Source organism: Micromonospora peucetia (assembly GCF_900091625.1).
Classification (GTDB): Bacteria; Actinomycetota; Actinomycetes; order Mycobacteriales; family Micromonosporaceae; genus Micromonospora; species Micromonospora peucetia.
Window position 1 is genome coordinate 571,345 of the sequence record NZ_FMIC01000002.1, and the last position, 461,373, is coordinate 1,032,717.

366 protein-coding genes, 4 tRNA genes, 1 other RNA gene and 5 pseudogenes (2 of these 376 cut by a window edge) are annotated in these 461,373 nt (G+C 72.7%); 135 read left to right on the forward strand and 241 right to left on the reverse strand.

From position 1 onward, the window contains the following. On the forward strand, positions 1–391 hold the 3' end of the coding sequence (locus GA0070608_RS03060) for a carbohydrate binding domain-containing protein (protein ID WP_091621254.1). Its footprint begins 2,621 nt before the window's first position; 391 of the gene's 3,012 nt are visible here — the last part of the coding sequence; its start codon lies beyond the left edge, outside the window; it ends in the stop codon at positions 389–391. A 34-nt stretch (positions 392–425) separates the two neighbouring features. Here the strand turns inward: GA0070608_RS03060 and GA0070608_RS03065 are convergent, their stop codons facing one another. Continuing rightward, positions 426–2,750: a bifunctional diguanylate cyclase/phosphodiesterase gene (locus GA0070608_RS03065; RefSeq protein ID WP_245715673.1), complete on the reverse strand. Its 2,325-nt coding sequence runs from the start codon at positions 2,748–2,750 to the stop codon at positions 426–428. A 206-nt stretch (positions 2,751–2,956) separates the two neighbouring features. Between GA0070608_RS03065 and GA0070608_RS03070 the strand changes: the two genes are divergently transcribed. After that, positions 2,957–3,334, forward strand: a complete 378-nt coding sequence (locus GA0070608_RS03070) for a PH domain-containing protein (RefSeq protein WP_091621259.1) — start codon at positions 2,957–2,959, stop codon at positions 3,332–3,334. Between the two features lie 21 nt (positions 3,335–3,355). Here GA0070608_RS03070 and GA0070608_RS03075 read toward each other — a convergent pair whose 3' ends face one another. Beyond that, positions 3,356–4,282: a 2-hydroxyacid dehydrogenase gene (locus GA0070608_RS03075; protein WP_091621261.1), complete on the reverse strand. Its 927-nt coding sequence runs from the start codon at positions 4,280–4,282 to the stop codon at positions 3,356–3,358. Positions 4,283–4,486: 204 nt separating this feature from the next. Here GA0070608_RS03075 and GA0070608_RS03080 point away from each other — a divergent pair, with 204 nt between their 5' ends. From GA0070608_RS03080 to GA0070608_RS03090, 3 genes are all read left to right on the forward strand, one after another. Then, positions 4,487–6,301 carry a SpoIIE family protein phosphatase gene (locus tag GA0070608_RS03080; RefSeq protein ID WP_091621263.1) on the forward strand — a complete coding sequence of 605 codons (1,815 nt, stop codon included), beginning with the start codon at positions 4,487–4,489 and terminating at the stop codon, positions 6,299–6,301. Positions 6,302–6,369: 68 nt separating this feature from the next. Beyond that, entirely contained in the window at positions 6,370–7,545 is a 1,176-nt protein-coding gene (locus tag GA0070608_RS03085; RefSeq protein WP_091621265.1) for a PQQ-dependent sugar dehydrogenase, read from the forward strand. A 57-nt stretch (positions 7,546–7,602) separates the two neighbouring features. Next, complete coding sequence (locus GA0070608_RS03090) at positions 7,603–9,177, forward strand: metallophosphoesterase (protein WP_091621267.1); 1,575 nt, start codon at positions 7,603–7,605, stop codon at positions 9,175–9,177. A 36-nt stretch (positions 9,178–9,213) separates the two neighbouring features. Here the strand turns inward: GA0070608_RS03090 and GA0070608_RS03095 are convergent, their stop codons facing one another. The 6 genes from GA0070608_RS03095 to ligA form a co-directional block, all read right to left on the reverse strand. Next, positions 9,214–11,583, reverse strand: coding sequence for a transketolase-like TK C-terminal-containing protein (locus GA0070608_RS03095; protein ID WP_091621269.1), 2,370 nt, complete (start codon positions 11,581–11,583; stop codon positions 9,214–9,216). A gap of 154 nt (positions 11,584–11,737) precedes the next feature. Next, positions 11,738–13,237, reverse strand: a complete 1,500-nt coding sequence (gatB, locus tag GA0070608_RS03100) for an Asp-tRNA(Asn)/Glu-tRNA(Gln) amidotransferase subunit GatB (RefSeq protein WP_091621271.1) — start codon at positions 13,235–13,237, stop codon at positions 11,738–11,740. A 13-nt stretch (positions 13,238–13,250) separates the two neighbouring features. Then, on the reverse strand, positions 13,251–14,735 hold the full coding sequence (gene gatA / locus GA0070608_RS03105) for an Asp-tRNA(Asn)/Glu-tRNA(Gln) amidotransferase subunit GatA (protein ID WP_091621273.1): 1,485 nt from the start codon (positions 14,733–14,735) through the stop codon (positions 13,251–13,253). Then, positions 14,732–15,037 (reverse strand): Asp-tRNA(Asn)/Glu-tRNA(Gln) amidotransferase subunit GatC, encoded by a 306-nt coding sequence (gene gatC, locus GA0070608_RS03110; RefSeq protein ID WP_091621275.1) that lies wholly within the window; start codon positions 15,035–15,037, stop codon positions 14,732–14,734. Before gatC ends, gatA begins: the two co-directional genes overlap by 4 nt. A 178-nt stretch (positions 15,038–15,215) precedes the next feature. Next, positions 15,216–17,903, reverse strand: a complete 2,688-nt coding sequence (locus GA0070608_RS03115) for a GGDEF domain-containing phosphodiesterase (protein ID WP_091621276.1) — start codon at positions 17,901–17,903, stop codon at positions 15,216–15,218. 156 nt (positions 17,904–18,059) lie between these two features. Beyond that, the gene (gene ligA, locus GA0070608_RS03120) at positions 18,060–20,195 is read right to left on the reverse strand and encodes an NAD-dependent DNA ligase LigA (protein ID WP_091621279.1); all 2,136 of its coding nucleotides are present in this window, start codon (positions 20,193–20,195) and stop codon (positions 18,060–18,062) included. Positions 20,196–20,393: 198 nt separating this feature from the next. Here ligA and GA0070608_RS03125 point away from each other — a divergent pair, with 198 nt between their 5' ends. Further along, complete coding sequence (locus GA0070608_RS03125; protein ID WP_091621281.1) at positions 20,394–20,924, forward strand: type II toxin-antitoxin system PemK/MazF family toxin; 531 nt, start codon at positions 20,394–20,396, stop codon at positions 20,922–20,924. 135 nt (positions 20,925–21,059) lie between these two features. Here GA0070608_RS03125 and GA0070608_RS03130 read toward each other — a convergent pair whose 3' ends face one another. The 9 genes from GA0070608_RS03130 to GA0070608_RS03170 all read right to left on the reverse strand — a co-directional run bounded on the left by GA0070608_RS03130 (position 21,060) and on the right by GA0070608_RS03170 (position 32,363). Next, entirely contained in the window at positions 21,060–22,070 is a 1,011-nt protein-coding gene (locus GA0070608_RS03130) for an ADP-ribosylglycohydrolase family protein (RefSeq protein WP_176733621.1), read from the reverse strand. Positions 22,071–22,189: 119 nt separating this feature from the next. Continuing rightward, complete coding sequence (locus tag GA0070608_RS03135; protein ID WP_091621286.1) at positions 22,190–23,194, reverse strand: methionine synthase; 1,005 nt, start codon at positions 23,192–23,194, stop codon at positions 22,190–22,192. A gap of 45 nt (positions 23,195–23,239) precedes the next feature. After that, positions 23,240–24,313, reverse strand: coding sequence for a tRNA 2-thiouridine(34) synthase MnmA (gene mnmA / locus GA0070608_RS03140; protein ID WP_091621289.1), 1,074 nt, complete (start codon positions 24,311–24,313; stop codon positions 23,240–23,242). A gap of 312 nt (positions 24,314–24,625) precedes the next feature. Continuing rightward, positions 24,626–25,801 carry a cysteine desulfurase family protein gene (locus GA0070608_RS03145; protein ID WP_091621292.1) on the reverse strand — a complete coding sequence of 392 codons (1,176 nt, stop codon included), beginning with the start codon at positions 25,799–25,801 and terminating at the stop codon, positions 24,626–24,628. A 363-nt stretch (positions 25,802–26,164) separates the two neighbouring features. Further along, on the reverse strand, positions 26,165–28,870 hold the full coding sequence (locus GA0070608_RS03150) for an HAD-IC family P-type ATPase (protein ID WP_091634175.1): 2,706 nt from the start codon (positions 28,868–28,870) through the stop codon (positions 26,165–26,167). A 169-nt stretch (positions 28,871–29,039) separates the two neighbouring features. Further along, positions 29,040–29,999: an electron transfer flavoprotein subunit alpha/FixB family protein gene (locus GA0070608_RS03155; protein WP_091621297.1), complete on the reverse strand. Its 960-nt coding sequence runs from the start codon at positions 29,997–29,999 to the stop codon at positions 29,040–29,042. 11 nt (positions 30,000–30,010) lie between these two features. Continuing rightward, on the reverse strand, positions 30,011–30,790 hold the full coding sequence (locus GA0070608_RS03160; protein ID WP_091621302.1) for an electron transfer flavoprotein subunit beta/FixA family protein: 780 nt from the start codon (positions 30,788–30,790) through the stop codon (positions 30,011–30,013). A 365-nt stretch (positions 30,791–31,155) separates the two neighbouring features. Then, complete coding sequence (locus GA0070608_RS03165) at positions 31,156–31,563, reverse strand: hypothetical protein (protein ID WP_411970768.1); 408 nt, start codon at positions 31,561–31,563, stop codon at positions 31,156–31,158. A 2-nt stretch (positions 31,564–31,565) separates the two neighbouring features. Then, positions 31,566–32,363: a GNAT family N-acetyltransferase gene (locus GA0070608_RS03170; RefSeq protein ID WP_091621310.1), complete on the reverse strand. Its 798-nt coding sequence runs from the start codon at positions 32,361–32,363 to the stop codon at positions 31,566–31,568. Positions 32,364–32,442: 79 nt separating this feature from the next. Between GA0070608_RS03170 and GA0070608_RS03175 the strand changes: the two genes are divergently transcribed. Genes GA0070608_RS03175 through GA0070608_RS03185 form a run of 3 tightly spaced genes read left to right on the forward strand, consistent with a single transcriptional unit; the run spans position 32,443 to position 33,615 of the window. Continuing rightward, entirely contained in the window at positions 32,443–32,799 is a 357-nt protein-coding gene (locus GA0070608_RS03175; RefSeq protein WP_411970808.1) for a YidH family protein, read from the forward strand. Continuing rightward, positions 32,796–33,155, forward strand: a complete 360-nt coding sequence (locus GA0070608_RS03180; RefSeq protein ID WP_091621318.1) for a DUF202 domain-containing protein — start codon at positions 32,796–32,798, stop codon at positions 33,153–33,155. Before GA0070608_RS03175 ends, GA0070608_RS03180 begins: the two co-directional genes overlap by 4 nt. Before the next feature lie 25 nt (positions 33,156–33,180). Next, complete coding sequence (locus GA0070608_RS03185) at positions 33,181–33,615, forward strand: PLD nuclease N-terminal domain-containing protein (RefSeq protein ID WP_091621321.1); 435 nt, start codon at positions 33,181–33,183, stop codon at positions 33,613–33,615. A 45-nt stretch (positions 33,616–33,660) separates the two neighbouring features. On the opposite strand, the gene GA0070608_RS03190 is transcribed toward GA0070608_RS03185, so the two are convergent. Together GA0070608_RS03190 and GA0070608_RS03195 are read right to left on the reverse strand one after the other, a co-directional pair. After that, complete coding sequence (locus GA0070608_RS03190; protein ID WP_091621324.1) at positions 33,661–35,283, reverse strand: acetolactate synthase; 1,623 nt, start codon at positions 35,281–35,283, stop codon at positions 33,661–33,663. Positions 35,284–35,401: 118 nt separating this feature from the next. Further along, a complete protein-coding gene (locus GA0070608_RS03195; protein WP_091621328.1) occupies positions 35,402–36,175 on the reverse strand; it encodes an enoyl-CoA hydratase-related protein in 774 nt (257 codons plus the stop codon). 99 nt (positions 36,176–36,274) lie between these two features. Between GA0070608_RS03195 and GA0070608_RS03200 the strand changes: the two genes are divergently transcribed. The 3 genes from GA0070608_RS03200 to GA0070608_RS03210 all read left to right on the forward strand — a co-directional run bounded on the left by GA0070608_RS03200 (position 36,275) and on the right by GA0070608_RS03210 (position 38,501). Next, positions 36,275–36,751: a DUF6232 family protein gene (locus tag GA0070608_RS03200; RefSeq protein WP_091621332.1), complete on the forward strand. Its 477-nt coding sequence runs from the start codon at positions 36,275–36,277 to the stop codon at positions 36,749–36,751. Between the two features lie 463 nt (positions 36,752–37,214). After that, a complete protein-coding gene (locus GA0070608_RS03205; RefSeq protein WP_091621337.1) occupies positions 37,215–37,694 on the forward strand; it encodes a DUF6232 family protein in 480 nt (159 codons plus the stop codon). 57 nt (positions 37,695–37,751) lie between these two features. After that, positions 37,752–38,501, forward strand: coding sequence for a hypothetical protein (locus GA0070608_RS03210; RefSeq protein ID WP_091621343.1), 750 nt, complete (start codon positions 37,752–37,754; stop codon positions 38,499–38,501). A gap of 13 nt (positions 38,502–38,514) precedes the next feature. Here GA0070608_RS03210 and GA0070608_RS03215 read toward each other — a convergent pair whose 3' ends face one another. Together GA0070608_RS03215 and GA0070608_RS03220 are read right to left on the reverse strand one after the other, a co-directional pair. Continuing rightward, the gene (locus GA0070608_RS03215) at positions 38,515–39,411 is read right to left on the reverse strand and encodes a ribokinase (protein ID WP_091621346.1); all 897 of its coding nucleotides are present in this window, start codon (positions 39,409–39,411) and stop codon (positions 38,515–38,517) included. Positions 39,412–39,424: 13 nt separating this feature from the next. Continuing rightward, positions 39,425–40,219 carry an ABC transporter ATP-binding protein gene (locus GA0070608_RS03220; RefSeq protein WP_245715674.1) on the reverse strand — a complete coding sequence of 265 codons (795 nt, stop codon included), beginning with the start codon at positions 40,217–40,219 and terminating at the stop codon, positions 39,425–39,427. Positions 40,220–40,350: 131 nt separating this feature from the next. On the opposite strand from GA0070608_RS03220, the gene GA0070608_RS03225 reads away from it, so the two are divergent. Beyond that, entirely contained in the window at positions 40,351–41,361 is a 1,011-nt protein-coding gene (locus GA0070608_RS03225) for an ABC transporter ATP-binding protein (protein WP_091621357.1), read from the forward strand. Further along, positions 41,358–42,362 carry an ABC transporter permease subunit gene (locus tag GA0070608_RS03230; RefSeq protein ID WP_091621361.1) on the forward strand — a complete coding sequence of 335 codons (1,005 nt, stop codon included), beginning with the start codon at positions 41,358–41,360 and terminating at the stop codon, positions 42,360–42,362. The genes GA0070608_RS03225 and GA0070608_RS03230 overlap by 4 nt, the downstream gene beginning before the upstream one ends. A 132-nt stretch (positions 42,363–42,494) precedes the next feature. Here the strand turns inward: GA0070608_RS03230 and GA0070608_RS03235 are convergent, their stop codons facing one another. Beyond that, positions 42,495–43,670, reverse strand: a complete 1,176-nt coding sequence (locus GA0070608_RS03235) for an ROK family transcriptional regulator (RefSeq protein ID WP_091621364.1) — start codon at positions 43,668–43,670, stop codon at positions 42,495–42,497. Positions 43,671–43,837: 167 nt separating this feature from the next. Here GA0070608_RS03235 and GA0070608_RS03240 point away from each other — a divergent pair, with 167 nt between their 5' ends. Beyond that, positions 43,838–45,289, forward strand: a complete 1,452-nt coding sequence (locus tag GA0070608_RS03240) for a glycoside hydrolase family 3 protein (protein ID WP_091621368.1) — start codon at positions 43,838–43,840, stop codon at positions 45,287–45,289. Between the two features lie 218 nt (positions 45,290–45,507). Then, on the forward strand, positions 45,508–45,636 hold the full coding sequence (locus tag GA0070608_RS33905; protein WP_266316518.1) for a hypothetical protein: 129 nt from the start codon (positions 45,508–45,510) through the stop codon (positions 45,634–45,636). A 432-nt stretch (positions 45,637–46,068) separates the two neighbouring features. On the opposite strand, the gene GA0070608_RS03245 is transcribed toward GA0070608_RS33905, so the two are convergent. Next, positions 46,069–46,731 carry a GNAT family N-acetyltransferase gene (locus GA0070608_RS03245; protein ID WP_091621371.1) on the reverse strand — a complete coding sequence of 221 codons (663 nt, stop codon included), beginning with the start codon at positions 46,729–46,731 and terminating at the stop codon, positions 46,069–46,071. Between the two features lie 419 nt (positions 46,732–47,150). Here GA0070608_RS03245 and GA0070608_RS03250 point away from each other — a divergent pair, with 419 nt between their 5' ends. Both GA0070608_RS03250 and GA0070608_RS03255 read left to right on the forward strand, forming a co-directional pair. After that, positions 47,151–47,342 carry a hypothetical protein gene (locus GA0070608_RS03250; protein ID WP_091634178.1) on the forward strand — a complete coding sequence of 64 codons (192 nt, stop codon included), beginning with the start codon at positions 47,151–47,153 and terminating at the stop codon, positions 47,340–47,342. Positions 47,343–47,466: 124 nt separating this feature from the next. Continuing rightward, positions 47,467–47,985: a hypothetical protein gene (locus GA0070608_RS03255; protein ID WP_091621376.1), complete on the forward strand. Its 519-nt coding sequence runs from the start codon at positions 47,467–47,469 to the stop codon at positions 47,983–47,985. 6 nt (positions 47,986–47,991) lie between these two features. On the opposite strand, the gene GA0070608_RS03260 is transcribed toward GA0070608_RS03255, so the two are convergent. After that, entirely contained in the window at positions 47,992–48,717 is a 726-nt protein-coding gene (locus GA0070608_RS03260; RefSeq protein WP_091621380.1) for a Clp protease N-terminal domain-containing protein, read from the reverse strand. A gap of 206 nt (positions 48,718–48,923) precedes the next feature. On the opposite strand from GA0070608_RS03260, the gene GA0070608_RS03265 reads away from it, so the two are divergent. Beyond that, positions 48,924–49,892 (forward strand): peptidoglycan DD-metalloendopeptidase family protein, encoded by a 969-nt coding sequence (locus GA0070608_RS03265; RefSeq protein ID WP_091621383.1) that lies wholly within the window; start codon positions 48,924–48,926, stop codon positions 49,890–49,892. 9 nt (positions 49,893–49,901) lie between these two features. Here the strand turns inward: GA0070608_RS03265 and GA0070608_RS03270 are convergent, their stop codons facing one another. The 6 genes from GA0070608_RS03270 to GA0070608_RS31835 all read right to left on the reverse strand — a co-directional run bounded on the left by GA0070608_RS03270 (position 49,902) and on the right by GA0070608_RS31835 (position 55,306). Further along, complete coding sequence (locus GA0070608_RS03270; protein ID WP_091621387.1) at positions 49,902–50,507, reverse strand: response regulator transcription factor; 606 nt, start codon at positions 50,505–50,507, stop codon at positions 49,902–49,904. Beyond that, positions 50,504–51,694, reverse strand: a complete 1,191-nt coding sequence (locus GA0070608_RS03275) for a sensor histidine kinase (protein WP_245715675.1) — start codon at positions 51,692–51,694, stop codon at positions 50,504–50,506. Before GA0070608_RS03275 ends, GA0070608_RS03270 begins: the two co-directional genes overlap by 4 nt. After that, the gene (locus tag GA0070608_RS03280; RefSeq protein ID WP_091621390.1) at positions 51,691–52,515 is read right to left on the reverse strand and encodes an ABC transporter permease; all 825 of its coding nucleotides are present in this window, start codon (positions 52,513–52,515) and stop codon (positions 51,691–51,693) included. The genes GA0070608_RS03275 and GA0070608_RS03280 overlap by 4 nt, the downstream gene beginning before the upstream one ends. Positions 52,516–52,523: 8 nt before the next feature. Beyond that, complete coding sequence (locus GA0070608_RS03285; protein WP_176733622.1) at positions 52,524–53,456, reverse strand: ABC transporter ATP-binding protein; 933 nt, start codon at positions 53,454–53,456, stop codon at positions 52,524–52,526. A gap of 157 nt (positions 53,457–53,613) precedes the next feature. Beyond that, the gene (locus tag GA0070608_RS03290) at positions 53,614–55,095 is read right to left on the reverse strand and encodes an amidase (protein ID WP_091621393.1); all 1,482 of its coding nucleotides are present in this window, start codon (positions 55,093–55,095) and stop codon (positions 53,614–53,616) included. Position 55,096: 1 nt separating this feature from the next. Then, positions 55,097–55,306, reverse strand: a complete 210-nt coding sequence (locus GA0070608_RS31835) for a hypothetical protein (RefSeq protein ID WP_141719395.1) — start codon at positions 55,304–55,306, stop codon at positions 55,097–55,099. A gap of 230 nt (positions 55,307–55,536) precedes the next feature. Between GA0070608_RS31835 and GA0070608_RS03295 the strand changes: the two genes are divergently transcribed. The 8 genes from GA0070608_RS03295 (at position 55,537) to GA0070608_RS03330 (ending at position 66,558) form a co-directional block, all read left to right on the forward strand. After that, the gene (locus tag GA0070608_RS03295) at positions 55,537–56,484 is read left to right on the forward strand and encodes an ABC transporter ATP-binding protein (RefSeq protein WP_091621396.1); all 948 of its coding nucleotides are present in this window, start codon (positions 55,537–55,539) and stop codon (positions 56,482–56,484) included. Next, positions 56,481–57,218 carry an ABC transporter permease gene (locus GA0070608_RS03300; protein ID WP_091621400.1) on the forward strand — a complete coding sequence of 246 codons (738 nt, stop codon included), beginning with the start codon at positions 56,481–56,483 and terminating at the stop codon, positions 57,216–57,218. Before GA0070608_RS03295 ends, GA0070608_RS03300 begins: the two co-directional genes overlap by 4 nt. 79 nt (positions 57,219–57,297) lie before the next feature. Further along, positions 57,298–58,119, forward strand: a complete 822-nt coding sequence (locus tag GA0070608_RS03305; protein ID WP_091621404.1) for a hypothetical protein — start codon at positions 57,298–57,300, stop codon at positions 58,117–58,119. Positions 58,120–58,123: 4 nt separating this feature from the next. Further along, entirely contained in the window at positions 58,124–59,914 is a 1,791-nt protein-coding gene (locus tag GA0070608_RS03310) for a non-ribosomal peptide synthetase (protein WP_176733623.1), read from the forward strand. Between the two features lie 2 nt (positions 59,915–59,916). Next, positions 59,917–62,910, forward strand: coding sequence for a condensation domain-containing protein (locus GA0070608_RS03315; RefSeq protein ID WP_091621412.1), 2,994 nt, complete (start codon positions 59,917–59,919; stop codon positions 62,908–62,910). A 51-nt stretch (positions 62,911–62,961) separates the two neighbouring features. Beyond that, entirely contained in the window at positions 62,962–63,957 is a 996-nt protein-coding gene (locus GA0070608_RS03320; RefSeq protein WP_091621417.1) for a TauD/TfdA family dioxygenase, read from the forward strand. A 462-nt stretch (positions 63,958–64,419) separates the two neighbouring features. Continuing rightward, a complete protein-coding gene (locus tag GA0070608_RS03325) occupies positions 64,420–65,199 on the forward strand; it encodes an AfsR/SARP family transcriptional regulator (protein ID WP_176733624.1) in 780 nt (259 codons plus the stop codon). Positions 65,200–65,346: 147 nt separating this feature from the next. Beyond that, positions 65,347–66,558: a cytochrome P450 gene (locus GA0070608_RS03330; protein WP_091621424.1), complete on the forward strand. Its 1,212-nt coding sequence runs from the start codon at positions 65,347–65,349 to the stop codon at positions 66,556–66,558. Positions 66,559–67,443: 885 nt separating this feature from the next. Here the strand turns inward: GA0070608_RS03330 and GA0070608_RS03335 are convergent. From GA0070608_RS03335 to GA0070608_RS03380, 10 genes and pseudogenes are all read right to left on the reverse strand, one after another. Continuing rightward, positions 67,444–67,689 carry a ferredoxin gene (locus GA0070608_RS03335; protein ID WP_176733625.1) on the reverse strand — a complete coding sequence of 82 codons (246 nt, stop codon included), beginning with the start codon at positions 67,687–67,689 and terminating at the stop codon, positions 67,444–67,446. A gap of 87 nt (positions 67,690–67,776) precedes the next feature. Then, the gene (locus GA0070608_RS03340) at positions 67,777–68,607 is read right to left on the reverse strand and encodes an FG-GAP-like repeat-containing protein (protein ID WP_091621427.1); all 831 of its coding nucleotides are present in this window, start codon (positions 68,605–68,607) and stop codon (positions 67,777–67,779) included. Between the two features lie 180 nt (positions 68,608–68,787). Next, positions 68,788–69,984, reverse strand: a complete 1,197-nt coding sequence (locus tag GA0070608_RS03345) for an alpha-hydroxy acid oxidase (protein WP_091621431.1) — start codon at positions 69,982–69,984, stop codon at positions 68,788–68,790. 53 nt (positions 69,985–70,037) lie between these two features. Continuing rightward, the gene (locus GA0070608_RS33910) at positions 70,038–79,283 is read right to left on the reverse strand and encodes a type I polyketide synthase (RefSeq protein ID WP_091621439.1); all 9,246 of its coding nucleotides are present in this window, start codon (positions 79,281–79,283) and stop codon (positions 70,038–70,040) included. A 296-nt stretch (positions 79,284–79,579) separates the two neighbouring features. Then, a pseudogene (locus GA0070608_RS03355) lies at positions 79,580–90,118 on the reverse strand (type I polyketide synthase); the annotation flags it as partial. 61 nt (positions 90,119–90,179) lie between these two features. Continuing rightward, positions 90,180–100,583 (reverse strand): SDR family NAD(P)-dependent oxidoreductase, encoded by a 10,404-nt coding sequence (locus GA0070608_RS03360; RefSeq protein ID WP_425413222.1) that lies wholly within the window; start codon positions 100,581–100,583, stop codon positions 90,180–90,182. Then, positions 100,555–105,750, reverse strand: coding sequence for a type I polyketide synthase (locus tag GA0070608_RS03365; RefSeq protein WP_176733626.1), 5,196 nt, complete (start codon positions 105,748–105,750; stop codon positions 100,555–100,557). Before GA0070608_RS03365 ends, GA0070608_RS03360 begins: the two co-directional genes overlap by 29 nt. A 167-nt stretch (positions 105,751–105,917) precedes the next feature. Further along, positions 105,918–107,486: a fatty acid--CoA ligase gene (locus tag GA0070608_RS03370; RefSeq protein WP_091621452.1), complete on the reverse strand. Its 1,569-nt coding sequence runs from the start codon at positions 107,484–107,486 to the stop codon at positions 105,918–105,920. 36 nt (positions 107,487–107,522) lie between these two features. After that, entirely contained in the window at positions 107,523–108,095 is a 573-nt protein-coding gene (locus GA0070608_RS03375) for an FcoT family thioesterase (protein WP_091621455.1), read from the reverse strand. A gap of 55 nt (positions 108,096–108,150) precedes the next feature. Then, entirely contained in the window at positions 108,151–109,179 is a 1,029-nt protein-coding gene (locus GA0070608_RS03380) for an AfsR/SARP family transcriptional regulator (protein WP_091621458.1), read from the reverse strand. A 292-nt stretch (positions 109,180–109,471) separates the two neighbouring features. Between GA0070608_RS03380 and GA0070608_RS03385 the strand changes: the two genes are divergently transcribed. The 3 genes from GA0070608_RS03385 (at position 109,472) to GA0070608_RS03395 (ending at position 114,026) form a co-directional block, all read left to right on the forward strand. Then, on the forward strand, positions 109,472–111,778 hold the full coding sequence (locus GA0070608_RS03385) for a TOMM precursor leader peptide-binding protein (protein WP_091621462.1): 2,307 nt from the start codon (positions 109,472–109,474) through the stop codon (positions 111,776–111,778). Between the two features lie 42 nt (positions 111,779–111,820). Then, complete coding sequence (locus tag GA0070608_RS03390; RefSeq protein ID WP_091621468.1) at positions 111,821–113,290, forward strand: SagB family peptide dehydrogenase; 1,470 nt, start codon at positions 111,821–111,823, stop codon at positions 113,288–113,290. A 139-nt stretch (positions 113,291–113,429) separates the two neighbouring features. Continuing rightward, positions 113,430–114,026 (forward strand): response regulator transcription factor, encoded by a 597-nt coding sequence (locus GA0070608_RS03395; RefSeq protein ID WP_425413249.1) that lies wholly within the window; start codon positions 113,430–113,432, stop codon positions 114,024–114,026. Here the strand turns inward: GA0070608_RS03395 and GA0070608_RS03400 are convergent. The 12 genes from GA0070608_RS03400 to GA0070608_RS03455 form a co-directional block, all read right to left on the reverse strand. Next, positions 113,922–115,121, reverse strand: coding sequence for a histidine kinase (locus tag GA0070608_RS03400; protein WP_091621476.1), 1,200 nt, complete (start codon positions 115,119–115,121; stop codon positions 113,922–113,924). The two genes, GA0070608_RS03395 and GA0070608_RS03400, sit on opposite strands and share 105 nt — an antisense overlap. Before the next feature lie 1,071 nt (positions 115,122–116,192). Beyond that, positions 116,193–116,972 carry an ABC transporter ATP-binding protein gene (locus GA0070608_RS03405; RefSeq protein ID WP_091621479.1) on the reverse strand — a complete coding sequence of 260 codons (780 nt, stop codon included), beginning with the start codon at positions 116,970–116,972 and terminating at the stop codon, positions 116,193–116,195. Continuing rightward, positions 116,969–118,027: a FecCD family ABC transporter permease gene (locus tag GA0070608_RS03410; RefSeq protein ID WP_218107482.1), complete on the reverse strand. Its 1,059-nt coding sequence runs from the start codon at positions 118,025–118,027 to the stop codon at positions 116,969–116,971. Before GA0070608_RS03410 ends, GA0070608_RS03405 begins: the two co-directional genes overlap by 4 nt. Positions 118,028–118,074: 47 nt before the next feature. Further along, positions 118,075–119,103 (reverse strand): ABC transporter substrate-binding protein, encoded by a 1,029-nt coding sequence (locus GA0070608_RS03415; RefSeq protein WP_091621482.1) that lies wholly within the window; start codon positions 119,101–119,103, stop codon positions 118,075–118,077. Further along, entirely contained in the window at positions 119,100–120,599 is a 1,500-nt protein-coding gene (locus tag GA0070608_RS03420) for an MFS transporter (protein WP_091621485.1), read from the reverse strand. The genes GA0070608_RS03415 and GA0070608_RS03420 overlap by 4 nt, the downstream gene beginning before the upstream one ends. Beyond that, positions 120,596–124,426, reverse strand: coding sequence for a non-ribosomal peptide synthetase (locus GA0070608_RS03425; protein ID WP_091621489.1), 3,831 nt, complete (start codon positions 124,424–124,426; stop codon positions 120,596–120,598). The genes GA0070608_RS03420 and GA0070608_RS03425 overlap by 4 nt, the downstream gene beginning before the upstream one ends. Then, entirely contained in the window at positions 124,419–124,688 is a 270-nt protein-coding gene (locus tag GA0070608_RS03430; protein WP_245715676.1) for a phosphopantetheine-binding protein, read from the reverse strand. Before GA0070608_RS03430 ends, GA0070608_RS03425 begins: the two co-directional genes overlap by 8 nt. Before the next feature lie 60 nt (positions 124,689–124,748). Further along, positions 124,749–125,624 (reverse strand): (3R)-3-[(carboxymethyl)amino]fatty acid oxygenase/decarboxylase, encoded by an 876-nt coding sequence (gene scoE / locus GA0070608_RS03435; RefSeq protein ID WP_091621492.1) that lies wholly within the window; start codon positions 125,622–125,624, stop codon positions 124,749–124,751. A 105-nt stretch (positions 125,625–125,729) separates the two neighbouring features. Continuing rightward, positions 125,730–126,575 carry an alpha/beta fold hydrolase gene (locus GA0070608_RS03440; RefSeq protein ID WP_091621495.1) on the reverse strand — a complete coding sequence of 282 codons (846 nt, stop codon included), beginning with the start codon at positions 126,573–126,575 and terminating at the stop codon, positions 125,730–125,732. Positions 126,576–126,626: 51 nt separating this feature from the next. Then, positions 126,627–128,951 (reverse strand): heavy metal translocating P-type ATPase, encoded by a 2,325-nt coding sequence (locus GA0070608_RS03445; protein ID WP_091621498.1) that lies wholly within the window; start codon positions 128,949–128,951, stop codon positions 126,627–126,629. Next, positions 128,938–129,960 (reverse strand): hypothetical protein, encoded by a 1,023-nt coding sequence (locus GA0070608_RS03450; RefSeq protein ID WP_176733627.1) that lies wholly within the window; start codon positions 129,958–129,960, stop codon positions 128,938–128,940. The genes GA0070608_RS03445 and GA0070608_RS03450 overlap by 14 nt, the downstream gene beginning before the upstream one ends. Positions 129,961–130,030: 70 nt before the next feature. Beyond that, positions 130,031–131,053, reverse strand: a complete 1,023-nt coding sequence (locus tag GA0070608_RS03455) for a 3-oxoacyl-ACP synthase III family protein (RefSeq protein WP_091621503.1) — start codon at positions 131,051–131,053, stop codon at positions 130,031–130,033. A 514-nt stretch (positions 131,054–131,567) separates the two neighbouring features. On the opposite strand from GA0070608_RS03455, the gene GA0070608_RS32480 reads away from it, so the two are divergent. Both GA0070608_RS32480 and GA0070608_RS03465 read left to right on the forward strand, forming a co-directional pair. After that, positions 131,568–131,741: a hypothetical protein gene (locus GA0070608_RS32480; protein ID WP_176733628.1), complete on the forward strand. Its 174-nt coding sequence runs from the start codon at positions 131,568–131,570 to the stop codon at positions 131,739–131,741. Beyond that, positions 131,738–132,931, forward strand: coding sequence for a sensor histidine kinase (locus GA0070608_RS03465; RefSeq protein ID WP_091621510.1), 1,194 nt, complete (start codon positions 131,738–131,740; stop codon positions 132,929–132,931). Before GA0070608_RS32480 ends, GA0070608_RS03465 begins: the two co-directional genes overlap by 4 nt. Positions 132,932–133,007: 76 nt before the next feature. On the opposite strand, the gene idi is transcribed toward GA0070608_RS03465, so the two are convergent. Genes idi through GA0070608_RS32485 form a run of 7 tightly spaced genes read right to left on the reverse strand, consistent with a single transcriptional unit; the run spans position 133,008 to position 140,229 of the window. Next, positions 133,008–133,592, reverse strand: a complete 585-nt coding sequence (idi, locus tag GA0070608_RS03470; protein WP_091621513.1) for an isopentenyl-diphosphate Delta-isomerase — start codon at positions 133,590–133,592, stop codon at positions 133,008–133,010. A 21-nt stretch (positions 133,593–133,613) separates the two neighbouring features. Continuing rightward, the gene (locus GA0070608_RS03475) at positions 133,614–134,579 is read right to left on the reverse strand and encodes a UbiA family prenyltransferase (RefSeq protein ID WP_091621516.1); all 966 of its coding nucleotides are present in this window, start codon (positions 134,577–134,579) and stop codon (positions 133,614–133,616) included. Between the two features lie 46 nt (positions 134,580–134,625). After that, the gene (locus GA0070608_RS03480; RefSeq protein WP_091621519.1) at positions 134,626–135,432 is read right to left on the reverse strand and encodes a TauD/TfdA dioxygenase family protein; all 807 of its coding nucleotides are present in this window, start codon (positions 135,430–135,432) and stop codon (positions 134,626–134,628) included. Beyond that, positions 135,429–136,415: an L-tyrosine/L-tryptophan isonitrile synthase family protein gene (locus GA0070608_RS03485; RefSeq protein WP_091621524.1), complete on the reverse strand. Its 987-nt coding sequence runs from the start codon at positions 136,413–136,415 to the stop codon at positions 135,429–135,431. Before GA0070608_RS03485 ends, GA0070608_RS03480 begins: the two co-directional genes overlap by 4 nt. After that, complete coding sequence (locus GA0070608_RS03490) at positions 136,412–139,159, reverse strand: AAA family ATPase (protein ID WP_091621528.1); 2,748 nt, start codon at positions 139,157–139,159, stop codon at positions 136,412–136,414. The genes GA0070608_RS03485 and GA0070608_RS03490 overlap by 4 nt, the downstream gene beginning before the upstream one ends. A 45-nt stretch (positions 139,160–139,204) precedes the next feature. Then, a complete protein-coding gene (locus tag GA0070608_RS03495) occupies positions 139,205–139,996 on the reverse strand; it encodes a thioesterase II family protein (protein ID WP_091621531.1) in 792 nt (263 codons plus the stop codon). Positions 139,997–140,055: 59 nt separating this feature from the next. After that, entirely contained in the window at positions 140,056–140,229 is a 174-nt protein-coding gene (locus GA0070608_RS32485; protein ID WP_176733629.1) for a hypothetical protein, read from the reverse strand. A gap of 570 nt (positions 140,230–140,799) precedes the next feature. Between GA0070608_RS32485 and GA0070608_RS03500 the strand changes: the two genes are divergently transcribed. Then, a complete protein-coding gene (locus GA0070608_RS03500) occupies positions 140,800–141,579 on the forward strand; it encodes an AfsR/SARP family transcriptional regulator (RefSeq protein WP_176733624.1) in 780 nt (259 codons plus the stop codon). Between the two features lie 239 nt (positions 141,580–141,818). Here GA0070608_RS03500 and GA0070608_RS03505 read toward each other — a convergent pair whose 3' ends face one another. Beyond that, the gene (locus tag GA0070608_RS03505; protein ID WP_091621535.1) at positions 141,819–143,051 is read right to left on the reverse strand and encodes a cytochrome P450 family protein; all 1,233 of its coding nucleotides are present in this window, start codon (positions 143,049–143,051) and stop codon (positions 141,819–141,821) included. Between the two features lie 239 nt (positions 143,052–143,290). Between GA0070608_RS03505 and GA0070608_RS03510 the strand changes: the two genes are divergently transcribed. Next, complete coding sequence (locus GA0070608_RS03510; RefSeq protein ID WP_091621538.1) at positions 143,291–144,154, forward strand: 3-hydroxybutyryl-CoA dehydrogenase; 864 nt, start codon at positions 143,291–143,293, stop codon at positions 144,152–144,154. A 1-nt stretch (position 144,155) separates the two neighbouring features. Next, positions 144,156–144,644 carry a pyridoxamine 5'-phosphate oxidase family protein gene (locus GA0070608_RS03515; protein ID WP_091621541.1) on the forward strand — a complete coding sequence of 163 codons (489 nt, stop codon included), beginning with the start codon at positions 144,156–144,158 and terminating at the stop codon, positions 144,642–144,644. 28 nt (positions 144,645–144,672) lie between these two features. Here the strand turns inward: GA0070608_RS03515 and GA0070608_RS03520 are convergent, their stop codons facing one another. The 9 genes from GA0070608_RS03520 to GA0070608_RS03560 all read right to left on the reverse strand — a co-directional run bounded on the left by GA0070608_RS03520 (position 144,673) and on the right by GA0070608_RS03560 (position 155,720). After that, positions 144,673–145,305, reverse strand: a complete 633-nt coding sequence (locus GA0070608_RS03520) for a hypothetical protein (RefSeq protein WP_091621544.1) — start codon at positions 145,303–145,305, stop codon at positions 144,673–144,675. A gap of 3 nt (positions 145,306–145,308) precedes the next feature. Next, positions 145,309–147,033: an acyl-CoA dehydrogenase family protein gene (locus GA0070608_RS03525; protein WP_091621548.1), complete on the reverse strand. Its 1,725-nt coding sequence runs from the start codon at positions 147,031–147,033 to the stop codon at positions 145,309–145,311. 147 nt (positions 147,034–147,180) lie between these two features. Next, positions 147,181–148,230 carry a methyltransferase gene (locus GA0070608_RS03530; protein ID WP_091621554.1) on the reverse strand — a complete coding sequence of 350 codons (1,050 nt, stop codon included), beginning with the start codon at positions 148,228–148,230 and terminating at the stop codon, positions 147,181–147,183. Beyond that, positions 148,227–148,970, reverse strand: a complete 744-nt coding sequence (locus tag GA0070608_RS03535) for a hypothetical protein (RefSeq protein WP_091621558.1) — start codon at positions 148,968–148,970, stop codon at positions 148,227–148,229. The genes GA0070608_RS03530 and GA0070608_RS03535 overlap by 4 nt, the downstream gene beginning before the upstream one ends. Positions 148,971–148,988: 18 nt before the next feature. After that, positions 148,989–149,747, reverse strand: coding sequence for a leucyl/phenylalanyl-tRNA--protein transferase (locus GA0070608_RS03540; RefSeq protein ID WP_218107483.1), 759 nt, complete (start codon positions 149,745–149,747; stop codon positions 148,989–148,991). Beyond that, a complete protein-coding gene (locus GA0070608_RS03545; RefSeq protein ID WP_091621566.1) occupies positions 149,747–152,761 on the reverse strand; it encodes a non-ribosomal peptide synthetase in 3,015 nt (1,004 codons plus the stop codon). The genes GA0070608_RS03540 and GA0070608_RS03545 overlap by 1 nt, the downstream gene beginning before the upstream one ends. A gap of 239 nt (positions 152,762–153,000) precedes the next feature. Then, positions 153,001–153,864: a helix-turn-helix transcriptional regulator gene (locus tag GA0070608_RS32490; RefSeq protein WP_245715678.1), complete on the reverse strand. Its 864-nt coding sequence runs from the start codon at positions 153,862–153,864 to the stop codon at positions 153,001–153,003. A 216-nt stretch (positions 153,865–154,080) separates the two neighbouring features. Next, complete coding sequence (gene ispH, locus GA0070608_RS03555) at positions 154,081–155,025, reverse strand: 4-hydroxy-3-methylbut-2-enyl diphosphate reductase (protein ID WP_091621569.1); 945 nt, start codon at positions 155,023–155,025, stop codon at positions 154,081–154,083. Between the two features lie 110 nt (positions 155,026–155,135). Beyond that, positions 155,136–155,720, reverse strand: a complete 585-nt coding sequence (locus GA0070608_RS03560) for a TetR/AcrR family transcriptional regulator (RefSeq protein WP_091621573.1) — start codon at positions 155,718–155,720, stop codon at positions 155,136–155,138. A 93-nt stretch (positions 155,721–155,813) separates the two neighbouring features. Between GA0070608_RS03560 and GA0070608_RS03565 the strand changes: the two genes are divergently transcribed. Continuing rightward, positions 155,814–157,205, forward strand: a complete 1,392-nt coding sequence (locus tag GA0070608_RS03565) for an MFS transporter (protein WP_091621577.1) — start codon at positions 155,814–155,816, stop codon at positions 157,203–157,205. 139 nt (positions 157,206–157,344) lie between these two features. Here GA0070608_RS03565 and GA0070608_RS03570 read toward each other — a convergent pair whose 3' ends face one another. Genes GA0070608_RS03570 through GA0070608_RS03595 form a run of 6 tightly spaced genes read right to left on the reverse strand, consistent with a single transcriptional unit; the run spans position 157,345 to position 165,407 of the window. Then, complete coding sequence (locus GA0070608_RS03570) at positions 157,345–159,492, reverse strand: alpha-N-acetylglucosaminidase (RefSeq protein WP_091621581.1); 2,148 nt, start codon at positions 159,490–159,492, stop codon at positions 157,345–157,347. A 3-nt stretch (positions 159,493–159,495) separates the two neighbouring features. Next, complete coding sequence (locus GA0070608_RS03575; protein WP_218107484.1) at positions 159,496–160,797, reverse strand: Gfo/Idh/MocA family protein; 1,302 nt, start codon at positions 160,795–160,797, stop codon at positions 159,496–159,498. Between the two features lie 53 nt (positions 160,798–160,850). Further along, positions 160,851–161,711 carry a carbohydrate ABC transporter permease gene (locus GA0070608_RS03580; RefSeq protein ID WP_218107485.1) on the reverse strand — a complete coding sequence of 287 codons (861 nt, stop codon included), beginning with the start codon at positions 161,709–161,711 and terminating at the stop codon, positions 160,851–160,853. Continuing rightward, positions 161,708–162,649: a carbohydrate ABC transporter permease gene (locus tag GA0070608_RS03585; protein WP_218107486.1), complete on the reverse strand. Its 942-nt coding sequence runs from the start codon at positions 162,647–162,649 to the stop codon at positions 161,708–161,710. The genes GA0070608_RS03580 and GA0070608_RS03585 overlap by 4 nt, the downstream gene beginning before the upstream one ends. Before the next feature lie 11 nt (positions 162,650–162,660). Next, positions 162,661–164,034, reverse strand: coding sequence for an ABC transporter substrate-binding protein (locus GA0070608_RS03590; RefSeq protein ID WP_091621592.1), 1,374 nt, complete (start codon positions 164,032–164,034; stop codon positions 162,661–162,663). Positions 164,035–164,069: 35 nt separating this feature from the next. Next, entirely contained in the window at positions 164,070–165,407 is a 1,338-nt protein-coding gene (locus tag GA0070608_RS03595; protein ID WP_141719397.1) for an alkaline phosphatase family protein, read from the reverse strand. 132 nt (positions 165,408–165,539) lie between these two features. Between GA0070608_RS03595 and GA0070608_RS03600 the strand changes: the two genes are divergently transcribed. Further along, positions 165,540–166,586: an Lrp/AsnC family transcriptional regulator gene (locus GA0070608_RS03600; protein ID WP_176733630.1), complete on the forward strand. Its 1,047-nt coding sequence runs from the start codon at positions 165,540–165,542 to the stop codon at positions 166,584–166,586. A 68-nt stretch (positions 166,587–166,654) separates the two neighbouring features. Here the strand turns inward: GA0070608_RS03600 and GA0070608_RS03605 are convergent, their stop codons facing one another. Genes GA0070608_RS03605 through GA0070608_RS03660 form a run of 12 tightly spaced genes read right to left on the reverse strand, consistent with a single transcriptional unit; the run spans position 166,655 to position 201,976 of the window. After that, complete coding sequence (locus GA0070608_RS03605; RefSeq protein WP_091621604.1) at positions 166,655–167,950, reverse strand: ATP-grasp domain-containing protein; 1,296 nt, start codon at positions 167,948–167,950, stop codon at positions 166,655–166,657. Next, on the reverse strand, positions 167,947–172,821 hold the full coding sequence (locus tag GA0070608_RS03610; protein ID WP_091621608.1) for a non-ribosomal peptide synthetase: 4,875 nt from the start codon (positions 172,819–172,821) through the stop codon (positions 167,947–167,949). Before GA0070608_RS03610 ends, GA0070608_RS03605 begins: the two co-directional genes overlap by 4 nt. A gap of 5 nt (positions 172,822–172,826) precedes the next feature. Continuing rightward, positions 172,827–173,774, reverse strand: a complete 948-nt coding sequence (locus tag GA0070608_RS03615) for a quinone oxidoreductase family protein (protein ID WP_091621611.1) — start codon at positions 173,772–173,774, stop codon at positions 172,827–172,829. Continuing rightward, complete coding sequence (locus tag GA0070608_RS03620) at positions 173,756–174,508, reverse strand: thioesterase II family protein (protein WP_176733631.1); 753 nt, start codon at positions 174,506–174,508, stop codon at positions 173,756–173,758. The genes GA0070608_RS03615 and GA0070608_RS03620 overlap by 19 nt, the downstream gene beginning before the upstream one ends. Positions 174,509–174,554: 46 nt before the next feature. After that, positions 174,555–176,840, reverse strand: coding sequence for a lantibiotic dehydratase (locus GA0070608_RS03625; protein ID WP_091621620.1), 2,286 nt, complete (start codon positions 176,838–176,840; stop codon positions 174,555–174,557). Next, a complete protein-coding gene (locus tag GA0070608_RS03630) occupies positions 176,837–177,052 on the reverse strand; it encodes an MbtH family protein (RefSeq protein WP_091621624.1) in 216 nt (71 codons plus the stop codon). Before GA0070608_RS03630 ends, GA0070608_RS03625 begins: the two co-directional genes overlap by 4 nt. Next, a complete protein-coding gene (locus tag GA0070608_RS03635) occupies positions 177,039–181,574 on the reverse strand; it encodes a condensation domain-containing protein (protein WP_091621627.1) in 4,536 nt (1,511 codons plus the stop codon). The genes GA0070608_RS03630 and GA0070608_RS03635 overlap by 14 nt, the downstream gene beginning before the upstream one ends. Next, positions 181,571–188,263, reverse strand: coding sequence for a non-ribosomal peptide synthetase (locus GA0070608_RS03640; protein ID WP_091621631.1), 6,693 nt, complete (start codon positions 188,261–188,263; stop codon positions 181,571–181,573). Before GA0070608_RS03640 ends, GA0070608_RS03635 begins: the two co-directional genes overlap by 4 nt. Continuing rightward, entirely contained in the window at positions 188,260–194,637 is a 6,378-nt protein-coding gene (locus tag GA0070608_RS03645; protein WP_091621635.1) for an AMP-binding protein, read from the reverse strand. Before GA0070608_RS03645 ends, GA0070608_RS03640 begins: the two co-directional genes overlap by 4 nt. Continuing rightward, positions 194,634–198,953 (reverse strand): type I polyketide synthase, encoded by a 4,320-nt coding sequence (locus GA0070608_RS03650; protein ID WP_091621640.1) that lies wholly within the window; start codon positions 198,951–198,953, stop codon positions 194,634–194,636. The genes GA0070608_RS03645 and GA0070608_RS03650 overlap by 4 nt, the downstream gene beginning before the upstream one ends. Next, on the reverse strand, positions 198,950–200,101 hold the full coding sequence (locus tag GA0070608_RS03655) for a beta-ketoacyl [acyl carrier protein] synthase domain-containing protein (protein WP_091621644.1): 1,152 nt from the start codon (positions 200,099–200,101) through the stop codon (positions 198,950–198,952). Before GA0070608_RS03655 ends, GA0070608_RS03650 begins: the two co-directional genes overlap by 4 nt. Positions 200,102–200,134: 33 nt before the next feature. Further along, positions 200,135–201,976 (reverse strand): ABC transporter ATP-binding protein, encoded by a 1,842-nt coding sequence (locus GA0070608_RS03660; RefSeq protein WP_091621647.1) that lies wholly within the window; start codon positions 201,974–201,976, stop codon positions 200,135–200,137. A 176-nt stretch (positions 201,977–202,152) separates the two neighbouring features. Between GA0070608_RS03660 and GA0070608_RS34250 the strand changes: the two are divergent. Beyond that, a pseudogene (locus tag GA0070608_RS34250) lies at positions 202,153–202,317 on the forward strand (helix-turn-helix domain-containing protein); the annotation flags it as partial. Positions 202,318–202,365: 48 nt separating this feature from the next. Next, positions 202,366–203,403, forward strand: coding sequence for an NB-ARC domain-containing protein (locus GA0070608_RS03665; RefSeq protein ID WP_141719398.1), 1,038 nt, complete (start codon positions 202,366–202,368; stop codon positions 203,401–203,403). 235 nt (positions 203,404–203,638) lie between these two features. Here the strand turns inward: GA0070608_RS03665 and GA0070608_RS03670 are convergent, their stop codons facing one another. Next, a complete protein-coding gene (locus GA0070608_RS03670) occupies positions 203,639–204,622 on the reverse strand; it encodes an NAD(P)-dependent alcohol dehydrogenase (RefSeq protein ID WP_091621653.1) in 984 nt (327 codons plus the stop codon). Between the two features lie 114 nt (positions 204,623–204,736). Here GA0070608_RS03670 and GA0070608_RS03675 point away from each other — a divergent pair, with 114 nt between their 5' ends. After that, positions 204,737–205,453 (forward strand): TetR/AcrR family transcriptional regulator, encoded by a 717-nt coding sequence (locus tag GA0070608_RS03675; RefSeq protein ID WP_091621658.1) that lies wholly within the window; start codon positions 204,737–204,739, stop codon positions 205,451–205,453. A 160-nt stretch (positions 205,454–205,613) separates the two neighbouring features. On the opposite strand, the gene GA0070608_RS03680 is transcribed toward GA0070608_RS03675, so the two are convergent. Continuing rightward, complete coding sequence (locus GA0070608_RS03680; protein ID WP_091621661.1) at positions 205,614–206,513, reverse strand: LysR family transcriptional regulator; 900 nt, start codon at positions 206,511–206,513, stop codon at positions 205,614–205,616. A gap of 185 nt (positions 206,514–206,698) precedes the next feature. Here GA0070608_RS03680 and GA0070608_RS03685 point away from each other — a divergent pair, with 185 nt between their 5' ends. The 4 genes from GA0070608_RS03685 to GA0070608_RS03700 all read left to right on the forward strand — a co-directional run bounded on the left by GA0070608_RS03685 (position 206,699) and on the right by GA0070608_RS03700 (position 209,985). Then, on the forward strand, positions 206,699–207,343 hold the full coding sequence (locus GA0070608_RS03685; protein ID WP_091621664.1) for a mycothiol-dependent nitroreductase Rv2466c family protein: 645 nt from the start codon (positions 206,699–206,701) through the stop codon (positions 207,341–207,343). Positions 207,344–207,379: 36 nt separating this feature from the next. Continuing rightward, positions 207,380–208,363, forward strand: a complete 984-nt coding sequence (locus tag GA0070608_RS03690; RefSeq protein ID WP_245715679.1) for an EamA family transporter — start codon at positions 207,380–207,382, stop codon at positions 208,361–208,363. Continuing rightward, positions 208,347–209,561: an MFS transporter gene (locus tag GA0070608_RS03695; RefSeq protein ID WP_091621672.1), complete on the forward strand. Its 1,215-nt coding sequence runs from the start codon at positions 208,347–208,349 to the stop codon at positions 209,559–209,561. The genes GA0070608_RS03690 and GA0070608_RS03695 overlap by 17 nt, the downstream gene beginning before the upstream one ends. Before the next feature lie 238 nt (positions 209,562–209,799). Further along, positions 209,800–209,985 carry a hypothetical protein gene (locus GA0070608_RS03700; protein WP_091621675.1) on the forward strand — a complete coding sequence of 62 codons (186 nt, stop codon included), beginning with the start codon at positions 209,800–209,802 and terminating at the stop codon, positions 209,983–209,985. Between the two features lie 51 nt (positions 209,986–210,036). On the opposite strand, the gene GA0070608_RS03705 is transcribed toward GA0070608_RS03700, so the two are convergent. Next, on the reverse strand, positions 210,037–212,178 hold the full coding sequence (locus GA0070608_RS03705) for a cupin-like domain-containing protein (protein WP_091621678.1): 2,142 nt from the start codon (positions 212,176–212,178) through the stop codon (positions 210,037–210,039). A gap of 32 nt (positions 212,179–212,210) precedes the next feature. After that, on the reverse strand, positions 212,211–212,804 hold the full coding sequence (locus GA0070608_RS03710) for a hypothetical protein (RefSeq protein ID WP_141719399.1): 594 nt from the start codon (positions 212,802–212,804) through the stop codon (positions 212,211–212,213). Positions 212,805–212,888: 84 nt separating this feature from the next. Here GA0070608_RS03710 and GA0070608_RS33250 point away from each other — a divergent pair, with 84 nt between their 5' ends. Further along, positions 212,889–213,500: a CGNR zinc finger domain-containing protein gene (locus GA0070608_RS33250; protein WP_091621687.1), complete on the forward strand. Its 612-nt coding sequence runs from the start codon at positions 212,889–212,891 to the stop codon at positions 213,498–213,500. A 508-nt stretch (positions 213,501–214,008) separates the two neighbouring features. Here GA0070608_RS33250 and GA0070608_RS03720 read toward each other — a convergent pair. Beyond that, positions 214,009–214,524 carry a pentapeptide repeat-containing protein gene (locus GA0070608_RS03720; protein ID WP_091621690.1) on the reverse strand — a complete coding sequence of 172 codons (516 nt, stop codon included), beginning with the start codon at positions 214,522–214,524 and terminating at the stop codon, positions 214,009–214,011. Positions 214,525–214,700: 176 nt separating this feature from the next. Here GA0070608_RS03720 and GA0070608_RS03725 point away from each other — a divergent pair, with 176 nt between their 5' ends. Continuing rightward, positions 214,701–216,002 carry a peptidoglycan DD-metalloendopeptidase family protein gene (locus GA0070608_RS03725; protein ID WP_091621694.1) on the forward strand — a complete coding sequence of 434 codons (1,302 nt, stop codon included), beginning with the start codon at positions 214,701–214,703 and terminating at the stop codon, positions 216,000–216,002. A 283-nt stretch (positions 216,003–216,285) separates the two neighbouring features. Here the strand turns inward: GA0070608_RS03725 and GA0070608_RS03730 are convergent. The 7 genes and pseudogenes from GA0070608_RS03730 to amcA (GA0070608_RS32495) form a co-directional block, all read right to left on the reverse strand. After that, positions 216,286–216,480 (reverse strand): annotated as a pseudogene (locus GA0070608_RS03730) (NIPSNAP family protein); the annotation flags it as partial. 20 nt (positions 216,481–216,500) lie between these two features. Continuing rightward, on the reverse strand, positions 216,501–217,070 hold the full coding sequence (locus GA0070608_RS03735) for a kinase (protein WP_091621698.1): 570 nt from the start codon (positions 217,068–217,070) through the stop codon (positions 216,501–216,503). Between the two features lie 15 nt (positions 217,071–217,085). Further along, positions 217,086–217,748, reverse strand: coding sequence for a pentapeptide repeat-containing protein (locus tag GA0070608_RS03740; protein ID WP_091621703.1), 663 nt, complete (start codon positions 217,746–217,748; stop codon positions 217,086–217,088). Between the two features lie 60 nt (positions 217,749–217,808). After that, a complete protein-coding gene (amcA, locus tag GA0070608_RS03745) occupies positions 217,809–217,991 on the reverse strand; it encodes a multiple cyclophane-containing RiPP AmcA (RefSeq protein ID WP_091621710.1) in 183 nt (60 codons plus the stop codon). Continuing rightward, positions 217,988–219,124, reverse strand: a complete 1,137-nt coding sequence (gene amcB / locus GA0070608_RS03750; protein ID WP_091621714.1) for a cyclophane-forming radical SAM peptide maturase AmcB — start codon at positions 219,122–219,124, stop codon at positions 217,988–217,990. The genes amcA (GA0070608_RS03745) and amcB overlap by 4 nt, the downstream gene beginning before the upstream one ends. Continuing rightward, entirely contained in the window at positions 219,121–219,468 is a 348-nt protein-coding gene (locus GA0070608_RS03755) for a hypothetical protein (protein WP_091621717.1), read from the reverse strand. The genes amcB and GA0070608_RS03755 overlap by 4 nt, the downstream gene beginning before the upstream one ends. Then, a complete protein-coding gene (gene amcA, locus GA0070608_RS32495; protein WP_176733633.1) occupies positions 219,465–219,629 on the reverse strand; it encodes a multiple cyclophane-containing RiPP AmcA in 165 nt (54 codons plus the stop codon). The genes GA0070608_RS03755 and amcA (GA0070608_RS32495) overlap by 4 nt, the downstream gene beginning before the upstream one ends. A gap of 365 nt (positions 219,630–219,994) precedes the next feature. On the opposite strand from amcA (GA0070608_RS32495), the gene GA0070608_RS03760 reads away from it, so the two are divergent. Beyond that, a complete protein-coding gene (locus GA0070608_RS03760; protein WP_176733634.1) occupies positions 219,995–221,221 on the forward strand; it encodes a helix-turn-helix domain-containing protein in 1,227 nt (408 codons plus the stop codon). Positions 221,222–221,227: 6 nt separating this feature from the next. On the opposite strand, the gene GA0070608_RS03765 is transcribed toward GA0070608_RS03760, so the two are convergent. From GA0070608_RS03765 to GA0070608_RS34255, 3 genes and pseudogenes are all read right to left on the reverse strand, one after another. Next, a complete protein-coding gene (locus tag GA0070608_RS03765; RefSeq protein WP_176733635.1) occupies positions 221,228–221,908 on the reverse strand; it encodes a YdcF family protein in 681 nt (226 codons plus the stop codon). 388 nt (positions 221,909–222,296) lie between these two features. Further along, complete coding sequence (locus GA0070608_RS33255) at positions 222,297–222,722, reverse strand: hypothetical protein (protein WP_245715681.1); 426 nt, start codon at positions 222,720–222,722, stop codon at positions 222,297–222,299. Positions 222,723–222,926: 204 nt separating this feature from the next. Next, positions 222,927–223,055, reverse strand: a pseudogene (locus tag GA0070608_RS34255) (hypothetical protein); the annotation flags it as partial. Between GA0070608_RS34255 and GA0070608_RS34125 the strand changes: the two are divergent. Continuing rightward, positions 223,023–223,304, forward strand: a pseudogene (locus GA0070608_RS34125) (hypothetical protein); the annotation flags it as partial. The pseudogenes GA0070608_RS34255 and GA0070608_RS34125 overlap by 33 nt on opposite strands. Here the strand turns inward: GA0070608_RS34125 and GA0070608_RS03785 are convergent. Together GA0070608_RS03785 and GA0070608_RS03790 are read right to left on the reverse strand one after the other, a co-directional pair. Further along, complete coding sequence (locus tag GA0070608_RS03785) at positions 223,294–223,590, reverse strand: DUF4326 domain-containing protein (RefSeq protein WP_245715682.1); 297 nt, start codon at positions 223,588–223,590, stop codon at positions 223,294–223,296. The pseudogene GA0070608_RS34125 and the gene GA0070608_RS03785 overlap by 11 nt on opposite strands. 278 nt (positions 223,591–223,868) lie before the next feature. Next, positions 223,869–223,944 (reverse strand) — tRNA-Lys (locus tag GA0070608_RS03790). A gap of 185 nt (positions 223,945–224,129) precedes the next feature. Here GA0070608_RS03790 and GA0070608_RS03795 point away from each other — a divergent pair. Continuing rightward, on the forward strand, positions 224,130–225,395 hold the full coding sequence (locus tag GA0070608_RS03795; protein WP_091621728.1) for a L,D-transpeptidase: 1,266 nt from the start codon (positions 224,130–224,132) through the stop codon (positions 225,393–225,395). 208 nt (positions 225,396–225,603) lie between these two features. Continuing rightward, positions 225,604–226,899 (forward strand): L,D-transpeptidase, encoded by a 1,296-nt coding sequence (locus GA0070608_RS03800; RefSeq protein ID WP_091621731.1) that lies wholly within the window; start codon positions 225,604–225,606, stop codon positions 226,897–226,899. A 50-nt stretch (positions 226,900–226,949) separates the two neighbouring features. On the opposite strand, the gene GA0070608_RS03805 is transcribed toward GA0070608_RS03800, so the two are convergent. Continuing rightward, positions 226,950–227,022: transfer RNA gene (locus GA0070608_RS03805), tRNA-His, on the reverse strand. A 96-nt stretch (positions 227,023–227,118) separates the two neighbouring features. Then, on the reverse strand, positions 227,119–227,709 hold the full coding sequence (gene orn / locus GA0070608_RS03810) for an oligoribonuclease (protein ID WP_091621734.1): 591 nt from the start codon (positions 227,707–227,709) through the stop codon (positions 227,119–227,121). A 76-nt stretch (positions 227,710–227,785) separates the two neighbouring features. On the opposite strand from orn, the gene GA0070608_RS03815 reads away from it, so the two are divergent. Continuing rightward, on the forward strand, positions 227,786–229,069 hold the full coding sequence (locus tag GA0070608_RS03815) for a glycosyltransferase family 87 protein (protein WP_091621737.1): 1,284 nt from the start codon (positions 227,786–227,788) through the stop codon (positions 229,067–229,069). A 212-nt stretch (positions 229,070–229,281) separates the two neighbouring features. On the opposite strand, the gene GA0070608_RS34260 is transcribed toward GA0070608_RS03815, so the two are convergent. The 4 genes from GA0070608_RS34260 to GA0070608_RS03835 form a co-directional block, all read right to left on the reverse strand. Continuing rightward, entirely contained in the window at positions 229,282–230,334 is a 1,053-nt protein-coding gene (locus GA0070608_RS34260; protein ID WP_411970771.1) for a hypothetical protein, read from the reverse strand. A gap of 137 nt (positions 230,335–230,471) precedes the next feature. Further along, a complete protein-coding gene (locus tag GA0070608_RS03825; protein WP_091621740.1) occupies positions 230,472–231,203 on the reverse strand; it encodes a YcnI family copper-binding membrane protein in 732 nt (243 codons plus the stop codon). 16 nt (positions 231,204–231,219) lie between these two features. Next, complete coding sequence (locus GA0070608_RS03830) at positions 231,220–232,884, reverse strand: copper resistance CopC/CopD family protein (protein ID WP_176733931.1); 1,665 nt, start codon at positions 232,882–232,884, stop codon at positions 231,220–231,222. A 129-nt stretch (positions 232,885–233,013) separates the two neighbouring features. Then, on the reverse strand, positions 233,014–233,658 hold the full coding sequence (locus GA0070608_RS03835) for a zf-HC2 domain-containing protein (protein ID WP_091621746.1): 645 nt from the start codon (positions 233,656–233,658) through the stop codon (positions 233,014–233,016). 107 nt (positions 233,659–233,765) lie between these two features. Between GA0070608_RS03835 and GA0070608_RS03840 the strand changes: the two genes are divergently transcribed. Genes GA0070608_RS03840 through GA0070608_RS03855 form a run of 4 tightly spaced genes read left to right on the forward strand, consistent with a single transcriptional unit; the run spans position 233,766 to position 236,682 of the window. Then, on the forward strand, positions 233,766–234,344 hold the full coding sequence (locus GA0070608_RS03840; protein ID WP_091621749.1) for a sigma-70 family RNA polymerase sigma factor: 579 nt from the start codon (positions 233,766–233,768) through the stop codon (positions 234,342–234,344). 31 nt (positions 234,345–234,375) lie between these two features. After that, positions 234,376–234,900, forward strand: a complete 525-nt coding sequence (locus GA0070608_RS03845) for a MauE/DoxX family redox-associated membrane protein (protein ID WP_091621753.1) — start codon at positions 234,376–234,378, stop codon at positions 234,898–234,900. After that, positions 234,893–235,609 carry a DsbA family protein gene (locus tag GA0070608_RS03850; protein ID WP_091621755.1) on the forward strand — a complete coding sequence of 239 codons (717 nt, stop codon included), beginning with the start codon at positions 234,893–234,895 and terminating at the stop codon, positions 235,607–235,609. Before GA0070608_RS03845 ends, GA0070608_RS03850 begins: the two co-directional genes overlap by 8 nt. Then, the gene (locus tag GA0070608_RS03855) at positions 235,606–236,682 is read left to right on the forward strand and encodes a hypothetical protein (protein WP_176733636.1); all 1,077 of its coding nucleotides are present in this window, start codon (positions 235,606–235,608) and stop codon (positions 236,680–236,682) included. The genes GA0070608_RS03850 and GA0070608_RS03855 overlap by 4 nt, the downstream gene beginning before the upstream one ends. Positions 236,683–236,982: 300 nt before the next feature. On the opposite strand, the gene GA0070608_RS03860 is transcribed toward GA0070608_RS03855, so the two are convergent. From GA0070608_RS03860 to GA0070608_RS03875, 4 genes are read right to left on the reverse strand one after another with little or no spacing between them, the layout of a single operon-like run. Then, the gene (locus GA0070608_RS03860; protein WP_091621757.1) at positions 236,983–237,744 is read right to left on the reverse strand and encodes an energy-coupling factor ABC transporter ATP-binding protein; all 762 of its coding nucleotides are present in this window, start codon (positions 237,742–237,744) and stop codon (positions 236,983–236,985) included. Then, complete coding sequence (gene cbiQ, locus GA0070608_RS03865) at positions 237,741–238,511, reverse strand: cobalt ECF transporter T component CbiQ (RefSeq protein ID WP_091621759.1); 771 nt, start codon at positions 238,509–238,511, stop codon at positions 237,741–237,743. Before cbiQ ends, GA0070608_RS03860 begins: the two co-directional genes overlap by 4 nt. 6 nt (positions 238,512–238,517) lie before the next feature. Then, complete coding sequence (locus tag GA0070608_RS03870) at positions 238,518–238,910, reverse strand: PDGLE domain-containing protein (RefSeq protein ID WP_091621762.1); 393 nt, start codon at positions 238,908–238,910, stop codon at positions 238,518–238,520. Continuing rightward, positions 238,907–239,623 (reverse strand): energy-coupling factor ABC transporter permease, encoded by a 717-nt coding sequence (locus tag GA0070608_RS03875; protein WP_091621764.1) that lies wholly within the window; start codon positions 239,621–239,623, stop codon positions 238,907–238,909. Before GA0070608_RS03875 ends, GA0070608_RS03870 begins: the two co-directional genes overlap by 4 nt. Positions 239,624–240,214: 591 nt before the next feature. Between GA0070608_RS03875 and bcp the strand changes: the two genes are divergently transcribed. The 3 genes from bcp to GA0070608_RS03890 all read left to right on the forward strand — a co-directional run bounded on the left by bcp (position 240,215) and on the right by GA0070608_RS03890 (position 241,458). After that, the gene (gene bcp / locus GA0070608_RS03880) at positions 240,215–240,691 is read left to right on the forward strand and encodes a thioredoxin-dependent thiol peroxidase (RefSeq protein ID WP_091621768.1); all 477 of its coding nucleotides are present in this window, start codon (positions 240,215–240,217) and stop codon (positions 240,689–240,691) included. Between the two features lie 78 nt (positions 240,692–240,769). Further along, positions 240,770–240,852, forward strand: a tRNA-Leu gene (locus tag GA0070608_RS03885). Between the two features lie 66 nt (positions 240,853–240,918). Then, the gene (locus GA0070608_RS03890; RefSeq protein WP_091621769.1) at positions 240,919–241,458 is read left to right on the forward strand and encodes a GNAT family N-acetyltransferase; all 540 of its coding nucleotides are present in this window, start codon (positions 240,919–240,921) and stop codon (positions 241,456–241,458) included. 24 nt (positions 241,459–241,482) lie between these two features. Here GA0070608_RS03890 and GA0070608_RS03895 read toward each other — a convergent pair whose 3' ends face one another. Next, positions 241,483–242,301 (reverse strand): MOSC domain-containing protein, encoded by an 819-nt coding sequence (locus tag GA0070608_RS03895; protein ID WP_091634219.1) that lies wholly within the window; start codon positions 242,299–242,301, stop codon positions 241,483–241,485. A gap of 72 nt (positions 242,302–242,373) precedes the next feature. Then, complete coding sequence (locus GA0070608_RS03900; protein WP_091621772.1) at positions 242,374–243,207, reverse strand: class I SAM-dependent methyltransferase; 834 nt, start codon at positions 243,205–243,207, stop codon at positions 242,374–242,376. Positions 243,208–243,365: 158 nt separating this feature from the next. Between GA0070608_RS03900 and GA0070608_RS03905 the strand changes: the two genes are divergently transcribed. Next, positions 243,366–244,418, forward strand: coding sequence for an LCP family protein (locus GA0070608_RS03905; protein ID WP_091621774.1), 1,053 nt, complete (start codon positions 243,366–243,368; stop codon positions 244,416–244,418). Between the two features lie 45 nt (positions 244,419–244,463). Here GA0070608_RS03905 and GA0070608_RS03910 read toward each other — a convergent pair whose 3' ends face one another. Both GA0070608_RS03910 and GA0070608_RS03915 read right to left on the reverse strand, forming a co-directional pair. Beyond that, entirely contained in the window at positions 244,464–245,927 is a 1,464-nt protein-coding gene (locus tag GA0070608_RS03910) for a sugar transferase (RefSeq protein ID WP_091621777.1), read from the reverse strand. Positions 245,928–246,124: 197 nt separating this feature from the next. Further along, positions 246,125–247,324: an endo-1,4-beta-xylanase gene (locus tag GA0070608_RS03915; protein ID WP_091621781.1), complete on the reverse strand. Its 1,200-nt coding sequence runs from the start codon at positions 247,322–247,324 to the stop codon at positions 246,125–246,127. A 48-nt stretch (positions 247,325–247,372) separates the two neighbouring features. Here GA0070608_RS03915 and GA0070608_RS03920 point away from each other — a divergent pair, with 48 nt between their 5' ends. The 5 genes from GA0070608_RS03920 to GA0070608_RS03940 are packed head-to-tail and all read left to right on the forward strand — an operon-like array spanning position 247,373 to position 252,635. Next, the gene (locus GA0070608_RS03920; RefSeq protein ID WP_141719400.1) at positions 247,373–248,905 is read left to right on the forward strand and encodes a lipopolysaccharide biosynthesis protein; all 1,533 of its coding nucleotides are present in this window, start codon (positions 247,373–247,375) and stop codon (positions 248,903–248,905) included. Between the two features lie 37 nt (positions 248,906–248,942). Continuing rightward, positions 248,943–249,962, forward strand: a complete 1,020-nt coding sequence (locus tag GA0070608_RS03925) for a glycosyltransferase (protein ID WP_091621789.1) — start codon at positions 248,943–248,945, stop codon at positions 249,960–249,962. Beyond that, positions 249,959–250,915 carry an NAD-dependent epimerase/dehydratase family protein gene (locus tag GA0070608_RS03930; protein WP_176733637.1) on the forward strand — a complete coding sequence of 319 codons (957 nt, stop codon included), beginning with the start codon at positions 249,959–249,961 and terminating at the stop codon, positions 250,913–250,915. The genes GA0070608_RS03925 and GA0070608_RS03930 overlap by 4 nt, the downstream gene beginning before the upstream one ends. Beyond that, positions 250,912–251,928, forward strand: a complete 1,017-nt coding sequence (locus GA0070608_RS03935; RefSeq protein WP_091621798.1) for a GDP-mannose 4,6-dehydratase — start codon at positions 250,912–250,914, stop codon at positions 251,926–251,928. The genes GA0070608_RS03930 and GA0070608_RS03935 overlap by 4 nt, the downstream gene beginning before the upstream one ends. Further along, positions 251,925–252,635, forward strand: coding sequence for a nucleotidyltransferase family protein (locus GA0070608_RS03940; RefSeq protein WP_091621801.1), 711 nt, complete (start codon positions 251,925–251,927; stop codon positions 252,633–252,635). Before GA0070608_RS03935 ends, GA0070608_RS03940 begins: the two co-directional genes overlap by 4 nt. A 37-nt stretch (positions 252,636–252,672) precedes the next feature. Here the strand turns inward: GA0070608_RS03940 and GA0070608_RS03945 are convergent, their stop codons facing one another. The 3 genes from GA0070608_RS03945 to GA0070608_RS03955 all read right to left on the reverse strand — a co-directional run bounded on the left by GA0070608_RS03945 (position 252,673) and on the right by GA0070608_RS03955 (position 257,529). Then, entirely contained in the window at positions 252,673–253,533 is an 861-nt protein-coding gene (locus GA0070608_RS03945) for a glycosyltransferase (protein WP_176733638.1), read from the reverse strand. 325 nt (positions 253,534–253,858) lie between these two features. After that, a complete protein-coding gene (locus GA0070608_RS32975) occupies positions 253,859–255,646 on the reverse strand; it encodes an O-antigen ligase family protein (RefSeq protein ID WP_218107488.1) in 1,788 nt (595 codons plus the stop codon). Then, positions 255,646–257,529 (reverse strand): trypsin-like peptidase domain-containing protein, encoded by a 1,884-nt coding sequence (locus GA0070608_RS03955; RefSeq protein WP_141719401.1) that lies wholly within the window; start codon positions 257,527–257,529, stop codon positions 255,646–255,648. The genes GA0070608_RS32975 and GA0070608_RS03955 overlap by 1 nt, the downstream gene beginning before the upstream one ends. Before the next feature lie 178 nt (positions 257,530–257,707). Here GA0070608_RS03955 and GA0070608_RS03960 point away from each other — a divergent pair, with 178 nt between their 5' ends. From GA0070608_RS03960 to hutH, 6 genes are read left to right on the forward strand one after another with little or no spacing between them, the layout of a single operon-like run. Beyond that, a complete protein-coding gene (locus GA0070608_RS03960) occupies positions 257,708–258,559 on the forward strand; it encodes a MurR/RpiR family transcriptional regulator (RefSeq protein WP_091621812.1) in 852 nt (283 codons plus the stop codon). Between the two features lie 17 nt (positions 258,560–258,576). Beyond that, positions 258,577–260,226, forward strand: coding sequence for a urocanate hydratase (hutU, locus tag GA0070608_RS03965; RefSeq protein ID WP_245715683.1), 1,650 nt, complete (start codon positions 258,577–258,579; stop codon positions 260,224–260,226). Positions 260,227–260,237: 11 nt separating this feature from the next. Next, entirely contained in the window at positions 260,238–261,458 is a 1,221-nt protein-coding gene (locus tag GA0070608_RS03970; RefSeq protein WP_091621821.1) for an allantoate amidohydrolase, read from the forward strand. Positions 261,459–261,489: 31 nt separating this feature from the next. After that, positions 261,490–262,881, forward strand: coding sequence for a formimidoylglutamate deiminase (locus GA0070608_RS03975; RefSeq protein ID WP_091621825.1), 1,392 nt, complete (start codon positions 261,490–261,492; stop codon positions 262,879–262,881). A 56-nt stretch (positions 262,882–262,937) separates the two neighbouring features. After that, positions 262,938–264,149: an imidazolonepropionase gene (hutI, locus tag GA0070608_RS03980; protein WP_091621828.1), complete on the forward strand. Its 1,212-nt coding sequence runs from the start codon at positions 262,938–262,940 to the stop codon at positions 264,147–264,149. Continuing rightward, positions 264,137–265,675, forward strand: coding sequence for a histidine ammonia-lyase (gene hutH / locus GA0070608_RS03985; protein ID WP_091621832.1), 1,539 nt, complete (start codon positions 264,137–264,139; stop codon positions 265,673–265,675). The genes hutI and hutH overlap by 13 nt, the downstream gene beginning before the upstream one ends. Before the next feature lie 25 nt (positions 265,676–265,700). Here the strand turns inward: hutH and rdgB are convergent, their stop codons facing one another. The 9 genes from rdgB to GA0070608_RS04030 form a co-directional block, all read right to left on the reverse strand. Then, positions 265,701–266,318, reverse strand: coding sequence for an RdgB/HAM1 family non-canonical purine NTP pyrophosphatase (gene rdgB / locus GA0070608_RS03990; protein ID WP_091621836.1), 618 nt, complete (start codon positions 266,316–266,318; stop codon positions 265,701–265,703). Beyond that, a complete protein-coding gene (gene rph / locus GA0070608_RS03995; RefSeq protein ID WP_091621840.1) occupies positions 266,315–267,043 on the reverse strand; it encodes a ribonuclease PH in 729 nt (242 codons plus the stop codon). Before rph ends, rdgB begins: the two co-directional genes overlap by 4 nt. Before the next feature lie 64 nt (positions 267,044–267,107). Beyond that, a complete protein-coding gene (locus GA0070608_RS04000) occupies positions 267,108–267,854 on the reverse strand; it encodes an MBL fold metallo-hydrolase (RefSeq protein WP_091621843.1) in 747 nt (248 codons plus the stop codon). A 283-nt stretch (positions 267,855–268,137) separates the two neighbouring features. Beyond that, on the reverse strand, positions 268,138–269,103 hold the full coding sequence (locus GA0070608_RS04005; RefSeq protein WP_091621846.1) for a PLP-dependent cysteine synthase family protein: 966 nt from the start codon (positions 269,101–269,103) through the stop codon (positions 268,138–268,140). A gap of 14 nt (positions 269,104–269,117) precedes the next feature. Next, positions 269,118–269,501: a MoaD family protein gene (locus GA0070608_RS04010; RefSeq protein ID WP_091621851.1), complete on the reverse strand. Its 384-nt coding sequence runs from the start codon at positions 269,499–269,501 to the stop codon at positions 269,118–269,120. Positions 269,502–269,574: 73 nt separating this feature from the next. Then, positions 269,575–270,063, reverse strand: a complete 489-nt coding sequence (locus GA0070608_RS04015; protein ID WP_091621856.1) for a M67 family metallopeptidase — start codon at positions 270,061–270,063, stop codon at positions 269,575–269,577. Between the two features lie 53 nt (positions 270,064–270,116). Further along, the gene (locus tag GA0070608_RS04020) at positions 270,117–270,611 is read right to left on the reverse strand and encodes a DUF2017 domain-containing protein (RefSeq protein WP_176733932.1); all 495 of its coding nucleotides are present in this window, start codon (positions 270,609–270,611) and stop codon (positions 270,117–270,119) included. Positions 270,612–270,613: 2 nt separating this feature from the next. Next, complete coding sequence (clpS, locus tag GA0070608_RS04025) at positions 270,614–270,904, reverse strand: ATP-dependent Clp protease adapter ClpS (protein ID WP_091621860.1); 291 nt, start codon at positions 270,902–270,904, stop codon at positions 270,614–270,616. Positions 270,905–271,052: 148 nt separating this feature from the next. After that, positions 271,053–272,597, reverse strand: coding sequence for a hypothetical protein (locus GA0070608_RS04030; RefSeq protein ID WP_091621863.1), 1,545 nt, complete (start codon positions 272,595–272,597; stop codon positions 271,053–271,055). 202 nt (positions 272,598–272,799) lie between these two features. Between GA0070608_RS04030 and GA0070608_RS04035 the strand changes: the two genes are divergently transcribed. The 4 genes from GA0070608_RS04035 (at position 272,800) to GA0070608_RS04050 (ending at position 278,676) form a co-directional block, all read left to right on the forward strand. After that, complete coding sequence (locus GA0070608_RS04035; RefSeq protein ID WP_091621868.1) at positions 272,800–275,475, forward strand: LuxR C-terminal-related transcriptional regulator; 2,676 nt, start codon at positions 272,800–272,802, stop codon at positions 275,473–275,475. Between the two features lie 16 nt (positions 275,476–275,491). Next, on the forward strand, positions 275,492–276,778 hold the full coding sequence (locus GA0070608_RS04040) for a nicotinate phosphoribosyltransferase (protein ID WP_091621871.1): 1,287 nt from the start codon (positions 275,492–275,494) through the stop codon (positions 276,776–276,778). A 12-nt stretch (positions 276,779–276,790) separates the two neighbouring features. Further along, a complete protein-coding gene (locus GA0070608_RS04045; RefSeq protein WP_091621874.1) occupies positions 276,791–277,372 on the forward strand; it encodes a nicotinamidase in 582 nt (193 codons plus the stop codon). 65 nt (positions 277,373–277,437) lie between these two features. Then, the gene (locus GA0070608_RS04050) at positions 277,438–278,676 is read left to right on the forward strand and encodes an MFS transporter (protein WP_091621877.1); all 1,239 of its coding nucleotides are present in this window, start codon (positions 277,438–277,440) and stop codon (positions 278,674–278,676) included. Between the two features lie 508 nt (positions 278,677–279,184). Here the strand turns inward: GA0070608_RS04050 and ctaD are convergent. Both ctaD and GA0070608_RS04060 read right to left on the reverse strand, forming a co-directional pair. Beyond that, complete coding sequence (gene ctaD / locus GA0070608_RS04055) at positions 279,185–280,945, reverse strand: aa3-type cytochrome oxidase subunit I (protein ID WP_091621882.1); 1,761 nt, start codon at positions 280,943–280,945, stop codon at positions 279,185–279,187. Positions 280,946–281,100: 155 nt separating this feature from the next. After that, a complete protein-coding gene (locus GA0070608_RS04060) occupies positions 281,101–282,210 on the reverse strand; it encodes an FAD-dependent monooxygenase (RefSeq protein ID WP_091621886.1) in 1,110 nt (369 codons plus the stop codon). 305 nt (positions 282,211–282,515) lie between these two features. Between GA0070608_RS04060 and GA0070608_RS04065 the strand changes: the two genes are divergently transcribed. Together GA0070608_RS04065 and GA0070608_RS04070 are read left to right on the forward strand one after the other, a co-directional pair. Then, entirely contained in the window at positions 282,516–283,667 is a 1,152-nt protein-coding gene (locus GA0070608_RS04065) for a glycoside hydrolase family 12 protein (protein ID WP_091621890.1), read from the forward strand. 229 nt (positions 283,668–283,896) lie between these two features. Next, a complete protein-coding gene (locus tag GA0070608_RS04070; RefSeq protein ID WP_323135696.1) occupies positions 283,897–284,538 on the forward strand; it encodes an alpha/beta fold hydrolase in 642 nt (213 codons plus the stop codon). A 149-nt stretch (positions 284,539–284,687) separates the two neighbouring features. Here the strand turns inward: GA0070608_RS04070 and GA0070608_RS04075 are convergent, their stop codons facing one another. The 3 genes from GA0070608_RS04075 to GA0070608_RS04080 form a co-directional block, all read right to left on the reverse strand. After that, positions 284,688–285,653, reverse strand: a complete 966-nt coding sequence (locus GA0070608_RS04075; RefSeq protein WP_091621893.1) for a golvesin C-terminal-like domain-containing protein — start codon at positions 285,651–285,653, stop codon at positions 284,688–284,690. Continuing rightward, a complete protein-coding gene (locus tag GA0070608_RS32500; protein WP_176733639.1) occupies positions 285,653–285,817 on the reverse strand; it encodes a hypothetical protein in 165 nt (54 codons plus the stop codon). Before GA0070608_RS32500 ends, GA0070608_RS04075 begins: the two co-directional genes overlap by 1 nt. A gap of 176 nt (positions 285,818–285,993) precedes the next feature. After that, a complete protein-coding gene (locus GA0070608_RS04080) occupies positions 285,994–286,782 on the reverse strand; it encodes an aldo/keto reductase (RefSeq protein ID WP_091621897.1) in 789 nt (262 codons plus the stop codon). A 105-nt stretch (positions 286,783–286,887) separates the two neighbouring features. Between GA0070608_RS04080 and GA0070608_RS04085 the strand changes: the two genes are divergently transcribed. Together GA0070608_RS04085 and GA0070608_RS04090 are read left to right on the forward strand one after the other, a co-directional pair. After that, on the forward strand, positions 286,888–287,949 hold the full coding sequence (locus tag GA0070608_RS04085; protein WP_091621901.1) for a DNA polymerase ligase N-terminal domain-containing protein: 1,062 nt from the start codon (positions 286,888–286,890) through the stop codon (positions 287,947–287,949). A 16-nt stretch (positions 287,950–287,965) separates the two neighbouring features. After that, positions 287,966–289,159 carry a threonine synthase gene (locus GA0070608_RS04090; protein WP_091621903.1) on the forward strand — a complete coding sequence of 398 codons (1,194 nt, stop codon included), beginning with the start codon at positions 287,966–287,968 and terminating at the stop codon, positions 289,157–289,159. Positions 289,160–289,192: 33 nt separating this feature from the next. Here GA0070608_RS04090 and GA0070608_RS04095 read toward each other — a convergent pair whose 3' ends face one another. The 3 genes from GA0070608_RS04095 to GA0070608_RS04105 form a co-directional block, all read right to left on the reverse strand. After that, positions 289,193–290,989, reverse strand: coding sequence for a glycoside hydrolase family 15 protein (locus tag GA0070608_RS04095; RefSeq protein ID WP_091621906.1), 1,797 nt, complete (start codon positions 290,987–290,989; stop codon positions 289,193–289,195). A 54-nt stretch (positions 290,990–291,043) separates the two neighbouring features. After that, a complete protein-coding gene (locus GA0070608_RS04100; RefSeq protein WP_089001794.1) occupies positions 291,044–291,436 on the reverse strand; it encodes a cupin domain-containing protein in 393 nt (130 codons plus the stop codon). Between the two features lie 265 nt (positions 291,437–291,701). Next, positions 291,702–292,184, reverse strand: a complete 483-nt coding sequence (locus GA0070608_RS04105) for a septum formation initiator (RefSeq protein ID WP_091621907.1) — start codon at positions 292,182–292,184, stop codon at positions 291,702–291,704. Between the two features lie 103 nt (positions 292,185–292,287). On the opposite strand from GA0070608_RS04105, the gene GA0070608_RS04110 reads away from it, so the two are divergent. From GA0070608_RS04110 to GA0070608_RS04125, 4 genes are all read left to right on the forward strand, one after another. Continuing rightward, positions 292,288–292,980, forward strand: a complete 693-nt coding sequence (locus tag GA0070608_RS04110) for a response regulator transcription factor (protein ID WP_091621910.1) — start codon at positions 292,288–292,290, stop codon at positions 292,978–292,980. After that, positions 292,977–294,251, forward strand: a complete 1,275-nt coding sequence (locus tag GA0070608_RS04115; RefSeq protein WP_091621914.1) for a sensor histidine kinase — start codon at positions 292,977–292,979, stop codon at positions 294,249–294,251. Before GA0070608_RS04110 ends, GA0070608_RS04115 begins: the two co-directional genes overlap by 4 nt. 136 nt (positions 294,252–294,387) lie before the next feature. Continuing rightward, positions 294,388–294,921, forward strand: coding sequence for a PepSY domain-containing protein (locus tag GA0070608_RS04120; RefSeq protein ID WP_091634236.1), 534 nt, complete (start codon positions 294,388–294,390; stop codon positions 294,919–294,921). A gap of 90 nt (positions 294,922–295,011) precedes the next feature. Further along, on the forward strand, positions 295,012–296,154 hold the full coding sequence (locus GA0070608_RS04125) for a beta family protein (protein ID WP_411970772.1): 1,143 nt from the start codon (positions 295,012–295,014) through the stop codon (positions 296,152–296,154). A 43-nt stretch (positions 296,155–296,197) separates the two neighbouring features. On the opposite strand, the gene GA0070608_RS04130 is transcribed toward GA0070608_RS04125, so the two are convergent. Both GA0070608_RS04130 and GA0070608_RS04135 read right to left on the reverse strand, forming a co-directional pair. Beyond that, complete coding sequence (locus GA0070608_RS04130) at positions 296,198–296,479, reverse strand: HesB/IscA family protein (RefSeq protein ID WP_091621917.1); 282 nt, start codon at positions 296,477–296,479, stop codon at positions 296,198–296,200. Between the two features lie 181 nt (positions 296,480–296,660). Next, positions 296,661–297,794: an NAD(P)-binding domain-containing protein gene (locus GA0070608_RS04135; protein WP_245715684.1), complete on the reverse strand. Its 1,134-nt coding sequence runs from the start codon at positions 297,792–297,794 to the stop codon at positions 296,661–296,663. Between the two features lie 95 nt (positions 297,795–297,889). Here GA0070608_RS04135 and dacB point away from each other — a divergent pair, with 95 nt between their 5' ends. Further along, a complete protein-coding gene (dacB, locus tag GA0070608_RS04140) occupies positions 297,890–299,473 on the forward strand; it encodes a D-alanyl-D-alanine carboxypeptidase/D-alanyl-D-alanine endopeptidase (protein WP_091621926.1) in 1,584 nt (527 codons plus the stop codon). Positions 299,474–299,511: 38 nt separating this feature from the next. On the opposite strand, the gene GA0070608_RS04145 is transcribed toward dacB, so the two are convergent. From GA0070608_RS04145 to GA0070608_RS04160, 4 genes are all read right to left on the reverse strand, one after another. Beyond that, entirely contained in the window at positions 299,512–299,838 is a 327-nt protein-coding gene (locus tag GA0070608_RS04145) for a hypothetical protein (RefSeq protein WP_176733640.1), read from the reverse strand. 141 nt (positions 299,839–299,979) lie between these two features. Then, the gene (locus GA0070608_RS04150; RefSeq protein ID WP_091621931.1) at positions 299,980–300,324 is read right to left on the reverse strand and encodes a DUF1330 domain-containing protein; all 345 of its coding nucleotides are present in this window, start codon (positions 300,322–300,324) and stop codon (positions 299,980–299,982) included. A 116-nt stretch (positions 300,325–300,440) separates the two neighbouring features. Next, the gene (locus GA0070608_RS04155) at positions 300,441–300,878 is read right to left on the reverse strand and encodes a nitroreductase family deazaflavin-dependent oxidoreductase (RefSeq protein ID WP_091621934.1); all 438 of its coding nucleotides are present in this window, start codon (positions 300,876–300,878) and stop codon (positions 300,441–300,443) included. Between the two features lie 113 nt (positions 300,879–300,991). Then, positions 300,992–301,585: a pentapeptide repeat-containing protein gene (locus tag GA0070608_RS04160; protein ID WP_091621938.1), complete on the reverse strand. Its 594-nt coding sequence runs from the start codon at positions 301,583–301,585 to the stop codon at positions 300,992–300,994. Between the two features lie 78 nt (positions 301,586–301,663). Between GA0070608_RS04160 and GA0070608_RS04165 the strand changes: the two genes are divergently transcribed. Both GA0070608_RS04165 and GA0070608_RS04170 read left to right on the forward strand, forming a co-directional pair. Next, entirely contained in the window at positions 301,664–302,896 is a 1,233-nt protein-coding gene (locus GA0070608_RS04165) for a serine hydrolase domain-containing protein (protein ID WP_091621942.1), read from the forward strand. A gap of 88 nt (positions 302,897–302,984) precedes the next feature. Beyond that, positions 302,985–303,626, forward strand: coding sequence for an NAD(P)-dependent oxidoreductase (locus tag GA0070608_RS04170; RefSeq protein ID WP_091621945.1), 642 nt, complete (start codon positions 302,985–302,987; stop codon positions 303,624–303,626). Positions 303,627–303,980: 354 nt separating this feature from the next. On the opposite strand, the gene GA0070608_RS04175 is transcribed toward GA0070608_RS04170, so the two are convergent. Further along, a complete protein-coding gene (locus tag GA0070608_RS04175) occupies positions 303,981–304,622 on the reverse strand; it encodes a DUF6642 family protein (protein WP_091621948.1) in 642 nt (213 codons plus the stop codon). A 304-nt stretch (positions 304,623–304,926) separates the two neighbouring features. Here GA0070608_RS04175 and GA0070608_RS04180 point away from each other — a divergent pair, with 304 nt between their 5' ends. Beyond that, a complete protein-coding gene (locus tag GA0070608_RS04180) occupies positions 304,927–305,739 on the forward strand; it encodes a D-Ala-D-Ala carboxypeptidase family metallohydrolase (RefSeq protein ID WP_091621953.1) in 813 nt (270 codons plus the stop codon). A 117-nt stretch (positions 305,740–305,856) separates the two neighbouring features. Here the strand turns inward: GA0070608_RS04180 and GA0070608_RS04185 are convergent, their stop codons facing one another. After that, entirely contained in the window at positions 305,857–306,576 is a 720-nt protein-coding gene (locus GA0070608_RS04185) for a response regulator (protein ID WP_091634245.1), read from the reverse strand. Continuing rightward, a complete protein-coding gene (locus GA0070608_RS04190; RefSeq protein WP_091621957.1) occupies positions 306,555–307,793 on the reverse strand; it encodes a sensor histidine kinase in 1,239 nt (412 codons plus the stop codon). Before GA0070608_RS04190 ends, GA0070608_RS04185 begins: the two co-directional genes overlap by 22 nt. Positions 307,794–307,925: 132 nt before the next feature. On the opposite strand from GA0070608_RS04190, the gene GA0070608_RS04195 reads away from it, so the two are divergent. The 5 genes from GA0070608_RS04195 (at position 307,926) to GA0070608_RS04210 (ending at position 311,254) form a co-directional block, all read left to right on the forward strand. Beyond that, the gene (locus GA0070608_RS04195) at positions 307,926–308,822 is read left to right on the forward strand and encodes an ABC transporter ATP-binding protein (RefSeq protein ID WP_091634248.1); all 897 of its coding nucleotides are present in this window, start codon (positions 307,926–307,928) and stop codon (positions 308,820–308,822) included. Next, positions 308,819–309,610, forward strand: a complete 792-nt coding sequence (locus tag GA0070608_RS04200) for an ABC transporter permease (protein ID WP_091621961.1) — start codon at positions 308,819–308,821, stop codon at positions 309,608–309,610. The genes GA0070608_RS04195 and GA0070608_RS04200 overlap by 4 nt, the downstream gene beginning before the upstream one ends. Before the next feature lie 2 nt (positions 309,611–309,612). Next, positions 309,613–310,347, forward strand: a complete 735-nt coding sequence (locus tag GA0070608_RS04205) for a YqeB family protein (RefSeq protein ID WP_091621964.1) — start codon at positions 309,613–309,615, stop codon at positions 310,345–310,347. A 180-nt stretch (positions 310,348–310,527) separates the two neighbouring features. After that, positions 310,528–310,650 (forward strand): hypothetical protein, encoded by a 123-nt coding sequence (locus tag GA0070608_RS33915; protein WP_281185813.1) that lies wholly within the window; start codon positions 310,528–310,530, stop codon positions 310,648–310,650. A 61-nt stretch (positions 310,651–310,711) separates the two neighbouring features. Beyond that, complete coding sequence (locus GA0070608_RS04210; RefSeq protein ID WP_091621969.1) at positions 310,712–311,254, forward strand: SOUL family heme-binding protein; 543 nt, start codon at positions 310,712–310,714, stop codon at positions 311,252–311,254. A gap of 28 nt (positions 311,255–311,282) precedes the next feature. Here GA0070608_RS04210 and GA0070608_RS04215 read toward each other — a convergent pair whose 3' ends face one another. Both GA0070608_RS04215 and GA0070608_RS04220 read right to left on the reverse strand, forming a co-directional pair. After that, a complete protein-coding gene (locus GA0070608_RS04215; protein WP_091621972.1) occupies positions 311,283–312,749 on the reverse strand; it encodes a serine hydrolase domain-containing protein in 1,467 nt (488 codons plus the stop codon). Positions 312,750–312,805: 56 nt separating this feature from the next. Next, a complete protein-coding gene (locus GA0070608_RS04220; protein WP_091621975.1) occupies positions 312,806–313,318 on the reverse strand; it encodes an ArsR/SmtB family transcription factor in 513 nt (170 codons plus the stop codon). Between the two features lie 108 nt (positions 313,319–313,426). On the opposite strand from GA0070608_RS04220, the gene GA0070608_RS04225 reads away from it, so the two are divergent. The 3 genes from GA0070608_RS04225 (at position 313,427) to GA0070608_RS04235 (ending at position 315,552) form a co-directional block, all read left to right on the forward strand. Next, entirely contained in the window at positions 313,427–314,359 is a 933-nt protein-coding gene (locus GA0070608_RS04225) for a ParA family protein (protein ID WP_091621978.1), read from the forward strand. Beyond that, complete coding sequence (locus GA0070608_RS04230) at positions 314,356–314,862, forward strand: Rho termination factor N-terminal domain-containing protein (RefSeq protein ID WP_091621982.1); 507 nt, start codon at positions 314,356–314,358, stop codon at positions 314,860–314,862. Before GA0070608_RS04225 ends, GA0070608_RS04230 begins: the two co-directional genes overlap by 4 nt. A gap of 141 nt (positions 314,863–315,003) precedes the next feature. Continuing rightward, positions 315,004–315,552 (forward strand): DUF1697 domain-containing protein, encoded by a 549-nt coding sequence (locus GA0070608_RS04235; RefSeq protein ID WP_091621986.1) that lies wholly within the window; start codon positions 315,004–315,006, stop codon positions 315,550–315,552. Positions 315,553–315,622: 70 nt separating this feature from the next. Here the strand turns inward: GA0070608_RS04235 and GA0070608_RS04240 are convergent, their stop codons facing one another. From GA0070608_RS04240 to GA0070608_RS04250, 3 genes are all read right to left on the reverse strand, one after another. Next, complete coding sequence (locus GA0070608_RS04240) at positions 315,623–316,330, reverse strand: hypothetical protein (RefSeq protein ID WP_091621989.1); 708 nt, start codon at positions 316,328–316,330, stop codon at positions 315,623–315,625. A 564-nt stretch (positions 316,331–316,894) separates the two neighbouring features. After that, the gene (locus GA0070608_RS04245; RefSeq protein ID WP_091621992.1) at positions 316,895–317,884 is read right to left on the reverse strand and encodes an MBL fold metallo-hydrolase; all 990 of its coding nucleotides are present in this window, start codon (positions 317,882–317,884) and stop codon (positions 316,895–316,897) included. 177 nt (positions 317,885–318,061) lie between these two features. Further along, positions 318,062–318,967: a serine hydrolase gene (locus GA0070608_RS04250; protein ID WP_091634251.1), complete on the reverse strand. Its 906-nt coding sequence runs from the start codon at positions 318,965–318,967 to the stop codon at positions 318,062–318,064. A gap of 57 nt (positions 318,968–319,024) precedes the next feature. Between GA0070608_RS04250 and GA0070608_RS04255 the strand changes: the two genes are divergently transcribed. From GA0070608_RS04255 to GA0070608_RS04270, 4 genes are all read left to right on the forward strand, one after another. Further along, entirely contained in the window at positions 319,025–319,981 is a 957-nt protein-coding gene (locus tag GA0070608_RS04255) for a LysR family transcriptional regulator (protein ID WP_091621995.1), read from the forward strand. A 100-nt stretch (positions 319,982–320,081) separates the two neighbouring features. Next, a complete protein-coding gene (locus tag GA0070608_RS04260; protein WP_091621998.1) occupies positions 320,082–320,636 on the forward strand; it encodes an NADPH-dependent FMN reductase in 555 nt (184 codons plus the stop codon). Between the two features lie 23 nt (positions 320,637–320,659). Beyond that, positions 320,660–321,670: an ATP-binding cassette domain-containing protein gene (locus GA0070608_RS04265; protein ID WP_091622001.1), complete on the forward strand. Its 1,011-nt coding sequence runs from the start codon at positions 320,660–320,662 to the stop codon at positions 321,668–321,670. Next, a complete protein-coding gene (locus GA0070608_RS04270; protein ID WP_091622004.1) occupies positions 321,667–322,518 on the forward strand; it encodes an ABC transporter permease in 852 nt (283 codons plus the stop codon). Before GA0070608_RS04265 ends, GA0070608_RS04270 begins: the two co-directional genes overlap by 4 nt. Positions 322,519–322,586: 68 nt before the next feature. Here the strand turns inward: GA0070608_RS04270 and GA0070608_RS04275 are convergent, their stop codons facing one another. The 7 genes from GA0070608_RS04275 to GA0070608_RS04305 form a co-directional block, all read right to left on the reverse strand. Then, positions 322,587–325,880 carry an AAA family ATPase gene (locus GA0070608_RS04275; protein WP_091622007.1) on the reverse strand — a complete coding sequence of 1,098 codons (3,294 nt, stop codon included), beginning with the start codon at positions 325,878–325,880 and terminating at the stop codon, positions 322,587–322,589. A 120-nt stretch (positions 325,881–326,000) separates the two neighbouring features. Beyond that, complete coding sequence (locus GA0070608_RS04280) at positions 326,001–326,402, reverse strand: hypothetical protein (RefSeq protein ID WP_091622010.1); 402 nt, start codon at positions 326,400–326,402, stop codon at positions 326,001–326,003. After that, the gene (locus GA0070608_RS04285; protein ID WP_091622015.1) at positions 326,399–326,659 is read right to left on the reverse strand and encodes a hypothetical protein; all 261 of its coding nucleotides are present in this window, start codon (positions 326,657–326,659) and stop codon (positions 326,399–326,401) included. Before GA0070608_RS04285 ends, GA0070608_RS04280 begins: the two co-directional genes overlap by 4 nt. A 16-nt stretch (positions 326,660–326,675) precedes the next feature. After that, entirely contained in the window at positions 326,676–327,377 is a 702-nt protein-coding gene (locus GA0070608_RS04290; RefSeq protein WP_091622018.1) for a hypothetical protein, read from the reverse strand. A 354-nt stretch (positions 327,378–327,731) separates the two neighbouring features. Next, positions 327,732–328,637 (reverse strand): hypothetical protein, encoded by a 906-nt coding sequence (locus tag GA0070608_RS04295; RefSeq protein ID WP_091622021.1) that lies wholly within the window; start codon positions 328,635–328,637, stop codon positions 327,732–327,734. A gap of 371 nt (positions 328,638–329,008) precedes the next feature. Continuing rightward, a complete protein-coding gene (locus GA0070608_RS32980; RefSeq protein WP_091622024.1) occupies positions 329,009–330,382 on the reverse strand; it encodes a M23 family metallopeptidase in 1,374 nt (457 codons plus the stop codon). A gap of 170 nt (positions 330,383–330,552) precedes the next feature. Continuing rightward, complete coding sequence (locus GA0070608_RS04305; protein WP_091622027.1) at positions 330,553–331,878, reverse strand: AAA family ATPase; 1,326 nt, start codon at positions 331,876–331,878, stop codon at positions 330,553–330,555. Between the two features lie 313 nt (positions 331,879–332,191). Here GA0070608_RS04305 and GA0070608_RS04310 point away from each other — a divergent pair, with 313 nt between their 5' ends. Next, the gene (locus GA0070608_RS04310; RefSeq protein ID WP_141719403.1) at positions 332,192–335,473 is read left to right on the forward strand and encodes an NACHT domain-containing protein; all 3,282 of its coding nucleotides are present in this window, start codon (positions 332,192–332,194) and stop codon (positions 335,471–335,473) included. A 121-nt stretch (positions 335,474–335,594) separates the two neighbouring features. Here GA0070608_RS04310 and GA0070608_RS04315 read toward each other — a convergent pair whose 3' ends face one another. The 10 genes from GA0070608_RS04315 to GA0070608_RS04365 form a co-directional block, all read right to left on the reverse strand. Continuing rightward, entirely contained in the window at positions 335,595–336,356 is a 762-nt protein-coding gene (locus tag GA0070608_RS04315) for an AAC(3) family N-acetyltransferase (RefSeq protein WP_245715685.1), read from the reverse strand. Positions 336,357–336,435: 79 nt separating this feature from the next. Beyond that, on the reverse strand, positions 336,436–338,562 hold the full coding sequence (locus GA0070608_RS04320; protein ID WP_091622036.1) for a tetratricopeptide repeat protein: 2,127 nt from the start codon (positions 338,560–338,562) through the stop codon (positions 336,436–336,438). After that, the gene (locus GA0070608_RS04325; protein ID WP_091622039.1) at positions 338,559–339,215 is read right to left on the reverse strand and encodes an RNA polymerase sigma factor; all 657 of its coding nucleotides are present in this window, start codon (positions 339,213–339,215) and stop codon (positions 338,559–338,561) included. Before GA0070608_RS04325 ends, GA0070608_RS04320 begins: the two co-directional genes overlap by 4 nt. Positions 339,216–339,628: 413 nt before the next feature. Further along, a complete protein-coding gene (locus GA0070608_RS04335; protein WP_091622048.1) occupies positions 339,629–341,359 on the reverse strand; it encodes an HNH endonuclease in 1,731 nt (576 codons plus the stop codon). Positions 341,360–341,550: 191 nt separating this feature from the next. Continuing rightward, the gene (locus GA0070608_RS04340) at positions 341,551–342,384 is read right to left on the reverse strand and encodes a peptidase (RefSeq protein ID WP_245715686.1); all 834 of its coding nucleotides are present in this window, start codon (positions 342,382–342,384) and stop codon (positions 341,551–341,553) included. Beyond that, the gene (locus GA0070608_RS04345; protein ID WP_091622054.1) at positions 342,381–343,691 is read right to left on the reverse strand and encodes a VWA domain-containing protein; all 1,311 of its coding nucleotides are present in this window, start codon (positions 343,689–343,691) and stop codon (positions 342,381–342,383) included. The genes GA0070608_RS04340 and GA0070608_RS04345 overlap by 4 nt, the downstream gene beginning before the upstream one ends. Before the next feature lie 60 nt (positions 343,692–343,751). Further along, entirely contained in the window at positions 343,752–344,027 is a 276-nt protein-coding gene (locus tag GA0070608_RS04350; RefSeq protein WP_091622057.1) for a DivIVA domain-containing protein, read from the reverse strand. Beyond that, the gene (locus GA0070608_RS04355) at positions 344,027–345,109 is read right to left on the reverse strand and encodes an oxidoreductase (RefSeq protein ID WP_091622060.1); all 1,083 of its coding nucleotides are present in this window, start codon (positions 345,107–345,109) and stop codon (positions 344,027–344,029) included. The genes GA0070608_RS04350 and GA0070608_RS04355 overlap by 1 nt, the downstream gene beginning before the upstream one ends. Continuing rightward, positions 345,106–345,399, reverse strand: a complete 294-nt coding sequence (locus GA0070608_RS04360; RefSeq protein WP_091622063.1) for a cell division protein SepF — start codon at positions 345,397–345,399, stop codon at positions 345,106–345,108. Before GA0070608_RS04360 ends, GA0070608_RS04355 begins: the two co-directional genes overlap by 4 nt. Beyond that, the gene (locus GA0070608_RS04365; RefSeq protein WP_091622066.1) at positions 345,396–345,623 is read right to left on the reverse strand and encodes a hypothetical protein; all 228 of its coding nucleotides are present in this window, start codon (positions 345,621–345,623) and stop codon (positions 345,396–345,398) included. The genes GA0070608_RS04360 and GA0070608_RS04365 overlap by 4 nt, the downstream gene beginning before the upstream one ends. A 256-nt stretch (positions 345,624–345,879) precedes the next feature. Here GA0070608_RS04365 and GA0070608_RS04370 point away from each other — a divergent pair, with 256 nt between their 5' ends. The 7 genes from GA0070608_RS04370 (at position 345,880) to GA0070608_RS04390 (ending at position 355,909) form a co-directional block, all read left to right on the forward strand. Further along, complete coding sequence (locus tag GA0070608_RS04370; RefSeq protein ID WP_141719404.1) at positions 345,880–346,938, forward strand: DUF5919 domain-containing protein; 1,059 nt, start codon at positions 345,880–345,882, stop codon at positions 346,936–346,938. After that, complete coding sequence (locus GA0070608_RS04375) at positions 346,935–347,768, forward strand: inositol monophosphatase family protein (protein ID WP_091622074.1); 834 nt, start codon at positions 346,935–346,937, stop codon at positions 347,766–347,768. Before GA0070608_RS04370 ends, GA0070608_RS04375 begins: the two co-directional genes overlap by 4 nt. Before the next feature lie 376 nt (positions 347,769–348,144). After that, entirely contained in the window at positions 348,145–348,678 is a 534-nt protein-coding gene (locus tag GA0070608_RS31865; RefSeq protein WP_141719405.1) for a hypothetical protein, read from the forward strand. Positions 348,679–348,926: 248 nt separating this feature from the next. Next, positions 348,927–351,119 carry a hypothetical protein gene (locus GA0070608_RS31870; protein WP_141719406.1) on the forward strand — a complete coding sequence of 731 codons (2,193 nt, stop codon included), beginning with the start codon at positions 348,927–348,929 and terminating at the stop codon, positions 351,117–351,119. Continuing rightward, a complete protein-coding gene (locus GA0070608_RS31875) occupies positions 351,120–351,893 on the forward strand; it encodes a hypothetical protein (RefSeq protein WP_141719407.1) in 774 nt (257 codons plus the stop codon). Between the two features lie 48 nt (positions 351,894–351,941). After that, positions 351,942–355,016, forward strand: a complete 3,075-nt coding sequence (locus GA0070608_RS04385) for a DEAD/DEAH box helicase (protein ID WP_091622083.1) — start codon at positions 351,942–351,944, stop codon at positions 355,014–355,016. Beyond that, positions 355,013–355,909, forward strand: a complete 897-nt coding sequence (locus GA0070608_RS04390; RefSeq protein ID WP_091622087.1) for a phosphorothioated DNA-binding restriction endonuclease — start codon at positions 355,013–355,015, stop codon at positions 355,907–355,909. The genes GA0070608_RS04385 and GA0070608_RS04390 overlap by 4 nt, the downstream gene beginning before the upstream one ends. 38 nt (positions 355,910–355,947) lie before the next feature. Here GA0070608_RS04390 and GA0070608_RS04395 read toward each other — a convergent pair whose 3' ends face one another. Continuing rightward, positions 355,948–356,247 (reverse strand): helix-turn-helix domain-containing protein, encoded by a 300-nt coding sequence (locus GA0070608_RS04395; protein WP_091622091.1) that lies wholly within the window; start codon positions 356,245–356,247, stop codon positions 355,948–355,950. Then, on the reverse strand, positions 356,244–356,597 hold the full coding sequence (locus GA0070608_RS04400; protein ID WP_091622094.1) for a type II toxin-antitoxin system RelE/ParE family toxin: 354 nt from the start codon (positions 356,595–356,597) through the stop codon (positions 356,244–356,246). Before GA0070608_RS04400 ends, GA0070608_RS04395 begins: the two co-directional genes overlap by 4 nt. Positions 356,598–356,717: 120 nt before the next feature. On the opposite strand from GA0070608_RS04400, the gene GA0070608_RS04405 reads away from it, so the two are divergent. Next, positions 356,718–357,113, forward strand: a complete 396-nt coding sequence (locus tag GA0070608_RS04405; protein ID WP_091622097.1) for a hypothetical protein — start codon at positions 356,718–356,720, stop codon at positions 357,111–357,113. A gap of 13 nt (positions 357,114–357,126) precedes the next feature. Here the strand turns inward: GA0070608_RS04405 and GA0070608_RS04410 are convergent, their stop codons facing one another. Together GA0070608_RS04410 and GA0070608_RS04415 are read right to left on the reverse strand one after the other, a co-directional pair. Next, positions 357,127–358,329 (reverse strand): aminoglycoside phosphotransferase family protein, encoded by a 1,203-nt coding sequence (locus GA0070608_RS04410; RefSeq protein ID WP_091622101.1) that lies wholly within the window; start codon positions 358,327–358,329, stop codon positions 357,127–357,129. A 132-nt stretch (positions 358,330–358,461) separates the two neighbouring features. After that, positions 358,462–359,142: an ankyrin repeat domain-containing protein gene (locus tag GA0070608_RS04415; protein WP_245715687.1), complete on the reverse strand. Its 681-nt coding sequence runs from the start codon at positions 359,140–359,142 to the stop codon at positions 358,462–358,464. A 192-nt stretch (positions 359,143–359,334) separates the two neighbouring features. On the opposite strand from GA0070608_RS04415, the gene GA0070608_RS04420 reads away from it, so the two are divergent. Continuing rightward, positions 359,335–362,118, forward strand: coding sequence for an AfsR/SARP family transcriptional regulator (locus GA0070608_RS04420; protein ID WP_091622110.1), 2,784 nt, complete (start codon positions 359,335–359,337; stop codon positions 362,116–362,118). 47 nt (positions 362,119–362,165) lie between these two features. Here the strand turns inward: GA0070608_RS04420 and GA0070608_RS04425 are convergent, their stop codons facing one another. After that, entirely contained in the window at positions 362,166–363,461 is a 1,296-nt protein-coding gene (locus tag GA0070608_RS04425) for a phospholipase D-like domain-containing protein (RefSeq protein WP_176733641.1), read from the reverse strand. A gap of 372 nt (positions 363,462–363,833) precedes the next feature. Next, entirely contained in the window at positions 363,834–363,980 is a 147-nt protein-coding gene (locus tag GA0070608_RS32985) for a hypothetical protein (protein WP_218107702.1), read from the reverse strand. 57 nt (positions 363,981–364,037) lie between these two features. Here GA0070608_RS32985 and GA0070608_RS04430 point away from each other — a divergent pair, with 57 nt between their 5' ends. Continuing rightward, positions 364,038–365,876, forward strand: a complete 1,839-nt coding sequence (locus GA0070608_RS04430; RefSeq protein WP_091622118.1) for a hypothetical protein — start codon at positions 364,038–364,040, stop codon at positions 365,874–365,876. Between the two features lie 3 nt (positions 365,877–365,879). Further along, positions 365,880–366,560 (forward strand): hypothetical protein, encoded by a 681-nt coding sequence (locus GA0070608_RS04435; RefSeq protein WP_091622122.1) that lies wholly within the window; start codon positions 365,880–365,882, stop codon positions 366,558–366,560. A 53-nt stretch (positions 366,561–366,613) separates the two neighbouring features. Here GA0070608_RS04435 and GA0070608_RS04440 read toward each other — a convergent pair whose 3' ends face one another. Further along, positions 366,614–367,846: a multidrug effflux MFS transporter gene (locus GA0070608_RS04440; RefSeq protein ID WP_091622126.1), complete on the reverse strand. Its 1,233-nt coding sequence runs from the start codon at positions 367,844–367,846 to the stop codon at positions 366,614–366,616. A gap of 79 nt (positions 367,847–367,925) precedes the next feature. On the opposite strand from GA0070608_RS04440, the gene GA0070608_RS04445 reads away from it, so the two are divergent. Further along, on the forward strand, positions 367,926–368,369 hold the full coding sequence (locus tag GA0070608_RS04445) for a MarR family winged helix-turn-helix transcriptional regulator (protein WP_245715688.1): 444 nt from the start codon (positions 367,926–367,928) through the stop codon (positions 368,367–368,369). A 156-nt stretch (positions 368,370–368,525) separates the two neighbouring features. On the opposite strand, the gene GA0070608_RS04450 is transcribed toward GA0070608_RS04445, so the two are convergent. From GA0070608_RS04450 to GA0070608_RS04465, 4 genes are all read right to left on the reverse strand, one after another. Beyond that, entirely contained in the window at positions 368,526–369,014 is a 489-nt protein-coding gene (locus GA0070608_RS04450) for a WapI family immunity protein (RefSeq protein WP_091622131.1), read from the reverse strand. 70 nt (positions 369,015–369,084) lie between these two features. Further along, positions 369,085–369,504, reverse strand: coding sequence for a membrane protein insertion efficiency factor YidD (yidD, locus tag GA0070608_RS04455; RefSeq protein ID WP_245716070.1), 420 nt, complete (start codon positions 369,502–369,504; stop codon positions 369,085–369,087). A 78-nt stretch (positions 369,505–369,582) separates the two neighbouring features. Then, on the reverse strand, positions 369,583–370,755 hold the full coding sequence (locus GA0070608_RS04460; RefSeq protein ID WP_091622137.1) for a hypothetical protein: 1,173 nt from the start codon (positions 370,753–370,755) through the stop codon (positions 369,583–369,585). 445 nt (positions 370,756–371,200) lie between these two features. After that, positions 371,201–373,579, reverse strand: a complete 2,379-nt coding sequence (locus GA0070608_RS04465) for an acylase (RefSeq protein WP_091622141.1) — start codon at positions 373,577–373,579, stop codon at positions 371,201–371,203. A gap of 172 nt (positions 373,580–373,751) precedes the next feature. On the opposite strand from GA0070608_RS04465, the gene GA0070608_RS04470 reads away from it, so the two are divergent. After that, on the forward strand, positions 373,752–375,275 hold the full coding sequence (locus tag GA0070608_RS04470; protein ID WP_245715689.1) for a gluconokinase: 1,524 nt from the start codon (positions 373,752–373,754) through the stop codon (positions 375,273–375,275). Between the two features lie 13 nt (positions 375,276–375,288). Here GA0070608_RS04470 and GA0070608_RS04475 read toward each other — a convergent pair whose 3' ends face one another. Next, a complete protein-coding gene (locus GA0070608_RS04475; protein ID WP_091622144.1) occupies positions 375,289–375,849 on the reverse strand; it encodes a TetR/AcrR family transcriptional regulator in 561 nt (186 codons plus the stop codon). Here GA0070608_RS04475 and GA0070608_RS04480 point away from each other — a divergent pair. Next, positions 375,841–376,497 (forward strand): alpha/beta fold hydrolase, encoded by a 657-nt coding sequence (locus tag GA0070608_RS04480; protein ID WP_245715690.1) that lies wholly within the window; start codon positions 375,841–375,843, stop codon positions 376,495–376,497. The two genes, GA0070608_RS04475 and GA0070608_RS04480, sit on opposite strands and share 9 nt — an antisense overlap. Before the next feature lie 365 nt (positions 376,498–376,862). On the opposite strand, the gene GA0070608_RS04485 is transcribed toward GA0070608_RS04480, so the two are convergent. The 10 genes from GA0070608_RS04485 to GA0070608_RS04530 form a co-directional block, all read right to left on the reverse strand. After that, positions 376,863–377,147 (reverse strand): putative quinol monooxygenase, encoded by a 285-nt coding sequence (locus tag GA0070608_RS04485; RefSeq protein WP_091622147.1) that lies wholly within the window; start codon positions 377,145–377,147, stop codon positions 376,863–376,865. A 25-nt stretch (positions 377,148–377,172) separates the two neighbouring features. Next, a complete protein-coding gene (locus GA0070608_RS04490) occupies positions 377,173–377,931 on the reverse strand; it encodes a MerR family transcriptional regulator (RefSeq protein ID WP_091622150.1) in 759 nt (252 codons plus the stop codon). 39 nt (positions 377,932–377,970) lie between these two features. Next, positions 377,971–379,491 carry a hypothetical protein gene (locus GA0070608_RS04495; RefSeq protein WP_091622153.1) on the reverse strand — a complete coding sequence of 507 codons (1,521 nt, stop codon included), beginning with the start codon at positions 379,489–379,491 and terminating at the stop codon, positions 377,971–377,973. Beyond that, a complete protein-coding gene (locus tag GA0070608_RS04500) occupies positions 379,488–380,597 on the reverse strand; it encodes a hypothetical protein (RefSeq protein ID WP_091622156.1) in 1,110 nt (369 codons plus the stop codon). The genes GA0070608_RS04495 and GA0070608_RS04500 overlap by 4 nt, the downstream gene beginning before the upstream one ends. 85 nt (positions 380,598–380,682) lie before the next feature. Next, positions 380,683–381,168: a hypothetical protein gene (locus GA0070608_RS04505; RefSeq protein ID WP_091622159.1), complete on the reverse strand. Its 486-nt coding sequence runs from the start codon at positions 381,166–381,168 to the stop codon at positions 380,683–380,685. 251 nt (positions 381,169–381,419) lie between these two features. Then, complete coding sequence (locus GA0070608_RS04510) at positions 381,420–381,653, reverse strand: zinc-ribbon domain-containing protein (protein WP_091622162.1); 234 nt, start codon at positions 381,651–381,653, stop codon at positions 381,420–381,422. A 109-nt stretch (positions 381,654–381,762) separates the two neighbouring features. Further along, complete coding sequence (locus GA0070608_RS04515) at positions 381,763–382,641, reverse strand: SRPBCC family protein (protein WP_091622166.1); 879 nt, start codon at positions 382,639–382,641, stop codon at positions 381,763–381,765. Then, a complete protein-coding gene (locus GA0070608_RS04520) occupies positions 382,634–383,191 on the reverse strand; it encodes a winged helix-turn-helix domain-containing protein (RefSeq protein WP_091622170.1) in 558 nt (185 codons plus the stop codon). Before GA0070608_RS04520 ends, GA0070608_RS04515 begins: the two co-directional genes overlap by 8 nt. 88 nt (positions 383,192–383,279) lie before the next feature. Further along, a complete protein-coding gene (locus GA0070608_RS04525) occupies positions 383,280–384,623 on the reverse strand; it encodes a class I SAM-dependent methyltransferase (protein ID WP_091622173.1) in 1,344 nt (447 codons plus the stop codon). After that, complete coding sequence (locus GA0070608_RS04530; RefSeq protein WP_091622176.1) at positions 384,620–386,020, reverse strand: FAD-binding oxidoreductase; 1,401 nt, start codon at positions 386,018–386,020, stop codon at positions 384,620–384,622. The genes GA0070608_RS04525 and GA0070608_RS04530 overlap by 4 nt, the downstream gene beginning before the upstream one ends. 109 nt (positions 386,021–386,129) lie before the next feature. Between GA0070608_RS04530 and GA0070608_RS04535 the strand changes: the two genes are divergently transcribed. Beyond that, positions 386,130–386,414, forward strand: a complete 285-nt coding sequence (locus GA0070608_RS04535; protein WP_091622179.1) for a DUF427 domain-containing protein — start codon at positions 386,130–386,132, stop codon at positions 386,412–386,414. Between the two features lie 16 nt (positions 386,415–386,430). On the opposite strand, the gene GA0070608_RS04540 is transcribed toward GA0070608_RS04535, so the two are convergent. The 3 genes from GA0070608_RS04540 to GA0070608_RS04550 form a co-directional block, all read right to left on the reverse strand. Then, positions 386,431–386,895, reverse strand: coding sequence for a hypothetical protein (locus GA0070608_RS04540; protein ID WP_091622184.1), 465 nt, complete (start codon positions 386,893–386,895; stop codon positions 386,431–386,433). A gap of 57 nt (positions 386,896–386,952) precedes the next feature. Continuing rightward, positions 386,953–388,107 (reverse strand): MFS transporter, encoded by a 1,155-nt coding sequence (locus tag GA0070608_RS04545; protein ID WP_218107490.1) that lies wholly within the window; start codon positions 388,105–388,107, stop codon positions 386,953–386,955. A gap of 70 nt (positions 388,108–388,177) precedes the next feature. Then, positions 388,178–388,813, reverse strand: coding sequence for a mycothiol-dependent nitroreductase Rv2466c family protein (locus GA0070608_RS04550; RefSeq protein ID WP_091622192.1), 636 nt, complete (start codon positions 388,811–388,813; stop codon positions 388,178–388,180). Between GA0070608_RS04550 and GA0070608_RS04555 the strand changes: the two genes are divergently transcribed. Further along, positions 388,757–389,338 (forward strand): MarR family winged helix-turn-helix transcriptional regulator, encoded by a 582-nt coding sequence (locus GA0070608_RS04555; protein ID WP_245715692.1) that lies wholly within the window; start codon positions 388,757–388,759, stop codon positions 389,336–389,338. The two genes, GA0070608_RS04550 and GA0070608_RS04555, sit on opposite strands and share 57 nt — an antisense overlap. A gap of 32 nt (positions 389,339–389,370) precedes the next feature. On the opposite strand, the gene GA0070608_RS04560 is transcribed toward GA0070608_RS04555, so the two are convergent. From GA0070608_RS04560 to GA0070608_RS04585, 6 genes are all read right to left on the reverse strand, one after another. Beyond that, on the reverse strand, positions 389,371–391,323 hold the full coding sequence (locus tag GA0070608_RS04560; protein ID WP_091622196.1) for a VWA domain-containing protein: 1,953 nt from the start codon (positions 391,321–391,323) through the stop codon (positions 389,371–389,373). A gap of 2 nt (positions 391,324–391,325) precedes the next feature. Beyond that, complete coding sequence (locus tag GA0070608_RS04565) at positions 391,326–392,855, reverse strand: magnesium chelatase ATPase subunit I (protein ID WP_091622201.1); 1,530 nt, start codon at positions 392,853–392,855, stop codon at positions 391,326–391,328. 62 nt (positions 392,856–392,917) lie between these two features. Further along, positions 392,918–393,994: a hypothetical protein gene (locus GA0070608_RS04570; RefSeq protein WP_091622205.1), complete on the reverse strand. Its 1,077-nt coding sequence runs from the start codon at positions 393,992–393,994 to the stop codon at positions 392,918–392,920. Between the two features lie 78 nt (positions 393,995–394,072). After that, positions 394,073–394,741, reverse strand: a complete 669-nt coding sequence (locus GA0070608_RS04575; protein ID WP_091622208.1) for a response regulator transcription factor — start codon at positions 394,739–394,741, stop codon at positions 394,073–394,075. Beyond that, complete coding sequence (locus tag GA0070608_RS04580; RefSeq protein ID WP_091622212.1) at positions 394,738–396,012, reverse strand: sensor histidine kinase; 1,275 nt, start codon at positions 396,010–396,012, stop codon at positions 394,738–394,740. Before GA0070608_RS04580 ends, GA0070608_RS04575 begins: the two co-directional genes overlap by 4 nt. A 206-nt stretch (positions 396,013–396,218) precedes the next feature. Next, entirely contained in the window at positions 396,219–397,187 is a 969-nt protein-coding gene (locus GA0070608_RS04585) for an aldo/keto reductase (RefSeq protein WP_091622216.1), read from the reverse strand. Positions 397,188–397,266: 79 nt separating this feature from the next. On the opposite strand from GA0070608_RS04585, the gene mgrA reads away from it, so the two are divergent. After that, positions 397,267–398,274, forward strand: coding sequence for an L-glyceraldehyde 3-phosphate reductase (gene mgrA / locus GA0070608_RS04590; RefSeq protein ID WP_281185815.1), 1,008 nt, complete (start codon positions 397,267–397,269; stop codon positions 398,272–398,274). 201 nt (positions 398,275–398,475) lie between these two features. On the opposite strand, the gene GA0070608_RS04595 is transcribed toward mgrA, so the two are convergent. Both GA0070608_RS04595 and GA0070608_RS04600 read right to left on the reverse strand, forming a co-directional pair. Further along, a tRNA-Ala gene (locus GA0070608_RS04595) sits at positions 398,476–398,548 on the reverse strand. Between the two features lie 87 nt (positions 398,549–398,635). After that, positions 398,636–399,226, reverse strand: a complete 591-nt coding sequence (locus GA0070608_RS04600) for a YqgE/AlgH family protein (protein WP_091634271.1) — start codon at positions 399,224–399,226, stop codon at positions 398,636–398,638. Between the two features lie 152 nt (positions 399,227–399,378). Here GA0070608_RS04600 and GA0070608_RS04605 point away from each other — a divergent pair, with 152 nt between their 5' ends. Both GA0070608_RS04605 and mdlC read left to right on the forward strand, forming a co-directional pair. Then, complete coding sequence (locus tag GA0070608_RS04605; protein WP_091622219.1) at positions 399,379–400,182, forward strand: S-methyl-5'-thioadenosine phosphorylase; 804 nt, start codon at positions 399,379–399,381, stop codon at positions 400,180–400,182. Between the two features lie 125 nt (positions 400,183–400,307). Beyond that, complete coding sequence (gene mdlC, locus GA0070608_RS04610; protein ID WP_091622223.1) at positions 400,308–401,903, forward strand: benzoylformate decarboxylase; 1,596 nt, start codon at positions 400,308–400,310, stop codon at positions 401,901–401,903. Positions 401,904–401,956: 53 nt separating this feature from the next. On the opposite strand, the gene GA0070608_RS04615 is transcribed toward mdlC, so the two are convergent. From GA0070608_RS04615 to GA0070608_RS04660, 10 genes are all read right to left on the reverse strand, one after another. After that, positions 401,957–402,937 carry a hypothetical protein gene (locus tag GA0070608_RS04615; protein ID WP_091622227.1) on the reverse strand — a complete coding sequence of 327 codons (981 nt, stop codon included), beginning with the start codon at positions 402,935–402,937 and terminating at the stop codon, positions 401,957–401,959. 39 nt (positions 402,938–402,976) lie between these two features. Then, entirely contained in the window at positions 402,977–403,465 is a 489-nt protein-coding gene (locus GA0070608_RS04620) for a hypothetical protein (RefSeq protein ID WP_245715693.1), read from the reverse strand. Positions 403,466–403,720: 255 nt separating this feature from the next. Then, positions 403,721–404,096: a transfer-messenger RNA gene (gene ssrA, locus GA0070608_RS04625) on the reverse strand. Between the two features lie 105 nt (positions 404,097–404,201). Continuing rightward, positions 404,202–404,681 carry an SsrA-binding protein SmpB gene (smpB, locus tag GA0070608_RS04630; protein ID WP_091634277.1) on the reverse strand — a complete coding sequence of 160 codons (480 nt, stop codon included), beginning with the start codon at positions 404,679–404,681 and terminating at the stop codon, positions 404,202–404,204. A gap of 136 nt (positions 404,682–404,817) precedes the next feature. Beyond that, complete coding sequence (gene ftsX, locus GA0070608_RS04635; protein ID WP_091622231.1) at positions 404,818–405,693, reverse strand: permease-like cell division protein FtsX; 876 nt, start codon at positions 405,691–405,693, stop codon at positions 404,818–404,820. A 65-nt stretch (positions 405,694–405,758) separates the two neighbouring features. After that, the gene (ftsE, locus tag GA0070608_RS04640) at positions 405,759–406,439 is read right to left on the reverse strand and encodes a cell division ATP-binding protein FtsE (protein WP_091622236.1); all 681 of its coding nucleotides are present in this window, start codon (positions 406,437–406,439) and stop codon (positions 405,759–405,761) included. 118 nt (positions 406,440–406,557) lie between these two features. Then, positions 406,558–407,679, reverse strand: a complete 1,122-nt coding sequence (gene prfB, locus GA0070608_RS04645; protein WP_091622241.1) for a peptide chain release factor 2 — start codon at positions 407,677–407,679, stop codon at positions 406,558–406,560. A gap of 202 nt (positions 407,680–407,881) precedes the next feature. Then, positions 407,882–408,397 (reverse strand): PadR family transcriptional regulator, encoded by a 516-nt coding sequence (locus tag GA0070608_RS04650; RefSeq protein WP_091622246.1) that lies wholly within the window; start codon positions 408,395–408,397, stop codon positions 407,882–407,884. Between the two features lie 211 nt (positions 408,398–408,608). Then, positions 408,609–410,237, reverse strand: a complete 1,629-nt coding sequence (pruA, locus tag GA0070608_RS04655) for an L-glutamate gamma-semialdehyde dehydrogenase (protein ID WP_091622249.1) — start codon at positions 410,235–410,237, stop codon at positions 408,609–408,611. A gap of 369 nt (positions 410,238–410,606) precedes the next feature. Then, complete coding sequence (locus tag GA0070608_RS04660; protein WP_091622252.1) at positions 410,607–411,815, reverse strand: RNA-guided endonuclease InsQ/TnpB family protein; 1,209 nt, start codon at positions 411,813–411,815, stop codon at positions 410,607–410,609. Positions 411,816–411,970: 155 nt separating this feature from the next. On the opposite strand from GA0070608_RS04660, the gene GA0070608_RS04665 reads away from it, so the two are divergent. After that, complete coding sequence (locus tag GA0070608_RS04665; RefSeq protein WP_091622256.1) at positions 411,971–413,065, forward strand: hypothetical protein; 1,095 nt, start codon at positions 411,971–411,973, stop codon at positions 413,063–413,065. A 102-nt stretch (positions 413,066–413,167) separates the two neighbouring features. Here the strand turns inward: GA0070608_RS04665 and GA0070608_RS04670 are convergent, their stop codons facing one another. Further along, entirely contained in the window at positions 413,168–413,677 is a 510-nt protein-coding gene (locus tag GA0070608_RS04670) for a DUF6912 family protein (RefSeq protein ID WP_091622259.1), read from the reverse strand. Positions 413,678–413,882: 205 nt separating this feature from the next. Between GA0070608_RS04670 and GA0070608_RS04675 the strand changes: the two genes are divergently transcribed. Next, positions 413,883–414,110, forward strand: coding sequence for a helix-turn-helix transcriptional regulator (locus GA0070608_RS04675; RefSeq protein WP_091622263.1), 228 nt, complete (start codon positions 413,883–413,885; stop codon positions 414,108–414,110). A 104-nt stretch (positions 414,111–414,214) separates the two neighbouring features. Next, a complete protein-coding gene (locus tag GA0070608_RS04680; protein ID WP_091622266.1) occupies positions 414,215–414,811 on the forward strand; it encodes an Rv3235 family protein in 597 nt (198 codons plus the stop codon). A gap of 71 nt (positions 414,812–414,882) precedes the next feature. On the opposite strand, the gene secA is transcribed toward GA0070608_RS04680, so the two are convergent. After that, entirely contained in the window at positions 414,883–417,804 is a 2,922-nt protein-coding gene (gene secA, locus GA0070608_RS04685) for a preprotein translocase subunit SecA (protein ID WP_091622270.1), read from the reverse strand. A 160-nt stretch (positions 417,805–417,964) separates the two neighbouring features. On the opposite strand from secA, the gene GA0070608_RS04690 reads away from it, so the two are divergent. Beyond that, positions 417,965–419,128 (forward strand): GNAT family N-acetyltransferase, encoded by a 1,164-nt coding sequence (locus GA0070608_RS04690; protein ID WP_245715694.1) that lies wholly within the window; start codon positions 417,965–417,967, stop codon positions 419,126–419,128. Then, entirely contained in the window at positions 419,125–420,234 is a 1,110-nt protein-coding gene (locus GA0070608_RS04695) for a GNAT family N-acetyltransferase (protein ID WP_091622276.1), read from the forward strand. The genes GA0070608_RS04690 and GA0070608_RS04695 overlap by 4 nt, the downstream gene beginning before the upstream one ends. A 157-nt stretch (positions 420,235–420,391) precedes the next feature. Here GA0070608_RS04695 and hpf read toward each other — a convergent pair whose 3' ends face one another. The 5 genes from hpf to mtrA all read right to left on the reverse strand — a co-directional run bounded on the left by hpf (position 420,392) and on the right by mtrA (position 426,265). Next, positions 420,392–421,030: a ribosome hibernation-promoting factor, HPF/YfiA family gene (gene hpf / locus GA0070608_RS04700; RefSeq protein ID WP_091622279.1), complete on the reverse strand. Its 639-nt coding sequence runs from the start codon at positions 421,028–421,030 to the stop codon at positions 420,392–420,394. A gap of 248 nt (positions 421,031–421,278) precedes the next feature. Further along, a complete protein-coding gene (locus GA0070608_RS04705) occupies positions 421,279–421,938 on the reverse strand; it encodes a ComF family protein (protein WP_091634280.1) in 660 nt (219 codons plus the stop codon). A 47-nt stretch (positions 421,939–421,985) separates the two neighbouring features. Then, positions 421,986–423,779, reverse strand: coding sequence for an LpqB family beta-propeller domain-containing protein (locus tag GA0070608_RS04710; RefSeq protein WP_091622283.1), 1,794 nt, complete (start codon positions 423,777–423,779; stop codon positions 421,986–421,988). Continuing rightward, positions 423,776–425,563: an MtrAB system histidine kinase MtrB gene (gene mtrB, locus GA0070608_RS04715; RefSeq protein WP_176733642.1), complete on the reverse strand. Its 1,788-nt coding sequence runs from the start codon at positions 425,561–425,563 to the stop codon at positions 423,776–423,778. The genes GA0070608_RS04710 and mtrB overlap by 4 nt, the downstream gene beginning before the upstream one ends. Before the next feature lie 12 nt (positions 425,564–425,575). Further along, positions 425,576–426,265 carry an MtrAB system response regulator MtrA gene (gene mtrA / locus GA0070608_RS04720; protein ID WP_089001893.1) on the reverse strand — a complete coding sequence of 230 codons (690 nt, stop codon included), beginning with the start codon at positions 426,263–426,265 and terminating at the stop codon, positions 425,576–425,578. A gap of 200 nt (positions 426,266–426,465) precedes the next feature. Here mtrA and GA0070608_RS04725 point away from each other — a divergent pair, with 200 nt between their 5' ends. The 5 genes from GA0070608_RS04725 to GA0070608_RS04745 are packed head-to-tail and all read left to right on the forward strand — an operon-like array spanning position 426,466 to position 431,627. After that, the gene (locus tag GA0070608_RS04725; protein ID WP_091622286.1) at positions 426,466–427,308 is read left to right on the forward strand and encodes a hypothetical protein; all 843 of its coding nucleotides are present in this window, start codon (positions 426,466–426,468) and stop codon (positions 427,306–427,308) included. Beyond that, positions 427,305–427,883, forward strand: a complete 579-nt coding sequence (locus GA0070608_RS04730) for a DUF4129 domain-containing protein (protein WP_091622289.1) — start codon at positions 427,305–427,307, stop codon at positions 427,881–427,883. Before GA0070608_RS04725 ends, GA0070608_RS04730 begins: the two co-directional genes overlap by 4 nt. Next, entirely contained in the window at positions 427,880–429,331 is a 1,452-nt protein-coding gene (locus GA0070608_RS04735; RefSeq protein ID WP_245715695.1) for a DUF4350 domain-containing protein, read from the forward strand. The genes GA0070608_RS04730 and GA0070608_RS04735 overlap by 4 nt, the downstream gene beginning before the upstream one ends. A 32-nt stretch (positions 429,332–429,363) precedes the next feature. Continuing rightward, a complete protein-coding gene (locus GA0070608_RS04740) occupies positions 429,364–430,320 on the forward strand; it encodes an AAA family ATPase (RefSeq protein ID WP_091634289.1) in 957 nt (318 codons plus the stop codon). Next, positions 430,317–431,627 (forward strand): DUF58 domain-containing protein, encoded by a 1,311-nt coding sequence (locus tag GA0070608_RS04745; protein WP_091622293.1) that lies wholly within the window; start codon positions 430,317–430,319, stop codon positions 431,625–431,627. Before GA0070608_RS04740 ends, GA0070608_RS04745 begins: the two co-directional genes overlap by 4 nt. On the opposite strand, the gene GA0070608_RS04750 is transcribed toward GA0070608_RS04745, so the two are convergent. Further along, positions 431,618–432,574, reverse strand: coding sequence for a stage II sporulation protein M (locus GA0070608_RS04750; RefSeq protein WP_091634292.1), 957 nt, complete (start codon positions 432,572–432,574; stop codon positions 431,618–431,620). The genes GA0070608_RS04745 and GA0070608_RS04750 overlap by 10 nt on opposite strands. A gap of 39 nt (positions 432,575–432,613) precedes the next feature. Here GA0070608_RS04750 and GA0070608_RS04755 point away from each other — a divergent pair, with 39 nt between their 5' ends. The 4 genes from GA0070608_RS04755 (at position 432,614) to GA0070608_RS32510 (ending at position 435,200) form a co-directional block, all read left to right on the forward strand. Continuing rightward, positions 432,614–433,645: an RDD family protein gene (locus GA0070608_RS04755; protein WP_245715696.1), complete on the forward strand. Its 1,032-nt coding sequence runs from the start codon at positions 432,614–432,616 to the stop codon at positions 433,643–433,645. Between the two features lie 78 nt (positions 433,646–433,723). Beyond that, positions 433,724–434,176, forward strand: coding sequence for a hypothetical protein (locus GA0070608_RS04760; protein WP_091622297.1), 453 nt, complete (start codon positions 433,724–433,726; stop codon positions 434,174–434,176). Further along, positions 434,173–435,045: a tetratricopeptide repeat protein gene (locus GA0070608_RS04765; protein WP_091622300.1), complete on the forward strand. Its 873-nt coding sequence runs from the start codon at positions 434,173–434,175 to the stop codon at positions 435,043–435,045. Before GA0070608_RS04760 ends, GA0070608_RS04765 begins: the two co-directional genes overlap by 4 nt. Continuing rightward, positions 435,033–435,200: a hypothetical protein gene (locus GA0070608_RS32510; RefSeq protein WP_176733592.1), complete on the forward strand. Its 168-nt coding sequence runs from the start codon at positions 435,033–435,035 to the stop codon at positions 435,198–435,200. Before GA0070608_RS04765 ends, GA0070608_RS32510 begins: the two co-directional genes overlap by 13 nt. Positions 435,201–435,330: 130 nt before the next feature. Here the strand turns inward: GA0070608_RS32510 and ahcY are convergent, their stop codons facing one another. From ahcY to GA0070608_RS04840, 16 genes are all read right to left on the reverse strand, one after another. Next, positions 435,331–436,830 (reverse strand): adenosylhomocysteinase, encoded by a 1,500-nt coding sequence (gene ahcY / locus GA0070608_RS04770; RefSeq protein ID WP_091622305.1) that lies wholly within the window; start codon positions 436,828–436,830, stop codon positions 435,331–435,333. 288 nt (positions 436,831–437,118) lie between these two features. After that, on the reverse strand, positions 437,119–438,282 hold the full coding sequence (gene manA, locus GA0070608_RS04775) for a mannose-6-phosphate isomerase, class I (protein WP_091622310.1): 1,164 nt from the start codon (positions 438,280–438,282) through the stop codon (positions 437,119–437,121). 3 nt (positions 438,283–438,285) lie between these two features. Continuing rightward, positions 438,286–439,287, reverse strand: coding sequence for a cation diffusion facilitator family transporter (locus tag GA0070608_RS04780; protein ID WP_091622315.1), 1,002 nt, complete (start codon positions 439,285–439,287; stop codon positions 438,286–438,288). A gap of 76 nt (positions 439,288–439,363) precedes the next feature. Beyond that, positions 439,364–440,560, reverse strand: coding sequence for an SIS domain-containing protein (locus GA0070608_RS04785; protein WP_091622319.1), 1,197 nt, complete (start codon positions 440,558–440,560; stop codon positions 439,364–439,366). Further along, positions 440,557–440,742 (reverse strand): Trm112 family protein, encoded by a 186-nt coding sequence (locus tag GA0070608_RS04790; protein ID WP_091622324.1) that lies wholly within the window; start codon positions 440,740–440,742, stop codon positions 440,557–440,559. The genes GA0070608_RS04785 and GA0070608_RS04790 overlap by 4 nt, the downstream gene beginning before the upstream one ends. 62 nt (positions 440,743–440,804) lie before the next feature. Beyond that, entirely contained in the window at positions 440,805–442,190 is a 1,386-nt protein-coding gene (locus GA0070608_RS04795; protein ID WP_091622327.1) for a phosphomannomutase/phosphoglucomutase, read from the reverse strand. A gap of 69 nt (positions 442,191–442,259) precedes the next feature. After that, entirely contained in the window at positions 442,260–443,414 is a 1,155-nt protein-coding gene (locus GA0070608_RS04800; protein WP_245715697.1) for a hypothetical protein, read from the reverse strand. A gap of 184 nt (positions 443,415–443,598) precedes the next feature. Beyond that, positions 443,599–444,294 carry an endonuclease V gene (locus GA0070608_RS04805; protein WP_091634298.1) on the reverse strand — a complete coding sequence of 232 codons (696 nt, stop codon included), beginning with the start codon at positions 444,292–444,294 and terminating at the stop codon, positions 443,599–443,601. Between the two features lie 23 nt (positions 444,295–444,317). Next, entirely contained in the window at positions 444,318–444,911 is a 594-nt protein-coding gene (locus GA0070608_RS04810; RefSeq protein ID WP_218107492.1) for a DinB family protein, read from the reverse strand. A gap of 63 nt (positions 444,912–444,974) precedes the next feature. Further along, positions 444,975–445,424 carry a hypothetical protein gene (locus GA0070608_RS04815; protein WP_245715698.1) on the reverse strand — a complete coding sequence of 150 codons (450 nt, stop codon included), beginning with the start codon at positions 445,422–445,424 and terminating at the stop codon, positions 444,975–444,977. Positions 445,425–445,830: 406 nt separating this feature from the next. Beyond that, complete coding sequence (locus GA0070608_RS04820; RefSeq protein ID WP_091622334.1) at positions 445,831–446,280, reverse strand: hypothetical protein; 450 nt, start codon at positions 446,278–446,280, stop codon at positions 445,831–445,833. Continuing rightward, entirely contained in the window at positions 446,277–446,510 is a 234-nt protein-coding gene (locus GA0070608_RS04825; RefSeq protein ID WP_091622338.1) for a hypothetical protein, read from the reverse strand. The genes GA0070608_RS04820 and GA0070608_RS04825 overlap by 4 nt, the downstream gene beginning before the upstream one ends. 224 nt (positions 446,511–446,734) lie before the next feature. Continuing rightward, positions 446,735–447,031, reverse strand: a complete 297-nt coding sequence (locus GA0070608_RS31880) for a hypothetical protein (RefSeq protein ID WP_141719408.1) — start codon at positions 447,029–447,031, stop codon at positions 446,735–446,737. Then, complete coding sequence (locus GA0070608_RS04830) at positions 446,988–450,965, reverse strand: toxin glutamine deamidase domain-containing protein (RefSeq protein ID WP_091622341.1); 3,978 nt, start codon at positions 450,963–450,965, stop codon at positions 446,988–446,990. The genes GA0070608_RS31880 and GA0070608_RS04830 overlap by 44 nt, the downstream gene beginning before the upstream one ends. A gap of 18 nt (positions 450,966–450,983) precedes the next feature. Next, positions 450,984–451,322 (reverse strand): hypothetical protein, encoded by a 339-nt coding sequence (locus GA0070608_RS04835; RefSeq protein ID WP_245715699.1) that lies wholly within the window; start codon positions 451,320–451,322, stop codon positions 450,984–450,986. Further along, positions 451,322–451,741: a YbaB/EbfC family nucleoid-associated protein gene (locus GA0070608_RS04840; RefSeq protein ID WP_326564377.1), complete on the reverse strand. Its 420-nt coding sequence runs from the start codon at positions 451,739–451,741 to the stop codon at positions 451,322–451,324. Before GA0070608_RS04840 ends, GA0070608_RS04835 begins: the two co-directional genes overlap by 1 nt. Positions 451,742–451,815: 74 nt before the next feature. On the opposite strand from GA0070608_RS04840, the gene GA0070608_RS04845 reads away from it, so the two are divergent. After that, positions 451,816–453,048 (forward strand): SUKH-3 domain-containing protein, encoded by a 1,233-nt coding sequence (locus GA0070608_RS04845; protein WP_091622349.1) that lies wholly within the window; start codon positions 451,816–451,818, stop codon positions 453,046–453,048. A gap of 2 nt (positions 453,049–453,050) precedes the next feature. Here the strand turns inward: GA0070608_RS04845 and GA0070608_RS04850 are convergent, their stop codons facing one another. Further along, the gene (locus GA0070608_RS04850) at positions 453,051–454,490 is read right to left on the reverse strand and encodes an aldehyde dehydrogenase family protein (RefSeq protein WP_091622353.1); all 1,440 of its coding nucleotides are present in this window, start codon (positions 454,488–454,490) and stop codon (positions 453,051–453,053) included. Positions 454,491–454,626: 136 nt separating this feature from the next. Here GA0070608_RS04850 and GA0070608_RS04855 point away from each other — a divergent pair, with 136 nt between their 5' ends. Then, positions 454,627–456,063, forward strand: a complete 1,437-nt coding sequence (locus GA0070608_RS04855; RefSeq protein ID WP_091622357.1) for a gamma-aminobutyraldehyde dehydrogenase — start codon at positions 454,627–454,629, stop codon at positions 456,061–456,063. Between the two features lie 32 nt (positions 456,064–456,095). Beyond that, entirely contained in the window at positions 456,096–457,370 is a 1,275-nt protein-coding gene (gene gabT / locus GA0070608_RS04860; protein ID WP_091622361.1) for a 4-aminobutyrate--2-oxoglutarate transaminase, read from the forward strand. A 32-nt stretch (positions 457,371–457,402) separates the two neighbouring features. Here the strand turns inward: gabT and GA0070608_RS04865 are convergent, their stop codons facing one another. The 4 genes from GA0070608_RS04865 to GA0070608_RS04880 all read right to left on the reverse strand — a co-directional run. Continuing rightward, positions 457,403–458,050: a M15 family metallopeptidase gene (locus GA0070608_RS04865; protein WP_091622366.1), complete on the reverse strand. Its 648-nt coding sequence runs from the start codon at positions 458,048–458,050 to the stop codon at positions 457,403–457,405. Continuing rightward, on the reverse strand, positions 458,047–459,186 hold the full coding sequence (locus GA0070608_RS04870; RefSeq protein WP_091622371.1) for a D-alanine--D-alanine ligase family protein: 1,140 nt from the start codon (positions 459,184–459,186) through the stop codon (positions 458,047–458,049). The genes GA0070608_RS04865 and GA0070608_RS04870 overlap by 4 nt, the downstream gene beginning before the upstream one ends. Then, positions 459,183–460,208 (reverse strand): threonine ammonia-lyase, encoded by a 1,026-nt coding sequence (locus GA0070608_RS04875; RefSeq protein WP_245715700.1) that lies wholly within the window; start codon positions 460,206–460,208, stop codon positions 459,183–459,185. The genes GA0070608_RS04870 and GA0070608_RS04875 overlap by 4 nt, the downstream gene beginning before the upstream one ends. Positions 460,209–460,374: 166 nt before the next feature. Then, positions 460,375–461,373 carry the 3' portion of a sensor histidine kinase gene (locus GA0070608_RS04880; RefSeq protein WP_091622374.1) on the reverse strand. Its footprint extends 54 nt past the window's final position, so 999 of the gene's 1,053 nt are visible here — the last part of the coding sequence; its start codon lies off the right edge, out of view; its stop codon occupies positions 460,375–460,377.

A 461,373-nucleotide genomic window follows, 5' to 3' on the forward strand; every position in this document is an offset into this window, starting at 1 on the left:
CTCCGCCACCGGGCCGGTGGCCGCCACGCTGGACAAACCGCTGGTCAAACACGTGCAGCGGCTCAACCAGATCCGCCGGGCGGTGCCGGCCCTGCAGAAGGGGCAGTACTCGACCGAGGGGATCAGCGGCAACTCGATGGCGTACAAGCGCCGCTTCACCGCAGGCGCGGTGGACAGCTTCGCGCTGGTGACGGTCTCCGGGAGCGCGACGTTCACCGGGGTGCCCAACGGCCGGTACACCGACGCGGTCACCGGCGACGTCCGGACGGTCACCAACGGGACGCTGACGGCGAGCGTCAGCGGACAGGGCAACCTGCGGGCGTACGTGCTGGACCTGCCGGGTAACCCGGCGCCGGGCAAGGTCGGCGAGACCGGCCCCTACCTGCGGTGACTGCGGTGGCGGGGCGGCCGTGCCGGCCGCCCCGTCAGCGCGAGGCCGACGGGAACTCCTCGAAGTACGCCTCGACCCGCTCCGCCGTGGCCGGGCGGGCCAGCGCGAAGCCCTGCCCGTACCGGCAGCCGGCCCGCCGCGCACCGTCGACGAGGCTGACCGACTCCAGTTCCTCGGCCACGATGTCCAGCCCCAGCCGGTCACCCACGGTCACCACCACGTCGATCAGCGGACGCTGCGGGTCCGCCGGGTCCACCAGCTGCGGGCCGACCTTTAGCAGGTCGATCGGCAGCCGGCGGAGCTGCGCCAGCGAGGCGTGCTCGGCCCGGAAGTCGTCCAGCGCGGTGTGCACCCCCAGCGACCGCAGCCCGGCCAGCCGGGCCACCACGGTCGGCAGCTCGGCGCCCACCCGGGGCTCCGCCACCTCGACCACCAGCCGGTCCGGCGACACCCCGTACGCGTCCAGCACGGCCGCCGTCCTGGGCACGAAGTCCGGCGCGGCCAGCTCCCGCACTGTCACGTTCACCGCCATCCAGAGCTGCCGGCTACCCGCCGACCAGGCGGCGAGCTGCCGGCAGGCCCGGTCCAGCATCCAGCATCCCAGCTCACCCACGATGTCGAGGTCCTCGGCCACCGGCAGGAACTCGCCGGGCAGCACCGTGCCGAGCACCGGGCTACGCCAGCGCAGCAGCGCCTCCGTGCCGACCGGCTGCCGGTCGGTCAGGTCGAGTATCGGCTGGTAGACGAGGTCCAGCTCGCCCCGGGCGACCGCCCCGGGCAGCTCCCGTTCCAGGTCGAGCCGGCGGACGAGCTGCTCCTCCAGGTAGGCGTCGTACCACTCGACCCGGTCCCGGCCGAGCTGCACGGACCGGCGCCGGGCCAGGTCCGCCTGGCGCAGCACGTCCTCCGGGGTGCCGCCGCCGACCTCGGCCAGCCCGACACCCACCCGCAGCCGCAGCACCCCGCCCGCCACCTGGTAGGGCTGGGTGAGCGCGGCCAGCAGCCGGGTGCCCAGCGCGTACGCCAGCACCGGGCCGACCTCGGTGACCACGGCGAAGCCGGTGGCGGTGACGTCCGCGAGCAGGTCCCGGGGGCCGACGACGGCGCGGGCGCGGCGGACCACCTCGGCCAGCACGTCCTCGCGGACCTGGCGCCCGTCGGAGGCGGCGCCGGGGCCGTGCAGGTCCACGACGAGCAGGGCACCGGTGGGGGCCGGCGCGTCCCGGAGAGCGGCGAGGGCCCGCAGCAACGCCGGCCGGTCCACCGGCGTGCCGGAGGGGTCCGGGTCCGCCGACCGGTGCCGGGCCGGCGGGCCGTCAGGGCGGGCCGGCGGGCCGTCAGGGCGGGCCGGCGGGCCGTCAGGGCGGATCGGCTGTACCGGGGAATCCGGCCGGAGCAGGTCGCGGAGCACCAGCGCCGGGGCCAGCGCCAACGCGAGCAGGACCGCGGTGAGATCCGGCGACTCGCCGTCGCGGAGCTGCCAGCCGGTGGCCGCCACGGCGGTGGCAGCCGGGACGACGACACGGGGCCACCTCCTGGCCGACACGGCCGGTGGGTCCGGTTCCGACCGGGTCACCCGCCGCGCTCCCGCCGCCGTCAGCAGCACCCCGCCCACCAGCGGCGGTACGGCCAGCAGCACCGCCGGATCCGGCGCCGCGCCCACCGCGAGCGCGGCCAGCAACACCAGCCCGGTCAGGGTGAGCGCCGCACCGACCTGGCAACGGGCGACGCCGGTCCGCCGGTGCGGCCCCGTCAGCACGGTCAGCACGGTCAGCCCGAGCCCGCCCAGGGCCACTGCCACGGCGAGCCGGACCGGCGTGTCGAGACGGTCGCGGGGCAGCAGCAGCCAGCCGGCGAGGACCAGCCCCAGGCCGGCGGCGGTCGCGTCGACGGCCCCGCGCAGCCGGACCCGGGCGGACGGGCCAGGCCCCCGCCCCCGCGCAGCCGGCGGCAGACCCGCGGCGAACAGGCCGGCGGCGGCAGCCAGCCCCGACCCGACGACGGCGGACCGGTGGCCCGGATCGGCGAGCGGGAGCACAGCGGCGGTGAGCCCTGCCGTCACCACCGCGGCGTCGAGCAGCACGGCGACGCGGCGGGGTGGCGCCGTACGCCGGCGGGCTGCCCGGGACCTGGCGGAGACCTGCTCGGGGATGAAAGCCGGCGGCGGGGCGGCGGCGAGCCGGGAGAGCCGCGTGCCGGCCAGGGCGGAGCCGGCGGCGCCGCCCAGCGCCACCACGGCCAGGGCGGGCAGCCGGCCGGCCACACCGGCGAGCAGGAGCAGGGCGACGGCGGCGAGGACGACGGTGTCCGGCACGGCGGGACGGGTGATGGACGCGCGTTGCGGATAGGCGAGGGGCACGGCGGTCGCCTTCGTGAGGGGGCACGGGCGGTGCGACGGTGCGGGGCGCCGGACACGGGGTGAGTCCACTGCCCACCACTCGGAAACGAACAGACACGAGGGCGGTGACGCCGAGTCGAGAGTGATCCTTGTCACTGCCGGTTCGCGGCGGGCACCCGGCGACGCCCGGCGCATACCGGTACCGGCGGGGGTGGGATCATCGGGAGGTGAGCAGCTCCGGCACCATCCAGTTCCGGCACCACCAGGCGATCCTGGCCGCCGCGATCGTCGCCTTCTTCGGCGCCCTGCCGTTGGCCGGCGCGCGGTGGTACCTGCTGCCGGTGCTGCTCGTCCCGCTCGCCGTCGCGGTCTGGGCGTGGCGGTCCGGCACCGACGCGGACGCCCGCGAGCTGCGCGTGCGGGCGCTGCTCGGGCAGCGCCGGATCAGTTGGGACCGGGTCGTCGCGCTGGCCGCCGACCCGCGCGGCCGGGCGGTCGCCCGGCTCGACGACGGCCAGCGGGTGCCGCTGCCGGCCGTACGCGGCACCGACCTGCCCCGGCTGGTCTCGGCCACCGGCCAGACCCTGCCCGAGACGGCCGACTGAACACCGCCGGGCCGGCGCCGCTCAGTAGCCGTCCACCACCGTGTTGATCAGTGGCTCGCCGGCCGCGAACCGGCGGACCTGGTCGCCCACCAGCCGGTACGCGCGCGGCAGCAGGCCGCGTACCGATCCGGCGACGTGTGGCGTGAGCAGCACGTTCGGCATCGTCCACAGCTCGTGGTCGGCGGGCAACGGCTCCGGATCGGTGACGTCCAGCGCGGCCGAGATGCGGCCGGTACGCAGCTCGGCGACCAGCGCCCCGGTCCGGGCCACCGGCCCACGGGAGGCGTTGACCAGCAGCGCCCCGTCGCGCATCGCGGCGAGGAACCTCTCGTCGACCAGCCCCCGGGTGCGCTCGGTCAGCGGCACCAGCAGCACCACCACGTCGGCCTCGGGCAGCAGCGCCGGCAGTTCCTCGACGCCGTGCACGCCCTGCTCCGGGCGAGCGGTCCGGGCCACCAGGGTGAAGCTCACCTCGAACGGCGCGAGCCGGTCCCGTACCGCCGTGCCGATGGAGCCCGCCCCGACGATCAGCACCCGCTTGCCGGCCAGCTCGTCGGTGGGCGCCACCTCGTCGTACGCCCAGTCGCGCCGGGCCTGCGCGCGGGCGAGGGCGGGGAAGGCACGCAGCTGGGACAGGATCGCCGCGACCACCCACTCGGCGGTGGACGGGTCGTGCACGCCCCTGGCGTCGCAGAGTGTCACCCCCTGCGGGACCCGGCCGGCCCACGCGTCCGCCCCGGCGGAGAGGAGTTGCACCACCGCCAGGTCGGGCAGCTCGCGCAGCAGCGCGGTGGCGTCCCCGCCGGCCAGGAAGGGCGGCACCCAGAACCGGACGCCGGCCGCCGGTCCGGGAAGCCGGGACACGTCCTCGACCACCTCGACGGTGACCTCCGGCGGCAGCTCGCCGAGCAGCGTACGGCCGGCCGGGTGCGGGATCCATACCTTCACGCCCGCCGACGATAGGCCCCCGGCGGGTCCGCCGGCCTGGCGGGGCGGCTTCCGCCACCCGGACGCACTACCCACCGACGCCGCCGTGATCAGGTTGACTGCCCGCCGGCCGGGGCGATCCGGCGCCGGACGGGGTATAACCGGACGGGGTACGAGAGGGACCGGAGCGCCGGTCGGCCTCCATCCGGCACAGACAGGTGGTCAATGATCGACGGCTCCCGCGACGACGCCCCGGAGCGGGCGGACCGGATCCCGGCGCTCCGCGACCCCGATCGGCTGCGTTCCCTCGCCGAGACCCGGCTGACGGCCGCCCCCGACGAGGCGTTCGACCGGTTCGCCCGGCTGGTCGGGGATTTGCTCGACGTGCCGGTCGCCCTGGTCTCCCTGGTCGACACCGAACGCCAGTTCTTCCCCGGCGAGGTGGGGCTGTCCCGGCTGTGGGCCGCCCGGCGGCAGACCCCGCTGAGCCACTCGTTCTGCCAGCACGTCGTCGACCTCGGCACCCCGATGGTGCTGCCGGACGCCCGGCTGCACCCCGCCCTCCGGGACAACCTCGCCGTGCCCGAACTGGGCGTGGTGGCGTACGCCGGGATGCCGCTGACCGACCTGGAGGGCCGTGTCCTCGGCTCGCTCTGCGCGATCGACGACAAGCCACGCGACTGGACCGCCGAGCAGTTGCGGACGCTCGCCGACCTGGCCGCCGCCTGCTCCTCGGAGCTGCGGCTGCGGATCGCCCTGGAGGGCGCCGAGCAGGCACGGCGACGCGTCGAGGAGGCCAACGGCCGGCTTGAGCTGCTGGCCGGGCTGGCCGGGACGCTGGCCGGGACGCTCGACGTGACGACCGTGCTGCGCCGCCTGCGCCACACGATGGTTCCGCTGCTGGCCGACTGGTCCCTGGTGACCCTGGTCGGGCCCGACGGGGCGCCCCGCGACGTGACCGCCTCCCACCGCGACCCGGCCCTGGCAGCGGACGTCGCCCGCTTCGCCGAGCTGATGCGGACGGGGCTGAGCCCCGACTCGATCACCCGGGCGGTGCTGCGGACCGGGCGGCCCGTGCTGGGCGCCGCCGGCAGTCTCGACGACGTGCGGCGGGGCGCCATCGGGCCGGAGATGCCGGAGCTCGCCGCGCGCCTGGGCTTCGCCTCGCACCTCAGCGTGCCGATCACCGACGCCGGGCGGGTACTCGGCTGCATCACCCTGGTCAACGGCCCGCAGCGGCGGCACTTCGACGACAGCGACCTGCTCGTCGCCCAGGACGTCGGCCGCCGGGCCGGACAGGCGATCGGCAACAGCCGCAGGTACGGCGAACAGCGGCACGTCGCGCACGTGCTGCAGGACAGCATGCTGCCGCAACTGCCGGTCACCGAGGACCTGGAGCTGGCGGCCCGCTACCAGCCGGCGGCCGACCGGGTGGAGGTCGGCGGCGACTGGTACGACGCCTTCCGCCAGCCCGGCGGGGAGCTGATCGCGGCGATCGGCGACGTGGCCGGGCACGACATCGAGGCCGCGGCGACCATGGGACAGCTGCGCAACCTCGTCCGGGGCAACGCGTACGGCCGGTCCGACGCGGTCGACGAGCTGATGAGCCGCCTGGACGAGACGATGCGCGGGCTGCGCATCCCGGCCGCGGCCACCGCGACGCTGGTGCGGCTGCGCGCCGACGAGGCTGGTGGCCAGCGGGTCACCTGGTGCAATGCCGGCCACCCCGCGCCGCTCGTGGTCCGGGTCGGGGGCGCGGTGGAGCTGCTCGCCGGAACACCGGAGCCGCTGCTCGGGCTGAACCGGCCGGTGCCCCGCACCAGCCGGCACACCCACCTGGCCGCCGGTGACACCCTGCTGCTCTACACCGACGGCCTCATCGAGCGGCGGGACCGGTCCATCGACGAGGGGATCGCGGAGCTGACCGCCCGGCTGGTCGGCACGGACGGGCTGCCGTTGGACGCGCTGTGCGACCTGCTGCTGACCACCGCGGACCACCGGGAGGACGACGTCGCGCTGCTCGCCGTCCGGGTGACCTGACCACGCCACCCGGCCGGTCCGATCCCGTCGGCCCCGCCGGGGCGCCTCGGCGGGCTACCCTGGGCCGGGTGAGCGCCCGTCCCCCGTACCCTCGCACCCGTCGTCTGCGCACGGCCCTGGCGGCCTCGTGCGCGGCACTTCTGTTGACGGCCGCCGGTTGCAGCCTCGGCGAGCCGGAGCCCGACCCGGCCGGTGAGCCACCCACCTTCCCCACCCCGTCGGCGACGGCGAGCCCCGGCGACGGCGGCCAGGAGGTGGTGACCACCGTGCTGGCGAAGGGCCTGCGGGTGCCGTGGGCGATCGCCTTCCTGCCCGACGGCGCGGCGCTGGTCACCGAGCGGGACAGCGGCCGGATCCTGCGGGTCGGCCCCGAGTCGGGGCCCGACGGGCTGAAGGTCACCCCGGTGCAGACCATCGCAGACGTGGCGGCCTCCGGTGAGGGCGGGCTGATGGGCATCGCCGTCTCGCCCGACTACCAACGGGACAAGTCGGTCTTCGTCTACTACACCACCGAGCGGGACAACCGGATCGCCCGGCTGGAGCTGGGCGGCACGCCCACCCCGATCCTGACCGGCATCCCCAAGGCCGGCATCCACAACGGCGGCGGCCTCGCCTTCGGCCCGGACGGCCTGCTCTACGCGAGCACCGGCGACGCCGGCGACCAGCCGCAGGCGCAGGACGCCAAACGGCTCGGCGGCAAGATCCTGCGAATCACCAGGGACGGCAAGCCCGCGCCCGGCAACCCGTTCCCGAACTCCCCGGTGTGGTCCCTGGGCCACCGCAACGTCCAGGGCATCGCCTGGGACCCCGGCAAGCGGATGTACGCCGTGGAGTTCGGCCAGAACACCTGGGACGAGATCAACCAGATCACCAAGGGCCGCAACTACGGGTGGCCGACGGTCGAGGGGCGCGACGACGACAAGCGTTTCGTCAACCCGGTCACCCAGTGGCCGACGTCGGACGCCTCCTGTTCCGGGCTGACGGCCACGGACCGGCTGCTCGTCACCGCCTGCCTGCGCGGCAAGCGACTCTGGCTGGTCGAGCTGACCGACACCGGCACCGTCCTCGGCCAGCCGCGCGAGCTGCTGACCGAACGGTTCGGGCGGTTGCGGGCGGTGGCCGCCGCTCCCGACGGCTCGATCTGGGTGAGCACCTCCAACCACGACGGGCGGGGCAACCCGGTGCCCGAGGATGATCGGCTGCTGCGGCTGGTCTTCGCCGGCGGCGGGGCCGGCCGGAGCTGACGCACCGGCGTACCCGGGTTTCCCAAGATCCCTCAGTGGGCAGGTCAGAATCTCACCATGGACGGCCAGGAGAACGAGCAGCACGCGAACCGGGACGAGGACGCCCCGGCGACGGGTCACGCCCCGCGCCGGGCGCCCTGGCGGAGGGCCGGCGACCGGACCGGCCGGCGGGCCCTGCGCGTGAGCGGGGTGGCCCTGGCGGTCCTCGTCGTCGCCCTGATCGGCGTGGTGATCGGCGTACTCGCCGGCGGCCGGGTGAGCACCGACATCGGCCCGTTCCAGGCCGACCTCACGGTCGCGCCGGCGCTGGGCGGCGGCACCACGGTCGACATCCCGCCACTGGGAGCGCTGTTGCTCGACAGCCACGACGGTCCGACCCACCTGACGGTGGAGCTGGGCGCGCTGGACCAGAGCCGCACCGAGGCGCTGCTCGACGACCCGGCGAGCATCAACCGGGCGAGCCAGTCGGCCGTCGACGACGTCCGTAAGGGCGTGCTGCGGCTCGGCCTGCGGACGCTCGCCTCGGCGGTGCTGGTCACCCTGCTGCTGGCCCTGCTGGTCTTCCGCGACACCCGCCGGGCGGCCTGGGCCGGCGGGCTGGCGCTGGTGATCACCGCCGGCAGCCTCGGCGCCGCCGCGGCGACCATCCGGCCGGAGTCGATCGAGGAGCCACGCTACGAGGGGCTGCTGGTCAACGCGCCCGCGATTGTCGGTGACGCCCGACGGATCGCGAACGACTACACCCGGTACGCCGAGCAGCTCCAGCGCATCGTCGGCAACGTCAGCCAGCTCTACACCACCGTGTCGGCGCTGCCGGTCTACGAACCCGCCCCCGGCACCACCCGGGTGCTGCACGTCTCCGACATGCATCTCAACCCGACCGGCTGGCAGCTCATCCGCACCGTCGTCGAGCAGTTCGGCATCGACGTGGTGATCGACACCGGGGACATCACCGACTGGGGATCTGAGCCGGAAGCCTCCTACGTCGGCTCGATCGGCCTGCTGAAGAAGCCGTACGTCTACATCCGGGGCAACCACGACTCGGGGCGGACCGCGGCGGCCGTGGCCCGCCAGCCCAACGCGATCGTGCTGAACAACACGACCACCACGGTCGCGGGGCTGACCATCGCCGGCATCGGTGACCCGCGCTTCACACCCGACAAGAACACCTCACCGGCGGGCAGCGGCCTCACCCAGCAGACCGCGGACCAGCTCATCGGCGTCGGCGACCAGCTCGCGGCCACGGTACGCAGTTCGCCACGACCGGTGGACATCGCGCTGGTGCACGACCCGGCCTCGGCCGGCCCGCTGTCGGGCACCTGCCCGCTGGTGCTCGCCGGGCACACCCACGCCCGGCAGGTGTCGAAGCTCCCGGAGCTGCCCGGGCAGCAGCCCACCCAGCTGATGGTGCAGGGCTCCACGGGCGGCGCCGGCCTGCGCGGCCTGGAGGGCGAGAAGCCCACCCCGCTGTCGATGAGCGTGCTCTACTTCGACCAGGACAAGCTGCTCCAGGCGTACGACGACATCACCGTCGGCGGCACCGGGCAGGCGCAGGTGAACCTGGAGCGGCACGTCGTGGAGGTCCCGAAGGCCGGTGCGCCCGTCCCGGTCACCCCCACCCCGACCCGCTGACCCGTCGCGCCGCCCGCTCCCGGAAGCTCCTGCGGATCAGCGCAGGGACAGGGCCGCGAGGGCCGCGTTCACGATGCTGCCGGGCAGCAGGTCATGCAGGTCGTAGAGGTCGTGGACGCTGCCGGACTGGCCGAACTCGTCCACGCCCAGTGGCACCGCCGGGGCAGCGAGTGCCGAACCGAGCCACGCCATGGCGTGCGAGGCGGCGTCGTGCACGGTGACCACCGGCACCCGGTCGGCGAACGCCGAACGCAGCGCGCCCGGCACACTCGGCACGGTGGCGGTGCGTATGCCTTGGCGCAGGGTGCGCTGCCAGGCCCGGTAGAGCCGGTCCAGCGAGGTGACGTCGACGACGTGCGCGGCGATGCCCTCCTCGGCCAGCTCCGCCGCCGCCGCGAGCACCTCGGGCAGCACCGCGCCGGAGGCGGCGAGCTGCACCACCGGGGCGTCGGCCAGGTGCGGGTACGCCTTGTGGGCGTCGACCAGCCGGTACGCCCCGGCGACCGCCTGCCGGCGCAGCACCGCGTCGCCGAGCCGGGCCCGGGCCGCCTCGAAGGGCGCCTGGTCGATGGGGCGGGTGCTGAGCCGGAAGTAGTACGCCCCGTCCTCGGCGGGAGCGGCCGTCGCCGACGGGGTCGCCCCGCCGGCCATCTGGCCCAGCGCGTCGCAGAGCAGCCAGTCCAGGGTGGTCGCGTACGCGGGTTCGAGGAACGTCACCCCCGGCAGCTCCAGACCCACCGAGGCGGTGATGGTCGACTGGTGGGCACCGCCCTCCGGGGCGAGCGTGATGCCCGACGGGGTGCCGGCGACCACGAACCGGGAGCCGGAGTAGGTGCCGTACAGGAACGCGTCCAGGCCACGCAGCACGAACGGGTCGTAGACCGTGCCGACCGGCAGCAGCGGCTGCGCCGACAGGTCCCACGACAGGCCGAGCTGGCCGAGCAGCAGGAACAGGTTCATCTCCGAGATGCCCAGCTCGATGTGCTGGCCGGCGGGGCTCTCCGTCCAGCGCAGCATCCGGTCCTCGGTCCAGGCACGCTGCTCGGTCGGCGCGAAGACGCCGGTCTTGTTGAGGAAACCGGCCAGGTTGGTGGAGGTCGCCACGTCCGGCGCGGTGGTCACCAGGTAACGGCCCACCTCGGGATTGCGGGCCAGCTCGACCAACACCCGGCCGAAGACCTCCTGCGTCGAGATCGGCTTGTTGGCCCGTACCCGCGTGCTCTCCGGAACGGTGACGCCCAGCGCCCGCTCTCGGGGCGCGCGGGACAGCGCCTCCCGGCGCTCGCCGGCCCGGATGCCGGCCGGGGACGCCGGGTCGAGGCGGTCCCACTCGGTCTCCCGCGTCAGGCCACGCGCGGCACGCAGCGCGTCGACCTGCTCGGTGGTGAGCAGCGCCGAGTGGTTGCGCGGGTTGCCGGCGATCGGCAACCCCCACCCTTTCACGGTGTACGCGAAGATCACGCTGGGCCGGTCGGTGACGGCGTCACACTGGGCGTACGCGTCGAGCATCGCCGCCATGTCGTGCCCGCCCAGGTCGGTGACGAGCGGCCCCAGCTCGTCGTCGCCGATGCCCGCGATGAACGCCTCGATGCCCTCGGGCGCGCCGTCGAGGAACTGCTTGCGCAGCGCCGCGCCGGTGAGCCCGAACAGCGACTGGTACTGCTCGTTGGGCATCGCGTCGATCCAGTCGCGCAGCGCCTCGCCGCCCGGCCGGGCGTACGCCTCGGCGAGCTTGCGGCCGTACTTGACCTCGACCACGTGCCAGCCGGCGGCCTCGAACTGGCCCCGCCACTGGTTGATCCGCACCCCGGGCACCACCCGGTCCAGCGACTGCCGGTTGAAGTCGACCAGCCACGTCACGTTGCCCAGGCCCGTGGTGGCCGGGTCGGCGACGGCCTCCCAGATGTTCCCCTCGTCCAGCTCGGCGTCGCCGATCAGCGCGACGAACCGGGAGTGCGGGCGGGCGCCGAAGTGCGCGTCGACGTAGCGGCGGGTCGCGGCGGCGAACAGTGGCGCCGCCGCGCCGAGCCCGACCGAACCGGTGGAGAAGTCCACCTCGTCCGGGTCCTTGGTCCGCGACGGGTACGACTGGAGCCCGCCCCGGGCGCGCAGCCGCGTCAGGTAGGAGCGGTCGAGATTGCCCAGCAGGTACTGGATGGCGTGGAAGACCGGCGAGGCGTGCGGCTTCACGGCCACCCGGTCCTCGGCGTCGAGGTGCGCGAACCACAGCGCCGTCATCGCGGTGACCAGCGAGGCGCTGGACGCCTGGTGCCCGCCCACCTTCACCCCGTCGCCGGTGTCCCGGTCGTGGTTGGCCGCGTCCACGATCCGGGTCGCGAGCCAGAGCACCCGCTGCTGGATCTCGTCGAGGATGTCGAGGTCGGTACGGGACGCCTGCTCGTTCACGGTGGCTCCATCCAGGCGTCGCCGTTGACGCCTCGCGAGGGGTGGGGTGCGCTACACCGACCCACGCCGATCGATCATGAGGTGGACGGCAGTCTGGAGATCGACGACTGCCGTCAACCTCATGATCGACGCGGGTCGGACGGGGTGGGGCAGGTCAGGACTGGGCGGTGAGGCGCTCCAGGATCAGGTCGCGGACGGTCTTGGCGTCGGCCTGGCCGCGGGTGGTCTTCATGACCGCGCCGACCAGCGCGCCGGCCGCGGCGACCTTGCCACTGCGGATCTTGTCGGCGATGTCCGGGTTGGCGGCGATCGCCTCGTCCACGGCTGCGGTGAGCGCGCCCGTGTCGGAGACGACCTCCAGGCCCCGGTTGCTCATGATCTCGGTCGGCGAGCCCTCGCCAGCCACCACGCCCTCCAGGACGGTGCGGGCCAGCTTGTCGTTGAGCTTGCCGGCGTCAACCAGGCCCTGGAGCTCGGCGACCTGCCCCGGGGTGGCCCCGATGTCGGCCAGTTCCACGCCGGTCTCGTTGGCCCGCCGGGACAGCTCGCCCAGCCACCACTTGCGGGCGGCGGCCGGGGTGGCGCCGGCGGCGACCGTGGCCTCGATCAGCTCGACCGCGCCGGCGTTGAGCACGGACTGCATGTCCCCGTCGGAGAGACCCCACTGCTCCTGGAGCCGGCGCCGGTGCAGCCGGGGCAGCTCGGGCAGGGCGGCCTTCAGCTCGGCGACCCAGGCGGTGTCCGGTGCCAACGGCACCAGGTCGGGCTCCGGGAAGTACCGGTAGTCGGTCGCCGTCTCCTTGGACCGGCCCGGCGTGGTGTCACCGGTGTCCTCGTGGAAGTGCCGGGTCTCCTGGATGATCCGGCCGCCCGCGTCGAGCACGGACGCCTGCCGGATGATCTCGGACCGGACGGCCCGCTCGACCGACCGCAGCGAGTTGACGTTCTTGGTCTCCGTGCGGGTGCCCCACTCCTCGCCGGGCAGGTTGAGGGAGGTGTTCACGTCGCAGCGCAGCGAGCCCTCCTCCATCCGCACGTCGGATACGCCCAGTGAGCGGAGCACGTCGCGCAACTCGGTGACGTACGCGCGGGCCACCTCGGGGGCCAGCGCGCCGATGCCGGGAACCGGCCTGGTGACGATCTCCACCAGCGGGATGCCGGCCCGGTTGTAGTCGACCAGCGACTCGGTGGCGCCCTGGATGCGCCCGGTGGCGCCACCGACGTGCAGCGTCTTGCCGGTGTCCTCCTCCAGGTGCACCCGCTCGATGCCGATCCGCACCAGTTCGCCGTTCACCTCGACGTCCAGGTAGCCGTCGAAGCACAGCGGCTCGTCGTACTGGCTGATCTGGAAGTCCTTCGGCATGTCCGGGTAGAAGTAGTTCTTCCGCGCGAACCGGCACCACTCGGCGATCGAGCAGTTCAGCGCCAGGCCGATCCGGATGGTCGCCTCGATGGCGGCCCGGTTGGCGACCGGCAGCGAGCCCGGCAGACCCAGGCAGACCGGGCAGACCCGGGTGTTCGGCTCGCCACCGAAGTCGGTCGGGCAGCCGCAGAACATCTTGGTGTTCGTGCCCAGCTCGACGTGGGTCTCCAGGCCGATCACCGGTTCGTAGCGCGCGACGACCTCGTCGTACGCGGGCAGTGTCGTCGTCATCTGAGCTCCTGCCTCACAGTGCCGGTGGGGTGAAGGTGCCGACGACGCTTTCCAGCGCGGCGGCGACCCGGTACATCCGGTCGTCGGCCATCGTCGGGGCCATGATCTGGAAGCCGACCGGCAGCCCCTCGGAGAGCCCGCACGGCACCGAGATGCCCGGCCCGCCGTACAGGTTCGTCGGGATGGTGAACAGGTCGGCCAGGTACATCTGGTACGGGTCGGCGGTGCGCGCGCCGATCGGGAACGCCACGAACGGGGTGGTCGGCGAGATCAGCGCGTCGACCCGCTCGAAGGCGGCGGTGAAGTCCCGGGTGATCAGCGTCCGGACCTTCTGCGCCTGACCGTAGTAGGCGTCGTAGTAGCCCGACGAGAGCGCGTACGTGCCGAGCATGATCCGGCGCTTGACCTCGGCGCCGAAGCCGGCCTCCCGGGTCAGCGACATGACCTCCTCCAGCGACCGGTTGCCGTCGTCGCCGACCCGCAGGCCGAACCGGACGCCGTCGAACCGGGCCAGGTTGGAGGAGGCCTCGCTCGGGGCGATCAGGTAGTACGCCGGCAGCGCGTACCTGAAGTGGGGGCAGGACACCTCGACGATCTCGGCGCCCAGCTTGGCCAGCGCGTCGACCGACTCGTGGAACGCCGCCATCACGCCCGGCTCGGCGCCCTCGCCGACGAACTCGCTGACGATGCCGAGCTTCACGCCGGTCAGGTCGCCGGTCGCGCCGAGCCTGGCGGCGGCCACCACGTCCGGTACGGGCTGTGGGATCGAGGTGGAGTCGCGCGGGTCGTGCCCACCGATCACCTCGTGCAGCAGCGCCGCGTCCAGCACGTTCCGGGCGCAGGGGCCGGGCGTGTCGAGGGAGGAGGAGAACGCCACCAGACCGTATCGGGAGGTGCCGCCGTAGGTGGGCTTGGCGCCGACGGTGCCGGTGACCGCGCCGGGCTGGCGGATCGAGCCGCCGGTGTCGGAGCCGATCGCCAGCGGCGCCTCGTACGCGGCCAGCGCCGCGGAGCTGCCACCGCCCGAACCACCGGGAATGCGGCTCAGGTCCCACGGGTTGTGGGTCGGCCCGTACGCCGAGTATTCCGTGGAGGAGCCCATCGCGAACTCGTCCATGTTGGTCTTGCCGAGCATCACCGTGCCGGCGGCGCGCAGCCGCTGCACGATCGTCGAGTCGTACGGCGGACGCCAGCCCTCCAGGATCTTCGACCCGACGGTGGTCGGCACGCCCTTGGTGGTCAGCACGTCCTTCACGGCGACCGGCACACCGGCCAGCGGGCCCAGTTCCTCACCGGCGGCGCGGCGGGCGTCGACCTCGGCGGCAGCGGCGAGCGCGCCCTCGGAGTCGACGTGCAGGAACGCGTGCACCCGGTCGTCGACGGCGGCGATCCGGTCCAGGTGTGCGCGGGTGACCTCGACGGCGGAGGCCTCACCGGCGGCGACGAGCCCCGCGATCTCCGTCGCGGTCAGTCTGGTCAGGTCACTGCGCTCGCTCATGACGCCACATCCTCATCCAGGATCCGCGGTACGCGGAACCGCTGTGCCTCGGCGTCGGGCGCACCCGACAGCGCCTCCTGCGGGGTCAGCCCGGGCACCACGACGTCGTCCCGCAGGACGTTGGTCAGCGGCACCGAGTGCGACGTCGGCGGGATGTCCGCCGCGGCGACCTCGCCGACCTGCGCGACCGCCTGGAGGATCACGTCGAGCTGGCCGGCGAAGGTGTCCAGCTCCTCCTCCGTGACGGCGAGCCGCGACAGTCGCGCCAGGTGCGCGACCTCCTCGCGGGAGATGGCGGCCATCGGTGCCCCCTTCGTGACGGTGCTGTGGGTCGGACCGGTGTCGGCCGCGCGGCCGAGGTGCGTGACGCGCGGTGACCGGAGCGAGTCTATTGTTCCGCCCCGGCGGCGCGTCCCCGACTCCCCCTTTGGCGGGGCGGGGCGTCGTCCGCCGACCCGCCGCGCCTGCGGGACGGGTGATTCAGCGGGCGTGCCGGCGGGGAATCTCCGCGTCGGGGCTGGGCGTCGGGCGGACCGGCCGGTAGCGGGCGAGCCAGCCGGCCAGTTCCTCGGCCGGCATCGGCCGGGCGTAGAACCAGCCCTGCGCCGCGTCGCAGCCCGCCGCGTACAGCATGCGCCAGGTGCGCTCGTCCTCGACGCCCTCGGCGACCACCCGTAGCCCGAGCGCCTTCGCCAGCTCGATCGTCGACTTGACGATGGCCGCGTCGTCGGCGTCCTCGGCCATCCCCAGCACGAAGGAGCGGTCCACCTTCACCTCGGACAGCGGCAGCCGCCGCAGGTGCTGGAGGGAGGAGTAGCCGGTGCCGAAGTCGTCCAGCGCGATGCCCACGCCGATCCGGTGCAGTCGGGTGATGGTGGCCAGCACCCGACGCGGGTCGGCCATCAGGGCGCCCTCCGTGATCTCCAGTTGCAGCCGCTGCGGCGACACGCCGTACCGGGCGAGCCGGTCGGCGATCTGGTCGGCGATCTCGCCGGTGTGCAGGTCCCGCACGCTGACGTTGAGCGCCGCCGGCAGATCCATTCCGGCGGCCGACCACTTGGCTAGCTGTTCCACCACGTCGTCCACCACCCGACGGGTGAGCAGCCGCATCACCGCGCTCTGCTCGGCGACCCGGATCAGCTCCTCCGGGTCCACCATCCCCCGGCGGGGGTGCCGCCAGCGCAGCAGCGCCTCCACGCCGACCACCTCGCCGGTCGCGATGGCGACCTGCGGCTGGTAGTACATGGTGATCTCGCCCGCGTCGACGGCCGGGTCGGGGTCCGCGACGCGCCGGCCGGCCGCGTCGAGCCGGGCACCCCGCCGGCCCGCCGGGACGCGGTCGCCGCCGCGATCCGCCGCGCCGTCGTCGGCGGGCGGACCCTGCCCGCGTACGACCGTGGCACCCGGCCTGCCGGGGCGCCCGACGCCGTCGCGGCGGCCGGGGCCGTCGCCGTGGTGGGGACCGGCGCCGCGGTCGGGGTCGGGTTCCGGAGCGGCCACGGCCCGGCGGCGGATCGGGTCGGCGGCGGTGACGATCCGGTTGATCAGCTCGTCGGTGTGCGGCGGCTCCGGCCGCTGCCTGCGACGGCGCAGCCGCCAGCGGCCGGCCCCGGGGGCGAGGCCCACACCCTCGGCCGGGAGTTCGGCCCCGTCCCCGCCCCGCGCGCTGACGGCCCGCCCGTCACCCCGCGCGCCGCCGGCCCGCCCGTCACCCGGCGGGCGGCTGCCCGACGTCGGCCCCGCCCCGACGGCCACCGCCCCGTCACCCGCGACGGCCACCGCCGCGTCGCCCCGAACGGCCACCACCCCGTCGCGCGGGGCACCGTCACCGCCCACGCCCGCCACGGGCGGGTCGCCGGCCGGGCGGCCCGCCTCCAGCACCCGGCGCAGGTCCGCGAGCAGGGCGAGCCGCTCGGCGGAGTTGTGGTCGGACTCGGCCGCGTAGACCGCCACGGTGTCGTTGCGGTGCTTGGCGTCGTACATCGCCACGTCGGCGTGGCGCATCAGGGTCGCGAAGTCCTCGCCGTGCTCGGGGAAGAGCGCGACGCCGATCGAGCCGCCCACGTCGAGCGGCAGCCCGTCCAGCGACACCGGTTCGGCCAACGCGCGGACCACCCGGCCGGCGAGCTCGCGGGCTTCGTCGACGTCGGCCAGGCCGGTCATCACGATGGCGAACTCGTCCCCGCCCAGCCGGGCGACCATGCCCTCACCGACCACGTCGGTCAGCCGGGCGCTCACCTCGACCAGCAGCCGGTCCCCCACCGCGTGCCCGAGCGCGTCGTTGACGTTCTTGAACCGGTCGAGGTCGATCAGGAGCAGCGCCAGCCGGGCACCGGGCTCGCCGCGGGCCGCCCGTTCGGCGTGCAGGTGCACCTGCTCGCCGACCTCGGCCAGCAGCGCCTTGCGATTGGGCAGGCCGGTGAGCGGGTCCAGGGAGGCGAGCTGCTGCTGCTCGACGCTGAGCCGGGCCATCCGGTAGACGGCGAACAGCGGCACCAGCACCAGCGGGATCAACGCCGCGCTGGCCCGCGCCGCCGTGACCAGCACCGGGGCGAGCAGCAGCAACGAGCCGGTGGAGAGCAGCTCGAAGCCCAGCCCCTGCCGCAGGCTGGGCCACCACCGGTCGCCGAAGCGCAACCGGACGGCCACGCTGACCAGCGCGTAGTTGACGGCGAACCAGGCCACCGTCGCGCCGCCCACCGCCAGCACATCCGTCCCACGCAGCCGCCCGCCGTCGAAGATGCTCCCGGGCCCCAGCCAGGTGACCGCGTACGCGGCGCCCAGGGCCCCGGCGTACTGGGCGGCGTTGAAGGCGGTCCGCCACGGCGCATGGCCCATCCGCCAGCCGGAGACGACCACGGCCACCGCCTGCACCAGGATCGCCGGGCCGAACCCCCAACCGAGCAGGATGGCGAAGGTGAAGCAGGTGGACGGGAAGACGGCGGAGGTCTGCCGGCGGCCGGGCGGGACGAACGGGCGCGCGTCACAGCCGACGGCCAGGGCCGCCATCACCCAGAACGCCACCGGCAGTCGCGGCAGCTCCGCCGGGAGGTCGAGCAGCGGCCGTACGCAGAGCACCGCGGCCAGCGCGACCACCGACCAGACGAAGACGAAGAACGGGCGGGTCCGGCCAGGCGGAACGGAGTTGCGCGAGTCTGCGGCCTCCATCACACCTCCCGAGGGCTCGTTCCACGGGGCGTGACCCGGTCGCACGCCGTGCCACCAATGAAACGCCCTCCGTGTCGCAATGCCCGACACGACAGTCGCGAATCGGTCGTAGTCGTAATTAAGTTGGTATCTCGACCTACCCTGCCGGGCCGGCGGTCACTCCTCGGTGCGGGCGACCTCCCGGGCGGCGTCCGGGCCCGCGTCGAGCAGCACCCGGAAACCGTCCTCGTCCAGGATCGGCAGCTTCAGGCCCGCCGCCTTGTCGGCCTTCGAGCCGGGATTCTCACCCACCACGACGAAGGACGTCTTCTTGGAGACCGACCCGCTCACCTTGCCGCCCCGGCTCTGGATCGCCTCGGACGCCTGGTCGCGGCTGAACCCGGCCAGCGTGCCGGTGACCACGACGGTGAGCCCCTCCAGCGGGCGTGGCCCCTCGTCGACCGCCTCCTCGGCCATCCGTACGCCGGCCTCGCGCCACTTGCGGACCACCTCGCGGTGCCAGTCGACGGCGAACCACTCGCGGATGCTCGCCGCGATCGTCGGCCCGACGCCGTCGACGGAGGAGAGCTCCTCCTCGCTGGCCTGGTCGATCGCCTCGATGGAGCGGAAGTGCCGGGCGAGCGCCTGCGCGGCGGTGGGGCCGACGTGCCGGATGGAGAGGCCCACCAGCACCCGCCACAGGTCGCGCTCCCTGGCCACGGCCAGGTTGTCCAGCAGCTTGACGGCGTTGCTGCCGAGCGTGCCGTCCTTGTTGACGAAGAAGGGCGACCGGGCGAGCTGCTTCTCGTCCAACGAGAACAGGTCACCCTCGTCGGTGATGACCTCAGCGTCGAGCAGCGCCGCCGCACCCTTGTAGCCGAGCGCCTCGATGTCGAACACCTTGCGGCCGGCGAGGTGGAAGACCCGTTCCCGCAGTTGGCCGGGGCAGGTGCGCGAGTTGGGGCAGCGGATGTCGACGTCGCCCTCCTTCGCGGGTGCGAGCGGCGTGCCGCAGGCCGGGCAGGTGGTGGGCATGACGAACGGCCGGGCGTCGGCGGGGCGCAGGTCGACCACCGGGCCGAGCACCTCGGGGATCACGTCGCCGGCCTTGCGCAGCACCACGGTGTCACCGATCAGGACGCCCTTGCGCTCGACCTCCCGGGCGTTGTGCAGGGTGGCGTACGCGACGGTGGAGCCGGCCACCTTGATCGGCTGGAGCACGGCCCGGGGCGTGACCCGGCCGGTGCGCCCGACCTCGACGTCGATGTCGAGCAGCTTCGTGTTCACCTCCTCCGGTGGGTATTTGAAGGCGATCGCCCAGCGCGGCGCCCGGCTGGTCGAGCCGAGCCGGCCCTGGATGGGGACCGGGTCGACCTTGACCACCACGCCGTCGATCTCGTGCTCGACGTCGTGCCGGTGCGCGGCGTAGTGGGCGATGTATTCCGCGACACCGGCCAGGTCGGGCACCACCCGCCAGCGGTCGCTGGTCGGCAGCCCCCACGCCTTCAGGGCCGTGTAGGACTCGGACTGCGTCACCGGCCGGAAACCACGGCGGGCGCCGATGCCGTGCACCACCAGCCGCAGCGGCCGGGACGCGGTGATCCGCGGGTCTTTCTGGCGCAGGCTGCCGGCAGCGGCGTTACGCGGGTTGGCGAACGGTGGCCTGCCCTGCTCGACCAGCCCGGCGTTGAGGTCGGCGAAGGCGGCCACCGGGAAGTAGATCTCGCCTCGCACCTCGACGAACTCCGGCACGTCGGGGAACTCGGCCGACGTGGCGAGCTGGCCCGGCACGTCGCGGATGCTGCGCACGTTGGCGGTGACGTCCTCGCCGGTGCGGCCGTCGCCGCGGGTCGCCGCCCGGACCAGCCGCCCACGCTCGTAGGTGAGGTTGATGGCGAGCCCGTCGACCTTCAGCTCGCAGAGGTAGGGCACCGGCCCGCCCGCGTCCCGCTCGACCCGCTCGACCCAGGCCGCCAACTCCTCGTCGGCGAAGGCGTTGTCCAGGGAGAACATCCGCTCGGCGTGGGCGACCGGGGTGAAGTCGGTGGAGAAGGTGCCGCCGACCCGCTGGGTCGGCGACTCCGGGGTGCGTAGCGCCGGGAACCGCTCCTCCAGCGCCTCCAGCTCCCGCAACTGCCGGTCGAACTCGGCGTCGGCGATGGTCGGCGCGTCCAGCACGTAGTAGCGGTACTGGTGTTCCGTCAACTCCTGGCTGAGCGTGGCGTGCCGTTCCCGGGCATCGGGGGTCGGCTCGGCGCCGGCCGCCGCCTCCTGTGCCGGAGTGACCTGCTGGGGAATGGCTTCCTCGGACACCGTGCGCCTCCCGTGATTCCGCTGTCCCGGAACCGTATCGGGCCGGTGGGACAATCCGCCGGCCACCCGCCGCGCCCGAGCGGCGACGGGGCCGCCGGCGTGCGAGGATCGCCGGACGGCGGGGCCGCGCGGGCAGGTCCGCCGCACCGTCGAACCCGCGGCGTCCGCGCCGCGCCCACTGACGAGGCGGAGGTACGGATGCCGGACTGGCTGCTCTGGGCGGCGGCGATCGTGCTGGCCGTGGCCGCCGGCTGGGCGTGGAACGAACGGCGGCGGGGCGACCGTGACGTCGGAGCGCGCCCGCCCCGGCGTCCGGGTACCCGGCCCGGCCGCAGGACGCCGCCGGGCGGCCCCGGCCGGTCCACCGCGCCACCCCGACCGCGCACCGCAGAGCGGTCCCCCACCGGGGCGCCGCGTCCCGGCGAGATCTGGTGGGCCGAGGTCCCGTACGCCGACGGCACCGGCTCGAAGGTGCGGCCCTGCCTGGTGCTGCGCGCCGACAGCGTGGGCGCCGACGTCCTGAAGATCACCAGTCAGGACAAGAGCACCCGGGACGACCACGTGCGCATCCCGACCCGGGAGTGGGACACCGACGCCGACCACGACAGCTTCGTGGACCTGGCCGAGCCGGCGCACGTCCCGCTGGCCGACTTCTCCCGCCACGCCGGCGCCTGCGACCCCGCCCTGTGGCGCCGCATCCGCCGCCTCCCGCACCTCCCCGGCGCCTGACCGCTGTCCCTGCCGGCCCTCCTGAGGACGCCCGTCCCGGAGACCCGGCCCGTCCCGGAGGCCCGGCCCGTCCCGGAGACCGCCGTCCTGGAGGCCCGGCCCGGCTCGCCGCCAGGCCCGGCCGGGCCGCCAGGCTCAGGCGGGGTGGTCCCAGGCGCGGGCAAGGGTGTCGAGCTGGTCGGCGTACTCGATGCGGGTGGCCCATCCGGCGGGCCAGGCCGCCATGCCCCGCGCGGTGCCGACGAAGGCGCCGGCCAGGGCGGCGATCGAGTCTGAGTCGCCGGCGGTGGTGGCACCCCGGGCCAGCGCGGCCACCGGGTCGTCGGCGTGCCGGATCGCGCAGAACAGGGCGGTGGCCAGCGCCTCCTCGGCGATCCACCCCTCGCCGGTGTGCCGGCACGGGTCGCCGCCGTCGTCCGGGCCGGCGAGAGCGGCGTCGAGGCGGCCGAGGACCGCGAGGCACTCGTCCCAGCCCCGGGCGATGAAGTCCTCCGGCGCGTCCACGCCGGGGCGCTGCCAGAGGTCGCCGAGCCAGTCGGCGCGGTAGACCCGCCGCTGGTCGCGGGCCCGGTCGACGAGCAGCCGGGGCAGCTGCGCCAGCGCCGTTCCGTCGCGCAGCAGCCGCACCGCGTACGCGGTCAGCTCGCTGGCCGCGAGGCCCGTCGGGTGCCCGTGGGTCAGCCCCGCCTGGAGCTGGGCCAGCCCGGCGAGGGTGTCCAGGTCGACGTCGACCAGGCCGATCGGGGTGACCCGCATGTTGGCCCCGCAGCCCTTCGAGCCGGCGACCGTCGCCTCCTGCCAGCGCATCCCGCGCCCGAGTTCCGCGCAGGCGCGCAGACAGGTCATGCCCGGCGCCCGGTTGTTCTCCGGGCTGGCCGCCCAGGCGAGGAAGCGCCCCCGCAGCAGCGGCTCGACCGCCTCCGGGGTCAGCGCCGGGGCGTCGTGCAGCGCCCAGCCGACGGCCAACGCCATCTGCGTGTCGTCGGTCACCAGCGCCGGGTCGCCAGCGAGGTCACGCGGGCCGGCCGGCCCGTAGCGGCGAACGATCTCGGCGACGGTCAGGAACTCGGTCGGCTTGCCCAGCGCGTCACCGTAGGCGAGGCCGAAGAGGGAGCCGGCGGCCCGCCGGAGCGAGGTGTCGATCATTCCCGCGATCATGCCGCCCGCACGCAACCCGCACCACCCGACAGCCGCCATCAACGTCGTCGAGCCCGTTCGCGACCGCGACCCGCGCCCATCCTGCCCAGCCCGCGCGCCGGGAAGCCTCAGTCCTCGGCTAGCCGCCGACCCGCGTCCCGGCACGCGGCGAGCACCGCGCGCGCGTACTGCCCGGTGGTGTTGGCGAGGCCGCAGGCCGGGGTCACCACGACCTGCTCGGCGAGCTGCCGGCGGGGGAACCCGAGGCGGTCCCAGAGCTGTCGTACCCGGTCGGCGACCTGCGCCGAGGTCGGCGCGCGACCGGCGGTCGACGGCCCGGTGGGCACGGCGCCGGCCAGCAGCCCGAGCCCGGCGTCGATCACCTCGCCCAGCGGGTCCAGGTCGGTGACGAAGCCGAGGTCGAGGGCCACGCCGACGGCACCGGTCGAGTGGATCAGCTCCAGCGGCACGTCCGGGGCGCAGCAGTGCACCACGGTCGGCACGCCGGCCGCCTCGACGACCGTGCGCAGCAGCGACGCGGCGTCGCCCGGCTCCACGGCCCGGTACGCGCCGAGCCCGCTCTCGGTGGGCACCCGCCCGGCGAGGACCGTCGGCAGCGACGGCTCGTCGAGCTGGAGCAGCACGGTGGCGTGCGGCAGCCGACGGGCGACCGCCGCGACGTGCCCGCGCAAACCTTCGGCGAGCGAGCCGGTGAGGTCCCGGACCGCGCCGGGATCGCGCAGCATCCGGCCGCCGATCGGCAGCTCCAGGGAGGCGGCCAGGGTCAACGGGCCACCGGCCTGGATCTTGACCGGCCCCGCATACTCCTCGGCCTGCTCGGCGAGCTGGTCGAGGTCGCGTTCCATCAGGTCGCGGGCGCGGCGCAGGTCCCGTCCGGGGCGTGGAGCGACCCGCCAACGGGCGGCGTACAACTCGACCGGCAGCTCGACCAGCAGACCGGCGGTCCGGCCGATCAGGTCGGCGCCGGGGCCCCGGGCCGGCAGCTCCGGCAGGTGGGGCAGCGCGGGAAGCTCACCGAGGACGATCCGCTGCGCCTCGGCGATGTCGGTGCCGGGAAGCGAACCGATGCCGGTCGCCGCGCCGGCCGGCCACGGCCACACCTGATCTGTCACGGCCGAAGACTATCCGGTACGCGGAGGCCCGACGCCCGACGGCAGTCAGCCGGTGATGGTGGCGGAGCCGAGCACGACGTCGCCGGCCGGATCCGGCCGGTACGCGACGATCGCCTGGCCGGCGGCGACCCCCCGGACCGGGCGGCGCAGCTCGGCGCGCAGACCCTCGGCGGTCAGCTCGACCGCCGCCGGCACCACGTCCCCGTGCGCCCGCAGCTGCACCTCGCACTCCAGCGGCACGTCGGGGCGCGGGCCGCCCGTCCACACCGGCCGCTCGGCGCGCACCCGGGAAACCTCCAGCGCCTCGGCCGGACCCACCGTCACGGTGTTGGTCTTCGGCGTGATGGAGAGCACGTAGCGCGGCCGGCCGTCCGGCGCCGGACGGTCCAGGTGCAGGCCGCGCCGCTGCCCGACCGTGTACGCGTACGCGCCGCCGTGGCTGCCCACGACGGCGCCGGTGGCGGCGTCCACCACGTCGCCGGGAGCCTCGCCCAGTTGCCGGGCGAGGAAGCCGCGGGTGTCCCCGTCGGCGATGAAGCAGATGTCGTGCGAGTCCGGCTTGTCGGCCACCGCCAGCCCACGCCGGGCTGCCTCCTCGCGGACCTGCGCCTTCGTCGAGTCGCCGAGCGGGAAGACCGACCGGTCCAACTGCTCGCGGGTGAGCACCGCCAGCACGTACGACTGGTCCTTGGGCAGGTCGACGCTGCGACGCAGCAGGCCGTCCGCGCCGAGCCGGGCGTGATGGCCGGTGACCACGGCGTCGAAGCCCAGGGCCACGGCCCGGTCCAGCACCGCGGCGAACTTGATCTTCTCGTTGCAGCGCAGGCAGGGATTGGGCGTACGACCGGCCGCGTACTCCGCGACGAAGTCGTCCACCACGTCGGAGTGGAAGCGGTCGGCCATGTCCCACACGTAGAACGGGATGCCGATGACGTCGGCGGCCCGCCGGGCGTCCCGGGAGTCCTCCAGCGTGCAGCACCCACGCGCGCCGGTGCGGTACGTCTGCGGGTTGCGGGCCAGCGCCAGGTGCACGCCGGTCACGTCGTGTCCCGCCTCCACGGCTCGCGCCGCCGCGACCGCCGAGTCGACCCCACCCGACATCGCCGCCAACACCCTCACCGGCCCACCCCCTTCACCCACCGACCCTATCCCCGCCTCCACCCACCCGCCCCACCCCACTCCACCCCCACGCTCCCGCCCTCCCCTACCCCCGCCCGCCCCCACGCCCCGCCGCGCCGCCGCGCCGCCACGCCGTCACGCCGTCACGCCGTCACGCCCCCCGCCGCGCGATCTTGCACTTACGGCCCCGGCAAAAGGTGCAAAATACACAAACGAGGGGCAGGAAGTGCAAGATCGCGAGGCAGCACGCGCAGGGCAGCACGCGCAGGGCGGGACGCGCGACGGGAGGCGCGCGGGGGGCGGGGCGGGGGGTCAGCGGGGGGTGCGGAGGGCGGCGGCGCGGCGGGCGCGTTCGACGGCGGTCGGGAGGGCGGCGATGAGGGCGTCGACGTCGGCGGGGGTGCTGGTGTGGCCGAGGGTGAAGCGCAGTGAGGAGCGGGCGCGGTCGTCGTCGGCACCCATGGCGATAAGTACGTGTGAGGGCTGGGCCACGCCGGCGGAACAGGCCGAGCCGGTCGAGCAGGCGATCCCCTGGGCGTCCAGCAGGAGCAGCAGGGCGTCGCCCTCGCAGCCGGGGAAGGAGAAGTGTGCGTTGCCCGGCAGCCGGTCGGTCGGGTCGCCGTTGAAGACGACCTCGGGCACCGCGCACCGTACCCGCTCGACCAGGTCGTCGCGGAGCGCGGCGATCCTGGCCGCGTACTCCTGCTGGCCCTTGACCGCCGCCTCGACGGCGACCGCGAAGGCCACGATGCCGGCGGTGTCGAGGGTGCCGGAACGCACGTCGCGCTCCTGGCCGCCGCCGTGCAGCAGCGGGGTGGCCGACACGTCGCGGGCGAGCAGCAGGGCGCCCACCCCGGCGGGCCCGCCGAGCTTGTGCCCGGTGACGGTCAGCGCGGCGACCCCGCTGGCGGAGAAGTCGACCGGGACCTGCCCGACGGCCTGGATCGCGTCGGTGTGGAACAGCACCCCGTACTCGGCGGCGACCGCGGCCAGGGCGGCGACCGGCTGCACGGTGCCGACCTCGTTGTTGGCCCACATCGCGGTCACCACCGCGACCTGGCCCTCGTGTGCGGCCAGCTCGGCGCGCAGCTCGTCCGGACTGAGGCGACCGGTGGCGTCGACGGAGAGCCAGCCCACCCCGGCCCCCTCGTGGTCGGCCAGCCAGTCCACCGCGTCGAGCACCGCGTGGTGCTCGACGGCGCTGGAGACGACCCGGTCCCGCCGGGGGTCGGCGGAGCGGCGGGCCCAGAAGATGCCCTTCACCGCGAGGTTGTCGCTCTCGGTCCCCCCGCCGGTGAAGACGACCTCGGAGGGCCGGGCGCCCAGCGCGGCGGCCACCCGTTCCCGCGACTCCTCCACCCACCGCCGGGCACGGCGGCCCGCCGCGTGCAGTGAGGACGCGTTGCCGACCTCACGGGCGGTGGCGACGTACGCCTCCAGTGCCGCGTCGAGCATCGGAGTGGTCGCCGCGTGATCCAGGTATGCCATCACGGTTCAGCCTACGACCGCCGCCAGACCCGTCGGCGGTCGGAGTCGGCCCGTCCGGAGCGGGACGGGAGGCGGTCCGCTCCCGCCCCGGCCGCGCGCCCGCGCCGAACCGGGAATCCGGTCACGCCGGCACATGGCGATTCTCCCCGCCGTCCCGGGGTACTACGAGGTCTGGCTCATCAACTGTCGACGTTTCCACCGCGTCGTACGGCAACAACACCGCCCACTCCGGCGAGAGCCTGCTGGGGGCACCCTGACGGGCTGATCGGCGGGCCGGCTCAGCTCCCCGGCCCGCCGATCAGCTCCCATCGCCGGCCCGGCCGCCGGCCCGCCGAGCCTCGCCTGCCTGCCCGGCCGAACGGCTCAGCCCAGCCTGCGGCCGAACCTGCCGAACCGCTTGTCGAGCGCGACGATGGCGGAGACCACGACGGCGATGCCCAGGATCCGCAGCCAGGTCTGCCCGCCGATGGGTGCCGTACGGAACAGGTCGTTCATCACCGGCAGGTAGGTCAGGGCGAGCTGGCTGAGGGCCTGCACCAGCACCCCGACGATCAGCCAGCGGTTGCTGAACAGGCCCAGGCGCCACGGCGAGCGGGTCAGCGAGCGGCAGCTGAACAGGTAGAACGCCATCACGGTGACGAAGAGGTTCACCGCGGCGGTCCGCGCCTGTGCCAGGTCGGCCCCGCCGGAGAGCTCCCACTCGAACAGCCACCAGGCGCCCACCACCAGCAGCGCCGAGACGAGCAGGACCCGGACCACCAGCGCGACGGTAAGCAGGGACTGACCGGGGTCGCGGGGCGGCCGGTCCATGATCCCGGGCTCCTTCGGCTCGAAGGCGAGGGTCAGGCCGAGGAACACCGCCGTGGTCATGTTGATCCAGAGGATCTGGCTCGGCAGGATCGGCAGCGCCGAGCCGAGCACGATCGCGACGAGGATGACCAGTCCCTCCGCCGCGTTGGTGGGCAGCGTCCAGGTGATGAACTTGGTCAGGTTGGCGAAGACGCCACGCCCCTCCGCGACGGCCGACTCGATGGTGGCGAAGTCGTCGTCGGTGAGCACGACGTCGGCGGCCTCCTTGGCCACCTCGGTGCCGCTGCGCCCCATGGCCACCCCGATGTTGGCCTGGCGCAACGCGGGGGCGTCGTTGACCCCGTCGCCGGTCATCGCGACCACCTGGCCGTCGGCCTGCAACGCCTCCACCAGCCGCAGCTTCTGCTCGGGTGAGACCCGGGCGAACACCGACGCCTGCCGTACCACCGCGGGCAGTTCCTCGGCGGGCAACGCCATCAGGTCGGCGCCGGTCAGCACGTCGCCCGGGCCGGGTGCGGCACGCAGCAGCCCGAGGCGACGCGCGATGGAACTGGCGGTCGCCAGGTGGTCCCCGGTGATCATCTTCACCTCGATCCCCGCGCGGTGGCAGGACTCGACGGCCGCCGCGGCGGCGGCCCGGGGCGGGTCGAGCATCGCGTGCAGCCCGGTGAAGACCAGGTTGCCGGCCAGTTCCTCCTCCACGAGCGCGTCCGTCGGGCCGACTGGCCGCATCGCCGTGGCGAGCACCCGCAGCCCCTCGGCGGCCAGCTCGTGGGCGGCGGCCAGCACAGCCGGGGCGTCGAGCGGCCCCGTCGAGCCGTCCGAACGCAACGTCGACGAGGACCACTCGACCAGCCGCTCCACCGCCCCCTTGACGAGCACCACCCGCCCGCCGTCGGGCCGGTCGTGCAGGGTCGCCATGAACTGCCGCTCCGAGGTGAACGGGACGGCGGCCACCCGAGGCAGCTCCGCGGCGACCTCGTACGCGTGCAGCCCCACCTTGGCGCCGGCCACCAGCATCGCCCCCTCGGTGGGGTCCCCCAGCACCGCCCAGCGGCCGTCCTGCTCGTCCAGCCGGGCGTCGTTGCACGCCACACCGGCCAGTAGCGACCAGCGCAGCGCGCCCTCCCCGGTCGGGGCCGGGCCGCCCGCGCAGTCCCGGATCTCGCCGGTCGGGGCGTAACCGGCCCCGCTGACCTCGTAGCGGCCCTGCGGCGTCCAGAGCACCTGCACCGTCATCTGGTTCTCGGTGAGGGTGCCGGTCTTGTCGGTGCAGATCACCGTGGTGCTGCCCAGGGTCTCCACCGCCGGCAGCCGCCGGATCACCGCCCGGCGGCGGGCCATCCGGGACACGCCGATCGCCAGGGTGATCGTCACGGCGGCGGGCAGCCCCTCGGGGATCGCGCCCACTGCCAGCGCCACGGCGGCGGTGAACGTCTCCCCGGCGTCCTGCCCCCGCACCACGCCGATGGCGAAGGTCACCGCGGCGAGGAACAGGATCGCCACGGTGAGCAGCCGGCTGAACTTGGCGAGCTTCACCGTCAGCGGCGTGTCCAGCACCTGCGCGCCGCCGACCAGGCGGTGGATCCGGCCCAGTTCCGTCTCCGCCCCGGTGGCCACCGCGACGCCGACCGCCGTGCCGCCGGTGAGCAGGGTGCCGGAGTAGAGCAGGTTGCGGCGGTCGGCCACCGGCGTCTCGACCGGCACGACCAGCTCGTCCTTGCGTACGGGCAGCGACTCGCCGGTCAGCGCCGACTCGTCGGCGCGCAGCTCGGCGGCACGGACCAGCCGCAGGTCGGCGGGCACCTTCTCGCCCGCCTCCATGAGCACCAGGTCCCCGGGGACCACGACGTCCGACGGCACCTGACGCTGCCGGCCGGCGCGCACCACCCGAGCCTGCGTACGCACCATCGCCCGCAGCGCGTCGAGGGCCGCCTCGGCCCTGGACTCCTGGAGGAAGCCGACGACGGCGTTGACGAGCACCACCCCGAAGATCACTGCCGAGTCGACGTACTCGGCGAGCAGCAGGGTGACCACGCCGGCGGCGACCAGCACGTAGATCAGCGGGTTGTGGAACTGCCGCAGCAGGCGGCGCAGGGCCCCGCCCCCGGCAGCGGTGGGCAGCACGTTGGGCCCGTACCGCGTCAGCCGGGCCGCTGCCTCCTCGTCGGTCAGCCCGTGCTCGGTGTCGGCCCCGAGCAACAGCACGACCTCGTGTACGGCGAGCGCGTGGTGATCGCCCTCGGGGTTCTCCGGCATCGGCACACTCCTGTTCCGCACGGGACGACCGCGCTCGGATGCCCCGGGAGAGCGCCTTCATCGTCGCAGGTAGACGCGGGTCCCCGGGCCGTTCCGGGCGGCGCCCCGGAGACGGCGGGGGCCGGGAACCGTGTCGCGGTTCCCGGCCCCCGATCGGACGAAGGTCAGCTCACTTGCGCTTGCGGATCTCGTCTGCGGCCTGCGGGACGATCTTGAACAGGTCGCCCACCACACCGAAGTCGGCCAACTCGAAGATCGGCGCCTCACCGTCCTTGTTGACCGCCACGATGGTCTTCGAGGTCTGCATACCGGCCCGGTGCTGAATCGCACCCGAAATACCCAGCGCCACATAGAGCTGCGGAGACACCGTCTTACCGGTCTGACCCACCTGGAACTGGTGCGGGTAGTAACCCGAGTCCACCGCAGCACGCGACGCGCCGACCGCACCGCCCAGCAGGTCCGCCAACTCCTCGACCAGCTTGAAGTTGTCGGCGTTACCCACACCCCGACCACCCGAGACGACCACACCCGCCTCGGTCAACTCCGGACGGGAACCCTTCTGCTCCGCAACCCGCTCGACGACCCTGGCCAACTTGTCGGAGTCCGTGACCGCGACGGTCAACTGCTCAACAACCGGGCTGGCCGCCACCGGGATCGGGTTGACCGAGTTCGGCCGGACAGTCACCAACGGCAGACCACGGCTGACCTTGGACTTGACGATCGCAGAACCGGCAAACGCCACCTGGGTGGCGATGCCATCGGCACCCAGACCGACCACGTCAGTCAGGATGCCGTTGTCCAACTTGACGGCCAGCCGGGCGGCGATCTCCTTGCCCTCCTGCGACGACGCCAACAACACGGCAGCCGGCTGCACCCGCGAGACCAACCCGGCCAGCACAGTCGCCTTCGGGGCCACCAGATAGCCGTCAATCTCCTCACTCTCGGCCGCGTAGATCTTCTCCGCACCGTACTCACCCAGCCTGGCGCTCAACGCCTCGGCGGCGCCGGGACCACCGAGCACAACCGCACTCGGGGCGCCCAACTCACGGGCGAGAGTGAGCATCTCCAGGGTGACCTTCTTGACGCCGAACTCACGAGTGGCTTCGACAACGACGAGAACCTCAGACATGTCCAGACCCCTCACACAAACTTCTCGGTAGCGAGGAACTCGACCAGCTTCACGCCGCCATCGCCCTCATCGGTGACCTTCGCCCCACCGGAACGCGGCGGACGCCTGGTGTGCTCCAACACCGCACTCGTCGCACCCTCGAAACCCACCTCGGCCGCAGCCACACCCAGGTCAGCCAGGGACAACGTCTGCACCGGCTTCTTCTTCGCCGCCATGATGCCCTTGAACGACGGGTAACGCGGCTCGTTGATGGTGTCCCACACGGAGACCACAGCAGGGGCGGTAGCGGTGACCACCTCGTAGCCCTCCTCCGTCTGCCGCTCCACCGTCAACGTCGAACCATCGACCGTCAGCTTGCGGGCACCGGTCAACGCCGCAACACCCAACCGCTCGGCGACCATGTGCGGAATGACCTGCACCCGACCGTCGGTCGACTCCGTGCCACACAACACCAGATCGGCGTTGAGCTGACCGAGCGCAGCAGCCAGCACCTTCGACGTCGCCACCGCACACGACCCGTGCAGGGCATCGTCCAACACGTGCACGGCCTTGTCCGGACCCATCGAGAGCGCCTTACGGATCGACTCGGTCGCCCGCTCCGGACCCATCGTCAGAACGGTCACCTCACCCCCGTGCGCCTCCTTGATCTTCAACGCCTCCTCGATGGCGTACTCATCCATCTCGTTGATGACGTTGCTCGCCGAACCGCGGTCGACAGTGTTGTCGTCACTACGCAGGCTGCGGTCCGCGCCCGAATCAGGCACCTGCTTGACGAGTACGACGATGTTCATCGCGCTTCGACGACCCTCCTGTTGGTGTTGCGATCGCTCGCCCGGTCTGGGGCGCAGCCTCGCGCGTCCGTTGACGCCGGTCAACCGCGCGGTGCTGTGCAGTTGCCCACGACGCAATGTTACCTGCCAGTAGCATCCGACTCCGGCGACCTCAGGGTGACACAGGTCACCGAGGCCCCCATGGGCGGGTAATCTGACGAATCAGGAGGTGTACGAAATGCCAGAAAACGCCACCATCGGCGGTCACGACGTCCCGCTGCACCTCTGCCGCCGGACGCGACCCGAGGCGTACCGGTGCGCCTGCGGCCGGGTCCGCGACCGGTGCGTCCGGGCCACCGTCCGGGCGCTCTGGGCGCCGTCACGGTTCACGCCGGCTGATCCAACGCACCCCTGATCCGCTCGATGGCCGCCGCCTCGGCCGGGGTCACGCCCCGGTGCGCGCCGGCCACCCGCTCGGCCGCGGACAGCACCACCTCGCGGTAGCCCGCCACGTCCCCCGGCGACTTCTCGCGCAGGATCTCCACGGCCCGGCCCAGCGCCGGCAGCACCACCGACTCGATCTCCAGCGCCGAGTCCCGGGGCAGCTTCGGCAGCGGACCGCTGGTCAGCGCCTCCTTCACCACCCCGCTGCTGTCGGCCATCGCACCGGAGGCGGCGAAGCTCTCCCGGAACAGGGCGAGCATCCCCGGGTCCGCGTTGGCCACCAGGAAGACCGCCCCGAACGCGCCCGTCTTGAGGGTCAGCCGCTCCTCGGCCGTCAACCGCTGTTCCATGATCACGGAGTGTAGACGTACGGGGTGGTGGTCGTGACCGGGACGAGACCGAGCCGCTCCAGGATCGGCCGGCTGTCGTCGGACGCGTCGACCTGGAGCAGCGCCAGGCCGCGCTGGGCCGCCAGCCGGGCCCGATGGGTCACCAGCGCCCGGTAGATCCCCCGGCGACGCCAGGGCTCGAGCGTCGAACCGCCCCACAGCGTGGCGAACCCAGTCCCCGGCACGTAGCGCACCCAACCCGCGCTCACCACCTCGTCGCCCGCCTCGGCCACCACCACCGTGATCGACTGCGGGTCGGCCGCGATCTCCTTCTCCAGACCGGGAGCCAGGTGGCTGCGGTCGGCGTTCCAGACCGCCTCCTCCATCGCCACGATCCGGTCCAGGTCCGCGCGGGCGGTCACCTCACGCAGGCGTACGCCCTCGGGGACGACCGGGAGCGCGGCGGCGAGCGGCGCGACCGGCCCGATCACCACGGTCTCCCGCTCCTCCGGCACGAATCCCGCCACGCGCAGCCGGTCCGGCAGGTCCGCCGGCTCGTCGTGGCCGTGCAGCTTCCACTCCACCGGCTCGCCACGCCCCCGGAACAACTCCACCTGCCGGGAGATCAACTCGTCCAGCGCCGCGCCGGTCAACCCGTCGAGGTCGCGGTAGGTGAGGAAGCCGCCGCGGTCGAGGCCGAGAACGCGGATCAGCGGGCCGTCCCGTTCCACCGTCACCCCGTCCGGCAACGGGTCGGGCGCCAGCGCCCGCAACTGGTTGTCGTACGTGTTTCGCAGCGTCGTCACGTCAAGATCCGTCACCGCTCCAGGCTACGGCCGGACGGAAACGGATAATAGCCACGTGTGGCAGGCGATCAGGCGATGGTTCGACCCGCGCGAAATGCGCTCGGTCGGCAGCACTCCCGACTACCGATTCTCGCTGGCCAACGAGCGGACCTTCCTGGCCTGGCTGCGCACCGGACTGGCGCTGGTCGCCGGCGGACTGGCCGCCGCGCAGTTCCTGCCGCCGCTGCCGCTGGCACACCTGCGCGAGGTGATCGCCATCGCACTGCTGCTGCTCGGCGGCACGGTCGCCGTCCGGGCAGTCGACCACTGGGCGCGTACGGAACGGGCCATCCGGCTCGGCGAGGAGCTGCCCGCCTCCCGCTTCCCGGCGGTGCTCGCCCTCGTCGTCGGCCTCGGCGCGCTGCTGCTGGTGGCGGCCGTGCTGGCCCGGGCGGTCGGCGGCGGCCCGTGAGCCGCGCAGCGGAGCCGCCGGCACCGGACCGTCCGACGCGCGACCCCGGGCTGCAACCCGAGCGGACCCGGCTGGCCTGGCGGCGTACGGCGCTCGCGCTCACCGTGATCATGGTGCTGACCGTGCGGCTCGCGCTCACCGGCCCACCCGTTGGCGGGGCGGCCGGCGAGGCGTTCGGCTCGCTGGTCGCCGGGGTCGCCGTGCTGGGCTGGGGCGCGGCGCTGACGGTCTGCTGGCGGCGGGCCACCGGCACCGGACCGGCCCCCGGCTACGGGCGGTCGCTGCCCCTGGTCGCCCTCGCCACCGCCGGTCTCGCGCTGCTCGGCACCCTTCTGGCGGCGCGCGGGCTGGGTTGACGGGAGCCGGTGCCATGATTGACGCATGGCCCGGCTCTATGTCCTCCTCTTCGTCGTGCAGATCGTCCTCGCCGTCTGCGCGCTGATCAGCTGCCTCTCCGCCGAGGAGGGCGAGATCAAAGCCCTGCCCCGGATCGCCTGGGTGCTGATCATCCTGTTCTTCCCGCTGCTCGGCTCCCTCGCCTGGTTCGCCGCGGGGCGTGAGCGCACCCCTGCCGGGCCTGCCGGCGGGGCGCCGAAGGGCCGGATCCTGCCGGCCCGGGAGCGGCCCCGCCCGGTCGCCCCCGACGACGATCCCGAGTTTCTCCGCTCGCTCGGCGAACGCTCCCGGCAGGACGACCAGGAGCTGTTCAGCCGCTGGGAGGAGGACCTGCGCCGCCGCGAGGACGAGATGCGCCGGCGCGACGGCGAGCCGCCGCGCGAGGAGGACCGCCCCGAGGGGTCCACCCCGGGCACCTGAGCCCGCCGCCGTCGCCGGACTCCCGGCGACGGCGGTCGGACCGAATCAGGCCAGGTTCGACGAGCGGGGGTACGCGTCGGCCGGGTCGGTGAGCACGTTGACCAGGTACGGCACGCCGGCGTCGAACGCCCGCCCCAGGGCCGGCCCGAGGTCGGCGGCCTTCGCCACCGTCTCGCCGGCCCCGCCCAGGGCGCCGACCACCTGGTCGTAGCGCAGCTCCGGCTGGAGGTCGGCGGCGACGTCGTAGCCGTACATGGCCCGCATCGGGTGCTTCTCCAGGCCCCAGATGCCGTTGTTGCCGACCACGATCACCACCGGCAGCTTCTGCCGGGCGAGGGACTCCACGTCCATCAGCGAGAAGCCGGCCGCGCCGTCGCCCATCAGGACGCAGATCTGCCGGTCGGGGTGGCTGACCCTGGCCCCCATCGCGTAGCCCATGCCGGTGCCCAGGCAGCCGTACGGGCCGGGGTCGAGCCAGGTGCCGGGCTGCGCGGGCTCCAGGTAGCGGCCGGCGTACGAGACGAAGTCGCCGCCGTCGCCGATGGTGATGGCGTCCGGGGCCAGCACCCTGCGCAGCTCGCCGTAGACCCGGGCGGGCCGGATCGGGTCCGTCTCGGCGGACATCTCCTCGGCGTCGCGGGCCTTCGCGGCATCCTCGGCGGTACGCAGGTCGGCGATCCAGTCGCCGTGGTCGGCCCGGTCGCCGGGGTGGTCGGCCAGCGCGGTGAGAATCAGCCGGAGGTCACCGGCGGGGGCGGCGGCCGGCTGGACGTGCCCGGCCCGCTGGCTGGGCGCGTCGACGATGTGCACCACCTGGGCGTCGCCGAAGTCACCGAAGCTGAGCCGGAAATCCAGCGGAGTGCCGATCACCACGACCACGTCGGCGCCCCTCAGCGCCGCCCGGCGGGCCTTGGCGAAGGCGAGCGGGTGCTCCGGCGGCAACGCGCCCCGGCCCATGCCGTTGGTGAAGACCGGCACCTGGAGCGACTCGGCGGCAGCCCGCAGGGCGGCGACCGCGTCCCCGGCGTACACGTCGGAGCCGGCGATGATCACCGGGCGGCGGGCGGCGGCGATCAGGCCGGCCGCCTTCGTCACCTCGTCGGGGTCGGGCTCGACCGGCGCGATTCCCGGCAGCGCGGGCAGCTCGGCGTCGGAGACCGAGAAGACCGCCTCCAGGGGGAAGTCGAGGAAGACCGGGCCCCGGTGCGGGGTGAGCGCGGCGGTCAGCGCCGCGGTCACCGCGCGCGGAATGTCGTCGGGGCTGAACACCGTCTCGGCGTGCTTGGTGACCGGGGCGACCAGCGGCAGGTGGTCCATCTCCTGGAGGCTGCCCGAGCCCCAGCGGAACTGCGGTGCCCGGCCGCCCAGCACCAACACCGGCGAGGCGTTGAAGTATGCGCTGGTCAGCCCCGAGATGCCGTTGGTGACGCCGGGGCCGGCGGTGAGCACGGCGAGGCCGGGACGACGTTGGAGCTTCGCCACCGCCTCGGCGGCGAAGACCGCCGACTGCTCGTGCCGCACGTCGTAGATCGGGAAGTCGGTCTTGTGCGCGGCGTCGTAGAGCGGGAAGACGTGCCCGCCGGAGAGGGTGAACATCTCCCGCACCCCGAACGCGCGCAACGCCGCGAGCGCGAGCTCCCCGCCGTGACCTTCGATCCGCTCCGTCATCGCCGCTTTCCCTTCGTCCGCATGACCGGAGTCACACGCTACTCACCGGTATTCGGAATGTGAACAGCTCTCGGCTCGACGCCTGGGCCGGCGGGTCGCCCCGCCGGCCCGGGCCGGATCAGCGGCCGGTGAAGTCCGGCTTGCGCTTCGCCACGAACGCCGCCATGCCCTCGCGCCGGTCGTCGGTGGCGAACAGCGCCGCGAAGAGCTGGCTCTCCCAGGCCAGGCCGGAGTTCAGGTCCATGTCCAGGCCGCCGTCGACCGCGAGCTTCGCGGCACGCAGGGCCTGCACCGGGCCGTTGAGGTACGGGCGGACCAGTTCGACCGCGGTGTCGTAGACCTCGGCCGCCGGGGCGATCCGGTCGGCCAGGCCGATCCGCAGAGCCTCCTGGGCGTCGACCATCCGGCCGGACATGATCAGGTCCTTGGCGCGGGCCGGGCCCACCAGTCGGGCCAGCCGCTGGGTGCCGCCCGCGCCGGGGATGATGCCGAGCTTGATCTCCGGCTGGCCGAGCTTGGCGTCCTCGGCCACCACCCGCCAGTCGCACGCCAGCGCCAGCTCGCAGCCGCCGCCGAGGGCGTAGCCGGTGATCGCGGCGACGACCGGCTTGGGGATCCGGGCGATCGCGCCGAGCGCGCTGGACAGGTCGGCCGCCCGGTCCGCCATGTCCACGTAGGACATGTCGGCCATCTCCTTGATGTCCGCGCCGGCCGCGAAGACCCTCTCCCCGCCGTACACGATGACGGCGCGGACGCCCGGGTCGGCGGTGGCCGTCGCGGCGGCGGCGCGCAACTCCTCCTGCACCTGGGTGTTCAGGGCGTTCATCGGCGGCCGTTCCAACCGGATGGTGCCGATGCCGTCCTTGGTCTCCAACCGCACGAACTCGCCCACGCTGGCCCTCACTTCCTCGTCGAAGTCGCGTGCCAACCTTACGACCCGGATCGTTGGGGTAAGTACTGTGGTCTCAGGCCCGCCACCGGGAGCATCGCCATGATCACGTATTACGACGACAGGTCCGTGCAGGTCACCTCGACAGCCGTCCGGGTGGACGGCCGGACCTTCCGGCTGGCCGAGATCAGCATGGTCTGGCACCAACGCGGCAGCCGGTCCTGGCGGGTGCTCGCCGGGCGCGGCGCGATCGGCGCGGCGCTCGCCGGCCCCCTGGTGACCGCCACCCTCGGCGTCGCGCTCGCGCTCTGGCTGGACCGCTCCCTCACCGTCACCATCGCCATCGTCGGCGCCTCGGTGCTGATCGGGCTCGCGGTCGGACCGGTCGCCGACTTCCTCTTCGAGCACCTCGACCGCTCGTACACCCGAGGCAGCCGGCAGTTGGAGATCTGGGCCCGCTGGCGGGGCCAGCCGGTGCTGTTGCTGTGCACCCGCGACGCGCTGCGCTTCGGCCAGATCTACCGGGCGGTGCAGCGGGCCGTCGAGGCCAGCCAGCCGGCGTCGCCCCGCCGCCGCTGACGGTCGGCCTCGACGAGGCGACCCGCACCGCCCCACGCCGTTCCTGGCCACCACCCACGTCGTTGTTGGACACCGCGTTGGCGGACGAGGCAGCCGTGGTCGGCGCTGACCACCCCGGCCGTCGTCGGGGGCCTGGGCGACGCGGGCCTGATGGGGGCGCGCCGGGCAAGGCGACCTGCCGCCCACGCTGTCGAGCTGCCCCGTTGATGGGGCAGGCCCGCCGGTTCGCACGCCCCGAAGCGGTCCCATGAACGGGGCAGCTCGACAGCGCGGCAGCAGCAACACCCCACCTCGCGCCCTATCGAGCTGATGTCGTGAACGACTCACCCGGCGCAAGCGGGCCCGGGGACGCCAGCGATGTCGTAAACGATTCAGCTCGACAGCGGGCCACCGGTCATCCCCTCGCCAGCGGACGAGGCGCGGTCACCGGCGGGCAACTGCCCACGAATGGCTAGGCTTAGTGATGACCATCTATTACCGGGACGACGCGGTGCAGGTGACCTCGGAGTCGATCCGGGTGGGCGGCCACGCCGTGGCGATCACCGACGTGACGTACGTCTGGCACGCGCAGGGGCCGAAGACACTGGCGGTACGGGGGCGGGTGCTGGGCCGCGGCCTCCTGGTCCTGCTCCTCTCACTGCCGCCGCTGGTCGCGGTGGTCTGCGTGCTCTCGCTGGCCTGGTCCGCGCAGGACCGGGGCGAGTGGCAGCTGGCGCTGATCATCGTCGCCGCGTGCGTGGTCGGCGCGCTGGCCCTGACCCCCTTCCTGGAGATCCCGCTCGGCTGGCTCGACCGCTCCTACGAACGGGGCAGCAAGGTGCACGAGCTCTGGGTCCAGCACCACGGCCGCGAGGTGCTGCTGCTGCGTACGCCGGACGCGCTGCGGTTCGGCCAGATCTACCGGGCGGTGCAGCGCGCGGTCGAGCAGCACACGGACTCCTGACCTCGGGGCCCGCCGCTCTGTCCGGCGGTCCGTGCGCGGGCGACGCACACTGGTGCCATGGTGATTCCCCTCCCCCGGCCCGCCGCGGTCGTCGGTCTGACCCGCGCCGCCCTCGACCAGGCTCTCGGCTCGGCGGCGACGCTCACCGCCGTGCCGGCCCGCGCATTCGCCGTGCTGGACTCGGTGGAGGCGTTGCTGAACCGGGTCAACGGCGTGGTGGACCGGATCGACGGCGTGGTGGACCGGATCGAGCAGACCCTCGACCGCACCGACCGGGTGCTCACCGACGCCGAAGGCGCGGTCCGGGAGGTCGCCGTCATCAGCGCCGCCGCGACCACCGCGATCGGGACAGCCACCGAGGTGGCCGCGACCGCGGCCGTCGTGGTCGGCGAAGCGGAGAAGGTGTCCCGCGCGGCCGGTGCGGTGGTCGCCGAGGCCGACGCGGTGGCCGGCCGGGCCGCCGGCACGGTGGGCACCGCGGCGGAGGCCGCGGCCACCGCCGCCGAGCTGCTGACGGCGTACGAGCCGGCGCTGCGCCGGGCCGCTCCGATGGCGAACCACTTCGTCGAGCAGCTCAGCCACGAGGAGGTGACGGCCGCGATCCGGCTCGTCGACGAGTTGCCCAAGCTCAAGCAGCACCTGTCGGCGGACATCCTGCCGATTCTGGCCACTCTGGACCGGGTCGGCCCGGACCTGCACGACCTGCTCGACGTCACCCGCGACCTGAAGCTCGCCGTCGCCGGCATCCCCGGGCTGGGCATGCTTCGCCGTCGCGGCGAGAAACTCACCGACGACTCGGAGGCGTGAGGCGCGGCGTCGCTCAGGCAGGTACGTAGAGTTCGTCGATCTCGGCCCGGCTGGGCAGCGCCACCGAGGCGCCGAGCCGACGGGCGCAGGCCGCCCCCGCCGCCACCGCCCAGCGCACCGCGTCGACCACGTCCCGGCCCTCGCCCCAGGCGACCGCGAGCGCGGCGGTGAAGGCGTCCCCGGCGGCCGTGGAGTCCACCGTGTCGACCTTTACCGCCGGCACGTGCAGGGCGATGCCGTCCCGGTCGCCGTACCAGGCGCCTTCAGCGCCGAGGGTGAGCACCGCCCGGGGCGCCAGGTCGAGCAGGGCCGACGGCTCGTCCCGGCCGCGCCCGGTGAGCGCCTGCGCCTCTGTCTCGTTGACCACCAGCAGATCCGTCGCCGCCAGCAGCTCCGGCGGAACCGGCACGGCCGGGGCGGCGTTGAGCACCACCCGGGTGCCGGCCGCCCGGGCGACGAGGGCCGCCTCGGTCACCGTGCCGACCGGGATCTCCAACTGAGCGAGCAGCACGTCCGCACCGCGTACGGCGGTCAGCTCGGGCTCTGTCAGGCCGGTCATCGAGGCGTTGGCGCCCGGGCTGACCAGGATCGCGTTCTCGCCCTCGGCGTTGACCATCACCAGCGCCACCCCCGACATGCCGTACGTCGTGCGGAGCTGGCCGGTGTCGACCCCGGCAGCGGTGATCCGCGCCCGCAGGGTGACGCCGAACGAGTCGGAACCGGTCGCCCCGAGGAAGGCGCAGGAGGCACCGGCCCTGGCCGCGGCGACGGCCTGGTTGGCGCCCTTGCCGCCGGGCACCATGACGAAGTCGGTGCCGAGCAGCGTCTCCCCCGGCCGGGGCAGGGCGGTGGCGGTGCCCACCAGATCCATGTTGGCACTGCCCACCACGACGACCCGGGTCTGCCGCATCGCTGACCTCCCGTCAGGCGGCGCGGGCGGTGAACCGGTCACCGGAGCGCTGGACCACCAGCGGCAGCCCGAAGGCCTTGGAGAGGTTGTCCCCGGTCAGCGTGTCGTCGAGAAGCCCCTGCGCCACCACCGCGCCCTCACGCAGCAACAGCGCGTGGGTGAAGCCGGGCGGGATCTCCTCCACGTGGTGGGTCACCAGCACCAGCGCCGGGGCGTCCGGGTCGTACGCCAGCTCGGCCAGCCGGGCGACCAGGTCCTCCCGCCCGCCCAGGTCGAGCCCGGCGGCAGGCTCGTCCAGCAGCAGCAGCTCCGGGTCCGTCATCAGCGCGCGGGCGATCTGCACCCGCTTGCGCTCCCCCTCGGAGAGGGTGCCGTAGGTGCGCTCGGCGAGGCCGCCGATGCCGAGCTGGCCCAGCAGGGCGCGAGCGCGGGCCTCGTCGCTGCGGTCGTAGCTCTCCCGCCAGCGCCCGAGCACCGACCAGGCGGCCGTGACAACGACGTCGCTGACCCGCTCGTCGGCGGGCACCCGCTCGGCGAGCGCGGCGGTGGAGAGCCCGATGCGGGTCCGCAGCTCGTTGACGTCGGTGCGGCCGATCCGCTCGCCGAGCACGTGGGCCGTGCCGGTGGTCGGGTGCAGCCGCCCGGCGGCGAGGTTGAGCAGGGTCGTCTTTCCGGCGCCGTTCGGCCCGAGCACCACCCAACGCTCGTCCAGCTCGACCCGCCAGTCCACGTCGTGCAGCAGTGCCGTGCCCGCCCGGCGTACGCCGACGCCGTCGAGGCTGACCACCAGATCCTCGTCCCCAGTCACCCGACCATCCAACCACGCAGCGCCGGGGCTCCCCCCACGGGCGGCACCCCGGCCATAGGGTGGGGCGCCGTGTCGTTGGTCACCACAACCTGAGGACGGTCCATGCCCGGTCGGAGCACGGAGCCGCGCGGATGAGCGCGGTCATCGAGATCGAGGGTCTGCGCAAGACCTTCCACAGTGTGCGGCAGGGCCGCCGGGTGGCGGTCGACGGTTTCGACCTGCTGGTGGAGGCCGGCCAGATCCACGGCTTCCTCGGCCCCAACGGGTCGGGCAAGACCACCACGCTGCGCGCCCTGCTCGGGCTGGTTCGGGCCGACGCGGGCCGGATGGCGGTGCTCGGCCACCCCTCGCCGGACGGGCTGCCCCTGGTGGCCGGGCGGGTCGGGGCGATCGTGGAGAGCCCGCAGTTCTTCGGCAACTTCACCGGCGAGCGCACCCTGCGCCTGCTCGCCCGGGCCGGCGGCGTGCCGACCGCCCGGGTCGACGAGGTGCTGGAGCAGGTTGGCCTGCGGGACCGGGGCGACGAGCGGGTCAAGGGCTACTCGCTGGGCATGAAGCAGCGGCTGGCGGTGGCCTCCGCCCTGCTCAAGGACCCGGAGCTGCTGATCCTGGACGAGCCGGCGAACGGGCTGGACCCGGCCGGCATCCGGGAGATGCGGGACCTGATGCGCTCGCTGGCGGAGGCCGGCGTGACCGTGCTGGTCTCCAGCCACATCCTCGCCGAGATCCAACTGATCTGCGACCACGTGACGATCATCTCGCGGGGCCGGCGGGTGGCCGCCGGGCGTGTCGACGACGTGCTGGCCGGCTTCGACCGGCACGAGCTGCTGGTGCGGGTGGACGAGCCGGATCGGGCGGTGGAGCTGCTGACGGCGGCCGGGCTGGCGGTTACCGGCCACGACGACCACCTGGTGGTGGGCGACGTGGACGACGCCACCGAGGTCAGCCGCACGCTGGGCGAGGCGGGCCTCTGGGTACGCGAGCTGACCCCGCTGCGGCCCGACCTGGAGAGCGTCTTCCTCGAACTGACCGGCACGGCGGCGCACCCGACGGTGCCCCGGCAGGTGGACGACTCGGTGCTGCCTGACGGCGGGCCCCGGGAACCGGTGATCGACCTCGACGTGCGGGGAGTGGACGCGTGAACCTGGTCCGTGCCGAGCTGGAGCGTCTCGGCGCCCGGCGCTTCGTGCAGCTGATGCTCGTCCTGCTGGTGCTCGCGTTCGGCGTCACCGCGGCGACCACCCTGGCGGGTTCCCATCGGCCCACCGCCCAGGAGCTCTTCGACGCCCAACGGCAGGCCGCCGCGGCGCGGCTCGACCTGGAGCGCACCCACCAGCTCTGCCTCGACCGGCAGCGCGGCGTCGTGCAGGCGGACTACGTGCCCGACGACTGCAGCGAGGTCGACCCGGCCCTGATGGAGCGGGCCCCCGTGACGTCCGACTTCCTCAGCGGGGTGTTCGTCTTCGCCGAGGAGGCGGAGTCGCTGCTCTACTTCCTCATCGCCTTCCTGGCGCTCTTCGGGTTCCTGGTCGGCGCCTCGTACATCGGCGCCGACCTGAACTCCGGCGGCGTGGTCAACCTGCTGCTCTGGCGCCCCAGGCGGATGACGGTGCTCGGCACCAAGCTGGGCACGCTGCTCGGTGGGACGGCGCTGGTGTCGGTGCTCGCCTCGGCGGCGTACCTCGGGACGTTCTGGCTGATCGCTCAGGTCGCCGGGCGGCCGGGAGGGCTCGACGGGGAGTTCTGGGGTTCGCTGGGCGCGATCTGGGGCCGCGGCCTGCTGCTGGTGCTGCTGCTCACCACGGTCGGGTTCGCCGTCGCCACGCTGGGTCGGCACACCTCGGCGGCCCTGGGCGCGCTCGCCGGGTACCTGGTGGTGTGGGAGTTGGGCGCCCGGCTGGTGATGGAGATCCTGGACGTCGTGAAGCCGGAGCGGCTGGTGCTCTCCAGCTACGCGGCGGCCTTGTTGAACGGCCGGGCCGGGTTCTGGGACTACCGGTCGTGCACCTTCTCGGGCGGCGATTCGTGTGGCGGCGAGGTCTGGGCCCTGACCTGGCAACCGTCGCTGCTCCTGCTGCTCGGGCTGACCGGCGCGTTGACCGCCGCCGCCTTCGTGGCGTTCCGCCGCCGCGACCTGATGTGACCCGCTCCGACGCCCGGCCCGGATGCGGCAAGACCTTGCAGCATCCGGGCCGGCGATGAAATATTCCTTCACATGTTGCCCGTCCGCCGCCGACCCCGCAAGGCCGGGGCGGCGGCGGACGGCCCACCCCGGTCAGCCCACGGTCGAGCCGAAGACCTCGTCGCGGACGGCGTCCAGCGCGGTACGCAGCGCACCCCGCAGGATCGGCTCCTCGGTCAGCCCCGTCGGCACCACCCGGGGACGGACCAGGGTGATCGCCGCGACCTCGTGCTGTACGCGCTCGGCCAACGCCGCCCCGCCGGCCTGGCCGACCTCGCCGGCGAGCACCACCAGCGGCGGGTCCAGCACCACGCAGGTGCTCGCCACGCCCAGCGCCAGCCGGCGGGCCACCTCGTCGAGCATCGGGCCGCCGGCCGTGCCGTCGGCCACCGCCGCCCGCACCGCGCCGGCGCCACTGTCGTCCGGGTAGCCGTGGGCGCGGGCCAGCTCACGGACCGCGTCCGCGCCGATCAGCTGCTGGAACGCCGGCTTCGCCCGGCGGGACACGTCCCGTGGGATGGGCGCGCCGGGCACCGGCAGGTAGCCGATCTCGCCGGCGGCGCCGCTGCTGCCGTGGTGCAGCCGGCCGCCCAGCACGATCGCCAGACCGACGCCGGCACCGACCCAGACCAGCACGAAGTCCGTCAGCCCCTGCGCCGCGCCCGACTGCGCCTCGGCGACGGCGGCCAGGTTGACGTCGTTCTCGAAGACCACCGGGGTGTGCAGGTCGTCCCGGAGCGCGGCGAGCAGACCGCTGTGCCAGCGGGGCAGGTTGAAGGCGAACGTCATGTCGCCCGTGCCCGGGTCGACCAGGCCGGGGGTGCCCAGCACGATCCGCCGTACGCTCGACAGCTGCGCTCCGGCGCTGCTCGCGGCCTGGACCACCGCGTTGTGCACCACCCCGACGGGGTCGTCGGTGTCGTGGGTCGACTGCTCGACCCGGCCGATCACCGCCCCGGTGATGTCCGCGCACGCGGCGACGACCCGGTCGGCGCCCACGTCCACCCCGACCACGTGCGCGCTGCCCGGCCGTACGGCGTAGAGCTGGGCGTTCGGGCCACGCCCGCCGGCCTGCTCGCCGACCCTGGTGACCAGGCCCCGCTCCTCCAACCGCTCGACGAGCTGGGAGGCGGTCACCTTGGACAGCCCGGTCAGCTCGCCGAGCCGGGCCCGGGTCAGCGGCCCCCGCTCCAGCAGCAGCTCCAACGCCGCGCGGTCGTTGAGCGCCCGCAACAGGCGGGGGGTGCCGGGCAGTCGGGTCGCACTCATGCCACGTCCTCTAGTTTTGATAAACCTTGCTTACTGTAAACCGACCTGCGAGCGGGTAGCCGATAGCGTATCGGCCACCCGGGAGCGGGTTGCTCGGCCGACCCGGTACGTCACCGACCCCTGCCGGTACGAATTCCGCACCGACGGGGACGAAAGGGGAAGATCACGTGGGGCTGGATCCAGGACTGCGCCGGCTCGCGCTCGGCACGCTGCTCGCCGCCTACCCGGGGCCGGTGCCGCCGGGCTGGGCGGTCGACCTGGTGGCCGAGGGGCTCGCGGGACACACCCTGTTCGGCACCAACGTCCACGATCCGGGACAGGTGGCGGCGAGCACCGCCGCCCTGCGAGCCGGCCGCCCGGACGTGCTGATCGCGATCGACGAGGAGGGCGGTGACGTCACCCGGCTGGCGCACGCCACCGGCAGCCCGTACCCGGGCAACGCGGCGCTCGGCGCGATCGACGACGTGGCGCTGACCCGCCGGGTCTACGAGGCCATCGGCGCGGAGCTGGCCGGCCTCGGCGTCACCGTCAACCTCGCGCCGACCGTGGACGTGAACACCGCCGACGAGAACCCGGTGATCGGCACCCGCTCGTTCGGCGCCGACCCGGTCCGGGTCGCCGCGCACTCCGCCGCAGCCGTGACCGGGCTCCAGGCCGCCGGGGTCGCCGCCTGCGCCAAGCACTTCCCGGGGCACGGCGCGACGGTCGCCGACTCCCACTACGAGCTGCCCACCGTGGACGTGCCGCTCGACGTGCTGCGCCGGCGCGACCTGCCGCCGTTCGCCGCGGTCGTCGCGGCCGGCGCGCGGGCCGTGATGACCGCGCACATCCGGGTTCCGGCGCTTACCGGCGACGGCCCCGCCACGTTCAGCCGGGCGGTCCTGGTCGACCTGCTGCGCGGCGAGTACGGCTTCACCGGCACGGTCATCACCGACGCGCTGGAAATGAAGGGCGCCGCCGTGGCGGCCGGCGGGATCGGCCCGGCCGCCGTCCGAGCCCTCGCCGCCGGCGCCGACCTGCTCTGCATCGGCGCCGAGGTCGACGCCGAACTGGTCGAGCGGGTGGTCGCTGAGATCGTCGGGGCGCTCGCCGACGGCAGCCTGGACCGGGCGCGGGTGGAGGAGGCGGCCGGCCGCACCGCCGCGCTCGCCGTCTGGACCCGGGCCGGCGGCGTGGAGTCGGCCACCCAGTCCGACCTCGGGTACGCCGCGGCGCGGCGCGCCGTACGGGTGGAGGGAGTGCTGGCCGGGCTGGACCGCCCGCTGGTCGTCCAACTGCACGCCGCGTCGACCATCGCCGAGGGGCGAGTGCCGTGGGGCCTCGGCCCACACCTGGACGGCGCGGAGGAACTGCGGGTGGTCGCCACCGAGACCGGGCCGGCGGCCCTGCGCCAGCTCGCCGGGGACCGGCCGATCGTGCTCGTCGGCCGCCATCTGCACCGGTTGCCGGGCGGCGCCGACCTGGTGACCGCGCTGGCCGCCGAGCACCCGGTGACCGTGGTCGAGATGGGCTGGCCCTCCCGGTGGCGTCCGGCTGGCGTACGGGCGTTCGTCACCACGTACGGCGCGAGCCACGCCTGCGGCCGGGCGGCTGCCGAGGTGCTCGGCCTGGCCGGCTGACGCCGGCAGCACCGGGCACTCAGCGTCACGTCGCGGTTCGCCACCGCATACCCCGGCCGGCGTCGACCGGGCCCGGCCGGGGTATGCGACAGCATGACCGCCACCGACCCCTGGCACCGGTCCCTGGCCGATCTCGCGTCCCGGTCCCACCGGCTGCCGCCGGACGAGCTGGCGGACCCGGTCGACGCCCAGCGGCAGGACGCCCGTTCGTCACCGCGGTGCTCGCCGAATTCGACACCGGCACCGGGCTGCTGCGCTACGTCAACGCGGTGAGGAAGCACGAGGACGACACGACCCTGGTGCTCGTCGAGTGGTCCGCCGCGACGTCGGCGAACTCGGAGCCCTGAGCCGGACGTCCAGCCCACGCCGCCCCCGTGCCACGGGCCGGCCGGTCTTCTCGTCGGCGAGGTCGAAAACGCGCCGGCACCGGCGCGACTCAGCCGTACCGATCCCCGCCCGGCCGGGCCACGCGGACGGACACAAGGGCGACCGGCTGGTGGGGCTGTCCCGGTTGCGCGTGCTGCGCCCGGTGACCCGGCAGGTGCTCGACCTTATTCGTACGCTGCGTCACTGACCCTAGACGACGCCACCTCCGAATAGCCGCAGGTCAGAGTCCACTTATGGACACCTGAACCACACCCGTTACACCTTGCCGCCACCCCTGCGGATACGTAGCGTGATGGGTGCGCACACCACCCGCGGGGCCTGGGGGAGAGAGACTGCGGACCGTGGATCCGGCCCGGGAACCACGGTCCGCGCCCCACCGCCCAGGGGCGCGGTCAGGGCGGGTAGACCCCGTACGACCGCCAGCCCCGGTCGGCGAAGCCCGCAGCGGCGGCCACCCGGGCGGAGGCGGTGTTGGCGGCGGCGTGCAGGTAGGTCGGAACGGCCCCCTCGTCGAGCACCCGACGCGCCGCCTGGGCGACCAGCCGGCGGGCCAGCCCCCGCCCGCGGGCCGCCGGCACCGTGCCGACCGCCAACTCGTGGCCGTACGCGTCGTGCCGCTTGATCCCGACGCCGGACAGGTAGCGCCCCCGGTCGTCGCGTACCACCAGCACCGGGCGGTCGAACAGGCGCAGCCAGGGCGGCAGCCCGACGGCGGTCGGCGGCGTCCACTCCCCCACGTCCGGCAGCGGGGCCGGTGCGGCGCTCCACCGGAACACGTCGTCGTGCGTCGCCCAGCCGGGCCGTCCGACCGTGGCGGGCAACGCCGCAAGCAGGGGTCCGCCCGGCCGCCGGGCCAACTCGCGAACCGCCTCGACCCGGTCGGGGGCCACCGAGAGCACGGTGCTGGTGCCGGCGGTCACCGCGACGGCTGGCCGGAGCCGGCCGTCCCAGGCCGGTCGGGCCCGCCGGTGCGAGCCGACCACGTGCAACCCGGGCCCGGCCGGCCACTGGCCGAGCCAGCTCGCCAGGTGCAGGTGCAGCCGCCGGTCGAGCATCGCCGCTCACCTCCCCCGGCCGTCGGTGGTCACCCGCGGGCCGGGCCCACCGACGCCCCGGCCCGCCTCGCCGACGATCACCGTACGCGGGTGCGGCGCCGCCGCGCGACGGAACCTGTCGACGGTGGACCGCCCGGCGGCCGGCTCCCCCCGACGACCGGCTGCCCCGACGACCCGTTGCTCCGACGACCCGCTGCCCCGACGGTTCGTTGCCCCGGTGGGCGCGCTCCGGTGGGCGTCGCCGTCGGGCGCGGGTCGGCGTGGGGGTTGAGCGGCGCGGCGGGCGGGTAGACATACCAAGCACATCGATGTCGCCGCCGGATTCGTGGGGCGAAGGGCAGATCACGGGAACCAGAAGCATCGAGCGGTCGTCATATTCATTTTCATACATGTACAACTTTGTTTGGGACGGTATGGTCATGCCGAATCTGCCGAACGACCGGTACCACCAGGACCCCACGCGGCTCTGGCGGGCCACCGAGCCCGCCGGGCGGTTCCCGGCGCAGGCGGCGTACCGGGGTCACCGCACCGGCACCGGGGCGCGGTCGTGGAGCGAGGTGAACAAGCAGCCCGCCGGCGCCTCCTCGCGCGGCGGCCTGAACACCCGCTGACCACCCCGCGCACGGTCGGGCGGATCCGCGACACACCCGGACGGTCCACCGGCGGCTTTCGCACACCTGTCGGGTAATTTCTTCTGGTCCGGCATCCCGGCCTACGACAGGAGAAGCTCCGCGCATGGGCAAGAAGACGATCCACGTCTCCGACTTCAGCGGCACGGCCATCCAGCTCGACGACGAGGTGGTCCGCGTCGTCGTCCTGGAGCACCCTGACCTGGTCGCGGGTCCCGTGCGGTTGGACGCCACCCCGGTCGAGGTGGAGGGCATCGACGACGCCGCGCTGGACGTCGCGGTGGTCGAGATCCACGACCGGCACGGCGACGGTGAGCCGCGCCGGGTGGTGCTCACCGCGAGCGAGTTCGACGCGATGGCGACCGACGTGCCGATGACGCAACTGCTGAAGACGGCCGAGCGGGTCCGCCCGCCCAAGGCCCGCAAGGGCGCGGAGCGGGTCGACTACGGCACGATCGAGCACGCCGGTCGACCGCACCGGGGCCGGGTCACCGAGGAGGAGGCCCGGCTGGTGCGCGAGCGGCTCGACGAGGTCAACAAGCGACTCGCCGACGCCGGGATCCGCCAGATCGACCTGGCGGATCCCGAGCACGCCGCCCGCTACGGCTTCCCCACCGCTCTCTGAGCCGGGTCAGCTCCGCAACTGGACGGCCCGCAGGGCTGCCGCCACCCACTCCTCGACCGCGGCCTTGGTGACGCCGAGCCCGCTGAGGACCCCGGTGCCGTTCTCCTGCTCCAGGAGCGCGAGCAGGATGTGCTCGGTGCCGATGTAGTTGTGCCCCAGCCGCAGGGCCTCGCGGAAGGTCAGCTCCAGCGCCTTCTTGCCCTGGGCGTCGTACGGGATCAGGTCGGGCACCTCGGCGGCCGAGGGCGGCAGCGCGGCCGTCGCGGCCTCCCGGACCCGCTCCAGCGGCACCGCCTGGGCGACGATCGCCTTCGCGGCCAGCGCCTCCGGCTCGCTGAGCAGCCCCAGCACCAGGTGCTCGGGGCGGATCTCGGCGTGCCCGGTGGCCCGGGCCTCGTTCTGCGACGCCATCACCACGTTGCGGGCGCGGGGGGTGAACCGGGTGAAGCCCTGCTGCGGGTCCATCGGCGTCTCGTCGGCCTTCGGCACGAAGCGCTTCTGTGCCGCCTGCTTGCTGACGCCCATGCTGCGGCCGATCTCGGTCCAGGACGCGCCGGAGCGGCGGGCCTGGTCGACGAAATGACCGATCAGGTGGTCGGCGATGTCGCCGAGGTGGTCGGCCGCGATGACCGCGTCGGTGAGCTGGTCGAGCGCATCCGGGTGCGCCTTCTTGATCGCCCCGATCAGGTCGTCGAGGCGTACCGGGTTGTTCATCTGCACTGGCTCCGTCATGCGTCAACCATAGGTTGACGGCAGGCCATCGTCAACCCGGAGTTGACGATGGGCTGCCGCCGATCGGCGACCGGGGCGCCCGCACCCGCGACCCCGGCGGGCGGCGCGTAGAAAAGTTTCACCATTGCCCCGGCTCGTATAGAAGATTTACGATCCGGTCTTCATCGTCAACCGCCCCTCGCGGAGACGGAGCATCGGAGGCAACCATGAGTGACACCCCGGAAACAGCGAGCCTGACCGACGTGCCGGCCCGGCGCCGCACCCTCCTCGCGGCACTGGGCCTCGGCGTGGGCGTCGGGGTAGTCGGCCTGCCCAGCCCCGCGATGGCCGCCGCCGCCGGCTGGAGCAACCCGACGCGTGGCACGCTGACCTCCGGCTACAAGACCCCCAGCCGCCCCACCCACACGGGCTGGGACGTGGCCGCCAGCCAGGGCACCCCGGTCTATGCCACGGCCGCCGGAACGGTCCGGGACATCAAGACCAACTCGTACCCGGGCGACACGTCGAGCGGGCCCCTGCCCGGTCGCAGCGGCAACAGCGTCCACCTCAACCACGCCGACAGCTACTTCTCGTACTACGGCCACCTCCACCGGGTGCTGGTCAGCGCCGGCCAGCAGATCAGCTGCGGACAGTTGATCGGGCTGATGGGCAACACCGGCAACTCGACCGGCCCGCACCTGCACTTCGAGATCCACCGGCCCCGGCTGACCTCGGTCGACCCCCGGGTCTTCCTTGCCAACCGGGGCATCACCCTCGGCTCGACCGCCCCCGTCGGCAGCACCGGCTACCCCAGCGTCAGTCAGGGCGCCTCGGGGTGGGTGCCCCGGGTGATCCAGTACCTGGTGCGGGCACGCGGCATCTCCGTCGTCGTGGACGGCGGCTACGGAGCCGGCACCGTCAGCGCGGTACGCAGCTTCCAGAGCGGCCGGGGCCTCTACGCCGACGGCCTGGTCGGCCCGATCACCTGGACCGCACTCGTCCTGCCCCTGCGGGAGGGCAACTCCGGCGACCTGGTGCGCGGCCTGCAGACCGCACTCAACGCCCGGGGGGCGAGCCTCCTCGTGGACGGCGGGTTCGGATCGGTCACCACCAACGCGGTGCGCAGCTTCCAGAGCCGCAACAGCCTCGTCGCCGACGGCCTCGTCGGCCCGGTGACCTGGAGCGTGCTCATCTGAGCGGCGCCGTCAGAGCCAGCCGTTGTCCCGGGCGGTGCGGAACGCCTCCGCCCGGTTGGCCACCCCGATCTTGCTGACCGCCGCCGAGAGGTGGTTGCGGACCGTGCCGGCGGAGAGGTGGGTACGCCGGGCCACCTCCGCCACCGGGGTGTCGTACTCGGCCAGCCGGAGCACGTCCAACTCGCGGGGCGTGAGCGGGCACTCCGGGGCGGTGAGCGCATCCGCGGCCAGCGCCGGGTCGACGTACCGGCCGCCGGCGTGCACCCGGCGGATGACGTCGGCGAGCGTGCCACCCGGCGCGCCCTTGGGCAGGAACCCCTTGGCGCCGGCGGCCAGCGCGCGTTGCAGGTGTGGCGGCCGGCCGTGCCCGGTCAGGATCACCACCTTGCAGGCGGGCAGGACGCGAGCCAGTTCCGCGGTCACCTCCAGCCCGTCCAGAGCCGGCATCTGGAGGTCCACCACGGCGACGTCCGGCCGGTGGGCGAGCGCGGCGGTCACGGCCGCCCGCCCGTCCGGCGCCTCGGTCACCACCTCCAGGTCGGACTCCAGACCGAGCAGCGCGGCCAGCGCCGCCCGGATCAGGTCCTCGTCGTCGGCGAGCAGCACCCTGATCACGGGCGGGTCCGAACCGTCACGTCGAGGCGGAACACCCCGTCGTCGATCCGGTGGCGCAGCGTCCCGGCGGCCTCGGCCAGCCGCTCGGCCAGCCCGCGCAGCCCGAAGCTGTGCCGGTCCGGCGACGCCCCCTCGGCCCCGTCATTCGTCATGGTCATCCGTACCTCGTCCTCGTCCTGGCTGATCTCGATGGTGCACCAGGTGGCCCGGCTGTGCCGCAGCACGTTGGTGCTGGCCTCACGCAACACCGCGACCAACTGCCGGGCGATCTCCGACGGTACGTCGTCCGGGGGCAGCGCCACCGCGCAGCGGATGCCGGAGGAACGCAGCACCTGCTCCACCGCGGCGATCTGGTCCCCGAGGTCCACGGCACGGTAGCCGTGCACCACCTCGCGCAGTTCGACCAGCGCCGACGCGGCCAGCCGCCGCACCTCCGCCGCCTCCCGGCTGGCCCGCCCGGCATCCGTGGCCGCCAGCCGGGACGCCAACTCGGCCTTGAGCGCGATCACCGAGAGGCTGTGCCCGAGCAGGTCGTGCACGTCGCGGGCGAAGCGTAGCCGCTCCTCGGTGGCGGCGAGGCGCCCCTGGGCGGCCCGCCCCCGCTGCGCCTCGACTAGCAGCCCCCACAGCCAGAGCTGGAGGGCGTTCCACGCGGCCATGGAAAGGCCGGCGACCACCACGATCGTGACCTGACCGCGGACCGGCGCCCCGTTCCAGGCCGCCACCCCGGCGGCCGTCGCCACGGAGAGCAGCACCGCCGGGCCGGCGATCCACCACTGCCGCAGCAGGGACACCGAGCCGATCACCGACGCCCCCAGGAACCCCCAGGTCGCCCACTCCGGCCCGCCCACGGGCCCGACCAGGGGTACGGAGAGCACGGCGGCCCAGACGAACGCGGTGAGCAGACGGCGCCGCGTCGACTCGGCCAGCCACGGGGTGATCGCTCCGTACAGCACTCCGCTCTGCGCCGCGACGAAGAGGACAACCCCCACCGCGCCGGCCGCCGCCCAGCGCGGGTCGTCCTCCCGGGACAGCCCGACGGCGGCCAGCAGCAACGTCCCCAGGACCCCGCTGCCGACGGTGCTCAGCGTGACGGCACGGGCGCGGCGCAGGCCGACATCCCGCTCGACCTGCGCCCGTTCCATGCTCCCGCTTCCGATGCTCGGTGGCGTGATGACCTCGATCATCCGTGCCGGGGCTCCCACCGGAAGTACCGGCCGGCCAGGAACAGCGACACCGCCAGCCAGAGCAGCAGCACACCGAAGGAGGGCAGCGTCTCGACGAGGGTCCCGGCGAAACTCAGTGCCTCGCCCTCGTCGGTGCGGGCGAGCCAGCCGACGCGCATGACCTCGGTGAACGGCCCGTTCGGCAGGAACCAGAGCACCCGTTCGATCGACTCCGGCAAGGCGCCGAGCGGCAGCAGCGCACCCGGCGTGGCCAGGAAGATCACCACGGTCGGCAGGGTGGTCAGCATGGCCGCCTCGGAGCTGCGGGTGATCGCGGAGAGCGCCGCCGAGAACGCCGCCATGATCGCGGAACCGAACAGCAGCGCCACCGCCATGACCAGCGGGTTCTTCGGCAGCGGCAGACCGAGCACCAGGATGGCGTAGCCGGCCAGCACGACGAACTGGGCGAGGAAGATCGCCACGGTGCTGCTGGCCGTGCCGAGCAGGATGGTGCGGTCCGAGGCGAGCCCCGCGCGCAGCCGCTTGAGCACCAACTCCTGGCGGCGCGACGCGTAGACGGTCGTCAGGTGGTGGTGTACCAGGAAGACCATGATCAGGGTGGTGATGCTGACGACCCGGCGGACGCCGGCCACCGGCTCACCCCCGTACTCGCTGACGAGCAGGATGGCGATCATCAGTGGGGTCACCACGGACATCGCGGTGGCCGTCCAGTTGCGGCGCAGCGCCAGCAGCTCCATCTTCAGCATCGCGGCCATCTGCCAGAACGGCTTGGTCGCCCGGTCGCCCGAGGTGGCGGTGCTGGTGGGGCTCTGCGTCGTCATCGTCCCGCTCATCGGGCAGCCTCCGGTTCCGCGTGCTGGTCGGTCAGGTCGTGGTCGGCGGCGATGTCCAGGAAGACATCCTCCAGGGTGGCCGGTCGGGCCGACAGGGCCGCCAGCCGGATGTCGGCCGCGTTGGCCCACTCGAGCAGCCGGGTGAGGTCGGTCTGGAGCTGGCGGGACTCGTAGGTGACCCGGTCGCCCTCGACCAGCCGGGCGGCGTGCGGCAGGTCGGGCAGCGCGTCCGTCGCCGGCAACCGGAAGCTGATCCGGGCGGGCAGGGTGCGCACCACGTCCTCCGGGGCCCCCGTGGCGACGATGCTCCCACCCCGCATGATCGCCACCCGGTCGGCGAGGACCTCCGCCTCCTCCAGGTAGTGCGTGGTGAGCAGGACGGTGGTCCCACCCTTCTGGAGCTCACGGACGACGTCCCAGGTGCGACGCCGGGAGGCCGGGTCCATGCCGGTGGTCGGCTCGTCGAGGAAGAGCACCTCCGGCCGGCCGAGCACCGCCAGCGCCAGCTCCAGTCGCCGGCCCTCACCGCCGGAGAGCTGCTCGACCGCCACGTTCATCCGGTCGGCGAGGTCGACCAGTTCCAGCACCTCCCCGACGGTCTGCGGCCGGACGGTCAGCGACCGCCAGATCTCCACCGTCTCCCGGACCGTCAGCGCACCGGTGAACCCGCCGTGCTGGAGCATCACCCCCGTCCGGGGGCGCACCACGGCCCGGTCCCGCACCGGATCCAGCCCGAGCACCCGGACCCGGCCGGAGGTGGCCGGCTGCAGCCCCTCCAGCACCTCGATGGTGGTGGTCTTACCGGCACCGTTGGTGCCCAGCAGGGCGAACAGCTCGCCCCGGCGGATCCTCAGCGAGATCCCCCGCACCGCCTCAAACTCCCCGTAGCTGCGGCGCAGCCCGTCCACTTCGATCACGACGTCATCCATGGCTATCAGGCTGCCGGCGACCGGCCACAGATCCAACCCCCGACGCGTCATGTTCCGACCGTGTCGTACTCATGCCTCACCCGTGCATCCCCCACGTGTGGAACGCGCGCGGCACGACGCCGAGCAGCCGGTGGGCCCGGCGGCCCCGCAATGGCGCTCACCGGTCGACGAGAGAGCCCACGCCGATGGGCTCCACGTCCACCGGGAGATCCGGCAGCACCCCGGCGAGAGCCTCGACCTTCGACCACGTCATGGTCACCTGGTCGAGGTCGTTGTCCCCCAGTGGGACGCCCAGTTCGCCGAACGCCCGGGCCAGCCGCTCCCGCCGGACGGGGTCGACGCTGTCGGCGGGCGCCTCGGGGGCGCAGACGGGCGCCAGGTCCGGGACGACGTCCAGTTTCGGCTCGCGCTCGTGCCAGCCCGTGCGCCGCTGGTAGACGTCGGCGACGGCGGCCAGCTCGAAGTCGCGGCCGGGGGCGGCGGCCAGTTGCAGCGACAGCGGCAACCCGTCGCCGTCGGCGCCCATCGGCAGCGCCAGCGCGGGGAAGCCGACCGCGCTCCAGATGCTGGGCAGGAAGGAGATCGTCTGGAGGCTGGCCTGGTCGTCGTAGCGTGGGGCGGCGGACGGCCAGGCGGGCGTGGCGATGACGTCGACGTCCCGCAACCGGGCCCGCAGGGCGTCGGCGCCCCACCCGCGCACCCGCTGGGCCCGCAGGTAGGTCTCCGCCGGGAGCACGCCACCGAGCGCGACGTTCCACCGGAACGGTCGTCCGTAGTCGGCCCAGCGTGCCCGCAACTGCGCCCCGTGCACCTCGAACGCCTCGACCAGCATCGTCACGAGCTGCGCGGCGAAGAGCGGGAACGCCTCGTCGAACGGCACGTCGACGACCTCGGCTCCGGCGGCCCGCAGCTCGTCGAGCGCGGCCTCGAAGGCGGCGGCGGTCTCGTCGGTCAGCGCGGCGGCATACCGCACGAGGTCTCCCGGGACGCCGACGCGTACGCCCGTGAGGTCGGCGAGCGGCGGCCGGGACAGCTCGGCGGGCCGGTCCGCCATGACGGCGAGCAGCCGCGCACACTCCCTGGCCGTACGCGCCAGCGGACCCGCCGTCTCCACCGACCGCGCCAGCGGGCGGACGCCGGCCGCCGGCAGGAGACCCTGCGTCGGCTTCAGCCCGGTCACGCCGCACAGCGCGGCCGGGATCCGGATGCTGCCGTTGCTGTCGGTGCCGACACCCGCGTCGAAGAACCCGGCGGGGATGCCGTTGGCGCTGCCGCAGCTCGACCCGCCGGTCCACCGGTGGGGGTCCCACGGGTTGCGGGGCACCGGGAAGGTCGCGTCCGGGTCCGGCCGGGACAGCGCGTGCTCGGCCATCGTGGTCTTGCCCACGATCGTCGCGCCCGCGGCGCGCAGCCGCGCCACCACCGTCGCGTCACGGTCGGCCCACCAGCTCGCGTCGTGCACGACGCTCTGGCAGGTGCTCGGCGCTCCGGCGACGGCGACGGCGTCCTTGACGCCGATCAGCGTGCCGCGCAGCGGCCCGTCCGGGCCTGGGTCGTCGATCGGGAAGCGGTGCAGGAAGGTGCCGAGCATCGGCGCGAGCCGGTCGGCCCGCTCGGCTGCGGCGGCGAGGCGGTCCATGTCAGCTCACCGCCGGCTGGTCGGCCGCGACGGTCTTTGGCGCGGACCGGTCACCAGCCGGTTTCGGTTGCCCGTACGTTCCGGTGCCACAGAAGAAGTCACGGTGCGGAAAGGCGAACAACTCGGCCGCGCTGTCGTCCCGGACCACGACTTCCGTCTTGCCGTCACCGTTCGACGAATGGCGCTGATCTTTCCCCTTCAGGCGTGCCACGAACACCTCCCCGCACGGGCCGCGGAATGCGCAGCCGAGGACCACGACAGGTCCGACGATGACGGGTACGGACTTCGCGGGGTAACCCCTACGGTCACCCCTCACCACCCCGGAATAAAGCACTGCGGACGCCAATTCTCGCGGCTGCGGCCCCGGAATTCCTGGCTCACCGATCCACGGCGCTGCTAAATACTATTCGCATACCCGCACCGATCTAAATGGGGAAATCAATGAGCAACGCAATCGGGAACCTCGTGGCCACACCCACGCTCGGTGCGGTGGACCCACAGGCGATCGACGTGTCGGATGTGCACAAGAGATACGGTGACGTGCGCGCCGTCAACGGCGTCGACCTGCGGATCGCCCCCGGCGAGGTGGTCGCGCTGCTCGGGCCCAACGGCGCGGGCAAGTCCACGCTCGTCGACCTGATCCTCGGGCTCGCCCGACCCGACCGGGGCGAGATCCGCATCTTCGGGCACACCCCGCGGGAGGCCGTCACCCGGGGCGTCATCGGGGCGATGCTCCAGGACGGTGCGCTGCTCGACGACGTGTCGATCCGCGAGCTGCTCACGATGGCGGCGTCGCTGCACGCCGCCCCGCTCCCGGTCGACGAGGTGCTGCGCCGCGCCGGTCTCACCGACATCGCCGACCGTCGGGGCCGGCTCTCCGGCGGTCAGCGCCAGCGGCTGCGCCTGGCGATGACCCTCGTCTCCGACCCCAGGCTGCTGGTGCTGGACGAGCCGACGGTGGCGATGGACGTCGAGTCCCGCCACATCTTCTGGGCCTCCATGCGGGAGTTCACCGCCACCGGACGCACCGTGGTGTTCGCCTCCCACTACCTGGAGGAGGCCGAGGAGTTCGCCGACCGGGTGGTGCTCGTCCGCGCCGGGGTGGTCATCGCCGACGGCACGGTCGCCGAGATCCGCTCCGTGGTGGCCGGCCGGTCGTTGTCCGCCACCGTCCCGGGCGCGACGGTCGACCAGCTGCGCCTGCTGCCCGGCGTGAAGACCGCCGAGTCCCGCGGCAACCGCGTCGAACTCGTCTGCTCCGACTCCGACGTCGCCGCCCGGGAGCTGTTCGCCCGCTACCCGGGGGCGTACGACGTCGAGATCGGCGCCCTCGGCCTGGAACAGGCGTTCCTGGCCCTCACCTCCACGGAAAACGAGGCCGCCCGATGAGCACCGGTTTCCTCACGCTCGAAGTGAAGCGGGTGATCCGGGCCCGCAAGTTCTGGATCGTCGCGTTCCTGTTCCCGACGCTGCTCTACCTCATGCAGGCCAACCTGTTCCAGGGCGAGATCGTCGAGGGCACCGGCATCAACTTCAGCGAGCACCTGCTGGGCGGTCTCGCCGCCTTCGGGGCGCTCTTCGTCGCGCTGAACGTCGGCACCAGGGTGGCGATCGAGCGGTCGACCGGGTGGCAGCGCCAACTGCGCATCACCCCGTTGTCGCCGACCTCCTACCTGGCCGCGAAGCTGGCCGCGGCGATGGTCGTGGCCCTGCCGGCGATCACGGCGGTCGCGCTCACCGGCGCGCTGCTGGAGGGCGTCCGGCTGCCGCTGGGCGGCTGGCTCCAGCTGGTGCTCGGAATCTGGCTCGGCACGCTGCCGTTCGCGCTGCTGGGCGTCTTCATCGGCCAGGTCGCCACGGCCGAGAGCGTGCAGGTCCTCACGTCCGTCTCGCACATGCTGCTCGGGGTGCTCGGCGGCGCGCTGTTCCCGTCGGTCGCGTTCCCCGAGTGGCTCCAGGCGGTGTCCGCGGTCATGCCGAGCCACTGGTTGGCCGAGATCGGCCACAGCCCGTTCGAGGACAACTCCCGGCTCGCGCTCGCGGCACTGGTGCTCGCCGGGTGGACCGTCGTGCTCGGCGCCGCCGTGACCCTGCGCTACCTACGGGACAGCGCCCGCGTCTGAGCGCCCGCGACCGGGCGGACGGCACCCCGCACTTTCCTGCACGACGAACGTACGCATCGCTACGACGAGGGATCCCATCGTGAAGAAGAACTCCTGGCAGATACTGCGCAAGGGCGGGCCGGGCGGCCTCACGCTCACCGTCGACTTCACCAGCACCGGCCGTACCCAGGCGTGCTTCCGGGACCTGGTTCCCCTGTTGAGCGCGCCCGGCGAGATCTGGGAGACCGTGGCACCCGCCGCCGGCGCCGAGGACACCATGTCCGGCGCCGACTACGTCGAGCGGTGGGCGAAGGGCGTCCGTCGGCGTGAGCGCACCGTCGACACCGTGATCGGCTACTGCGTGGGCGCGGTGTTCGCCGCCCCCCTCGCGTCCCGGCTGGCCGAGGCGCAGGACGAGGCGCCCAGGCTGGTCCTGCTGGATCCGGAGCTGCCGAACATCGTCGGGCTGTACCGCGACTTCCACGCCGCCGCGGACGCGCTGCGCAGCATCCTCTCCCCGGAGGAGATCGCCGCGTTCCACGCGGACGGCCAGGCGGTCCAGGAGAGGTACGGGCTCGACGACCTCGCCCTCATCGGTCCCGCGCTCGCCGGGATCTTCCGCGACGCGATCGACGTCGCGGGCCGTCGGCTCGGGCTGGACGACGACGTCCGGGGCGAACTGGGCGGCAGCTTCGCGTCGTTCGTCGGCTACCTGCGGGCGGCGGCGGAGATCGACCCGACCCCGCGGTGGGAGACGGCGACGGCCATCACCTCCGCGCACTCGACCCAGCGGGACCAGGTCTTCGGGCGCAACATCCGGCTCGACGTCGACCATGACCAGATGCTGCGCCACCCCGACGTCGCGGCGGCGGTCTCCGGCCTGATGACCGGTGCGGACGCCGGCCTGCGGATCGCGGGGTAGCGCGGTGGCACCGAGCCGGGCGGGCCACGAGCCCGCGCTCTTCACCGACCTGTTCGCGGAGCAGGTACGGCGCACCCCGGACGCCACCGCCGTCGTGTGGGGCGAGCACCGCAGGACGTACGCCGAGCTGGACGCCGAGGCGAACCGGCTCGCACACCGGCTGGTGTCGCTCGGCGCGGGCCCGGAGCGGCTCGTCGCGATCGGGACCCGGTCCGCGCACCTGGTGGTGGCCGCGCTCGCCACCCTCAAGGCCGGGGCGGCCTACCTGCCGCTGGACCTGAGCCACCCGCCGCAGCGGCTGGAGCACATGCTCACCGACGCGCGGCCCATGTTGCTGCTGACCACCGCCGACGACCAGCACTCGGTGCCGGCGTCCGGCCCGCCACGGGTCCTGCTCGACCGGCCGGACGCGTACGCCGGCCAGCCGGCCACCGACGTCACCGACGCCGACCGGCTCGCCCCGCTGCGACCCGCCAACACCGCGTACGTCATCTACACCTCCGGCTCCACCGGCAACCCGAAGGGCGTGGTGATCGAGCACCGCCAGCTCGGCACGTACCTGCGCCACGTCGTGCGGGCCTACCCGGGCGTACGCGGGCGGGCGCTGCTGCACTCCTCGTTCGCGTTCGACCTGACGGTCACCGCGTTCTACGCGCCACTGATGACGGGCGGCTGCGTGCACGTCGGCGCCCTGGAGGAGATGGGCACGCCCGCCGCGGGGCCGGCCGGGCAGCAGCGGCCCACGTTCGTCAAGGTGACGCCGTCGCACATCCCGCTGCTCACCGCGCTGCCCGCCGAGGCGTCCCCGACCGGGGAGCTGATGGCCGGCGGCGAACTGCTGCTCGGCGAGACCGTCGACGCCTGGCGACGCCGGCACCCCGGGGCGCGGGTGATCAACGAGTACGGTCCGACGGAGACGACCGTCGGGTGCAGCACGGTGGTCATCGAGCCCGACCAGCCGGTGCCGCCGGGGCCGCTGCCCATCGGCCAGCCCATGCCCGACGTGCGCTTCCACGTGCTGGACGGGGACCTGCGCCCGGTCGCACCCGGCGAGATCGGCGAACTGCACATCGCCGGGGCCCAGCTGGCCCGGGGCTACCTGGGCAGGCCGGGGCTGACCGCCGAGCGTTTCCTGCCCGACCCGTACGGGCCGCCCGGCTCGCGCATGTACCGCTCCGGCGACCGGGTCCGGCCCACCGAGGACGGCGAGTACGAGTTCTGCGGGCGGGTCGACAACCAGGCCAAGATCCGCGGCTACCGCATCGAGCTCGGGGAGATCGAGGCGGCGCTGCTGCGCCGCCCGGAGGTGCGGCACGCGGCGGCGGTGATCCGCACGGACGCCCCGGAGGTCAAACAGCTCGTCGCGTACGTCGTGCCCGCGGCTGACACGAGGGTCGATCCGCAGCAGCTGCGCAAGGACCTCGCGGAGACCCTGCCCGACTACATGGTGCCGAGCGCCGTGGTCAGCCTCGCGGCGCTGCCGCTGACCGTCAACGGCAAGCTCGACCCGGCGGCCCTGCCGGCGCCGGAGGCCGCGGCGACCCCGGGCGGACGGGCCCCGGCCGACGAGTTGCAGGCCCTGCTGTGCGAACTCTTCGCCACCTACACGGCGGTCTCCTCGATGGGCGTCGACGACGACTTCTTCGTCCGGGGCGGCACCAGCCTCGGCGCCGCCCAACTGGTCAACGAGGCACGCCGGCGCGGGCTCACGCTGTCGCTGCGCGACGTGCTGGAAAACCGGACCGTGGCGCGACTCGCCGAGGTGTGCGCCGACACCGACCGAGAGGACGAGTGAGCATGACCATCGCAGCCAGCAGGAAGGAAGCAGCCATGTGGCTGCTCGAGCGGCTGGTGCCGGACACCGGGGTCAACAACGTCGCGGTCGCCTTCGAGGTGGCCGGCAGGATCGACCGTGAGCTGTTCCCGGCGGCGCTGCGAGCGGTGCTGGCCCGTCACGAGGTGCTGCGCACCGTGTTCCGCTCCGACGACGCGACGCTGACCCGGGAGGTGCTCGCTCCCGACCGGGTCGACGTGCCCGTGCTGGAAATTCCGGCGGGCGACGACGGGCGGGACGCCGACCTGACCGCGTTCGCCGCCGAGCCGTTCGTGATCGACGGCCGCCCCCTGGTGCGGGCGGGCGTGCACGCGGGAGCGGACCGCGACGTGTGCTGCGTCGTCGTGCACCACCTGAACTTCGACGCCATGTCGACCACGATCCTGCTCCGCGAGCTGCTCGTCGCGTACGAGACGGTCGCGGCGGGACGCCGGCCGGACGACGCCCCGGTGGCCGCCCTCGCCGAGCGCACGCCGGACGAGCGCAGCGTCGCGTACTGGCGGAAGAACCTCGACGGGCTGCGGCCCGCCGAGTCGGGCCTGTGGTGCGCCCGGCCGCCCGTCGGGGCACCGTCCCTGCGCGCCCGGACCGTCCACCACGAACTCTCCGCGCCGGCCCGCGCCGTGGTGCGCCGCTTCCAGCGCGAACTGCGCGCCTCCGAGGCGGTCGTGCTGCTCGCGGCGTACTCCCTGCTGCTCGCCCAGCACGGCGCGGGTTCCGACGTGGTCATCGGCACCCCGGTGAACGTCCGGGACCAGCGCGGCATGAACGCCATCGGCTACCACGCGAACCTGGTGCCGCTGCGGGTACGGCTCGACCCGGAAGCCGACTTCCGCGCCGTCGTCAAGCAGACCCGCAGCACCTTCCTGGAGGCGATCAGCCACGCCGACGTACCGCTGGAGCAGGTGTCTCCCGCCGTGCTCGGCGACGCACCGTCGTCGTGGCGCAGCTCGTTCTTCCGGCACCTGTTCAACTATGTGCCCGGCACCGTCGACGCCTCGCGGACGCTGACCGGGATGCCGGTGCGGCACGTCATGGTGGAGAACGGCTACAGCCGCTTCGACCTGGAGTTCTTCATCATGCCGGGTGAGGACGGGACCACCGTCCGCGCGGCGTTCTGTGTCGACGCCTTCGACGCGGCCGACGTCGGGCTGCTGCTGCAACGGTACGACGCGCTGCTCGTGCGGCTGGGCGACGAGCTGGACCGGCCGGTGGCACAGCTGTCCCGCCGGGGCCCGAGCGACCTCGCCCTGCCGGCGTCGCCGCCGCGGACGGCCGCCACGACGTCCGTGCTCGACGCGGTGCACGCGACGGTCGCCGCGAACCCGGATCTCGTCGCGGTGCGGGACGACACGGATGCCGTCACGTACGGCCAGTTGTGGTCGGCGGCGGTCGCCACCCGGGACCTGGTCGCGGCCTCGGGTGGGAGCACGGTCGCCGTGCTGGCGCCGCGCGGCGCGCAACTGGCCGCCGCGTGGCTCGGTGTGTGGCTGGCGGGCGCGCGTTGCGTCCTGCTCGACCCGACCCAGCCGATTCCGGACCTCGCCGCGCGGCTGGCCGACTCGGGCGCCGCGCCGGTGCTGGCCGCCGAGGGCCTCCCCGTGCCCGGCGCGGCACGTATCCCCGCCATCACCGACGAGATCCGCGCCGACGCGCCGGCCGGTCCCGACCTCGACGCGGTGGCCTACCTGGCGTACCAGCCTGACGCGCCCGCGCCGCTCGCGGTGACGGTCACCCACCGGGCCCTGGCCGACGCCGTCGCGCGGCTCGCCGAGCGGGTCACCACCGGACCGGCCGTCACCTCGTGGCTGAGCAGCTCCGCCACCGACGCGGCGCTGACGGAACTGCTGGTCGCGCTGACCACCGGCGGCCGGGTCGTCGTCGCGCCCGAGGAGGCCCGCACCGACGGCCACGCCCTCGGCGAGCTGGTGCGGCGGCACGGCGTGCAGGTGGTGCAGGCACCGCCGGCGGTGTGGCGCGAGGTGGTCGAGCAGGCGGGTGCCCGGCTCGCGGGCCGCGCCGTCCTGGTCGGTCACGAACCGCTCCCCCGCCCGCTGGCGGCGCAGTTGCACGCCACCGGCTGCACCCTGCACCACGGCTACACCACACCCGGCGTCGCCGGGTACGCCGCGCTCGGCGGCGGATGGGACGGGGCGGGTGTCCTCCCGGCAGCCCGCGTGTTCGTCACCGAGCCCGGCACCGGGCACGAGCTGGGCATCGGCGTACGCGGCGAGCTGTGTGTCGCGGGCGACGCCCTGGCCGCCGGCTACCACGGCCGGCCGGAGCTGACCGCCGCCCGGTTCGGCGAGCACCCCACGCACGGGCGGTTCCACCGCACCGGAGACCTCGCGCGGCTGCTGCCGGACGGGCAGGTCGACGTCGTCGGCCCGCTGTCGGCCCAGGTACGGGTCGCCGGCCAGCGGATCCACCTCCGCGACATCGAGTCCGTGTTCGCCGCCCACCCGGACGTGGAGGCGGTCGCCGCCGTCGGGTCCGCCGTCGACGGGCCGGACGTCACGGTCGTCGTGTTCGTCGAGTCCCGCAAGCCCGACGTGGCGGATCGGCTGCGCGAGCACGCCCGCGCCGCCCTGCCACTCACGCCCGAACTGGTCGTGCTGGACCAGTTGCCGGTCACCGTGGCGGGCACCGTGGACCGCGCGGCCCTCGTCGCGCGCGCCGCGACGAGGGCGCTGGCCGACGTCGACCCGCCGGACGAGACGACCGTCGCCCTCGTCGGGATCTGGACCGAGATGCTCGACCGGCCGGGCCTGCACGCGGACTCGAACTTCTTCGCCAGCGGTGGCCACTCGCTGTTGGGCGCCCAGCTCGTGCAGCGGGTGCGGACCGATCTGGAGATGCCGGTCCAGCTCGCCGACCTGTTCGCCAACCCGACGCCACGGCAGCTCGCAGAGCACCTGCAGAACGCGTTCTGGGACGACGACGAGGACGACGACTGACCGTTCGCTCAACCCCCACACCGTTTCGAACGTCAGCAGAGGAGGCTCGGCGTGACCGTCGACGTCCAGCCCACACGCAGTACCGACCGTTCGATCGTCCTGACCCGCGAGGAGAGCATCGAGGTCGACACGATCGCCCGCTACCTGGCGGGCCGACCGCCGCGCCTGGTGGACTCGGCCGCCTGGCTCGAGTCGGCCCGCGAGCTGTCCAGCAATCTGCCCGTACGGCTGCGCCAGATGGTGCGCCGCTTCGCCTGGGATCCCGGGCTCGACGCCGTGCTGCTGGTGCGGAACCTGCCCGTGGACGCCGACGAACTGCCCAGCACGCCCACCGTGGCCGGATCGGCGCAACGGGAGTCCACCGGGCCCGCCGCCGCGCAGGTGCTGCTCGGGCTGCAACTCGGGGAGCTCATCGCGTTCAGGGAGGAGAAGCGCGGCGCGCTGGTGCAGGACGTCGTGCCCGTGCCAGGCATGGAGAAGTTCCAGGGCAACGCGGGCTCGGTCAAGCTGTCCATGCACGTGGAGAACGCCTTCCACGTCTACCGCCCGGACTACGTGGGCCTGCACTGTCTGCGCAACGACCACGACAACGTGGCCGGCTTGCAGGTGACGTCGATCCGCAACGCGCTGCCCCTGCTGTCCGAGCAGGCCCGCAGGGTGCTGCACGAGCCACGGTTCTTCACCGAACCCCCGGCGTCGTTCGGCGACCTGCGCAGCGCGCCGGAGCCGCACGGCATCCTCAGCGGCAGCTTCGAGGACCCGGACGTACGGGTCGACTTCGAGAGCTCGTTCCCCCTCGACCCCGAGGCCGGGCAGGCGCTGTCGATGCTCGGCGACGCGCTGCGCACCGTCCGCCGGACGTTCATCCTGAAACCCGGTGACCTCGCGTTCGTCGACAACCGACTGGCCCTGCACGGCCGGACCGAGTTCACGCCCCGCTACGACGGCCGCGACCGGTGGCTCCAGCGGATCTTCGTGCACCGTGACTTCCGGCGCTCCCGGGCCCTGCGCCCGGACGACGGGAACGTGCTCACCAGCGGGAGCTGACAGCCCGGCCCGGGCCGGAAGGTCGACGCCGAGTCCGTACGTGACGGACCGCCTCGTCGACGGCAGAGCAGTAAGACGCGGTGGTGGGGCCCCTGGATCCGGGGGCCCCACCACCGCGTTTCGCCATGTCCGGGAAATGTGCCACCGGCCACGACGAATGGCACGCGCCGCGGGCGAAACGCGACGGGAAGAGAAATCGTCCCGGGCCACGCCGTTAGCGATCCGCACGGGGTACGGGCACCGTTCCCGTCTCGCCCCGTGCGCGATTCACCCGGCTCGGATGACGCCCTCACGCCCCACCACCCACCCACAATGCCTGACCAGCAACTCCACAACCACCACCCAATAACCCACACCATGCACCCCACACCTCCTACGGGGTGCCCTAGGGGTGCCCACCCAATGACCACCAATGGGAACCTCAAACCCCACCAACAACACACCACACCCGGAGCACACCCCATGAAATTCTCAGTCCTCGGCACCACCGAAGTCACCCACCACAACCACCACCTCGAACTCGGCGGAATCAGACAACGCGCAATCCTCGGCTACCTCATCCTCAACGCCAACAAAGTCGTCGCCACCAGCCAAATCCTCAACGCCATGTGGAACGGCAACCCACCCCCCACCGCCCGCAAAATGGTCCAGAACGCCGTCTCCGGCATCCGCCGCATCCTCACCACCAACACCGACCCCACCACCACCCCCCACCTCCGCACCCACCCACCCGGCTACCAACTCCGCATCGACACCGAAACCATCGACCTCTACCAATTCCGCCGACTCGTCCGCGAAGGACGCCACGCCACCACCAACAACAACCACACCCACGCCGCCCACACCCTCCACCAAGCACTCAACCTCTGGCGCGGACGAGCCCTCGCCGACCTCGTCGAAACCGGCACCAACTGGTCAGAACTCGCCGCCATCGAAGACGAACGACTCTCCGCACTCGAAGACCGCCTCGACGCCGAACTCCACTGCGGCAAACACCGCGAAATCACCCCCGAACTCGAAATACTCACCACCACCGAACCCCTACGCGAACGCCTCTGCCACCAATTCATGCTCGCCCTCTACCGCAGCGGACGCCAAGTCGACGCCCTCCGCGTCTACCGACGCACCCGCGAAGCCCTCATCGACAACCTCGGCCTCGAACCCGGCCGCCACCTCCAAGAACTCCAACAACGCATCCTCGAACACGACGCAAAAATCCAAACCCCCGTACTCATCGGCTGACCCGACCCACACACCAGACACGATCGCCTCCGCGATTACCCGAGCGTGGACCGTCTGCGGGCAACATCATGAGCGCGCGGCGGTCCGTGACGTCTGGCGCACCGGAGGCTGACGGCGAGCCCGCCCAGCGATCACAGCGAGGACGACATGGCGAACAAGTGCCCGGTGCACGGGCATCAGCAATTGATGGACGACGACTACTTCGCGAGCCCGTACGCGGCGTACGAACTCTATGCCTCTCTGCACGAGAAGGGTGCGGTCCACCGGACCTGCCTCGACGACCACGGTCCGGTGTGGCTGGTCACCGGCCACGCCGAGGTCTACTCCGCACTGCGCGACCGGCGCCTCGCGCGTCCCCGCGAGTACAGCAACGGCGACTTCACCAGCCAGCGCTTCCCGGAGGGTTCGGCGACCGGCACCATCGTCACCCTCGACCCGCCGGAGCACACGCGACTCAAGAAAATGATCAACTTTACCTTCCTGCCCCGCAACCTGGAGACCTTCCGCCCCCGGGTGCACCAGCTGGTCGAGGCCCGGCTGGACGCCATCGAGGCGGCGGGCGGGGGCGACCTGGTCGAGGACTACGCGGCCATCCTGCCGATCACGATCGTCTGCGACGTGCTCGGCATCCGCGAGGAGTACCGCAAGGACCTGAAGCACTGGGCGGACCTGGTCTTCAGCGGCGACAACGAGACCAACGCGATGGTCCGCACGAAGATGTCGCAGTTCATGAACATGGTCCGGGAGGAGAAGACGAAGGATCCCGGCGACGACCTCTTCTCGTACTGGATCCACGCCAAGAACGCCGACGGGGAGCCCGAACTCAACGTCTACCAGGTGATGGCTCTGGCCCTGCTGACGATGCTGGGCGGCTACGACACCACCGCCGGCATGATCGGCCGGGGTGCGCTGGCGCTGCTCGACAGCCCCGAGACGCTGGACCGGCTCCGCCGGGACCCGGACCTGTTCGACGTGGCCGTCGAGGAGTTGCTACGCAAGCACGGCTCCGTGCACCACGGCTTCCGGCGCTTCGCCACCGAGGACCTGGAGATCGACGGTACGAAGATCGCCAAGGGTGACACGGTGCTGCTGCACCTGACCGCCGCCGGCAACGACCCGAAGCGGTTCCCCGATCCGCAGGTGCTCGACATCGACCGCGCCGACAAGGCGCACGTGGCGTTCGGCGGCGGCCCGCACTTCTGCTCCGGCTCCGAGCTGGCCCGGATGGAGACGACCATCGCGCTACGCCAACTGTTCACCCGCTTCCCCAACATCAAGCTGGCCGCACCTCGGGAGTCGCTGAGGGTGCGGCGTACCCCGCTGGTGCCCGCACTGGTGTCCCTCCCGGTCACGGTCTGAGCCCTTTCCCCACCCCGCCCGCCCCGCATCGCGTACGCCGATTCGCGGCGGAGCGTGACCCGCGCGGAGTTGGCGGCCCGGACGGCGCGGCTCGCCGGCCACCTCGCCGATCTCGGCGTGTGGTTGGCGGACCGCGTCGTCGTCCTGCTGGACGGCGTCACGGCGGTGCAGGGCGTCCTCGCCGTCGTCCGGGCTGCTGATCCGGGCGCTCGACGAGGACCGGCCGGCGGGCTCCCGCCTGGTCGTGCTGACCCGCGGCGCCGTCCACGCCGACGTTCGCCCGCCACCTGGGGGCGCCCACGACGTACGCGAACTGGTCCTGGTGGGGCCGGACGACGTTCCCGCCGACACGCCGGCCGAGCTGGCGACGTTCGGCTGGAGGCGACGCTGGACGAGGTGGGGACGGCGGACGCGGCCGAGACGGACATCGCCGCGGCCCTGCAACGACTGCTGACGAAGTGGCGCGACAAGTCCGACCCGGCTCCAGCCGAGCGGGCGGGGCGGGGCGGTCGATCGGCTCGTCGTCGGGAGGCCAACGGCCTCACCGCGGACGCTGTCGAGCTGCCCCGTCCATGCGACCAACGTCCCCCAGGTGGCCTGCTCGGCCCTGCCCCATCTGTGCGGCCCGGCGTCCTGGGTGGCCGAGGCCGGCCCTGCCCCATCTGTGCGTGCCCGGCGTCCCCGGGTGGCGTGCTCGGCCCCGCCCCATCTGTGCGTGCAGCTCGACAGGTCGCTTCGAGTTGACCGGAGCTGTCCCGGTGACCGACCCGGCCCCCGCCGCGGCACGCCGCGCCCGACCAAATCCCGATTCGACGCCGAACTCGACTTCTCACCCGCCTCGAACCGGGCCCGCCGGGCGGGGAATCCACCCGGCGGGCCCCGCCGTCACCGCTTCGGGGCGAGCTGCGTCCCGGTCTGCACGTCGAACACCGAGATGGCCTCCACCGGGCAGAACTCGGCGGCCTCGATCACCTTGTCGGACGGCGCGACCACGTCGGCCAGCGGCGCGGAGACGACGTCCATCGCGAAGTGGTCCGGCGCGGTGCCGACGCAGAAGCCCGAACTGATGCACCGGACCTGGTCCACTGCCAACCGCCAGCCGGCCTGGTCGCCGGATCCGTTCGGGCTCACCGCTGCCCCTCTCGTCGAACGTGCACTGTGCCGGGTCGGCGTGCCGCGGGCGGCGGTCCGCCCGGATGCGGCGCGCGGCGGCCCACCTCAGGTCACCACCGAGTACTTCTGCCAGCCGGTCGCGACGACCTCCGGTGCGGACAGCGTCGCGGCCGGCCGGGCCGGGTCGAACGTGCCGTTGTGCAGGTGGACGACGAGCGTGCCGTCGGCGCGCAGGCCCAACAGGTCCGGCCGGCCGTCGAGGTCGATGTCGGTCACCGTGATGATTTCGAACTCCTGCCAGCCCCGGCCGAGCGTGAACCACCGGCCCTCTCCGCGCCACCACGGGCCCTCACCGGTGGTGTCGTGCGCGAACTCGTACAGGTCGAGGTCACCGTTGGCGCGGCGCACCAGCAGATCAGGCCGGCCGGTGCCGGTGACGTCGGCCATCGCCAGCGGGAAATCCTCGACGTCGACCGTCACCAGGCGGTGCGCGGTGCGGTCGTACGTCTCGTTCTGCCGCACCTCCCGCTGGTTGAAGAACGCGTCCACGTGGCCCGCGTCCCGCTCGCGGCCGAACATGTCGTCACAGCCGTCCAGGTCCACGTCGGCGATGCCGAGGGTCTCCCACTTCTTGTCGTCCCGCGCGCCGGAGATGCGGATCGGCTCGCCGAGGGTGTCGAGACCGTTCAGCCCACCCCTGTTCGGGTAGAGAAAGATCCCGTGCGTTTCGTTCATATGGCTCATGCTCACGCCGATGACGTCGGCGTAGCCGTTGCCGTTGACGTCGATGGTGCGGACAAGCCCGTGGTCCCGTTCCGGATGGAAGCGGGTGCTGATCAGCTCCGGCTCGCCGAAGGTATCGCTACCCCGGTAACTGCCACTGTGCGGAAAGACCAACAGCTCGCCCGTGAATTCGTCGCGAACCAGGATGTCCATCCTCCCGTCCCCGTTGAACGAACGGCAGTGACCATTTCCCTTCATGCGTGCCACAAATTACCTCCACGTACGCCCCGAAATACGACAGTCCGATCATTGTGAGAGGCCCGGAGGGAGTAATCCCCACCTGCACCCCTCACCCCCCGCGAAGACGGCACCACAGCCGGACACTGTGCGGAGTCAGCGAAACCTGACGTGTGAACGGTTCAGCTCGCCCACCGAGGACACCCCGAGCAGCTTCATGGTGACCTCGATCTCCCGGCTCAGGATCTCCATTGCCCGTACGACGCCACGACGGCCGCCGGCCATCAGCCCGTACTGGTAGGCGCGTCCGACCACGGCGGCGGTGGCGCCCAACGCGATCGCGGCGACGATGTCCGCGCCCGAGGTGATGCCGGTGTCCACGAGCACCTCGACCCGGTCGCCGACCTCGTCGACCACGTGCGGCAGCAGCTCGACGGGCACCGGGGCCCGGTCGAGCTTGCGGCCGCCGTGCGTGGACAACCACACCCCGTCGACCCCGACGGCCGCGACCCGCCTGGCGTCGGCGACGCTCTGCACGCCCTTGGCGACGAGCTTGCCCGACCAGGCGCCGCGCAGCCACTCGACGTCCTCGATGGACAGCCGGGGATTGAACACCCGTTTGATCATGTCGGACGCGGAACCGCCGGTTGCCTTGAGCACCTGCGGCGACGGGGTGCCGGCCCGCCACTGCCGCAACCACCAGCCTGGGTGCAGGAACGCCTCGGCGATGGTGCCGACGCTCATCGACGGCGGGATGGTGAGCCCGTTACGGATGTCGCGACGACGCGGCACGGAGATCGGCGTGTCCAGCGTCAGCAGGATGGTGTCGAACCTCGCCTCCTCGGCGAGCGCGAGCAGTTCCTTGACCATCGCCCGGTCCTCGGCGAAGTACAGCTGGAACCAGTGCCGGCCCTGCGGCGCGGCGGCCGCGACGTCCGCCAGCGACGTGGTCGCGAGGGTGGAGACCGAGTACGGGATGCCGAACTGCTGCGCGACCGAGGCCACCGCGGGCTCGCCCTCGGCGTGCATCACCCGGTTGAACCCGACGGGCGCCAGGGCGAACGGCAGCTTCTGCCGCTTGCCGAGCACCGTCCGGCTGGTGTCGAGGGCGGACACGTCGCGCAGCACCGACGGCTGGAACTCGATGTTGGCGAACGTCTCCCGCGCGCGGCTGAGACTGCGCTCGCTGTCCGCCGCCCCGTCGCAGTAGTCGAACACCATCCGGGGCACCGCCCTGCGGGCGACAGCGCGCAGGTCGGCGATGCCCGCCGCACGCAGCAGCCGACGTTCCGTCGGGTTCCACGCCATCTTTGGCGGCTTGATCAGCGTGCTCATCCGGGCGGACTTGCTCATGGGGCTTCCTTCCGAAGGGGGGTGACGAAGGGCCGCTCCTCGTCATGGGGTTGCTACGAAACGAGGGCCCGCTGGGCGAGCAGTTCCTCGACCACCTCGGCAGGCGTCGGGTGGTCGTAGACGAGCGCGGCGGTCAGCTCCAGCCCGGTGAGGGCCTCGAGCCGACGTCGCAGCTCCACGGCGGTGAGCGAGGAGAAACCGATGTCGAGGAACTCCTGGTTCTCGTCGATCGTGGCGGCCGACGGCAGGCCGAGCGTGTACGCGGTCTGGGCCCGTACCACCCGGGACAGCACGGTGCGGCTCTCAACCTCGTCGGCGCCGTCGAGCAGCCTGCGCAACGCGTCGGGGTTGTCGACGTCCAGCGGGTCGTCGGCGGTCTCGGTGAGGTGGCGCATCGCGTCCGGCAGGTCCCGCAGCAGCGGGCTCGGCCGGTACCGGGTGTAGTCGGGCACGAACGCCGCCCAGTCCACGGCGGCGGCGACCCGGCCGACCGTGCCCGCGCCCACCGCCGCGCCGAACTGCTCGACGGTGAGTTCGGGGCCGACCGCGATCGACACCGCCCCGTCGCGCTGCTGGGCGATGGCGTCGAACACGGCAGCCGTCTCGGCGGCGCCGGCGACCCCGAACATCTCGTCGACCGTGTGCACGAGCACGAGCCGCTGCGCCCCGGCGGCGAGGGCGGTGGTGACCGGGTCGTCGGCGTCGCTGGTGACGACCACCGTCTCGGCGGTTCCCGTGGTGAGCGTCGCGCCCGCCGCCTCCAGCAGGGCGGCGATCCGGTCCGCCAGTGGCCCGCCGTGCAGCGCCACCGTGCCGGTCGGCCGCCACGGCTCGCCGGTCGGCGCGGGGGCCGCGACGAGCCGGCGGGCGAAGACGCCCGCCGAGCGCAGCGCCACCTGGTCCTCGCCCGCGCCCCGGGTGAGTACCCGGCACAGGGCGGTCAGCGTCCGGTCGTCGAGCGCCTCCGGCAGGTCGACGACTCCGCCCCAGGCTCGGGGCGTGGCGAGGCCGGCGGCCCGACCGAAACCGTACGCCGCGGACCCGTCCAGGTCGGTGATCCGCTCCGCGGGGGTGACCGCGACCGCGCCCCGGGTCAGGCACCACACCGGGGTGTCGATGCGGGCCTCGTCGAGCGCCCGGACCAGCCCGGCCGGGGTGGGGCCGGCGGGCGTCGTCAGCACCCCCGCGGCGAGGTGGTCCGGCGCCAGGTCGAGCAGTTCGGCCGTGGTGCCGTCGCGGTACCCGCGCACCTCGGCGCCGTGCCGGGTCATCGCCTCGGCGATCCGCTCGGCGCCCGCCGGCACCAGCCAGACACCCTGGAGCGCGGCCACCGGCAGCTCCGTGACCGGGGACCACCGCAGCTGGTAGCCCGGTGCGGGCCCACGCCGCCAGGCCGACAACGCCACCATGACGTCCTTCAGGGACGCGGTGTCGTCCAGGCCCAGCAGGGTGCCCAGGTCGTCGCGCTCGACCGCGGTCCAGAAGTCGTCGCCCGGCGCGGTCGCGGCGGGCGCGTCCGGCCACAGACGGGTGCGCTGGAAGGCGTACGTGGGCAGGTCGACGGGGCACGCGCCGGCGAAGAACGCCGTCCAGTCGACGGGGACGCCGCGACTGTGCAGGCGGGCGAGCGCCTCGGTCACCACCAGCGGTCCGTCCCGGTCGGCGCGCTGTGAGGGAACGAACTCGGCCTCCGCCACACACTCGCGGCCGAGCGCGGTGAGCACCGCGTCCGGGCCCAGTTCGAGGAAGGTGCGTACGCCGCGTGAGGCCAGCGCGTCGACTGCCGCGGCGAACCGCACCGTGGCCCGTACCTGACGCACCCAGTACTCCGGTGTCAGCTCGGCGACCTCGCCGGTGACCGTGGACAGCACGGGGATCGTCGGCGGCCGGTGCTCGACGGACTCGGCGACCGCGCGGAACTCGGCCAGCATCGGGTCCATCAGCGGCGAGTGGAACGCGTGCGACACGGTTAGCCGCTTCGTCTTACGGCCACTGCGGGCCAGTTCCTCGGCGACGGCGAGGGTGGCGGTCTCCTCGCCGGAGAGCACCACCGAGGTGGGGCCGTTGACGGCGGCGACGGCCACGTCTCCGGAGAGCAGCGGCGCGACCTCGTCCTCGGTGGCGCGTACGGCCACCATCGCGCCGCCGGTCGGCAGCGCCTGCATCAGCCGGCCCCGGGCAACCACCAGCCGGGCGGCGTCGGCCAGCGGGAAGACCCCCGCCACGTACGCCGCCGCCAACTCACCTATCGAGTGCCCCGCCACGAAATCGGGCCGCACCCCCCACGACTCGAACAACCGGAACAGCGCCACCTCCACCGCGAACAACGCCGGCTGCGCCCGCCCCGTCTGATGCACCTCCTCGGTGCCCAACACCTCCCGCAACGGCCGTTCCAGGTGCCGGTCCAACTCACCGCACACCTCGTCGAACGCCCGCGCGAACACCGGGAACACCAACAGCCCCTCGGCCATCCCGACCCGCTGCGCCCCCTGCCCGGTGAAGAGCACGGCGGTCGCTCCGGCGGTGTCGGCGACCCCGCCGAGCGCCCCGGCGGCGTTCTCGCCACGGGCCAGCGCCGACAGTCCGGCGCGCAGCTCGTCCAGGTTCCGGCCGAGCACGGCCCCCCGATGCCGCAGGGCCGTCCGGGTGGTGGCGAGCGAGAAGCCCACGTCGACGGCGGACGTGTCGTCGGTGAGGTGCGCGGCGAGTCGGGCCGCCTGGTCGCGCAGCGCGGCCTGGTCCCGGCCGGACACCACCAGGGGCACCACCGGCACCTCGGCGGTCGAGTCCACCAGCACCGGCTCGGGCGCCTGCTCGATGATCGCGTGCGCGTTGGTGCCGGAGATGCCGAACGAGGAGACGCCGGCGCGGCGCGGGCGGCCCGTCTCCGGCCAGGGAACCGACCCGGTGAGCAGCCGGACGGCCCCGTCCGCCCAGTCCACGTGCGGCGACGGCGCGTCGACGTGCAGCGTCTGCGGCAGTACGCCGTGCCGGATCGCCTCCACCATCTTGATCACCCCGGCGACCCCGGCGGCGGCCTGGGTGTGCCCGATGTTCGACTTGATCGAGCCGACCCAGAGCGGGTGTTCGCCCCGGTCACGGCCGTACGTCGCGATGAGCGACCGGGCCTCGATCGGATCGCCCAGGGTGGTGCCGGTGCCGTGCGCCTCGACCGCGTCCACGTCGGACGGGCGCAGCCCCGCGTCGGCGAGCGCCTGGTTGACCAGGCGCTGCTGGGAGGGGCCGTTCGGCGCGGTCATGCCGTTGCTCGCGCCGTCCTGGTTGACCGCGGTGCTGCGGACGACGGCGAGCACCGGGTGGCCGTTGCGGCGCGCGTCGGAGAGCCGTTCGAGCACCAGCACGCCGACGCCCTCCCCCCAGCCGGTGCCGTCGGCGCCAGCGGCGAAGGACTTGCACCGGCCGTCCGGGGCGAGGGCCCGCTGGCGGCTGAAGTCGATGAACGCGTTGGGCGTCGCGAGCACGGTCACGCCGCCGGCCAGGGCCAGCCCGCACTCGCCCCGCCGCAGCGACTGGGCGGCCAGGTGCAGGGTGACCAGCGACGACGAGCAGGCCGTGTCGACGGTGACCGCCGGCCCTTCCAGCCCCAGCGCGTACGACACCCGACCGGACACCACGCCGCCGGCGATGCCGGTGCCGATGAAGCCGTCGAGCTCGGCGGGCAGGTGCTGGAGGTGGGCGGTGTAGTCGTGGTACATGAGGCCGGCGAACACCCCGGTACGGCTGCCGCGCAGGGTGGTGGGATCGATGCCGGCGCGCTCGACGGCCTCCCACGAGGTCTCCAGGAACAGCCGTTGCTGCGGGTCCATCGCCAGGGCCTCGCGGCGGGAGATGCCGAAGAACTCGGCGTCGAACCGGGCCGCGTCGTACAGGAACGCGCCCTGCCCGCAGTAGGTGCGACCGGGCTTGTCCGGATCCGGGTCCACGAGGTTGTCGATGTCCCAGCCACGGTCGGTCGGGAAGCCGGCCACCGCGTCGACGCCCGCCGCGACCAGGTCCCACAGCTTCTCGGGCGAGCTGGCGCCACCGGGGAAGCGGCAGCCCATGCCGACGATCGCGATCGGGTCGTCGGTGCCGTCGGAGGAGGCCACCACCACGGTGGCGGCCGACCCACCGGCAAACAGTTCCGCGTCCAGGTGCTCGGCCAGCGCCGCCGGGTTCGGGTAGTCGAAGACCAGCGTGACGGGCAGCCGCAGGCCGACCACCGCGTTGAGGCGGTTGCGGAACTCGACGGCGGTGAGCGAGTCGAAGCCCAGTTCCTTGAACGCCGTCGTCGCGCCGACCGCGTCGGCGCCGCCGTGCCCGAGCACGACCGCGACCTGCGTACGGACGACGTCCACGAGTTCCTTGCGGCGTTCGGCCGGGCCACGGCCGGCGAGGGCCGCGACCAGGTCGGAGGCCGCCGCGGCGTCGGCGGAGACCTGCCGTCGCGCCGGGGTGCGGACCAGGCCGCGCAGCACCGGGGGCAGCACGCCGCCGGTCGCCTGCTCGCGCAGCGCGGCGAGGTCCAGGTGGATCGGAACGAGCGCGGCCTCCGGCGCGGAGAGCGCCTCGTCGAACAGCGCGAGACCATCCTCGGTGGAGATCGGGCGCACGCCGGAGCGCCGCATCCGGGCGAGGTCAGCGTCGTCGAGCGCGCCGGTGAGGCCGGTGCGCTGTGCCCACATGCCCCACGCCAACGACACGGCGGGCAGGCCACGTGCCCGCCGGTGGGCGGCGAACGCGTCGACGAACGCGTTGGCCGCCGCGTAGTTGCCCTGCCCGGGGCCGCCGAGGACGCCCGCGGCCGAGGAGAACATGACGAAGGCGCTCACCTCGCCGGCCAGCTCGTGCAGGTTCACCAGCGCGTTGACCTTGGGGCGCAGCGCGGTGGCGACCCGCTCCGGCGTGAGCGACGAGATCATCCCGTCGTCCAGGACGCCGGCCGTGTGCACGACCGCCGTGGGCGGATGCTCCGCGACGAGCGCGGCCAGCGCCTCGCGGTCGGCGGCGTCGCAGGCGGCGACCGTCACGTGGACGCCCTGGGCGGTCAGCTCGTCGTGCAGCGTCGCCAGGTCCTCGGTCATGCCACGGCGACCGGCGAGCACCAGCCGACGGACGCCGTGCCGCGCGACGAGGTGCCGGGCGACGAGGCGGCCGAGCGTGCCGGACGCCCCCGTGACCAGGACCGTGCCGGTGATCTCCGGGGTCGGGCCGGGCTGCCCGGTCACCTTGCTGAGGCGGGGTGCGAGGACCTCGCTGCCGCGCAGGGCGAGCTGCGGCTCGCCCGAGCGCAGCGCGGGCACCAGGTTCGGCGTCCACTGCCCGCCCGCGACGTCGACGAGGACGAATCGGCCGGGGTTCTCGGACTGGGCCGAGCGCAGCAGGCCCCACACGGCGGCGAGCGCCGGCTCGGTCGAGTCCGTCGCCCCTTCGGTCAGGACGACCAGGCGGGCGGCGGCGAACCTGTCGTCGGCGAGCCACTCCTGGACGGCGGCGAGGGTGCGCTGCACCGCCCGGTACGTGGCTCCGACCAGGTCGTCGTCGTCCCGGGTGACCGGCAGGACCACGTAGTCGGGAACCTCGGCGAGCGCGTCGAGGCTGTCGTACGCGGTGGCGCCGGGCAGTTCGCCGCCGACGACCGCGACCGTGGCGGCGCCGTCGCCCACCGGGACCGGCACCCAGTCGAGCAGGTGCATCGCCTCATGCCGCGGGTTGGTCAATTCGGCGAGCGCGCCCGCGGGCAGCCGGCGGACGGTCAGCGCGTCGATCGTGGCGACCGGCGCGCCGGCGTGGTCGGCGATCGTCACGGCGACGGCGTTCGGGCCCGCCGGTCGGATGGTGACCCGCAGCCGGGCGGCACCGGTGGCGTGCAGGGTCACCCCGTGCCAGGCGAACGGCAGCCAGGGGCCGCCCTCGCCGTCGTCCTCGGTGAACACGCCCAGGCCGAGCGGGTGCAGCGCCGCGTCGAGCACCGCGGGGTGCAGGCCGAAGCCCGCGACCTTCGCCGCCTCGGGCGCGGTCACCTCGGCGAACACCTCGTCACCCCGACGCCACACCGACCCCAGTCCGCCGAAGGCGGGACCGTACGTCACGTCGAGCGAGGCGAACCGGTCGTACAGCTCGCCGGTTTCCAGGGCTTCGGCGCCCTCGGGCGGCCAGACACCGACCGGGGCATGGTCGTCGGCGCGGGGCGTGCCGGCGCCCAGGGTGCCGGTGGCGTGCCGGGTCCACGGGCCGTCGCCGTCGGGCCGCGAGTGGACGGTCAGCCGCCGGGCGCCGTCCGGGCCGGGCTCGCCGACCCGGAGCTGGACCTGCATCGCGCCCCGCTCCGGCACCACCAGGGGCGCCTCGAGCGTCAGCTCCTCGATCTCGGTGGCGCCCACCTCGTCGCCCGCCCGGACCGCGAGTTCGACGAAGGCCGTGCCGGGGAGGAAGATCCGGCCCGCCACCCGGTGGTCGGCGAGCCACGGGTGCGCCGAGGTCGACAGCCGGCCGGTGAGCAGCACCCCGTCCGCGCCGGCCAGCGACACGGTGGCGCCGAGCAGCGGATGCCCGGTGGAGCCCAGGCCGAGGCCGGTGGCGTCGACCGGCCCGCCCGCGCCGGTGGGCCAGAAGGTACGGCTCTGGAAGGCGTACGTCGGCAGGGCGACCGGTCGGGTGGGGGCGCTGACCAGGGTGGCCCAGTCGGGCCGCAGACCGCGGGTGTGCGCCTGCCCCAGCGACAGCAGGAACCGGCGCAGGCTGCCCTCGTCGCGGCGCAGCGTGCCGACGACCGAGCCGCCCTCCGCCTCGTCGAGCAGGTCCTGCACGGCGGGTACGAGCACCGGGTGCGAGCTGACCTCGACGAAGGAGTCGATCCCGTCGGCGATCAGGCCGCGTACGGTCTGCTCGAACTCGACGGTCTGCCGCAGGTTGCGGTACCAGTACTCGGCGACCAGCTCGGCGGGGTCGAGCAGCTCACCGGTGACCGTCGAGTAGATCGGTACGTCGCCGGTGCGGGGCCGTACGGGGGCGAGGACCCGGAGCAGCTCGTCGCGCATCGACTCCACGTGCGCGGAGTGCGAGGCGTAGTCGACGTCGATCCGCCGGGCACGGACCTCGTCGCGCTCGCACCCGGCCAGCAGTTCGTCGAGCGCCTCGGGCGCACCGGAGACGACCACCGTGGACGGTCCGTTCACGGCGGCGACGGACAGCCCGGGACGCAGCCGCCGGGCGACCTTCGCCACCGGCTCCGCCACGGACACCATGCCGCCCCGCCCGGCGAGGTCCACGGCGATCAGCTGGCTGCGCCGGGTCACCACCAGGGCGGCATCGTCAAGGGAGAGCGCCCCGGCCACGCAGGCGGCGGCGATCTCGCCCTGGGAGTGCCCCACCACGGCGGCGGGCTCGACCCCGTGCGACCGCCACAGCGCCGCCAGCGAGACCATCATGGCGAACAGTGCGGGCTGGACGACGTCGACCCGGTCGAGGGAGGCGGCGCCCGGTACGCCGCGCAGCACGTCGAGCAGCTTCCAGTCGGTGTGCCGGTCCACGGCGACGGCGCACTGCGCCATCCGGGCGGCGAAGACGGGTGAGGTGTCGAGCAGTTCGGCGGCCATGCCCAGCCACTGCGAGCCCTGGCCGGGGAAGAGGAACGCGGTGCGCTCGCCGACCTCGGCGAGGCCGGTGACGAGGTTGGGGGCGGCGCCGCCGTCCGCGAGCGCGTCGAGCGCGGTGCACAGCTCCGCCCGGTCCCCGACGAGGACGGCGCGGTGCGGGAGGCGGGCGCGGGTGGTGGCGAGGGCGTACGCGACGTCGTGCTCGGCGACCTCGTCGGCCAGGCGTTCGCGCAGCCGGGCCGCCTGGTCGCGCAGCGCCGTCCCGGTCCGCGCCGACAGCACCCAGGTGGTGGGGCCCTCGGCCGGCTCGGCGCTGGGCGGGGCCTCGGCGGCCGGCGGCTCCTCGATCAGCACGTGGGCGTTGGTGCCCGAGATGCCGAACGACGAGACGCCCGCCCGCCGCGGGGTCTCGCCCCGCGGCCACCGCACCGGCTCATCCAGCAGTTGGACCGCGCCGTCGGCCCAGTCCACGTGGTGCGACGGCTGGTCCACGTGCAGCGTGCGGGGCAGCTCCTCGTGCCGCATCGCCATCACCATCTTGATCACGCCCGCGACACCGGCGGCGGCCTGGGTGTGCCCGAAGTTCGACTTCACCGAGCCGAGCCAGAGCGGCCGGTCACGTTCCTGGCCGTACGTGGCGATGAGCGACTGGGCCTCGATCGGGTCGCCCAGCGTGGTGCCGGTGCCGTGCGCCTCCACCACGTCCACGTCGGCCGTGGTGAGCCCGGCGTTGGCCAGCGCGGCGCGGATGACCCGCTGCTGCGACGGCCCGTTCGGCGCGGTGAGGCCGTTCGACGCGCCGTCCTGGTTCACCGCCGAGCCCCGCAGCACGGCCAGGACCTGGTGCCCGTTGCGGCGCGCGTCCGACAGCTTCTCCAGCACGAGTACGCCGACACCCTCGCCGAACGCCGTGCCGTCCGCCGCCGAGGCGAACGCCTTCACCCGCCCGTCCGGGGCGAGCCCCTTCTGGCTGGAGAACTCCACGAACGTGCCGGGTGTGGCGATGACGCAGCTGCCGCCGGCCAGCGCCAGGTCGCAGTCGCCGCTGCGCAGCGCGTGCGCGGCCACGTGCATCGCCACCAGTGACGACGAGCACGCCGTGTCCACGGTGACGGCCGGTCCCTCCAGCCCCAGCACGTACGACACCCGGCCGGACACGACGCTGCCCGCGACCCCGGTCATCGTGTAGCCGACCAGCGCCTCCGTGTCGCGCTGCATGGCCGTCAGGTACTCGACGCTGTTCGCGCCGACGAACACGCCGGTCCGGCTGCCCCGCAGTGAGTGCGGGTCGATCCCGGCGTGCTCGAACGCCTCCCACGACGTCTCCAGCATCAGCCGCTGCTGCGGGTCCATCGCGAGCGCCTCGCGCGGGCTGATGCCGAAGAAGCCAGCGTCGAAGTCGGTGGCGTCCGGGATGAAACCGCCGCGGCGCACGTAGCTGGTGCCGGTGCCGCTGTCCGGGTCGAACAGGTCGTCCAGGTCCCAGCCCCGGTTGGTGGGGAAGTCGGTGATGCCGTCCCCGCCGGACGACACCAGCTCCCACAACTCGTCGGCGGATCGTACGCCCCCGGGGAAGCGGCAGCCGATGCCTACGATGGCGATCGGCTCCCGCTCCGTCGCGGTCCGCAGCTTGCGCCGCGTCTCGTGCAGGTCGGCCGTGACGCGCCGGAGGTACTCGACAAGCTGCTCTTCGTTCGCCATCAGTAGCCCTCCTCAGCGCGTCCGGCTCAACCGGTGCCGAGTTCGTCGTCGATGAACCGCAACAGGTCGTCGGCCGAGGCGGTCTTCAGCACCAGGCCCACGTCCAGGCCGTCGGGTTCGGTGTCCACGTCGGACCTGCCACGCCAATTCGACATCACCGCGTGCAACCGCTCGGTAATCCGTGCCTTGACCGGGTCCGCCAGACCCGCCGCGCCGGCCTGGGCGAAGGAGCGTTCCAGCCGGTCCAGCTCGGCCAGCAGCCCCGCCGCCGGGTCCACCTCGGCCGGGGTCAGCCCGGCCAGCAGGTGGTCGGTGAGCGCCGCGGCGGTCGGGTGGTCGAAGACCATGGTGGCGGAGAGCTTCAGGCCGGTGGCGGCCTTCAGCCGGTTGCGGAACTCGACCGCCGTCAGCGAGTCGAAGCCGAGCTCGGTGAACGGCCGGTCGGGGTCCACCGCGCCGGCGCCAGCGTGCCCGAGCACGGCCGCGGCCTGTGCCTTGACGAACTCCAGCGCGGTGTGCCGCCGCTGTGGGCCGCTCTGGCTCGCCAGGTGATCCCGCAGCGCGCCGGGCGACTGCGCCGCCTGTTCCACCGCCCGTCGGGACGGGCCCCGCACCAGGCCCCGCAGCAGCGTGGGCAGCATGCCCACCCGGCCCAGCTCGCGCAGGGCCGCCGGGTCCACCGGCATCGGCACCAGCAACGGCTCGTCGACCAGCTCCGCCGCGTCGTAGAGCGCCATGCCCTGCCGCACCGACAGTTCCAACAGCCCGACGCGGGCCATCCGGGCCCGGTCGTTGGCGTCCAGGTGCGCGGTCATCCCGCTCGCCTCGCCCCACAGGCCCCAGGCGAGCGAACGGGCGGGCAGCCCGGCCGCGCGGCGCCGCGCCACGAGCGCGTCCAGGAAGGTGTTCGCCGCCGCGTAGTTGCCCTGCCCGGGGCCGCCCATCGTGCCGGCCGCCGCGGAGAACACCACGAACTCGGCCAACTCGGCGTCCAGGGTCAGCTCGTGCAGGTTGACCGCGGCGTCGACCTTGGGCCGCAGCACCGCCTCGACCTGCTCCGGGGTCAGCGCGGACACCAGGCCGTCGGCGAGGACGCCCGCCGTGTGCACCACGGCGGTCAGTGGGTGCGCGGCGGGCACCCGGGCCAGGGTCGCGGCCAGCGCCGCGCGGTCCGCCGCGTCGCACGCCACGACGGTGACCTGCGCGCCGTACGAGGTCAGCTCGGCCACCAGCTCGGCGGCCCCGGGGGCGTCCGGGCCACGGCGGCTGGTCAGCAGGAGGTGTCGTACCCCGCGTCGGGTCACCAGGTGACGCGCCAGCAGCCCGCCGAGCGTGCCGGTGCCACCCGTGACGAGCACCGTGCCGTCGGGGTTCCGCCGGGGCGGCGCGGTGAGCACGAGCTTGCCGACGTGCTTCGCCTTGGACATGAACCGGAACGCCTCCGGGGCACGGCGCAGGTCGTACGGCCGCACCGGCAGTGGCGTGAGGTGGCCCGCCGCGAACAGGGCGACCACCTCGCGCAGGATCGCGCCGACCCGGTCCGGGTCGATGGCGAGCAGGTCGAACGCCTGGTAGGAGACGCCGGGATGGTCGGTGGCGACCTGCTGCGGGTCGCGTACGTCGGTCTTGCCCATCTCGACGAACCGGCCGCCGGAGCCCAGCAGGCGCAGCGAGGCGTCGACGAACTCCTTGGCCAGCGAGTCGATCACCACGTCGATACCGGCCGCGCCGAACCGCTGCTCGAACTCCAGCGTGCGCGAGTTGCCGAGGTGCGTCTCCGGCAGCCCCATCCCGCGCAGCGCGTCCCACTTGCCGGGGCTGGCGGTGCCGTACACCTCGGCGCCGAAGTGCCGGGCGAGCCGGACCGCCGCCATGCCGACACCGCCGGCGGCGGCGTGCACCAGCACCCGCTCCCCCGGCTTCACCTGAGCCAGGTCGACCAGCGCGTGGTAGGCGGTGCAGAACGCGATCGGTGTCGACGCCGCGGTCGCGAACGACCAGCCCGACGGCACCGGCACGACCATCCGCGCGTCGGCGACCACCTCGGTGCCGAAGGCGGCGTGGAACAGGCCCATGACCCGGTCGCCGACCGCGACGCCGGTCACGTCCGGCGCGGTCTCGACGACGACGCCCGCGCCCTCGCCGCCCATCACCCCACCGCCGGGGTACATGTCGAGGGCGATCAGCACGTCCCGGAAGTTCAGGCCGGCGGCCCGCATCGCGATGCGCACCTGGCCCGGATCCAACGGGCGGGGCTCCTCCGCCTCGGGCAGCAGCGCGAGGTTGTCCAGCGTGCCGCGCTCGGTGACGTCCAGCCGCCAGCGGTCGACCGGCGGCGCCGCCAGCGCGGGGCTGCTGGCCGCGCGGGCGAGCCGCGGCGCCAGCAGGACACCGTCGCGGACGGCGAGCTGCGGCTCGCCGTCCGCGACCGCCGCCGCGAGCATCCGGTGCGGTTCGCGGTCGTCGACGTCGAGCAGGACGAAACGGTCCGGGTTCTCGCTCTGCGCCGACCGGAGCAGGCCCCACACCGGCGAGCTGGCCAGGTCGCCGGCCGCCTCGTGCACGCTCACCGCGCCCCGGGTGACGACGACCAGCCGGGCGTCGGCGAACCGCTCCTCCGCGAGCCATCCGCGCAGCACCGCGAGCGTGTCGTGGACGACCCGGTGGGCCGCCCCGGCGGGGTCGTCGGCCGAGTCGGCCACGCAGGGCAGGACGACCAGGGCGGGCGGCTGCGCGCCGTCGGCGACGCGGGCCCGCAGCGTCGCCAGGTCCGGGTAGGTGTCGGTGACGAGACCCGCGTCCTGCGGCAGGGTGCACCCGCCGAGGGCCGCCCAACGGACGTCCGGCGGGGCCGCCGGCGGGGCGACCGGAATCCACTCCAGGCGGAACAGGGCGTCGTGGTGCGTGTTCGGCTGCGCGGGGGCGGTGGCCTCCCGCAGCACCAGCGACTCGACCTCGGCGACCACCGTGTTGGTCTGGTCGGCGACGGTCACCGCGACCGTGTTCCGGCCGCGCGGTCGCAGCCGGACGCGCAGTTCCGTCGCGCCGACGGCGTGCACGGACACCCCGCTCCACTCGAACGGCAGCAGCGCCCCGGTGCCGCTGGTGACGAGCGCGAGCGGGTGCAGCGCGGCGTCGAGCAGCGCCGGGTGCAGGCCGTATCCGGCCGCCGTCCGGGCGGCGGCCGCCGGCAGGGCCACCTCGGCGAAGATATCCTCGCCCTGCCGCCACACCCGGCGTACGCCCTGGAACGTCGGGCCGTACGTGAGACCGGCCGAGGCCAGGGTGGCGTACAGCTCGTCGGACCCGACCGGCTCGGCCGTCGGTGGCCAGGCGGTGTCGAAGCTACCTGCCGGCTCCCCGGGGGCGAGCAGACCGACGCCGTGCCGCACCCACGGCGCCGCGTCGGTGGCGACCCCGTCCGGTCGGGAGTGGATGGTCAGCTGCCGCTGCCCGTTCCCGTCCGGCGCGCCGACCCGCATCTGCACCTGGACCCCACCCTTCTCGGGCAGCACCAGGGGCGCGGTCAGGGTCAGCTCCTCGACCCGGCCGCAGTCGACCTCGTCGCCCGCGCGGACCGCGAGATCCACCAGCGCGGTCCCGGGCACGAACACCTGCCCGCCGACCCGGTGGTCGGCCAGCCACGGGTGCGCGGCCACCGAGATACGGCCGGTGAACAGCAGGCCGTCGGTGTCGGCCAGCGCGACCGCCGCGCCGAGCAGCGGGTGCTCGGTGGCGCCGAGGCCCAGCCCGGCCGCGTCGGCGGTGGCCGCCCCGACGGCCGGCCAGTACCGCTCGTGCTGGAACGGGTAGCCGGGCAGCCGGACCCGGCGCGCGCCCTCGAACCCCCACGTCGGCTGGACGCCGTGGACGTGCGCCTCGCCGAGGGAGAGCAGGAAGCGCGTAAGGCCCCCCTCGTCCCGGCGCAGCGAGCCGACCACGGTGGCGGTGGCCTCCGCGTCGTCGATGACGTCCTGCACCCCGATGGTCAGCACCGGGTGCGGGCTGACCTCCACGATCGTGGTTACGCCCGCGTCGAGCAGGGCGCGGATGGCCGGCTCGTACCACACGGTCTGGCGCAGGTTGCGGTACCAGTACTCGGCGTCCAGCGCGACGTCGTCCAGCCAGCGGTCGTCCACCGTCGAGTAGAGCGGCACCTCGGGCCGGCGGGGCTCCAGCCCGGCCAGGACCTCGCGCAGCTCCTCGTGCAGCTCCTCCACGTACGCCGAGTGTGACGCGTAGTCCACGTCGATGCGCTTGGCGCGCACGCCGTCGCGCTCGCACTCGGCCAGCAGCTCGTCGAGGGCGTCCAGCTCGCCGGCCGCCACCGTCGAGCGCGGCCCGTTGACGGTCGCGACGGTCACCCGGCCGTCGAAGCGCTCCAACCGGTCCCGCACCTGTGCCACCGGCAGCGGCACGGACACCATGCCGCCCTTGCCGGACAGCCGCAGCAACGCCCGGCTGCGCAGGGCGACGACCCTGGCCGCGTCCGCCACGGAGAGCGCGCCCGCCACGCAGGCGGCGGCGATCTCACCCTGGGAGTGCCCCACCACGGCGGCGGGCTCGACCCCGTGGGAGCGCCACAGCGCCGCGAGCGACACCATGACGGCGAACAGGACGGGCTGGACGACGTCCACCCGGTCCAGCTCCTCCCCCCGCCGCAGCACGGCCTCCAGGGACCAGTCGACGTGCGGCGCCAGCGCGGCCTCGCACTCGGCCATCCGCGCGGCGAACACCGGGGAGGCGTCGAGCAGCTCCACGGCCATGCCGATCCACTGCGAGCCCTGCCCGGGGAAGGAGAAGGCCACCTTCCCGGGCGTGCCGGCGGCGACCCCGGTGGCCAGGTTCGGCGCGGGCTCCCCCGCCGCGAGCGCGGCCAGGCCGGCGCGCAGCTCGTCGGCCCCGCCCACCACGACCGCGCGGCGCGAGTGGGTGGTCCGCAGCGACAGCGAGTACGCCAGGTCGCGGGGCGGCACGTCGGCCAGCAGCGGCTCGATCTCGGCGGCCTGCTGGCGCAGCGCGCCGTCCGACCGGGCGGAGAGCACCAGCGCGACCGGCCCGTCGTCGTACGGCCGGTCGGCCTCGGGCGGCTCCGGGGCCTCCTCGATGACGAGGTGGGCGTTGGTGCCGCTGAACCCGAACGACGAGACACCGCCCCGGCGCGGGTGTCCGTCGCGCCGCCACGGCTGCGGTTCGGCCAGCAGCCGCACCCCGCCCGACCAGTCGACGTGCGCCGTCGGCTCGGCCACGTGCAGGGTCCGGGGCAGTTCACCGTGCCGCAGCGCGAGCACCATCTTGATCACCCCGGCGACGCCGGCGGCGGCCTGGGTGTGCCCGATGTTCGACTTCACCGAGCCGAGCCAGAGCGGCCGGTCCGCGGCCCGGTCCCGGCCGTACGTGGCGAACAGCGCGTCGACCTCGATGGGATCGCCGAGCGTCGTGCCGGTGCCGTGCGCCTCGACCACGTCCACGTCGGAGGTGGACAGTCCGGCGTCGGCCAGCGCCTGCCGGATGACCCGCTGCTGCGACGGGCCGTTGGGGGCGGTCAGCCCGTTCGACGCGCCGTCGGAGTTGACCGCGCTGCCGCGTACCACGGCGAGGACCTGGTGGCCGGCGGCGAGCGCGTCGGAGAGCCGCTCCAACACGACCACGCCGATCCCCTCGCCCCAGTTGGTGCCGTCCGCGCCGGCCGCGAACGCCTTGCAGCGCCCGTCCGGGGCGAGCCCGCGCATCCGGCTGAACTCCAGGAACGCGCCCGGCGTCGACATGGCGGTCACGCCGCCCGCGACCGCCATCGCGCACTCGCCCGAGCGCAGCGCCCGCACCGCCAGGTGCATCGCCACCAGCGACGACGAGCAGGCGGTGTCCACCGTCACGGCCGGGCCCTCCAGCCCCAGCACGTACGAGAGGCGACCGGACATGATGCTCGCGGCGTTGCCGGTGGCCATGAAGCCCTCCGCGCTCGCCCCGGCCGCGCCGGTGATCCGGGCGTAGTCGATGTTGTTGGCGCCCACGTACACGCCGGTCGCGCTGCCGCGCAGCGTGGTCGGGTCGATGCCGGCGTCCTCGAAGGCCGTCCAGGACGCCTCCAGCACCATCCGTTGCTGCGGGTCCATGGCCTCCGCCTCGCGGGGGCTGATGCCGAAGAAGGCCGCGTCGAAGCCCGGCAGGTCGGCGAGGAAGCCGCCCTCGCGGACGTAGCTGGTGCCGGAGTGCTCCGGGTCGGGGTGGAACAGGCCGTCGAGGTCCCAGCCGCGGTCGGTGGGGAACGCGCCGATGCCGTCGCGTCCCTCGCGCAGCATCGTCCACAGTTGCTCGGGCGAGCTGACGCCACCGGGGAACCGGCAGCTCATGCCGACGATGGCGATCGGCTCGTCGGCGGCGACGGTGCCGACGACCACCTCCGTGCGGCCGGTCGCCAGCAGGTGCTCGGCCAGCGCGACAGGGGTCGGGTAGTCGAAGGCGACGGCCGCGGAGAGCCGTACGCCGGTGGCCTCGACCATCCGGTTGCGGAACTCCACGGCGGTGACCGAGTCGAAGCCGAGTTCCTTGAACGCCGAGGTCGACTCGACCGCCTCCGGGCCCGGATAGCCGAGCGTGAGCGCGACCTGCGTGCGGACCAGTCCGACGACGTGGTCGAGGCGGTCCGCCTCGGGCAGGTCGGCGAGCCGGCGGGCGAGGTCCGACGACGAGGACGTCCCGGTGGGCTCCTCGTCGGCGACCGCCTCGGGGATCGTGTCGAACAGCCGGCTGGGCCGCAGTGCGGTGAACGACGGCACGAAGGTGGCCCAGTCCACGTCCGCCAGCACGACGGCCGGGTCACCGGCCGCCAGGGCGGTACGCATGGCCGCGACGGCGCGCTCCGGAGCCATCGGCGTCAGGCCCCGCCTGCGCAGGTTGGCCGACATCTCGTCGTCGACCAACGCGCTCTCGGCCCACGGTCCCCAGGCGAGGGCGGTGGCGACCTGCCCCCGGCCGCGCCGGGCCTCGGCGAGGGCGCACAGGTGGGCGTTGGCCGCGGCGTAGGCGGCCTGGCCGCCGCTGCCCCAGACACCGGCCACGGAGGAGAAGAGCACGAACTCGTCGAGGTCACGCTCCGCGAAGATCGCATCGAGGTTGGCGGCGCCGGCGACCTTCGCGGAGACCACCTCGGTGAACTCGGCGAGGTCCATGTCCACGATGCCGGTCAGCTGGGCCAGCCCCGCCACGTGCACCACGGCGCGCACGTCGGGATAGCGGTCGACCACCACGGCCAGGGCCGCGCGGTCGGCCACGTCGCAGGCGACGACGTCGATCTCCGCACCCAGCCCACGCAGTTCGTCGAGGATCTCGGCGGGGGCGGTGCCGCGCCGGCTCAGCAGGACGACCCGCTCGGCGCCGTGCCCCGCGTACAGCCTGGCGACCTCGATGCCGAGGGTGCCGGTGCCGCCGGTGACCAGCACGGTGCCGGACGCGCCGGGCCAGCGTGGGGTGCCGGTCACCGGCGCGCGGTGCAGCCGGCGGACGAACACCCCGTCGGGGCGTACCGCGACCTGGTCCTCCCCGATGCCGGCGAGCACGCCGGCCAGCGCGGCGGCGCAGCGCCCGTCCAACTCGGCGGGCAGGTCGACCAGGCCGCCCCAGGTGTCGGGCAGCTCCAGCGCGGCGACCCGGCCGAGGCCCCACACCTGCGACTGCGCCACCTGAGTCACCGGGTCGGCCGGGGAGGTGGTGACGGCGCCCCGGGTGAGACACCACAGCGGGACGTCCCGCCCGGCGAGGGTACGGATCAGGTCGAGGGTGGCGGCGGCGCCCGCCGGGACGCCGGGGCGGCCGGGCAGGAACGCCTCGTCGAGGGCGAGCAGGGACACCACGCCGGACAACTCCCCGTCCAGGTGTTCCGCCAGGCCGGCCGGGTCGGTGGTGACGACGGTGGCGCCGTGCGCGGCGAGCGCGTCGGCGACAGCGGCACCGGTTTCACCCGTCACCGGCGGCTCGCCGACCACCAGCAGCCAGGTGCCGGTCAGCGCCCCCGGGGTGCCGCCGGGGCGGCGCTCCCAACGGGCCTGGTAGCGCCAGCCGTCCAGCACGGACCGCTCCTGCCGCCCCCTGCGCCACGCGGACAGCGCGGGCAGCACCGACGCCAGGGGCGCCTGCGGGTCCACGTCGAGGGTGGTGACCACCGTGTCGAGGTCACCACTGTCCACCGCCGCCCAGAGGCCGTCGTCGTCGCCGGCCGTACCGGCAACGGCCGGCTCGACGCTGTCGCGCCAGAACCGCTCATGCTGGAAGGCGTACGTCGGCAGGTCGACCCGGGAGGGTCCGGACCGGTGGTAGAACGCCTCCGGGTCCACCGTGACGCCCCGGGTCTCCAGCCGGGCCAGCGCCTGCACCAGGGCACGCGGCTCGTCGGAGTCGCGGCGCAGCACCGGCGTGGCCAGCGTGTCGCCGTCCAGACAGTCCGCCGCCATGGTGGCGAGCACCGAGTCCGGGCCCAGTTCGAGGAACGTCGTGGCGCCGGTGGCGGCGGCGGCGCGTACCGCGTCCGCGAAGCGCACGGTCGCGCGTACCTGCCCCACCCAGTACTCCGGCGTCGCCAGTTCGTCGCCCGCCAGCACGCCGGTGACCGTCGAGACCAGCGGGATGGCCGGCGGCGCGTAGGACACCGTCTCGGCCACCGCCCGGAACTCGGCGAGCATCGGGTCCATCAACGGCGAGTGGAAGGCGTGCGACACGGTCAGCCGCCGGGTCCGGCGGTCGGCGAACCGCGCGGCCAGCGCCGCCACCGCCGCCTCGGTGCCGGAGACGACCACCGAGTCCGGGCCGTTGACGGCGGCGAGGTCGACGTCCGCGCCGAGCAGCGGCGCGACCTCGTCCTCGGTGGCCTGGACGGCGAGCATCGCCCCGCCGGCCGGCAACGCCTGCATCAGCCGGCCCCGGGCCGCGACCAGGCGGGCCGCGTCGGCGAGCGGGAACACCCCCGCGACGTACGCGGCGGCCAGCTCGCCGATCGAGTGCCCGGCCAGCACCGACGGAGTGACGCCCCAGGACCGGACGAGCCGGTACAGGGCCACCTCGACGGCGAACAGGGCGGGCTGGGTCCAGCCGGTGCGGTGCAGGTCCTCGGTGTCGAGGACGTCGCGCAGCGGCCGGTCCAGGTGCGGGTCCAGGGCGGCACACACCTCGTCGAACGCCGCCGCGAACTCGGGGTACGCCGCGTACAGCCCGCGGCCCATGCCGAGCCGCTGCGCGCCCTGCCCGGAGAAGAGCATCGCGACCCGGCCGTCCGTTGCCCGGCCCCGGACCAGGTTGGCGGCCGGCTCGTCGGACGCCAGGGCGGCCAGGCCGGCGCCCAGTTCCGCGGCGGAGCCGCCGACCACGGCGGCCCGGTGCGCGAAGCGGGACCGGGTGGTGGCCAGGGCGTAGCCCAGCTCCGCCGGCTCGACCTGCGACACCACGGCGGAGAGCCGGCGCGCCTGGTCCCGCAGCCCGTCGGCGTCGCGGGCGGTGACCAGCAACGACGTCACCGGCGCCGAGGCCGGCTCGGGCACTTCGGCCGCCGGCGCCTGCTCCACGATCACGTGGGCGTTCGTGCCGCTGAACCCGAACGACGAGACCGCCGCCCGGCGTGGCTGCCCGGTCAGGGGCCACGGTGTGGCCCCGGTCAGCAGCCGCACGTTCCCGGCCGTCCAGTCCACCTGGTCCGACGGCTGCTCGGCGTGCAGCGTCGCGGGCAGCACGCCGCGCCGGATCGCCTCCACCATCTTGATGATCCCGGCGACCCCGGCCGCCGCCTGGGTGTGGCCGATGTTCGACTTCACCGAGCCGAGCCAGAGCGGGTCCTGGCGGTCCTGGCCGTACGTCGCGAGCAGCGCCTGCGCCTCGATCGGGTCGCCCAGCGTCGTGCCGGTGCCGTGCCCCTCGACCACGTCGACCTGGCGCGTCGACAGCCCCGCATCGACCAGTGCGGCCTCGATGACCCGCTGCTGCGACGGGCCGTTCGGCGCGGTCAGCCCGTTCGACGCGCCGTCCTGGTTGACCGCGGAGCCCCGGACGACCGCCAGGACGCGGTGGCCGTGCTGGAGTGCGTCCGACAGCCGCTCCACCAGCAGCACGCCGGCCCCTTCGGCGAACCCGGTGCCGTCGGCGTCCGCCGAGTACGAGCGGCAGCGGCCGTCGGGTGACAGGCCACGCTGGCGGGAGAACTCGACGAACGTCAGTGGCGTCGCCATCACCGAGACGCCGCCGACGAGCGCGAGCGTGCAGTCGCCCCGGCGCAGGGCCTGGATCGCCAGGTGCAACGCCACGAGTGACGACGAGCAGGCGGTGTCGACGGTGACCGCCGGCCCCTCCAGTCCCAGCGTGTAGGCGACCCGGCCGGAGACCACGCTGCCGGAGCTGTTGCTGCCCGCGTAGTCGTGGTACATCAGGCCGGTGAAGACGCCGGTCGGGCTGCCGGCGAGCGAGGCGGGATCGATGCCGGCCCGCTCCAGGGTCTCCCACGCGACCTCCAGCAGCAGCCGCTGCTGCGGGTCCAGCCCGACCGCCTCGCGGGGGCTGATGCCGAAGAACGCCGGGTCGAAGTCCGCCGCGTCGTACAGGAAACCGCCGCGCGAGGTGTAGGAGGTGCCCTCCCGGCGCGACTCCGGGTCGTACAGCGACTCAAGGTCCCAGCCGCGGTCGGTCGGGAACGCGCCGGTGGCGTCGGTCCCGGACTCCACCAGCCGCCACAGGTCCTCGGGGCTTGCCACGCCTCCCGGGTAGCGGCAGGCCATGCCTACGATCGCGACCGGCTCGTGCGCGGACGCCTCCACCTCGTGCAGGCGCTGCCGGGTCTTCTGCAGGTCGACCGTGACCCGCTTCAGGTAGTCCCGGAGCTTGTCCTCGTTGGCCACTAGGGTCGCCCTCCTCGCACTGTCATGAGATCCCAAGTTCGCTGTCGATGAGAGCGAAGACCTCGTCGTCGGTCGCGGATTCGATGTCGTTGCCGTTGGTCGCCGGCTCGCCGCCCAGCTTCGCCAGCACGTCGCGCAGCCGCAGCGAGAGCCGGGTGCGGGACTGCTCGTCGACGGCGGGCAGGGCCGCCTCGAGGCGGTCGAGTTCGGCGAACGCGGCCAGCACCGTGTTGGCCTCGTCCGACTCGCCGGCGAGCTCGGCCCGCAGGTATGCGGCGAGGGCCTTCGACGTCGGGTGGTCGAACACCAGCGTCGCGGGCAGCCGCAGCCCGGTCGCCGCGCTCACCCGGTTGCGTAGCTCGACCGCCGTGAGCGAGTCGAAGCCGAGTTCGGAGAACGGCCGGTCGGCGGCGACGGCGCCCGGGTCCGGGTAGGCCAGCACCCCCGCCACCTGGGTACGCACCAGGTCGAGCAGGATGACCTCGGCCTCCTCGGCGTCCCGGCCCGCGAGCCGCTGCCGCAGCGCGTCGACCGCTCCCGCCTCGGCGTCGGCCGCCCGTCTGGCGGGCACCCGGACCAGGCCGCGCAGCACCGGCGGCACCAGGCCCGCGACGGCGCGTTCCCGCAGGGCCCGGTGGTCGAGCCTGATGGGCGCCACCAGGCCCCGGGTGTGCAGCGCCGCGTCGAACAGGGCCAGCGCCTCGTCGACGGAGAGCGCGCCGATGCCGGAGCGCGACATGCGCCGCAGGTCGGCCTCGGTGAGCTGCTCCGCCATGCCCGCCTGCTCCCAGCGGCCCCAGGCCAGCGACACGGCCGGCTGGCCGTTCGCCCGCCGGTGCTGGGCGAGCGCGTCCAGGTAGGCGTTGCCGGCGGCGTAGTTGCCCTGGCCGGGTCCGCCGAGCACGCCGGAGGCCGACGAGAACAGGACGAACGCGGTCAGGTCCCGGGTCAGCTCGTGCAGGTTCGTCGCGGCGTCGACCTTGGGCCGCAGCACCCGGTCGACCTGCTGGGGGGTGAGCGAGGAGATGACGGCGTCGTCGACGACGCCCGCCGCGTGCACCACCGCGCGCACCGGGTGCGCCGCGAGCAGCGCGGCGAGCGCGTCGGAGTCGGCGACGTCGCAGGCGGCGACGGTGACCTCGGCCCCCAGGGCGACGAGTTCGTCGCGCAGGTCGGCCGCACCCTCGGCGGCGGGGCCACTGCGGCTGACCAGCAGCAACTCGCGGACCCCGTGCCGGCGGACCAGGTGCCGGGCGACGAGCCGGCCGAGCGCGCCGGTGGCCCCGGTGACCAGGACGGTCCCCTCGAACCCGGTCGCGGCGGGGTCGTCGGTGACGCCGGCCCGCGCCAGGCGGGGCACCAGGACGTCGGTCCCGCGTACGGCGAGCTGCGGCTCGTCGGAGCCGAGCGCGGCGGCCAGCCCGGTGCCGGCGTCTGCGTCTGCGTCTGGGTCTGCGTCGACCAGGACGAACCGGTCGCCGTGCTCGGACTGCGCGGAGCGGATCAGGCCCCAGGCCGCGGCCCCGGGCAGGTCGGTGACGTCGGCGTCGGGACGGGTGGCCACCGCGCCGCTGGTCAGGACGGCGAGGCGGGAGGCGGCGAACCGTTCGTCGGCGAGCCACTGTTGCGCCAGGGCGAGGACCTGGTGGGTGGCCGCCCGGGCCCGCGCGGCCACCGCCGGCCCCCGGTCCGGGGCGCACCGCGCCACCACCACCTCGGGCACCGTGGCGCCGGCGTCGACGGCGGCGGCGAGGGCCGCCAGGGCCGGGTAGGCGGTTGCGTCGAGGCCGTCGATCCGGTCCCCGAGCACCGCGACGGTACGCGGCCGGGGCGACCCGGCCAGCGGCGTCCAGTCCAGGCGCAGCAACGACTCGTGCCGGTCGCGGCGGAGGGCGGCCAGTTGCTCCGGCGACACCGGGCGCACCGCCAACGCCTCGACCGAGGCCACCGGGGCGCCGGCCGCGTCGGCCAGGGTGATCGACACCGTGCCGTCGCCGGGCACGATCCGGGCCCGCAGCCGGTTGGCGCCCGCCGCGTGCACGGTGAACCCGCGCCACGAGAACGGCAGCGCCGGGTCGCCGTCGCCGGTCGACGCGACCGCGTGCAGGACGGCGTCCAGCAGCGCCGGGTGCAGGCCGAAACGGCCGGCGTCGTCGTGCGCCTGCTCGGGCAGGGTGATCTCCGCGAACACCTCGTCCCCGCGTCGCCACGCCGCGGTCAGGCCCTGGAAGACCGGGCCGTACCGCAGGCCGCGGGCGAACAGGTCGTCGTACGTCGCGGAAACGTTGACGGGGTCCGCGGCCGGCGGCCAGGCCCGCAGGTCGGCGCCGGTGGCCCCGGCCGGGGTCAGCCGGCCCACCGCGTGGGTGGTCCACCCGTCCTCGTCCTCGACCCGCGAGTGGACTCCCACGTCCCGGCCACCGTCCGGCGCCGGTTCGCCCACCGTCACACGCACCTGGACGCCGCCGGTGTCCGGCAGCACCAGCGGAGCTTCCAACGTCAGTTCCTCGACCCGCGGGCAGCCGACCTCGCGTCCGGTGTGCGCCGCCAGCTCGACCAGCGCCGCGCCGGGCAGCAGCACCAGGTCCGCGACCGCGTGGTCGGCCAGCCACGGGTGGGTGGTCAGCGCGAGCCGGCCGGTGAACACCGCGCCGCCGTCCGGCAGTTCGACCGCCGCGCCCAGCAGCGGGTGGTTCGTACGCGCCTGGCCCAGTCCGCTCGCGTCGCCGGTGCCGGCGCCCGTTCGGGGCCAGTACGGCTGGTGCTGGAACGCGGACGTGGGCAGTTCCACCGTCCGGCCCGGCGCCACCGCCGACCAGTCGATGGTCGTGCCGTGCACCGCGAGCCGGGCGAACGCGGTGGCCACGGTCTCCGGCTCGGCGCGGCCCTTGCGGCACACCGGGATCCAGGCGCCGTCGGCCACCTGCCGGCCGAGCGCGGTCAACACCGCGTCGGGGCCGATCTCCAGGAACGTGGTGGCGCCAGACGCGGCCAGTGTGGCGACCGCGTCGGCGAACCGGACGGGTTCGCGGACCTGCCGCACCCAGTGGTCGGCGTCGAGGGTGGTGGCCTCGCCGGTCACCGTCGAGACCAGCTCGACGACCGGTTCCCGGCAGTCCACCTGGGCCACGACCGCGCGGTACCCGTCGAGCATCGGGTCCATCAGCGGCGAGTGGAACGCGTGCGACACGGTCAGCCGCCGCACCTTGCGGCCCCGCCGGGTCAGCTCGTCGGCCACGGCGAGGGTGGCGGCCTCCTCGCCGGAGAGCACCACCGACTCAGGCCCGTTCACGGCGGCGACGGCCACGTCTCCGGAGAGCAGCGGTGCCACCTCGTCCTCGGTGGCGCGTACGGCCACCATCGCGCCACCGGTCGGCAGCGCCTGCATCAGCCGACCCCGCGCCGCGACCACCCTCGCGGCGTCGGCCAGCGACCAGACCCCCGCCACGTACGCCGCCGTCAACTCACCGATCGAGTGCCCCGCCACGAAATCGGGCCGCACCCCCCACGACTCGAACAACCGGAACAGCGCCACCTCCACCGCGAACAACGCCGGCTGCGCCCACCCCGTCTGATGCACCTCGTCGGTGCCCAACACCTCCCGCAACGGCCGTTCCAGATGCCGGTCCAACTCACCGCACACCTCGTCGAACGCCCGCGCGAACACCGGGAACACCAACAGCCCCTCGGCCATCCCGACCCGCTGCGCCCCCTGCCCGGTGAAGAGCACCGCGAGCTTCCCGCCGTCGGCCGTACCGGTCACCACCTCGTCGCCGAGCAGCACCGCACGGTGTGGGAACCCGGCCCGCCCGGTGGCGAGCGTGTACGCGACGTCGACCGGGCGCAGCGTCGGGTCGGCGGCGACGTGGGTACGCAGCAGGCCGATCTGCTCCCGCAGTCCCTCCTCGGTCCGCGCGGAGAGCAGCCACGGCGTGAACGGGATGTCCGGCTCGTCGGCCGGCGGCGCCGGGTCGGCCTGCTCCAGCACGACGTGGGCGTTGGTGCCGCTGATGCCGAAGGACGACACGGCGGCCCGCACCGGGCGGTCGGCGGCGGTGAGCGGCACCGGGGTCGAGGCGACGCGTACCGCGCCGGAGGTCCAGTCGACGTGTGGCGAGGGCTCGTCCACGTGCAGGGTCTGCGGGAGCACGCCGTGCCGCAGCGCCAGCACCACCTTCATGATGCCGGCCACCCCGGCGGCGGCCTGGGTGTGCCCGAGGTTCGACTTGACCGACCCCAGCAGCAGCGGCGCCGCACGCTCCTGCCCGTAGGTGGCGAGGACGGCCTGCGCCTCGATCGGGTCGCCCAGGGTGGTGCCCGTGCCGTGCGCCTCGACCACGTCGACGTCGGCCGGGGACAGCCGGGCGTCCGCCAGCGCGGCCCGGATCACCCGCTGCTGCGACGGCCCGTTGGGCGCGGTGAGCCCGTTGGAGGCGCCGTCGGAGTTGACGGCCGAGCCGCGGACCACCGCCAGCACGGGGTGCCCGTGGCGTCGCGCGTCGGACAGCCGCTCGACCACCAGCACGCCGACGCCCTCGGCGAGCGACGTGCCGTCGGCCGCGCCCGCGAACGACTTGCACCGCCCGTCGGGGGCGAGGTTGCGCTGCCGGGAGAACTCCAGGAACGTGCTCGGCGTCGACATCACCGACACGCCACCGGCGAGCGCGAGGGAGCACTCCCCGTTGCGCAGCGCGGAGACGGCCAGGTGCAGGGCGACCAGGGACGACGAGCAGGCGGTGTCGATGGTCATCGCCGGGCCCTCCAGCCCGAGCGTGTACGAGATCCGGCCGGAGATGACGCCACCGGAGTTGCCGGTGGAGAGGAACCCGTCGACCGACTCGGCGGAGCCGTTCAGCACGGTGCCGTAGTCGTTGTACATGACGCCCGCGTACACGCCGGTCTGGCTGCCGCGCAGCGCGGTCGGGTCGATGCCGGCCCGCTCCAGCGCCTCCCACGACGTCTCCAGCAGCACCCGCTGCTGCGGGTCCATCGCCAGCGCCTCGCGCGGGGAGATGCCGAAGAAACCGGGGTCGAAGTGGGCGGCGTCGTAGAGGAAGCCGCCCTGGTCGACGTAGCTGGTGCCCGGGTTGTCCGGGTCGGGGTCGAACAGCGCGTCGAGGTTCCACCCCCGGTCGGCGGGGAACGGCCCGATCGCGTCGCCGCCGCCCACCAGCAGCCGCCACAGCTCCTCGGGCGTGCGTACGTCGCCGGGGAACCGGCAGGCCATGCCGACGATCGCGACCGGCTCGTGGTCGTGCCGGGCCACGGCGACGTCCGTCGTCGCGGTCCGCCCGCCGGCCAACTGCTCCACCAGGTGCCCGGCCAGCGCTTCCGGCGTCGGGTAGTCGAACACCAGCGTCGCGGGCAGCCGCAGCCCGGTCGCCACGCCGAGCTGGTTGCGCAGGTCGAGCGCGGTGAGCGAGTCGAAGCCCAGTTCCTTGAACGGCCGGCCGGCCGGCAGCCGGTCCGCCCGGGCGTAGCCGAGGACGGACGCGACCCGGGTGAGCACCGCCTCCAGCACGACCTCGGCACGACGCTCGGTGGGCACCTCGGCCAGCCGCTGGGCCAGGGAGGAGCCGCCCACCGCCCGGCGGGCCGGGGCACGGACCAGGCCACGCAGCAGTGCCGGCGGCTCCCGGTCGTCCCGGCCGAACGCGGCGAGGTCCACCGGCACCGGCGCCAGCAGGGCGTCGGTCGACCGGATCGCGGCGTCGAACAGCGCCAGACCATCCTTGTTGGACAGCTCGCTCATGCCGCTGCGCGCCATCCGGCTCAGCTGCGCGCCACCCACCTCGGCGGTCATCTCGCTGCGCTCGGCCCACAGGCCCCAGGCGAGCGAGTGGGCGGGCAGGCCCGCGGCCCGGCGCCGCGCCGCGAGCGCGTCGAGCAGCGCGTTCGCCGCCGCGTACGCGCCCTGGCCGGGGCTGCCGAAGATGCCGGCGGCCGAGGAGAACAGCACGAAGGCGGTGACGTCACCGGCCAGTTCGTGCAGGTGCCAGGCCGCGTCCACCTTGGGGCGCAGCACCTCGGCGAGCCGGTCGGGGGTGAGCGTGGCGATGGTGGCGTCGGCCATCACACCCGCGGTGTGCACGACGCCGGTGACCGGGTGCGCCGCGAGCAGCGCGGCGACCTGGTCGCGGTCCGCCACGTCGCACGGCAGCACCGTCACGGTCGCGCCCAGCTCGGCGAGTTCGTCGCGCAGCTCGACCGCGCCGGCGGCGGCGAGGCCACGGCGGCTGGTCAGCACGAGATCGCGTACGCCGTGCCCGGTGACCAGGTGGCGGGCGACCAGCCCGCCCAGGGTGCCGGTGCCACCGGTGACGAGCACCCGGCTGTCCGGACCGAACACCGCCGGCCCGTCGACGTCCGGCTCGGGGACCCGGGCCAGGCGGGGGGCGCTCACCACGCCGTCGCGGACGGTGAGCACCGGCTCGCCGGTCGCCAGCGCCCCGGCCACCAGGTCGTCGGCGGTGTGGTCGGCTTCCAGCAGGACGATCCGGTCCGGGTTCTCCGCCTGCGCGGAGCGGACCAGGCCGTGCACCGCCGCGCCGGCGAGGTCGTCCGGGCGGGTCACCACGACGAGCCTGGTCTCGGTCTGACCCGGGTCGGCGAGCCACTGCTGGATCGTGGTCAGCGCGTACGCCGTGACGTCGGGCACCGCGGCGATGCCGGGCGCGTCGGAGAAGCACGGCAGGAACAGCGTGTCGGCGGCCACCTCGGCCAGTGGCACCGGCGGGGCGTCGAAGACCGGCGTGCCGCCCAGCGTCTGCCAGCTGCCGCGCTCGCCCCGGCCGACGGCCAGCGGCGCCTGCTCCAGCCGGAACAGCGACTCGACGAGTCCGCTGCGTCCCTTCAGCGCCTGTGGGGCCACCGGTCGTACGGTGAGCGCCGCCACGGTGGCGACCGGGGCGCCCGTGTGGTCCGCGAGGAGCAGGGCGGCGCTGTCCGCCCCCGTCCTGGTGAGCCGGACGCGCAGGCTCGTCGCGCCCGTCCCGTGCAGCGTCACGCCGCCCCACGAGAACGGCAGCCGTGCCACGCCGTCCCCGGCCTCGGCGGCGAGGGCGTGCAGGGCGACGTCGAACAGCGCCGGGTGCAGGCCGAACCCGTCGACGTCGACGCCCTGGGGCAGGGCCACCTCGGCGAACGTCTCGTCGCCGCGCCGCCACGCCGCGGTAAGGCCCTGGAAGACCGGACCGTACCGGAGGCCGAGGCCGGCGAGCCGGTCGTACAGGTCACCGAGGTCGACCGGCAGCGCGTCGGCGGGTGGCCACTCGGTGAGGCGCTCCCCGGCCGCCGTGGCGGGGGCGAGGACACCGGTGGCGTGCCGGGTCCACATGCCGATCCTCGCCTCGGTGTCCGTCTGCCCGTAGACGCCGAGCGCGCGGCGGCCGTGCTCGTCCGACGCCTCCACGGTGAGTCGCAGGGCCACCCCGCCGTGTGCCGGGACGACGAGCGGGGTGGTGATGACGAGTTCATCGACGGCCGGGCAGCCCACCTCGTCACCGGCGCGCACGGCGAGTTCGACCAGTGCCGTGCCGGGCAGCAGGACGGTGTCCAGGACGGCGTGGTCGGCCAGCCAGGGGTGCGTCTCCAGGCTGATCCGGCCGGCGAGCACGACCAGGTCCCGCTCCGGGACGGTGAGCGCGGCCCCGAGCAGCGGGTGGCCGACGACGTCGATGCCGAGGCCACGCGCGTCCACGGCGGACGCCGCCGCGAGCTGCCAGTACCGCTGGTGCTGGAACGCGTACGTCGGCAGCGGGGCCGGTACGCCACGGGTGTGCCGGGACCAGTCGACGGCGACCCCACGGACGTGCGCCTCGGCCAGGGAGAGCAGGAAGCGCGGCAGGCCGCCCTCGTCGCGCCGCAGCGACCCGACGAGCGCGGCCGGGGCGTCGGCCCGGTCCAGGATCTCGCGTACCCCCATGCCCAGCACGGGGTGGGGGCTGATCTCCACGAGGACGTCGTGCCCGTCGGCGAGCAGGCGGTCGACCGCCTCCTCGAACCGGACCGTGCCGCGCAGGTTCGCGTACCAGTACCCGGCGTCGAGGCCGGCGGTGTCGACGACCTCGCCGGTGAGCGTGGAGTACAGCGGCACGTCGGCGCTTCGCGGCCGAACGTCGGCGAGGACGCGCAGCAGTTCGTCCCGGATGGTCTCGACCTGCGCGGAGTGCGAGGCGTAGTCCACCGGGATCATCCGCATCCGGACGCCGTCGGCCTCGCACCCTGCCAGCAGTTCCTTGAGTGCGTCGGGCTCGCCGGACACGACGGTGGCGGCGGGCCCGTTGACCGCGGCGACCGAGATCCGCTCACCCCACCGGGCGAGGCGCGCCTGCACGTCCGCCCGGGGCGCCGCCACCGATGCCATGCCGCCCCGTCCGGCCAGTCCGGCGCCGATCGCCCGGCTGCGCAACGCGACCACCCGGGCGCCGTCGTCGAGGGTGAGCGCGCCGGCCACGACGGCAGCGGCGATCTCGCCCTGCGAGTGCCCCACCACGGCGGCGGGCTCGACACCGTACGACCGCCACAGCGCCGCCAGCGACACCATCACGGCGAACAGCACGGGTTGCACCACGTCCACCCGGTCGAGCGACGGCGCGCCGGGCACGCCCCGGACGACATCGAGCAGCGACCAGTCGGTGAACGCGTCGACGGCCTTCGCGCACTCGTCCATGCGGTCCGCGAACACCTCGGCGGTGTCCATCAGCTCGACGGCCATGCCCGCCCACTGCGAGCCCTGGCCGGGGAACATGAAGACGACCCGGGGCGCGTCGCCCGGCGCGGCGCCGGTGGCGACGGTCGGCGCGGGTTCGGCCGCCGCGACGGCGGCCAGGCCGGCCCGCAGCTCGGCGGGGTCCGCGCCGACCACGACCGCCCGGTGCTCGAACCGGGCCCGCGCCGCCAGGGCGGCGGCGACGGCGGCCGGGGCAGCGGGGTGCAGGTCGAGGTGGGCCGCCGTCCGGGCCGCCTGGTCGCGCAGGGCGTCCGCCGTACGGCCGGACAGCACCCAGGGCACCGGTCCGGTCGACGCGACGCCGGGCTGCGCGGTCTCCCGCTCGGGCGGCTCCTCCAGGATCACGTGGGCGTTGGTGCCGCTCACGCCGAACGACGAGACACCGGCGCGGTACGGCTCGGCGCCCCTGGGCCAGGCGACCGCCTCGGTCAGCAGGTCGACCGAGCCCTCGGTCCAGTCGACCTGGTCGCTCGGGGCGTCCACGTGCAGCGTCTTCGGCAGCAGCCGGTGCCGCATGGCGAGCACCATCTTGATGATGCCGCCGACGCCGGCGGCGGCCTGGGTGTGGCCGATGTTCGACTTGATCGAGCCGAGCCGGAGCGGCCGTTCCCGGTCCTGGCCGTAGGTGGCGAGGAGGGCCTGCGCCTCGATCGGGTCGCCCAGGGTGGTGCCGGTGCCGTGCGCCTCGACCACGTCGATCTGGTTGGCCGACAGCCGCGCGTTGGCCAGCGCCGCCTGGATCACCCGCTGTTGCGCCGGCCCGTTCGGCGCGGTCAGCCCGTTGGACGCGCCGTCCTGGTTGACCGCCGACCCTCGGACGACGGCGAGCACCGGGTGTCCGTTGCGGCGGGCGTCGGCGAGCCGCTCCACGATCAGCATGCCGACGCCCTCGGCGAAGCCGGTGCCGTCGGCGGCGGCGGCGAAGGACTTGCAGCGGCCGTCCGGCGACAGCCCGCGCTGCTTGGAGAACGCGACGTAGGTCTCCGGGGTCGCCATCACGGTGACGCCGCCGGCCAGCGCGAGCGAGCACTCGCCGTTGCGCAGGGCCTGCACGGCCAGGTGCAGGGCGACCAGCGACGACGAGCACGCGGTGTCGACGGTGACGGCCGGCCCTTCCAGGCCGAGGGTGTACGCCACCCGGCCGGACGCGATCGCGCCGGTGGCGTTGTTCTCCGGGTAGTCGTGGTACATGACGCCGGCGAAGACGCCCGTGTCGCTGCCGCGCAGCCCGGTCGGGTCGATGCCCGCGTTCTCGAAGGCCTCCCACGAGATCTCCAGCAGCAGCCGCTGCTGCGGGTCCATGGTCAACGCCTCGCGTGGGCTGATCCCGAAGAACTCCGGGTCGAACTGGGCCGCGTCGTGCAGGAAGCCACCCTCCCGGGTGTACGACCGGCCCGGCGTACCGGGCGTGGGGTCGTAGAGCTCGGCGACGTTCCAGCCACGGTCGGTGGGGAAGGCGGTGATCCCGTCCCCGCCGGCGGCGACCAGGTCCCACAGGTCGTCCGGGGTCCGCACCCCGCCCGGGTAGCGGCAGGCCATGCCCACGATGGCGATCGGCTCGCGCAGCGTCGAGTTCAGCTTGCGGTTCTGCTCCCGCAGCCACTCGTTCTCCTTGAGCGAGGCCCGCAGCGCGGTGACGAGCTTCTCCTCCGAGTTGGCCATGTGGTCAGCTCCCCGCTTCCGTCGTCGCTTCACCGAGGTCGGCGAGCGCCATGCTGATCAGTGCGTCGGCGTCCATGTCGTCGATGGATCCGGCCGGTGCGTCGACCGGTGCGTCGGCGGCGACCCGGACGCCGCCCAGTTCGAGCAGGCTGTCCATCAGGCCGGCGTCCCGGAGCCGGCCGAGGGGGATGGCGAGCAGGATGCGGCGGACCTCCTCCTCGGGCAGCCCGGCGTCGGTGCCGGTGTCCGGTACGAGCCGCTCGTACAGCAGCTCGGCGACCGCGCGGGTGTTCGGCCGGTCGAAGGTCAGGGTCGCGGGCAGCCGCAGGCCGGTCACGGCGTTGAGCTGGTTGCGCAGTTCCAGCGCGGCGAGCGAGTCGAAACCCAGCTCGGTGAAGGCGCGGCCGGGGTCGACGGCGTCGGGGTCGCGGTGCCCGAGCACCGCCGCGACGTTCGTGCGGACCAGGTCCAGCAGCAGGTCCGTGCGCTCCGGCCCGGAGAGGCCGGCCAGGCGTGCGGCGAGGTCGTTGCCGGTGGACGCCGCCCGCCGGGTCCGGGCGCGGACCAGGCCGCGGTAGATCGGGCCGTCGACCACGCCGAGGTCGAGCCCGACGGGCACCAGGACCGGCGCGGCGCAGCTGATCGCGGCGTCGAAAAGGCGCAGGCCCTCGTCGACCGGCAGGGCACGCACGCCCGACCGGGCCAGCCGCTGCCGCTCCGCACCGGTCAGCTCGCCCGCCATCCCGCCGTCCCACATGCCCCACGCCAGGGACTGCCCGGCCAGGCCGGCAGCGCGACGGCGCACCACCAGGGCGTCCAGGAACGCGTTGGCCGCGGAGTACGCCGCCTGACCCACGTTGCCGAACACGCCCGCAGCCGACGAGAACACCACGAACGCCGACAGCCCCATCCCGGCCGTCAACTCGTGCAGGTGCCACGCCGCGTCCACCTTCGGCGCCAGCACCCGGTCCAGCCGCTGTGCCGACAACGACGCCAGCAGGCCGTCGTCCACCACACCGGCGACGTGTACCACCGCCGACAGGTCACGGCCGGCGACCAGTGCCGCCACGGCGTCCCGGTCGGCCACGTCGCAGGCCGCCCAGCGCGCCGACGCGCCCGACGACGCCAGCTCCGCCGCCAGTTCGACGGCACCCGGCGCGGCCTCCCCACGGCGGGACACCAGCAGCAGGTCGCGGACCCCGTACGCCGCCACCAGGTGCCGGGCCACCACCGCGCCCAACGCGCCGGACGCACCGGACACCAGCACCGTCCCGGCGCCGAAGTCCGCGGGTACCGGGTCGTCGGCGCGTACCCGGGCCAGCCGGGCGGCGTGCGGGACGCCGTCGCGGACCACGAGCTGGGGTTCGTCGTCGGCCAGCACGACGTCGCCGTCGACCAGCACGACGCGGTCGGGGTGCTCGGCCTGGACCGAGCGGACGAACCCCCACACGGCGGCGCCCGCGAGGTCGGTGACGTCCTCGCCGGGCAGGGCCACCGCGCCCCGGGTACGCACGACGATCCGGGCGCCGGTGGGTTCGGCCAGCCACGAGGTGAGTTCGTCGAGTACGCGGTGCAGGGCGGCGCGGACACCGGCGGGGGTGTCCGCCGAGGCGGGGTCGATCGGGAACGTGGTCGTGTCGAGCACCGGCACGTCCCCCGCCGGCTCGCCGGCGGCCGGCACGGGGGTCCAGGTCAGCTCGTACAGCGAGTCGTGGTGGGTCGGCCGGGCGTCGAGCGCGCCGACGGGTCGGGTCTCCAGCCTGCCCACCGACACCACGGGGGCGCCCGTGCCGTCGGTCGCGGTGATCGTCCAGCCGGAGACGACGGGCACGATCCGGACCCGCAGGGCGGTGGCGTGGGTGGCGTGCAGCACCACCTGCTGCCACGAGAACGGGAGCACGGTGCTCCCCGTACCGGCCTGGTCGGCCAGCAGCGGGGCGTGCAGCGCCGCATCCAGCAGGGCGGGGTGCAGCGCGAACCGCTCATCCACCTCGGGAAGGGTGACCTCGGCGAAGAACTCGTCGCCGCGTTCCCACACCGCCGTGACGCCCCGGAACGCCCGCCCGTACTCGTAGCCCCGGTCCGAGAGCCGGTCGTAGGCGTCGGTCAGGTCGACCGGCCGGGCGCCCGCGGGGGGCCACTCCAGCACGGTGTCCGGCGCGGTGACCGGGTCCGCGGTGACCAGCCCGGTGGCGTGCGCCGTCCAGGCCTCGGTGTACTCGCCGCGCGAGTGGATCTCGACCGTGCGGCGGCCCGCCTCGTCCGGCTCGCCGACCCGCAGCCGCAGTTGCACCGCGCCGTCCTCGGGCAGCACCACCGGGGCCAGGGTGGTCAGTTCCTCCAGCACCGGGCAGCCGACCGCGTCCGCGGCGTGGACCGCGAGTTCGACGAGCGCCGCGCCGGGAACGAGCACGGCGCCCGCGACGACGTGGTCCGCGAGCCACGGGTGGGTGCCGGTCGACAACCGTCCGGTGTAGACGACGCCGTCGAAGTCGGGCAGTGCGACGGCCGCGCCGAGCAGGGGGTGCTCGGTGTCGGCGAGCCCGAGTCGGCCGGCCGCTCCCGTCGCGGTCGCGTTCTCCGCCCAGTACCGCTGGTGTTCGAAGGGGTAGGTGGGCAGGTCGGTGCTCCGGGCGCCGGCGAACCAGGTGGGCCAGTCGACCGGGATCCCGATGGTGTGCAGTGCGGCGACGGCTTTGGTGAGGGTGTGGGTTTCGGGTTGTCCTCGGCGGGTGGTGGCGATGGCGGTGGTGGTGTCGCCGGTGGTGGTGGCCAGGACGGTGTCGGGGCCGATTTCGAGGTAGGTGGTGATGTGGTGGTCGGTGCTGAGCTTCTGGACGGCGTCGTGGAAGCGGACGGTGTGGCGGACCTGGGTTACCCAGTAGTCGGGGGTGGGGTCGAGGGGTTGGCCGGTGACGGTGGAGGTGACGGGGATGGTGGGTTTGTGGTGGGTGATGGAGGCGGCGACGGCGCGGTAGTCGTCGAGCATCGGGTCCATCAGGTGGGAGTGGAAGGCGTGGGAGACGGTGAGGCGTCTGGTGCGGTGCCCGGCGTCGGCGAGTCTTTGGGCGGCGGTCAGGGTGGCGGCTTCGTCGCCGGAGATGACGAGGTTGGTGGGGGTGTTGATGGCGGCGAGGCCGACGCGGTCGCTGAGGTGGGGGGTGACTTGTTCTTCGGTGGCTTCGATGGCGACCATGGCGCCGCCGGTGGGTAGGGCTTGCATGAGTCGGGCGCGGGCGGCGACGAGGGTGGCGGCGTCGGTGAGGTCCCAGACGCCGGCGATGTGGGCGGCGGTGAGTTCGCCGATGGAGTGGCCGGCGACGGCGTGCGGGTGGATGCCCCAGGATTCGAGGAGTCGGTAGAGGGCGACTTCGAAGGCGAACAGGGCGGGTTGGGTGTAGCCGGTCTGGTGCAGTCCGTCGGTGTCGATGACTTCCCGCAGTGGCCGGTCCAGATGCTTGTCCAACGCGGTGCACACTTCGTCGAAGGTGGTGGCGAAGACGGGGTACGCGGCGGCGAGTTCGGTGCCCATACCCAGGCGCTGCGCACCCTGACCCGTGAACAGGAAGGCGAGCCGGCCGCCGGGAGCCGCCGCGGTCGGCTGCACTCCGGCCTCCAGCGCGCGTACCAGCTCCTCGGTGTCGCGGCCCACCACGGCGGCGCGATGCTCGAACGCGGTACGCCCGACGGCCAGCGTGAAGCCGACGGCCAGGGTGAACCCGAAGTCCTCGGGGTCACGGCCCGCCACCGCGCCGGCCAGCCGCGCGGCCTGTGCCCGCACCGCCTCCGGCGTCCGCCCGGAGAGGATCCACGGGATCACCGGCGGTGCGACCACGGGCACCGGCTCGGGGGACTCCGCCGGCTCGGGCTCCTCCAGCACCACGTGTGCGTTGGTGCCGCTGATCCCGAACGACGACACGGCGGCCCGGCGCGGACGGTCGCCGGCGGGCCACGCCACCGGCTCGGTCAGCAGCGACACCGCCCCCGCCGACCAGTCCACCTTCGAAGACGGCTCGTCGACGTGCAGGGTGCGCGGCAGCAGCCCGTGCCGCAGCGCGCCCACCATCTTGATCAGGCCGGCGACGCCGGCCGCGGCCTGGGTGTGGCCGATGTTCGACTTGATCGAGCCCAGCCAGAGCGGGCGGTCCCGGTCCTGGCCGTAGGTGGCGAGGATGGCCTGGGCCTCGATCGGGTCACCCAGGGTGGTGCCGGTGCCGTGCGCCTCGACCACGTCGACCTGGCTCGCCGACAGCCGCGCGTTGGCCAGCGCGGCCCGGATCACCCGCTGCTGCGCCGGCCCGTTCGGGGCGGTCAGCCCGTTGGAGGCGCCGTCGGAGTTCACCGCCGTGCCCCGGACCACCGCCAGCACCCGGTGACCGTTGCGCCGCGCGTCCGACAGCCGCTCCACCACGAGTACGCCGACGCCCTCGGACCAGCCGGTGCCGTCGGCGGCGGAGGCGAAGGACTTGCAGCGGCCGTCCGGCGACAGCCCGCGCTGCCGGGAGAACTCGACGAACGTCTCCGGGGTCGCCATCACGGTCACGCCACCGGCCAGCGCCAGCGTGCACTCGCCGTTGCGCAGCGCCTGCCCGGCGAGGTGCAGGGCGACCAGCGACGACGAGCACGCCGTGTCGACGGTGACCGCCGGCCCCTCCAGGCCGAACGTGTACGCCACCCGGCCCGAGGCGATCGAGCCCGTGGCGCTGTTGCCCGCGTAGTCGTGGTACATCATCCCGGCGAACACACCGGTGGCACTGCCCCGCAGTCCGGCCGGGTCGATGGCCGCGTTCTCCAGCGCCTCCCACGAGGTCTCCAGCAGCAGCCGCTGCTGCGGATCCGTCGTCAACGCCTCGCGCGGGCTGATCCCGAAGAACTCGGCGTCGAAGTCCGCGGCGCCGGGCAGGAAGCCGCCCTCCCGGGTGTACGACCGGCCGGGGGTGCCGGGGGTCGGGTCGTACAGCTCCCCCACGTTCCAGCCCCGGTCGGTGGGGAAGCCACCGATCCCGTCGCGTCCGGTGGCGACCAGGTCCCACAGGTCCTCCGGCGTACGCACGCCGCCCGGATACCGGCATGCCATGCCGACGATCGCGAGTGGCTCATGGGCGGCCTCCTCCGCGTCACGCAGCTTCCGCCGCGTCTCGCGCAGCTCCGCTGTCGTCCGCCTGAGGTAGTCGAGCAGCTTTTCCTCGTTGTCGGGCATCGACGTCACTCCAAGAGCGGACCGGTGGGGGATCGGGTGACAGAGCGGGGATGCTCCGGTGCGTGCCACGCCGCCGGACGGGTCCGGCGGCGGGCACGGAGACGAGACGGGTGCGGGTGTTCCCCGGCGGACGACCTTCGTGCCGGGGGCCCGCGGGTTCATCGCGGTCAGCTCACCCTGCGCTCGTGGCCCTGCCAGAACCGCTCACGCAGCTCGCGGCGCAGGATCTTGCCGCTGGGGTTGCGGGGCACCCGGTCGATGAACTCGTAGTGCAGCGGCTGCTTGAAGGCGGCGAGCCTGCCGCGCAGGTGCAGGGCCAGGTCGCGTTCGGTGAGCTGCTGGCCCTCCACCGGCACCACGAACGCGTGCACGGCCTCGCCCCAGCGCTCGTCCGGCACACCCACGACCGCCGACTCGGCGACCAACGGGTGGCGGCCGATGACGTGCTCGACCTCCGCCGGGTAGACGTTCTCCCCCGCCACGATGATCATGTCCTTGATCCGGTCGCGGATGAACAGGTAGCCGTCCTCGTCCAGCACTCCGGCGTCCCCGGTCACGACCCAGCCGTCGACCAGCGTCCTCGCCGTGGCCTCCGGCAGGTTCCAGTACTCCACCATCGCCGCCGGCGTACGCAGCCAGACCTCGCCGACCTCGCCGGGTGGCAGCGGCTCGCCCTGGCCGTCGGCGACCTTGACCTCGAAGCCCGGGTAGGGGCGTCCCGCCGCCTGCATCCTGCCGCTGTCCGGCCGGTGGTCGGCCGGGGGCAGGCAGATGGCCGTGTTGCCGGTCTCGGTCAGGCCGTAGATCTGGGCGAACTCGCAGCCGAAGCCCTCGACGCAGCGGGCGAGCAGCCCGGCCGAGATGGGCGCGCCGCCGTAGACCACCTTGCGCAGCGAGGTGAAGTCGTCGCTGGAGACGCCGGGTTCGGCCAGCAGCAGCCGCAGCATCGCGGGCACCAGGCAGGCGGTGGTGACCCGCAGCGTCCTGATCAGCTCGACCGCGCCCGCCGTGGTGAACTCGCGCATCACCACGTTCGTGACGCCCGACACGAAGCCCTGCGTCGCCCACCAGAGGCCGCCGATGTGGAATCCGGCCATCCCGACGAGGCTGACGTCGCCCTCGCGCCAGTCGATCCAGTCCAGTTCCGCCGAGGCGAGCGCCGCGCGTACCGCGAAGAAGCTGCGGTGGGCGAGGACGACGCCCTTGGGCAGCCCCGTCGTGCCGCTGGTGTACATCTGCACCAGCGGCGTGTCGGGGGTGATCCTGGCCAGCACGTTGGCGTCCGGCTGCGCCGCCACCCAGGCCGCGAAGCCGGCACCGGCGGTGCCCGGCTCGTCGAGCCCGACCACCCGCTTCAGGGTCGGCAGTTCCGGCGCCAGCTTCTCGGCGGTGGCGGCCGAGTCGGAGTCGACGAACAGCAGGGCGGCGCCGGAGTCGCGCAGGATGTGTTCGACCTCGCCGGCAGCCAGCCGCCAGTTGATCGGCACCAGCACCACACCGGTCTTGGCGGCGCCGAAGAGCAGCTCGTAGTAGTGCTCGGACTCCTTGCCCAGGTAGGCGATGCGGTCGCCGGGGCGCAGGCCTGCCGCCTGAAGGCCACGCGCGACCTGGTTGCTGACGCGGTGCAGGGTGGCGTAGTCGACGCGCCGGCCCTCGCAGACCACGGCGACGACGTCCGGCTGCTGGACGGCGTGCCTGCGCACCACGTCGACGAGGGTGCGCAACTGAACAGTCACCGGGTCCTCCTCAGGGGACGTACGGGTGGGGGCGGCTCACGCCGCGTCGGCCTGGAAACGCATGCCGGGCGGGTTGACCAGCGCCATCCGCACCTCGCCCTCGGCGACGCCGCCCTGGGTGTCCCAGAAGCGCCACGGCATGTCGATGATCTGGACCGGCCGGCTGCGGTTGCGCTCGCTGAACTCGGCGAAGGACACCTCGCCGTGGAACGACGACGAGTCGATCGGCCGCCGGAACTTGCTGGTGAAGTTCGCGATGAGCATGTCCGGAAGCTGCTTGGCCCAGTAGTCGTCCATGGTCCACGCGGCCAGCGCGGGAACGGCCCGGTCCTGGACGCACTTGGCGATCAGGTAGTACATGAGCTGGTTGAAACAGATGTTCACCTCGACCGAGTTGAGGTGCCCTGTGTCGTCGATGTAGCACGGGTACGGAATGGCGAACTCACCCTCGGCGCTCGCCAGCCCGTTGGCGACGGTGACCGTCGCGGACTTCAGGTACTGGGTCCTCGGCCTCGCGTACGGGCGCAGCACGTCCGAAAGCAGTCCCGGGTCGTTGGCGAAAGTCGCACGCCCGATCGACACGCTGTTCTTCACCGGCGATGTGGTCATTGCTATTCCTCCTATGCGCACGAGTGCGAAATTGAAGGTAATCGCGGCCGGTCCATCACCCGGTAACAGCGGAAGAACTCAGCCGACGCCCATGACGGACCCGACCGACGAGCCGGTCCAGCAGCATGTCGGAGGTGAGCGACAGATCGGCGAGAAGCGGGTCGGGCGACAACAGCGCCAGGTGCAGTGCCTGGATCCGCTCCGAGGGCTCGATGCCGAGCTCGCCCATCATCCGCCGCCGGAACCGCAGATAGACCTCCAGCGCGGCCGGCGTGCGACCGGACCGGTGCAGCGCGAGCATCAGCATCGTGTGCGCCGACTCGTGCAGCGGGTGCTCCACGACCAGCGACGCGAGCTCGGAGGTCGCCTCCCGGTGCCGGCCCAGGCACAGGTCGGCGTCGATCCTGGTGGTGTACGCGTAGAACCGCCGCTCCTCCAGCCGCGCCGCCTGGGCGCGCAGCTGCGGGCCCCACTGGCCCTGGTGCACGACGTTGCCGCGCCACAGCGCCAGCGACCGGCGCAGGTGCGCGCCGGCCTGCTCGTAGTCGCCCGCGTGCATCGCCGCGGTGCCCGCCGTGACCAGCTCGTCGAACTCGACGATGTCGAGCTGCTTCGGGTCCACCCGCAGCGTGTAGCCCCCGGAGCAGGTCAGCAGGACGTCCCGCGCGATGTCCTCGACGGACCCGCCGAGCACACCGCGGAACAGCTTGCGCACCTTGAACATGTACGTCTGAAGGGTGGCGTGGGCGGTGCGTGGTGCCCCCGAGCTCCACAGCTCCCGCACCAGCACCGACGCGCCGACCGGCTGGTTCGCGTTGAACAGCAACGCGGACAGGACCAGTCGCAGCTTCGGTGCGCTCGGGGCGATGTCGACCCCGCCGTGCCGGATGACCAGGGGGCCGAGCAGCTCGAAGCGCAGCCCGGCGAGCGGGTTTCCCGCCGGGTGCCGGGGCGGCACGGCAGGTGGCGGCTCGGTACGCCGGACCTCCGTCGCGGGGTCGGCCGCCGACTCCAGCAACGCGGCGAGGAGCGTCAGTTTCTCCTCGTTCGACATCGATCCCAGTTCCGCAAACTTGGTAACCATTTCGCCGACCTCGCTATCAGTCGGAACGACCGCACTTCCCGCCGCCGACTAGTGGTGTCGGCGTACTGGTTCCGCGACGGGAGCGACGATTCCGACCAGGGGGAGTCAGGACAGGGTTCCACGCTATTCCAAGCGAAGGTCGAGCCGATAGTGACCGCGTCATGCACCGGAGTGACCAAACGAGGGACAGCACGTGACGGCGGCACTTGCCCGCACCGTGCGCTGCCGGAAGGCTGGGCTGGAGGCACGCTGGAGTGTCGCTGGAGCGGCACTGGTCGAGCAGGGAGCAGCCATGTCGGGTGGGGATGCACAGCTGCGCGTCGGGTTCAAGCGGCACCTTCGGGCCCACGTGGTGCGCGGTGACGCCGTCTACCTGCTGTCCGAGCGCGGGGCGACCTCGGTCAGCGGGGCACACGTCGAGGCCCTGGCCCCGTTGCTGGACGGCACCCGTGACCTCGCGGCACTCGTGCGGGACAGTCCTGCCGGGATCTCGCCCGCCGAGATCGGCGCGGTCGTCCGGCGGCTCGTCGACGCCGGCCTGGTGACGCTGCGGCCCGCGCAGGAAACGGGATCCGACGAGTCCGCGCTCGCGTACTGGGAGTCGGCGGGCCTGGACCCGGCCGCCGCCGTACGGGCCACCACCGCCGCCCGGGTCGACCTGGTCCGCGTCGGCGGCCGTTCGGAGGATGCCGCGGCGGCTGGTGACGCGCTGCGCGCGGCCGGCCTGACCGTCACGCGGGTCTCCGGGAACTTTTCCGCCCCGCCCTCCGACTTATCGGTTGTGCTCTGTGACGACTACCTCGACGAGGAGTTGACTGCCGTCGACGCCGCACATCGCGCCGCAGGCCGGCCCTGGCTCCTCGCGAAGCCCGGTGGCGCACAGGTGTGGGTGGGGCCGGTGTTCGACCCGGCCGCCGGGACGGGATGCTGGCACTGCCTGGCGCACCGGTTGCGCGGTCACCGCCAGGCCGAGACGCGCCTGCGCGCCGTCGTCGGCTCCGGCACCCAGATCACCGCTCCCCCGGTGTCGCTGCCGCCGCTCGGCGCCGCCGCCCTGCATCTGGTGGCCCTGGAGGCCGCCAAGTGGACGGCCGGGCTCCGGCACGACGGGCAGCGGGCGGTGTGGACGATGGACAGCGTCACCCTGCACGGCACCCACCACGAGGTACGCGCCCGGCCGCAGTGCCCGGGGTGCGGCGATCCCGGCGTCGAGCGTGAACGGGCGTTCCGCCCGGTGCCGCTGCGCAGCCGGCCGAAGGCGTCCCGCTCCGGCGGCAGCCACCGCGCTCTGCCGCCGGAGCGGGTGCTGCACGACTACGGGCACCTGGTGAGCCCGGTCAGCGGCGTGGTCAAGGAGATCACCCGCGACGGGCGGGGCCCGGCCTTCCTCAACTCGTTCCGTTCCGGCCCCAACCTGGCGATGACCACCCGCAGGAACGCCGAGCAGATGCGTTTCGCGCTGCGGGCCGAGAACGGCGGCAAGGGCATCACCCCCGTGCACGCCGAGGTGAGCGCGCTGTGCGAGGCCATCGAGCGGCACAGCGCCTACTTCCACGGCGACGAGGCCTACGTCACCGGCAGCTACACCGAGCTGGCCGACACCGCCGTGCACCCCGACCGCTGCCTGCTGTTCGACGAGCGGCAGTACGCCGACCGGGCACGCTGGAACGCCACCTGCTCGCCGTTCCAGTATGTGTGCGCGCCGTTCGACGACGCGGCCGTGACGAGCTGGACCCCGGTGTGGTCGCTCACCGAGCAGCGGCACCGCCTGCTGCCCACCCCGATGCTCTACTTCAACGTGCCGGAGCAGCACGGCGGCATGTCGCTGTGCGCGGACTCCAACGGCAACGCGGCGGGCAGCAGTCTGGAGGACGCGCTGCTCCAGGGCCTGCTGGAGCTGGTGGAACGCGACGCGGTGGCCCTCTGGTGGTACAACCGCACCCGGGCCCCCGCGGTCGACCTGGACAGCTTCGGCGACCGCTGGATCGACGAGCTGCGGGAGGTCTACGCGGGCCTGCACCGCGAGGTCTGGGTCCTGGACGTGTCGTCGGATGTCGGGATCCCCACCATGGCCGCGCTGTCCCGGCGCACCGACAAGCGGTGCGAGGACATCATGTTCGGCTTCGGCGCACACCCGGATCCGCGGGCGGCGCTGGTCCGGGCCCTCACCGAGATGAACCAGTTGATGCCGACCGTCGCTGAGGTCGGTGGCGACGACGACGACCGGTACGGCTGGTCCGATCCCGACGCCGTGCGGTGGTGGCGCACCGCCACCTGGGCCGGGGACGCCTACCTGCGGCCCGATCCCGCGGTGCCGGCCCGCCGGCTCGCCGACTACCGCCACACCCCGACGGACGACCTGCTCCAGGACGTCCGCTCGGTACAGCATCGGCTGGAGGCACTGGGGCTCGACGTGCTCGTGCTCGACCAGACCCGTCCGGACGTCGGGCTTCCCGTGGTGAAGGCCATCGTGCCGGGGATGCGCGGCTTCTGGGCGAGGTTCGCGCCGGGCCGGCTGTTCGACGTCCCGGTGCGGCTCGGCCGGCTCGACCGCCCCACGAAGTACGAGAACCTCAACCCGATACCACTTTTCGTGTAGAGCGGGCGTACGTGGCACCGCCACGCCCGTCAAGGAGCCAGGTTGCCATCCGACGCCGACACGTCCCACCCCGGACCGAGCCTGTCGCTGTGGTCCTTCCGGGACGACGTGACCATCGAGACGGCTGAGGACGGCAGTCTGACCGTCCTCAGCCGCTGGGGTGACGTCCCGGTGGGCCGGCCCGCGCCCTCGGTCGAGGAGGTCCTGCACCGCATGACCTACGGGCCGGTCGCGCTCGGCAACGTCGCCGGACTGGACCGGGACGTTCTCCGGTCGGTATTCGACCGGCTGCCCGGCCGGATAGTCCGATCGCTCGGCTCGCGGGACTCGCCGGTTCCGCTGCTCTCCGTCCAGCCGGTGTCCCCGCTGGGGGTGTTCGAGCTGCCGGAGGTGGCCGGGGACCAACCGATCAGGCTGTCCCGGTTCGCGTTCGCCCACCAGCGGGAGGGCGAACTGGTGCTCGAGTCTCCGCTGTCGCACCACCGGGTGGTGCTGCACCGGCCGCAGGCGTCGCTGGTGCTCGGCGCGCTCCCCCGCGCGACCACCAGCGTCGAGGTCGGGCGGAAGGTCGGCCTGGCGCTCCCGGTGGTGGCCGATGTCGTCGCCTACCTGGTCGGCGCGGGCATGGTCGCCGCCGGTGAGGCCGGCACGTCGCGGTTCCACGAGGACTCCGACCCCACACTGCTGGTGTGGTCGCCGTACGACCTGCTGTTCCACTCGCGCAGCAGGCTCGGCACGCACGACGATCCCGCCGGTGCGACGTTCCGCCACGTCGCGACCCTGCCGCCGCCGGCGGCGGCCAAGCCGGCGCCGGCGGGGCCACGGATCCCGATGTACCGGCCGCCCGTCCCGGTTCCGCACGGGATGCCCCTCACCGAGGCGGTCGACCGGCGCCGGTCGACCCGCGCGTTCGCCGACGCGGCGCCGTCGACCAGGGATCTCGGGGAGCTGCTGTTCCACGCGGCGCGGGTCCGGATGCAGACGGTGGCCACGGCTCCCGACAACGTGCGGTACACGGTGACGCGGCGTCCGTATCCCAGCGCGGGTTCGCTGTACGAACTGGAGCTGTACCTGACGGTGGACCGCTGCCCGGACCTGCGGCGCGGGATCTACCACTACAGCCCGATCGAACACGCGCTGACCCTCGTCAACGCCAACCCGGCCGACGTCGACGAGTTGCTCGACAACGCCCGGGTGTCCGTCGGCGGCCGGCGGCCCCCACCGGTGCTGATCACCATGACCGCGCGGGCGGACCGGCTGTCCTGGGTGTACGACAGCATCTCCTACGCCACCACCCTGAAGCACGTCGGCATGCTCCAGCAGACGCTCTGCCTCGTCGCCACGATGCTCGGGCTCGCCACCTGCGCCCTCACCATGGGCGACGCCAGGCTTTCCGCATCGGCGTTCGGACTTGACTGGCCGGCGGAGGTCGGTGTCGGCGAATTCGCCATCGGACTACCCGAAAACGACATTTCCAGTAACGAGGAGCACCTGGGCGTACACGGAATGTGAATGGGTCGGTCGGCCGCCCGCAAAAGGCTTTACGCTCCCTTGCGCGTGGCCCGCAGAATGAGCATTCATGATGCGTGCGGGCGCGTGATAGAACGGGGTTAATCGCGCCGGCCCAACGGGGGATGCCAAGTTGATCAAGGTGTTGTTGGCCGAGGACATGCACATGGTCCGTGATGCGCTGGTCGCGTTGCTCAACCTGGAGCCGGACATCGAGGTCGTCGCCGCGGTCGCCTCGGGCACGGAGATCCTGCCCATGGCGCAGCGGCTCCGACCCGACGTCGCCGTGATCGACATCGACCTGCCGGGCAAGGACGGGCTCTCCGCGATCGCCGACCTCCAGGCCCATCTGCCGGAGATCCGCACTCTGGTCCTGACCGCGCTCGGCCGGCCGGGCACCCTGCGCCGGGCGCTGTCCGCGAAGGCGACCGGCTTCCTGCTGAAGGACGCCCCGACCGAGCAGCTGGTCGAGGCCATCCGCAGCGTCGCCGCCGGCCGCCGGGTCGTCGACAGCCAGCTCGCGATGTCCGCCTGGGACAGCGCCGAGTGCCCGCTCACGGCGCGCGAGACCGAGGTCCTCCGCCTCACGGCGGACGGGCTCCAGGCCGTCGACATCGCGGCGCAGATGTTCCTGTCAGTCGGTACCGTCCGCAACTATCTGACCACCATCGTCAACAAGCTTGCCGCGCGGAACCGCGTCGACGCCATCCGGGTCGCCCGGGAGGCCGGCTGGCTGTGACCGGGACGCCTGGTGGCGCTCCAGCCGCAGCGGCACCTTGGCCCGCAGCCGGAACAGGTCAGGCTGGTGGTCGACCGTCAACGAGCCGCCGATCTCCTGGGCGCGTACGGAAAGGTTGCGCAACCCGTTCCGACCGCTGCCGGGATCCCGGGGCGGCCCGACGGCCAGGTCGTCGTTCACGATCTCGATCCAGGCGTCGTCGTGCGTCTGCCGGATGGTGATGTCGCAGTGCTTGGCCTTGCTGTGCCGCAGGATGTTCGTCACCCCCTCCCGCAGCACCGTGGCGAGCACCGTGCTGACCTGGACCGGCAGGTCCAGGTGGTCGCTGTCCAGTCGCACCTGGATGTCGGCGGCGGACAGCACGGACACGGCGGACCGGCACTCCTCCTCCAGCGACAGCTCCCGGTAACCACTGGCGACGGTCCGCGCGTCGGAGAGGGCGACCCGCGAGATCTCCAGGATCTCCAGCAACTGGTCGCTCGCCTCCTGCGGCGACTTCTCCATCAGCCGGTGCACGAGCTCGATCTTGAGCGAGATCGCGGACAGGCTGTAGCCGAGCAGGTCGTGCAGGTCGCGGGCGAACCGCAGCCGCTCCCGCAGCACCGCCATCCGGGCGATCTCCGCGCGGCTCTCCTGCACCTCGACGACGAGCGCGGTCAGCCGGGACAGCCCGTACACCACGAGCCCCGTCGTGACGGTGGAGATCGAGGTGTAGAGCATGTCGATCGGCGCGCGGGTGAAGATCCACTGGGCGACAGCCATCGAGGCGACGATGAGGGAGAAGGTCACCCACGCCGTGACCGCCCGCAGCACGAGCAGCACGCTGCCGGCCAGGAAGCCCGGCATGCCGACCCACGCCTGACCGAAGGCCAGGATCGGCAGGTACACCAGCGCCACCTGGGTGGCCAGGACGCCGTAGCCCAGCGGCGTGCGCAGTCGCCCGTTGTCCCGGCCGTACCACAGCAGCTGCATCGCCATCAGGGCGGCGATGCACGCGAACGACAGCGCGATGGCGACCGGGTTGACCGGCAGCAACATGACGTGGAGAAAGCCGATGAGGCTGATGCTTGCGAAGACGGCGGTGACGACGCCCATCGCGAGACGGGGCGCCGGCAGCGGCGCCGTCTCCCGCGAGGATGAGCGCCCTGGTGTGAGGGAGAGGTTCACGGCAGCAGCGCTCCCGGTTCCTCTAGCCCAACCGGCGTACGCCCAGAGGCCGGCTCGCCCCGCACCCGGTCCGGCCGATCCCCCGTCGGCCGCGATGCCCGGTCCCGGGCGTCGATCCAACAACCACGACACACTCCCCAGTGATCGACCCGACGGCGGGAATGGTCCTCGTCAGCTCGCAGAACCCGTGCCGTCGACGGACGCCGGCAGGGCGCCGAAGCTCACAGAGTCGTTACGCGAAGTAAACGTTTTTGAACAGACTCCCGGCCACGAATTGCGATGTGTCCTACGGACACCCTCCCCCTTGTGTGTCGACCTTTCCATATAAAAATGACGGTCGTCAAGCCGCTTTGCCTGGCTACCGCAGCACGAAAGGGTCCTAATCGATGCTAGGGAACATTTGCCGCCGTCACGTCATATCCTCTAGTAGGGACATTTGACGCGGGGGCCGCCGCTCGGCGTCGGGGCCTACCGGGGGACGGCCGGACGCCGTGGCGGGGCCTGCGCCAGCACCGATACGAGGTCGCGCCGAGCTCGCGCGACGCGGGCGCGGATCGTGCCGATCGGGCAGCCCGCAGAGTTCGGCCGCCTCCGGTCGCCCCGCCCGACGGCCGGGGCCAGATCCGTGACCGCGCTTCGCCCAGTGACTCTGAGCTTTCTCCCGGTGACTCCGACATGAATTCCCGGCAACCGGACCGATTATGGGAAAGAACGCATTCCAGCGGCGGTCCAGCCGGCCTCCTCATGGGAAACCAGAATTCGTTGGAACCGTTTGACCAGCGGGTCTCGCGTCCCCAGCCCTCGTCCGGCCGCTGCCCACCGTCCGTCGCAGGGGGCAGGCGCGGCGGCGGCCGGGTGATCCTCCCGGGCCGGCGGACGCGCTGGCGCCGGTGGCCGGGGAAGACCCGTCGGCGGTACTGCCGACGCCCGCCCGGCCAGGGACGACCGCCGCCCGCCGCCCGGGTGCCGGGCGGCGGGCGCGTCCGGTTCGCCCCGGGGTCAGCCCGCCCTGGCCAGCGGCCGGGCGCCGTACGTGACGCGGACGACCCCGTCGTCGTGACGCTCCGTCTCGGCGGTGACGCCGAAGACCCCGGACAGCACCTGGGGCGTGAGCGCGTCCAGCACCGGCCCCACCGCGACGACCTTCCCGCGGTCCAGCACGACGAGGCGGTCGCAGCTGCGCACCGCGAGATCCAGGTCGTGCAGCACCGCCAGCGTGGTGACCCCCAGCGTGTGCACCAGTTCCAACAGCTCGAACCGGGCCCGGATGTCCAGGTGGTTGGTCGGCTCGTCGAGCACCAGGAGCTGCGGCTGCTGGGCGAGCGCCCTGGCGAGCAGCACCCGCTGCTTCTCGCCGCCGGACAGCGAACCGTAGATCCGGTCCGCGTGCCCCAACATCCCGGTACGCTCCAACGCGTCGACGACGATGTCGTGGTCCTCGGCGGTCTCCCGGGCGAACACCCCCTTGTGTGGCGTCCGCCCCAGCGCGGCGACCTCCTGCACGGTCAGCCCCGGCGGCGTGGGGCTGTTCTGCAACACGGCTGCCGTCCGCCGCGCGGCGGCCCGCGCCGACAGCGACCAGACGTCCTCGTCGCCGAGCAGCACCTGGCCGTCAGTCGGGCGGACCGACCGGTAGATCGTCCGTAGGAGCGTGGACTTGCCGCTGCCGTTGGGCCCGATCAGGCCGACGACCTCGCCGGACGCGATGTCCAGGTTGACGTCGCGGAGGATCGGCGTACTGCCGATGGAGACGCAGACCCGCTGCACCTGAAGCTTCATGAGTGGGACAGGCTCCTATCCCGGCGCATCAGCCAGATGAAGAACGGTGCGCCGAAGAGGGCGGTCAGGATGTTGAGGGGCAGTTCGTTCGGCGGGTCGACGGTCCGGCACAGCAGGTCGACGACCACGAGATAGAGCGCGCCGACGAGTGCCGCGAGGGGCAGGACCCGTCGGTGGTCCACGCCGAACGCGAGCCGTACCAGGTGCGGCACCATCAACCCGACGAAACCGATGCCGCCGGCCACGGCGATGAGCACGCCCGCGAGCAGCGCCGTCAGGACGATCGACACGATCCGCAGCCGCTTGACGTCGATCCCGAGGGCGGTCGCCGACTCGTCGCCGGTGACGAGCGCGTTGAACTGTCGGGCGTACAGGGTCAGCAGCACGGTCACCGCGAGGACGACCACGCCCGCGACCTGGAGTTGCTCCCAGCGGGCGCCCGCGACGCTACCGAGCAGCCAGAACATGATCTGGCGCATGTTGTTGGGCGTCGTCTGCAACTGGAGCAGGCTCGTGATCGACGTGAACACGTAGCTGATCGCGACCCCCGCGAGCACGAGCCGGACCGGGTTGAGCCGGCCGCGCTGCTGGCCCAGGCTGAACACCAGCGCCACCGCCAGCATCGCGCCGAGGAACGCCGCGCCCGACACCCCGAGTCCGCCGGCCGCGCCCGCGCCCAGCGCCATCACGGTGACGGCGCCGACCGAGCCACCCGCCGACACCCCGAGGATGAAGGGATCGGCGAGCGGGTTGGCCACGAGGGCCTGCAACACGACGCCCGCGACCGCGAGCCCGGCGCCGCACAGCGCCGCCAGCAGCACCCGTGGGATCCGGAAGGTCCAGACGATCTGGTCGTGCGCCGGGTCCACCGCCGGGGTCGACCCGGTCAGGTGTGCCCAGACGATCCGGCCGGTGTCGCCGACGGATACCTGAACCGACCCGACGGCCGCCGCGACGAGGATCATGATGACCAGCAGCAGGCCGAGCACGAGCAGGCACAGCGGGAGCGGTGCGCCGTGCAGCGGCGCCGGGCGGGCGGTCGTGCGCTTCGCCACGGCCTGCACCCGGCCGTTCGTGGAACGTGACAAGGTGGCCATGGCGGTCAGAACGCCTCGGGGTGCACGGCCCGCGCGATCTTCTCGACCGCCAGGTGGTTGCTGGGGCCGAGATAGATCGAGTCGGACAACACCACGTAGCGGTTGTTCTTGGCCGCGTCCCACTGCGGGAACTGGGCGAGCAGCTTCCGCGCGTCCGCGTCCGGATCCTTCGACATGTAGTTCACGACGAGCACGGCGTCCACGTCGGCCTTGGCGACCTGCTCGCGGGAGAGGTTGGCGAACATCTGGTCGGTCGCGCCCGCGAAGGCGTTCACCGCACCCGACCTGGCCATGATGTCGTTCCAGATCCCGTTGCCACCGACCGAGCTGAACTCCCCGCCCATCGCCATGCCGGGGACGATCAGCATGACCTTCTGCTTCGGCAGGTTCGCGGTCTTCGCCCCGACGCCGGCGATGTGCGCCCGGGAGTCGGCGATGATCTTCTCGGCGCGCTCGGACACCCCGAAGATGGTGCCGAGGTCGCGCAGCAGCCCGTAGCTGTCCTCGATGGTCGGCGTGCCGGTCACCGTGCCGACCTCGCCGCACGAGCTCTTCGGCGCGTACGTGTTGGCCCCGACAGCCGCGAGGTCGTCGCGGGTGGCGAAGCCGGCCTCGGCGCGGAAACCCCCGTCGTACGTGGAGATCACCAGATCCGGCGTCAGCCCGATCATGGCCTCGCGCGGGATGTCCGCCATGTCGTTGAGTTTGATGTTCCCCGTCGGCAGCTTCCTGAGCGCGTCGACCCGGCCGTCGATCTCCGAGGCGCCGTACGACTGCGCGTTGGCCACGACGCGGTCGGCGACACCCAGCTCCAGCAGCGCGGAGGCCTCCGCGACCGAACCGCCGTTCATCACGACCACCCGGCTCGGCGGCCGGTCGTAGGTGTACTTCTTGCCGCAGTTGGTGATCGTCACCGGGTAGCCGGCCGTCACCGGCTCGTTCGACAGCTCGGCCTCGCTCCTGACCGTCGTGCAGGCCGTCGAGAGAAGCAGGGCGGCGACCGCCGCCGCGAGGGGAAAACGCTTGAGTTTCATCCGGTCCTCCGACTGGTTGACATGGCGACGGGCGTCGGCGCCGCCGCCCCTTCCGGTTCCGCTGGCGCGGGCACGGTCGCTGCCACGGCCGTTGGCCCGGGCAGGTGGTGCAGACGGACACTGACCAGGCCGGCGCAGGTCGCGGAAGCCGCGAGCAGGAGCGCGGTGGCCGCGAAGGCCGTCGCGTGGTCGGCGAAGGGCACGCCGGGGTCACCGGGCGTCGCGCCGAGCACGGTGCGGTACCAGACCCCCGCGACCGCGACCCCGAGCGCGAGGCCGAACTGGGTCACCGTGGTCGCCATGCCGGACGCGGCGCCCGCCTCGGCGGGCCTGACCCGGCCGAGGATCCCGGCCACCAGGGGCGAGACGACCAGGCCCTGCCCGAAGCCGGCCAGCGTGACCACCGCGACGAGCATGGGTGCCTGGGTGGACTCCGGTGCCTGGACGACCGCCGCGCTCGCCACCAGAACGGCGGCGAGCAGGCCGCAGCCCCAGACCGGGGTCGGCGACGAGACGAGGCGTCCCACCCGCCGGTTCGCCGCCGAGCCCAGCGAGAAGCCGATCCCGAGCGGCACGAACATCAGCGCCGCGGTGAGCGGCGTGAACCGCAGCCCGGTCTGTAGGTAGTAGGTGAACACGAGGAAGAGCCCCGAGTTCGTGGCGAACAGGGCCAGCACGGTCAGCAGGGACAGCCGCATCCCGGGGGCGGTGACGACCCGCGGCGGGAACAACGGATCGCCGCCGTCGCGGTACAGGCGCCGCTGCTGGTTCACGAGCACCACGGACACGACGAGCGCGACCGGTACGCCGAGCCACAGCCACGCCGGGCCGCCCGGCCCGAAGACCAGCGGCACGAGCAGGGCAGGTGCCGCCACGATGGTGAGCGCCGCGCCCGCGAGGTCGAGCCGGTGCGGCGCCTTCGGCACGGTACGCGGCAGGAGCCCGCCCAACGCCAGGATCGCGATCCCGACGGGCACGTTGACGAGCAGCGCCGGCCGCCAGCCGAGGCCGGCGATGTCCGCCTCGACGATGAGACCGCCGCCCGCGATGCCGCTGATCACGCCGAGGCCGATCACGACGCCGTAGACGCTGATGGCTTTCGCCAGCCGGTCCGGGTCCGGCACGGTGGCCCGGATGATCGCGAGCACCTGGGGGGCCATGAACGCCGCCGTGGCGCCCTGCAGGAACCGGGCCACGATGAGCAGGTCTGCGTCCGCTGCGATGCCGCACAGCAGCGAGGTGAGCGTGAAGCCCGCAACGCCCCAGAGGAACACCGTGCGGTGCCCGACGCGGTCGCCGAGCCGCGCGCCGGTGACCATCAGGGCCCCGAACGCGATCACGTACGCCGCGCCGACGAACTGGATCTGGTCGAAGCCCGCGTCGAGGTCGCGCTGGATGGACGGGCTGGCCACGTTGACGACGAACCCGTCCACCTGGGTCATGAACGTCGCGGCGAGGAGCGCGCCGAGTCCGAGCCGTTCACGCCGTTTGCTCATACTGCCCTCCGAAGGTCGCCGACAGGTGGGATCACGGCGCCGACCCGCGCCAGGGGACCGGCGGCGAGCATGCCGTCGTGGGTGCAGTCCAGCCGGTGCACGTCGATCCGCCCGTCGACGTGGGACTGCCAGCTCTCCGGCCCGGGCCAGTCCGGTGTCCTGCCTTCGGTCGCCTCGACGACCAGCACGTCGCCGGTGAGGCGCCGGGGCGTCCAGCCGGCGGCGAGCCGCGAGTTGCGCGCGAAGGCGTCGTACGCGAGGCGACGCTGTGCCTCGTCGAGGCCGCCCAGCACGGCCTGGCCGAGTACGGCGGCGGCCGCGTCGTGCTCACCGGGCGGTGGCAGGTCCCGCCAGGCGGCCGGGACCGGGAACGAGTCGAGCAGCACGAGCGGTGCCACCGACTCGCCGGACTCCGCGAGTTGGATGGCCGTCTCGTGGGCCACCAGGCCACCGAAGGAGGCGCCGAGCAGGTGGTAGGGCCCGACGGGTTGGATCTCGCGGATGCGGCGCACGTGGTCTGCGGCCAGGTCGGCGATGCTCGCGCACTCCCCGGCGGCGACCGACTGGAGCCCGTACACCGGGCGGTCGGGAAGGGTCGCCAGCAGCGCGGCGAACGACCACGCCAGCCCGGTGGCCGGCGCGACGCAGAACAGCGGCGGCCCACTCCCCCGCGTACGCAACGGGAGCAGCACCTCCGTCGAGCCACCGCTGGTGTCCGTGGCGAGCGCCGGCGCGAGCTTCGCGACGGTCGGTGCCTCGAACACCGTCCGGATGCTGATCTCCACGCCGAACTCCGCGCGTACCCGGCCCATCAGCCGGGCGACGAGCAGGGAGTGCCCGCCGAGCGAGAAGAAGTCGTCGTCGATGCCGACCTCGGGCAGGCCGAGCAGGTCGGCGAAGAGTCCGCACAGGACCGCCTCGCGGTGGTCGCGGGGCGCGCGGCCGTCGACCGTGGCGGTCAGCTCCGGCGCGGGCAGCGCCGCACGGTCGAGCTTGCCGTTCGTGGTACGCGGGATCGCCTCCAGCGCGACGAACGCGGGCGGCACCATGTAGTCGGGCAGCCGCTCCGCCACGAACTGCCGCAGCGCGGCGGGTTCCGGCGCGGCGTCGCCGACGGGCACGACGTAGCCGACGAGTCGCACCTGACCCGGCGTGTCCTCGCGCGGCACCACCGCCGCCTGGGCGACGCCGGGGTGCGCGAGCAGGACCGCCTCGATCTCCCCCGGCTCGATGCGGAAGCCCCGGATCTTGACCTGGTCGTCCGCGCGGCCGAGGAACTCCAGCGTGCCGTCGCGCCGCCAGCGGGCGAGGTCGCCGGTGCGGTACATCCGGCTGCCCGGGGACCCGAACGGGTCCTCGACGAACCGCTGCGCGGTCTGCTCCGGCCGGTCGTGGTAGCCACGGGCGACCGGTGCCCCGGCGAAGTACAGCTCGCCCACCGTGCCGGGCGGCACGAGCCGGCGTGCCGGGTCCAGCACGTACGCCCTGGTGTTGGTGAGCGGCCTGCCCACGATCGGCTCGGCGCTCTCCGCGAGCCGGCACCAGAGGGTGTCGACCGTGCACTCGGTGGGGCCGTACAGGTTGTAGACGGTCATGCCGGCGTCGCGCAGCGCCGCCCAGAGCGCGGGACCGGTGGCCTCGCCGCCGAGCGCGAGCACGGCGGGCCGGCGCCGGTCGTCGTCGAGGAACCCGTTCGCCACCAGTTCCTCGGCGTACGTGGGGGTGATGTCCATGAAGTCGATCTCGTTGCGGGCGACGTAGTCGAGCATCGAGGCGGGGTCGCGGCGCCGGTCGTCGTCGACGAAGTGCAGCTCGTGGCCGTCGAGCAGCCACAGCAGGCCCTCCCACGACGTGTCGAACGACAGCGACGCGGACAGCGCGGCCCGGCACACCCGGCCGCCGGCCGCCGGCCGGATCATCGTGTCGCGGTGGTGGTGGAAGAGGTTGACCAGGCCGCGGTGCTCGATCACGACGCCCTTCGGCACGCCGGTGGAGCCGGACGTGTAGATGAGGCAGGCCGCGTGCTCCGGCCCGAGGCCGGTGTCCGGCACGGGCGGGTCGGCCACCGCGGCCAGCTCGGCGGCGGTCGCGGCGGTGTCCACGAGCAGGACCGGGACCTCCACCTGCCGGTGGCCGGCCCAGAGCGCCTCGGTGGTGAGCACCACGACGGGTGCGCTGTCGGCGAGCATCGCCGCCACCCGCCGGACGGGCAGGTCCGGGTCGACTGGCACGTACGCGGCGCCGGCCCTGAGCACGGCGAGCAGCGCCACGATCGCCTCCGAGGTGCGGGGCAGCAGGAGCCCCACGTGCCGGTCGGGGCCCGCCCCCCGGGCGACGAGCAGGCTGGCCAGGCGGTCGACGCGGCGGTCGAGTTCGGCGAAGGTCAGCGTGGCGTCGCCGGCCACCAGCGCCGTACGGTCCGGTGTCGCGGCGGCCTGTGCCGCGAACAGCGCGGGTACGGTCACCGCCGGCAGGGGTTTCGCCGTGTCGTTCCACTCCTCCAGCAGCAGCCGGCGCTCGCCGTCCAGGAGCAGGTCGACGTCGGCGACCGGCGTGTCGGCGGCGCCCGTCGCACGGCTCAGGAAGGCCAGGAACCGGGTCAGGTGACCGGCGAGTTCCTCTTCGTCGTAGCAGTTCGGGTTGGCGTCGAGGACGACCCGCAGGCCGCTGCCGTCCGCCCGGTCGTACACGTGCACGACCAGGTCCTCGACGAGCCCGGCGCTGACGTTGTGCACGACGCCGCGAAGCCCGGCGAAGCGCAGGCCGTAGTCGAACGGCATGATGTTGACCGACGGCCCGAACAGCTTGCGCTCGCTGGCGACCATCCTGAGGTCGCGGCGCAGCTGCTCGTAGCGGTAGCGCAGGTGTGGACGCGCGGCCCGCAGCTCGGCCGCGACCTGCGCCGCGAGCCCCGCCAGCGTGGCGGTGGGCTCGACGCGGACCCACAGCGGCACGACGTTGGTCACCATGCACGGCACCCGCAGCGACACCGAGCCGAGCCGGGACATGACGGGCAGCGCGAGGGTGAGCTCGTCCGCGCCGGTCATCCGGTGCAGGTAGGCCGCGAAGGCCGCGATGACGGTCTCGCTCCAGGTGGTTCCGGTGGCCCTGGCGACCGTCTTCAGCGCGTCGATGCCGGCGGCGTCGAGGTCCGCGCTGGCGCGCAGCACCGTCCGCGCCAGCTTCCCGCTGCGGCGGGCGAGCACCACCGGCGCCGGCCGGCCCTCCGCCCGCGACGTCCAGTGCTCGCGCGCGGCGGCGTACCTGTCCGAGTCGGCGTAGGCGCGATCCTCGTCGACGACGGCGGAGAGCGATCCGAACGTGCTGGTCGGGGGTTCACGCCCCTCGACGAGCGCGGTGTACAGCTCGGCCACCCGGCGGGCGACGAGGGACAGCCCGTACCCGTCCAGGGCGATGTGGTGCACGCGCTGGTACCACAGGAGATGGTCCGGGCCGAGGCGGAGGAACGCCTGCCGGAACAGCAGGTCCTTGCGCAGGTCGACGGGGGTGTCGAGGTCCGCGCGCATCCAGGCCGTCGCGGCGGCGGGCGGATCCGCCTCGGCGCTGGTGTCGACCAGGTGCAGCGGCCACGACCCGTCGTCGCGGGGGCGCTGCCACGGGCGCCCGTCGGCGTCCTCCTCGAACACGACGTTCAGCGCCTCGGCCTCGCCGACCGCCCCGCGCACCGCCGCCTCCAGCAGCCGCACGTCGACCGGGCCGCGGATCTCCACGTACTCGGCCGTGTTGAAGGCGGGGCTGTCCGGGTCGAACTGCTGGCCGGTCCAGATCCCCTCCTGCGCGGCGCCCAACGGCAACGGCTCAGCCATCACTGCCCACCAGCAGCTTCACCCAGTGCTCGACCGTCGGCCGCTCGGCCAGGTCGACGAAGCTGACCTTGGCGCCGGCGTCGCGCCACCGCTCCATGAGCGTCATCAGCCGCACCGAGTCCAGGCCGCAGTCGAACAGGTCCTCCGTGTCGAAATTCTCGTCCGGGCGACGGTGGAGCAACTCGGCGACGTCCGCCCTGATCGTCGCCGCCGTCAACTGGTCTGCCACGTCATGCCTCTCGATCTCGTGCGAGGTGGACACCGGTGGGATCCGACGGTCGGCGCCGCCGGACCCCACCGCAGATCGAACGTCCGCGCGGGACTAGGCCGCCGTGTCGACGTCGTCGTAGACGGTGACGCGGTAGGACACGGCCGGCTCCGGCGTCGCGGTGTGCAGCGCCCGGTGGATCAGGCTGCGGTTGTCCCAGAGGAGCATGTCGCCCTTCTCGAACGTCTGGAGGTGGATGTTCTCGTGCTCGTAGGTGCGGTCGAGCTGGCCGGTGGCCGTGAGCAGTTCCGTCAGCAGCTCCGACCGGTCGTTGCCGTCCGCGTCCTGTAGCGACAGGGTGAAGCCCTCGCTGACGTACAGCACGGTCTCGTCGGTGTGCGGGTGCGCGAACGCGAGCGGGCTCGTCACCGGCGGGGTCTTCGCGTTGACCTCGTCGATGATTTCCGAGATCGGCCGGTAGACGTCGGTCGGCCGGATCTTGAAGTACCGCAGCACGCTGTGCGTCGCCGTGGTGTCCTTGGCGGCCAGCTTCAGCTCCTCGGAGAGCTTCTCGTAGGCCGTCGCCATGTTGATGAAGTACGTGCCACGGTTCTTCGACGGCACGACCTGTGGGTAGATCATGGTGATGTCGAACGGACGCGGCATGAACTGGTAGTCCGAGTGCCAGAACTTGCCGGTCTTCGGCACCCCGATCTGGCGGCCGTCCTCCTCCTTGACGTTGGAGGAGACGAACACCTCCTTCACCTCGGGGTGGTGGTAGACCGGCTCGTAGTACTCCGAGACCCGGCCCAGCCGCTCGCCGAGCGCCAGGAACTGCCGCGGCGACAGGTCCTGGTTCTTCAAAACGGCGATCTTGTTCGTGTAGATGGCCTTCTTCAGCTCGACGATCTCCTGTGGCGAAGCGGTTTCGGCGTCGAAACCCTCCACGATCACGCCGAACTTCCGGCCAGCCTGCGGGCTGATTTTCATTCGCACTCCTCTGAGCGGTGGTCCCGGAATCCGGGTACCTCAGTAGTCGCGTCCGGTCGGTCAACAGTTCCCGCCCCGACAGGTGTGCGGGGCCAGATTGCCAGCTCAATTACCATGCTGTGGGTTCACATTTCCGCGGGCTCCTCTGCGATTCTCGGCCTGCCTTTCCCGCAGCACCTGGGTGTGACAGGCGTGGATGACGGCAGCGGCACCGTGCGGGTCGTCGCGCACGACGAAATGACCGCTGCCGGGAATGACGAAGTGCTGCGCCCTCGGGAGCACCTGCCGGGCCCGCAACGCGTCGCGCAGCGGGACCACGCGGTCCTGGTCGGCCCACACGAGGTTCACCGGCGTCGCGTCGTCGACGTTCGCGCGGAACGAGTAGAGCCCCGCGTACCGGCTCAGGGCGGACAGGTCACTGGTGATCATCGACGTCACGTCGGCGGCGGCGACCTCCGCCCGGAGGGCGACGGGCCGCGCCGACACGCTGCCCATGACGAACCTGCGGACGATCCCCCTGCCGAGCAGCCGCCCGCGCGTCTTCGGCCCCACCGCGGCGGTCGCCCGCAGGATCGCGTGGGTCCGCACCACGCAGATCGAGGCGTGGCAGACCGCCCGGAACCCGATGCTGCACAGGGCGGTCACCGCCGCGACGGGCACCCGGCGGGCCAGTTCGAGCGCGATCACCCCGCCGAGCGAGTGCCCGACCACGTGCGGCCTGCGCAGTCCCAGCGCGGCGATCCGCTCCGCCACGTACTCGGCGAGCCTCGGCACGACGTCACGGTCGTACGCGAGCCCCGGCACGCTCCCGTGGCCGGGCAGGTCGATCGCGATGGTCCGGGCGAACCCCGGGATGCGTTCGACGACGGCATCCCAGCTCGCCCGGCCGAGACCGGCCGCGTGCAGCAGCAGCAGCTGAGGATCCTCCGCGAGCCGGCTCGGCTCGGCCATGGTGCGGCTCCGTTCTTTCGGTACGGAAGTGCGGCTCGGCACGTGGACGCGTCAGGAGGCGGTGACCATCGCCTTGCGCGACGCCTCGGCCGGCTCCGCCCGGTCCGGGAGTTCGTTGCCCGCGAGCGCCTTGAACCGCCGCAGCCGCAGGCTGTTCGACACCACGAACACCGAACTGCCGGCCATGATCAGACCCGCCAGCATCGGATTGAGCAGCCCGCTCGCCGCGAGCGGGATGGCCGCGACGTTGTACGCGAAGGCCCAGAACAGGTTGCCCTTGATCGTGCCGAGGGTGCGGCGCGACAGCCGGATGGCGTCCGCGACCACCCGCAGGTCGCCGCGTACCACCGTCAGGTCGCCCGACTCGATCGCCACGTCGCTGCCGGTGCCCATCGCGATGCCCAGGTCGGCCTGCGCGAGCGCGGCGGCGTCGTTGACACCGTCGCCGACCATCGCGACGACCTTGCCGTCGGCCTGGAGCCGCTTGACCAGATCGACCTTCCCGGCGGGGAGCACGTCGGCGACCACGTCGTCGATCCCCACCTCCGCCGCGATCGCCGCCGCCACCGCGGCGTTGTCGCCGGTCAGCAGGATCGGGTGCAGCCCCAGCCGGGTGAACTGCGCGACCGCCGCCCGGCTGGTGGGCTTCACCCGGTCGGCCACGACGAGCATCCCCCGCAGGGCGCCGTCCCACCCGACCATCACCGACGTACGGCCCGCCGCGTCGGCCGTGGCCCTGGCGGCGGTCAACTCCGGGGGCAGTTCGGCCGCCCACGAGCCGAGCAGCGACGCCCGGCCGACGATGACCTCGTGCCCGTCGACCGTGCCACGCACGCCGACCCCCGTCTCGCTGGCGAAGTCGGCGACCGCGGGCAGTTCGCCGCACCGCTCCCGTGCGCCGGTGACGACGGCCCGGGCGATGGGGTGCTCCGACGCGCTCTCCAGTGCCCCCGCGAGCCGCAGCAGCTTCTCGTCGCTCTCCCCGTCGACGGGCACGACCGCCACGACGGACATCTCGCCGGTGGTCACCGTGCCGGTCTTGTCGAGCACGACGGTGTCGACGGACCGGGTGGACTCCAGCACCTGCGGGCCCTTGATCAGGATGCCGAGCTGCGCGCCCCGCCCGGTGCCGACCAGCAGTGCGGTCGGCGTCGCCAGTCCCAACGCGCACGGGCAGGCGATGATCAGGACGGCCACCGCCGCGGTGAACGCGGCTGCCGCCGGCTGGCCGGAGCCGAGCCAGTAGCCCAGGGTGGCGAGCGACAACGCGATCACCCCCGGCACGAACACCGCCGACACCTGGTCCGCGAGCCGCTGGACGGCGGCCTTGCCGGTCTGCGCCTCCTCGACCAGCTTGGCCATCTGCGCGAGCTGCGTCTCGCCGCCCACCCGTGTGGCGCGTACGACGAGCCGCCCGCCGGCGTTCACCGTGGCGCCGACGACCTCGTCCCCAGGCCCCACCTCGACGGGCACGGACTCGCCGGTCAGCATGCTCGCGTCGACCGCGGAGGAGCCCTCCTCCACGACGCCGTCGGTCGCCAGCTTCTCGCCCGGCCGCACGAGGAACCGGTCGCCGACCGCGAGCGCCGAGATCGGCACGATCACCTCGGCGCCGTCGCGCAGCACCGTGACGTCCTTGGCGCCCAGCGACAGCAGCGCGCGCAGCGCGGCGCCGGAGCGACGCTTCGCCCGTGCCTCGAAGTACCGCCCGCAGAGGATGAAGAGGGTCACGCCGGCGGCGACCTCCAGGTACATGTTGCCCTCGCCGGGCGTGCGCTCCAGGGTGATCCGGAACGGGTGCCGCATGCCGGGCACCCCGGCGGTGCCGAGGAACAGCGTGTACAGCGACCACGCGAGCGCGGCGAGCGTGCCCACCGAGACCAGCGTGTCCATCGAGGCGGCGGCGTGTCGGAGGTTGGCGAAGGCGGCCCGGTGGAACGGCCACGCCCCCCACACCACGACCGGCGCGGTCAGCGTCAGGCAGGCCCACTGCCAGTACTCGAACTGGAGCTGGGAGAACATCGACATCGCGATGACCGGCACCGCCAACACGGCGACGACCCAGAGGCGGTGCCGGGCCGCCCGCAGCTCACGGTCGTGCTCGGCCTCCTCCACGGCCGCCGGGTCCGGAGTGCCCGCCGTCGGCGCCGCGGGCGGCAGCACCGGCCGGGCAGTGAAGCCGATCTCCTCGACGGCGGCGATCACGTCCGCCTGCGAGATCTGGGCGGTGACCAGCACCTTCGCCTTCTCGGTGGCGTAGTTGACGGTCGCCTCCACCCCGTCGATCCCGTTGAGGCGCTTCTCGATGCGCGCCGCGCAGGCCGCGCACGTCATGCCGCCGATCAGCAGCTCCAGTTGGTTCTCAGCCGTGGCCATGGGTGCCCTCCTCCGTACCGGCGCCGGTGGTGCCGCCGGGGGTGGTGCCGCCCGGGGCGACGCCACCGTTCCTCGCGGCCTCCTCGTTGCGGGCCTTGGCCGCCGCGAAGGCCTCCTCGGTCAGGCCGTGCGGCGGCGGGTTCGGACCGTTCACGCGCAGGGTGAACGCCGCCGTGCGCACCGTGCCCTGGTGCTGGAAGTCCAGGAACAGCCGGTAGTCGCCGAAGGTGGGCGCGGTGGCGTGGAAGACGATGTCCGGGCCGGGGGCGGTCTGCCCGTCACCCGGCGTGCCGTCGGGGTGGACGTGCAGGTACGCCATGTCGCCGTCGCGGAGCGCGACCAGGTGGCCGAAGGCACCCAGGTACGGCTCCAGGTCGGTGACCGGCTTGCCGTCCCTGGCGACGCTGAGCGTCAGCTTGCCGTCCCTGCCGGGGGTGAGCTCGCCACCGAGGGTCACCGTGTAGCCGTCCACCGACGTGGTGGTCGAGGGCGCGGGCAGCGCCTCCGGCCGGTAGTCACCCGAGACCGACACGTCCGCCCCGAGCGTCTCGCCGTGGATGCCCCACAGCGGCATGTAGTCGGCGAAGACCCGGTACTCGCCGGCCGCCGCGAAGGTCAGCGGCACCCGCCACACGCCGTCCGAGCCGAGGTTCGGGTGGACGTGCCGGAAGTTCGTCAGGTCCCGCCGCGCCACGATGAGGTGCATCAGCTTCTCGTGCTGCGGCTTGTACTTCACCAGGGGCGTGCCGTCGTGTTGCAGGATCTGGAAGGCGAAGGTCTGTTTCGTCCCGGCCGGGACGTTGTCCGTGATCACCTTCAGGGTCATGCTCTCGTGGGAGACGGCCAGGCCACCCGGGCCTTCCTCCTCCTCGGCTGCGGCCGGCTTCGCCGCGGGTGCCGCGGGTGCCGCCGTTGGTGGGGGCCCGACCACGCGGCCTGCGGCGTAGGCGCTCCCGAGCACCAGCACCAGGGCGAGCGCGAACGCGCCGAGTTTCGTCAAGGTCTTCATGAGTAACCGTCCTGTGTCGACACGGTTGGCGTGGAAGCGGACAGGGATCGGGGGGTCGCACCGGGCGGGCTCACCGCTCACTCCCGGGCTCCGGGCCGGGCGCCCGGCCCCACCGCAGCAGGCATCCTCCGAACGACATCCCCCCGCCGAACGCCAGCAGGAGGACGAGATCGCCGTCACGGAGCAGTCCGGCCCGGTTGGCGTGGTCGAGGGTGAGTGGCACGGAGGCGCTGCCGACGTTCGCGTACTCCTCCACCGTGCGGTGCGTGTGCGCGGCGGTCAGCCCGCACGCGCGCACCAGCTCGTCGAGGAGCAGACCGTTGGGCTGGTGCGGCACGACGTGCGCGACGTCTGCCGCACCGACGCCCGCCCTGGCCAGCAGCTTGTCCACGAACGGCGGGACCTCCTGCAGGACGATCCCGGTGACGCCCCGGCCGTGCATCCGGAAGAAGTGGCCGCCCTCCGCCACGGTCGTCGCCGACGCCGGCAGCCTGCTGCCGCCCGCCACCACCCGAATCAGGTCGCTGGCGTCTCCCCTGCTGGCCAGCTCGTACCCGACGACACCGCGCCCCGGTGGCACCGCCCCCACGACGGCCGCTCCCGCGCCGTCGCCGAACAGCACGGCGGTACGCCGGTCGTCGAAGTCCAGGATCCGCGAGTACACGTCGGCGCCGACCACCAGCGCGTGTGCGCCCGGCCGGTCCGCCACCAGCGCCTGTGCCAGCACCAGGGCGTGCACGAATCCGGCGCACACCGCGTTGACGTCGAAGCACGCGGCCCCGTACGCGCCGAGACGTTCCTGCACCAGGCAGGCCGTCGGCGGCTGCGGGTGATCCGGGGTCGACGTCGACACGACGAGGTAGTCGACGCGGTCGACGCCGAGGCCGGCGTCCCGCAGCGCACGGGCCGCGGCCCGTGCCGCGAGGTCGGAGGTGGCGTCCTCCGCCGCCGCGAAACGGCGCGAACGAATGGCGGTCTTGCGCACGATCCATTCCGGGCTCGCACCCGGTACCCGACGCGCGATTTCCTCGTTCGGCAATGCTCGCGCGGGCACCCAGGATCCGGTACCCAGAATTCCAACGGATGAGGACACAGCAGCCTCCAAAGAGGAGAGGCATTTCGTGCCTGCAAATTAGCCCAGCCGAACCATCGACCGCAATCACATGAGCCACTCGCCGACGCGACCCGCCGCACAAATTACCAAGCGATGGTGGAAACAATTTCGAGGCGATGGAACGCGCAATTTCCGGACCACCGAGGACTCTCCGCCGGCACCTCGGCGCACGGTTCACCCGTGCAGTTCCTCCCGGCCCGGACATGACAGGCGGGGATGGGATCCGGCGCGTCTCCGCCGCCATGCTGACGGCACGACCGACCGCGCGGCTCGGGCTGCGGTACGGCCGGCGACCGCTGGGGCGGGCCGGTGGAAGCCGACGCCGGCGCCTCGTCGGGAACGACCAGGACCGGACGGAGGCCACCTGATGAAAGCGCAGCCCGTCGGGACGACCCACCCCGCGGCCGAGCCCGGCGGGTGGCAGCCGCCCGACGCGACGGTGCGGACGGATCCAGATCGGCGCAAGCGCACCGTGACGGATACCATGCAGTACGTGGCGATCGGAGTCCCGGAGGCGACCATGCCGACCGCGCCGCCGTCCGCGCCGGCACGTCCGGCCACGCCGATCGTGCCGCTGCCGACCGGCACGTACCGCGTCCGTCGACAGCCGGGGCGTGGGCCGGTGCCGACCGGCACGCACCGCGTCCGTCGGGAGCCGGGGCGATGACGGTCACCGGGACCAGGCCCGCCGGCCTGACGCGGGACCCCGCCACGCCGGCGCACGCCCTGTCGACCCCGGGCATGCGTCGGGCGAGGTGGTGCGTCCTGGCGGGCGCCGCGAGCGGAATCGCGACGTGCGTGCTGCTCGCGGCGCTGGAGATGCGCCGCGAACCCGATCCGCGGTGGACCGTGTCCGGCGCGGTCGGGTCACTGGTGCTGGTCGTGGCGCTGGCCGGGGCCCTGTACCGGTCGGTCATGCCGCGGCTGGCCGCGACGACCGGCCGGTGGCTGCTCGCCGGCTGTGCCGCCGCCGCCGGGCTGTCCGTGCCGCTGGTCGGGCCGGTCGGCGGCACCCCGGGGCGGAGCTGGGCGTTCCTGGGCGCGGCACTGGTCGGGGCCGCGCCACTGCTGCTGCCGGTCCGCTACGCGGCGACCCTCATGGCCGCGACGGCCCTGGTGTCCGCGGCGACGGCCTGGTGGTTCGGCGGGCCGGTGGGCGACGCGGTGACCGTCACGGTGGTGCTCGGGCTGTCGGTGGCGGTGTGGAACGTGCTGCACCTGTGGTTCTGGACGTTCCGCGCACAGGCCGGCGAGGGGCGTGCCGCGCTGGCCCGCCTGGCGGCGACCGAGGAACGGCTGCGGTGTGCCGGGGACGTGTACGCCCTGCTCGCGAACGAACTGTCGGCGATCGTCCTCAAGGCCGAGCTGGCGTCACGGCTGGCGCTGGTCGACGGGGAGCGGACCAGGAAGGAGGCCACCGAGATGCGGGTGCTCGCGGCGGCCGCGCTGGCCCGGATGCGCGAGGCCGTGCACGGCTACCGCAGCGTCGGCCTGCGTGAGCAGACGGACACGGTGGTACGGGTACTGGGGAACTCCGGCGTGCGGTGCACCGTGACGCTGCCGGAGCAGGACCTGCCGCCCGCGCTCGCCGAGCCACTGGTGTCCGTGCTGCGGGAGGCCGGCACCCACGTGCTGCGGCACGGCGGGGCACGGTGGTGCACCGTCGAGATCGTCCGCGCGGCGTCCACGGCACGGCTGACGGTGGTCAACGACGGCGCCGGCGACGAAGTTCCGGGCATCGACGGCAGCGGGCTGCCGGGACTCGCCGACCGCCTTCGGGACGCGGGCGGCACGCTGCGCACCTGGCGGGAGGGCGACACGTTCACCGTGGAGGCCACCGTCCGCGCGGAGTCGTGACCAACGGCCGGCGGTCCCGCACCCGGGCGGCGTTTCGTGCCCACCTCGGAGGTGGGCACGAAACGCCGCCCGAAGCTCAGCCGATGGCCGTGAGCGCCCCGCCGGGCAGGAGGCACTCGTCGGCCGTGGGCCAACGCGTCGGATCGTCGCCCAGGGTGATGAGCTCGGCGACCTGGAGTCGGCACCACGGCGACACGGAGATGTCGCCCGTGCCCACCGCGTACACGAAGTCCGCCCAGTCGACCCATTCGAAGTCGCCGATCGCGGCCGGGTCCGGGGTCGGACGTTCGTCGGTCACCACCCGGAACACCGGGGACACGGCGTTCTCCGCCACGCCGTTGTCCATCACCGCGCGGTACCGGAACGCGGGCAGGACCAGCTCCGGCGCGGGCGCCGCCAGGCCGAGCTCGGCACGCACCGTACGGGTCACCGCCGCGGGAACCGGCTCACCGGGCGCGGGGTGCCCGTAGCACGAATTCGTCCAGATCCCCGGCCAGGTGCGTGTCCGGTCACTGCGCATGGTGAGCAGCAGCTTCGCGTCGGTGGTGAAGACGTAACAGGAGAACGCCAGGTGCAACGGCGTACGCAGGTGGTGCACCGTCGCGCCCTCGGTGACGCCCACCGGCCGTCCCTCTTCGTCGAGCAGCACGACCTGCGCCATGGTGTCCCTCCCCAACGGGATTCAGCTTGCCTGGGCGAAGGCGGCGGCGATCACGGTTCCCCATCCGGTGCTCGCCACCTGCAACGGCACCAGTTTCGCCCGGGGCCGCAGGAACGCCAGCGCGTCGGCGAGGGGCTTGCCGCGCACGCCACGCCAGGTTCCCGACACGTGCACCAGCGCGAACGCGATGGCCGCGATCATCGGGACGGCGCCCCAGGTGAACCCGCCGATGGCGAGCACCGAAACGCACACCGTGGAGCCACCGACCGCGATCAGGCCGCTCGCGACCGCCATCGCGCGGGTCAGGCCCAGTGCGCGTACGCACGTGCGGATGTTGAAGGCGGCGTCCTCCGGCCAGTCCTCGGCGGTGTTGACCATGACGATGCCGACCTGGTTCAGGCCGAACCCAATGATCACGGCCAGCAGTGGCCACGACAGCTCACCGGGCACGGACCGTACGACGACGAGCATCGGCAGCCAGATCAGCACCGCGGCGAGGCCGGGGATCTGCCCCACGCCGGAACTCTTCAGGTACACCGGTGGAATGGAGTACTGGGCGCCGATCCAGAGGGTGAACGCGACCAGGGGCAGGATGTCCCAGTGCCCGGTGCGGAAGGTGAAGTAGGTCGCGAGGGCGAGCACGCCCGCGCCGGTGGCGGCGATCTGCCACCGCACGTTACGCAGCCCCAGCCCGTACACCGCCTGGGACAGCCAGGTCTTGTAGACGGCGTCGACGTCGCGGTCGGCGTACGCGTTGGTCATGTCGATGAAGTGCATGATGGACAGCGCCATCACGATCACCAGTGCGAAGTGGACCGACGCCAGGGTGCCCACGTCGTCGACCGACAGCAGCGACGGGATCGCGTAGATGGCCAGCATGACGGGCAGGAACTCGACCCGGCGGATGCGGATGGAATGGTAGATCGGGCGCCGCGCGATGGTCGCGGCCGGTGTGGGCGCGCCCGCGCGCGCCTCGTCGACGGTCATGGTGTCTTCCTTCGGAGTTGAGGGCCGTGAGCGCCCCCGACCGTGGTCAGAGGATCTGGATCCGCTGAAGGTGCCGGGAGGAGTTGCCGCGGAAGGCGTTGCGGCCGTGCAGCAGCGCCTGGTTGTCGACGGCGACGATGTCGCCGTCGGCCCACTCGTGGTGGTAGCAGACGTCCGGGTGGTGCAGCCGGTCGCGCAGGTCGACCATGAACGGCTCGGCCTCCTCCGCCGACCTGCCGCCGACGGAGACCCACACCGGGTTGCGGTAGCGCTCCGGATCGAGCGGCTCGCCGTACCGCATGATCGTCTCGCCGGTTTCCGAGTGCGTGGTGAGCAGGGGCGACACCGTCTCGCCGCCGTAGTAGCCGAGCTTCTCCGTGCGGTAGCTGACCTCCGTCGCCGCCCACTCGCGCACCAGCTCCGGCGAGGCGCGCCGAATCACGTCGGTGCTGTCGGAGAACACCGTCTCGCCGCCGCCCCCGGGCACCGGCGCCTCGACGCACTGGAAGAGGAAGTACCGCGGCGCGGCCCGCGCGAACGCGCCGTCCCAGTGGAACGGCACGTCCGTGCGGCTGAACAGGTAGTTCTTCGGTTCCTCCTGCACCACCAGGTCCAGGACGGCGCCGAAGTCCCAGGTCAGCACCTCGCCCCAGGTCTCGCAGTAGGTGAGCAGGTCCTCCCTGCTCAGCAGCGGGAAGCCGCGTAGCACGACCACCTTGGACTCGATGGTCCAGCGCTCCAGCGTCGCGGGCGCGATGTCCCGCAGGTCTGCGCCGTCGTGCTGCGCCGTCACCAGCGTGCCGAACGGTGCCAGCGGCGTCCGGTCGACGCGCAACTCGCCTGCCGTGGTCATGACGCGATCTCCTCCTGCCGGAAGTGGGGGTTGACGTAGTGGCTCGGCCGGCCGTTGCGCCAGACGAGCGAGGCCCGGTCGCTCTCGGCCTGGCTGCGCTTGACCAGCGTCAGGGTGAGGCCGTCGTCGAGGACGACGCCGTGCCACGGCGTCAGCCAGCTGTCCCTGGTACGGATGAGGTGTAGGCCGATCTTCTCGGCGTGCCGGGGCTGCGGGTGGATGGACAGCCGCAGCGAGTCGGGGAACATGGTGCCGACCAGGTCTCCCCAGGCCCTGCTGCGCTGGATCATCTGGTAGGCGAACTCCTTGCAGTGCTCGCGCAGCTTGGTCCGGCTCAGGCCGGGGTGCAGCGGGGCCTGGTCCTCGAGCATGAAACGGTGCATGCCGTTGAACAGCGACCGGGCGCCCAGGTCGGTCAGCACCTCGGCCCGGATGTCCGCCAGGGGCGTGGCGTACCCGTCGAGGAGCAGCCGGCGCATCTCGTCGTAGGACATCGCCCCGAACGCGTCGTCGAGGGAGTACATCGACACCGAGGACGCGCCGGTCTGGTCGATGATGCGTTGCAGCTCCGTGCGGTACGCGGTCACGTCCTCGTCGGGGATGCCGAGCAGGTCGGAGAAGACGTGGCCGTCGGAGCAGATGAGGATGCGCGCGCCCGTCGGGTGGTAGTGGCTGACCTGCTCGCAGAAGGACTGGAGGAACTCGACGGAGATCCGCTCACCGAGGTCGGGCAGCGAACCGACCACCTTCTCCGGGTTGCGCGACTTCGCGGGGAACGCCGGCAGCACGAAGTGCAGCGGTTCGCCGCTGCGTACGTAGTGGCCCACCCGCTCCTCGTGCGTCGCGAAGCAGTCGTCGCACGGCTGCCCTCCGCACGGGTCGTCGGCGTGCTCGAGACGGCGGAAGCGGAAGACCAGTTCGAGTATCTGCCGGGCGAGCGTACGCTCGCGGCCATCGACCTGTTCGTCCTCGGCAACGGTCATGTCGTGTCCGATCGCATCGTGGTTTCCTTGTCGCCGGAGGGCGGGCCGACCGGGGCGACGCGCCGGCGCCTCGCGCCTCGCGCGCCCCTCGGCGGGTCGATGTTCACCAGCTCCGTACGCGTGCTGATCTTCAATTTCCGGTAGGCCCGCGTCAGGTGCTGCTCGACCGTGCTGACGGTGATGAACAACCTGTCGCCGATCTCCCGGTTGGTGTGCCCGCGGGCGGCCAGGTTCACGACCCTGCGCTCGGCGTCGGTGAGGGTGGCGAGCCCGTCCCTCGCGCCGGCCACCCCGGAGTCGAGGTTGTCGTCGGAGGGCTTGAGCTTGCGCCGCAGCAGCTCGGCGTGGCAGCCCTCGGCGAGCTGGAGGGCGTGGGCGCCCATCATCTTTGCGCGTCCGAACTCGCCGAGCGCGTGCCCGGTCTGGCTCAGGTCGGCGAAGACGTGCGCGAGTTCGTGCCGGTCCCCGCTGGCGTGCAGCAGGTCCATCGCCTCGCGCAGCATCACCTGGCGTTGCTTGGGCGCGTACGCCGCCGCCAGCGCGCGCAGCCCCATGCCCTTGGCGCGCGGGGCGTCGCCACCCGGCAGCGCCAGGTGTTCGGTGACCAGTTTCCGGGCCCGTTCGGGCCGGCCCATCCGCACGTAGAGCCGGGCGAGGTCGACCCGCCACGGCAGCGCGGAAGGATGGTCGGCGCCCCAGTCCACGGCGAGCTGGCCGGTGGTCTGGAAGTCGGCGAGCGCGGCGTGCCGCCGGTCCACGGCGTCGTAGTAGACGCCCCGGGCCCGCAGGTACTGCGGCCAGAACAGGCTCTGGCGCATCGCGGCCGGCGTCGACTCCCGCAGGACCGCCTCGGCCCGGGCGAGCTGCCCGGTCATCGTGCAGGCGAGGACCAGGTGCGCGAACGGCGAGCCGACGGCGACGCCCCAGGCGGCGGGCGGCATCGTGGCCAGTGCGTCGCGCGCGTGCCGCTCGGCGGCGGCGAGGTCGCCGCGACACAGGGCGACGGCGGCCCGCACGTCGGCCAGGACGGCCCGCCAGCTCGTGATCTCGTGCGCCTCGGCCTCCTCGGCCAGCTTCTCGCACCAGTCGCCGGCCCGGTCGAGGTGGTCGGCGTGGATCAGCACCCGCAGCGCGTGCCATACCGACACCAGAAGGGAGTCACCGGGGCGGGCGCGTTGCAGCACCTCCTCGGCGCGATCGACCGCCGCGTCCGGCCCGCGGTCACCGGGCTCGTCGCCGCCGTGCGGGTGGCAGTGGCGCAGCCACTCACGGGTGGCGAGGTGGTCGGCGCCGAGGTCCGGATCCGGGTGCGTGCTGAGGTCACCCACCCCGCTGAGCACCTCCGCCGCCTCGTCGTACCTGCCCTGCCAGGCGAGCGACCGGGCAAGCAGGAGCGTGTCGGCCTCGTCGAGGAGTCCGGCGCGACCGGCCCGCGCCAGCGACGACAGGTGACGCGGAACCGCCTCGGGGTCACCGCGCCAGTGCACCCGGACGAGGGCCGCCTCCACGGCGGCCCGCTCGCGACCGTCCTCGGTGGATCTCAGCGCCAGTTCCAGGCAGTCGACCGCGTGTCGGGCGGCGCCGCCCGCGACGGCCTCCCCGGCCGCCGCGACCAGCACGGGCGTGGCCCAGGACTCGGCCGGCTCACCGACGCCCACCAGGTGTACGGCCACCTCGGCGGCGGACGCGCCCTCCTCGTGGAGCAGGCGCGCGGCCCGCGACCGCAGTCCCGACTGCGTCGGCGGCGGGCAGTCGTCGAGCACCGCGGCGCGCACCGCCGGATGGTGGTATGAGTGCCCCTCGGTGAGGCCCGCCTCGGCGAGCGCGCCGAGCGCCTGCCGGGTGGTCGCCGCGCACAGGCCCACCAGCCCGGTGACGAGCCCGGCGGACGTGGACGGGCCGACGATCGCGAGAGCGCGGGCGACGTCGAGCAACCGGGGGTCGCTGCGGTGCAGGCAGGCGAGCGCCGCCTGGACGAACGACTCACCCACCGTCGGCGCCAGCTCCCCGTCGGCGCCGGTGAGGGCGTCGTCGAGCAGCGCGTGTACGAGCATCGGGTTGCCGCCGCTGACGGCGTGCGCCGACGCGGCGAACCGCCGGGCGTCCTCCGGCCGGATCCGCTCGGCGAGCAGTCGCCCGACGCCGTCGGGCGACAGCGGGAGCAGCCGGAGGTGACGGCAGTGCGGTTGCCGCGTGAGTTCCGCACGGAAGGCCGCCGCCTCGGGCCGCGCGCCGACGCATCCGCTCAGCACGAGCAGCACCCGCGCGAAGCGGATGCGCCGTTGCAGGTACAGCAGCGCCTGCAACGACAGGGAGTCCGCGAACTGGACGTCGTCGACGAGCACCACCAGGGGCCGGTCGGCGGCGACGTCGAGGAGGACCTGGCAGACGTCCTCCAGCAGTTGCGCGTCGGCGTGCCGCAGGGCGGGGGTGTCCGGGTCACCCGCCGGCCCGGTGTCGCGCCGCAGCAGCGGCAGGTGGCCGGTCGAGGTGGTCTGGGCCCGGAGGCTGTGGAACAGCTGCCCCACCACCCCCAGGGCGATCATGCTCTCCGCGACCGAACAGGCCGCGGTCAGCACGAGCGCGCCGTCGCCGGCGGCCACCTCGGCGACGGCGTTCACCAGGCGGGTCTTCCCGCTGGCGACGCCGCCGTCGACCAGCGCGACCCGCCCCTGGCCCGCGGCGGCCGTCGCGTACGTCCCGGCCAGGTCGGTCAGCAGGTGTTCTCTCTCGATCAGTGCCATGTGGGTCACCTCTGGACACTCCTGAGGCTCGGGTCGACCGGCGACTCACCCCGGTTGTTCGGCGTGGGCGAACGTGCCGCCGCCGCGCGAAGCCGGGTTGAGTGACCTGGTGTGCGCCCTGATGCTGCGCAGCACCGCGGACATGTTGTCGTTGAGATAGAAGTGACCGCCCGGGTGGACGACGAACTCGAATCCCGCATCGGTGTGTTCCTGCCACGCCCGCGCCTCGTCGACCGTCACCCGCGGGTCGCTGTCGCCGACGTGGGCGACGATCGGGCAGTCCAGTCGTGGCCCGGGCCGGTACTCGTAGGTCTCGGCTGCGGTGTAGTCGGAGCGGATGGCCGGAAGCACCATCTGCAGCACGTCCTCGTCCTCGAGCAACGCGTTGTCGGTGCCCGCCAGGGCGCGTACTTCGGCGATCAGGCCGGCGTCGTCCCGTAGGTGGGTCCGCTCCACCTTGCGCAGGTGCGGCGCCCGCCTGCCGGAGACGAACAGCGCGGTCGGGCTGACACCGGCCCGCCGCAGCCGCAGCGCGACCTCGAACCCGAGGGTCGCGCCGAGGCTGTGGCCGAACACGGTGACCGGCCGGTCGACCAGTGGTAGCAGCGCCGCCACCAGTCGGTCCGCGATCTCGTGGGCCGAGGTGAGGCCCGGCTCCCGCAACCGGTCCTGGCGACCGGGGTACTGGACGGCGAGCACGTCGACCTCGGGTGCGAGCGCCCTGGCCACCCGGACGAACCAACTCGCCGAGCCGCCCGCGTGCGGCAGGCACAGCAGCCTGGTCGCCGCCGCGTCCGCCGGGTGGAACCGGCGCACCCACAGGTCGGTGTCTGTCATCTCGTTCCCCCGCGAATCAGCTCGTGGTCGCCGGTGCCGGTGCCGGTTGGCCGGCTCCGTCAGCGGCCCGCGTCCGCCCGGGCCTCGCTCCAGCTGATGGTGGTGGGCCGGACCGCGGCCAGGTCGCTGGTGGTCCAGCTGTCCAGGACGTCGATTCGGACGTCGCCGTCCGTCGGAGCGTCGGCGCCGTCGAAGAAGAAGGCATTGAGAATCTCGGTCGCGTTGACAGACATGGGAGTCCCCTCTCGCACAGCTTGGCCGGTGGTGCGGAACGCCACTTAAACCTCCTGTACGGGGGCCTGTTCCAACAAGGTCTCCGCTCATCGTCTGCGCGAAGGTTCATCACAGCGCAATCGTGAATCGCTCATACCCGTCACCCACGGCAGGCTCGATGACGCTTGTCAATACCCGATCCGGTCCACCCCGTGTCGGATGCGTTTCGGCAGGGCGTTTCTGCCGCCGCTCCCTGCCACGGGAAGCCCTGCACGGCAGGGGGCAACCACGCTCGGCCGGCTGGCGGAACGGGCCGACGGAATTGCTCCCCACGGATCGCGGTAACGATCTTCCCCGAGCTCACGGGCACTGTTCCCCGTCCGGCCCTGCGCGATTCACCCGGCTCGGATGACGCCCTCACGCCCCACCACCCACCCACAATGCCTGACCAGCAACTCCACAACCACCACCCAATAACCCACACCATGCACCCCACACCTCCTACGGGGTGCCCTAGGGGTGCCCACCCAATGACCACCAATGGGAACCTCAAACCCCACCAACAACACACCACACCCGGAGCACACCCCATGAAATTCTCAGTCCTCGGCACCACCGAAGTCACCCACCACAACCACCACCTCGAACTCGGCGGAATCAGACAACGCGCAATCCTCGGCTACCTCATCCTCAACGCCAACAAAGTCGTCGCCACCAGCCAAATCCTCAACGCCATGTGGAACGGCAACCCACCCCCCACCGCCCGCAAAATGGTCCAGAACGCCGTCTCCGGCATCCGCCGCATCCTCACCACCAACACCGACCCCACCACCACCCCCCACCTCCGCACCCACCCACCCGGCTACCAACTCCGCATCGACACCGAAACCATCGACCTCTACCAATTCCGCCGACTCGTCCGCGAAGGACGCCACGCCACCACCAACAACAACCACACCCACGCCGCCCACACCCTCCACCAAGCACTCAACCTCTGGCGCGGACGAGCCCTCGCCGACCTCGTCGAAACCGGCACCAACTGGTCAGAACTCGCCGCCATCGAAGACGAACGACTCTCCGCACTCGAAGACCGCCTCGACGCCGAACTCCACTGCGGCAAACACCGCGAAATCACCCCCGAACTCGAAATACTCACCACCACCGAACCCCTACGCGAACGCCTCTGCCACCAATTCATGCTCGCCCTCTACCGCAGCGGACGCCAAGTCGACGCCCTCCGCGTCTACCGACGCACCCGCGAAGCCCTCATCGACAACCTCGGCCTCGAACCCGGCCGCCACCTCCAAGAACTCCAACAACGCATCCTCGAACACGACGCAAAAATCCAAACCCCCGTACTCATCGGCTGACCCGACCCGCCGGCTCCGCTGCCGACCCCGCGTCTCCCGTGCCAGCCACGGCTGCGAACCCCTGCGCCGCCCTACGTGACGCGGACACGCCGACCGACGACCGCAGTAGCGGCGACAGTCCCCGGACGCGACCAGGCGCAGTGGCTCCCGACGGTTCGCCGACCGTCGGGAGCCACTGCGCCTGGTCCAGTCCCCACCGCTGCCCGGCCCACGTCCGGACCGGGTGACCCGGTCGCCGCCTACCGGTGGTTCAGCAGCACCGGCAGCGACGCCACGTCGTTCGCCATGAACGAGCGCAGCGGCTGGATCTCCTCCGGCGGCACGGCCAGCGCGAGGCGCGGGAAGCGTGCGAACAGCGCTGGCACCGCCACGGCCGCCTCCAGTCGCGCCAGCCGGGCGCCGGGGCAGAAGTGCGGGCCCGCCCCGAACGCGAGGTGCTCCTTGTCCTCCCGGTCGATGTCGAACACCCCCGGATTGTCATGAACGGCCGGGTCGCGCCCGTGCGCCAGGTAGCTGATGAGGATGGCGTCGCCCGCCCGGATGACGGTCCCCTCGCCGAGGTCGATGTCCTCCTTCGCCCAACGCATCGGCAGCGCTGCCACCGGGCAGTGCGCCCGCAGCGCCTCCTCGATCGCGTCCGGCCAGCGGGCCGGGTCGGCCGTCAGGGTCGCCAGTTGGTCCGGGTTGGCGAGCAGCTCGCGGACCGTGTGGTCGATCAGCGTCACGGTCGTCTGGCTGCCACCACCGATGAGCAGCAGCAGCATGTCGACCAGCTCCTGCTCGCTGAGCGGCTCCTCACCCTCCACCCGGGCCGCCATCAGGAAGCTCGTGAGGTCGTCCGACGGTTCGCGGCGCTTGAGATCGATCAGCGTACGCATGGCGACGTTCATGTCGACGTAGACCGCGGCCGACTCCTCCTCCGGCACGTTGTCGGTGTTGAGCACCACCCGCAGGATGCGCAGCACCTCGGGCCGCAGGTCGTCCGGCACGCCGAAGAGGTCGCAGATCACCCTGGTGGGCAACTGTTGGGAGTAGATCGTGTGCAGGTCGACCGGCTCGTCCGGCGGGCGCGTCGCCAGGTCGTCGAGCAGCCGCCGGGCGACGAGTTCCACGTGCGGGCGCATCGCGTCGATCCGCTTCGGCGTCAGCGCCGGCGCCACGAGCTGCCGCAGGCGCTGGTGCTCGCGGCCCTCCGCCGTGGACATGGACTCGACGTCCACCCACGGCGACAGCCACTTGATCTCACCGGGGGTGTAGCTGGGCACGTTCTTCGTGACGTTGCGGGAAACCCCGGGATGGGTCAGCAGGCGCCGGACCACGTCGCCGCGGGTGATCGACCAGGCCAACATGCCTTCCGGCAGCTCGACGGCCACCGCGGGACCGGCCGCGCGAAGCTCGTCGATCTGCGCGTACAGGCACTTGCCGCCGCGACTGTCGATCTGGGTGGTGGGGGCAGCGCTGAAGTCGACCATAGTGCGCCTCCTACGATGATGAGGGAACGCAAAAAAAGGTAACTGTCGATCGGGAACTGTCGGGTAACAGCCTTCTCGCACCCGCCACGAATTCGACTGGACAAAGGCGCAGGTCATTGCGTCGGGCCGGCGGACCACCCTATCGTTCTTCCATCACACTTGTCATGGAGCGGCGATCCCGCCCTACTCACCGAATTCCGCAGAAACCCAATTGTTCACGCGTGTGCGGAGGCAGAAACATGGACAGGATTCGCCGGGTCGGCGTCGTCGGGTGCGGGGTCATGGGCGCCGGGGTCGCCGAGACGTGCGCGAGAGCCGGGTTGGACGTGCTCGTCGCGGTGTCGCGACCGGCCTCCGTCGCACCGGGCCGGGCGCGGCTGACCGCGTCGCTGGACCGCGCGGTGGGCCGGGGCAAGCTGAGCGAGGCGGACCGGGACGCGGAACTGGCCCGCGTGTCCTTCACCGCCGACCTGACCGACTTCGCCGACCGCCAGTTGGTGATCGAGGCCGCGTCGGAACAGGAGTCGATCAAGCTCGACGTGTTCGCCACGCTCGACAAGGTCGTCGAGGACGAGGACGCGATCCTCGGCTCGAACACGTCCTCCCTGCCGATCGTGAAGCTCGGTGGCGTCACCGCCAGGCCCGAGCAGGTGGTCGGCATCCACTTCTTCAACCCCGCGCCGGTGCTCCCACTCGTGGAGGTCGTCGGCTCGGTGCGCACCGACGCCCGGACCATCGACACCGTCGACGCGTTCGTCACCGACGTGCTCGGCAAGCAGGTGGTCCGCGCCAAGGACCGCGCGGGCTTCGTGGTGAACGCGCTGCTGATCCCCTACCTGCTCTCCGCCGTCCGGATGCTGGAGTCCGGAATGGCGACGGTGACCGACATCGACAAGGCGATGACGCTCGGCTGCGCGCACCCGATGGGCCCGCTGCGTCTCGTCGACCTGATCGGGCTCGACATCGTGGCCGCGATCAGTGAGTCGCTGTACCGGGAGTTCCGGGAGCCGCACTACTCGCCGCCGCCGCTGCTCGCCCGGATGGTGGCCGGCGGCATGATCGGCAAGAAGTGCGGCCGGGGCTTCTACGAGTACGGGCGATGAGATGGACCCCGTCGACCGTCTGCACCGCGTCCTCGCCGACGCGAAGTACCTGTCCCTGTCCACCGTGACCCCCGACCGGCGGCCGTGGACGGCGGTGCTCCAGTACGCGTGGCTGCCCGACCCGCTCCGCTTCCTGTTCGGCTCCGCGACGCAGTCCCGGCACAGCAGGCACGTGGCGGCCCGCCCGACGGTGAGCGGAGCCCTCTTCGTCACCGGCGACGGCGGGCTCACCGAGGTCGACGGCGCCCAGTTCACCGGCACCTGCCGGGAGCTGACCCCCGACGAGGTGCACGCACACCACGCGACGTTCTACGACGCCCTGCTGCCGGACGACACCAGCAGGGCGGAGTACACGTTGCCGGTGTCGGCCCTGCTGCCGCCGGCGGAGCACCGCATCTACCAGGTCTCGGTGGACCGCGTGTGGCTCGTCGACACCAGCACCTGGCTGGAGGACCGGATCGACCGCCGGATCGAGGTGGACCTGCCGTGACCGGGCGGGTCCACCCCGACCTCGGGGGTCACTCGGCCATCGTCGCCCAGAACATCGCCTCGTAGGCGTGCACCATTCGCGCCGCGCGCAGGGCCTCCACCGGGTCGTCGCCCGTGGCCAGGCCGGTCGACACCACCTCGGCCGCCTGCTCCAGCACCTCGTCCGGCGTCTCGGCGAAGTAGCGGAAGTGGGCGACCGCCTCGTCGGAGAACCCGTACCGCGCCTGGAGGGCGTCGGCCACCCGGGCGTAGAACCCGCCGGACTCCTCGACGTTGACCAGCAGGGCCAGCGGGATCGCCGACCGCGGCCCGAACACGGCGGTCCGGACGACGAATGAGGGGTACGCCTGGGCCAGCGGTCGCGGCTCGTGCGCCCGCAGTTCCTTCTCCCCCAGGCCCACCACGGCCGCGAAGTCCGGCAGCAGGCGCAGCGCCTCCTCCTCGGCGCCCGCCATCGCCAGGAACAGCGGCTCGGGGAAGCGGGCCGCCAGGAACGCGAAGCTGCTCCGGTCGCTGGACACCAGGTGGAACAGCTCGCCGGCCAGGGCGCGCAGCCGGCCGGCCGACACCTCACCCCGCTCCAACTGCTCCAGGAACCGGTTGGGCGCCAGCTCCAGCGACCGCCGCCCCTGTGCCACCAGCTCTGCCACATGCTCGTCCACTAGTCACCTCCGAATCGTGCGGTGCAGGTTCGGGCGGGTCGCCGGCCCCGGTGCGGGCTCGGCGATCCACGGCCCCTCGATGGACGCGTCGAGCACGCCCTCCTCCAACCAGGTGAAGCTGCCGCCCAGCACCCGCCGGGCGATCACGACGTCATCCGAGTCGGTGTTGGTCCACAGCCGCCGGCACAGTTCGGCCACCCGCTGGCGGGACTGGCGGCAGAACGCGTCGGCCAGCTCGCCCGCCGTACCGCCGAGCGCCCTGGCGTACACGCAGGCGGCGGTCATCGCGTACAGCTCGGCGGCGACGTCCACGACGCGGCCGAGGAACAGCTGCCGCTCGGCCACCGCCTCGCCCCACCGCTCCCGGCCGTCGGCGAGGTGCCGGGCCAGCTCGGCACCTGTCGCGTCGACGAACGACAGGTGCCCGGCCAGGTCACCGAAGCCGGCCGGCGGCGCGAACGGCGTGGACCGGTCGGCCGGACCCTCCTCGTCGGCCAGCGCGTCGGTCCCGACGAACACCCGCAGCGCCTCGCTGGAGCCGTCGAAGATCCGGCCGATGCGCAGGTCCCGGAACAGCTGCTCGACGGGGACGCCACGCTCACCGCGCGCGGCGGCCGACTCCGCGGTCTCGTACCCGCGACCGCCCCGGATCTGCATGAGCTCGTCGGCGATCCGCCACGCCTGCTCCGACGCGAACAGCTTCGCGAGCTCGGCCTCCGTGTGCGTGTCCAGCAGGCCGGCGTCGGCGTGCCGGCCGGACACCTCGACCATGGCCTCCAGGGCGAAGGCGGTCGCCGCGATGTAGGCGATCTTGCCCGCCACCGCCTCGTGCTCCCCGATCGGCCGGTTCCACTGCACGCGGACGCCCGACCACTCGCGGGCGATCTTCAGGCTCCACTTGGCCGCGGCGGCGCAGACGGCGGGCATCGACAGCCGGCCGGTGTCCTGCGCGGCGAGCGCCACCTGGAGCCCCTGTCCTTCCGGCCCGATCCGGCGGCTCGCGGGCACCACGACCCGGTGCAGCCGGACGACCCCGTTCTCCAGGCCGCGCAGGCCCAGGAAGGAGCTGCGATGCTCCACCGTCACCCCCGGCGCGGCGGCCTCCACCACGAACGCGGACATGCCTCCCGGGCCGCTCTCCGACGGCGGGACCAGGGCCATCACCACGATCAGGTCGGCGATGGTGCCGTTGGTCGTCCACAGCTTCACCCCGTCGAGCAGGTAGCCGCCGTCGTCGGTGGGGGTGGCGGTGGTCCGCATCCGGAAGGGGTCGTTGCCGATGTCCGGCTCGGTGAGGGCGAAGGCGGAGATCTCGCGTACGCACCTCGGCAGCAGCTCCCGCTTCTGCGCGTCGGTGCCGAACAGCCGCAGCGGCTGGATGAGGCCGATCGCCTGGTGCGCGGCGAGCAGTTCGCCGAGCGAGGAGTGTGCGCTACTGACGATCATCAGCGCCCGGTGGTAGCAGACCCCCGGCAGGCCGAGCCCGCCGTACTCCCGGGGAAGCTTGATGGCGAACGCGCCGAGGTCGCGCAGGCCGTCGACCACCTCGTCGGGGATCCGGTCCTCGCGCTCGATCAGCCGGCCGTCCACCTTGTCCACGCAGAACGCGCGCAGTCGCCCGAGGAACGCCTCGGCGTCGGCGTCGAGCCCGGCGTCGGGCAGCGGGTCGAGCAGGTCGACGCGCAGCCTGCCGCGCAGGAGTTCGGTGCCGAAACTCGGCCTGGACATCGTTGCCCTCCCTGGACGACGGGTGCTTCGGATCGGAACCGGACGCCGGCCACGTCCGCCGCGCCCGGAGGCGGGCGGACGTGGTCCGTCCTCGACGTGGGGCCGGGGCGCGTCCGTCGACGGGCCCGGACACCCGGCCTGCCCGGGTCAGCTCGCCGGCACGGCCTTGATCAGGGAGAGTGGGCCGGCGGCGCCGTGTCCGCACCACTCGACGGTGAAGCCGGTGTCGGCCAGCAGGGCCCGGAACTCGCTCTCGGTCCGTTCCCGGCCGCCCGCGGTCACCAACATGTTGATGTCCGTGTAGAACATCACCGGGTTGTCGGTGTTCGCGGTGTCCGGCAGCACCGACCCGACGATCAGCAGGGTCGCGTCGGCGGGCATCTGCGCGCGCACCGTGCTCAGCAGCTTCCGGGCGTTCTCGTCGTCCCAGTCCTGGAAGACGCTCTTGATGACGTACAGCTCGCCGTCGCCCGGGACCGACGAGAAGAAGTCACCCGCCACGATCTCGCAGCGGTCTGACACGCCGGCTGCGGCGAGTACGCCGGCGGCCTCGGCCACGCCCGCGGCGCTGTCGAAGCACACCCCGCTCAGGTGCTGGTGGGTGCCGAGGATCGCGGCGAGCAACGTCCCGTCGCCGCCGCCGACGTCCACGACGGTACGGATGCCGGAGTAGTCGTACCCGTCGGCGACGAGTTGGGCGGATGCCCTCGACTCCTGCCCCATCGCCACGTTGAACAGCGCGGACAGCTCGGGCTGCTCGGCGAGGTGCTCGTAGGCGTTCTTGCCGTACACGTGGTCGAAGGCGCACTCGCCGGTCAGCACGGTGTGCTTCACCTGCTGCCAGGACGCGAACAGCGTGGGGTTGGTGAAGAACCGGGTGAACGCCCACAGCGAGTTCGGCGAGTCGGTGCGCAGCTGCTCGCCCACCTCGGTGAGGCGGAACTCGCCCGGCGACGGCTCGGCCAGCAGGCCGACGGCCACGAGGGTCCGCAGCAACCGGTGCAGCGACGGCGCGTGGGTGCCCGTCGCCTCGGCGAGCTGCGCGCTCGTGACGCGGCCGTCGTGGATGTGGTCGGCGAGCTTCAGCTCGGCGGCGAGCGCGAGCGACTGCGAGGCCATGTACCCGCCGATGATCTCGATCAGCGCGGCACGGTTGCGGATCTTGGAGTCCTGGGTGGCCGGAACGGTGCTGGTCATGAGGCATGCCTTTCCGCGAGGGGGTGTCGGACCCAGACGTTGGGTTCGACGTAGACGGCGTGGTCGTGGTCGACGTTCACCTCGACCGGAGTCAGGGCACTCGGCACGACGACCGGTCCGCTGGTGTCGAAGGGCAGCCCGGTCCAGGCGCGCCACTGCGCGAGGCTGCCGGAGATCGTCATGGAGGCCGGGCAGACCTTGAGGATCTGCCCGCCCGCCCGGACGTGGACGCGCAGCCACGGGTCGGCCGGCAGCCCGTCGTCGCGGGTCCGGGCGACGTACCCGGTCATCGGCTCGTGGGGCTCGGCGTGCTTGCCGCTGGGCCGGACCGGACCGACGACGTCGCGGTACCCGTGCCGGCGGGCGTTGTCCGCGACCGCCGCCAGGATGCGCCCTGACATGTTCCGGGCCTGCATGCCCGGCACCACGGCTATCTCCAGTGCGCACAGCGCGGTGAGATCACGGCCGGCGGAGGTGTCGAGCATGCTCATCCCCAGCACCGCGTCCCAGCCGGTGTCGGGCAGGCTCGCCGGGTCGCCGTCCCACCCGAACGGCACGCTGGCCGCCCGGGCCACCACCGTGTCGTCGGAGTCGACGACGACGAGCTGGTGCTCCGGGTACCGGTCGAAGGCCCAGCCGATCACCATCGGCTCGGGCGGGATGTACTCGGGCCACGAGGCCTCCATGTCCAGCATCCCGTCCCGCAGGTCCGGTCGCTCCGCGAGTGTCAGCACGCGCATGTGGGTCACCTCCGTCGGTCAGGCGGCCAGGCTGCGCGCGGGCAGCGGGTCCGCGGGCATGGCGCAGTTGTCGTCGGCGTGCTTACGCAGCAGCGCCAGGTATTCGACACGGGGCACCGCGACCGCGCCGATGAGCTTCGCGTGGTCGCCGTCGTGCTGGACGTCGACCGCCACGCCGCCGCTGTCCGCGACGCGCCGCACCAGGCATGCGACCGCGACCTTCGCCGCGCCGCTGCGCAGGGCGAACTGGGAGTCGGCGCTGAACACGCCGCCGATCCGTACGCCGAAGGTGCCGCCGACCAGCTCGTCGCCCTCCCACACCTCGACGCTGTGCGCGTGCCCCGCCGCGTGCAGCTCGTGCAGGGTCGACACGAGCCGGTCGGTTAGCCACCGGGGCTCGCGGTCCACGCGGCAGTGCTGGACCACCCGTTCGAAGCAGGCGTCGAGCGTCGTCGTCCACTCGACCTTGTTGCGCAACTGCCGGCGCAGGCTGCGCTGGATGCGCGCCCGGTCGACGGGGATCACCGGACGCGGGTCGGGTGAGCACCAGGCCACGGCGTACGGATCGACGCTCCCGGCGAGCACCGCGATCCGTCCGGCGGCGACGTCCGACTCGTAGGCGAACTCGCTGACGATCTTCCGCTCCTCGGTGTCGGCCGGGAACGGGAACAGCCCGTGCCGGTACGCGTCGAGCAGCGCCGTCGCGGACAGGTCGTCGCCGAACGCGACCGGGCCCTCGGCGGGGGCGTCGATGAGGTCGAGCGTCTCCCAGCCCATCACGCGGCCCGCAGGAACTCGGTGCGGGTCAGGTAGCCGATGTAGCGGTCGAGCATCTGCGCGTCCACCGTCGGGATCTCGATGCCGCTGCCGCGCAGCGCGTGCTCCACGTTGGTGCGGGAGAACGCGGGGAACGTCGTCTCCAGGTACATCTCCGCCACGCTCATCCGGCCCGTCGCGCAGCGGTCGATGAACAGCGGCGCGAAGGGCGTCATCGGGTGGTCGGGCTGTTCGACCGCGACCCGCACCATCTCGTCGAGCCATTCGGCCCACGGCACCTCGCGGATGTCGTGCCCGTGCGCCCGCAGGCGCTGCACGAGGACGGAGATGTTGACCTTTCCGGGATTGGTGAGGTGGTACACCTCGCCGGTGGGCCGGGACATCCTCGCGATGTGCGCGACGGCGGCGGCGAACACGTCGACCGGTGTGTAGTCCAGCGGCAGTTCGGCGACCGGGGCCGTGCCGGTGTCCACCACGAACTTCTTCATGGCGCACATCTCGGTGGCGATGTTCCACGCGCCGTTGACCCGGTCGCCGGAGATGTCGGCGGCCCGGTAGATCGCCACCGGCAGCCCCCGCTCCGCCGCCCGGTGCAGCAGCGCCTCCGCGACCCACTTGCTCTCCACGTACCCGACGGAGAGGTGGTCGGCGTACGCCAGCGGGGTGTCCTCGCCGACGTGCCGGACGCCGGCGGTGCCGAAGCCCGCGACGACCGCCATGGTCGACGTGTAGTGGACCGGGACGTTGCGGTGCCGCGCGGCCATCCGGATGATCTCGCGGGTGCCGTCGACGTTCGCCGGCCGCATGTGCGAGTACGGGTAGATGAAGTTGACGGTCCCGCCTGGGTGGTGGATGACGTCGACCGTGCGCGCCAGCTCGTCGAAGGTCGCCTCGGACAGGCCGAGCCCGGGTTTCGCGAGGTCGCCGGGGACGGCGACGATCCGGCCCGTCGCCCGGTGACCGGCGAGGTCCTCGCCGAAGTAGTGCCGCGCGTTGGCCTGGATGCGGGCCAACGCCTGCTCCGGCCCGTCGGCGCGGACGAGGCAGTGCACCACGGCGTCCGTGCTGGTCAGCAGCTCCCGCAGCAGGTAGATGCCCAGGAAGCCGGTGGCGCCGGTGAGGAAGACGTGGCGGGGGTCCTGCCAGTGCGGCTCGTCGGGCAGGTCCCGCCGGATCGGGACGTCCAGCTCCGTCTCGGCGGCGAAGTCCACCCGCTTGCGGGTGTCGTCGCCGGCGAGCGTGCCTTCCCGGGCCTCGCGCACCGCCCGCGCCAGGCCGCGCGGTGTCGCGTCCTCCAGCAGCAGCCGGATCAGCGGACGCACCTGGGTGATGAGCACACCGAAGGAGCCCCGGATCTTCGCGAGCAGTTCGGCGGCGAGGATGGAGTTGCCGCCCTGCGCGAAGAAGTTGTCGTCGGGGAGCACCCGGGGCACGCCGAGCACCTGCCCCCAGAGCCGGGCGACGCCGCGCTCGACCAGGTCGACGGATGCGTCGTCCGTGACGTCCGACGCGACCGCCGCGGCCCGTGGCACGGGCAGCGCGGCGAGGTCGACCTTGCCGTTGGACTTCAGCGGCAGCTCGTCGAGGGCGACGAATGCCGTCGGCACCATGTAGTCGGGCAGGTGGCGGCCGGTGAACTCGCGCAGCTGCGCGACGTCCAGGGGCTGTGGGCCGGTGTGGTACGCGACCAGCCGCCGCTGGCCGTTGTGTTCGTACGTGGTGACGGCGACGGTGTCGACACCGTCGTGCGCGGCCAGCGTCGCCTCGATCTCGCCGGGCTCCACCCGGAACCCGCGGATCTTGACCTGCCGGTCGATGCGCCCGATTACTTCGAGGTTGCCCTCGGCGGTCCAGGCACCCAGGTCGCCGGTCCGGTACATCCGCGCACCGGGATCGGCGGCGAACGGGTCAGCCCGGAAGCGTCCGGCGTCGTCCTCGGTCAGGTAGCCGCGTGCCACGCCGCGACCGCCGATGTGGATCTCACCGCGCTCGCCGGTGGCGACCGGCCGGCCCCGCTCGTCCAGGACGTACACGGCGGTGCCGGGCAGCGGCCGGCCGACCGGGGCCGCGCCGCGGGCAGGCAGCACGTCGGCGGTCAGCTCCATCAGGCAGGAGGTGATCGTGGTCTCCGTGAGCCCGTAGGCGTTGACCAGCCGTACCCCGGGCATCAGCTCCAGCGCCGTGCGACAGTCCTCCGCGTTGACCGCCTCGCCACCCACGATCGCCAGCCGTACCGGCAGGTCAGCGGTCCCCGGGGCGACCTCGGCGAGGAATCGGCGCCAGTACGCGGGGGTCAGGTCCATCACGGTGACCCCGTAGTGCCGCAGCCGCTCCGGCAGTTCGCTGGGCGCCCAGGCCAGGTCGGGCAGCACGAGCGTCGCGCCGCCGAGCAGTGCGACCGTGATCTGCTCGATGGAGGTGTCGAAGGAGAGCGCGCCGAACTGCAGCACCCGGTCGTCGGGGGTGACGCCGTAGCGGCCGGCCAACTCCCCGCACAGGTGGCTCAGCGAGTCGTGGTTCACCACGACGCCCTTCGGCGCGCCCGTGGAACCCGACGTGTAGATGATGTAGGCGGCGTCCCCGCCGCCCACCGCCACGTCGGGGGCGGTCGCGACGCCGTCCGCTCCGGTCACGGTGAGTGCCGTGACGGGCAGGTCGGCGAACCGCGCCACGTCCCGCTGGTGGGTGATGACGGTCGCGCAGTCGGTCTCCTTCACGAACGCCTCGACCCGGCTGTCCGGCAGCGTCGGCTCCACGGGCAGGTAGGCCGCGCCCGCCTTCCAGATGGCGAGCAGGCCGACGATGGCGTCGACCGAGCGCTCCAGGTGGACCATGACCACACGGTCGGCGCCGACACCCTCGTCGACGAGGCGGCGGGCCAGGCCGTTGGCCCGGCGTTCCAGGTCCGCATAGCTGATGCGCACGTCGCCCTGCACGACCGCGGTCCGGTCGGGCTGCGACGCCGCGCGGACGGCGATCAGTTCGTGAACATGCGGTTGCGTACGGATGTTCATGTTTTCCCTCGGGTGTGAGCACGGTCGTACCCGTGGATTACCTGCCACTGACCCATCGAATTCGTAAGGGGGACACTACTGCCCGAAGGCGGTTCCCCCGACTACCAGAATGAGCACGGGCCGAATTGGAACTACTCATCAGAGTAGTCATTCAGGTGTGGTCGAATCCTCGTCGAATTCAGCTTGGACGGCACCGGGAAACGCGATGCCACGGCGATGCCGCAACAGCCGGACCGCCCCTACGCCGCGGAGGAGACCGGCACGTGACGGACGAGTTCCGCCCGCGAGGAGATGCCCAGCCGGCGGAACATGCCACGCAGGTGGTAGTTGACGGTGTGCGGCGACAGCCGTACCCGGGTCGCGATCTGCCGGTTGGTCATGCCCTCGGCTACGAGTCGCGCGATGGCCCGCTCGACGCCGCTGAACGACTCCCACGCGCCGCTGCCGTCGGGACGGCGCTCCCTGGCGACAGACGTCGAGCGCAGCCCGATCCTGCGCCGCAGGTCGGCGGGCACCACGGGCTCCGCCGCCGGGTCGGCCGCCCGGGGCGCGCCGGTCACGGCCCGCCGTCGGCGGAGCCGGTCGCGGTCGGTGTGCAGTGCCTGCCGCACGGCGGGCGGCAGGGCGTCGAGCACCGCCCACCACACCAGTTCGTGCCGGAATGCGAGGTCGTCGCCCGCCCAGTCGAGCAGGCCGGCGTCGAGCAGCGCGTCCAGGTCCGGCAGCATCTGGGCGGTGTTCCGCCCGGTCATCGCCGCCAGTTCCGCCAGCTGACAGGACCGGCCGAGCACGGCGGCCACCCGCAGCAGCTGCCAGGATCCGGTCGGCGTGCCGCGCAGCGTGGCCCGGACCAGGCCCTGGACCCGCTCCGGCGTCCGCGCCCGCCCCGGCCCGTCGGTGACACCCTCGGCGCGGACCCCGTCGAGCAGCTCGGCCAGCAGCAGCGGGTTCCCCTCCGCGGCGGCGACGAGCACGCGCACGGCCGGTTCCACCACGACTCCCAGCGTGTCGGCGACGAGCCGACCCACGGCTTTCCCGGACAGCGCTCCCACCCCGGCGAGCGTCCCGACCATCTGCGACAACTGCTCGTCCTCGTACAGCACGACATAATCGTGCACATGAATGTCTGCCGGCCTCAACGTCGCCTTACCGCCAGGTATGGCGAGCAATTACCCGCACGTGGGGGAAGCGTTACCACGACGGCTTGGCGGCCGGCACCCCGGGATTGTTTCGGTCAATGTGACGACATAACGAGAGAGGCGACAGTTGTGTAACCCGTGGTGATCCAGGATTTCGTACCCGCTCCCACATCAGCACCGTCAGAGGGAGCGTACGGCGCCCGGCATGGTGAACTCGATGGTCTCGCGGGCGACCTCACGCTCCACGACGGTCACCGGCCCGCGCGCCCGCAGCGCCTCGACCACCCCCGAGACCAGATGCGGTGGGGCGGACGCGCCTGCGGTGACGCCGACCGTGGCGACGCCCGTCAGCCACTCCGGCCGGATTCCCGTTGCGTCCTCGATGAGGTGGGCCGGCCGGCCCGCGCGGCGGGCCAGCTCGACGAGCCGCTGCGTGTTCGCCGAATTCGTCGAGCCGACCACGAGCACGAGGTCGGACTCCTCGGCGACGGCCCGCAACGCCGCCTGCCGGTTCGTCGAGGCGTAGCAGATGTCGGCCGAGGACGGCCCGCGCAACGCGGGGAACCGCTCACGCAGCACGTCGAGCACCTCGGTGGTCTCGTCCACGGCGAGCGTGGTCTGGGTCAGGTACGACACGCGCCGCGGGTCGGCGACCTCGACCGTGCGCGCGTCCTCCAGCGACTGCACGAGCAACATCCGGTCCGGCGCCTCGCCCAGGGTGCCCTCGGTCTCCTCGTGCCCCGCGTGCCCCACGAGGAGCACGGTGTCCCCACGGTCGGCGTACCGGCGCGCCTCCGTGTGCACCTTCGCCACCAGCGGGCACGTCGCGTCGAACACCTCCAGGCCGAGCCGGGCGGCCTCGGCGCGCACCACGGGCGACACCCCGTGCGCCGAGAACACCACCGTCGCGCCGGCCGGCACCTCGTCGAGTTCCTCGACGAACACGGCGCCACGCGACTCCAGGTCGGCGACGACGTGCGCGTTGTGGACGATCTGTTTCCGGACGTACACCGGGCTGCCCCGGCTGGTGATCGCACGCTCGACGATCTCGATGGCACGTTCGACACCGGCGCAGAACGCACGCGGTGCCGCGAGCAGTACCGTTACAGACTCGGCTACGGACATCGCGCACTCCTTCCCACGTATCTCCGCAGTATCGAGCCGCGTCCTCGCAATCCGGTGGCGTCCGGGTGGAGCCCCGGCGACGCCGCCCGCCGGAGCCGGGCCCTACCCCGCTATCCGTCGACGCGGTAGGCGGCGAGGACCGTCTCGGAAATGAGGCGCGGGGCGTCCGTCCGGTCCACCTGCCCGTTGGCCACGTCGACGGCGGCGCCCTTCATGATGTGGTGCAGGACACTGGTCAGCCAGCTCGCCGGAAGGTCGGCCCGGAACACTCCCTCATCCTGACCGCGGCGAATCAGCTGGTCGACGCGCCGCGCCGGCTCGGCGTGCAGCTCGTGCACGCGCCCGGGCGGCAACGACGCCTGCGCCGCCTCCAGGACGGCGCTCGACTGGGCGATCAGCAGCCAGGTCGACCGGATCAGGACACGCAGCGCGTCGCGCGGGTCACCGGTCAGGTCGAGGCCCGCCAGGAGTTCCTCCCCCTCGACCAGCACCCGGGTCAGCGCGGCCTCGACCAGGACGTCCCGGGACGGGAAGTGACCGTAGAGGGTCACCCGACCCACCCCCGCCGTCTGCGCGATCGCGCTCACGCTCGCGTGGGGGTCGCGGCTCAGGCAGCTCACCGCCGCCTCCAGGATCCTCTCCACGTTGTGCTGGGCGTCGGCCCGGCGGGTCGGCTTGGCCAGTGGGCGAGTCATGGAAATTCTCCTAAGTCGAACACGCGTGCATGAGTTAGTGTGTCTCCGTAACTCGAACACTACCGTTCAACTTGACGGAGGAGCCTGGCAGCCATGGCAGAACCTGTGACCGCAACCGAGACCCCCACGCCCGAGAGTCCGCACCCGCAGCGCTGGCGGATCCTGGGCCTCGTCGGCATCGCCCAGCTGATGCTGATCCTGGACGTCACCGTCGTCGCGGTCGCCCTGCCGCACATGGGGTCGGATCTGGGGTTGGGGCGGGAAGCCCTCACCTGGGTGGTGAGTGGATACACCCTCGCCTTCGGCGGCCTGCTGCTGCTCGGTGGCCGCGCCGCAGACCTGTTCGGCGCCCGACGCCTCGTCCTCGCGGGGCTCCTGCTGTTCAGCGTCGCGTCCCTGGTCGCGGGTCTGGCGACCAGCGGCTCCATGCTCCTGGGCGGTCGCGTCGGGCAGGGTGTCGCCGCGGCGATCCTCTCCCCCGCCGCCCTGTCCCTCGTCGTCACCATCTTCGACGGCGACGAGCGCAACAAGGCGCTCGGCATCTGGTCGGCGCTCGGCGGCGGCGGCGCCGCCCTCGGCGTCCTCCTCGGCGGCCTGCTCACCGCCGGGCCGGGCTGGCCCTGGGTGTTCTTCATCAACGTGCCGGTCGGGATCATCCTGCTGCTGGCCCTCCGGATGCAGCTTCCGCCCCAGGCACCCACCGGTGCGACGGCCCGACTCGACGTGCCCGGCGCGGTGCTGGTGACGGCGGCCACCGGATCGCTGATCTACGCGTTGATCCGGGCCGGCGACATCGGCTGGGGCAGCCCCACGATCCTGCTGCTGCTGGCGGCCTCCGTGCTGCTCTACGCCGCGTTCGTCGTCCGCCAGCGCCTCGCCGCGAGCCCGCTGATGGACCTACGGCTCCTGCTCCGCCGGCCGGTGGCGGTCGGTGCGCTGCTGATCCTCGTCGCGACCGCGCTGATGATCACCGTCTTCTTCCTGGGCACGTTCTACCTCCAGGGCTACCAGGGCTACGGCGCCCTGCGCACCGGGCTGCTCTTCCTGCCCGTGGCGGTCGCGACCATGCTCGGCGCGAACGCCGCCGGCCGCATCATCGGTCGCATCGGGGCGCGCACCCTCGGCGTCCTGGGACTGCTCGTCGCGGCGGCGGGCATGGCGGTCCCCGCCGTCGTCGACGGGACGGTGGCCCTGGTGATCGGCGTGAGCGTCGCCGCCTCCGGCACCGGCGTCATCTTCGTCGTGGCCTCCGCCACCGCCCTCGGCCAGGTCGCGCCGCACGAAGCCGGCCTCGCGTCCGGCATCGTCAGCACCTTCCACGAGTTCGGCGCCTCGCTCGGTGCCGCCGTCGTGTCGAGCATGGCCGCGGTGAGCATCGCGGGCACCAGCACCATCGGCTTCTCCCGCGGCTTCACCACCGGCGCCGTCATCGCCGTCGCCGCCGCGGTACTGGCCTTCGTCCTCACCCCCCGGCCGGCCCACTGACCCCGGCCCGGTGGCCGGCGGGGGCCCGCCCACCGGCCACCGGGTCGGACACCATCACGGCCCGGGGACCAACCGGCCGTACGCCTCGACAGCGGCGGGCCCGGTCACCGGTACGGCCGACAGCCGTACCGGTGACCGGTCAGTGTCCGAGCCGGTCGAGGATCCGGGCCGCCACGTCGAGGGTGTTCCCCTCGGGTGCGGCGGGACAGCCCCCGATCGCCCCCCGCCAGGACTCCTCGTGCGCGACGACGCGGGCGCGCAGGACCTCGACGTCCGGCTCCCCCGCCGTCGCCGCCGACTGGGCCAGCCAGGTCGCCCACAGCTCCCACCGGGGCAGGTAGTAGTCCCGGACGAGGCCGGCCCAGTGGCGGCCGGAGTAGTCGTGCAGCCCGCTCGTCTGGTGTCCCCAGACGGAGACGAGACTGCGGGCGTCGCGCTCCATGACGTCGGCCTCGGCCGGCGACCCGCCCCACGCGCGGGCATCGTCGATCCACCGGCCGACGCGCGACTCGGCGCGGGTGCCGGCGAGTTCGTCGAGGTCGAGCAGATCCGTCCGGAACCGGGCGAAGTGGTCCAGGACCCCGGCTGCGTCCCGCTCGGCGAAGGCCGCCAGCATGCCACGGATGTGGATCCGGGATCCCTGTGCCAGCACGTGGCCGACCAGGTCGACGACGTCCCGCCCGACCTGGTCCGGGACGCCCGCCTCCGGCGCGCGGCCGAGAAGCAGCCGCGCGGCGGTGGCGATCCCCGGCAGGGCGCCGAGCACCGTCGGGTCGTTCTCGGCGTCGATGTTCGCCGACTGCCGTTGTGGCTCCGCGTCCTGCGCGACGAACTCGCCGGCCAGCCGCTGGGCCGCGAACGGCGCCTCGGCCGACCACGGCCGGGCGATGACTGGAGACGGGATGGACCGGGTGCGCCCCGGTCCGTAGAGCGTGTCGGCCAGGATCCGCCAGGCCCGGGCGAAGTCGTCGTGCCCGCACGCGTAGCGCTGCCGGGCGAACGAGCGCAGCCAGTCGGCCAGCTGCGGAACGTCCCAGGCCAGGTCGGTGGCCAGCTCGTAGAAGACGGTGTTGTTCTCGATCGCCTCCGGCGCGAGCCCGATGCCCACGAGCTGGGCCGGCTGCGTACGCCGCAGCTCGTCGACGTCGCGGCGCAGCCCGCTCAGGTCGCCGAAGAGCGCGAACCGACCGCCGAAGTTGTGGATGGCGCACCAGACCCAGCGCCGTCCGAACATGCCGTCGCGGCGCCACATGGGTGCGTGCTCGCCCCACAGGTCCAGCAGGAGGAGCCGCTCGTCGGGGACGTCGGAGAGGAACGCGCGCACCCGTTCCGGCCGCCAGAACTCGCGCTGGTAGTGGAACGGCCAGCCCTGGAGCACCCAGGTCGCCTCCGGGTCGCTGTCCGCCATCGCCCGGTAGACGGCCCGGCCGACCGACGCCAGGTAGTCGGGCTCGCCGGACGGCGGCACCGACTCGATGAACGGGTCGACGGCATAGTGGTGGTCGGTGCCGAACAGCTCCCGCTGGATGCTCAGGAACTCGGCGGTCAACGACGCGAACCGCTCGCTGTCGGGACTGAGGATCGGGGTGAGCCAGCCCTGCCACTCGATCTCACCGGCCGACGGGTCGGCCAGCTCCGGAGGTACGTGCCCGGCGAACATCGGCAGGACCGGTGTCATGCCCAGCGCGCGTTGCCGCTCGAGGATCCGCCGCGCCAGCTCGACGTGGCGGTCGATCCAGCTCGACGGCAGCGGTCCGCCGAACGAGTTGGTGTTGCCCATCCACGTCCACGGGAAGTGCGCCGCGCTGCCGATCCACGCGTCGATCCGGGCCGCGTCGAGCCCGGCCCGCCGGAACATCTCCGCCAGCACCGCCTCGTGGCCGACCTGCATGAGCGGGTGGGTGACGCCGTGCAGCGCCATCCAGTCGATCTCCTGCTGCCAACGGTCCCAGTCCCAGAACGCCGTCGAGTAGCCGGAGGTCACGGCGTTGAGGTAGTAGCGGACCGGGAACGGGCTGGTCAGCCGGGTCGGGGGCGCGTCCGGCCAGCGCTCCGGCCGGGGCTCCAGCCGGGGCTGTTCCCAGGTCACCTGCCGGCCGACGTACGCCTTCAGGTACTGCCCGAACGCGGACGCCGCGGCGACGGGGTCCGACCCGCGCAGCGTCAGGATGCCGTCGCGGCACTCGTATCCGGCGACGGCGGCGTCATCGCCGGCGGGAACCCGCTCCACCCGTACGTCGTCGGCCGTCCCGGCGACGCGAGCCACGAGGTAACGAACCTCGTCCATCTGTCACAGCTCCTCGACGGTGTGGTTCAGCCGCGACCGCTCGGCGGCGAAGGCGACGAAGTGGCTCTCCACGCTCTCCTCCAACGAGCTCGGCGCCGCGTCGACGTCGTCGCCGGACAGCCAGCTCCGGACCCGCCCGGTGAAGTCGAGCATCAGTCCGGCGTCGCCGCCGCCGTGCCCGGAGAAGGCCTCGATGACCTCGTCGACCACGCCCTGGCTGCCGCTGCCGACCTGGAACGTCTCGTCGGCCTGCCGCCCCTCCACGTTGGGCGGGGTGTCGGCGAAGGTCGCCAGGCTGATCCGTCCGGAACGCATGTCCGCGGTGATCTGCCCGTGGCTGCCCATCAGCGTGAGCGTCCGGGTGTTCCACGCGGTGAACGCCGAGACCACCAGTGAGGCCGTGACGCCGTTGCCGAACCGCAGCGCAGCCGTCTGGTGGTCGACGACGTCGTTGTCCATCCGGTAGACGCACCGGCCGTAGTCGGTCAGCCGCAGGGCACGCCGGCGGCCGGCCACGCTCGTGTCGTTGGTGACGACCGTGACGGGCGGCCCGTCGACGTCGGCGAGCTGGTCGACGTAGAGGCGTTCGGCGTTGTACGGGCAGGTGTCGGCGACAGCACAGCCGTCGACGCAGCGCTCGGTCGAGCCCTTCGGCGCGTTTTCGACCCGGAAGTGGCGGCGTTCGCCGAACGAGGCGACCGTGGTGCACGGCGCCCCGACCAGCCACCGGAGGATGTCGATGTCGTGGCACGCCTTCGCCAGCAGCATCGGGCTCGACTGGTCGGCGCGGTGCCAGTTGCCGCGTACGTAGCTGTGCGCGAAGTGCCAGTACGCGATGTTCTCGATGTGCGAGATGCCCTGCAGATCGCCGATCCTGCCCTCGTCGAGCAGGCGGCGCAGGGTCTGGAAGAACGGGGTGTAGCGCAGCACGTGGGCGACGGTGACCGTGCCGGCGCTGTCGCGGGCGGCGGCGGTCAGCCGGTCCAGGTCCTCGGCGGTCGGCGCGATGGGCTTCTCGAGCAGGACGTGGTGCCCCAGTTCGAGGGCGCGGAGGGTGGGATCGACGTGGTCGCGGTCCGGCGTCGCGACGATGACCGCGTCCCACGGCCCCCGGGTCGAGAGCGCCTGCTGCCAGCCCGTGAACCGTCGGGCCGCCGGGATGGCGTGGGCGTCACCCAGGCCGTCGCGGCGCTCCGCGTCGGGCTCGGCGACCGCGACGACCCGGGCCGCCTCGGGGTGCTCCAGGCACCACTGGGCGTACGCGTGCGCGCCGCGCCCTCCCGCGCCGAGCACGAGCAGTCGCACTGGACCCGATCCCGGTGACACAGGGTCTGTCACGTCGATCATCCTTTCGATGTTCACTTGTCCGCCCCGGAGGTGAGGCCGGAGACGATGTAGCGCTGGGCGAGGAAGAAGATGACGATGACCGGCACGGTCACCGCGATGGATCCGGCCAGCAGCACGGTCACCGGCACCTGGAAGTCGGTGAGCTGGGCGAGACCGAGCGGAGCCGTCCACCGGGAACGGTCCTGGACGAGGAACAGCAACGCGTAGAAGTACTCGTTCCAGGCGATCATGAACACGTAGATGGCGGTCGCTATGACACCGGGCAGCGCGATCGGCAGCACCACCTTGCGCAGCATCGTCGGCAGCGAGCATCCGTCGAGCAGCGCAGCCTCCTCGACGCTCTCCGGCAGGGCGAGGAAGTAGTTGCGCATCATGTACAGCGCGACGGGGACGGTGGCGGCGACATAGATGACGAGCAGCCCGACGAGCGACCTGGAGAGTCCCAACCGGCTCAGGATGACGAACTTCGGCACCGCGAGCACGATGCCCGGGAACAGGTAGACGGCGAGGATGATCCCGCTCGTGAAGCGGCGGCCCCGGTACCGCAGGCGCGCGACGGCGTACGCCCCGAAGATGCACGCCACGATCGACACCGCGACGGTGGCGAGGGCGACCACGAGGGAGTTGAGCACGAACCGGCCGAGCCCGAAGCCACCCGCCGACTCGTCCTTCATCGCCGTGACGTAGCTGGACAGGTCGATCTCGCCGAACCCGGGGACGATGTCGAGGGGTTCCAGCAGCACCGCCGAGTACGGCCGCACCGAGAGCAGCGCCCCGTAGAGCACCGGACCCACGGCGCAGACGAGCGCGACGGTGATGAGCGTCCACCGCAGGACGTTGACCGGGCGCGAGGACCGCATCGCCGAACTCACAACGACTCCTTCCGCCGGGAAATCAGGACGTAGCCGGCCAGCAGCACGCAGAGGATCAGCGACATGAGCAGTCCGTAGGCTGCGGCGCTGCCGATGTCGGAGCGGGTGACCAGTTCGGTGTAGACCTTGATCGCCATGACCTGGGTGCCGCCGGCGCCCTCGGTCAGCAGGTAGACGTCGTTGAAGTTCTGGAACGACCAGATGAACCGGATGAGCAGCAACAGCAGGATCACCCCCCGCAGTTGGGGGAGGATGACGTGGCGCAGGTTCTGCCACCTGGAGGCCCCGTCCAGTGCCGCGGCCTCCTCGATCCCGCCCGGCACGCTCTGCAGCCGCGCGGTGACGAAGAGGAAGGCGAGCGGGAACGACTTCCAGATCTCGAAGGCGACCACGACCAGCAGCGACACCGGTACGGACAGGCCCGCCACGTCGGTCGAGGTGGTGCTGAGGAAGCCGATGGGGCTCTGCCAGCCGAGGTACTCCTGGCCGAACGCGTTGACGATGCCGTACTGCGGGTTGAGCATCGTGCGCCAGATCATCGCCGCCGCGATGACCGGCAGCACGTACGGGATCAGCAGCAGCGCGCGGACCAGCCCCCGGCCGCGGAAGGGGCGGCGCATTGCGAGAGCGAGGGCCATTCCGACGAGGATGGACCCGATCGTGGTCAACGTCGCGTAGGCGACGGTGGTCCAGAGCGCACCCCAGAACGCGTCCGACTGCCAGGCGTCGACGATGTTGTCGAAGGTCCACTCGATGGTGGACGGTGACAACCGGGGAATGTCGATCAGTCTCGTGTCGGAGAACCCGAAGATGACGACCAGGACGAACGGGAGCAGGACGACCAGGGCGAGCAGCAGCAGCGTCGGGCCGGTGAGGAGCTGACCGTTGAGGTTCTCCCGCTGGGAGCGGCTGAGCCGCTCCCAGCGGGAAGACCGCACTGTCGGCCTGCTCACAGTTCGGCCTGGACCTTCTTGACCTGCTCCGCCATCCCCTTCGTCACCTGAGCGGGCGACTCCCCGGCGTAGAGACGCTCAAGGAACTGCGCGAGCACGCCCTGCGCGGTGACCGCCCCCGCCAGCGGCGAGTCCTTCGTACCCATGCCCCACAGGCCCACGGCGTTCATGCCGTCACGGATCTGGGTGACCATCTCCGGGCCGTACAGCTCGGCGACGGAGCTCTTGGCCTCCGGCCCGATGCCGAGCTTGCCCCAGGCGTCGAGGTAGGCGTTCGGGTCGGCCTTGGTCCCGTTGCGCAGCGGAATCCGGCCCTCGGTCGCCGAGGCGACCGTGTCCGAGTAGCCGTCCTCCAGCATGAACTTGATGAACTCCTTCGCACCGGCCGTGTTGGCGCCCTCGGGGATGCCGTAGCCGAGCGTCGCGCCGTACTGCGCCGGGTGGTTCCGGTCGAGCACCGTGATGAACCCCGAGTTCTTGGAGAGGAACGTCGGGTCGGCCTTGCACTGCGTGCAGGTCGGCGGGTTCGCCTTGTCCAGGCCGGCCAGCTCGTCGAGGATGTGGGTCGAGAAGAGCAGCATCGAGGACTTGCCGGCGAGGTACGCCGCCCGGGCGCTGGTCACGTCGAAGTCGCCCTGCCTGCTGGAGTCGCGCAGGACCTTGAACAGCTCGGCGGCCCGGGTGCACTCGGGCGAGTCGATGGTGACCGCGCCCTCCCGTACGAGCTGGCAGCCCGCGCTCTGGAACATCGAGTAGATGCCCTCGGTGCCCGACGCGGTGCCGGACTGGGTGCCCAGGGCGATACCGGTCACGCCGGTCGCCTTCATCGTGGTGGCGGCCGTCGCCACCTCTTCGAGGTTGGTGGGCACCTTGACGTTGGCCGCCTGGAGGAGGTCCTTGCGGTAGACCAGGAGGTGCACCCAGCCGTCACTCGGCACGGCGCCGGCCTTGCCGTCCAGGCTGAACGCCTTCAGGGCGTTCGCGTTGAACGTCTCGGCGCCGAGGTCGCTGACGACCTCCTCGGCGGCCTTCGTGTTCAGCAGCCCCTGGGATCGCCAGGCGGCCGTGGAGTTGGAACTGTGCAGCATCACGTCGGGCACGTCCCCGGAGGCGGCACCGGTCGCCAGCGACTGCTGCTGGTCGGTCTCGCTGAGCGGCACGACCTTGACCTTGATGCCGGTCTTCTCGGTGAACCGGGCCGCGACCTTCTCCTGCGCCGCGACCCGCTGCGGGGTCGTCTGCGGCGTCCAGAAGGTGATCTCCTTGGCCTTCTCGGCCTCGGACTCGGACCCGCCGCACGCGACGAGTGTGCTGAGCGCGGTCGCGGCGGCGATCGCCACCGCCAACCGGCGCTTTGTCAGGTGGCCCATTTTCTGTCTCTCCTCGATCTGCGTTGTGACGGCGGTCAGGACCGCTTGATTGCCCCGCGCATGACGCGCCCCTGCGAGTTCGCCGGCGGCTGCACGCCGAGCAGGGCGCTGATGGTGGCGGCCACGTCGACCAGGCCGACGTTGCGCAGCGGGACGCCGCGGCGGACCCCGGCGCCGGAGAGCACCATCGGGACCTGCGCCTCCGGCAGCGCGCCGTGCGAGGCGCGCGGGGCGCCGTCGACGAGCGTGGACAGGTGGTACGGCTCGACCGGCTCGACGACGAGGTCACCGAGCTTGTCGCTGGCGTTCAGCCGGCGCAGGTCCTGCTGGTCGCGGACGGCGGCGATCCCCGGGATGTCCCTGATGAGCTTGGCGATGCGGCGCGCGTTCTTCGCCGTGTCCGCCCCGCCGCGCAGGGTGATGTCGGCGGTACGCGGCGACGCGACGATGACGATCTCGCTCGTCGGGTCCGGCACGCCGCCCGAGGAGGAGATCACCTGGACCTTGAAGCCCGTCCCGGACAGCCGGTCGAGCACCTCGGGCAGCAGCGGAATGGTCCACTCCCGGGCGCCGTGGTCGGCGGTGACGAGGAAGGCCGTCCGGTCCAGGATGCCGGCCTCGCGGGCGGCGTCGCGGACCCGCCCGATCTGGGCGTCCACCCGGGCCAGGGCGGCCGGCAGGTCGGGGTCGGAGAAGCCGTCGTCGTGCAGCGCGCCGTCGACGTCGTCGCAGTAGACGGTGATCAGGTCCGGGATCGCGGCCGGGTCGACCATCGTGCCGCCGGAGTTGACCGGCTCGCCACGCAGCAGCGCGATCGCCTGGTCGGCGCGGGCCTCGCAGTTTCCGCCCGGCTGGGTGTACAGCGCGGCGGGGTCACCGTACGTGGCGCCGTAGTTCTGCACCGCGTACCACTGGAGGTAGGCGGAGGTGCGGTCCTGCCGCTTCAGCGAGTGGGCGATCGTCTCGACGCCGGGCTCGATGTACCGCTCCTGGGAGACGCCACGATCGGACTCGTGGTTGTAGTAGTAGCCGGTGTTGCGGTGCACGGCCGGGTACGCCCCGGTCGCGGTCGTCGTCCGCGACGAGTTGGAGTACGACGAGTAGGACCCGTCGGCCACGCCGTACGTGCCGGCCTCGATCAGCGCCCGGAGGTTCGGCAGCTCCGCCAGGTCGGCGTAGCGACCGTTGAGGAAGCGCGGGTCGAACCCGTCGAAGTCGAACATGATCACGTGCTGTGCGGGTCGCGTCCCGCTCGCCGTCGCGGCCGGCGAGGACACTGCCGGAGTCGCCGGTAGTGCCGTCGCCGCGAGCACTACGACCGCGCCCGCCGCGACGGCCTTGACCGCGCTCGAACGCCTGATCGGATGCGTCACCTTCTGCCTCCTCGAACCCTAGGACCCGTGGGCGAGAGTCTGCCGGAGACACGAGGGAGATTGTCAAGATCTCAGTGTGAGATGCAAGATACCCGCATGGCAAACCTCTCTGGTGACGGGAACGGTCGATCCTTGGACGAACTCGACCGGCAGATCGTCGGCGCCCTGCTCGCTCATCCGCGGGCCACCCACGCACAGATCGGCGAGGCGGTGTTCACCTCGGAGGCGACCGTCTCCCGGCGGGTCCCGCGGCTGCTCCGCAGCGGCGCGGTACGGATCATCGGGGTCATGGACGGCGAGGCGACCCGCCGGGCGCGATCGTTGTTCGTCCGACTGCGCTGCCGCCCGGACGCCGCCGGCCGCTCCGCCGAGCACCTGGCCCGCTGGCAGGAGTGCGGGTCGGTCAAGCTGCTCACGGGCACCGTCGACTGCCTGGCCGAGGTCTCCTACACCTCCAACGAGCACCTGCTCCAGCTCATGTTCGAGCAACTGCCCGGCCTGGACGGCGTTCTCGCCATCTGGAGCAACCAGGTGATCCGCAGGTTCTCCACGCCGCACAACTGGAGCCCGCAACTGCTGCCGGCGGAGGTCGTCGACGAACTGCGGTCGCAGCGGACGGATCAGTGGAACGAACACACACCCGTCGAAACGCCGTCGCGGCTCAGCCGGCTCGACGAGCTGATCATCGCCGGCCTCGCCACGGAAGGCCGGCAGGGCTGGCAGCAGCTCGCCGAGCGGTGCGGCGCGAGCCCCGCCACCGTCCGGCGGCGGGCCGAGGCGATGATGGCGGCGGGCTTCCTGCGCATGCGAACGGTCGTCGAACCCAACGTCGTCGGGCTCGCGGTGAACGCGTTCATCACCCTCAGCGTCAACCCCGCGCAGCTCGGGCAGGCCGGCGAACTGCTCGCCGCGCACCCCGCCGTACTCATGATCGCCGCGACGACCGGAGACCGGAACCTGTGCGGCGAGATCGCGCTGGAGAGCGACGCCGCGCTGTACGAGTTCCTGTCCCGCACGATCGGCCAGTTGCCCGGCCTGCAACACGCGGACGTGGCCGTCGCCCTGCGTTCCGTCAAGCGGGCCGGAATGGTCCTGCCGGCCACGCCCCGGCCCCGAGGTGATCCGTCCGGGGATGCGGGCGCCACCCGGTCGGCGCGCATCCGCGTGGACCAGGCGTAGGCGGTGCCCGAATCCGGTGGTGAAGCCCGAGCATGGCCCGGGCGTGGGATCACCCCGGCCTCCGGCGCTCATGCCGCACTCCCTCCCCGGCCCTCCTCGACCTGGACGGGAACGGTGCTGACCTCGAGGACGGCGAGGGCATCCGCACCGGCCCGTCGGGCCTCGGCGACGGTCCGGCCGATCGTGGCCACCCTGGCGGCCGCGTCCGGCAGGGAAACCAGTTCCCCCACCTGGTCTCCCTCGGCGACGGAGACCTCCAGGGCCAGGACACCGGCCCGGGCCCGTGCGGCCTCGGCGCCGGTGACCGCCGTCACCCGCCCTGGCCGGACCCGCTTGGTCAGCATCATCGCGGCCGATTGCGGCCGGGCCGGCGGTGCCACGTCCAGCGGCTCGCCGGACATCACGGCCAGGTACGCCGCGACGATGTCGTAGGAGTAGGCGTACCCGATCATCACCATGATCTGGTTGCCGGCGAGGCGACCCGCGCACTCCACCAGCCGGGCTACGCCGTCCTCCAGGATCCACTCGCTGTGGATGAAACCCGTGTCGAAGTCGACGGCGGCGACCAGCCGCTCCGCTGCCGCGACCAGGGTGGCGTACCGCGCCGGCGGCAGGTCCGGATCGATGGTCTCGGTCATCGGCACCGGATGCGAGCCCGAGGCGACGTCGGTGGCGACGACGGTACGGAAGAGCACCTCTCCCCGGCGGACCAGCAGGTTCACGTTGAACTGCCGCCCGGCCATGCGCCGTTCGACCAGGTAGGACTCGGCCGTCGGCGCACGCGTGCTGCTGTGCGCCGGTCGGGCGACCATCCGCTCCCAGCCCGCCGCGACCTCGGCGGCGCCCGCGACGACCTGCACCCCGGAGGATCCCGCCCGCGCGGTCGGCTTGAGCACCAGTCCGCCGGGGACCCGCTCGGCGAAGGCCACCGCGTCGGCGGCCGAGCGGACACGCCGCCATTGCGGGCCGGCGACGCCACCGGCCTCCGCCACCTGGCGGAGCAGGAACTTGTCGTAGAGGATCTCCGCCGCGGCCGGTCCGGCGCCGGGCAGGCCGAGGCGCTGGGCCAGCCGTGCCGCGAACGCCATCCCCGCGTCGTCGACCGGGACGACCGCCCGGATCGGCAGGTCCGGATGCCAGACGTGGAACAGGTCGGCCGCCAGCGGGCGGCGGAAGTCCAGTTCGTACAGGTCGTACTCGGGGCAGTGGGCGGCGAGATGCTCGCGGGCGCCCCGGGCGTACGCCACGGCCGGCTCCTCGACGATGATCACCCGCAGGTCGCCGAGGGTACGGCGCAGCAACGGCAGCCAACCCGGCAGGTACCCGACGAGGATCAGGGCCGGCCGATCGTCCGGACTGGTCACCGGGGATTCTCCTCTCTCGATGGCTTGGTTCCGACCCGGTCGATGGCCGCCGCCAGCGATCGGACGGTCGGATTCTGGAACAGGGTGGCCAGCCCGACCGGAGCACCCAGGGCACGGCTGAGCCGGGCCTCCACCTCGATCAGCCTGAGCGACGAACCACCGGCATCGAAGAAGTTGACATCCGGTCCGAGGGTGTCGCGGTCCAGGGCGGCGGCGCAGACCCGCTCGACCAGCGACACCATGGGCCCGTCGGCCCGTACGGTGGCCTTGGCAGCGATCGCGCGCAGCGCGGCGACGTCCGGCTTGCCGTTCGGGGTGAGCGGCATGGCCGCCAGGATCCGCAGGTCGGCGGGGTGCATGGTGGCCGGCAGCAGGTCGGCGAGGTGCCCGCGCAGCCCGTCCCCGGTCAGCTCCGGTGACCCGGCGACGTACGCGGTGACCCCGTCGGGCTCGTCGGCGAGCACAAGGCAGTCGGTCACGTCGGGGTGCTCCCGCAGCACCGCCTCGATCTCGTCCAGCTCGACCCGGGTGCCGTTGAGGCTGACCTGCCGGTCGGCCCGGCCCCGGAACTCGATGGTGCCGTCCGGCCGGGCCAGCCCGAGGTCCCCGGTCCGGTAGACCCGCACCCCGTCCTCGCCGTGCGGGTCCGGCCCGAACCGGTGGGCCGTGCCGGTCGGGTCCCCCGGATACCCGAGGGCCAGGTACGGGCTGCGGACCCGGATCTCACCCACCGCGTTGACCGGCACCGGACGCCCGTCGTCGTCGGTGAGCAGGATCTCGGCGGTGGGCGAGGTCGGACCGACCAGCGCCCGACTGTCGGTGGTCTCCCGGGACCGGGGGTGGCCGTGGTCGATGGTGGCGGCCACCTGGGGCGTCTCGGTGGCACCGTAGTGCGACACCACCCGCGCCCCGGGACAGAGCTGGGCGACACCGGCGACGTCCCGAGCGTCCACCGCGCCGCCGCCGAAGGCGACCAGCCGGACGTCGACGAGCCGGAGGCCAGCCGCCTGACCCGCCGCGACGAGCAGCCGCCCCAGGGCGGGACTCAGGTGCAGAACGGTGATCCGCCGGTCGGCGAGCCAGCGGACCAGCGCGGTCGGCGACGCCGCCTCCGAGGCTGCCGGCAGGTGCACCGGCGCACCCACCGCCACCGCTACCAGCACCTCACGGAGCAGGGGGTCATGGCCGACCCCGGCGAGCGCGGAGAACCGGTCCTCCCCGGTCAGCCGGTACGCGGCCGGGTACCACTGGAGCAGGGCCGCCAGCGGGGCCGCCGAGGCGGCCACCGCCCGGGGACGACCGGTGCTGCCGGAGGTGAACGCGAGGTAGGCCGTCCCGGCCGGCAGCGATCCCGTACCGGACACCGGTGCCGCCGCGGCCGGAGCCGCCGGGGTGCCGGTGGCCTGGTCGAGGCGCACGACCGGGCGGTCGCCGGTGGCATCGACCACGATCGGATCGCCGGCGGCGGCCAGCATCCGCTCTCGGCGGACCGCCGGCAGGTCAGCGTCGACCAGCAGGAACGTCCTGGCTCCGGCCAGCACGGCCACCAGGGCAGCGACCAGCGCCGGACTCCGGCCACCCAGCACCGCCACCGCACGCCGCCGCCCAGGGTCGACGCGGTCCAGCGCCGTTGCGAAGTCGACGACGGCCGCGGCGAGCCCGTCGCCTGTCACCGTCCCGTCGCCGGCCAGGACCGCGGGGCGGTTCCCGGTGCGGCGCAGCGCGGCCAGCAGGGTCCGCCCCAGTTCCGCCGCGGACGAGGTGACCGGCGGGTACGCCCCCCAGGGGGACCGTACCGTGCTCGCGCCGGCCCGTCCGACATCGCCGAGCAGCCGGCCGGCGTCGCGAGGAAGGTCAGCGAGCACCCGGACGCAGTCGACGGCCAGTGCCTCGATCTGGTCGTGCTCGAACAGGTCCAGGTCGTAGACCAGCTCCAGCCCCACGCCGTCGCGGTCGTCGGTGAAGTACGCCGAGATGTCGAACAACGCCCCCGGCATCGGCGGGGTGAGCACCTCGACGGCGGTCCCGGGGCCGAGGTCCAGCGGCGTCGCCGGATACGACAGCAGGTTGCACCAGATCTGGAAGATCGGGTTGGCCGAGGCGACCCGGGGCGGGGCGAGTTCCCGCACCAGCTCGTCGAAGGGCACGTGCCGGTGGGCCAGGGCCGAGGCGACCTCGGCGGCCACCATGCGCAGGTTGTCCCGCACCGACCGGTTGCGGTCCACGGCCAGGCGAAGGACCAGCGAGTTGTTGTAGAAGCCCACCGAGTCGGCCAGGTCGGCGTCGTCCCGGTCCGCGACCGGGGTGCCGATGACCAGGTCGTCCTGCCCGGTGTACCGGTTGAGCACCGTCGCCAGGCCCAGGGCGAGCAGGGGGAACAGCGGCACCCGGCTACGTACCGCGAGGTCGCGCAGCTCGCCGGCCACCTGTTCGGGGAGCCGGTGGGCCACCCGACCGGCCCGGAACCGGGGGGTGACCGGGCGGCGGCGGACGAACGGCAGCCGGACCGGCTCGGGCAGGTCGGCCAGCCGCTTGCGCCACCAGGCGAGTTCCGACTCGACCACGGCCCGGTGCTCCGGGGACCGGGCGGCGGCGGCGACCGCGGGGAACTGCACCGGCTCGCGGAGACTCTCGCCCCGGTACGCCCGACCGATGTCGCGCTGCACCACCTCGATGGACCAGCCGTCGACCACGATGTGGTGCCCGACCAGGGCGAGCAGGCAGGTGTCCGCTCCGGTGACCAGCACCTCCGCCCGGAACAGGGGGCCGGTGTCCAGCCGGAACGGGCGGCGCACCACCTCATCCGCCCAGTTCTCGACGGTGCTGGTGGGGTCGGCCACCACCAGGCCGCCGGCCTCCGGCGGGTCCGCCACCAGTTGGACCGGCCGGGCGGCGACCATTCCGACCCGGGTACGCAGGGCGGCGTGTCTGCCCAGCACGGTGGCGACCGCGCGGTCGAGCCGATCGAGGTCGACCGGACCGTGCAGGCGCAGCAGTGCCGGGACGTGGTAGGCGGCGCAGTGCGGGTACATCTGGTGAAGCAGGAACAGCCCCTCCTGCTGGGGAGCCAGCGGGGCGCTGCGACGGGCACCGGTGACCGGGTGGGCGGGGCGGGGCGGCGCGGGAGCGGCGGGCCGCACGTCCAGGAGGGCGGCGAACCCGCCGACGGTGGGTTCGGCGAGCACGTCGGCGACGGTGACGGCCAGCCCGGTCTCCCGGGCCACCCGCCCGGCGACGACCATCGCGGACAGGGAGTGCCCGCCGTGCGCGGCGAACTCGCTGTCCACGCTGAGGTCACGAGCCCCGAAGACCTCCGTCCAGAGCCGGGCGACGTAGCGTTCCCGGTCGGTCATCGGCGGCGCGGCAGAGCCGGCGGGGGCGGGGTCGACCGGGACCGTACGGCCGGTGCGGAGCAGGGCGGAAACAGCTGCCCGGTCGACCTTGCCGCCGGCGTTGCGAGGCAGCGTCGCCAGGACCACCAGGTCGGTGGGTACGGCCACGGCCGGCAGGACGTCGGCCAGGGCGGCGCGCCAGGCACCGGGGTCGGGTTGCCCGGTGACCCCCGCCACGACCGTGTCGTCGCGGATCAGCGCCACCGCGTCGGTCACCCCGGGCAGCCGGCGCAACGCGTGCTCGATCTCGCCCAGCTCGATCCGTACTCCCCGGATCTTCACCTGCTGGTCCCGGCGGCCGTGGTACGCCAGGACCCCGTCGGGCAGCCACCGCACCAGGTCACCGGTGCGGTACGCCCGCCCGCCCGGCCCGGCGCCGGCATCCGGCACGAACGCCAGGGCGGTCGCCGCCGGCCGTCCCAGGTATCCCCAGGCGACCTGGGGCCCGCAGAGGAGCAGCTCACCCAGTTCCTGCGGCCCCGCCTCGCGCAGCAACGGGTCGACCACCCGGACGCGGACGCCGGACAGGGGCCGGCCGATCACCGGTTGGTCCGCCGCACCGACCCGGGCCACCACCGCGTTCACGGTGCACTCGGTCGGCCCGTAGACGTTGTACGCCCTCGTCCCGGCCCGGGCGGCCAACTCCGCCCACAGTCCGTCCCCGATGGCCTCGCCGCCGACCAGGATGCGCAGGTCCCCGCACTGGTCCAGGTATGGCAGCAGGGCCCGCAGGTGGGTGGGGGTGATGTCGAAATCGGTGACCTCGCGGGTGCGTAGCACCTCGGCGAACGCGGCCGGGTCGAGCCGCTCGGCCTCGCGGAGCAGCACCACGGTGTCCCCGCGCAGCAGCCGCGACCACTGCTGGACCGAGGCGTCGAAGGAGAGGCTGGCGTTCCACGCCACCACGTCGTGCCCCGGCCCGAAGGCCCCGCACGCGAGGAGTCCACCCGCCAGCGCCAAGACCGCCCCGTGCGGCACCATCGCCCCCTTCGGACGACCGGTGGTTCCGGAGGTGAACACCACGTACGCCAGGTCGGCGGCGGTGATCTCGGGCAGCCGGGCGAGCGCGTCGGCGTCGGCGGTGACTTCCCCGCGCAACGCAGCGGCCAGGTCCGGCACCACGACGTCCGGGCCGGTCGGGGTGCCCGGTTCGGTGATCAGAAGGGTGACCCCCGCCTCCGCCAGGACCGCTGCCTGGCGCCGGGCCGGATGCGCCGGGTCCACCGGCACGTACGCCGCCCCCGCCCGCAGCACCCCGAACAGGGCCACCACCATGTCGACGGACCGGTCGAGGCGGATGCCCACCACGTCGCCCCGGCCCACCTCGTAGCCGGCCAGGGCGACGGCCACCGCGTCGACCCGCCGGCCGAGTTCGGCGTACGTGACAGCGTCGTCGGCGACGACCAGCGCCGTGCGGTCGGGGTGGGCGGCCACGGCGCGGCACAGGGCGGCGGGGATCCCGGCGGGGACGGCTTCCATCCGGCTCAGCCCGCGAAGTCCAGGCTGACCTTGCCGGTCGTGACCCGCCCCCGCATGTCGGCCACGGCCCGCGCGACCTCGGTGTACGGGTACGACTGGCCCGTCTCCAGGTCGAGCTGCCCCTTCTTGATCATTCCGAACAGTCCCACGATGGTCTCCGGGAACACCTCGTTGCGCTCCGTTACCAGGTTGTACGCGGAGAAGCCCGCGACACTACGGGTGCCGGCCATCAGCGACTCGGGCCGGATCGGGGTGCTCGCCTCCCCCGAGGTCGAGCCGTAGACCACCATCCGCCCGCAGGACGCCAGCGCGGCGAGGGCCGAGTCGAGCTGCGGGCCGCCGTGCATCTCCAGGATCACGTCGACCAGGCGACCTCCGTTCGCCTCGATCAGGGCCGCGCCGAGGTCGGTGCTGGTGGAGTCCACCGTCACGTCGGCGCCCAGGGCGGCGGCCTGCGCACGCTTCTCCGGAGTGGACGCCGCGCCGATCACCCGGCGTGCCCCCCACGCCTTGGCCAGTTGCACGGCGATCGACCCGACGCCACCGGCGGCGGCCATCACCGCGACGGTGTCCCGGCGGGTGATCCGGGCCATGGTCCGCAGCAGGTGCCAGGCGGTGAACCCCTGGGTGGCCACCGCGAGTGCGGCCCGGTCGGAGACGAAGTCGGGCACCTCCATGACCTGTTCGGCGACGAACAGCTCCGCCCAGGCCCCGAACCTGGCCCGGCCCAGCATCCGGCGGCCGTCGGCGGTGGTCCCGACCGCCTCGATCCCGGGGTGGTACGGCAGCGGCGGGTTGAACGAGTAGCTGCCCTCGACGATGTGGACGTCGGAGAAGTTGATGCCCGCGCTACGAACGCGGAGCAGGGTGTGATGGCCGGCGGCGACCGGATCCGGAACGTCGCGGATTTCCAGGCCGCCGGGACCGTGACTGGTCAGCGAGATGGCGTGCACGAAACTTCTCCTTGTCGTGGTGTCGCGGGTGGGGCATCGGCGCGGCGGGGCACGGCGGCCAGCACGTCACGGACGATGCGCAGCACTTCCGCGCGGGCGGTGTGGACGAAGAAGTGCCCGCCGGGGAGGAACCGTTCGGCGGGTGGCGCGACGGTGTGGGTACGCCACCCGTCGGCCTGGTAGTCGGTGACCGAGGTGTCGCTGACCCCGCGCAGCACCGTCACCGGAAGGTCCAGCGGCGGCAGCGGGTCCACGGTCCAGGTCTCCAGGACCTGGAAGTCGGCGCGCAGGATCGGGGTGAACACGGCCAACAGCTCGGGGCTGGCCAGCAGTTCCGGAGGCATTCCGTCGTAGTCGGCGGTACGTTGCAGCAGGGCGTCGTCGCTGAGCAGGTGCACCAGGTCGGTGAGGTCCCGGCGGCAGGGGCTGCCGGCTCCGGAGACGATCAGAGCGGCTGGCGGCACGCCCTCCCGACGCAGCTCACGGGCCAGTCCGAAGGCGACCAGCGCGCCCAGGCTGTGCCCGAACAGCACCACCGGCCGGGGTCGCAACGCGGCGACCTGCGGGGTCAGCCCACGCAGGATCTCGGTCATCGAGGTCAGCGCCGGTTTGCCGAACAACTGCTCCCGGCCCGGGAGCAGGACGGTGGTGACCGCGGCCAGGTCCGCCAGCTCGGGGCCCCAGTTCCGGAACGGCGCGACGCCACTGCCGGCGTACGGGGCGACGACCAGCACCGGGCGGTCGTCGGCGGCGCCTGGCGGGGGACGAGACGGGCGGCAGTCACGGTTGCGCTCCAGGGGACGAGGAGTGTCCGTTGCCGGCGGTTCGCTGGTCGACGCAGGTGATCCGGAACTCGGCGGTGTACCGGCGACCCGCGGCGTCGGTCAGCCAGAGCTGATCGGGGTCGGGCAGCATCTCCACGAAGGTGACCCGGCCGGTCGGCTCGGCGCGCTGCTGTCGCCGGAGGTGGGAGAGCAGCACCTCCACCGACAGCGGATTGCCGAAGTCCAGGTGGAACGGCTTGCGCTCGCCGCCGACGGTCACGAACACGTGCCGGGGCATGTCCCGGGCCGCGCCGATGGCCCGCAGCACGTCGCACGCCCGGTCGGGGCCCTGGTTCGGGGAGGGCAACTCGGGGTAGGGCAACGTCCAACTCTCCCGTTGCACCACCAGATCGCCGATGCACAGCCGGGGGCGGTGATCGGCGGCCGGCAGGATCCCGAACCGGGTGGCTGCCGCGTTGGCCAGCAGTTCACCGAAGACGGTGGGCACGTCAGCGGCGTACTCCGGGTCGACAGCCGAGGTGATGACGACCCGGTCGCCGACCCGGGTCGCGCGCAGCGCCGACACCGGCAGCATCCGCGCGCCCCGGGGGTGGTACGGCACGCCGGAGCCCAGCCCCAGGTAGGTGGCGGACGGCGACAGGTAGGCCGACGGCGGGACGGTCCGAGAGTTGATCTGATCGTGGTCCAGCGGGTACAGCGGCGTCACCCGGTCGGTGGGGGCACTGCTGTCCAGCCATCCGTGCCACCGGTCGCGGTCCGGGTGCCAGGCGTCGGCGGCCAGCACGTCCATGGTGTTGTGGGCCGGGTGCAGTTCGCCGAGGACCGCCAGGAACCGCCCGTCGCGCAGGTCCGCCGCCGACCGGGCGGCGATCATCAGGTCCGGGCTGTACAGCCGGGTGCCGCGCCACCCCACCACATCGTGGGCGAAGGCGGACTCGACCCCGGAACGCAGGGCGGTCGCGTCGTGCCCGATCCGCCGCCGGCCCGGGTCCGCGTCGCCGACCAGGAGGGCGTGCCAGGTCCGGCGCAGCCGCTCGGCGACGGCGTCGGCCGGGGAGCGGGCGCCCCACGCGGTCGTGCCGGCCACCGCCGTAAGGATCTCCGACAGCGGCACCCCGGCGCCGGGAGCCGGCTCCTGCGCGGTGATCAGGTCCGCGATGAACCGCTCGTACGCCTGGGCCACCGCCCGGGTGAACCAGGCCGCGCTGAACAGCAACAGTTCCAGGGCGGGCCGGATCGGGTCCAGCACGTCCGCGCCGAGACGCACCGGAAGGTCACCGAGGCAGTCCTCGTAGACCACTCCCCGCCCGGCGTAGAACTGGCCGGTACCGCGTCGGGCCTCCCGCCCGGTGATCGCGACGAACGTGTCGTCGAGGCCTTCGAGGGCCTCGGTGAGACGGTCGGCGTCACCGGCGGCGTCGGCGACCCGGTCGCGGGCCGCCACCAACTCGGCCAGGTCCGCCTGCGCCGCCACCCGACGTCGCGAGTCGGCGACCCGGGCGAGTTGGCCGCGCAGGTGCGCCTCCGGGTCGACCCGCCGGGGCACCACCAGCCCGGCGGTGAGGACTCCCATCGCCCGCAGCCGGGTCAGGACGGCGCCGACCTCCGGCGCGGGGTGGTCGGCGAGCTCGTCCACCACGTCGACGACGGTCCGGGTGCCGTCGCACACCTCGACGACCCGGCGCGGCAACGCGTCCAGCCGCAACGGGGCGTTGTCGGCCAGCAGCACCCCGTCGGCGACGACGGCCACCCCGGCGGCCAGCCGCGGGATGGTCCACGGGTCGAGGCCGTGCCGGGTCTCGATCGCGGTGGCCACCGCCCGCAGCGCCCAGTGCTCGAAGAACACTCCACGTCTCAGCAGCCGGTCGGTCACCGGACCGATGTCGGTGGCGCCGGTGGTGACCGATCCCCAGACGATCGGCCCGAAGAACCCGATGGTGTCGTTCTTCGCGCAGTACCGGGCCGCGTACGCCCAGAGCCGTCGCTGTGCCTCGCGGCGTCGCTGCGGCCGGGCGGAGTCGAGGTTGCGCCGCGCCTGCCGGAACATGTCCCGGTTCTGCCAGGTCAACGCCTCGGCGAACAGCGGCTGCCGGACGATCTCGGCCAGGGCCTGTTCCCCGGCGGCCCGCGCGCCGGCGTGGTCGGCCCCCGGCTCGGCGAGGATCCAGTCCATCGGCATGCCGGCCACCCGGGCGAAGACCGACGGCAGGATCGTCCAGTCCGGCCCGTAGGGCAGCGGACCGGCCGGTTCGTGCGGGGCATCGCCGACGGTGACCGTCACTGTGGTTCCAGTGCTCGGCGGAGGCTGAGCGGACGCATGTCCACCCACACCTTCTCGATGTGGTCGAGGCACTCCCGGACGCGTCCGGTCACCCCGACCTCGCGCCAGCCGTCCGGTACCTCCCGGTCGACCGGCCAGACCGAGTACTGCTCCTCGTGGTTGACCACGACGGCGTAGATGATGGTGTCGTCGTCCTCGTCAAACAGCGCCATGAGTCTTCTCCTCCTCGATGTGGTCAGGCAGGTTCTCCAGCTCCTCGCTGAACAGGGCGGCGAACTTCTCGATGCCGGCCTGGTCGAAGTGCGCGGAGCTGTAGTTGACGGCGAACTGGAACCGTCCGTCCGCCACGCCGGTCTCCACGTCGATCAGCTGGTCGCGGCGGGTGGTCGGGTCGGCGGTCAGCGACGGCACCGGCACCACGCTCAAGCCATGCTGGTGGGAGCCGTCGACGTCGGCCGACATGGTCCCGGTGTGGTTCAGCGCGATCTGTGGCAGCGGGACATCAGCCAGCGCCGACCGCGGCTCGGCGTCACGGAGCAGCCCGAACGACGACACCGGGCGGGGCACGGACTCCACCAGCCGGCGCACCCGCCACCAGGTGTCGGAGAAGGACTCGGTGGGCCGGTACGGCACGGTCGCCGGGTACAGCGCGGTGAACCACCCGACGGCGGCGCTGGTGTCCACCCCGCCCAGGGTGGTGTCCCGGCCGTGGGTCTCCACGAACAGGTACAGATCCTCCCCGGACCACCGACTGTAGGCACGGGAGAACCCGGCCAGGAGGGTGACCAGGACCGGGCTGGCGGTGCCGCCGCCGGCACGCAGCCGGTGCAGCGTGTCGGTGGCCGTCGGGGACACCGCTCCCTCGACGCTCCGGACCCCGGCCAGGGTGTTCTCCCCGCCCGACAGGGTGGTGGGGACCGGCCGGGGAGTGCCGACCGTCGACAGCCAGGCCGACTCCGACTCCCGCAGGGAGTCGATCTGCGCGGCTGCCGCGAGGGCGTACTCGGGGTAGCCGGCCATCGGCGCGTCCCGGGGCGGTTCACCGGCGGTCAGGGCGGCGTAGTTGCCGAGGAAGTCCTGGATCACCAACCGCCACGAGTAGATGTCCATGACCAGGTGGTGCACGGCGAAGTAGAGCGTGGTCTCCTGGTCGTCGAGAACCACCAGGCAGGACCAGAGCGGGCTGCCGGCCAGGTCGTGGCCGGAGCGGTGGCCGGCGAGCAGCGTCTGGTGCGTGGCCGCCCGATCGTCGGGACGCCCCCGCAGGTCCACCACCTGGAAGGTCACCAGCGGGTCGGGTGCCGCCTCGACCCACTGCCGCCAGCCGCCGGGGGTGCGCCGGAACCGGGTCCGCAGGGCGCCGTGCCGGCGGGCGACAGCCTCCAGCGCCGCCCGGACGGTGTCCGGGTCGAGGACCTGGGCCACCCGTACGCCCTGGGCCATGTCGAAGTGGGCCGGGTCCGCACCGACGTGGTCCAGGAACAGCCGCTGGACCGGCAGCAACGGGACTTCGCCCTCGGCGACCAGGGTCGCCACGACGGTGTCGGTCTCCCGGGTGTCCACGTACGCGGCCAGTTCCGCCACCGTCTGGTAGGTGAACACGTCACGCGGCTGGAGGTCGACGCCCTGCCCGGCGGCCCGGCCCTTGACCCGCAGCCCGGCGATCGAGTCACCGCCGAGGTCGAAGAAGTTGTCCCGGACACCGACCCGGTCGACCCCGAGGACCTCCCGCCACACCTCCGCCAGGATCCGCTCGGTCGGGGTGGACGGCTCGACGTGGCCGGTGACGGTGGGCCGACCGTCCACCGTGGCCGGCAGCGCCGCGCGGTCCAGCTTGCCGTTCGCGGTGACCGGCAGGGCGTCGATCCGGACCAGCATCGGCACCGCGTACGACGGCAGCAGGGCGCGCAGATGTGCCCGGACCCGCTCGGTGTCCAGGGCCGCGGTCGGGGAGGTCACGAACGCCACCAGGTGTCCGTCGCGCACCGTGACCGCGGCGCCGGCCACCTCGGGGTGCACGACGAGGGCCGCCTCCACCTCCTGCGGCTCGATCCGGTGCCCGTTGACCGACAGTTGCGCGTCGACCCGGCCGAGCAGGTGCAGCCGTCCCCGCCCGTCGATGGTGCCCAGGTCACCGGTGCGGTACGCCCGCGAGCCGGCGCGGCCGGGGCGGGCGTCGGGGACGAACCGCAGCGCCGTACGGGCTGGATCCCGGTCGTACCCACGGGCGAGCGTGGGGCCGCTGAGCCACACCTCGCCCCGGGCCCCCACCGGAACCGGTCTGCCTGCCCCGTCCACGAGGAGCGCGTCCACGCCCGGGTACGTGGCGTCCAGCCAAAGTGTCTCGGCCTGGCCGGCGACGGTGCCGAGGACCGCGTACGCGCTGTCGATGCTGGTCTCGGTGATGCCGTACGCGTTGACCACCCGGGTCCCCGCACCGGCGACCTCGGCGAGGCGGACGTAGTCGCGGGCGAACCAGGACTCCCCGCCGATCAGGACGGTGCTGAGCTGGTCGAGGCGCTGTCCGGACAGCTCCACCTCGTCCATCAGGGGACGCAGCAGGCTGGGCGGGACGTCCATGACGTCGACCTGCTCGTCGAGGATCAGGTCGAGCAGCGCCGCCGGGTCCTCCCCGACCGCCCGGGAGGCCACGACCACCGTCCGACCGGCGCACAGTGCCCGGAGCACCTCGGCGATCGCCACGTCGAAGGCCGGGTTGGCCAGATGCAGGTGGTTGCGGGTACGGGCGGCGAACGAGTGGGCCGTCTCCCACCCCGCCACCGCCGCGGCGAGGGCCCCGTGCTCGACGACGACCGGCTTGGACCGCCCGGTGGTCCCCGAGGTGAAGATCGTGTACGCCGCGTCGGTGCGGCCCGCCGCCACCGGCTCCCACACCTGCTCGGCCGGTACGACGGCGCGGTGGGCACCGCCACCGCCACCGCTGCCGGCATCGGCGTCGATGTCGGCACCAGCCGCGTAGCCGGTGTCGGTGTCGGTGTCGGCGAGGAGAGCGGTCAGGGACAGCACCGGGGCGTCGGCGGCCGCGACGGCCGGATCATCGGTGAGAACCACGGCGGGGTCGACCTGGGCCAGCAGCGCGCTGGTGCGGGCCGCCGGCCAGGCCGGATCCAGCGGCACGAACTGGCCCCCGGCGAACCACACCGCCAGGGTCGCCGCGACCCGGTCGACGCCACGATCGGCGAGCAGGGCGACCGTCGCGCCGGTCACGACACCGTGCTGGCGCAGCCGTCCGGCACCCCGGTCGGCGGCGTGGACCAGCGCCGCGTAACTCATCCGGCGGGGGCCGTCGACCACCGCCACCGCGTCGGGGGACGCCGCCGCCACGGCCCGGAGCACCGCCGGGACCAGCGGCGGCTCGGCGACAGCCGGCGTCCCGCCGGTCAGCGGCGTCGCCGCCGGCACCGCCGCCAACAGGTCGGCCACCCCGGCCGCGCTGCCGTCGGCCAGGGTCCGGAGCACCGCGACGAACCCGTCGAGCATCGCCTGGGCCGCCAGCGCCGGGACCTTGGCGTCGTCGTGGAACAGCTCGACCGCCGTCTCCCCACCGCCGGTCACGCTGAGCACGAGCGGGTGGGCGAGTTCCTCCCGGGAGGTGGCCGCGACGATGTCCACCGGGGGACGCCGGTCACCGAACCGGCCGTCGGTGATCAGCGGATAGTTCTCGACCACCACGATGGACCCGAAGAGGCTCCGGTGGCGGGGCACCTCGGCCACCGACCGGATGTCGCGCAGCGACGCCTCCTCGTACTCCCTGCTGGCCAGGAAGCGCCGCTGGAGGTCCTGCAACCAGGTCGCCACCGGCACCCGCCGGGGCAGCCGGACCCGTACCGGAAGGGTGTTGATGAACAGGCCGACCATCGTCTCCGCCCCGGGCACGGCCGCCGGCCGGCCGGAGACGGTGGCGCCGAACAACACGTCGTCGCGGCCACTGAACCGGGCCAGGACAACCGTCCAGGCAGCCTGGATCAGGGTGTTGAGGGTGACTCGTTCCTGCTTGGCCCGCTGGACGAGCCGGGCCGAGTCCGCGGCCGGCAGGGTCGCGGCGAGGACCTGACGGCCCCGGTCGAGGGCACCGGGCGCCGGCGTCGGCAGGGGCGTCGGCTCGGTGAACCCCCGCAGTGCCCGCCGCCAGTGCTCCAGCACCTGCCCCCGGTCCCGCCCGGCGGTCCACCGCAGGTAGTCGCGGTAGTCGGCGGTCGGGAGGAGATCGATCGGCGCCCCGGCACACCGTTGGCCGTACGCGACGAAGACGTCACTGATCACGATCGGAATGGACCAGCCGTCGATCATGATGTGGTGAGAGGTCCACACCATCTCCCACGTGCCGTCGGCGCGTTCGAGAAGTCGCACCCGGTGCAGGGGGGCGCGTTCCAGGTCGAACCCGGCGTCCAGGTCCCGCCGGAGGTGCTCGTCGAGGGCGTCGTCGTCGTGCACCCCGTCGACGACCTCTACCAGGTCGAACGGCTGCCGGTACACGGCCTGCACCGGGGCGGTCAGCCCGGTGTACGCCACGCAGGCCCGCAGCGCCTGGTGCTTGGCGGCGACCGCGGTCCACGCCGACCGAAGCGCGTCGGTGTCCACCGCCCCGCGCAGGGTGTAGCGGACCTGGCTCAGGTACGCACGCGCGTCTCCGGCGTCGAGGGACTCCAGCAGCATCCCCTCCTGTAACGGGGTCAGCGGGTAGATCGCCTCGACCGGGCTCGGGCCGCTCATCGGGAAAGTTCCTCTCCGTTGCTGCTCAGCCGCGCGACGAGGGCACGGGCGGTCTCCTCGTCGAGGCCGGCCAGACTGATGTCGACGCCGTCGAGCGACGCGGCGGGGTCGGCCGCACGCTCCGGCTCGACGATTCCACCGGCGTTCGGGCGCACCCCGCCACCGGCCCGGGCGGATCGGCCCGACGGTTCCGAACCGGACGGGACGTCCGCCCCCGCCGATCCGGCACGTCCGCCGCCCGGCCGTGGCCCGTCGGTTGACGCCGGCCCGTCGGGCCCGGCCGTCGACCCCGCGGACCCGGCAACCGTGGTCGTCCCGGCAGCCACCTCCGCCAGGGTCTGCGGGCCGAGCATGTCGGCGACCGCGACCTGGAGTCCCCGCGCCTTGACCCGGGCGACCGTCCGCAACGCGGTGATGGAGTCCCCACCGAGGTCGAGGAAGTTGTCGTGGACCCCGACCTGTTCGGCGCCGAGGACCTCCCGCCACACGTCGGCCAGGGTCTGCTCGGCGGCGCTGGACGCCGGGACGAACTCCGCCGTCGACACGTCCTGGGTGAACACCACGTCCGGCAACCGCCCCCGGTCGACCTTGCCGTTGGCGTTCACCGGCAGGTCGTCGGCACGGACCAGGCGGGGCACCAGGTGAGCGGGAAGCAGGTCCCGCAGCCGCCCCCGCAGGGCGGCCAGGTCGACCTCGTCCTGCTCCGGGACGACGAACGCCACGAGTTGGCCGTGCCGTACCGCGACCGCCACCCGGGCGACCTCGGCGAGCCCGGCCAGCACCGCCTCGATCTCCCCCGGTTCGATCCGGTACCCGTTGAGCTTGACCTGGTCGTCGACGCGACCGGCGAAGTGGAGCACCCCGTCGGCCCGCCGGTGGGCCCGGTCCCCGGTGCGGTACATCCGCGATCCCGGCGCCCCGAACGGGTCGGGGACGAACCGCAGGGCGGTCCGCGCCGGGTCACCGAGGTAGCCCCGGGCCAGGCCGGCACCGCCGATGAACACCTCGCCGACCATCTCGTCGGGCACCTGCCGGAGCCCCGCCCCGAGGACGTGGGCAGCCTCACCGGGCAACGCCCGGCCGACCGGCACCACCGCCGGGTCGAGGTCGGCCGGGGTCACCGGGTGGACGGTGGACCAGATGGTGGTCTCGGTCGGCCCGTACCAGTTGTGCACCACCCCGGCCCGGTCCAGCAGCGACCGTCCCAGTCGGGCGGTCAACGCCTCGCCGCCGGTCCACGCCTCGATCCCGCTGAGGTCGGCGTCCCCGGCGAGCAGTTCGGTCCAGAGCGAGGGGGTGGCCTGGACCATGGTCACCCCGACGCGACGTACCACCGTGGCGAAGTCGTCCGGGTCGAAGCGCCCGCCCCGGTCGAAGACCACCACCCCGACGCCGTGGGCCAGCGGGATCAGCAGTTCCGCCACGGAGATGTCGAACGACGCGTTGGTGGCGGCCAGCATCACCGCCCCCTGTGCGTACCGGTCGCCGATCGCGACGTCGAACGCGGCCAGCGCACCGTGCGGGACCATGACGCCCTTCGGCTCCCCGGTCGAACCGGAGGTGAACATCAGGTACGCCAGTTCCCCCGGGTGCGTGGCGACCGGCGGCCCGGCCGGCGTGGGGTGTGCCGCCAGGTCGTCGACGTCGAGAACCGGGAGCTCCGGGTCCAGGCGGGACCGGGTGGGAGTGGCCGCGACCACGTACCGCAGGGCCGCCCGGTCACGGATCACCCGCTGGCGGGCCACCGGCAGATCGGGGTCGACCGGGACGTACACCGCACCGACACAGAGGACGGCGAGGATGGTCACCACCAGCCGGTGGTCGCGCGGCAGGCAGACGCCGACGGTGTCGCCCCGCCCGACGCCGGCCGCCCGCAGCCCACCGGCGGCCCGCCCGACCGCGTCGGCCAGTTGCCGGTACGTGAGCACGGCGTCACCTGCGTCGCGGACCGCGACCTGGTCCGGCCAGCGGGCCGCCCGGGCGAGGACGGTCTCGTGCAGCCCCGGGAGGGTGCCCGGATCCGGCGCCGGGGCGACGGTCGCGGTGTTCCCCGTCGACCACGCCACGTCGGTCACCGGCAGGCTCGGGTCGGCGGCCATCGCGGTGAGCACGGTGCGGTAGCAGGCGACCAGGGACGCCACGGCGGCGTCGGTGAAGTGCTGCGGGGAGGCCATCAGAATGAGGACCAGGTGGTCGCTGTCGTCGGCGGCACCATGGTCGAACGACACGTACAGGGGGTAGTTGGTGGGTGCCTCCTCCTCCAGGTGCCCCACCCGGCGGACGTCGCCGCCGCTGCTCACCCGCTTCATCGCATGGAACCGGGTGTAGTTGAACGCGGTCGTCATCAGCGGCTGCCGGCCGAACGCCAGCTCCGTCGCCACTCCCGGGTAGGTACGGAAGCGCAGCAGCCGGCTCTCCTCGGCCAGGCAGGCCCGGGCCAGGTCGGCGAAGTTGCGTCCGCCGACGGTGACGGTCACCGGCAGGGTGTTCAGATACAGGCCCCGGGTCTGGGTGCCGCCGGCCGTCTCCGGCCGGCCGTTGGTCACCATCCCCAGGGTGATCACGTCCGCGTTGGACAGGACGGACATCACCACCGCGTGCGCCGCCAGCAGCAGGCTCTTCATCGGCAGCCGCAGCCGGGTCGTCGCCGCCTCCAGCCCGCGTTTCACCTCGGGGTCGAGCGGCAGCAGGGCCCGCTGCCGGTGCCCGGACGCGCCGCCCTCGGTCCGGTTCGGGATCCGCACCGGCCGGGCCCGTGCGATGACGTCCCGGAACAGCTCGACCGCCGCCGGGTCGGCCAGAGTGCGCCGCTCCCGCCAGACGTGGTCGCCGAACGAGTCCGGCGGCGGGACGAGCCGGGCCAGTGGCCGGTTGTCCCGGGCGGCGGCGCACACCTGGTCGTACTCCTCCAGGACCTCGGTGAGGGTGGAGGTGAAGCTCCAGCCGTCCATGATGGCGTGGCACTCCACCGCGCTGAACCAGAACTCGGTGTCGGAGACGCGGTGGGCGGTGAACCGGATCAGGGGCGGGCGGGTGAGGTCGAACGGCCGCTCGCGCTGCTCGGCCATCCACGCCCGCAGGCCCTGTTGGACCTCGGCGTCGTCCCGGCCCCGCCAGTCGATTACGGGCAGGTCGACGCCGACATGCCGCCAGACCAGTTGCAGCGGCTCGGAACAGGTGGCGAGGTCGAATCCGCTGCGCAGTACGGGGTGCCGCTGGACGACCCGGTCGAAGGCCTGGCGCAGCAACTCACCGTCGAAGGCGGCGCACCGCACGAGGGTGGTGGTGACGTTCAGGTAGCTGTTCTGTTCCAGCTGGTGGAAGAGCATCCCCTGCTGCAACAGGGTCAGCGGGTACGCGTCCTCCACCCCGGCGGGCAGTCGGTCGGAGTCGCCGGGGGCGAGCAGGTGCCGGTGGTCCGCCTGACCGGCCGGGGCGGCCGGCGCGGTCCCGTCCTCCGTCGGCTCCGCCGTTGTCGTGCCGGGGACGGCCGCGATCAGGTTCCGGATCGACTGGTGGTCGAAGATGTCGGCGACGGTGACCGGCAGTCCCCGGCCGGACATCGCCGCGGCAGCCTGGACCGCCAGGATCGAGTCCCCGCCGAGAGCGAAGAAGTTGTCGGTCACCCGGACGTCGGCGACGCCGAGCAGGTCCTGCCAGACCGCGACCAAGGCCTGTTCCCGGTCGTCGGCCGGGTGTCCGCCGTCGGCCGGGCCGGACCGCTGGGGGGCCAGGTCGGCGGCCAGGTCCCGCAGGGCCCGCCGGTCGAGCTTGCCGTTGACGGTGCGGGGCAGCCGGTCGAGCCGGTGCACCCGGGGCACCATGTGCCCGGGCAGCCGGGCGGCGACGAATTCGCGTACCTGATCCGGGTCGGCCGCCGGGGGCGCCTGCACGAAGCCGACCAGCCCGAGACCGGCGGGCCCGACCTGGGCCGCGATCACGGCGGCGTCCGTCACGTCCGGGTGGGCGAGCAGGACGTGCTCGACCTCACCGGGTTCGATCCGGAAGCCGCGCACCTTGAGCTGCGCGTCGACGCGCCCGAGGTAGTCGAGGTCGCCGTCGGCGCGCTCGCGGACCCGGTCGCCGGTGCGGTACATCCGGCCACCTCCACCGGTGAGGTCGGGCACGAACCGCAGGGCGGTACGGGCCGGGGAGCCGGCGTACCCGAGGCTCACCCCGGCCCCGGCGACCATGAGCTCCCCCGCGAACCCGACGGGCTGGCGGTTGAGGTCGGCGTCGACCACCACCGTGGCCAGGGTCGGCAACGGCCGACCGATCGGGCTCGCGACGCCGACGTCCTCGCGGGTGATGTCCCGCCACGTGACGTGCACGGTCGTCTCGGTGATGCCGTACATGTTGACCATGCGGGGAGCCCGGTCCCCGAGCCGTTCGAACCAGCCCGCCAGAGTGGACGGCCGCAGCGCCTCGCCGCCGAACACCACCAACCGCAGCGAGTCCGGCGGCTCGAGGTCGTCCGCGGTGACCGTCTGGGACAGCGACCCGAACGCGGTCGGCGTCTGGTTGAGGACGGTGACCCGTTCGTCGTGGAGCAGTTGGCGGAACCGCTGCGGCGTGCGTGCCGTGTCCCGGTCGACCAGGACGACGGTGGCGCCAACGACCAGCGGTGCCCAGATCTCCCACACGGAGAAGTCGAACGCGACCGAGTGGAACACGCTCCACCGGTCGTCGGGGCGCAGGTCCAGCAGGTCCCGCGCCCCGTCGATCAGGGAGCCGAGGTTGGCGTGGGTGACGTCGACGCCCTTCGGGGCGCCGGTCGAACCGGAGGTGTGGATCCGGTACAGCGGGGCGGACCACGGGATCGGCGCCCGCCGCGTCACGCCGTCCGGTCGCGGCGCCCGCCGGCAGTCGTCGACGTCCACGATCCGCCGGCCGGCCGGCGGCTCGGCGATGCCCGCGTCGGTGAGCACGGTGTCGACACCGGCCTGGTCGAGGATCTGCCGGATCCGGTCCCGGGGGTGCTCGGCATCCAGCGGGACGTAGGTGCGGCCCGTCTTCGCCACCGCGAGGATGGCGGCGAGCATGCCCGGGGTGCGGCCGGTGAGGACGGCCACCGGTGGGCCGTCCGGGCCCGCCGGGCGCAGCCGGTCCGCGATCCGGTCCGCCCAGGCGTCCAGGTCGCCGTAGGTGGTGCCGTCGGCGACCGCGATCCGGTCGGGGTGGCGGGCGGCGGTCGCCTCGAACCAGCCCACCACGCCCCGGTCTCCCCGCCCGGTCCACCCGGGGGCGACGGCCGGGCGGCGGCCGTCGAGGCGGACCGCCGACAGGGCGGCCTCCGGTCGTGCCACCATCGCGGCCAGCGCCCGCAGGTAGCTGTCCAGCAGGGAGCGGGCGATGTCGGCGGGGTACATCGCGACGTCGTGCTCCAGCCACAGCCGGGAGCCGGCCCCGGCGTCCTCCACCTGCAGGGTCAGGTCGAACTTCGCGGTGCCCAGGTCGACGTCGAGCCGTTCCACCACCAGCCCGGCCACCCGGGTCTCCTGCATCTCCCGGCTGCGGTGGTGGCTGAACACCGCCCGGACCGGCATCCGGTCGTCGCCCCGGGCCCCGGCGGCAAGGTGGTCGGACACCTCGTCGAACGGGGTGTCCCGGTGCGCGATCGCCTCGATCAACGCCCGCTGCTCGGCGCGCAGCAGGTCGGCGACGGTGGTCGTCGCCCGGGTCGGGTTGCGCAGGCAGACCAGGTTGACGAAGTTGCCCAGCGACCCGGCGTCCTGCTCGGCGCGGAGGCTGACCGGTACGCCGACGAGGAGGTCGTCGTGGCCGTACGCGGCCCGCAGGACGAGCCGGTACGCGGCGGCGAAGACCGCCGGCCGGGTCACCCCGTGCCCGCGGACGAGGGCGTCGATCCCGTCGTTCAGTTCGGCGCCGAGGCGGTCGCCGACGCGCCGGCCACGGCGGGGACCGGCGGGGCGGGCGCCGACCGTGGGCGGGTCCACCGGCTCGACCCCGGCCAGGACGGCCCGCCACCAGGCCGCGCTCTCCGGCGACCGGGTCACCGCTGGACGCTCGGCGGGTACGACCGGCGCGGGGGTCCGCGAAGCGCCCGCGTACCCGGCGAAGAGTTCGGTGAGCAGGGTGTCCAGCGCGGCGCCGTCGACCACGATGTGGTGGGCGGTCAGCAGGGCGACGGTGCGGGCGCCGTCAGCGGCCAGCCGCAGCCGTGCCAGCGGGGCGGTACGCAGGTCGAACGGTTCCGCCGCCGCGGCGGTCAACCAGGCGTCCAGGTCCGACGCGGCCTCGACGACCACGGCCGGGGGGTCCGCCTGCGGCAGCGCCTCGGCGTACGCCGTGCCGTCGGTGTCGGCGAACCGGGTACGCAGCGCGGGGTGTCGGGCGACGATCCCGGCGAACGCGGCGGCGAGCCGGTCCGGGTCCAGGTCGCCCCGGATGGCGACGGCGGCGGCGACGATGTATTCGGGGCTGCCCGGGTGCAACCGGTCGAGGAACCACAGCCCGGCCTCGGCGGGCTGCAACGCCCGCCGACCGGCGCCGGCCCCGGGGGTGGGCAAACCCGCCCCGGCGGCGGCCGGGGAACCGCCCTCGGCGGCCACCGGGGCCGCCGATCGGTCGGGCGTGGTCGGCCCGGTGGCCGGGGACGCGAGCCCGGCGGCGGCCAGCCGGCGCTGGAACTCGGCCATCCGCTCCGGATCGTTGAGCTGCAACGTCATTGCGGACTGCCTCCGAATACCTCCAGCGCGATGCTCGCCGTCGGTCCGGCGCCGTCGCCGGCGATGGCCCGGATCTCGTCCGCCATTGCCGTGACCGTCCGTGCCTCGAACGCCCGCGCTATCGGGAAGTCGATGCTGAAGATGCGCTCGATGGTCTCCACCACGTGCAGGAGCGCGATCGAGTGCCCACCGGCCTCGAAGAAGTCGGTGGTGGCCGACGGGACCTCGACGTGCAGGTGTGCCTGCCACACCGCCGTGACCAGCCGGGACACCGGGTCGCCGGCCAACGTGGCGGGCCGGGTGGGCTCGGTGGCGTCGCTGGCGAGCCGGGCCAGCAACGCCTGCCGGTCGATCTTGCCGTTCTCCGACACCGGCAGGGCCGGGACCGGCACGACGACCGGGACGGCCTGCGGGACGAGCTTGGACTCGGCCCAGGAACGCACCTGGACGGCCAGGTCACCGGATTCGGCGGCCGGATCGCGGGCGACCACGGCGGCGACCAGCCGCGCCGTCCCACCCTCGCCGGCAAGGACGACCGCCGCCGCCTCGACCCCGGGGTGGGCGGTCAGGCACGCCTGCACCTCGCCCAGTTCGATCCGAACCCCGCGCACCTTCACCTGGTCGTCGCGGCGCCCGACGAAGACCAGGACGCCGTCGGCCCGGCGACGAAGCCGGTCACCGGTGCGGTACATCCGGGTGCCGTTGCCCTCCGGGTCGGGCACGAACCGCAGGGCGGTCTCCCGCGGGGCGTCGACGTAGCCACGGGAGACCAGGGGCCCGGCCACGTACGCCTCGCCCTCGGCGGCCGGGCGGGCGTCGTCGTCCAGCAGGTGCAGCCGGGTCGCCGTCAGGGCCACCCCGACCAGCGCGGATCCGGGTTCGGCGGCGGTCGGCACACCGGCGCAGATGATGGTCGCCTCGGCCGGGCCGTAGAACACGCTCGGCCGGGCGCCGACCGCGTCGAGTGCGGACAGCAGGTCGGCCGGCACCGGCTCGCCACCGGTACCGACGGCGACGTCGCGCACGGCGTCGGCGTCCAGGCGGAGCACCTCCCGCCAGAGGCTGGGGGTGGCGAAGGCAGCGGTGGGCCAGCCATGTCCCCGGCCGGTGGCGAGTGCCCGTACCACCGAGGCCGGGTCGAAGGTGACCGACTCGGTCGGGTAGACGACCGGGCCGCCGCGTAGGGCCGGCCAGCAGAGTTCCAGCACGCTCGCGTCGAAGGTCGGTGCGGCGAGCCCGACCAGGCACCGCGCCTGCGCCCATGGGGCGAAAGCGCCGAAGGCGTCGAGGAACGCGGCGAGCTGGCCGTGCTCCACCACGACGCCCTTCGGCTCCCCGGTCGAGCCGGACGTGTGGATGATGTACGCCGCCTCGGACGGCAGCGGCCGGTGACCGGAGGCAGCGGTGGGCCCCGACCCGGTGTGGTCCGACGGGCCGGCGGGGGTGTCGAGCGGCCAGGCGATCCGGGTCACCTCCGCCCCGCCGGTGTCGCCGTCGGCAGCGGGAACATCGCCGGTGTCCCGGTCGGCGACCAACCATCCGGCGGCACTGACCGAAGCGATCCGGCGTACCCGGTCCACCGGTGGGGTCGGGCCGAGCGGTACGTACACCGCGCCGAGCCGCCACAGTGCGTACACCACGACCAGCGTGTCCAGCCGGGTCGACAGTGACACCAGCACCCGGTCGCCACGCCCGACACCCGATGCCCGCAGCCCGGCCGCCACCGCGCCCACCTGCCGGTCCAGCTCCGCGAAGTCGTACACCCGCTCGCCCTGCAAGGCGGCCGGATCGCCCGGCTGCCGCGCCACCCGGTCGGCCAACCGGTCGAGCACGCCGGTCGTGGCGCCGGCCGACCTCACGTGGGTCTCAGCGCCCGCCTCGTCGCCCAGCTCCGCCACCAGCAGGTCCACCAGATCGGCGGCCCGGCGCTGACCGACCTGGCCGGAGTCGAACCGGACGGCCAGGGTGTGCGCCCGACCGTTGGCGGTGACGGTGAGCACCAGCGGCGCCGGCAGGCCGAGCGGGGTGGGCTCGAACCAGTCCACCCGCAGTCCACCCACGGTCGCCGACTCGTGGTCCTGCTCCCAGCCCACCATCGTCCGGAACATCGGGACGGCCCGGTCCCGCCGCTGGCCGGCGAGCGCCGCCACCCGGTCGAAGGGCACGAACCGGTACGCGTACGCCGAGGTCAGGCTCTCCTGCACCCGGGCGAGGTGCTCGGCGCGGGTGCTGCCGGCCGGCACCGCGCGGACGGCTGCCGTGTTGAGGAACGGTCCCGGAATGTCGGTGCCCGTCGCGTCGCGCAGCGACACCGGCAGCCCGACGGCGAAGCCGGTGCAGCCGCTCCACCGGGCCAGGGCCCGCTGCCAGGCAGCCATCACCACCGAGTACGGGGTGACGCCGTGTCGCCGGGCCACCGCGTCGGCCAGGTACGCGTCGACCGGCACCGTGAGCCGCCGGGTCGTCGCGTCACCCGGGTCCGGGTCGGCCGCCGAAAGGTCGAGGTCGACCGTGCCGGCCAGCGCCCGTACGGCGTCGGGCAGCCGGTCGGACGCCCGCCTGGTCCCTTCCTGCGACCAGGCGACGTCCGGGTACTGGATCACCGGGTCCTGCTGGAGCGGCTCGCCCCGGCGGGCCCGCCGGTAGTTGTCGAGGAGTTCCCGGACCAGGATGCCGACCGAGTCGCCGTCCACCGCGATGTGGTGCACCGCCAGGTGCAGAACATGCTCACCGTCGTCGAGCACGGTCAGGTACGGCCGGAACCACGACTCCCGCAGGTCGAACGACCGCCGGATCTCCGCGGCCACGGCCCGGTCGGCGCCGGCCGCGTCCTGGGCGGTCCGGAGGGTGAGGTGGCCGGCGAGAACGCCCTCGTCGACGTCGTGCACCTCGGCGCGCACCCCGTCGCCCCACCCGACGATCCGGCTACGGAGCACTCCGTGCCGATTCAGCAGGGCGACCAGGGCGGCGCGCAGCGCGGCCAGGTCGAGCGGGCCGGCCAGCCGCAACGGGATCGGCACGACCTGGGCGGCCGGGCCCTGGAGCCGTACGGCGAACCAGAACCGCTGCTGGGTGGGGGTCAGTGCCGTCCGGGTACCCGGCTCGGGTTGGCGGGGCACCGGTCGGCCGTCGACGGTGTCGCCGGACCCGACCTCCGGCAGTGCGCTGATCGCCGCGGCCAGCCGTTCCGGCGTCGGGTGGGCGAAGACCGTGGCCAGGTCGACGTCGCGGTGGAAGGCCTCGGCGCACCGGGCGGCGAGCTGCGCCGCGCTCAGCGAATCCCCGCCACAGGCGAAGAAGTCGCTGTTCACCTCGACGGTGGTGGCCAGCAGTTCGCCGGCCAGGGCGGCCACCACCGCGGCGGCGCCACCGGCGGGCTCGGCGGCGGCCGGCGCGGAGTCGGCGGGCACGGCCGGATCGGTGATGCGCTCCCGCAGGGCCTGCCGGTCGGGTTTCTCCCCGGCGCTCCTGGGCAGGTGGTCCAGGACGTGCACCCGGCGGGGCACGCCGACCTGCGGCAGCCGGCCGGACGCCGCGGTACGCAGCTCGGCCTCTCCGACGGCGCGGCCCGGGCGGAGCACCACCCAACCCACGAAGTGCCGGTCGGGGCCGTCGGTGACCGTGGCCACCGCCTCGACGACGTCGGGGTGGGCGCGCAACGCGGCCTCGACGTCACCGAGCTCGATCCGGACCCCCCGAACCTTCACCTGGTCGTCGGCGCGGCGCAGGAACTCCAGTCCACCGCCGGCGGGCGAGTGGCGGACCAGGTCGCCGGTGCGGTACAGCCGTTCCCCCGGTCGCGTCGGGTGTGGAACGAAGCCCAACGCGGTGGCCCGGGGATCGGCAAGGTAGCCGGTGGCGAGCGGCCCTCCGGCGAACAGCTCGCCGACCTCCCCGGGGGCGACCACGCCCAGCCGGGCGTCGACGACGAGGACCTCGTGCCCGGGTACGGCCGCGCCGATCGACGGGTACGCCGGCACCGCGCCGCCCACGGGGAGAGCCACCGTGCCGACGGTCGCAGTGATCACCGACTCCGTCGGACCGTACGCGTTGAGCAGGGCGATGTGCTGCGGTGCCGACGCCGCCCACCGGGCGACCGCCTCGGGGGTGAGGGCGTCCCCGCCGGCCAGGACGATCCGCAGGGCGCTGCCGGCAAGGTCCGACCAGGTCGCCTGCGGCGCGTCCGTGAACTGGGCGAACCACGGGGTGGGCAGGTTCGCCACGGTCACCCCGGTCCGCCGGGAGATCCGGCCGAAGTGGGCGGGATCCCACGGCTGCTCGCCGCGCAGGACCAGGGTGGCGCCGGCCAGGAGGGGCACGATGACCTGTTCGATGGCCGCGTCGAAACCGTGCTCGGCGAACTGGAGGTACCGGTCGGCGGGGCGGACGGCGAGCCGGTCGACCATTCCCCGGGCGTGCCGGAGCAGGGCGCCGGTCGCGACGTGGACCCCGCGCGGCACCCCGGTGCTCCCCGAGGTGAAGATCAGGTATCCGGGGGCGGTCGGCAGCTCCGGACCGGACCGGACCGGCAGCGGGCGGACCGTCGACCCGTTGCCGCCCACGTCGGTGATCTCCCAGGTGGCTGCCGACTGCTCGACGACGGCGGCGCGGCGCGGACCTGGCAGTCGCCGCGAAAGCGGCACGTACACCGTGTCGGCGGCCAGGCACGCCAGCAACCCGATCAGGGCCGGCACGCCCCGCTCGGTGTCCACCACCACCCGGTCGCCGGGTCGCGCCCCGGCTGCCCGCAGCCGGTCGGTGAGGTCGTCGACCGCGTCCCGCAGCTCCTGTCGGGTCAGCGTCCCGGTCTCGGAGTCGACGGCCATCCGGGTCGGGTCGGCCACCGCGTGTCCGCGCAGGACGTCGAGGAGTTCCGACCCGCCGGCCGGGTCGACCGCCAGCAGGTCGGAGCCGGTGGGCTCCACGTCGGACGGTCCGGTGCCGGGCGCGGCCGGAGCGGACCGGTCCTCGTCGGGCAGGGCGGGGGGCGGGGTCGAGCCGGTCAACTCGGCCAGTTGGGCGTGGAACGCCCGGGCCAGCCGGGCGATCGTGGCGGGACGGTACAGGGTCGGGTCGAAGACGAGTTTGGTGTGATAGCGCCGGCTGTCGTCGGCTATCTCCAGCACGACCGGCAGTTCGGCGGCACCCGGAGAGGGCAGTCGCGGGACGAGGTCCATCAGACGCGGGTCGGCGGCGAACTTGTTGAAGCACACGCCCAGGCCGGTCAGCGGGTTGGCGGACGGGCCGTAGACGCCCCGCCGGACCACCTCCAGGGGGGCCTGGGCGGTCCCGAGTGCCCTCGTCACCGCCGCCGTGCAGGCTGCCACCGTGTCATCGACAGGTGCGTGCGGGTCGACAGTGACCCGGACCAGAGCGGTGTTGACGAAAAGCCCCACGATCCGGGCCACGTCCTCGTGGTCGCGTACCGAGATCGGCAGGCCCAGGACGAGGTCGGTACGGCCGGTCCAGGCCGCCACCACCCGGGCCCACGCGGCGAAGAGAACCACCGTGTCGGTGGTCCGGCGGGCCTGCGCGGCCGTCCGGACCGCGTTGTACAGCTCCGCCGGGAGCGCGACGTCGTGCTCGAAGGCGCCCGCCGCCACACCGACCTGCGGCGAGTCGGGCCCGGCGTCCGACGCGGGGTCGGCCAGGGCGGGAACGAAATCGGCCGGGATCCGTACGGGGTACGGGGCGTCGCCGAGTGCCGACACCGCCCGGTCGACCTCGGCGCGCAGCGCGGCGCGTTGCTCCGCCGAGTCCCGCCAGACCGCGTAGTCGGGGTAGTCGATCCGCGCCGACGTGGGCTGTCCCGTGCTCAGCGTCTCCGCCAGGAGGGAAAGGGACTCTCCGTCGCAGGTGAGGTGGTGCACGCAGATCAGCAGCCGACCCTTCCCGTCCGGCAGTCGCAGGTGGGTGAAGCGGACCAGCGGCTCGTGCTCCAGGTCGAACCGGTACCGGGCGGCCAGGGCGCGGTACCGGGCCAGCTCGGCCTCTGCCGCCGCCGCCGAGAGGCCGCCCAGATCGACGTAGGACACCGGGAAGTCGGCGGCGGGACGCAGCCGGATCGAGGGCACCCCCGCCTCGACCACGACAGCACTGCGCAGGGCGGCGTGCTGGCCGAGCAGGGTGCGGCAGGCCGCCGCGACCACGTCCCGGTCCGCCCGGATCTCGATCTCCGTACTGAGCGTGAAGACGGGCAGCGGGCCAGCCAGCCGGTCGGCGAACCAGAGCCGCCGCTGTGCCTCCGTCATCGGCAACAGGTCCGGGTACTCGGAGAGTGGCGCCGGCCGTGACGGGGCCGGCGCCATGAACGACCGGCGCCCGGCGAGGATCTGGGCCCGCAGCTCCGCCCGGGTGGGCCGGTCCCCGCTCACACCCAACCGTCCTGGGGGCCCGTGGCCTGGTCGACGAGCCGGTCCAGCAGGGCGTCAACCCGGTTGTCCACGAGGACGGCGAGCCGGCGCACCGTCGAGTGCTCGAAGAGTTCGGCGACGGACAGTTGGATGCCGAACCGCTCCCGGGTCCGCGAAGAGAGCTGGACCGCCGTCAACGACGAGCCACCGAGGACGAGGAACTCGTCGTCGAGGCCGATCGGGGAGATGCCGAGCGCCTGCGACCACAGTTCGGCCACGGCGATCTCCGCGTCGGTCTCCGGCGGCACGTACCCGCCGAGGTAGTCCGCGCGGGCGGTCCCGGCGCTGACCGTGGTGTCCTGGTGGGTCGTGATCACGTCGGTGGAGAAGGACCGCATCTCGTCGATCCGATCCTGCAGCGACCCCACCGAGGTGATCAGCTGCGGCTGGTCCGGCACCGCGAGCATCCGCCGGAACAGCTCGATCCCCTGCGCGCTGCTGATCAGCATTCCGGACGCGGCCGCCGACGACCCGGCCGGCGGACCGGCCGCCGCCGGTCCGTCCCCCGTCGGCTGGGTCGGCGGCGCGGCGGGGGTGGTCCCGGCGGCGGGCTGCGCCCGCAGGACGTAGCTGTCCACCGCCACGCAGACCCGCCCGTCGCGGTCGACGATGGTCTCGTCGACCTCGATGAACTCGGGTCGGTCCGGGTCCTGGCGGTGCGTCTGCAGCACCCAGGCGTCGGCCGGGATAGGCGCGTACACCCGCACTCCCGCGTACGAGAACGGCAGGTAGCTGGCTGCGGCGCCGGCGAGACCGTGGGCGGCCTGGTCCAGCAGGGCCGGGTGCAGCCAGAGCCGGGGGTCGGCATCGTCGGACACGAGCCGGGCGAGCCCGGTGTCCCCGGCGCGGAAGTACTCCCGGACCACGTCGAAGTACGGGCCGAAGGCCACCATGCCGGAGGACCGCCGGCGGATGTCGACGGCCGGCAGCGCGGCCCGGACCCGGTCCAGGTCGACCGCCTCACCGGCCGGCTCGTCGAGCGTACGCAGCACGCCCTGGCAGTGCACCGTCCGCGGGCCTGACCCGTCCACACCGACCGTGATCTCGAACGGGGCGCCCTCGGCGGCCTGCCCCGGCGCGAACGACAGGACCAGGGTGAGCCGGTCGGTGACCACGATCGGGTCGCTGAAGAGGAGGTCCTGGATCCGCACCGGCACCTCGCCCAGCGCGTGGTGGGCCGCCGCGCGGACGGATTCCAGGAGCATCGTCGCCGGTACCACCGCCGCGTCGGCGATCCGGTGCTCCGTGAGGGCCCTCGGCCCGTCCGGGTTGAGCACCCCCTGGTACCGGTGGGTGCCGTCCGACCGCACGGTGACCGACTCCAGGAACGGGTGGTCGAGGAGTTCCGTCCGGTCGCCCCGGCTCAACGCCCGTAGCGCCTGCACCCCCTGCGACGCGCCCTGGTCGGCCACCATGCCGACCTCGCGCCAGCCCACCCAGTTCATGGAGACGACCCGGGGGCGGCCCGGCCGGTCGGCCACCGAGTTCGCGAACGCGTCCATGAACAGGTTCGCCGCGGCGTAGTCACACAGGCCGTACCCGGAGGTGATCGCGACGATGGACGAGCAGAGCGCGACGAAGTCCAGTTCCGGGTACTCGTCGGTGGTGAGCTGGTCGTAGAGCGCGAGGACCGCGTCCACCTTCGGGCGCAGCACCCGCGCCGCGCTCTGCTCGTCGTGCAGCGCGAGCAGTTGCCCACCGACCAGCCCGGCGGCGTGGATGATGCCGTGCACGACCCCGAACTCCGCCACGGTCTCCTTGAGAACCGTGGCCATGGCGTCGGGATCGGCGACGTCGGCGGCGATCACCCGCACCTGGGCGCCGAGGCGCTCCATCCGCAGCACCGCCTCGATCCGCCCACGAACCGCCTCGTCGGTCTCTGCCGCCTCGGACAGCTCCGTCCACCGGGCCCGCTCCGGCAGGGCCGTCCGGCCGACCAGGACCAGCCGGGCCTGTTCCGTGCCGGCCAGCGACTCGGCGATGGTGATGCCGAGGCCGCCGAGGCCGCCGGTGACGACGTAGACCCCACCGGGGCGCAGGGCGGAGCGGTCGACCGGCCCGTGCGGCAGCGTGGCGTACGACCTGACGGCCCGCCGGTGGCCGCGGAGCGCGACCGCCTCGTCGGCGGGCTGCCGGACCTCGTCGAGCAGCCGCGCGGCGAGCAGCCGCGCGGGGCCGACCCCGTCCAGGTCGATGTGGCGCACCGTCACCTTCGGCGCCTCCCGGGGCAGTGCCCGGAACGGGCCGAGCGCGGTCGCGCTGAACGGCACCGACTCCTCACCGGCCACGGAGAAGAGCCGGCTGGTCACCACGACCAGTTCCACCGGGTCGTGGACCACGTCGAGCAGGGCGCGGGACAGCACGGCGGCCCGCCGGTACGACTCGTGCGCCGGAGCCGGATCGCTGCCGGTCGGATGCCCCGCCGGACCCGGCACGTCATACCCGACGATCACCCGGTCCGGTGCCCGGCCGCCGTCCCACAGCTGCTCGACGACCTCCCGGATCTGGGTCGGGTCCTCCGGGTCGGCCTCGAAGACGCCGAAGTCCTCGATCAGCGCCGGTCCCGCGTCGAGCCGGGTCACGGTGACGCCGTGGGCGAGCGCCGCGGCGCCGACCTCGGCGGTGAAGGCCGGGTCGGTGCCGAGGACCAGCCAGTGCTCGCCGACGACCTCCGCGGCCCCGGCGGTACGCGGCGCCTGGGTCCAGACCGGCACGTAGAACGGGGTCTGCAACGGTTCGTTCGGGATCTTCTCGGTCTCGGCCACCACGGTCCGGGCGGTCAGGTCGGGGTCGACCCAGTGCCGCCGCCGCTCGTACGGGTACCCGGGCAGCTCGACCCGACGGGGCGCCGGCCCGGTGCGGACGGCGGCCAGGTCGACCGGCACCCCGGCGGCCCACAACGCCCCGGTGGTCGCCAGCATGTGGTCCCGCTCGTCGGTGCCCTCGCGGACGGTCGGCAGGGAGCCGGCCCACTCCGGGGTCGTGCCCTGCGCGATCGCGGTCTGCCGGGCGAACGCACCGAGCGCGCGTCCCGGGCCGACCTCCAGCAGGAACGGGTTTCCCCGGCGGATCATCTGGGTGACCGCGGCCCGGAACCGGACCGGCTGGCGCAGCTGCGTCACCCAGTAACCAGGGTGGGTGACCTGCTCCGGGTCGGCCCAGTCCCCGGTGACGTTGGACAGGAACGGCAGGGTGGGGGCGGCCAGCCGGGTCGCGGCGACCACGGCGGCGAACTCGTCGAGGATCGGCTCCATCATCCGCGAGTGGAAGGCGTGCGAGGTACGCAGCGGGGTGCCGGTGATCCCGATGTCCTCCAGCTCGGCGGCGAACCGGGCCACCGCCTCCTCGGTGCCGCTGACCACGCAGGCAGACGGGGAGTTGTCGGCGGCGATCTCCAGGTCCGCCGGGAGCAGGTCGGCCGCGGCTTCGACCCCGACCGGCAGGGCGAGCATCGCGCCCGGGGCGACGGACTGCATGAGCCGGCCCCGGGCCGCCACCACGCGCAGCGCGTCCTCCAGGGAGAAGACCCCGGCGATGGTGGCGGCGGTGAGTTCACCGACGCTGTGCCCGACCAGCACGGCCGGAACGACTCCGCGGGACTTCCACAGGGCCGCCAACGCCCATTCCAGGGTGAAGATGGCCGGCTGGGTGACGGCGGTGCGCGCGAGGGCGGCCTGCGCCGCGTCGTCGGTCGGGTCGGCGTGCAGGAGGGTGCGCAGGTCCAGGCCGAGCAGGGGTGTGAGCAGGTCGCTACAGGCATCGACCGCGTCCCGGTACGCCGGCTCGGCCGCGTACAGCCCGCGCCCCGCCCCGGGGTGCTGGGCGCCCTGTCCGGGCAGGAGGAAGGCGACCTCACGGGGACCGGTGACCGGGACCGCCGGGTGGGAGGCGGCCCGCAGCCGGTCCACAGCCTCCGTCGCCGACCGGGCCGCCACCGCCCGTCGTACCGGGTGCGCCGTGCGCCCCTCGTGCAGGGTGAACGCGACGTCGTCGAGGCGGACGTCGGTGCTCTCCAGGTGTGCCACCAGCCGGTCCGTGACGGTGGCGAGCGCCTCCGGCGTACGGGCGGAGAGGGTGAGCAGGTGCGGCCCGACCGGTTCGAGCCGCGGCTCAGGCCGCGGCTCAGGCTCCGTTGGCGGAGCCACGATGACGTGTGCGTTGGTCCCGCCGATGCCGAACGAGCTGACCGCGGCGACCCGCCGGGCCTGACCGGTCCACGGCTGAGGCTCGGTGGCCAGCCGGAACGGGCTGTCGTCCAACGTGATGGCCGGGTTCACCGGGGCCCAGTTGATCGTCGGGGGATGATTCCCTCCCGAACCGCCAGGGTCGCCTTGATCAGTCCGGCAACCCCGGCAGCCGGTCCGAGATGTCCGACGTTGCCCTTCACCGACCCCAGCGCGCAGTAGCTGGCCTCGTCGGTGTCCGCACGGTACGCCTGGGTCAGCGCGTCCACCTCGATCGGATCGCCGACCACGGTGCCGGTGCCGTGGGCCTCCATCAGCCCGATCTCCCGGGCGGTCAGCCCCGCACGCTCCAGAGCGGCACGAACCACCTTGATCTGCCCGTCCACGCCGGGGGCGGCGAACCCGGCCCGGAGGTTGCCGTCGTTGCTGATCGCCGAACCGAGCAGGACGCCGTGGATGAGATCCCCGGCGGCCCGCGCGTCAGCAAGCCGCTTGAGCACCACCACCGCTCCACCGTTGGAGAAGATGGTGCCGGAGGCGTCGGCGGAGAACGGGCGGACGTGGCCGTCGGCGGAACGGATCCCCCCGGCCTCGTACACGTAGCCCACGTCCAGCGGGAGGTCCACCTGGACACCGCCGGCCACGGCCACGTCGATCTCACCGAGGAGCAGGGCCTGCACCCCGAGGTGCACGGCGACCAGGGAGGTCGAGCAGGCGGTGTACACGGACAGGCTCGGCCCCTGGAAACCGAGCTTGTACGACACCAGCGGGGCGATGTAGTCGGGGTTGTTGCCGATGCGGATGCTCATACCGCCGGCCGCGTCGGCCACGGTCGGGTTGGCCTCGACGTAGTCTTCCCGGTAGTCGTTGGCGGTGCTGCCCCCGTACACGCCGACCCGGCCGAGATCGCCTGCCGGGTCGTACCCGCCAGCGGCCAGGCTGGAGTGGGCCAGTTCCAGGAAGAGACGGAACTGCGGGTCGGCCAGGGCTGCCTCCCGCGGACTGAGACCGAAGAACTCGGCGTCGAACAGGTCGAGGTCGGCGGCGCCGGCGTAGACCCGCCGGTACTCGGGCCGGGTCAGGGTCGCCTCCTTGACGCCCCTGCGGCGCGCGACCTCGTCGTCGGTGGCGGCCATCGCCTCATGGCCGTCGAGGATGTTGCTCCAGAAGGTCTCGACGTTGTCCGCGCCGGGAACCCGGGCGGCCATCCCGACGATCGCAATCTCGCCCTGTTGTGTCATGTCTGTCTGGCCAATCCTTCGTTGCGCGGTGGATCAGGAGGCGGTGGCCGTGCGCCGAACGGAGCCGGACTCCGCGTCGAGCAGCTGCGTCATGGCCAGGGTTCGGTAGAGGTCGTCGGAGTCGATCAGCTCCGCATGGGTGCCCCGGGCTCGGATCCGGCCCCCGTCGAGGAGCAGGATCTGCCGGGCCATGGTCACCGTGGAGAGTCGGTGCGCGATGATCAGCACGGTGCTGACCCGTGCCACCTCGGCGATCGCGTCGCGCAGGCTCAGTTCGTTGAGCCCGTCGAGGGCGGAGGTCGCCTCGTCCAGCAGCAGCACCCGGGGACGGCGCAACAGGGCCCTGGCAATCGCGATGCGTTGCCGTTCCCCGCCGGAGAGGTTCATCCCCCGATGCCCGACCGGGGTGTCCAGACCGTCGGGGAGGCGACTGACGAGATCGTTCAGCCGGGTCTGTTCCATTGCCTCGGCGAGTTGGGCGGCGGAGGCGTCCGGCGCGGCGAAGAGGAGGTTCTCCCGAAGGGTCCCGGACAGCACGGGCGCGTCCTGCTCCACGTACCCCAGGTCCGCGCGCAACTGCGGGATCGACAGGTCACGGACGTCCCGGCCGGCGAACTCCACCACCCCGGAGTCCGCCTCGTAGAAGCGCTCCAGCAGGGCGAACACCGTCGACTTGCCGGCACCGGAAGGGCCGACCAACGCGGTCATCCCACCGACCGGCACGTCGAAGTCCACCCCGGACAGGACGTCCGGCCCGTCCGGGGCGTACCGGAACCGGACCGCGCGGAAGGCGACGGCGACCTCGGCAGCCGGGCCACCGCCGGGGTACCCGTTGACAACGGCGTTCGGAGCGACGTCGGCGGCCGGGGCGCCTCGTCCGGCGCCGGTGGAGGGCGCCCGGTCGTCCGGCTCGGCGGAGAGTGCTTCGACCTCCTCGATGCGGCGCACGGCGGCCATCCCGGCCTGCACCCCGCTGGCGCCCTGCACCAGCTGGTTGATCGGTGAGAACAGGTAGAACAGGTACATCAGGAAGGCGATCAACGACGAGATCGGCAGGCTGCCGTCGGCCACCCGGGCGCCACCGACCCCGAACACGGCGAGGAAGGACAGCTGAACGACAAGTCCGGACGAGGAACCAGCGAGAGCGCTCCACCGGGCAGCGGTGATCCCCTCGTCGCGGGCCGTGTCGACCGCCCGGTGCATCACCCTGGCCTCGCGCTGCTCCGCACCGTTGGCCTTGATGGTGCGCAGCGCGCCGAGAGCGCGTTCCAGATAGCCGCCGATGTCGCCGAGGGCGTCCTGTGCCCGCCGGTTCGCCGCCCCCAGGCGCGGCAGGACCAGGGCGGTGGCCCCGCCGACCACCAGCATCACCGCGGCCACCACGCCGAACAGGACCGGGTCCAGGTACACCATGAACCCGACCATTCCGAGCAGGACGACCGTCCCGAGCATCAGGTCCACCAGGTCGTTGGTGGTCGCGTGACGCAGCAGCGTGGTGTCGGCGGTGACCCGGGAGATCAGGTCACCGGGTGGCGTGGTGTTGAACGCGCCGACCCGCAGCCGCAACAGCCGGGTGACCAGGCCGGACCGGACGTCACGGACGATCTCCTCAGCGGTCCGGTCGATCAGGTACCGGCCCACTCCGGCAACGACGGCCGCCGCGAGCACGACTCCGCAGAGCAGGACGGTCAGCCCCAGGATCGGTCGTCCCGAACCCAACCGGTCGACGAACTCCCTCGCCAGCAGCGGTGTCGCCAGAGCCGCGGCTCCGCCGACGGAGCTGATTACGGTGCCGAACGCCAGGATCCGACGATGCGGACGAACGTACCTGAGCAATAGCCGGAAAGCGGACGTGGCAGGCGGTTTGGCGGCCATAAGGGTACGTGAGCCCCCTTCCGGAAAATCGACGGAGAGTGGCTACACTTTCTCCCGACCACGCGCGGCGGAGCCAGATAACTGACCGTTAATAAGGCATCAAATTTGGGGGCACGGCCTTGACGGAGGACCCGAGTAGCGACGCGTCCACAGCAGACGCCTCACTCGCCGGCCTCGTGCGCGCGCTACGCAGGCGGGCCCTACTTACGCAGGAAGAACTGGCTGACATAAGCCAATTGAGCGTGGGCACGATTCGCGGTCTCGAGACCGGCCGAATCCAGCAGCCGCACACCGGAACACTCCGCAAACTGACCGACGCACTCACTCTCAGCAACGAAGAGGCGAGAGCGTTGGTCCTGACGTCACGGACGCCCCCAACACGGACCGTGATGAAGCCGGTTGCGGGCCCGGTGCCGGCGCAGCTTCCCGCCAGCATCCCCTCGTTCGTCGGGCGGGCGGAGCCGATGCGGCTGCTCGACGCCGGCCTGACCGCGGGAGACGGCGCGACGGTCACCCAGGCGATCGTGGGCAGCGCCGGCATCGGCAAGACGACCCTGGCCGTGCACTGGGCCCACCGGGTGCGCCGCCGGTTCCCCGACGGTCAGATCTATCTCAACCTGCGCGGATTCGACCCGTACCAGAGCCCGTTGACGACCTGCGCCGCCCTCCACAGCATCCTTGCGGCCCTGCACTTCCCGTCACACCAGGTGCCGGCGGACCCGGACGCGCAGGTCGGCCTCTACCGGAGCCTGATGGCCGAACGTCGGATGCTGATCCTGTTGGACAACGCCCGAGATGCCCAGCAGGTCCGTCCCCTGCTGCCAGGGTCGGCAGATTCGCTGGTCCTGGTGACCAGCCGGGACCGGCTTTCCGGCCTGGTCACCGCCGACGGTGCCGGCCTGCTGACGTTGCCTCGCATGCCACTGGTCGAAGCCCGGGAGCTGCTTGCCCGGCGGCTCGGCGTTCGGCGGGCCGCCGCCGACCAACCGGCGCTCGACGAGGTCATCGAACACTGCGACCGGCTGCCCCTGGCGTTGGCAAGCGCGGCCACCTTCGCGAACCGGCACCCCGGAGCCTCGCTCGGCTACCTCGCCGCCCAACTGCGCAACCCGCACCAGCGGCTGGACATCCTCTCCGGCAGCGATCCGGCGACGAACCTCCGGTCGGTGTTCCTCCGGTCATACGCGACGCTCTCCCCGGAGGCCGCCAGACTGTTCCGACTGTTGGCCCGCCACCCGGAGGACCACATCACCGAGAGGAAGGCTGCCGTCCTCGCCCTGCTCTCTCGGGCCGAGGTGCATCCACTACTCAGCGAGTTGGCGCGGTTGCATCTGATCGAGAATCAGGGCCCCGACCGCTACGTACTGCGCGGATTGCTGCGCGCCTACGGCGAAGAGTTGACATACCCGGCGCTACGGGTGTCGTAGTTTCTGTGATCACATATTTGACTACAACGGAAACCCGCCCTCCATTAAATGTGGACGCGGTCGCTCCCAGGCACAATTTCGACTGGTTGTCAGGGCAGGGCCCCGCATCCATCGCGATCCCGATCGCGGGCCGTAGGGTCAGGGGCCCTCGATTACCTCAGGCGAGGTGGTCAATCGGGTACAGGGAACGTGGTCTTGATGACGGTGGCGGTCCCGGCTGACGGCCAACAGTGTGTCAGAGGGTGATGACCACTTTCGCCCGCGCGTGTTCACCTTCGAGGTACCGGATGGCTTGGGGCACCTCGTAAAGCGGATAGGTCCGGTCGATGACCGGGGTGAGGCGGCCGGCCTCGGCGTGGGCGCGGAGCGTGTCGAGGTGCGGTCGGCTTGGCGCCGTGGTGAGTGTGACGATGCGGTGTCGCACGAAGGGTGCCAGCAGCCGCCCGCGCGTGAGGAGCCAGACCGGTCCGACGAGACTGCCGCCGCAGAACACGCCACCGCCGGAGAGCACCAGTGTCCCGGTCGGGGTCAGCGCCCGCCGGAGCGCGGTGAGTGAGCGGTTGCCGACCAGGTCGAACACGACATCGTGCCGGCGGGCGTCGCGGGTGAAGTCGTCGCGGGTGTAGTCGACGACGTGGTCGGCACCGAGGGAGCGGAGCAGGTCGGTGTTGCGGGTGCTGCACACCCCGGTCACGGTCGCGCCGAGCACCTTGGCCAGTTGGACGGCCAGGGTGCCGACGCCGCCGGAGGCGCCGTTGATGAGGACGCGGTGGCCGGGCTCGACCCGCCCGACGTCGCACAGCCCCATGAGGGCGGTGACACCGGCCAACGGCAGGGCGGCTGCCTGCTGCGGCGTCAGGTTCGCCGGCTTCGGCGCGACCAGGGTTGCGGGCACGCACACGTACTCGGCGAATGCGCCGTTGGCGTCGCCGAGGTCGCCGAAGACAGCGTCACCCGTGCGCACCTGTCGAACGTGGGTGCCAACGGCCTCAACCCGGCCGGCGAAGTCGCGGCCACGGATGCGTGCTCGGGGCCCTGATCGGCCCATGGCCAACCGCGCCATCCGTGGATCGCCGCGCATGGCATGCCAGTCGTACGCGTTGAGCGCGGCGGCCTCGACCCGCACGAGCACCTCGTCGGCGGCAGGCACCGGCACGTCGATGTCCACGAGCGTGAGCGTTTCCGGCGGGCCGTACCGGTCCTGGACGATGGCTTTCATCCTTCCCTCCCCTCAAGGTGTACGGCGTACACCTCATGTCACTCAATGTAGGTGTACGCCGTACACTCGTCAAGGCGGTTATGGTTTCAACCGCCGCCGAAGACGAGGACCGAGATGGCCGAGCAGGCTGAGACGCTGCGCCGGACGCCGCTGAGCAGGGACCGGATCCTGCGCGCCGCCGTCGCACTCGCCGACGAGGCCGGGATCGAGTCCCTCAGCATGCGCAACCTCGCCCAGGATCTGGGCGTCGTGCCGATGGCCCTCTACAAGCACGTGGCCAACAAAGACGAACTGCTCGACGGCATGATCGACGTCGTCGTCGGCGAGATCGACCCGCCGGTGCCCGATGCCGACTGGAAGCACACGGTCCGCAGACGCATCCTCTCGGCGCGGCAGGTGCTGCGGCGCCACCTCTGGGCGCCGCTCGCGATCGAGTCGCGGAACATGGCGACGCCGGCCATCCTCGCCTACCTCGACTCGATGATCGGGACGTTCCGGGCCGGCGGGTTCTCCGCCGACCTCACCCACCACGTGATGCACGCGATGGGCAGCCGAATCCTGGGGTTCAGCCAGGAACTGTTCGACGCCTCCCGGCGCGCCGGCCGGTCCGGCACCACCAACCCAGACCCGCCGGAGGCCTTACCCCCGGAGGTCGCGGCCCGGTTCCCGCACATCGCGGAGATCGCCATGGCGGCGTCCCACGACAACGCGTCGGTCGTGGGACAGGGCTGCGACGACCAGTTCGAGTTCGAGTTCGCGCTGGACCTGCTGCTGAACGGCATCGAACGACTGCAACAGCAAGACTGGACATCGTCGCGCCGAGCCCGGTGAGACGGTCAGCCCAGTCAACAGCCGCCACCGCTGCGGGCTCAGCGGAGTCAGGCGGACCACCGATGCCCGTACCACCGCGGGGCGGGGCCGGATGCGAGCAGTGCCGCCGGCCGGAGGCATCGGCTCCCGGCCGTCGCAGGCCCGCCGGACGCGCGGACGGTCACCCGGCCGAGGCCTCTGTGGCGGCCCCTTCCGGGATGTCGAGAATGGCCAGGAAGGCGGTCGCCGCGGGGGTCCGGCTCTCGTTGCTCCAGATGACGTACTCCACGCGGGCCGGTGCGTCGGAAACCTCGATGGTCGTCACGCCGGTGAGCTGAGGCACATAGGCGGAGGGGAGCATGGCGACGCAGAGGCCCTGCCCCACCAGCTGAGCGATGAGGTACGCGGTGGTGACCTCGAAGGCGACGTCACGGCTGAGACCTGCGGCGGAGAAGGCCTGGTCGGACTGGGCACGCCCGGCCGTCCTGGCCGGCAGGTCCACGAACACCTCGGCCGCGAGCCTGCGCAGGCTGACCGTCGACTCCCCGGCGAGGGGGTGGTCCTGCGCGACCACGGCGACGAGCCGGTCGCGGGCGAGTTCCCGAGCCTGGACACCCTGGACTCGCGCGGTGGTCGGCAGCCCGAGGAAGGCGACTTCGATGGCTCCCTGCTTGACCTGATCGACAAGTTCCTCGCTCGCACCCGCGCGCAGGCTGATGCGCACGTTCGGGTACTGCTGGCGGAATTTCCGCAGTGCGTCCGGGATGTCGACGGCGGCGACGGTGGGGATCAGGCCCACGGCGAGCCGTCCGCGTACCTCGCCGACGGCCGCGGCGACCTCGGCAGCCGCCCGCTCGGCGGCGTCCAGACACTGACGGGCGGCGGGGAGGAACGCCGCACCGGCCGCGGTCAGCCGCACCCGGCGGCTGGTGCGCTCGAAGAGACTCGCGCCCAGTTCCCTCTCCAGGCGCGCGATCTGGTGGCTGAGGGCGGACTGGACCACCAGGCAACGTTCGGCGGCGCGGGTGAAGTTGTTCGTCTCGGCGACGGCGACGACGTAGCGCATCTGCTGGAGCTCCATCGATCAATCGTGCACCACGATTGATGGGGTGATCAAGATGCGTTGGACTCATTGATCGCATCCGGGTGAGACTTCGAGCGTGACAGGCCCGGCCGCAACGGACCTGCGCCCAGGTCGCGGAATTCGTCCCGGTCGCCCCGAGCGAGCCGGACAGTCGAATCCCACCCGAGAGGAACACCAAAACTATGACCATCGATCAACCGGGACACCGGGCCGCCAGCACCGCTGACATGTGGGTCGATCCACGCTGTCCATGGGCCTGGATCGCCTCCCGCTGGCTGCTTGAGGTCGAGCAGGTGCGGCCCATCGAGGTCCGGTTCCACATCATGAGCCTCTCGGTGCTCAACGAGGGCCGGGACGTGCCGGAGAAGTACCGGAGCGCCATGGTCGAGGGCTGGGGTGCGGTGCGCGTCTGCATCGCCGCCGAGCAGCAGCACGGTCCCGAAGCGCTGCGGCACCTCTTCAACGCCATGGGAACCCTGATCCACCACGAGCAGGCCGGCCTGGGAAGCGGCATGCTACTCGCCGCCCTTACCGATGCCGACCTGCCGGCCGAGCTCGCCGAGGCGGCGGACACGACCGACTACGACAAGGCGCTGCGCGCCAGTCACCACGCCGGCATGGACCCCGTGGGCGCTGAGGTCGGCACTCCCGTCATCCACATCTCCGGTGCCGACGTCGAGCCCATCGCTTTCTTCGGCCCGGTCATGTCCCCCGCCCCGCGCGGCGAGGCCGCCGGCCGCCTCTGGGACGGCGTCGTCGCCGTGGCGGGCACCGACGGCTTCTTCGAGCTCAAGCGCAACCGCACCCGCGATCCCATCTTCGGCTAGCGCGTACGGGCGACCCGTCCGGAAGGAGCGGTGAACGTGAACGGACGATCGAGCCCCGGCGCGGAGGGTGGCGCGGGCGTGAAAGGCGGCCACCCACTCCTCACGGCGGGTGTGACGGCGCTCGCACCGGCGATCTGGGGAAGCACCTATCTGGTGACGACCGAGTTCCTGCCACCGGACCGGCCGCTGCTGGCCACCACGGTGCGGGCGCTTCCGGCGGGCCTGATCCTGCTGCCCTTCACCCGCGTGCTGCCGACCAGGAGCTGGCTGTGGCGTGCCCTGGTGCTCGGCACGCTCAACATCGGCGCGTTCAACTTCCTGTTGTTCGTCGCGGCCTATCGCCTGCCGGGTGGTGTGGCGGCGATGATCATGGCCGTCCAGCCGATGATCGTCCTGATCCTGGCGGCGCTGCTCATCGGGGACAGGATTCGGCCTGTCCACGCGGCGGCCTGCGCCCTCGGCGCGGGCGGTGTCGTGCTGCTCGTGTTCAAGGGAACGGCCGCACCGGACTTCGTCGGGGTGGCGGCGGCGCTGGCCGCGGCGGCCAGCATGGCGGTCGGCATCACCCTGACCAAACTATGGGGACGACCGCACGGAGTGGGACTGTTGCCCTTCACCGGCTGGCAGCTCACCGCCGGCGGCCTGGTGTCGTTGCCCTTCACGCTGTTCATCGAAGGGCTACCGAGCTCCGTCACCGGAACCAACATCATCGGATTCGGCTACCTCATCTCGCTCGGCGCCGTCCTCAGCTACGTGCTCTGGTTCCGCGGGATCGAGAGGCTGCCGGCGCTGGCCGTCGCCTTCCTCGCCCTGGTCAGTCCGGTCGTCGCCACCCTGCTCGGATACCTGTTCCTGCACCAGACACTGTCGACTCCGCAACTGCTCGGCATCCTCGTGATCCTTACGGCCGTGCTGCTCGCGCAACCACGACCGGGCAGGCCAAGCCCCACCACGGCACCTGCACCGAACCCACCTGTACGCCCAGGACGACAAGAGGGACGCAATGGCCGCCCACGTTGAACACCCGCACTCGACGTTCCGATCATGGTTGGGCGTCTCAGTCATCACTGCCAGCCTGTTCATGTTCGTCACCACCGAGCTGATGCCCGTCGGCCTGCTCACCCCGGTCAGCACCAACCTGGGGGTGTCGCTGGGCATCGCCGGCCTGATGGTCACCCTGTACGGCATCTCGGCCGGTCTGGGCGTACCGTTCATCGTCGCCTGGACCAGGCGCGTCAACCGGCGCATGCTGCTGACCACGCTCCTGGCGGTCCTGACCGTCGGAAACCTGGTCACCGCCATCTCGCCGAACTTCGCGCTGATCCTGACGACCCGGCTCATCATGGGCTTCGCCAACGGAGTGTTCTGGGCGATCGGCGTCAGCATGGCGATGCGCCTCGTCCCGGCACGCCACGCGAGCCGGGCGTCCGCGGTCGCGTTGTCCGGCATCTCGATCGCCGCCGTGGTGGGCATGCCACTGGGGACGTTCCTCGAGAGCCTCACCAGTTGGCGCACCACGTTCCTCATCTGGAGCGCCCTCTGCGCCCTGGTGTTCCTCGCGGTCGCGGCCATCGTTCCGTCGCTGCCGTCGGCGAACGCCGTCTCGGTGCGGGAGGTCCTCGGGCTCCCGTTCCGGAACAGACAACTGCGCCTGGTGATTGCGGCAGTGACCCTGTACGTGCTCGGCCACTTCGGGGCCTACACGTTCATCCGGCCCATCGCGGAGAACAACGCCTCCGTCACGGCCGCCTTCATCTCGGTGTTGCTGGTCGCCTACGGCGTCGGCGGCGCGGCCGGAAACTTCATCGCCAGCTACACCGTGACCAGGAACCTGCGGGCCAGCTTCGTCGTCGCCGGCACGGGCCTGGTGGTGTCCATGCTGTTGCTGCTCTCCCTCGGTCACACCCGGCCCGGCCTGTTCCTGTCGGTGTTGCTCTGGGGAGTCTCCTTCGGCGCCGCGAACCTGTGCCAGATCAACATGACGCTCGGCGTCGCGCCCGAGACGTTCGAGGCTGCCATGTCGATCAACACGTTGGGGTACAACACGTCCATTGCCCTCGGAGCGCTGTTCGGTGGGCTGTTCGCCGACAACTTCGGTGTCGAGAGTGCCGTCTGGTTCGGCGTCGCTCTGACAACGGCCTCCCTCCTCGTCATGCTCGGCATGCGCCGGAGGACGTCCCCGGTCGCCTCCGACGATGCGCTGGCCAGCACCGGTTGAGCGCGACGACGTGAGGGCCAGGTCGGGGCGCAGCGGGTCGCGGGTCCGGTGGATGAGGACGATCGGCCGGCTACCGGACTGGCCAGCCCACTTCGCGGCCAGCCCGGTCCGTCCGGAGTCCGGGAAGTCGACCTCTCCCAGCTCCGCTCCCAGTCGGATCCCAGTGGACCGGCGGATGCTGCCCGCTGGGCACCCTGTCCGGCGGTGTCCGCCCGGCAACGAGGAGAGGAGGTGACGCATGCGGAAGTTGTTGATCGTCACGATGGTGGCCGCCACCGCCCTCACCGCCGGCGCGGCACCGCGCGCCGACGAACTGCCGAACGTGCGGTACAGCGCCGACGTACGCGACCCACCACCAACCGGCCCACCCGGCCTGGCCACGGACGAGATCCCGGACCCCCCACCGGAGAAGGACAAGGGTTAGGGGTGTCGGGGGCACCGGTACCGGTGCCCCCGCCACCGTCCGCCCTCTCCGTCAGGGTTCGGTACGCACCAGCGGTGGGTGTAGGTAGTGGTTGCCCGGGGGCACCTGGAAATGGTGCAGGCTCACCGTGGCGCTGATGTCCAGTGCCCGCACCCAGTGCCACCATCCGGCCGGCACCAACAGTGCGTCGCCCGGCTCCAGCACCCCCGTCAGGACGGTGGCCTGCCCGTACAACGGGTGCTGGTCGAGGTCGGGCCGCGCGGCGTCGACCTGGCTGTACGTCCCGCCCCGGGGATACACCCGGGGACGCTGGTACGACGGCACGAGGCGGACGTGTTTGCGGCCCATCACCTGGCACAGCAGGATGTTCATGTTGTCGTGGTGCAGTCCGGTGACCGTGCCGGCCGGCCCCAGCAGCAGGGTCACCGCCTCCGGCGGTAGAGCCGGATCGATGATGCCGGGCACCGGCTTGATGTCCTGGGTCAACGGTTTGAGACCGTGCTGCCAGTTGTCGTTGCGCGCGACCATGTAGTAGTCGTTGGTCTCCCCACCCGTCTCGACCATGGTGAGGTAGTCGGCGAACGCCATTCGCGTCCGGTGTGCGTCGTGCTGCCAGCCATGCTCCGGGTTGCTGTCCCGCCCGGTCATCACCTCGACCTCGACCTCACCCAGTCGGTCTCGCAGGCTGGTCGGCGACCACCGCTGTCGGGCCGGCCAGTCGTCGACCGCCCCGGCCAGGATCACCGGTCGGTTGGCGAAGTAGTACCGGTCGAAGAACTCGGCAGCGGAGAGGCCGGTCCGGCGCTCCAGCCCACCGGCCAGCTGTGCCGAGCGGAGATCGCTGTAGAAGTCCAGTAGCGACTCCAGCCAGGCGTACTCCCGGGCCAGCCGCAGGCATGCCTGGAAGTACGGGTGGTCTGGCGCACGGGTCAGTTCCTCGTCGACCGCCGATCCGGAAAGCCCCGCCGCCAGCAGTGCCTCCCGAACCTCCCCGGCCGGCACACCGAGGGCCAGGTTCTCGGCCGTCCAGGCCCGCCACTGCGGCGTGAGCCCGACCGGCTCGGCGGCCGTCCGGGTCACCGGGTCTCCGGCAATCGGGACGGTGACCGGTCTCGGTGCGCCCCGGCCGGCCCGGCGGACGCGGCTTCGTCTGGCAGGGGAAGCCGCTGCCGGGTACGTCCGTTCGACAGATCGACGCAGTCGATGTAGTTGTTCTTGACGTTGACCTCGAACTCCGGTTCGGACTTGGTCATCGGCCGCAGCCCGCGCATGGTGTCCCCCTTCACAGTGGATGGTCGTGTGGTCGACGGTGCCAACGTCCGCTGGGATCCCACTGGGATCCTCGGCGGTACGGCGAGGCGCCCACCACGACCGGCCGCCGCCGTAAGGCATCCCCAGCGGTACGGCCCGGCCGACCGGAGGGTCGAGGGAGGTGTCCTGACCGAGGATCGCCGCTTCCAGGCGAAGCAGTCCGGCCCCGGGGTCGACACCGAGGTCCCGGGCGAGTCGGGTCCGGGCCCGGCGCACCACGCTCAACGCGTCGCCCTGCCGACCGGCCCGGTACAGCGCGATCACCAGCAACTCCCAGCCGCGCTCCCGCAACGGCTGTTCGAGGACAAGCGCCTCCAGCTCACCAAGCACCTCGGCGTGCCGGCCCAGCGCCAGCACGGCGGTCAGCCGTGACTCAGCGGCAGCGGCCCGCAACCCGTCGAGGCGGGCGATCTCCGGCAGCACGAACGACGCCTCCGCCAGATCGGCGTACGCCGGGCCGCGCCACAAGCCGAGCGCCCCGGTCAGGGTCGTGACGGCCGCAGCGGGTTGCCCTCGTTCCAGCATCGTCACGCCGTGCGCGACCAGCGCGGTGAACCGTTCCGCGTCGACCTGCTCAGCCGGCACCCGGACGGCGTACCCGGGGCCTTCCCGGAGCAGCACCGTACTCGGTGAGCGCGGTGGTCGGTCCGGTTCGAGCGCCCGCCGCAGCCCGGCCACGTACCCGTGCAGGGTCGCCGGGCCGGCCGTACGCCCACCGTCGCTCCAGACCAGGTCCCGCAGCCGCTCGGCGGGCAGCATCCGACCCCGGGCCGCCAGCAACGTGGCGAGCACCATGCGCTGTCGCCGGCCACCGAGCGCCACTTCCGCCCTGTCGCGGTGTGCGGTCAGTGGCCCGAGTACGCAGAGCTGCACGTCGGCCATCCCCACCCACCACCTTCACCGGGTCGCCGTGGTCAGGGGGTCGGGTCGCCGAGAGCGACGCAGACGTTGTCCTGTCGGCCGATCCCCAGCGTCAGCTGACGGGTGCCGGCCGGATCGATCGAGACGACGTGCAGCCCGTCGAGAATGAAGTAGCCACGCGGGTGGTGGTCTCCCGTCCGGAAGCCGAACCCCGCCGGCCCGACGATGGTGTAGCGCAGCCACCCGCCGTCCGGGCGGTATTCGAGCAACCCGGAGCCGCCCGCGTCCCGGCGTACGGCTCTTCCGGTGTCGGTGTTGACGAAGTCCACGGTCAGCGGGCCGGTGTACTCCTCACGTCGGACGGCACCGGTGGCATACCGGGCGAGCACCCGGACCCGTACGTCCTGGGAGACGACGCGGACGTGGAGCGGGAACGAGCAGTAGCGGCCGGCCGGCCCGGTCCATTCCTCCTGGATCGACGGACGCCAGGGCTCGGGGCGGTTGCCGTCCCAGCCTCGCCAGCCGGACACGGTCACCTGGGATCCGATGTCCCGAGCGAGCACCGGGCTGGCGGGAGCGGTCACGAGGGCCGTGGACACCATCAGCGTTCCGAGCAGAGCCTGACTGACGATACTTCCCAGGCGCATGTCATCACCTAACCAGTAGATGCCAGTTAACCGGTGTCGTTGACAGTACTGGTTAACTACGCCGAGTCAAGGCACACTGTCAACATGCACTGGGTGAACGTCGAGGGCTATCCGATGCCCATCCCGGTGGGCGGGCATCCCGCCGTGGAGCTCTGCAACACCTGGGCCGGCTGGGCGGCACCATTCAGTCCGGAACGGGAGTGGCTTCGCGACTTCGACCGCCTGGCGGTGTGGACCGGGTACGTCCGGCTACTCGCCCCGACCGCCGTCGGTCGACTCCGGGAACACGGTCGCCGCGACCCGGCCGCCGCACACGACGTACTGGTGGCGACCCGGCTGCTGCGCACCGCGCTGCACGATGTCCTGCTCGACCCGGGCGACACCGCGGCCTTCCGGCACGTCGCCGAGCAGGCACAGCGAGCCGCCGCCGTGGCGGTGCTGGAGTCGGACCAGGACGGACTCGCCCACTGGACGCTGCCCGACGACGTCGGTCTGCTGCTGCCGCTACTGGCCGCCGCCCAGGCCGCCGCCGAACTGCTCAGCACCCCGGCCCGCACCGAGGTACGCGCCTGCTCGGCCGTCGACTGCGGATGGCTCTTCCTCGACCGGCGGGGCCGGCGTCGCTGGTGCAGCATGGCCAGTTGCGGCAACCGGGCCAAGGTACGGGCCTATGCCGCCCGCCAGCAGCCGGAGTGACCAACCGCCACCGGGTTGGCCGGGCGCGGCGGCCACCTTGTGCACGCGGGTGAAGCTGGCCGCCCCCGCTGGGCCGCCGATGGCCAGCATGATCACGACCTGGACGCCACCGTCGATGCGGCTGCCGCGAGGACTGGGGTCCGGGTCAGGGATCGGTGCCGTCGTGACCGACCACCTCCCCGGCTCGAACCGGGGCAACGGCCCGTCCGTCAGCCGCAGGAGGCCGGACCGGATGGCGGGGCGACCCGGCGTCGGACACCAGTCTGAGCGATCAGAAGAAACGCCCCAACCGGCACCAGCCGGTCCGCACGCCGGTAGCCGGCCAACAGTCCACCCAGCCCTGACACCGGCCGCTCGTGCTCGGCGACAACGTCGCCGATCGGGCCACGGTCGACGTGTGCCAAGAACCGCAGACAACGCCAGGGGGTCGTTCCTGCGTCTTCGCTCGGTAACGGACTATGCGCCGAGGGCGAGTCCGTAGGGTCGGTCGCCGCAGCCAGTAGCGGCGTCAGCGGTCGTGGCCGCGCGCCGCGTCCGCGCGGACATCGATGCTCAGAGCGTTGACGGCCATCCGGGTCAGCTCGGGAAGCTGATCCTCGGTGAGGGCGACGCCCCGCAAATTGTCCAGTGGTCCCGTGAAGGCGTGCAGCCGGCTGCCCCGCAGGCAGTTGTCGAACAGAGCGTCCTTCAGGCGAACGTCGACGAGTCGAGTCCCTGTGAAGCGGGAGCCGGTGACCGAGCACCGTTCGATGCTGACGCCAGTGAGGGCCGCTCCGGACAGGTCGGTACGAACGATCTCGCAGCCGTAGAGGGCGCCGCCCTCCCAGTTGATCTCACCGAGATCCGCTCCGGTGATCCGGCAGCCTCGGATGCTCAGGTCCGCGATCTGTTGGCCTCGCCAGGAGACGTCCTCCACGAGGCCATCCCGGAGGTCGTCGTCGGGTACGTCGGTGACCTGGTCGAGGTCTTCCTGGTCGAGGTCGGGCAGGAGAAGCGTCACGTCGCCCACGGTGGTCGTACGCATGTCTCTCCAACCTGTGCGGGCGCGCGGTGGGCACGCCCGCGCAGAGAGCCATTGGCGATCTTGACAGTCTCGGCCTCGCTGGGACACCCTCTGGGCCAGATCGCGCCCGAAGGTCCGTGGCTCATGGGCGTGCAGTTGCAAGGTCAATATTTCACATTCCACGCCCATCGAAACACATGGAGGCCAATTTGCGTCGCGATATCGCAGTCAGCTTGGCTGTGCTTGTCGCCGTGCTCGGAATCCTGGTTCCTCAGGATTTCGCACTCGCCGGCAGTGGCGCGCCATTCAAGCTGCCTTACCGGGCTGGACACGCGTACACCATCACCCAGACGCCCGGGAGCGGCTATTCTCACAACGACGGCTACAACCGACATGCCGTCGACTTCGCCATGCCGCAGGGCACCCCGATTGTCGCCTCGGCGGCCGGCACCGTCCACTACGAGGGATGGAGCAGCGGCGGAGGCATCATCGCCTTGATCGACCACGGCAACAATCGCTGCTCGCAGTACGCCCATCTCAGCGCCACGATCGTCAACACAGGGCAATGGGTGGCGCAGGGGCAGCATATCGGCGCGTCCGGCGCCACCGGAAATGCGACCGGTCCACATCTTCACTGGAATGTCGTCTACTGCAACTCTCAGCTCAGCCGCGAGGTCCCCAATAGCGTGGAGACCGGCACCAACTATCCCACCGGCACCGCACCCGCGAGCCAGAATCACCTTTCCACCAGCCTGCCTGGGGCTGATGGCGAACGGGTGTCCGACTTCAGTGGTGACGGTGTCGCCGATGTATTGGGGGTCGCTGCCAACGGTGACTTCTGGTACTACCCGCACAACGGAGCCGGTCTCAGCACCCCGGTCAAAATCGGGATCGGTTGGGCGGCCTTCAAGCACGTTATGGCCGCCGACTGGAGCGGTGACGGCGCCGCCGACGTCCTAGGAGTCGATTCTTCAGGAAGGCTGTTGTACTACCCGAACAACAGCTACAAACTGTCTGGCTACACGCAGATCGGGAATGGCTGGGCGGCCTTCAAGCATGTGATGGCCGCGGACTGGAGCGGTGACGGCGCCGCCGACGTCCTAGGAGTCGATGCGAGCGGCAACCTCTGGTACTACCCGCACCACGGAGCCGGCCTCGGCAACCCGGTCAAAATCGGATACGGCTGGGCAGCCTTCAAGCACGTCATGGCCGCCGACTGGAGCGGTGACGGCGCCGCCGACATCCTAGGAGTCGATGCGAACGGCAACCTCTGGTACTACCCGCACCACGGAGCCGGCCTCGGCAACCCGGTCAAAATCGGATACGGCTGGGCAGCCTTCAAGCACGTCATGGCCGCCGACTGGAGCGGTGACGGCGCCGCCGACATCCTAGGAGTCGATGCGAACGGCAACCTCTGGTACTACCCGCACCACGGAGCCGGCCTCGGCAACCCGGTCAAAATCGGGAACGGCTGGGCGGCCTTCAAGCACGTCATGTGACAGTAACGATTCACCAGGGCGGGTCGGCCCAGTAACCAGACACGTGCCCGGCCGACCCGCCGGCCAAGGCCGGCTTCTGCCGCAGTGCACGGCAGGAAGCCGGCCTTCAGTGCCGGATTCGCCAGGACGTGCCGGGCGCGCGTCACGTCGGGCAGAGACACCGTCGGGCTGGTGGCGGTAATCCACCGCAGCGGTCCCGGTGTCGACTGAGGGGCGAGCGTACCTGCGCGGCCCGGGTACTCGGCGAGGTCGTGCGACCGGACGGCGATGGGGGTGCCCGCGTTCAGTCCGGCAGTAGCGGGCGCATGAACGTCCTCTCGTAGCGCAGGACGCATCCTGACTCGTCGCGGATCCGGTCCGCGGCAACGAACTCCGGATCCTCACCGAACCGTGAGCGGTAGCGTTCGTAGGCGGCCAGGTCCTCGAAGCTGAACAACGCCTCCGCCCGGTCGCTGGCACCCTCGGCCGGCAGGAAGTAGCCATGCCGGTTTGGCTGCTCTACGGGGACGGAACGCTCGGAAGCAAGTCGTCATCGCGTCCGGTCTGGGGTAGCCCGGCGGCAGCGGCGAGGGCCTCGACGGCGTCGACCAGGGTGGTGGTCTCCGGTAGGACGAGTTCGCCTGGCCAGCCCAGGACGTCATGGGCGGCGTACCAGCCGCTCATGTGCTCGGCGGTGAACTCACCGGCCTGCGGGCGGGTGAGGTGCCGGCGCAGGGTCTCGGCCAGGGACACGTCGAGATAGCAGAACAGCGACCGGCCGCGGTGGTCGTCGCGCAGGGCGGTCAGCATGCTGCGGTAGCGGCTGCTGTGCAGGATGCCTTCCAGCACGACGTGGTAGCCGTGGTCGAGGGCGAATCGGACGGTCTGTGCGATCAGCGCGGGCGCGGCGCCGCCGGGCTTGTCCCGTTCGCGCAGCAAGATGCGGCGCAGGTAGTCCTGCTCGACCAGGGCGCAGCCCCGGCCGTGCCGGCGTCGTAGCTCGCGGGCGATGCTGCTCTTGCCTGAGCCGGAGTTGCCTCGGATGCAGACGAGAATCGTGTCCGGGCTGCCGGTGGGTTCAGCGAGCACGATGCCTCCTCGGCTTCAGTTGTTGCGTACGGTGAGGTCGAGGGCGGCGACGGTCAACTGGGTGAGGTCAGGAAGTTGGTCTTCGCCGAGGGTGACGCCGTGCAGGTTGTCCAGCGGCGTCTTGAGGCCCTGGAGGCGGCTGCCCCGCAGGTCGGTGCCGTCGAGGTGGCAGGAGTCCAGTTCCAGGCCGGCGAGGTCACACGACCGCAGTGCGATGCGCGGTAGGCGGCAGGAAGACCATGCGCCGTTGGTGAGAGTGCAGTCGGTGAACGCGACTGAGCCGGCGGCGGTGACTCGGTGGAAGGTGGCGTAGTCGAAGCGGCAGCCGTCGAACAGGACGTCCTTGAGGCGTACGTCGGTGAGTCTGGTGCCGGTGAACCGGGAGCCGGTAATGGCACAGCGTTCGATGGTGATGCCAGTCAGGGTTGCGCCGGAGAAGTCGGTGCGGGTGATCTCGCAGCCGTAGAGGCTGCCGGCTTCCCAGGTGCTCTCGCTCAGGTCCACGCCGGTGATCAGGCTGCTGCGGATGCTCACGTCCTCAAGGTGCGAGCCGTGCCACGCCGCACCCTCGACGAGGGCCTCGGTGAGGCCGCCGTCCAGGTCCGACGTGGTGTCGAGGTCGTCCGGTTCGAGGTCCGGCAGCAGGACCTTCACGTCGCCGATCGTGGTGGTACGCATGTGTCCTCAACCTGTGTGGGCGCCGGGTGGGCACGCCACCCCGCGCGTCCCGTCGCGGGGCTATTTCTTCTTGTTCCAGTTGTCCCAGCCGGGTCGGCTGTCGAACCTACCCTTGTTGTCCCAGGTAGGGCGGTTGTCGAACTTCGCCGCGTCGATCGACGCTACCGACCGCTCCGGGTCCACGCCGAGGCGGGCGAGTTGCTCGGGTGCAGCGTTGACGAGGACCGCGAGGGCGCTGGTCATGGTGCTTCTCCTTGAGGGGTGAGGTGGTCCGCGGCGGCGCGGACGAGGGCCTGTCGGGTGGTCCGGCAGTAGGTCGTTTCTCGGGCAGTGAACGTCGCGTGCTCGAAGTAGCGGTTGCCGGCCTGGGCGCCACGGCAGAAGTCGTAGAAGGCGCAGTGGTCGGCGCAGTCGTTGAGGGCGGTAACGAACTCGGCGACGTAGCCCAGGTCGCCGGCGCCGGCGATCATGGCAGTGATGGGTTGCTGGAGGACGTTGCCGGCGATGAAGTCGCCGTATCGCGGCTCGGTGATGCCGAGCAGTTCCGGTGACAGCAGCACCACCTGCCCATCCCAGGAGACGGTCGGGATCGGCTCGTACGGGGCGTGGTCGGCGTGTCCGGCGCGGGTGGCGGCGAGATAGTCGGCCAGCCGGTCCACGTCGCGGATCCGCAGCGGGCTGCCGCCGACGCGCCGTGCGATGAGGCGCTGCCAGAACCGGTACGCGGCATCCTCCGACACCGGTGCTCGGTCGGCGCCCTCCTGCTCTTCGATGTTGAAGCCCACCGACTCGCAGCCGGGCAGGCCGGTAAAGAAGTCGACGAGAGCTTCCGCGTGGCCGATGGTTTCCGGGGTGACAACACAGATCACCGAGTACCTCAGCCCCGCGTCGGCCAGGGTCTGCATGCCGCGCAGGGTTCGGGCATCCGTCGACGTGCCGGCCCGGTCGAGGCGGTTCCGGTTCAATGCGCCGGGTCCGTCGATGCTGACCCCGACCTCGAAGCCGTAGGTGGTGAAAAGCTCGCACCACTGGCGGTTGATCAGCGTCGCGTTCGTCTGGATCTCGTGACGCACCATCCCGGCGCGCCGCAGCTCCTCGAACGGAGCCAGTAGATCCCGGAACAGCCCGATGGGTGTGGCGGTGGGTTCGCCCCCGTGCCACACGACGCTCACGGGATGACTGCTGTTCTGCTGGGCGATCGACTCGGCACAGGCCCGCGCGACCGCGCCGCTCATCAGGCGGAGGGATCTCCGGTCGGGCAGGTAGCAGTAGGTGCAGTCGAGGTTGCAAAAGCTCGTCGGCTGCACGACCAGGGTGTGGAAGCTACCGGCGATCGCTGGCTGGCCGGTGGCGTTGATGAGGCCGATGCCGTTCACGAGGAGGCCTCTTCGATGCTGACGGCCGTGGTGGTACTGACGCGGTAGACGTGGGTGTGGCGGGCAGGCCAGCCGAGAAACCTGTCGAACATGTCGGCAGCGCTGCCCGTGACGCTCGGGTTGAGCCGGTGCAGGTCGTCGATCGCGTCGTGCAGGCAGCCGGCCAGGTAGAGGAACAGGCTCACCGGCACTTCTCGGTACTCGGCTAGGAGCGCGAGCTTCGCTGCGCCGCAGGGCCACGGCTGCCCGCATCGGCGGCACAGCCACAGCGGGCGCATCGGCAGATGTTCCACCTCGGCTGGCGCGAGCCGGTTCGCCGCGAGACGGCGCTGCGGCCCGGTCACCGGCGACCGCCCTCGCGGGCCTGCTGCTCGAACAGCCGACGCCACACGAAGGTGAGTAGCGGCGGATCAGCGGGCCACACCTGCCCCTGCTTGGACTTCCACCTGGGCTCGGGGCGCCGGGACTGGCTGGCCATGGCGTTACGCGAGACGTACACCGTCATGCCGCCACCCCCACCAGAGACGATGAGCGGCGGGCTCGCCGGGGGAATGGCGAGCCCGCCGCCGCATCACGGCGGCTGGGAGCAGACCGCCGATCACCCACCCGCGCAGCCCTCATGGCAGTACGCAGGCGGGGAAGCCGAGACAGTTCGCTCCCGGACAGGCCGAGCCAGCGGCCCAGTCCGTGGTGTGTGCGCCGCTCATCGATCCCTCCATCTGCAGCTCCCTGTCAGTCATCCCGACACCGGCATCGACACGCGCCGGTGATCTGGGGTGAACTGAACGTAGGGGCGGTCCGTACGGAGGACCGGGAAAATCCGTACCGGGTCCGGCGGGCTTCAGCGGGCAGGGTGATGGTGTGCGAGGGATGACGGACGACATGACGATCGGCCAGCGCGTCGCCTTCTACCGGCGTCGGCGAGGGCTTTCCCAGGAGGTGCTGGCCGGTCTGGTCGGCAAGACGCAGGAGTGGTTACGCAAGGTCGAGACGAACCGGGCCGACCTGGACCGGCTGTCGGTCATACGCGCGGTCGCCAAGGCCCTCGACGTGTCCCTCGGCGACCTGATCGGTGCACCGAGCCTGTTCGAGTGGTCGGACGACTCAGGGCGCGAGACGATCCCGGCCTTGCGGGCCGCGCTTCACGACTATCGTCACCTCGCGCCAGCGCTGGCCAGCACGGGGGACGTCGAGGCCCCCGCCCTGCGCGAGATCGAGAACGACGTCGCCGAGATCTGGACCGCCTACCAGCACTCGCGGTACGGCACCCTCGCCCGCCGGCTGCCCTATCTCATCCACGACTGCCTCACCGCCACCGAGGCGTACGACGGAGACGACGGCCAGCGTGCGCATGCGATGACCGCCTACGCGCACCAGCTCGCCGCGTTGTTCCTTACCAAGCTGGGCGAAGGTGACCTCGCGTGGACCGCCGCCAGCCGAGGGCTGGCCGCCGCCAACGCCAGCCACGATCACGTCGTCATTGGCTCACTCAGCCGCTCCGCCGCGCACTCGCTGGCGTCCATCGGTGAGTACGCCCAAGCCCGCGGCCTCGCCGCCACGGCGGCACAGTTCCTGGAACCACGGCTCGCCAAGCCCACTGCGCAGCTGCTGTCCGTCTACGGCAGCCTGCACCTGGTCTGCGCGCTGGCCGCCGCTCGAGACGACGACCGCGCCTCGGCCGACACCCACATGACGGAGGCCGATGCTGCCGCGCAGCGGCTCGGTGCCGATGGCAACCACGTGTGGACCGCGTTCGGGCCGACCAACGTGTCGATCCACAAGACGACCGTGGCGATGGAACTCGGCGACGTGCAACGCGCCATCGCCATCGGCGCCCCACTCGACACCAGCACCGTGCCCGTCGAGCGGCAGGTTCGGCACGCCATCGAAACCGCCCGAGCCCTTGCCCGGTGGAACCGCATCGACGACGCGCTCGCGGCGCTTCTGGATGCCGAGGTCATCGGCCCCGACCAGGTGCGCTATCACCGGCTTTCCCGCGACCTTGTCCGGGACATCCTCACCCGCCCCCGGCCACCTCGACTGGCCGTCGAACTCAGCGACCGGATGGGCGTCCGGTCGGGAGGGCCACGCTGGTAGCTGTGCTCAGATCAGCCGACTCGTGTAGCCGGCCGCCACCAGGCGCTCGAAGGCCGTCCGTACCTCGTCCGGCATCTCCTGCGGGATCGCGAACCCACGCTCGGCGTAAACCTCGATCCGCTGCGTGTCGCCGACCAGCATGTCCACCACCCGCCGCGGGTCGCCGATGCTGCGCACATAGTCGTCCAGTTCGAGTGGGTTCGACGCGCACACCACATCGACCTCCGGCCACAGCCGCCTGCAGGTGGCGTAGGCCCGACGCTGTTGGTAGGGCCGCGACATGATCAGCACCGACTTCACCGGGATCCGGTGTTCGGTCAGGAGCTGACGCGAGTACTCCAGGTTCTGGGCGGTGTTCGTGGCACGCGGCTCCACGAGAATCGCTTCCGCCGGTACGCCCTGCTCGACGGCGTACTCGCGGTAGTGCACTGCTTCTCCACGCGGGAACCGCTCGACGGTCGTCGGGGCGTTCGCGCCAGTGAACACGATCCTTGGGAACAGGCCCTCGTGAAACAAGCGCGTCGCGATGACAGCCACGCCGAGGTCATGGCTGCCCAACCCGATCCCCACGTCGCACGGGCGCAACTCGTGACGCATGTCGTGGTAGCGCCAGAGCGTCTCCACGTCCGCCCGGATAGCGTCGGGAATCGCCTCGGCATGTACCGCCGCATGCCGGTTCATCAGCACCTACCGGAGAGGGCCGTCATCGGGGCCCCTCGTCGGACCTGCCCAGGGCCGCCAATCCCGCCCTCGCCACCTCCAGAGGAACGACGGCGGCCACGGGCTCGTCCCGCTCGCTCAGGTAGACAATCTGGCCCTCACGCACGCTCCGCAGTAGTTCAGGTAGCACAGCCGACAGCGGAAGGTCGTCAGGCGTGGCGTAGGTCCGGTCCGCGCTGGGTTCCCTCATGCCGTCAGCGTAGGGGTAACAGCGCAGCACGACGCCGCTGACTCCAGCACCACGCCGCTGGCCTCCTCAGGATCAGGAGGTTGGCGGCGGCCGGGGCATCGTGACGTGGTGAGGTCAGGTTCCGACCTCGATGAAGCGACGCCTGCCAGTCTCGCCCGGCACCTGTCATACCTGCTCGTCCGGCCAGTGGCGATACAACAACTGCCGTGTGGTCGTGGCGACAGCGTTCGGCAGCGGCCCACGAAGCAGGTCGGCCACGCAGTCGTTCCTCCCGCTCGGCGTCCTGACGATCAGAAGAACCGCCCCAACCGGCACCAGCCGGTCCGCACGCCGGTAGCCGGCCAACAGTCCACCCAGCCCTGACACCGGCCGCTCGTGCTCGGCGACAACGTCGCCGATCGGGCCACGGTCGACGTGTACCAGGAACCGCAGGCACCGCCCGTCCTGCAGCCATACGCCGTAACCGTCGGCCCGCAGTTGCGCCAGGTCGTGCTGGCGCAACCACGACGAGGTCTCCATCGTCGCCAGCCACTTGAACAGCTCGCACCGCCCCGGGTTGCGCCGCGACACCTCGACCAACGGCAGGAACAACAGGGCATCCGCCACACCAGAGGGCCGCTGACCCAACCGCAACGGAACCGGCCCGCCCCGACGCGTCAAGGCGCACCGGAGCACCTCCGTCCCCTCGGCCGTGACCCCGTACCACCAGGTATGGGTCCGGTCCTCCGCCAAGCGCTCGCGGCGCACCAGTCCCGCCTCGTGCAGCCACACCAGGTCCCGGTGAGCCGTCAGCCGCGACACCGCACAGACAAGCGCCGCGTCCAGCGTCGACGCGGAACCATGCTGCGCCAGGTACCACAGTGCCCGCCACCGCCGCGGGGACAACCGCCCGGCGCCTACCGCTACCGCTGCGCGGACCGTCATTGCCGGGGTCACCAGCAGACACTCTGGGACTGGGAGTTCGTGGCCCTACAACGTCGTCTGAACCAGCTCACCGACGCAGAGGCTGCGGAGCAGCTGAGAAACAAGTTCCTAATCCAGCTCTGCGCCGCTGACCGCGACGTCGCCTTCTACGTAGGCAACCAAGCGGCAAGGTCGCAGTCCTTCAGCATCGGCGGTGTCTACGCACCGAGACGGCCCACAGCCCGGTACCGGTTGCAGGTCAACCGATGATGTCGACCAGCACGTCGGCATGGCACGCATCCTCGACGCGGCACCAGCACGCCAACTGCTTCCCCGTGAGTTCCCGCCGCGCCCGGTGAACAAGGGCCGGCTGCCCCACAAGCCACTGCCGATAGAGGCGTAGCGCCTCCGCCCGATCGTGCTTTCGCAGGCTGAACGGATTGGCCCAGGGAGAACGCCGCAACCCGAACCCCTGCCGCCCCACATACACGGCGCCGGGCGGAACCACCGGGTGATAGAGGTCCCCCTGCACACGAACCCGCGGCTGTCCCCTCACGCCGCCAGCGTAATCGCCAATGATCGGCTGCGCGTGGATGCTCGAAGGAAGCGCGTGGGCGCCCGGACGGGCGGATGCGCCAATGCCCCGCAGACCCGATGCGGGCTGGTCACCTCAGAAATGACGATGAGCGCAGGCGTCCACGGAACAACGACATGTCCGAGCAATGCCAGCCCGGTCCAACGGCTCCCGAGCACCCACTGAGCGACCACCCACCACCGCCGGACACGAAAAAGGCTCCGACCCAGGGTTAAACCCCAGGTCAGAGCCTTTATTGCTGGTGCGCCGCCAGGGACTCGAACCCCGAACCCGCGGATTAAGAGTCCGCTGCTCTGCCAGTTGAGCTAGCGGCGCTCGTTGGCAACGGAGAGAACATTAGCACCCCTCCGAGCGGGGCTCCAATCCGATCCCCGCCTCACCCCTTCGGGCGAGCTTAACGGGCATCCGGGGGCAAAACCGCCGATCAAACGACGATGGGGGGCGGATAAGGGGCGACCATGCGGCACGATGGCGCCAGGTACGCGAGAACAGAGGTGGGGATGGGCATGTTCACGCGGGCCGGGGCGATGGTGGGCGCCCTCGGCCTGGTGGCGTCGCTGGCACTGACAGGCTGCGGCACCGAGCAGAAGAAAGAGGCGGAGTTCGTCGGCGGCACCGCGCCGGCCACGTCCGCCACTCCGGGTGCGACGGGCGAGCCCGGCACTCCGGCCGCGCCGAGCGGACCGCCGCTGACGGTGAGCCCGGCCGACGGGGGGAAGAACCGGCCGGTCAGCGCCGAGATCGGCGCCGAACTGCCGGGCGGGAAGGTGGCCAGCGTTACGCTGACCGCCGCCGGCGGCGGCCAGGTCGAGGGGCGCCTGCGGGCCGACGGCTCGTCCTGGGTGCCGTCGAAGCCGTTGAAGTACGGCACCCGTTACACGGCCACGGTCACCGCGACCGGTGCCGACGGGGCGACCAGTCAGGGCACGAGCACCTTCACGACGATGGCGAAGCCCAAGTCGGTGATCAGCTCCGGTCTCTATCTCTTCGACGACAAGACCTACGGCGTGGCGATGCCGGTGGTCACCGAGTTCCACCCGGGGATCCCGAAGAAGGATCGGGCCGCGGTGCAGAAGCGCATGTTCGTGCAGACCGATCCGCCGCAGCCGGGCGCCTGGCACTGGGTGGAGAACGGCACCCAGGCCTACTACCGCGCGCCGGAGTACTGGAAGCCCGGCACCACGCTCACCGTCCGGATCGCGCTGGCAGGCATCCCGTTGAGCAACGGCCGGTACGGCAACGTCGACCGTGCGGCGACCGCCAAGATCGGCCAGGCCTTCGAGATGAAGGTGGACAACGCCACCAAGCAGATGACGGTGTACGAGGACGGCCAGGTGGTCCGCACCCTGCCGGTGAGCCTGGGCAAGAAGAAGACCCCCTCGTCCAGCGGCACGATGGTGGTGATGGAGAAGAAGGAGTCCACGGTCTTCGACACCCGCGACGATCCGGACCCGGCGAACCGCTACGTGACGGACATCGACTTCGCCCAGCGGATCACCTGGGGCGGCGAGTACATCCACGCAGCCCCCTGGTCGGTGGCGCAGCAGGGCCGGGTGAACGTCTCGCACGGCTGCGTCAACGTCTCCATGGCGAACGCGAAGTGGTTGTTCGGGAAGACCAAGGTGGGTGACCCGATCACCGTCAAGGGCACCGAGCGCAAACTGGCGCCGGGCAACGGCTGGACGGCGTGGAGCCTGAGCTGGTCCGAGTTCGTCAAGGGCAGCGCCGTGCCGGTCCCCGAGGCCGGCGAGGGGTCGGCCTTCTGAGGCGCGCCCACCGAGGATCCGGCGACCGGCCCGCGCCTGCGGGCCGGTCGCCGCCTTCGTGGGTGGGTGAGCCCTGGAAAACCCCGGATTTTATCAGCATCCGGACATCTCTCCTGGCGTGTTTCGGTTCACCTTGCGGAACGGGTACCTGCCCCCGTGCGTCAGTGAGGGACGATGGGCAACCGGGGACCACGACTGTGAGGGAATCATGCGAGCTGTCCAGGACCAGCTGATCCGGCCCGGAGGCGACCGGCGGGGTGGGCGACGCCGCGGGTTCGCGGCGGCGGTGCTCGCCGTGACGCTCGTGCTGGCCTCCGCCTGCACCGACGGCGGCGGGGGCAAGCCCTCGGGCTGGCAGAAGGGCGGTGACCAGCCTCCCGCGCCGAAGGCGGCGGCCACCATCGTCGAGCCCAGGGCCGACGCGAAGGACGTGCCCGCGTCGACCGGCATCACCTTCACCGCCACTGAGGCCAGGCAGACCGCCGTCGAGCTGAAGGACTCCGCCGGCGCGCCCGTCGAGGGCGAGTTGGCCGCCGACGGGAAGAGCTGGCTGCCCACCGGCGCGCTGAAGTACGCCGAGACGTACACCGCGACGGTGACCGCGACCGGCGACGACGACCGGCCGGCCACGGCGACCAGCACGTTCACCACCATGGCGAAGCCCGGCAAGCAGGTCCGGGTCAGCAGCTTCCTGGGCGACGACCAGGTCGTCGGCGTCGGCATGCCGCTGATCGTCAAGTTCAGCCGGGCCATCCCGGAGGACCACCGCGACGACGTGCAGAGCCGGATGACGGTCACCTCCTCACCGGCGCAGGAGGGCATCTGGCACTGGGTCAGCCCGACCGAGATCCGCTACCGCCCGAAGCAGTTCTGGCAGGCGAACAGCACGGTCTCCTACCGGATCCAGGCCGGCGGCCTGCCGCTGGGCGACGGCTGGTACGGCCGGGCGGACCTCAACGTCGGCATCAAGGTCGGCCCGGCGGTGGTCATGACGGTGGACAACAAGACCAAGCGGATGACCGTCACGAAGGACGGCTCTGTGATCAAGACCATTCCGGTCAGCCTCGGCAAGAAGAGCACCCCGTCCTCCAGCGGCACCATGGTGGTCATCGAGAAGCTGCGCAAGACGGTCTTCGACACGTTCGAGGAACTGGGCCCGGAGGAGGGCTACCGCACGAAGATCGACTATGCCCAGCGGCTGACCTGGGGCGGCGAGTTCATCCACGCCGCGCCCTGGTCGGAGGGACAGCAGGGCCGGGTGAACGTCTCGCACGGCTGCGTGAACGTCTCGATGGCCAACGGCGCCTGGCTGTTCACCAACACCCGCGTCGGCGACCCGATCACCGTCAAGGGCACCGAACGGAAGCTCCAGAACGGCAACGGCTGGACCGACTGGAACATGAGCTGGGAGCAGTACGTGAAGGGCAGCGCCCTGCCGTACGAGCCGCCGGCCGAGACCGCCCCGGAGGGGACCGCCGAGCCCACGGTCACCCCGACCAACTGAGCCCGGAACGTCGAAGGCCCCCTCCGCGAGGAGGGGGCCTTCGGTCAACGGGTGACTGATGGGAATTGAACCCACGACAACCGGGACCACAACCCGGTGCTCTGCCAACTGAGCTACAGCCACCATGCCTTCCGCGCCCGGTCAATCGCCCCGGGCCGGGTGCGGATCAATAATAGCCCCATCCCCGCCCGCCGCGTCCAGCGGGTTCCGCCGGCGGCTCTACAGCTCGGCGGCGATCGCCTTGGCGGTTTCGACGTCCGGCCCGGGCAGGGGCACGAAGAGGGTCCGCCGGTAGTACTCCAGCTCCCGGATGCTCTCCCGGATGTCGGCGAGGGCCCGGTGGGCCAGCCCCTTCTGGGGCTGGCCGAAGTACACCCGCGGATACCAGCGGCGGCACAGCTCCTTGATCGACGAGACGTCGATCATCCGGTAGTGCAGGTGCGCGTCGAGGCGGGGCATGTCCCGGGTGATGAAGCCCCGGTCGGTGGCGATCGAGTTGCCGCACAGCGGGGCCGTGCGCGGGTCCTTCACGTGGCTGGCCACGTAGTCCAGGACCATCGCCTCGGCCTCGGCGAGGGTCACCGTCGAGCGCCGGACCTCCTCGGTCAGCCCCGACTTGGCGTGCATCGTCGCCACGATCTCCGGCATCGCCCCCAGCGCCGCCTCGTCGGCGTGGATCACCACGTCGACGCCGTTCCCGAGCACGTTTAGGTCTGGATCGGTGACGAGCGCGGCAACCTCGATCAGCTTGTCCCTGCCGAGGTCCAACCCGGTCATCTCACAGTCGATCCAGACGAGAAGATCAGCCACCGGGACAGCCTACGCGCAGCACATCCGGCCGCGCGCCCGCGCACTGAGGCGCGAGGTGACCGCTAGGGTTTCCCCCGTGCCAGCCGAACCCGCCGCGCCGCCTGCCGTCACCGACGACGACTCCGGCGGCCGTACGGTCCGTCGGCTCGTCGCCGTGCTGGCGCTGACCGCAATGCTGCCGGCTCTCTACCTGCCCGGCCTGGTGCACGACTTCTTCGACCTGAAGATCTACATGCGGGCGATGGACTGGTGGGCGGCCGGCAACCCGCTCTACGACTACGTGCAGCCCGACCGGGTGCAGGGCGAGCTCTACTTCACCTACCCGCCGTTCAGCGCGCTGCTGCTGCGCCCGTTCGCGCTGCTGCCGCTGGGTGCCACGGTGACGATCTTCACAGTCCTGACGGGACTGGCGGTGGTGGTGACCACCCGCTGGCTGCTCGCGCCCGTGATCGCCCGGCACGGCCTGCCCCGGGTGTTCACCATCGCCGTGGCGGTCCTGCTGGTGCTCGCAGTCGAGAGCACCCGCGAGACGATCACCTTCGGCCAGATCAACATGCTGCTGGTCGTGCTGATCCTGGCGGACCTGCTCTTCGCCGTACCCCGGGGAAGCCGGTGGGCCGGCGTGGGCGTCGGGCTGGCGACGGCGCTCAAGCTCTTCCCGGGCATCTTCATCGTCTACCTGCTGGTCACCCGCCGATGGCGGGCGGCGGTGGCGGCGAGTGTGACGGCCGCCGTCGCGACCCTGCTCGCCGCGGCGGTCGCGCCGCGCGACTCGTGGCGGTTCTGGACCCATGAGCTGTGGGCGACCGACCGGGTCGGCCGCACCGACTACACCGGCAACCAGTCGCTGTTCGGCCTGCTCAGCCGCATCACCGCGCCGGAGAAGCCGAACCAACTGGGCTGGCTGCTGCTGGTCGCTGTCGTCGCCGGGTACGGGCTGTGGCGTGCCGCGCGGGCCGCCCGCGCGGGGGACGTGCTCACCGGCCTCACCCTCACCGGGCTGGTTGGCGCGCTGGTCAGCCCCATCACCTGGACCCACCACATCTACTGGTTCATCCCGGCGGTGGTGGTGCTGGCGGACGCGGCGCTGAGCACCGACGCCACGACCGGCGCGGGCGCCCGTCGGCAGCGTCGGCTGGCAGCGTTCGCCGTCGGCACGTCCGCCCTGATCGTGTACGGGGTGGTGACCTTCCACGACTGGGGGATCGCCCCGGTGCGGACGGACTCGCCGGCCGAGTTCCTGATCCGCAACACGTACGTGCTGCTGAGCCTGTTGTTGCTGGTGACCCTGCCGATCCGGCCGGCCGGTAGCAAGTCGCGCCAAAAGGACACTCTTCCCGATAGCCCCCTTCACCGCTAATCTGGTCGTAACTACCTCAGACGTCTCAGGTAGCACCGATCCCCCGGTGAGGGCGGCCCTCCGCGTCGGCAGCGCGGAGGGCCGTTCGCCGTCCAGGCCCCCACCTCAGGGCTCCGGGCTCCCTTCCCTCGGGCTCCGGTCGCCGTTTCCGTGACCCGGACGGCGCCCTACCTCTTTGGCGCCGGGCTGGTGGGAACCCGCAGGCGGGCGGTTCAGCGCGAGTCGTCGGTCGACGGCTCACCTGCGTCGGGCGTGGCGGGGCGGAGGCGACCCCGCGTGGCGACCGGGTCGGCAGTCTCCTCGGAAACGACGGGCGGCCAGGCCAGGGTGAGGTTCACGTCGGGTGGCCGCAGCGCCGGGTCGCTTCCGGCGAGGTCGGCGAGCGTCGCGGGGCGGCGGGCGGGCACCGGCCCGATCGCCGGCCGGGATCCCGTGGCGGCGGCGCCGACCGAGGCGAGCTGCCGCCCGGCGACGCGGGACCGGTCACTGTCCCGGGTCGGCTGCGCGCCGAGGCCACTGAGCGAGGTCACCCCGAGGCGGCCGGCGAGCACCGGAACCTGGTCCGGCTCGACCACGAAGACCACCTCGCGGGGGCGCACCGGGCGCAGCAGGAGCAGGGCCAACGCCACCGTCAGCACCCCGCCGGCCAGCAGCCCGGCGGTTGCCGGGGCGGTCCAGCCGGCACGCAGCCCCGCCCGCAGCTCCAGGCTCAGGTCGGCCCGCCCGTCGGGGCGCAGCACCACCAGGCTCAGCCGCCGGTCGGCCAGCTCCGCCGGGGACCACTCCAGGGCGCCGATCCCCTCGCGTACCCAGAAGGGCTGGCCGATCGGCGCGGCGGGCGGCGCGAGGCCGGCGGACGGCCCGGCACCGGCGGGCGGCGCGAGACCGGCGGGCTCCAGCCGGACCGGCAGCGGACCCCGGGCCAGCGCCACCCGGCGCACCTCGGCGTACGGGACCGGGTCGAGCCAGCGCCGCACCTCGTCGGCGGGGGCCAGCCCGACGAAGGCCGGGCCGTCGGGCGTGCGGGCCTCCAGCCGGAGCCGGGCCTGCCCGGAGCGGGCGAACGGCGCCTCGGCCCGCAGCAGCTCGTCGACGTCCCGGACGACCACCGCGTGACCCGAGGTCCGCACGGTCTCGAACCGGGCGCTGAAGGCGCCACCCGGGTCGGCCTGCCGGGCGAGCAGCGCGAGCCCTCCGCCGGCGAGCAGCGCCGTGATCCCGACCGTCAGCAGCAGCATTGCGGCGAGCATCCGCACGAACCGCATTCGCCTCGTCCCCCTCCGTAGCCAGATACCCGGCAGACCTTACCGACGTGGGACGACTGATCAGCGGATATCCACGGTACGGGCCCGGAATGCAGCCGGCCCGTCGGATCGTCCGACGGGCCGGCGAGCGGTACGGGTCACGCCTGCGACGTCGGCGCCCGCCGCGTACGCGCGAACGCGAGCCCGCCGAGCAGCAGGCCGCCCACGCCGGCTACCAGGCCGGCCACCGCGAGCCCGGTTGCCACGCCATCGCTGTCGGCGTCGTCATCGTCGGCGGCGGCCGGCGGCGCGGCGGAGCCGGTGGGTGCGGCCGACGGCGCGGCCGCCGTGAGGGTGAGCACCGGGGCGGGGTTCTCCGGCTCCTCGCCGCCCGGGGTCGGCGCCTCGATCCACCGCTGCACGTTGCCGTCGGAGTAGGTCTGCAACGTCTTGAAGACCATCGTCTCCACCTGCGGCAGCGGTCCCATCGAGACCGGGAACTCCTGGAACTGGCCGGGCTTGACCGCCGCGTCCCCGGCGGCCGTCCAGGTGATCTTGGAAACGGCCTCGCTGATCTGGCTGCCGTGCACCTCGACCGGCGGGTCCACCTTGCGCTTCTCCACCGCCACCGTCCAGCCGGGCACCGGCATGGTCGACACGGAGCCGACGGGCGCGTTCTCCGGCAGCACCACCTCCAGCTTCGTGGTGGAGGCCGCGTCGCTCTCGTTCGGCACCCGGAACGCGAACCGGCCGTAGCCGCCCTGGGTCGCTTCCTGCGGGTTGACCGTGACGTGGGCCGAGGCGGGCGCCGCGAAGCCGAGGACGGCAGTGGCGACGGCGCCGAGCGCCAGGGCGGCGGCGACGCCTGCGGTACGCCGGTGACGGATCATGGTCCGAGCCTTCCTGTTACCTGATCGGCACGGTGGCGGTCACCGTGGCCTGGTCGATGTCTGACGTGCGGACGGTGATGCGCAACTGCCACTCCCCCACCGCCGGAAAGTTGATCTCTCCGGTGGCGTGGTTGTCGGTCAGCGGCAGCAACGGGACCTGGATCGGTTCGATCCCCGCCGTCGGCAGGGCGGCCGTGGCCCGCCACTCCACCACCGGCTGGGGCCGGTTGTCCTTCGTGTACGCGTAGAAGTGCACGGTGTTGTTGCCCCGCTCGGCCGGGTCCAGCTCGATCTGAAGCGAGTAGTTCGGGCTGGACAGCGTCGTGGAGAAATAGCCACCCGTCGAGCCGGTCACGTCGGCGCCGGCGGTGCGGGCCGGGGTGGTCTGCACCAGGACGGTGGACAGGCCAAGGACCACCGCGGTGATCGCCAGCTCCGCCCAGACCGCCCGCCGCATCGACGTCGGCCGGCCGGCCGCGGTGCGCCGGCGCACCAACTGCCGGGAGTACGCGGCCACCACGATCACCAGCACGAAGAGCCCGATCTTGCCCAGCACCAGCCGCCCGTAGGTGGTGTTGACCAGCGCGCCCGGGGAGGCCACCTCGATCAACGCCTGGACGGTGCCGGCGAGCAGCAACGCCGAGACGGCCAGCGCCGCCCAGCGCGACCAGATCGGCAGGATCGCGCCCAGCTCCCGCTCGTCGGCCCGGGGCAACAGGAAGGCGGCGAGCATCACCAGCCCGCCCAGCCAGACCGCCATGCTGCCCAGGTGCACGGCGTCGACGACGACGGAGACCGCGGGGGCGGGCGAGGCCGCCGGGTGCCCGGCCAGCGGCCAGGTCACCAGCGCCGCCGCCCCGAGCACACCCAGGATGACCAGGTCACTCCGCTCGACCGGCCCCGCCATCAGGGGCCGGAGCAGGAACGCCGCCGCAGCCAACAGGCCCAGCCGGACCAGGTGCGCGGCGCCGAAGGAGCTGCCCAGGACGTCGTTCAGCCCCTCGCCCGTCACGTCGAACACCCCGCCGCCGGCGGTGTAGGGCACCTGGAGCAGGACGTTCGCCACGGTGGAGGCTGCCAGCAGGCCGAGCCCCACCCAGGCCAGCCGGGCCGGGCCCCGCCGGGGCAGCCGTCGGGGCCAGAGCACGGCCAGCACCAGCGCCGAACCGACGAGCAGCAGCAGGCCGGTGTAGCCGGCGTACTTGGCGACCTTGACGGCGTTGCTGACGACCGGGTCGGCCCGGCTGTCGTTCCCGCTGTCCACCGGGGGCGTCGAGGGCGCGCCGACGGAGTAGGTGAACGCCCCCGAGACGGGGTGGCTGTCGGCGGAGATCACCCGGTAGCTGACCAGGTAGGTGCCGCGCTCCCCGGCCGGGTCGACCGGGACGGTGACCACGGTGTCCTCGAAGGTGGGCTCGCCCCGGTCCGCGCGGGAGCCGTCCGGCGCGATCACCCGGATCTTGCCCGGCACCTTGCGTACGGACTCGCTGAACGTCAGCACGACCTCCGCCGGCCCGTCCGACACCACCGCCGAGGCGATCGGGCTGCTGCTGACCAGCACCGCGTGGGCACTGGCGGGGCCGGCCGGGGCGATCAGCAGGGCGACGACGGTGACCAGCAGGCCGGCGGCGGCCAGCAGCCGGGCGGTCCAGCGACGGTTGGCGACACTCATGCCGGCAATGCTCTCGAACATGACCGGTCCCGCGCGACTCCGGCCATGCCCGACCCTGCCGGAACCCGTTTGCCCGGCGCCACTCCGACCGTGCCCGACCCTGCCGGAACCCGTCCGCCCGGTTTCACCGGCGCGACGTCAGCCATGACGGGGCAGGAGTGCGGTCGACGGTCGGTGGCCCGGCTCGTCGCTGACCCGTCCCAACGCCCACAGCAGCCCCGCCTGCACCACGGCGGCCAGGTGGCCGACCTCGTGCACCAGCGCGGTCGTCGAGTTGGCGATGTCCACCACGCTGGTGCCGGCCAGGCAGACCGCCAGCACCAACGCCACCGGAACGAACGCCCGGGCCCGCTCGGGCCGCCACGCGGCCAGCGCGAAGCCGACGGCCAGCGCCACGTCGAAGGAGGCCATCTCGCGGCTGGTGTGCGGGTCGACGGTCACGCCCAGCCCGGCGAGCAGCATCGGCAGGGCGATCGACAGTTGGGCGACCGCGGCCACCGCGACCGCCACCCGCAGCACCTGGCGGCGGGCCGCCCGGGCCGCCGCCCGCGTGCGCCCGGCCGCCACCGGATCGGCAGCGACCGCCGCCAGCACCGACGCGGTCAGGTCCGGCACCGCCACCGCCTGCACCCGGGCCAGCCGGGTCACCTGCTCGGCCCGGGCCAGCCAGGCACGGCAGCCGGGGCAGCCTTCCGCGTGCGCGTCCAGCACCGCCGGCGCCGCCAGCGGATCCTCGCCGTCCAGCCGCGCCGACAGCGCCGCACGTACGTCGTCGCATGTCATGAGGGGGTAGTCGTCCGGCGCGCGGGAATAGTTCCCGAGGTGGCGCAGGCCATGGAAGGGCCGAAGGACCCTCCCCCGGCCGGCCCCGCCGCGTACCCTGAACTGTCGTGATCCCCGCCCCACGCGAGACCCCCGCCGCCGGTCCGACCGCCGCCGCGCGGGAGTCGGCGACCGAGTGGGCGCTGGCCGCCCGCGACGGGGATCCCGTCGCCCAGGCCGCGTTCGTCCGGCTGACCCAGGCCGAGGTGTGGCGCTTCACCGCCGCACTGGTCGACCCGGACAGCGCCGACGACCTGACCCAGGAGACCTACCTGCGGGCGTTCCGGGCGCTGCCGGCGTTCGAAGGGCGTTCCAGTGCGCGCACCTGGCTGCTGGGCATCGCCCGCCGGGCCTGCGCCGACCACCTGCGCACGGTCGTCCGTCGCCGCCGGCTCGGCGAGCGGCTCACCGCCAACGCCTGGACCGACCAGCCCCACCCGGACCCCGTCGGCCAGTTCAGCGCCGCCGACCTGGTCCGCCGGTTGCCCGCCGAGCGGCGCGCGGCGTTCGTGCTCACCCAACTACTCGGCCTGTCGTACGCCGAGGCCGCCGCCGTGGAGGGGGTGCCGGTGGGCACCATCCGTTCCCGGGTGGCCCGGGCCCGCAACGACCTCGTCGAGGCGGTCGGCGACGCCCTCGCCGGATGACCGGGAACTTCCGCCGGGGAGGGGACGACCAATGATCGTGACCGCACCGCGCACCGGCGCCGCCCGCTGGCCGGCCGTCCGTCCCTGGCTCGGCGTCGCCGTCCGGCTGGGCCTGGCCGCCGTATGGCTGTTCGCCGGCGGCAGCAAGGTCGGTGACCTGGCCGCCTCCGGCCGCGCCGTCAACGCATACCAGGTCATGTCGTACGACCTCGCGATGGTGATCGGCGCGGCGTTGCCCTTCGTCGAGTTGGCGCTGGGCCTGCTGCTGCTCCTCGGGCTGGCCACCCGACTCTCCGCCGGGGTTTCTGTGGCGCTGCTGGTGGTCTTCGTCGTCGGCATCGTCTCCGCCTGGACCCGGGGCCTGGCCATCGACTGCGGCTGCTTCGGCACCGGCGGGGAGCTCGCCGAGGGCCAGTCCCCGAGCTACCTCCCGGAGATCCTCCGGGACCTGGGATTCCTGGCGATGGCCGGGTTCCTGCTGATCTGGCCCCGCACCCCCGTCTCGGTGGACGGCTGGCTGACGGGGAACGCATTTGTGGAGGACGAGGATGAGTAGTCGCAAGGGGCGCAAGGACACTGCCCGGATGGTCCGCGAGCAGTTGGCCCGGGAGCAACGGCGCAAGCGGACGCTCTGGATCTCCGTGGGCGCCGTCGCCGTCCTGGTGATCGCCGGCCTCATCGGCTGGAGCGTCTACTCCAGCCAGCGCTCCGACGACTTCACCCCGCCGACCGGCTCGAACGAGGCCGGCACCGGGGTCGTCGCCGGCTCGGGTCCGGTCACGGTGGACATCTACGAGGACTTCCTCTGCCCGGCCTGCAAGCAGTTCAAGCAGACCAGCGGCCCGACCATCGACCAGCTCATCAGCGAGGGCAAGGTCCGGGTCGTCTACCACCCGGTGGCGTACCTGAACCGCTTCTCCACCACCCAGTACTCGACCCGTTCCTCGGCCGCCTCCGGCTGCGCGGCGGAGGGCGGTCGCTACCGGGAATACGCCAAGGCGCTGTTCGAGCAGCAGCCGCCGGAGGGCGGGGCGGGGCTCAACGACGAGAAGCTGGTCGACATCGCGGCAGGCGCCGGCCTCGACCGGGACGGGTTCGCCTCCTGCCTGCGGGAGGGCACCTTCAAGCCGTGGACCGAGCACGTGACGGAGGAGGCCAGCAAGGCCAACATCTCCGGCACCCCGACCATCCTGGTCGACGGCAAGGAGGTCGCCGACCGCAGCCCGGAGGGGATCAAGGCGGCGGTGGAGGCGGCCGGCAGGTGATCCGCCACCTGGTGACCCGCGCCGGTCTGGTGCTCGTCGGCGCGCTGACCGCAACGGTCGCGTTCGGCGGGCCGGCCGCCGCACACGGCGCCGACGCCCCCGACGGCACCGACTACCGCACCGAGGTGAGCGCCGTCACCCCGGCCCGCCCCGGCCTGAGCGTACGGGTCGTCGAGGCGGGCGCGCGGCTGGAGCTGACCAACACCGGCGACCACGCCGTCGAGGTGCTCGGCTACTCGGGCGAGCCCTACCTGCGGGTCGGCCCCGACGGCGTGTACGAGAACGTCCGCTCCCCCGCGACATACCTGAACCGGACCATCGCCGGAGACACCCGGCTACCGGCCGAGGCGAACCCGGCCGCCGCCCCGGACTGGCGACGGGTCGACGACTCCACCACGGTGCGCTGGCACGACCAGCGGGCGCTCTGGCGGGAGTCGGCACCACCGCCACAGGTGCGAGCCGCCCCCGACCGGGAGCACCGGGTACGGGACTGGACAGTGCCGTTGCGCGCCGGCACCGAGGCGGCGGAGATCCGCGGCACCCTCGACTGGGTGCCGCCACCCGACGCGTACGTCTGGTGGGTGGTCACCACGGTCGGGCTGCTCGCCGTGGGGGCGCTCGGGCTGTTGCCGGCGCGGTCCGGGCCGGGCGTGCGGGCGCTGGCCGGGCTCGGCGGGCTGCTGGTGCTCGGCGGGGTGGCCGCCGTGGTGTTCACCGTGGGCCGGGAGCTGGACGCCGGCGCACGGGGCGTCGGCGGGGTGCTGACCGGTCTGCTGGGCGGGCAGGTCTGGGCGCTGCTGACCGGGCTCGGCGCCATCGCCGCCGGAGTCCTCGCGCTGGCCCGCCGGCCGGCCGCCGACTTCGCGCTGGCGCTGGCCGGGGCCTGCCTGGCACTCTTCGCCGGGGTGGCCAACGCCGCAGTCTTCGCCCGCGCCATCGCCCCCGTGCCCTGGCCGGCGACGACGGCCCGGCTTCTGATCGCCCTGATCCTCGTCGCCGGCGCTGGCGCCACCGCAGCCGGCGCCCTCCGCCTCCACGCCACCTCCCGTTCCCCCACCCCCACCAACCCTTAACCCCGCCCCCAGGCCCGCCCACCCCGCCCACCCCGCCCCGCGCCTGGTGCTCCGTGTCCCGTGCTCTCCGTGCCCGTGCCCGTGCCCCGTGCCCCGTGCTCTCCGTGCCCGCGCTCCGCGCTCCGCGCTCCGCGCCCGCGATCTTGCACTTTCGGCCCTCGATGTGGGCAATGTGCGGCTTTTGTCGGGGCAGAAAGTGCAAGATCGCCGCGTCGGAGAGGGCCGAGGGACGGGGAGGCGGGGCGGGGCGGAGAGGGTGGGGAGGGCGGGACGGGGTGGAGAGGGCGGGGTGGGGGTGGGTCAGTGGGGGGTGGGGGTGAAGCCTTGGGGGAGTTCGAGGCGGTGGCGGGCGAGGAGGTCGGCGTCCGCCAGGAGGTCGGCGGTGGGTGCGTCGGCGACGACGCGGCCGGCGTCCAGGATGACCGAGCGGTCGCAGAGCTCCATGGCGTACGGCAGGTCGTGGGTGACCATCAGCAGCGTCACCGGCAGGGCGCGCAGGATCCCGGCCAGCTCGCGGCGGGCCGCCGGGTCCAGGTTGGACGACGGTTCGTCGAGGACCAGGATCTCCGGGTGCATGGCGAGCACGGTGGCCACCGCGACCCGGCGCCGTTGCCCGAAGGAGAGGTGGTGCGGCGTGCGGTCCCGGTGCTCGCCCATGCCGACGGCGGCGAGTGCCTCGTCCACCCGGGCGGACAACTCCGCCCCGCGCAGGCCCAGGTTGGCCGGCCCGAACGCCACGTCCTCGGCGACCGTGGGCAGGAAGAGCTGGTCGTCCGGGTCCTGGAAGACGATGCCCACCCGGCGGCGTACCTCGGCGAGGGTGGCCCGGTCCTGACTGACGGTCAGCCCGCCGACGCTCACGCTCCCCTCGGCCGGGGTGAGGATGCCGTTGAGGTGCAGCACCAGCGTGGTCTTCCCGGCGCCGTTGGGCCCGAGCAGCGCCACCCGGTCCCCGCGCGACACGGTCAGGTCAACCCCGTGCAGGGCGACGTGCCCGTCCGGGTACGCGTACCGGACGCCACGGACGTCCAGGGAGAGGGCGGTCTGCACGGCTCCGATCATGTCAGCACGACGGCCGTGGCGGCGACGGTGGCCGCCAGGACCGGCACGGTGGCCGCCACCAGCCACTGCCCGGCCGTCGCCGCGCCGGCACCCTGCCAGACCGCCGGCATCCGCCCGGTGTAGCCACGCGACAGCATCGCCAGGTAGACCCGTTCGCCGCGCTCGAACGCGCGCAGGAAGAGCGCGCCGACGCCGGCCGCGAAGCCGCGCAACTGCCACAGGAAGCGCGGGTCGTCGCCCCGGGACACCCGCGCCACCCGCATCCGACGGGCCTCGCCGACCAGCACGTCGAGGTAGCGCAGCATGAACGTGGCGATCTGGGTGAGGATCTGCGGGCAGCGCAGCCGGTCCAGGCCGACGATCAGGTCCCGGGTGGTCGTCGTCGCGGCGAGCAGCAGCGAGGCGAGCACGCCCAGCGTGCCCTTGGCGACGATGTTCCACGCTCCGAGGAGCCCGTCGGACGACAGGTGCAGGCCGAGCACGTCGACCCGCTCACCGGCGCCGAGGAACGGCAGCGCGACGGCGAAAAGCACGAACGGCAGCTCGATCAGCGACCGGCCGAGCAGCCACCCGGGCCCCACCCGGGCCAGCGCCGCAACCACCACGACCAGCAGGGCGTACGCGCCGAAGGCCCAGAATGCCTCGCGCGGCGTGGCGACCACGGCGAGGGTGAAGACCACCATCGCTGCGATCTTGACCTCGGGCGGGAGCCGGTGCACCGGTGACGTGGCGTCCCGGTACAGCACGTGCGCGTGCCCGGCGCCCATCCGTCGCTACTCCCGGACCGACGCGCCGGCGGGGGCACGCTCCCGGCCGGCAGCGCCCTCCTCCCGGGGGCCACGGCGACGGACCAGCCAGAAGGCCCCGCCGGCGACTGCGAAGGTGAGCAGCACGCCGACCACACCGGACAGTCCGGTGGAGAGGAACTCGTTGTCGATCCCCGCCACGCCGTAGTCGGCCAGTGGCCCGCCGACCTCGTGGTCCTTCTCCCGCTGCGCGGGGCAGCTGCCGCCGGTGATGTTGTCGTCGGCGTCGAAGGTGCAGCCCTCGCGCAACGACGAGTCCAGCCCGTCCGGGTGGGAGGAGGCGAAGCTGCTCACCACCCCGGCGAGGAGCAGGGCCACCAGCAGCCCGCCGACGACGAAACCCCAGAGACGCTTCCTCACCGGACACCTCCGACAGCCGGGACGGCGGGCGCGGACGCCGGGCGCAATCCGCGCAGCGCGTAGACGAGATCGGGCCGGACCTTGGCGACGGTGACCACCGTGGTCGCGGTGATCAGGCCCTCGCCGATGCCGATCAGCAGGTGTGCGCCGGCCATCGTGCCGGCCAGCCCGCCCAGGTTGCCGCCCAGGTCGGTGGTGCCGCCGAGCCAGTACTGGAACACGAAGCCCATCGACGCGACCACCACGCTGACCAGCGCGGAGACGAAGGCGGTCACACCGAGGCCGGCCGGGGTGCGGGGCAGCACGCGCAGCAGCAGCGCGATCAGCAGGTATGCCGCGGCGGTGCCGATCACCGCCATGTTGGTGATGCTGAGCCCGAGCATCGCCACGCCGCCGTCGCCGAAGACCAGCGCCTGCACGACCAGCACCACGGTCACGCAGAGCGCGCCGACCCACGGGCCGACCAGCATCGCGGCGAGCGCCCCGCCGAGCAGGTGGCCGCTGACGCCGGCGGTGAAGATCGGAAAGTTGAGCATCTGCACGGCGAAGATGAAGGCGGCGACGAGCCCGGCCATCGGGGCCAACCGGTCGTCCAGGTCACGCCTGCCGCGCAGGACGCAGAACGTCATCGCGATCAGCGCCACCGCCGCGAACACCGCCGCGACGGGACCGTCGATGATCCCGTTCGAGATGTGCATAGCCAGGGTTTCCACGTGACCTCCCACGCGTCGGCGGGCCCGTCCAGTCCGTTGACGTCAGCCTATTTCTTGGGCCTGGCTGTTGCCAATACCTGGCAACAGGACAGTTCCCGATCACGAATCCACCGCCGTGCCCCCGGCACCGGGCCCTCTGCCGGGGCAGGACGCGGCAGATGACGGCGGCGCGCAAGGCCATCTGGCAGACCTGTGGCGCCGGTTCGAGTACACCGCCGGCACGCCGACCGCCCCACACTCACCCGACCACCCCGGCTCTCGACGCCAAGCGCGGCTGCCGCGGGTGCGATGACCTGATGCGGCCCGGGGCGGCGCGACGCCGCGGGCGGGGCGCTATCCGAGCCATTGTCTGACCCGTGCCCCATCGGGTGTGCTGTCTGGTGCGCTGTCGAGCGCCCGCACAGATGGGGCAGGGCCGGTTGCACCGCCCGGCGGCGCTGGTCCCATGGGCGGGGCAGCTCGACAGCGTACCGACGAGCCTTCGGTGGCTGGGGCCGGACATGCGCACGCCCAGCGGGCCGCCCGGCAGTAGGCGGCGGCCGAGCCGGCGTGCCGTCCGGGGGCGGCCGGGGCCGGCGGTAGGGTCGGGCCATGACCGCGCCCGACCGCCTCTCCCCCGGTGACCCCGCGCCGGAGTTCAGCCTCGCCACCGACACCGGCGACACGCTCTCGTTGACCGACCTGCGTGGCCGCAAGGTCGTGCTGTACGCCTACCCGGCGGCCATGACGCCCGGCTGCACCAAGCAGGCCTGCGACTTCCGCGACTCGCTCGCCTCCCTCCAGGCGGCGGGCTACGAGGTCGTCGGCATCTCGCCGGACAAGCCGGAGAAGCTGGCGAAGTTCCGCGAACGCGACGCCATCACCTTCCCGCTGGTCGCCGACACCGACCGGTCCGTGCTGGCCGCGTACGGGGCGTACGGCGAGAAGCAGTCGTACGGCAGGACGGTGACCGGCGTGATCCGCTCGACCTTCGTGATCGATGAGGACGGCAGGATCGAGCGGGCGCTCTACAACGTGAAGGCCACCGGACACGTCGCCAAGCTGCGCCGGGACCTCGGGCTGGACTGAGGTCGCCGCGCACCCGACGGCCAACTGGTGACAGGGCCCACCACCGGTGCGGCGCGACACTCTAGACTCAGCGGGTCGGCGGGAGTGGCGTAATGGCAGCCGCGGTAGGTTTAGGTCCTATTGTCCGAAAGGACGTGGGGGTTCGAATCCCCCCTCCCGCACCGAGCGCCCTGTCGCACGCGTCACGATCGCGGGTCGCGATGGGCCCACCCGGTCAGGATTGCCGGGTGACCCTGCGCTTCGTCCTCGATCCCGAGCTGCCCCCCGAGTTGCGGGAACGGATCGTCGCCCTCTGGGTCGACGTCACCAACGCCGGCGGGGCGGTCGGCTTCGTACCGCCGGTCACTGCCGCCGACGTCCGGCACACGGCGGACCCGACCTTCGCCGGCATCGCCGAGGGCCCCGACCGCCTCCTTCTGGGCTACGCGGGCGAGCGGCTCGTCGCCGCGCTGATCTTCTGCGACAACCGGTTCGACCTGAAGGCGCACTGGTGCGTCCTGAAGCGGGTGATGGTCCACCCGGACACCCAGGGTCACGGACACGGTGCCGCGCTGATGCGTGAGGCCGAACGCCTCGGCCGTGAGATGGGGTGGGAGGCGCTGCACGTGACCGTCCGGGACGGGCAGGGGCTGGACCGGTTCTACCGGCGGCTCGGCTACCGGGAGGTCGGCCGGCTGCCCGGAGCGCTGCGGGTCGCCCCCGGCGACCACCGCGACGAGGTCCTCATGTGGCTGGACCTCACGGCCCTGCCGCCGCCCGCGGGCTGAGTCGGCGGAGCGTCGCCCCGCCGGTCAGCCCTCGACCGTCAGCTCATCGCCGACGGTGACGCTCCCCGTCGCCGTGGGGACGAGGTGCAGCCCGAAGGGGAGCTTCTGCCTGACGTTGCGGTACCGGCCGAGGGTGCGCAGCGGCTCCTTCCCGCGTACCCCCGTCTCCTGATCGGTGGTGGTCACCACACAGCGGTCGCACGGCCCGGCGGCGCGGAAGCGAACGCCGCCGACGCGCAGCGGGCGGCCGACCCAGTCGTCCTCGGCCCAGGCCGGAGCACCCTCCAGCACCAGGTTGGGGCGGAACCGCGCCATCGGCACGGGCTCCTCGCCGGCCTCGGCGAGCCAACCGTTGAGCGCGTCGAGCGAGGCGGTGGTGGCCAGCAGCAGCGGGTAGGCGTCGGCGAAGCTGACCTGTTCGCCGGTGTCGTGCTCCCGGTCGCCCGACGGGATGTGCCGGGTCGGTCGCGCGAGCCAGACCAGCCGGGCGGCGCGACCCAGGAACCCGCTGACCCAGGCGTCGGCCGCCGGTCCGCCGGGAAGCGCGGGGACCGGCACCTTCCGGTTACGGAAGGTCCGCACCGCGACCGGCTCGCCGCCGGCCGGCTCGGGCACGTCCAGGTCGGCGTGCCCCTCGGCGCGCAGCAGCAGCCCGCCGTCGTGGGGCGCGGCGTCAAGGGCGACCAGGCGCGTCGTCTCCCGCTGGGTGACGCCGACGCCGTCGTCGCCGACGATCATCCAGCGCCGGTCGCCGGCCAGGCCCCACGGCTCGACGCACGCCACGTCGTGGTCGCGCCGGCGACAACCCTTGACGGGGTACGTGTGGATCGCGCTCAACCGCATGCGGTCACCCTGCCACGGCCTGCCGTCGACCGGCGCCCCGCTCAACACGGGAAAGCTCTCACGGAAACGTGTTCACCAGGCCACACCGATGCCGTCCCCCGGGTACCAGTGGTTGGCGGGGGTCTCCCGGTAGGCGAGGAACCGCCGATCGGTGCGCTCGGCGTGCTCGGCGAGGACGTTGGTGGCGGTGACGTTGTCGGTGAGCAGGAGCGCGCCGGGGGCGAGCCGGCCCTCGACGGCCTCGAACTCGCGCTTCTCGTGGGCCCGGCTGTGGTCGCTGTCGTGCAGGAAGAGGTCGACCGGCCGGTCCAATGCGGCGATGGCGGCGATGGAGTCGCCGATGACCAGGTCCACCACCTCGGACCAGGGCGCGGTGCGGGCGAGGTAGCCGGCCTCGGGGTTGATGTCCAGCGAGGTGACCCGGCCCGGATGCCCGTCTGCGGCGTTGCGCAGCAGCGCGGCGGCGAGCACGCAGGTGCCGAGCCCCTTGTCGACACCCGTCTCGACCACGTGCGTCGGCTTCGTGGCCCGCACGACGGCGTACCAGCCGATCCGGCGGGCGTAGCGGACGTGCCTGTCGGCCAGGCCCCGGCGGGCGGCGTTGGCGGTGGCGGATTCGATGTGCCGCCGCAGCACGTCGTCGGACTCGATCTCGGCGAAGTACGCGCGGACCTGCGCGACGGGCACCTCGCAGACCACGCTGACGAACCAGGCGAGGTGGTGCCGGCTCAGCGTGGTCAGCTCGTACGTGTAGTTGTGATGCTCCCGCGAGGTGACCAGCCAGCGGGCCGAGGTGCGCAGCACCTTGGCGTCGTGGCGGGCGACGCGGGCCAGGCGCTTGGGGAAGGCCGCTACCGGGGCGAGGGGGGTGCGGGCGATGGCCCGCCGGAGCTTCGTTGCGTCCACGCAAGGGTTTCTACCAGCCAGAAGCGGGCAGGTGAAGTGGAAGTTCATCCAGCGGTTTCACTCGGGCGAAACCGCGGTGCGGATCGGAACGAGCGGTGCGTCACCGACAGCCGGACGAGGGTACACGGGCGAGCGGACGGATCAGTAGCATCGCCGCCATGCCAACTCCACAATCCGCCGAGCCGGAGCCGACAACCGACAGCCCCGTGCCCCAGGAGCAGGAATCCGCCGGGAAGCCGCGCCGACGATGGCGACGGATCGTCCTGGTGAGCCTGCTGGTGGTGGCGCTGATCGGGGTGGGCGGCGTGGTGGCCGGTGGCCTCTACCTGCGGTCGGTGGAGTCGGACATCGAACGGGTCGACGCCTTCACGGACGTGCCGGAGGAGTCCCGCCCACAGGCCGTGACCAAGGGCGCGATGAACATCCTGATCCTGGGCAGCGACACCCGCGACCCGGAGAGCACGTCGGGTTCGCGTACCGACACGATCATCCTGGCCCACCTGCCGAAGGACCGGTCCAGCGCCCAGTTCATCTCGATCCCACGGGACACCTGGGTCCCCGTGCCCCGGTCCCGGGACGGCAACCACGGCGGCCGGGACGCCAAGGTCAACGCGGCCTACGCGTGGGGCGGCGTGCCGCTGATGGTGCAGACCGTGGAGAAGTTCACCGGGGTCCGTGTCGACCACGTGGCGATGGTCGACTTCGCCGGGTTCAAGGAGATCATCGACGCGCTGGGCGGGGTCCAGATCACCTCGGAGAAGAACTTCACCTCCATCCACCCGCCGTTCCGGACCTTCACCCAGGGCCCGCAGAGAATGGACGGGGAGGCCGCGCTCGACTACGCCCGCCAGCGCAAGCAGTTCGCGGACGGGGACTTCGCCCGGATCCGCCACCAGCAGCAGGTGATCAGGGCGATCCTGGACAAGGTCTCGTCGGGCGGCATCCTGACCAGCCCGGGGAAGCTGAACTCCTTCCTCCAGGCCACCTCGGACTCCGTCTCGGTGGACAAGAGCCTGTCCCTGTTGGACATGGGCACCGAGCTGCGCGGCCTGCGCAGCGGGAACCTCTCCTTCCTGACCAGCCCGACGAAGGGCACCGGGCGGGTCGGCACCGAGAGCGTCGTCTTCGCCGACGCCGGCCGGGTGAAGTCGTTCTACGACTCCGTCCGCCGGGACGCGGTCGACGAGATCATCAGCGGGGGCAAGAGGTAGCGCGGGCACCGGACGGGCTGCCGCCCGTCCGGTGCCCGTCCCGGGTCAGTAGGCGCCGCGCCGCGCGAGCACCACGCTGGCCGTCTTCCACAGGATGCCGAGGTCGTAGACGAGCGACCAGTTGTCGACGTAGTGCAGGTCGAGCCGGACCGCGTCCTCCCAGGTCAGGTCGGAGCGTCCGGAGATCTGCCAGAGCCCGGTGATGCCGGGCCGGACGAGCAGCCGCCGCCGGACGTCGCCGCGGTAGTCGTCGTCCTCGGTGGGTAGCGGGCGCGGGCCGACCAGCGACATCTGCCCGGTCAGCACGTTGACCAGCTGGGGCAGCTCGTCCAGCGAAAGCCCGCGCAGGTGCCGGCCGATGGGCGTGACGCGGGGATCGTCCTTGATCTTGAAGAGCAGCCCGTCGCTCTCGTTCCGGTCGCGCAACGCCTCCAGCCGCTGTTCGGCGTCGGTGTACATGGTGCGGAACTTCCAGACCTTGAAGGCCCGCCCCTCGTGGCCGATCCGGGTCTGCCGGAACAGCACCGGCCCACGGTCGGTCAGCTTGATGGCCAGTGCGATACCGGCCAGCAACGGGCTCAGCAGCACCAGCCCGGTCAACGCCACGGCCCGGTCGAGCATGCTCTTGACCAGCAGCGAGAGGCCGGAGATGGTCGGCTCCTCGACGTTGAGCAAGGGCAGGCCCTCGATCGGACGGACGTGGATGCGCGGGCCGGTGACGTCGGTGACCTGCGGCACCACGACGAGATCGAGCCCCGTCCCCTCCAGCTGCCAGGCCAACTTGCGCAGCTCGTACGACTCGAGGCTGGCCGGACCACAGACGGCGATGGTGTCCGCGCCGAGTTGATGGACCAGCGGCACCAGGTCCCAGCCGACGTAGACCGGCACCGGCGCCGTGACCCGCTCCCCCGGCCGCGGATGGTGCGGCAGGTGGATGGCGATCGGGCGCAGCCCGGCACCCGGGTTGCGGGTCACCACCTCGTGCACGGCCAACGCGTCGGAGAGCCGCCCGACCAGCAGCACCCGCTGTGACGCCCGCTGGCTGACCCGGCGGATCCGTCGCAGCACGATCCGGGCCCCCGCACGGGACACCAGGGCGTAGAACAGCAGGCAGAGGATGATCGCGGCGACCGTCGCCCGGGACAGGTCCTTCTTGAAGCCGAGCGCCAGGAACGACACGGTGGCGGCCATCGCGACGTTGGCCCGCACCACCCGCTTGAGCTCCTCGGTGCCGCGCCCGAGTGCCCGCCGGTCGTACGCGCCGGCGGCGGCGAGGATCGCCATCCACATCAGCGGCACGCCGACGTTGGCCACCAGGGCGAACGCGCTGATCGTGCTGCCGAGCACCCGCTGGTCCCAGAAACCGGCGTCGGCCTCGTCGAGCAGGGTCACCACGGTCCGGCTCGCCGCCAGGGCGGCCACGAAGTCGATCAGGATGAGGCAGGCCACGTACCGCCGGCGCCACCTGACCCGCGGGGCGACCGGTCGGGCGAAGACCGACCGCGGCATACCGTTGGAGGGGGGTGTTATCACCCCGAGATCGGGATCGAACCTCGGTGCCTGCGGCGGCGCCACAGTCGATAGGAACTGAGTCTGCCCGGACACGACCTTCCTTTCCACATCGCCCCGTCGGGAGATCGCGACGTGCACCCTATGCCTCGCACGGTGTCCTGCCTAGTGCCGGTCCGGTCCTCGGACCGACCGGATCAGCTCGGGGTGGGTGTGACCCGGGTACGTAGCTCGTGCAGCAGCGCGTCGCGGGCCGGTTTGGGTTTCATGTCGCTGTCATAGAGGCAGGCGGCGCCGTAACCCGGGTAGTGCGAGGTGATCCAGCTGCTGGCGTCGGTGAAGCCCCACACCGTGAAGGACTCGCAGGTCGGTACGGCGAGGCAGGCCCTGAGCATGTGCTGGTAGAGCAACGCCTGGTCGAGCAGCTTCTCCGTGCTGACGGGCAACGCGATCCGCACGTCCAGCTCGGTGATTGCCACCGACACGCCCAGCGCGGCGAAGCGGCGCAGGTTGCCCGTCGCGTCGTTCGGTGCGGTGCCCGCGCGCAGGTGGGCCTGGAAGCCGACACCGTGCACCGGGACACCCTGCGCCCGCAGCTCACGGACCAGCTTGAACAGCCCGTCGGCCTTTCGGGAACGGCCCTCGACGCCGTAGTCGTTGATGAACAGCCGGGCGTCGGGATCGGCCTCGTGCGCCCACCGGAACGCGTCGGCGATGTACGTGGGCCCGAGCCCGCGCAGCCAGATCGAGTCGCGCAGCTTGCCGTCCTCGGCCAGGACCTCGTTGACCACGTCCCAGGCCCAGATCTTGCCCCGGTAACGGGTGACCGTGGTCTGCACGTGCTCCCTCAGCACCGACCGCAGCCGTTCCCGGGACCAGGACTCGGACACCCAGGACGGCACGCTGCTGTGCCAGACCAGCGTGTGCCCGTACACCGCCTGCCCGTTGGCCCGCGCCAGCTCGATCAACTCGTCGCTGGCGGTCCAGTCGTACCTGCCCGGCTCCGGCTGGAGGATCGGCCACTTCAAGGCGTTCTCGGGGGTGACCGCGTTGAAGTCCGAGGTGAGGGTGTCGCGGTACCGGGCGTCGGCGGCGTACAGCCGGCCGTCCACGGCCGCTCCGATCCGCACGTTGGCCGGCATCAGGTTGCGCAGGGTGGGTGCGGCGGGGGCCTGCCCGGAGGCGGCGACACCGGGTTCGGCCTGCCCCACACCACGTTCCCCGCTCACGTATGCTGCGCAGGCGGCGAGGACGACCGCCACGACCGACAGCAGTAGCGTTCCCACCCGCACGGCTCGGCGACCCGGCCGCCCGGCCACTGCCGACGGTCGGATGACCTGTCCGCCGGGTGTGCGGGCGGCGGTGCCGACGGCACCGGCGTGGACCTCTTCGGTCATTACCACCCCAGACGAAAGTAGCGACGCCAGCGTGACGAGGTCCAACTGATGCGCCTCAAGGATCCTACGGCGTCCGGCGACGGGGCCCCACCCACGCCGGCGCCGCCGGCACTTCCGACCACGGGGCCGGCACGAGGCGGCACATCCGTCGCCCGGGCCGGCGCGCTGTCGATGCTCGCGCTGGTGGCGGTCGGCGGCACCCGGCTCGTACACGGATCGCTCACCAGCCACGACACCGACCGCGCCACCTACGGCCTGGTCGGCATCATGCTGGCGGCGAGCATGGTCGCCAGCCTGCTGCTGCCCGGCGGCGTGTCCAGCGGCCTCGCCAAGTTCGTCGCCTTCCACCGGGGAGCCGGCGACCCGGCGGGAGCCTGGGCGGTGCACCGGTTCCTGTCCCGACTGGGTCTGGTGGCGGCGCTCGTACTCGGCGTCGGCACCGCGCTGCTGGTGCGGTGGGTGTACGGCCTCGGACCGCTGGACACCGCGTCGCTCGCGCTGCTCACCACGACCTACTCGCTGTACACGACGGACAAGTCGGCGATGTACGGGCACGGCCTGGTCCCGCAGTACGCCCGGATCGAACTCGGCACGTCGCTGCTGGCCGTCATTGCCACGATCGCCGTCATCGTCACCGGCGAGACCGGCTACCTGCTCCCGCTCTGCCTGGGCTACGGGCTCTTCGTGCTGCTGAGCCGGCGGCAGCTGTGGCTGCGTCGACGAGCGGAGGGGGCACCCGCCGCAGGGCGGTTCCACCGCCGCGAAGTGGTCACGTTCGTCGTGCTCGGCAGCATCGGCACGCTGGCCAGCGCCGGGTTCCTCCAGGGAACCCAACTGCTCGCCGGCCAGTTCGCCGATCCGGCCGAGGTGGCATACCTGGTCGCCGCGGTGGCGCTGATCGCACCGTTGTACTTCCTGCCCCGGGCCCTGGCCCTCGCGCTCTTCCCCGCCATGGCGGGCGCGCACGGCGCGGGCGACGCCGGGGCCGTACGCCGGCAGGTGGACGGCGCCACCCGCGCCCTGGCCGTGACGATGACCCCGGTGTTCCTGCTGGCTCTGCTGGTCGCACCGATCGTCCTCGTGCTCTTCGGCGGCGGCGCGTACGCCGACGGGGCACCGGTGCTCCGCCTCATGCTGTGCGCCTCGTTCTTCGGCATCCTCCAGGTGCCGTCGGTGAACGCCCTCGCCAGCGGCTCCCCCGCGCAGGCCCGGATACCGGTCGTCTCCGCGGTGCTGGGCTGCCTGGTCGGTCTCATCCTGGTGTGGCTGACGGCCCGGCCGATGGGGGCGGCCGGGGTGGCTCTCGGCTATCTGGTCGGCACGGCGGTCACCGCCACGATCCCGGTCGTCGTGGCCGGGCGGATCCACCGGCTGACCTGGACGCCTGCCCTTCTGCGCTGCGTCGCGCTGCTCGCCCTCGGCGCGCTGGTGGCCCAGCTCGAAGTCATGCGGGGCTGGTCGTGGGCCGCCGGCGCGCTCGGCGCGGGTGTACTGTGCGTCGCTGTCGTGGTGCTGTACAACGATCTCCGCCGGATGCTCACGCTCGTCCGGGCCCGCTCCGGGCCGCCTCCGGTCCGGTAGACCGGATGGGGCGATCAGCGTGTCACGAAAGGAAGCCGTGAAGGCAACGCCTGAACCAGGGCTGGCGGCTGGCCGCCTACGGATCCTGGCCGTCACCAACCTCTGGCCCGAGAACGGCAGCTACCGGGGGATCTTCGTGCAGCGCCAGGTGTCGGCGTTGCGGGCCCGCGGCCACCACGTGGACGTCGAGGTCGTCGCCCAGTCCCGGGGCAAACTGGACTACTTCGCCGCGGCCCCCCGCATCCGGCGACGGGTCCGTTCAGGCAGCTACGACGTCGTGCACGTGCACTACGGCATGACCGCACCCGCCGCCCGGTTCGCGGGTCATCCGGTCCGGGTGCTGTCGCTGTACGGCAGTGACGTCAACGCCCCGCGCCAGCGGCTGATGACCCGGTTGGGCTGGGGCGGCACCCGGGCACGGATCTACGTCTCGCAGCGGCTCGCCGCTACGGCCGGGGACGACGCCGGTCACGTGGTCGCGAACGGCGTGGACTTCCGGCTGTTCCGCCCCGGTGACCGGCTCGCCGCCCGCCAGGCACTCGGCATCCCGCCCACGGCCAGGGTGGTCCTGTTCGGCGCCGATCCGGCTCGACCGGTGAAGGGGTACGACGTGTTCCGCGACGTGCTGGCCGAGCTGTCACGGCGGGATCCCTCGGTGCGGGAACTCGTCCTGTCGGCGCCCGGGCAGCCGGAGGCCGACCTGGTACGCAAGTACGACGCCGCGGACGTGCTGCTGTTCACCTCCCGGCCGGGCAGTGAGGGCTCACCCACCGTGGTGAAGGAGGCCACGGCGATGGGGCTGCCCGTCGTGTCCGTCGACGTCGGTGACGTCACGGAGATCCTCGACGGCGTACGACCGGGCGCGGTCGTCCGGTTCCCACCGGGCCCGGTCGACGGCACCGCCCGGGCCGACCTGGTGCGCGAACTCGCCGACCGGGTGGGCGAGGTGCTGGCCGTCGGCCAGCGGGCCGACGGCCGGGAGAAGAGTGGCTGGCTCGACGAGCACCTCGTGGCCGACCGCGTCGCGGAGATCTACCGATCGGTCCTGAGGCCGTGACGACCACCCTGGTCACCGGATCGCACGGCTGGGTCGGCAGCCACCTGCGGCGCCTGTTGAGGTCGCACGGTCAGCAGGTGATCGGGGTGGGTCGACGGCCCCGTACGGCGTCCGACGGCGAGCGGTACCTGCCGGTCGACCTCCGGGACGCCCGGGCGACCTCGGCCCTGGTCGACGCCGTCCGGCCCGAGACCGTGTTCCACCTGGCCGCCACCCTGCCGCAGCGCGGACCGGAGGTCGACGACCTCGTCGCGGACACCGTCCAGACCACGTACAACCTGTGTCAGGCGTTGCGGGCACATGCCGGGTCCGGGCCCACCCGGCTGGTCCTGGTCGGCTCGTCGGCGCAGTACGGCGCCGTGCCGCCGGAGCAGAACCCGATCACCGAACAGACCCTGCCCCGGCCGTTCGGGGCCTACGGCCACGCGAAGGCGGCGGCGGAGTCGCTGGCGTTGGCCATGGCGGCCGACGGCCGGATCCGGGTGACGGCGACGCGCCCGTTCAACCACATCGGTCCGGGCGCGGACGCCAGCACCGTGGCGGGTGCCCTGGCCGTGCGGGTGGCCGACGTGCTCGCCGGCCGCCGGGACCGGCTGCGGGTGGCCGACCTGGACGCGGTGCGCGACTTCACCGACGTCCGGGATGTCGCCCGGGCGTACGTGGAACTGGCGCGGGCCGACGCGGCCAGCGGTATCTACAATGTCTGCTCGGGATCCGGCGTGACGGTGCGGACGATCCTCGAAACCCTGCTCGACCTGGCCGGGCTCGACAGTTCCACGGTCGAGGTGGTCGACGGCGAAAGCGGCGTCAGGCGCCAGGTGGGCTCTGCCGCCAGGCTGGCCGCCGAGGTCGGCTGGAAGGCGGAGATCCCCCTACGGGACAGCCTCCGCGCCCTGTTGGCCGGGCTGACGGACGGCCAGCGACCGCACACTGACGAGAAAGGCGCGGCATGACGGGGTTGACGACACACGAGGACTGGGCGGGGCGTCGGGTCCTCGTCACGGGAGCGGGCGGGTTCATCGGCTCCCACCTCACCGAGCGGCTGGTACGCGCCGGCGCCGAGGTCCGCGCGATGGTCCGCTACACCGGCCGCTCCGACCTCGGCATGCTCGCCGACGCCGACCCGGAGGTACGCCGGGCGATCGAGATCGTGCACTCGGACGTCACCGACCCGTTCGCGGTGCGTCGAAGCGTCGACGGGTGCGACACGGTCTTCCACCTGGCCGCCCTGATCGCCATCCCGTACAGCTACGTCGCTCCGGCGTCCTACGTGGCGACGAACGTCACCGGCACCCTGAACGTGCTGGAGGCGGCACGTGACCTGGGCGTCCGGCGGGTGGTGCACACCTCCACCTCGGAGACCTACGGCACGGCCCGCTACACGCCCATCGACGAGCAGCACCCGCTCCAGCCGCAGTCGCCGTACTCGGCGTCGAAGATGGGTGCGGACGCGATGGCCGAGTCGTTCCACCGCTCGTTCGGCCTGCCGGTCGCCATCATCCGCCCGTTCAACACCTACGGGCCGCGGCAGAGCGCCCGCGCCGTCATCCCGACCATCGCCGCGCAGGTGGTGGCGGGGCGGGACAGGATCGCACTCGGCGACCTCCGGCCGATCCGGGACCTGACCCACGTCGCGGACACGGTGGCCGGGTTCCTGGCCGTCGGCTCCGCCGACGCCTGCGTCGGGCAGGTGACGAACGTCGGTAACGGGCGCGGAATCGCCATCGGCGACCTCGCCCGGCTCATCGCCGAGGTCGCCGGCCGGCCCGACGTCGACATCGTCGAGGACGCCCAGCGCCTCCGGCCGCCGGAGAGCGAGGTGTTCGAGCTGGTCGCCGCTACCGACCGGGCCCGGGAGCGGTGCGGGTGGCGGCCCACGGTGTCCCTGCGCGACGGCCTGGCCGACTCCGTCGGGTACGTCCGTTCGCACCTCGACCGCTTCGACGTGGACCGGTACGCGGTATGAGAGCGGTCATCCTCGCGGGCGGCCGGGGGACCCGGCTGCGCCCGTTCACCACCAGCTTTCCCAAGCCGCTGATGCCGGTCGGCGACATGCCCATCCTGGAGATCCTGCTGCGTCAGCTGAAGTCGCACGGGGTGACCGAGGTGACGCTGCTGACCGGCCACCTGGCGTACCTGCTGGAGGGCTATTTCGAGGACGGCCACCGGTGGGGCCTGAAAGTCGACTACCTCCGCGAGGAACGCCCTCTCGGCACCGCGGGCCCCCTGCGCCAGCTCGCCGGAAGCCTCGTCGACGACTTCTTCGTGATGAACGGCGACCTGCTCACCGACCTCGACTTCACCTCGTTGATGGCACAGCACCGCAATGCCGGCGCACCGGTCACCGTGAGCGTCTACAGCCGGCCGGAGAAGATCGACCTCGGCATCCTGCAACTGGACGCCGACGGCGACGTGATCGGCTACGACGAGAAACCGACCCTCAAGCTGGACGTCTCCATGGGTGCCTACGCCATGTCGCCCGCCGCGCTGGCCGAGATCCCCGAAGGCCCGTACGACATGCCTCAGCTCATCCTCGACCTGCTCGGCAAGGGACGGCGGGTCACCAGCCGACGGCACGAGGGTTTCTGGCTCGACATCGGCCGGGTCGACGACTACAGCCTCGCGAACAGGATGTTCACCGAGAACCCCGCCGGTTTCCTGCCCCCGGCATGATTCCGGGCCCGACGACCGGTGCGGGCACCGCCGACACCTAACGTCCGAGGGAGGCGACCAGCCACTTGCCGATCTCGCTCGCCGCACGGACTGTCTTGAACCCCAGCGCGAGGCCCGGCAGGCGAGGCCGGCGGTACTCGTTGATGAGCTGGAACCAGACTCCCAGCCCGGCGAAGCGCTGCCGGCTGATGCTGCCGTCGTGGCGGTGGAACCGGACGACCGGATGGGGGAGGTGCTCCAGCCGGATGCCGGCGGTGAGCGCGCGCAGGACGAGCTCGACGTCCACCTTGATGAAGAGCTGGTCGTCGTAGCCGCCGAGCGTGACCAGCAGTTGGCGGTCGATCGACATGCCCGAGTGCTTGAACGGCAGTCGGGGCCGGATCAGGACCGACCGGAGCATCCGGCCCGGCGTCTCGTACGACGGCAACCGGATCGGCCTGGTGGTCCCTCCGACGATCTCCTCGTAGTCGGTGTAGATCCAGGATGCGCCGGTGGTGGCGAGAAACTCCCTGATCCGGGCCAGGCCGTCCTCGGTCAGCTCGTCGTCGGAGTCGAGCACGGTGATCCACCGGCCTCGGGCGATCCGCAACGCGGTGTTGCGCGCCGCGCTGATGCCGGACGGCTTCTGGCGTACCAGCCGGATCCGCTCGTCGGCCAACAGGCCTGCCTCGGCCAGGCAGTCCTGGGCCGGCACGCTCGAACCGTCGTCGACCACGACGACCTCGAAGTCGTCGAAACTGCCGGCCAGCACGCTCCGGATCGACTTCACCAGGAGGGCCGGCCGGTCCCGGACGGCGATGCAGACGGAGATCGCGGGCGCGACCTCACGCACGGGTTCGAGGAAGGCCACTGTCGGCGCGTCGACGCTCGGCGTGGTCGTGAACCATGGATGGATCACCGACCGGGCCTCGCGACTCCGGTGGACAGCTGCGGAACCCGGTGACGGGCGATTGGTCATGACGAGCAGTGGCCGCCCGTCGGAGCGCCGCCGGTGCCCACATGCCGCGCGTTGAACAGCGCCCGCCGGCACCTGCTCGGGTCACCCATGTCGCTCCACCCCCGTGGTCACCGCGTTTGACGAACGACGCGACGTGTCGAAGACCGCCACGTCGACAGCCGCCGACAGCGGTCGGTCCAGCGGCAGATGGATTCTAGCCGCGGCCGTTGGGCCACACCACCACCTAAAGGGGGGGCCGGCTACCACAACGACCGATTGGCATCGGTCATCTGGGATGGTGAGGACGACGGGCGAATCGGGCCTGGGCGAGGATCTCGTTCGTCGACAGAATCCGGGTGTCCGCCTCGGCGCCGTTCCGGTCGACGGAGCCGGGTGCCGGGTCGGCCGGGACCGTGCCGGCCGATCCGGGTCGACCCGCCGCCCACCAGGCCAACCCGACGATGGTCCAGAGCAGCGGCGGGAGCAGCGGATCCTCCATCGAGGGTGAGAGGAATCCGACGAGGCAGGCGAACACCATCGCCGCGATACCCCACACCGTCGCCTCGTCCGGGGCCCTGGTCAGCCGCCTGTCCCGCCGGACCCGCGCCACGAGCGGCCAGGTGACCATCGCCAGCCACACCAGGTAGACCGCGAGGCCGAGGAGGCCGACCTCCATGACCAGGTGCAGCCAGAACGAGTCGACCTGCACGGCATGGAACCCGTAGCGGTTGAATCCCTCGGGGCCGAATTTCGGATTCTTGTGCCAGTTGGGGTTGTCCTTCTCGGCAACGACGCCACCGAACTGACCGATGCCGAAGCCGAGCACCGGCTGCCGGGGCAGGATCCGCGCGGCCTGCTGAAGGTAGAGCACCCGGATCTCGCGAACCGGCGCCGCCGGGCGGGCAGCCGCTGGCGCGGGGGTGGCCGAGGCGGCCGGACCGGAGGGCCGGGCAGATGCCGCAGGCCGGGGCGACCCGGTCGGCCGAGGCGAGGTCGATGGCCGCGGCGAGGCGGTGGACGAGGCGTTCGGACCTGTGGTGGCGGACGGACCGGAAGGCCGCCCGCTCGCTGGCGCCGTGGGGTTCGGTGACGCGCTCGGGGCCCCGGCGGAGGGGAGCTGTTCGCTTCCCGCCGGAGTGTGCAGGCCGGAGAAGGCGTTGCCGATGCGCCGCTCCCACTCGGCGCGGTTGTCCGGCCGCGTCGCGATCTGGCCGGCGGTGCAGAGCACCACGATCAGGCAGACGGTGAGGACGCGGCGGGCGCCACGGCGGACAAGCACCGCCACCACCACACCGGCGGCGAGGACGCCGAGCAGCGACTCCCGGGACTGGGTCGCCGACATCGCGATTGCCACCACGGTGGCGAGGACCCACCAGAGCGGACGGACGCGGTCGCGCGCCGCGACCCAGGCGATGAACCCCAGCAGGGCGAGCCCGAGCAGGTGACCGAGATGGTTGGGGTGCGGTTGCAGTCCCTGCGCCCGGCTCTGGTCGGCCCAGGTGAGATCCACCCATCCGAGCGCGCTGTGTGCCGGCCGCCCGGCGACCATCTGCACCAGGGCGAGCACCACGTTGACGCCCACGACCACGCCCACCGGGACGAGCATCCGTCGCACCAGCGTGTGGTCGAGGTCCGCCGCGCGCAGCGCGTAGAAGACGATGACACCCCGGAAGTAGACGAAGAGCGACTCGCCCATCAGGGTCACCGACGAGTCGTTGACGACTCCGGCGAGCAGCATCACCAGGCCCAGGACGAGCAGGGCGAGGTCGGCGGCGGTCCGGAACCTCCGCCACTGCCGGTCGAGGACGACCTTGACGACGGTCAGCAGGGCCAGACCGAGGTAGAGGGCGGTCTTCAACTGCTTCGGCCACTGGGGCGCGTTCTCCAGGTTGGCCCTGGGATCCTTGCTGGTCGGCCCGGTGATCACCTGCGCCCACGTCTCGAAGAGCACGTGCACCAGGAGGATGCCCACCAACAGCACCAGCGTGGCGGAGAGCAGCCGCGACATCGGCCGGGCCGGCGCGCCGGCCGGGTCCACCCGCGGCACCGGGGGCGCCCATGACACGCCGGTCATCACGCTCTCCTACGACGCGTCAGCGCCACCACGAGGACGATCAGGCCGGCGAGCAGTGCGGCGCCGAGGCTGGCGAGCAGCACCACCGGCCAGACCGAACCACTTTGCTTCATGCCCTCGTTCTGCTGCCGTTCGATCGCGTTCTGCCGGTAGGCCTGGGCGAGCAGGTTGGCGGGCGCGTTCTGGGCCACCGTCTCGAGTCGGGTGATCGCCGCCGCGTGCTCTCCGGCGAAGTACGCGTCGAGACCGCCGCGGTAGAGCTTGTCCTGCTCGCCGAGGGCATTGCCGGCGCCGGCCTCGCCCAGCAGGCCGGCGAGTGTCGACGTCGGCAACACCACCCGGTTGGCGCGGTCCGGCCGCGCCTGGTCCTGGTCGATCATGCCGGCGACGCGACCGCTGGGGTCCAGTGCGATGCCGCCGTGCGAGGCGGTGCCGATGTCCTCGTTGATCCGGTAGATCGACACCGACCCGCGCCGGCCCGTTCCGGTGATGGTCACCAGTTTGGACTGTGGACGGTAGGTGGCGGTGCGGAAGTCGGTGTCGGAGGTGGCGAAGCCGAGCATCAACAGGGAGGAGCCCTCGGCGAGGGTGGCCGACGGGTTGAGTTCCACGACGGGCAGGTTCTCGCGGGCAAATTTGATCAACGTGGTGTTGCCGGCCTCGGTGGACAGCGTCCGGACGACCTGGGCCGGCATGGCCGGGTCGGTCGTCAGGTTGCCCTTGGCGTCGTTGAGCTGCCCGTACACCTCGCTGGCGGGCTCGGTGCCCACGTCGACGCCGGTGAACCGCACCTTGCTCAGGTTGGTCCGGACGTAGTCGGCGACCTCGCCGTCGCCCAGTTTCTTCTCCCGTACGAGCATCCGGGCCACCGCGTCGAGCGCGATCTGGCGGGCGTTCTCCTCGGCGGGCCTGACGCAGGAACTGCTGGTGAGGGCGTGACCGTTCGGGGTCACGAGGAAGGCGCTGCAGCGGCGGGTGAACGCGACCGGCGCGGTCCGCAACAGGGCGTTCGTCCGCGCATCCCGGACGTAGCCGGTGAAGACCGCCTCCACGAACACCAACGACGGCGCCGCGACCGCCAGCGCGCGCTCCTCCGGGCTGTACGGTGCGGCCTGTGCCCACGGCTTGAAGCTGGGGTCGACGGCGGCGGCCGTCGGAAAGGCCGTGGAAGCGGCCGTGGGGGTGACCTGCGGCGCCTCGGGCTCACCGCCGGAGACCACCCAGGCGGCGGTGCCGCCGGCGAGGGCCGCGACCAGGATCAGAGCGGTGGCGCCGATCCAGAACCCGGCACGCCGTTTCGGCGGCGCGGAGGGCTGGATCCGGCGGGCCTGATCGCCGAAGGGGCCGTGCGGCGACATCTCGGCCGACGACGAGACGGCCTGCGGGGCCGGTGAGTGGGGCGTGACAGAGACCGGTTCGGCCGAGACCGGCATCCCCGATACGGGCGTCCCCGAGACCGGCATCCCCGAGACCGGGCCGACCTGGACCGCCCACGGCATGGCCGGCGGCCCGGACGTCGGCTGGGGCACACCCGAGACCGGCTGCGGCGGTGGGTCGGTCGCCTGCGGGATCCCGGAGACGGGCGCGGCGGCCCTGGTGTCCGTGGGCACCGGGTGATAGTCCGCGCCGAGCGCGCGCAGCAGTGTCTCCGCACCCGGCCCGGCCTCGGCCGAGTAGGCGACCCAGGGCGCGTCGGCCGAGAAGTCCGCGTACACGTAGGCCTGCCCGCCCGGTTGCATCCCGAGCGAATCCGCGATGGCGGCGAACGCCTCCCGCCAGCGCGGTTCGGCGGCGACGGCGCTCTCCAGCACGGCGACCGTGGCGAACCGGCCCTGCGAGTCGATGGCCGCCCACGCCTTCCCGACGACGGACCCCCCAAGCATGTGGGTGAACCTGTACGGGCCAACCGGTTGCATGCCAACTCCTCTGCTCAACCGCCGTGCGGATCCTACAGAGCCGACGCTCAGCCATCCGCCCACCCGTCGCCGGTCGGACACCCCTCGGGCGATGCGAACGACCGGGACGGTTGCCACTGAAAGTTTCCATGCATAAGGTCAGGGCATGAATGATGGAGTTGCCGTCGTTCCCGGCGAACAGGTGCTGGACCTGTTCCAGGGGGTGCGGCTCACCCCCACCCAGCGCCGGATCGCGCACTGCCTGGTGCAGCACGCGCCGGCTGCGGCGTACCTCTCCGCGGCCGAGGTCGCCGAGCTGGCCGGGGTCAGCCAGCCGTCGGTCACCCGGTTCGCGGTCGCGCTCGGCCACGACGGCTACCCCGCGCTGCGCCGCCGGCTCCGCGAGCTGACCGCCGACACCCCGGGCCGCGGCACCGACGCCGGCAACGAACTCCAGCAGGCGGTACGCGCCGAGATCGGCAACCTCGACCGCCTCGCCGGTCAGCTCGCCGACCGGGACCGGATCGCCGAGACCGGCAGGCTGCTGGCCGCCAGCCGCCCCCTGCCGGTGCTCGGCCTGCGCGCCGCCGCCCCGCTGGCCGCCTACTTCGCCTACTTCGCCGCCAAGGTGCACCCCGACGTGCGGGTGCTCGACGACGGCGGCAGCCTGCTCACCGACCGCCTCGAACAGGCCGCCGAGGCCGGGGCGGGCGCCCTGCTCGCCTTCGTCCTTCCCCGCTACCCCCGGGAGACCCTGGACGCGCTGCGCGAGGCCCGGGCCGCCGGGCTCACCGTGGTGGCCATCACCGACTCGCCGGTCAGCCCGGCCACCGAGCACGCCGACGTGGTGCTGCCCGCCGCGGTCGGCGCGCAACTCGTCTTCGACCTGCACACCGCGCCGATGACCCTGGCCATGGTGCTGCTCCAGGCCATCTGCGACGCCACCCCGACCGACACCCAGCGCCGGCTGGAGGCCTTCGAGGCCTCCGCCGCCCGCCGCCAGTTGTTCCTCGGATGACCCGGAGGAGAGCCGAGATGAACCAACCCGTCCGCGCCGCACGCGGCACCGAACGCACCGCCCGTGGGTGGCCCCAGGAGGCCGCGCTGCGGATGCTGATGAACAACCTCGACCCGGAGGTGGCCGAGCGACCCGAGGACCTGGTGGTCTATGGCGGCACCGGTAAGGCGGCGCGGGACTGGCCGTCCTACCACGCACTGGTGCGTACCCTGACCGACCTGCGCGACGACGAGACCATGCTGGTGCAGTCCGGCCGGCCGGTGGGCGTCATGCGTACCCACGAGTGGGCGCCCCGGGTACTGCTGGCCAACTCCAACCTGGTCGGCGACTGGGCCACCTGGCCCGAGTTCCGTCGCCTCGAACAGCTCGGCCTCACCATGTACGGGCAGATGACGGCCGGCTCATGGATCTACATCGGCACCCAGGGCATCCTCCAGGGCACGTACGAGACCTTCGCCGCCGTCGCCGCGAAGAGGTTCAGCGGCACCCTGGCGGGCACCCTGACGCTGACCGCCGGCTGCGGCGGGATGGGTGGGGCGCAGCCCCTGGCGGTCACCATGAACGGCGGCGTCTGCCTGATCGTCGACGTGGACCGCAGCCGACTGGACCGCCGGGTGCACGACCGCTACCTCGACGAGGTCGCCGACTCCCTGGACGACGCCGTACGGCGGGTGCTGGCCGCGAAGCGGGACCGCCGGGCGCTGAGCGTCGGCGTGGTCGGCAACGCGGCGACGGTCTTCCCGGAGCTGCTGCGCCGGGGTGTCGACATCGACATCGTCACCGACCAGACCAGTGCGCACGACCCGCTGTCGTACCTGCCGGAAGGGGTGGAACCGGCCGACGCCCGGGACTACGCGCAGGCGAAGCCCGCCGAGTTCACCGAACGGGCACGGGCGTCGATGACGAAGCACGTCGAGGCGATGGTCGGCTTCCTCGACGCCGGGGCCGAGGTCTTCGACTACGGAAACTCGATCCGGGGCGAGGCGAAGCTCGGCGGGTTCGAGCGGGCCTTCGACTTCCCCGGCTTCGTGCCCGCGTACATCCGGCCGTTGTTCTGTGAGGGCAAGGGCCCGTTCCGGTGGGCGGCGCTCTCCGGCGACCCGGCCGACATCGCCGCCACCGACCGGGCGATCCTGGACCTGTTCCCCGAGAACGAGCCGCTGGCCCGGTGGATCCGGATGGCCGGCGAGCGGGTCGCCTTCCAGGGCCTGCCGGCGCGGATCTGCTGGCTCGGCTACGGCGAACGCGACCGGGCGGGCGTGCGGTTCAACGAGATGGTCGCCTCGGGCGAGCTGTCCGCGCCGGTGGTGATCGGCCGGGACCACCTGGACTGCGGCAGCGTGGCGAGTCCCTACCGGGAGACCGAGGCGATGGCCGACGGCTCCGACGCCGTGGCCGACTGGCCGCTGCTCAACGCGCTGGTCAACACCGCCAGCGGGGCATCCTGGGTGTCGATCCACCACGGCGGCGGGGTCGGCATCGGCCGGTCCATCCACGCCGGGCAGGTCTGCGTGGCCGACGGCACCGCACTGGCCGGGCAGAAGATCGAGCGGGTGCTCACCAACGACCCGGCGATGGGCGTCATCCGGCACGTCGACGCCGGCTACGACGCCGCCCGCGAGGTCGCCACCCGCACCGACGTCCGCACCCCCATGACCGAGGCGTAAGGGAAGGCACCTTGTTGACGGATTTGTTGGAGGAAGGGTCCCTTCCTCACAGGTTCCGGGCATTGTGGGACGAGATCGCGCCGATCGGGCGGGACGGTCGTAGCGGCGGCTACCTGCGCTATGCGTTGACCGAGCCGGAGCTGCGGTTGCGGGAGTGGTTCCACGAGCAGGCCGACCGCCGGGGCATGCCGGTCACCGACGACGGCAACGGCAACCTGTTCGCCCGGTGGGGCGACCCGGAGGCCGGCGACGCGGTGCTGACCGGCAGCCACTTCGACTCGGTGCCGCACGGCGGGGCGTACGACGGGCCGCTCGGCATCGTCAGCGCGTTCCTCGCCGTCGACGAGCTGCGCGCGGCCGGCGTCACCCCGGCCCGCCCCGTCGTGATCGGCGCGTTCGTCGAGGAGGAGGGCGCGCGGTTCGGCGTACCGTGCCTGGGATCGCGGCTGCTCACCGGCGAGATCGCGGTGGACCGCGCGGCCGGGTTGCGCGACGCCGACGGGGTGAGCTTCGCCGAGGCGCTGGGCGCCGGGCCGGCGGGCGCCCGGCCCGAGCTGCTCGGCCGCTTCGCCGCCTTCGTCGAGCTGCACGTCGAGCAGGGCCGCGCGATGGTCGACGCCGACGCGCCGATCGGGGTGGCCAGCGCCATCTGGCCGCACGGCCGCTGGCGCTTCGAGTTCACCGGCGAGGGCAACCACGCCGGTACGACCCGGATGGCCGACCGCCGCGATCCCATGCTGACGTACGCCTTCACGGTGCTGGCGGCGAACAAGGAGGCGCGGCTGCGCGGCGCCCACGCCACGGTCGGCCGGGTGGCGGTGGAGCCGAACGCCACCAACGCGATCCCGTCGAAGGTGACCGGCTGGCTGGACGCCCGGGCCGCCGAGCCGGAGACGCTGACGGGGCTGGTCGACGCGGTGCGCGTGAAGGCCGCCGAGCGGGCCCGCCGAGACGGCACGGGGGTGGCGTTGACGGAGGAGTCGGCCACCCCACTGGTCGCCTTCGACGGTGGCCTGGCGGGCCGGCTCGCGAGCCTGCTCGACGCGCCGGTGCTGCCCACCGGGGCCGGCCACGACGCCGGGGTGCTCGCCGCGCACCTGCCCACGGCGATGCTCTTCGTCCGCAACCCGACTGGGGTGTCGCACTCGCCGGCGGAGTCGGCCGACGACGTCGACTGCGCCGCCGGGGTGACCGCCCTGGCCCGGGTGCTGGAGGAGCTGACATGCCGCTGACCGGTACGGGCGCCGACGGCCCGGCGGTCGCATGGACGGGGCAGCTCGACAGGGGGTGCACGAGGTGACCGCGACCCGCTGGCTGGCCGAGTACGCCTGGCTGCCCGAGCGCGCCGAGCCGACCCCCGACGTGCTGATCGAGACGGCCGACGGGCGGATCACGGGCGTCACGCCGCTGGCCGGCGACGATGCGCCGGCCGCCGGGGTCGAGGTCATGGCCGACGCCGTACGGCTGCCGGGGCTGACCCTGCCCGGGCTCGCCAACGCCCACTCGCACGCGTTCCACCGGGCGCTGCGCGGGCGCACCCACGGCGGGCGCGGCGACTTCTGGACCTGGCGCGACCGGATGTACGCGGTGGCCACCCGCCTCGACCCGGACTCGTACCTGGCCCTGGCCCGGGCGGTCTACGCCGAGATGGCGCTGGCCGGGATCACCTGCGTGGGCGAGTTCCACTACCTGCACCACAACCCGGACGGCACCCCGTACGCCGACCCGAACGCGATGGGCGAGGCGCTGGTCGAGGCCGCCGCACACGCCGGGATCCGGATCACCCTGCTGGACACCTGCTACCTCACCGCCACGGTCGACGGGCAGCCGCTCGCCGGGCCGCAGCGGCGCTTCGGCGACGGCGACGCGCTGCGCTGGGCGCAACGGGCCGACGCGTTCACGCCCACCGACGACCACGCCCGGGTGGGTGCGGCGATCCACTCGGTGCGGGCGGTGCCCGCCGGGCAACTCGCCACCGTGGTCGGGTGGGCGGACCGGCGCGGCGCACCCCTGCACGTGCACCTCTCCGAGCAACCCGCCGAGAACGACGCCTGCCGGGCCGCGTACGGCCGCACCCCGGCCCGGCTGCTCGCCGACCACGGGGCGCTCGGCCCGGGCACCACCGCCGTGCACGCCACCCACCTGACCGGGAGTGACCTCACACTGCTCGGGGACAGCCGCACCGGCGTCTGCCTCTGCCCGACCACGGAGCGGGACCTGGCCGACGGGATCGGCCCGGCCCGGCGGATGGCCGATGTCGGCCTGCCGCTCAGCCTGGGCAGCGACAGCCACGCCGTGATCGACCTCTTCGAGGAGGCCCGCGCGGTGGAGCTGGACGAGCGGCTGCGCACCCGCCGGCGCGGCCACTTCAGCCCCGCCGCGCTGCGCGACGCGGCCACCGTGGACGGTCATGCCGCGCTGGGCTGGCGCGACGCCGGGCGGCTCGCCGTGGGAGCCCGCGCCGACCTGGTGACGGTACGGCTGGACAGCCCGCGCACGGCCGGCGTACCGCCGGTGGGGGTGTGGTTCGCGGCGGGCGCCGCGGACGTCACGCATGTCGTGGTGGACGGCCGGACGGTGGTGCGCGACGGCCGGCACCTGACAGTCGACGTACCGGCCGAGCTCGCGTCGGCCATCGCGGAGGTGAACCGGTGAGCACGAGGAGTGAGCCGGTCCTGCGAGCCCCGCAGTCGCGAACGAAAGGCGGCACCGTGAGCAGTCTGCTGGTGGACAACGTCGGCGAGCTGGTGACCAACGACGTGGGGGGCGAGGGCGGGCCGCTGGGCATCCGGCGCGACGCCGCCCTCCTGGTCGAACAGGGGCGGGTGGCCTGGATCGGACCGGCCCGCGACGCGCCGGCCGCCGACCGGCGCATCGACGCCGGGGGCGGCGCCGTGCTCCCCGGCTTCGTGGACAGCCACGCCCACCTGGTCTTCGCCGGGGACCGGGCCGCCGAGTTCGCCGCCCGGATGGCCGGGCAGCCGTACACCGGCGGCGGCATCCGGACGACGGTCGGCGCGACCCGGGCGGCCTCCGACGACGAACTGCGGGCCACCGTGCGCCGGCTGCGCGGCGAGGCGATGCGGCAGGGCACCACCACCATGGAGATCAAGAGTGGGTACGGCCTCACCGTCGCCGACGAGGCCCGCTCGCTGGCGATCGCCGCCGAGGTCAGCGAGGAGACCACCTTCCTCGGCGCCCACGTGGTCCCCGCCGAGTACGCCGACCGCCCCGACGACTACGTGGGGCTGGTCTGCGGGCCGATGCTGGCCGCCGCCGCCCCGCACGCGCGCTGGATCGACGTCTTCTGCGAGCGGGGCGCGTTCGACGTCGACCACGCCCGCGCGATCCTCGCCTGCGGAAAGGCCGTCGGGCTGGGCGTACGGGTGCACGCCAACCAGCTCGGCCCCGGGCCGGGCGTGCGGCTCGGCGTCGAGCTGGGCGCGGCGAGCGTCGACCACTGCACCCACCTGACCGACGCCGACGTCGACGCGCTGGCCTCGACCCGGGTCGGCTGCATGTGCCACGTCGGTGGACACACCGCCACGGTGGCGACCCTGCTGCCCGGCGCCGAGTTCTCCACCCGCTCGCCCTACCCGGACGCCCGCCGGCTGCTCGACGCCGGAGTCACCGTGGCGCTGGCGACGGACTGCAACCCCGGTTCGTCGTACACCTCGTCGATGTCGTTCTGCGTCGCGCTCGCCGTACGCGAGATGCGGATGACCCCGGCGGAGGCCGTCTGGGCCGCGACCGCCGGCGGCGCGCGGGCACTGCGACGCGACGACGTCGGGGTGCTCAACCTCGGGGCCCGGGCCGACCTGATGGTCCTCGACGCCCCGTCCCACCTGCACCTGGCCTACCGGCCGGGTGTACCACTGATCCGCCAGGTTCTGCGCAACGGAGTGCCGCAATGTCAACAGTGACCATCCAGCCCACCGGGATCCTCCCCGCCGACCTGCTCGCCGTGGCGCGCGGCACCGCCAAGGTCGTCCTCGACCCCGCCACCGTGGACGCGATGGCCGTCAGCCGGTCCATCGTGGACGGCATCGAGGCCGCCGGCCGCCCGGTCTACGGCGTCTCCACCGGGTTCGGGGCGCTGGCGAACACCTTCGTCGCGCCCGAGCGACGGGCCGAACTCCAACACGCGCTGATCCGCTCGCACGCCGCCGGGGTGGGCGCGCCCATGCCCCGCGAGGTGGTCCGGGCGATGATGCTGCTGCGGGTCCGCTCGCTGGCGCTCGGCCACTCCGGGGTCCGGCCGCTGGTCGCCGAGGGGCTGGTCGACCTGCTCAACCACGACGTGACGCCGTGGGTGCCGGAGCACGGCTCGCTGGGTGCCTCCGGCGACCTGGCGCCGCTGGCACACTGCGCGCTGGTGCTGCTCGGCGAGGGCTGGGTCCTCGGCCCGGCCGGCGAACGCCAGGACGCCGCCGACGCGCTGCGCCGGGCCGGGCTGGCGCCGGTCGAGCTGGCAGCCAAGGAGGGGCTGGCGCTGATCAACGGCACCGACGGCATGCTCGGCATGCTGCTGCTGGCGATCCACGACGCCGCGCACCTGTTCACGATGGCCGATGTCACCGCCGCCCTCGCCATCGAGGCGATGCTCGGCTCGGAGCGACCCTTCCTGCCGGAGCTGCACGCCATCCGGCCGCACCCCGGGCAGTCGGCCTCGGCGGCGAACATCCACCGGCTGCTCCAGAACTCCCGGGTGATGGACTCGCACCGGGACGACCTGGCGCACGCCGTGCAGGACGCCTACTCGATGCGGTGCGCCCCTCAGGTCGCCGGGGCGGCCCGCGACACCCTGGACTTCGTCCGCACCGTGGCCGACCGGGAGCTGGTCTCGGTGGTGGACAACCCGGTGGTGCTGCCCGACGGCCGGGTCGAGTCGACCGGGAACTTCCACGGCGCACCACTCGGCTTCGCCGCGGACTTCCTGGCCATCGCCGCCGCCGAGGTGGGTGCGATCTCCGAGCGCCGGGTGGACCGGCTGCTCGACGTCACCCGGTCCCGGGAGCTGCCCGCGTTCCTCTCCCCCGACGCCGGGGTCAACTCCGGGCTGATGATCGCCCAGTACACGGCGGCCGGGATCGTCGCGGAGAACCGCCGGCTCGCCGCGCCCGCGTCGGTGGACTCGCTGCCCACCAGCGGTATGCAGGAGGACCACGTCTCGATGGGCTGGGCGGCGGCCAAGAAGCTGCGCACCGTGCTGGACAACCTGACCAGCCTGCTCGCGGTGGAACTGCTCGCCGCCGTACGCGGGCTCCAGCTGCGCGCCCCGCTCGACCCGTCGCCGGCCGGCCGGGCAGCCGTCGCGGCGCTCGGCGAAATCGCCGGGGAACCCGGACCGGACGTCTTCCTGGCCCCGCTGATGGAGGCCGCCCGGGCCGTACTGGCCGGGCCCGAGCTGCGTGCCGCCATCGAGCGCGAGATCGGGGCGCTCGACTGACGGCGGCCCGGGGCCACCGGGCCGGTCAGCTCGCGGGCGGCAGCACCTTGGCGACCAGCTTGGCCAGCTCCCGCAGCGCCTTGCCCCGGTGGCTGACCGCGTCCTTCTCCTGCGGCGTCAGCTCGGCGTTGGTGCGGTCCTGCCCGTCGCCGAGGAAGATCGGGTCGTAGCCGAACCCGCCGTCGCCGCGCGGCGACCGCAGCAGCCGGCCGGTCTGCCGGCCGTCGACCAGGTGCTCCTTGCCGCCGGGCAGCACCAGGGCCACCGTGCAGACGAACGACGCGGCCCGGTGTGCGTCGGGGAGGTCCGCGATCTGGTCCAGCACCAGCTGGAAGTTGGCCTGGTCGTTGCCGTGCCCGCCGGCCCAGCGGGCGCTGAACACGCCGGGCATGCCGTTGAGTGCCTCGACGGCGAGCCCGGAGTCGTCGGCGATCGTCGGCAGGCCGGTGCGTCGGCAACCCTCCCGCGCCTTGATCAGCGCGTTCTCGCCGAAGGTCAGGCCGCTCTCGGGCAGCTCCGGGTATTCCTCGACCTCGTCCAGCCCGACCAGGGCGACGCGGTGCGCGCCGAGCGCGCCGTCGAGGATCCGCTGGAGCTCGACGAGCTTCTTGCGGTTACGGGTGGCGAGCAGCACCTTGTTCATGAGAAGAGCGCCTTTCGCTGGGCTTCGGCCAGTTCCACGCAGCCGGCGACGGCCAGGTCGAGCAGGGCGTCGAGCTGGTCGCGGGCGAACACGCCAGCCTCACCGGTGCCCTGCACCTCGACGAACTCGCCGGCCCCGGTGCACACCACGTTCATGTCGACCTCGGCGGCCACGTCCTCGGGGTAGTCGAGGTCCAGCCGGGGCTCGCCGTCGATGATCCCCACGCTGATCGCGGCCACCGAGCGGTGCATCACCTTCTCCGGCTTGCCGACCAGCGACTTGCGCCCGGCCAGCCAGGTCACCGCGTCGTGCAGCGCCACATAGGCACCGGTGATGGCTGCGGTGCGGGTGCCGCCGTCGGCCTGGAGCACGTCGCAGTCGAGCACGATCGAGTTCTCGCCGAGGGCCTTCAGGTCGATGGACGCCCGCAGGCTCCGGCCGATCAGCCGGGAGATCTCGTGGGTACGCCCGCCGACCCGCCCCTTCACGCTCTCCCGGTCGGAGCGGGTGTTGGTGGCCCTCGGCAGCATCGCGTACTCGGCGGTGACCCAGCCGAGCCCGGAGCCCTTGCGCCAGCGGGGCACCCCCTCGGTCACGCTGGCGGTGCAGAGCACCCGCGTGCCGCCGAACTCCACGAGCACCGAACCCTCCGGATGGGTGCTCCAGCCCCGGGTCAAAGTCACCGGTCGCAGTTCGTCGGGTCGCCGCCCGTCAGGTCGTGCCATCCCTGCACCCTATGCGGTGCCCCGATCGGTGCGCCCCGGGGTGTCCCGACCGGGCGTCGGCCGCTCAGACCTCGTAGCTGGCGCCGGGCCGGACCACCTCGAGCGGCCCGTCGAACGCGGCGCCGGCCGACTCCACGGTGTGCGCCTCGCTGCCCCAGGCGGCCACCAGGTGGGTGAGCAGCAGCCGGCCCACCCCCGCCTTGGTCGCTGCCTCGCCGGCTTCCCGTCCGGTCAGGTGCAGGTCCGGCGGGTTGTCCACGCCGTCGAGATAGCTCGCCTCGCAGAGGAACGTGTCGGCGTCCTGGGCCAGCCGGAGCAGCGCCTCGCAGGGCGCGGTGTCCGAGGAGTAGCAGAGCACCCGGCCGTCGTGCTCCAGCCGGACGCCGTACGTCTCGACGGGGTGGTTCACCCGGTCGACGGTGACCGTGAACGGGCCGATCGGGAAACTGCCCGGCTCAAGAGCGTAGAACTGGTAGACGTCCTCGACCGTGCTGTTCTCCTGCCCGTATGCGGCGGCCAGCCGGTCGGGCGCACCGGCCGGGGCGTAGACGGGCAGCGGCGGGTGGGGACCGTCCGGGGCGTAGCGGCGGACCACCACGTACGACACGGCGTCGAGAATGTGGTCGCAGTGCAGGTGGGTGAGGATGATGGCGTCCGGGGCGTACAGCCCCGCGTAACGCTGGAGGTTGGACAGCGCCCCGGGGCCGAAGTCGACCAGCAGCCGGAAGCCGTCCGCCTCGACGAGGTAGGCCGAGCAGGGGGACTCGGGACCGGGGAAACTGCCGGCGCAGCCCAGGACGGTCAGTCGCATCGAGTCGTCCCACTATCGCGCTGCGTAGTTTCCGTGCCGACGGTCGCTCTGTGGATGATCTCTACCGACGCGTACGCCACGCAGGGCAGCCTACGCTCGCGCGCGCGGCGACAAGAGTCATCCACTGGAAGTTGTCACCAACGTGACACCCGCCGCGCCGGCCGGCCGGGACGGGTGACGAGACGGCGCCCGCCGGTAGCGCTGCGTGAGTGGCCGACCGGGCCGGAGGGCCGGGACGCGCGGCCGGGACGCCGACGTGTGTCGGTGACCCGGCCGATCGACGTCAGGCCCAGAGCTGGCCCTCCAGGGCCTCCTCCGCGTCGGCGAGGGTGCCGCCGTACGCCCCGGTGGACAGGTATTTCCAGCCGCCGTCGCAGACCACGAAGGCCACGTCGGCCCGCTGGCCGGCACGGACCGCCTCGTGCGCCACCGCCAGCGCGGCGTGCAGGATCGCGCCCGTGGAGAAGCCGGCGAAGATGCCCTCCACCTCCATCAGCTGGCGGGTCCGCAGCACCGCGTCCCGGGTGCCGACGGAGAAGCGCCGGGACAGCACCGTCGCGTCGTAGAGCTCCGGGACGTATCCCTCGTCGATGTTACGCAGCCCGTAGACCAGCTCGCCGTAGCGCGGCTCGGCCGCGACGACCTGGATGCCGTCGACCTTCTCGCGCAGGTAGCGCCCGGTGCCCATCAGCGTCCCGGTGGTGCCGAGGCCCGCCACGAAGTGCGTGATCGTGGGCAGGTCGTGCAGCAGCTCCGGACCGGTGGTCTCGTAGTGCGCCCGGGCGTTCGCCTCGTTGCCGTACTGGAAGAGCATGACCCAGTCGGGGTGCTCGGCCGAGATCTGCTTGGCCGAGGCCACCGCCTGGTTGGAGCCGCCCGCCGCAGGCGAGAAGATGATCTCCGCACCGTACATCCGGAGCAGCTGCACCCGCTCGGTCGAGACGTTCTCCGGCATCACGCAGACCAGCCGGTAGCCACGCAGCTTGGCCACCATGGCCAGCGAGATGCCGGTGTTGCCGCTGGTCGGTTCGAGGATGGTGTCGCCCGGCCGGAGCCGGCCCGACTCCTCGGCCGCGCGGACCATGAACAGGGCAGCCCGGTCCTTGATGCTGCCGGTCGGGTTCCGATCCTCCAGCTTCGCCCAGAGCCGCACCGGCGGCGCCCCGTCGGGCACTGTCGGGGAGAGCCGGGGCAGCCCGACCAGCGGCGTTCCACCGGAGGCGTCGAGAAGACTGTCGTACCGCGCCATGGTGACCGCCGCCGTCAGCGGGCGGCGACGGCCGACCGCGCGGCGGTCGCGGCGCCGTGCTGGGCGGTCGCGGCGGCTGCCGCGCTGTGCTGGGCGAACGCGGCGGCTGCCGCGAAGCCGAACGCGCCACCGGCGACGGCCGGCAGGATGGTCACGCTGTCGCCGTCGTTGAGCTTGGCGTCCAGCGCGCCGAGGAAGCGGACGTCCTCGTCGTTGACGTAGACGTTGACGAAGCGGTGCAGCGCACCGGCGTCGGTGACCAGCCGGGCCTTCAGGCCGGCGTGCCGGGAGTCCAGGTCGGTGAGCAGGTCGCCCAGCGTGTCGCCGGCGCCCTCGACGACCTTCGCGCCGCCGGTGTAGCTGCGCAGGATGGTGGGGATGCGAATCTCGATGGCCATGGTGTCGTGCTCCTTGATGATGATCGGGCGTGCCGGAAGGTGACGGGACGTGGACGGGTGTGGCGGCGCTGGATCAGCGGCCGGAACACTCGTAGTCGACCGTCGCCGGGCTCTGCCCGAACATGTAGGACTGCACGGCGTGCGGGTCCACCCCCGCGTCCAGGATCCGGACCGGCTCCTCGGCCACCACGCCGTCGACGATCCGGAAGGAGCGGATCTCCTCCGCGTCGGAATCGCGGGTGGAGACCAGCAGGTAGTGCGCGCCGGGCTCACCGGCGAAGGAGATGTCCGTCCGGGACGGGTAGGCCTCCGTGGCGGTGTGCGAGTGGTAGATGACGACGGGCTCCTCGTCCCGGTCGTCCATCTCTCGCCACACCCGCAGCTGCTCCATCGAGTCGAACTCGTAGAACGTCATGGAACGGGCGGCGTTGTCCATCGGGATGTGCCGGGTGGGGGTGTCGCTGCCGGCGGGACCGGCGACCACGCCGCACGCCTCGTCGGGGTGGTCCCGACGAGCATGGGCGACGATCGCGTCAACGATCGACCGGTCGATACTCAGCACGTGTACCAGCCTAACGCGTACCGGGCGCGACTTTTAGGTGGCGACGGTCACGCCTAGTCGATCAAGGCGTTGAGCAGCGATTCCTGGAGATAGCCGAGGTACGCGTAGACCGACAGTTGGAACACCCGGCTGGAGGCCGGATCCTCCGCCACCGCGTCGTCGAGCTCCTCGCCGAGATCGGTGCCGTCCTTGATCTCCAGCCGGACGCCCATCGCCAGCCGGGCGTCGTTGAGCGCCCGCAGCCACGCCTCGGCCGCCTCCGCGTCGAGACGCACCTCGCCGCCGGACTCGTCGGGCAGCGAGGCGAGGATCGCGCCCGCCTGATCGATCTTGGCGGTCTTGAGGTCGCCCTCCGTGTAGCGGCGGAACTCGGCGGTGTCGGCCGGGTCCTCCGGGTAGACCTCGGGGAAGAGCCGGCCCACCACCGGGTCGGTGTGGTCGAAGCCGTCGGTGAGCAGCCCGACCACCTCGGATGCCACCTTCCGCAGCACCCGAACCTCGTCGACGGCGAAGGTGGCGACGTAGCGGTCGCCCTGGCGGCGGAACATGCTCACGACCGGTCCACCGTCGCCCACAGCCCGTACGCGTGCAACTGCGACGCGTCGTGCTCCATCCGTTCCCGGGCGCCGCTGGAGACCACGGCACGACCCTTGTGGTGCACATCGAGCATGAGCTGTTCCGCCTTCTCCCGGCTGTAGCCGAAGAGCTTCTGAAAGACCCAGGTCACGTACGCCATGAGGTTGACCGGGTCGTCCCACACGATCGTCACCCACGGCCGGTCGGACTCCGGCACCTCATCGGTGTCCGGAGTCTCGACAGGTGCAACCTGCGGAGCCGCCATGCCCCCCATCGTGCCACCGGATTCGGCGAACCGAGGAACCGGAGCGCCGGCCCGGCGTGGATCACCGCGTTCGGCCTGGTCAGGGGCATCGGCGGCAATGAGCGGCGACCTCGGCGCGGTGCCGACGCCGCGAGCGACCGGATCGCCGTCAGGCAAGCAGCATGCCGTGGTCGACAGCATCGGAGAGCACCCCGTCCAGCGAGAGGCGGACCACCTCGAAGCGCCGGGACACCTCCCGGGAAAGCTCCAGTTCGACCTCGCGCAGCGCACGCTGCGCCCAGGCCCGGGCGGCGTTGGGATCGTGGTTGCCGGGGCTGCGCCAGTGTTGCCAGCAGGCACCCGAGAGGGCCACCGCCACCGGTGGGAGCACCTCGACGCGCTCCATGCCCGGGTAGCTCGCCAGGGCGTCGGTCGCGCCGGCACCGGTCAGCCCCGCCACGCCCCCGGTGCTGGTGACCAGCAGGACGCGGTCCAGCTCGTGCTCGCCCTGGTGGTCCGCCAGGCCCCAGCGCACCGGGTCCTGGAGGCGCCGGTGGACGCCGGCCGGCAGCGGCGCGCCGAAGACCCGGCCGGCGGCCTCCTCGACGAGCCCGCGCACCGCCTCGTCGCACTGGGCGGTGGCCAGCAGCGACAGTGCCTCCATCTCCCGGTCGAGCAGCTGCGGCAGACCTGCGCAGCCGACCCCGAAGACGATCTCCTGCACCACGCGGAGGTGGATGTTCGCCAACTCCAGGGCGAGGTGCTGGCGGATTCGCCGGGAGGAGGACCGGGCCCGCCGGTCGAGCTGCTCCGACCAGTCGCCCGGGTCGGCCACCACCGGCACCCGGCCGTACGAGCCGGGCAGCACCGGCGGTTCGGCGCTCGCCCGCCGCAGCCCTTCGTCGGCGGCCCAGCCGACCAGGGCCCGACGCAGGTCCGCCGCCCCGTCGTCCGCGGCGTCGAGCGGGAACCAGCGGGCGTCGGCGAGCCCGGGGACGGCGGCCAGCAGGGCCGCCCGGTGCGCCTCGACGGTGACCGTGACCGGATCCACCGGCGCGGGCGCGGACCCGACGGACGCCCCCGTGCCCTCCGTCGTCACCGCGCCCTCCGGCACCGGGGCCCAGCCGCCCGCGCCCGGGGTGACCGCAAAGACGACCTCGACGCCGGCGCGGGCCAGCTCGGCGAGCAGGTGAAGCTCGACAGCGGTGAAGGCCTGGTCGGCGGCGATCACGAAGAGCACCGCACCGGCCCGGCCGACCCCGTCGCGAAGCAGTTGGCCGCCGGCGACACCGAGGGCGCCGGTGTCCGGTGTGTCGACGAGGCTGAAGTGCCGCAGCAGCGGCTCGGGCAGGCTCAGCTCGACCCGGCGCGGCGGACGTGCGAGTGCCGGCCCGGCAGCCAGCCGGTCGGCGCCGTACGAGTGGGGCTGGCGGTAGCCGGGCACGTAGGCGGCCCGCGTCGGCACCCGGGAGTGACGCACCACGAGCCAACTGCCGACCGGCGCGGCGAGCATGGCCGGATCGAGCTGGAGCAGGCGGGCGAGCACCTCGGACCGACCCGCGCCGGCCGGACCGACGCCGATCACGGCCAGCGGCTCCTCCGGCCGGGGCACGGTCACTCCCAGCTCGGCGGGCAGCCAGCCCCGGCGGGGCAGCGGCGCGGCTGCGGCCATGTCGTCGGGCACGTCGACGGCAGGGAGACGACCAGGCTTCATCGAAAGCGGCCTCCCGTTGCAGGCGACCGGCAGCGGCCGGCCGCAGGGAATCGTCCGGGTCGCACCCCCGGCTGCCGGAAGAGTACGGGCGGCGAGGGGTCCACACGGAACATTTCGAATACTCACGGGTTACCAGGAGACTACTCAACTTCGGTGCGTGACGATGTGCACGCGGACGGATTCCGATCGATATGCTGCTCCGATGAGTCGGTGGGGTTTCGTCGGCCGAACGGATGAGCTCGACCGTCTGCTGTCGGCGGTGACCGGCGCGGAGGGACGGGGCATCTTCTTCAGCGGCAGCGCGGGCATCGGCAAGAGCCGCCTGCTGCGCGAGGGGGTGGCGGCCCTCCCCCGCGGCGGGTACGCCGTCTGGTCGATCGCGGCCAGCGCCACCACCGCCGCGCTCCCCTTCGGCGGTCTCGTCCAGGTGCTCCCGACCGAGCAGCCGCAGGGCCTGTCGCCCGCCGGCATTTTGCGCTGGGCGGTGGACGTTCTGCAACAGCAGGCGGCCGGCCGCCGGATCGTGCTCGCGGTCGACGACGCACACCTGCTCGACCCGCCGTCGGCGGCGCTGGTGCACCTGGTCGCCCGGGCCGACAACGCCACGGTCATCGGCACGTCGCGCGACGGCGAGCAGCTCCCGCTGCCGATCCGGGCCCTGTGGACCGACGGCCTGGTCGACCACGTCGAGCTGAAGCCGCTGCCGCCGGCCGAGACCACCCGGCTGCTCTCCGAGATCCTGAAAGGGCCGGTCGACGCCACCTCCGCCGACCGGCTCGGCCGGCTCTCAGAGGGCAACCCGCTGCTGCTGCGCGAGCTGGTGTTCGCCGCCGACCGCGGCGAGCTGACCCGCACGTACGGGATCTGGAAGTGGACCGGTCGGCTGGAGCTGGCACCCGACCTGACGGACCTGATCGACATCCGGATCGGGCAGCTCACCCAGGGCGTGCGCGGGGTGGTGGAGCTGGTCGCCTTCGGCGAGCCGCTCGGCCTGCACCTGCTCAGCCAGGCCGCCGACCCGGTGGACGTGGAGACCGCGGAGGAGCGCGGGCTGATCGCGGTGGAACACGACGACCGACGGGCGAACGTGCGGCTGGCCCACCCGCTCTACGGCGAGGTGATGCGTCGCCGCTGCCCGGTCAGCCGGACGCGCCGGTTGCAGGCCCGCCTCGCCGAGCTGTTGGAGCTGGTCGGCAAGCGACGCCGCGACGACCTGCTCCGGGTGGCCGTCTGGCGGCTCGACTCGGGCACCGCGCAGGATCCGGCCCTGCTGCTCGACGCGGCCGGGCAGGCGTTCGCGCGGTACGACGTACCGCTGGCGACCCGGCTGGCCCGCGCGGCGCTCGACGCGGGCGGCGGCTTCGACGCGACGGAGCTGCTGGCCACCATCCTGATGTTCGCCGACCGGCCGGACGAGGCGATCGAGGTGCTCGACGCGGTCTCCGTCGACGTCGAGGGCGACCGGCGGCTGAGCCGCTGGCTGACGGTACGGGGCATGGTCAGCTACTGGGGGCTCAGCCGGGAGTCCACGGTGGAGGAGATCGCCGCGCGCCGGTCGATCCTGACGGACTCCGCCGACCAGGCGAGGGTGCTGGCCTTCGAGGGCATCATGCGGCTGCACCGGATGGACACCGGCATCGCGCTGCGGCTCGGGCAGACCGTGCTGGACCGGCCGGCCGCGAGCGTCGCCGCCCGGGAGTTGGCCCGCAGCACGATCGCCCACCTGCAGGCGGCGCAGGGACAGTTGCACCGCAGTGCCACCGCGATCAACCAGGTGCAGGCCGAGGCGGGCCGGTGGCGGACGGACATGCCGTACCTGCAACTTGCCCTGGAGCTGGCCCGGGGCACCCGGCTGGCGCTCGCCGGCGACCTGGCCGGCATCGACGCGATCGTGGCCGACGAGTTCGCCGACCTGGCCGGGGCCGGGGACTTCCGGCTCGGCACCGGCTACCTGGCCATCCTCCAGGCGTACGCGGCCCGGCTGCGCGGCCAGAGTGACGTGGCGCTGCGGACCAGCCTCGGCGCCTGCGCGGTGCTCGCCACCAGCCGGGTCTACGCGGGACTGGCCCAGGCCGAACGGGCCCAGGCGGCGGCGCTGCGCGGCGATGCCGCGCAGGCGACGGAGGCGATCGCGGAGGCCGACCGCACCCACGCCCCGGGCATGATCGTGCTGTACCCGTGGCTGGAACAGGCCAGGGGCGCGGTGCTCGCCGCCGGGGGCGACCTGGCCGGCGCCGTCAAGCACCTCACCGGGCTGGCCGACCGGGTCCGCGCGGACGGCTTCGCCGGCCACGAGGTGCACGTGCTGCACGACCTGGTCCGGCTGGACCAGGCGACCGCGCCTCTCGGCCCGACCTGCTCCGACGGCAGCCGGCGCACCGTCGCGCAGCGGCTCGCCGAGCTCTCCGAACGGGTCGACGGGATGCTGCCGCCGCTGTTCGCCCGGCACGCCCGGGCCGCCGCGGGCGGCTCCGCCGACGAGTTGCTGGCGGTCGCCGACGGCTTCGACGCGCTGGACCTGGTCGTCTACGCGGCGGAGGCGACCGCCACCGCCCGGGAACTGCTACGCCGGCGGCGGTCCCCGGCGGCGGCCACGGCCTGTGAACGCCTCGCCGCCCTGCTCGGCCGCTGCGACCTGATCCACACCCCGGCGTTGCGGGCCGTATCGCCGACGCTGACCGAACGCGAGTGGCAGGTGGCCAGGCTCGCCGCCGACGGGGTGACCAGCCGGGTCATCGCCGAGCGGCTCTACCTCTCCGCCCGCACCGTCGAGAACCATCTCCAGCGGATCTACGGCAAGCTCGGCGTCGCCGGCCGGTCCGAGCTGCGGGCCGCCCTGCCGACGATCCCGGGCCACGGCGGCGACGGAACCGGGTGAACTCTAGGCTGGGGCGGTGAGCACCCTTCGCCCCGCGCTGCTGACCGACCACTACGAGCTGACCATGGTCAGTGCCGCCCTGCGCGACGGCACCGCGAACCGCCCCTGCGTCTTCGAGGTGTTCAGCCGTCGGCTGCCCGCCGGTCGCCGTTACGGCGTGGTCGCCGGCACCGGCCGGCTGATCGAGCTGATCCGCGACTTCCGTTTCGGCGCCGACGAGGTGGACTTCCTGCGGCGTACCGGGGTGGTCGACGAGCCGGCCGCCGCCTGGCTGCGCGACTACCGCTTCACCGGCGACATCGAGGGCTACGCCGAGGGCGAGCTGTTCTTCCCCAACTCGCCGATCCTCACCGTCTCCGGTGGCTTCGCCGAGTGCGTGGTGCTGGAGACCCTCGTGCTGTCGGTGCTCAACCACGACAGTGCGGTCGCCGCCGCCGCCGCGCGGATGGTCACCGCGGCCCGTGGCCGGACCCTCATCGAGATGGGCTCCCGGCGCGCGCACGAGGAGGCGGCGGTGGCCGCGGCGCGGGCCGCGTACCTGGCCGGATTCCGGTTCACCTCGAACCTCGCCGCCGGGCTGCGCTACGGCATCCCGACCGCCGGCACGGCCGCGCACGCGTTCACCCTGCTGCACCAGGACGAACGGGCGGCGTTCGCCTCGCAGGTCGCCACGCTGGGCAAGGACACCACGCTGCTGGTCGACACGTACGACATCAGCCAGGGCATCCGCAACGCGATCGCGGTGGCCGGGCCCGATCTGCGGGCGGTGCGGATCGACTCCGGCGACCTGGCGGTGATCGCCCAGCAGTCCCGTGAGCTGCTCGACTCGCTGGGCGCCACCGAAACCAAGATCATCGTCTCCGGTGACCTCGACGAGCACGCCATCGCCTCGCTCGCCGCCGAACCGGTCGACATGTACGGCGCGGGCACCGCCGTCGTCACCGGTTCCGGCGCGCCCACCGCCGGACTGGTCTACAAGCTCGTCGAGGTCGAGGGCCGCCCGGTGGTCAAGCGCTCCGAGCACAAGGCCACCATCGGCGGTCGCAAGGTGGCCGTACGCCGGCACAAGCCGACCGGTACCGCCACCGAGGAGATCGTCGTACCGCAGGGCGTGCCCGACTCCCGGCCCAACGACCGGCTGCTCCAGCACTCGTTCCTGGCCGGTGGCGAGCCGGTCGACCGACCGACGCTGGACGAGTCGCGGGAACACCTGCGACAGTGCCTGATCTCCATCCCCTGGGAGGGGCTGAAGCTCTCCGGCGGCGACCCGGCCATCCCGGTCACGGTCGTCCCGGCCGACTGAAAGGAACGCCAGGTGGGCAACGCGCTGATCGTCGTGGACGTGCAGAAGGACTTCTGCGAGGGCGGTTCGCTGGCCGTCGACGGCGGGGCCGGCGTGGCGGCCGGGATCACCCGGCTGCTCGCCGCCGAGCCGGACCGCTGGGACCACGTGGTCGCGACGAAGGACTACCACGTCGACCCGGGCGCCCACTTCGGCGACCCGCCGGACTTCGTGGACTCCTGGCCGCGGCACTGCGTGGTGGGCACCCCGGGCTCGGAGTTCCACCCCGATCTGGGCACCGACCGGATCGAGGCGATCTTCCACAAGGGCGAGTACGCGGCCGCGTACTCCGGCTTCGAGGGGCACGCCGCCGACGGCGAGTGTCTGGCCGACTGGCTGCGCCGGCACGGCGTGGACCGGGTCGACGTGGTCGGCATCGCCACCGACCACTGCGTACGGGCCACCGCCCTGGACGCCGCCCGGGAGGGCTTCGCCACCACCGTGCTGCTGGACCTGACCGCCGGGGTCGCCCCGGACACCACCGACGTGGCGCTGCGCGCCTTCGAGGGCGCCGGGGTCACCATGCGCGGGGAGCCTGTGATCAAGGCCGCATGAGGCGGTAATTCGTTGGCGGGTGTCGTACCTCCGGCCGAGGAGGTCGGGCGGAAGTATGCACCGATATGAACATTAAGCCTTACCGGGAGGCGCTCGCCCTGCCCGGCCTCCGGTCGTTGCTGCTGGTGTCGGTGCTCGCCCGCGTCCCGCTCACCGCGACCGGGGTGACCCTGACGTTCTACGTCGTGCTCGACCTCGGGCGCGGCTACTGGGCGGCCGGGCTCGTCGGCGCGGCGATCACCGTGGGCGCCGCGATCGGCGGCCCGCTGCTCGGCCGCCTGATCGACCGGCACGGGCTGCGGCCGGTGCTCGTGCTCACCGGGATCGCCGAGGCGGCCTTCTGGTCCACCGCGCCGATGCTGCCGTACCCTGTGCTGCTGCCCGCCGCGTTCCTGGCCGGCTCGCTCGCCCTGCCGATCTTCTCGGTGGTCCGGCAGTCGGTCGCCGCGATGGTGCCGCCGGAGCGGCGCCGCCCCGCGTACGCGCTGGACTCGATGTCGGTGGAACTGTCGTTCATGGTCGGTCCCGCGCTGGCCGTGGCGGCGGTCACCGCGATCTCCGCCCGGACCACCCTCTACCTGGTCGGCGCCGGCATCGTCGCCGCCGGCATCACGTTCTGGCTGCTCAATCCGCCCACCCGGGGCGGCGGCGAGCCGACCGGGCCGCAGCCGAGGGTACCCCGCCGGTCGTGGCTCACCCCGCGCCTGCTCGCCGTGCTGGCGGTCAGCGCCGCCGGCACGCTGGTGCTCGGCGGCGCCGACGTGGCCGTGGTCGCCGTGCTCCGGGAGAGCGGCGACGTCGGGTGGACCGGTGCCGTCCTCGCCGTCTGGGCGGTCGCCTCGTTGGCCGGCGGCTTCGCGTACGGGGCGGTCAGCCGCTCATTCTCGCCGCTGGTCCTGATGGCCGGGCTCAGCCTCTGCACCATCCCGATCGGGCTGGGCGGGGAGCACTGGTGGTTGCTCTGCCTGGCCCTGATCCCCGCCGGGGCACTCTGCGCGCCGACCATCGCGGCCACCTCCGACGCGGTCAGCCGGCTGGTCCCCGCCTCCGTACGCGGCGAGGCGATGGGCCTGCACGGCTCGGCGGTCACGGTCGGCCTCGCGATCGGCGCGCCGCTCGCGGGGGCCGTGATCGACGCCTCCGCGCCGGTGTGGGGCTTCGCGGTCACCGGGGCGGTCGGCGCGCTGGTGGCGCTGGCCGTACTCCCGATCGAGCTGCGCCACCGCCGCACCACCACCCCCCTCGCAGCCCTAACCCCAACCACCGCCCCCTCCCTCCACCCCTCGGCCGCCGCCCCGCGTTGATCCTGGTGGAGCCAGTCCGCGCCGATCTTGCACTTTGCGCCCCGACAGTCCGGGCATTCCTCGCATTGCAGGGGCCGCAAGTGCAAGATCGCCGGAAGCGCCGTTGGCGAATGTGTAAGGCAGAGCCTTAGCGAGACAGGCCCCCCGCCGGGCGCTGGCCGGACTTGCCGGACGCTGGCCGGGCCGGGCCGGGCCGGGCGCCGGATGCCGGGGTGAGCGGGGAGGGGTGCATGATCGGGTGATCCTCAGCCGGTGTCCATGCGCCGTGTGATCCGGTTATCGGTCAACTGATCGAGAGGCGACGCTCAGACGGCGTGAGACGGCGAGAGGCGACGCTCAGACGGCGTGAGGCGGCGCTCAGACGGCGTGAGGCGGCGTGAGGCGGCGCTCAGGGCCGTGCTGAGGTGGCCGATCGCGAGGCCACACTGGGACGGGCCGCTGGGGCAGCGCAACGGCAGACGGGCGCCGCCCCGGGTGGGGTGGCGCCCGTCGTACGTGTTGCGCAGGCTCAGTGCCGGTCGATGTCGCTGGCGGTGTCCTCGCGGTAGCTGGCGCCGCCGTCGGCCTCGCTGGTCAGCAGCTTGGCGCCGCCCTCCGGTGGGCCGGCCAGGCTCTGGCCGCCGGCCGCCAGCTCGGGGAACTTGAGGTCGAACGCCGGCCGCTCGGAGCGGATCCGCGGCATCCGGTCGAAGTTGCGCAGCGGGGGCGGAGAGCTGGTCGCCCACTCCAGCGAGTTGCCGTAACCCCACGGGTCGTCGACCTCGACCACCGGGCCGGCCTTGTACGACTTCCAGCAGTTCCAGATGAACGGCAGGGTCGAGATGCCGGTGATGAACGCGCCGATCGTGGAGATCATGTTCAGCGTGGTGAAGCCGTCGCCGGGCAGGTAGTCGACGTACCGACGCGGCATGCCCTCGTTGCCCAGCCAGTGCTGCACCAGGAACGTGGTGTGGAAGCCGATCATGGTCAGCCAGAAGTGCACCTTGCCCAGCCGCTCGTCGAGCATCCGGCCGAACATCTTCGGGAACCAGAAGTAGATGCCGGCGAAGACGGCGAACACGATGGTGCCGAAGAGCACGTAGTGGAAGTGCGCCACCACGAAGTACGAGTCGTGCAGGTGGAAGTCGAGCGGCGGGCTGGCCAGCAGCACACCGGTCAGGCCACCGAAGAGGAAGGTGACCAGGAAGCCGATGGCGAACAGCATCGGCGTCTCGAAGCTGATCTGGCCGCGCCACATGGTGCCGATCCAGTTGAAGAACTTCATACCGGTCGGCACGGCGATCAGATAGCTCAGGAAGCTGAAGAACGGCAGCAGCACCTGGCCGGTGGAGAACATGTGGTGCGCCCAGACGCTCATCGACAGGCCGGCGATGGCGATGGTCGCGGCGACCAGGCCCTTGTAACCGAAGATCGGCTTCCGGGAGAAGACCGGGATGACCTCAGAGATGATGCCGAAGAACGGCAGCGCGATGATGTACACCTCGGGGTGGCCGAAGAACCAGAAGAGGTGCTGGTAGAGCATCGGCCCGCCGGTCGCCGGGTCGTAGACGTGGGCTCCCAGGAGGCGGTCGGCGGCCAGCGCCAGGAGCGCGGCGGCCAGCAGCGGGAAGACCAGGATCACCAGGAGGCTGGTGACCAGCATGTTCCAGGTGAAGATCGGCATCCGGAACATCGTCATGCCCGGCGCGCGCAGGGTCAGGATCGTGGTGATCAGGTTGACCGCACCGAGGATCGAGCCCAGACCGGAGATGACCAGGCCGATCACCCACAGGTTGGCACCGATGCCCGGGGAGTGCTCGACGCTGCTCAGCGGCGCGTAGGCGGTCCAGCCGAAGTCGGCGGCCCCACCCGGGGTGAGGAACCCGACCATCGTCATCGTGCCGCCGAGCAGGAACAGCCAGTAGGCGAAGCTGTTCAGCCGGGGGAACGACACGTCGGGGGCGCCGATCTGCAACGGCACCACGTAGTTCGCGAACGCGAACACGATCGGCGTCGCGAAGAACAGCAGCATGACCGTGCCGTGCATGGTGAACAGCTGGTTGTACTGCTCGGGCGACAGGAACTGCAGCCCGGGCCGGGCCAACTCGGCCCGCATGATCAGGGCCATCAGGCCACCGATCATGAAGAACACGAACGCGGTGACCATGTACATGATCCCGATCTGCTTCGCGTCCGTGGTTCGCAGCAGCCGCGCGATGGCCGACCCCTTGACCGGCTCTCGGACCGGCCAGGGCCGGGTCACGACCGGCTTGGGTGCGACGGTGGTCACGAGTGGCCTCCGGTTCTGGGTTGTCCCGCTCGGCACGCGCTGGTTATCGGCGGGCCGTCATCCGCAAGGAGGATAGTCCCCGCGAGGTGGCAACGCTGCGTGGGGTGGTCGGGTAGCCTGCGCCACCCGCTCCACCGCGCCCGGGCACGCGGCTGTCAGAGCGGGCCGAGCAGCAGCCGGTAGTGCTCGCCGAATATCCGGCCGCCGCGCCCGCGCAGCAGCGGGTCGCGCAGCGCCGGCGGCACGTCCCGGGTCCGGTTGCGGTCCCGGGTCCGGTCCCGCACCCATCGGGTACGCGGGCGACGACGACTCTCGTACGCCGAAAGCGCCGCCTCGACGTCGCCGCCCGCCGCGCGGAGGGACTCGGCGAGCACCACGGCGTCCTCCAACGCCATCGCCGCGCCCTGGGACAGGGTCGGCGCGGTGGCGTGGGCGGCGTCCCCGACGAGCAGCACCCGCCCCCGGGACCAGCGCCCCAGTTCCACCTCCTCGGTGGTCGCGACGTGCACCCGGTCCAGCGCCTCCAGCACGGCCGGCACCGGTCCTCCGTAGTGGCCGAAGAGTTCGCGCAGCCGGGCCCTCGGGTCGGCCGGCGCGACGGTGCCGGCCTCGTCGGCGTAGCAGTGCAGCCACCCGGCACCGATCGGTACGACGAGGAAGCCGGCGCGCTGGCCGAGCAGGGCGGTCCACTCCGCGACCGGGGGAGCGTCGCGCACCACGGCGCGGTAGACGATCTGGCCGGCGGGCCGGGGCGGGCCGCCGAGCGCGGCCAGTGCGCGGGTCGAGGAGCGCGGCCCGTCGGCGCCGATCACCAGGTCGTACTCGGTGGCGGTGCCGTCGACGAAGGTGACGCCGACGGAGTGCGGCAGCAGGTCGATGGTGCGCATCTCGGCGCCGTGCCGGACGGCGCCGCCGGCCCCGGTGAACAGCACCCGGTGCAGTTCCTCCCGGGGCAGTGCCCGGCACTCGCCGACCCCGGCCCAGAGCGCGTCGAGGTCCACCTCGCACAGCGGCGCTCCGGTCGCGTCGAGGAACCGCTGCCGGTGGATGACCTGCCCGAGCGGGCGGACGGGGCCGTCGAGGTCGAGCCGGCGCAGCGCCCGGGCCGCGTTGCCGGGCAGGTAGAGACCGGCCTCGGCATTCTCGCCCGGGGGCAGTCTCTCGGTGACGTCGGGCCGGAAGCCTGCCATCCGCAGTGCCCGGGCCACGGCCAGGCCGGCGATGCCCGCGCCGACGACGAGGATGCGCAGGGGAGAGCCACCCATGGTGGTGTACGCCTCCGGAGGGGGTTCGGCACGCGTTGGAGGCAAGACACTACTCGGCGCAATCGGCACACACCAGAGTCAACCGTCCCCGGCGAAACAATCCTCGGCGGCCTCGTCAGGCGCTTCGGTGGATCACCTGCCCACCGACCGGATCGTGCGTGACAAACCTCACTTACCTCCCTAATACCCCGACACCGTTGCGCAGTTGTTTCAGAGATGTAAATGTGTCGACTAGATGCGTGGGAGCGCTCCCGCGCTGGCTGGCCGATGACGTCCGGCGTCCCCTGCCGAAGCTGAGGAGCATCATGAAACGTCCACTCCGGGCCCTCGCGGCAGCCGCGCTGCTGGCCGCCGGCTCGATCGTCGCCGTCGCCCTCGGCGGCACCGCCAGCGCCGACACCCAGATCTGCGAGCAGTACGGCTCCACCACCATCCAGGGCCGCTACGTGGTGCAGAACAACCGCTGGGGCACCACCGCCCAGCAGTGCATCAACGTCACCGGCAGCGGCTTCGAGATCACCACCCAGAACGGCAGCAACCCCACCAACGGCGCCCCCACGGCGTACCCGTCGGTCTTCCTCGGCTGCCACTACACCAACTGCTCCCCCGGCACCAACCTGCCCATCCAGGTCAGCCAGATCAGCAGCGCCACCAGCAACATCGCCTACCGGTACGTCAGCGGCGCCACCTACAACGCCTCGTACGACATCTGGCTCGACCCTTCGCCGAAGCGGGACGGGGTGAACCAGATGGAGATCATGATCTGGCTCAACCGGCAGGGCCCGATCCAGCCCATCGGCTCCCCGGTCGGCACCGCCACCATCGACGGCCGGAGCTGGGAGGTCTGGCGGGGCAGCAACGGCGCCAACAACGTCATCTCGTACCTGGCCCCGTCGGCGATCAGCAGCGCGAACCTCAACCTGCTGGCGTTCATCGACGACACCCGCAACCGGGGCGCGATCACCAACTCCTGGTACCTGACCAGCGTCCAGGCCGGTTTCGAACCCTGGCAGGGCGGCGCCGGTCTCGCCGTGACCTCGTTCTCGGCCGCCGTCAACGGCGGCGGCAACCCGACCACCCCGCCACCCACCACCCCGCCACCGACGACTCCCCCGCCGACCACTCCCCCGCCCGGCGGCTCGGGTTGCGCGGTGAAGTACACGCCCAACTCGTGGGGCAACGGCTTCACCGCCGACGTGCAGATCACCAACACCGGCGCCAGCGCGATCAACGGGTGGACGCTGACCTACAGTCTGCCCGCCGGGCAGCAGGTGACGAGCGCGTGGAACGCCACGGTGAGCCAGAGCGGCTCGGCGGTGACCGCGCGGAACATCAGCTGGAACGGGTCGCTCGCACCGGGCGGCACGACCAGCTTCGGCTACCAGGGGACGCTGAGCGGGGCGTACTCGTCCCCGACGAGCTTCACCCTCAACGGGGTCGCCTGCTCGCGGGCCTGACGTTGTTGTCGTCCTGACCTGGCGCAGGGGCCGGCCGGCGGAGGATCTCCGCGCCGCGCTGTCGAGCTGATGTCGCAGACGACTCAGCTCGACAGCGCCGTACGACCCTTTCCACCCACGGGCCAGCTCAGCGACCACCACCGCCCCACGGAACGCGGGGCTACCCATTCAAGGGCGCATGACGAGGCACCAGTTCGAGTTCGGCTTCGCGTCGCTGTAGCGTGACCGAATGGTCGACTCGGCACCGCCGCAGGCAACGGATGCGACGGCGGACCCGGCGACCACGAACCGGCCGACCTCCACCGAGGGGACACCCGCGCGCACCGCCGTGCTCGTACCCGGCGGGCGCAACGGCCCGCACGCGCCGCTGCTGATGTTCTCAGCGGACGCGGCAGAAGCCCGCGGCGCCCAGATCCGACCGATCTCCTGGACCCGCCGGGAAGCTCCTGTCGAGCTGCCCCCGGGTGAGCGGGAGGCCTGGGTGGTTTCTCAGGTCGAACCCGTCCTCGACGACCTCGGCGGCGCGCAGTCCGGCAGTTCGCCCCTGTTGATCGGCAAGTCACTGGGTAGTCACGCCGCGGTGCTGGCGATGCGGCGAATGCTGCCGGCGGTCTGGCTCACTCCGCTGCTCACCGTCGAGCCGGTGGTGGCGGCGCTGCGCCAGGCGACCGCGCCATGCCTGCTCATCGGCGGTACCGCCGACCCGCTCTGGGACGGCCCGCTCGCACGTCAGCTCTCTCCGTACGTGCTGGAGATCCAGGGAGCCAACCACGGCATGTACGTGCCCGGGCCGCTGGCCCTCTCCGCTTCGGTGCTCGGCCAGGTCGCCACGGCCGTCGAGGAGTTCCTCGACGGCGTGGTCTGGCCCTAGGGAGGATCCTCACGTGGCGACCACGGCCGCCTGCCCAACCGAAGGTGCCGAGTAGATCCGGACGACTGCGCTATCTCTGCTGCCGGACGCGACGTCCGCCGGGCCACCCCGATGCCTGGCGGACGTCGCGCGTGCGAGGGCCGACCGGCTCAGACCCGGGTGAGTCGCACCGCGTCGGCGACGATCAGGCCGGCTGCGGAGCTCCACCGGCTGACCGCGACCCGGTTGGCGTCCCCGGCGGGCAGCGTGAAGGTGCCGAGGGTGCGCCACTGCCCGCCGGTCGCCCGCTGGTCGACGATGACCGTGCGGTTGCCGGTGGTGGTGGAGACGATGTACGGGGTGGCGGAGTTGTAGCCGGAGACCGCCGGCCACCAGGCGTCGACCCGGTAGTTGGCGGTCGCCGGGACGTTGAACTTGTACCAGGCGGCATCGCTGGCGGCGACGGGCTCGGCGAAGCGGTAGTCGGTCCCGTACCGCTGGGTCGAGTACGTCGAGGTACCCCAGCTCGCGCTGGCGGCGAACCGGCCGGCGGTGGAGTTGTCCACCACGGAACTCCAGGTGCCGCCGCCCCCGGCCATCTTCGCGGCGACGTCGGCGCGCATCGTGTTCAGGTCGATGAACGACGGGTCGATCTTGCCGCTGGTGCTCGTCTCGCGGTGGCCGCGGGCGTGGCTGGCGTCCCTGCCCAGCCGCTTGAGCACGGCGGCGGTGGCGGCGATCGACGCGTTGTACTGCGCCGCCGTCATCTCCTGGTTGACGCCGTTGTAGTCGATCTCCCAGCCGATCATCAGCGTGTTGCCGTCGCCGGCGGGGATCGGCCCGCTGCCCCGGCTGACGCCCGCGTGGTTGCAGCGGTTGGCGGAGATCACGTGGAAGACGCCGTGGTAGTCGACGAGGGCCTGGCAGAGCGGGCCGGGCAGGTCAGACCGGCCGTTGATGCAGATGTTGAGCGCCGGGTGCGGGTTGCTGGCGCTGGAGGTGGCGGCGGTGTGGTGCCAGAGCACGCCGATCGGGGCGAACGAGCTGCCTGCCGACCGGTTGAGCCAGTCGCCCTCGACGACGACCTGGACGCCCGCCGCCCGCAGCACGTCCACCAGCCAGGGGACGGTGGCCATCAGGACTCCCCGAGCAGGTCGGCGAGGCACTCGGCCTTCGGCGCGGCGAGCGGCGCGGCGCCGGCCGCGCCGGGCTTGGCGGCGACGGCCACCGCAGCGGCCACCAGGGCCGACATGCCCAGCACCCCGCGTCGGGGGAGGTGGGCGGGTCGTGACGCGTTCATGGCGCTCCTTCAGACCGGGACGGAGGGGTTCCGACTCATCGATGAACTGGTGACGGGCACGGTATATCGTCACGAGCATCTATGTCGATACCCTTCATCGCCCCTATTCAGGCTGAAGGAATTTGGCAAAAGCGGTCCGGTTCCGGCACCCGGTCCGGGTCGCCGGAAGGGGTCGGTCAGGGGTTGCCGAGGGCGTCGATGTCGCGCATCTCCTCGGCGGTGAGCGAGAAGTGGAAGACGTCGGCGTTGACGCGGATCCGCTCCGGGGTCACCGACTTGGGGATGACCACGATCTCGTGGTCGATGTGCCAGCGGAGCACCACCTGGGCCGGGGAGACGTCGTGCGCGGCGGCGATCCGGGTCAGCACCGGGTCGGCGAGGTCGCTGGTCTTGAACGGGCTGTAGCCCTCCAGCACCACGCCCCGGTCCCGGATCTCCTTGTACCGCTGCCGGTCGTACAACGAGGGGCTCCACCGGATCTGGTTGACGGCCGGGTTCTCCTCGGTCGCCTGGATCAGCTCGTCGATCTGGGCGGTGGCGTAGTTGCTCACCCCCACCGCGCGGGTGAGTCCCTCGTCCCGGGCGGCGAGCATCTCGCGCCAGACGGGGATGTTGTCCGTGGGGTTCGCCGGCGGCCAGTGGACCAGCCACAGGTCGACCTGGTCGGTGCCGAGCGCCGTCAGGCTCGCCTCGATCGTCTCCCGCTCCCGGCCGACCCGCTCCGGCGGCAGCTTGGTGGTGACGAAGATGTCCTCGCGGCGCAGCCCGCTCTCCCGGACCGCCCGGCCGACCTCCTCCTCGTTGCCGTACATCGTGGCGGTGTCGACGTGCCGGTAGCCGGCGTCGAGCGCGGCGAGCACCGCGTCGTACCCGGCCTGGCCGGTGGCCTGCCAGGTGCCGAAGCCGAGCAGCGGCATCCGCACGTCACCCGGGAGCAGGACGGTGGTCTGGTCCTCGTGGTCCATGCCGCGCGTCTACCCGTGATGACCTGCGACATGCCCCGGGCGAAACCGGCGTGCCGGACACCCGGGCGGCCGGCGGGTCGGAGCGGATTGCCGGAGAATGCGGGTGTGGCTGACCCGTTGGAGGAGTACCGGCGCAAACGGGACGCGGCACGCACCCCGGAGCCGGTGCCGAAACGCCCCGCGCGCAGGAGGAAGGCCGCCGACGGCACGGCCCGGTTCGTCATCCAGCAGCACCACGCCCGGAGCCTGCACTGGGACCTGCGGCTGGAGCACGAGGGGGTGCTGGCCTCCTGGGCGGTGCCACGCGGGCTGCCCCGCGACCCCGGCCGCAACCACCTCGCCGTGCACACCGAGGACCACCCGATGGAATACCTCGACTTCCACGGCGAGATCCCGGCCGGCGAGTACGGCGGCGGGCGGATGACCGTCCACGACCGGGGCACCTACCGCTGCGAGAAATGGCGCGACGACGAGGTCATCGTGGTCCTCGACGGCGAGCGCACCCACGGGCGGTACGCCCTCTTCGCCACCGGCGGCAGGGGCGGGCGGGACTGGATGGTCCGTCGCACCGACCCACCCCCACCGGGCTGGACGAGCATGCCGGAGCTGGTCCGCCCGATGCTCCCCACCCGGTCGGCGAAACTGCCCGGGGACGAGGCGGAGTGGGGCTACGAGCTGCGCTGGGACGGGGTGCGCGCGGTCGCGTACGTCTCGGGTGGGCGGCTGCGGCTGCTCGCGGAAGACGACGAGGACGTCTCCGGGACGTACCCCTGGCTGCGGGAACTGGCCGAGGAACTGGCGCCCACGGAGGCCGTGCTGGACGGCGTCCTGGTCCGCATCGACGGCGCCGGCCGGGTGCGGCCGGCACGCGGCGGACGCCGGACCCCCGACGCCCAGTACCTGATCTTCGACCTGCTCTGGTTGGAGGGTTTGACCAGCACAGACCTGCCCTACAGGCAGCGCCGGGAACTGCTCGACGGTCTGGCACTCGCCGGCCCGCACTGGCAGACTCCGCCATGGTTCCCGGGCGCCGGCCGGGAGGCGCTGCGGACCGGGCGGGAGCAGGGGCTGCCCGGGGTGGTGGCGAAGCGGCTGGACTCGGTCTACGAGCCCGGCCGGAGCAGCCGGCGCTGGCTGAGCATCGACGCGGGCCGAGGCCCGAGCTGAGACCGCGAGGAGCATCGTGTACCTGACCCACCTGGAGTGCCCGCGCTGCGGGCGGGAGCACGACGCCGCCAGGCTGGCCAACCTCTGCGACTGTGGATCCCCGCTGCTGGCCCGCTACGACCTGGCGGCGGTCGCGAAGGTGCTCACCCCGGAACGGTTCCCGCTGCGCCCCGCCGACCTGTGGCGCTACCGCGAACTGCTGCCGGTGGCCGACCCCCGGCACGAGACCACGCTGGGCGAGGGCTGGACGCCACTGCTGCGCACCCCGACCTACGGCGCGGAGATCGGCATCGCCGACCTGATGGTCAAGGACGAGGGGCTGACCCCGACCGGCTCGTTCAAGGCGCGCGGCGCGGCGGTGGGCGTCAGCCGGGCCCGCGAGCTGGGCGTGCAGCGGATCGCCATGCCCACCAACGGCAACGCGGGCGCGGCCTGGGCCACCTACGCCGCACGGGCCGGGCTGGGCGCGACCATCGTCATGCCGCTGGACGCGCCGGCCATCTGCCGGCGCGAGTGCGTGGCCGCCGGGGCCGACCTGCGCCTGGTCGACGGGCGGATCAGCGACGCCGGCCGGCACGTCGCGGGGCTGGTCGCCGGCTCCGGCGGCGCGATCTTCGACGCCGGCACACTGCGCGAGCCGTACCGGCTCGAAGGCAAGAAGACGATGGGGTACGAGATCGTCGAGCAGCTCGGCTGGCAGGTGCCGGACGTGATCATCTATCCCACCGGGGGTGGGGTCGGCCTGATCGGCATCCACAAGGCGCTGCACGAGCTGCGCGAGCTGGGCTGGATCGAGGACCGGCTGCCGCGCCTGGTCGCGGTGCAGTCCACCGGCTGCGCGCCGATCGTCCGGGCCTTCGCCGCCGGTGAGCGGCGGGCGCGGCCCTGGGCCGACGCGCACACCGTGGCGTACGGCATAACCGTGCCGGCCCCGCTCGGCGACGAGCTGATCCTCGACGCGCTGCGCGCCAGCGCCGGCACAGCGATCGCGGTGGACGACACCGAGATCCTGGCCGACCTGCGGGCCTTCGCCGCCCGCGAGGGGCTGCTGCTCTGCCCGGAGGGGGCCGCCGGCCTGACCGCCGCCCGGCACCTGCGCGCCGGCGGGTGGATCCGGGCCGGCGAACGCGTGGTGGTGCTCAACACCGGCGCCGGCGTGAAGTACCCGGAGACGGTCGACGTCACCGACGTGCCGGTCCTCCCCCGCTGACGCGTCAGGAAGGGCCCTTTCCTTATACCTGGGTCAGTCGGTGGTGGGGGCGGTCAGGCGCCAGGCGGCGTTGACCAGGCCGATGTGCGACAGCGCCTGCGGGGTGTTGCCGAGCTGCGCGCCGGTGCGCGGGTCGATCTGCTCGCTGAACAGGCCGACGTCGTTGGCGTGCCCGAGCAACCGCTCGAAGAGCGCCTCGGCCCGGTCCCGCTCGCCGGCCATCGCCAGGCACTCCACCAGCCAGAACGAGCAGGGCAGGAAGCCCGCCGGATCGGTGTTCCAGCGGCGGACGAGGCCGTCGGAGGCGCCCAGTTCGCGCTCCACCGCCTCGATGGTGGCGCGCATCCGCGGGTCGGTCGCCGGCAGGAACCCCACCAGCGGCAACAGCAGCACGGAGGCGTCCAGGTCCGCCGAGCCGAACGCCCCGGCGTACGCGCCCGTGCGCTCGTTCCAGCCCTCGCGCAGCACGGCGGCCCGGATCTCGTCGCGGATCGCCGCCCAGCGCCGGAGGTCGGCCCGGTCGCCGAGCCGGGGCGCGAGCGCCACCGCCCGGTCCAGCGCCACCCAGCAGAGCACCTTCGACGTGAGGTAGTGCCGGTCGGTGTCCCGGGTCTCCCAGATGCCCCGGTCGGGCAGGTGCCAGGTGGTGGCCACCTGTTCGACCAGGCCGAGCACCATCTCGCGCAACTCGGTGTCGAACGCCTCCCCGAGGTGCTCGCGCAGCCGCCAGACCGCCTGGATCACCTCGCCCGGCACGTCGAGCTGGCGCTGCCGCCACGCGTCGTTGCCGACCCGCACCGGCAGGCTGCCGGCGTAGCCGCGCAGGTGGTGGCTCTCGTACTCGGAGACGTCCCGCTCGCCCTCCACGCCGAAGAGCACCGGCACGGGCTCGGGGCCGATCCGGCCGATCGAGCGGGCCGCCCAGGCGAAGAGGCGGGATGCCTCGGACGGGCAGGCGGCCACCCAGAGGGCGCGCAGGGTCATCGCGAAGTCCCGCAGCCACGAGTAGCGGTAGTCGTAGTTGCGGTCGCCGCCGATCCGTTCCGGCAGCGACGTGGTCAGGGCCGCGGCGACCGCGCCGCTGCGGGCGTACGTGAGGCCGGTGAGCACGCTCGCGCTGTGCCGTACCTGCTCCGGGTAGCGGCCGTCGTAGTGGTGCGACTCCCGGTACGCCTGCCAGGCCCGCACCGTCTCGGCGAGCGCGGTCACCGGGTCCAGCCGGGCCGGTGCCGTCCCGTACGCCTGCCCGTACGCCGCGTCGAAGCCGACCACCTGCCCGGCGGAGACCTCGAAGTCCTGCCGCACCCGGTCCCGGTCGACGTGCGGCGGGATCCCGCCGGTACGCAGGGCCAGCAGCACCGGACCGGCGGCGGCCAGCACCCCGCCGTCGGGCTGCTCGTGCAGGTACGGGGTGAGCAGGCCGTACTCCGGGCGGGGGCGGAAGTCGAGCGACATCCGCACCCGCCCGGTCAGTCCCTCCACGACTCGCAGCAGCACCGCCGGGGAGTTCATCCCCAGTTGGTGGCCCCGGGCGCCGAACTCGGCGGCGAGCGCGTCGGTGACCGCGACGCTCCCCTCCGGGGTGTGGTGCACGGTACGCAGCACCAGCGTGTCGGCCACGTACGCCCGCTCCACCCGGTGGCCGGGGAGCCCGGCGGCGATCGGCGCCAGCCGCCAGTGGCCGGCCTCCGGGTCGAGGAGGCGGCCGAAGACCGACGCGGAGTCGAACCGGTCCGGGCACCACCAGTCGATCGAGCCGTCCCGACCGACCAGGGCGCCGGACCGGCAGTCGGAGAGGAACCCGTAGTCGGAGATCGGCAACTGCTCCACCCGCTGCGGGTACCCCGTTCCACCCACGTCAGGCGGCGCCGGCACACGGGACGGTCAGGAGGTGGGCGGCTCGTCCTCGCCGGCGGCCTCCGCGGCGTCGGCCTCCTCCTTGGTCCGGTGCACCGCCTGGTCGGCGTGCTCCGGCGGGCCGTAGACCGTGTAGAGCACCAGCGGGTTGGGGCCGGTGTTGACGAAGTTGTGCTTCGTGCCGGCCGGCACCACCACCAGGTCGCCCTGCACGACCTCGCGCTTCTCCCCCGCCACCCGGGCCTCGCCCGTGCCGCTGACGAAGGTCAGGATCTGGTCGATGCCCTCGTGGACCTCCTCGCCGATCTCGCCACCCGGCGGAATCGTCATGATCACCAGCTGGGTGTGCTCGCCGGTCCACAGCACCCGCCGGAAGTCCGGGCTCTTCTCGGCAACGGTCGCGATCGTGAAATGCTCCATGCCCACGCACATACCCGCTGCGGCCCGATGCCACGCCGGGACTCGCAGATGGTGGAATTCGCCACTCGTCCGGGGTTTCGATCCTCGCTGGACGGGGATCGAGTGAACAGCCGGCGCACGGTGGCCGGTCGAGCCAGGTCCCCGCTGACGTACCGCCGTACGGCTGCGGCGGTGGGAGACGGCCAGAGCGCGGCGACGTTCCGATCCCCAGGGTCCGAACGGCGCCGTGCGCTCGTGTCCGGGCCCGCCGCCCGCGATGCGACGGTCAGTCGTCCTCGGCCGACACCGGCTCCAGTCCCACGCAGCGCACCTTGAGCTCGACCTCGCCGGTCGGGCCGACGAAGGTGACCTCCACGTCGTCGTCCGGCCCCTGCTCCGCATCCGATACCCGGTAGCCCGGCGCGGGCGTCCAGGAGACCAGCCGCACCCCGCCCGGCCCGCACTCGGCGACCGCGCTGCCCCCCGTCGTGGCGAAGGCCCGACGTACGCCCGCCGGGGCCGTTCCGGTCGCTCCGGGCGACGGCGGGCCCCCGGTCCCGGACTCCGCCGGCGACGCCGGCCCGCCGGCCCCCGGGACGGTGGGCGCGGGCGAGGCCAGGGCACGCTCGACCTCCTCCTGGCTGAGCACCCCGCCCGGCGTGCCGGCGATGCTCTCCCCCACCCACTCGATCGCGGCCACCCCGATCAGGGTGGCGACGGCGGCGGTGGCCAGCCACCCGACGACGGCGAGGAACGAACGGCGGCGCATCCCCCGAGTCTTCCCGATCCGGGGTTGGGACGAGCGTTGGACGAGGCTAAGGGAGGGTTAAGGTCCTCCGCCGAGGCGTCCCGGGGCGGCTAGCCTGCCAACTGTGGCCCGCCTGCTGCTCATCGAGGACGACCTGACGATCCGTACGCCGCTGCTGCGGGCACTGCGTGAACGGGGGCACGCGGTGGCCGCCGCCTCCACGGCGATGACCGGCCTGCGCGACGCGCTGGACGACCGGCCCGACCTGGTGGTGCTGGACCTGGGACTGCCCGACCTGGACGGCCGGGAGCTGCTGCGGATGCTCCGCGCGGTCAGTGCCGTGCCGGTCATCGTCGCCACCGCGCGCGACGACGACACCGAGATCGTCCGGGTGCTCGACGCCGGGGCGGACGACTACGTGGTGAAGCCGTTCACGGCCGCGCAACTCGACGCGCGGATCCGGGCGGTGCTGCGGCGCGGGGCGGGTTCCGCCCCGGACGATCCGGCGCTGGTGGTGGGCGGGCTGCGGGTCGACCCCCGGTCCCGGCAGGTCACCCTGGACGGCGAGCCCGTCGAGCTGACCCCGCGCGAGTTCGACCTGCTGCACCACCTCGCGGGCCGGCCCGGCCAGGTGGTCACCAAGCGGGAACTGCTCGCCGAGGTGTGGCGGGTCCCGTACGGCGGCGCGGACAAGACCGTGGACGTGCACCTGTCCTGGCTGCGCCGCAAGCTCGGGGAGAACGCGCAGGCGCCCCGATACCTGCACACCGTGCGGGGCGTCGGGGTCCGGCTCGAGGCGCCCGGGAGTGCCGGATGAGGGCCCGGCTGGCCCTGCTGGTCGCCGCGGTCAGTGTGCTCACCCTGATCGCCTTCCTGGTGCCGCTGGCGTTGCTGGTGCGTACCGTCGCGGCGGACCGGGCCACCGTGCGGGCCACCGCCGACGCGCAGAGCCTCATCACCGTCGTCGGCACCGCCGACACCGCGACGATCCGGCTGACCGTGGAACAGCTGGCCACGGAGTCCGAGCGGCCGGTCTCGGTGTTCCTGCCCGACGGCACGGTGCTCGGTGCCCCCGCCCCGCGTACGGCCGCGGTGGCGTTGGCGGAGCGGGGGCAGAGCCTCACCGCCGAGTCCGGGCGGGGTCGGGAGGTGGTGATCGCCGTGCAGGGCCGCCCGGACGGCACGGGCGTGATCCGGACGGTGGTCCCGCCGGCCGAGCTGACCGCCGGGGTGACCCGGTCCTGGCTGGCGCTGGCCCTGCTCGGCGTGCTGCTGGTGCTGATCGGGCTGGCCGTCGCCGACCGGCTGGCCCGTACCCTGGTCCGGCCGATCGGTGAGCTTTCCGCGGTGTCGCACCGGCTGGCCAACGCGGAGCTGGACGCGCGCGTCACGCCCGCCGGGCCGCCCGAGCTGCGTGAGGTGGCCGGTGCCCTCAACCATCTCGCCGGTCGCATCCAGGTGCTGCTGGTGCAGGAGCGTGAGGAGGTCGCCGACCTCTCGCACCGCCTGCGCACCCCGCTGACCGCGCTGCGGCTGGAGGCCGAGTCGCTGCGCGACCCGCAGGACGCGACCCGGGTGACGGCGGCCGTGGACGGGCTGGAGCGGGCGGTCACCGGCCTGATCCGGCAGGCCCGTTGGCGGGTGCCGACGGCCGGGGCGGCCAGCGCCGACGCGGTGGCCGTGGTGGCCGAGCGGGTGGCGTTCTGGTCGGTGCTGGCCGAGGACACCGGGCGGGCCGTGACGCTCGACCTGGCGCCGGGACCGCTGCCGGTGGGCGTGCCCGCCGATGAGCTGGCGGCGGCGGTGGACGCCCTGCTCGGCAACGTCTTCGCGCACACCCCGGACGGCACCGCGTTCGCCGTCCGGCTGGCGGCGGAGGCCGGCCGGGCGGCGCTGACCGTGGTGGACGAGGGGCCGGGGATGCCAGCCGGCACGATCGACCGGGGCGCGAGCACCGTCGGCTCGACCGGCCTGGGCCTGGACATCGCGCGCCGCGCCGCGCAGGCCAGCGGTGGCCGCCTCACCCTGCACGCCGCGCCCTGCGGGGGTGCGGAGGTACGCCTCGAACTCGGCCCACCCAGGTCCTGACGCCGTCCGCCCACCCCGGCCCTGTCCCCTGTCGCCGCGCGTCGCCGGGCTTAACCCGGCCTTAGCGTTAGGGCAGCGTGGCGCTATCCGGGCAGGCCTGATCCTGGGAACCAGAAACCGAGGAAGGGTGAACGAGATGAAGCGCAAGTCCCTGATGCTGGCGTCGCTCGGAGGCGTGGCGGTGCTCGCCGTGACCGGGGCGACCTACGGCATCGCGGCGGCCGACAACAGCGCGGCCCGGCCGACCACCCTGGCCGCCACCACCGCCCCGACGACCCCAGGCACGCCGGCCACCCCGGGCGGCACCGGGAGCAGCGCCCCGGCGACGGGCGGCGCCCCGACCACCGGCGGCACCCCGGCAGCACCCGGCACCCCTTCGGGCAGCGGCGCTCCGGCCACCGGCGGCGACGCGGTGAGCGAGCAGCGGGCCGGCGAGATCGCGTTGGCCCGGGCCGGCGGTGGCCAGATCGTCGAGGTCGAGCGCGAGAAGGAGGACGGCCGGGCGGTGTGGAGCGTCGAGATCGTGGCCGGGCAGACCGAGCACGAGATCGACGTCGACCGGGGCGACGGCACCGTGGTCAAGGCCGAGCAGGAGCCGGTCGACGACGACGACGATGACGACGACGACCGCGATGACGACGACGATGACGACGACGGTGACGACGACTGATCCGTCGCCGGTACCGCCGCCGTCCCGCCACGCGGGGCGGCGGCGACGTCGTTGCGGGCACAAGGCGGGCGGGATGGTCCGATCGGCCCTGTGACCGACACCGATGTCTGGCTACATTGGGGTATGGTGCCCGCCCATCGGGGCCGGGCGGCGGAACCGGTCTACCGCCCCATCCTCGCCAATCGGCGGGGTGAGCTGGAGGCGCTCGGTCATCTCGACGACGTCGTCATTCCCGTGCTCGCCCCGGTGCTTGAAGTGTCCATTCTGGACCAGTTCACTCTGGACATGCTCCGTCGGCTGCCCGGCGGGCTGCTCACCGCCGTCGACATCACCGGCCTGCCGGACGCGCCGGAGACCGAACTGGTCCGCTGGGGCGTACCGCTGGTGCCGGTTGTCGGGCTCGCGGAGAGCGACCGGCGCCTGGTGGCGCATGGCGCGGCGGCCCGGGCCCACGCCCAGCGGGCTGTCGTCCGGCTGCGGGTCGGCCACGACCGGCCCGGCCCGGACGCGGCCACCACGGCGGCGGAGCGGGTCTGGCGGCTCACCGGCCTGGTGCCCGAGCAGTGCGACCTGCTCCTCGACGCGGGCGACGTGTGCTGCCTGGCCGACGTACGGGTGGCCGAGCCCCGGGTGCGTCGGCTGCTGGAGTGGGCCCGCCGGCACGCCTGGTGCTCGGTGAGCGTGGCGGCGGGCGGGATGCCCCCGGCGGTGTCCGCCCTGCCCACCGACGAGCCGGTACGCCTCGACCGCTGGGACTGGCAGCTCTGGCAGCGGCTGGCCGACCTCGGCGTCGGCTACGGCGACTACGGCGTCGGCTCCGCCGTGCCCGACGCGGACCGGTCGGGAGACCGGCTGCCCACCGTCCGCTACACCGCCGACAATGCCTGGTGGGTGTACCGCTGGTCGCGGCGGGGCGGGCGGGGCGACGACCGGTTCGCGGACCTGTGCCGCACCCTCGTCTCGGCGCCGCACTGGCCGGCCAGCGGTGCGGCCTTCTCGTGGGGTGACCACGAGATCCTGCGACGTGCCCGCGGGGGCGCCGGCGCGGGGTCCGCCAGCAACTGGGCGGCATGGAGCACCTCGCACCACCTGGCGCACGTGCTGGCCACGCTGCCCCACCCGGGACGGGAGTCCGGTGCGGGGCCGTGGCGATCCGGCCAGGCGCCGCCCGAGTGGGGTCGTCCCACCCGGGCGCACCGGAACCGGAACGGGGAGACCCGCCGGGCCGGCTGAGTACCGGCCCGGCGGGCGGCGGTCAGGTGGCGGCGCCCCGCCGTCACTCCTTCTCGGTGAACCCGAACTGCACGACGCCCTCGTCGTCGACGCTCGCGTCCACCGACGCGCCACCGAGCAGGTCGGCGGCGTCGGGGTCCAGGAAGATGCGGGCACCCTCGGTGTCGACCACATGGTCACCCTCGACCGGTTCGGCGACCAGTTCGACGGTGAGCGAGCCCCCGTCGGTGTCGGCGGCGATCCGTACTCCGCCGTCCTCGGCGACGTCCTGCTGGTTGGCGAGGTCTCGGATCACCAGCACGGCGTTGTCGGTCATGGTGAGCATGGCGGAACTCCTCGTGGATTCTCGGATTCGCGGTGCGGGACCGGGGATCGGCCCGCTGACGAGCACACGTGGGAGGCGATGGAAGGGCGACACGCACATCGCCGTCGCGCTTCGGGGCAGCTGAGGGCCCCTCCACGACCTACGTTGCCCCCTGTCGGGGGATCCGTCAAATAGAGCGTGGTCAGTGCACGGCGGTGGTCGGAGCGAGCCGGGCCCGGATGTCGCGTACTGCCGCGCGGCTCGCCCGGTTGGCGCCTATCGTGCTCGCCGACGGGCCGTACCCGATCAGGTGAACCCGCTCGTCGGCCACCACCCGGGTGCCGTCCATCGTGATACCGCCGCCCGGCGCGCGCAGTCGCAGCGGCGCGAGATGGTCCAGCGCGGCCCGGAAGCCGGTGCACCAGAGAATCACGTCCGCGGGCACGAACCGCCCGTCGTCCCAGGCCACCCCGTCGGGCGTGATCCGGTCGAAGACGGGTAACCGGTCCAACACGCCGCGCTCGCGCAGTCGACGCAGTTCCGGCGTGAGCGGCAGCCCGGTCACCCCGACCACGCTGGCCGGCGGCCGGCCCGCGCGTACCGCCGCGTCGACCAGGGCCACCGCCGCACGCCCCCGCTCGGGGGTGAACTCCTTGTCGCGGAAGTCGGGCGGGCGCCGGGTCACCCAGGTGGTGCCGGCGGCGACAGTCGACACCTCGGCGAGCAGTTGGACGGCCGACGTCCCGCCGCCGACCACCACGACCCGCCGGCCGGCGAACCCGGCCGGCCCCCGGTAGTCGGCCGTGTGCAACTGCCGACCCCGGAAGGTCGACCGGCCGGGGTAGTGCGGCCAGAACGGCCGGGTCCAGGTGCCGGTGGCGTTGACCAGGGCGCGCGCGGTCCAGGAACCCTGGTCGGTGTGCACGGCCAGCCGGCCGTCGGGCCGGTCGCGCACCTCGCGGACCCGCACGGGACGTCGCACCGGCAGGTCGAACTCGCGCTCGTACGCGGCGAAGTAGGCGCTGACCACCTCGGCCGCCGGCCGGTCGGGTCGGGCCGCCGGAAGGGGCAGGCCGGGCAGGTCGTGGAAGCCGTGCACCCGGTCGAGTCGCAGCGTGGGCCAGCGGTGCCGCCACGCCCCGCCCGGCCCGTCGCCGCCGTCGAGGATCACGAAGCCGTCCCCGGGGGCGAACCCGACCCGGCGCAGGTGGTGACCGGCGGAGAGGCCGGCCTGCCCGGCCCCGATCACCAGTACGTCGACGGAGCGCTCGTCCATACCGGGTACAACACCGGCGGACCCGTCCGGCTGCCCGCCGGGGAACGTCTCGTCGCTCACAGCCCGCCGCGTGGAGGTACTACCGACCACGCGCCGGAAATTTTCTTTCCCTCGCCGGTCTTTTCTGGCAGATACCTGCATGGCAGCATCACCGCATGCATCGTCGTCTCTTCCCCCGGACTCTCGCGCTGGCGGCGCTGGTGGCCGCCGCGGCCACGGCAGGCGCCCCCACCGCCACCGCCGAGTCCCCGACCCCCGCGGCGATCCGCCTGAACGCCACCATCGACGCGATCCTCGCCGACAGCCGGCTGGCCGGGGCGCAGGCCTCGGTGGTGGTCAAGGACGCGACCACCGGGGAGACGGTCTACCACCGCAACGGCGACCGCCGCCTGGTGCCCGCCTCCAACACCAAGCTGCTGACCTCGGCGGCGGCGCTGGAACTGCTCGGGCCGGGGCACCGCTTCAGCACCGAGGTGCGGACCAGCGGCACCCGTCACGCGGGCCTGGTCTCCGGCAACCTCTACCTGCGCGGCGGCGGCGACCCGACCATGCTGGCCGCCGACTACGACGCGCTGGCCGCGCAGGTCGCCGCCGCGGGCGTCCGGGTCGTCACCGGCAACCTGGTGGCCGACGACACCCGCTACGACAGCACCCGCCTCGGCCCGGACTGGACCTGGGACGACGAGCCGTACTACTACGCCGCGCAGGTCTCCGCCCTGACCGTGGCGCCGGACACCGACTACGACGCGGGCACCGTCATCGTCCACGCCGCCCCCGGCGCGACGGCCGGCGCCCGCCCGGTCGTCGCCACCACCCCGGCCACCGGCTACCTGAAGATCGACAACCGGGCCGAGACGGTCGCCGCCGGGGAGACGTCCCTCTCCTTCGAGCGCGGGCACGGCGGCAACACGGTGGTGGTCACCGGGCAGATCGCGCTCCGCGCCGCCGCCGCGAGCGACTGGGTCAGCGTCTGGGAGCCCACCGGCTACGCCGCCGACGTCTTCCGGTCGGCGCTGCGCGAGCACGGCGTACGGGTGCTCGGCCGCACGGTGCTCGGCCAGGCCACCCCGGAGGGCGCGGCCGAGGTGGCGCGGCACCGGTCGATGCCGTTGGCCGAGCTGGTGGTGCCGTTCCTCAAGCTGTCCAACAACGGGCACGCCGAGGTGCTGACCAAGGAGATCGGCCGGGTGCTCTCCGGATCCGGCACCTGGTCGGCCGGGCTGACCGCGATCAGCGAGTACGTCGCCGACGCCGGGATGGACACCGGCACGCTGCGCCAGCGGGACGGCTCGGGCCTCTCCCGGCGCAACCTGATCCCGGCCGAAGAGTTCGTGGACCTGCTCACCGCCGTGCGCGCGGAGCCCTGGTTCGACACCTGGTACGCGGCCCTGCCGGTAGCCGGCGAGGCGGACAGGTTCGTCGGCGGGACGCTGCGCAGCCGGATGCGGGGCACCCCGGCGGCGGGCAACGTGCACGCCAAGACCGGCAGCCTGACCGGCGTCTCCGGCCTCTCCGGCTACGTCACCGACGCCGACGGGCGGGTGCTGGCGTTCTCGATCCTGCTCAACAACTACCTGGCCTCGTCGGTGAAGACGCTGGAGGACCAGATCGCGATCGCGTTGGCCTCGTACACCGGGAAGGGCGCGACCGGCGCGCGGGTCGCGCCCCCGGCGGCGCCCGACGTCCCTCGGGTCCCGGAGGGCCTGGAGTGTGCCTGGGTGAAGCCGAACGCCTGTTGACGGGCCGGCGGGGCCCGGTGCGGAGGCCCCGCCGGCGCTCAGGCGCCGGGACGGTGCGGAACCTCGGCTGCCGGGTCGCCGCGCTGGATGAGCGCGGCGATCTCGGCGGGACGCAGGCCACGCTGCGCCAGCACCCGGGTCCCCCAGCGGTGCAGCCGGCACGGGTGCGGGCTGGCGTCGTTGCGGCAGACCGTCCCGCCGGACCAGAGCCTGGGTGCGTGCACCACGACCGCCCGTACGGCGAACTGGGCATCCTCGACGGTGACGTACGGCGGCAGCGGGATCTCCCGGAGCACCTCCCCGGACGGCTCTCCGGCGCCCCGGGGGACGGTCGGACGGACGGTACGGGTGGTGGTGCTGCTCATCGGTCAAGCCTCCACAAGGGACGGTCGGACTCGGACAGCAGAAAGTTACGGCAGGCACGACGTAGCGCGACGGACAAACTGTCCCGACCCGTGGACGCCGCCCCGCCCGCCGTCGCCGTGGCGGAGCCACCGGTCAGCCGGTCAGCCGGCCGCCCGCGCCCGCAACCGGGCGGCCGTCCGGCGGGCGTCGTAGTCGGGAGCGACCCCGTCCACGATCAGCGCCGCACCCGGGATGTGTCGGGTGCGTAGCGGCAGGATCTCCCGGTACGCCGGGGAGTCGTACCAGGCCTGGGCCCGGTCCAGGTCGGGGAACTCGATGATGACCACGGTGCCCGGCCAGTCGCCCTCCCTGACCTCCACTTCGGCGCCGTGCACCCGGAACCGGCCGCCGAACGGATCCAGTGTGGCCTGGATCCGCTCGATGTAGTTGAGGATGTCCTCGTTGACCGGGGTGTCGTGCAGGTGGGCGAGCGCGAACGCGGGCATGGTTCCTCCCGGGAGCCGGTCCGCCCGGCCGGATCACCGGAGCGGTACGCCGAGTCTTCCGCCGGTGACCGCCCGCTGTCGATTACCCGTCAGGTAATGACGGCAGGTTGCCCAGGTCAGACGCGTTCGAGCACGACGACGGGGATCTCCCGGTCGGTCTTCGCCTGGTAGTCGTCGTACGCCGGCCAGGCTGCGGCCATCGTGGACCACATGCGCGGCTTCTCCCGCGCCGTGGCGGTACGCGCCCGTGCCGTGAACCGCTCGCCGCCCACCTGCACCTCGACCAGCGGTTCGTCAAGCAGGTTGAGATACCAGGCCGGGTGCTTCGGGTCGCCGCCCTGCGAGGCGACGACCAGGTATGCGTCGCCGTCACGGCCGTAGATGAGCGCGGTGCGCCGCAGCTTCCCGCTGCGTCTGCCCCGGGTGGTCAGCAGCAGCGTGAAGACCCCGGGCTGCCACTCGTGCCCCTCGGCGCCGTCGGTCTCGACGTACCGCCGGATGTGGTCGGCCACCCAGTCCTGCGGGCTGTCCAGCACCTGCTCGCTCGACGTCATCGACCCTCCCGTTCACCCTGGCGCACCCGGTCGTCGCGACCACGCTACTCCGGGCCACGGCCGGTCGCCGGGCGAACGACGCCGCCCGGGTCAGCGCGGCGCGTCAGGATTCCTCAGCGGATCTCGAAGCCGAGCGCCTGCGCGATCACCATGGCCTGCGCGGCGTCGACGATCGCCCCGGCCCGCTCCACCGCCGTCGGATCGAGCGCGCTCAGGTCGCTGCCGCGCAGGTCGGCCCCGGACAGCCGGGCGCGGTGCAGCTGCGCGGCGGAAAGGTCGACGCCGGTGACCGTGGCCCCGGTCAGGTTGACCCCGGTCAGGTCCGCCTCGCGCATCCGGACGTCGGCGATGCGGACCCCGCGCAGGTCGGCACCGGGCAGCGCGACGAACGACCAGTCGCCACCGGCGACCGTCAACGGCCGCAGGTCGCACTCGGCGAAGGTGCTGCCCACGAGCTTGCAGCCGGTGAACTCCGTCTCGAAGAGGTTGCATCGCTTGAAAGCGCAGCGGGTGAAGGCCGAGTCGGTGTGCCGGGAGGCGTTGAACCGCACGTTGCCGAAGGTGCAGCCGTCGAAGACGGCGCCCCGACTCACCGCCTCGGTCAGATCGACGTCGAAGAACTCGCAGCGGACGAAGTGCCGGTCCACCAGTTCCTCGCCGTACCAGTCCTCGTTGCGGAAGGTCGCGTCCTCGGTCAGTTCGGGCATCGGGCCAGGCTACCGACGGGATGGGAGATCTGCCGGCGGCCCTTCCAACGGGGCGTACCGGCTAGTAGTTTCGGCGACGTGAGTGTGGCGCGCAGCATCGACCCGGACCAGATCGGCTTCGACCCGACGCGCCTGGCGCGCATCGACGAGCACTTCGGCAGGTACGTCGACGACGGCCGGCTCGCCGGCTTCCAGGTGCTGGTCACCCGCCGCGGCGAGATCGCCCACTCGTCGACGTACGGGCTGCGTGACGCCGAGGCCGGCGCACCCGTCGAGGCGGACACGCTCTGGCGCATCTACTCGATGACCAAGCCCGTCACCTCCGTCGCCGCGATGATGCTGTGGGAGGAGGGTCGCTTCGAGCTGACCGACGAGATCAGCCGGTGGCTGCCCGAGTTCGCCGACCTGCGGGTCTACTCCAAGGGCTCGGCGCTCAAGCCCCACACGGTGCCGGCGATCGAACCGATCCGGGTCTGGCACCTGCTCACCCACACCGCCGGCCTGACGTACGGCTTCATGCAGACCTCGGTGGTCGACGGCATCTACCGGGCCGCCGGCTACGACCTGTACCCGCCGGCGGACGTCGACCTGGCCACGGCCTGCCAGGCCTTCGGCGAGCTGCCCCTGCTGTTCCAGCCCGGCACCGCGTGGGGCTACTCGGTCGCCACCGACGTGCTCGGCCGGCTGGTCGAGGTGGTCTCCGGGCAGAGCCTCGACGCCTTCTTCGCCGACCGGATCTTCCGCCCGCTGGGCATGACCGACACGCACTGGTCGGCCGAGGGCGACGCCGCCGAGCGGCTCGCCGCCCTCTACGCGCCCCACCCGCGCACCGGCCGCGCGGTGCGCTACGACAAGCTGGGCGCCCTGGCGTACGAGAAGCCGCTGCTGTTCTCCGGCGGCGGCGGCCTGATCTCCAGCGCGGCCGACTACCACCGGTTCACCCAGATGCTGCTGCGCGGCGGGGAGCTGGACGGGGCACGCCTGCTGGGGCCGCGCACGGTGCGCTTCATGACCCGCAACCAGCTGCCCGGCGGGCAGGACCTGGAGACCCTCTCCGCCGGCGGCTTCGCCGAGACCCCCCTCGACGGGATCGGCTTCGGGCTCGGCTTCGCCGTGGTCGACGACCCCGTGCCGAGCCGGGTGCCGAGCAGCGTCGGCGAGTACTACTGGGGCGGCGTGGCGAGCACGGCGTTCTGGGTCGACCCGGCGGAGGAGGTCACGGCCCTGTTCTTCACCCAGCTCATGCCGTCGAGCACCCACCCGATCCGGCCGCAGCTGCGACAGCTCGTCTACTCCGCCCTGGTCGACTGAGCCGGGATCACGGGTAACGGCACCGGCCGGCCGACCCGGTCAATAGCCTGAGGGCGGACCACGTCGGGCAGGACGGGAGGCGGTCGGCATGAGCAACATCGTCGTGTTCGGCGCGGGTGGCACCGCGGGGTCGCGGATCGCCGCCGAGGCGGTCGGCCGGGGGCACCGGGTCACTGCCGCGGTACGCCGTCCGGAGGCCACCTCGTACCTGCCGCCGGCGGTCACGGTGGTCACCGGGGACGCCACCAGCGAGCGGAGCGTACGGGAACTGGCGCCCGACACGGACGCCATGGTGGTGGCGATCGGTGGCGGCGAACACGACCTCTGGCTCGACGCGGCGCGGAACCTGGTCGGCGCGCTGGGCGGGATGCCGGCCGCGCCCCGGATCATCCACGTCGGCGGCGGTTCGACCCTGCTCACCGCGAAGGGCACCCGCTACCTAGACGAGCCGGACTTCCCCGAGGAATACCGCGATGCGGCGCTCGGCCAGGCCGACGCCCTCGACTTCTACCGCTCCTCGGCCGACGGGGTGACCTGGACGTACGTCTCGCCGCCGCCGCTGGAGTTCCACCCGGGCGAGCGCACCGGGCACTACCGCACCGGCGGCGACCAGCCGGTGACCGACCACGAGGGCCGCTCGGTGCTCAGCTACGAGGACCTGGCGGTGGCGATCGTCGACGAGATCGAACAGCCGCGCCACGAGAACGCCCGCTTCACCGCCGCGTACTGAGGGCGGCGAGCTGGACCTGCACCGGCTGGCCCCCCGGGCAGCCTCAGTGGTGGTGTGGGCACTGTCGAGCTGCCCCATGTATGCGACCGGGCCCCGCCCCATCCGTAGGGGCAGCTCGACAGCGTGTGCGAAGGCCCGGTCGGCACAGCCCGGCCATGCCCTGGCGCACCCCCGCGAAGTCCACTCCGCCCCTCCCAGCCCACCAGTCCTCCCAGCCCACCAGCCTTCCCGGCCCACCCGGCCCAGCGGCCCGCGGGCGCGAGGGCACCAGGTCGCGACGATGGGCACCGGCCCGCGGGCGCGAGGGCACCGGGCCGCGACGATGGGCACCGGTCGGCGGCGACACGGCGGGCGTCACCGGGGTCGCGGGGCGGCGCGGCCGGCGGTGGGCTGGGCGGGCACCCGGGGGCGGACCGAGGGGCGCCAGGCCCGGCCGTTGGCGTAGATCACCCGGAAGCCGAGGTACGAGGCGAGCGGAGCCCAGTGCGCGGAGCCCATCCGCAGTTCGGCGGCGTTGTGACGCTGGCCGTTGGCCAGCACGTCGAGCAGGACGGTTTCGAAGGCGGCCGACTCGACCCAGTCCACCTCGCGGGTGTATCCGCAGATCAGTGCCGCCCCGGTGGCGTCGAGGAAGTCCCGCAGCACCGCGTCGGAGGCCCGCAGCACCGAACAGCTGCCGAAGTAGAGCCGTCGGCCGTCGCAGCGACCCGCCATCAGCTCCGCGACGTCGGCGAGCGCCACCGATTCCCAGTCGGTGAGGCAGAGCCGGCTCGGCTCGCCGTGCATCGCGAAGAAGCCGACCCGATGGTCGGCGTACTGCTTGAGCAGCCAGCGGTCGAGGAAGTAGAAGAGCTCGTTGCGGGTGGCCGCGTCCTTGTGGATGAAGCGGATCTTCCCGAGCCGTTCGAGCAGTTCCAGGGTGGGCAGGACGGAGCCACGCTCGTTGAGGTCCCGGTGCCACTGGCCCTCGATGCAGAAGACGCCGCCACGTGCCATGCCGCCCCCTCCCGGTCCCGCCGGCGCTGACGTTACCGGGTCGGACCAGCGGGAGAACATCACCCTTGGCGTGGGGGCCTGCGACTTTCCGTGTCGTTCGCGCTTTCCTGCCGTCGATTGCCGGTGAATGGGCGTTTCGCAATTCAGCGCAATTCCCAGGCAAGCCCCAGGAACAGGAAATCGTGAGGACAATTCTCATTAATTGCCGCGAACAGCCCGCCGGCCTGCCAGGGTGGAAATGACGGGACGGCCAGGCCGATGTCCCGGATGCCACCCCATTCACACTCCTATCGGGAGGACTTCTGTGCGGGTAAACACCCTGAAACGGGCGGCTGTCGCATTCGCCCTGGCGTTGCCGGCCGCCGCTGTCGCCACGGTGGTCGCCGCGCCAGCGGCCCACGCCGACGGCTGCTACACGTGGAAGCGCAACCTCTACCAGGGGCGCTCTGGCGACGATGTCCGCCAGTTGCAGATCCGGGTGGCCGGGTGGGCCGGCAACCGGGACATCGTGGAGAACGACGGTCGCTACGGGCCGAAGACCGCCGCCGCGGTCAAGCGGTTCCAGGCCGCGTACGGGCTGCGCGCCGACGGCGTCGCCGGACCACAGACGTACGGCAAGCTCTACGACCTCCAGGACAACGACTGCACGCCACAGCACTTCAGCTTCAGCGAGATGGACGACGGCTGCGGTCGCGGTGGCTGGAACGGCGGCCCGCTCTCCCCCGCCCAGACCAGACAGAACGCGCTGCGCACGATGTGGAAGCTGGAGGCGGTGCGGCACAGCCTCGGCGACAAGCCGCTGTACGTCAGCAGCGGCTTCCGCAGCCGCGCCTGCAACAACCAGGTCGGTGGGGCGTCGGACAGCCAACACCTCTACGGCAACGCCGCCGACGTGGTCTCGCGCACGAGTTCGCTGTGCCAGATCGCCCGGGACGCCCGCAACCGGGGTTTCAGCGGGATCTTCGGGCCGGGCTACCCGGACCACGACGACCACGTGCACGTGGACTCGCGGCGGGAGAACAACAGCGACAACAGCCCGAACACCACCAGTTGGTCCGCGCCGGACTGCGGGATCGGCGCCGACGTTGCCAGCAACGTCGGCGCCGGCAACGACTGAGCCGGTCACACGGCCACGCCGAGCCGGTACGACGGCGACGCCGGCCCGGGCGCGGGTGGGGAACCGCGCGTCCGGGCCGGCGTCGTGCCCCGGTCGCGCCGGCGGGCGTGCCCCCGCTCAGACGAGGCCGGCGTCGTGGACCAGCAGGGCCACCTGCACCCGGTTGTTCAGGTCGAGCTTCACCAGCAGCCGCGACACGTACGCCTTCACGGTCGCGACGCTCATGAACAGCTCGGCGGCGATCTCCGCGTTCGTCCGGCCCCGCCCGACCGCGACCGCGACCTCGCGCTCCCGCTCGCTGAGCCCGGCGAGCTGCCGCAGCGCCCGGTCCCTACGCGGGTCGGTACCGCCGGCCGCACCCGGACCGGTCACGTGGTCGATCAGCCGGCGGGTCACCACCGGGGAGAGCGTCGCCTCCCCCGCCGCCACCCGGCGCACCGCCCGCACGATCTCGGCCGGCGGGGTGTCCTTGAGCAGGAAGCCGCCGGCCCCGGCCCGCAGCGCCCGGAGCACCTGCTCGTCGGCGTCGAAGGTGGTCAGCACCAGCACCTCCGGCGGATCGGGCGACGCGCGCAGCGCCTCGGTGGCGGCGAGACCGTCGAGCCGGGGCATCCGGATGTCCATCAGCACCACGTCCGGCGCGCAGGCGGCCACGGCGGCCGGCACCTCGCTGCCGTCGGCAGCCTCCCCGACCACGAGCAGGTCCGGCACCCCGCCGAGGATCATCGACAGGCCGGCCCGGACCAGCGCGTCGTCGTCGACGACCAGCACCCGCACCGGCCGGTCGGGGGTGGGCCCGCCCGTCGCCGGCCCGGTCACGCCGGCCACGGCAGCCAGGCGGCCAGCCGGAAGTCGCCGGAGTCGTCCCGCCCGTACTCCAGTCGCCCGCCGGCCAGGCTGACCCGTTCGGCGATGCCGACCAGGCCCGTGCCGGCGCCGGGGATCTCCGGGCTGACGACGCCGCCGACCGGCCACCGGTTGCGGACCTCCACGGTCAGCCCGTCACCGGGGGCACCGGCCACGTCGACGGTGACCCCGGCGCCGGCGGCGTGCTTGCGGGCGTTGGTCAGGCCCTCCTGCACGATCCGGTAGACGCTGCGCCCCACCGCTGCGGGCACCTGCTCCGCCGCCGTGACCATGTCGCGGACGCCGACCCGGACCCCGGCCGCCCGGGACTCCTCGACGAGCGCGGGCAGGTCTCCCAGGGTGGGCTGCGGGCGTTCCGGGGCCTGCTCGGCGACAGATTCCGCGCGGAGCACCCCGATCACCTCGCGCAGGTCCTGCAAGGCGGCGTGGGCACTGCCCCGGATCACCCCGGCCGCCCTCGCCACCTCCTCCGGCGGCGCGTCCGGGCGGAACTCCAACGCGCCGGCGTGCAGGCTGAGCAACGAGATCCGGTGCGCCAGCACGTCGTGCATCTCCCGGGCGATCCGGGTGCGCTCCAGGTGCCGGGCCTGCGCCACCCGCAACTGCTGCTCCGCCTCGGCCCGCTCGGCGCGCTCGCGCAGCGACACGACGAGCTGCCGCCGGGCCCGGACGAACATCCCCCACGCCAGCACGGCGGTGATGAACAGCACCGTCCAGACCGTCGCCGCCCAGAACCCCATGTTCGGATCCGGGCGGAGCCCGTAGTAGGCGAACGACAGCAGCACGTGCACGCCGACCAGCCCGGCCGCGACGGGGAACGGGCGGTGCACCGCCACCGTGAAGATGATGATCAGCATCGCGGTCGAGGCGGTGACGGAGAAGGTCGCCAGGGGAAGGCTGGCCAGTGCCAGGCCCACCGGCCAGCGGCGGCGGACCCAGAGCGCGGCGGCGGCGGCCAGCCCGCACGCGAAGTCGAACTCCTCCAGCCAGGCCGGGCCGGTGTTCAGCGCGAACTGCGGAGCGGACGACGTGGCGTCCTCGAACGCCAGCAGGGCAAAGCCGAGCGCGATCAGGAAGCAGAGCCCGTCCACCAACCAGTCGCGGGTGGTCCGCCGGGTCCGCCCGGTCGCCTCGGCGAGGGCCCCCGGCAGCAGCCAGGGGTGGTCGGGCACGGCGGCACTGGTCACGCCGCCATGCTAGGCAGCCGACCGGCGCACCGGCCAGCGACCAAAGTCGAGACCCGGCGTCGACTTCGGTAGCCGCCGCGCGAGACCGTCGGCCGCAGCGGGCGGCCAGGTGGCTCCGGCAGCGTGACCGGCATGATCAGCGTGGAACACCTCACCAAACGGTACGGGCGGCACGCCGCCGTCGACGACGTGTCGTTCCGCTGCGAGCCGGGCACCGTCACCGGCTTCCTGGGGCCGAACGGCGCCGGCAAGTCCACCACCATGCGGATGATCTGCGGCCTCACCCCGCCCAGCGGCGGCGGCGCCACCGTCGGCGGCCGACGGTACCGGGACCTGCCCAACCCGGGTCGCGAGATCGGGGTGCTGCTGGACGCCTCCGCCCAGCACGCCGGGCGCACCGGGCGGGAGGCGCTGACCGTGGCCGCCGAGACCATGGGCGTGGACCGCCGGCAGGTCACCAGCAAGCTCGACCTGGTCGGGCTGAACGAGGTCGCCGCGAAGCGCCGCGTCCGGGCGTACTCGTTGGGCATGCGGCAGCGGCTCGGCCTGGCGCTGGCGCTGCTGGGCGACCCCCGGGTGCTGATCCTCGACGAGCCGGCCAACGGGCTGGACCCGGAGGGGATCTTCTGGATGCGCGGCCTGCTGCGCGACTTCGCCGACCGGGGCGGCACCGTGCTGCTCTCCTCCCACCTGCTGCGCGAGGTGGAGGCGGTCGCGGACCGGCTGGTGGTCATCGGGGGCGGCCGGATCGTGGCCCAGGGCGACAAGGACGAGTTGCTGGCCGGCGGCGGCACCCTGGTCCGGGCCCGGAACGCGGCGGCGCTGCGCGGCGCGCTCGACCGGGCCGGGCTGGCCGTCACCGAGGGCACCGACGGGCTGCTGGTCCGCGCCGACGCCGACACGGTCGGGCAGGCCGCCGCCGACGCCGGCGTCGCCCTCACCGAGCTGCGGCCCGCCGGCAGCGCCGGCCTCGAACAGCTCTTCCTCACCCTGACCGCCGGCGCGTCGACCCGGGAGGCCGTCCGATGACCACCACCGTCACCACCTCGCCCACCGCCGCCCCGCACCGCCATCCCGACCTACGGCGGCCGTCGCTGCTCCGGCTCACCGGGGTCGAGCTGCGCAAGCTCGTCGACACCCGGGCCGGGCTGTGGCTGCTCATCACCATCGGGCTGCTCGCCGCCGCCCTGGTGGTGGTTCAGTTGATCTGGACGCCCGACGACGAGCAGACCTTCGTCAACTTCTTCCTACCGACGCTGCTGCCGGTCGGCCTGCTGCTGCCGGTGCTGGGCATCCTGTCGGTCACCGGGGAATGGTCGCAGCGCACCGCGCTGACCACGTTCGCCCTGGTGCCCCGGCGGGGCCGGGTGATCGCCGCGAAGCTGGCCGCGACGGTGCTGGCAGCCCTGGCGTCGGTGCTGGTCGGCCTCGCCGTGGCCGCCGTTGGCACGTTGGTCGCCGGCGCCACCGGCGGTGCCGGCACCTGGCGGTTCGAGGGGACGCTGCTACTACATGCGATCGTGTTCCAGGTGATCAACGTGCTGATGGGCGTCGGCTTCGGCCTGCTGCTGCTCAACACGCCGCTGGCGATCGTCGGCTACCTGCTGTTGCCGATGGTCTGGTCAATCCTCGGCACGATGATCCGGTCGTTGGAGGGCCCGGCCGGCTGGCTGGACACCACCCGCACCATGGAGCCGCTGTTGACCCCCGACGTCACCTCCGGGCAGTGGGCCCGGCTCGGGGTGTCGCTGCTGCTCTGGCTGGGCGTGCCGCTGGTCGTCGGGCTGATCCGTACGCTGCGCCGCGAGGTGTCCTGACGGTGGACAGCTACGGCACTCCCACCGTCGTCGACGGCGGCACGGCGGAGCTGGCGGTGCTCTGGGGCGGCTTCCCGGTGCTCGGCGCGGGCGTCGGGTGGCTGCTCGCCGAGGGCGCGGGGTGGATCGCCGAGCTGCCCTGGGCACCGGCCCAGGGGCTGTTCGAGCTGGTCGACGGGTTGCCTGAGGCGCAGGCCAGCATCGGCGGGGTGGCGGTCGGCATGCTCGGCGGCCTGGTGATCGCCGCCATCGGCACCGCCGAACGGCTCACCGTCACGGTCGACACCGAGCGGGCCCGGCTGCGGCGCAGTGGCAGCACGCGGGAGGTCATGCGGCGGCAGGTGCGCGCGGTGTTCCACGACGGCAAGCACCTGGTGCTGCTCGGCACCGACGACGACGAGGTGGCCCGGGAGAAGTCGGACCTCTCCGCCGAGCGGTTGGCCGCCGCCTTCCGCGGGCAGGGCTGGCCGTGGACGGACACCGACCCGCACCGGGACGCGTACCGGCGGTGGGTGCCGGACCTGCCCGGGCTGCCGACGGGCGCGGATGCGCTGCTGCGGGCCCGGCAGCGGGCGCTGGAGAAGGACAAGGACGGCGAGGCCCGGGAACTACGCGACGAGCTGGCCCGCACCGGGGTGGTGGTCCGCGACGACCGTAAACGGCAGTACTGGCGGCTGACCCGCTCGGCCGTCACCGGTGAGCCATCGGATCGGGACGGGGAGGCTTCGGACCGGTGACCGAGTACGTCCTGCGTCCGCCGCGCAATCCGGTGCGACGCGGGCCATCGGCTGGTGGGCGACGCAGGTGGTCGTCGTCGTGCTGCCGCCGGTCCTCGTACTGGTGCTGCTGGGTTCGTTGATCGCCCCCGCCCGGTTCTGGTTGTTGCGGGCGGGGGCGGCGGCTACCAGGTCGAGGACGTGCTGCTGCCCGAGGGGCTGTGCTTCGCCGAGGAGGCGGTGCCCGGTGTGCTGTCGCAGTTCGTGGTGCCCCGCACCGGGGTGGCGGTCCGCGACGGCAGTACTGGACGCGACTTCCGCTGAGCCGGAGGGCGACGGCCGGTAGCGTTGCTCCTGACGGGGCCCTGGGCACGGGGAGCGCGCGATGACCGAGCAGCAGCCGTACCGGGTGGTGGCCCGGCACCCCGGCTTCGAGCTGCGCCGATACCCGGCGCACCTGGTCGCCGAGGTGCGGGCGGAGGGCGCGTTCGAGCAGGCCGCCCTGGACGCCTTCGGGCCGCTGGGCGCGTACGTCGGCGGCGCCAACCGCTCCCGGCAGGCGATCGCGCCGGGGACGGGCCCGGAGACGATCGCGCTGACGGCCCCGTTCGTACAGGAGGAGGGGGATCGGCCGGACCACTGGCTGGCGTGGCTCGTCATGCCGGCGGGCTTCACCCCCGACACGCTGCCCGAGCCGGCGGACCCCCGGGTGCACACCCGGGTGGTCCCGGAGCAGCTCGCCGCCGCGGTGCGCTTCACGGGTCGCTGGACGGCGGGAGCGTTCGACCGGCGGGCGATCGCGCTGGGCCGCGCGGTCACCGCGGTCGGGCTGCGTCCCGCCGGCGCGGTCCGGTACGCCCGCTTCGACCGGCCGTGGAAGCCGTGGTTCCTGCGCCACAACGAGGTCGTGCTGCCGATCGCCGAGTGAGCCGGCGGCGCTGACCGGCGAGGCACCGTCAGGCGGCGATGACCACGGCGGCCCCGATCGCGAGGAGCGCCGAGAACGCCGCCGAGGTCAGCCGCCGCCACGGCGGTGCGCCGGCCAGCGGCGGCAACCCCCGCCAGCGGTACGTGGCCAGGGCGATCCCGGCCGCCGAGAGGCCCGCGCCGACCGGCCACAGCCAGCCGGGGACCATCGACCAGTCGCCGAGCCGGTGGCCGAGACCGAGGTAGAGCACCGCCCAGGCGACGGCGGGCGCCAGGGTGAGCCGGTCGGGGGCCCGTCGGGTGGCGCCGAGCAGGCCCAGCCCGCCGAGGAAGGTGAGGACCACCCCGAGGCCGGCGCTGATCCAGACCGGCAGCGGCGGCCCGTCCCCGTCGGCGTCCCGCGCCGGTACGCCGAGCAGCCGCAGCCCGATCGGCTCGACGCCCCTGGCGGTGTTGCCGAGCACCACCACGCCCCGCCCGGTGGCCCGTTCGAAGCCCAGGTAGCCGTGGAAGCCGCCGGTGGCGCCGTTGTGCCAGACGATCTCGCGGTCGCCGTAGCGGGTGGTGAACCAGCCGTAGCCGACCCGCCTGCTGTCGTCCTCGGTGAAGCGCCCGGTGGCGGCGTCGGCGCCGGGGGCGGTGCCGGCGAGCGTCGCGCCGAGCAGCCGGGCCAGGTCCTCCACGGTCGACCAGGAGCCGACGCCGGCCGGCGCGTAGCCGTCGCCGACCCAGGCGTCGACCGCGCGACCGCCGGCCGTGGAACCCTCGGCGTGCCCGGACGGCAGGGCGGTGGCGTCGGTCGCCAGCACGGTCGCCGTCATACCGAGCGGTCGCAGCAGCTCACGGTCCAGCAGCTCCGGGTACGACGTGCCGGCCCGGGTGGCAAGCGCCTGCCCGAGCAACGCCATCCCGAGGTTGGAGTAGCGGACCTGCCCGCGCCCGTCGCCGGGCTCCTCGTCGCCGGCGGCGTCGACCAGCCATCCGGCGTCCTGTCCCGCGTAGGGGTTGCCGCCGGTGAGGTTCGCCCACCAGATGCTGACCAGGTCCCCGACCGAGGTGGCGAGACGGGGCAGGCCGGAGCGGTGACTGGCCAGCTCGGCCAGGGTGACCTCGCGGGCGGGACCGGTCAGCTCGGGCAGCGTGGCGCCGACCGGCTCGTCGGGGCGTACCGCACCGGCCGCGACCTGCCGGGCGAGCAACATCCCGGTCATCACCTTGGCGATCGAGCCGATCTCGAACGGGGTGCCCGGTTCCACCGGCCGGCCGGCCGGGTCGCGGTCGCCCAGGCCGGCGCTCCGGACCTGGCCGTTCTCCAGCACGGCGACGGCGAGACCCCGGTGGCCCTCGGGGTCGGGCACCGCCGCGCGGACAGCGGCGGCCAGCGCGGTGTCGCCGCTGCTCTGCGCGGTCAGCCGGGGCGCGCGGGGCATGACCCCCACGGCCGCGACCGCGCCGACGAGACCGATGACCAGGGCGAGGGCGGCCGGCTTGCGCATGGTGGTCCTTCCGTCGGGGGCTCCGAAGCGGGTCGGTGCCCCGGAGGGGTGACGGGTCAGCGGCGGGCGGCGGTGAGGATGGCCAGCAGCGGCACGACCCGTTCGGCCGGAACGGCGTAATGGCCCCGGCCGGCGCTGTGCAGCCAGCCGGCGGCGGTGAGCTGGCGCAGGTGGTGGTGCAGCTGGCCGGTGGTGCCCAGGCCCTCGATCTCGGCCAGCTCGCCGGTGCCGTGCCGGCCGCCGAGGATCTCGCGGAGCAGGCGCAGCCGGACCGGGTGCGCCAGGGCGGTCAGCACGCCGGCCAGCTCCGTCCAGTTGCCGGCGAGTACGTCGTCGACGACGCGGCCGTACTGCCAGTCGTAGTGCTGGTCGTCGAGGCGGACGGTGCCGGTGTAGAGCACCGCGCCGCTGCCCTCGCTCGGGATCCGCTGTTTCAGCCCGTTGAGCGCCCAGAACACGTCACCGGCCGGCGTCGTCGCCCCGGCCGGCGGCGGTTCTGCCCCGAAGCGCTCCGTCAGCGCGGCGACCTGCGCCTCCAGCGCGCTCAGCCGTTCCTCGATCTCCGCCATAGGTCGATAATACGAACTTACGTAGTTACGCACAAGAGGCGGATCCCCGGAGCCAATTCGGTACAAGATCCATCGCCCGCTACCGTTCCCTGGTCTGGGGAGGTCCGCGTGTACGTCGTGTCCGTAATCAACTACAAAGGCGGGGTCGGCAAGACCACCGTGACCGCCAACCTCGGTGCCGAGTTGGCCAACCGAGGGATGAAGGTGCTGCTCATCGACCTCGATCCGCAGGCCAGCCTGACGTTCGGCTTCTACGATCCCGACGACTGGCGGGACCGGCTGCGCGACGGCCGGACGGTGAAGCGCTGGTACGACGGCCTGCGCGGGGACACCCCGCCGACAAGCCTGGGCGAGTTGGTCGTCTCCCCCGGCCCGGCCAACGCGCGGCTCAGCGGCACGGGCCGCCTCGACCTGATCGCGTCCCACCTCCAGCTCGTCGACATCGACCTGGCGCTGGCCCGGGCCGTGGCCGACGGCGACGAGTACGACGCCGAGCTGTTCCGGGTACGCGGCTCCCTCGCCGAGGGGCTGCACGACGACGCGCTCGGCGGCTACGACCTGGTGCTCATCGACTGCCCGCCGAACTTCAACGTGGTCACCCAGTCGGCCATCATCGCCAGCGACCACCTGCTCATCCCGGCGAAGGCGGACTACCTGTCCACGTTGGGCATCGACTACCTGCACGGCAACGTGCGGGAGCTGGTCGAGCAGTACAACGCCGACGCCCGCCGGTTCGCCACCACCCGCCGGCACCACAAGGTCGCTCCCGACGTCGCCGGCGTGGTGTTCACGATGATCCAGCTGATGGCGCAGCGGCCGATCGCCGCCCACCAGGGCTACATGGACCAGGTCCGGGCGCTCGGCCTGCCGGTCTTTCCCACCGCCCTGCGGGAGAACGTCACCGCGTTCGCCACGAACGCCCCGCGCGGCGTGCCGGTGGTGCTCCGCGACCGGATCGCAACCCCGGCGGTCCGCGACGAGTTGCGCCAACTCGCCACCGAGTTCCTCGAACACCTCCAGCCCGAACGGGTGCTGGCATGACCGGCCCCACCGGCGACGTCGCCGACCTGGTGACCGCGCTGCTCCGAGGGCTGCCCGCCGCCGACCTCGCCGCCCTGGTCGAGGGACGGGCCCGGCTCGCGGTGGTGCCGGTCGACACGGCTCCGGCCAGGCCGCCGGCCGACCGGGTCGGCTCCCGCACGCGTCCGGCCGCCGCACCGGCCGCCCGCGCCGCCTCGCCCGCCCGACATGCCGCTCGGCAGGCACGTCAGGCCGCCCCGGCCACGGGTCAGGCCGCCCCACCCGCCCGTCGGGCCACGCCCGCGCCGGATCCGGCCCGTGCCCGGGCCGAGCTGGCGGCCATGTCCCGCCGCGACGACGGTACGGCGTACCTCTGCGGCTGGACGGCCCGCGACCTGCGGGCGCTCGCCGCGAGCCTGGAGCTGCGCGGCGTCAGCGGGCTACGCAAGGCGGACCTGGTGGACCGGATCGTCGACCGCACCATCGGCTTCCGGCTCGACTCCACCGCCATCCGCCGGCTCTGAGCACCCCCGTCCCTGCGGGTGCAGCGGTCGGCCCGGCCCGTCGGGCCCTCGCACCACACCCGGTGCGCGATTTCCGGCCGGCCGTAACTGTCGGGCCGGTCGCCTAGGCTGACCCCCTTACCGGCGGGTGGAGGAAGGCAGATGGACAGGTGGGTCGCGCTGCTGCGCGGGGTCAACGTCGGGGGCGCGAAGGTGGCCATGGCCGACCTGCGCCGGCTGGTCACCGGCCTCGGCCACGATGACGTGAAGACATACCTGCAGAGCGGCAACGTGGTCTTCGGCAGCACCGTGCGCGACGCCGACGCGTTGGCGCGGGGCATCGAGCGGGCCATCGCAGGCGAGTTGGGGTTGACGGTGCCGGTGCTGGTGCGCGGCGGCCGGGAGTTGGCGGCGGTGGCCGGCGGCAACCCGTACGCCGACCGGGAGGACGACCCGACGCGGCTGCTGGTGGTGTTCCTCGCGACCGCGCCCGCCCCCTCCGCCGTGGCCGCCCTGACTGCGCCGAGCGGCGAGAACCTCGCGTTCACGGTCACCGGGCGCGAGGCCTACCTGCACTATCCCGACGGCGGCTACGGCCGGTCGAAGTTCACCAACAACCACCTGGAGAAGAAGCTCGGCGTGGTGGCGACCACCCGCAACTGGCGGTCGGTGCGGGCCCTCGCGGAGCTGGCGACGGTTGCGTCAGCGTGATCCGGTCGGCCTGGGCCGACCGGATCACGCTGACCAGGAGTGCGAGGCGAGCGTCAGCTCACCCTGTCGGTCAGTTCACCGGGACGTTCTTGATGATCGTGGGGTACTGCACGCCTTCCCCGAATCCGACGTACCCGCCGGCGAAGACGGTCTCGCTACGCGGGTCGGTGGCCAGGTCCTGGATGCTCAGGCCGTACGGGTTGTCGACCGCTGGGAAGGTCACCTCGCTCCACTGACCGTTGGTGAGCCGGTAGAACTGGTTGAAGGTGCCGACCCAGACGGTGCCAGCCCCGTATGCCACACCGTGGACGTACTTTGTGATGCCGGGCATCTGCTCGTGCACCCAGGCCGTCCCGTTGAAGCGCAGGTAGCCGGGGGCGGTGTTGGTGCCGAAGACGTAGAGGTTACTGGAGGAAACCTCCACGGCCTCGTGGAAGAACCCGGTGTAGGTGGTCGGAAGGGTGCCCTGTGTCCAGGTCGACCCGTTCCACCGGTATGCGACCTTGGTGCTCGACGAAACGGACTGGGTGCCCAGCAGCCAGAAGTTGTTGGTCGCGGCGCCTACCAGGACGTCGGGCTGGATCGTCGGCATGGCCACCTTCTGCCAGGTGGTGCCGTTGAAGCGAAGCCCCTCGCCGATGATCGTGTCGAAGGCCCAGATGTTGTTGGCGCCGAAGGCGCGGATGATTCCGACCGGGTATTTGGTGCCGGCTGCCGCATTCGACCAGGCGGTGCCGTTCCAGTGCCAGCGTTGCGGGACGGCCTGCCTGTCGAACACAAAGAAATTGGTGCAGGAGACGCCACCGACGGCTGAATAGCGTGCACTGGCGGGGACATTCGGTCGTGGGATCTGGACCAACGTGGAGCCATTCCAGCAGCGAATGTCGGCCTGGTACTCGTCCGCGAACAAAACGTCACCGGAAAGGGTCGGCTCGACATGGCCGTAGGAGTTGGGCTTGGGCAGCGTCGGCGCTGGGCCGACCTCCGCCACCTGCCAGTTCCCGGGTTGCACGGCCTGAGCGGTGGGGGGTTCGGTGGCCTGGGCGGGAATCGAGAACGAGGCCAGTCCGACGAATAGGCTGCCGGCGGTTGCCAGGCGGCCCCAGTTTCGCATACGCAAAATGCTTCCCCTCATTTGCGTAGGCCACGGAGACCCGCCCCATCAGGTCTTGTTGTGACTGATCCCCGTGGCCCCTCTTGTTTCTCGGGCTACCCACAATCCTAATAGGACGACGATCTGGATGCCAGCGTATTGGTCAGCGATCGGCGTGCTTTTCCGCGTACGCGGCCAGCACCGGCAGGGGCGCTGCCCCCAGCCCGGCCTGTCCCGTCGTGTGTGTGCTCAGAAGTGGTACGCGGTGTGGTACTCGGGCACGATCACCCGGCTGCGCGGGGAGGCCCGGCGCACCGCCGCGACGAGCGTGTCCAGCCGCTCGCGGTCGGTCGGCGCGACGGTCACCGGGTTGCGCAGCTCGGTCTCGAAGTTGTCGAAGTGCACCGGAACCACGACCTTCGGCCGGTCCAGCGCGTCGAGCAACCGCTCGGCGTAGTTGGCGGTTGCGGTGCTGCTCGGCAGCGCCACCATCGCCACGTCGGGCGCCAGCCCGGTCAGGTTCCGCTCGGCGAAGTCGCTCGCGCCCATGAAGAAGACCGACGGGCCGCCGGCCACCCGCAGCTGGTAGGCGAGGGTGTCGCCCTCGGGCAGGTCGGCGATGGTCACCGGCCTGGCCGGCTGGCTGACCCGGACGCCGGGAAAGGCCATCGAGTACGACAGGTTGCGGCTGTGCAGCGAGCTCACCACCTCCACGGTGTACGCGCCGAAGTCCAGCACCTCCCCGCCCCGGACCGGGCTGAGCTTCCCCGACGGCAGCCCGTACGCCAGCCCGAGGTGGTAGGCGGTCAGCGTGCCGACGACCCGGGCACCGGTGCGGCCCACGATGTGCGGCACGTCCATGTAGTGGTCCCAGTGGGTGTGCGTGACGAGCACCGTCTCGGCCCGGTCCACCAGGGAGTCGACGACGTCGGTGCGGACCTCCAACTTCGTGGCCTGGTTGAAGGCGCCCCGGAACAGCCCCGTGTCGATCCGGCTGAGGAAGGGGTCGACCAAAACGGTCCGGTCGCCGATGTCGATGCGCCAGGCCGACGTACCCCACCAGCGGAAGCTGACCGGGCCGCTGCGGCGGCCGGCCGGGGCGGCGGCGACCGGGGCGGCGGCCGGCGGCGCGGCGTGTGCCGGGCCGGTCAGGGCGGTGCCGGCGAGCCCGCCGGCGGAGACCAGCGCGGTGCTGGCGGCGGCGTCGCGGAGGAAGCGGCGGCGGTCGATGTTGGGCATGCGGAACTCTCCCCGTCGTGGTGCTGATCGGTCGGTGCCGAGCCAATCAGCACGACCCGGGAACGGTCCAAGATCCTCGGCCGACACAATCGATATCCACCGGCATATCGGGCCAGCTCAGTGGGGTCGACCACGACGCGGTACGGCCGGAAAACCAGCCGGCGCAGGGCCTCGAACTCAGTCGCCGCGCAGGGCCTCGACGGCGGTCCGGGCGGCCTGGCCCATCGCCAGGTCCACGTCGATACGGCGGGTGGCGAGTTGGGCGGCACGCACGAAGACGGCGATGGCGTACCGGCCGCCGTCGGGATACTCGGCCACACCGGCCTCCAGGTGCAGACCCGGCAGCGAACCGGTCTTGCCGGACACCCGCACCCCGGGCGGGAAGCCGGACGCCAGGCGCGTCCAGAAGAGCTGTTGGGCCATCCAGCCCCGGACCATCACGCACGCCTCGGGCGGGCCGGCCTCGTCCCGCCAGATCAGGCCGAGTAGCCGGGTGATCTCCCGGGCGGTGCTCGACGTCGTCTGTGCGGGGTCGAACATCCGCATCGCGCGCACCCGCTCGGGCGGCAGGGTGGGGAAGATCCGGGCGAAGTCCGCCTCGGTACGCGCGCCCACGTCGGCGAGCATCGTCTCCACCAGCTGTCGAGGGCCGCCGACGACCCGGGTACGCGGCAGCCCCAACTCGGCGGCGAGCATCGGCAGCACATCCGCCCCGACCCGGCGCAGCAGCAGGTCGGCGGCGGTGTTGTCGCTGACCGACATGGTGAAGTAGGCCAGGTCCCGTAGCGACACCTCGGCGTCGTCGGCGCAACCGGCGACGCCCCACCCGCCGAGCCGGTCGTCGGCGGTGACGAGGACCCGTTCCCGGGCGTCAAGCTGGCCGGCGACGACCTGCCGGGCGAACTCCAGCACCAGCAGCACCTTGAAGATCGAGGCGATCACCACCTGCTCGTCCGCCCGGACAGCCACCTCGCACCGCGCTCCGGGCCGCCCCGATCCACTGCCGCCATCGAGGTCGACGACGTGCAGGCAGCCGGTGACCCCGGCCCGTTCGAAGATCTCCGCAATGCGCTCTGTCGCCACCTGCGCACGGTAGCCGCCGCCCCCGGCCGGCGTCGGGCGCTGGCGTAGGGTCCGGCCGTGGACCTGCTCCGACACCTGCGGCACTTCGTGGTGGTCGCCCACGAGCTGCACTTCGGGCGGGCCGCCGAGCTGCTCGGCATGGCCCAGCCGCCGCTGAGCCAGTCGGTGCAGCGCCTGGAGCGGGAGCTGGCGGTGGAGCTGTTCGACCGCTCCCGGCGGCAGGTGCGGCTGACCACCGCAGGGCAGTTGCTGCTCGGCGAGGCCGAGGAACTGCTCGCCGGGGAGGGCCGGCTGCGCAACCTGATGCGGCAGGTACGCGAGGGGGTGTCCGGGGTGCTCCGGGCCGGGGTGCCGCCGGAGACGCCCGCCGTGACCCTGCGCGAGCTGCTCGACCGGCTGGCCGACCGCGCGCCCGGGCTCGACGTGGACCTGCACGAGCTGACCAGCGGCGAGCAGGAGCGGATGCTGACCGAGGGGCGGCTGGACGTCGGCCTGCTGCACCACCCCGTCACCGACGACGGGCTGCGCCTCGGCGCCGCAGTCGACGTACCGCTGGGGGTGCTGCTGCCGCGCGCCTCGCCGCTCGCGCGGGGCCGGGAGGTCGAGCTGGCGGCGCTGGCCGGCCTGGACCTGGTGACCGCGCCCCGGGCCACCGCGCCCGGCTGGCACGACCACCTGCTGGAGGTCTGCCGCCGGCACGGGTTCGCGCCGGGGCGGGTCCGTCCGGCCCGCAACCCGGAGTTCCTCTTCGGGCTGGTGCTGGCCGGCGGCGGGGTCGCCGTCGAGCCGGCGGCGACAGCCCGCCGGGAACCCCGGATCGCCTGGCGGCCGATCGCCGGATCCCCGCTGGTCAGGCGCACCTCGGCGGCCTGGCCGCGGCGGGGGGCGCACCCGGCCGCGCCGATGTTCGGGCAGCTCGCGGCGGAGGTGCTGGCCGACGGGTCGGAGCCGCCGGCGCCGCCGCCCGGGCCGGCGCCCCGCCCCTGGCCGGTGCTCTTCGACGAGCCGGCCTGAGTCCGGGATCACCGACGGGAATGCTCCGCCAGTTCTGATCTGGCGGGCGCTGGCCGCCGTCTCGCGCCTGAAGGGTGGGACCGGAGCCGGGAGGGGAACCATGACGCCGCTGCGCCTCGCCGTGATCATCGGCAGCACCCGGGAGGGACGCACGGGCGACCGGATCGGCCGCTGGTTCGTCGACCGGGCGCGGCGACACGACGAGCTGGCGGTGACGGTCGTCGACCTCGCCGACCACGACTTCCTCGCCAGCTGTCCGTCCGAGCCGACGCCGGCCGTGCGGTCGTTCGTCGCGCGGGTCGGCCTGGCCGAGGCGTTCGTCGTGGTCACCCCCGAGTACAACCACAGCTTCCCGGGCTCGTTGAAACAGGCGATCGACCACGCGTACGACGAGTGGCAGGCCAAACCGGTCGGCTTCGTGTCGTACGGGTGCGGTTCCATCGGTTTGCACGCGGTCGAGCAGCTCCGGACGGTCTTCACCGCGCTGCACGCGGTCACGATGCGCGACACCGTCGGTGTCGACCTGCTCGACGGCGAGCCGTCGCCCCCGGCGGCGGACCGGTTGGAGCGGGACGCCGATGTCCTGCTCGACCAGCTCCGTTGGTGGGGCCTGACCCTGCGCGACGGCCGCGCCACACGCCCGTACGTCTCCTGAGGAACATGAGAAGGGTAGGGACAATGAAACGCAGTACCGGCCTGGCAATCGAGGCCGAGGGTCTGACCCGGTCGTTCGGGGACACCCGGGCGCTCGCCGGCATGGATCTCCAGGTGCCCGCCGGCACCGTCTACGGGCTGCTCGGCCCGAACGGCGCCGGCAAGACCACAGCGGTACGGGTGCTGGCGACGCTACTGCGCCCCGACGGCGGGCGGGCCCGGGTCTTCGGGCACGACGTCGTCAAGGAGGCCGACGCCGTACGCGCCCGGATGAGCCTGACCGGCCAGTACGCCTCGGTGGACGAGGACCTGACCGGGCGGGAGAACCTGGTGCTCCTCGCCCGCCTGCTCGGGCACGGCAAGCCGGCCGCCCGAGACCGGGCGGAGAGCATGCTCACCGCGTTCGGCCTGACCGATGCGGGCGACCGGCAGGTCAAGAAGTACTCGGGCGGCATGCGGCGGCGCATCGACATCGCGGCGAGCATTCTCAACACGCCCGACCTGCTGTTCCTCGACGAGCCGACGACAGGGCTGGACCCGCGCAGCCGCAACCAGGTGTGGGAGATCGTCCGGGCCGTCGTGGCGCACGGCACGACCGTGCTGCTGACCACGCAGTACCTCGACGAGGCCGACCAGCTCGCCGGCCGCATCGCGGTGGTGGACCACGGCCGGGTGATCGCGGAGGGCACCCCGGGCGAGCTGAAGTCCTCGGTCGGCGCTGGCACCGTCCACCTGCGGCTGCGCGACGCGGGGCAGCGGCCCGAGGCCGAGCGGCTGCTCCGGGCGGCGCTGGGCGTGCCGGTGCAGCTCGAAGCCGATCCGGTCGCGCTGACCGCCCGGGTCGGCGGGGACGGCAACGACCTCGACGCCAGCGAGCAGGCCGCCCAGGCGCTCGGCGACCTGGCCCGCGCCGGCATCGTCGTCGACGACTTCTCCCTCGGCCAGCCGAGCCTGGACGAGGTCTTCCTGGCCCTGACCGACCACCCCGCCGTCGCAACCGACGAGCGGGACGACGAGCTGGAGGCAGCCCGATGAGCAACGCCACCACGACCGGGCGGGCCCCGTCCGTCTACGTACCGTCGGCGGAGGCGCTGTCGACCGTCCTCGCGCCCGGCTCGCGACCGCCCGGGCCGAACGCGGTGACAGCGTCGCTCACGTTCGGCTGGCGGGCCCTGCTGAAGATCAAGCACGTGCCGGAGCAACTGTTCGACGTGACGGCGTTCCCGATCATCATGGTGCTGATGTTCACGTACCTGTTCGGCGGTGCCCTCGCCGACAGCCCGCGCGACTACCTCCAGTTCTTCCTGCCCGGCATCATGGTCACGAGCGTCGTGATGATCACCATGTACACCGGGGTCGGGCTGAACACCGACATCGAGAAGGGTGTCTTCGACCGGTTCCGGACCCTGCCGGTGTGGCGGCCGGCCCCACTGGTCGGCATGATCTTCGGCGACGTGCTGCGCTACGTGCTGGCGGCCGTGGTCATCCTCGGCGTCGGGCTGGTGCTGGGGTTCCGGCCCGACGGCGGGCTGCCCGGCGTGCTGGCCGGGATCGGCCTACTGGTGGTCTTCTCGTTCGCGTTCTCCTGGGTCTGGACGTTCTTCGGCCTCATCCTGCGCAGCGAGAAGTCCGTGATGGGCGTGAGCATGATGGTGCTCTTCCCGCTGACCTTCCTGAGCAACGTGTTCGTCGACCCCGCGACCATGCCCGGCTGGCTCCAGGCGTTCGTCAACGTCAACCCGATCTCGCAGCTGGTGGCCTCGGTACGCGCGGTGATGTCGGGCGGGTCGGACGCGTCGGCCACGATGTGGACGCTGCTGTGGAGCGCCGGCTTCGTGGTGGTCTTCGGCACCCTGACGATGTACCGCTACAACCGCCGCTGACCAACCCACGCGACGGGCGCCGCCACCGGAGGGTGGCGGCGTCCGTTCGCCGTCCCTGCCTCAGGTCGCTACAGGCGCCAGGGCAGCGGATCGGGCGAGAGATAGCGGCAGGTGCCGCCGGTGGAGACGGTGTCGCGCAGGTGGGCGGCGAGCGCCGGGTGGCGCTGGTCGAGCTTGCGCAACACGTCCCGGATGCGCGCGGTCACCGTCTTGCGGGCCCGCTCGGCCTCGTCACCGAGGCGGCGGCTGCGGCCGGCCAGCCCGGCGGCGGCGCGCAACTCGGCGAGCAGGGCGCCGCGCTCGGCGTCGAGGCCGGCCATCCTCCGCTCGTCGCCGCGCTCGGCGGCCCGGTCGATCTCGTCGTCGAGCCGCTCCAGGTGCCGCCGGTAGCGGGCCTTCGCCTCGTCGTCGAGGACCGGATCGCCGCCCATCCGGCGGGCCGCGACGAGTTCCGGCCCGGCGGCCGGGTCGAGCAACTCGACCGCCGGGACGTCGACGCCCGGCCGGCTCAGCAGCACGTGCAGGTCGCGCAGGCCCTTCGCGTCGGGCAGATGCGCCACCACGCCGGCGTAGGCGACCTGCCAGACCGGCCCGTCACGGCGGAATTCGTACGCCTGCGCAGGCCGCTGCCCCACGACGGGCCCGTCGGCGACCGCCTGCGAAGTGTGCGGACTGGCGGCGACCGGCGGCGAGGCGTGCGGGCCGGCGGTGACGGACCGCGCTGGAGCCGGACCGGGGGTCGTGGCGACGGCCCGGGGTCGGTCGGCGGGCGGCGCGTCGGCCGCTGTCGGTGACACGCCGGTCAGGCGACGGGTCACCTGGCGCATGCCGAGGTCGGCGGCGTCGCGCGTGGTGGTGGCGCGCAGCGCGGCGGCGGCCGTCGCGTCACCGGGGCGGTCCCGCCCGGTCAACGCGTCGACCAGCGCGGCTCGGGCCAGGACCGACCACGGGCGGGCGCCCAGCAGGTCGGCGGAGTCTCGGGCGGCGGAGAACCTGGCCACCGCGTCGTCCCAGCGTTCCTGCGCGGCGTCGACGAGGGCCAGCCAGTAGTCGACGGGGCCGCTGAGGTCGCAGCCGAACAGCGCGGACATCCACTGCCCGCGGTGCGGTCGCAGCGCCTCCCGGGCCTCGGCGCAGCGCCGGGGGTCGCGGCTCGCGGCAGCGACCTCGGCGCGCAGCCGCAGCCACAGCGGCGACACCGATCCCGCGTACGTCGTGCCGGCAGCCTCGATGTCGGTGGTCAGCCGGACGGCCGCCTCGACGTCGCCGCGCTCGACCGCGGTGATGCCCCGGACCAGCTCCGGGTAGGGATATCCGGTCGGGCTCAGCCCGTCGAGCAGGGCGTCGGCCTCGTCGAACCGGCCCTGCAACTCCAGCCGGGACCAGCGCGTGTGGTGGCCCATGAAGACGAAGTCGGAGCGGTCCCACTCGCTGAGGGCGGTCAGCTCGCCGAACAGTTCGTCGGCCCTGGCGAAGTCGCCACGGAACGCCGCGACGATGGCGTCGTCCATGGTGGCGGCGGACCGGTGCCGGGCGTCGCCCTGGCCGGCCCAGGTGACGAAGGTGGTCAGCTCGTCGCGGTAGCGGGGGTCGCCCAACTCCAGCAGCGCGACCCAGCGCAGCGCGGTCGCCCACATCCCGGTCTCCCGGTCACCGCCGCGACGTGCCACCTCCCGGATCTCGGCCGTGATCGCGGCCCGGTCGCGGGCCGAACCGAGCCCCCAGGTGGTGTCGTGGCGAGCCCACAGGCTGAAGGTGAGCGCCTCGTCGTCGTGGCCGCGCCGGGCGAGGGACTCGGTGGCGGCGATCAGGTCGGTGACCAGCGTGCTGACCGGGACGACGCCCGCCGCCTCGCCGGTCAACCGCTGGTACGCCTCCCGCAGCACGCCCTCCGGATCGACGACGCGCCCGGGGCCGTCCTCGTGGCGGCGGTGGACGACGAGGGCGACATGGGCCAGCACCACCGGATCGTCGACCGCCACGGCCAGCGCGGCGGCCTCGGCGAGCAGCCGCCGGGCCTCGGTGCCCGCGCCCACGTGGTGCAGCAGTTGACCCAGCTCGATCATGATCTTCACGCGCTGGGCCGGGTCGACGGCGACCTCCAGCGCCCGGCGGTAGTGGCCGACCGACTCGTCCACGGCCAGCCGGCCGCCCGCGTCCCGGGCTGCGGCGACCAGCAGGTCGGCGGCGTGCGACGGGTCGAGGTGGGCGCCCGCGAGATGGGCGTGCCGGGCCAGGTCGGCGGGGATCAGTCGCTCGGTGAGCGCCGGCGAACCGTCGACGGCCCGGACGACCGCGGCGTGCCGGAAGCGCCGGTCGTCGTCGGGCAGCGCGTCGTAGAGGGTCTCCCGGACGAGGTCGTGGACGAAGGCGAACCGGCCGCCGCCGCGGGACACCACGAGCCGGGCGGTCACCGCCCGGTCGAGGAGCCGGTCTGCCTGCGCCGCCGGCGTGCCCGCGCAGGCGGCGAGAACCGGGCGGTGGAACTCCCGGCCCAGCACGGCGGCGGCGGTGAGCGCCTCGACGACCGGCACCGGCAACTGGGCGAGGCGACGGCGCACCGCCTCCCGTACGCCCGGGGGGATCGTGCCGACCCGGCCGTCGGCACGCCAGATCCGGGCGGTCTGCTCCACGAAGAACGGGTTGCCACCGGTGCGCCGGTGCACCTCGTCGACGAGACCGGCGTCGGGTGCCCGGCCGGCAGTGCGGGCCATCAGCGCCGCCACCTCGTCGCGGGACAGCCCGGTGAGGGTGAGCGTGGTCGCCTTCGCCACCAACGGCATCAGCAGCCGGCGCAGCGGGTGGTCGGGAGACTCGACCTCGGCGTCACGGTAGGTGCCGATCAGCAGCAGCCGCTCGAACCAGGTGTGCTGGGCGACGAACCGCAGCAGCCGCATCGAGGCGGGATCGGCCCAGTGCAGGTCGTCGAGCACCACCACGACCGGTCGGCGCTGGGACACCGCGACCAACGCGGTGGTCACCGCGTCGTGGAGCGCGAACTCCTCCTGGTCCGCGCGGTCGTCGCCGGTCGCTTCACCGAGCAGGGTCGCGAGGGCCGGCTCGGCGGTCTCCCGGGCCAGCGCCCAGTCGGCGGCCGACCGGCGCAGGCCGCGCAACACCTGGACCCACGGCCAGTAGCCGGGCGCGCTGTCGGAATCCCAGCAGGCGGCGCCGAGCACCAGCGCACCCCGTTGGCGGGCCTCGCCGGCCGCCGCCGTGACCAGGGTCGTCTTGCCGATGCCGGGCTCCCCGGCGACCAGGATCAGGCCGCCGTGGCTGGCGGTCGCCCGGTCCACCTCGGCGCGCAGCAGACCCGCGGGATGCTCCCGCCCGATGACGTCCTCGTCGTACCGCGGATCCATGACGCCCAGACGGTAGCGGAACGGTGGGACATCGCACCGATGGCGCCCGCCGGTGGCGAGCGCCGTCGGCGCTGTCGAGGTGAATCGGTTACGACATCAGGCGGCGGTACGACCCGGGCGTCAGCGGGCGTCGGTGACCACGTGGGAGCAGGCGGCGCAGGCGGCGCGACCCTGCTCGGCGTACCACCGGCAGGTCCGCCGGATCGCGCAGCGCGGCAGGTCGTCCTCCGCCGGACCGGCGACCTCCTGGAAGGAGGCTGCCATCCGTTCGCCGAGGCCACAGTGTGCGCCGGTCCAGAAGCCGCACTTCGCGGTGACACACGGACCGGCGAGCCGGTACCGGGACTCGACCGGGGTGTCCGCGCCGGCCTGGGCGAGGGCGACCTCGGCCGGGAGCGCCGGCGTGACGTAGGCGACCCGCCCCGCCGGAGTGATCATGCCGAGGAACACCGTGGCGTTGGCCGCGGGGGTGCTCGGGCACATCCGCTCCGGCGGGGCCGGCTGGTGGGCGGCGTCCGTCACCGCTGCATCCAGAAGCCGATGTCGTTGATCTTCTGACCGAGTTCCTCGGCGAACGGGCCGTCGATGACCCACAGGCCGTACCACTCCGGGCGGAGCTTGATGTTGGCGTGCCCGACGGAGAGCGGGTTGGTCAGTTTGCTGCCGGCGACGGAGAGGGCGTTGAGGCCCGCCTTCTGTATCTCGCTCGCAATCAGGCTCTGCTGTGCGGCGGTCAACTCGACGCCGTCGACGACGAAACGGAATTCACTGCGTGCCATGTCCTACCTCCGATGGTCAGTACGATTCGGTCCGCAGTCCTCGCCGCAGACTCGCCCTGGTGAACGCCGCCCAGCCGGAGCGGGAGGCGGGGTCGGCCGCGTGCCCGGCCCGGCTCACGTGCTCCCCCCAGTCCGTCGTGTCGGCGGCGCGTAGCCCCCACAGCTCGCGGCAGGCGGTGACCGCGAACGCGACCTGATCCGCCGAGCCGCTCCAGCCGGCGGGGCCGTCGGCCACCCGCAGCGCGCCGCCTGCCTCGACGCGGACCGACGGGAAGTGGTGGTGCAGGCTGGCGAGGGTGGCCAGGTGGGCGGCGTCCGACCGCCCGGCGGCGAAGGCGTCCCGCGTCTCGTCGTCGCGGGTGACCCGGATCGTGTGCAGCGTGAACGCGTCGCCGTCGGCGGCGACCCGGCCGTCGATCTCCACAGGGGTGCTCCAGACCCGGGGCGAGTTGGCCGACCAGAAGGCCAGCCAGGCGTCGAGGCGTTCGTGAAAGTCGGCCTGGAAGTGGGCCGTACCGCCGACGAGGCGAGCGGTGGCGATCCGGTCCCGGGCGACGAGACGCCGGGCCGGTCGAGCCGAGGGCGTTCCCCCGACGGGTGGTGCGGCCTGTGCGGCGGTGGCTGGTGCGGCGGTCGCCCCGGCCACGGTGACCGCCGAGGCCGCCGCGGCGCCGAGCAGGATCCGGCGCCGGGACAGTGAGGTATGGGAATTGTTCATGGTCCGCCTTTCATGGACGGCCTGTGCCACGACACGCTATCGATCGAGGTAGATCAGGAGGGGCGTCGTTCTATCGGTAGGCCGACATCAATTCCGGTGATCGACGGCGGCGGAATTTCGGCGATTGTGCTGTCGGCCACCTTCTTGCCGACGCCCGGTCGAATGTCCGCTTCCTCGCGCTGTCGAGCTGCCCCGGCGGTGAGACCACCGCCGCACGTGAGCCGCTGCCGCGAGATGCCGCCGCGCGAGGCGACGCCGGGCGCGAGGCGACACACGACGCGACTGGCGCGGGCGCCCAGGGTCGGCCGGTGACCCCTCCCCGGTCGGGGCGGCACCACCGGCCGGCGCGGGTGACTACGCCGTCGCGCAGATGGCGTACGCCGTGTTGCTCCAGTTACCGGCGAACGCGTCCTCCTCGTACGCGCCAGAGGTGGCGGAGGTCGGCGCGGCGGCCGGGCCACCGTTGGGGCGGAAGTCGTCGACGGCGGCCTCGCCGGTGACGCCGTTCAGCTCGTAGCCGGCTCCGGTCAGCACCTTCCCGACCGGGCAGGTCGCCGTGACGCTGCGGAAGTCGTTCGAGTTGCTGGCGCTCACCGCGGAGTTGCGGACCAGACCGGCGAGGGAGTTGGCGCAGATCGCGTACGCCGTCGCGGACCAGTTGCCGGCGAACGCCTCCGCCTCGTACGCGCCCACGAGGACCGAGGTCGGCGCGGCTGCCACGCCACCGTTCGGCCGGAAGTCGTCGACGACGCCCTCGCCGGTGACGCCGTTGAGCTCGTAGCCCGTCCCGGTCAGCACCTTGCCCACCGGGCAGGTCGCCGTGACGCTGCGGAAGTCGTTCGAGTTGCTGACGCTGGCCGCCGAGACCCGCACCAGACCCGCAACCGGGTTGGCGCAGATCGCGAACGCGGTGACGGACCAGTTGCCGGCGAACGCCTCCGCCTCGTACGCCCCGACGGTCACGGCGGTCGGCGCGGTGGCCGGGCCGCCGTTGGGCCGGAAGTCGTCGACGACGCCCTCGCCGGTGACGCCGTTGAGCTCGTAGCCCGTCCCGGTCAGCACCTTGCCCACCGGGCAGGTCGCCGTGACGCTGCGGAAGTCGTTCGAGTTGCTGGCGCTCGTCGCGGCGATCCGGACGAGGCCGGGGACGGCGGCCGACGCGGGAGCGGCGGGGACGACCACTCCGGCCGCCACGGCGACGCCGAGGATGAGGGTGAACGCGCGAGGTCGGAGGCGGCGGGCTGCTGCCTGAGCTGACATGGGGCTCTCCTGTTCTGCTGCCTCGGCGATGACCTCCCGCGGGTGTCGGGTGTGACCGGTACGAGGCATTGCGGTTGACATCCGCACGCTACGTAGTCACGTGACCAGGGATTATCTCCAAAACGACTACGTCAAGTAGTCGACTGATCTGGTCCGGGGCGGGACGCTCGACCTGGGCGAGAGAGTGTCAGCCGGTCGCCGCACATGCCCGCCGGCTCCGCCGACCCGCCGGTGGGGTCGCCGTGGGCGTGCGGGGCACGAGCGGCGGACCCGCCGGCCGGGTGGGCCGGCGGGCCGCTGGTCGGGCTACGACGATCGGTAACGTCGTGATCAGAACAGGAATTGTGGAGCGCTGAGAACGATCGGGACCGTCAGACGGTGTAGAGGATCTTCACGCCGCTGAGGCTCATGGCCGAGACGGCCGTGCCGCGTACGCCGGAGTTGAGGTTCCGCCAGCCGGTGCTGCTGCCCGCCTCGTGGACCATGCCCCCGGCCACGGAGTAGATGATCTTCACACCGTTGAGGTTGATCGCCGCCAACGCGCTCGCGCTGACCCCGGAGATGCCGGTGTTCAGGTTCCGCCAACCGGTGTTGCTCGCCGCCTCGTGGACCGAGCCTCCGACCACCGTGTAGACGATCTTCACACCGTTGAGGTTGATCGCCGCCAACGCGCTCGCGCTCACCCCGGAGATGCCGGAGTTGAGGTTGCGCCAACCGTTGTTGCTGGCCGCCTCGTGGACCATGCCCCCGGCCACCGTGTAGACGTGCTTGACGCCGTCGAGGTTGATCGCCGCGAGCGCGTTGCCACTCACCCCGGAGATGCCGGTGTTCAGGTTGCGCCAACCGTTGTTGCTGGCCGCCTCGTGGACCATGCCCCCGACCACCGTGTAGACGTACTTGACGCCGTCGACGTTGATCACGGCGAGGGCGTTGTTGCTGACCCCCGAAATACCGGTCCACAGGTTGCGCCAGCCAGTGTCGCTGGACGCCTCGTACACCCGGCCGTCGTTGACCGTGTAGAGCAGCTTGTTCGTGCCCATGACCATCGACGCGGTGGCCGAGCCGGTGATGCTGTTGACCGGCAGCATCTGCCAGCCGTTGTGGCTGCCGGACTCGTACACCTGGCGGTTGTTGTTGACCTGCCCGCAGTTCTGGCTGGTCAGGTTCCGGGCCGACGAGGTGGGGCCGGCGACGTACAGCGGCCCGGTGTTCGGGCTGCCGTCGGAGGTGATGCCGGAGGGCACACCGTTGAAGTACGACTCGGTCTTGACGCCGTCACGCGTCTGCTCGTAGTGCAGGTGCGGGCCGGTCGAGTTGCCGGTGCTGCCGACCCGGCCGAGCTGCTGCCCGGTCGAGACCCACTGCCCGGCCCGGACCGCCGGAGACTCGATCATGTGCAGGTAGAAGGTCTTCCAGCCGCCGCCGTGGTCGATCACCACATACCAGCCGCCGCTGTTGCCCCAGCCGGCGAACGTGACAGTGCCGCCGTAGGAGGCGAGGATCGCCCGCCCATTGCTGCCGCCGGCGTAGGTCATGTCGATGTCGTAGTCTTCGTGCCCGTAGTAGGTGGCCAGCCGCCAGGTCTCGCCGCAGGGAACCGGCATCTGGAAGTGCGGCCGAGGGCCGGCGGCCTGGGCCGGCGCGGCCACGACAGCGACGGTGGCCAGCACGGCGAGCAGTACGGCACCGACGCTGGCGAGCGCCAGGCGGGCCGAGGTGCGAAGGCGGGCGAACAGACCCGTCATAGGGGGTTCCCTCCGGAGCCGGAATTTGATGTTGATGGATGCTAGATCAGCCATCGACATCCGGCGAGGGCCCCGGCGGGCGCGGGGTGGTTTCTAGGGGTCGGCAGGCGCGGGACAGCTTTCCAGGGGTCGGGGCGCGGGTCGGTTTCCAGGGGTCGGCGAGCGGCGGGTCAGCCGGCCGACGTCGCGCCCGCGAGCAGGGCGAGGATCGTCTGGTGCGCCTCCCAGCCGTCCGGAAACTTGACCGGCACGTCCAGATGCACGGTCTCCGTCGACGGATGGGCGTCCAGCAGCTCGCCGATCCCGGCGCGCGCCACCACGATGCAGGCCTGCCGGTGCCGCGACGTCAGCACGCAGAGCCGCCCCGACTCCAGGTGGAACGCGGTCGCGTCCCGCCGCCCCGACAGCGGGTGCAGCACGATCGTCACGTCGTACTCCCGGCCCTGGAGCCGATTGGCGGTGTCGACGGTGATCCCGGCCCCCGCCGGACCCAGGTGCGCGCGGATGGCCGCGACCTGGTCGCGGTGCGCCGCCCCGACGGCGATCCGGTCGGCGGTGACCGGCGCACCCTGCGGCGCGTGCTCGGAGACGGCGACCGCCCCCCGCGCCAACACCCGCAACGCCAGCGCCGCGCAGGCCGAGGCGGCCTCGGCATCGGTACGCAGGGTCTGCCGCGCCGGCAGCTCGTAGAGCGCCCACCCGCCGGCCGCCGCCAGGTCCACCGCCCGGTCCAGGGCATCCCCCACCCCGGGCTCGCCCAGCCACAGCGCCCGGTCAGTCGGACCGGTGCCGGCCCGGAACCCGGTGAACGGGTAGAACGCCGCCGCCACCACCGGCGCCGCCGAGGCGGGCAGCCGCCACGACACGGGGAGCCGGTGCACCGGCAACTCCGGGTTGTGCCGCAGCAGCACCGCCACCGCCGACTGCATCGGATCCCAGGTCAGGCCCGTCCAGCGCCCCGTCTCGACCGTGGAGAACGGGTCGAGCTGACCGGGATCGCCGACGAACAACGCCCGCTCGAACCGCCCGGCCACCCGCAGCAGGGCATCCGAGCGCATCTGGTACGCCTCGTCGACGATCGCCCACGGCCAGGAACCCTCGGCGACCATGGCCCACTTCGCGGCCGTACCGATGATGACGGCTGGACCGCCGAGGTCGGTGACCTTCGCGGCGACCCTGACCGTCTCGTGGTCCCTGACCCGCTCGGACGGCCGGTAGTCGGCGGCGGAGAGCCGGCCGATGCGCAGCTCGGGGGCCTTGCGCGCCAGCCGGTCGATGAGGTCGTCGACCTGCTCGTTGGTCTGCGCGATGATGATCAGCGGCTCACCGGCGGCAGCCAACTCGACGGCGGCACGCACCACCAGGGTCGACTTGCCGGCACCCGGCGGCGAGTCGACCACCACACCGCGATGGTCGCCTGAGCGCAGGTCGGCCAGCACGGCGGTGATGACCCGCTCGGCCTCGATCGCCGGCGGCACCTCCAGCCCGGAACGCATCGACTCCACCTTCCCCCGAGGTCTACGGGACATTACGCCCTGGCCAGGCCGCGCAGGAAGGCCAGCCCCTCGACGTGGGCGAGTTGGTCGCCGGCCATCCGGACGGCGCCGCGTCGAGCCCTCTCACCGTCGGCGTCGATGAGACCGTCGACTGTAGAGGGTCAGGAGTCTCGGGCGCGGCATCGGGCGTGCCGGGCCGCACGGGAATGCCGAAACCGGGCTACTGCCTGCGGGAACGGCACTAACGTGAACGTGAGGGGGAGGCGGGGGCGCCTCTGTCCGGTAACCGGCCATGTCGATCATGGGGGTGTCCGTGCGCGGGCCGAAACGTGGTCCGGTCTGGGCGGCCCAGCTGTGGCTACGCCAGCGCCGGCGCCGGTGGCGCACCCGACGGGAACGCCGGACGGAGCGGGACCGCCGCCGACGGTCCGACGAGCGGGCCAGCAACCGGGTGAGGTGGCGGTACCGCCGCTGGCTGCGGTGGACGATCGTCGCCACCGCCTGGACGTTCCTCGGCTGGACCCTTCTCTCCCTGATCCTGACGGTCCTCGGCACCGAGCCCCGGCTCCTGCCGATGGCGAAGTGGTGCGCGGGAGACCAGCCGAGGGCGTACTACTGCGGGCAGGTGGAGGGCTTCGTCAAGCCCCTGATGGTCGCGGCGTTGGGCCTCGCGTTCTTCTACTTCTGGCGGTACATCCCCGTCCGCCGCTGGTACCGGCGCAACGTGATGCGCAACAGCCGGATGGTGCTGCCCAGCGCCGAACGGGGCCTCGACCCGAGTGACGTCGTCGGCCGCGACGAGCTGTGCGAGCTGCTGATCCAGCGGCTCCGGGACCGGGCGACCCGGCGCCCGCTGCTGCTGGTGGGCGGTATCGGCACCGGCAAGACGGCCACCCTGGCACGCCTCGCGGAGATGCTGATGGCCGCCGACGTCGTACCGGTCGGAGTCGACCTGCGGTCGGTCACCGACCCGGAGAAGCTGAACTTCCGCCAGCTCGCCCTCGAACAGTTCGAACGCACCATCGACACCCGGCTGCGTGCCGCGGGCGAGGCCGACCGGATCTGGCGGAGGCTCTGGCTGGAGAACCGCCTCGTGGTGCTCGCCGACGGGCTGGAGGAGAGCCTCGCCGACGCCGCCCAACCCGCCGACCGGGACAGCGTGCTGCGCGATGCCATCCGGGTCGCGGTCCGCGAGCGCCTCCCCCTGGTGGTCGCCTCGCGGCCCGACGATCCGCTGCGTGGGCTGGACGCGCTGCTGCTACAACTGGAGCCGCTCGCCCAGGGCCCCGCCCTCGAATACGTGCGGGCCCGCAGCCGCCGCTCGGACGCGGGCCACCGGTGGGACCGCATCAACGAACTGGTCAAGGCCGCCGACGTCGCGGACTCGCCGTTCTACCTGCGGGTCATCGGGCAGCTCTACGAGGTCGACCGGCTGGACCGCGTCGAGCCGGTGGGCCCGGGCAGGGCCGCGCTGCGGTGGTGCTTGCTGGAGGAGTGGTGCGACGCCACCGTCGCCGGCGACCTGTACGAGGACTACGGTCTGCCGCAGGTCGAACGGTCCGACGCGATCGAGGTGCTCTCCGCCCTCGCCTGCATCGGACTGCGCGACAACCGGCTGTCGGTGCGGACGACGGAACTCACCGGCGGTGACGACACCATCGACGCCGGCCGGCGGTGGATCCTGACCGAGCTGCGCAACCGGCTGCACAAGCTCGACGCCGGCAACGCGCAGGACGTCGGGCTGGCCGAGACCACCGGGGACGCGCTGAACATCGTGGTGAAGCGGCAGGACGGGGTGCGCTTCCAGCACGGGGTGATCCAGGCGTACCTCGGCGCACGCTTCCTCACCGCCGCCATGCGCGACCCCGGCTTCCTCGATCGTGCCTTCGCCCACCACCACGGCCCCGGGCGGGAACTGCTGGCCGCCCTCACCCTGCACACCCGCAGCGCGGGCGCGTTCGAGCAACTGGACGGGCGACGGCAGCCGACCGTCCGGCCCGGAAACCTGCCTCGCCTCGGCGACGCCGTCCGGCAGAAGATGGGACTGCCTGCGGGAGGCCGGGACGCGAAGGCCACCCGGAACCGGTCGGTCGATCTCCTACGGCGGCTCTGCGACGAGGCGACGCGCACCCGCAACCGCACCCGGGCGCTGGAGATGTTCGCGGCCGCGCTGGAGATGGACGCCGCCACCGGGCACACCTCGCACCGGCGACTGGCCGACGCCATCCGCAGCGCCTGGTGCCACTACCAGGGCGACGGCTCAGTCACCGACCGCCCGCTCGAAGACGCCAAGATCGCCCTCGTGCACCGGTACGGCGACGCCGCCCGGCAGCTCGTGGACCGGCCACCCGATCCCACCGGGCTCCGGTCGCAGCGGCCCACCCCGCAGTACGACCAGCTGTTGCTGATGATGGCCGACGAGGGGTCCTACCTTCCCCGGCTGGCCGCGGCCCGCGAGATCGCCGCCGGCGGCAACGCGGCCGTCCGCGCGCTGCGCGACCGGCTCTTCGAACCGCCGAAGGCGGACGAGTCACCGGGACAGGAGCGCCTCGACGAGATACGGACCTGGATGACGCCGTCGCTGTTCCTCTACGCCGACGACGAGCACGCCCCCGGCGAACCGAACTGGCGGCACGAGGCCCACCAGGCCCTGCAACGCTGGGTGCACCGCCTGGCCAACGACGCCACCGACGGGGCACGCGTCTACGAGCTCACGCTCGCCCAGGGGTTCCGCCTCGCGGCGAACTGCCGGGTCTACCCGGCGCACCGCAGCCTGCTGATCGAGGAGGCCGAGAAGGCGCTGCGGGACTCCCGGTTCTGGTACTCCCACCTGGTGCTCATCCAGGCGCTGACCCTGCTGGCCCTGCCCCGCGATCCCGGCGAGACGCTGCGCGAGCGGGGCCATGGATCGGACCCGCGCGGGCTGGTCGACTTCTGGGCCTCGATCGCCGGCGGCGGTGACCGCGCCCCGTACCACCACAGCGGCACCGACCACCCGCTCGTCCGCAAGGTCGCGGACCTGTGCGTCGAGTCGCTCGTCGACCGGCACCCCGAGCGACACTGCTGGATCGACGAGCGGGAGATCGTCGGGCGGGTGGGGACGGTCAGCCCACAGCCCGGCATCCGCCGGCTCCAGGACTCCTGGCTGCCGGCCTCGCACGGCTGGGCCGTCCTGGAACCACGGGCCCAACGGCTGCTGGCCGACGTGATGCTGCTGCTCAACCTCGCCGACCGGGGCCGGAACAGCACCGAGCGGGCCAGCCGGCTCACCCGGGCCAGCCGGCCCGAGCTGCCTCCGTGCCTCACCATCGACCGCACCGCCATGCGAGTCACTCTCGGCCGCCGCCAGGCCCACGACGTCCAGCCGGGCTCCACCTGCATCGACGACTGCCCGTTCCGGCTGTGTCCGCTGCCGCCGAAGGGCGACGAGCTGCCCTACCAGATGGAGGAGGTCTTCTGCGCCCACCAGATCGACCTGGTCGGGCACTGGTTCCGTCCGGGCGCGCGGGCGGACTGGCAGGCGGTGAACCGGAAGGACCTGCGCACGTTCTGGCGCGAGATGTCCGAACGGATGGCCCCCGCCTGGCGCAAGTGAGCACTTGTCCGGCCGGCAGCCAGACTTCGCTGTCCCCAGTGGGTGTCACGGCAGTTCGGGCTACCTTCTGACGGTGGGCGCGCAGCGCGGCGGAGTTGGGTCGGGCAGCAGGCCGTGTGCGTCAGGAGACCACCGGGCCTCCGACGATCGCGTGGCGGCAGAGCATGCACTCGGCGTCAGGGCAGCGGGTGATGCCCTGATCGGCGGCGATGGCGGCTGTCGCGGCGGCAAGAACCTGCCGGGCCGGATAGGCGCGCCAGTGCGAGGCGCCGACGACGACGCTCCGGGCGAGCGGGTCGAGGAGTGGTTCCAGCTGCGGGAACCCTTCGGAACAGGAGCCCACCTCGACCATGCGGACCTTGCCGTCCTCGTCGCGCGCCCACCTGCGGAACAGGCGGCGACCTGACCGCTGTTCGGCCAGGTGTAGTGCCGTCATGCGGTCCAGACCCACGCCGACGAGCAGGATCCTGCCGTCGTGGTCGGCCAACTCGCGGATCGGCCCGTACACGTCGTCGGGGCTCTGGGCGTCGATCAGCTCGGCTGCCTGCGGACCGATGGCGGCGAAGGAGTTCAGCGGATGCCTGCCACGTACGGCGCCGACTCGGCCGATGAGCACGGCGGGGAGCACGCCCAGTCGGTCGTTGATCAGCCCGCAGTCGATGCGGTAGGGAAGGTCCTCCCGGCAGGTGTTCCACATGGGTGGGGCGGTGTAGTCGAGGCCGTTGCGCGCCGGACGCATGTCGGGAGGAGCGGGCAGCCCGAACTGTGGCTCCGTGAACGCGGGCGCCATCACGGTGCATCCGCACTTGAGCAGCGCGTCGAGCAGTGCGTCGGCGCCGCCGTCGATCGCCGTTCCGAAGGACCGCAGTGATGTGTGCAGCATGACTGGGCGATTCGCGAGGTGCAGGTCATTGACGGCGGTGCTGAAATGATCGCCGAGGATCACGTGAACCTCCACTTGGTCAGGCGGGATGAACGGCGTCGACGATCCGGCCCTGCCGAAGTTCGCTCAGCGCCCATCGGGTCGTCTCGGTGTCGGGGTGGTCGTCGCCCAGGGTCCGGCTGCGGCGCTCCAGGACACGCCGGTAGATGGACTCCGCCTCGGCCCGGCGGCCCTGGCGCGCGATCGTCCAGGCGAGTTCGTGCAGGGTGAGCAGCACGTGGGGATGATCGGCCTCAAGCACCTGACGCAGGTCGAGGAGGTTCCGGTACAGTCCCTCGGCCTCCGCCCAACTGCCCTGTTTGGCGGTGATCCACGCGATGGCGTGCTGGGTCTGGAGTGTTTGCGGAGCCCTGTCGGGAAGGACCCGCTGCCGATCCCGCAGGACGTCCTCGAAAGCTTGGCGGGCTTCGCCGAAGCGGCCCTGCTGGGCGATCGCATAGGCCAGCTCGTGGCGCGTCGTCAGGGTGTCCCGCGCGTCTGGCGCGGTATGGATCAGACGATCGCGAAGGGTGTCCCGATAGCGCTGCTCGGCCTCGGCCCACCGGCCCAGCCGACCGGCGATCCACCCGAACTCGTGGCGGCTGTCGAGGGTGTCAGGATCAAGATCGCCCAGCACACGCCGCCGAACGCCGAGAACGTCCTGGTAGATGGCCTCCGCCCGAGCCAGACCCCCCGCGTCGGCAACCGCCCAGGCGAGCTGGTGCCTGACGCGCAGCACCGCGCGATGCTCCTCGCCCAGCGCCGCGCCGCGTGCCAGGGCGATCTGGCACAGCGTGCCGGCCGCTCTGCCTGCGCCGCTGTGGATGAGGGCTCTGGCCGTCGTGGCTGCGACGTCCATGAGCAGGGCAAGATGATCCTGGTCCACTCGATCGGCGGCGGTGTCGAGCATGGCCAGCAGGTGCTGGCCGAGCAGCCGGTACTGGGGCCAGTGTTCCGGTCGGCCGAAACTGAGCTCCCCCAGCGCACCCACCAGATGCGCGATCGCGGAATGCCAGACCTCCGGTCCTTCGAGGTGGGCACGGTTGGCGTCGGTGACGACAGGGTGAAGCGTGATCGACGCCGGGCTCTCCTGGATCAGGCCCACACCCCTCAGCCCGTCCAGCGCTTCCCTCAAGCCGGTCATGGGCAGGATGCGGGTCGGGATCGACTCGGGCGCATAGCAGCTGGCGAGCCTCATCAACTCCCTAGCCTGGGGAATGCCGTGGCGGGCCAGCCCGTCCAGGGAGAGTTCGGCGGTACGGTCCACCATGCTCCCCTCCAGGCTGCCGAGGGCCTGGTCGTACGCGGCGAAGGTGGGCCACTGCGCGACCCCGGAGCGCAGGTACCTTCCCGCCAGGTGGAGGGCGAGGGGGAGCCCGCCGAGCCTTCGTGCCAGAGCCCGGGCGTCGGTCTCGTCACCCGCCTCCGGTGCGAGATCGCGAAGGACTCGAGCAGCGTCGGCCATCCCCAGCTGGCCGACCGTGAAGAGCTGCGCCCCGGTCCACATCCGCTGGTCGCTCTCCCGGCTGGTCACCACGACCAGGCCACGCCTCGACGCGCGCGCCCAACCCGCGCCGTCCTGCACGCCCGCTGGCGAGTCCGCTGCCGCGAGCGTCCAGGGATCGTCGGCGTTGTCGATGACGAGCAGCCATTTGCGCGGCGAACCTTCCAGCAGGCGCCAGAGTCGGTCCGGGCCGTCAGCTGCCCCCTTGGCGATTGAGTCGACGTCGGTGCGGCTTCCACCAAGGTCCCGCACCACGCTGGTGAGGCCCGCGGAGAACCCGGCCAGGTCGGCGGCGGAGACCCACCAGACCTGCCGGTCCCAGCTCCGCACCTGCTCAGCCAGGGCGGCGGCCAGCGTGGACTTCCCCGCACCGCCCATCCCGACGAGCACGGCAGGGCCGTCCTCAGGCTGACGCGCCAATGCCACCAGTTCCTCCAGCAGATCGCGGCGCCCTCGGATCTCCGCCTGCGAGCTCCGCGCCGCAGCAGAGGCCAGGTCCCGTCCCGGTTCCTCGACGAGGTCGACTTCCCGGTCGATCCACGCCCTCAGGTCGTCCAGGCCGCGCTGAAGATCGAAGGGCGGGACCGACCCGGACCCGGCGGCACGGGCGCGCCGGTAGATCTCAGTGAACGTGAGCGGAATCCGCTCCTCGTTGTCGCTCATGAAGCAGGCTCCTGTTCTTCCTCGTCGTCGATGAACGGCACCAGATGACCGACGCTGGCCCTCAGTTGCCTACGTGCCTCCAGCAGATGGCCGCGGACCGTGCTCGGTGCCAGCCCGAGATGCTCGGCGACGCGATTGGGGGCCCACGACTCGCCCCAGACCAGTGACGCGACGTTCCGCCGTACCGGTGGCATCTGTTCGATCACCTTCCAGCACCTGGCCAGGGCAATCGCGAACTCCGCGCGCTCGCCCGTGTCGTCGGATCGGGAGTGCGGATGGGAGACGTCGGCGGTCAGGTCGACCACCTTCTGCTTTCTCCAGAGGTCGATCGCCTTGTTCTTGAGCACCCGGCGCAGCCACTTCCTGCGCTCGTCGGGGCCGTATCGGCCGACCTTCTGCCAGGCATGGATCGCCTCGTGAAACGTCGTCTGGACCAGGTCCCAGCTCTCGGACATCCGGCCCAGCGAGTTCGAGCAGGCATATCTGTACAGTTCACCGGCTTCCTGCCGGTAGAGGTGCTCGATCTCGTCGAGTTGTTCCCTGGTGAGTTTCGGCCGCGACCTGGAGGAACCCACATCATGTCCCTGGCTGCTGTCGGCGCTGATCCGAGTCGACACTCCAAGCCAACCGAACAGCCTGCCTGCCAGGAACATCCGAACAGATCGTGATCAGCCCTGCCGGGGCCGCGCGGGCGAGGGTGATCAGGGTTTGTCGCGCCTGCCACTCGACGAGCAGGCCCATCGCGGTCCAGACGGCCAGCAAGCTCGCCATCAGCGCGGTCGACTGCCAGGTCAGGGTGCCCGCACTCAGAACGGTCAGCACCGCCAATGTGTCGTGTCTCGGGGGAAGAATATTCAACACGCTCTACTGACGGGCGACCCTCTCCCGGCGTTTGGTCCGCCGCCGGGAAATCGCCAACGCTGCGGACGCTGTCGCGTCATTCAGCCAGACCTGAGGGGTGTGCCCCACTGCGGCGACAGTGGCCGGGCCGGCGCGGCGTGCAGACCGGCACCGCCGGCCGGTCGTGGCTGATCACCTCGGCCGATCACCAGGCCGGCCCATCGCCTCACGGCAACTTGGTCGCCTCTCGGCGGTGGGCACGCAGAGCGGCGGCGTCCGGACGGTCCGCCGGACGGGCCGGGAGGCGCAGTTCCTCACCGTGCCAGCTCGCGTAGTGCGCCGCCTCCGCCTTGACCCGGACAAGGAGTTGCTCGTCGATCCAGATCAGGCCGCGGTCGAAGAGGTTGTGCACGTCGGCCCGGAGCAGCAGACCATTGGTCACCCTGTTCGTGGCCGGTCCGTCGTACGGCGAGATGTGGGCGGCCTGGAGGGCAGCCTCGGTGTCGCAGCCGGTGATCGCGCAGCGCCGCCCGTACGCCTCGATGAGCCTGCGCCGGAAGTCGGCCTGCCCCTGGCGGGCGGTGACCTCCGCGAGCCGTCGGCGACGCCCCTCCGGCAGGGCCTCGGGCTCCGGCGCGCTGCGCGCTTCCAACGCGTCTACGAGTCGGTCGACCTCCGTCGCACTCATCCCCCGCACACCACGCACCGACCCGGCGGACACGGGCACGTCCTCCCCGCTCTCGCGGAGATGCCGGGTCAGTTCGGCGTTCCACCGGATCGCCACCCGCCACTCCAGCCCGCTTTCGGTAGTCGACTGGTACGGGTCGTCCCACGCGACGCCCGCCGCGACGAGGCGGGCGGGTGGTTCGGTGGTGCACGCCCAGATCCGGTCTCCGGCGGCGATCTGGTGGTAGCCGGCGGAGAACTGCCAGTCGACCACCGCGTCGCTGTGGAAGTACTCCCAGACGTCGCGGTCCTCCCCCTTCGGGCTACCGCCCACGTTCACGGGGTAGATCCAGTCGGTGGGTTCGTGCCGGCCGAGCACCGCATCGGCGAGTTGCTGATTGTGTCCGCGAGCATGCAGGGTCCGCGACCGGAGCAGCGGTTCGGTGAGGGCACGGGCGGCGAGAACGACGCCTTCGTCCCCGAGTGCCGTGATCAGGTCGTCGACGCCACCGGCAAGGCACTCCTGGTCGGGCCCGGCATCGACGTAGTCAGACGGCCATCTGGTGATGGCGGGATGGGCCGCCCGGAAGCCTGTTGGCGTCCAGTGCCGGTCGAGCACCGCCTTGCGGACGACCATGAAGCCCTCGGCCCGGGCATCGGCGGCCGGCCCGGTCGGCTCGTGCAGCACGAACGTCTCCATCGTCTTCATGGAGACCGCCGACAGTCGGGGCGGGTTCGTCCTGGTGCCAGGCAGGCAGGAAAGCGCCCAGTACTCCCGCTCGATGGTCGCCGCGTCCGGCACGACCGCGTCGAGGTAGGCCCGGTTGGCCGCCACCACGGAGTCGAAGTACGGGCCGTCGGCCAGCCGCTCGAAGCGGCTCGCCGCACCCGTGGACGTGACCCGCTGCCCCGGCAACAGCTGGTTGAACGGTGGAGCGATCCGGGTGAGAAGGGCGTCCTTGAGCGCCTTCGGGTCATCCGTCTCCCGCCACCTGATCTCGCACCCGCCAAGCCACGCGGCGATCTCGGCTGTGGTCGCCGGCCGTCCGAATTCGCGGTCGAGCAGCTCACCGACCTGCTTGTGCAGCACCGACGAGCCCCGGTTGCCCCGCAGGTGGGCCCCGAGTCGTTCCCGGAGGGTCCGCCCGGTCTCACCCACGTAGACAATCTCGCCGTCGAGGATGACGACGTGTGCCCCTGGCGCGAGCGGCGCCTGGGCAACGGTGTCCCGGGTGAACGGTTGTGGGTCGGAGAACACGGCGAGCAGACCGTCGGGAGTGGAGTCCGGCATCCCGGGAGGCTACCGACGCCGACGCCTCTGCGTGGTCCTGCCGGGGCCGTCCCGGGGGCGATCTGGTGCGGCACCGAGAGCTTCCGCAGGTCGCCGAGTTCGACCCGGTCCGGTAGCCACCGGTTGATCAAGAGGTTTGCGCCAGTATTCCGGTTCCGGGCTGACGCAAACCTCTTGATCAACGCGTATGGTCAGCCGATGCGCTGGCGGGGGCGGGTCAGGGCGAAGCCGACCACACCCGCGACGGCGGCCAGGATGCCGCCCGCGATGGTCCAGTACCAGCGGGACGACAGACCCGGCCACCGAACCCAGTCGAACCAGCCGTCCTCCTCGTCACCGGCCGCCGCCGGGTGCGGAGTGCTGGCGGTCGGATCGTCGACGAGCACCTTGCCCGGGTTCACCGCCGGGACCAGGGGCTCCTTCAGATCGCCGCCCTCCGGCTTGGTGTCGCCGTCGGACTCCACCCCGACGAGCAGGCTCACCTCGATCGGCAGGCCCAGCTCCTGCTCCGGCAACTCGATGCCGGACAGCCGGACGTAGTAGGTGCCCGGCAACGGGTCACCCGACCACGGCTCGGCCCACGAGCGCACCTGGCGCAGCTCGCAGTCGAGGTCGACGGTGGCGACACTCTTCGACGCCACCGGGGTCTGCGCCCCCGCGACACACGCCTGCCGGCGGCGCAGCCCGTCGAAGACCTCGACCGTCCAGGTGGAGTCGCCCTTCCGGCTCGCCGCAGCGGGCAGCGACACGGTGGCCGCCACGTGATGGGTGTCCCCCGCCGCAGCCGTGAACGACCAGTACAGGTAGTCGCCCACGGAGGCACCGACCCGTACCGGCTGGCCGGGACTGATCCCGGCGGCGGTGAGGAACGAGGTGCCGGCCTTGTTGATGGTGGCGGCCCCCGGTGACGGGGTGGGCGTCTGCGCGCTGGCGGCGGCCGGCAGCGCGACGGCGATACCGGTGGCGGCAAGCAGCACCGCCGCCCGCCGGGCCGGGATCAGGGCCGGAGCCTTCCGCATCGTCATCGGGTCCTCCAGACCGCTACCCACCAACGGGTCAGCCAACCAACGATCAACCCACTGAGCAGACCCGCGAGGGTCAGTACGCCCAACAGCACCCAACCTCGACCGAGACCCGGACTGTTCGGAGCGGGCGACGCGTCGACCACGTCGATGGTCAGTTCGAGCGGCATGCCCGGAGCCTGACCGGCACCCGCCTTGGCGGAGAAGGAGTTGCTGACCACCAGGCAGACGACGGTGGGCTCGGGAGCCTTCTCGGTCGAGTCCGTGAAGATGCCGCCCTTGTCGTCGTCCTCCGCCTCCTCGTCGTCGTCGGCCGCCCCCGACCAGCGCAGGCCGGTCGACAGCACGTCGGTACGACCGCTGCCAGCGTCGTTGCCTCGGACCAGTTCCCGCCCGTCGGTGGCGGTGGCCCGCAGTAGTACGCCGTAGTCCCGGTTCAACGGCCGGTCCAGGCCGATGCTCACCGAGGCCCGCAGCTCCTGCCCCGGCTGGACCGGGATCCGGTACCACCGGTGCTCCTCGAACCGCTCCCGGTCGGTGTAGACACCGGGGGTGAGCACGGGCGCCTTGGCACAGACGTCGGTGCCGGCCACCTTCGCCGGGGTCCTGGTGTGGGTGTCCTTGGCCCGTTCCACGATCTGCTTGATCCGCCGGGTCAGGTCGTCCTTGCTCTGTGCGGAGGTGTACGTCCCGCCGGTCGCCGAGGCGATGCAGACGAGCTGCTTGCGTACCTTCTCGTCCGGGATGAGGCCGAGCGTGTCGACCACCAGGTGGGTGCCCTGGGCGGCCAGTTCCCGGGCCACCTCGCAGGGGTCCGGCGGCGCGCAGGTGTCCTCGCCGTCGGTGATGAGCACGATACGCCGGGTGGTCTCGCCGGAGCCGAGGTCCTTGGCCGCCTCGCGCAGGGCCAACCCGACCGGGGTGAAGCCGGTCGGACGCAGGGTGGCGATGGCGTTCTTGGCCTTCACCCGGTCGACCGGGCCAACCGGTACGAGCTGCTGGGTGTCCTGGCAGCCGACCTTCTTGTCGTCGCCACCGTAGGTGGCGCCGAGGACGCGGATGCCGAGATCCGTCGTCTCGGGCAGCGCGTCCACGACGTCGTTGAACGCCTCCTGGGCAACCGCTATCCGGGTACGCCCGCCGATGTCCTTGGCGCGCATCGAACCACTGACGTCGAGCACGAGCTCCACTTTGGGCGGTTCGACGGGTTCGGTCTCGTGCTCGTCGGCGTAGGCGGGGGGCACGCCCAGTGTCGAGAAGGCGGCCAACAGTCCTAACAGGACTATCGGGAGCCGTCGTTTGATGATCACGGCGCCGATCCTAGTGATCGCCACATTCGTGGCTGATCGGGCGGCATCAACGCCCTCCACTCAGGACCATTCGGTCTGCCGGGCCTGCGAGCGCTCTTCGGTGTGCCGGGTCTGCCAGGTGCGCAGCGCCTCCTTGATGCGGTGGTTCTCGTCGCGGGTGAGGTCGAGCTGGCGGCTGCGGTCGCGCAACTCGTGGGCGAGGCGGCACAGCAGGGCGTCGACCTCGTCGACCCGGTAGCCGCGCCGGCCGAGCGACGTACGCGGCAGCGTGACGTCGAGGACCCGGTCCGGGGTGAGCGGGCCGGGCAGGGCGTGCCGGCTGCGGTAGACGGCCATCAGGGCACCATCTCCGCCGGCAGGTGGATATGGTCGGCGGGCACCCCGGCGGCGAGCAGCCGCAGTCGCGCGCCGGCCAGCATCGGTGGCGGGCCGCAGACGTAAACGTCATCCTCAGGGCGGTGGTGGTCGAGGGCGATGGTGAGGGCGTCGCCCTGCTCGGCGGGCTCGGCGCCGGGGTCGTGGCTGAAGGCCGGTATGACGGTCAGCCAGTCGTGGGCGCGCTGGAGCTTGTCGAGGCTGGGCGCGTCGTGCAGGTCCGCGAAGGTGCGCGCGCCGACGACCAGGGTCACCCGTCGGCCGTCGGGCGCGGCGGCAACCTGCTCGACCAGGGCGCGTAGCGGCGCCAGGCCGGTGCCACCGGCAACGAGCAGCAGGTCTCTCTGCGCGGACGCGTCCAGGCGCAGGCCGGCGTCGCTCGGTGGGCCGAGCCAGAGCAGTTCGCCGGGGCGCACGTCGTGGACGAGGCGGTGGGCGACGGCGCCGGCGGCGATGGCGCGGACGTGCAGCTCGACGGTGCCGTCCGGGCACGGGGCGTTGGCCGGGGAGAGCCAGCGCCAACGGCCGGGCCGGTGCGGCGTGCAGACGGGGACCGCCTGACCGGGCTGGTGGGGCAGGCGCTGCCAGGGGCGTACGGTCAGGATCGCGATGGTGTCGCACGGCTGGTCGTGGCCGATCACCTTGGCGGGCCACCAGGCCGGCCCGTCGCCGGCTCGGGTGGCGGCGCGGCGCACGGGTTCGGCGGCGCGGCGGCCGGCGCGCTCCCAGGCGTCGGTGAGCTGCGGCATCCACAGTGGGCGGGCGTGCCGGGCGACCGCGGCGAGCAGCGCGTCGCCGATGGTCGCGGCGTGCGGCAGCAGGTCGTGCCGGCGGTACGCGCGGCCGAGCACGGCCAGCAGCGCCGCCCGCCCGGCGGGATCGTCGCCGCCGACCGTGAGGCGACCGAGCGCGGCGAAGAGCAGCGACGCGTCCCGTTCGGGGAGCAGGCCGGGGCGGCGGTCCTCCAGGGTGCACCAGAAGTCGTCCGCGCCCTTGTCGACGGCCTTGTCGACGGCCGCTTCCCAGGCGGCGACGATGTTCACGCGCCCACTTCCCCGGCGAAGGCCCGCCGGGCGCGGGCGATTCGATCGTCCGGCACGTCGAGCGCCCAGAGCACCCCGGCCAGGTAGTCGACGATGCGCCGGTGCTGTTCCTCCGACAGGCCGAACCCGCGCCACGGATCCGTCGTCGGCTGGCCTTCGAGGGCCGCGGCGAGGCCCGCCGCCAGGTGCGCGCCGAGCCGCTCCAGGTCGACCCCGATGAGGTACGGCGACAGTTCCGCGTCCGCCACCACGAGGCGCAGCCACTGGCCGACCGCCTCCTGCGCGGTCATACCCAGCCACCCTGCTCGACCTGGGCTTCCGTGAGGCCGGCTGCCTCCAGGGTGGCGCGGCCCCAGCGGGCGAGGCGGCAGGGGTACGGGACGCGCTCGCTGCGGCACAGCTCGCCCTGCGGCCAGCTCTCGGGCACGTGGATGCGCACCGCCTGAACGGCGATGGCGAAATCCTCGTCGGTAACCGGTGTGAGTACCGGAAAGTCGTCGATCAGAGTGGGCACGCCAGCTCCTTGCGTGGTGTGTAAGGAGGGTGCCCTTGTTAACGGATCCGGTAGAGGAAGGGCCCCTTGCTCACAGGTGGAGTGGCGCCGGAGCGGGCGGGAGCGGAGTTGTGCCGTTCGGGGATCGACGCAACTCCGGAGCCAGCACCCGCCCCGGGCCATGCGTTCACCCTTTCGGAGCTGCGGGAAGACCAGAATGACCACGCACTGCACCTGGCCGGTAACTGCGCTGCACCTGCTGCCGGTAAGGTGCACGATGACCGATCTCGACATGATCGAAGGCGGCACGATGACGCCCGTGCAGCGATGGACCGGCCGTGAGACGAAAACACTCCGCTACGCGCTTCGCATGAGCATCCGTGACTTCGCCGTGCACCTGGGCGTGGCACAACGGACCGTTTCGAAGTGGGAAGCCGGCGGGGAGAGCGTGAACCCCCGTCCTGAAATGCAGGCAGCCCTGGACACCGCCCTCGCCCAGGCTGCTGACGAGGCGCAGCGCCGATTTGCCTCGGCGCTACATCAGGCGAAACCGACGGCCCCAGACTCCGTTGGCGGGCTCGACCTTGGGGCCGCCGCGCGTCAGCAGGTTGCGCGGACTCGTCAGGCCCTCGGTCTGAGCGTCGGAGACTTCGCCGCCGTGCTGGCCCGAACGTTGACGTGGCGGCCCACCGGTGACGACGTCACCAACTGGGAGACGAGCACGGTCCCACCCGGGGACGTCGTACTCGCGCTATCCGCGATTCTCGACCCGTCCGCCGCAGCCGGCGAGGGCACGGACCGGTTCGGTGACCTCGTCGCCGTCCACCCGAACCGGTCCGAGTTCTCCACCGACCTGCCGCCCGACCAACTGCTCGGCGGCGCGAGGACTGTGCGTGCCGTTGGCCTGTCGCTCAACCTGCTGGCGCAGGGTTACCCGGATCGCCGCTGGCACGACCTGGTCGAGGCCGGTGCGCACGTCCGCCTTCTGTTCCTCGACCCGGCTGGTCAGGCTGTCCAGGCACGCGAGGTGGAGGAAGGCTTTCCGGCGGGGCAGCTCTCTGGGCTGACGAAGCTCAACATAGAGACCCTCATGCGCGTGCGCGACCGGCTGCCCGATGGGCTCCAGGAACGCATGGAGATGGCCGTCTACGACGACACGTTGCGCTTCAACGTGGTTTTGGTTGACGATCTCTGCGTCGCTCAGCCGTACCTGGCAGAGAGCCGCGGGGTCGACTCCCCCACGTTCGTCGTCAGGCGCAGACAGGCTCGCGGTGGGCTGTATCCCGTGTTCGAACAGTACTTCGAGACGGAGTGGCGACGGGGGCAACAGTTGTGAGCGACTACGGGCAACTGTTGCCTGTTGCGATCGAGGCGGTGGCGCGGGCGGCCGAGATCATGCGGCGAAAGCCGCCGGGCGCGCTGACCGTCAAGGGCGACCGCGACATGGCCTCCGCACTCGACTACGAGATCGAGCGCGACATCCGCGAGCTACTCCGCGTCGCGACTCCCGACATCGGGTTCCTCGGCGAGGAGCACGGCGTGAGTGGGTCGGGAGACATGCAGTGGGTGCTCGATCCGATTGACGGGACGGCAAACTTCGTGCGAGGCATCCCGCTCTGTGCGGTGTCGCTCGGGCTGCTGCACCACGGCGAGGCTGTCCTCGGCGTCATCGAGTTGCCCTTTCTCGGCAACCGCTACGCCGCCGCTCAGGGCGACGGCGCAACGGTCGACGGCAAGCCGATCCGGGTGAGCGGGACGAGCCGGCTGAGCGAGGCGATCGTGGCGATCGGTGACTACGCCGTGGGCGACGGCGCTGCAGCCAAGAACCGACTCCGGCTCGCGCTGACCGCACGGCTCGCCGAATCCGTGCAGCGGGTGCGGATGACTGGCACGGCGGCGCTAGACCTGGCTTGGCTGGCCGAGGGCAAGCTCGATGCTGCCCTCACCCTCTCCAACCGTCCCTGGGACATGACTGCCGGAGTGGCCATCGCACGCGAGGCAGGTGCTCAGGTAGTGGACTGTAGCGGCATCAGGCACGATGCCAATTCGTCCGTGACCTTGGCCATCACTCCTGCCTTTACCAGTGACATTCTTAATTTGCTGCGTCGAGTTTTGCAAACGCCTCCGCTCGGGCAGGGCGGTAGCCGCTGCCGTCATCCATCTTGATGGACGGCACGTGGACGGGGTTCCGTCGATCTTTCGACTTAAGAACGAATCGAAGGACTGCGCCGGTCGAACAGTGTTTGGACACGTGACCGGCAGCCCTCGACCACCGCCGGTTCGATAAACTTCTCCGCCTCCGGTGGGTGTGCCAGAGTCGTCACAGAGAGCACCATCATAGACATGCCGAGCCGACACTAACACCTCGACTCCCAAGGCCGGTAGTGCAACTTCGAAAATCGAACTGTCGCACACTTGACAGTGACGTGCCCGGTGCCGCTTAACGCGTCTGATGCATCCTAGTGACCGCAGGCTGGTGGTCTGTCGTCGCGCTGCAAGGAAGAGACGAAAAGACTAACCCTTGGATACTGCTGGAGGTGTCGTGGACTTAATCGACGTGGCGGCCGTAACGAATGCAGGATTAGGAGCAGCCTTTACTTTCCTTTTCGATCGACTCGCCAATCTGATTGATCGCAAACCGAGCGAGCACGCCGAGCCCGCACCAGAAGTGACTGACGAGTGCAACTTGCTAGACAGTCAGCTAGAACCGTTGACGCCTCGTATGGACATCCTGGAGCAGAGGCGGCCAGAGTTTTTAGCCCTGGCAGGATCGCTAGGAACGTATCATCGCAACCCTGAACGGGTACGCCCCGACGATGGCGAATTGATAAGGCAGTTAAGCCAGCTTCGCGCGTTACTGGAGGAAACTTACGGGCAACGGATCACGTTCCGTGGAGAACAGCGCGAGACGACGGGCTCACATGTACGTCAGCGATCCGAAACAGTGTCGGGCTACATGGTGGGCGCCCAAGGGAGGGCAGCGGAAAACGCTGACATCGATCAGGAGGCTAAGAACATTGAGGCCGGCGGTTGGATGATTGGGGCACACTCAGACGATCTTCGACCTCACCTTTAGGGTGTCGTGGACAGACCGTGGCTGAAATAGAGTGACCGTAAGAATAAGCCTCACTGCGACCCTGCGGCTCCCCCACATGGCTATACACTTACCAAGGCGAAGGCGGAAGCGTTATGACCACGGAGGACCTTGACAGGCGTTTCGGATCGGCCGCGAGCGGAGGCGATGCCGAGGTCGTCGAGGAAATCTTGCGACCGACAGCTACGTCGCATCTCTCGCTCGCCGAGTTTCCGCCCCAAGCACCTGCAGTGGCTCTGAACGACAGGGAGTCGATCGAAACTGATGGCGATCACCCTGCATCTCCAATCCCTAATGCAAGCATTATGGAAAAGAGTAGCTCGGTTGATCATAATCTTCAACAACCGGTGCGGTCCGACCCAACCCCCTCCTCAACTCAGCCACGGCAGACATATCAGAGCGTCGTAAACAATCACGGCGTAGTTGCCTCCGTAGTAAATATCGTGCGGAATTTGCTTAGGGAGCACCTTCTTCCTGTTGACTACATCCGAGACCGTGTCGACGCCTACATTCGGCCACATAACTTCGAAGAGGCCGAGGCGAAGCTTCAGGCACATCGCGTACTGGTGTTGATTGCCGCTGCAGATCATGGCCGACATGACGCCGCCCTGACTCTCCTGAATAACGTGGGAAGCCTAACGCTACGTGAGGTAGAGCGCGAAGTAGGAGACACCGTCAGCTTCGACGCTATACCCCATGAACGGAATTCCGGGTGGATTCTCGACCTGCGCGAGGATCAGCGAGTTCCAGAATCCTACGGCAGGACTCTTAGTTCGCCATCGGTCGCGCAGAAACTGGAATCCTATAGCTCATACCTTGTGGTGATCATGCCGCCTACTCTGTGGAACCAATGTTCAACCGGCGGATCCTCAATCGCCTATCATCTCCCTAAGCCTGACCCGATTGACATTGTGCGCAAACAATTGGCGTCAAGCATGACTCACGACCGATCTGTTGCCTGGCTCTCGGACGCCAGGATTAAGCGTCAGCTCAGCAGAGAGAGCCCGGCGCGCGCCGTCAAATGGGCGAGCAACATTCGAGAAGTGGAACTTCTTCCTGAAGAGGCCCTGTCTTTATCCAAGGAAGAATCCGGGGCGTTCTCCGACCCAGTTTACGAAGCGAAGATCCGGATGGTTCTAGCTGCGGCTGGGAACTGGCAGTCCGAGCTTACGGACTGGTATGAGAAACACCAAAGCTGCCAGGAGCGGGACTTCTTGCTTGCAGCAGCTGTACTAGAGCAGAAACCAGCAGGTGACGTCTTCACTGCTGTGGCGACGCTAAGTGCCGCAATAAACGGTCCCGTCCATGAAGCATCGGGACAGCAAGGACCAGGAATCTATCAGCTCGTTAAGGCTATCGAAGCGGGACTCGGGGAAAGCTCTCGGATCCAATTCCGCCAACCTGGATACGGCGATGCGGTCCTGGATTATTTCTGGGTGGACCGGCAACATCTTCAAACCAAGTTTCTAGATTGGATGTGCCAGCAGGCGCTGGTCGAGGCTTCGAGTAGCGCTGATCCGATGATCGCCAGCCGTGTTGCTACGTACGTGCTGAGGTGGACGAAACGCACACGCAGCCTTGATTTTCTGGTCCAGGTGTCTACGAGGTGGGCCGAACACGAAACCTTGACAGAGGTGGCAGCCGAGTTGCTAACCGCGGCAGCACTGGACGGTACCGTAGGGAAACTCGTACGCGATCGTCTCCTGGACTGGACCAAGCCGGGCCGTCAGCACTCGCCTGCATTCCTTCGCCTTGTTGCGACGGTATGCGGTAGCGGTTTCGCGCGCGTTCATCCCAAACTAGCATTGCTGAGGTTAAGCAATCTGACACAGAATGATGATCGGTCTGTAGCTGAAGCCGCTCAGACGGAGCTTACGAATCTGTGGCAGCAGCCAGAGCTGAGGAAAGACATTGTAGCGCAAGCGCGAATCAGGCTCAATGCTCACGATCAAGGTAGAGGGTCGCGCGTCGCAATGTTTACTGCATTGGCGGCGCTGCGGAACGACAAAGACTTGCCAAGTCTATTCTTGTATGCCTTGGACGGGAATAGCCAAACGTTCGAATTAATATCGACAGGCTGGCGTGAGTTGCTGCAAACAAGGCCGCTACTTCAAGACGCGGAAAGGACTATGTGTCGATGGCTTGACGCAGGCACGGAATCCTCCTCCGCGCAGGAGTTCCTCTCACGATTGCTAGGCTCCGCGACCAGTCCCCTAACGGATGAACACGACGATGCTAGGGCACGCATTACCTTGATTGCTATTCTTCACCGATGGAAGGATGGCTGGCCCGAGGGTCGTGGAAACTTCCCTGCTGGCTTCTTTGAGCAGACGATGCGACAGCTCCTTGTGCACGATACCTTCCGTCGACCGCTCGACGCCCCGCCTCCTGTCAATATGTCAGCAATTGAAAGAGCGCGCTAAGTGCGGATCCCATGGCGGAAGTCGTGGATACCTTCACAGGAGCAGTTCGTTGAAAAACTTCCAAGCAGTGAAGACGGGCTCTTCTTCAACGCCACGTTTTGCATCCGCTCGCTCCGGCGAACGAAGGCGCGAGGGCAATCGATCTGTGCTGCGAAAATAGGTGCCGCCGCCATCGACACTGCCAAGTTTGCTGTTTCTAAATATAGGTTGAATGTAGTAGAGCTGAACCTCGCTGAATTTCGGCTTAATGCTACGTTTGGCGAGGGGAATTGGCTGGACGATGAGGACGTCAGAGTTCAGTCGGTCCAGGTGCAACTCGCGGTAGACCAAGAAACTATCGCAACAGCGCTGACTTACAGGCAGCGGGTTCGTGAGGAGCGGTTCGCTGACTTCGTGCAGAGGACCGAACTTGCTCGACTCGCTCGCTTTAAGGATGTCGTACTTTCTGACCCCGGCAGCTTAATGGCGTATCGGCTAATGCGAAATCCCGACAACCCTCTCTCTCCTGCAGATCGCGCCGAAGCCGAAAGCACTATTGCCGCAGTATCTGATTACGATCCGTCATTGGTCTGGATTGTCATTGCCAAGGCTCTGGCTAGAATCGCAAACGACCTTACGGCTGATCAAAGTTCCGACCTGGCAGCCAGTCTAGTCACCCTAGCCCATAGGTACGGCTTTCCGGAGGAAGCTAAGGTCATCAGGGATGCGAAAGACCAACTTGGCTCAGCTGCATCAGCTACAAGCATTTACCCTAAAAACGACACCGGTCTTTAGCCCTGCGGCAGGGCAGCTTTTGTCAGCCAGGAGGGTTACCTTGCCCGGGTGACGAATCTTGAGCGGGGCGTCTACGAGCACCTCATCACGCATGCGCTGGCCGACCGCCTTCAGCACGTCGATCCCGCCCTCGTCCAGCACCACAAGCTCGATGCCGCCGACGCCCCCGATGCCCTCGCCCGTCACATCGCCGCCCTCGCCCACCGAGCCCTACACGCCGTCCCCACCGGCGACGACAAGCTCCACCGCCAGATCGAACTCGCCAATCGCATCGCCGACGCCATAGCCGCCGAAAGCCCGCAGGCATCAACGGCACAAGACCAGGTAACCGACGCCAAACACCTCCTGCACGCCATCGCCGCCCCGCCCACCCCACCCGCGCAACCAGCCTTCCCCCAACGCCCCACCACCCCACTCTCCACCGGCGCACTACTGGTCAACAGTCGCCACCAGCCACGCATCGGCCACGAGGTAACCCACGAAATGGCGTCGGCAGAACAAGTCGACCTGCTCTGCGCGTTCATCAAGTGGTACGGCCTGCGGATCGTCGAGCCCGCCATCCGCGAGCTGATCGCCCGGGGCGGCAAGCTGCGCGTCATCACCACGACCTACCTCGGCGCGACCGATCAGCGGGCCCTCGACCGGCTCGCCGAGTTGGGTGCCGAGATCAAGGTGTCCTACGAGACCAGGACCACCCGCTTGCACGCCAAGGCGTGGCTGTTCCGCCGCAACAACGGCATGACCACCGCGTACGTCGGATCGTCCAACCTGTCGAAGACCGCGCTGATCGACGGCGTGGAGTGGAACGTACGCGTCTCCAACATCGAGCAGCCGCACGTCATCGACACGTTCACCGCCACGTTCGAGGACTACTGGAACGACCCGGCGTTCGAGGACTACGACGCCGCCAGGGACGCCGAGCGGCTGCGCAACGCCCTCAGCGGGGAGCGGCGCGAGGACTCGCCCACGCAGATCGCCAACCTGGACGTGCGACCGTACCCGTACCAGGCGGAGATCCTGGCCGACCTGGACGCGGAGCGGCAGGTGCACGGCCGGCACCGGAACCTGGTGGTGATGGCGACCGGCACCGGCAAGACGGTCGTCGCGGCGCTGGACTTCCGGCGCCTGCACCGGAAAGGCCAGGTCGACTCGCTGCTCTTCGTCGCCCACCAGGAGCAGATCCTCACTCAGAGCCTGGCGACGTTCCGGCAGGTGATGCTTGACGGCAGCTTCGGCGAGACCCTGGTCGGGGGCAAAACCCCGACCAGGTGGCGGCACGTCTTCGCCTCCATCCAGTCGCTACACCGGCGGGAGATCGACCCCGAGGCGTACGACATGGTGATCGTTGACGAGTTCCACCACGCGGAGGCGCCGACGTACGCCCGTCTGTTGGAGCGGCTTCGGCCGCGCGTACTGCTGGGGCTGACGGCGACTCCCGACCGGTCCGACGGTCGGGATGTGCGGCGGTGGTTCGACGGCCGCGTCGCCGTTGAGCTGCACCTGTGGGAGGCGTTGGAGCGGCAGTTACTCGCGCCGTTCCAGTATTTCGGACTGCACGACGACGTTGACCTGTCGCGGCTGCGCTGGAAGCGCGGCCAGGGGTACGACCTCGGCGAACTCGACGGCCTCTACACCGGCAACGATGCCCGCGCGCGACTGGTGCTGAAGGCGGTACGCGACACGGTCGACGTGGACCGGATGCGGGCGCTCGGGTTCTGCGTGAGCATCGCCCACGCCCGGTTCATGGCGGAGTGGTTCACCCGGCACGGCGTGCCGTCGGCGGCGGTGACCTCCCAGGTCGACCGGCCCGTGCAGCATGACCTGCTGCGAGAGTTCAAGGCCGGCAAGCTGCGGGTGCTCTTCACCGTCGACCTGTTCAACGAGGGCGTCGACCTGCCGATGGTCGACACGATCCTGATGCTGCGGCCCACCGAGAGCGCCACGATCTTCCTTCAGCAGCTCGGGCGGGGGCTGCGCCTGGACGACGACAAGCCCTGCCTGACGGTGCTCGACTTCATCGGCGGGCAGCACGCCAACTTCCGCTTCGACCTGCGCTGGCGCGCACTGACCGGGGTCAGCCGCAGGGAGATCAAAGACGCCGTCGAGCAGGACTTTCCCTCGCTGCCCAGCGGTTGTCACATTCAGCTTGACCCGGTCGCCCGCAGGGTGGTGCTCGACAACCTGCGCACGGTCATGCCAACGTCGAAGAACGGCCTGCTGGCGGAGCTACGACACCTTGGGGACGTCAGCCTCGCCGAGTTCCTGCGGGAGACCGGCGTGGAGATCGAGGACGTGTACCGGTCGGCGAGCGTCGGCGGGTGGACGGGTCTGCGCCGGCTCGCCGGGCTGGACGCCTCCGCCCCGGGGCCGGACGACCGGGAGTTGGGCCGGGCCATCGGGCGAATGCTGCACCTCGACGACCCGGATCGGCTGGCACTGCTGGCCCGGGTCGCGGCGGGCGAGCGGCCCGACGCCGGGCGACTGTGGGACATGCTGCACTTCGACCTGTGGGGGCCGAACGCGCCGCTGGCCTCCTGGGAGGAGCGGCTGGCACGGCTGTGGGCGGAGCCGGCCCGCTGCGTCGAGCTGCGGCAGGTGGCCGAAGTGCTGCGCGACCGGATCCACCGGGTCACGCCGGAGCCGTTGTCGGCGGCGGTGCCGCTGCGGGTACACGCCCGCTACAGCCGCAACGAGGCGTGCGCGGCCTTCGGCATGCCGAACCCGGGATCGTTGCGAGAGGGGGTGAAGTGGCTGCCCGACGCCCAGGCGGACCTCTTCTTCGTCACCCTGGTCAAGTCGGAGCAGCACTACTCCCCCACCACCATGTACGCCGACCGCGCCATCACCGACAGCCTGTTCCAGTGGGAGTCGCAGAGCACCACGTCGTCGACGTCGGTGACCGGCCAGCGGTATGTCCACCACGCTTCACGTGGATCGACGGTGCACCTGTTCGTGCGGGAAACCCGGGTCGCGGACCGCGACCTGGGCGCGCCGGCCTACCTCTACGCCGGCCCGATGACCTACCAGGAGCACACCGGCGACCGACCCATGCGGATCGTCTGGCGGCTGGCGCACGCCCTTCCCGCCGACGTGTACGCCACCGCCCGAGCCATCGCCGCATGAGCACTCGACAGGAGGTGTTGGACCGGCTGACCTCCCTGCGGCTGCATCAGCAGCGCGGCCGGCGCGCACCGCACAAGCCACTGCTGGTGTTGCTGGCGCTCGGCCAGCTCGCCCGGGACGGTTCCAGCGAGCTGCCGTGGTCTCGGGCACAGGAGCGGCTCAGCGACCTGATTGCCGAGTTCGGTCCGGCGTCGAAGACCGGGCGGGCGCAGAGCGCCGCGTACCCGTTCACCCGGCTCCGCAGCGACGGCGTGTGGACACTGAACCGCGACGTACCGATGGACCTGGTTGGGCCGCTGACGGCCCAAGACGTGGTGGGGCGTCTCGACACCGACACCGAGTCGGTTCTACGCCGGGACCCCGAGTTGGTTCGGCGGGTCGCCCGTGCTCTGGTGGAGCAGCACTTTCCGCCCACCATCGTGCCCGACGTACTCACCGCTGCCGGCCTGGACCCCGACGACATCCTCCAGGCGCCGGGCGTCACGCTGGTCCCCGCCCGACGGCGCGATGCCTCCTGGCGGGTGGCGGTGCTACAGGCCTGGGACCGGCAGTGCGCGTTCTGTGGGTACGACGGTCAGCTCGGCCACGCCACGGTCGGGGTGGAGGCGGCGCACGTGCGTTGGTGGGCCTTCGACGGCCCGGACAGTCCCGACAACGGCCTGGCTCTCTGCGTGCTGCACCACAAGCTGTTCGACTTCGGCGCGCTGGGCCTCGACGCCGACCTGCGCATCGAGGTCTCTGCCGCGTTCACGGCGCGTACGCCGGCCGGTCGATCGACCTACGACCTGCACGGAAAGTCGCTCCGGCCCCGCCCCGGCACGCAGGTCCCCGCTGCCGACCACATCTCCTGGCACCGCCAGGAAGTCTTCAAGGGCGAATCCCTCGCCGCATAGGAACAGGTGCGGACGCCAGCCAAGCTAGAGCGCGGCGCTCAGGCGGCGTCGGCGTTCGGGGCGAACCTCACGTCCAGCCTCATGTCGAGAGCCCGCGCGAGACGTTCCAGAACCGGCAGGGTCGGCACGGTGCCGCCCGCCTCGAACCGGGCCACGGCGGACTGGGTCATGCCGGCGGCCCGCGCCAACTGGGTCTGGCTCCAGCCGTTGCGCTCCCGCAGGTGCCGCACCTCCTGCCCGAGCTCGAAGGCAATGCGCGTCGCCTCGTACGCTTCGGCAGCTCCTGGCTCTGCCATCCGGCGGTCGCGCAGGTCGTTCCAGTCGACGCGATCACTCATCGCTCCGCCCCCTCGTTCACGGTGTGCAACTCCGCCACGCATCGCTCAAGTGCTCGCCGGGCTCGTTCTATCTCCCGGTCCTCCCGCATGCGGGTCTTGCGAAACACGGTCAGCAGTATGATCCGCCGGTCGGCGGCTATCCAGTACGTCACCCGGACCGCATCGCGCTCAAGGTAGAAGCGCAACTCCCGCAGCTTGCCGTGGAGCTGTCGAGAATGTGGCTCCCCGAGCAAGACACCCCTGCTCGCAAGCAGGTCGACATAGAACGCGGCTCGCGCAAAGTCTGCGCTCGGTAGCCCCTCCAGCCAGTCTCGGACTTCTGGTTCCAGCTCCACGCTACCCCAGGCCATAGCATCAATGCTATAAGACGAGGTAGTCCGCTCCCGGCTTTCCACCTCGCGTGTCGGGCCAACTCCGGACGCGCCGGGCCTACGCCAGGCCGGCCCGAGCCCGACCCGTAGCCTGCGGCCGTGGATGAGGACGAGTGGTTCCGCCGGCACGGCCTGCGCCCGGCCGACCTCGACCTGGTACGCGAGTTGCTGGCCGAGCTGAGCGGGCAGGGCTGGGAAGCTGACACGCTGCTCATGCGGCTCTGCTGCATCCAACTCTTCAACGCGGGTCTTCTTGATGATGTCCTGCGCGTCTGGGACGCGAAGGAGTCGAGCTTCGACGCGCACTGCTCGATCGACGTGCAGTTGCTCTGCGGTGCCGGCCTGGTCGAGACGAAGACATACCTCGCGGCGCACCCGTCGCCGGAGGCCGCCGACGCGCTGGAGTGGTTGCTGGGCTGCGAGGAGACCGGCGACTTCGAGGGATTCTCCGTCGCCGGCCGGTCCGAGGCGTACGCCCGCCACTACCGGGCCTGACTCCCAGGGGTCGTCACGCCGACGACGCGACCTGCGCAAGTGCCTGCTCAAGGTAGGTGTCGACGTCCGTCGCGTGGTAGACCCGCTCACTCTCCTCGATCCCGTCCAGGAACATCGCGTACACCGCCGCCATCCGCAGCGCCGCGACCGGCCGCAGCAGTTCCACGGCCCGTTCCGGCTCGCACCCGGGCGCCTCGAACCGCCACCGCGCGCACCACTCAGAGAGCACCGGAGCGGCGGCAACGTCTGGAAGCCCCTCGACCAGCCGCAGCACGTCGAACGCCGGGTGCCCCACGAACGCGTCCCCCCAGTCGATCACCACGTGCCGGCCGGCGTCGGCGCGCACATTGCCGGGGTGCAGGTCCCCGTGCACGAGCGTCTCCGGCAGCCCGCACCCGCGTACCTCGTCGAGCCGCGCCGCCAGCCCCGCCAGCAGGAATTCCACGGCGGAGGAACCGGCCAGCCGGGAACGGATCCAGCCCGGCAGGGCGGGGCCGCGCAGGTCGGGCACGCCCGCCGCGACCAGTTCCGCCACGTCCGGGACGGACCGTACCTGCACCGGGTGGTAGTCGGCGGCCATCGCCAGCCGCTCCTCGACGGGCGCCCCGTAGCGGTCCTCCCCAGGCACGTGGTCGAGCAGCATCCGGCCGTCGCCGTCGTCGGCGAGCAGCGTCGGCGTCTTCCCCGGCACGGCGCGGCCGAGCCAGCGCAGCACGGCGGCCTCGTGCCGGAAGAACACCGGCACCTGCTTCAGCCAGGCCGTGCCGCCAGGGCCGTCGAGCCGCCAGATCGCCGACAGGTTCCAGGTGCGCTGCTGGGTGATCGTCTCCGCCGGCCGGCCGAGCCGCCGCAGCTCCCCCGTCGCCCAGGCGAGGCTGCGCGCCGGGCCGCCGGGCTCGGCGTAGGCGGCGCGCAGCGGGTCCGCCGACAGGTCGACCTCCGCCGGGACGAGCGGCGTCGCGGGCAGCTCGTCGACCTGTCCGAGGTACGTCACCGCGCCGCCCGCCGGCTGCGGCCTGGCACTGCCGCCCGCCGGCTGCGGCCGGGCACCGGTCAGCAGGCGGAGCACGGCCACCTCGATGCCGTACCGCCGGCGGGCCTCGGCCACGACCGGGGCGACCTCCTGCCACCAGGGCGACGGCACGTCGAACGGCGGTAGTGCGCCCAGCGGGGCGCCGGCGGCATCGACCAGGACGAGGGTCACGGAGCGGGGCACGCCGGCACGCTACCGGCGACCCGTGAACCTCGGCGACCGGTTAAGCCGGTTCCGGAAGGACCGCCGGTCAGCGCGGCCAGTGGCCGGAAGCACCGCCAGTCAGCGCAAGAGGGTGGCCGGGAGCACCGCCGGTCAGCGGGAGAGGGTGGCGACGATCTCGGCGTACCCGCGCTGGCGGGCGTGCTCCAGCGCGTCGACGCCGTCCCGGTCGGGCTGCTGGACGCGCGCGCCGGCGGCCACGAGGATCTCCGCGATCTGCTGGTACGGCCTGCTGCCGTCGCCGAGGATCACGCACTCCAGCAGGGCGGTCCAGCCGAGGTTGTTGACGTGGTTGACGTCGATGCCGGTGTGGACGACCCGTCGGACGTAGTCGACGTGGCCACGTTCGCTGGCGGGGATGACGGAGATGCCGCCGTACCGGTTCACGATCGTCAGGTCCGGCCCGGCGGGCAGCAGCACCTCCAGCATCGCGACGCTGCCGGTCACGCCGGTCACCAGCCACGGGGTGTCGTGCTGGTCGTCGAGCGCGTCCGGGTCCGCGCCCGCCTCGACCAGCACCCGGGCGGCCTCGACATGGTCGTTCGCGGCGGCCAGCAGCAGCGGCGTACGCCGTCGGGCGTCGCGGGCCTCGATGTCGGCGCCGGCGGCCAGCGCCTCGCGTACCGTCTTCGGGTCGCCGGCGCTCGCGGCGGCGAGCAGGTCCTGGTCCGCGGATGTGGTCACGGTGGCCTCCGGGGTGGGTGTGGTCTCGTGCCGCGTGCATCCGGCCGTCGCGAGGGTGAGGGCGAGGGCGAGCAGGGCGCGGCGTCTCACAGTCGGATCAGCTTCCGTCAGATGATCTTGACAAGGTCCAGCGTAGTCGCACGGCGGCGCCGAGGCGCCCGGTCTACGCGACACCGTGATGGTCTCCTGACTCACGCCGACCGTCATCCGGGACGCCGCGCATGGTCATGACATCGACCACTACGGTAGGTCGGGACACGACGACGGGAGCGTGAGTCCTGGGTGTTGCGCATCAGCGTGCTCGGTCCGGTGCAGGTGTCCGACGGCGACCGGCCCGTACGGCTGGGGCCGAAGCTGGTGGAGCTGCTCGCGATCCTCCTGGTCGAGGCGGGTTCGGCGGTGCCGGCGTCCCGGGTCGTCGAGCTGATGTGGGGCGCGACGTCACCGGCGGGCGCCCGGGCGACGCTCCGGAGTCACGTGTCCCACCTGCGCCGGGCGCTACGGACCGGGGGCGAGCCGGTGGTGCGGACGGTCGGATCGGGAAGTGGTGTCGCGTACCGCCTCGACCTGCCGGACGACGCCGTCGACGCGCACCGCTTCGAGCGTTGGTGCGCGGAGGGCCGCCAGCTCGTCTCGGCCGGCGAGAACGACCTGACCGCGCGGGGCGTGGCGCGGCTCCAGGGCGCGCTGGCACTGTGGCGTGGCCCGGCCTTCGCCGACGTGGCCGACCGTCCGTTCGTGCGGCCGAGGGTCGCGCGGCTGGAGGCGGTACGCCGGGCGGCGCGACGTGACTGCGCGGAAGGGCTCGCCGCGCTCGGGCGGTACGCCGAGGCGGTCACCCAGCTCTCCGGGGCCCTCCTCGACGACCCGTACGACGAGGGGGTGCGCCGGTTGCTCGCGCTGGCGCTCTACGCCGAGCAGCGGGTCGACGAGGCGGCCGAGGTGTGTCGGGAGGGCCTCGTGCTGCTGGGGGAACGGGGGCTCGACGCGCCGGAGTTGCAGGCCCTCCAGCGGGACATCCTCCGTCGCCGGGTGCCGTCGCCGCGCGGGCCGGCGGAGCACGTGAAGCCGGCCCTGCCGTGCCTGCTGCCGCCCGACCCACCGCAGTTCGTCGGCCGCGCCGGGGAACTCGCCGCGGCCCGGCGGCTCCTGCTCGCCGCACCGGACGGTTCCCCGACCGTCCTGGTCAGCGGGCTGGCCGGCGTGGGCAAGACCCTTTTCGCGGCACGCCTGGCTCACAGCGTGCGCGACGACTTCCCGGACGGCCAGTTGTACGTGGACATGCGCGGCTACGACCCGGTGGGCACGCCGACCGACCCGGGCGAGGCGGTGCGCGGCTTCCTCGACGCGCTCGCCGTGCCGCCCGACCGGGTGCCGGCGACCCTGGAGGCACAGACCGGGCTCTACCGCAGCCTGCTCGCCGGCCGGCGGATCCTCGTCGTGGTCGACAACGTCCGCGAGGTGGAGCAGGCCCGCCCGCTGCTGCCGGGTGCGGCCGGCTGCGCCACGGTGGTGGTCAGCCGCAACCAGCTTTCCGGCCTGGTGGTCGCCGAGGGCGCTCGGCCGCTGCGGCTCGACCCGCTCACCACGGGTGAGTCCCGCGAGCTGCTCGGCCGCCGGGTGGGCATGGCACGGCTGGCCGGCGAGGCGGCGACGGTCGAGCAGATCATCGACGCGTGCGGGCGCCTGCCGCTGGCGTTGGCCATCGTGGCGGCCCGCGCGGCGAGCCATCCCGAGTTCGCCCTGGACGCGCTCGCCGGGGAGTTGCGCACGGGTGGTGGCGGCCTCGACGCGTTCGCCGTGGGCGACACCGACGTCCGGGCGGTCTTCTCGTGGTCGTACCACGCGCTGTCGCCGCCGTCGGCCCGGCTGTTCCGGCTGTTGGCGCTGCACCCCGGCCCGGACGTCACGGTCGAGGCCGCGGCCAGCCTCGCCGGGTCGCCCGTCGAGGCGGTACGGGTGGCGGTGCGGGACCTGGCGGCGGCGCACCTGGTCGTCGAGCACGTCCCGGGCCGGTACGCGCTGCACGACCTGCTGCGCGCGTACGCCGACGAGCTGACCCCGGCCGGCGACGGTGAGCGGCCCTCGGCGCTGCGCCGGGTGCTGGACCACTGCCTGCACACGGCGGTGGGTGCCGACCGGCTGCTCTGGCCGCACCGGGATCCGCTGGAACCGCCCGCGGCCGGCGCGGGCGTACGGCCGGAGGTGTTCGCGGACCGGGAGGCGGCCCTGGGGTGGTTCACCGCCGAGCATCGGGTGCTGCTCGCCGCGCTGGACCGGGCCGAACGCTCCGGCCTGGACGGGCATGTGTGGCGGCTCGCCTGGGCCTCGGCCAACTTCTTCGCCCGCCGGGGTCACTGGCTGGACTGGGTGCGGGTCGGGGAGTCCTCGGTGGCCGCGGCGCGGCGGCAGGGCGACCGGGCGGCCGAGGCGGAGGCGTACCGGATTCTGGGCGGCGCCCACGTGCGGTTGCGCGACTTCGACGCGGCGCGGGAGCACTACGGGCGGGCGCTGGACCTGTTCGGCCGGCTCGGTGACCTCGTGGGGCAGGGGTTCACCTGCCGCAGCCTCGGCTGGCTGTGCGAGCAGCGGGGCGACATCGGCGACGCGCTGCGGCACGACCTGCGGGCGCTGGAGCTGTTCCGGCGCTCCGGTCACGAGCGGGGGGTGGCCAACACGCACAACTCGGTGGGCTGGTGCCACGCGCTGCTCGGCGACCACAGGCAGGCGATCGAGCACTGCCGTCGCTCGCTGGCGCTGCTGGACCGTCTCGACGATCCGGTCGGCATGGCGGGGGCCCTGGACAGCCTCGGGTACACCTACCGCCAGGTCGACCTCCGCGAGGCGCTGGCCTGTTACCAGCGGGCCCTCGGGCTCTACCGGGGGCTCGGCGACCGGATGAACGAGGCGGTCACCCTGCGCAACCTGGGCGAGGCCCAGCACGGTGGGGGCGACCTCGGCGCCGCCCGGGAGTCGTGGCGGCAGGCGCTGGACATCTTCACCGGCCTCGACCATCCGGACGCCGAGCAGGTCCGCGCGCTGCTGGAGGAGACGGCCGCGCCGTGAGCCCCGGGGGCTGGCCCGGTCGGGCCAGCCCCCGGATCGCGAGGTGCTCAGCCGGCGTCCTCGCCGTCGATGGTGGATCCGGCGTTGGCCGGCGGCTGGTAGGGCAGGCAGGTGCTGTGGTGCTGCTCGAAGCGCTGTTGGAACGGCGCGGCGAGCGGGTGGTTGCGCAGCGCCAGGATGTTCTCGTCGTTCTGCCGCAGCGCCCGGTAGGTGAGGTTGTGGCTGCCCGTGTAGAGCGTCGACTGACCGCCCCGACGGATGATCATGAACTTCTCGTGCATCGGGATGCCACCGGCGTCGGTGTAGCCGCACAGGTGGACCGGCATCGCACGGGCGAGATCCACCAGCGCCTTCATCGGCGGTCCGGCGTCGTGCGGCCGGCCCGAGGTGGCGCCGGTGACGATCCGGACCTGGCAGCCCCGGCTCCGCGCGGCCTTCAGCTCCTTCACCACGGCCGCCCGCTGGATCCGGAAGTTCGCCAGGTCGATGCGGGTCCCTCCGGAGCAGTTGGTCGACTTCAACAGGCTGACGATCGGGTCGTTGCTCGCGCTGCCCGGCGTCCGCCCGGCGGCTTCCCGGCGGGGGAAGGTGTAGACGCGGTGCGTACCCACCGTCGTGGTCCGGCCGTAGTTGGGGCTGGTCCGGCCGGAACTGCCGTACCGCATGAGGTCGTTGAAGTAGCCGAGGTAGGTGTTGTACAGGCCGGCGTGGCTGATGGTCAGGGCGTTCTCGTAGGCCCGGTAGTGGTCGAGGTTCGCCGAGGAGACGTAGAGGACGTTGCGCGCCGTTCCACCGCCCGCCAGTCGCACGCTGGAGATGGTCATGAACTTGTCGTGCAGCAGCGGCGGGTTGTTCAGCGGCGCCGCACCCGTACGGGTGCTCACGCAGCCACGGGTGGACTGCCCGTCGGAGCGCCGCTCGCCGCACGTCACGAGCCGGACGTTGGGGATCGACTTGAGCGCCGTGTGGTGGGCGGTCCCGACCTGGCTGCCGTTGATGACGATCCGCACCCGTACGCCCCGGGCGGCGGCACCGCGCAGGGCGTCGACGATCTCCTGCCGGTTGAAGAAGTAGAGGGTGAGGGAGAGCGTCGCCCCAGCCGGGGCGGCGTTGATGAGCCGGCTGACGTGACCGACGAGTCCGCCGTGCATGTCGCTGTCGGTCTTCTGGTTGAACCAGGCGTAGTTCCGCACCTCCGAGGCGGCGATGGGGACCGCCGCCGCGGCGGCTGCCGGAACCTCCCTGGTGGGGTTGGCCGCGCTGGCCGGGGCGATCGGCAGGGACAGCGCCGTCGTCGCGACGACCGCCATGGCGAGGCCGCGTAGCCCCGCACTTCTGGTCATCCGCCGCGCATCTCCCCGGCCTGACTCGCCGGCGACTTCGATGTTCATGATCTTGATTCCTCCCCGTTCTCCTGTCCAGCGGCTGGCCCCCGTCTGTGGTGGCGCCGGTGCCGGTGTCCCAGTTGGAGGAACGCCGCCCGGGCCCCCACGGTCCGGCCGCTGGACGGTGGGTCGGGACAGGTGCGTTGCGGCGCATCCGTCCCGCGTTGCCGTCAACGATCGCGGTGCGGCGTGGAAGCACAGTGGAAGAAGCGTGGAAGCGGGGAAGCGGGGAAGCGGGGAAGCGTCGACCGACGCCCCGCACCGGCGCCGTCCGGGCCTGCGCCTCCTTGCACCGAGGACATAGGATCCTCACCGACGGTGCCGGTCACCTCACGGGGAGACATCATGGTCCAGGGCGCAGCGGCCGACGACGCGCAGCCAGAGCAGCAACCGGGGCACCTTCCGCACGCACCGGCGTTCCCGCCGCCACCTGCGCAGACCGGCCCACCACCGGGTCCGCCGCTGCCGCCCCACCACGCCGCGCCGCCTGTGCCACCGCAGCCCTGGCAGGGGTCCGGGCCGGGGCAGCCGTGGGTGGGCGCGCCGCTGCGCGCCACCACACCCCCGCCGTACCCGGGTTTCCCTGCCCAGCCCCCGCCGCACCCGGGCTTCCCGCCACCGCCACCGCCGCGTCGCAGCCACACCGCGCTCTTCGTCGGCCTCGGTGGCGGTGCCTTCGCGCTGCTGCTGGTCTGCGCGCTGCTCGGCGTCTTCCTGGTCCACACCGTCGGCGACGAGCCCGACACGCCGCCCCTCGACCCGCACGTCGCACGGCAGGTGGCCGCGGCCAACGACCTGGCCGCCGCGGCGGTGACGGTGTCGGGCGTGCCCGGCGCGCGCTACACCGGCTGGTTCACCGGCGACGGCGGTGACCGGATCACCCTCGACGCCCAGGTCACCACCGAGGGCTCGACGCTGGCGCGGCTCGACGTGAACGGTCAGCGGATCCAGGCACTGGACACCGGGGAACGCACCTTCGTCAGGGCCGCCGCCGCCTACTGGCGGGGCATGGGCGTGCGGGCCGACGTCGTCAAGGAGTACGGCCGGCAGTGGGTGCAGGTCGCCGACGACCACTTCGGCTTCGACCTCGGCGACTCGTTGGCACCGTCGACCCTGGCCGAGGTGCTGGCCGGCGACGGCACCACCGACCTGCCGGTCCCCGGCCCGACCACGACGATCGACGGTGTGCCGGTGCAGGTCGTCGACGTGGGCGGGCTGGAGATCCACGTGACCACCACCGAGCCGAGGCAGGTCGTCCGGGTGGCGGCCCGGGCGGACACCGGCCCGCAGGTCACCGGCACCCGCAACGACCACCGGTCGGGCCGCGTACGGCTGATCACCCGGGGCACGCAGGCCGACGACGAGTTCGAGTTGAACTTCGGGCGACTCACCCCGGAGGAGACCGAGGAGTTCTTCCGCACCCTGACCGCCCGCGTCCAGGAGCTGCGCAACGCGGTCGACTCCCAGGTCAGCTTCACACTCAACGGCGCGATCACGCTCTCCCCCTGCACGGTCAACGGGTGCCGGGCCAACGTGACCCTGTCGAACCGGGTGACGTCGACCTCGCCCTACCTGTCGGTCGACAGACCGGTCACCGCGTCCATCACCACCTCGATGACGCTGGACGGCCGCCCGGTCGCCACCTGCACCACGACGAAGAGCATGCGGCCCAACGGCAGCGTCACCACTTCCTGTTTCGCCCGCTACCGCATCCCGCCGTCACGCAACCCCAAAGTCCACACGGTCCGCGCGCAGGCCTCGACGGTCGCCCGGGCGGTCGTCCAGGCCGACATCAAGGCGCTCGCCGACGACCTGGCCAGGGAACTCATCCGCAACCGGCGGCTTCGGGCCACACCCACGCCCGCTCCGGCCGGCACGGCGCCGAACGCCCCGACAGCCACCGCCAGGCCCCAGGCCACCCGCAGCGCGATGGTCTTCCCCACCGCGACCTCGCCCAGCCTGACGCCCGCCCAGCAGCAGGCGAAGGCCCGGGTGGAGCAGCTCGCGAAACAGGCCTGCCGGGAGGTCGCCCGGCAGCCCCACCACACGGCCGCCACGTGGGGTACGGCCGTGCACAGCCGGCTCGCCGAGCTGATCGAGGCCGAGGGCGGCAACCTGCACAGCGAGGTCTCCTACCTGCGGGGCCGCCTCGCGCCGATGCGCTACAACCCCTACTTCGGGCGCAAGGTCTGGCCCGCCGGCAGTGCGCGTGCCGACGTCGTGGTGGGCGCCGACCCGCTGAAGCCCGAGTTCTTCCTCGATCTCAAGACGGGCGATGAGGGACTCAAACAGGACTGGTACGACAAGCTTCACCGCAACCTGCCGGCGCAGTACCGCAACAGGCAGCTACCGGTGTTCGAGGTACGGTGCTGACCGATGGACACGCAGGTGTGGATCGAGACGCTGCGGCGCCACGTGATCCCGGCACTGGGCGACGGGTGGGAGCTGGCCGGCGACTCGCTCGTCCGCGTACCGGTCGGCTGGACGGCCGCGCGGGTCGTGCCGCAGCCCTCGGCGCACGGGCCGGCGTTCTTCCTGCACGCGCAGGTGCAGCTGCTGGCCGAGCCAGAGCCGGAGAGTTACACCTGTGGGTTCCGGCTGGGCCGCTGGGAGGCGCCAGGCACGCTGGCCGGCTACGGGCCGATCGCCACGCAGGTGGTGGACACGATCGTCTCGCGCGCCGTGCCGTTCTTCGACCGGTACGGGACGCTCGACGGTTACCTGTCGCACCTGCGGGAACGGTTGGCCGACCTCGACCCGGGGCAGGAGTGGATCGACGTCCTGCTCGACGAGGAGCTGGCGTACACCAGTCTGCTGCTGGGTGACCTGCCGGCCGCCGAGGTGGCCGCCGGGTACGCCGAGCGGGCCGCCGAGCAGAACCGTCATGACCCGCAGCCCCTGGACTGGGTCGAGGAGGCCGCCGGGCGGGTGGCCACGGTGATCGCGGCGGCGCGCCGCGACCCCGACGAGGCACGGGAGATCCTCGCCGGTCACGCCCGGGCGAACGCCGGGGAACTGTGGCTGACCGGCGCGGCGACGCCGGATCTGAGCCGGTAGCCACGCCACCTCTACCACCGGGCCTGACCCGCCGGACCGGGCTGCGACGGCGGTCAGGGCCGGCGGGTGCGGGCCAGGGTGCCGACGACGGCGAGGGACGCGACCGCCGCCCCGGCGACCACCACGGCCATCGGGACGGCGCTGCCCTCGCCGCCCAGCCCGACCAGCGGCGCGGCCATCGCACCCACCAGCGACTGGATCGTGCCGAGCAGGGCGGCGGCCGTACCGGCGTGGGCGGGATGCCGGTCCAGGGCGAGCGCGGTGCCGTTCGGCATCACCATGCCGAGCGACCCGACGAAGACGAACAACGCCACCGCCACCAGTGGCAGGCTGCCGAGCAGCGCGCCCGCGAGCAGGGCGGCGGCGGCCAGCACCCCGACACCCAGCGGCCACAACAGCAGTTGGCGGGGCTCGAAGCGGTCCAGCAGGCGGGCGTTGAGCTGGCCGGCGGCGACCAGGGCGAGCGCGTTGACGCCGAAGATGAGGCTGAACGCGCCGGCCGAGACACCGAAGACGTCCTGGAAGACGAAGGACGACCCGGAGATGTAGGCGAACAGCGCGGCGAAGGCGAGGCCCTGCGCCAACGCGTACCCCAGGAAGATCCGGTCGGTGAGGAGCAAGCGGCCGGCGGCGGCCGTGGCGGAGAGGCCGCCGGTGCTGCGCCGCGAGGCGGGCAGCGTCTCCGGCAGCCGCCACGCGACGGCGGCGGCGAGCAGCGCGCCGATCACCGCGAGGGCGACGAAGACGGCACGCCAGTCGCCGAAGCGCAGCACCAGGCTGCCGAAGGCGGGCGCGACCATCGGGGCGATGCCGAAGACCAGGGTGAGCCGGGAGAAGTACTTCGCGGCCTCCCGGCCGGCGTATAGGTCGCGGACGACGGCGCGGGCGACGACCACGCCCATGCCGCCGGCGAAGCCCTGCGCGAGCCGCGCGGCGGCCAGGGTCTCGGCCGACGGCACGGCCGCGCAGAGCAACGACAACAGGGTGTACGCGCACACGCCCACCAGCACGGGCCGGCGCCGCCCGAAGCGGTCGCTGAGCGGGCCGGTGACGAACTGGCCGAGGGCCATGCCGATGAGGCAGGTGGTCAGCGAGAGCTGGATCTGCGCCTGGCTGGCGGACAGGTCACGGGTCATCTCCGGGAACGCCGGCAGGTAGGTGTCCAGGGAGAGCGGCCCGAACGCGGTGAGCGTGCCGAGCAGCGCCAGCAGCACGATGGCGGCCCGCCCGGTGGGCGCGGCGACGCGCTCGTCCGCTTGCACGGGCGGCGCGGTGGCGTGCGGCATGGTGGTCCCCTCACTGACGGCTCGGCCCGGTTACGATAGCTCTGACTACAGAGCTATCGCGCCGACGGAAGGCCTGACTGTGACGGACGAGACGGTCGACCAGCTCGGCGGGGCACTCGGCGACCTGCACCGGCTGCTACGCCGGGCTGCCACCCAGCGGGTCGGTCGCACCGCCCTGCCGGACGCCCAGGTGGAGGTGCTGCGACTGGTGCAGCGGTGGCCGGGAATCGGCGTCCGCGAGGCCGCCGAGCGGCTCGGCACCGCGCCGAACACGATCAGCACCCTCGTCGGCGAGCTGACCGCCGCCGGCCTGCTGCACCGGGAGCGGGACCCGGCCGACCGGCGCACCGTCCGGCTGGAGCTGACCGACGCGGCCCGGGAGCGGATGGCCGCGTACGGGCGGCACCGGTGCGACCTGCTCGGCGCCGCGCTGGCCGGGCTGGACGACCCGGACCGGGCGGCGCTGCTCGCCGCCGCCCCCGCGCTGCGTCGCCTCGCCGACCGGATGGCAGGCCACGGCTGAGCCGCTGGCATGTCGGGCCTCGGCGTTACGGTGACGGCGAACGGTCGAGTCTGGAGCGGCTCGGCTGGCACGGCCAGGAGATCGAGGAGACCGTCTTCTTCCAGGCCGGCTCACTCACCGTCCCCGATCTCACCCCGCCGCAGTGACGTGCCGCCGTCAGGCGGTCGCCCGGCGGGGATACGCGTCGGCCTCCCGCGCCCACTGCTCCGCGGCCAGGAAGAGAGCGTCGGCGGAGACGGTGAGCGTCAGCGGGTAGACGGCGGTGAGCGGCCGACGCGGCAGCCACGGCGGCAGCGACTCGTATGAGAACTCGACGGTCAGCGCCAGCCGGCGGCGCCGCAGCACCCGGGCGCGGAAGGCCAGGTTGGGCTCGGTGAAGCGCACCACCGCCGAGGCCGCCGCCGGGTCGCCGGTCGTCTCGGCCTGCTGCCGCAGCCAGCCCGCCAGCGCGTACGCCTCGGACACCGTCAGGCAGGGTGTGAAGTGCGACCAGGCCTGCCCGTCGGCGGTGCGGGCGTCAGTCTCGACGAGCAGCCAGTCGTCCCACTCCGCCGCCTCGTCCGGGTCGTCGGGCGGCTCGACCCCGGGCTGGTAGCCCACCGGCCGGATCCTCACCCGGGCGCCGTCGTCGGAGCGGATCTCCATGCCCCCATCATGACCGATCCGGACGCGCTGGCGGAGGCATCCAAGCAGCTCAGGGCGTTGCGACGGCCGGTCAGCGCACCGGGTCGTGGGTGCCGCGCGGCACGTCGGAGCGGCAGCGGCGCAGCCGGTCGGCGGCCAACCGCCCGCCGACGGCCAGCCCGTACCGCTCCACGGCGGCCAGCCCGTACGCGCTGCACGTCGGGGTGTAGCGGCACTGCCCCGGCCAGCGGTGCGACAGCCAACGCCGGTAGCCGAGAATCGCGGCCCGCCCGGCCCGGTCCGCCAGCGGCGCCCGCCCGGCGGCGGCGCTCAGCGGCGTCGAGGCCCGACCGGGTGCCACGAGCCGGGCGAGCAGCGCCCCCAGAGTGAGCAGTGTCGAGAAGAGCCCCAGCTCACAGCAGGGCACGTCGCAGTTGCACGCGTCGCAGTTGTCGAAGCGGCTCTTCTTCTTGCGACGCCGGTCGCCCTTCAGGTTGATCACGGAGAACATCATGCGACGGCCGCGCCACCCCCGAAGCCCTGGACGGCGGTCGGGGTGTCCCGCCCACGCGACGGGGCAGGGCGCGGGTCAGTTCCAGACCGTGCGGCGCACCCCGTCGTGCACGGCGCAGGCGTCCCGCCGCCCGCCGGTCAGGCTCACCGAGCCGTCGCGGCACTGCACCAGGTAGCCCCGGCCGGCCCAGAACTCGGGCGCGCAGTCGAACCAGTCGCAGATCTCGACGGCCGGCCTACGGATGCGCTCGCCGCCGCAGAAGTCGTACCCCATCGGGTTGGTGGGGGCGCCGCAGAACCGATCCCGGGCGGGTGTCGGCGAGGGCGTCGCGGTGCCGCGTAGCGGCTTCGACGCGACCGGCGGCACCTTTGCCGGCGCGGCCGGGAGGGCGACCGGCGGGGCGGCCGAGGCATCCGGCGCCGGGGCGGCCGAGGCGCCCGGCGCGGGGGTGGCGGCGACGGCGACCTCGGGGCCGGTCGGGTCGGACGGGTCGGTGTCCAGCAGCGCGGCGGGCACCAGCAGGGCGATGCCGGCGGCGACGGCCACGGTGCGCCGGCCGCCGGGCACGAACGCGAAGGGCCGGGCCTGCGCGGGGGTGGCGATCTGCGGCCGGAACGGCTTGAGCTGCGCGTGCTCGGCGATCACCTCGTCGAGCTGGTCGAGCACCGCGCCGCGCTGCTCGATGGCGTCGGCAAAGGCCAGGGTCAGCTTGAACCGGAAGTCGGCGGCGACATCGGCGGGGAGCATCAGGCCGGAGGTGCGCCGCCGGTCCAGCACCTGCATCAGGGTGACCGGCGCGTGCGGGTCATGGGCCAGACCGGTCATCTTCCCGTACGACCAGTCGCGCCGGCCGCGACCGCCGAGCAGCACCAGCCGGCGGTTGGTGATCACCGCCATGCCCGCGTCGGCGACCCGGATGCCGTCGGGCCTGCGGGGTCGCAGCGGCGCGGTGGCCGGAGTGATCGTCAGGTCGGGCGCGGGCAGCACGGTGGTGTGTCGGACCTCCACCAGCTGCGCGGCCGGAAGCACCCAGAACACCATCTCGTCGGGTGCGAGCTCCACGGGCAGGCCGGCGCCCGCCGCCGCCGAGCCCTGGAACTCCTCGGCGAGAGTACGCAGGCGGCGCAGCTCGTCGTCGCGTCGTCGCCATGCCTGGTCGGCGCTACGGAACTCCCGCCGCCGCCGTTCGTTCTGCCGGTGCACCCACCGGTAACGCCATGTGGAACCCGTCGAATCAGTCTTTGCCACGCCGACTCCTTCGCCGCGCAGGCCACCAACCGGGGTGTCACCGGTGTCAACTGCGGCGGCGTGCGGCAGGGACACGCCGGAACGGGCAAAATGGCCGATCGGCGGACCAAATCGAACGATAGGCGGATTTCATCGCGTCGGTTCACGTCCTCGGGCGTGTCGACGGCCCACGGGGCATGTCCCCACGGCACGTCAGGCGTGTCCAACGGCACGTCGGGGGAGCGGTGGAGATCTTGGTACGAAACGTCCCCTCGGGGGGCCGTTTTTTGCCAAGATCTGGAAGAAGGCCGGCGGGCGGACGCGAGAGTGGGCACCGACGGGGCGTGGCCCGCAACCACCCCACGCCCCGCAATCACGTCGAGGCGCACAACCCCGAACCGCGAAGCCGCGAACGCGGTCGCGCCCGCCCAGTCTCGGTGACCGGACGGGCGCGACGGACGGCGGGTCAGTGGCGGCGGCCCTCCCCCACCCGGTAGGTGCGCAGGTTCGGGTCGGCCTTGATCTGCGCCTCCGTGTACTTCACGGTGTCCCAGCCCTTGCCCGAGTAGAGCCGGGTCTGGTCGCCGTACCAGGGCGAGTTCGGGTTGGCCGACTGGGAGTAGGTCAGGATCTGCCGCCCCGAGGGACCGTTGCGGCCCAACTCCACGGCCATCACGAAGGACGAGCCGTGCACCACCTTCCGGTAGCCGACGCCGGGCGCCAGCGGACTGATGATCATGTTGAACACGCCGGCCTCGGCGCGTCCGCCGTGGATCGGGATACGCCGGTCGCCACGCGGTTCGGTCTGGACGTCGCCCAGGCGCGCGTCGAGCGGGATGCCGGCGAGCTTGCGGACCGCGTCGGCCAACGCGGTGAGCACCCGCGGGTCGGCGGTGTTCAGCCGGTTCGGGGTGTGCACCGGGTCGGCGGCGTCGAACGCGTCGGCGAACCGGACGCCGCCCGACAGGACGAACTCGGTGAACAGGTGCGCGCCCCGGCTGTCCAGGTCCACGCGCAGGTCCCAGCCCCTCAGCGCCGTGCAGGCCCCGCGCAGGTCGACGGTCGTCCCGTCCGAGGCGGTCGCGGTGGGATTCGCCGCGCAGAGCGCCACCAGGTCGTCGCGGAACAACTCGCCGCCGTACGCGCGGTTGCCGAAGACCGTCTGCCAGAGCCGGGACGTGGTGTAACGCCGTCCGGGCAGCCCGTCGGTGCCGGCGAGCCGCTCCCGCACCTGCTCCACGCCGAGCCGGGTACGCAGGCTGCGCTCGGTGCGCTCGGTGCCGATGATCCGCGGGAAGCCCTCCAGCGGCGCCTCCGGGTTGGCCAGCCAGTGGCTGTCGTTGGAGTTGGTCACGTAGTCGGCACGGATCGCCACCGGAAGGTTGGCCGGGCCGAGGATGCCGGGCACCGCCGCGTCCCGGTCGCGGCCCAGCGCGCAGGCCGACCGGGAGCCGTCGAGGACGGCCTGCCCGCTGGCGGCGTAGAGCGGCTGGAACGGCGCGGGAATGCAGGCGGCGGCCAACTCGTCGGTGACCCGGGGCACCACCGAGTGGTCGGCGTAGAGCGCGTCACCACGGGCGTCGGCGGCGATCACGTTCACCCAGGGCAGGAACTGGTACCGGTCGAGAACCTGCTTCAGCTCACGGACCGTCTTCGCCCGGCCCATCTGGAGCCAGCCGTCGAAGGCGCGGTTGTTTGTCGCGTTGACGTCGGTGATCGCGTACGCGGCGGTGGCGGTCCAGTCGAAAGTGCCGGGGACCACGACCACCGGGCCGAAGTGGGTGTCGTGGAAGGTGCGGCTGACCGGCACGGTGCCGCCACCCGGGGCGGGCACCCGGACGGTGACCGTGCGGGTGGTCATCTTCCGGGCCCGGCCGTCGACGTAGTACGAGGTGGGGTCGCCGGGCACCAGCGCGAGGCGGTGCCAGACGAAGCGGCGGGCGGTGGAGACGGTGTGGCTCCAGGCGAGGGTCTGGTTGTGCCCGATCTCGATGATCGGGTCGCCGACCAGCGCCGCGCCCTCCACGTCGTAGCGGCCGGGGACCTTCAGGTGCATCCGGTAGAAGCGTTCCGCCCCCTCCCACGGGAAGTGCGGGTTGGCCAGCACCATCCCGCCGCCGTGCGTGGTGGCCTGTGCGCCCAGCCCGTATGCGTTGCTGCCGACGCCGGCGGGCGCGCCGTCACGGGCCGCGACGACCGCTGCGGCGCCCGGCGCGTCCAGGACGGCGGCCGGGCCGGTGGCCGTGGGCGGAGCGGCGGCGACGATCCCGTCGAGCACCGCCCGGGAGCTGGCCCGCACCATGCTGGCCCAGCTCGTACGCCACATGTCCAGTTCGGTCAGCGGACGCACCCACGGCTTGCCCCGGCAGGCCGGGTCGGTGAGGTTCGCCGCACCGGTGTGGCGCAGGTAGTTGTTGTAGCCGGCGACGAAGCCGCGGATCTGGTCGCGGATCTCGTTCGACGGGGAGTGCACGCCGTCGCGGGGCCCGCGCAGCAGTCGCTCCGCCGTGCCGTCGTCGATCGCCTTGCGGAAGAACAGGTCGCTGCGCACGTTCGCGTCCGTGGGGCTCGTCGCCCCGAAGTAGCGGGACCGCTCGGCGTTGACGGTGACGACCTTCTCCGCGATGACACAGATGTTGTCCTCGGCCTGGACGTGGCCGACGCCGAAGCCGAGGCTGGCGAAGGATCGGGCGGTGATGTGCGGGACGCCGTACGACGCCCGCCGGATCTCCGCCGAGTAGCCGCCGTCACGGTGCTGCGCGGCGGCCGGCGGAACACCGGTGACCACTGTGGTGACGACCGTGGCGAGGGTGGTGACCACCGCACAGATCGGCTTTGGCCTCATCGGGACTTCCTCCCGTCGGGTGGGAATGTGAAGTGTTCACATCGACCGGCATTCTCGCCGGACGCGGACGCGCCGAGGAAGACCCGAGCGGGAAACGGGTTGTTCCCCCTACGGGCCGGCCGGACGCTGGGTAACGTCGGCGGCACCCGAGGCCAGCTAGGGGGTGGGACCGGTGGGCGACGCGTTCCGCCCGGTGGTGATCGGCGTCGACATCGGCACCACCAGCACCAAGGCGGCCGGGTACGACGTGGACGGCGGCCAGCTCGCCCACCACTCGGTCGGCTATCCGCTCGACGAGCCCCAGCCCGGCTACGCCGAGCAGGACGCCCGGCACATCCACGCGGCGGTGCTGGAGTCGCTCCGCACGGTCGTGGCGGAGCTGGACCGGCCCGTCGCCGGGTTGTCCTTCGGCACGGCGATGCACAGCCTGATCGGGCTGGACCGTGACGGCCACCCGCTCACCCCGTCGATCACCTGGGCAGACTCGCGAGCCACCCGCCAGGCCGAGCGGTTGCGGGCGGCCCCGTCCGGGCTGGCGTTGCACCGCCGCACCGGCACCCCGGTGCACCCGATGGCGCCGCTGTCCAAGCTGCTCTGGTTCGCCGACCAGGAGCCGGTGCTGTTCGGTCAGGTGGCGTACTGGGTGGGCATCAAGGACTGGGTGCTGCTGCGGCTGTGCGACGCGCTGGTGACCGACCACTCGGTCGCCTCCGCCACCGGGCTGATGGACCTCAGCCGGCTCTCCTGGGACGCCGAGGCGCTCGGCATCGCCGGGATCACCGCGGAGCAGCTGCCGGAGCTGGTGCCCACCACCACCGTGCTGCCCGGCCTCACCGCCGAGGCCGCCGCGGCGACCGGGCTGCCCCGGGACACCAGGGTGGTCGTCGGCGCCGGGGACGGCCCGCTGGCCAACCTGGGGCTCGGCGCCGTCGCACCGGGCGTGATGGCCTGCTCGATCGGCACCAGCGGCGCGATGCGGGTGATGGTGGAACGCCCCGGCGTCGACCCGCTCGGCGGGGTGTTCTGCTACGCGCTGACCGAGCACCGCTGGGTGGTCGGCGGGGCGATCAACAACGGCGGCATCGTGCTGGAGTGGGCCGGCGACGCGCTCGCCCCGGAGCTGGGCGAGGACGCCGAGGAGGAGTTGCTGGCGCTGGCCGCCCTGGCGCCGGCCGGCTCGGGCGGTCTGATCATGCTGCCGTACCTGCTCAGCGAGCGCGCCCCGCACTGGAGCGCGCTGCCGCGCGGCGCGTACGTGGGGCTGACCAACGGGCACCGCCGCGCGCACCTGGTCCGGGCCGCGATGGAGGGCGTCTGCCAGCAGTTGGCGCTGGTGCTGGCCTCGGTGCGGGGCGCCGGCAACGAGGTCCGGGAGATCCGGGCCGGCGGCGGTTTCTCGCGCAGCCCGCTGTGGCGGCAGATGCTCGCCGACGTGCTCGGCATGCCGGTGCGCTTCCCCGCCGGGCACGAGGGCTCCGGCTTCGGCGCGGCGCTGCTCGGCATGCAGGCGTTGGGGCTGGTCCCCTCCGTCGACGTCGCCGCCGAACTGGTGCACATCGAGTCGACGGCATACCCCGATCCGGCCGCCGCCGCCACGTACGCCGCACTGCTGCCGCTCTTCTCCGAGCTGTACGACGCGTTGGTCCCCACCTTCACCTCACTGCGGCGCCTCGCCCCGGGCCTGTCGCCGGAGTGACCCGCGAGCCGACTCAGCTCGGCGGCTCCGCGTCGAGCAGGCGGCTCGCGGCGGCGCGGGCCTCACGGGCGGGTGCGGCGCTGCCGGCGATGGCGGCGGTGACCATCGCGCCGTTGGCCAGCAGGGCTAGCTGCGCGGCGAGCTGCGGCGGCCGGCCCGCCGCCACCACGAGCGCCGCGAGGTGGTCGGCGAAGGCCCGCTTGTGGGTACGCACGATCTCGACCACGTTGGGCGACGAGCCGCCCAGCTCGGCGAAGGAGTTGATGAAGGCGCAGCCCCGGTAGTCGGGCTGGCCGAACCAGTCGTGCAGGTAGTCGAAGACCGCCAGCACGCGCTCCGTCGGGGTCGACCGCGCCAAGGTGTACGCCTCCAGCGCGTCCCGGACGGCCTGGTCCCGCCTGCGCAGCACCGCCTCGACCAGGTGTTCCTTGGACGGGAAGAGCTGGTAGGTGCGCTTGAGCGAGACGCCGGAGGCGGCCCGGATGGCGTCCATCCCGACCGCCTGGATGCCGCGCTCGTAGAAGAGCGTGTCGGCCGCGTCGAGCAGCCGTCCCTCGGCCGTCGTGTGGTCCATGTCAAAGCCCCTTGCCCCGACGAGTACCACCTCGTCGCGCCCGACCACATCGGCTTCGGCAACTCCGCCGCCCCGCCGGTCGGCGAGTTCGACTACAGCTTCGAGCGGCTCACCGAGATCACCCTCGGCCTGCTCGACACCCTCGGCATCGACCGGTTCGCGCTCTACCTGCACGACTACGGCGCCCCGATCGGCCTGCGCATTGCCAGCCGGCACCCGGAGCGGGTCACCGCCCTGGTCACCCAGAGCGGGAACGCCTACACCGAGGGGTTCACCCCGTTCTGGGACGTGCTCTTCGCCCACGCCAAGGACCGGGCGGCCCACGAGCCGGAGGTCCGCAGGCTACTGGCGGCCGAGGCCACCCACTGGCAGTACACGCACGGCGTGCCGGCGGACCGGCTGGACCGCGTCGCCCCGGAGACCTGGCACCTCGACCAGGCCGGCCTCGACCGACCCGGCAACGCCGAGATCCAGCTCCAGCTCTTCTGGGACTACCAGTTCAACCTCGACGTCTACCCCGACTTTCAGCGCTACCTCCGCGAGCACCGCCCGCCCACGCTGGTCACCTGGGGCCGCCACGACGAGATCGCCGGGCTGATCCGCGACTTCCTGCGCCGGGTCCGCCAGGGCCTCGTCATCCGGCCTTGAACGGGGAATCCGCGTTCCGTGCGGCGGTGGTGGTCGCCGAGCCGGCCCGCGGGTGAAAAGGGTCCACGACGCTGTCGAGCTGAGTCGTCTGCGACATCAGACGGCATCCGGCGCCACTGTGTGGGACCAGACGGCCCTGAATCGTCTGCGACATCAGCTCGACAGGCCCGGCGCGGAGATCCTCCGCCACGAGGCATTGGGCATTGCCTCGACCACTCGGCCCGCCGGCGCTGGCCCGGCGGGCCGTTCGGGCGTTCGGCGTTCGGCGTTCGGCGTTCGGCGTTCGGCGTTCAGGCGTTCGGGCTGGTCCGGCCCGGCCGTTCCCGGAGGGCGGCCGGGCGCGGTCGCGTCCGGACGCGTCCGGGTCAGGGGGCCTCGACGCCGGAGATCAGGTACCGGTGCACCTCCGCGCCGAGGATCGTCACCGACTGCTCGTCCGAGGGGCCGGAACCCCGGAAGTCGAGCAGCTGCCCCTCGGACTCCCAGCGTTCGTAGACGTTGATCCGGCCTGCCTCGACCAGGTCGGCGCTGATCGCGAAGTCGACGCAGCCCGGCGCGGAGCGCGCCTGCCGGACGACGTCGACACAGTCGGCCAGGTAGGCGTCCCGCTGGTCCGGATCGACGTAGAGACTGCCGGCGACGATGAACACTGGTGACCCCCGGGACTGCCGCGCCTCAGGCGCGGGTGATGGCGTTGGCGTGGATGGCCTCGCTCAGGTACGCGGCCGACCCTGGCCTGATCTTCTCGAAGTACGCGGTGAACCGCTCGTCCGCCACGTACATATCGGCCAATCCGGTGTGGATCTCGTACGAGCACTCGTAGAACCAGCGGCTGATCGACTGCCGGTGCTCCTCGGCCAGATCCATCGCCGCCGGGCTGTCCGCCGCCGCACCGGAGGCGATCACCTCGACGAACCGCCGTGCCCAGTCCGCGTTCTCCTCCTTGTTCCGCAGCCAGTCTTCCTTGCTGTAGCGCGAGACGCGCCGGTTCGACTCCCGATACGCCTCGGTACTGCCCCAGCGCTGTTCGGCCTCCTCGGCGTGCGCGTCCGGGTCGAAGCCGCCGAAGACCTCGAACCGCTCCTGCGGGGTGAGTGGGATGTTCAACTTGCTCGCCTCCATCGCGAACTCGATCGCCGTGACCATCTCCTGGAGCCTCCTGACCCGTACGGTCAGCAGGTCGTGCTGGCGGCGCAGGTGCGTCGCCGGGTCACTCGCCGGGTCGTCGAGGATCGCGGCGATCTCCTCCAGTGGGAACCCCAGCTCCCGGTAGTAGCGGATGTGTTGCAACCGCTCCAGGTCCGCGTCGTCGTAGCGCCGGTAGCCCGTGCTGCTGCGACCGCCGGGCGAGAGCAGCCCGATCTCGTCGTAGTGGTGCAGCGTCCGCACGGTCACCCCGGCCATCTTCGCCACCTGTCCCACCGTGTGTGCCATGGTTTCCCTCCTTTCCGGGAACCAGGCTCCCGCCTGCCGTTACGTGAGGGTCAAGCCCGATTCCGGGTCGGTGGCGTCGAGGTCGGGTGCCGTGGACGCCGGGACCGGTGGGCCGCCGTGGGTCCACGGCGTCTCCTCGACCGTCGGGAAGGCACCCGCCGGCATGAACGCGCCCGACAGCGTCGTGTAGCAGAGCCGCTCCCCCACCTCCGGCACGCTCCCCGGCGGCGCGGTCAGCCCCCGACCCATCCCGCCCGACAGCTCCAGCACCACCTCGGTCTTGCCGTCGGCGGCCGGGGTCACGAAGACCACCCGCGCCTTCTGCGCCGGCCGGGCCGGCGAGTACAGCGTCGCGCCGACCGGCATCGGTGCCGGCTCGGTGGTGACCAACTGGATGCGGGGGCGCAGCACCGGCCGCTTGCCGGTGTCGTCCACCCGCTTCGGGTCCGCCAGGGTCACCTCGCCGACGAACGCCTCGCCGGTCAGCCGGTGCTCCGCCATCACCAGCGGATCGTCGTAGGCGCGCTGCACCGCGTACGAGGTCAGGGCCCGTTCCAGCCGGTGCAGCCGCTGGGCGGCGGCCACCGCCCCGTCCCGCCGGGGCTGCGGCGCACCGCCCACGTCGACATGCTCGGCATAGCCGGTGAAGGCGTCCTTGTCGCCGTCCCACCGGCCGGCCACCCGGGCGCCCGGGGCCAGGCCGCGCAACAGCCCCACGCCGCGCCACATCAGCTCCCAGGTGGGCGCGAGCTGGTCGCGCAACAGCCGTTCCAGCTCCGCGTACGCCCCGGCGCGCGCCACCGGATCGTCTTCCGCGTCGGCGTACGCGGCGATGGCCGGCGCGAGCTGGTGGTTGTCGAAGTCGGGGTCGGTGGCCGGGCCGGCGGGTGGGCAGGTCTCCGGGTCCTCGGCCCGGGCCGCCGCCTCGGCGCCGGTGAGCCCGGCGGGCGGGTCGACCCAGCCGAGCAGCGCCGGCAGGTGCAGGTCCTCCACCACGCTCTGCCCGGTCGCCCAGTGCAGGGTCAGCGCGTCGGTCATCGCCAGCAGCGCCGACGAGCCGGGATGCTCGGCCCGCTCGGCGAAGAACGTCAGCCAGCGCCCGAGCACCGGCACCGACGGGTGCACCGGATAGTCCCCGTCCGGGCGGCGGAAGCGGGTGGAGCGGCCGAACAGCCGCAGGAAGGTGACCCCGGCCGGGTTCGGCACCAGCAACTGTGGGGCGTCGACGTACCGGTACCGCACGTCCCTGCCCCGGTCGACCGGCACCGCCTCGGAGACGCCCCGGAAGCCGTCCAGGTAGGGCAGCATGATCCCGGCCAGCTCGGCGGCGAACGCGAACCGCTGGTCGCGGTTGCGGGGCTGCGGCACGATCAGCAGCCGCGCCGTGTCCGGCGCGTCGCCGACCAGCGCCGCCAGCGGGGCGTTCGCCTCACCGGCCAGCGCCAGCGGCACCAGCACCAACGGGCGCTCGGCCAGGTGCAGGTGCCGGACGGTCGCCACCGGCTGGGCCACCCCGGCGGCGAGCGCCTGGGCCCTGGCGAGCGCGCGGAGCGTACTCATGCGGGGGTCCCGGCGAGGGCGTCGGCGCGCAGCCGGGCGGCGGCCCGCAGCAGCGCGGCGGCCTCCTCCTGATCCGGTTCCGGCGTGCGCTCGCCGGCGGCCAGCGCCAGCACCTCGTCGACCTCCGCGACCCCGCCGAGCGCCTCCCGGACCGGCCGGCCCAGCGCCCCGGTGTGGCCGCGCGCCTCGTTTCGGCAGAAGTACGCCAGCTCGCAGGCCGCCAGGCAGTCGGGCGCGTAGCGGGCCTCCACCTTCGACAGCGCGGCGAGCAGCGCCGCCGGTTCGGCGGTCACGTCGGCGGTGAACTCCTCGGGCACGCCGGCCAGCAGCGCGTCGAGCCGGGCCATCCGGTCGAGTTGGCGGCGCAGCACCAGCAGTTGCTTGCGCACGTCGACCAGGCTGGCCACCGGCTGGTTGGCGAAGTCGCGCGGGCAGACCAGCACCGCCTCGTGCGACACCAGCTCCGGATCGTGGCCGGCAGCGGCGAGCAGCTCGCGCAGGGCCAGCACGTAGACGGCGGACTGGATCGCGGCGGCGGACACCTTGGCCGGGTCGGCCTGACCGTCGACCACCGGGAACGACTTGATCTCGACGACGTGGAACCGGCCGGCCAGCCGGGCCGCGACCAGGTCCGGCTCCAGGTGCACCCGACGGCCGGCGACGTCCAGACCGAGCAGCGGGTGGTCGAAGAGCGCGGCGGTGTCGTCCGTCCCGCCGGGGGTGGCGTCGGTCAGCAGCTCGGCGGAGCGCCGGTGCCGGGCAGCCGTGTCGTCAGCAGCCCCGTCGCCGAGGTCCGTCCAGCTCGCCGCCGCCGGCACCGGTACGCCCAACCGCTCCGCGACCAGCCGCAGCAACTCGGCCCCGCCGTCGGCCTTGACCTGTGCCTCGAAGGTGTTGCCCCGGGTGATGGCGAACCGGGACTGCCCGAAGCGGGCGGGAAAGCCGATCCGCTCCGCCAGCTTCGGCTTGTCCACCCCGGCGCCGTCGAGCACCGCCCGCCGGGTACAGCCCGGGTTGCCGGTCAGGGCGGCGATGGTGCGGGCGTTGTGCCGCCTGGCCGGCACGCCGCCGCGGATCGTGGCCAGTCGCTCCTCGGTGCTCGTCACGATCCGCCACGATAGGCGGTCACCGCCGCCCGCGCCGGACGCCGCCCCGGCCGGCAGACGTTCGGCGAGGTCCCGCCGGCCGGGATCAGGGCGAGCTGGAGAAGGCGGCGACAAGCCCGACGCCGCCGCAGCAGACCACTCCCAACACGACGAGTGTGGCCAGCAGGATGCTGTAGTTCGACCACAGCCCGAACTTCGTCACGTCGGTGCCGTGCCCGTCGTGGACCCGGTTGCGCCAGCCGCCGAACCGGAACGACAGGTGCTGCACCGTGCCGGGGTGGGCGAGGATCCCGGTGGTGATCAGCGGGATGCCCATGAGGTCGGTGTAGCGGACGTCGTGCTGCCCCGCCGGTACGGCCACGTGCCAGGTGCCCTCACCGGGGATCGGCACCACCTGGCCGTTGACCTTGAACTTGCTCGTGGTCGGGGCGGGCACGAGGTACGGGCCACGGTTCACCGAGACGACGAGCGCCGCGTAGCCCGGCGGGGGCGTGATCGGGTGGGGGTAGGCGATCATCGGGGTCACCGGGCCCGGCACCGGCGGGTACGACGCATGAGGGGGATACGACATCGCCACATCCTGGCACGGCCCGGCCCGGCCCTCCTGCCGAGGCGCGGCGGATCACGAACCGGTCAGCGTCCGGCGGAGCGGTTCCAGGGCGAGCGGGGCAGGGCGGTGCCGGCCAGCGGCCGGCGGTCGCGGCGACGTCGGCGACGTCCGGGGGTGCATGGCGGCCGGGAGACGGTGTGCACCGGCGGCGAGGCGGGCACGGCGGACTGCCGGCCGATCAGCCAACAGAGGAAACGGGCCATCGGTGGGGCTCAGCCGACCGGGAGGCGCTCGGCCTCGGACCGCGACAGGTCGTACTGGGCTCCGCAGAAGGTGCACTGCTGCGCGTAGCTGGTGCGGATCGGGATGATCGGCACGAAGAACAGACTGAACCTCGTCGACCGGCGCGTGATCACCTGCGCGGCATGGTTGTGGCAGTTACGGCAGACCTGCTGCACCACGCCGGACCGGCTGACCTTGGTGCGGAGCCCGAAGATGAAGAACATCGCCCGTCAGTACCCACCCGGAGCCCGACTATCACCTCAATCCCCTGACCACACGGAAGGTGCCTGGCCCGCTCCAGGCGGTCCAGGCACCTTCCGTCGTACGCCCCCGTCAGCTCGTCGCCTGCGCGGCCTCGGGCTCCAGGCCCGGCACCTCGGCGGGGAGCCAGATGGGCTGCCAGTCCTTCATCTCGTGGAAACGGCGCAGCTCGCCCAGCCCGGAGACCGACCCGGCCCAGGCCCCGTACGGGGGGTTCTGCTCATCGAAGCCGGACTGCACGAAGGTCAGCTTCGTCTTCCCCTGCGACTCGGCCAGCTCCCAGGTGCAGACGCCGGTCGGCCCCCAGTCCACCGACAGCTTCCGGTCGGGCTCCAGGTCGACGATCTTGGCCGCGTAGCCGGCCTCGAAGCCGCCCATGGCGTAGCGGCCACCGACCCACGGCTCGATGCCGATCGGGTAACCGAACCAGGCGCTGGCCTGCTCGGAGTCGGTCAGCGACTCGAACACCTTCGCCACCGGCGCGTCGATCAGCAGTTCGCCGCACAGGTCGGTGGAGGTGAAGTCGACCTTCGGCAGCAGCGGCCGGCCCTCCAGGTGGGCGGCCAGGTTGGCGATCGACAGGCTCCAGAACGTCTGGAGCACGCCCCGGATGCTGCTGCCGCTCATCGCCTCGGCGAAGTCGAAGTGGCTCTGGGTCAGCGTCAGCACGGTGGTGTCGGGGTCCTCGGAGCGCAGGGCGAACTCGGTGGTGGTCTCGACCCCGTCGAGCAGCCAGGCGAAGCGCAGCGTGTCGTCGTCGACGTGCAGCAGCCGCTGGTGCGGCGCGTCGCCCTCGGGGGTGTGGCGCCCCCAGAACTCGTACCGTCGTGGCAGGTCGACCTCGGCGTGCTCGGCGAGCCAGACGCGCAGCTCGGCCGGGTCGGTCAGGGCGCGGCGGACGGTCCCGGCCGGCGCGGCGAGGCGGACGGGCAGCTTCATCAGGTCAGTCACGTTCTTTCCCCTTCGGATAGCAGGCCACGGCGAGCTTGAAGGCGTCGCCCTCGGCGCCCCCGTAGCGCGTGAACAGGTCCTGCAGAGTGGTCTGCAGGTCGTGCAGGAACTGCTGTCGTTGTTCGGCGGGCACCCGGATCTCGCCGGCGACCCCGATCGAGGGGAGCTCGGGGGCGGCTCGGTCCAGCCCGGCGATGTCTGCCTGGACCTCCTCCATCAGGTCCAGCAGGTAGCCGAGGCTCAGCTCGTCGCGGGCCCGCCGCAGGCCGATCCGGCCGACCAGCCGGGGCGACAGCCAGTAGGACCGGGCGGCGGCCTGGTAGATGCCCTCGGTGATGCCCCGGACCTTGCGCTCGCTGACCAGCTCGGCCAGCCCTGCGGTGACGAGCTGCTTGACGTGGTAGTAGACGCGCTGCGGCGTCTGCTCCAGCCGGGCGGCGACCTCGGTGCAGGTGCGCGGCTCGGCCAGTTGCCGCAGCACCTCTACGCGCTGCGGCTTGAGCAGGACCTCGGCCTGCTCGATCTGCTCCAGGTACAGGACGTCTCTCATGGCAAAATCAGTTTGTACGTACAAAATTTGTTTGTCAATGGCTTCGGCGAAAGCCGCGCCGACAGGCGGCGCGGCTTTCAGACCCGGATCAGGGCAGCCAGTCGGGGCGCAGCGGGTAGCCGCTCGCCCCCTCCGGGCCGTTGCGGGTGGCGAGCACCTGGTGCAGCTGGATGCCGTTGCGCTCGAACGCCAGCCGCGACCCGGCCATGTAGAGGCCCCACACCCGGGCGGTGCCCGCCCCCACCTCAGAGACGCAGAAATCCCAGTGCGCCACGAGGTTGCGGCACCAGGCGGCCAGCGTCAGCGCGTAGTGCAGGCGCAGGTTCTCCTCGTGCTGCACCTCCAGCCCGACGTCGTGGATCTCGCTGATCACCCGCCCCGGGCCGGCCAGCTCGCCGTCCGGGAAGACATACCGGTCGATGAATGCGCCCGAGCGGTGCGGCGCACGGTTGTCGGCCCGCGTGATGCAGTGGTTGAACAGCCGGCCGTCCGGCCGCAGCCGGTCCCGCAGAGCGCCGAAGTAGGCCGGATAGTTGCGCACCCCGATGTGCTCGGTCAGGCCGATCGAGGAGACCGCGTCGAACTGCTCGCGCGGCGCGTCCCGGTAGTCGAGGTGACGGACCTCGGCCAGGCCGGTCAGCCCCTCCCGCTCGATCGCCGCCCGCGCCCACTCGGCCTGCTCCCGGGACAGGGTCACCCCGAGCGCCTTCACGCCGTACTCGCGGGCCGCGTGCCGGACCATGCCACCCCACCCGCAACCCACGTCGAGCAGCCGCATCCCCGCCTTGAGCGCCAGCTTCTGCGCCACCAGGTCGTACTTGGCCGTCTGGGCCTGCTCCAGCGTGTCGTCGGGCGAGCGGAAAACCGCGCAGGTGTACGTCATCGACGGGCCGAGCACCTTCTCGTAGAAGGCGTTCGAGACGTCGTAGTGGTGGGAGATCGCGGTGCTGTCCCGGATCCGGGTGTGCCGCAGCCCTCTCACCAGGCGCTTCCAGCGCGGCTGCGCCTCCTGCGGCGGGGGCGGCGGCGGCATCAGCCGCTCCCAGCCCAGCCCACGGACCAGGGCCAGCCCCTCCGCCAGCGACGGCGTACGCAGCCGCAACTCGTCCTTGAGCACCCGCAACGCCTCGTACGGGTCGCCCGGGTGCACCCCCTGCAACGCCAGGTCACCGCCCACGTACGCCCGGGCCATGCCCAGGTCGCCGGGGGCGGTGAGCAGATAGGTCAGGCCACGCTCGGAACGGATCGACAGGGTGATCCCGGCGTCGGCCGGGCCCACCGCGCTGCCGTCGTACCCGGTGACCCGCACCGGAAGGGCGCCGGTGGTCAACGCGCGGACGACGTCCGCCACGGTCGGACCCGGGCGCCGGCTCCCCGCCGGCGGGCTGGCGGGAGCGCTCGCCGCCCCCTGGTCGCGATCGGTCAGGCTCATGCTCGTGCTACCGCCTTCTCGTACAGTCCGGTGAGCCGATGGTCCGGGTCGTAGCGGTCCTTCACCGCGCGCCAGATCGCGCCGCCGTAGAGCCGGTCGAAGGATTCCCGGTCGTAGTACGCGTCGGAGTAGAGCGACTTGTGGCCGCCCAACTCCGACACCATGCGCTCGATCGCCCGGTTGACGTCGCCGTCGGCGGCACCCTCCACGATCGGCACGCTGCCCCAGAAGCCGATGTTCACATAGTTCTGACCAGCTCGAAGCGGATACAGCGGCCAGGCCCGGGCCGATCCGGGGCCGGACGGCTCGCGCAGCCGCAACGGGCAGAGCCAGACCGGGGTCATCCCGACGGTGCGGGCGAACCAGCGCAGGAACTCCGCCGTCCGCTCCAGCGGGACCTCCACGTCCTGCACGACCCGCTCGCGCGCCGGCTGACCGCGCAGGCGGTCGATCCGGGCGGCCACCCCGTGCCGGTGCTCCAACCGGACCAGCCGGTGGTAGACGTCGCTGCGCCGCCACCGCGCCGGCCAGACCCGCCGAAGGACCGGGTGCTGCACCCCGAACGCCGCCGAACACCAGAACCAGTCGGTGTCCCAGCGCCAGAGATAGTCGTACGCGGTCAGGACGTCGTGCGTACGCCGGCGCAGCGACCGGTAGTAGATGTCCTGACCCGTGTAGTCGCTGGCCGGCAGCGCGTCGTCGGTGAAGCTGCCGAGCACGAGGTATGCCTCGCCGGGGCTGAACATCACCCCGTCCATCACGTCCACCGCCTCCCCGGCCCACGACCGGGTCGCGGTGATCTCGGCGAGCGCGTCGGCGAGGGCCTCCAGCCGGGTGAACCGCACGTTGCGCAGGGCCACGAACCGGCGCACCGGCTGAAGCTCGATGCGCAGCCGGGTGGCGTAGCCGAGGCTGCCCAGCGAGTTGGGGAACGCCGCGAAGAGATCGGCCTGTTCCCCCTCCGGACGGGCGGTGACGATTTCGCCTGCCCCGGTGAGCACGTCCATTTCGAGCACCGACTCGTGCGGCAGGCCGTTGCGGAACGAGGTCGACTCGATGCCGAGCCCGGTCACCGCGCCGCCGAGCGTGATGGTGCGCAACTGCGGCACCACCAGCGGCATCAGCCCGTGCGGCAGAGTCGCGTCGACCAGGTCCTCGTAGGTGCACATGCCCTGCACGTCGGCCGTGCGGGCGACCGGGTCCACGGCGAGCACGCCAGTCAGCCCACCGACGTCCAGGCCCGGCGCGCGCGGGGCGGACCGGGGGCGGAACAGGTTGGAGGTGCGTTTGGCCAGCCGGACCGGCTCGCCCACGGGCACCGCCGTGTACGACCGCCGCAACCGGGCCACCGCACCATCATGGTCGACCGGATGATGATCCACACGGACCGCACACATGCGATCACTGTACGCGCCAGAGGGCCCGTGGCGTGGGACGTACACGGGCGCGCTCGCGACGTGGCTCGGGCGACTGGCCGCCGCCGACCGGCCGACATAGCGTGGAGTCATGCCGAAAGCCGTCTGGAACGATTTGGTCGTGGCCGAGAGCGACGACACCGTGCTGGTCGAGGGGAATCACTACTTCCCGCGCGCCGCCCTGCGCGACGACCTGGTCCGCGAGTCCGGCACGCACACCGACTGCCCGTGGAAGGGCACCGCGTCCTACTACACCCTGGAACACGACGGCCGGACCAGCGCCGACGCGGTCTGGTACTACCCCGAGCCAAAGCCGGAGGCGGAGATGGTCCGCGACCGGGTCGCCTTCTGGAAGGACGTCCGGGTCGTCGGCTGACGTGCCCTCGGGCACCTCAGCCGGCGCGCAGCATGCGCAGCTGGGCCAGGTGCTTCGGCAGGTGTACGCGGGCGTGCAGGTCGAGGGTGCGGGCCCAGGGCAGCGGCTCGTCGACGATCAGGTCGAAGCCCTCGCGCAGATGGGTCTCGACCGGGGTCTGCGCCACCGGGCCGAGCCGCTCGGTCAGGGCGCAGAGCTTCTGGCTGGTGGCCCGCAGCAGGGTGGCCAGCTCGTCCAGCCCACCGCACTCGGCGACCAGCGCGTCCACCTGGGGACGGTGGATGGTCTCCAGGTCGTAGTACGCGAACGGCGAGCCGGCCAGGACCGCCTCGGTCGCCTCGGTCATCAGCTCGTCGTTGGCGGCGAGGTGGGCCACGATCTGCTCGGCGCTGAGCTGCCCGGCCGGCGGTGGCCCGAACCCGCCCGCGTCGACCTCCGCGAGCACCTCGTCGTACGCCTCCCGCAGCCTGTCGACCTCCACCCGCCCAGGCTAGCCCCGATCCGGCGCCCAGCGGGCCGGACCGGGGCAGTGCGGTGGTCAGGCGATGCCGGGAAAGGGCCGGTGACGTGCGGCCCAACCCACGACGAGTGTGGCGGCCAGTCCGGCGGCGAGGAACCCGAGCCCGAGGAGAAGCCACCCGGGCCCGGACCACAGCATCACCAGACCGGTCAGGGCGGCCGGCCCCACCGCACGTGCCAACGGGATGCCGCTTGCGTACACCCCCTGCCACTGACCTGGGCGGGTGCGGTCGGCGAGCTCGAACCCGACCGCCCACGATCCGGCGGCCAGCCGCACCTCCGCGGCCACCTGCAGGGCTACCGCGGCGAGAACGACACCGCTGGCGGCGTACGGGCCGGTGGCAGCGGCCCCGCCCCAGAAGAGCAGACACGCGGCGCACAGCAGGACGCCGGCGAGGCGGATCGCCCGGGTGGCCTCGCCCAACGTCGTGACCCGGCGAGCCGCCCGGCGTTGCCAGCCCACGACTCCCACGGCGTTGGCGACGAAGATCCCGGCCACGATCCAGTCGGGCGCTGCCGTGCGGCTCGTCAGGTAGAGCGGCAGCAACACGCCCAGCATGGGCATGTACAGGTGCATCACCGCGTTGAGCGCGGCGGTCACGACGTAGGGAATGTCTCGCGGCGCATCCCACCCCCAGCCCTCCCTCGGCTGCCGGCGCGACGCCGACGGCAGGCGTCGGAGCAGGATCGCGCTCACGACGAAGAGGGCCGCGTCGCCGAGCAGTACGACGCGGTAGACCAGGTCCGAGCCGGTCAGCAGCGCCAGACCGCCGACCGCCGCGCCGACGCCGATGCCGGCGTTGACCGTCGTCTGGATCCGTGCCCGTACCGCGAGGAGTTCGGCAGGCGGCACTAGGGAGACCAGCAGTGCCTGCCGGGTCGCACCCGCCCCGCTCTGGGCGATCGCGTACGCCACGCACGCTGCCGCCACGAGCCACGCACCCCGTACGGTGGCCAGCATCACCAGGGCCGACGCCGTGCCCACCGACAGCAGCGTCGTCACCCGACGCAGCCCGACCCGGTCACCGAGGGCGCCGATGGGATGCGTGAAAAGGAAGCCCGTCCCCCAGGCGATGGTCAACACGGCGCCGATCTGTGCCGGGCTCAGGTGGCCGGCATGAGAGAGGTAGACGGCGAAGGTCACGTAGAAGGAGCCGTCGCCGAGGGCGGTCACCAGCTGCGCACGCAGGAGGGTGTCGGTGGGCGCCCGGAGTGTCTGGGGCCGGTTGCCGGTCGTGGTGGGACTACGCGAAGCTGAGCTCATCGACCCGGGCGCGCTTGAGCTCGGTGAACGCCCGGCAACCGGCGAGCAGGCGGGCGCCCTCGAAGACACGCACGGCCTCGTCCCCGCGGGGGATGGAGGTGAGCACGGGGCCGAAGAAGGCAACGTCGTCGACCGCGATCGTCGGGGTACCCAGGCCCTCACCCACGAGTTGCTGCGCGCGGGCGGTGCTCGTCCGCATCCGTTCGTCGACGTCGTCGCGATACGCGACCCGGGCCAGCTCGACGGGGAGACCGACCTCGGCCAGGGCCGCCGGGATGACGGCGTCGAAGTCCTTGTCGCCGGCGTCGTGGATCCTCCGGCCGAGCGCCGGAAACAGCTCGGCGAGGGCTGCGGGCCCGTGGTGCGCGGCGGCTGCCGTGCACACCCGCGCCGGGCCCCACGCCCGGTCGTTGAACGCCCGGTACCACGGCTCCAGGTCGCGATGCTCGTTGATCACGGCAAGGCTCATCACCTCGAACCGCAGGCTGATGGGTCGCATCCGCGCGACCTCCATGAGCCATCGGGAGGTGATCCACGCGAAGGGGCAGGACGGGTCCACGTGAGCCGTGACGACGGGGACGGCAGCCGCAGAAAATTTATCTTCCACGGAAGGCATATTATCTTCCGAGAAATATATAGTGCAAGGGTGGACCGCGTCACCGAGATCGTTCATCAGTGGCGTCGTGAGCGACCCGACGTCGACCCCAGCCCGTTGCTGGTCATCGGCCGAATCCAACACCTCGCCGAGATCCTCGACGCGGCGCTGCGACCACCGTTCGCCGCCGCGGGTCTCGGCAACGGTGAGTTCGACGTGCTTGCGGCGCTGCGCCGGGAGGGCGAACCGTTCCAGCTCACCCCAGGCCAGTTGAGCGAACGGATGCTCGTCACCACCGGAGCCGTGACCAAGCGGGTGGACCGGCTGATCACCCGAGGGCTGGTGACACGGTCGATCTCCGAAGCCGACGCACGCGGCAGAGTGGTCGGGCTGACCCCGGCCGGCGTGGACCTGGTCAATGATCTGATCGAGAAGCACCTGGCCAACGAAACGGCCCTCCTCCGGGACCTGACAGCCGGCGACCGCACAGACCTGGAACGCCTCCTGGCGGCGCTGACGCGAACAGTCGAATCCTCAGTGGCTTGACGACCCGCACGCGCCGCTGTCGTCGGGCCGAATCAGCGGCGGCCGCGGCGTGCGCGGAGGTAGTCGGAGACCACGTACTCGCCGAGGTCCTCCAGGTCAGGGGTGAACATGCGGCCCTTCGAACGGCGGGCCACGGCGTCGACGAAGCGCTGCAGGCCGGGATCGTCGCCGAGCATGAACAGGTTGAGCGTGGCGCCGTAGCGGGTGAGCCGGTCCACTTCGCGGACAGTCGCCTCGATCGTCTCCGGCATCGGCGGCCAGTGGAACAGCGGCTCCCCGTCGTCCGGGTCCAGATGGGCGGTCGGCTCACCGTCGGTGACCACCAGCACCACCGGCTCGGCCTCCGGGTGCCGGCGCAGGTGCCGGGCGGCCAGCCGCAGCGCGTGCTGGAGGTTCGTGCCCTGCCGCGTGTCGGGCTCGACGGCGGCCAACTCCTGCTGGGTCAGCGGCAGCGCCTCCAGGCCGAAGCCGATGATCTGTAACGCGTCCTGAGGAAACCGGGTGGCCATCAGGTGTGCCAGCGCCAGCGCCGTCTGCTTCATCGGACCCCACCGGCCCTGGGAGATCATCGAGTAGGAGAGGTCGACGCAGAGCGCCACCGCCGCCGATGCCCGCCGCTCGGTCTCCACCACCTCGAAGTCCTCGACGGCCAACTGCACCGGCACACCCGACCCGGCGCGGCGGACCGCCCGGGTCAGCGTCCGCACCACGTCGAGGGGCTGCTCGTCGCCGTACTCCCACGGCCGGGAGCCCCCGCTTACCTCGCCGGCGGCGCCCGCCGAGCGCAGGTCGTGCTGGCCGCGCGGCCCGGCGGTCAGGTCCGCGAAGACCCGCCGCAGCGCCGTGCCGCCGAGCCGGCGCAGCGCCTTGGGGCTCAGGGTCAACCCGTCGGCGTCCCGGCTCACCCAGCCCTGCCGGCGCAGCTCCCGCTCCAGCTCCCGCAGCCGGCGTACGTCGTCGGCGGCGTCCCTGCCCAGCGTCCGGGCCACCGCGTCGACGTCTACATCGTCCAGCGTGGCGCCCGGCTGCTCCTGGTCGAGCTGGTCCAGCAGTTCGTCCAGTTCGGCGATCTCACCGAGCGCGCCGGCCGCCTCGCCGTAGCCGAGCGGCCGGTCGCCCCGAACCCGCTCACCCCGGCCCCGGTGCAGATCGGGGCGGAGCGCACGAAGATTGGCGTCCAACGCGGACAGCTCCCCGGCGAGCCGGTCGCCGAGCGACTGCCGCATCAGGCCGGCCAGTTCCTCGCGCTGCCGGTCGGACAGCGAGCGCATCAGCCGCTCGCCGGCCGCCGACCGGCGGGCCAGCACGTCGACCAACTCGTCGACGTCGGCCGGCTGCTCCGGGAAGAACTCGCCGTGCCTGCGCATGAACTCGGCGAAGGCGTCGGTGGTCTCCTCCGACCGGGAGTGCCGGGCCAACAGGTCGTTCAGGTCGCGCATCATCTCGGCCAGCCGCCGTTGCGCGGCCGGGTCCGCCGAGGCGCGCACCGCGTCCCGCAGCCCGGCGAAGCGCTGACCGAGCACGTCGTCGCGGAGCCCGTCGAGGATCCGCTGGTACGTCCGGCGGGCCTCGTCGCTGGCCCACCGGTAGCCGGTCAACTCCTCCATGGCGCGGGCCGTCGAGCGGGGCAGATTGTCCAGCACCGCCTCGGCGAACCGCGCGGCGTCGTCGTCGCGCCCGCGCAGTTCGTCCCGCTCGGCCGCGAGCGCCTGGTCGAGCAGGGCCCGCGCCCCGGTCACCGCCCCGTCCAGGTCGCCCCGGCGCAACGCCTCACGGCGCAGCCGCCTGGCCCGGGCGGCGAGGTCGTCGAGGCCGCCGCTCCCCTGGGGCCCCTGGCGCAGCAGGTCCCGCAGCGCCTCCCGGAGGCTGCCACCGGCCAGCACCTCGGCGCCGACGGCGTCCACCGCCCCCCGCACGTCGTACGGGGGCGCGAGCGGGTCGGGGCCGCCCCTCCACTGCCCGTACCGGAACCGGTTGCCGGCCATGCTCAGGCCCGGCCGCCGTAGCGGGTCCGGCCGGAGTCGGTGACGTCCTTGCCGAGCCGGCGGGTCAGGTGCAGCCCCTCCAGGACGAACTCCACGCCGGCCGCCGCCTGCTCGGGGGTGGGCGCGTCGCCCAACCCGAGCCGGTCCAGCGCCTTGGCCAGCCCGGGAACGGTGCCCACCTGGCGCAGCAACTCGGCGGAGCCGACCAGCTCCCCGGTCTCGATCACCGCGTCCTCGTCGACCAGGGCGGTGAAGCCGGAGAGGTCCAGCCCGGCCAGCCGGGCCCGGAACGTGTCGGCGGTCGCGGCGCGCAGCAGGTGGCCGATAATCTCGGCCTCCCGCCCCTCCTCGCCGCTCTCGAACTCGACCTTCCCGCGCAGCGTGCTCGTCACGGAAACCGCGTCCCCCACCCGGGCAACCGCCGCCTCAGGTAGAAGGAAGGGCACCTTGTTATCGCTTTCTGATGAGGAAGGGGCCCTTCCTAACATCTCGACGGGGGGCACCGTGGCGGGCGGCAGCGTGGCGGCGAGCAGGCCGGCGCGGCGCAGCGCGGCGGCGGCGACCGTCTCGGCGGCGGCGATGGCGAACCGGGCCGAGACCCCGGAACGCGGGTCCACCGACGGCGACTCGCGTACCGCGCGGGCGAACCGCGCGAGGACCTCCAACACGTGCTCCGGCACCTCGGCGACCAGGTCGGCCTCCTGCCGGACCAGCGCCAGCTCCAGGTCGAGGTCGACCGGGTAGTGGGTACGGACCTCGGCTCCGAAGCGGTCCTTCAACGGGGTGATGATCCGGCCCCGGTTGGTGTAGTCCTCCGGGTTGGCGCTGGCCACCAGGAACAGGTCCAGCGGCAGCCGCAGCTGGTAGCCGCGGACCTGGATGTCCCGCTCCTCCAGCACGTTGAGCAGCGCCACCTGGATCCGCTCGGCCAGGTCGGGCAGCTCGTTGACGGCGAAGATGCCCCGGTTGGTGCGCGGGACGAGGCCGAAGTGGATGGTCTCCGGGTCGCCGAGGGTACGCCCCTGGACGATCCGGATCGGGTCGACGTCGCCGATCAGGTCGCCGACGCTGGTGTCCGGGGTGGCCAGCTTCTCGCCGTAGCGCATGGAGCGGTGCAGCCACGCCACCGGCAGGTCGTCGCCGGCCTCGGCGACCAGCGCCCGCGAGCCCGGGGTGAGCGGGCGCAGCGGGTGCTCGTTGAGCGCCGAACCGGCGATCACCGGAGTCCACTCGTCGAGCAGGCCGACCAGCGAACGGATCAGCCGGGTCTTGCCCTGGCCCCGCTCGCCGAGCAGCACCATGTCGTGCCCGGCGAGCAGAGCCCGCTCGACCTCGGGCAGCACCGTGTCGTCGTAGCCGACGATGCCGGGGAAGCGGTCAGCGCCGGAACGCATCCGGGCCAGGAGGTTCTCGCGGAGTTCCTGCTTGACCGTGCGGTACGTGTGGCCGGCCGCCCGCAGCTCGCCGAGCGTGCCGGGCAGGTCGGCCGGTGGGGCCGGGGTAACCGGGGAAGGCGCAGTCACCCAACCCACGCTAGCTCACGAAAACGGGGATGCTCGGTCCGTCGACCAGGCACCCCCGTCTGCGGGACGGTTCAGCCGCGCCCGCAGCGCCGGCAGGTGCCCCGGCGGCGCAGGTGGTACGCGTACGTGGCGACGCCGAGCGCGACGCCCCAGAACGGCCAGAGCAGCATCGGGGCGGTGGCCGGGCTGAGCCCGCCGGAGAAGTCCCAGAAGCCGGGGGTGGCGAGCAGGCCGAGGGCCGCCGCGGTGACTGCCACCGCGACCAGCGTCGCCGGGACGACGGCCAGCCTGACCGGCACCGGCCGCCCGGCCAGGCCCACCATCCAGCGCGGGAACCGTTCCCCCCACCGCTGTACCAGCCCGAGGGTGAGGACCGCGCCCACCAGGGCGAAGCCGCCCAGCCCGGTACCCGCCCAGACCAGCCCGGACTCGCGCATCTCCTCGAGGAACGACCGCTCGATGCCGAGCGGGACGCCGACCGCCCAGGCGAGCCGGGTGAGGGCGTACAGGGCGGGAATGGTGGCCGCGGTCCAGGCCGCCACGCGCCCCCAGCGGAAGGCCGAGGCGGGTGAGGTCCAGCCGTGCTCGACGCCGTCGCGCCCGCAGGTCGGGCAGGCCCCGTCGGTGCACCGCTGCCAGCGCAGCGCCGCCCCGGCCAGCAGCGCCCCGCCGACCATGGCCGCGAACCGGGCGAACAGCGCCCAGGTGAACACGTCCGCGTAGTCCACCGGCGGCCAGCCGAACGGCGCGCCGACGATCAGGATCGGGGTGTAGCCGAGGATGGTCAGCACCCCCACGTCCGGCACGACGACGGCGAGCAGGAGAGCGACGGTCCAGGCGTACGCCAGCAGCAGGGTGCGCAGCGGCCGGGCCGGGCGGCGGACCGGGCCGGTCATGGCGAGCGCGGCCACCGCGGCGCCGAGCAGCAGCACGGCGAACAGGGGTGGCCCGAGGTCGGTGGGGACCAGCCGGAGCAGGTTGGCCTCGCCGCCACGCGGATCGTTCGCCCCGAACGGGTAGCCGGCTCCGGTGGCGGCGGAGACCAGGGCGAGCAGTCCCCAGAGGCCGAGCCAGCCGGCGGCCAGCGGGGCGAGCCGGTCCGACCGGCCCGGGGCCGGACGGTGGGTGTGAGCAGTGGTCGTCGTCATGCTTCCCAGCCTCGGCCGGCAGGCCACGTCTGCCCTCCCGTGCGGCGGTGAACCGGCTCCCCCTCGGGAGGGAACCCTTCAGCCCGACGGGGTGACGAACCCCGACTCGTACGCGGCGATCACCGCCTGCGTACGGTCGCGGACGCCGAGTTTGGCCAGCACGTTGCCGACGTGGGTCTTCACGGTCTCCACGCCGACCACCAGGTGCGCGGCGATCTCCGGGTTGGACAGCCCGGTGGTCATCAGCCGGAGCACCTCGGCCTCCCGTTCGGTGAGCCGGGCGGCTGCCAGCCGGTCGGAGCCTCTTCCCCCGTACGCCCCGGCGAGGCGGCGGATGGCGGCGGGGAAGAGCAGCGACTCGCCCCGCGCGACCACCCGGACCGCCTCCACCACCTCGGCGGGCCGGGCCCGCTTCAGCAGGAACCCGCTGGCCCCGGCGCGGAGCGCGTCGTAGACGTACTCGTCGTTGGCGAAGGTGGTGACCACCAGCACCCGGGGCGGGTCGGCGGAGGTGGCGAGCAGTCGTCGGGTGGCCTGGATGCCGTCGATGCCGGGCATCCGCACGTCCATCAGCACCACCCGGGGGCGGAGTCGGGCGACCAGCGGCGGCACCTCGGCGCCGTCGGTGGCCTCGCCGAGCACCCGCAGGTCGGGCTGGGCGTCGAGGATCGCCCGCAGCCCGACGCGGATCAGCTCGTCGTCGTCGACGATCAGCACGCCGGTGGTCGTCGTCGCGATTGCGGTCATCGGGTCCCCTCGAACGGCAGTCGCACCCGGATGCGCCAGCGGTCGCCGTCCGGTCCGACGGTCAGCCGGCCGCCGAGCAGCAGCACCCGCTCCCGCATCCCGTCCAGCCCCCGACCGCCCCGCCTCGGGTCGCCCCACCCCCGACCGCCCCGCGTCGGGTCGCCCCGGCGCCGCCGGGCCATCGCGTTGTCGAGTTCCAGCTCCAGCGCGTCGGAGTGCACGCCGAGGCGCAGGGTGGCCGGTCCCCGGCCGTACCGGGCCGCGTTGGTCAGTCCCTCCTGGACGATCCGGTAGCCCTCCCGGGAGACCACCGCCGGCAGGTCGGCCGGGTCGCCGGTGCACCGGGCGTCGACCGGCAGGCCGGCCACGCGGGTGTCGGCCACCAACCGGTCCAGATCGGCGAGCGTACGCTGCGGCACCGGCGCGGCCTGCCGGCCGTCGGGCTCCCGGAGCAGCCCCAGCACGTGGTCCAGGTCATCCATGGCGCTCCGCCCGGCCTCCTCGATCGCGCCCAGCGCGCGCCGGACGAACTCCGGGTCCCGGTCGAGCAACTCGCGGGCGGCCCCGGCCTGGAGGGTGGCGACGGTGAGGGCATGGCCGACCGAGTCGTGCAGTTCCCGGGCCAGCCGGTTGCGTTCGGCGAGCCGGGTGGTGCGCGCCTCCAGGGCCGCGATCCGTTCCGCCTGGGCCGGGCCGAGCAGCACCGGGGCCATCGACACCGCCAGCGCGCCCAGCCCGGCCACGGCGTAGCCGAGCGTCACCAGCACGACGATCCCGGTGAGGGTCAGCCAGCCGGTGTCCCGCCCGTCGAAAGGCCCGAACCGGTCGGCGCTGGTCATCGGAGTGCCGAGGCCGAACTGCTGCCCGATGAAGGCCAGCGCCATCGGTACCGCGCTGAACAGGGCGGCCACCACCAGCCCGCCGCTGACCAGGTGCAGCCCGATCCAGAGCGCCGAGCGCAGCCGGGTCTCCCGGTCGACCGCGTGCCCGGGTGCCGGGTCCGGCAGGTCGACGCCGAGCAGGGCCCGCGCGGCGGCGATCTCCAACGCCCGGGGGCCGTCGAGGAAGACCGGGACCGTCGCGATGGTCGCCGCGACGAGGAGCAGAGCCAGCACCAGCGGCCGGGGCGCGTCCGACTGCGTCAGCAACTGCGCGAAGGCCACCGCCAGCAGCACGTACGGCAGCACCAGCACCCCGCCGAGCAGCAGGAACACGCCGCGCCGCCAGGTGCTGCCGGCCACCAGCGGGGCGAGGACCGCACGGGGTTTCACCCGCCCATTCTGTCCCGGTCACGCCCCGCCTCGACTCCCCCACGTCGGGGAGATCGGCGCCCCGCCGGCGGAGAGATCGGTGCCCTGCCGGCGGGCAGACCGGCGCCCCGCCGGCGGGCACCCGACGGGTGCGGGCGGATCCGCCGAGGGCGGCGGCCACCAGAGGGCCGGCGAGCGCCGCGCTCAGGCGGGGGATCGGGCCGTCGTCACCTGCCGGTGCGGGCCCGCAGCAGGCGGGGCGCCGCCGCGAGCCCGGTGATCGGGCGGAACTCCCTGGCCGCGCCGGCGAGCGCGGCGTACTCGTCGTCGGTGAGGTCGAGGTCGGCGGCAGCCGCGTTGCGTTCGACCTGTTCCACGCCGGACGCGCCGGGGATGGCCAGCACGTTCGGGTGGCGCAGCAGGTAGGCCAGGGCGATCTGGCTGGGGGTGGCGTCGTGCGCGTCGGCCACCTGCCGCAGGGTTTCGATGAGCGTCGCGCCGCGTTCCAGGTTCTCCGGGAGGAAGTACGGGTTGGCCCGGCGTACCGCCCCGCTCGGCGGGTTCTTCGCGTCGTACCGGCCGGACAGGAAGCCCTGGGCGAGCGGGCTGTACGCGATGACGACCCGGCCGGCCTGCTTCGCGTACGGCAGCAGGTCGTGCTCGGGCCCGCGGTCGACCATGCTGTAGCGGACCTGGTTGGTCAGCACCGGACGGCCTAGCGCCGCCTCGGCGACCTGCCAGCGGCGCAGGCTGTAGTTGCTGACCCCGACCTCGCCGACCAGCCCGACGTCCTGCAACGCGCGCATGCCGCGCATGGTGGTGTGGTCGGCGACCAGCGGGTTGGCCTGGTGCACCTGGTAGAGGTCGAGGTGCGTGACGCCGAGCCGGGCAGCCGAGGCGACCGCCCGCTGCTGCACCACCGGGGCGACCGGCAGGATCGGAAAGATCTTGGTGGCGAGCACGACCTTCTGCCGGTCGTCGCCGAGCGCCTCGCCGAGGATCCGCTCGCTGCGGCCGAAGCCGTACAGCTCGGCGGTGTCGAAGACTGTGATCCCGAGGTCGACGGCCCGCCGGACGATGTCGGCGGCCCGGTGCTCGTACTCGGAGCCGTAGCCCCACTCCTTGGACCCGAACTGCCAGGTGCCGAGACCGATCTTGGACAGGGGCTTCGGGGTGTCGATCGGGACGAAACGCATGGTCCCGAAACTACCCCGGGGTCCGTTGCGCACACGCCCGTTCGCCGCGCGCGCCCAACGGTCGACGGGGATAGGGTCGGTGACCGTGACCTACCTCGCCGCGGATGAGCGCTACGACCAGATGACCTACCGGCGCAGCGGACGCAGCGGGCTGCGGCTGCCGGCGATCTCGCTCGGGCTGTGGCACAACTTCGGCCCGGACCGGCCGTACGAGCGGCAGCGGGACGTCGTCCGCCGCGCCTTCGACCTCGGCGTGACCCACTTCGACCTGGCCAACAACTACGGGCCGCCGCCGGGCTCCGCCGAGGAGAACTTCGGCCGGATGCTCGCCACCGATCTGAAGGCGTACCGGGACGAGCTGGTCGTCTCCACGAAGGCCGGCTATCTGATGTGGCCCGGCCCGTACGGCGAGTGGGGCTCCCGCAAGTACCTGCTCTCCTCGCTGGACCAGTCGCTGCGCCGCCTCGGGCTGGACCACGTCGACATCTTCTACTCGCACCGCTTCGACCCGGACACCCCGCTGGAGGAGACGATGGGCGCGCTCGACGCCGCCGTACGCTCCGGCAAGGCACGCTACGTCGGCATCTCCAACTACGACTCGGAGCAGACCGGGCGGGCCGCGGCGATCCTGCACGAGCTGGGTACGCCGCTGCTGATCAACCAGCCGTCGTACTCGATGCTGAACCGCTGGACCGAGGACGACGGCCTGCTGGACACGCTGGAGCGGGTCGGCGCGGGCTGCATCGCGTACAGCCCACTCGCCCAGGGCCTGCTCACCGACCGCTACCTGAACGGCGTCCCGGCGGACTCCCGGGTGCGCACCAGCGTCTTCCTCAACGAGAGCGACCTCGGTGAGGAGAAGATGGCCACCATCCGGGCACTCGGCGCGGTCGCCGAACGGCGCGGCCAGTCACTGGCCCAGCTCGCGCTCGCCTGGGCGCTGCGCGACCCGCGGATGACCAGCCTGATCATCGGGGCGAGCAGCGTGCCGCAACTCGAAGCGAACATCGCCGCCCTGGACAACCTCGACCTCACCGCCGAGGAACTGGCCGAGATCGAGCGCCACCTCGGGAACGCCGGTCAGTAGACGTCCACGTACGGCGACGCCCGAAAGAACGCCCTGAACCTGGCTGGACTCGATCAGGCACAGTCCGGATGGGCGACAACGCCACTTTTGCGGGGGACGGGCCCCCGATTCCGGTCATGCGCGGCCGGCGCCGCGAGGCCGACGGGGAATGACGAAAGCCCTGGTGTGGAATTACTCCCACACCAGGGCTTCTCGCAAGGGTGGAGCCGAGGGGACTCGAACCCCTGACCCCCACACTGCCAGTGTGGTGCGCTACCAGCTGCGCCACGGCCCCTTGCCTCGTCCCGGTCGCCCGGGCACGACAGAACTATACACAGGGCCCGTCGCATGGTCATCTCGCGGGGCCCCACCCGCTCCCGGCTCAGTTGAGCGCCACGTCCGGCGGGAAGTACGCGACCGCAGCCATCATGCCGCCCTGGCGGCGCAGCACCATCGGCCACAGGTCGTCCGGCCGGTCGACGAAGGCATCGCCCGGGAGCGCGTCCAGCAGGAACCACGAGCCGTCCTCGATCTCCTGCTCCAACTGCCCGGAGCCCCAGCCGGAGTAGCCGGCGAAGACCCGGATGCCGGTGATGCCCTCCCGCAGCCGTCCCGGTTCGACGGAGAGGTCGAGGGTGCCGACCGCCCCGGAAACCTGGTGGAACCCTTTGAGCCGCTGCACCGGGTGGCGCATCCGGGCCAGACAGATCGCCGAGTCGGGCTGCACCGGGCCGCCCTCGAAGAGCACCGCCGGGTCGCGGGCCAGGTCGCTCCAGTCGCCGAGCACGTCGGCGACCGGCACCTCGGTGGCCCGGTTGAGCACCACGCCGAGGGCGCCGCCGGGCTCGTGCGCCACCAGCAGCACCACCGTACGGTCGAAGTTCGGGTCCTTCAGCGCGGGCGTCGCGACCAGCAGCCGTCCGGTCATCGACCCCGTTGCCCGTCCGCCGATCGCCTGCCCCTCTCCCTGCATGCCGGACACCCGGTCAGACCGACCCGACCGGGACGCCCGGGGGCACCGGAGTCATCCACGCTGTGAACGCCATGCCTGGCACCATAGCCTGCCCCCCCGGGCGGTGGTTAAGGTCTAACGGTCGATAGATCGATGGACATGAGGGAGGACCGATGGGTGCCACGGCGGAACTCGCGGTGATCGGCGGTTCGGGGCTCTACGCGCTGCTCGACGGCGCGACCGAACACGAAATGGAGACGCCGTACGGGCCACCGTCCGACGCCGTCACCATCGCTGAGGTGGGCGGCCGGCGGGTGGCGTTCCTGCCCCGCCACGGCCGGGACCACCGCTATCCGCCACACCTGATCCCCTACCGGGCCAACCTGTGGGCGCTGCGCTCCCTCGGCGTACGTCAGGTGCTCGCCCCGTGCGCCGTGGGCGGCCTGCGGCCGGAACTCGGCCCGGGCACGTTCGTGGTGCCGGACCAACTGGTCGACCGCACCAGCGGGCGGGTGCAGACCTACTACGACCGGGGCGCGGTGCACGTCTCCTTCGCCGACCCGTACTGCCCGGTCGGCCGGCGTACGCTGCTCGCCGCCGCGGCCCACCGGGAGGTGCCGGCGGTGGACGGCGGGACGGTGGTGGTGGTCGAGGGCCCGCGCTTCTCCACCCGGGCCGAGTCGCGGTGGAACGCCTCGATCGGCGGCACGGTGGTCAACATGACGGGCCATCCGGAGGCGGTGCTCGCCCGCGAACTTGCCCTCTGTTACTCCTCGATCGCCCTGGTCACCGACCTCGACGCGGGTGTGGAAGGCGGCGAGGCGGTGACGCACGAGGAGGTGTTCCGGGTCTTCGGCGAGAACACCGACCGGCTGCGGGGCCTGCTGCTGGAGGCCGTCGCCGCGCTGCCGGCCGAACGGGACTGCCCCTGCGAACACGCACTCGACGGCATCCCCCTGCCCTTCACCCTGCCCTGAGGTGCGAGGAAGGGCGCCTTCCGATCCATCAGGTAGAGGAAGGGGCCCTTCCTGACACCTGGGCGGGGCGGCGCGGGCGGCAAAAAGCCCGAGATGCCCGAGACGCCCCGATAGATTGGGGGGCGATGGCAACGGTCCGCGACACCACGTACGACCTGCTCCGTGCCCTCGGCCTGACCACCGTCTTCGGCAACCCGGGCTCCACCGAGGAGCCGTTCCTGCGGGACTTCCCGGACGACTTCCACTACGTGCTCGCCCTGCACGAGGCGTCGGCCGTCGGCATGGCGGACGGCTACGCCCAGGCCACCGGCCGGCCGGCACACGTCAACCTGCACACCGCCCCCGGCACGGGCAACGGCATGGGCAACCTGGTCACCGCGTGGCACAACCGGACCCCGCTGATCGTCACCGCCGGCCAGCAGACCCGGGAGATGCTGCTCATCGAGCCCAGGCTGACCAGCCGGCGGGCCACCGAACTGCCCCAGCCGTACGTGAAGTGGAGCCACGAGCCGGTCCGCGCGCAGGACGTCCCGGCGGCACTGATGCGGGCGTACGCGACGGCGGTGCAGCCGCCCGCCGGCCCGGTCTTCCTCTCGTTGCCCCTCGACGACTGGGCGCAGCCCGCCGACCCGCCGCCACAGGTGCGGACGGTGGCCACCCGGTTCGCGCCCGACCCGGGGCGGCTACGCGAGTTCGCCGCCGTGCTGGCCGCCAGCCGCGCGCCCGCGGTGGTGCTCGGCGCGGCCGTGGACCGGTCCGGCGGCTGGCCGGCGGCCGTGGCGCTGGCGGAGCGGCTCGCCGCGCCGGTCTGGTCGGCGCCCGCGCCGGAGCGGGCCGCCTTCCCCGAGGACCACCCGCACTTCCGGGGGGTGCTCCCGTTCGCGATCGGGCCGCTGTCGGCGGCGCTGGACGGGCACGACACCCTGCTGGTGGTCGGGGCGCCGGTGTTCCGCTACTACCCGCACGTGCCGGGCGACCACCTGCCCGCCGGGGCCCGCCTGCTGCATGTCACCGACGACCCGGACGAGGCGGCCCGGGCGCCGGTGGGCGACAGCCTGCTCGGCGACGCCGGTCTGACCCTGGCCGCCCTGGTCGACCTGCTTCCGAAGGCGGAGCGCCCGGCGCCATCAGCACGCCCCGAACCGTCCCCGCCGACGGACGGGCTGCCGCTGGCCCCGGACGCGCTCTTCGCGGTGCTGGCCCGGCACTGGCCGGCCGACGGGATCCTGGTCCAGGAGTCGCCGTCCAACCTGCCGGCGCTGCGCCGCCGGCTGCGCAGCACCCGTCCCGGGTCGTACTTCACGATGGCCAGCGGTGGTCTCGGGTACGGCCTGCCGGCAGCCGTCGGCATCGCGTTGGCGCAGCGCGACACCGGCCGGGGCCGACCAGTGGTCGCGGTGATCGGCGACGGCTCGTTCCACTACTCGGTGCAGGCGCTCTGGACCGCCGCGCGGCTGCGCCTGCCGCTGGTCGTCGTGGTGCCGGTCAACCAGCAGTACGCCATCCTGAAGGCCTTCGCCGACTTCAAGGACACGCCGGGGGTGCCCGGGCTGGACCTGCCCGGGCTGGACATCACCGCCATCGCCCGTGGCTACGGCTGCGCGGCCACCGTCGCCCAGACCCCGGAGCAGTTCGCCGAGGCCCTGACCGCCGGGTTGCGGGCGGACGGCCCGACGGTGCTGCCCGTGCCGGTCAGCACCGAGGTGCCCCGCCTTTTGTGAGCCACCGCCCGGTCAGCACCGGGCTGCCCCGGCCCCCGTGGCCGCCACCTTGGTCAGCTCGCCGCGAGTCGCAGCGGCGCGCCGGTGAGCACGTCGAGGACCGGCCGGTCGCCCAGCGGCGCCTTCAGCGTGGCGGTGACCGGTTCGATCTTCAGCATCGCATTGCACACACCGGTGGAGGGGATCACGCTGCCGCCGACCACCACGACGTCGTCGCGCTCCTGCACCAGCGGCGTGATCGCGGTGTCGCAGCTGCCCACCCCGAGCCGCCAGGTCAGCTCGGCGCCGTCCACCGACTGGACGTCCTGCGCGCCGACCACGCCCTCGGGCGCCGGCTGCGCCGGCGCGGCCGGCTCGGGCGGGGCGGTGACGGCCTGCGGCGCCACGGCGACCCGGGCCACCGGCGCGGCGAGCCCCTCGACGGTGAACAGCCACGCCGGTACCTGCGCCTCACCCCGGCTGGTACGCACCGGTGCGGTGCCCAGCTTCACGGCCGTGACCGTCAGCGGGACGCAGGCGGTCTGCGGGGCGCTGCTGCTCACCGGGCCGTCGGGTCCCGGCTCGATGGTGGGGCCACCCGGTCTGGCGCCACCGGGGAACTTCGGCCCGGCGGGGCCCTTCGGGCGGCCGTCGCAGGGCGGCGGGTCCCCTTGGTCGAGCTGCCCGTACGCGTCGGCGGCGCTGACCAGCGGAACGGTGAGCGTGCCGTCCGGGAACCGGATGGTGCCGTCGGCGGGTTTCGCGGCGGGCAGGTCGATCTGGTCGCGGTACCAGCCGCTGAGGAAGGCGGTCTTGGTCTCCTCGGTGAAGCCCGGATCACCGAGGAGCACCGTGGCGTCCTGCATCGGCACGTATCCGGTCGCCCACGCGGGCGCCGGTCGCCACGCCCCGGCCACCTCGGTTGCCCGCTGGGCGAAGGCGTCCCGCCGCGGGTCGGAGTCGGCCGGGTCGACGGTCGGATCGGAGCCGGCCGACGCGCACCCGGCGACGATCATCAAGAGCGGAAGGCCCAGCAGGGCGGCGGTACGACGCATATCGGTTGGACGCCGGCACCCGCACGCCGGTTCCCGGGCTCAGGTCTCCCCGCCCAGATCCGTCTCGTACGCCTCCCAGAGCAGGTCCGCGCCGCGCTGCCGGTGCCGGGCGAGGACCCGCAGCAGGTGCGCCGCCCGGGCGAGGAGGTCGTCGACCGGTGCGTCCGGCAACTCCGCCGCCTGCTGGAGGGCGGCCAGCGCGGCGGTGATGGCGGCGTGCTCCCGGGCCAGCAGCCGTACCCCGCGGGCCAGCCGTGGCGCCTGGCCGAGCAGTTCGGCGTAGAGGCCGGCGGGCCCCTCGGTGGTCCGGACGTGCTCCGCGAAGCCCTGCCGCACGGGGCCCAGCCCGCCGAGGACGTGTTCCCGCCAACGCGGTTCGGCCGGCGCGACGGCCAGAGCACGGGTGAGCGGGTGCAGGTCCCCGAGCGGGGTGGTGGGGGGCCGGCGCGCGGCGGACGGCCGGAGCCCGCCGGGAAGGGTGGGGGGCTGCTGGATCGGACCGGAGACCATGGGCACCTCCCGCGTCACGTCTGACCGCGTACAGCGATGGTGGACCCGCCGCGTCCGCCCTGTCCAGAGGCGGAGGGCGCCTCATCCGTCCCAGCTGACCCGCCTGTCCCGGGTGACCCAGCGGCCCCGGAGGCCGAGTTGTCGCGCACGAGGATTTCGCAGGTCCACCCGGCTGTGGAAACGCCCCGCCCGGACCCGCTACCCGCAGGCCGGACGACCGGCGCCGGAGACGACGATGCGCCCCGGTCCGGTGGACCGGGGCGCATCGTCTGGTGGTGGAGGTGCCGGGAATCGAACCCGGGTCCTTCGCCGGTTTGTCAGGGCTTCTCCGAGCGCAGCTCGCTGTGCCTCTACTCGGCCCCACCGCTCACGCGAGCGAGTTGGTGTGACGGGCCCAGTCGCTGATTAATCTCGCCGCACGGACCCCGCGACCGGGTCCGGTTGGCCAGCCCTCTAACTGATGCCGGCTATTGGGACGAAGGCGTTCCCAGGCCGACAGACTCAGCTACTCGCCTCAGGCGGCGAGAGCGAAGTCAGCGCGATTGTTCTTGGCGCTTATAAGTTTCCGACGACCGATTCTCGAGACGACGTCGGCTTCCTCGGCTCGCTTCCCCTGTCGCTGCGTACGAAGTCGAAACCAGTCACCCCCTCGACAGGCCGCCGATGTGGCGGCACTGACAAGACTAACGCCTGCCGCAACGGGTTTCATCCCGAGGCCCGAGTCGGCTGCGCCGACCCGGACAAAAGCGGCAGATCAGTCATCCATCCCCTTGCCGCGCCGGCCGTGGGCCCGGGCGATCTCCCGGTCCGCGTCCCGCTTGGCGAGGTCCTGCCGCTTGTCGTACGACTTCTTGCCCTTGGCCAGGGCGATCTCCACCTTCGCCCAGCCGTCGGAGAAGTAGACCTGCAACGGCACCATGGTCAGGCCGCCCTCGCGGGTCTTGCCGAGCAGCCGGTCGATCTCCGTCCGGTTGAGCAGCAGCTTGCGGGTCCGCCGGGGCTCGTGGTTGGTCCACGTGCCCTGCGTGTATTCCGGGATGTGCATCCCGTGCAGGTAGAGCTCGCCGTTGCGCTCCTGCGCGAACGCGTCGACCAGCGACGCGCGCCCGGCCCGCAACGACTTGACCTCGGTGCCGGTCAACGCCATGCCCGCCTCGTACGTGTCGAGGATCGAGTAGTCGTGCCGGGCCTTCTTGTTGGAGGCGACGACCTTGCGTCCCTTTTCCCGTGGCATCGGCGCCACCCCCTTTCCGGTGATCCGCGCCGGACGTGACCGGCCGCGGAGCGGAGATCATGCTACCCGAACGACAAGGGCCCTCCCGCGCCGTTTATTCCTGGCGCGGAAGGGCCCTTGTCGAGCCGTACGGGCGTCAGACCCGCAGGTAGAAGCGGAGCGTGACCCAGGCGGTACCCGCGCTGACCAGACCACCGACGCCGGCCATCAGCGGGAACATCACCAGGATGTCGCCCCAACCGATCGGGGAGAGCAGGCCCTGAAGTGCCTGGAGCGACCCGTCGAACAGCAGGTACTTCGCCGCGACAAGAGCCGCCAGACCGAGCAGCGAGCCGATCAGGCCGGCGACCACGGCCTCCAGCACGAACGGTGCCTGGATGAACCAGTTCGACGCACCGACCAGCTTCATGACCGCGACCTCACGCCGCTTGCTGTACGCGGCCACCTGAATCGTGTTCGCGACCAGGAGCAGCGCGGCGACGGCCATCACGATCGCGGCGGCCAGGGCGATGTTCTGGATCGCGGTGAGGATGTCGAAGATCTTGTCCAGTAGCCGGCTCTGGTCGACGATCTCGTCGACCCCCTCGGTGTCCTTGTACTGGTCGTAGATGCTCTTGTACTGCTCCGGGTTGTTCAGCGTGAGCCGGAACGACTCGGGCAGGCTGTCCGCCTTGACGGCGCTGAGCAGGTCAGGCGCGTCCTGGAACATCTCCTGGAAGCGCTTGTACGCCTCCTCCTTGTCGACGTAGATGACCTCCTTGACCAGCGTGTCGCCCTTCAGCTTCTCCTCCAGGGCGACACGCTGCTCGGGGGTCGCCTCCTGGGTGAGGAAGATCGAGACCTGGATGTTCTTGTAGTAGAGGTCCTTCATGTCGTCGACCTGGCGGTACATGAGACCGCTGGCGCCGAGCATGGTCAGCGAGACCGCCATCGTGATGATCATCGCGATGGTCATGGTCACGTTGCGCCACAGTCCGACCAGTACCTCGGACAGGACGTATTTCACGCGCATCGGGTTTTCCTCCGGCTCTCCGGCATGAGGTGTTCGTCGTCAGGCTGCGCAGGGGTGGCGTCGGCTCAGCCGTAGACGCCGCGGGCCTGGTCGCGCACGATGCGGCCACTCTCGATTTCGATGACGCGGCGACGCATCTGGTTCACGATGTTGGAGTCGTGCGTGACCATCACGACGGTCGTGCCGGTGCGGTTGATCCGGTCCAGCAGGCGCATGATCTCGATCGAGGTGTCCGGGTCCAGGTTTCCGGTCGGCTCGTCCGCCAGCAGGATCAGCGGACGGTTCACGAACGCCCGGGCGACGGCGACCCGCTGCTGCTCACCACCGGAGAGCTCGTGCGGGTAGCGATGCTCCTTGCCGCCGAGCCCGACCAGCTCCAGCACCTCCGGCACGACCCGGCGGGCGACCGCCTTGGTCTTGCCGATCACCTCGAGGGCGAACGCCACGTTCTCGTACGCGGTGCGGTTCGGCAGCAGCCGGAAGTCCTGGAACACGCAGCCGATGGAACGCCGGAAGTGGGGTCGCTTCCAGGAACGCATCGACGTGACGTCCTTGCTGTTGACGACGACCCGGCCCTTGTTGGGGGCGACCTCGTGCAGCAGCAACTTGATGATGGTGGACTTGCCGGAGCCGGATGGACCGATGAAGAAGACGAACTCACCCTTCTCGATCGAGACGGACACGTTGTCGAGCGAAGGCCGGGACGCCTTCGGGTACGTCTTCGTCACTTGCTCAAGCTGAATCACGGGTGGTGAGTCTACGCGGTGTAACCGGGGAGCCAAGCCCCGCGCCCCGCCGTTGCGCGTCGCGTCTTCCAAATCGGGCGTACCGGAGAGATCGACGGTGCGCTCCGCCCGCAGTCGATCACGCAGCGTCGCCGGAAAGCTGCCGCTGCTTACGCCACCGGATGCCCGCCTGGAGGAACTTGTCCAGGTCGCCGTCGAAGACCGCGGTCGGGTTGCCCGTCTCCTGCTCGGTCCGGAGATCCTTCACCATCTGGTACGGGTGCAGGACGTACGAACGCATCTGGTCGCCCCACGAGCCGGCGGCGTCGGTCTTGAGGCCCTGGAGCTTGGCCTGCTCCTCCTGGCGCTTGCGCTCCAGCAGCCGGGCCTGGAGCACCCGCAGCGCGGACGCCTTGTTCTGCAACTGCGACTTCTCGTTCTGGCAGGTGACCACGATGCCGGTCGGGATGTGCGTGAGCCGCACGGCCGAGTCGGTGGTGTTCACGCTCTGCCCACCCGGACCCGACGAGCGGTAGACGTCGACCCGCATCTCGTTCTCGGGGATCTCGATGCTGTCGGTCTGTTCCACCACCGGCAGCACCTCGACGCCGGCGAAGCTGGTCTGCCGGCGACCCTGGTTGTCGAAGGGGCTGATCCGGACCAGCCGGTGGGTGCCCGACTCGACGCTGAGTGTGCCGTACGCGTAGGGCACCTTGACCGTGAAGGTGGCCGACTTGAGGCCCGCCTCCTCCGCGTAGGAGGTCTCGTAGACCTCCGTCGGGTAGCCGTGCCGCTCCGCCCAACGCAGGTACATCCGCAGCAGCATCTCCGCGAAGTCCGCCGCGTCCACGCCGCCGGCGCCGGCCCGGATGGCGACCAGCGCCTCCCGGGAGTCGTACTCGCCGGAGAGCAGGGTGCGGACCTCCATCTCCTCGATGGCCTTGCCCAGCCCGGAGATCTCCGTCTCGACCTCGGCGAGCACCCCCGGGTCGGACTCCGCCTCGGCCAGTTCCAGCAGCACCTTGGCGTCGTCGAGCCCGGAGCGGAGGCTGCCGAGCTTGCTGATCTCGCCATTGACGTACGACAACTGCGAGGTCACCTGCTGTGCCTTCGCCTGGTCGTCCCACAGGTCGGGCGCGGAGGCCTCCTGCTCCAGGCGGTCCTTCTCCTCGCGCAGCCGGTCGATGTCGAGCACCGCCTCGATGTTGCGCAGGGTGGCGTCGAGGGCCTTGAGCTGTTCGGCGTAATCGGCAGCGGTCACGACAGACAAGGGTACTGCTCGTGCGAGGAGTGAGCTTGGCCGGTCACGAGCCAAAAGATCCAGCCGTGCGAGCAGCGGCTGCGAGCCCGCAGTCACGAGCCAAAAAGATCCAGCCCGTGCGAGCAGCGGGCCTGCGAGCCCCGCAGTCACGAGCCAAAAAGATGCCGCCCGTGCGAGCAGCGGGCCTGCGGGGTGCCGCCGATCAGCCGACCGGGGCGCTCTTCAGCCAGGACAGGGCGGCCTTGTGGTAGGCGACGGCGAACTCCAGCGCGCTGGCGTCGTACGTGTCGCCCTCCTTCTTGGCGTTCTTGACCTGTTCCCGGACCTTGGCCAGGGCCTCGGTGTGGTATTCGTTGGCCGCGGCCTGGAGGTTCTTGAGCTGGCTGGCCGAGTGCAGGTCACCGAAGGCGATCCGCAGGGCGATCGGGTTGCGGATGGTGTCCCGCCCCGGCTCCTCCGCCAGCCAGCGGGAAAATGTCCGTTTTCCCGATGCGGTGATCGCGTACGGCTGGCTGGAGCGCGGGCCGGGCTTGCCCATCCGGACGAAGCCGCGCTCGGCCAGCACCGGCAGCTCGCGGTAGACCTGACTGCGGGTCATCGACCAGTACGGCGCCAGTCGGCGCTCGGCGGCGGCCATCAACTGGCCACCTGTCATGGGGCCCTCGTGGAGCAGCCCGAGCAGGGCCGCCGCCGTTGGGTTGACTCCGGATTCCGCCATGCCCCTCACGCTGCCACTTTGCCGACGCGGCGTCTAGGATTTGGCGTTTTCACCACCCGGTCGGCTTCCTATGTGCACTGTCGGCGCGAGACAGTCCGTCGGGGAGACGGGGGACAGCCCGCGGAGAGGTCACCGTCGGCTACCCAGCTCCCACAGTGAGGAAGGGCCCCTGCCTATCCGAAAACGATAGGCAGGGGCCCTTCCTCACGCCTCAGCTCATGTGGGGGTAGGTGTGGTCGGTCGGCGGGACGAAGGTCTCCTTGATCGTCCGGGGGGACATCCACCGGACGAGGTTGTGCCAGGAGCCGGCCTTGTCGTTGGTGCCGCTGGCCCGGGCGCCCCCGAAGGGCTGCTGCCCGACCACCGCGCCGGTCGGCTTGTCGTTGATGTAGAAGTTGCCGGCGGCGTACCGCATCTTCTCGGCCACCGCCTCGACCACCCGGCGGTCCGTCGCGAAGATCGCCCCGGTCAGGGCATACGGCGCGATCGACTCGGCCTGGCCGACCACGTCGTCGAAACGGCCGTCGTCGAAGACGTGCACGCCGAGGATCGGCCCGAAGTACTCGGTGGTGAATGTCTCGTGCGCCGCGTCGGTGCACTCGAAGAGGGTTGGCCGGACGAACCAGCCGACGGAGTCGTCGGCGGTGCCGCCGGCGAGGACCCGGCAGGCGTCGTCGCCGGAGATCAGCTCCAGCGCGGCCGTGTGCCGGTCGAACGCCCTGGCGTCGATCACCGCGCCGCCGAAGTTGCCGAAGTCGGTGACGTCGCCGTAGGTGAGGGACTCCGCGGTGGCGGCCAGCCGGTCGCGCAACCCACCCTCCCACAGCGAGCGCGGGACGTACGCCCGGGACGCCGCCGAGCACTTCTGGCCCTGGTATTCGTAGGCGCCGCGGATCAGGGCGGTGTGCAGGGCGTCGACGTCGGCGCTGGAGTGCGCGACGACGAAGTCCTTGCCGCCGGTCTCGCCGACCAGCCGGGGGTAGCCCCGATAGCGGGAGATGTTGTCGCCGACGGTCCGCCACAGCTGCTGGAAGACCTTGGTGGAGCCGGTGAAGTGGATGCCTGCCAGGTCCGCGTCGGCGAGCACGACGTCGGAGACCTCCTCGCCGCGCCCGGTGACCATGTTGATCACGCCAGGGGGCAGGCCGGCCGCCTCGAACAGCCGCATGGTGAAGTGCGCGGCGAACTGCTGGGTCGGCCCCGGCTTCCAGACCACCGTGTTGCCGAGCAGGGCCGGCGCCGAGGGCAGGTTGCCGGCGATGGCCGTGAAGTTGAACGGGGTGACCGCGTAGACGAAGCCCTCCAGCGGGCGGTGGTCGAAGCGGTTCCACACCCCCGGCGACGACATCGGCTGCGCCTCCAGCAGCTCCCGCGCGAAGTGCACGTTGAACCGGAGAAAGTCGATGAACTCGCAGGCCGCGTCGATCTCGGCCTGGATCGCCGTCTTCGACTGGCCGAGCATCGTGGCCGCGTTCAGGGTGTCCCGCCAGGGGCCGGCGAGCAGCTCGGCGGCGCGCAGGAAGATCGCGGCGCGCTCCTCGAACGGCAGGGCCCGCCACATCGGGGCCGCGTCCTTGGCGGCCTTCACCGCGGCGCGGGCGTCGTCGTGGGTGGCGTGTGCGGTGACCCCGAGCACGTGCGCGTGCTTGTGCGGCTGCACCACGTCGATCGACTCGCCGCCGGCCATCCGCTGCTCACCGGCGATGGTCATCGGCAGGTCGATCCGCTCGGCGGCCAGCTCGGTCAGCCGCCGCTGGAGCCGTTCCCGGTCGGCACTGCCCGGCTCGTAGTTGCGCACCGGCTCGTTGTGCGGCTCGGGTACGGAGAACACGGCGTCCATCAGGGCTCCTGGCGATCTCGACAGCGGTGGCGAAACCGGCCCCGCGGGCATCGGCCGGACGACCGGTGCCGGGCGCCACGCCGGGTTGACCGGTCGCGGCAGCGGGACCTGCCCCGATTCTTCCACGCCCCACCCCCACCCCCGCTCGCCCACGCATGCCCCTGTCCCCGCTCCTCCCCGCCCCGGTTCGGCGATCAAGAGACGTGCGGCCGGACGTGGCGGGGCTCGTCGACGCAAGGCTCTTGATCGGCAGCCGGAGGGGCGGGCGACGGGGGGTGAGGGTGGTGGACGCGTACGCTGGGTGGCCGGTGAACTGCCGGCCCACCGGGGCCGGGGCGTCGGAGGGAAGACGTTGACATCCTCCCCGTCCTAAAGGACGGGGATTCCCGTGGTTGCCCTCGGGTGTTCCTGCTTCACCGACGGCCGCCCCGAACGGAGGTTCCCCCGTTGAGGTCTTACACCGTCTCCACAGGCGGTCACCGCCAGCCCGGCGGCCAGAATGTTACGGGCGGCGTTGACGTCGCGGTCGTGGACGGTGCCGCACCGGCACGTCCACGACCGTACGTTCAGCGGTATCCGCTCAGCATGGGCACCACACGTCGAGCACAGTCTCGAGCTGGGGAACCAGCGGTCCACGACCACCAGGTTCCGGCCGTACCAGTCGGTCTTGTATTCGAGCAGGGTGCGGAACTGCCGCCAGGCCGCGTCGCTGATCGCGCGAGCCAAGCTGTGGTTCTTGACCATGTTACGGACGGTCAGGTCCTCGATCACGATCGTTTGGGTTTCACGAACGAGTCGAGTGGTCAGTTTGTGCAGGTGATCCCGCCTACGGTCGGCGATGCGGGCGTGGACGCGGGCGACCTTGAGTCGGGCTTTGGCCCGGTTCGCCGAGCCCTTCTCCTTGCGGGCCAGGTCCCGCTGCGCGCGGGCCAGTCGTTCCCGGTCCCGGCGTTCGTGACGCGGGTTGGTGATCTTCTCCCCGGTCGACAGGGTGAGCAGACTGTCCAAGCCAGCGTCGATGCCGACCTGACCGGACGCTGGGGTCTGTTCGATCACGTCGTCGCAGAGCAGCGACACAAACCAGCGCCCGGCCGCGTCCTGCGTCACCGTCACCGTGGACGGGGTCGCGCTGTCGGGCAGCGGACGCGACCACACGATGTCGAGAGGCTGGTCCATTTTCGCCAGGGTGAGCTTGCCGTCACGCCAGCGGAACGCGCTGGTGGTGTACTCCGCCGACCGCCGCGACTTCTTCCTGCTCTTGAACGTCGGATATTTGGCGCGTTTGGCGAAGAAATTGGTGAACGCTGCCTGCAGGTGCCGCAGCGCCTGCTGCAACGGCACGGACGACACCTCGTTGAGGAACGCCAGCCCGTCGGTCTTCTTCCACCCGGTCAGCAGCGCACTCGTCGCGTTGTAGGTGACCCGTTCCTGGCGCAGCGTCCACGCCTCGGTACGCGCCTGCAACGCCATGTTGTAGACCAGCCGGACACACCCGAACGTCCGCGTGAGCTCCGCCGCCTGCGCGTCGCTCGGGTGGAAGCGGTACTTGAACGCCCGCTTCACCGCACGACTGACCATGACTCACAAGCTAGCCGGCCAACAATTGAACCTTGCAGTGACACGCGGCTGGACGCCTATCCGCCTTGCCGGCGGATCGGCTTTTCCTGCCCTGCTCCGCAGGAGTTCCGTTTCCTCTCCGGCCTGAAGGCCGAAGTATCCGCGGAAGGAATCCGATGACCAAGCAGCCCGGCAGCTCCGCAGCCGCGGAGTCGGACCGGTCGACGCCGGCCGGCGACGCGACCGCCCGGCGGGAGGACACGAGCGTCGACGCCATTGCCGAGGCAGCGGGCACAACTGGGAAGGCCGACGCCGGGACCTCGACCGACGCGTACGGCGGGGTGGCTCCGGCGCTCGCGCCCGGGGCGCCGGTCCTCGCGATCCTGGCGCTCGGGTGGCTGGCCGCGATGCTCTGGTCCACCCGCGAGGTGATCAGTTCGGCGGCAGCCGGGCTCACCGCCATCAGCCTCTCCGCGTTCGCCCTGCCGGGGGTGATCTCGGCCGCGCTGGTCTCCGGCGCCGCTTTCGCCCTCTTCGGCGTCGACCTGCTCGCCCGACGGGGCAGTGAGCGGGTCACCCTGCGCTTCGTGGCGGCGATCGGCACCGGGCTGCTCGTCGGGCTCGCCGCCGCGTTCGCGATCAATCTGACGTACGCCGACAACGCGACCACCAACGTGATCGCCGGCACCACCGCCGCCGCGGCGACCATCGGCGGGGCCATCGCCGGCGCCCGTAGCGGGCCCGTGGTCGGGGCGGTGCTGGCCGCCGCCCTCGGCACGCTGATCTTCGTGGTGGCCTTCAGCCAGGCCCGTGACCCGCTCTTCGACCTCTTCGGCGGCGGTGACGGCCAGGAGTCGCTGCTCAGCGCCGCGAAGTGGGTGTCCCGCACCGAGTCGCTGCTCGCCGGCCTGGTGGCCGGGCTGCTGGCCTTCGGGTACCTGGCCCTGGCCCGCCGTCGGGCCGCCCGGCACGACGCTGCGACGCCCGCGCCGCGCTGGCCCACCTACCTGCTGGCCGGGGCCGGACCGGGACTGCTGCTGCTCCTCGCCGAAGTGATCATCCGGGTCGGCGGGCGGTCCCTGCTCGACCTGGCCGGGGCGCTGAGCGAGGCGGACGCGGTTGCCCAGACCTCGCTGGGCACCTCCCGGATCGACAACGGCATCTGGGTGCTCTTCGTCGGCGCGCTGACCGCGATGATCGCCTTCGGCCGCACCCTGGGGCCGGCCCACGCCGACGACGACGAGCCGGTCGAGACCACCCCCACCCGCTGACCTGGACGCCACCCGCCGTCAGGAGCAGACAGCGCCGTCAGGGGCAGACGACGCCTGCGGCGGGTACCGCAACCACCGCCGGCAGGGGGCGCCAGCGGCAGGTCAGGGCGTGGCGCGGAGCAGCAGGTCCAGCTCGGTGACGTCGTACCACTCCAGCTCGTGGTCCTCGGCACCGTCGACCGTGAACTGCGCGTCCGGGTCGCCGGCCAGGGCCTCGCTGACCACCTCCGCCGCGGCGGCGACGTCCTCGACCGCGTCGGTGCCGTCCAGATGGACCGCCGCGACGGCACCGACCGGCACGGGGGCGCTCAGCTCGACCGCACTGGAGCCCAGCTCCCCGTCGCCCCGGCCCACCGCCGACGCGGGCAGGTCCACCGAGACGACGACCCGGCGGCGCGGCGCGTCGGAGTCGGCCCGGAGCAGTTGCAACGCGTCCTGGGCGGCCCGGGTGAAGGCGACGTACTCCAGCTCCTCCTCGTCGCCCTCCGCGTACCACTCCCGCAGCATGGGGGTCACCGCGTGCGCGGCGGCCACCGGCAGCCCGGGGCCGCGCAGGAGGGTCAGCATCGGGACGGTCGCCGGCACGTACACCCGGACAAGCTCCTCGGTCACCGGTCGTCTCCCCCGCTCAGGTCCTTGCGCCGGCCTCCGCCGGTCCCGGCAGATCATGCCCTACGCCGTGACCGTCATACACCGCGCACCTTCTGAGGTGGAAGCATCCCGGGGGTGTGTCGCCGCAGGTCGCGCCCCGGCGGCTGGGCGTACGTCGGCGGTCGGTGGCAAACTGAGCCAAACGACGCCAACCCCGGGGGTTTTCGTGGAGCCGAGGTTCCTGCTGCTCTCCGACGTGGCCACCGAGCTGAACGTGTCGGACTCGCAGGTCTACCACATGGTGCGCAGCGGCGAACTGCCCGCGATCAAGATCGGCGGGCGCGGCCAGTGGCGCGTGGAACGCGGCCGGCTGGAGGAATACATCGACCGCAAGTACGCCGAGACGGCCGAGTGGGTGCGGAGCAACCCCCTGGCCGACCGCGACCCGGAGTAACCGCACCGATCCGCACAGGCATTGACCGAGAGCTCTGCCATGCCCGAGAATGAAGCCTGTCGGAAGCAAACGAAGGCAAACGCAACCTTCTGGGAGGTTCTCGGATGACCGACCCCCGCCGTCCCGGGCCGGCGCGGCCTCCCGTCCGGCTGCGTCCCGCCCCCTCGTTCGAGCCGCCGTTCACCGACGACGACGCCGCCCACTGGCCGGCCCCGGGCCACGCTCAGCTCGCCCTCGACCTGTTCGAGCCGACCCGACGCGAGGCCGACCGGCCGCCCGGCCGACGGCAGGGGCCGGTGCCGACCGGACCCGGTCGCCGCCCCGCCACCGGGCTACCCCCGGAAGCACTCGTGACCGCGACGCCGGAGGCGACCCGGGCCGCGCACCGCTTCGTCTCCACCTGCCTGGAGGTGCTCAACGGCTACCGCCCGCCCGGGCAGCTCAGGCCGCTGCTCGACCCGGCCCGGGCGGCCGGGCTGCTGCCTGAGCTCGCCCGTGCCACCGCCCGCTCCGGGGCGGTCCGCCGCCGGTCGACCCGGCCAGTCGTACGGCTGCGTCGGCTGCGGGTCTGCGAGCCACGCGCCGCCGCCGTCGAGGTGGCCGCAGTGCTCGCCGGCACGGGCGGGCGCACCTGGGCGATGGCGCTGCGCCTGGAGCACCGCCGGGGCAGCTGGCTCTGCACGGCCCTCCAGGTCCTCTGAGACGGAATCGAGCCGCGCCCCGAGGGGCCACGGCTCGACTGCTCCGGCGGGCGCGCCCGCTCAACTACTGGTCACGCGCCGCCGTTGGGCGATCCGTGGCACCGCTTGTACTTCCGGCCGGACCCGCACGGGCACGGCGCGTTGCGGGACGGGCCGTTGCCGGCCTCCGCCTGCCCCGATGCCGGCCGCCGAACGTTGCCGCCCGGGACCCCCGGGCCGCGCAGACCGCTCGCCGGGCGCTGCGGCGCGGCCGGGGCGGTCGTACCCGGCGCGGCCGGCGCGGCCGGGACCGAGCGACCGATACCCAGCGCCGGTGCCTGCTCCTCGGGGCGCTCGACGGCCACCGCGCCGGCACCCGCCTCGCCGTCGATGGTCGGCGCGGAGTATTGCAGACCCTGCTGCTGCGGCGCCCGACCCAGACCCTTGGCTCGGATCTCGACCGGCTTGTCGAGCAGCTGGACCTCCTCGGCCTCGGGCTCCGGCTCGTTGACCTGGACCTCGAGGTTGTAGAGGAAGCCGACCGTCTCCTCCTTGATGCCGTCCATCATGGTGGCGAACATGTCGAAACCCTCGCGCTGGTATTCCACCACCGGGTCGCGCTGGGCGTACGCCCGCAGGCTGATGCCCTCCTGGAGGTAGTCCATCTCGTAGAGGTGCTCGCGCCACTTGCGGTCGATGACCTGGAGCAGGACCATCCGCTCGAGCTGGCGGACGCCCTCCTCGCCGAGCTGCTCCTCGCGCCGGTCGTACGCGGCGTTCGCGTCATCCTTGAGGCGGGAGAGCAGGAAGTCCGCATCCATGCCGGCCCGTGAGCCGCCGGCCTCCTCCTCCAGCTCCTCGATCGTCACGCCCACCGGGTAGAGCTGCTTGAGGTTGGTCCAGAGCTGCTCCAGCTCCCAGTCCTCGCCGTAGCCGTCGGAGGTGGCCCCCCGCACGTACGCGTCGACGACGTCGTCGATCATGTTGCGGACCTGGTCGGAGAGGTCCTCGCCGTTGAGCACCCGCAGGCGCTCGGCGTAGACCACCTGGCGCTGCTTGTTCATGACCTCGTCGTACTTGAGGACGTTCTTGCGGATCTCGGCGTTCTGGCCCTCGATCTGGGCCTGCGCGCTCTTGATCTGCTTGGTGACCATCTTCGATTCGATGGGCACGTCCTCCGGGATGTTGAAGCGCTCCATGACCGCCTCGACCGCGCCGGAGCGGAAGCGCTTCATCAGCTCGTCCTGGAGCGAGAGGTAGAAGCGGGACTCGCCCGGGTCACCCTGCCGACCGGACCGACCGCGCAGCTGGTTGTCGATGCGGCGGGACTCGTGCCGCTCGGTGCCCAGCACGTAGAGGCCACCGGCGCCGGCGACCTCCTCCGCCTCGGTGTCGCAGGCCTGCTTCCACTGGGGCAGGACCTCCTCCATCGCCTTGGCGTACTCCTCTTCCTGCTCGATCGGGTCGAGGCCCCGCTGGCGCAGCTCGTTGGCGGCGAGGAACTCGGCGTTGCCGCCGAGCAGGATGTCCGTGCCACGACCGGCCATGTTGGTGGCGACGGTGACGGCGCCCTTCCGCCCGGCCTGGGCGACGATCTCGGCCTCGCGGGCGTGGAACTTGGCGTTCAGCACGGAGTGCGGGATGCCACGCCGGCGCAGCAGCTGGGAGATGATCTCGGAATTCTCCACCGAGACCGTGCCGACGAGCACCGGTTGACCCATCGCGTGCCGCTCGGCGATGTCCTCCACCACGGCGTTGAACTTGGCCTTCTCGGTCTTGTAGATGACGTCCGGCCGGTCCTGCCGGACCATCGGCCGGTGGGTCGGGATGGTCACCACGCCGACCTTGTAGACCTTGTTGAACTCGCCCGCCTCGGTCTGGGCGGTGCCGGTCATGCCGGAGAGCTTGTCGTAGAGGCGGAAGTAGTTCTGGAGGGTGATGGTGGCCAGCGTCTGGTTCTCCTGCTTGATCTCCACCCCCTCCTTGGCCTCGATCGCCTGGTGCATGCCCTCGTTGTAGCGGCGGCCGTGCAGGATGCGGCCGGTGAACTCGTCGACGATCAGGACCTCGCCGTCGCTGACGATGTAGTCCTTGTCGCGCTTGTAGAGCTCCTTGGCCTTGATGGCGTTGTTGAGGTAGCCCACCAGCGGGGTGTTGACCGACTCGTAGAGGTTGTCGATGCCCAGCCGGTCCTCGACCTTGGCCACGCCGCGCTCGGTGACCGCGATCGTCCGCTTGGCGTAGTCGACCTCGTAGTCGCCCTCGCCGTCCTTGCCGGACTGGAGCCGGGCCACCACGCCCGCGAACTCGCCGTACCAGCGGGCGGAGTGCTCGGCCGGGCCGGAGATGATCAGCGGGGTGCGGGCCTCGTCGATCAGGATCGAGTCGACCTCGTCGACCACGGCGAAGTTGTGGCCGCGCTGGACCAGCTCGTCCCTCGACCACGCCATGTTGTCGCGCAGGTAGTCGAAGCCGAACTCGTTGTTGGTGCCGTAGGTGATGTCGCACTCGTAGGCGGCCCGGTGCTCGGTGGCCGGCCGGTTGGGCAGCACCACGCCGACGGTGAGGCCGAGGAACTCGTGCACCTGCCCCATCCAGGCGGCGTCCCGCTGGGCCAGGTAGTCGTTGACGGTGATGACGTGCACGCCCTCGCCGGAGAGCGCGTTGAGGTAGACCGGCATGACCGAGGTCAGGGTCTTGCCCTCACCGGTCTTCATCTCGGCGATGTTGCCGAAGTGCAGCGCCGCGCCGCCCATCACCTGAACGTCGTACGGACGCTGGCCGAGCACCCGGGCGGCCGCCTCCCGGCACACCGCGAAGGCCTCCGGCAGCAGGTCGTCGAGCGTCTCGCCGTCAGCGAGCCGTTCCTTGAACTGCTCGGTCATGCCGCCCAGCTCGTCATCGGTGAGGTTGACGTAGTCGTCCTCGATCGAGTTGACGGCGGCGGCGATGGCCTTCAGCCGGCGCACCATACGGCCCTCGCCCGCGCGGAGGACCTTTTCCAGAATCGACACGGATCAACGCTCCCCTAGACAGTCTCGAACCATCGTAGGCGCTCCATCGGCGCGATGGTCACTGGTGGCGGCCCTCCGAGCCGGCGAAACCGACATAACACGCTCGACTCGCGCCGCCCCGCCAAAATCTGGTTACGCCGTCCGCGAACGGTCCGGCACGATGGCTCGGGTGGAACAAGTGGAGATCACCGAAGACGGCCTGTTGCTGCGGCCCTGGCGGGCGACCGACGCCGACGCTGTGCACCGGGCCTGCCAGGACCCGGACATTCAGCGCTGGACCACCGTACCGCGCCCGTACCTGCCCGAACACGCGCACGGGTTCGTGACCGAGACGGCCCCGGCGGACTGGGCGGCGGGCACCGGGGCACCCTTCGCGGTCTGCGACGCCACCACCGGCGAGCTGCTCGGCTCCTGCGGCCTGGTTTCGATCGACACCGGCCTGCGCTCCGGCGAAATCGGCTACTGGACCGCGCCCTGGGCCCGCGGCACGGGCGTGGGCGTCCGGGCCACCCGGGCCGTCGCCCGCTGGGCCTTCGACGCGCTGGAACTGCGCCGGGTGATCTGGCAGGCCGAGGTGGGCAACCACGCCTCCCGCCTGGTCGCGCTCCGGGCGGGCTTCCGCGTCGAGGGCCGGCTGCGACTCGCCGACCCCGCTCCCGGCGGCAGCGCGGCAGGCTGGATCGGCTCGCTGCTCCCCGGCGAGGTGCCCGCCGCCGGGGAGGCCGGGCCGGCCGGGCCGGGGACCCTGGAGGCCCGTCGTGCCGCCGTCTTCGGCGGGTCCCAGCCCGTTCTCTTCGCCACCGCCGGCGGCACCGAGCTGCGGCTGCGCCCGATGGAGGAGCGCGACCTCGACGCGATCGTCGACACCTGCCGGGACCCGGAGACCATCCGGTGGACCACCGTGCCCGACCCGTACGGGCGGACGGACGCCGAGTCGTACCTGGGCTTCGGCCGGAGCACCTGGGCCGGCGGCACCAGCGCCTGCTTCGTGGTCGCCGACGTCGACGACCGGTACGTCGGCACGATCGACCTGCGGCTCTCCTCCGCCGACCCACTGCTGGGCGACGTCGGCTTCATGGCCGCTCCCGAGGCCCGGGGGCGCGGCCACCTGACGGCCGCGCTGACCGCGCTGAGCGCCTGGGGCTTCACCACGCTGGGCCTGACCCGGATCGAGTGGAGGGCCAACGTCGGCAACACCGCCTCCCGCCGGGTCGCCGAGAAGGCCGGTTTCACGGTCGAGGGCACCGCCCGGGGCGGGCTCACCCACCGGGGCGAACGGGTGGACGCCTGGGTCGGCGCGCTGCTCGCCGGGGACCTGGCGTGACGCCCGAGGTGATCGAGGCCGACGGGGTGCGGCTGCGACAGTTCCGCCCCACCGACGCCGCCGACCTGGCCGCCGGCTGCGCCGACCCGCTCAACCTGCGGTTCAACCCCGGCATGCCGCAGCCGTACACCGAGGCCGACGCCCAATGGTGGATCACCGAGGGCGCCCCGGCGGCCTGGGCCGGCGGCGGGGCCGCGTACGCCATCGCCGACCGGACCACCGACCGGCTGGTCGGCGGCGCGGGCCTCGGCCAGGTGGTGGCGCCGCGCCGGCAGGCGGAGGTGGGCTACTGGGTCGCGCCGTGGGCGCGGCGGCGCGGGATCGCCACCGCCGCGACGCGGGCCCTGGCCGACTCCGTGCTCCGGCACGGTATCGACCGGCTGGAACTGATGACCCACGCCGAGAACCCGGCCAGCCAGCGGGTGGCGCTCGCCGCCGGCTTCCGGCACGAGGGGGTACGCCGGGCGGCCGGCCAGCTGCGCGGCGGCGGCCGGGCGGACCTGCTCGCGTGGGTACGACTCGCCGACGACCCGCCCGGGCCCGTCGGCCGGCTCCTGCCGGACCTGCCCGACGGGCGGCTCACCGACGGCGTGGTGACCCTGCGCCCGCTCGGCCCGGACGACGTCGACCTGATGTACCGCCTGCACAGCCGGCCGGAGGTGGTGGCGAACCAGGCCCCGCCGGTGCCGCCGACCCGGGCGGCCATCGAACGGCGCTGCCTGGTGGCCGAGAGCGCGTGGCTCGCCGGCACCATCGCCCGCCTGCTGATCCTCGACGCGGTCACCGGCGAGCCGGCGGGCAGTTGCGGGCTCAGCATCTCCGACCCGGAGGCCGGCGAGGGATCGGTCGGCTACGCGCTCCTGCCCGACCAGCGGGGACGCGGGCTGGCCACCAGGGCGGTACGGCTCCTGGCCGGCTGGGCGTTCGGCCCGGCCGGGCTCGCCCGGCTGGTCGCCGGCACCGTGCCCGACAACACCGCCTCGCACCGGGTGCTGGAACGGGTCGGATTCCGCCGGGAGGGCCTGCTGCGCGGCCGGCTGCCGGGCCTGGCCGGCACCCGGCTCGACGACCTGGTCTTCGGACTGCTCCCCGACGAACTCCGCTGACAGCCCGCGCGGAACCTGCGCGGGCACGCCCCCACGCGGCGCGACGGCCCCGGCCCGGGGTACCCGACGGCCCTTGGGTCGAACGTCCCGACGGACCCCGGGTCGAACTCCGATCGGCCGTGGTGGCGGCGAGGGCCGCCACCACGGCTCCGGAGGATCAGGCGTCGAGGGAGATGATTCCGTAGTCGTAGGCGTGCCGACGGTAGACGACGCTCGGGCGGCCGGACTCCTTGTCCTGGAACAGGTAGAAGTCGTGGCCGACGAGTTCCATCTGGAACAGGGCGTCGTCGACGGTCATCGGCTCGGCGGGGTGCACCTTCTCCCGCGCGATGTGCCAGGGCTGGTCGTGTTCCTCCTCCTCGACCCGTTCGGCGACGGCGGTGGCCGTGCCGGAGGAGGCGCCGTCGCCGGACGCGCCCAGCGGCCCGTCGAGGCCGACGACCGGCAGGCCGGCGGTGGCGGCGGCGACCGAGAGCGGCGCGTGTCGGCCCCGGTGTACGCGGCGGCGGTCGGCCGCCCGGCGCAACCGGGTGTCCAGCTTGGCGATGGCCGCGTCGAGCGCGCTGTAGAAGTCGTTCGTGCAGGCCTCCGCCCGGATCACCGGGCCACGGGAAACGCAGGTGATTTCCACGCGCTGGCAGTGGTCCGCCTGGCGTGGATTGCGCTCGTGAAAAAGCTCTACATCGACACGAATAAGTTTATGGTCGTAGCGTTCGACCTTTGCGAGTTTCTCCGCCACGTGCACCCGGTAGTGATCCGGCACTTCGACGTTACGGCCCTTGACCACGATGTCCATGTGACCTCCCTAGATCGGACGGTCGTTCGTTCCGGCACCCGGTCGCGCACCCCTGGGGGAGGTCCCACTCGGCGCCGACCGGTCACTGCGGCTACGCCTCCTTCCACCGCCGGGAGCGGATGAGAGACCTCCTACCCCCGACAGGAAAACGCTAACTCCTGTTCGCCCGACAGTCACCCCCGGTCGCCGCGACGGTCAACAATTTTTCACACCTCATACACCAAAGGGTGAAACGGAAACACGGACGGTTACGACCGGTGCCGTTTCTCGGTCGCGGCGAGCACCGCGGCAACCGTCGGTGACAGCCCGCTCGCGGTCAGCGCCCGCCCCACCGCAGCGAGAGTGGCCCCGGTGGTCAGGATGTCGTCGAGCACCACCACCGCCCCGTCGGGCGCGGACGGGACCCGCGGGTGGACCCGGAAGGCGGACTCGGCCGCCGCCGCCCGACCGGCACTGTCCAACGTCACCGAGTCGGGCCGGGGCAGGGCCCGCAACGGTCGCCGGACCCGCACCGACCAGCCCGCCCGACGCAGCCGGTCCGCGCAGTGCCGGGTCAGCCGGCCGAGGTGGTCGCCGTACCGGGCACGGGCCGCCGCCGCGGTGTCCGGCACCGGCACCAGCGTCACCGGGCGCGCCGGCCCCACCGCCGCCGCCACGACCTCGGCGAGCAGCGCCCCCAGTGGCCGGGCCAGCCCGTGCCGGCCGTGGTCCTTGTACGCCAGCAGCGCCTCCCGAAGCGGGCCGGCATACGGGCCGAGGGCGACGCAGGGCGGCAGGTCGGGCGGGGCCGGGGTGGGACGTACCGCCCGGGGCCGCAGCGCGCCCAGCGCCGCCACGCACTCCGGGCAGACGCCGTGCCGCAGCCCCGGCCGGCGTTCCCGGCAGCCGGCGCACTCCACGGGCAGCACCAGGTCGGTGAGGTCCGCCCAGAGCCCGCCGAGGTCCCGCACGGAGATCAGTAGAGGAAGAAGGGGGCGGTCGGGTTGCCGGCGCGCGCCCCGGTCGACGACGGGACCTCCTGCACCTGCTCGGGCTGGATCCGCTCGAACGGGCCGCTGCGGTACGCCACCCCGTTCGCCTCGTACATCGCAGCGCCGAGACGCCCCAGGTTCGCCGGGTACGCGGCGAGGTGGGTCACCTGGGCGCCGATCTTGTCCTCCAGCGGGCTCTCCAGGGCCCCGTCCACGCTGACCTCGTACACCGCCGGGCGGCCGACCGCGCCCCCGAGGAGCAGGGTGTTCTCGCCGTACCAGTCGACGGCCGACAGGCTGGTCAGCCGGGTGTGCAGCCGGCGGGCCGGGCCCGGGGCCACCCCCGCGCCGTCGGGGCTGAGAGCGGCGACGTAGAGCGCGCCCCCGGCGATGACGGCGATCCGGTGACCGTCCAGCGAGGCCGCCACCGCCGTCACCGCGCCCGGGACGCCCAGCGGCACCGGAGTGAGCTGGGCCTGCGCGTCGAAGCGGTGCAGGCTGCCGTCGGCGACCACCAGCCCGGCCGGCTGCTGCCCCCGGTACGTCGAGCGCAGCCAGACCGGCCGGCCCATGGCGGCGTAGCTCTTGGCGCTGCGGGCGAACACGGTCACCGAATCGATGCCGGTGCCGACAGAGAGCCGCTGGCGGTCGGCGTCGGTGACCACCAGCGCCGCCAGGATCTGGTCGTTGGCGCGGCTGAGCCCGGCCGACACCACGTTCCGGTTCGCCTTGGCGTCCAGGGGCACCGGACCGCTCGGCTCGCCGGCGTAGGCCAGCGGGTGGACGGCGCCCTCGTAGACGCAGAACCGCTGGGGGGTCTCCGTGAGCTGGTGCACCGGGCGATCCTGGCGGCGGCGTTCCAGGTCCGGGATGAACTCCTGGGACTGGTTGCGGATCTTGATCTCGAGCGGCCCGTCCAGGTCCGGCAGCGACCAGGCCAGCTGCGTGCCGAACTGCTCCAGCTGGGCCTTGCCCTCCGGCATCTCCAGGTCGACCTCCCAGCGGCCGTCCGTCCGGGTGGCGTTGTTGATCAGGCGGGTGCCGTCCGGCAACCGGCTGACCCCGGTGTTGAGCCAGGCCGAGGGGCCGGCGGTCAGCCACCTGACCACCTCGCTCACCAGCCGCTCTTCCGGCACGGCGAGGGGCAGGTAGCGCTGGTCGGGGACGAGCCTGGTGCGGTCGTTGTTCCAGAAGTAGATCGTCCGGCTCTGGTAGTACGTCCCCAGCGCCTCGACGCTGAGCAGCAGCGCGGTCGGCGGGTTCGCCACGTACAGCCCCCCGTCCGTCCGGCCCTCCTGCCCGGGCTGGCTGCGCAGCTCGAACGTGTACGTCGTGGTGCTCGTCTCCGGCGGGGCCAGCGTGCCGTCGGTACGCAACTGCCCGACCTGCTGCACGTTGAGGGTGACCTCGGTCCGGTCCGGGGCGTCGACGATCACCGGATCCTCGGTGAGCCGGACGACGGCCAGCGCGACCTCGCTGCCCTGCTTCACCTGGAGGCGGTCGCGGTCGGTCGGCGTGATGAACTGCCGGACCCGCTGGTAGGACCGGTCCGGCTCGCCGGCCGCAGCGGAGAGGAAGTTCTTCACGAACTGCTCCGCATCGGTGCCGCTCGCGCTCCGGCTCGGGGGCTCGCGCCGGCTGCCGCTGGTCGAGCCGCCCTCCGCCGCCGGCCCCGGCCCGTCCACCCGGACCTCGGTGTTCTCCGGGATGCCGCAGCCGACCACGCCGCCCAGCAGCAGTGCGCCGCCGAGCAGGCCGGCGAGCAGCCGACACCTCACGATCCCACCTCCGCGTGTCCCGCGTTGCCCGGCCGCCCCGGGCCCACGACCAGCGCGCCGTCGGTGCCCGGGCCGATCGCGAGCGCACCCCCGCTGCCGGGCCCGATGGACAACAGCCCACCTGCCCGGGGGCCGCCGAAGGGCAGCGCGGCATCCGCCGGGACCAGCCGCAGCGGCGAGGTCGTCAACCGGTCGCCGGCCCGGGAGGGCAGGGTGAGCCGGAACTGGGCACCCTGCCCGGGCGCGCCCCAGGCCTCCAGCCAGCCGCCGTGCAGCCGGGCGTCCTCCAGGCTGATCGACAGCCCGAGCCCGGTGCCGCCGGTCTGCCGCGCCCTGGACGGGTCGGCCCGCCAGAAGCGGTTGAACACCAGCTTCTCCTCGCCCGGCTTGAGCCCCACCCCGTGGTCGCGGACGGTGACAGCCACCGCTGTGTCGTCCACCCCCAGGGTGATCAGCACCGGCTTGGCCTCACCGTGCTCGACGGCGTTGCCGACCAGGTTGCGCAACACCCGCTCCACCCGCCGGGGATCCACCTCGGCGATCACCGGCGTGCCGGGGACGTCCAGCTCGATTGCCACCCCGACGCGCTCGGCGAGGCAGGACAGCCGGTCGGCCACCCGGTGCACGATCGGCACCAGGTCGGTCGGCTCGGAATCCAGCATGGCGAAACCGGCGTCGAAGCGGCTGATCTCCAGCAGGTCGGTCAGCAGTTCCTCGAAGCGGTCCAGCTCGGCCTGGAGCAGCTCCGCGCTGCGCGCCACCGCCGGGTCGAACTCGTCCCGCTCGGCGAAGATCAGGTCGGCGGCCATCCGGACCGTGGTCAGCGGGGTGCGCAGCTCGTGCGAGACGTCGGAGGTGAAGCGGCGTTGCAGCCGGGACATCTCCTCCAGCCGCAGGATCTGCCGTTGCAGGTTGGTCGCCATCTGGTTGAACGACGCCGCGAGCAGGGCGAGGTCGTCCTCGCCGTTGACCACCATCCGCTGGTCGAGCAGGCCGGCGGAGAGCCGCTGGGCGGTGCGGGCGGCCACCCGCACCGGGGTCACCACCAGCCGGGTGACCAGGCCGGCGAGCAGGGCGAGCAGGAGCACCAGGGCCGCCCCGGTGGCGACCACCGTCGCGCGGGCGTCGGCGGCCGTGGTGTCCTGCCGGGTCAGCGGCACGAGGTAGTAGAGCTCCACCTGACCGAACTTGGTGGGCACGGGCGAGCCGTAGACCAGGTACTTCGTGCGTTCCTCGCCCAGCCGGCCGGTGCGGATCTGGCTGGCGACCTTGCCCCCGGCAACCGTGGCGCGCAGCTCACGGCTGATCAGCGGCCGGAAGTTGACCGCGGGCGAGGACCGGGGCTGGATGACGCCGGTGTGGCTGTCGGCGGTGAGCGCCACGATCACGCCGGTGGTCTGCTGCGGGTCGCCGCCGGCGAGGTAGTTGACCGTGCCGTCGACGGTCGCCTGGAACTGCCCCTCCTGCGGCTGGTTGTAGAGGCCGAACTGCTTCACCGCGTACGCCACGCCGCTGTCCAGCCGCACCCGTACGTCGGTCTCGGCGTTCTCCACCAGGATGCCGGTGATCTTGTCGGCGATCAGGTAGGCGAAGCCGCCCACCAGCAGGCTGGACGCGACCAGTGTGATGGTCACCACCCGCAGCTGGAGCGACCGCCGCCAGGCCTGGCGCAGCCTGGCGAGCAGGCCCGCCACCCGCCCGCTCACGCCACGCCACAACTCCCGCACGGCGACCCGCCGGCGCGCGGCGGCCGGCGGGGGGTCCGGGATCGGGGAGGTGGCCACAGTGTGACCAGGCTATCCGGTGCCCGCCTTGTAGCCCACGCCCCGCACGGTGAGGATGATTTCCGGCCGTTCCGGATCCGGCTCGATCTTGGCCCTCAGCCGCTGCACGTGCACGTTGACCAGCCGGGTGTCCGCCGCGTGCCGGTAGCCCCAGACCTGCTCCAGCAGCACCTCGCGGGTGAAGACCTGGCGCGGCTTGCGGGCGAGCGCGACCAGCAGGTCGAACTCCAGCGGCGTCAGCTTCACCTCCTCGCCGTTGCGGCTGACGGTGTGCGCCGGCACGTCGATGGTGATCTGGTTGCCGGGCGGCCCGATGGTCAGCATCTCGGGGGCGACGTCCTCGCCGCGACGCAGCCGCGCCCGCATCCGGGCGACCAACTCCTTGGGCTTGAACGGCTTGACCACGTAGTCGTCGGCCCCGGACTCCAGGCCGAGGACCACGTCGACGGTGTCGCTCTTGGCGGTCAGCATGACGATCGGCACGCCCGACTCGGCCCGGATCGACCGCGCCACGTCGATGCCGCTCATGCCCGGGAGCATGAGGTCGAGCAGGACGATGTCGGGGCGGTTCTCGCGGAACGCGGCCAGCGCCCGCTCCCCGTCGGCGACGAAGGAGGGCAGGAACCCCTCACTGCGCAGGACGATGCCGAGCATCTCGGCAAGCGCAGGGTCGTCGTCGACCACCAGTACCCGGGCTCTCATGGGGTTAATGTTTCCATCCCCTTCAGTATCTGTGGGATCCGCGTCACCCGGCACGGTACTGCCGTGGGACGTCGCCGCCCAGCAACCGGTGCCCGGCGTCGCCGCCCCGACGTGCGGGTCCACCCGATTGGAGCGGGCGTGTCACCATGATCCCCGGGTGCGCCGCCACGCGCCACCGCCGCCCGTCCCCAGGAGTACGCGTGCCCGACGCCGGCCCGATCGCCGTGCTCCCGCGCCGCCCCCTCACGGTCGGCGAGCTGCTGGACTCCGCGGTCCTGCTGCTGCGCGGCCAGGCCCGGGTGCTGATACCGGTCGCCCTCGTGCTGGCCGTGGCAGAGCAACTCCTGCTGTACCCGCTGCGGCTCGCCGCCGGCACGACACCGCCCGTCTGGTTCCTGGAATTCGGGCGGTTCGGCGCGTACTGGCTGCTGCTGGCGGTTGGCGCGGCGATCGAGGCGGTGATCATCCTGCTGCTCGGCAATCCGGCCGCCCGGGCCGCCGGGGCCGCGCTGTTCGGCCGCGCGGCCGGCCTCCGGGAGCTGCTCCGCCCGGCCGGCGCCCGCTGGGGCGCCACCGCGCTGCTCGCCGCCCTGGTCGGCGCGGTGATGTGCGGGTTCGCGCTGTTCGGGCCGGTGTGGCTCGTCGGCTTCGGCCTGCTCGGTGCGGTGGCGCCAGCGCTGGTCGTCGACCGGGTACACCCGCTGCGCGCCCCGCTGCGCGCTGCCGTGCTGGCCCTCCGGGCCGGCGGCCGGGCCACCTGGATCCGGCTGCTCGGCTACCTGGTCTGGTGGATCGTCCGCCTCGGCCTGGGCATCGGCGTCTACCTCGGGCTGGACTCGTTCGACCTGGTCGACCGGGCCTGGGCCGGGTGGCTGTCGCTGGCGGTCTGGGCGGGCGTGAACAGCGTCGCCTACCCGGCCCTGGCCTGCCTGGACGCGGTGCTGCACCTGGAGACCCGGATGCGTACCGAGGGACTGGACATCCGGCTCTCCCGGGCCCGGGCGGGCGCGCCGGAGACCGTCCTACTGGCGGCCGGGCGATGAGTTTCAGCCGGTGGTGGACCGAGACCACGGCCGCGCTCGGCGACCAGGTGCCACTGCCCCTGGTCGCGCTGCTGCTGGTGCTCGCCGCGGTGCTGGTCGCGGCCGGCTGGTACACGTTCCCGGCCTGGATCCCCCGGCGGCTGCCCCGACTGACCCGACTGCGCCGACGCAGCCGGAAGAGCCCGCCGCCGGGCGGCACGCCGGCCGTACCCGATCCCCGCGAGCCGGAGCCGGAGCTGCCGGCCGCCGCGTACGTCTCCCTCGCGGACCGGTTCGCCGCCGAGGGCCGGTACGCCGAAGCCGTCCGGGAGCGGCTGCGCGCGATGGTCAGGGAGCTGACCGCCCGCCGGGTGGTGCAGCCGCGGCCCGGCATGACCGTCGTCGAACTGGTGCGGGCCGCGACGGACACCCAGCCGCAGGTCGGCCCGCCGCTGACCGCCGCCGGGGCGATCTTCTCCGAGCTCTGGTACGGCCAGCGCCCCGCCTCCGTCGAGCACGACCGCCGGATGCGGGAGCACGCCGCCGACCTGGACCGGGTGCTGACCGGCCGACCCGAGGACGGGCCACGCCCATGAGCGCACAGGTCACCACGGCCCCGCCGGTTCGGCGGGCGGACGTCACCGGACGGCGACGGCGCCGCCGACACCGGCTGCTGATCCCGCTGGGCCTGGCCGCACTGCTGCTGACCACCACCCTGGTCACCCACGCGGTCGACCAGCCCGACCCCGGCGACCGGGGGTTCCTCTCTCCGGTCGCGACCGGGGACGACGGCGGCAGCCGGCTCGCCGACGCGCTGCGCGAACGGGGCGTCACCGTGCAGCGGGAGACGGACACGCTGCGCGCGTTGCTGGCCGCCCGCAGCCCGGCGGCCACCCTCTTCGTACCGGCGCCGGCGCTGCTGCACCCGGACACGGTCGGCGCGTTGGACTCGCTGCCCTCGGCCACCAGGCTGGTGCTGGTGGACCCGCCGCGCCGGGTGCTGGCGGCGGTCGGGCTGCCGATGGAGCCGGCCGGCCGGCGGTGGGCCGCGCAGGCGGTGGGGCCGGACGCGCGGGGCCTGCCCTGCCCGTTGCCCGAGCTGCGCCAGCTCGGCCGGGTGGCGGTCGGGCTGCAACGCTACGCGGTCGCCCCGGGCGGGTCGGCGCCCGACCGGTTCTGCTTCGCCGACGGGCTCGCCCTGCTGCCCCGGTTCCCCGAGAGCACGGTGCTGGTGGGCGCCAGCGATCCGTTCCGCAACGACCGGATCGACGAGTGGGACAACCGGGCGTTCGCCACCGCGCTGCTCGGCGGCTCCGGCCGGGTGGTGTGGCTCGACCTGGACGGGCCTGAACCCCCGCCGACCTTCGGCAACGGCAGCAGCGGCAGCCCGTCCTGGTCGCCCACGCCGGGCGGCTCCACCGGGAACGGCGGACCGGGCAGCGGCACCGGCGACGGCAACCCCGGCCGCCCGGGCGGGAACGCCGACGACGGGAGCCCTGGCGGCGAGAGCGACGGCGAGGATGAGGGCGACTCCCAGGCCGGCGGGTCCGACCCGCCGAACCCGCTCTGGTCGGCCTTCCCCAGCTGGCTGTGGGCGTTGCTGGCCCAGCTCGCCGTGGCCGCCCTGCTGGCCGCGCTCTGGCGGGCCCGCCGGCTCGGCCCACCGACGCCGGAACCGCTGCCCGTCACGGTCCGCTCGGCGGAGACGGTGCTCGGCCGGGCCCGGCTCTACCAGAGGGCCGGCGCCCGGGACTCGGTCGCCCGTACGCTGCGCACCGCCGCCCTGGACCGCCTGACGCCCCGGCTGCACCTGCCACCGACCGCGCCACCGACCGACGTGGCCGCCGCGGTCGCCGCCCGCACCGGCGACGACCCCGGGTGGACCGACGAGGTGCTGCACGGCGCCGAGCCCGAGACCGACCAGGACCTGCTGGACCTGGCCCGCGCGCTGGACCGGCTGACCCGCACCGTCGCACCACCCGCCACCGACGGGCCGCCGCCAGCCGCACCGCAACCGCACCGAGCCGAAGGAGACCCCCGGTGACCCGACCCGCCGGAACCGCCGAGCCGCCGACCATCGACGCCGTCGACCCGCGCGCCGCCCTGCACCGGCTGCGCGCCGAGGTCGCCAAGGCGGTCGTCGGGCAGGACGCGGTCGTCACCGGCCTGGTGATCGCCCTGCTCTGTCGCGGGCACGTGCTGCTGGAGGGCGTGCCGGGCGTGGCCAAGACCCTGCTGATCCGCACCGTGGCCACCGCCCTCGACCTGGGATCCAAGCGGGTGCAGTTCACCCCGGACCTGATGCCGGGCGACGTCACCGGATCGCTGATCTTCGACCCGCACACCGCCGCCTTCACCTTCCGCGAGGGGCCGGTCTTCACCAACCTGCTGCTCGCCGACGAGATCAACCGGACGCCACCGAAGACCCAGTCGGCGCTGCTGGAGGTGATGGAGGAGCGGCAGGTCTCGGTGGAGGGCGACCGGCGGCCACTGCCCGACCCGTTCATCGTCGCCGCCACCCAGAACCCGATCGAGCACGAGGGCACCTACCCGCTGCCGGAGGCGCAGCTCGACCGGTTCCTGCTCAAGCTCACCGTGCCGCTGCCCAACCGGGACGAGGAGCTGGGCGTGCTCCGCGCGCACCATGCCGGCTTCGACCCACGGGACCTGGCCGCCGCAGGCGTACGGCCGGTGGCCAACGCGGCCGACCTGGCGGCGGCCCGGGCGGCGGTCGGCCGGGTGCACGTGGCCGAGCCGCTCTTCGGCTACATCGTGGACCTGTGCCGGGCCACCCGCAACACCCCGGCGCTGGAGCTGGGCGCCTCGCCCCGGGGCACCACCGCGCTGCTCAACACGGCCAAGGCATGGGCCTGGCTGGCCGGCCGCGACCACGTCGTACCGGACGACGTGAAGGCGGTCGCCCGGCCGACGCTGCGGCACCGGCTGCGGCTGCGCCCCGAGCTGGAACTGGAGGGCGTCGGCGTGGAGGCGGTGCTGGACACGGTGCTCGCCACCGTGCCGGCGCCGCGATGACCTGGCGGGCGGCGCTCCTGCTGGCGGTCGGCGCGCTGACCCTGCCGGCCTGGCCGTCGCCGTTCGCCGGGCTGCTGGTGATGACCGGGGTGGTGCTGCTGCTGGTGCTGCTCGACCGGGCGCTGGCCGCGCCGCCGGGCGCACTCACGGCCGCCCGGGAGGGGGACCGCACGGTCCGGCTCGGCGGCACCGCCACCGTCGCGCTGCTGCTGCACAACCCCTCCGGCCGTACGCTGCGGGCCCGGGTCCGCGACGCCTGGGTGCCCTCCGCCGGCGCCCACCCCGACGTGCCCCCGTCTCAGCTGGTACGGGTCGAGCCGGGCGCGACGGTGGCGCTGCCCAGCCGGCTCACCCCGCTGCGGCGGGGCGACCGGCCGGCGGTGGCGCTGACCGTGCGCTCGTTCGGGCCGCTCGGGCTCGGGTTCCGGCAGCGTTCCGGCCGGCCGGCCACCCCGCCGTGGACGGTGCGTGTGCTGCCCCGCTTCGACTCCCGCCGGCACCTGCCGGAGAAACTGTCCCGGCTGCGGGTCATCGACGGGATCCAGGTCAGCCGCGGGCGGGGCCAGGGCACCGAGTTCGACACCCTGCGCGAGTACGTGGTCGGCGACGACGTGCGGTCGATCGACTGGCGGGCGAGCGCACGCCGGGCCGACGTGCTGGTGCGTACCTGGCGGCCGGAGCGGGACCGCCGGCTGGTGTGCGTGCTGGACACCGGTCGGACGTCGGCGGTGCGGGTCGGCGACGAACCCAGGCTGGACACGGCGATCGACGCCGCGTTGCTGCTCACCGCTCTCGCCGCCCGCGCCGGCGACCGGGTCGACCTGCTCGCCGCCGACACGACGGTCCGGGCCACGGTGACCGGCACCGGCGGGCCGGTCCTGCTCTCCCGGGTGGTGCACGCCCTCGCCCCGCTCCAGGCGACGCTGGCGGAGACGGACTTCGACCTGATCGCCGGCGAACTGCTGCGCCGGCAGCGCCAGCGCAGCCTGGTGGTGCTCTTCACCGCGTTGGAGGCCGGTGCCCTCAGCGAGGGGCTGCTGCCGGTGCTCCCCCGGCTGGCCGCCCGGCACAAGGTGGTGATCGCGGCGACCCACGATCCGGTGCTGACCGCCCTCACCACCACCGTTCCGGAACGCCCGGGGGACGCCTACGCCGCGGCGGCGGCCTGGCGGGCCCTCGCCGAACGCGACCGGGTCCGCGCCGCCCTGGCCAGGCACGGCGTGACGGTGGTCGACGCCGAGGCAGGCCGCCTGGCCCCCGCCCTGGCCGACACCTACCTCCGCCTGAAGGCCCTCGGTCAGCTCTGATCAGCTTCGGCGGCGACGGCGCGGCGACCCAGGATCAGCACGTAGGCCAGAAAGGCCAGCCAGGCGCTGGCGCCTGCCGCTATGCGGAGCGGCACCGGTACGGGGGCTGGGGTCACGAACGCCTCGATCACGGCGGAGACCGCGAAGAGCCCCACCAGGCCGACGGCCACCAGGACGCCTTCGCGTCCTGCCTGAGCCACCGCCTGTCCCCGGGTCAGCTGCGTGGGCGGCGCGATCCACGCCCAACCGATGCGCAGGCCCACCCCGGCGGCCACGAAGACCCCGGTGAGTTCCAGCAGCCCGTGCGGGGTGATCAGACCGAAGAAGACGTCCGCCCGGCCGTAGGCGACCATCACCCCGCCGACCACGCCGATGTTGAGCGCGTTCTGCCAGAGCAGGTAGAGCACCGGGACGATCAGCACCCCGGCGGCGAGGCACTGGGCGGCGAGCCAGGCGTTGTGCGTCCACAGATGGAAGGCGAACGTCGGCGCGGCGAACTCGGTGTAGTACCCGGCGAAGCCGGACTCGACCAGGTCGGCAGCCGCGTCGTCGCCGATGAAGGCTCCCGCCGTCTCCGGGTGGCCCGCGACGAACCAGATCAGGAAGAGGCTGAGCAGGCTGAACCCGGTCGCCACCCCGCACCACCAGGGCCAGGCGCGGTAGACCGCGCCGGGGAAGCCCACCACGAAGAACTGCCCGAGGGCCGCCCACGACGGGCGCGGACGACCGGTGAGCCGGGCCCGGGCGCGCAGCACCAGTTGGGAGAGCTGGCTGACCAGCGCCGGGTCGGGTGAGCGGCTGCGCAGCACCGACAGCTGGGTGGTCGCCCGCTGGTAGAGGGCGACCAGCTCGTCGACCTCGGCGGCGGCGAGCCGACCGCGCCCGGAGAGCTCCTCCAGCCGTCGCCACTCCCCGCCGTGTTCCGCGACGTACGCGTCGAGATCCACCGTCACCCCCGTCCGGCGATCATAGTGTTCACTGTCGGGGTGAGAGCACAACCGCGACCGCCGGCCCGACCCGCTCCGTGGGGTGACGCCGGGCTGGTCAGCGGGGAGGCCGTGGAGCTGGACGTCCGGGCCGCCCGGATCGGTTCCCGGGTGCTCGCGCTGCTGTTCGACGTCCTGGCCCAGGCGGCCCTCATGCTGACGCTGTCCATGAGCGTCGGCGTCGCGCTGCTCAACGTGCCGGACGGGCTGGTCGACGGTGCCCTGGCCGGCGGGCTCGCGACGGTGGGCCTGATCCTGGTGCTGGTCGGCTACCCGGTGCTGTGCGAGCGGTTCAACCACGGCCGCACGCTGGGCAAGATGGCGGTCGGGTTGCGCGTGGTCAGCGCCGACGGCGCTCCGGTGGCGGCGCGGCAGTCGCTGATCCGGGCGCTGGTCGGCGTGGCGGTGGAGTGGCCCGGCCTGGTGCTGCCGCTGTTGAGCTGGGTGGCCGGGGTGGGGGTGATGGTGACCGACCGGCGCGGGCGTCGGCTGGGCGACCTGGTGGCGGGCACGCTGGTCGTGCACACCCGGACGGCGACCGCCTGGCGGCCGGTCCCCACGGCGGTACCCGCGCTGGCCGGCTGGGCCGCCACGTTGGACCTCAGCCGGTTGGACGACGGGCTGGCGTTGGCCGCCCGGCAGTACCTGGCCCGGGTGCACCAGCTGGCGGAGCCGGCGCGCGGGCGGCTGGGGCACGGGCTGTGGGCCGAGATCTCCGCGGTGATCACGCCGCCCGCTCCCCCGGGCATGCCCGAGTCGGTCTACCTGGCCGCGGTCCTCGGTGAGCGGCACCGGCGGGCGAGGTACCGGCTGGGGCACAGCCGGACGGCCGCCACGACGCTCTGGCCGGAGCTGCTGCCCGGTCCGCCCGCGCCGGCCGGCGCGCCACCCGGACCGATCCGGCCGGCGGCGCCCGAGCTTGCCCTGGTGGTCCGGCCCACCGTGCCGGCGCAGGCTGTTCCGGCCGTACGACCGGCGGTCGTCTCGTCGGCACGCGATGTCGGTACGCCGACGTCCGACGCCGGCAGCTGAGCGGGCCGTCCGATCCGGTCGGGCAGGCGTGCCGGGGGCCGGCTGTGGCAGGATCCGGCTCGTCCCCACAGAGACAGGATGACCGTGGCCGACGATCTGTTCACCCCCACGATCTCGCCGGCGGCGTACGAGGCCCGACGCCCGCCGTGGCGGCCCCAGTCGCTGATCTTCCCCGCCGTGTTCGGCGGTCCGACCGCCGTCACCGTGTTGGCCCTGGTCAACGGGCGCCGGCTCGGGGCGTCCCGCCTGGCACACCTGGCGGTGCTCGGCGCCGGGCTGGCCGGGCTGGTCGCCCGGCTGACGGTCACGCTCGCGATCTACGACGACGGGGCCGGCCGCCCCGGCCGGCTGGTCGGGGCGCTGGCCGGCGGGCTGGTCTGGCTCGTCGCCGCCGCCACGCAGAAGCGACTGTTCCGGGCGTACGAGCTGCGCGGCGGCCGGCCGGCGTCGCTGTGGTTGCCCGGTCTCGGCGCGGTGCTCCTGCTCGGCTTCACCGAGGCCGTGCTGGTCTCCCTGGTGGCCGCCGCGTGACCGCCCCGGAGGCGCAGCTCGTCCGGGTGGCTCAGCTGCTGGAGTTGAACCGCCCGGAGCAGGCCGTTGCGGAGCTCGACCGGCTGCCCGCCCCGCTCGCCACCGGCCTGCTCGCGTTCCGGCTGCGGGCGGGCGCGCTGACCGTGCTCGACCGTTGGGACGACGTGTCCGCCGTGGCCCGGCAAGGGCTGGCCGAGCACGGCCCGGACGCCGAGCTGCTCGGTCGGCTCGGCCTCGCGTTGCGGCACCGCCGCGAGCACTCCCTCGCCGAGCGGGCGCTGCTCGACGCGCTCGCCATCGAGCCGGAGAACCCTTGGCTGCTCTGCCAGTACGCCGACCTCTGTTCCGCCGTGGGCCAGACCGACAAGGCGGAACGCCTGGTGGCCCGCGCGGCGGCGATCGTTCCGGACGCGCCGGCCGTCTTCGCCTCCCGGTTCCAGCTCGCGTACGCCCGGGGTGACGACCGGGCGGGCGAGCGGGTCGCCCGGGAGTTCCTGGGGGCATGGCCGGGCAACCCGGCGGCGCTCGCGCTGTACGGCGTCGCCGCTGCCCAGCGCGGCCGGGTGGGCACCGCGCATCGCGCCTTCGGGCAGGCGGTGGCGCACGACCCGACCGACGCCGACTACGCCGACGCCGCCTGGGAGACCCGGGTGTACGCCCATCCACTTCTGGTGCCGTTGCGCCCGCTCCACCGGCTGGGGATCTTCCGCACCTGGCTGCTCGCGGTCGGCGTGATCGTGCTGCTCACGGCCACCGGCCTGGACGTGCTCGGCGGCTTGTTCGCCCTGGCCTGGATGCTCTTCTGCGTCTGGTCGTGGATCGCTCCACCGCTGGTCCGCCGGATGGTGCTCGGCCGGTGGCGGTCGTGAGGGCGTTCGGGCCCTGGCTGGCCGTCCTCGCCGTGGTGCTGCTGCTCGACGCGCTGCGCCTGCGCGTGCTGGCCGCCGTGGTCTCGGTGGCCTGGCTGGTCTGGTGCGTGTGGAGCTGGGTCCGCCCCGCCCGCCGCCGCTCCCCCCGGGACTGACCGCACGGCGACGCCCACCCCTCGGACACGCCGACCGGGCCGCCCCACGCCGACGGGCGCCCGCCCCCGGAAACGCCGACCGGGCCGGCCGCTTGCGGGGAAGCGGTCGGCCCGGTCGGTGTGGTCGGTGTCAGTACCGGTAGTGCTCCGGCTTGAACGGGCCTTCCACGGAGATGCCGAGGTAGGACGCCTGCTCCTTGGTCAGGGTGCTCAGCTTGGCGCCGAGCGCACCCAGGTGCAGCCGGGCGACCTTCTCGTCGAGGTGCTTGGGCAGCACGTAGACGCCGATCGGGTAGTCCTCGGTCTTGGTGAACAGCTCGATCTGGGCGATCGTCTGGTTGGCGAACGAGTTCGACATCACGAAGCTCGGGTGGCCGGTGGCGTTGCCCAGGTTCAGCAGGCGGCCCTCCGACAGCACGATGATGGCGTGCCCGTCGGCGAACTTCCAGAGGTCGACCTGCGGCTTGATGTTGACCCGCTCGACGTCGGAGCGCTTCGCCAGGCCGGCCATGTCGATCTCGTTGTCGAAGTGGCCGATGTTGCCGACGATGGCCTGGTGCTTCATCCGGGCCATGTGCTCGTTGGTGATGACGTCGAAGCAGCCGGTGGCGGTGATGAAGATGTCCGCCTGCTCGACCACGTCGTCCAGGGTGGCGACCTGGTAGCCGTCCATCGCCGCCTGGAGCGCGCAGATCGGGTCGACCTCGGTCACCACGACCCGGGCACCCTGGCCGCGCAGCGACTCGGCGCAGCCCTTGCCGACGTCGCCGTAGCCGAGCACGACCGCCATCTTGCCGCCGATCAGCACGTCGGTGGCCCGGTTGATGCCGTCGATCAGCGAGTGGCGGCAGCCGTACTTGTTGTCGAACTTGCTCTTCGTCACCGAGTCGTTGACGTTGATGGCGGGGAAGAGCAGGGTGCCGGCGCGGTGCATCTCGTAGAGCCGGTGCACGCCGGTGGTGGTCTCCTCGGTCACGCCCTTGATGCCGGCGGCGATCCGGGTCCACCGCTGGCCGTCCTCGGCGAGCGAGCGGTGCAGCAGGCCGAGGATGACCGCGTACTCCTCGGAGTCGGCGGACTCGACCGGCGGGACGGCCCCGGCCTTCTCGAACTCCTTGCCCTTGTGCACCAGCAGGGTGGCGTCACCGCCGTCGTCGAGGATCATGTTCGGGACCTGCCCCGCAGGCCAGTTGAGCGCCTTCTCGGTGCACCACCAGTATTCCTCCAGGCTCTCGCCCTTCCAGGCGTAGACCGGGACGCCGGCCGGGGCCTCGGGGGTGCCGTCCGGGCCGACCACGATCGCGGCGGCGGCGTGGTCCTGGGTGGAGAAGATGTTGCAGGACGCCCAGCGGACCTCCGCGCCGAGCGCGACGAGGGTCTCGATCAGGACGGCGGTCTGGATGGTCATGTGCAGCGACCCGGTGATCCGGGCACCGGCGAGCGGCTGGGCGTCGGCGAACTCACGACGGATCGCCATCAGGCCGGGCATCTCGTGCTCGGCGAGCTGGATCTCCTTGCGCCCGAACTCGGCGAGCGACAGATCCGCCACCTTGTAGTCGCCCTCGGCGAGAGTGCTCGGCCGGGCCTCGGACGGCGTGCCGCTGGCGGCTGCCGGGAGGGTGCTGGTCATGAAGTCTCCTGTCGGACGATGTGCTGCGCGGCCATTCACTTTACGCTCGTGAGCCGCCGCAGCGAGGACCGGCCGGGTGAAGAGAGCACGAAGACATCAACGGGCAGCACACGGGGCGGCCGGTCGTGGACGGAAATCCCGTCCACCAGCCGCCCGCCCCGTGTATCCCCCCGGTTTGGTTCCCCGCGCGCTCTCGGACCGTCGTCGCGATAACGCTGCGTACCCATAGAGTCACACTGGGCTAGCTCCAAGTCAAGCTATTCCGGGAAAGTCGGACTTGCGCGCCGGTCAGCGCAGGCCGCAGCTCGCAACGTACGCCTCGCCCGTGCCGGCCACCCGCAACGGCCCGGCGGCGGCGCTCCCGACGGCGGCCCGCCCCGGCCCCAGCGTCACCGCGCCGGCCCCGTCGTCGACCGAGACCTCACCGCATCGACCCAGCACCACCCGGGGGCCGGGCACCGGAACCGTCACCTCCGGCCGCGCCGCGCCCACCGTGACCCGGTGCAGCGCGAAGTCCTCCACCGGCACCGGCCAGGTGACCACGCCCGGGGCCACCTCCAGCGGCGGCACCACCGGGTCGCGGAGCACCTCGAAGCGCAGCACCCGCAGCAACTCCTCGACGTCCACCCGCTTCGGCGTCAACCCGCCGCGCAGCACGTTGTCGCTGGCCGCCATGATCTCCACGCCGGTGCCGCGCAGGTAGGCGTGCAGGTTGCCGGCCGGCATCCAGATCGCCTCCCCGGGCGCCAGCCGCACCCGGTTGAGCAGCATCGCCACCAGCACCCCCGGGTCACCCGGGTAGGCGGCGGCCAGATCCCGGGCCAGGTCTCCGTCCGGCCCCGCGACCGGCGCCGACGCCACGGCCGCCACCAGCGCGTCGCGCCCGTCGGCGGGCCAGGTCAGCAGCAGCCGTACGGCGTCGCGCAGCCCCGCCGGCCCGCCCCGCAGCGCCGCCAGCACCGGCTCCAGCGCGGGTACGCCGAAGCCGCCCAGCGCCGCCGCCGAGGCGGACGGGTCCCGGAACCCGCAGAGTGCCTCCATCGGCGAGAGCGCGACCAGCAGTTCGGGCTTGTGGTGCGGGTCGACGTAGTTGCGCTGCCCGTCGGGGCGGTCGGCGTCGGCGGCGTGCCCGGCGCGGGCCTGCTCGGCGTCCGGGTGTGCCTGGAGGCTCAGCGGGGCGTCCGCGGCGAGCACCTTGAGCAGGAACGGCAGCCGGGTGCCGAACCGGCCGACCAGCCGCTCGCCGAGCCAGTGGTCCGGCTCGGCGAGCAGCAGGTCGGTCAGGCTGACCCGGTCACCGTCACGATCTACCAGGGCCGAGCCGCCCGGGTGGGCGCCCAGCCACAGTTCGGCCTCCGGGCCGTCGCTCGGCACCGGCCGCCCCTGCAACTCGGCGATGGCCGAGCGGGACCCCCAGGCGTAGTCCCGGATCGGTCCATGCAGCAGTTCCACCGGTCAGCTCCCGGGCCGCCCGACGGCCTTACCCGGCTCGGCTCCCGGCCCGGCGGTCTGCGCCGCGCTCCCGGCCCCGACCCGCTCGGCGGTGACGCTGTAGATGTCCGGCTCCAGGTAGATCACCCGCGCGGTCGGCACGGCGGCGCGGATCCGGGCCTCGACGGCGTTGATGCCCCGGGCCAGGTCCTCGGCGCTCTCGCAGGCCGGCACGCCGACCTTCGCGGCCACCATCAGCTCCTCGGGGCCGAGGTAGAGCGTCTTCATGTGGATGATCCGCTCGAACTCGGGGCCGTCGGCGACCGCCTTCTCGATCGCGGCGACCTCGTGCGACTCGGCACCCTCACCCAGCAGCAGGCTCTTGGTCTCGATGGCGAGGATGATCGCGATGGCGACCAGCAGCACACCGATCATCGCGGTGCCGAGCGCGTCCCACCGGCCGTTGCCGGTGATCAGCGTCATGCCGACGCCGAAGAGCGCGAAGACCAGACCGACCAGCGCGCCCAGGTCCTCCAGCAGCACCACCGGCAGCTCGGGCGCCTTGGCCCGCCGGACGAACTTCACCCAGGACTGGTTGCCCCGGATCAGGTTGGACTCCTTGATGGCGGTGCGGAAGGAGAAGACCTCCATGATGATCGCCGACACCAGCACGACGACCGGCACCCAGTGCCACGAGGTGATTCCCTCCGTGTGCGACCACTTGTGGTACGCCTCGTAGAGGGCGAACAGGCCACCGACGCTGAACAGCACGATGGACACGATGAACGCGTAGATGTAGCGCTCGCGCCCGTAGCCGAAGGGGTGCTGCGGGGTGGCCGCCCGCTTGGCCCGCCGGCCGCCGAGCAGCAGCAGCCCCTGGTTGCCGGCATCGGCGACCGAGTGGATCGACTCGGCCAGCATCGACGACGACGCGGTCAGCAGGAACGCGACGAACTTGGTGACGGCGATGCCCGTGTTGGCCAGCAGGGCGGCGACGATCGCCTTCGTACCACCGTTGGCGCTCATGTCGTCGCTCCGTCGCGTCGCCCGGCACCACCGGGCACCGGCGCATCGCGCCGCTCGGCCCGTTCCCTGCTTTCGTTCACTGGTTTGCCAGCTCCTTCATCTCGGTGATGGCCGGCACGGCCATCGGGTCCAGTCCGTGTGCCAGGGCAAGGTAGACCGAGGCGAAGTCCGGCACGGCGACCAGCGAGGCGAGCCGCTCCAGCGCGGAGCCGCCCTCGGCGGTCACCACGTCGCAGCGCACGCCCCGACGCTCGGCGAGAGTCTGGACGGCGTCCGCACGACGCTCCTCGACGTCGAGCGGCTCGTCGGCGTCGTCCTCCGGGTTCAGCCCGCCGTCGCGCAGCAGCACCAACCGCAGCCGGGTGCCCGTCGGCGCCTCGTCGCCGGGGTCGGCGAAAATGTCCCGATCTCCCTCGGCCAGACCGCCGAAGACGCCGTCGAGCAGGCCGACCCGCCCGCGCCCCGCCTCACCGAGAGCCCCGCTGACCACGGGGTAGCGGGCGTTGGCGGACAGGGTGTCACCGAAGCGGCGGGCCGCTACGGTGGCCAGCGGCGACGAGCCCCAGACGATCGGCACCGAGCCGGCCAGGCCCAGCGCCAGCGATTTCGCCGGGTTGACGAAGGACTCGGCCGTCGAGCGGCAGCGGTCGGCGTCCGCGTCCAGCCGGGCCGCGGTCTCCGCCAGGTCTGCCTCGTTGACCTTCACGAGGCCGAGCGTACGGGCGGCGAGCAGGACCGGCACGGTGAGCGCCCAGAGGCTGGCCCGGGCCGGGGCGCGCCGGGGCACCGGAATGAACGGCGCCCGGGCCCGCTCGGCCACCGACTGCAACTGCGAGTCGGGTGCGCCGACGGCGACCAACCGGGCACCCCGACGGTGTGCGGCCTCGGCGGCGCCCAGCGCCTCGGGGCTGCGACCGGAGGCGCTGACGGCGATGACCACATCGGCGGCACCCACCCAGCCGGGCACGCCGGCGCTGCGGTGTGGGATGACCGGCACCGGGCAGCGCGGCCCGGCGACGGTGGCCAGCACGTCGCCCGTACGCCCGGCGGTGCCGATGCCGGCGATGACGACCGCCCGGGGCCGCCCCTCGTCGGCGAGCACCTGGAGGTTGGCCTCGGCGGCCAGGGCGGCCGACTCGCGGACCTGCGCCCCGGCCGAGGCGGTGTGCCGCAGCATGCCGCCCGGGTCGTGCTCGGCGAGCCCGGCCGGGTTGTCGAGCAGTGCCTCGTCGGGATCCCGACGGCCGCTGACTCCGGCCGCACCGTCGATCATGACTGCTCCGCGGGGCCGCCGCGCGCCTCGTCCAGCAGCAGCACCGGCACGTCGTCGCGAACCTCGAAGATCCGGCCGCACTCTGTGCAGGTCAGGGTCTGCGCCTGCGCGTCGTAGTCGAGCGGGGCATGATGCGTGTCCGGACAGGCGATGATTTCCAGCAACTGCGGGTCCAGGGCCACGGCGCGGCTCCTTCCACGTATGCGGTTTCACCGATCGACGGTGCCGACCGGCGCAGGCGATCTTATCGGCGAACCCGGTCGAGCACCTCGTCGCGCAGGGTTGCCATCCGCTCCCGCGTCGGGGCCTCGACGTTGAGCCGCAGCAACGGCTCGGTGTTGGAGGCGCGCAGATTGAACCACGCGCCGTCCGGGAAGCGCAGGGTGAGCCCATCCATCTCGTCCACCTCGGCCTGCGGGTACGCGGCCCGCACCTCGGCCACCTTGGCGGCCTGGTCGGCCACCGTCGAATTGATCTCGCCGGAGGCGACGTACCGCTCGTACTCGCCGGCCAGCACGGAGAGCGGCAGCGACTGCTCGCCCAGGGCGGCCAGGGTGTGCAGCGCGGCGAGCATGCCGGTGTCGGCGAACCAGAAGTCCCGGAAGTAGTAGTGGGCGGAGTGCTCGCCGCCGAAGATCGCGTTCGTCCGGGCCATCTCCGCCTTGATGAAGGAGTGCCCGACCCGGGCGACGACCGGCTCGCCGCCGTGCTCGCGGATGATCTCCGGCACCGCCCTGGAGGTGATCAGGCCGTGGATCACCGTCGAGCCGGGGTGCTTGGCCAGCTCGCGGGCCGCCACCAGGGCGGTGATCGCCGACGGCGAGACCGGCTCGCCGCGCTCGTCGACCACGAAGCAGCGGTCGGCGTCGCCGTCGAACGCCAGGCCGATCTCGGCGCCGTGCTCGAGCACCGCGCGCTGGAGGTCGACCAGGTTGGCCGGGTCCAGCGGGTTGGCCTCGTGGTTGGGGAAGGTGCCGTCCAGCTCGAAGTAGAGCGGCACGATCTCCAGCGGCAGGGCCGACAGGGCGGCGTCGCCGAGCACGGCCGGGACGGTGTAGCCGCCCATGCCGTTGCCGGCGTCGACGACCACCTTCAGCGGCCGGATGCCGGAGAGGTCCACCAGCTCGCGCAGGTACGCCGCATAGTCGGTGAGCAGGTCGCGGCGCTCGGCCGGCGCGGCCGGCGGGCCGTCGGGGCGGGCCTCGCCCTTGTCCAGCAGGGCCTGCGCCCGCTCGCGGATCTCGGCCAACCCGCTGTCCTGGCCGATGGGACGGGCACCCGAGCGGCACAACTTGATGCCGTTGTACTGCGCCGGGTTGTGGCTGGCGGTGAACATCGCGCCGGGCAGCCCCAGCGTGCCGGAGGCGTAGTAGAGCATGTCGGTCGAGGCGAGGCCCAACTCGATGACCGCGCGCCCCTCGGCGCGGACGCCGGCGGCGAAGGCGGCGGCCAGGCCCGGACCGGTGGCACGCATGTCGTGCGCGACGAGCACCGCCTCGCCGGGCTCACCGAAGCCGCTCAGCACCTGCGTGAAGGCCGCGCCGAGGGCCTCGGCGGCGCGCTCGTCCCACTGGTCCGGCACCGTCCCACGGATGTCGTAGGCCTTCACGATCTGGGACAGATCAGACACCGGTCTCGCTCCTCGCGCCGCAGGTCGTCAACGGCCTGAGCGTATCGGAGGGGCGCGGCCCGGCCCGGCTCAGCCGGGGAGCCGGGGCATGAACACGGTGTGGCCGCCACCGTCGGCCTCCGGCGGCAGGTCACCGGGATCGCCCTGGACGGGCGGGGCGGCCGGCGGCGGCCCGTACTGCCCCGGCACCGGCGGCGCCGACGTCGGGCTGACGGGCGGGGCGGACACGGGTGGGAAGGTGGACTCGCCGGGCACCACCTGGGTGGCCTCCGGAGTCGGTCCCGGACGGCTGCCGTACACGCCGCCGGCCGGGCGCGGCGTGGGCGCCCCGCCGCCGTACAGGCCGGGGGCGGAGGGCTGCTGGCCGTACACCTGGCCGGGCTGGCCTCCGGCGGCGGCCGGGCCCTGCCCCGAGCGGTAGGTGGTGCCACCGGGGTTGCGGGGCAGCGGAACGTGGCCCGGGTCGCCGGCGGGCTTCTTGTCCGCCCGCGAGCGGCGGAACAGCAGGACGATGAGCAGGATCCCGACGACGACCATGCCGATGCCGAAGAACATGATCACGGACCCGCCGGAGGACTGCTCCTCGGCGGCGTTGTTGGCGGTGCCGGCGCCCTGGCCGGCGGCGGCCAGGGTCGGCGCCTGCCCGGCGGCCCGCACCTCGGTGGCGACCGTGCTGGGGGTGGGCGACGGCTTCTTCGAGGGCTTCGGCGTCGGCGAGGCCGTGGCCCGGCCACCGACCACCCGGGACGCCGCCGCATCCCGCCCCAGCGCCTGACCGCGCGCGTCGCTGGCCACGCCGCTCACGGTCAGCCGACCGTTCGGCGCCGCCGCGGCGAACGCCACCCGGTAGCGCACGGTGATGCCCTTGCCCTTGCAGAGTCTCGGTTTCAGCGGCGAGGTGGCCGCGGTGGCCGCGCTGCCCTGGCCGCCGGAGAGCGACACCGGGAACCAACGACCGCCCGCGCTGACCTGCACGCTGACCTGGTCGGCGCGCAGACCGGCCAAGCGCAGCCCCAACGCGGTACGCAGCAGCACGCAACCGTCGCTGCGCTTGCGCACCTCGATCGCGACGCCCTCGGCGGAGCCACCGGCGGTGAATGTGCCGGCCGAACGCACCCGGACCGAGTCGTCATCGGCGAGCGCCGGCGTCCCGCCGAGCGCCACCAGGCCACCCAGCAACGCGCAGACCGTCGCGAGCCGCGCCGCGTGCCGACGTACCGCCATGATCACCTCGCCGTTCCTCCCCCCGACGGGGGTCCGCGGTCAGGCTACTACCGCACCCCGACTGACCTCGGTCATTGAGCGCTCCGGATGTGTGCCTTATTACCCTCCCGACCAGGTCGGCGCACCTGCCGCGCGGCGGGCCGGACGCGTACCTGGTGGGCCCGGGTGGCGAGCGGATCTCGCGTCAGCCCGCCCCGGCGACGGCCAGGGCGTCGCGGCAGAGCCGGTCGGCGGTGCGGGTGGTCTCCGGCACCCGGTAGCGCGGCGTCAACGCCAGCACCCGGGCGGTCGCGTTGTCGAGGCTCATCCGGTGGCCGACGCTGACGAAGACCGGTTTCACCCCGTCCCGGGTACGCAGCACCCGACCCACGGTCTCGTCCCCGTCGCGCAACGGCGCCCACGCGCCCCGCCGGTCGGCCGGCGGCGTCCACGTCCCCAGCAGCGGCGTCTTGCCCACCCCGATCGCCGGCAGGCCGGTCACCACGCCCAGATGGCAGGCGAGCCCGAACCGACGCGGGTGGGCCAGCCCGTGCCCGTCACAGACCAGCAGCTCGGGCCGCACGGTCAGCCGGTCGAGTGCGTCGAGCAGCGCGGGCAGCTCACGAAACGCGAAGAGCCCCGGGACGTACTCGAAGGCGGGCCGGCCCACGCTCACCGCCGAGTCGACCACCGCGAGAGTCCGGGCGTCCAGCACGGTCACGGCCGCCGCGAGCCGGTCACCACTCTCGGCGTACGCGACATCCAGGCCGGCCACCGTCGCCGGCTCGGCCGGGCCCGGCCCGACCAGGTCCGCCAGGGGCCGCAACCGCTCCTGTACGGCCAGCGCCTCCGCCACGCTGCCCGGCGGCGTGCCCATCCGGGCCTCCGACATCTCAGTCATCTCCACCTATCAGTCATCTCCACCTACTGGCCGACCCGGCCGTCGATCAGCTCGCGGAGCAGGTCGGCGTGGCCGTTGTGCCGGGCGTACTCCTCGATCATGTGCACGAGCAACTCCCGCAGCGAGAGCTCCTCGTGGTGACGCCGGCCCTTGACCCCCAGGTCGGGCGCCTCGGCCACGAACCGCTCGGCGAACTCGACCTCCGCCCGCCACGTACGCCACGCCTCGGCCACCACCTCCGGGTCGGCGACCGCGCCGTCGAAGTCGCCGTCCGGATCGGCCGCCGAGCGGTACAGCTTCGGCGCGTCCAGGCCGGCCATCGTCCGCCGGAACCAGCCCCGCTCCACCTCCGCGAGATGCCGGACCAGGCCGAGCAGCGACAACTTCGACGGCGGTACGGCCCGCCGGGCCAACGCCTCGGCGTCCAGGTCAGCGCACTTCAGCTCGAGGGTGAGCCGCTGGTCGCGTAGGTACTCGACGAGCATGACCCGCTCGTCGTCGAAGTTGCCGTCGGAGCGGGGGTCGTCGTCGGGGTGGACGAACATGTTCGACCAGCCGAAGTTCTGGGTGGGGCGATCGGCGGCGGGGGTGGCGGGGCCAGCGGGGGAATCAGCCATACCAGCGACCCTGACCGACACCGAACCGGAACCGCAACAGCTTTCCGCGACCCACGGCAAAGCTCAAGAGTTACCTTCCTCAGCCCCCAGCGAAGGATCAGCTGCGGGGTCACCTGCGCGCTGGAGTTGCTCCTCGAACATGACAAACGTCTTCCTGCGAATACCCATCACCAACGCCGACTCATGCGGTGTGAGTGGTCGCCGCTCCAGGTCCGCCTGCTCCACGATCGCGCCCACCGTCTCATACAGGGCGAAAATCGGGCCGGCGCCGCGCAGGTACCGTCCTCGATCATGCTCGGTGTATTCGATGAACTCGTCGCGGGACAACTCCTCGATCTCATCCCCGCCCACAAGCAGGATTTTTCTGACAAGATTGTCAGCTCGTTTCCAGCCGCCAGTCTCCCTTGAAAGCTGCCACCCAATTACATGACCCGCTTCGTCAGTGACAAGCTTGACCGGCGTTTCGTAGTAGCTGAAAAAGGCCGGGAGAACACCCGGAGGCCGAGAAATCACCGCTCCCCCTCTTCTCTCTCGTATCGTTCCAGGGCGATCGCCCCGGTGATCAGGACGCCATGGACGCTAAAAGCGCCGGGTAGCGCCCATGGCGTCCTGATCACCTTTGGCTGGCTCACTTTCCAGTACGGCGTTCCAGGGTTTCGTCCACCACTAGGCGGATAATTCGGGCAGAGTGTCGCAGTGTGTCGTCCACCGCGAATCACTATCAGGATCCAGCACGAAAATTCCAGCCGGTCTAGCCCTGGTGTCGTCTCGGTAGATTATGCAGCAGGTCAATATCGCTCTGCTCCAGCCGTACCAGGGGCTCCTGTCGCGCCTGACTCCTGTTCTGCACATCAAACGGCGCAGTGCCCCTGACTGACGCTCAACCAGAACCGCAACAGGTTTGTCAGCGAGGCAAAGCTCAGGAGTTACTTTCCTCGGCCCCCAATGAAGGATCAGCTGCGGGGTCACCCGCCTTCTGCAGTTGCTCCTCGAACATGACAAACGTCTTGCGCCTGATGCCACGAACCAACGCCAGTTCCATGGTCGTCAAGCGTCGCCCTTCGGCTAGGGCGCCCTCCACGATCGCTCTGATCGTCTCGTACAATGCGAAGACCGGACCATCGCCCTTCAGATAGCGACCACGATCAAGCTCCGTCCATTGGATGAAGGATTCTGCGGTCAGTGAACTGATCTCCCCGCCGACGGCAAACAGAATCTCTTCGATGATGCTGTCGGCAGGTTCCCAACCTCCCGTATCGTGCGACAGGCGCCAAGCCTTGATACCGCCATCCGGCCTCCCCGCCATCTTCACCGGCGACTTGTAATAGCTGAAATAGGCGGGAAGCCTAAGGCCAGGCATCTCCGTCATTTCCGCGGAGCTCCATCCAGTGTCGTCTGCAACGCCTGCCAGAAGTGACGCTGCTCCTCTTTGAGGACACCGTCATGGAGGGCTTGTTCCATTGGCGACATCATACGGCCCTGCTCCTTCGCGACCGCCTTGAGGTCGCGCCGCACCTTGTACAAGGCATGCTCCCATGACGCCGCTTCATCCAGCGCGTGGAGGTGCAGGCGGAACTCCGCTATGTGGCCATTTGACATTCGTAGGGACGTCTGGATATCCCGGCAACCACTGTCCTAGGGCCGAGGAATCGATCTTCGAACTCGATGATGTTCACGCCTTCATCGCGGCAGAGCATATCCAATGCCGCATAGGGATCCGACAGATCACGGAAGGCAACCCCTCAAGTGCAACTGCTTCTGCGCCTTCTTCCGCTATCTCGCCCGTCACAGAGCCGAGGGCATCGATCTTCCATCAAGCAAACTCATTCGGCCAATTGAATTCCCTTTTGGAGCATGGACATGATCGAATCATCATCCGGCAAGCTCGCGCCCCCCGTAATTTCCTGCACCAAACCTTCGACCGTCGATCGGTCGACATTCTCATACCTGTCAAGGTTTCGATAATCGTCCAGAAACCGCACGACAAGGCTCGGATCGTATGTCCATGCGCCCTGACGGTGGTTCCACAGGATGGCAGCCTCAGTGACGGGATCCATAACAAAAATTCCCGCCGGCCTAACTTTGGCGTCGTCTCGGTAAATCACGTAGTAGGTCAGCATCGCTCTTCTCCAGCCGCTCCAGGAGTTCTTGGGCAATAGGAAAATCTTCCATCGCCAAACCGAACTCTTCAACGACCTGCGAGAAACTGCGCCCCTCACGGCGAAGCCAACGCAGGTAGTCGCTCCACACCCCACGATTGACAAGTATCCACTTAACAAAAGTGGCATCCTTCGCCGGGAATTCCTCGGACAGCCCGATTGGGACCTGGTCAGGAATCCCGGATTGCCGGTTAACAGAAAGCATCTGCATGAGGGCGTGGATGCGCCGCTCGGGAGGCTCGGAACTCCGACGCAGCACCTCATACGCTTGATGCGTTAGCATCCAAGATTTTCTGGACAAATCGCTATGAAGTTGTAATTCGAAAGTTTGACCGCCCGGCGAGGTGATCGTACAGTTAAAACCATAGAAGCGATTTCCCGCACGCCAAAAATTCTTGCAATCCTCATCGCCGACAACAAATCCCATCTCACGCAACTCCACGAGGATCGCCTGCACGGCACCTCGATACCGAGCTTTCGGTGGCATGGAGAATGAAAATCTGAGGACGTCATTCACGCCACGGCTAAATTCTTCTACAGAAACCCCCACCGCTTGCGCCTCATCGAGATACTTGCGGAACAAAGAATCGAGCGCCTTAACTCGGAATTCCTGGTCACGCAAGATGATCGGATGATCGAGCCTCAGAGTCTCCGTCACCCGCCTTCCCGCTTTCGTAAGCGCGCTCTCGACCTCGTCAGCAGCAGCGACCGCCTGGCCTCGCAAGGTTGCCAAGACAGACCGCTCCTGATGAGACAACTGGCCAAGGAGAGGCGAGGACTCCCCTGGCCCTGCCTGATCCGGTGGATCGTCATCGAGTGAAGGCCCTGAGCCTACTGAACCCGGCCCTTCGAGCAGGTACACGCGATTCAGGTACAGCTCGCCGTACCCTTCGTCGGTTTCGGCGGGCGGGTACTGCGGCAGATCCGGTCGCTCACTGAAGCGTCCTCGCCGCAGTCCTCCCAGCGGCATCGGTCTGCCATCCGAGCCGAGCACCAGCACCTCGGTGTCGACGGCGTTGTACGGGTGCGGGGTGCCCCGGTGCTGGTAAAGAGGCGCGTCCGACACCGCCCCGCTCTGTGGGTCGAGGTAGAGGATCGTGCCGTTCTGGTTGAGGGCGACCCAGATGTGGGAACCGCCCTGCTCGAAACTGTTGACGACGAAGGCGAAGCTGCCGTGGCCCCCGAGGCGCAGCTGGGCGTGGAGGTTGCGGTAACCCGTGTCGATGGCCCGCTGCCGCTCGGCACCCTGGACGTCATCCGTCGGCTGGCAGAGGCGCTGGAAGCGGCCACCGGTGACGTCCTCCACCCGCCCCGTGCCGTCCCGTTCGCCATTGATGGGGCGCGCGACGTCACCCGCCACGTAGGCGTCGAAGGTGCGGGGAGCGGCCACCCTGGGTCGGCCGTGCAACCAGGTGTCGAACAGCGACAGGGTGCAGTCGATGCAGTTGATGCCACGGGTCGGGTCGGCCCGCGGCCCACCGTCGTTGACCAACCCGAACCACCCGCCCGTTCGCGGGTCGGCGTTCCGTCGGACACTCCCGTCAGGCTCGCGGGGCATTTGCCGTTCGACGTCGGTCTGGTGCAGGGCCAACGGCGGACGCAGACCACCAGGCCGGCCGTAGTTTCGCGACCGGTCGATCGGCGGCGGATGGTCGTCGCCCGTCAGCGCCGAGCGGTCGGAGGTCTCCACCGCGCCGTACGCCAGGTCGCCGACGTCGTCGTTGATCCGGCGGAAGTCGGCGGGGTCGACGACACCCACAACTGACGGCACGACGCTACCGGCCAGCACCGCTTCCGCATGATCCAGGTACTGCCCGTACGTCCGCATCTCGTCGTTCGCTGCCCAGTGCCACCTGTCAGCCTGACGCGCCTGCCCCGTCCTGTGCAGATGAAGGGCGTGGGCGGCGAAGTCCTGCGCCCTGTGGTGGTGTTCGTCTGCGCGGGCCCTGAGCCGCACAGCCTCATCAAAGCGGCGCTTGTCCTCGAACCACGCCCGCTGCGACTCGTAGTAGCCGCGGTAACGGCGTCTTTCGAACGCATCCCGGTCGAGGGCCCACTTGGCCGCATACCACTCGGGGGTCCTGACCCGGGGTTCAGCCGGTCCATCCCGACCAGCCGCTTCCGCCGAGTCACTGCGGACGTGGGGATTCTGCCCGGATGTCGGCGCGGCAGGCGAGGGCAGCAGCGTCGGCGGTGCCGACTGTGCCGGAACCGCTCCGACGACTCCTCGCGTGACGGCGGGCTCGGCAGTGGCGGCCGGCGAAACGTGGACCGCCCCCGGGACGGCCACACCAGTTCTCGGCTCAGGAAACGAGACGGAGGCCGGCCCGACCGTCGCGGTGCCCATGCCCGCGCTGGGCCCGCCTACCGGGGCCGCTGCTGGCACATTGGGCGGGCCAGCAGCGCTCGCGACGTTCGCGGGACCAGTGCCACTCGGGGCGTTCCCGGAAACGGTCGTCTGGAAGTCCACGCCGGTCGAGACACCCACGTTGGCGAGGACGGGCGCCGCCGCTGTGACCGACGAGAGAGACGGGCTGGGTGCGGACTCTGGCGATACGGACGCGCTGACCGCAGCGGTTCGTTCGATTCCGGTGCCAGTCACAGGTGCGGTCGTGGTGGCGGCGCGGTCGGCGGTCGTCGTCGCGACGCCAGCCTGCGCCGCCTCGGCCTCCGGCGTTGGCCGGGCCGCAGGCGTCGTCTCGGCATCGGTCGTACCTCGTTGACCCTCATCGTGCACGCCTGTCGATGCCCCTGGCCCCTGGGTGGAGGACTCCGCTCCAGCGCTGGGCGCGGCAACGGAGGGACCCTCCGCTGCCGGCATTCCGGGAGGCGTCGGGAGGCCGCCGGCTCCCGACGACGTCAGCGGCATCCCGGCCAGAGCGCTCAGCTGTCCGTCGAGCCGTGCCTGCAACGCCGCGTCGGCCTGTGCGGTGGCGGAACCACGGGCACCGGACGCCGCCGCACGGGCCGCGTCCTCGACGGAGGTCAGCCCTTGGCCGGTGGCGAGGCTCGCGGCCTGATCCGCCATCACCTCGCCGGCCATCTCGCGGCCGAAGTGCTCCCCGATCCGGGCGCTCCGGCCGGTGGCGTGCCGACCGAGACCGGCCAGCGGCGCCACCATCCCGCCGGCCATGCCGCCGAGCGCCGTGGTGCCCAACTCCGTCACGTCCAGCCCGTGCCGGCGACCGGTCGAGTTCTGGTAAGCCTGGGTGGCGAGGTTGATGCCGCTCTCCTCGGCCGCCTCGGACAGGCCGCTGACCGCCGCTCGACGGCTGAACCCTCGCACGCCGCCCTTGGTGACCTCCTTCGCCGCCCGCTCGCCGGCCTCCTTGAGACCCTGCTTGAGCGACTTGCGGGCCAACTGCGCCATCAGCCGCTTGAAGATCTGCTGCACGATGAGCCTGGTGGCGGTGATCGCCACCCCCGCGGCGGGCGAGGCCGCGCCCGCGGTGAGCACGGTCGCGACGGCCAGCGACAGCAGCTCGACCACCAGGATGCCCAGCTCGATCCAGACCTCGAGCTTGGCACCCTCGATGTCGCAGCCGCACTCCTCCACCAACCGGCCCAGCTCGGTGCTGACGGCGAACAGTACGGGCAGTGGCGCCTCGTCGCCCTCCGCCACCCGGCGCCAGGCCGTGTCGAAGGCTGCGGCGACCGCCCCGACCCCGCCGTATCCGCCGCGCACCTCGCCAGCGGCGGCGACGGCGTCGGCCTGCGGCCCGGCCAGCGCGGCGGCCACCGCGTACCACTGCTCGGCGAGCTCCCAGACCGCGCGTTCGTTCCCTTCCGGCCACTCGACGCCGATGACCCAGTCGAGGGCCTCGTAGACCCAGCCGGGCAATTGCCAGGGCGAGTAGTCGAGCGGGTGCGGGATGGGGCTCGGCAACAGACTCATCCGGGTCTCCTCAGCGGATCAGCGCTGCTGGTGCCGGTCGCCGACGCGGCCGAGCCGGCCCGCGCTCGTCGCGTCCGTCCGCAGGTTGGCGTCCACCGACCGGACCACGTCGGCGCCGAGGCCCTCCACGTGCCGTCCCACGCCGTCCCACGCGCGCAGGACCAACTCCTCGAAGCCACGGTATTTCTGCTCGAACGCCGCCCCGATGTCGTCCTTGCCCCACGGCGATCGGGCGCTCGCTGCCGCGATCACGCCACCCGTCTGGCGGCGACATGCCGCGATCGCCTCGCCGGACAGCGAGAGGTCGACACCCCCGCGCCGGGCACGCTGCGGGTCGAGCCAGAGCTGACCGTCCATCACTCGCCCCGGCGCAGCGCGGCGTCGGCCCGACCCAGCAACGAATCGAAGTCACCCGTACGCAGGAAATCCGCCGCCCCGGAGCCGGCGGGCAGGTAGCCGGCCACGAGTTCCTGGGTGGCGGCGACCGCCGCCGCGCCAGCCCGGTGGACCGTGGCGGTGATCTTCCGGCTCAACGCCTTCGCGTCCCGGTCCTGGTAGACGGACGGGTGCAGCTCCACCGAGACCAGTTCGCCCCGGGCACCGGCGATGGCGGTCACCTGACCGTCGTCGGACCGCTCGGTCACCCGCAGGTCGGCGAGCCTGTCCTGCAGCTCGTCCAATCCGGACCTCAGTCGCTGGTAGTCCCCGTACACCTCGTCGAACCGCGCCCGCAGCGCGCGATTGGCGTCCCGGTCCACACTCTCGGCCAACGCCACCCTCCCCCGGTTACCGTCAGTAGGGCGAACCATACCGGGCGCCACGAATTCGTGGGGTCCGGTACTTTCAAGCCGTGATCGATCGCCAGCAGGCCGAGCAACTCGCCGCCGTGTGGGCCCGCCGCGAGTCACAGCGCCTGGGACATGAGTGCCGCCCGAGGGTCGACGAGTTCGATCTCGGCTACGCCATCACGTCCACCGTGCCCGTCGAGGCGAGGACGGCGCCCGGTGACCTACCGACCACTGTGGTGGACAAGCTGACCGGCGAGGTGACCACCTGGCCGCGCGTGCCGGTCGACGTGGTCGAGCAGATGTACCGCCGGAGCCGGCCGGACGACCCCGGCGCACCCCGGACGGTCGATCCGGCGAGCCAACTGCTCCGCGAAATCCGCCGGTTGCCTGCTCCGACGGCAGCGGCGCACCTGACGGTCGAGGGGAGGCTGTTCCGCGCGCAGGGAGCCAAGGGCGACGTCGTGCTGAACCACCATCCGCTCGTCCGGTCCTATCTGGACGAGCAGCCCCCGGGCCACCTCGTACGTGGCGGCGACCGGCACGCCGAGCTGATCGTCGTCTCCGACGTCCTGCACGAATACGACCACCGCCGCGCCGCTGAAGGCATCGCGCCACTCGGCGTGGCCGACGCGAAGGACATTCTGCAGACCGCTCGGTTCGAGGTCTTCCGGGTCCGCGAGCCGGGCGATCCGAACGGCGGGCTCGCCGACCGCCCCTGCGACTCGTGCGTCGACATGCTCGTGGAGTTCAATGTCCTGCCCTGGTCCGACCGGGCCTTCACGATGCCGTGGCGACCGGACCCGCAGCCGGACCCTGCTCCGGGTAGGTTTCACCCGGACGTCGCGCAGGCACTCGTCGCGGCCGGCTGGCGGCCCCACTTCGGCGACGAGATCGTGGCCCTGTCCGCCATCAGGGATGTCAGCGCCGTCAGGGGCGAGACGTCCGCGCATCCCGACTTCCCCGCCGTGCTGTCGACACTCACCGCTTTTCCGGGCCTGGTGGGCGCCCGGCGCGGCCCGGGCGAACAGGTGTGGATCTCCCGGTTCGACATCCGTCCGCGGCAGGTCGCGCACACCGCCGACACGCTGGCCGACTTCGCCGCGGTGCTCGGCGTACGGCTCTTCCCCATCGGCACCGAGCGGCAGGAGAGCATCTTCGCCGTTGACGAGCGGGGGCGGGTGTTCGCGTTGGACCAGGCCGGCGAGTGGTTCCTCGGCGAGGACATCGATGCCGCGCTGACCACCCTGCTGCTCGGCCGGGCCCCCGCCCGCATCAGCGACGACGGCACCTGGTAGCGCTACAACGACAGGCCGGTCAGCACCATGACCCGGGGCTCGGTGTAGTCGTCCATGGCGCTGCGCAGGCCCTCACGCCCGACGCCGCTGCCCTTCACGCCGCCGTACGGCATCTGGTCGGCCCGGTACGACGGCACGTCGCCGACGATCACCCCGCCCACCTCCAGGGCGCGGTGCGCCGCGAAGGCCGTGTCGAGGCGGTGGGTGAAGACGCCCGCCTGCAATCCGTACGCCGAGTCGTTGACGGCGGCGAAGGCGGCCTGGTCGTGTTCGACGCGGGCGACCACCAGCACCGGCCCGAAGATCTCCTCCACGCTGACCCTGGCGTTCGCCGGCACGCCGGTGAGCACGGTCGGCGGATAGGTCGCACCCTCGCGCCGGCCGCCCAGCGCGATGGTGGCGCCGGCGGTGGCCGCCTCGTCCACCCACGCCTCCACCCGCTGGGCGGCGTCGGCGGAGATCAGTGGCCCGACGTCGGTGAGCGGGTCGGACGGGTCGCCGGTGCGCAGTTCCTGCACCGCCGCGACGAGCCGGGGCAGGAACGCGTCGTAGAGCCATTCGTGCACGTAGACCCGCTGCACGGCAATGCACGACTGTCCTGCCTGATAGTTGGAGAAGGTCGCGATGCGGTGCGCGGCGAAGGTCAGGTCCTCGTCGGTGTTCCAGTCCTCGCAGATCACGGCGGCGGCGTTGCCGCCCAGTTCCAGGGTGACGTGTTTGTCGGGCACGGACCGGCGGATGGCGGCGCCGACCGGCCCGGAGCCGGTGAACGAGACGACCGGCAGCCGGGGGTCGGTGACCAGTTCGGCGGCGCGCTCGTTGGGCAGCGGCAGGACGGAGAACATCCCCTCCGGCAGCTCGGTCTCGGCGAGCAACTCGCCCAGCAGCAGCGCCGACAACGGGGTGACGGGGGCGGGCTTGACGATGATCGGGGCGCCGACCGCGATGGCCGGGGCGACCTTGTGCGCGACGAGGTTCAGCGGGAAGTTGAACGGCGCGATGCCGAGCACCGGCCCCTTCGGCGCCCGCCGGACCAGGGCGATCCGGCCGGTGGCGGCGGGGTCGGTGTCGAGGCGTTGCAGCTCACCGGAGAAGCGTCGGGCCTCCTCGGCGGCCCAGCGGAAGGTGGAGACCGCCCGCCCGACCTCGGCACGCGCCCACTTCAGCGGCTTGCCGTTCTCGGCGGTGATCAGCCGCGCGAACTCCTCGGCCCGTTCGGCGAGCCGCCGGGACACCTGGTCCAGGGCCGCCGCGCGGGCGTGCGCGGGCAGGGCCGCGGCCTGCGCGGCCACCCCGGCGGCTGCCGCGACGGCCGCTTCGACCTGCTCGGCGGTGGCGAGGGTGGTACGACCGACGGCCCGCCCGTCGTACGGGTGGTGGACGGTCAGCTCGCCCTCACCGTGGGCGGGGCGGGAGGCGACATGGAAGGCGACGGAGTCCACATGCAGCAGCGTAGACGACCGATCCTCCACGGAAACAGTGGCATTGGGCCTTGTCTGCCGCGAATTCGGTAGCGAAGATGGCAGACAGATTGCGATTACCGCCGCAGACCGCATCTCTCACCGGAGTGAGCCAGTCATGAGCGACCAGCAGCAGTTGCGCAACTTCGTCAACGGCGTCCACGTCGAGCCGACCGACGGCGGCTACGCCGACCTGGTCGACCCGTGCACCGGCGAGGTCTTCGCGCAGGCCCCGGTCTCCGGGGCCGCCGACGTGGACGCGGCGATGCGGGCTGCCGCCACGGCCTTCGAGAGCTGGCGGGACACGACCCCGGCCGAGCGGCAGCGGGCGCTGCTCAGGCTCGCCGACGCGGTCGAGTCCCGGGCGTCCGACCTGGTCGACGCGGAGGTCCGCAACACCGGCAAGCCGCGCCAGCTCACCGCCGAGGAGGAGCTGCCCCCGGCGGTCGACCAGTTCCGCTTCTTCGCCGGGGCGGCCCGGTTGCTGGAGGGCCGTTCGGCCGGCGAATACCTGGCCGGGCACACCTCCTACGTGCGGCGCGAGCCGATCGGGGTCTGCGCCCAGGTCACCCCCTGGAACTATCCGCTGATGATGGCGGTCTGGAAGATCGCCCCGGCGCTGGCCGCCGGCAACACGGTGGTGCTCAAGCCGTCGGACACCACGCCGGTGTCGACGCTGCTGCTGGCCGAGATCGCGGCGGAGTTCCTCCCGCCGGGCGTGTTCAACGTGGTCTGCGGCGACCGGGACACCGGTCGTACGCTCGTGTCGCACCCGACCCCGCAGCTGGTGTCGATCACCGGCTCGACCCGGGCGGGCATGGAGGTCGCCGCCGCCGCGGCCCCCGACCTGAAGCGGACCCACCTGGAGCTGGGCGGCAAGGCTCCGGTGGTGCTCTTCGACGACGCGGACGTCGAGGCGGCGGCGGAGGCCATCGCGCTCGGCGGCTACTTCAACGCCGGGCAGGACTGCACGGCGGCGACCCGGGTGCTCGCCGGTCCCGGCATCCACGACGACTTCGTGGCGGCCCTCACCGAGCGAGCCCGCAACACGAAGACCGGCGCGCCGGACGACGCGGACGTGGCCTACGGCCCGCTGAACAACGCCAACCAGCTCGCCCGGGTCAGCGGCTTCGTCGACCGGCTTCCCGACCACGCCGACGTCCGCACCGGCGGTTCGCGGCTCGGCGAGCGCGGCTACTTCTACGCCCCGACCGTGGTCAGCGGGCTGCGCCAGGCCGACGAGATCATCCAGGACGAGGTGTTCGGGCCGGTGATCACCGTGCAGCGGTTCACCGACGAGGACGAGGCGGTGCGCTGGGCCAACGGCGTCGACTACGGCCTGTCGGCGTCGGTGTGGACGAGGGACCACGGTCGGGCGATGCGGATGACCCGCCGGCTCGACTTCGGCTGCGTCTGGGTGAACACGCACATCCCGTTCGTCTCCGAGATGCCGCACGGCGGGTTCAAGCACTCCGGGCACGGCAAGGACCTCTCGGTCTACAGCCTGGAGGACTACACCCGGATCAAGCACGTCATGCACCACATCGAGGGCTGACAGTCCCGCGCGAACGGAACGGAGGCACCGCCATGACATCGTCCGCGGAGCTGCACAAGCGGCGGGGCGCAGCCGTCGCGCGGGGCGTCGGCAGCGTCGTGCCGTCCTACGTGGACCGGGCGGCGGGCGGCACGCTCACCGACGTCGACGGCCGGGAGTGGATCGACTTCGCGGCCGGCATCGCGGTGACCAACGTCGGCAACTCCGCGCCCCGGGTGGTCGAGGCGGTCCGCGCGCAGGTCGAGCGCTTCACCCACACCTGCTTCATGGTCGCGCCGTACGAGTCGTACGTGGCGGTCTGCGAGCAGCTCAACGCACTCACCCCGGGCGGGTTCGAGAAGCGCTCGGCACTGTTCAACTCCGGCGCCGAGGCGGTGGAGAACGCGGTGAAGATCGCCCGGCACGCGACGGGTTCGCCGGCGGTGGTGGTCTTCGACCACGCGTACCACGGCCGGACCAACCTGACCATGGCGCTGACCGCGAAGAACATGCCGTACAAGCACCGGTTCGGGCCGTTCGCCGGGGAGGTCTACCGGGTGCCGGTGTCGTACCCGCTGCGCGACGGGGGGCTGTCCGGCGCCGAGGCGGCGGCGCGGGCCATCGAGACGGTGGAGAAGCAGGTCGGCGCGGAGAACGTCGCCGCCCTGCTGATCGAGCCGATCCAGGGCGAGGGCGGTTTCGTGGTACCCGCGCCGGGGTTCCTGCCGGCGTTGCGCAGGTGGGCGACGGCGACCGGGGTGGTCTTCGTCGCCGACGAGATCCAGACCGGCTTCTGCCGCACGGGCGACTGGTTCGCCTGCGAGCACGAGGGCGTCGAGCCGGACCTGGTCACCGTCGCCAAGGGGATCGCCGGCGGCCTGCCGCTGGCCGCCGTCACCGGGCGGGCCGACCTGATGGACGCGGTGCACGCCGGTGGCCTCGGCGGCACGTACGGCGGCAACCCGGTCGCCTGCGCGGCGGCGCTCGCGTCGATCGAGACCATGCACGAGCTGGACCTGGTCGCGGCGGCCCGCCGGATCGGGTCGGTGGCGACCGACCGCCTGCGGGCCGTGGCGGACCGGAACCCGGGGATCGCCGAGGTGCGCGGCCGGGGCGCGATGCTCGCCGTGGAGTTGGTCCGGCCCGGCACGCTCGAACCCGACCCGGCCACCACGGCGGCGGTCGCGGCGGCCTGTCACGCCGCCGGCCTGCTCGTCCTCACCTGCGGCACGTACGGCAACGTGCTGCGCCTCCTGCCGCCACTGGTGATCTCCGACACCGATCTGCACCGGGGGTTGGACATCCTGGACGCGGCCTTCCACAGCTGAGCGGGGCGGGCCGACCCGCCCCTCAGCGACGGCTACGCCACGCTCCGCACCGGGCCATAGCGGGTGTGCGAGGCGCCCGTCATCAGCGCCCAGTACCGGTCGCCGTAGGACCAGTGCCACCACTCGGTCGGATAGTTCACCAGGCCGGCGGTGCGCAGCGCGTCACCCATGACCCGCCGGCGCCGCCGCGCGACCGCCGAGACGGCCGGCGCGTCGGTGAAGCAGGCGTTGTCGCTGGCCTCGGGGGTGGCGTCGACGGCGGTGCCCAGGTCCAGCTCGACGCCGTCCTCGGTGCACAGGGTCAGGTCGACCGCCCCGCCGGTGCTGTGCGGCGCCACCTCGACCGGCGAGACGAACTTGGTGGTCTCCCGGTACAGCCGCTCCGGCGACCAGTCCGGGTGCGCCCGGCGCAGTTCCTCCCGGTAACCGGTGAAGATCTTCAGCTGGGCCTGGTACGGCCGGTACCCCTCGATGACCAGCAGGCGCAGGCCGGCCGGCAGCGCGCGCTGTGCGTCCAGCAGCCGGTCCGCGACCCCGCGGCGCAGCCGGGCGTACGCGCCGGCCGGGTCGGCCGCCCGGGGGTCCAGCCGTAGCTCCGGCAGCTCACGCAGGTCCACCAGCGGGTCGCCGTCGTCGGCGCTGGGCACGGCCGCCACCCGGGGATCGGCGAGCAGGATCATCGCCGGCTCCCGGTGGCGGCGCGGGCGGTGGCGGAGGTCTCCGTGTGGCGGGCGAGAGCCAGCTCGACCAACTGGTCCACGACCTCGTCGTAGCCGACGCCGACCGCCGCCCACACCTTCGGGTACATCGAATGCGCGGTGAAGCCGGGCATGGTGTTCAGTTCGTTGACGTAGAGCTCGCCGGACAGCTCGTCGTAGAGGAAGTCGACCCGGGCCAGGCCCCAACCGCCGATCGCGGCGAACGCCCGCAGCGACAGCTCCCGAATCCGGTCCGTCACGTCCCTGGGCAGCACTGCCGGGACGACCATCGGATCGGCGTCGCCGAAGTACTTCTGCCGGTAGTCGAACCAGCCGCCGGAGACCCGCACCTCGCCCACCGCCGACGCCTCGGGCCGCCACCCGCCGAGCACCGCGCACTCCAGCTCCCGGCCGGCGACGCCCTGCTCGACCACCACCAGGTGGTCGTGGCGCAGCGCTTCCTCGATCGCCGCCGCCAGGTTGTCGCCCTCGGCCACCCGGGAGATGCCGATCGACGAGCCCATGCTGGCCGGTTTGACGAACAGTGGCCGCCGCAGCCCCACCACCAGCTTCTCCGGGTCCTCGGCGGCCCGGTACGTGCGCGCGTCGAACGCGACGTGCGGGGTGATCGGCACGCCCTCGGCGCGCAGCGCCCGCTTCATCGCCACCTTGTTCATGCCGACCGCCGAGGCGAGGATGCCGCACCCGACGTACGCCACGCCCAGCGACTCGAGCAGCCCCTGGACCACGCCGTCCTCGCCGAACGGGCCGTGCAGCGCCGGGAAGACCACGTCCAGCTCGGCGTACACCGCGCCGGACGCGTTCGCCGCGGCCACCACCGCCGTTCCGGGGCGGGGTCCCGCCCGCAGCTCGACCGCCGGCCCGGTCACCGTCAGCCGGTCGTCGATGGCGCGGTCCGCCCCGGCGCCGTCACGCAGTTGCGCCAGCACGGCGTCCGGCACCAGCCGGAGACTCCCGGTGCGGGTCACCCCGATGGCGACCGTGCGGTGGCCGCCGCCGGCCAGGGCCCGGGCCACGCCGAGGGCCGAGGCGCAGGACACCTCGTGCTCCGCGGACGGGCCGCCGAACAGAATTCCGATCCGGACCGGCGCGCTCATGCCGCCATCCCTTCCACACTCGTGATGTCGGCGAGCCGGTGGGCGGCCAACCGGGCCACCAACTCCGCCTCGATGTTTCCGCCGGTCAGCACCACGCCGACGGTGCGATGCCGGCCGTCGGCCGCGATCCGCAGCGCCCCGGCCAGGCCGGCCGCCGCGGACGGTTCGGCCAGCACCTTCAGCTCCAGCAGCAGCAGCCGGAACGCCTCCGCGATCTCCTCGTCGTCCACCCGGACGACGCCACGTACCGCGGTACGCAGGATGGCGAACGGCAACTCCCCCACACAGGACGGCCGGAGCCCGTCGGCGATCGTCGGCGCCGGCGCGACCGGGGTCGGCCGGCCGGCCGCCAGGCTCCTGGCCAGCGAGTCGCAGCCGACGGGCTCCACGCCGTACACCTCGATCGGCCGGCCGGCAGCGGCGAGGCAGGCGCCGGCCGCCCCACCGCCGCCGCCGACCGGCAGCACCAGCGCGTCCAGCGGGGTGCCGGCCCGCTCGGCCTCCTCGATCAGCTCCAGGCTGGCGCTACCCTGACCGGCGATGACGTCCGGGTGGTCGTACGCGTCAACCACGGGGTGCCCGGTGGCCTCGCTGAGTTCGCGGGCCACCGCGAGCCTTTCCCCGGCGGTGCCGGCGACGACGACCCGTGCCCCCGCCGCCCTCGCCCGGGCGACCTTGGTCGGCGCCGCGTCCACCGGCAGTACCACGGTGGCGGCCATCCCGTGCCGGCGGGCCGCCAGCGCCACCGCCACCGCATGGTTGCCGGTGCTCTGCGCGACCACACCGCCGTGCCCGCCGGCCGCGGCGAGCCGGCCGACCGCCAGCAACGCGCCGCGCATCTTGTACGAGCCACCGTTCTGCAGGTTCTCCGCCTTCATCAGCACTCGGACGCCGGCCAGCCGGTCAACCGCCGGGGAGTGCAGCACGGGGGTGCGCACCACCTGACCGGCCAGCCAGCGGGCGGCCTCCTCGACGTCGGCCCGGCCCAGGCCGGCCTGGGCCGGTAGGTCGATGCGGAACATGTCTTCTCCTTTCGTTGCCTGGTCAGCAGGGCCTCGGCCCGTCCTGTGGTCGGCGGGGCCATGGATCTGGCGGCAGCGTCTTTCGGGCACGCCGGATGAAGGGGTGCCGCGGTGCGCGGCCCCCGAGGGCGTTCGCTGGGTGTGTGTGCCGGCCGGGTCGACCGGGTCAGTGCGGCAGTCGGACCTCGACCCGCAGGCCGCCGTTCTCCGCGGGCCGGGCGGCGATGATGCCGTCGTGCGCCTGCGTGATCGACCGGGCGATCGCCAGGCCGAGGCCGGCACCGCCACCATGGCCGGTCCGGTCCGCGGCCAGCCGCCGGAACGGTTCGAAGAGGCCGGCCACCGCCTCTGTCGGCACCACCTGGCCGGTGTTGACGACGGTCAGCGCCGGGTTGCCACCGACCGCGACGGTGAGGGTGCCGCCGGGCCGGTTGTACTTGATCGCGTTCTCCACCAGGTTGGTCACCAGGCGTTCCAGCAGCACCCGCTCCCCGGTCACCACCCGGGGGGTGAGGTGACTCTCGATCGTCACGCCGGCCGCCCGGGCCCGGTCCTGGTATCCGGCCAGCACCGAAGCCACGATCTCGTCGAACCGTTGCGGCGTCCGGGAGCGCAGGCCCTGGTCGCTCTCGCTGAGCGTGAGCAGCCCCTCGATCAGCCGCTCGTTGCGCTCGTTGGTCTGCAACAACTGGCTGGTCAGCAGCTCCAACTGCTCACCGGTGAGCGTTCGGGCCATGCCGACCTCGATCAGCGTCCGCTGTACCGCCAACGGGGTGCGCAGCTCGTGCGAGGCGTTCGCGGCAAACTGCCGCTGCCCCTCGTACCCGGCGGAAATCCGCTCCATCATCTCGTCGATGGCCCGCGACAGCCGGGCCAGCTCGTCGCGGCCCGGCCGTCGGATCCGGTGCCCGAGGTTCTGCGGGCCGACGTGCGCGATCGGCTCGGCGAGGTCCCGCACCGGCCGCAGACACCACGCCGCGGCCGCCCAGATCGCGACCACCACGGTCACGAGCACACCGAGGATGGTCAGCGGGTACAGGACCACGTCGAGTTCGCGCGCCGGCTGACACACCAGCCCCGACCCGGGCAGCGACCGGGCACAGAACTCCTGACCACGCAGCCACACCACGCTCAGCAGCCACCTGCCGAGGCCGGGCAGGCCGTA

Coding starts and splice junctions, on each gene's coding strand:
- GA0070608_RS03080 (WP_091621263.1), top strand. CDS start 4,487: ATGATCGACGGCTCCCGCGACGACGCCCCGGAGCGGGCGGACCGGATC.
- GA0070608_RS03090 (WP_091621267.1), top strand. CDS start 7,603: ATGGACGGCCAGGAGAACGAGCAGCACGCGAACCGGGACGAGGACGCC.
- gatB (WP_091621271.1), bottom strand. CDS start 13,237: ATGACGACGACACTGCCCGCGTACGACGAGGTCGTCGCGCGCTACGAA.
- gatA (WP_091621273.1), bottom strand. CDS start 14,735: ATGAGCGAGCGCAGTGACCTGACCAGACTGACCGCGACGGAGATCGCG.
- gatC (WP_091621275.1), bottom strand. CDS start 15,037: ATGGCCGCCATCTCCCGCGAGGAGGTCGCGCACCTGGCGCGACTGTCG.
- GA0070608_RS03115 (WP_091621276.1), bottom strand. CDS start 17,903: ATGGAGGCCGCAGACTCGCGCAACTCCGTTCCGCCTGGCCGGACCCGC.
- GA0070608_RS03125 (WP_091621281.1), top strand. CDS start 20,394: ATGCCGGACTGGCTGCTCTGGGCGGCGGCGATCGTGCTGGCCGTGGCC.
- GA0070608_RS03130 (WP_176733621.1), bottom strand. CDS start 22,070: ATGATCGACACCTCGCTCCGGCGGGCCGCCGGCTCCCTCTTCGGCCTC.
- GA0070608_RS03145 (WP_091621292.1), bottom strand. CDS start 25,801: ATGGCATACCTGGATCACGCGGCGACCACTCCGATGCTCGACGCGGCA.
- GA0070608_RS03150 (WP_091634175.1), bottom strand. CDS start 28,870: ATGCCGGAGAACCCCGAGGGCGATCACCACGCGCTCGCCGTACACGAG.
- GA0070608_RS03155 (WP_091621297.1), bottom strand. CDS start 29,999: ATGTCTGAGGTTCTCGTCGTTGTCGAAGCCACTCGTGAGTTCGGCGTC.
- GA0070608_RS03160 (WP_091621302.1), bottom strand. CDS start 30,790: ATGAACATCGTCGTACTCGTCAAGCAGGTGCCTGATTCGGGCGCGGAC.
- GA0070608_RS03165 (WP_411970768.1), bottom strand. CDS start 31,563: ATGGAACAGCGGTTGACGGCCGAGGAGCGGCTGACCCTCAAGACGGGC.
- GA0070608_RS03175 (WP_411970808.1), top strand. CDS start 32,443: ATGCGCTCGGTCGGCAGCACTCCCGACTACCGATTCTCGCTGGCCAAC.
- GA0070608_RS03185 (WP_091621321.1), top strand. CDS start 33,181: ATGGCCCGGCTCTATGTCCTCCTCTTCGTCGTGCAGATCGTCCTCGCC.
- GA0070608_RS03190 (WP_091621324.1), bottom strand. CDS start 35,283: ATGACGGAGCGGATCGAAGGTCACGGCGGGGAGCTCGCGCTCGCGGCG.
- GA0070608_RS03200 (WP_091621332.1), top strand. CDS start 36,275: ATGATCACGTATTACGACGACAGGTCCGTGCAGGTCACCTCGACAGCC.
- GA0070608_RS03205 (WP_091621337.1), top strand. CDS start 37,215: ATGACCATCTATTACCGGGACGACGCGGTGCAGGTGACCTCGGAGTCG.
- GA0070608_RS03210 (WP_091621343.1), top strand. CDS start 37,752: ATGGTGATTCCCCTCCCCCGGCCCGCCGCGGTCGTCGGTCTGACCCGC.
- GA0070608_RS03215 (WP_091621346.1), bottom strand. CDS start 39,411: ATGCGGCAGACCCGGGTCGTCGTGGTGGGCAGTGCCAACATGGATCTG.
- GA0070608_RS03225 (WP_091621357.1), top strand. CDS start 40,351: ATGAGCGCGGTCATCGAGATCGAGGGTCTGCGCAAGACCTTCCACAGT.
- GA0070608_RS03235 (WP_091621364.1), bottom strand. CDS start 43,670: ATGAGTGCGACCCGACTGCCCGGCACCCCCCGCCTGTTGCGGGCGCTC.
- GA0070608_RS03245 (WP_091621371.1), bottom strand. CDS start 46,731: ATGCTCGACCGGCGGCTGCACCTGCACCTGGCGAGCTGGCTCGGCCAG.
- GA0070608_RS03250 (WP_091634178.1), top strand. CDS start 47,151: ATGCCGAATCTGCCGAACGACCGGTACCACCAGGACCCCACGCGGCTC.
- GA0070608_RS03255 (WP_091621376.1), top strand. CDS start 47,467: ATGGGCAAGAAGACGATCCACGTCTCCGACTTCAGCGGCACGGCCATC.
- GA0070608_RS03260 (WP_091621380.1), bottom strand. CDS start 48,717: ATGACGGAGCCAGTGCAGATGAACAACCCGGTACGCCTCGACGACCTG.
- GA0070608_RS03265 (WP_091621383.1), top strand. CDS start 48,924: ATGAGTGACACCCCGGAAACAGCGAGCCTGACCGACGTGCCGGCCCGG.
- GA0070608_RS03275 (WP_245715675.1), bottom strand. CDS start 51,694: ATGATCGAGGTCATCACGCCACCGAGCATCGGAAGCGGGAGCATGGAA.
- GA0070608_RS03280 (WP_091621390.1), bottom strand. CDS start 52,515: ATGACGACGCAGAGCCCCACCAGCACCGCCACCTCGGGCGACCGGGCG.
- GA0070608_RS03285 (WP_176733622.1), bottom strand. CDS start 53,456: ATGGATGACGTCGTGATCGAAGTGGACGGGCTGCGCCGCAGCTACGGG.
- GA0070608_RS03290 (WP_091621393.1), bottom strand. CDS start 55,095: ATGGACCGCCTCGCCGCCGCAGCCGAGCGGGCCGACCGGCTCGCGCCG.
- GA0070608_RS03295 (WP_091621396.1), top strand. CDS start 55,537: ATGAGCAACGCAATCGGGAACCTCGTGGCCACACCCACGCTCGGTGCG.
- GA0070608_RS03300 (WP_091621400.1), top strand. CDS start 56,481: ATGAGCACCGGTTTCCTCACGCTCGAAGTGAAGCGGGTGATCCGGGCC.
- GA0070608_RS03315 (WP_091621412.1), top strand. CDS start 59,917: ATGACCATCGCAGCCAGCAGGAAGGAAGCAGCCATGTGGCTGCTCGAG.
- GA0070608_RS03325 (WP_176733624.1), top strand. CDS start 64,420: ATGAAATTCTCAGTCCTCGGCACCACCGAAGTCACCCACCACAACCAC.
- GA0070608_RS03330 (WP_091621424.1), top strand. CDS start 65,347: ATGGCGAACAAGTGCCCGGTGCACGGGCATCAGCAATTGATGGACGAC.
- GA0070608_RS03340 (WP_091621427.1), bottom strand. CDS start 68,607: ATGGACATCCTGGTTCGCGACGAATTCACGGGCGAGCTGTTGGTCTTT.
- GA0070608_RS03345 (WP_091621431.1), bottom strand. CDS start 69,984: ATGAGCAAGTCCGCCCGGATGAGCACGCTGATCAAGCCGCCAAAGATG.
- GA0070608_RS33910 (WP_091621439.1), bottom strand. CDS start 79,283: ATGGCGAACGAAGAGCAGCTTGTCGAGTACCTCCGGCGCGTCACGGCC.
- GA0070608_RS03365 (WP_176733626.1), bottom strand. CDS start 105,750: ATGCCCGACAACGAGGAAAAGCTGCTCGACTACCTCAGGCGGACGACA.
- GA0070608_RS03375 (WP_091621455.1), bottom strand. CDS start 108,095: ATGACCACATCGCCGGTGAAGAACAGCGTGTCGATCGGGCGTGCGACT.
- GA0070608_RS03380 (WP_091621458.1), bottom strand. CDS start 109,179: ATGGTTACCAAGTTTGCGGAACTGGGATCGATGTCGAACGAGGAGAAA.
- GA0070608_RS03385 (WP_091621462.1), top strand. CDS start 109,472: ATGTCGGGTGGGGATGCACAGCTGCGCGTCGGGTTCAAGCGGCACCTT.
- GA0070608_RS03400 (WP_091621476.1), bottom strand. CDS start 115,121: ATGGGCGTCGTCACCGCCGTCTTCGCAAGCATCAGCCTCATCGGCTTT.
- GA0070608_RS03405 (WP_091621479.1), bottom strand. CDS start 116,972: ATGAAGCTTCAGGTGCAGCGGGTCTGCGTCTCCATCGGCAGTACGCCG.
- GA0070608_RS03415 (WP_091621482.1), bottom strand. CDS start 119,103: ATGAAACTCAAGCGTTTTCCCCTCGCGGCGGCGGTCGCCGCCCTGCTT.
- GA0070608_RS03420 (WP_091621485.1), bottom strand. CDS start 120,599: ATGAGCAAACGGCGTGAACGGCTCGGACTCGGCGCGCTCCTCGCCGCG.
- GA0070608_RS03425 (WP_091621489.1), bottom strand. CDS start 124,426: ATGGCTGAGCCGTTGCCGTTGGGCGCCGCGCAGGAGGGGATCTGGACC.
- scoE (WP_091621492.1), bottom strand. CDS start 125,624: ATGAAAATCAGCCCGCAGGCTGGCCGGAAGTTCGGCGTGATCGTGGAG.
- GA0070608_RS03440 (WP_091621495.1), bottom strand. CDS start 126,575: ATGGCCGAGCCGAGCCGGCTCGCGGAGGATCCTCAGCTGCTGCTGCTG.
- GA0070608_RS03445 (WP_091621498.1), bottom strand. CDS start 128,951: ATGGCCACGGCTGAGAACCAACTGGAGCTGCTGATCGGCGGCATGACG.
- GA0070608_RS03450 (WP_176733627.1), bottom strand. CDS start 129,960: ATGAAGACCTTGACGAAACTCGGCGCGTTCGCGCTCGCCCTGGTGCTG.
- GA0070608_RS03465 (WP_091621510.1), top strand. CDS start 131,738: ATGACGGTCACCGGGACCAGGCCCGCCGGCCTGACGCGGGACCCCGCC.
- idi (WP_091621513.1), bottom strand. CDS start 133,592: ATGGCGCAGGTCGTGCTGCTCGACGAAGAGGGACGGCCGGTGGGCGTC.
- GA0070608_RS03475 (WP_091621516.1), bottom strand. CDS start 134,579: ATGACCGTCGACGAGGCGCGCGCGGGCGCGCCCACACCGGCCGCGACC.
- GA0070608_RS03480 (WP_091621519.1), bottom strand. CDS start 135,432: ATGACCACGGCAGGCGAGTTGCGCGTCGACCGGACGCCGCTGGCACCG.
- GA0070608_RS03485 (WP_091621524.1), bottom strand. CDS start 136,415: ATGACCGTTGCCGAGGACGAACAGGTCGATGGCCGCGAGCGTACGCTC.
- GA0070608_RS03490 (WP_091621528.1), bottom strand. CDS start 139,159: ATGGCACTGATCGAGAGAGAACACCTGCTGACCGACCTGGCCGGGACG.
- GA0070608_RS03495 (WP_091621531.1), bottom strand. CDS start 139,996: ATGACAGACACCGACCTGTGGGTGCGCCGGTTCCACCCGGCGGACGCG.
- GA0070608_RS32485 (WP_176733629.1), bottom strand. CDS start 140,229: ATGTCTGTCAACGCGACCGAGATTCTCAATGCCTTCTTCTTCGACGGC.
- GA0070608_RS03500 (WP_176733624.1), top strand. CDS start 140,800: ATGAAATTCTCAGTCCTCGGCACCACCGAAGTCACCCACCACAACCAC.
- GA0070608_RS03505 (WP_091621535.1), bottom strand. CDS start 143,051: ATGGTCGACTTCAGCGCTGCCCCCACCACCCAGATCGACAGTCGCGGC.
- GA0070608_RS03510 (WP_091621538.1), top strand. CDS start 143,291: ATGGACAGGATTCGCCGGGTCGGCGTCGTCGGGTGCGGGGTCATGGGC.
- GA0070608_RS03515 (WP_091621541.1), top strand. CDS start 144,156: ATGGACCCCGTCGACCGTCTGCACCGCGTCCTCGCCGACGCGAAGTAC.
- GA0070608_RS03525 (WP_091621548.1), bottom strand. CDS start 147,033: ATGTCCAGGCCGAGTTTCGGCACCGAACTCCTGCGCGGCAGGCTGCGC.
- GA0070608_RS03530 (WP_091621554.1), bottom strand. CDS start 148,230: ATGACCAGCACCGTTCCGGCCACCCAGGACTCCAAGATCCGCAACCGT.
- GA0070608_RS03535 (WP_091621558.1), bottom strand. CDS start 148,970: ATGCGCGTGCTGACACTCGCGGAGCGACCGGACCTGCGGGACGGGATG.
- GA0070608_RS03540 (WP_218107483.1), bottom strand. CDS start 149,747: ATGGGCTGGGAGACGCTCGACCTCATCGACGCCCCCGCCGAGGGCCCG.
- GA0070608_RS03545 (WP_091621566.1), bottom strand. CDS start 152,761: ATGAACATCCGTACGCAACCGCATGTTCACGAACTGATCGCCGTCCGC.
- ispH (WP_091621569.1), bottom strand. CDS start 155,025: ATGTCCGTAGCCGAGTCTGTAACGGTACTGCTCGCGGCACCGCGTGCG.
- GA0070608_RS03560 (WP_091621573.1), bottom strand. CDS start 155,720: ATGACTCGCCCACTGGCCAAGCCGACCCGCCGGGCCGACGCCCAGCAC.
- GA0070608_RS03565 (WP_091621577.1), top strand. CDS start 155,814: ATGGCAGAACCTGTGACCGCAACCGAGACCCCCACGCCCGAGAGTCCG.
- GA0070608_RS03570 (WP_091621581.1), bottom strand. CDS start 159,492: ATGGACGAGGTTCGTTACCTCGTGGCTCGCGTCGCCGGGACGGCCGAC.
- GA0070608_RS03590 (WP_091621592.1), bottom strand. CDS start 164,034: ATGGGCCACCTGACAAAGCGCCGGTTGGCGGTGGCGATCGCCGCCGCG.
- GA0070608_RS03610 (WP_091621608.1), bottom strand. CDS start 172,821: ATGGAAGCCGTCCCCGCCGGGATCCCCGCCGCCCTGTGCCGCGCCGTG.
- GA0070608_RS03630 (WP_091621624.1), bottom strand. CDS start 177,052: ATGGCGCTGTTTGACGAGGACGACGACACCATCATCTACGCCGTCGTG.
- GA0070608_RS03635 (WP_091621627.1), bottom strand. CDS start 181,574: ATGAGCGGCCCGAGCCCGGTCGAGGCGATCTACCCGCTGACCCCGTTA.
- GA0070608_RS03640 (WP_091621631.1), bottom strand. CDS start 188,263: ATGACGTTGCAGCTCAACGATCCGGAGCGGATGGCCGAGTTCCAGCGC.
- GA0070608_RS03655 (WP_091621644.1), bottom strand. CDS start 200,101: ATGACACAACAGGGCGAGATTGCGATCGTCGGGATGGCCGCCCGGGTT.
- GA0070608_RS03660 (WP_091621647.1), bottom strand. CDS start 201,976: ATGGCCGCCAAACCGCCTGCCACGTCCGCTTTCCGGCTATTGCTCAGG.
- GA0070608_RS03665 (WP_141719398.1), top strand. CDS start 202,366: ATGAAGCCGGTTGCGGGCCCGGTGCCGGCGCAGCTTCCCGCCAGCATC.
- GA0070608_RS03670 (WP_091621653.1), bottom strand. CDS start 204,622: ATGAAAGCCATCGTCCAGGACCGGTACGGCCCGCCGGAAACGCTCACG.
- GA0070608_RS03675 (WP_091621658.1), top strand. CDS start 204,737: ATGGCCGAGCAGGCTGAGACGCTGCGCCGGACGCCGCTGAGCAGGGAC.
- GA0070608_RS03680 (WP_091621661.1), bottom strand. CDS start 206,513: ATGGAGCTCCAGCAGATGCGCTACGTCGTCGCCGTCGCCGAGACGAAC.
- GA0070608_RS03685 (WP_091621664.1), top strand. CDS start 206,699: ATGACCATCGATCAACCGGGACACCGGGCCGCCAGCACCGCTGACATG.
- GA0070608_RS03695 (WP_091621672.1), top strand. CDS start 208,347: ATGGCCGCCCACGTTGAACACCCGCACTCGACGTTCCGATCATGGTTG.
- GA0070608_RS03700 (WP_091621675.1), top strand. CDS start 209,800: ATGCGGAAGTTGTTGATCGTCACGATGGTGGCCGCCACCGCCCTCACC.
- GA0070608_RS03705 (WP_091621678.1), bottom strand. CDS start 212,178: ATGGCCGACGTGCAGCTCTGCGTACTCGGGCCACTGACCGCACACCGC.
- GA0070608_RS03710 (WP_141719399.1), bottom strand. CDS start 212,804: ATGCGCCTGGGAAGTATCGTCAGTCAGGCTCTGCTCGGAACGCTGATG.
- GA0070608_RS33250 (WP_091621687.1), top strand. CDS start 212,889: ATGCACTGGGTGAACGTCGAGGGCTATCCGATGCCCATCCCGGTGGGC.
- GA0070608_RS03720 (WP_091621690.1), bottom strand. CDS start 214,524: ATGCGTACGACCACCGTGGGCGACGTGACGCTTCTCCTGCCCGACCTC.
- GA0070608_RS03725 (WP_091621694.1), top strand. CDS start 214,701: ATGGAGGCCAATTTGCGTCGCGATATCGCAGTCAGCTTGGCTGTGCTT.
- GA0070608_RS03740 (WP_091621703.1), bottom strand. CDS start 217,748: ATGCGTACCACCACGATCGGCGACGTGAAGGTCCTGCTGCCGGACCTC.
- amcA (WP_091621710.1), bottom strand. CDS start 217,991: ATGACCAGCGCCCTCGCGGTCCTCGTCAACGCTGCACCCGAGCAACTC.
- amcA (WP_176733633.1), bottom strand. CDS start 219,629: ATGACGGTGTACGTCTCGCGTAACGCCATGGCCAGCCAGTCCCGGCGC.
- GA0070608_RS03760 (WP_176733634.1), top strand. CDS start 219,995: ATGACGGACGACATGACGATCGGCCAGCGCGTCGCCTTCTACCGGCGT.
- GA0070608_RS03795 (WP_091621728.1), top strand. CDS start 224,130: ATGGGCATGTTCACGCGGGCCGGGGCGATGGTGGGCGCCCTCGGCCTG.
- GA0070608_RS03800 (WP_091621731.1), top strand. CDS start 225,604: ATGCGAGCTGTCCAGGACCAGCTGATCCGGCCCGGAGGCGACCGGCGG.
- GA0070608_RS34260 (WP_411970771.1), bottom strand. CDS start 230,334: ATGCGGTTCGTGCGGATGCTCGCCGCAATGCTGCTGCTGACGGTCGGG.
- GA0070608_RS03825 (WP_091621740.1), bottom strand. CDS start 231,203: ATGATCCGTCACCGGCGTACCGCAGGCGTCGCCGCCGCCCTGGCGCTC.
- GA0070608_RS03835 (WP_091621746.1), bottom strand. CDS start 233,658: ATGACATGCGACGACGTACGTGCGGCGCTGTCGGCGCGGCTGGACGGC.
- GA0070608_RS03845 (WP_091621753.1), top strand. CDS start 234,376: ATGATCGTGACCGCACCGCGCACCGGCGCCGCCCGCTGGCCGGCCGTC.
- GA0070608_RS03850 (WP_091621755.1), top strand. CDS start 234,893: ATGAGTAGTCGCAAGGGGCGCAAGGACACTGCCCGGATGGTCCGCGAG.
- GA0070608_RS03860 (WP_091621757.1), bottom strand. CDS start 237,744: ATGATCGGAGCCGTGCAGACCGCCCTCTCCCTGGACGTCCGTGGCGTC.
- cbiQ (WP_091621759.1), bottom strand. CDS start 238,511: ATGGGCGCCGGGCACGCGCACGTGCTGTACCGGGACGCCACGTCACCG.
- bcp (WP_091621768.1), top strand. CDS start 240,215: ATGACCGCGCCCGACCGCCTCTCCCCCGGTGACCCCGCGCCGGAGTTC.
- GA0070608_RS03895 (WP_091634219.1), bottom strand. CDS start 242,301: ATGCGGTTGAGCGCGATCCACACGTACCCCGTCAAGGGTTGTCGCCGG.
- GA0070608_RS03905 (WP_091621774.1), top strand. CDS start 243,366: ATGCCAACTCCACAATCCGCCGAGCCGGAGCCGACAACCGACAGCCCC.
- GA0070608_RS03910 (WP_091621777.1), bottom strand. CDS start 245,927: ATGCCGCGGTCGGTCTTCGCCCGACCGGTCGCCCCGCGGGTCAGGTGG.
- GA0070608_RS03915 (WP_091621781.1), bottom strand. CDS start 247,324: ATGACCGAAGAGGTCCACGCCGGTGCCGTCGGCACCGCCGCCCGCACA.
- GA0070608_RS03920 (WP_141719400.1), top strand. CDS start 247,373: ATGCGCCTCAAGGATCCTACGGCGTCCGGCGACGGGGCCCCACCCACG.
- GA0070608_RS03935 (WP_091621798.1), top strand. CDS start 250,912: ATGACGGGGTTGACGACACACGAGGACTGGGCGGGGCGTCGGGTCCTC.
- GA0070608_RS03940 (WP_091621801.1), top strand. CDS start 251,925: ATGAGAGCGGTCATCCTCGCGGGCGGCCGGGGGACCCGGCTGCGCCCG.
- GA0070608_RS32975 (WP_218107488.1), bottom strand. CDS start 255,646: ATGACCGGCGTGTCATGGGCGCCCCCGGTGCCGCGGGTGGACCCGGCC.
- GA0070608_RS03955 (WP_141719401.1), bottom strand. CDS start 257,529: ATGCTTGGGGGGTCCGTCGTCGGGAAGGCGTGGGCGGCCATCGACTCG.
- GA0070608_RS03960 (WP_091621812.1), top strand. CDS start 257,708: ATGAATGATGGAGTTGCCGTCGTTCCCGGCGAACAGGTGCTGGACCTG.
- hutU (WP_245715683.1), top strand. CDS start 258,577: ATGAACCAACCCGTCCGCGCCGCACGCGGCACCGAACGCACCGCCCGT.
- GA0070608_RS03975 (WP_091621825.1), top strand. CDS start 261,490: ATGGACGGGGCAGCTCGACAGGGGGTGCACGAGGTGACCGCGACCCGC.
- hutH (WP_091621832.1), top strand. CDS start 264,137: ATGTCAACAGTGACCATCCAGCCCACCGGGATCCTCCCCGCCGACCTG.
- rdgB (WP_091621836.1), bottom strand. CDS start 266,318: ATGAACAAGGTGCTGCTCGCCACCCGTAACCGCAAGAAGCTCGTCGAG.
- rph (WP_091621840.1), bottom strand. CDS start 267,043: ATGGCACGACCTGACGGGCGGCGACCCGACGAACTGCGACCGGTGACT.
- GA0070608_RS04000 (WP_091621843.1), bottom strand. CDS start 267,854: ATGCGACTGACCGTCCTGGGCTGCGCCGGCAGTTTCCCCGGTCCCGAG.
- GA0070608_RS04005 (WP_091621846.1), bottom strand. CDS start 269,103: ATGGCGCGGTACGACAGTCTTCTCGACGCCTCCGGTGGAACGCCGCTG.
- GA0070608_RS04010 (WP_091621851.1), bottom strand. CDS start 269,501: ATGGCCATCGAGATTCGCATCCCCACCATCCTGCGCAGCTACACCGGC.
- GA0070608_RS04020 (WP_176733932.1), bottom strand. CDS start 270,611: ATGTTCCGCCGCCAGGGCGACCGCTACGTCGCCACCTTCGCCGTCGAC.
- clpS (WP_091621860.1), bottom strand. CDS start 270,904: ATGGCGGCTCCGCAGGTTGCACCTGTCGAGACTCCGGACACCGATGAG.
- GA0070608_RS04030 (WP_091621863.1), bottom strand. CDS start 272,597: ATGAAGCCTGGTCGTCTCCCTGCCGTCGACGTGCCCGACGACATGGCC.
- GA0070608_RS04035 (WP_091621868.1), top strand. CDS start 272,800: ATGAGTCGGTGGGGTTTCGTCGGCCGAACGGATGAGCTCGACCGTCTG.
- GA0070608_RS04050 (WP_091621877.1), top strand. CDS start 277,438: ATGAACATTAAGCCTTACCGGGAGGCGCTCGCCCTGCCCGGCCTCCGG.
- GA0070608_RS04060 (WP_091621886.1), bottom strand. CDS start 282,210: ATGGGTGGCTCTCCCCTGCGCATCCTCGTCGTCGGCGCGGGCATCGCC.
- GA0070608_RS04065 (WP_091621890.1), top strand. CDS start 282,516: ATGAAACGTCCACTCCGGGCCCTCGCGGCAGCCGCGCTGCTGGCCGCC.
- GA0070608_RS04070 (WP_323135696.1), top strand. CDS start 283,897: ATGGTCGACTCGGCACCGCCGCAGGCAACGGATGCGACGGCGGACCCG.
- GA0070608_RS04075 (WP_091621893.1), bottom strand. CDS start 285,653: ATGGCCACCGTCCCCTGGCTGGTGGACGTGCTGCGGGCGGCGGGCGTC.
- GA0070608_RS32500 (WP_176733639.1), bottom strand. CDS start 285,817: ATGAACGCGTCACGACCCGCCCACCTCCCCCGACGCGGGGTGCTGGGC.
- GA0070608_RS04080 (WP_091621897.1), bottom strand. CDS start 286,782: ATGGACCACGAGGACCAGACCACCGTCCTGCTCCCGGGTGACGTGCGG.
- GA0070608_RS04100 (WP_089001794.1), bottom strand. CDS start 291,436: ATGGAGCATTTCACGATCGCGACCGTTGCCGAGAAGAGCCCGGACTTC.
- GA0070608_RS04105 (WP_091621907.1), bottom strand. CDS start 292,184: ATGCGCCGCCGTTCGTTCCTCGCCGTCGTCGGGTGGCTGGCCACCGCC.
- GA0070608_RS04115 (WP_091621914.1), top strand. CDS start 292,977: ATGAGGGCCCGGCTGGCCCTGCTGGTCGCCGCGGTCAGTGTGCTCACC.
- GA0070608_RS04120 (WP_091634236.1), top strand. CDS start 294,388: ATGAAGCGCAAGTCCCTGATGCTGGCGTCGCTCGGAGGCGTGGCGGTG.
- GA0070608_RS04130 (WP_091621917.1), bottom strand. CDS start 296,479: ATGCTCACCATGACCGACAACGCCGTGCTGGTGATCCGAGACCTCGCC.
- dacB (WP_091621926.1), top strand. CDS start 297,890: ATGCATCGTCGTCTCTTCCCCCGGACTCTCGCGCTGGCGGCGCTGGTG.
- GA0070608_RS04145 (WP_176733640.1), bottom strand. CDS start 299,838: ATGAGCAGCACCACCACCCGTACCGTCCGTCCGACCGTCCCCCGGGGC.
- GA0070608_RS04150 (WP_091621931.1), bottom strand. CDS start 300,324: ATGCCCGCGTTCGCGCTCGCCCACCTGCACGACACCCCGGTCAACGAG.
- GA0070608_RS04155 (WP_091621934.1), bottom strand. CDS start 300,878: ATGACGTCGAGCGAGCAGGTGCTGGACAGCCCGCAGGACTGGGTGGCC.
- GA0070608_RS04160 (WP_091621938.1), bottom strand. CDS start 301,585: ATGCCCGAACTGACCGAGGACGCGACCTTCCGCAACGAGGACTGGTAC.
- GA0070608_RS04170 (WP_091621945.1), top strand. CDS start 302,985: ATGAGCAACATCGTCGTGTTCGGCGCGGGTGGCACCGCGGGGTCGCGG.
- GA0070608_RS04175 (WP_091621948.1), bottom strand. CDS start 304,622: ATGGCACGTGGCGGCGTCTTCTGCATCGAGGGCCAGTGGCACCGGGAC.
- GA0070608_RS04195 (WP_091634248.1), top strand. CDS start 307,926: ATGATCAGCGTGGAACACCTCACCAAACGGTACGGGCGGCACGCCGCC.
- GA0070608_RS04200 (WP_091621961.1), top strand. CDS start 308,819: ATGACCACCACCGTCACCACCTCGCCCACCGCCGCCCCGCACCGCCAT.
- GA0070608_RS04210 (WP_091621969.1), top strand. CDS start 310,712: ATGACCGAGCAGCAGCCGTACCGGGTGGTGGCCCGGCACCCCGGCTTC.
- GA0070608_RS04215 (WP_091621972.1), bottom strand. CDS start 312,749: ATGCGCAAGCCGGCCGCCCTCGCCCTGGTCATCGGTCTCGTCGGCGCG.
- GA0070608_RS04220 (WP_091621975.1), bottom strand. CDS start 313,318: ATGGCGGAGATCGAGGAACGGCTGAGCGCGCTGGAGGCGCAGGTCGCC.
- GA0070608_RS04230 (WP_091621982.1), top strand. CDS start 314,356: ATGACCGGCCCCACCGGCGACGTCGCCGACCTGGTGACCGCGCTGCTC.
- GA0070608_RS04235 (WP_091621986.1), top strand. CDS start 315,004: ATGGACAGGTGGGTCGCGCTGCTGCGCGGGGTCAACGTCGGGGGCGCG.
- GA0070608_RS04245 (WP_091621992.1), bottom strand. CDS start 317,884: ATGCCCAACATCGACCGCCGCCGCTTCCTCCGCGACGCCGCCGCCAGC.
- GA0070608_RS04260 (WP_091621998.1), top strand. CDS start 320,082: ATGACGCCGCTGCGCCTCGCCGTGATCATCGGCAGCACCCGGGAGGGA.
- GA0070608_RS04265 (WP_091622001.1), top strand. CDS start 320,660: ATGAAACGCAGTACCGGCCTGGCAATCGAGGCCGAGGGTCTGACCCGG.
- GA0070608_RS04270 (WP_091622004.1), top strand. CDS start 321,667: ATGAGCAACGCCACCACGACCGGGCGGGCCCCGTCCGTCTACGTACCG.
- GA0070608_RS04275 (WP_091622007.1), bottom strand. CDS start 325,880: ATGGATCCGCGGTACGACGAGGACGTCATCGGGCGGGAGCATCCCGCG.
- GA0070608_RS04285 (WP_091622015.1), bottom strand. CDS start 326,659: ATGGCACGCAGTGAATTCCGTTTCGTCGTCGACGGCGTCGAGTTGACC.
- GA0070608_RS04290 (WP_091622018.1), bottom strand. CDS start 327,377: ATGAACAATTCCCATACCTCACTGTCCCGGCGCCGGATCCTGCTCGGC.
- GA0070608_RS04295 (WP_091622021.1), bottom strand. CDS start 328,637: ATGTCAGCTCAGGCAGCAGCCCGCCGCCTCCGACCTCGCGCGTTCACC.
- GA0070608_RS32980 (WP_091622024.1), bottom strand. CDS start 330,382: ATGACGGGTCTGTTCGCCCGCCTTCGCACCTCGGCCCGCCTGGCGCTC.
- GA0070608_RS04305 (WP_091622027.1), bottom strand. CDS start 331,878: ATGCGTTCCGGGCTGGAGGTGCCGCCGGCGATCGAGGCCGAGCGGGTC.
- GA0070608_RS04315 (WP_245715685.1), bottom strand. CDS start 336,356: ATGCTGCACACATCACTGCGGTCCTTCGGAACGGCGATCGACGGCGGC.
- GA0070608_RS04320 (WP_091622036.1), bottom strand. CDS start 338,562: ATGAGCGACAACGAGGAGCGGATTCCGCTCACGTTCACTGAGATCTAC.
- GA0070608_RS04325 (WP_091622039.1), bottom strand. CDS start 339,215: ATGTTCCTGGCAGGCAGGCTGTTCGGTTGGCTTGGAGTGTCGACTCGG.
- GA0070608_RS04335 (WP_091622048.1), bottom strand. CDS start 341,359: ATGCCGGACTCCACTCCCGACGGTCTGCTCGCCGTGTTCTCCGACCCA.
- GA0070608_RS04340 (WP_245715686.1), bottom strand. CDS start 342,384: ATGACGATGCGGAAGGCTCCGGCCCTGATCCCGGCCCGGCGGGCGGCG.
- GA0070608_RS04350 (WP_091622057.1), bottom strand. CDS start 344,027: ATGGCCGTCTACCGCAGCCGGCACGCCCTGCCCGGCCCGCTCACCCCG.
- GA0070608_RS04360 (WP_091622063.1), bottom strand. CDS start 345,399: ATGACCGCGCAGGAGGCGGTCGGCCAGTGGCTGCGCCTCGTGGTGGCG.
- GA0070608_RS04370 (WP_141719404.1), top strand. CDS start 345,880: ATGACCGATCTCGACATGATCGAAGGCGGCACGATGACGCCCGTGCAG.
- GA0070608_RS04390 (WP_091622087.1), top strand. CDS start 355,013: ATGAGCACTCGACAGGAGGTGTTGGACCGGCTGACCTCCCTGCGGCTG.
- GA0070608_RS04395 (WP_091622091.1), bottom strand. CDS start 356,247: ATGAGTGATCGCGTCGACTGGAACGACCTGCGCGACCGCCGGATGGCA.
- GA0070608_RS04400 (WP_091622094.1), bottom strand. CDS start 356,597: ATGGCCTGGGGTAGCGTGGAGCTGGAACCAGAAGTCCGAGACTGGCTG.
- GA0070608_RS04425 (WP_176733641.1), bottom strand. CDS start 363,461: ATGACCAGAAGTGCGGGGCTACGCGGCCTCGCCATGGCGGTCGTCGCG.
- GA0070608_RS04435 (WP_091622122.1), top strand. CDS start 365,880: ATGGACACGCAGGTGTGGATCGAGACGCTGCGGCGCCACGTGATCCCG.
- GA0070608_RS04440 (WP_091622126.1), bottom strand. CDS start 367,846: ATGCCGCACGCCACCGCGCCGCCCGTGCAAGCGGACGAGCGCGTCGCC.
- GA0070608_RS04450 (WP_091622131.1), bottom strand. CDS start 369,014: ATGGAGATCCGCTCCGACGACGGCGCCCGGGTGAGGATCCGGCCGGTG.
- yidD (WP_245716070.1), bottom strand. CDS start 369,504: ATGTTCTCCGTGATCAACCTGAAGGGCGACCGGCGTCGCAAGAAGAAG.
- GA0070608_RS04465 (WP_091622141.1), bottom strand. CDS start 373,579: ATGAGGCCAAAGCCGATCTGTGCGGTGGTCACCACCCTCGCCACGGTC.
- GA0070608_RS04475 (WP_091622144.1), bottom strand. CDS start 375,849: ATGGACCACACGACGGCCGAGGGACGGCTGCTCGACGCGGCCGACACG.
- GA0070608_RS04490 (WP_091622150.1), bottom strand. CDS start 377,931: ATGGCACACACGGTGGGACAGGTGGCGAAGATGGCCGGGGTGACCGTG.
- GA0070608_RS04495 (WP_091622153.1), bottom strand. CDS start 379,491: ATGAGTACGCTCCGCGCGCTCGCCAGGGCCCAGGCGCTCGCCGCCGGG.
- GA0070608_RS04505 (WP_091622159.1), bottom strand. CDS start 381,168: ATGTCGTATCCCCCTCATGCGTCGTACCCGCCGGTGCCGGGCCCGGTG.
- GA0070608_RS04510 (WP_091622162.1), bottom strand. CDS start 381,653: ATGTTCTTCATCTTCGGGCTCCGCACCAAGGTCAGCCGGTCCGGCGTG.
- GA0070608_RS04520 (WP_091622170.1), bottom strand. CDS start 383,191: ATGAGAGACGTCCTGTACCTGGAGCAGATCGAGCAGGCCGAGGTCCTG.
- GA0070608_RS04525 (WP_091622173.1), bottom strand. CDS start 384,623: ATGAGCCTGACCGATCGCGACCAGGGGGCGGCGAGCGCTCCCGCCAGC.
- GA0070608_RS04530 (WP_091622176.1), bottom strand. CDS start 386,020: ATGTGTGCGGTCCGTGTGGATCATCATCCGGTCGACCATGATGGTGCG.
- GA0070608_RS04535 (WP_091622179.1), top strand. CDS start 386,130: ATGCCGAAAGCCGTCTGGAACGATTTGGTCGTGGCCGAGAGCGACGAC.
- GA0070608_RS04550 (WP_091622192.1), bottom strand. CDS start 388,813: ATGCCTTCCGTGGAAGATAAATTTTCTGCGGCTGCCGTCCCCGTCGTC.
- GA0070608_RS04560 (WP_091622196.1), bottom strand. CDS start 391,323: ATGGCCGGCAACCGGTTCCGGTACGGGCAGTGGAGGGGCGGCCCCGAC.
- GA0070608_RS04570 (WP_091622205.1), bottom strand. CDS start 393,994: ATGACGACGACCACTGCTCACACCCACCGTCCGGCCCCGGGCCGGTCG.
- GA0070608_RS04575 (WP_091622208.1), bottom strand. CDS start 394,741: ATGACCGCAATCGCGACGACGACCACCGGCGTGCTGATCGTCGACGAC.
- GA0070608_RS04585 (WP_091622216.1), bottom strand. CDS start 397,187: ATGCGTTTCGTCCCGATCGACACCCCGAAGCCCCTGTCCAAGATCGGT.
- GA0070608_RS04600 (WP_091634271.1), bottom strand. CDS start 399,226: ATGCAGGGAGAGGGGCAGGCGATCGGCGGACGGGCAACGGGGTCGATG.
- GA0070608_RS04605 (WP_091622219.1), top strand. CDS start 399,379: ATGGGTGCCACGGCGGAACTCGCGGTGATCGGCGGTTCGGGGCTCTAC.
- mdlC (WP_091622223.1), top strand. CDS start 400,308: ATGGCAACGGTCCGCGACACCACGTACGACCTGCTCCGTGCCCTCGGC.
- GA0070608_RS04615 (WP_091622227.1), bottom strand. CDS start 402,937: ATGCGTCGTACCGCCGCCCTGCTGGGCCTTCCGCTCTTGATGATCGTC.
- smpB (WP_091634277.1), bottom strand. CDS start 404,681: ATGCCACGGGAAAAGGGACGCAAGGTCGTCGCCTCCAACAAGAAGGCC.
- ftsX (WP_091622231.1), bottom strand. CDS start 405,693: ATGCGCGTGAAATACGTCCTGTCCGAGGTACTGGTCGGACTGTGGCGC.
- GA0070608_RS04650 (WP_091622246.1), bottom strand. CDS start 408,397: ATGGCGGAATCCGGAGTCAACCCAACGGCGGCGGCCCTGCTCGGGCTG.
- pruA (WP_091622249.1), bottom strand. CDS start 410,237: ATGGACGCCGTGTTCTCCGTACCCGAGCCGCACAACGAGCCGGTGCGC.
- GA0070608_RS04660 (WP_091622252.1), bottom strand. CDS start 411,815: ATGGTCAGTCGTGCGGTGAAGCGGGCGTTCAAGTACCGCTTCCACCCG.
- GA0070608_RS04665 (WP_091622256.1), top strand. CDS start 411,971: ATGACCAAGCAGCCCGGCAGCTCCGCAGCCGCGGAGTCGGACCGGTCG.
- GA0070608_RS04680 (WP_091622266.1), top strand. CDS start 414,215: ATGACCGACCCCCGCCGTCCCGGGCCGGCGCGGCCTCCCGTCCGGCTG.
- GA0070608_RS04690 (WP_245715694.1), top strand. CDS start 417,965: ATGGCTCGGGTGGAACAAGTGGAGATCACCGAAGACGGCCTGTTGCTG.
- hpf (WP_091622279.1), bottom strand. CDS start 421,030: ATGGACATCGTGGTCAAGGGCCGTAACGTCGAAGTGCCGGATCACTAC.
- mtrA (WP_089001893.1), bottom strand. CDS start 426,265: ATGAGAGCCCGGGTACTGGTGGTCGACGACGACCCTGCGCTTGCCGAG.
- GA0070608_RS04730 (WP_091622289.1), top strand. CDS start 427,305: ATGAGTTTCAGCCGGTGGTGGACCGAGACCACGGCCGCGCTCGGCGAC.
- GA0070608_RS04735 (WP_245715695.1), top strand. CDS start 427,880: ATGAGCGCACAGGTCACCACGGCCCCGCCGGTTCGGCGGGCGGACGTC.
- GA0070608_RS04745 (WP_091622293.1), top strand. CDS start 430,317: ATGACCTGGCGGGCGGCGCTCCTGCTGGCGGTCGGCGCGCTGACCCTG.
- GA0070608_RS04760 (WP_091622297.1), top strand. CDS start 433,724: ATGACCGTGGCCGACGATCTGTTCACCCCCACGATCTCGCCGGCGGCG.
- ahcY (WP_091622305.1), bottom strand. CDS start 436,830: ATGACCAGCACCCTCCCGGCAGCCGCCAGCGGCACGCCGTCCGAGGCC.
- GA0070608_RS04780 (WP_091622315.1), bottom strand. CDS start 439,287: ATGAGCGCCAACGGTGGTACGAAGGCGATCGTCGCCGCCCTGCTGGCC.
- GA0070608_RS04785 (WP_091622319.1), bottom strand. CDS start 440,560: ATGATCGACGGTGCGGCCGGAGTCAGCGGCCGTCGGGATCCCGACGAG.
- GA0070608_RS04800 (WP_245715697.1), bottom strand. CDS start 443,414: ATGGCGGTACGTCGGCACGCGGCGCGGCTCGCGACGGTCTGCGCGTTG.
- GA0070608_RS04805 (WP_091634298.1), bottom strand. CDS start 444,294: ATGACTGAGATGTCGGAGGCCCGGATGGGCACGCCGCCGGGCAGCGTG.
- GA0070608_RS04810 (WP_218107492.1), bottom strand. CDS start 444,911: ATGGCTGATTCCCCCGCTGGCCCCGCCACCCCCGCCGCCGATCGCCCC.
- GA0070608_RS04820 (WP_091622334.1), bottom strand. CDS start 446,280: ATGACGGAGATGCCTGGCCTTAGGCTTCCCGCCTATTTCAGCTATTAC.
- GA0070608_RS04825 (WP_091622338.1), bottom strand. CDS start 446,510: ATGTCAAATGGCCACATAGCGGAGTTCCGCCTGCACCTCCACGCGCTG.
- GA0070608_RS31880 (WP_141719408.1), bottom strand. CDS start 447,031: ATGCTGACCTACTACGTGATTTACCGAGACGACGCCAAAGTTAGGCCG.
- GA0070608_RS04830 (WP_091622341.1), bottom strand. CDS start 450,965: ATGAGTCTGTTGCCGAGCCCCATCCCGCACCCGCTCGACTACTCGCCC.
- GA0070608_RS04835 (WP_245715699.1), bottom strand. CDS start 451,322: ATGGACGGTCAGCTCTGGCTCGACCCGCAGCGTGCCCGGCGCGGGGGT.
- GA0070608_RS04855 (WP_091622357.1), top strand. CDS start 454,627: ATGAGCGACCAGCAGCAGTTGCGCAACTTCGTCAACGGCGTCCACGTC.
- gabT (WP_091622361.1), top strand. CDS start 456,096: ATGACATCGTCCGCGGAGCTGCACAAGCGGCGGGGCGCAGCCGTCGCG.
- GA0070608_RS04865 (WP_091622366.1), bottom strand. CDS start 458,050: ATGATCCTGCTCGCCGATCCCCGGGTGGCGGCCGTGCCCAGCGCCGAC.
- GA0070608_RS04870 (WP_091622371.1), bottom strand. CDS start 459,186: ATGAGCGCGCCGGTCCGGATCGGAATTCTGTTCGGCGGCCCGTCCGCG.
- GA0070608_RS04875 (WP_245715700.1), bottom strand. CDS start 460,208: ATGTTCCGCATCGACCTACCGGCCCAGGCCGGCCTGGGCCGGGCCGAC.